Source organism: Nocardia salmonicida, from assembly GCF_036142455.1.
Lineage (GTDB): Bacteria > Actinomycetota > Actinomycetes > Mycobacteriales > Mycobacteriaceae > Nocardia > Nocardia salmonicida.
Genome location: NZ_CP108014.1, coordinates 3,614,008 through 4,075,380 on the forward strand (window position 1 = coordinate 3,614,008; position 461,373 = coordinate 4,075,380).

Consider the following 461,373-nt stretch of genomic DNA (forward strand, 5'->3'; position numbering starts at 1 on the left):
TGACCGGCGAGTCGGTGGCCACTCCGATCGCGGCCAGCAGGCAGGCGATGGTCAGGAACGCGACGAAGGTGGCGTTGAGCGAGGATTCCTCGCGGGTCTCCTTGAGCAGTTGCTCCCAGATCACCGCGTCGCTCGGATCACCGGGCGCCGCCCGGACCGCGCGGTCCGCGGCGTCGGAGAGCACCGCGTCGACCGGGCCGAGGGTGATCCCGCCGTGCTCGACGATACCGAGCGCCTTCACGTCGGCGAGCACCGTGTTGCCCGCCTCTCGCGCCACGTCCGCCTGGACGAGATCGCCCACGGGGTCGAGCGCGACCCCGCGCATCACCGTGAGGTGGGTGACACCGGCGTCGGCTTCGAGGATCCGCACCAATGCATCGGTCTGGTCGGGCGGGCTGATCACTCGAAGATGTAGCACCGGTGTCCTCCTGATCGGTATCGCCGTGGCGATACGGGAACTGACCAGAAGGTACCGGGCTACCTCCGATGACCGCTATTTCTCGGCCGCAACAACTTTCGCCGCGTCGGTGGCCTTGCCCTTGACCTCGGGCTTGGCGTCGATGCCCGCTTCCTTACGCTGCTGCGCGGTGATCTGCGCGGGCGCGTCGGTGAGCGGGTCGACACCGCCGCCGGTCTTCGGGAACGCGATCACCTCGCGGATCGAGTCCTCACCGGCCAGCAGCGCGGTGATGCGGTCCCAGCCGAAGGCGATGCCGCCGTGCGGCGGGGCGCCGTAGGCGAACGCGTCGAGCAGGAAGCCGAACTTGTCCTGGGCTTCGGCATTGTCGATGCCCATCACCGAGAACACGCGTTCCTGCACATCGCGACGGTGGATACGGATGGAACCGCCACCGATCTCGTTGCCGTTGCAGACGATGTCGTAGGCGTAGGCCAGCGCGGAGCCGGGGTCGGTGTCGAAGGTGTCGAGCGACTCGGGCTTGGGCGAGGTGAACGCGTGGTGCACCGCGGTCCAGGCCGAGTGGCCCAGCGCCACGTCACCACTGGCGGTGGCCTCGGCGGCGGGCTCGAACATCGGGGCGTCGACGATCCAGACGAAAGCCCAGGCGTTGGGGTCGATGAGGTCGCACTTGCGGGCGATCTCGCCGCGCGCGGCACCCAGCAGGGCACGGCTCGACTTCACCGCGCCGGCGGCGAAGAACACGCAGTCGCCCGGCTCGGCGCCGACCTGCTTGGCCAGGCCGTCCCGTTCCGCGTCGGTCAGGTTCTTGGCGACCGGGCCGCCCAGGGTGCCGTCTTCGTTGATCAGGATGTAAGCCAGGCCCTTGGCGCCACGCTGCTTAGCCCACTCCTGCCAGGCATCGAGCTGGCGTCGCGGCTGGCTCGCGCCACCGGGCATCACGACCGCGCCCACGTACTCCGACTGGAACACCCGGAAAGTCGTGTCCTTGAAGTAGTCGCTGAGCTCGGTGATCTCGACGCCGAAACGCAGGTCGGGCTTGTCGGAGCCGTAGCGCCGCATCGACTCCGCGTAGGTCATGTGCGGAATCGGGGTGACGATGTCGTGGCCGACCAGCTTCCACAGCGCGGTCAAAATATCCTCGGCCAGCAGGATCACGTCGTCCTGGCGCACGAAGCTCATCTCGATGTCGAGCTGGGTGAACTCGGGCTGACGATCGGCGCGGAAGTCCTCGTCGCGGTAGCAGCGCGCGATCTGGTAGTAGCGCTCGATGCCACCGACCATCAGCAGCTGCTTGAACAGCTGCGGGCTCTGCGGCAGCGCGTAGAAGCTGCCCGGCTGCAGGCGCGCGGGAACCAGGAAGTCGCGAGCGCCCTCCGGGGTGGAGCGGGTGAGCGTGGGGGTCTCGACCTCGACGAAGTCGTGGCTTGCCAGCACCTCGCGGGCGGCGGCGTTGACCTTGGAGCGCAGGCGGATGGCGTGGCCGGGGCCTTCGCGGCGCAGGTCGAGGTAGCGGTACTTGAGGCGGGCCTCGTCGCCGGGGGTCTCGTCGAGCTGGAACGGCAGCGGCGCGCTCTCGTTGAGCACGACCAGTTCCTTGGCGTCGACCTCGATCTGCCCGGTCGGCAGCTCCGGGTTCTCGTTGCCGTCGGGACGCCGTTCCACCACACCGGTGACCTGCACACAGTATTCCGCGCGCAGCTTGTGGGCCTGTTCGGCCGCCTCGCCCTCGCGGAAAACCACCTGCGAGACGCCCGAAGCGTCGCGCAGATCGATGAAGGTCACACCACCGTGGTCACGACGCCTCGCCACCCAGCCGGTGAGGGTGACGGTCTGACCGGCGTGCTCGCCTCGCAGCGAACCAGCCAAGTGGGTGCGCAGCACGGTATTCCTTTCGACAGACTTTCACGGACTTGTCGCACCGGCGCAGATGACCGGGTGCACTGCCATCGTAGTGAGACACGGTGCCCGAGTGAAAACCGATATATTCCCCACCGTGTCAAGCTTGTGACACCTGTCCGCCGTCGCCGCTCCCGCCGACGGTGAATCATGCTGTGAGGCAGCTGGACAACCGAGCGAAGGCGAGTACCGCGATGACCTTCAACGAAGGTATGCAGATCGATCCCGGCCGGGCTTCCTCGGGTGGCGGACCCGGCATGGGCGGCAAGCTCGCTCTCGGCGGCGGCGCTGGCGGTCTGATCCTGTTGGTCATCACGCTGCTCCTCGGTGGCGATCCCGGGACGGTACTCGGCAACTTCACCGGCGCGCAGAGCGGGCAGCAGGCTCAGCCGGGGACCGCGGGAACGCCGGCGCACTGCAAGACCGGCGCCGACGCGAACAAGTACGTCGACTGCCGGGTGGTGGCCACCGCGCAGAGCCTCGACGCGGTGTGGTCGGTGCAGCTGCCGCAACAGACCGGCAAGAACTATGTCGAGCCCGAGCTGGTGCTGTTCACCGGTGCCGTGAATACCGGGTGCGGCAATGCCACCAGCGACGTCGGACCCTTCTACTGCCCGGCCGACCAGACCGCCTACTTCGACACGGCCTTCTTCCAGGAGCTGACCGACCGGTTCGGCGCGAGCGCGGGACCGCTGGCGCAGGAGTACGTGGTCGCGCACGAGGTCGGCCACCATATCCAGAACCAGCTCGGCGATATCGGCAAGGCCCAGCGCGATCCGCAGGGCGCGACCTCCGGCGCGGTGCGCACCGAACTGCAGGCCGACTGCTACGCCGGCATCTGGGCCAACTTCGCCGACAAGCAGCCCTCGCCGGGAGGTGGGCAGCCCTTCCTGAAAACCCTGTCCGACAAAGATATTCGCGACGCGCTGTCGGCCGCGAATGCCGTAGGCGACGACCGCATCCAACGCTCGGCGGGTCGCGGCGTCAATCCCGAGTCGTGGACCCACGGGTCCTCGGATCAGCGGCAGAAGTGGTTCCTCGTCGGCTACCGGACCGGGTCGGTGCAGGCCTGTGACACCTATTCCGCGCGTGACCTGGACAACCCGCCCGGGCTACGCTGACTCCTCGAACGCGATACCCACGCACTGTCTTTCGATCGAGGGGAACCCATGCGCCTGACCATGACCGGACTGCTCGTCTGCGCTCTCGCCCTGCCGGGCGCGAGCGCACTCGCCCATGCCGATCCGGCGCCACTACCGTTGGTGAGCCTGACCACGATCCCCGACGGCTGGTCGCAGCGCACCGACCTGCGCCCGGTCCTGCAGATCTTCGCCGACGGCGAGGCCGTGCACCAGCCCGATGCCGTGAGCAAGGACCGCAAGCCCGAGACCGCCCCCAAGAAGGTGACCGGAAAGGTTGCCTCCGACGTGATTTCGGCCGCGCGCGAGGAGATCAACGCGCTCAAGGAGATCGATTTCGGCATTCCGGCCGGCGATAACAGGGGCACCCAGATCATCGATCTGATGCCCGACGATCCGGCCGACGAAGTCCACCTGGTCGTCTACTCCCCCGAGGCATCCGATGGCCTCGATCCGGCGCAGAAGGACGCCCGCAAACGCTTCACCGACCTCTACAAGAAGCTGGTCGACGCCTTCAAGAGCTGATCGTTCGACGCTGACCCGAAGGGGCTCGCCGGTTTCCACCGGCGAGCCCCTTCGGGTCAGAAGCGGTCCGCGGTCGCGTCCTCGTCGCGTTCGTCCTCGTGGACGGCACCGATGACGTCGGGTGTGGATTCGCCCAGCGGACCGGTGAGATCGTCGTTGCCGGTGCGGCTCTGGTAGGGCTGCACGGTGCGACCGTGTTCTTCCTCGTTGTTGCCACGGCCCGCGCCGCCGCCTGCTCCCGCGCCGCCGCCCATCATGCCGGAGGTACCGCCGGTGCTCGCGGCCGTGGTGGTGCCGGAGCCCATCGCGTTGACGGTGGGCATCACTCGACCGGCGGGGACCGCCGCACCCGGTACGGCCGCGGTGGTCTTCGGCGTACCCGCGCCTGGGGTGCCCGCGGAACTGCCGCCCGCACCACCCCGCGCGGTCCCGAGCGCGCCGAGCGAGGCGCCGGAACCGCCGCCGCTGCCACCGGAACCACCGGAGCCGAGGCTCGACGCTGTCGTCGAGCCGGGAGAGGTGGTGCCCGCGGTGGTGCTCGCCGCGGTGGTGGAGGAGTCGCCGCCGCCGGTGAAGGCTTCCTCTGCCTGGGTGAGCAGCGGTTCGCCGATGTTCTCCGACGCGGCGGAGAGGACTTCCTCGGGCGAGGGCAGGCCGCTCTGACTGGCGAGCTGCCCGACGACGCCGCTGAGTTCACCGGTGTAGCCCATCAACTGCCCACGGGTGACATTGACGACCGACACCGCCTCACCGAGATGCGTGGTGGCCAAGCCGATCAAGGTTGCCTGGGTCGGCGGCAGCATGATCGTCGGCGCGAGCGCGGTGGCCTGGGCCGCGAAGGTGGTGGCGATGGTGGTGAGCTGCGCGTTGCCGGTCTGCACGACAGCGGCCGCCTGCTGGGTGAGCGCGGAGATGTCGATGCCGCGCTGACTGGTGTCCTGCCCCTGGGTCTGCGCCTGCTGGCTGGCTGTGGTCGCCGCGTCGGCGGCCTGGCCTTCCCACACCTGCTGAACGGTCTTCACCCCGCCTTGGGCCAGGCTCATCGCCTGTTCGATCACCGCGGAGGAGTTGCTCAGGATCGTGGTCGGGTCCAGCCCGCTGAAAACACCGGTACCGAAGCTGCTGAGCAGGTCGAGGAACGGCTGGAACAGGGTGTCGACGCCGGGCAGCGCCGGCAGCGACAGTCCGCTCATCAGCGCGGCGACCGGATCTTCGGTCAGTGTCGTCGCGGCGGCGGACGTGCTCGCGCCGGAGGTGTTCGCGGCGCCGGCGCCCGATGTGCCGGTGAGTGCGGACTTGGCCTGGTCGAACGCGGTCAGCGCGGCGGCCGACGCGGGCGCCGCGACCTGAGCCACCGTGCCCTGCAGGCCGCTGAGCGCGGATGAGGCGTCCTCGGCGACGCCGGACAGGATGTCCTGGGGTTGTACGCCGGTGCCGAGCCCGCCGAGCCCGCCCAACCCGGCGGGCGACATGCTGCCGTTCTGGGCTTCGTCGGTGATCTTCTGCGCGAGTGTGAAGACCGCTTCCTCGTCGGCCGCCACATCCTCGGGCACCTGCATCAGCGACACATCCAGAATCGCCTGCGAGTCGAGCGGTACCGCACCCAGCACCGACGCGGTCGCGGCATCGGCAGCGGCCATGGCGGCGTCGGGAGCGATGACTCCGGTGTCCGAACTCAGCGGCTTCACGCTGGGCCCCCGAGCCCAGCAGCCTGACGCGCGAGTTCGGCGGCGTTGTCGATATCGGTCGTCTCGAAGGTCACCGACGACTTGAAGGCCGCGTCCGAGAGCGAGCTGAACTTGGCCGACAGATCGTTGATGTCCTTGGCCTGCAACGCTTGTGCCGCCGCGAACATCGCCAGGTAGTCGGCGCCGATGAGGCCGAACACCGGCGTCGCCGCCGAGACGCTGGCGACCAAGTCGATATTGCCCGCCGCGGCGACCTGTGCCGCCACCCCGCCATTGGTCGCCGCGAACGCGGCGACCTCTCCGGTTTGCACCGAGAGATCGGTCATGCGAATCCCCCCAACTCGTCGTGAAAAGTCTGCACTACAGAAGGCAACGGCGGACGCGAAACTCCCGACGCGACCGCCCAACTGCGATTGGCGCCAAATATAGCCGAATTCGCCGACAGTTTTCGAGTCGTGCCACCTTCGATCTGGGCGATCGACTATCAAAACTAGAACATGTTCTATATCCTCGAGCTCATGAAGGTCGCAGTGACCGGCGCAGCCGGCTACCTCGGTACCAACTTGATCCCTCTGCTCGTCGAGCGCGGCCACGAGGTCGTCGCGATCGACCGCGTGGCCCCGACCACCGCCGATCCGGCCGTGACCTGGGTCGAAGGCGATGTGCTCGACCCCGCGTCGATGCGGACCGTACTGGCGGGCGCCGAGGTGGTCTACCACCTCGTCGCGTTGATCACCCTCGCCGAACGCAACGATCTGGCGTGGCGGGTGAACACCGAAGGCGTGCGCGTCACCGCCGAGGCGGCGCTGGAATCGGGAGTGCGCCGGTTCGTCCACACCAGTTCCATCCACGCCTTCGATCAGTACCGCGCGGGCGGGCACATCGACGAGACCTCCGGCCGCTCCGACGATCCCAGCCTGCCGGTGTACGACCGGTCGAAGTGGTCCGGCGAACTGGCGTTGCGGCCGGTGATCGAACGCGGACTCGACGCGGTGATCGTGAATCCGACCGGCGTCTACGGTCCGGTCGACCACCTGGACCGGCTCTCGCGCATCAACTCCGCCGCCGGCCAGGCGATGCGTGGCCGAGTTCCGGTGATGATCGGCGGCGGCTTCGATCTGGTCGACGTGCGCGATGTCGCCCACGGCCTGATCCTGGCGGGCGAGAAGGGCCGCACCGGCGAGAACTACCTGCTCGGCGGCGAGATGACCACGATGGTCGACCTGTGCCGGATGGCCGCGGCCCGCACCGGCGCCAAGGGTCCACGCTTCGTCATCCCGGCGAAGGCGGTCGGCGCGATGATGCCGGTGCTCGAGCCGATCAGCAGGCGCCTCGGCTCCGACATCATGTCCAAAGCCGCTATGGGCGCGCTGATCTCGGCGCCGACCGTCGATCACGGCAAGGCCGAACGCGAACTCGGCTACCGCCCGCGTCCGACCCTGGAGACCGTCAACGACCTGGTCGACTTCCTGCGGGCGTCGCGTCAGGCTTGACACCTGTTCGAACAAATGTTCGACTCGTGGGGTGCGGTGGCAAGCTCAGACCCTGGACGCCGATGACGGCGCGCTGCCCGGCCTGACCAGGGCCGGGCTGGTTCGCTCCGTCCGCACCCCCGAGTTCGACGGCATCACCTTCCACGAGGTGCTGTGCAAGAGCGCGCTGAACAAGATGCCCGAGGGCTCCGCGCTGCCCTTCCGCTGGACGATCAACCCGATGCGCGGCTGCTCGCACGCCTGCCGCTATTGCTTCGCGCGCGGCAGCCACGAATATCTCGGCCTCGACGCGGGCGAGGATTTCGATTCCGAGATCGTGGTGAAGACCAATATCGCCGCGGTGCTACGCCGTGAGCTCATGCGCCGTTCCTGGCAGCGCGAGGCGGTGGCGCTCGGCACCAACACCGACCCCTATCAACGTGCCGAGGGCCGATACCGCTTGATGCCCGGCATCATCACCGCGCTCTCCGATTCGGGCACCCCGTTCTCCATCCTCACCAAGGGCCCGCTGCTGCGCCGCGACCTCCCGCTACTCACCGAGGCGGCCCGGCGCGTCGAGGTGAGCGTCGCGGTGTCGATCGCCATCCTCGATCCCGATCTGCACCACAGCCTCGAACCGGGAACCCCCGAACCGCGCGCCCGCCTCGACCTGGTCCGCGCACTGGCCGACGCGGGCTTCACCGTCCATGTCATGGCCGCGCCGATCATCCCGTGCCTCACCGACAGCCGAGCACATCTCGAGGCCCTGTTCGCCGCGATCGCCGACGCGGGCGCGTCCAGCGCCATGGCCTTCCCGATGCACCTGCGCGGCCCCACCCGGGACTGGTTCCTCACCTGGCTCGCCACCGAACACCCCGCACTCATCCGCCGCTACCGCCAGCTCTACGCCCGCGGCGGCAACGTCACCCCGCTCTACCGCGACTGGCTACGCGACCGGGTGAACCCCCTGCTGACGCACCACGGCCTCCGTCAGACCCAAGGCCGCACAACGCCAGCCACTCCCCCTGCCACGCCACAGAGCGCACAACTCGCTCTCTTCGGCTGACCGCCGCCAGACCTCCGGCACTCGGATCCGACAACGAGAGGTTCAGCCGAGTGCGGCGACCTCGGAATCGCTGAGGACTACCGGCGAAACACTGTCCTTGCTGCGCACCGACCGCACCGCGCGATACAGCGGGCGTTCCTCGAGACCCGCATCGCGCGCCTCGGCGCGCAGCTGCTGCACCAGCACTTCCGAGATCGCGATCGCGGCGACGAGTTCGCTGGCGGCGAGCGCGTCGGCGAGTTTGCGCAGGCCGAGTAGGTGCAGTTCACGTCCGCTGCCCACATCGGTATACATCGCCAGGGGCACCAGTTGGGTGTCGCCGCCCGCGGTGACCCGCAAGGCGATGCGACTGAGCCGTGCTGGGTACACCAGCAGGTGCACGCCGGTGGCGTCGGCGAGGTCGAGGGTGTGTTCGCCGAACAGGCGATGTGCGCGGATCACGGTGCCGCTCAACCACATTCGGCGACGCTGGAAAGCGAACACGTAGCCGATGGTCGGGACCGCGACGGCCAGTCCGATCAGGATCGCGTACGGCCAGCTCAGCCAGACCGCCGACAGCAGCGTCGCCCCGACGCCGACTCCGAGCGCGGCCAGCGCGAGCCTGCGCAACATCGGCGCGAACACCTCGGGCGCCACCAGGTCGATACCCACCGGTTCCGTCGCCGACGACTGCCCGGATTGCCCGTCCACGATGACCCTCTCCACCCGCCACCGGCCCGCCCGGTGTGGCGCGGTCAGATTACCGCGCCCCACCGACCTCAGCAGCCCGCTACCCGAGCTCCTCGCGCAGCACCGAGACGACTCCGTCGAGCGGGACGGACCGCTGCTCGCCGGTCGCCATCTCCTTGACGCCGATGGTGTTCTCGGCGAGATCGCGGTCACCGAGCACGAGGGTGTATTTCGCCCCCGAACGGTCGGCGCCCTTCATCGCGCCCTTCATCCCGCGTCCGCCATAGGCCAGGTCGACGCTGATGTCGGCGGCGCGCAGCTCACCGGCCAGCGCGACCAGCTTCGCCTTGGCGGCGTCACCGAGCGCGACGCCGTAGACCTGGCAGCGCGCGGGATCGGCCGCCGACTTGCCCTCGGCCGCGAGCGCCAGCACGGTCCGGTCGACGCCGATGCCGAACCCGATGCCCGACAGCGGCTGTCCGCCGAGTTCGGCCATCAGACCGTCGTAGCGCCCACCGCCGCCGATGCCCGACTGCGCGCCGAGCTGATCGTGCACGAATTCGAACGTGGTCTTGGTGTAGTAGTCCAGGCCACGCACCATGCGCGGGTTCACCACATACGGCACGCCGAGCGCGTCCAGGTGGCCGAGAACCTGCTCGAAATGGGCCTTCGCCGACTCCGAGAGGTGGTCGATCATCAACGGCGCGTTCGCGGTCAGCTCTCGCACTTCCGGACGCTTGTCGTCGAGCACGCGCAGCGGGTTGATCTCGGCGCGGCGCTGGGTCTCCTCGTCCAGTGGCAGCCCACGGAGGAACTCCTGCAGTAGTTCGCGGTATTGCGGACGGCACGTCTCGTCGCCGAGCGAGGTGATCTCGAGGCGGAACCCGTCCAGGCCGAGTGAGCGGAACCCGGCGTCGGCGATGGCGATGACCTCCGCGTCGAGGGCGGGATCGTCGATGCCGATCGCCTCGATGCCGACCTGCTGCAACTGCCGGTACCGACCGGCCTGCGGGCGCTCGTACCGGAAGAACGGACCGGCGTAGCAGAGTTTCACCGGCAGCTGACCGCTCTTGTCCAGACCGTGCTGGATCACCGCGCGCATCACGCCCGCGGTGCCTTCGGGACGAAGGGTGAAGCTCTCGCCGTTGCGGTCGGCGAAGGTCCACATCTCCTTGCTGACCACATCGGTCGACTCGCCGACACCCCGTGCGAACAGGGCGGTCTGTTCGAATACCGGCAGCTCGACATGCCCGTACCCCGCCAGTCGGGCGGCATGGATCAAGCCGTCGCGCACGGCGACGAACTCGGCCGAACCGGGCGGCAGGTAGTCGGGGACCCCCTTCGGGGCGGTGAAGCTGCTGGTCTTGGTCACGATGGTCCAGTTTTCCCCACGGGCGCCCTCCGCGTCCAACCGGTTACCCTCTAGACGAACCTGACTAACACGGGAGGAACGCGGTAGTGCCGAGTAACGAACAGCGACGGGCGGCGGCCAAGCGCAAGCTGGAGCGCCAGCTGGCACGACGGGCCGAGCAGGAGAAGAAGCGCAAGCGCTTGACGATCGCGGGCTCGGTACTGGGTGTGATAGTCGTCGCGGCCGCCGCGACCGGCGTGTATTTCCTCACCAGAGGCGACGACAGCGAGTCGGCGAACGCCGAGTCGTCCTCGGCGGTGCCGACGACCCAGTTCGTCAACACCCCCCTCGACATCCCCGGTCCGCCGCCGGCCGCGGCCAAGCCCGCGACCGTCGACTGCAGCTACCCGGTGGACCAAGAGCCCCCCGCGAAGCCCGTCACCGCGCCGGCCACGACATCGGTCGCCACCGACGGTCCCGAGGTCAAGGTCGCGATCGATTCCACGCAGGGCCCGATCGGGTTGTCGCTCAACAGCGCACAGGCACCCTGCACGGTGAACTCGCTGGTGAGCCTGGCCCAGCAGGGCTACTTCGACAAGACCAGCTGCCACCGCATCGTGGCGACGCCGGGCTTCGGCATCCTGCAGTGCGGTGACCCGACGGCGACCGGTAAGGGCGGCCCCGGCTACAGCTTCGACAACGAATACCCGACCGACCTGTTCGCCGCGGGTGACCCGGCGCTCCAGCAGCCGGTGAACTACAAGCGCGGCCTGGTCGCCATGGCAAACGCCGGTACCTCGCCGGAGGGCAAGGGCACCAACGGAAGCCAGTTCTTCCTGGTCTTCGGTGACACGCAGCTGCCGCCGAACTACACCATTTTCGGCACGATCGACGAAGCGGGCTTGGCCACCCTGGACAAGGTCGCGAGCGGCGGCGTCAAGGGCGGCGCCGAGGACGGTGGGCCTGCCATCCCGATCTCGTTCAACACTGTCAAGGTGGGCTGACACCGCCTTTCTCAGCGACACAACGGACCGGACGCGCTCGCGTGTCCGGTCCGTTTCCGCTTTTCGGGCCCCGACGTGCGAAGAAGATCATCAGAGGCTAGGCAACCCTACGATTCATTCGGCCCACGACCCGGTCACCCGCATTTTTTGGGCCACCGGTCGGCCCCGCCGGACATCGCATCGTGTCCTTCGCGCGGTAGGCTCAGATGTCCACTTCCACAGCAGCATCGGGGAGCAGTCATGGCGGAACTCGACGACATCGGCAGCGAAACGGCGTCCATGATGCGCATCATGCTGCAGATGGCCACCCTGGTCGCCCTCAAGTCGCGTGAACACGGTCAGAAAGACGCCGAGTCTCGCGCGAAGGCGATCGAGGCCAAGATGAAGGAAGCGCGGGAGTTGCAGATCCGCGAGGCGCGCGATCTCAAGGCCAAGGATCCGCGCAATATCGAACTCGTGCAGATGATGTCGGTGGGCTCGCGCACGGTGGAATCGCGCGGAGTCGAATCACGCGGCGTCAGCCTCAACAAGGAGTCGGGCTCCCCCTTCGCCGCGAGCGCCGCCGGGCACTCGAGCAGCGCGGGACAGGCAGTCGGCTACGACTCCACCGAGCGGCGCGCGGCGATCGCGGCGCATCTGCAGCGAGCCGGTGTCGCCCCCGAACTGAGCCAGGTCCGAATGCTGGTCGAGATGGGCCACGGAATTTCTCCCGAGGAAGCGATCCGGCTGCGCGACGCGGGCACACGGAACATGCCCGCGCGGGCACGTGGCCTCGAGCGCGGCATCGAACGAGGGATCGAACGCGGACGCTGATCTCGGCGGCGCCGGGGAGCGGCCCCGCCGAGATCGTGCTCGGCTCAGGCGCCGGGAACAGCGCCCTTGTCCCACAGCCCGTTATCGGGCTCGGTCCACTGATCCAGGTCCGGCTTCTCCACCGGCAACGACGTGAGCATCTCTTTGTGCCCGTTGCGCACGCTGCAGTATTTGAACGGCCCACGCGGGTCGAACAGCTTGATCATGTGGGGATCGGCGTGTTCGAGGAACCACACGCTGATACCGGGGCCGCCTTTCATCCGGTAGTGCTCCCACGCCTGCCACAGCGCGTCCAGCCGCACCGCGGCCTCGGGGTGGCGCCACCACTCCGGGCACCACACCGTATCGCTGATATCGGTGACCTGACGACGGTAGAGCTGGCTCAGGTATTCGCGGACGAACTCGCTCACCCCGGCATAGACCCGCTCCTGCCGGTCCGTATCCGAAAAATCGTTGCTCACAGCGGCTTGACCTCCTCGACTTCACCGATCTCTTCCGGCGGACTGGATTTCGCTAGCGATGGTGACCCGAACAAGTCGTCTATCCGGGTTTTGCGAGTCGGATCGTTCTGCTCGATCGACTTCTTGACCGCCTCGGAGTATTCCGATTCCCACCACGGCACCGTTCGCACCAGCACGGCAGGCTGACCGGAGGTGAACACGACGGCACGACCGCGCGGTAGCGTCGCCAGGCCCTGTGGGGTGAAGGTCACCGAGGAGCTCAGCGAGCGCGAGTAGCTCTTGCTGTTGCCCGACTGCGACATCGACGACGAGATCGAGTCGTACTCGCCGATCGCCTCGGATCGGTCGCGCAGGAAGGCCATGTCGTCGACCCCGCTGCCGAGCACTTTGATATTGGCCGCGGACCACAGCGCGCTCATTCCGGCCTCGCCCCAGCAACGCGCGCCCTGCGCCCACGACTGCAACACGGTCATCACCACGATGCCGCGCGACCCGAAGTGGCTGTACTGCTTGGGCAGATCCTTCCAGCGGACCACGTTGGCGGCCTCGTCGAGCACCGCGAGCAGCGGGATCGGCAACCGACCGCCCGACGACCGCGAGGCCTTGCGCATGGCCACATCGATGACGGCCTCGGTGAGCGCGCTGACCAGCGGTGCCGCCGATCCGCGCCCCTCGAGCGACAGGCAGTACAGCGTGCCGTTGCGTTCGATGAACTCCAGCTCGTCGAACTGGGGGCGAACACCGTCGGCCGGCGTGATCCACGGATGCACATTCGACAACTGCAAGCAGCGGATCATTTTCTTGGCGGTACCGAAAATGCCACTCCTGGTGCGCTGGTCGGCGTTGTACTGCATGGCCAGACCGGACGCGGTGAAGTGGTGTTCGGCGCTGCGAAGGTATTCGATCGCCTCGGTGTTCTGCGGGTTGGTCACCCATTCCCACACCTGGGTGATCGGTTTGCCCGCGATCGCGGCGGCGAGGAAGAACGCGGCGAGCAGGTCCTCTGCCTCGGGATCGAAGAAGTTGTCGCCGTCGTCGGCACTGCCGCCGGTCTCCGCGTCGGCGAAGTGACCGGCCAATCGCGCCGCCCGCATCTCGCAGCCTTCGGTGCGGAAGTTGACCCAGGCCAGCGGATCCCAGAACCAGGTCGGTCGTTCACCGGCGACGCCCTGCGGGTCGAAGACGAACGTGCGGCTGCCCTTGTCTTCGCGCACGTCACGAGTCGCGTCGACGACGTCGCGTTTGTTCGATGTCGCCAGCACCGGCCCGATCGCGGACAGGATCGCCGGAATCACCCGCGATGTCGACTTGCCCTGTCGAGGCCCCCAGATATCGAGATGGAGGTCTTCGTAGGAGCCGTAGAGCGGGGTGCCGTCGGCAACCGCGATTCCGATCGGTACCCCGGGCGCGTCGCCGGTCCCGAGCCGCACGCCGAGATCCTTCGCCTTCTCCCTGACTCCGGCCTCGGTGATCGACCCGATCGCGCTGCCGACGCCCATGTAGTCGGCTTTGTCGTCGATTGCCAACCGCCCCACGACCGCACGCTTCTGCAACCGCTTGCGGATCACCACATACGCGATGGCCGACGCGATCACCAACAGCACGATCACCGTCGACGCACGTGGCCAGTGCAGCTTGCCCCGCGCCAGATCGGCGACCACCGCGATCGGGTTGATCGGAATGGACTGCGGTACAACCGCCAGCGCGTTGCCCAGATGCAGGGCGACCGCGAGGGTGATCAGCACCGCGAACCCGAACACGATCATGATCAGCGTCGTGTCGGGTCCGACCGCGGCCGGATCCGTCACCTTCTTCTTCGCCACGGGTGCCTCCTTGTGTGGACGTGGTGGGTGGTCAGCGGAACGCGTCGAGACGCCAGCCTTGCGGCGTCTGCACCACGGTCGCGATGACCGTGCTCGGCGGTAGGGCTTCGGTACGTCCGTTGGGGTAGACGACCGTTTGTTCGATGCCGATCTTGTACTGCGCCACCGTGGGATCGGCGCTCGCGGGCGCCGGCTCCCCCGAGGCGAAGGTGAACGCCTCCACATGTGCCTTCGCCCTCGCCCAGTCCGCCCACTGCAGCGACGGTTTCGGGGTCTCGGTGGCACCGATCGAGCTGTCCAACATACGTATCATGCTGGGCCCCAGCCATTCTCGCGCGCGCTGTAGCGAGGATCCCGGTTGCTCGGTGACGGGGTTCCAGGTGTAGACCTCGCGCAGCGCGACGACCGCGACCCCGTCGGGAGTGGCCGGGTCGACCGCGGCTTCGAGCAACCGGGTGGTGGAGGTGGCCTCAGGGCGCGACGGCTCGGCGTCGCCACCGCAGGCAGGGACCGAGAGCAGGACAACCACGAGCATCACCGCCCCACTTGTGTGGATTCGTGTTCTCTCCCACCAGGTTATCGCTGGTCGCGCCCTCACAACACCCTCCTCGCCCGTGCGTCGCCGGGCACCGCCACCTCGGCGACGCCCCCGCCACCGCGGTTGCTCGTCGGTGGCACCGCCTGGATCAGCCTGCCGTTGCCCGCGTAGATCCCGACCTGGGTCGGTCCCTGCCGTCCGAACCCGCTGAACACCAGATCACCGACCGCCGCCTTCGCGATCGGCACCTCCCGGCCCGCCTCCCACTGCTGTTCCGCGGTGCGCGGCAACGTGACCTTGCCCGAGGACGCGGCGAACACCGCCGCGGCGGTCAGTCCCGGCCCGTCGAATCCGCCGCCGCTCGGCCCTTGCGCGCCGCCGCCACCCCACACGTACGGAGTGCCGAGCCAGTCGTGGGCGGCCTCGACGATCTGTTCGCCGTCGCTCCCCTGCCCCGGGGTGAATCGGCCTTGCGCGCCTGGCGCCCGATACTGCGGCTCCATCGTCAAGATGTTGGTGACGTAGGGCCTGGTCTCGGAATAGTGCGCCGCATACTGATTGGGCATCCCCCCGGAGGCCAGTACCGCGCCCTCACCGGCGTTGTAGCCGGCCAGGGTGAGCGCGGCCAGGTCGCCCGAGACGCGACCGGCGGCCATCCACCCGGCGATCTTGTGGGCGATCGAGCACATGTAGCGGGCTTGGCCGATGATCGCGTCGCCGTCGTCCCACACGCTGGCCGAACCGTTGCCGTCGGCATCGATGATGTAGGGCTGACCGTCCTCGGGATTGATGCTCGCGGCCGTGCCGGGCAGGAACTGGGCCAGGCCCTGGGCACCGGCGGGCGAGGTGAGACCGCGCCGGAATCCCGACTCCTGCTTGGCCTGCGCGGCCAGCAGCGACGACGAGATCTCCGGGCACACGGTTCCCGCGCGGCGATACCAGATCTCGAGCTCGGCGGGCACCTTCCCGTCGGCCAGCGCCCCACCGGCGCTGCCGAATCCGCGCACACAGTTCGGATCGCTCGAAAACGCGCGCGCGCCGCCGACATCCGGGGTGGGCGCGCCGTCGAGCCACGGCATCGGGTCGATCTGACGGCCACCGGTGAACCGGCCGCCGGGCACGATCTCGAAATGCAGGTGCGGGCCGCTGGATTCGCCGGCCGAACCGACCATCCCGATCGGCTGACCCGCGGTCACCGTCTGACCGGTGCGCACCTTGACGCCCGCGTCCCACATATGGCCGTAGACCGCGGAGTAGGCGCGGCCGTTGGTGTCGACGGAATCGACGACGATCCAGTTGCCGAAACCCGAAGCGGGACCGGCGGCGACGACCCTGCCGTCGGATACCGAGTAGATCGTGGTCCCGTCGGTGGCGGCCATATCGATGCCCTTGTGATCGCCCCCGCGCGAACCGAACACATCGGAGACGGTGAAAGTCCCGATCTCGAGCGGCAACGTGCGGCGCAGCGGACCGACACCCGCGGCCAACACCGGCGTGCCGGTGACCGCCGGATTCGATGTCGGTGCGGCAGCACTGGTCGCGCCCGCGCGATTGTCGCCGCCGAGTTGGGGCAGCGTCGGCACCGAGGATCCGACCAGCACATCGCCGGTCTCGCAGGTCTCATCCGAGGACGGCAGCACGATCACCAGCACCAGCGCCACCAACCCGACGACCGAACCGAGCGCCGTCATCATGATCGTGCGGACGTTCACCGGCCGCCTCCCCGCGTTCCGCGGCGGGCGCCGACTTCGGCAACGTCCGCCGCGGCGGAGTTCATGTGCGTCGCCGGGACTCGTTGAGCGTGTCGGCGAGCGTGCGGTTCATCTCCGCGGCGGCGGCCAGCTGTTGTTGCAACAGCGCCACTTTGCGGCGTAGCGCGGTGGCGTCCATCCGGTCCAGGCTCGGGTCCTGGGTCGCGCGGACCCAGTTGCGCACCGAATTGGCGTGCACGCCGATCTGTTCGGCGACCATCCGGCACGCCTCGGATTCGCTGCGCAGCTTGTCGGTCAGCGCGACCACCTGGGCGACGGCGGCATTGCGGACCTCCGGCGAGACCCGGCGATAGGACCGGTGCGGCATCATTGCTCACTCCCGTTCGAGTAGTCCGGCGTGCCACGTGGGTTGTCGCCGAACTCGCTGAAGCGCTGATTCGTGTCGTGGATTCCGCTTTCTCGTTCCGACACCGTGAACTCCATGTGGAAAGGGATACCGGGTCGACGATCCTCGCCGACCTTCAGCAAGAACTTTCCGGTGCCGGGCGGCGAGGGCCGCTGCTGGCCGGGCTTGAGCGCCTCACCGGTGAGGGCCTGCGGCGCCGACCAACTGGTCACCATCTCCTGCTCGGCCGAGGTGAACGGCACCGTGGAGTCGAGCCTGCTGATCTCCTCGGCGGGCAACGCGCCGAAGATCTTGGCGCGCGCGCGTTCCAGGAAGCCGATCGCCTTGGCGATCGCGGCGTCCGAGCCGAGCGCCTGCAGGTCCTTGATGGTGTGGCTGATCATGATCAGCGCGGTGGCCAGGCCGCGCTGCAGACGGGTCAGCTCATCGACGCGGTCGACCATGAAGTCGCCGAGACCGAGCACCTGCCACAGCTCGTCCATCACCACCTGGAAGTAGCGCTGCGGGCCGAGGTCGGCGTCGGCCAGCACGTGCGCGGCCTCGACGGAGGCGAAACCGTCTGCCCAGCAGGCCAACATGACGGCTGCCTTGAGCTTCTTGTCGCCGCTGGGGATGTGCGAGACGTCGATGCACACCGCGACGGCGCTGGTGTCGATGGGAACGCTGGTCTGGCCGTTGAAGATCGCGCCGAACGGGCCCTGGGTGAGCGCGCGCAGCGAACGGCGCAGCCCCTTGATCGCGTTCTGGTATTCGTCGCTGTTGTCGGCGCCCGCGTCGAGCATCATCTCGGCGCCGCCGCCGACGATCACCTCGAGCAGGTTCTCCATGATCGGCGGCTTGTCGGGGGTGAAGCCCCCTGGCTGGTAGAGGATGCGCAGCGCGGTGGCGATCAGCGTTTCCTCGAAGTCGGCCACGCGGGCGCCGCGGACCAGTTCCACCAGGCCCGCGATCAGTGTCACCTGCCTGGCCCGCAGATCCTGCAGCACCTGACGTTGCAGCGCGGGTTTGTCTTCCAGGCGCGGCACGACCGAGCCGAGTACGCCCGCCGCCAGCGGGTTCAGCTTGCCGTGCCCGTAGCCGAGGTCGATCACCTGACCGCCGACGAGTTCGACCATCTTGCGGTAGTCGGGTTTCACGTCGGCCAGGATGAGCGGGGTGATGCCCTGGGCGATGCCCCCGAGCACGATCCGGCGCACGAGCGAGGACTTGCCGAAACCGTTGAGGCCGAGCACGAACAGGCTGGGCGCGGTGATGAAGCTGCCGCGCATGAACCAGTTCATCGGATCGAAGCAGACCGGGGCGCCGGTGTGCAGATGCGAGCCGAGCGGGGTGCCGATCAGCGGCGCGCCGGCACCGACCGACCACGGCCACAGACCCGCGACCTGGGCGGTGGTGGCCCGATACTCCACCGGGCGGCCGACGACGTTCATCTTGCCGCCGCCCGCGCCGGAGTAGCCGCGGTCGGTCAATTCGGCGGTGGTGCGGTCGAATCCGTCCTTGACGACGGCCTCGCTGCGGGCGTGCGCGTTGTTGCGACGCAGGTCGTCGGTGTGGATCCGGAAGGTCGCCCACGCCGCCCGCAGACCCGACTGCTCCCGGGCGATCATCTCGTAGCGGGCGCGGGTGGCGTCGTCGAGCAGCCTCGGACCCGACTGCGAACGCCGGTCCGGCTTGGTCGATTTCGCGGACCGACCCGAACCCATCGCGCGGTCGGCGGCCTCGTCGGGCCGGATCGCGCGCACCGCCTTCGCGGGCCTGGGCTTCTTCTTCGTCAGCTTGGGTTCGGCCTGCTTGGGCCGTCGCCGTGGATCGCCCTGGGGGCGTTGGTGTTCCAGACGTGGGCCGTGGTCCTCGTCGCGCAGCCCACGTTCGGCCCGCGCCCGCGCGGCCCGATCGGCATCGGGATGCGGGCGACGAGTGCGGCGCTCCCCCGCGCCTTCGCGGCCGGGTGCGCGCGGTCCGTCACCGCGACCACGCGTCTCGTCACCACGGGGGCGAAGACGACCGTCCTCGTCCTCCCTCGGCCTGCGTGGTTCCTCGCCACGCGGTCGGGTCGGGCGGACTCGGTCGGCCCGCGGTTCCTCACGCGACCTGCGCTCACCCGGCGGACGTTCTTCGGGCACGCGTGATCCCCGCGTCGAGCTCTCGCGCTCGTCGCGTTCGGTGCGCTCGTCGAGGCCGAGCACGTCGTCGCTCACGCGCGGCGCGCTCCCCGCGGGCCGTGGCTCGCGTTCGCCGCGGATGCGCGGCGGCCGGTGGACCGGACGCAACGCGACATCGTCGCGATCGCGCACCGGGGGTTCGTAGTCGCGTCCCATAATCGCCTCACCCCGCCAATGCCTTCGGAATGGTTGCGTGTTCGGGCAGGATCACGCCGCAACCGAGAGATGCCGCGAACGCCGCGGACTGGTACCGGTAGCAGCGCCGGATCTTGAGCCGCGCCTGCGTGGAGAGGTCACGGGTGATGGCCTCGATGCGTGGCAGGTCACCGCGCAGCGGTTCGGTGATGGTGACCAGCGCGCCGAAACGGGTGACACCGTGTCCGCGTGCCTGTTCCTCGCGCGCCTGCTGGGTGGCGCCGACTCGCAGCGTCGCCGCCGCCGAGACCACACCGCGTTCGCTCTGCTGCGCGACGAGCGCGTTCTTGAAGTCGTCGTCGACGATCTCGGCGGCGTCGGCGGCCGAGTGCGGCCGGTAGACGATCGCGATGCGTTTGCGTGGCACTTCGGGATTGGGCGCGAGCAGCCGCTGCAGTACCCGCTCGTCCACCGCGCCCTCGGGCGCCGCGTCCATCTCCCAGGTCACCGAGCGACCACCGTCGTGGATCAGGTGATCCCACTTCTCGTCGTAGGACACCGGGCCCGCGTCGTCCCAGCCGAGGCCGTGCCCACCGGGATCGGCCGCGGCCACTTCGAGATCGGCCTGCGCGGCCGGGTCGTAGCTGCGGCGGATGAAGGAGATGACCTCCTCGGCCGACATCGGCTGCGCCCGCACACCCGCCTCGGCCAGCGCCGCGCAGATACCGGGCAGCCTGCGCCCGATCTCCACCGCTTCCTCGGCCGGATTCTTGCGCCGCTCGGCGGTGGTCGCCTTGAACGTGATCGCCACCCGCGGCAGCAATTGCACCCGCTCCTGCGGCAATTCGGTGGCCAGCTCGTACATCACCTGCTGGGCCAGCTCGGGAGCTTCGGGGCGGGTGATCGTGGAAACCTCGTTGAGCAAACGGTTTCCGGTCTCGGGCACCGTGTCGATCACCGGCACCACCGCGACGATGTCGCTGGTCTGGCCGACCGAGGCGAGGAAGGTGCCCCAGGCCGCGACCCAGCGATCGATCACCGGCTGGTCCACTGCCTCGTGCCCCTGCGGCCAGGCCCGCAACACCACCGTGTACTGCGCGAACGCGGGCAGGTGGATCATCCCGAAGTGATAGCCGCCGGCGTCGATGCCTTCATAGAGCTTCGACGGAGCGAGCAGCCCTGGCAATTTCGTGACACCACCGGGGATCCGGGAGAACCGGCCGCCGCGATACACGTGCTCGCCGTTGTTGCGCGAGCGCCTCCAGTTGAACATCATCAGTCCCGTCTCATAGCCCGAGCGGCCCCCCGTCCGCCACACCAGGGGCACCATGACCAGCGCACCGAGCCCGCCGACGACGAAGCCCCATTTGAATCCACCGACCATCGCGCAGATCAGTGCCGTGATCACCACGACGAAACCGATCACGGTCTCTTCCCAGCGCAGGCCGAAAAGGCCCGCGCTGCGCGGTTTCTGCCACAGCCCGTACGAGCGGCGCTCGTAGGTGTCGGTCGCCGATGTCGTCATCGCGGAATCGTGCTCCTGCCGAGGTCGGGTGAACGATTCGCCCAGCGGTCACCGGCGACGTCGCCCATCGATTGGTCCGCGCGCCCGGTGGTGTTGGCCGCGGTCCGCGCGGCCGCCACATTGCGGGCCGCGCCCGCGGGCACCGAGCCCGAACTGGTCGTCGCGGGTGCGGGAGCACCTCCGCGCGGTGGTGGCGTCGGCCGTTGCGCGCCGCCACCGCCGCCACCCGCGCCGCCGCCGGGCCCACCGGGCCGCGGACCCGCACCGCCACTACCGAAGTAACCCGCCGAACCGGGTGCCGCCGCGGGCCGGGATGCGACGGCCTTGGTGCCGATCGCACCCAGCGCCATCGCGCCGACTGCCGCACCACCGGCCACCATCAGACCCGAACCACCGGTGCCGACCGTGGCCACCGCGGGTGCGACCAGGCGCATCAGCGCGGGCAGCACGAACGCCACGCTGCACAGCAGCACCAGCGCCACCAGCATCCGCTGCGCGTCCTCGCCGCTGGGCAGTCCGCCGGACTCCGTGGTCTCGTCGACATGGCCCGCGGTGGTGAACGCGATCATGTACACGATCGCGGCCACCGGTTTGAACAGCATGAACGCGATGATCCAGCCGACCAGTTTCTGATACGACTGCTTGCCCGTTCCGGTCGCCGACGCGGCGGCCGCCAGCGGCAACACGCCCGCGGCGACCACGAGCAGACCCTGCCGAACGATGGCGAGCACGATCTGGGCGAGCGCGCCGAGCAATCCGACGATGGCGATGATCAGCACCAGACCCGGCGAAAAAGCCTGCAACTTACTGGTTTTCACCATCAACTCGGCCATGTTCTTGGCATTGCCGCCGGTGGCGTCCTCGATGATCCACTCGGAGAACTTGTCCGAGGCTCGCGTACCCGCGACGATCACCGCGCCCAGCATCCACGAACTGAACACCACTCTGGCAAACAGGCGGAACGATTCGGCGGCCTCGCTCACGGCCGCCCCGCGTCTGGCTTCGGCCAATCTGCCGCCGGTGATGATCACCGAGGCGATCAACAACAATATCTGGATCTGATAGGTGTAGTCGTTGATCTTGGTGAACAGTGCCCCCGAGTCGCTCACCGCCTCGTTGGGCACCTTCATCCAGAAGGTCAACGCCAGGATCAGCGCCTCGCCGAGGCCCTTCATCAGCGAGTCGACCACCTTGCCGAAGGTCGAATCCCACGCCTTGTCCTTGACCGCGGTGGCCGCGTCGCCGGGATGGGAGGCGGCATTGCCCGCCTTACACACCGCCGATGCCGCGTCGCCGAGCGAGACTCCGGGGATCGCGACGCTGTCGAGGGTGTCGTGCAGTTCGTTGCACGCCTCGTCGAAGCCGTAGGTCTGGCCGTAGGCCACCGTCGGCGTCGCGATCATCACGGTGAAGATCACCGCGAAAATGGTGACGATCCGCCTCAGCATAGTTGGCACCCCTCGATGGTCCGCGCGGAATCGATCCGGGCTGTGCTGTACCTCGATCACCATGTCGTCCACCCCGCCAGCGATTCCACGTACTCGGTCTGGGTATTTGCTGTCGTCGATGGTTTGAGCCGCCAGTCACCGGCGTCCCACACCACGATCATCCGCATCGCGGCGTACAACTGCTTGCCGTCGATCACCGGGCCGCGCGAGGCGAGCCGCACGATCGCCAGATCGTCGGCGAAGTCGTCGATCTTGAACGCGTCGGACGCCACGAAGTACTGGGTCACCTTCTTCGGCTGCTGCGCGGGCAGCTTGTCACCCGACAGCGCGGAGTCGTAGGCGGCCAATTGCGCTGTGCTGACCCGCAATTGCGTCACATACAGGTCGCGGTCGCCCGGGCGGGCGTTGAGCCGGTAGGTGATCTGCGCGGCGGCCAGCGCGGCGCCCTGTGGGGTGCGCGCGTAGCCGACGGCGAGTCCGTCTTCGATCCGCGACGGCCCGTCGGAAGTGGAGAACGGCACCGACGCGCCGTAGACACGCTGCCAGCCGTGCGGTTTCGTGGTGCCCCTCGGCGCGCCGATCAGCCAATCCGGGTCCGCGGCGGTACGTTGCGTACCCGGTTCCTGGGCCAGCGGCTGACCCGCCGGGTTGTTCGGGATGTCCACCCGCCTGCCGAGCAGGTCGACATCGGGTTCGGCGAAACCCGTTCCGCCCTCGGCCTGGGCGGGCGGCGGCGCGTTGTCCACGGCGCTGTCGCCGTCGCGACTGAAGTACACGACGGCGCCGACGACCATGATCAAGGCGAGCAGGGCACCGGAGGCGATCATGCCGAAGGACGCGCGGTCGCGCGTGCCCGGCTCCTTCTCGCTCACTGCGGTGCCTCCAATGTCACGATGTCTTGCGGTAATTCGTCGATCGGGTCGACCGGTCGGTCGACCGAGCGCGGATCGGGTAACTGCAGTCGCCAGTCTCCGCCGTACCAGCTGACCGTGGTGTGGTTCACCGCCCGTGACCGGTCGGAGTATTCGGTATAGACGTCGACTGTCGTTCGCTCGTCACGATATTCGGTAATTTTGTAACCCAACAATTTCGGCGCGTACTCCGCCGTAGCGGGTCCGGTGATCGACAGCTGTACTCGGTTGATCGCCCACTCGTCACGTGCCGGTCCGGGGACGAGTTCGGCGTTCACCACCTGGGCCCACTGACTGTCCGGCGCCACCGACAACCGGATGGTGTGGGTCAGCGCCGCCAGCCCGGCCCCGCGCGGGGAATGCTCGAAACCGGTCGCGGCTCCCTGGTCCACCGTTTTCGGGCCCTGGTCGGTGTGCGGCAGGGAGATGCCCTGGTAGTCCTGCCAGCCGATCCCGGTCGGTGCGGCTGTCAGGTCGGGGCCGGTATCACCACCGCCGCCACAGCCGACGGCTGCCGCGAGCAATGCGATACCGACCGCAACCGGTCGTGTCACTGTGGAATTCATGCCGGCAGGAAGGCCAGCGCGATCGCGGACGCGGTACTGGCCACCGAAGCACCGATCAGACTCATCAGGACGCCGTGTGAGGCGTCGTTCACGGCGAGGTCGCTGCGGAACGCGATCCACAATCGACCCGCCGACAGGATCATCCAGGCCAGGCACGACAGCAGGACGAACCAGAGCAGCCAGTTGAGCAACTGCATCATCGGCGCCAACACGTCGGCCGGGATCTGTTTGTAGGCGAGCACGGTGATCACTAACCGATGACCGCACTCATGATCGTGCCCGCGCTGGTCGCGACGACGCCGCCGATCATGGCGCCCGCCACCATCTTCGGCGACTCGAGACCACCACCGGTCCAGCGCTCCCACGCGAACTTGCCGCCCGCGTAGGTGATGCCGCAGATGCCCGACAACAGGACGAACCAGGTGAGGTAACGCACCAGCTGCAGAATCTTCTCCGAGCCGGGCGGAGCTTCCGGAGTCGGATTACCGACCTGGGCCAGCACGGTGCCGTACGTGTCCTGCACGGCGAGGAGGAGCATGCTCATCGGGTGCCTTTCTCCCACTGTAAAGGTGTTGTGCCACAAACACTTCGACGACGACACACGTTTGTACACCACCGACCGGTGAACCGCCCGGCGTTCATGATCGACCCCCGCCCGAGGTGGGCGGGCCGAGACTGGTGCGGATCGCGGCGACCACATCGGTACCGAGGTCACCGATTTCTACCGGCACGTCGTCGAGCGGGTCGGGGCGGCGTTTCTTGACCGCCACCTCGTCGCCCGGCGACCACACCGGAAGCGCGTCGGACTCCACCAGAGTCCATTCCTCGAACCATGGCACCTGCCAGACGTGCCCGGCCAGCGAGCCGACCACCTCCCGGTAGCGCCGGATCTCCGGCGCCATCCGGCCAGGGCGCGCGGCGACGGTGATCAGGCCGAGAACCAGTGCGGGGCCCGCGAGCCCGGCGTGGTGCTGGCGCAGCAGATCGTGCGCGCGGGTGAGTCCGGAGATGGTTTCCCTGGCGACCAGCACGACATAGGGGGACTCCCGGTCGAACACGCCGGGCCAGCGCCCGCGCGCGTCGGCGGCGGGCGCGAGCACGTGCGCCAGGGTGGTCGCGCCTGCGCCTCCGTGCACCCCGAGCAACCACACCAGCGGCGCCCGGCCGACCCCGGGCACCGGTCGCTCCCAGATCTTGGCGCGCAGCGATTCTGGCGGCGCGACTACACCGGCGGGGGCGTCCGGTTCACGACGACGACGAAGATTCATGGCTGCCGTCATGATGCCACCCCCGCGAGCAAGCTCGCATACGCCGAACGCGTCGCCTCGGCGAGCTCGGCGTGGCGGACGAGTTCCCCGCGCGCGAGATGCGGGTCGTAGGGGATCTCGACGACCTCGCGCACCCAGCCGGACAGATGCTCGCGCAAATGCTCCGCTACGCGCGAGTCGTCGTGCGAGTACTGGTGCGAGACGACGATGGTGGTGTCGGCCACTACACCGGCGCCGTCGTCACCGTAGTGGTCGTCGAGCCATTCCAGGGTCACACGCAGCCGGTTGGCGGCGTCGACGCGGGCCGGAATGGCAAGGACGAGTGCGATATCGGCATCGTCGAGCAGGGGGCGCAGTTGCCGTCCGGCAATCGGGTTGCCGCCGTCGTACACCGCCGTGTACCCCCCGGTGTCCAGCGCCCGCGCGACAGTGAGAAATGTCGCGCGCCGACGCAGCGGGGTCGCGTCGCGCCACAGCAGCCCGAAACCGGAGGTGGAACGGGAAAGGCACTCCTCGAGCGGTGCCGGTTCGTCGTCGCCGCGGCCGTATACCCAGGACTGCAGATTCACCGGGTGCAGGTGTTTGTCGGCGCCGCGCAGGGCGATATCGCTGCCCGCGGCGGTCGCGTCGACCGCCACCGTCGTGGCACCCGCGGTGACCAACTCCGCGGCCAGGCCGAGCACGGTCGTTGTCGTACCCGCACCGCCGCAGCCACCGACCACCAGGATCGGCCTGCGGGTACCGTCGCGGCGCTCACCGTTGCGACGCCGCAACCGCACCACCGGAGCCGGATCACGCGCCAGGTCATCGGACGGGTCCCCCTCGGGGGCCTCGTCGAGCCATCGGCTCCAGTCGTCTGTCATCGCCTCTCCTTACCCTGCCGCGATGCCCGTGATGAGCGTGCGATCGCCGACCAGCGCTGTTCGCACCGATTGCTTGGTGTAGGTGGCCGGTGCGCCCGCGGGCCGGAACTCGGTGACCTCCACCGTGTACCGGTCGGCCGCGACAGTGGTGATCCGCACGCAGTGGGTGGTCCCCACCGGGATGGTGTCGATACCGCGCTGGATCACGGCGGCCGGCGAGACGTCGGCGTCGGGGGTGGCCACCGCTCTGGCCTGCTCCCCCGATCGGGTCACGTAGTAGGCGTATTGGAAGGCGAGCACGGCGTCGGGGCCCGAGCCGGTGCCGCCCGCCTCCGCGCTGCGCACCACGATGTCGGTGCGTTCGGTCGGGCACGAGCCCGCGGTGTCGGCGGTCAGGTTGCCCGCGGTGAAATGCAGCGGCGGGGCGGCGTGCCGGGCCTCGTCGCCGTCGCCGCGTCCGAAGAGCAAGAGGAACACACCGGTCGCGGCGAGGACGAGCACCAGCACCGAAACCACGAGAACCACCCAGGCGCGCTGCCGTTTCCGGCTCGCGCGCAGCGCGCCGGAGGGTTCGAGCACGCGGGCGTCGTCGTATTCGTCGGCGGCGGCCTCGGGCCAGGGGAACTGGACGAGTTCGGCGTCGTAGTCGTCATCGGGGCCGGGTGCCGGCTCGGCGACCCAGTCCGACCAGCCGCCGGTGAAGTCGCTGCGACGTCCGGCCAGTTGCGCGGGGGGCGGTGGTATCGGGTCGGGTTCGACCGGGTGGGGCCGCTTTCCGTAGTCGGTCGGAGCGAAGTCGGCGGATTCAGTTGTCGCGTCATCGAACTCGGTGGCTCGATCGAACGGGTCGCCCTTCACGTCCGACAGGTGCTGAACGGGTCGGCGGTCGTCGTCGACATTCGGCTTCGGCTCGACGTTCCAGCCGTCCCGTTCGTCGACGGCGTTCGACCGAGGCTCGGCGTTCCCGCCGTCCGGATCGCCGATTTTCGATTTGGACTCGGTGTTCGAGTCGCGTGGGTCGCTGACAACTTTCGACTGATGTCCCGTGGCCCGGCTGTGCGAGTCACCGGTGGCGTTCGACTGATCGTCGAGGTCGAGGCTGAACGGTTCCGGCTGACGCTCCCCTACCGGCGCGGGTTCCGGCATCGGGGTGGAGTCGGGACTCGTCGAATTTCGGTCGATGCTGTCGTCGTCGCCCGCCACCGGTTCGGTGGTGCCCGGGCGCGCGGGGGCACCGGTATCGGACTCGGGCTCCAGCGCCGAGTACCAGCGCGACAATTCGTTGTACGACTTCAACATTCCCCCCTTTCCACGGCGCCGGGCACAGTTCGCATCGAAGACCTCTCGGTGATCAGTTCACAGAGAACGGACGGGTGGTGGGTGCGGTGGTTACGGGTGTCGCGGCAGGCGGAGTCGTCGCGCCGCCGGATGAGGCGCCATCGGCTCCTGTCCCGAACGGAAATTGTCCCCCACCGGAGGGTTTGGGTGTCGGAGACGCGCCGTTCGGGCTCTGGAATATTCCCATACCACGCGAGTCGGACCCGCCGACCGGTACCGCGCCCTTCCCGGAAGCGCCTGCCGCGTCGCGGGCCAGCGCGGCGAACCACTCGCCCACGTACTGGGTCGGTGTCGCGCCGTTCGCGCCGACGCCCATGCGCGAGTACGCGTCATGGCGTTGCAGCGTGTTCCAGTAGCGCACCCAGGTGGTGACGTCGAGGAGCTCGGCGTTGTCGGTGACGTTCTGCTGGACCGCGGTGAACGCCTCGTTGACCAGCCGCACCCCGGTGGTCGGCGGAACGAGTTGCGGGACCGCGCCTACCAGTTTCGTCCCGAGCAGCGTCAGCCCGGCCAGCGGATTCGACAGTGTGGCCGTGGCCAATTCGCTGATGCTCGCGGGGCTGATCACCGACTTCACCACGGTGGCGACGGCGTTGAGACCGATCATGCCCACCTTCAGCAGCGCCCGGTACGCGGCGTTCATATCGAGCTTGCTGTTCGGGTCCGAGGCGTCGGACAGTCGCTGCGAGATCGACTTCTTCGGCGAGATCGACACATCACCCAGGGTGGTGCCGGAGATGTCCTCCTGGACCACCGCGGTGGCGGTTTTGATGGAGGTGAACGCCAGCGCCTGCGCGATCGAGGTCAACGAGCCGATCGGGTCGCCGCCGGAGAGTTTCGTCTGGCTCATGAGGTTGGTGACGGCCCGCACGATCGGCGCGCCCTGGGGAGCGTCGCACGCGAGATCGCCTGTGGCGCAAAAGCTTGCGACGCGACCGGTGAGTTTGCCGAAGTCGTCGGTCTGCTCGCTCCGCGGAGCGAGTCCGCCGCCGGACGCGAGACCTTGACGCACCTCACCGATGGCGGTCAGCGCCTCGCCGGAGGTTCCGGGCGCGGCCAGCGGCGAGGACCGGTCGGGTGCGCCGGGGAACAGCGGCGCGTTCTCGCCGCGGGTCGGGTCGGCGAACAACGCGACCGCGGCGACCTTGTCCGCGGGCACCGCACCGCCGCCCGCGCCGACCTCCTGGGCGAACAGCGAGGCGACGTGGGCGCCTTGGGAGTACCCGACGACCGCGATCCGGGAGTCCGGGCAGCGGTGGATCACCTGGGTCGCCATCGAGCGGAGTCGCTCCAACCCACCCGCGACCGATTCCGTGTACGGCACCGCCCCGCCCTGGACCGCGCCGCCGAAACCCGCCTCGTAGGGCACATACGCACGATCGACGAGTCCCGCGTCGGGCGCGCCGGCCATCATCGGACGGAACACCGTCGACAGCATCCCGGTATCGGTGCTCGGCGCCGCGTCGGGCGACGACTCGCCCGTGCCCTGAATTCCCAAGGCGTACAGCGCCGGACACGCCGCGATAGATACCTGCGTAGACGGCGTGGTGGGTGTACGGTCTTCCGCACCGGCCACCCCCGCCGTAACCGACAGCGAAGCGACGGTGAACGCTATCAGCGTCCCCGTGAGTCGTGTCGTGCACCGAGCCATATCGATCCGCATCACAGTCCGTTTCGGCTGACCAGTGGAGCGTTGAAACGCACTAAACCGTAACAGATTCCGGGTAACCCAACCGCTGCCCTAATCGGCCCTTTCACTGCCCCCGGCAAACCCGCTGCGGCCGGCAACTTTTCGGCGATCACCTGGACAGACAGCGGCCCGGGCACCCTCGCGAGGCGAGAATGCCCGGGCCGTGGTCGAGGTCAGGCGGCGGAGGTCACCCGATACACGTCGTAGACACCTTCGACGTTGCGCACCACATTGAGCAGATGGCCCAGGTGCTTGGGGTCGCCCATCTCGAAGGTGAACTTGCTGATCGCGACGCGGTCACCGTGCGTGGCCACCGAGGCGGACAGGATGTTGACCTTCTCGTCGGCCAGCACCTTGGTCACATCCGAGAGCAATCGGGTGCGGTCGAGCGCCTCGATCTGGATGGCGACCAGGAACACCGACGAGGGCGAGGGCGCCCATTCGACGTCGATGATCCGCTCCGACTGCTCCTGCAGCGAATCGGCGTTGGTGCAGTCGGTGCGGTGCACACTCACCGAGCCACCACGGGTGACGAAGCCCATGATCTCGTCGCCCGGCACCGGCGTGCAGCACTTGGCCAGCTTGGCGACCGTCCCCGGCGCACCGGGGATGAGCACACCGGCATCACCGGTGACCCGCTGCCTGCTGGGCGTGGTCGACGGCGTCGACCGCTCGGCCAGCTCGTTCTCGACATCGCCGATGCCGCCGAGCTGGGCCATGAGCCGCTGCACCACATGGTGAGCCGACACCTGGTGCTCGCCGACAGCGGTGTAGAGCGTGGAGATGTCGCTGTAGTGCAGCTCGTGCGCGACCGCGGTCATCGCCTCGACGCTCATCAACCGCTGCAGCGGCAGCCCGACGCGGCGGACCTCCTTGGAGATCTGCTCCTTGCCGCTCTCGAGCGCTTCCTCGCGCCGCTCCTTGGCAAACCATTGGCGAATCTTGGCTTTCGCCCGCGGGGAGACCACGAACTTCTGCCAGTCACGGCTCGGTCCGGCGTTCTGCGCCTTGGAGGTGAACACCTCGACGACTTCGCCGTTCTCCAACTGCCGTTCCAGTGCCACGAGGCGCCCGTTCACCCGCGCGCCGATGCACTTGTGCCCGACCTCGGTGTGCACGGCGTAGGCGAAGTCGACCGGGGTCGACTTCTGCGGCAGCGTGATCACGTCGCCCTTGGGCGTGAACACGAAGATCTCCGGCGACTTCAGGTCGAAGCGCAGCGATTCCAGGAACTCCGCGGGGTCGGCCGCCTCACGCTGCCAGTCGAGCAGCTGACGCATCCACGCCATGTCGTCGACCTCGGCGGCGTCACCGGAATGCTTGCCCTTGGTCTCCTTGTACCGCCAGTGCGCGGCGATGCCGAACTCGGCGGTCCGGTGCATGTCCTGGGTGCGGATCTGCACTTCCAGCGGCTTGCCGTCGGGGCCGACCACGGTGGTGTGCAGCGACTGGTAGACCCCGTAGCGCGGCTGCGCGATGTAGTCCTTGAACCGGCCAGCCATGGGCTGCCACAGCGAGTGCACGACCCCGACCGCGGCGTAGCAGTCACGCACTTCCTCGCACAGGATGCGCATGCCGACCAGGTCATGGATGTCATCGAAGTCTTTGCCCTTGACGATCATCTTCTGATAGATCGACCAGTAGTGCTTGGGCCTGCCCTCGACGATCGCGTTGATCCGCGACGCGGCCAGGGTGTTGGTGATCTCGGCGCGCACTTTCGCCAGATAGGTGTCGCGCGAGGGCGCGCGGTCGGCGACCAGGCGCACGATCTCGTCGTACTTCTTGGGGTGCAGGATCGCGAAGGCGAGGTCCTCGAGCTCCCATTTGACGGTCGCCATACCGAGGCGATGCGCCAGCGGCGCGATCACCTCCAGGGTCTCCTTGGCCTTCTTGGCCTGCTTCTCCGGCGGCAGGAAGCGCATGGTGCGCATGTTGTGCAACCGGTCGGCGACCTTGATCACCAGCACGCGCGGGTCACGCGCCATGGCGATGATCATCTTGCGGATGGTCTCGGCTTCGGCCGCCGCGCCCAGGTTGACCTTGTCGAGTTTGGTGACGCCGTCGACGAGGTGGGCGACTTCCTGGCCGAACTCCTCCTTGAGCTGCTCGAGGGAGTAGCCGGTGTCCTCGACGGTGTCGTGCAGCAGGGCCGCGACCAGGGTGGTCGTGTCCATGCCGAGTTCGGCGAGGATGTTGGCGACCGCGAGCGGATGCGTGATGTAGGGGTCGCCGGACTTGCGGAACTGTTTGGCGTGGCGCTCGTCGGCGACGTCGAAGGCGCGCTGGAGCAGGCCGAGGTTGGCCTTGGGGTACAGCTCGCGGTGGACGGTGGCCAGCGGTTCCAGCACCGGCTTGACCGCCGCGATCCCACGTTGACCCGTCATCCGTCGAGCCAGCCGCGCACGGACGCGCCGGGAGGCCGAACTGGGCACCGAGGCTGTCGGGGACTGCTTGGCGGTTTCGGGGGTCTTCGCCGGGGCACCTTCGCTTGGCGTGGCGCCGGTGGATTCCTGCCCGACCTTCGCCTCGCCGAGTTGTCGAGTCATGCCACCACCTCTCACGCTGCATTCGGACCTGTCGGCCGAGTGCTGCAAACCGCCGGGTCCTCAACTTTAGTCCCCGCACCGACCTGGTGTTCGAGTCACCGGGGTCACAGGCCTGCGGCTAATCCGCCACTCCGCGGTTTCTGCCGGTCGTTCCCGGGCAGCGTAGTGAGTTTCCGGGCCTGCCGATAGGTGTTCGACAGGTTTTGGTCGTCCCCGATGAGTTACCCACGTCATAGCGTGATCAGCGGTTTGTTCTGACCCGAGTCGTGGGATCTGTCAGCGCTCGTCGGCGGGGGTCGGGCGGGCGCGGAGGCTGTGGCCGTCCAGGCGGCCCGGTGGGGCGGCGAGGAGGTCGAGGACGGTGGGGGTGAGATCGATCAGCGTGTGGGCGCTGGTCACGGTGCCGGGGGTGAAGTCGGGGCCGCGGGCGACGACGAAGTTGGCGGTTTCGGCGGGGGTCTGGCCCCCGTGGCCGCCGGTCGGGAGGTGTCCGTGGTCGGTGGTGACCAAGACGGTCCACTGCTCGCGGGGAAAGGCTTGCGCGCGCCGGTCGACCGCCGCGACGATCTGGCCGACCAGCGCGTCCACCCGGCGAATCGCGGCCAGGTAGGCGCGGGACGCACCGCCGTGCTGGTGGCCTGCCAGGTCGATCTGGTCGAGGTGGGTGAAGACCAGATCAGGGCCGCAACGCTCGATCGCCGACACCACGTCGGTCGCGGTCGCGGCATCGGTAGCCGATTCGTCGGGGTCGTCGGCGACCGGCACGGTGGTGAGGGCGACGTCGGCGCGCCGGTCACCGGTGGCGGCGATCGTCGCGATCTGGTGCCAGGTGCCGATGGACACGGTGTACCGGGCGGGGTCGGCCCGTTCGATCCGGGTGAACACACTCGGGTGTGCCAGGAACGGACTCGCGTCGAATTCGTTGTCGGTGATCCCGTGCTCGGTGTCCCACACCCCGGTCAGCGCGCTCGCCCACGACGGCCCGGAAATCGTAATGTGCCCCGCGATGTCACCCTGCGAGAGCAGCCCCTGCGCGGCGAGGTGGCGCAACCGCGGCGCCTGCGCCGAATCGGCCTTGTCGAGCATCAGGCCATCGATCCCGATGACGACGACCTTGTTCACCACCTCGCCGACCCCGCGTCGAGGAGCCCCGAACTCGGCGGCCGCGTCGACCGTCGCCCCCACATCGTCGAACGCCGCCACCGACCCCGCCGCCGACCCGACCAGCGGAATCGTCACCAACGCGGTCACCAGCGCGACAAGCACTTCCGCCGGAGCCGACATCTCGCGCATGCCATCACGATGAGGGATCCGTGCCGCCGCGGCGAGACCGACGCGACGGTGTTCATCGACGTTTCATCGCCTTCGCACCCCTTGGACGCTTCGCTGAACAACCGGCGAACCACAGCGTCGAGCCGCGAATTCCGTTGACATCAGCAGCGGTTCGTGGCCCTCCGCACCTACGCCCTCTACGACCTGGAAATCACCGCTGTGCGGTGAGCCGCTCAGTTCTCGTCGACGTCGAACGCCCACACCACGGCGGGTCTGCCGGTGGCTTTCACCCGGCGACGTTCCCCGGTGCGACCGAGTCCGGGAATCGCGGCGAGCGTGCGGTTGAGGTTGGCGGGGTCGGGACGAGCGCCGTGCAGGGAGGTACTGAGATCGACCGCACGGGTAGCGGGAAACTCGGTGCCCGCCAGTGCTCGGGTGAGCGTCGCGTCCTTCCAGAGGAGTCCGGCCAGCAAGCCGCGGCTGGTCTCGACGATGCGGTTGTGGTCGAACGCCAGCGGCGGGACCTCGTCGAAGCCCACCCACTCGGCCGGGCCCTCGTGTTCGGCGACCACCGCCCACATCGCGATGGCCAGCGTCGGGCCGCGCGGGTCTCGATGGGGTTCGTCGAACGTGACGAGCTGGCCGACCGCGCCGATCGCCTCGGTCGGCACCCCGAGTTTGGTGTGGACAGCGCGTCGGGCGGCGTCGACGAGACGTTCGCCGCGGCCGAGCAGCACGCCGGGTAGCGCGAGTCGGCCGGTGAACGGCTCGAACTCGCGGGGGGCGATGCCGAGACGAACGCCGCTGTCGGCGTCCCAGCACCGCAAGGTCACCACATCGATCGACACAACGGATTGCTCCACGTCACCCCATCCTGTCTCGAGCTGCCCTGCTCCGGGCACAGTGCGCCGATACCGCGCTTCACGGTGCGCATGCCCCGATTCTTCCCTGCCTGCCGACATCATCGGGCTGCCCCCTCCGGTCGGCGGGGACAGCCGCGACAGCACGGTCGCGCCGATCCGGACCGTGACCGGTCAGCACCACCGGCACCCGCAACCGCTCGGCCAGCCACGCTGCCGGGTCGTCGTCGACCGGCGCGAGAATCGGTGTCGCGTCCACGAGTTGGTCGGTGAGCCGCTGCTGGTGATCGAGATCACGCCACCGCCCGGGGACGAGTTCGGTCACTACGCCCGCAGGCGTGTCGTATGCCTGTGCGGCACAGACAGTTCCGGGCTGGTCGAGGTGGTTGACGACCAACCCGTCGATCCCGCCACACACCTCGACGGCGTAGCGCAACAGGATCGGATCGAGGTGCCCCTGCCGGAACGCGCCCTGGTAGTGCCCGGTGCCGTTGTGCGGTTCGGGAAATCCGAGGAGCGCCTCGGTCGGCAGCGGACCCGCGCCGTGCCGGGTCATATAGGTGCGGGTGACGCCGAGCACCGCGGCGCTTCCGCCGATTTCGCGGATCATGGCGCGCGCGTTGCGCGGCTCGACCGTCGACCACGTGGTGTGCGGGTGCAGGCCCCGCCACTCGTCGAGCAGCACACCCTGCGCACCCTCGAACACCAATCGCCCCTCGCACGCGGACCGGGCGAGTTCCGCCGCATCGGTGATGCGGACGGCTCGCGCGAAATCGCGGTACATCGCCACCAGGGCGTCGATCGATTCGTATCCGTGCGCGCTGGGCCCGACGAGGCTGTCGTAGTGCGCGGCGAGCCGATCCAGCTTGGCGCGCAGCACGGCAGGCACCCGGCAGTCGGCCACGGTCGGCGCGTCGTGTTCCAGTGCGTACCAGGCTGTTTCACCGATGCCACGACCGCAGGAACCGTGCCGCGAGGCACCCCTCGCGTCTTCGCGCGCACGGTTCGCGGCGATGTGGATCGGCGTGGTCAGCAGGGCGCGACCGTCGACGGCGAGCAGTCCGAGCGGGTCGCGGACACCGAGCGCGGCCAACTGCTCGGATTCGGCGGCGAGCGCGATCGGCTCGACCAGCATGTGCCGCGACAACACGGTCGGCACCCCGGAGAAGGTCCCCGACCCGAACTGCGCGAAGGTGTGGTGGCGACCGTCTGCCACGACATTGTGCGCGGCCTGCGCACCGCCGTTGAACCGCACGACGGCCGACACTCCCAGATCCGCCTCGGCCGAGCACAACCAGTCGACCGTCGCGCCCTTACCGGCATCGCCGAAGCCGAGATCCACGACGACGAGGTGACGTTCACCGAACATCGAACTCATCGCCCCGGCGGCAGCGCGCGCATCGTCGGAGTCGGCTTCGAGCCGAGCGCCCGGCCGACCGCGTCGGCCTCGTCACCCGACCCGACATCGCGCAGATCGGCCAGCCCGGTATCGAGATCGACCCGGTCCTCGCCCAATCCGATGGTCAGCGCGATCAATTCGCAGACCGCGCCGGGGTCGTCGAGTTTCAGGAAATTCTGCCCGAGCAACGCCCGCCAGTGTTCGGCGATCTCCGGATCCCGGTAGTACGACGACTGATTCGGCAGAATGTAGTACACGTGCCAGCGCTGCTCGAGCTCGCGATAGATCGACTCCACGGACACATCGCGGCGCACATGGTCGCCGACCACCGCGCGGATGTGCCGGGCGGCCAGGCGAGGCTTGTTCAACTCGTCGCCGATCAGGAACAGATACCCCTTCTTGCCGCGCTTGTCCCAGGCGTCCGTCGCGACATGCTCGGCCATGAAATAGGCGGCCAGCTCATAGCTTTCGGACTTCTGTCCGCCACCGCCGCCTTCGAGCAGGATCGCCCGCAGCTGTTCGTCCATCCGATTGTCGGATTCGAACTGCCCGACCTGCAACGGCACCCGATCGGTGTCGGCGTCACCGATCGCGCCGAACAGGACCTGCGGATCCTGCGCGTACCCCTTGTTCTTCAGCAGCCCGTGCAGTTTTCCGAGCTTGTCCTGCATGATGCGCGGCACCCGCCCCATCGACCCGGTCACATCGAACAGCACGGCCACCGGCAGCGAGTTCCCGTGCTCGGCCGAGTCCCGGCACTCGCGCTTGCCGACTCCGAACGGATCCAGCAACGGGTGCGCGCACCACGTGTCATACGGCTTCGCCCGCATCTCGGCCGTATAGCCGAAATCATCCACCCCCTGCCGCGCCCGAAACGTCTTCCCCGCCCGGTAGGCGGTGTCGTCCCAATTCCCGTACCCCATCCGAACCACTCCCTCTCGCCTTGATCGTTGTTTTAGTCTATTCCACTAAAACTATGATCGTCAAGGCGCCCCAGCAGATTCGCCCGGACTCCCCGCTAGGGGGAACCGCCGTCCGGCAGCGGCGTCAAGCGCGTGGCGACGAGGGCAACACCCGGACCGGGCTTACCGCCGGGCCCGGGATGCCACGTGACGTTGTCCGAGGCGAGGGGAGCGCCACATTCGCGACAGACGACGACACCCTCGGTCACCCGACCGCAGTCGCGGTGGACCACCGACAGCGGTGGCCCGTCGTCCCCGGCCAGCCAGCGATCGCCCCAGGCCAGCAACATGGTCAGGACCGGGTAGAGATCGCGACCACGGTCGGTGAGGACGTACTCGGTGCGGGTCGGGTTCTCCTGATACACCCGGGTTTCCACGATCTCGTGGTCGCGCAGAGTGCGAAGACGGTCGGTCAGCACGTTCGACGCGATACCGAGATCGCGACGCAGGTCCTCGAAGCGGGTGATGCCGAGGAACAGGTCGCGCAGAATCAGGGGAGTCCACCGCTCCCCCACGATGCCTACGGTGCGCGCGATCGAGCACGCGATATCGGCGAGGTCCGCTTTTGCCATAGCACCGAGGGTAGTCCATTGCTTTTTGCAAGTCATCTGGTTACGGTCAGGAGGCACCTGAACGATTCGCCACAAAGGAAGGTGTAATGCCCATGTCCGATGCCCTCGCCGATCCGGTGTCCATCGATTCGGTGGCCCGATTCCGGCACGCGACCACCACCAACGACATCACCGCCCTGCTCGACACCTTGACCGAGGATGCCGAACTCGTCTCACCGGTGTCGGGACGGCTCGTATTCCGTGGTCGAAACGATCTCGCCCCGTTGCTCACCCTCGTCTATCGAGCTGTCAGCGATCTGCGGTGGACCCATACTCTCGGCACCGGTGACACCCGAGTTCTCTTGGGCGAAGCCAGGTTCGGACCCTTTCGGATGACCGAGGCCATGGTGCTCGACCTCGATACCGACGGCCGCATCCGGCGGATGCGCCCACATCTGCGGCCCTGGCTCGCGCTCACCGCGGTAGCGGTGTGGTTGGGCCCGAATCTGCTCCGGTATCCAGGAGCGATTCGCCGGGCCGCGCGCCCTGCTCGGTAGGCACCCGACCGTCTTCGACCAGGCCGTCCGGGGTGAGCTCGAGCCTGCGGGTCACCCCGATGTCGTCGAGGAAGCGCTCGTCGTGGCTCACCACGATCAACGCGCCCTCGAAGCTCGCCAGCGCCTGGGTGAGGTGAGCGAGGCTGGGGAGGTCGAGGTTGTTGGTGGGTTCGTCGAGCATCAGCAGCTTCGGGGCGGGTTCGGCGAGCAACAGGGTCGCCAGGGCGGCGCGCAGCCGTTCTCCGCCCGAGAGCGCGGCCGCGGCGATGTCGGCGTCGGCGCCGCGGAACAGGAAGCGCGCGAGCTGACCGCGAATCCGTTCCGGTGTCGCGTGCGGCGCGGCGGCGGCCACGTTGTCGAACACCGTCCGCGTTTCGTCGAACACGTCGAGGCGCTGCGGCAGCAACCGCCACGCCACCTTCGGTTCCTCGGCGACGATCCGGCGCAGCAGAGTGGTTTTGCCCGCCCCGTTCCGGCCGGTCAACGCGATCCGCTCCGGTCCGCTCACGCGCAGATCGACCACCGGCCCGTTGGCCAACTCGACCCGCTGGAGGTCGAGCACGTCCTGGCCCGGATACAGCCGGGTGCCGGGGAGCTCGACCCGGATCTCCCGGTCCGCGCGCACCAATTCCTCGGCCTGGCCGAGGGTTTCGCGAGCGGAGTCGAGTTTGTCGATGTGGGAGTTGCGCAGCTTGCCCGCCGACACCTCCGCGGCGTTCTTGCGCAGTCCCGCGACAATTTTCGGGACCCGCTTGTTGTCCTGCATCTTCTGGGCGAAGCGCGCCCGCCGGTCCAGTTTCGTTCGCGCGTCGACGAGTTCGCGCGCCTGCTTGCGCACATCGGAGCGCGCGTCACGAACGGCCGCGCGCGCCGACTCCTGCTCGGCCTCGATGATCCGCTCGTAATCGCTGAAACCACCACCGAAGGAACGGATCTCACCCGCGCGCAGTTCGGCGATGCCGTCCATCCGGTCGAGCAGATCCCGATCGTGGCTGACCACGATCACGGTGCCCGCGAACTGCCGGATCACCTCGTAGAGGCGTCCCCGGGCGACCGCGTCGAGGTTGTTGGTCGGCTCGTCGAGCAACAGCACGTCGGGCTCGCGCAACAGCTCGGCGACCAAGCCGAGCAGTACGGTTTCGCCGCCGGAGAGGGTGTCGAGGGTCCGGTCCAGGTCCTCGACCGACTCGGCGACGTAGTCGAGCCCGAGCTTGCCGAGCAGCGCGAGGGCCTCGTCCTCGACCTGCCAGGCCGTGCCGACGGTGTCGAAGTCCGCGGGCTCACCGGTACCGCTTTCGATGCGGTGCAGTGCGTTGCGCACCTCGGCGATGCCGAGCACGGCGTCGACCCGCTGACCGGTTCGCATGCCCAGGTCCTGACGCAGGTACCCGAGGCTGCCCGGCACGGAGATCGACCCGCGCACCGGCTTCAGCTCGCCGGCCACCAGCCGCAACAGCGTGGATTTTCCGGCGCCGTTGCTGCCGACCAGACCGATCTGCCCAGGTCCGACGACAGCATCGAGCCCGTCGAAGACAGCGGTGCCGTCCGGCCAGTGAAAAGTGAGATCGGAGAAAGAAAGAGAGGTCATGCGGATCCCCTGGAGGTGCGACGGATACACGGTGCGCAGAATGCGGACCGTCCGAGAGCGCTACCTCAAGAAATCAACGCGTGACTCCGATCGCCGGGAACAAGACCCTTCATTGATAACACCCCGACGCCCCGGCGCGCCACCCCTTTTTCCGGACCTGTGAGCCCGCTCATGTCGCGGCTAGTCTGAATTCGAACAGCACAGCCCCCTAGTCGAGGAGTGCGATGTCGGAGACGATTGTGGTGCGAACGGCCGGTCAGAGCGACGTCGACGCGGCGGCGCGGACACTGGCCGAAGCCTTCCAGCACGACCCGGTGATGAGCTGGATCCTGCCGGACCCACACCGGCGCGCGCTCGGTCTGCCCCGATTCTTCGCCACTATGGCGCGCCATATCTTCGTCCCCAGCGGTGCGTCCGAGGTGGCCTTACGCCCGGACGGCACGGTGGGCGGCGCGGCCCTGTGGACCCCGCCGCATACGGCGCAGTCGTCGATGAGCGAACTTCGCACGCTGCCCGGCCTCTGGCGCGCCTTCGGCCGCCGCGTCCCGGCCGCCAAACAAGTCGGCGACCTGCTGAAGAAGAACCACCCCACCGAACCACACTGGTACCTGGGAATGATCGGCACCGCCCCCGATGCCAGAGGCGGCGGCTTCGGCCACGCCCTGCTGCGCACCCGGCTCGAGACCGTCGACGCCGAGGGCGCCCTCGCCTATCTCGAATCCAGCAACCCGGTCAACGTTCCGTACTACGAACGCTTCGGCTTCGCGGTGACAGGCGAACTCCATCTCCCGGACGGCCCGCCGCTCTGGCCGATGCTGCGAACACCGCGCTGAGATCGGGTCAGAGCCTGACGATCGAGGTCACCGGGTAGTCACCCTGGTGCTCGCGGCCCTGCAGGAACTCGAGCTCCATCACCACCGCGGCGGCTACCACCTCGGCGCCGACCTCCTTGAACAGGGCGGCCGCGGCGGCGAGGGTGCCGCCGGTGGCGAGGACGTCGTCGAGCAGCAGGATTCGCTTGCCCGCGAGGTCGACGCCGTCGGCGGGAATCTCCAGTGCGGCGGAACCGTATTCGAGTTCGTACTCGCGCGAGACGACCGGCGGCGGGAGCTTGCCGCCCTTGCGAATGGCGAGCACCCCGGTGCCGAGGGTCGCCGCGACGCCGGCGCCGAGCAGGAAGCCACGCGCGTCGACACCGGCCACGAGGTCGGCGTCGGGGGCGATGGCGGCGAAGCAGTCGATGACCGCGCGGAAACCGGCCGCGTCGGCGAAGACCGGGGTGAGATCGGCGAAACGCACACCCGGCGTGGGGAAGTCGTCGTGCCAGCGAGTCAGCCGAGTGACCGCCTCGGCCGCCTCGGCGGTCCGCTCACTGGCCTGATCCTCGGACTCGACCACCGCGTGCTTGCTCATCAACCCTCTTTCATCACGTCCACTCATCGCTGCAACACCCAGCGATCCATGTTCCACCCGGTACCGGCCTGTGTCGGCCCGGCGATCCCGTTCTGCATCCCGTTGCCGAAAGCGATGACGCGCGGCGTCGCGAACAACGGAATGCTCGGGAGCTGCGCCCACAATAGGTTCTCGGCCTCGGTCAGCAAATTCAGCGTTGCGGTCGAATTGGACTCGCCCGCAAGCTGATCGGTGATCGCATCGTAGCGACCGTTAGCAAAGCCACCGAAATCGAGGCCGCTACCTGCCCGCAACGCGGCGAACGCGACAACACCCTCGCTCGATCCCGCGGGCCCCGGCACCGCACCGGTGCCGCCGAGTACCGCGTCGACGGCGCCTTCGGGCAGTCTGACCGGAGTGAAGTCGGGCGCACCCGCGTCGATCACGGTGATTCCCGCCCCACGGCACGACTCGGCGATCATCGCCACGGTCCGCGCACGGCGGGCGTCGGGCCCCTGGTAACCGATCCGCACCGTCGGCTGCGCCGTGCCCGCGGAGGCCAGGGTCGCGGTGGCCGCGGGGATGTCGGCGCCACGATACCGATCGGCGCCCCCGATCACCGCCGGGTAGTACAGCGAATCCTGCTGTACCACATGGGCATTCAGAACACCCGCGCCGAGACCGTACTTCGGCGGCTCCGTCCCCGCCTTGCCGAGGGTGTCGAACAGCGCCTGCCGGGGCACGCACTGCGCGAACGCCCGGCGCACCTCCACCCGTGAGAACACCCCGCCGGTGGCGAGCACGAGCTGTTCGGCGCCGCGACTCGCGACCGTCTGCTCGTCGAAACCGTCGAGCTTCAGATCCGCGACCGACCCGGCCCCGAGATCGACGACCCCGAGCGCGTTCTCCTTCGCCTTGGCGGCGAAGTCGGTGCCCTTGGGCCACACCACGATCCGCTTCGTCTCGGGCGCGTCACCCCACCACTTCTCATTGGCGACCAGCACCAGACCGTCCTTCGCGCTGAAGGATTCGATCCGATACGGACCCGACGACGGGAACTTCGTCAGGTCGAGCGCCCCGGACTTGACGGTCCAGCCGCTGTTCCAGAAATCGGCGATCCGGCCGATCACCGGACCGTCGCCGGTCTGCAGGGCGTTCACCACATTCGGCACGCCGACCGCCTGCGCCACCACATGCGCCGGCATCACCTCGGTCGCGGTGAACAGCGTCCGCCACGGCAGGTAGTGCTTGCCCGGCCGGAAGACCACGGTGGCGTCCTTGGATCCCGGTTGGCAGTCGATCCGTTCGATCTCGTCGTAGCCCACGGTGCTCGCCGCGTCGAACAGCGAGACGGGACCGCGATCGCCCGGGCGGGTGAACTTGCCCGAGCGCGCCGACCACGCCAGCACCAGGTCGTCGCAGGAGGTCTTCACCCCGTCGGAGTACACCCCGTCCGGGTTGAGCCGGTACTGCACCGTCTGGGTCTCGCCCGGCACTTCCTTGGCCGTGCCGACGTCGGTGTCGGCCACCTGCTGACCGTCGGGTCCGGTGTAGAAGAACCCGGTCAGCACGCGGCCGAACACCGCGGCGGCGCCACTACTGGCACCGAGCGTGCTCGCGCCGTTGTAGCTGGCGATCGAGGCGTCCACGGCGTACCCGATGGAGGGCACCTGGTTCTTCGCCGAGCACCCGGCCACCACGGAGGTGGTCACGGCCGCCGTGGCGAGGGCGGTGATCAGTCGAATCGTGCTGCGTCGCATGATGAGACCCCCTGCTTGTCGGTCGTCAGTGCCTTCTCTTCTGACGCTTTCCGCTCGGACGCGAACCCGGCCGCGGCGCACCACTGTCGGTCGGTCGGGGGCCACGGGCCGCCGAGGCGCTCGCGCCCACCGGAACCCGGGCGCCCGCGCCGACGCCGGCGCGCTTGTCCAGGACCTTCTTGGTGTGCGCGGCCACCGGACCCCAGCGTTCCTTGATCGAGACCAACACCGGCACGGCGAGGAAGATCGAGGAATAGGCGCCGACGATCATGCCGACCAACTGCACCAGCGCGAGGTCCTTGAGGGTGCCGACACCGAGCAGCCACACCGCGATCACCAGCATGCCGATGATCGGCAGGATGCCGATGATCGTGGTGCTGATCGAGCGCATCAGGGTCTGGTTGGCGGCCAGGTTGGCTTGTTCGGCGTAGGTGCGTTTGTTCAGGTGCAGCACGCCTCGGGTGTTCTCCTCGACCTTGTCGAAGACCACCACGTTGTCGTAGAGCACGTAACCCAGAATCGTGAGCAAGCCGATCACCGCGGCCGGTGTCACCTCGAACCCGACCAGCGAATAGATACCCGCCGTCACGAACAGGTTGAAGAACAGCGACACGATCGCCGCGACGGACATGTCGCGTTCGAAGCGGATGGCGATGTACACCATCGTCAACAACACGAACACCGCCAGCGCGATCAACGCCTTCTGGGTGATCTGCCCGCCCCAGGTCTCACTGATCTCGGCGATGCTGATGGCGTTGCGGCTCACCTGCCCGGACGAGTCCTTGGGCTGGAATTCGTCGTAGAGCGCGGTCTGGAGCTGGTCGATCTGTTCCAGACCGAGGGTTTCCGAACGCACCTGGATGGTGGCCGCGTCCCCGGAACCGACCTTCTGCACCGACACCGGTCCGTGGCCCAGCGCCTGCGAGTAGACGTCTTCCACCTCCTGGGTGGTAATGCCCTCGGCCGCGGGGATCTGGATACGCGAGCCGCCCTCGAAGTCGATACCGAGGGTGAAACCGCGCACGCCGATGCTGAGCAGCGAGATCAGCAGCAGTACCGCCGACAGCGTGTAGAACATCTTGCGCCTGCTGACGATGGGGAAGCCGCCGGTGCCGGTGTAGAGACGCTCGAAGAAGCCGTGCTTCGGGCCCTGGGTGGGCTCGTAGGAGTCCAGGTTCACCGATTCCTCGGTGGGTTTGTCGTTGCTCATCGTGACATCTCCTTCGACCTGGCCTGGCCGCGTTCCCTGGCGATCTGCTGAACCGAGCCGAGTCCGTTCACCGACGGCTTGGCCCAGAACGGCGAGCGCGCGGCGAGCATCAGCAACGGTGCGGTGACCAGGTACAGCACGATCACGTCGAGGACCGTGGTGACGCCGAGGGTGAAGGCGAAGCCCTTCACCTGACCGGCGGCGAGCAGGTACAGCACGACCGAGGCGATCAAGCTGACCGTCTTACCGGACAGGTTGGTGCGCTGAGCTCGCTGCCAACCGCGCGGCACCGCCGAGCGGAAGCTGCGTCCTTCGCGCATCTCGTCCTTGATGCGCTCGAAGAACACCACGAACGAGTCGGCCGTCAAACCGATACCGATGATCAGACCGGCGATGCCCGCGAGGTCGAGGGTGAACCCGATCCATCGCCCGAGCAGCACGATGATGCCGTAGACCGCGACACCGGCCGCGATCAGCGAGAACCCGGCCAGCAGGCCGAGCATCCGGTACACGAGCAGGCAGTACAGCAGCACCGCGATCAGGCCGATCGCGCCGGCCAGCAGACCCGCCTTCAGCGAGGACAGGCCCAGCGTCGCCGAGACCGTCTCCGCTTCGGAGGTCTGGAACGACAGCGGCAGCGAACCGTACTTCAGCGTGTTGGCCAGCTCTTCCGCGCTGTCGGCGGTGAAGCTGCCCGAGATCGAGGTACGACCACCCAGCTGCGGGCCCTGCTGCACCTGCGGGGCGCTGACGACCTTCGAGTCGAGCACGAACGCGACTCGCTTGTTGACGTACTCACCGGTCAGCTTCGACCAGGCATCGGCACCGGAGGACTTGAACTCGAGGTTCACCTCGTGCCGGGCCTGCTGGGAGTTCAGGCCGGAGGTCGCGTCGGCGATCTCCTGGCCGTCGATGCGGCTCGGGCCGAGCAGGAACACCTCGGCACCGTCCTGCGAGCAGGTGACCAGCGGAAGGGCCGGATCGTCGTTACCGGTCAGCGGGTCGGGCTTGGTGCAGTCCATGGCGGCCACGGCAACCTGCTGAACCTGCTGATCGGTGCTCTGGCGCAGCGCCTTGGCGTCGGCGATCTCCTTGGCCTGCTGCTGCTGGGTGGTGAGCCCACCGGGCGGCGGAGTCGGCGTCGGCGGTGCCTGCGCGGGGAACACCCGCGACTGCGGAGCCGGGGTCGTCGCGCCCTCGGCGGGCGGGGCCGATTCACCGGGCACCGGCGCCGGAGTCTCCGTGGCCGCGGGGGGCGCGGTGCCACCCGGTGGCGCGGTGCCGGTCGCGGGCGGGGCCGCGCCGCCTGCCTGCGGCTCGGTCGCGAACAGCACCGGGCGGATGTAGAGCTTGGCGGTGGTGGCCAGCGCGCGTGCCTGCTGGCTGTCCTCGCCGGGCACCGTGATGACCAGGTTGTCACCGTCGATGACCACCTCGGAGCCGGAGACGCCGAGACCGTTGACACGGCTCTCGATGATCTCCTGCGCCTTCTTCAGGCTGTCCTGGCTCGGCCTGTTGCCGTCGGGGGTACGCGCGGTCAACGTGACGCGGGTACCGCCCTGCAGGTCGATGCCGAGCTTGGCCGACGGGGAATGGTCACCGGTGAAGAACACCAGCGCGTAGATCACGGCCAGCAGCGCGGCGTAGACGCCGAGCAACCGGAACGGATGCGCCGATCCTTGGGAAGGTGGCACAGCAGGTCATCTCCTAGGCGGAAGTCGAGGCTGAATCGGTAGGCACAACGGTGCCCGGCCCGGAACGCCGTACGCGCCCGGGCGGGAAAAGGGACTGGTCAGTCCTTGGTCAGCCGGGTCTCGGTCTGTTCCACGGCTTCCTCGGCGGGGGCGTCGGTGACCTCAGGGGTCTCCTCGACCGTCTGCTCGTCGACGCGCACCTCGCGGATCGCCTGGCGCAGCCACGTGGTGACCACGTCCTCGGCGATCTCCAGGTCGATGGTGTTCTCGTCGAGGTCGACGATGGTGCCGTACAGACCCGAGGTGGTGACGACAGCGTCACCGACCTTCAAGGCCTCCTGCATCGTCGAGACCTTCTCGGCCTCCCGCTTCTGTTTGCGGATACCGAAGAACATCGGCACGAGCAGGGCCAGGATCAGCAGCGGAAACAGGAAGTCCATCGTCGAAGTCAGTCCCTAGTCAGTGGTGGACGTGCAAGTACGCCTGACAGTCTGCCAGTTCCCCGTCGCGGCGACACACCGGACACCGACGCGCGCGTGAAACAGCTCACGCGATGCTGCCGTAGGTGTAGTCGTCGAGCGGGAAGGTGACTGCCTCGCGGTGCGCCGCGGCGGTGCTGGTCGGGCGCAGCAGCGCCGCTTCACCGTGCTGGTTGAAGTAGTAGCTGCGCGCGGTGGCGCAGTCGCCGCCGTAGAACACCGAGGAACCCAGCTTGTCGGTCATCCGGTCGAGGAATTCCGCATTGGCGTCCTCGGTGACCTCGAAGGTCTGCTCGCCGCGGCGGAACAGCTCGGTGAACAACCTGCCCATGTGCTTCATCTGGGCCTCGATGGTGGTGAAGTACGACAGCCCGCTGTAGGAGTAGGGGCTGTTGAGGCTCAAGAAGTTGGGGAACTTGGGCACGGTGATGCCCTCGTAGGCCTGAAAACGATTGTCGCGCCAGAACTTCCCGAGGTTCACACCGTCGCGCCCGACGATCTCGATGGCCGGGAAGTTCACGTCCCAGAGATTGAAGCCGGTGGCGAGCAGCAGCGTGTCGATCTCGGTCTTGTGGCCGTCGGCGGTGACGATGCCGTCGGGCTCCACATGGTCGATCGAGTTCGTCTCCAGCCGCACGTGCGGCTGGTTGAACGTCTTGAAATAGGTGTTGGAGAACGTCGGGCGCTTGCAGCCGAAGTCGTAGTGCGGGGTGAGTTTGTCCCTGGTCTCGGGGTCACGCACCTGCGCGAACAGGTGCGCCTTGGCCAACGCGGCGGCTGCCCGGTTCAACGGTTTGGCCTGCTTGTAGTGCAGCACGCCGACGACCATCAGCGCCTCGAGCATTCCGGTGTTGACCAGCCGCGCCGCCTTCTGCGTGAGCGGAACCTTGTCGAACAGTTCCCGCACCACCCCCGGAATCGGCGCGTCGACCTTGGGCACCACCCAGATCGGGGTCCGCTGGAACACGGTCAGCGCGTCGACCTTCTTCGCGACCTCGGGCACCAACTGCACCGCGGTGGCGCCGGTGCCGATGATGGCGGCCTTGCGGCCGGTCAGGTCGTAGTCGGCGTCCCAGTCGGTGGTGTGGATGATCTTGCCCGCGAAGGTCTCGATGCCGGGGAACGGCGGAGTGTAGGGCTGGGACAGGAACCCCGTCGCCGCGAGCAGATAGCGCGCGGTCAGCGTCTCACCGCCGGCGATCGTGACCACCCACTGCTGGTTCTCCGCGTCCCAGCGCGCACCGTCGACGACGGTCCCGAACCGCATCCGCCTGCGCAGATCGTATTTGTCGGCCACGTGCTCGGCGTATTTCTTCAGCTCGGCGCCGGGCGCGAACAGCCGGGTCCAGCGCGGGTTCGGCTCGAAGGAGTAGGAGTAGGTCACCGAGGCGATGTCGACCGCCAGGCCCGGATACCTGTTCACATGCCAGGTGCCACCCAGGTCGTCCTCGCGTTCCAGGATGACGAAATCGCGCAGCCCGAGCCGGTCGAGTTCGATACCTGCGCCGATGCCACCGAAACCCGCTCCGACCACCACCGCGTCGAACTGAGGAACCACGTCGAACCTCCACACCGAGATCACGAGAATGACATGTCATTCTGATTACGCCGACTGTAACATCGTCAATGTGACGAAGCCACCCTCGCGAATCGACCAACGCAAAGCCGAATTGCGCAGGGAGATCATCGATACCGCGTTCGACTGCTTCGCCGAGAAGGGCTATCACGCCACCGGCATCGCCGATATCGCCACGCGTCTGGGCATCGGGCACGGCACCTTCTACCGCTATTTCGCGAACAAGCGCGACATCATCGACCACGTCATCGACGAGGTGAGCGGGCGGATCTTCGGCGCGCTCGACAAGAACATGGAGCCCGAGAGCGCCGCGACCATCGACGAATACGCCGCGCTGATCGACCGGATCGGCGACTCGCTCACCCGCGTCCTGCTCGACGATCCACGCACGGCGCACCTGCTGCTGTTCCACGCCACCGGTATCGACGACGAACTCACCGCGCGGGTGTACGGCTTGGTCGACGCCACCGAGATCCTCATGACGCGCTACCTCGAGCACGGTGTGCGCGTCGGTTACCTACGCGCCGATATCGACACCGCCAATACCGCCAAGGCGGCACTGGGCATGATCGTCGCCGGGCTCGTATCGGGCATGCGTACCCCTGATCCGGCATCGATGTCGGTGTACAGTCACGCCGTGCGGCGGCTGTTCATCGATGGCGTGCGCGCCGCTGCCCGATAGCGAAAAGCCGTGGGATAGAAGGGCAATCCTGAGACAATGACCGCTGTGACGCCCGACGATGTGAGCCGCACCCACTTCGCCATGCCGACTCTGGGCCATCGCGGCTACCACGCAGACGAGGTCGACGCCTTTCTGGAACAGGTGTCGGCCACCCTCGACGGGCAGGGCGGGCTCACCGCCGACGACATCCGCCACGTGCACTTCGGCGCACCGCGTTTCGGCGGTCGCGGCTATCAGGCCGACCAGGTCGACGACTTCCTCGACCGCGTGCGGACCGAGCTCGAACACCGGCAGAAGGGTGGCCCGCCCGTTCCGGCGGCGCGTGCCGGCGACGATGTCGCCGAGATACTCACCCCCGACGACGTGCACCGCATGCGTTTCACCCAGTCCGCCGTCGGCAGGCGCGGCTACCACGAGGAAGAGGTCGACGCCTTCCTCGACCTGGTCGCGGCGACCCTGGCCCACAACGGCCCAGGCAGCCTCACCACCTCCGATGTGCGCGGCGTCCGCTTCAACGACACCCGCCTCGGCACCCGCGGCTACGCCCGCGAAGAAGTAGACGCCTTCATCGACCTGGTGATCACCGCACTGGAGCACCCCGAACGCCGTCAATAGTTATGGCGGCTGGCGCCGCTGGGTTTCGGCCTGGGAACCTTGATCTTCCCTCCCTCCGGGCACTCCTTCGTCGCACCCTCCGGTCAGTCCAGATCAAGGCGGCCGAAACCCCCAGCGGCGAACCCGCCCGTTCCTACCCTTGGATGCTGTGGAGTTCGGCTTCGCGCAGGTCGTCGGGGAAGACGTAGCGACGGAAGGCCCAGAAGCGGAACGCCATGGCCAGCAGGACGCCCAGGATCTGTCCCGAGATGAAGTTGGCGACCATCTGTACCGTCGGATCCACGTGCGGCACACGCAGATTCAGCGCATAGAGCGAGATAGCCTGCGGGATCATGGTGACCACGATGCCCAGCGCGCTGACGGCGAAGAACAGGGCCGCTTCATGGCTACGCTGCCTGCCGCCGCGGGCGCGGAAGGACCACTCGCGATTGAGGATGTAGGAGGCGATGGTCGCGATCAGCGCGCCGAGCAGGCGCGCGGTGAGCGGCTTGTCCCCGAGCACCGTCAGTTTCACCGCGTACACGACCCCGGTGTCGATGAACCAGGTGATCGCGCCGACCACGGCGAATTTCAGAAGTTCCCGATGCTTCATGAGCAGGGAACGCAACGGCTCGGGGAGTCGTTGCACCACTTCTAGGACTGCCACCGAATCGACAGTAGACGACGTTGCGGCGCGATGCCCGTCCGGAGGCGGGGTATTTCAGTCCAAGCCCTCGACACTCGGTTGCGGTTCACGCCCACGCACTTCGATGGCGCCGATGACCAGATCGGGCGGCGGCACCAGGCCCAGATGTTCCCAGGCCCCCGCGGTCGCGACCCGGCCTCGGGGCGTGCGGGCGACGAGCCCGGCGCGAACGAGGAACGGTTCACAGACCTCTTCCACGGTGGCCGCCTCCTCGCCGACCGCCACGGCCAGGGTCGACACCCCCACCGGTCCCCCACCGAAGCCACGCACGAGCGCGCCGAGGACAGCGCGGTCGAGCCGGTCGAGGCCGAGCGCGTCGACGTCGTAGACCTCGAGCGCCGCCATCGCGATGGGGTGGGTGATGAACCCGTCGGCTCTGACCTCGGCGTAGTCGCGGACCCGGCGCAGCAGCCGGTTGGCGATTCGTGGGGTACCGCGGGAGCGTCCGGCGACTTCGGCGGCGGCGTCCTGGTCGATCTGCACGCCGAGGATGCGGGCCGAGCGGGTGAGGATCTGCAGCAGTTCGGCGGGGTCGTAGAAGTCCATGTGGCCGGTGAAGCCGAAACGGTCGCGCAGCGGGCCGGTGAGCGCGCCCGAGCGGGTGGTGGCGCCGACCAGGGTGAACGGGGCGATGTCGAGGGGGATCGAGGTCGCGCCGGGGCCCTTGCCGACCACCACGTCGACGCGGAAGTCCTCCATCGCCAGGTACAGCATTTCCTCGGCCGGGCGGGCCATTCGGTGGATCTCGTCGATGAACAGGACATCACCCTCGACCAGGTTGGACAGCATGGCGGCGAGGTCGCCCGCGCGTTCCAGGGCCGGTCCCGAGGTGATGCGAAGGGCGGTGCCCAGTTCGCCCGCGATGATCATCGCCATGCTGGTCTTACCGAGGCCGGGTGGTCCCGACAGCAGGACGTGGTCGGGGGTGGCGCCGCGCTGGCGGGCGCCGCGCAGCACGAGTGCGAGCTGTTCGCGCACGCGGGGCTGGCCGATGAACTCGTCGAGCGAGGTCGGCCGCAGGCCGGTTTCGGCTTCGCCGTCGGTGCTGAGGTACCGCGCGGTGAGGTCGGATTCGTCGGTCTCGTCGATGTCGTCGTCGAACACGGTCTACCTGTTCTTGCCGAGCAGGCCGAGAGCCGCGCGCAATGCCACCGAGGTGGTGGCGGTAGGGGCGTCGGCGAGGACGGTGTCGACAGCCTGTTCGGCCTGTTTCGCGGGGAACCCGAGGCCGACGAGCGCTTCGGAAACCTGTTCGCGCACAGGGGTACTCGGCGTTTCCGCGCCGGGCGGACCGGTGGGAACAGCCACCTGGTTCACCTTGTCGCGCAGCTCGACGACCATCCGCTCGGCGCCACGTTTGCCGATGCCGGGGACCCGGGTGAGGGCGGAGACGTTGCTCTCGGCCAGTGCTTTTCGCAGCGCCTCGGGTTCGAGCACGGCGAGCACCGCCATCGCCAGGCGAGGGCCGACGCCGGAGACGGTCTGCAGCAGCCCGAACAGTTCGCGCGCCTCGGTGTCGGCGAACCCGAACAGGGTCATCGAGTCCTCGCGCACGATCATCGCCGTGTAGAGACGGGTCTGTTCGCCACGGGTGAGCCCGGCGAGGGTGGCCGGGGTGGCATTGAGGCGGTACCCGACACCCGCGGCCTCGATCACCACGTGATCGAGCGCGATCTCGAGTACCTCGCCGCGTACCGACGCGATCACCCGCGCACCACCTTCCGTTGTTCGGCGAGCCGTTGTTCGTAGCGGCGGCGGACCTGCTCCGCCTGCGCCTGCGCGGCCGCCATCCGGTCCATCAGCGGCGCCCGCCAACAATGACAGATCGCGAGCGCGAGCGCGTCGGCGGCATCCGCCGGTTTGGGCGCCACCTGCAACCCGAGAATCCGCGTCACCATGGCGGTCACCTGCGCTTTGTCCGCCGTACCGTTCCCGGTGACAGCGGCTTTCACCTCGCTGGGCGTATGGAAGGCCACCCGGATCCCGCGCCGCGCCGCGGCCAGCGCGATCACCCCACCGGCCTGCGCCGTCCCCATCGCAGTGCGCACATTGTGCTGAGCGAATACCCGCTCGATCGCGACGGCTTCGGGCCGATGGGTGTCCATCCACTCCTCGGCGACATCGGCGACAGCCATCAATCGCAAGGCCAGCTCGGCGTCCGGCGGTGTGCGCACCACCCCCACGTCGAGGGCGACCACCTTCCGGCCCGGGCCGCTGTCCACCATGCTGAGCCCGCACCGGGTAAGCCCCGGATCGACGCCCATCACCCGCACCGGCCACCCCTTCGAAGACACGAACAGTTGTTCGAAAGTCTAGAGCATTCCCGGGTTCGGACCCACCAACGACACGATCTCACGCCGGTCGCGGCGACAGCCCGAGCAGGGCGGGATCGCGGGCGTGCTCGGCCCAGACCCGCGCCGGATCCGCGACCAACCTGCGCGTGCGCAGGTCGAGCAGGCCGCTCACATACGACACCGTCGCGGCAACCTCACCGTCGTCCCTGGTGAGGGTGTGCTCCACCCGATAGGTCTTGCCCTGCCCCCACTCCCACCGACAGTCGACCTCGACGGTGTCGTTCGCGCGCAACTCCCGCAGATAGCGAACGTTCAACTCGAGATTGACCGGTCCTACCCCCGCCGCGAGGAAATCCGGCACCGAGACCCCCGCTTCGGTCACGCAGGCGAACCGCGCGTGGTCGGCGAACTGCTGATACGCCGCGCCGGTGACATGCAGTTGCGGGTCGAGGTCGGACACCCGAATCGGGATCCGAACCCGAAACGGCACACTGGTTTCCGCCATGACCGCGAGCATGCCACCGGGGTCCGACACATTCGCGGACCGTCGCCGACGGCAGCGCTACGGCGTGCTCTTCAGTCCGATCGTCGGGTCGATGAACTTGTTGGTGACGATCGCGTCGGCGGCGAGGCCGTCGGGAACCTCGACGCCACGCTTGCGCAGGATCGGGGTGACGGCGCTGATCACCCGGTCGACGCGGGCGGTATCGAAATCACCGAGGCTGTTGTCGAAGCCGTTGCCGACGATCTTCTGGGCGAGCTGGACTTTCACCGAGTCGGTGTTGCCGCCCGCCGTCATCGGCGGACCGTCGGGAATCGTCTGGGCGATGCGCAGCAGCGCCGCGTTGACCGGTTCCGGATCGCTGATGTAGTCGATCTGGGCCTGCTGCAGCATCGGCACCAGCTTGCTCAGGCAGGGGCTGAGTTTTTCCATCTCCCCGGCGCGCACCGACCAGGCGTGCGGGTAGATCTCGTAGCCGGACTCGTGGATCAGCAACGATTTCACCGGCTTCAGCCACCCCTTCACGTCGTGTTCCCACCGGTAGGGCTCGTTGGAGACGTACCCCTGCTGCATCACCCGGCCGCGTTCGGCGACGAACCGGCTTGGGGTGCCGTCGAAGGAGGCATCGGCCTGGTCGGGTTTCACGTCGCCGTGGGCGATCAGATAGTCCATGAACAGTTTGCCCTCGCTGTAGACCACGGGTGCGCCCGACGCGGGAACGTCCTTCCACGACGTGATCTGCGGGTAGGTCGCCGGATCGAACAGGACGATCTGCGGATTGACGTCGAGCGAGGCGAACACCCCGGTCACCGGGAACTTCGACTGTGCCCGCACGGCGTCGTCGGTCGGCACGAAACCGAGCGTGATGCTCTGGTCCTGATACATCTGGGCAGGCACCGGCTGGCCACCGAGGAACGGGCCGCCGAGGCGCACTTCGACATTCACGCCGGTGTCACCGAGTGCACCGGAGTAGGCGCCCTTCTTCACGTCGACCGTGCCGTTCGGTCCGACCAGCTGATAGGCCGCGGCCCGCTCCGGCGTGGCGAACCAGTCCGTCTGGATGACCACGGTCGACGGGCAGACACCCGCGAGGACACCCTGACCGGTGGGGCCGGGCACCGAGGTCGCGCTGTTGCAGGCGGTCAGCACTGTGGCGCCGGCGAATACGGCCGTGGCGAGGAGAGATTTGCGCACCGGAATCCTTCGGGGTCGAGCGAATGTGAGAGTGAGACAGGGGAAGTCAGCTACTTGCCGCGACGTAGTCCGTGCGCGCGGTCCACACGCCCGGCCAGGAAGTCGAAGAACCAGAACAGGATCAGGCCGACCAGTGAGGACATCAGCAGCGCGGTGAGTAGTTCCTCGGTCGCGAGTTGCTGACGGTAGACATCGATCATCCGGCCGATGCCGGGTTCGCCCTGACGGAAGAAGAAGTCGGCCACGATGGAGCCGATGATGGCCAGGCCGCCGGAGATCTTGAAGCCGGAGATCATCGCCGGAAGGGCGGCGGGCAGTTGCAGTTTCACCAATCGCTGCCACCGCGAGGCGCCGTGCAGCGTGAACAGGTCGTGCTCGGCGGGCGCCACCGATTTGAGGCCGAACAACGTATTGGTGATCACCGGGAACAGCGCCACCATCACGCAGACGATCACCCGGCTGGAGAACTCGTAGCCGAACCAGAAACCGAACAGCGGCACCACCGCGAGGATCGGAATCGTCTGTAGCACCACCGCGTACGGATACAGCGAGTATTCGGCCCAGCGCGCCTGGCTCATGACCACCGCGAAGCCGACGCCGAGCGCGATCGCGATCACCAGCCCGACGAGCGCGACCTGCACCGTCGACCACAGCGCGGTCAGGATCGTCGACCGGGCCAGCGGATCGAGCAACCCCTTGCCGATCACCTGTTCCGGCGCGGGCAGCAGGAACCGGGACTCCTCGGCCAGCAGTTGGTGGCTGACCAGCGACCAGAGTCCGAGGACGGCGACGAACACCAGGACCGGGGCGATGACACGGACCGGGGCGATCCGAAAAGGCCAGCGGTACTTGGGTTTCGCCGCCGATTCCGCGACGACTCCCCCGGCGACGGCGACGGTGGTCATGCGGCGGTCTCCTGTCCACGCAGCGCTGCCGACACCTCGGCGCAGAGGCGGGCAAATTCGGGGGTGTAGCGCAGCTCCGGGGTGCGCGGGAAGTCGAACGGAACCGGAATCTCGGCAGTTACCCGACCCGGCTGACCGGTGAGCACCACCACTCGCGTGGACAGGAACACCGCCTCCCCCACCGAGTGGGTGACGAACACTCCGGCGAACCCGTCACGGCGGAACAGGGTGCTCACCTCCTCGTTCAGCCGCTGCCGGGTGATCTCGTCCAGCGCGCCGAACGGCTCGTCGAACAGGAACAGTTCCGGCCGCGACGTGAGAGCGCGCGCGATGGAGGCGCGCATCCGCATGCCGCCGGACAGCTGGGCGGGTTTGTGCTTCTCGAACCCCGCCAGCCCGACCCGTTCGATGGCGTCCGCGGCGGCGGCGCGACGGGTGGTCTTGTCGATACCTTCCAGCTCGCCGGGGAGTTCCACGTTCTGCCGCACCGATCGCCATGGCAGCAGGGTGGATTCCTGGAAGACGTAGCCGAGGCGGCGAGTGCCGACACCGACAGTGCCCGCCGTGGGTTTCTCGAATCCGGCGGCCAGGCGGAGCAGGGTCGATTTGCCGCAGCCGGAAGGCCCGACCAGCGAGACGAATTCGCCACTGCGAACGGCGATGTCGATGTCGGCGACGGCGGTGGTGCCGTTGCCGAAGGTCAACGTCACGTGATCGAAGGACAGGGCGGGACCGGGCTCGTCGCGTTCAGCAGTCGTATACGAGTCCCGGCCCGATCGTGCGGGTGCGGTGGAAACCGTGGCGCTCATGCACTATTTCTAGTGGCATACCATTGCCGCCAGCGGTCGTCGCGATTACGTCCCTGTTTCGTATACGATCACTTCAGCTGTGCGAAACGCCCGCCCGCGACACGATCCGGCCATGCTTCACCACGAGCTGCCGGGTGGGCAGTTGCACCACCGCGGCGGCGGGCGTCTCGGCCTCCACCACGAACAGATCGGCAGGTGCGCCGACCGCAAGGCCGTAGTCGTCGAGGCCGAGAACCCTTGCGCCGCCATAGGTTCCCGCGACGAGCGCGAGTTCGATCTCCGCGTCGGCGACAAGGCGGTCTCGGTAGGCGACGGTATTGATGCGGCGCAGCATGTCGCCGTCGCCGTAGGGCGTCCACAGGTCGCGGATGCCGTCGTTGCCCAGCGCGAGGGTGGCGCCCGCCTCGTGCATCACGCGGACGGGAACGACCGCCGCCTCACCGACCGCACAGGTCACCATGGCGACACCTGCCTCGGCGAGCGCGTCGGCTATGCGGCGCTGTTCGTCGTCGGATTGCTGGCCCATCGCGTAGGCGTGGCTGATGGTGACCCGACCCGCAAGCCCCGTCGCCTTGGTGCGTTCGATGATCAGACCGAACTCCCAGGCGCCCATGGCTCCACCGTCGTGCAGGTGGATATCGACCTTGGCGCCGAACTTGTCGGCGAGATCGAAGATCACATCGAGCTGGCCGACCGGATCGTTGTCGTAGCCCGCCGGGTCCAGGCCGCCGACGACCTCGACACCGTCGGCCAGCGCCGCCGCCATCAATTCGGCGGTGCCGGGGCGCGTGATCAGCCCGCCCTGCGGGAAGGCGACCAGTTCCACCTCGACCCGCCCCGCGTGGCGTTCGGCGGCGGCCCGCACCTGCTCGACGCCCCGCAACCCGATGTCGGGATCGATGTCGACGTGGCTGCGCACGTGGGACGTACCGTATCCGACCATGGCGCCCAACAGGTTCGCGGCGTATTCGGCGTTCGGAATGCCGAGTTCGGCGCGGCGGCGTTCCCCGTTGGCGATGCGCCCGGCCAGCGTTCGTCCACCCGAGTTGGCCACCCATGGCGCGCTGTACAAGGTCTTGTCCAGGTGACAGTGGGTTTCCACCAGGCCGGGCAGCACCAACGCACCGTCCAGGTCGATGATCTCGGCGTCGGGCGCGGCGAGGCTCGTGCCGATCGCGGCGATCCGGCCGTCGGCGAGGTGGAGGTCAGCGAGCTCCGGTGTGGCGCCGGGTGTCCACGGTCGGCCACCGCGCAGGAGTAGGTCGGTCATCAGGGGTCCTTTCGGTCGCGGGGTGTGGCGGTCGGGTGGGCGCGGTCAGCCGGTGATCAACATGGCGGACCCGGCGCCGACGCCGAAGACGATCACCACGGTCCGGAAGACGGCGGGTCGCAGCCGGTCGGCGAACTTCGCGCCGAGGACACCGCCGAGCAGACAGGTCGGCGCGAGGATCGCGACGACGAGCCAGTCCACCGGTCCGAACAGTGCGACGGCCACCATGGCGGTGGTCGACACGGTCAGCGTGAGCAGGCTTTTCAGCCCGTTGAGCAGTTGCGCGGAGGCATCGAGGCCGAGGGCGAGCGCGGTCAGCAGCACGATGCCCATGCCGCCGTTGAAGTAGGCGCCGTAAACGCTGCCCGCGAAGACCCCGAGGTAGAGGGTGGTGCGCGAATCCGGGTGGCGGGCACCGAGAGTGCGCGAGAGCCATGGTTGCGCGGCGAACACCGCGGTCGCCCCGAGAACGAGGAAAGGCACCAGCGCGGCGAACACCTCGGCCGGCGCGGCGAGCAGCGCGAGCACCCCGAGCACGGCGCCGACGACGCTGATCACGACCAGCCGCGGCAGCAGTGCCCGGTAGTCCTCGGCGCGCTTGCGCAGCGCGGCCGCACCCCCCAGGTAGCCCGGCCAGACCGCGACCGAATTGGTGACAGTGGCGGTCACCGGGGGCAAGCCGAGTGCGAGTAGCGCGGGGAACGAGAGCAGGCTGCCGCCGCCCGCGATGGCGTTGCAGAAACCTGCGCCGAGTCCTGCGGCCAGCAGCAGCGCTAGATGCACGGGGTCCATGAAATCCTTCCGACAGAGCGTCGTGCGATCGTATACGATAATTGTCACCCGTTCGCGCCGAGCGCTGTCGGGGCAGAACCCCCGCCCGGATACCGTAGATTTGGAGCAATTCCTCCGAAAGCCATTCGACCGTTGGGGGCGACGTGAGCAACACCGTTGGGCGCATGACACCGCAGCAGGTGTGCCGCGCGATCCGCGACGACATCATTCGGGGCGAGTTCCGGTCCGGCCAGCGCCTCACCGAGGACACCTTGGCCGAGCGGTACGGCGTCTCCCGCGTCCCGGTCCGAGAGGCGCTGCGCACCCTCGAAGCCGAGGGATTCGCCTGGTCACGCCCCTATGCGGGAACCTTCGTCGCCGAGCTCACCGAGGCGGAGGCGGCCGATCTGCTCGAGATCAGGGCATTGCTGGAACCGATGTGCGCCGGTAGGGCCGCCGTACGCCGCACCCCCGAACAGCTGGGACGACTCAAGGAACTCACCTCCCTCGGCCAGGAAGCGGTGCGCGACGGCAGACTCGGCGAGCTCGCCCGGCTCAACAGCCGCTTCCACGAGGTACTGGCCGAGGCGTCGGGCAGCGCGCTGCTCAGCCAGCTGATCACCCAGCTGAGCTGGAAGATCGCCTGGGTGTACTCGGTCGAACTCCCCCGCCGCGCCGAGGATTCCTGGCACGAGCACGAGGAGATCTGCGCGGCGTTGGAGGCGCGGGATCCCGACCGAGCGAGCACGGTGGTCGCCGAACACATCGCCCACGCCACCTCGGCTTATCGCCTGCGACCACGAGCCGAAGCCGAGCCCGCCCCCGCGTCTGTACCTACGCCCTAGGACGTAACACGGGCGCAGCAATCGCCGTCATCGCCCGAAACCTCAGAGTCGTATACAAACGGGGTCCCGCTCTGCGACTGGAGGTTGTCATGGTCGATCTGCTGCTGCGTCGCGCGTGTATCGCCGATGACGCCAACCTGGTCGATATCGCCGTCACCGACGGCGTCATCACCGCGATCGGGCCCGCGCTACCGGACATCGGGACAACCGAGATCGATTGCGCGACAAGGGTTGTCATTCCCGGACTGATCGAATCCCATGTGCACTTGGACAAGGCGCTGCTCGATCGTCAGCGGAGCGCGCCCGACGGCACTCTCGGGGGCGCGATCGAGGTGACCGGCGAACTCAAACGGGGGTTCACCGCCGACGGGGTGCGCGACCGGGCGCGCCGGGTCCTCGATCAGGCGATCACCCACGGCACCACCGCACTGCGCGCGCACCCGGATGTCGATCCGATCGTCGGGCTGCTCGGTGTCGAGGTGCTGCTGGGTCTGCGCGACGAGTATCGCGATCTGATCGACCTCCAGATCGTGGCCTTTCCGCAGGAGGGAATCCTGCGCGCGCCCGGCACCCTCGACCTGTTGCGCGCGGCGCTTCACCTCGGTGCCGACGTGATCGGCGGGTGCTCCTACAACGAAACCGACGTCACCGACTGCCGCCGGCACGTGGACCTGGTCTTCGAGCTGGCCGCCGAATTCGGTGTCCCCGTCGACATCCACGCCGATTTCGCCGACGATGCCACCGACCCCCGGTTCGCGATGGCCGACTACATCGCCGATGCCACCCAGCGCGCCGGACTCGGCGGCCGGGTCGCCATCGGCCATGTCACCTCCCTGGCCGGCCGTCCCCCGCGCGAGCGACAGGCGACCATGGCCCGCCTCGCCCAGGCCGGCGTCGCCGTGGTTCCGCTGCCTGCCACCGACATGCACCTCGGCGGGCGCGGCGATCAGGCCGCGGTACGTCGAGGCGTCGCGCCGGTCCGCGAGCTGTGGGCAGCCGGTGTGACAACCGCTTACTCCTCCAACAACATTCGCAACGCCTTCACCCCGTACGGCAACGCCGACCTCCTCGACATCGGCCTGTTCCTGGCCCAGACCGGTCATCTGTCGGGCGATGCCGACCTGCGCCGGGTCCTCGACATGGCCACCACCGACGCGGCCAGGGTGCTCGGCATCGCCGACCGCCACGGCCTGCGCGTCGGCGCCCGAGCCGACCTCGTCGTCCTCGGCACACACCGCCTCGCCGACGCCCTACTCGACCGCCCCGACCGCTGCTATGTCATCAAGGCGGGCCGCATCATCGCGCGCACCACACGAGTCACCGAAATCCTCGCCCCTGCGGTCCCCGCACGCTGACGCGGCGCTTCCGCACGATGCCGCACACGGCTCACCGACTTCGCCCGGATCGCGCGACGACGGATCAGGCCGCGCTGTGGTTGCCGCGGTGGACGAGGGCGTCGATGCGCCGTTTATAGGCGTTGAATTCCGGTGTGGTGGAGTCGCGTTCGCCGGGCAGGTCGATCTCGACGATCTCGCGCACGTGGCCCGCGTTGCCGTGGGCCGCGCCACCGGCCATCACCACGACGCGGTCGGCCAGGTAGACCGCCTCGTCGATACTGTGGGTGACGAACACGACGGTCACGGCGGTCTCGTGGTGGATGCGTTTCAGCTCGACCTGCATGTCCGTGCGGGTGAGGGCATCGAGTGCGCCGAACGGTTCGTCCATCAGCAGGACGGCGGGACTGTTCGCCAGCACCCTGGCGATCGCCACGCGCTGCTGCATTCCGCCGGAGAGCTGGTGCGGGAACGACTTCCGTACTCGGGTCAGGCCGACGGTCTCGAGCCAGCGGTCGGTGATCTCGCGGATGTCGGGCCGGGTCATCCTGGCCTGCTTCGGTCCGTAGGCGATGTTCTCGGCGACCGTGAGCCACGGGAACAGCCCGTAGTCCTGGAATACGACACCGCGCTCGGGGCCCGGCCCGCTGACCGGTTCGTCGGCGACGGTGACCGTGCCGGTGGTGGCTGCCTCCAACCCGGCGAGAATCCGCAGCAGCGTGGACTTACCACAGCCGCTGGCGCCGACGACACAGATGAACTCGCCTGCGGCGATGTCGAGTTCGACATGGTCGACGGCGAATCCCGGCGCACGGGAATAGCGCTTACCGACGCTGTCGACGACGATGCGCGCGGGGCGCTGTGGGCGGCGGCGAGTGGAGTAGATCTTCATGAGGGTCCTGTCTGCGCGATCACGGAAGGAGCGGCCTACGGCCCGCGACAAGCTTGACCAGCAGCATCAGCAACCGGTCCGCGACGAATCCGGCCAGCCCGATCACGATCATCACCGCGATGATCAGGTCGGTGCGTGACTGTTCTCTGGCCTGGGTGATCAACGCTCCCAACCCGATTCGGATGCCTACCGTCTCACCGACGACCAGGATCACCCACGACAGGCCGAGCGCGATCCGCAGCCCCGAGACAATGCTCGGCACGGCGGCGGGCAGCACCACCTTGTACAGGGTGTGCGCGGGTGGGGTGCCCAGCATCGCGGCGGCCTCGAGCAGCCGCTTCGGCACCGCGCGCACCCCGGCGATCGTGTTCAGCAGGATCGAGAACACCGCGGCGAGGAACACCAGGAAGATCGTCGAGCGGTCGCCGAAGCCGATGATCAGCAGTGACAGCGGGGCCCACGCGGTCACCGGGATCGGCCGCACCAGGTTGATGGTCGGTTCGAGCATCCGGTAGACCAGCCGGGAGCGACCCATCACGATCCCGAGCGGGATCGCGACGGCGGCCGCGAACAAGAACCCCTGCAGCACCCGCAGCGTGCTGGCGTAGAGGTGCAACCACAGGGTGCCGCTGTAGGTGTCCCCGATGACGCCACCGAACGCGAGGTCGGCCGAGCGCCGCGCCACGTCGTACGGTGTGGGCAGGAACTGCATCTGGATGCCGAAGGGCAGCGTCCACGCGCCTTCGACACCGCGATCCCACAGCAGCCCGAGCAGCAGCGGGACCGGGAGCGCCCACAGCACCGTCAGCGCCCGATCAGGAATCCGCCACCGGCTGTCGGGCGGCGCGTCGGTGGTGCGCACGGCCGGTGGTGCGTCGAGCGCCGTCATCGCCCGATACCCGCGGGGGTCAGGAACCCGGTGTCGAACACCTTCGCCATGTCGGGCGCCTTGGACAGCTGGTCGAAGGCCCGCATCTGCTCGGCAAGGGCGACCACCCGGCCGCGATATTCGTCGTCGAGTTCCCACCGCAACCAGACGTTCTTCGTCGCGGTGTCGACGATCGCGCGGTCCAGACCGAAGGTGGTGACGAGCCCGTCGACCCAGGCGGTGTGATCGCCCTTCATGTACTCGATCGCCTGGACGAAGCTGCGCACCGCCTGCTGCACCCGGTCGCGATCCCGGTCGATCAGCGCGCCCCTGGTACCGAAGACGATGTTCACCGCGCCGATCGCGGTGTCGTACGGCGAAGCGATCGGGTGCGCGCCGACCTGCATGACGATCGACGGCGCGGTCTCGGCGCTCAGGAACGCGTCGATCCGGCCGGACTTGTAGGCGTTGGCCATATCCGAGTAGGAGAGGTTGACCAACTGCACGTCGGTGGCCGGGTCGAGGCCGTGCGCGGTCAAGGTGAGCCGCAGCAGGATCTCCTGCGAGGAGCCCTGCGGGAATCCGATCTTCTTGCCGCGCAAGCCGTTCACCGTGGTGATCTCCGGCTTGCCGACGAGCGCCGACCCACCGTCGGCGGCGGAGGCGACGATCTTCACATCCTGCCCCGCGGCGCTGCCCGCCAGCATCGACGGTGCGCCGAGCACCCCGAAATCGATGGTGCCCGAGGCGATCGCGTTCTTGATATCGGGTGAATTCTCGAACAGCACGATCTCGTACGTAGTGCCCGCGGGCGCGAAACGCTGCATGAAGTAGGGCGCGTAGAGATGCGGCTGCCCACGCAACGTGCCGATCCGCACCGACGCCGGGTCGCTGTCGCCGCCCGGTGTCGACACGCAGGCGGTCAGGCCGGTCGCGATGAGCAATGCCGCGAACAGGGCCGAGAGAACCCGGCCGAGTGGGCGATTCATCGCGGGAGCGGTGGCGGTCCACGGCGTGTCGGAGGCAGGCATTGCGGGTCCATTTCTCATAGGTTCGCCAGTCGGGCGGCGCAGCGTGTCGCGCGGCGGATGAGGGCACGGTCGGTGTTCGCGGCGCCGATCAGGCACAGCCCGGCGGGGAGACCGTCACGGTCGGGCAGCGGCAGGGTGACCGCCGGGAGGCCGGCGATCGACGCCAGGCAGGTCAGTCGCAGGGTCGCGCTACGCACTGCGTCGCGCGTGCGCTGATCGGCCGCGCGCAACGGCGGCGGTCCCGCCGTCGTCGGCAGCACCAGCACGCCGTGGCCGATGGTCCCGCGAATCCGCGCGGCGGCCTCGGCCACGACCTTGCCCGCGGCGGCGGCACCGTCGGCGGTCACGGTTGCGGCCCAGGTGAAACGGTCGCCGACCTCGGGTTCGAGCGCGCCGGGATGCGCTCTGAGCCAGTCACCGTGCCCGGCCCACGCCTCGTACGCCTGCACTGTCCGAAACGCCGCGAACCAGCGGTCGAGTTCGCCACGCAGGGCAATCGGTCGAGCGCCGAGTTCCACGGCCGCCCGCAGACACTGTTCGGCGATCTCGGGCTCCGCTGCCGCCGCAAGGACCGGGTCGATGACGAGTTCCATCCCCTCCATCGAAGATGCGGCGGCGCTCGGCGCACCGGATCTCGATGCCGAGTCCGAGACCGCGCCCTGGTGGGGCACGACGGAATTCGCGTACAGCGCATCGGCCACAGCGAGCAGGGCGCCGGCGTCACGGGCGAGCCAGCCGATGGTGTCGAACGAGGGCGCCAGCGGCAGTAGGCCAGTGGTGTCGAGGCTGTGACGGGTTGCCCTGATGCCCCAGAGCCCCTGATAGGAAGCGGGTACGCGGATGGAACCCGCCGTATCGGTACCCAGGCCGATGCTCGCCTCGCCGCGGGCGACCGCTACAGCGGGCCCGCTCGACGAACCACCCGGAACTCGTTTCGGTGCAGCAGGATTGACCGGCATGCCGGTGCGTCCGTTGCCGCCGGTGATGCTGTAGGCGAACTCGTCGGTCCGGGCGATGCCGGTGATGGTGGCGCCTGCCGCGAGCAGGGCGGCGACGACCGCGGCGTGGCGGGGTTCGGGGGCGCGCTCGGCGAGAAAGTCCTCGACACCCGCGCCGATGGGGTGTCCGGCGACCGCGAACAGGTCTTTCACGGCCACCGTGTGCCCGGCGAGTGGGCCTGCCGATGTCGCCCCCACCAGCGGCGAACCGACCACGCGCCACACCGTGGCGTCGACCCCACGTGACTCGCCGGTGCCGCACCGCGCCATCGCGGTCACCGCGCCCGCCCCAGGATGTAGCGGGCCAGATCGGTGCCGGTGGTATGCGCGAAGTCGGCGACGCGGATCTTGCCGTGTACCCCGCGGGTCAGATCGACGGCCTGCGAGATGGTGAAATCGGCGGCGGCGCTGAGGTAGAGGTAGGCACTGCGCGGATCGGTGTCGAACAGCGCGCCGAGCAGGTCGACAGCGTTGCCCACACACAGCGACAGCGCGGTGTCCAGATCGGGATCGAGCCCGGTCGGGATGACGAGGCCGTGCCCGGCGGCGAACGGCCCTGTGCCCGAACCGATGTCGGTGAGCTGTTCCGCCGGAACGAGGTCCAGGGTCACGGTCGCCCGCAACGGCGCCTCCAGCGCCGTGAGCGCCACCTCCCCGTCGCCCTGCGCGAAATGTGGGTCGCCTACGTAGAACAGCGCGTCGGGCACCTGCACCGGCAGGAACAGGGTGGCGCCGGGGGTGAGCAGTGTGACGTCGATATTGCCGCCGTGCGCGCCCGGTGGCACGGAGTGCGCACGGTTCTCGGTGTCGGTGGCCACGCCCATGATGCCGAGGAACGGGGCGAGCGGGAAGCGCGCCCGGTGCGGGCTGCCCGGGCCGATCGGCATACTGCCGAACCATTCGTCGTCCTGCCCGGTCACCGTGCAGAACTGACCGTAGGAACCGTCGTGTGGTGTTCCGGCCAGCATGCCGCGGCCGTGCCGGGTCGAGATGACGCCGTAGGGCGCGCGCATGGCGAGGTGCTCGATCCGGACGGCGAGCAGATCGCCGGGCCTGGCGCCGTCGACGGCGATCGGACCGGTCACGATGTGCGGCCCGGCTCCTGCCTCGCGAACGCGCCGGGCTACCACGTCGACGGTGTCGTCGAGGATCTGATCGCGGGCCACACCGTGCCCGCGAAAGTAGGCGACCGGGTCCGAGCCCTGATCGTCGAGGATGCCCTCGTGACTGATCGTGTCGATCACCACGCTTGTGCCCGGCGCGACGGTGGTGACCGGCGTATCGCCCCGACGCGGCAGCCTGCCCCACAGCACCTGATCGGGATCGGCGGGCACATAGGTGATCCCCGGCATGATGCCGATCCCCTGCTGCAACACCGGGAATGCGGTGGCGATCTGGTCCTCAGCCAACGAGGTCACAGTGGTTCCTCCGGTCTCCGCGACACTCGGCCGAACATTGGTCCGACCATCTGATGCGGTAACGGTATTCCACTACGAACAGCCCTGCTACCGGGCGAAACGTGCGTAACCGAGGCTTTACACCCCGGCAATATCGGCCTGCGGACCGTGCCTCGATTACACTTGGCCGGACCAATCAGCAGATTTCGAGAGGAGACAGGTGACCGTCGCGCCGATCCCCCCGCTACGCCGCCGCACCGGCAGCGTCAGCGCCGAAGTCGCCGCGCATCTGGAGCGGCTGATCATCGACGGCACCCTGCGCGCGGGCGATCGCCTGCCGCCCGAACGCGAACTCGCGGCGCAGTTGAACGTGTCACGGCCCTCGCTGCGCGAAGCCATGTTCGAGCTGGAATCCAAGAAACTGGTCGACCGCAGACAGGGCCGCGGCAGCACCGTCACCGAGCTCCCCCGCGGCGCCGCCGAACTGCACGGCAACCTCGCCGACCTCGACACCGAACTCGCCTACGCGACCGAACTCCGCGAGCTGGTCGAACCGCGCATCGCCCAGCTCGCCGCCCTCCGCGCGGTCGAATCGAATCTGCTGTCGCTGCACGAGATCATCGACCGCTCCGACGAAGCCCTCAGCCCGGCGGACTCGATGGCGCTCGACATCGAATTCCACACGCTCCTGGCACATTCCGCCCAGAATCCGTTGCTGGTCACCCTCTGCACGATGACCACGGAGTGGACCCGCCACACCCGAGTCCTCTCGCACCGCACTCCGCTCGGTCGCCGCGTCTCCGTCCACGGCCACACCCAGATCCTGCTCGCGGTCGACGACCGAGACGGCCCCGCCGCCGCTGCCGCCATGGAACAACACCTGCGCGAAGTTCGCGAGATCAGCACCCGCTAACGACACCACAGGACAGGCGCCTACCCCACAGCGGCGGCGAAGACCTCGAGCGCTCGATCGTCGAACAGCACGAACCGAACCAGGGTCACGTTGGTCTCGGCCGCGCGTACGGTCTCGACCGCGATCCGCGCGCCGTCATCCATCGGCCAGCCGAAGATGCCGGTGGAGATCGCCGGGAAAGCGACCGTCGACGCTCCCAATTCGTCGGCCACGCGCAGGGATTCGCGGTAACACGAGGCGAGCAGTTCGGAGCGGTCCTCGGTAGCCGACCACACGGGGCCCACCGTGTGGATCACCCAGCGGGCGGGGAGCAGCCCCGCGGTCGTCGCCACCGCCTGCCCGGTTCGCAGACCCTTGCCATAGTGCGAGGCGCGCAGATCACGGCATTCGGACAGGATCTGCGGGCCGCCTGTGCGATGGATCGCCCCGTCGACGCCACCGCCGCCGAGCAGCGAGGAGTTCGCGGCGTTGACCACCGCGTCCACCTGCTGTTCGGTGATGTCGCCCCGGACCGCATCGATTCGCGTCATGATCCCCATTCTGCCGGGGATCGGCCGTCGACCACGGGTACCGTCGAGGAAGTCAGGCATGGTCGGTCCGTCCGAGACGAGGAGAACCCCACATGGCCATACCCACCGGTGACATCGTGCCGACGCCCGACGGGCGGGATCTGGTGATCACCCGGTCGTTGGGGTTGCCGATCGAGGAGGTGTGGGCGCGGTTGACCGACCCGCATCTGACCGCGAGCTGGTACGGCACCTGGGAGGGCGACGCGGGCACCGGCAACACCATCCGGGTGCAGATGCGGTTCGAGGAGGGTGAGCCGTGGTCGTCGATGCGCATCGACGACTGCACCGCGCCGATCCACCTCGGCCTCTCCTCGACCGACCAGATCGGCGTGTGGCGACTCGAGGTGACCCTGCTCGACACCGGCGCGGCCACCGAACTGCGCCTGGTCCACCACCTGACCTCCGAATACCAGCTGGCCGAGATCCCGCAGATCGGTCCGGGCTGGGAGTACTACGCGGACATGTTCGTCGCCGCGAGCACGCACACCGAACGCCCCGATTTCGCCGACTACTACCCGTCGATGTCGAGCTACTACCAGCAGCGCGCGTCCTAGCCCGAACGTGAACCGCCCCGGCCGAATTCACGGCCGGGGCGGTTCGACGGACGGGAGCCCTACTCGTCGTCGAGTTCCGCGGCGACCTCGTCGGAGATGTCGACGTTGGTGTACACGTTCTGCACATCGTCGCTGTCTTCGAGCGCGTCGACCAGCTTGAACACCTTGCGAGCGCCCTCGGCGTCCACCGCGACCGAGACCGACGCCTGGAAACCGGACTCGGCGGAGTCGTAGTCGATGTTCGCGGCCTGCAGGGCCGAACGCACCGCGATCAGATCGCCGGGCTCGGTGATGATCTCGAAGAGATCGCCGTGGTCGTTGACGTCTTCGGCGCCCGCGTCGAGAACCGTCTCGAGGACGTCGTCCTCGGACAGGCCGTTCTTCTCGAGGGTCACCACACCCTTGCGGGCGAACAGGTACGACACCGAACCCGGATCGGCCATGTTGCCGCCGTTGCGGGTCATCGCCAGTCGGACCTCGCCCGCGGCGCGGTTGCGGTTGTCGGTGAGGCACTCGATCAGCACGGCCACACCGTTGGGCCCGTAGCCCTCGTACATGATCGTCTGCCAGTCGGCGCCGCCGGCCTCTTCACCACCGCCGCGCTTGCGGGCGCGCTCGATGTTGTCGTTGGGGACCGATGTCTTCTTCGCCTTCTGGATGGCGTCGAACAGCGTCGGATTGCCCGCAGGGTCACTACCACCAGTGCGGGCCGCCACCTCGATGTTCTTGATCAGCTTGGCGAAGAGTTTGCCGCGCTTGGCGTCGATCCCCGCCTTCTTGTGCTTGGTGGTGGCCCATTTGGAGTGGCCGCTCATGCCCTACTTCCTTCAAGTCGGTTGCGCGTCTGCCCGGGCGGACAAGCTCGATCCAGCCTACTCACCGTCCGCCACGCCCGCCGACGCGGGCTTTAGCGCGCCGCGCGAACCAGGTCGACGAACAGTTCGTGCACCCGAAGATCGCCGGTCACCTCGGGGTGGAACGAGGTCGCCACCACGTTGCCCTGCCTGGCAGCCACGATGCGGCCCTCGGCGGGTCCGTGCGGCACCCGCGCGAGCACCTCGACACCGTCACCCACCCGCTCCACCCACGGGGCGCGAATGAACACCGCGCGCACGGGCGTGTCGAGGCCGGCGAAGTCGAGATCGGTCTCGAAGGAATCTACCTGCCGACCGAACGCGTTGCGCCGCACCGTCATATCGATGCCGGACAGGTGCTGGGCATCGGCCCTGGTGTCGAGGACCTCCGAGGCGAGCAGGATCATGCCCGCGCAGGACCCGAACGCGGGTAGCCCGTCGCGCAGCCGGGCCCGCAACGGTTCGAGCAGGTCGAACGCCTGCAACAGCTTGGAGATCGCGGTCGACTCGCCGCCGGGCAGCACGAGCCCGTCGACGGCGGCCAGCTCCGACTCGCGCCGCACCAGCACCGGATCGGCCCCGCAGTGCTCCAGCGCGGCAACGTGTTCACGCACGTCGCCCTGCAGCGCGAGGACGCCGATGGTCGGCCGGGTGGGGGTCGAGGTTGCGTTCACAGCCGTTGAGCTTACGAGCGCGCCCGATGTGGGCCCGCTCACGCTCACTTCTGGCGCGGCGTGCGGATCAGACCTTCCTGGACGACAGCGGCGACCAGGTTGCCCTCGCGGTCCCAGATCTTGCCGCCGGTCAGCGCGCGACCGAAACCAGCGGAGGGTGAGGACTGGTCGTAGAGCAACCATTCGTCGGCACGGAACGGGCGCAGGAACCACATCGCGTGGTCGAGCGAGGCGTTCTGGGTCGGTTCGTCGGGGTGGATCACCTTCGACGAGCCGAGCAGCGTCATATCGCTCATGTAGGCCAGCGTGCAGACGTGGAACATCGGGTCGTCGGGCAGCGGGTGCCGGTACCGGAACCACACCTGCTGGGGGGAGACGGCGCCGTCGCGCGCGACGACCTGCTCCTGCGGGACCGTGCGGATGTCCCAGTGCTCCCATTCACGCATGGCCCACAGCCGCTCAGGGGTCATGGTCACGCTGGCGTCGGGCAGGTCGTCGGGACCGTCGACCGTGGGCATCACGTCCTGGTGTTGCGGCCCTTCGTCACCGTGATGGAACGAGGCCGACATCGTGAATATCGCCTGCCCGTCCTGCACGCCGGTGACCCGCCTCGTGCAGAACGACCGGCCGTCACGAATGCGTTCCACCAGGTAGACGGTGGGTTCCTCCGGATTGCCCGGTCGCAGGAAGTACCCGTGCAGGGAATGCACCTGGAAGCTGCGGTCGACGGTACGGACCGCCGAGACCAGCGCCTGCCCGGCCACCTGACCGCCGAAGGTGCGCGGTAGCTGAGACTCCGTGGAAGCACCGCGGAAGATGTCGCGCTCCAGTCGCTCGATCGCGAGCGCCTCGTCGATTGTCGCCATGCGCTCGAGATTATCGCCTTGCCGACCGGGCGGTATGTCCGGCTCTGCGCAGCGGCCCGGAATTTGCTGAGATGGTCCGGTGCCGACGTTCACTCCCACCTCACCCGCCGCCCTCGCCCGGCTCGTCGCCGACCGGCTCGTCGAGCTGCCGGGGCGACGGCTGCTCGCGGTGGACGGCGCCGACGCCGCGATGCCGGTCGAACTCGGCCGCCGGATCGCGCAGACGCTCGCGGATCGGGGCCGATCGGCGGCGGTGGTGTCGCTACACGACTACGTGCGCCCCGCGTCGCTGCGCATGGAATACGGGCGCGATGACGAATGGTCTTATCGCACAGCATGGTTCGACTACGAGGCGATACGGCGCGAGATCGTGGACGCGATGCGCACCGAGGGGCGCTGGCTGCCCGCGCTGTGGGACGAGCAGCGAGACAGGTCCGCTCGGGCGGCGATTCGCACGGCGCAGGCCGATCTGGTGCTGGTGCTCGCCGGGCCGATGCTGCTGGGTCGAGGTCTGGATTTCGATCTCGCGGTCCGCTTGGAGCTCAGTGAGCGAGCGGCGCTGCGACGCACGCCCGCCGAGCAGCACTGGACGTTGCCCGCTGTGCGCGATCACACAGCCGACAATCCCGAGGAAGCGACGTGGACCGTTCGCTGGGATCATCCCGATCGGGCGGCGCTGCGCGGCTGAGATCGCGGGCGCCGACGCGAAAGCCCCGTCCGCGACCAGCGAACGGGGCTTCGGCGAGAACGATCAGGCGCAGGCGACCGAGGTCTGACCCAGATTGGTCAGCATGCCGCAGGCCCACGACTTCTGGACCTTCCACTTGCCCTCTTCGGCCACGAACGGCACGTCGACGACATTGGTCTGACCGTTGACGGTGAAGTTGGCCTTGGCGTTGACGCTGTCACCGAAGGAGGTCACCTCGGTGACCTGCACCTGGACGTTGTTGTCCTGCACGGCCTGTGCCAGGCGGTTCGGCAGCTCGGGGTCGGCCTCGATGCCCTGGACGAAGTCCAGCTTCTGGTCGTTGGGGACCGCCGGATCCAGCGCGGTGCCCAGCTGTGCGTTGAGCTGCTCGACCGTCGGCACGGCGGGCAGGTTCGCGGCTGCCGAACCCTGAGCCTTGGCGCTGGTGGTGGTTTTGGCGGCGGGCTTGTCACCCTTGTCGTCACTGCACGCACTCAGTCCGAGGGCGGCGACCACAGCCAGTCCTGCGATCGCGACTCGTCCGGTCCTACGAAACTTCATCCACTCGTCCTTACGTCGGGTCGGAATCTCGCCCTCTGGGCGACGGCGTCGTACCGGCGCCACACAGCGCAGGCCTCGATGCCACGGCCCGGACGCTACCCAGTGATGTTGAGGAAACTCTGAGATACACACAACGTGGGTCTGTGAGAAGGATCCGATTGTGATGCACCACAGCGCTACCCGGCGCGCAGACCCGCCACCGCCTCCACCAGTCGGGCATGGGTCGGCGCGTCCGCTGCCGCGATCAGTCCGTGTGGTGCGGTGTGCAGCGGTTGCCCGGCGAGGCCGGTGACCACGCAGCCCGCCGCCTGGCACACCGCGATCGCGCTGGTGAAATGCACACTGTCACGGAGATCGCCGCCGGTGATGTAGGCGGCGCGCCGTCCCGCCGCGACCCAGACGAGGGCCAGGGAGGTCGACAACACCCGCGGATGGAATTCGCCCGCGAAGCCTTCGGCGTCGAATAGCCGCGCCGGGGTCGACCACGGGAACGGGTGGTCGAGGTCGACATCGACGAGGTGACTTCCCGAGTGCGGCCGTAACGGCTCGTCGCGACCCTCGGCGCGCCGAAACGCACCCTCCCCCGCTGTCCAGAACACTTCCTCGGCGAACGGGTCGGCGGTGGCCGCCGCCGTCACGGTGTCGCCGTCGCGCAGGGCGACATTGACCGCCACGAACGTGGTGTCGACAGCGAAATTCCTTGTGCCACAGAGTGGATCGACAAACCACGTGCGGTCGCTGCGGGCCGGACCGGTGACTCCCGATTCCTCGGCGACGAACCGGTCGTCCGGGCACGCGGTCGCGAGGACATCGAGGATGGCGTTCTCGGCCGCGATATCGGCCTGCGTGGCGAAGTCGTCGCCCTGTTTGGCGTAGCGCGTGAGCGGAGCGTGGAACGCCGACCGAATCACTGCCGAAGCGACCTCTGTTGCGTGGATGGCGATTTCACTATCTGAGTGGTGCACCGTCTCCAGGCTACGGACCGCACCACACCCCAGCAGGCGAACCAACGGCCCCGCGGGGCACAGTCGCGCAACGGTCCCCGACTGCCGCGGGGCCGCCTATCGAGCCAGGTACACGGCGAGACCGAGTCCGCAGATCCCGACCGTCACCCGCAAGACGCTCGGTGGGATCACTTTCACCACCGGTGGACCGCACCAGCCACCCGCCAGCGCACCCGCACCGAGAGCCAGCGCCGCACCCCAGTGCACCGGCCCGAAGGCCGCGAACCCGATCGCGGCGACCAGGTTCGCGATGCCGAGCAGGAAGCTCTTGAGAATCGAGGCGCTCCAGAGGGATTCGGAGGTGCACAGCAGCATCATCGACAGGTAGATCACCCCCGCGCCCGCGCCGAAATACCCGCCGTACACGGACGTGAGCAGGATGCCGACCGGCACGATCCAGGGCGCGCTGAGCTCACCGATGTGGCGGCGCACCAGTGGTTGCACCAGCAGCGCGATCGACGCCATGGCCACCAGGAACGGCACGACCACCTCGAACGCGCCGTCCGGGGCGACCAGCAGGGCGAGCGCACCGAGAAGCCCGCCCAGCGCCGACAACATCGCCCAGCGCACCAGCGTGGATCCGCGTCCGACGAGTTCGCGGCCGGAATTGGCGGTCGCCCCGACGCCGACGGCGACCATGGCGACAGTGTTGGTGACATTGGCCGCGACGGGCGGCAGACCGGCGGCCAGCAGCGCCGGATAGGAAACGATCGAGGCCATCCCGGTGACGAAACCGATCAAGCCGGTAAAGAATCCCGCGACGACCAGCAAGGAGAAGTCGAGCGCGGTCACGGACCGACTGTACGGTACGCCCAGTTGGCAGCAAATCCTGGGCCAACCGACGCCGACATCGCGCAGCGACGCGCCTGCGAGGGCACAGCGCACGGCGCAGACGCGGCCCACATCGCCCACCGGCGCCGGGATCACTCCGACGCGCCGAAGGCCGTGCCAGGATGGCGGGGTGCAGATGACGACTTTCGAGCCGGGCGAACCACCCGTTCGACGTAACCGGCTGGACTCCAACACCGTTGCCCGCCTCGACGACGTCACCACCTTCGCCCAGCTGCTCGACGCGTTAGAGCTCGTCCGCATGGATCATCCCGACGCGCGGATCCTGTGCACACTCGACGATCTCGGCCAGTGCGCGTACACGAGCATGCACGCCACCCTCGGACTCGTGGAAGGCGACGGCGCGGGCCACGACGACCCGGACGATCCCGCCGCCACCCACCACGCCGAGAACGCCACGATCTCCCGGATCGCCGCGCTGCTGGACAATCCGTCCGCGCGTGTCCCGTGGGAATCCCTGCGCGACACCCGCAACGCCTCCGAGGACGAACTCGCCGCGCTCGTCGCCGCCAACCGCTCGCCCGACCGCGTGGTCGACGACGTCGTCCTGATCCAGCGCGTCCCGGTGGACCGCGACGACCTCGCCATCGCCGGCATCCCGAACGGGTACTTCGCCGACGACTGGAGCACCTACGACAACCACACCGTCATCCGCCGCATGACCCTCCACGGCTACCGCCACATCGCCATCGGCGCGTCCCTGCTCGCCTTCGCCCGCCCCACCGCCCCCACCCCCGAACAGGCCGCGGCCCTGGTCACCGATCTGACCCACCTCTACGGCTCCCCCACCGCCATCGCCTGGCACGAGCTGGCCGTTCTGCTGCCCACCCAGCGCCAGCTCATCCTCGGCTACGCCGAGAACTTCGCCGACGCTCTCACCACCGATACCGAAGGCGCGGCGGGTCAGCCGTAGGCCGCGGCCCCGGTAGCGCTAGCGCGCCGGATCGGGTGTCGGCTGCCACGCGCGAGCGGTAGCCGCCGAGTTCACTGTCGCGCTCGACCACACGGCCCAGGCCAGCCACACCATGCCGAATCCGGCCGCGATGTGTCCGACGCGGACCAGCGTCGCCGGGAGCAGGAACGTCAGGCAGAGCACTGACAGGCCCGCGGTGTAGAGGATCGCCGCGCCGCGCGGGACCGCCGCGCTACGCAGCAGCGCTGTGCCGAACAGCAGCGTCCCGCTCAGTGCGAGGACCGCGGTGGCAAGGAAGGCGGATTCGGCCGGGCTGGTGAGCAATTCGTCGACCACCGGTTTGTCCAGATAGACCAGCACGAAATTCATAGCGAAGGCGATACCCGCGAAATAGCCGAAGCCGAGGAATTGCACGACGAAGGCGAGTGCTCCGAAGCGGCCGAGACGCTGGTGCAGCAGTGCGTACAACGCCACCAGCAGACCGATCCCGAAGGGGACGGCCGCCCCGTTGAGAACCTGGGTGATCGGTATCTTGCCCGCGGCGATCAGTTCGATCACGCCCGCCGCAGCGATCGCTCCGCCGCAGACGAAGCCGGAGACGCCGCCCAGTCGCAATAGTGCTCGTGTATCCATGTCGAATCCCTTCTCGATGTCGAGCTCGACGGTAGGAATCCGGTGGTCACGGCGGTAAGTGCCGGGCGACCCATGACCTCCGGCCACAATCGCCGCGCGACCGTGGCCGTGCGACGAATCTGGCCATACGCTCAGCGAATGCATGGACCGCGCGCACTGACCTGGGTCGCGTGCTTCCTCTATGTCTCCGTGCTGGTCGCCGGACTCGCCGTCGCCTCGACCGGGCCTGTCGACCCCGTCCGGTCGAGCGCGTTCGCCGGGGCCCTCGTCCTCGCGGGAGGGCTGGAACTCGCCGCAGGGCGGTTCACCCGGTCGAGGACCCTCGCGATCGCCGGGCTGGTCGTCCGCGCCGTCCTGTACACGGTGATCACCGTGCTCGACAGCAGCGGCAATGCGAAGGTCCTGTTCGTCTTGCTTCCGCTCACTGCCTATTTCACCGTCGGGCATCGTGTCGCCTACGCACTCGCCGGTGGCGGTCTACTCCTCGCCGCGATCATCGTCCTCGGGCGACCGGCGCTGCGGGCGGATCCCGAAGCGCTCTCGGATCTGCTGATGTTCACGATCGGCGTCGTTTTCGCCCTCGCGATCGCGGTGATCGCCGAACGCGAGGAAACCGGGCGGCGTCGCGCCGAAACACTGCTCACCGAACTGTCCGACGCGCACGCCCGGCTCCGGGAATACGCCGACCAGGCGGTCTCCCTCGCCACCGTCGCCGAACGCACCCGGGTGGCCCGCGATATCCATGACAGCGTCGGCCACCATCTCGTGGTAACCGCGATCCAACTGGAGAAATCGGCCGCCTACCGGCCGTTGGACACCGATATCGCCGACCGGGCACTCGCCGAAGGGCGTCATTCCACGCGCCTGGCTCTCGACGAGGTGCGGCGCGCGGTCGGCACCCTGCGCGCCGACGACACGCAGTTCACCCTCGCCACCGCGTTGCGAGCGCTCGCGACCCGGCTCGACGACACCGGCTTCGCAGTGTCCCTCGACCTCACCGGCACCGAGGACACCGTCGGCGAACCGGTCCGTCTCGCCCTGTACCTCGCCGCACAGGAAGCACTCACCAACGCGCGCCGCCACTCCGGCGCCACCGCCGTCGCGGTCCGCGTCGATCTCACCGCGAGCACCGGCGTCCTCGAGATCGCCGACAACGGAACAGGTTTCGCGCCCGGCGCGACGGAAGGGCAGGGGCTGTCCGGAATGCGTGAACGCCTGGACCTGGTCGGTGGCGAGGTGCGCATCACCTCCGGTCCCGACGGAACGCGTCTGCTCGCCACGATCCCCGTGGTGGGGCGATGACCGGACGCGATCCCGAGGTGTCGGGCACTGCCGCGAAGGTCCGCGTGCTGATCGCCGACGACGAGCGCCTGGTTCGTGAAGGGATCGCCGCGTTGCTGGCCCTGCAGCCCGGCATCGAAGTGCTCGGTGCGGCCGAAAGCGGTTCCGAGGCCGTCGAACTCGCGACCGCACTGGAGCCGGATGTGGTGCTGATGGATGTCCGTATGCCGGAAATGGACGGCGTGGAGGCGGCCACCAGGCTGCGCGGGCGGGTCACAGTATTGATGCTCACCACCTTCGACGACGACGGCTACATCGTCGCGGCCCTGCACGCGGGCGCGTCCGGCTACCTGCTCAAGGATCTGCCCGCCGCCGAACTCGCCCAGGCGATCCGCCTCGCACACGCGGGCGTCGACCAGTACTCGGCCGCCGTCACCGCGCGCCTGGCCGCCATGGTGCGCTCCCGCAGCCCACGCCCCACCATCGACCTCACCGGCCGCGAAACCGAGGTCCTCCGCCTACTCGCCGCCGGCGCCGCCAATCGCGAGATCGCCCGGTCCCTCTACCTCAGCGAGGGCACCGTGAAGAACCACGTCTCGAGCATCCTCCAACGCCTCGGCGTCCGCGACCGCACCCAGGCCGCGATCTACGCCCACGAACAGGGAATCCTCTGAGCCACCACGGCGATTGCCGACCCACTCAGGTCAGGGCGTTCACCATGCGGGCCGCGAGCACCCGGGTTCGGTCGAACGGAGCCGCGCTCACGGCGGGCGTGCCGATCACCGAGCGCAGAACCCCGAGGCCGATCAGCAGGGCTCCGATCAGCTCCGCGCGTAGTTGCGGGTCGGGACCGTCGAGTCGGTCGGCGAATTCGCGCAGGTAGCCGTCGCAGAGTTGGGCCCGGAGCTGATCGCGCACGTCGTCGTGGCCTGCCGATCGGAGCATGCCCAGCAGCGGGTGTTCGCCGCCGTACTGCGACCAGACCTGGTACACGACGTCATGGAGCAGGGCGTCGGCGATGCTGACGACCGGCCGGTGCGGATCCGCGGCCACTCCGGTCGGGATCTCCATGTGCATGGCCTCGGCGTAGAGCCGCTTCTTGGAACCGAAGTAGCGCGATACCAAGGCGGGGTCGACGCCGACCTCGGCGGCGATCTCACGCAGGCCGGTGCCGTCGAAACCCTGTGCGGCGAAACGGATGCGCGCGGCGTCGAGCAGCGCGGCGCGGGTGGCCGCGCGATCGCGGCGACGTGGTTCGAGCTTCGGTTCCATGAAGTCATGCTAAGTCATCAGATGTTGACTTGATGGTGTCCCCGTTTCTAGCCTCGACATATCGGCCGATGACACAGTCCAGAGTGATTCGAGGAGAACGGGATTCGATGCGCACATATGTCATCACCGGCGGCACCGACGGCATGGGCAAGGGGCTCGGCCTACATTTCCTGCGGCGCGGCGACCGGGTGATCGCCCTGGCCAGCGGAGCCACCAAAGGCGAGGCGTTCGTCCGGCAGGCCGACGTGATCGGCGCGGGCGAGCGTGCGGTGTTCTTGCGCGCCGACCTGAGCACCCTGGCCGGAATGCGGACAGCACTCGACGAGATCACCGCGCGAACCGAGGTGGTCGACGGCCTGATCTTCGGTGCGCAGCGGTTCCAGCCGCGACGCACCGACACCGAGGACGGCATCGAGTTCACCTTCGCGCTGCACTACCTGAGCCGATTCGTCCTCGGACACGGCTTGATCGCAGCACTGGAACGCACGAGCGCCCCGGTGATCATGAACATCTGCGGCCCCGGCGGCCTCCCCGGCCGAATCCACTGGGACGACCTGACCCTGAGCCGGGGCTACACCGGCACCCGCGCCGCCATGCAGGCCTCGCGCGCCAACGACCTGCTCGGCATCGCCTTTCCCCAGCGATATCCGGACGCACGCACCCGCTACGTGCTCTACAACCCGATGATGGTGCGCACCGCGATGGCCGACCCCCTGCCCGCACCCCAGCGAATCCTGACCAAGGCCGCCGGATTCGTCTTCGGCCGCTCGGTCGACAAGTCGGTGCCGCCGATCGCCCGGCTGCTCGACGAACCACCCGCGGATCCGGTGAGCGCCTTCCGGCTCCGTACCCGACTCCCCTTGACGCGCAAGGACTTCGACCCGGACAACGCGATCCTCCTCGACGCCCTCACCACCGAACTCGTGCGCCGCTGAGCCCTCGCCCGACAATGCCTCGGCGGGCGTCGCGATCATCACGACGCCCGCCGAGGCGAATTATTCAATGTCCGAACGGTATCGGGCCCGTGATCACCAGCCGCGCTCGGCCAGACGGTGCGGCTGCGGGATCTCTTCGACGTTGATGCCGACCATGGCCTCGCCCAGGCCACGCGAGACCTTGGCCAGCACGTCCGGGTCGTCGTAGAAGGTGGTGGCCTTGACGATGGCGGCGGCGCGCTGTTCGGGGTTGCCGGACTTGAAGATGCCCGAGCCGACGAACACGCCTTCGGCGCCGAGCTGCATCATCATGGCGGCGTCGGCCGGGGTGGCGATGCCGCCCGCGGTGAACATCACGACCGGGAGCTTGCCGGTCTGGGCAACCTCACGGACCAGCTCGTACGGGGCCTGCAGTTCCTTGGCGGCCACGAAGAGCTCGTCCTCGGACAGCGAGGTCAGGCGACGGATCTCGCCGCGGATGGTGCGCATGTGGGTGGTGGCGTTGGACACGTCACCGGTGCCCGCCTCGCCCTTCGAGCGGATCATGGCCGCGCCCTCGGTGATGCGGCGTAGCGCCTCACCCAGGTTGGTGGCGCCACAGACGAAGGGGACGGTGTAGTTCCACTTGTCGATGTGGTTGGCGTAGTCGGCGGGGGTGAGGACCTCGGACTCGTCGATGTAGTCCACGCCGAGGCTCTGCAGGATCTGCGCCTCGACGAAGTGACCGATGCGGGCCTTGGCCATGACCGGGATGGAGACGGCGGCGATGATGCCGTCGATCATGTCCGGGTCGCTCATCCGGGACACACCACCCTGGGCGCGGATGTCGGCCGGCACCCGCTCGAGCGCCATCACGGCCACGGCGCCGGCGTCTTCGGCGATCTTGGCCTGCTCGGCGTTGACCACATCCATGATCACGCCACCCTTGAGCATCTCGGCCATGCCGCGCTTCACGCGGGCGGTGCCGACGGTGTTGGTGGTCTCAGGCGTAGTCACGAATGTCTCCTGTGTCATGGGCGCCAATCAAGTCGCTCGGGTTCGGGTCACCGTCGATTCTAGATCTGCCCGAATTCGGCCTTCATAGCCAGTTGAGCACCACTGGCCTTGTCACGACCAGCGGCTATGCGAACTCCGCCCCCAGCTGGCCTGGTCCGAGGGCCCCGCCGGGGTCCGACGTGATTCACCGCACGTCGACTCCGACGTCGTCCGGCGCCGGATGACGCCCGCGGCGACCGACCAACACGATCGCCGCCGCGACGGTGGCCGATGCGGCGCCGCACCACAGCGCGGCGACCGGATCACCGACCCGATCGACGATCACCCCGGCGGTGACGGGACCGAGGACCGCACCGATATTGAGCGCGGTGGTGGCCAACGCACCGGCCGAGCGAGGTGCCACAGGGGTGGCGGACCGCACGATCGTCGCGATCAAGGTCGACCCGACACCGAATGCGACAGCACCGACGACGAACGTCATGATCGCCACCGCGGCGATCGACTGTGCCGTCAGCGCGGCCAGCACCCAGACGCCGACGAGCCCTACCGTCCCGACACCGATGATGCGCTCGCCGTGGCGGTCACTGTGGCGACCGGCCAGCGTGACGCCCGCGAACGAGCCGATCCCGAACACGGCCAGCACGACCGGAACCCACCCGCTGTCCTGTCCCGCGAGCTGCGCGGTGATCGTGCCGAGATAGGTGAAACCGGCGAAAGTGGCGGCATTGACCAGGATCCCGACGACGACAGCCGCACGCACCCGCCGCACGCCGAGCACGGCCCACTCGGACCGCACCGAGGGAATCGACACCGTCGACCGGTCTCGATCGTCGAGCGGGAGCGTGAGCACCATCGCGACGAGCACCCCCGCACCGACCACGGCCACCGCCCAGAACGCCGAGCGCCACCCCCACAGTTGACCGAGCACTGTTCCGGCGGGAACACCCGCGACGCAGGCCACCGTCACCCCCGACACGATGACCGAGGTGGCCCGCCCGATCTGCGCAGCACCGACCAACCGGGGCAGCGCGGCCAGCACGACCGCCAGAAACCCCGCGTTGGCCACCGCGGCGATCACCCGCGTCGCCACCAGCACTCCGAACTCGGCGGTGACGGCGCCGACGACGTGCGCAAGACAGAACAGCGCGAGAAATGTTGTCGCCGAACGCCGTAGCGGCCGGCGACCAGCTGTGGCCGCCATGGTCGGCGCGCCGAGCACCATACCGACGGCGTACAGCGAGGTCAGCAACCCCACGGTCCCGAGCGAGACCCCGAAGTCGGCGGCGGTCCGCGCCACCAGCCCCGACATCATGAATTCCGATGTGCCCTGCGCGAAAACAGCGACAGCCAGCACGAAAACCCCGATGGGCATGAATATCAACTCTCCGGATACCGGGACGCCACACCGCGAGCGCGGCGTCCGAGACGATGGCGAAACCAGGCGAAAAGTGGCCTGGCCGCGAGAAATCGACGATCGTCCGGCGTTGCGGAAGACACGTCGCACCGGTTATCCGGCCGACGACGCGCACCCACACAACGCCGCCCAGCCCGTAGGCCGGACGGCTACCTTCTCGACGCCTCCGGAGAATTCACGCCCTCACCGTAACAACGGCAGGCCGCCAGACGCACGGGGTTATCCGCGTGTGCGTCAGCGGATGGAGCGGACCACGTGCTCGGCATCGTCCTCGGCCGCGGTGACGGCCTCGACGAGCAACTCGTCGAGGTGGTACGGGTACACCGCTTCGCCCGCGGCATCGAGCGCGCGGATGTCGTCGGCGGTGCACCAGCGGTGATCGGTGATCGTGCGACGCTCGAGGGCGGTGAGGTCGGCCGGGCGCCAGTGGAAACCCGGCGAGCGCAGGGTGAAGAACAGTTCCTCGGAGCGGATCAGTTCGCCGTTGAACGGGAACACCGCCACGCGTCGCCACAGCGGGCCGCGCAGCGACGCGGGGTCGACGCGCTGACCGGTTTCCTCGTAGATCTCGCGGACCGCGGCGTCGCGCAGGTTCTCCCCCGGTTCGACCCCGCCGCCGACGGTGAACCAGAAGGCCACCTCGGGGATCATCGGGTCGTGGCCGCGCAGCAGCAGTACCCGGTTCTGCTCGTCGAGCAGCATCACCCGCGCGGAGGTGCGGGTGGTGTGCACGACGAGGCCGGTCGCGGCGGCGGGCGTCGCGCGCTCGGTGATCTCGAAGTAGTGCGGCAGCGGTGCGGTGCCGCCGAGGTGCAGGATGCGCACGGGCCTGCGGGTGCGCAGGGCCAGGGTGTCGCGCACGGCGTCGTTGTGGAAGCGGCGCGCGATGAGCACGCGGGCCTCGGCGTCGGCGAGTTCGGCGACCAGCTGGGGTCGCAGATGGTCGATCTCGACCAGGGACAGCGCGGCGGATAGCTGATTCTCGATCGTTTCCCGGTCACCGCGATCGGCCCGTTCGGCGCGATCGGCCAGTGAGGCGAGCTGCACGGCGCGTTCGGCCCGGCGTGGATCGGCGCTCACCGGACCGGCCTCCGACATGGCCACCGCGCGGGCGACCACGGCACGACGGGCAAGTGCGGCATCGAGTGCCTGCCAGGATTGATCGGAGCGAACGTGCAGGCGGTCCAGGCGGTTCGCGGTGGAGTAGGCCCACACGCCGAGGGCGAGCACGAGCAGGGCGATCAGCCCGAGAACGAGAACGGTGGTCGCGGAGAAGGTGATCATCCGGCGGCCCGCACCCGGGTGTCGCCGACGGTGACGGTCTCGTACACCCGCAGGATCTGTTCGGCCACGACCGGCCAGTCGTAGCCCGCGACCACCTGGGTGGCGGTGCTGACCAGGCGTTCGCGCGTCTCGTCGTCGGTGAGCAGGGTGTCGATGGCGGTGGCGAGCGCGGCGGAGTCACCGATCGGGGTGAGCAGGCCCGCGGTCCCGTCGCGCAGCACCCGACGGAAGGCGTCGAGTTCGCTGGCTACCACCGGGGTGCCCGCGGCCATCGCCTCGATCAGGATGATGCCGAAGCTCTCCCCGCCCAGATTCGGCGCGACGTACACATCGGCGCTGCGCAGCGCGGCGGCCTTCTCCGCGTCGGAGACCTGCCCGAGGAACCGCAGGTGCCCCGCGTGCTCGCCCGCCTCGCGGCGCAGCCGGTCCTCGTCGCCGCGCCCGACGATGAGGATCTCCACGTCGGGATGGTGTTCGATGAGCGCGGGCAGGGCGCCGAGCAGCACATCCATGCCCTTGCGCGGTTCGTCGTAGCGACCGAGGAACAGCACCGTGCGGCCCGCGCGCGGATATCCGTCGAGCGGCTCGCCTAGCGCGAACGCGGACACATCGACACCGTTGGGAATCTCCACCGCGTCGGATCCGAGCGCCTCGACCTGCCAGCGCCTGGCCAGCTCGGAGACGGCGATCCGCCCGCTGATCTTCTCGTGATACGGGCGGAGCACACCCTGAAAAGTGCTGAGCACCAACGACTTCGTGGTCGAGGTGTGGAACGTCGCCACGATCGGGCCCTCGGCGATCTTGAGCGCCAGCATCGACAGGCTCGGGGCGTTGGGTTCGTGGATGTGCAGCACGTCGAAGTCGTTGCTGTCGATCCAGCGGCGGATCCTGGTGTAGGCCATCGGGCCGAACGACAACCGCGCCACCGACCCGTTGTAGGGAATCGCGACCGCGCGACCCGCCGAGACGACGAAATCGGGCAATGGTGTGTCGTCTGAGGCCGGGGCGAGCACGCTCACTTTGTGCCCGCGTTCGATGAACACCCGGGCGAGCTCGACCACATGCGCCTGCACGCCGCCGGGAACGTCGAACGAATACGGGCAGATCATCCCGATCTTCACCGCTGGCCCCCTGTGTCCTGCGCGGTGATCCGCGACAGTCGTTCGGGCGACAGGTCGCCCTCCCAGAGCGGTTGCAGCATGTGCCAATCGGCCGGATGCTCGGCGATATTGGCGGCGAACCGGTCGGCGAGCGCCTGCGTCGCGGCCGCCACGCCACCGGAAACATCCAGTGCCGGTTCGGCTTTCAGGCCCCATCCTTCGGTGCCGTCCTCGTCGACGGTGAACCAGCCGTGCACCGGAACCAGCGCGGCGCCGGTCTCGATGGCCAGTTTCGCGGCGCCGCCGGGCATCCAGGTGCGCTCACCGAGGAAGTCGACCGGCACCCCCTTGCCGGTGAGGTCGCGCTCGCCCATCAGGCACACGATCCGGTTCTGGCGCAGTCGTTCGGCGAGGGCGGCGAACGGCGGCTGCTCGCCGCCGGTCAGCGGGAACACCTCGAATCCGAGGCTCTCGCGGTAGGCGACGAACCGCTCGAACAGCGATTCCGGCTTCAGTCGCTCGGCCACGGTGGTGAAGTTGTCGTAGTGCTGCACCAGCCAGACACCGGCCATGTCCCAGTTGCCCGAGTGCGGGAGCACCAGAATGAGGCCGCGACCCTGTTCCAGCGCGGCGTCGACATTCTCCAGGCCACCGACGTAGTAGTCGATCGCGGTGTGGTCCATCGACGGCAGCCGGAACGCCTCACGCCAGTAGCGGGCATAGGAGCGCATGCTCGCCCGCATCAGGTCGTCGGGCACCTGATCGGCGGGCACACCGAGGACACGGGCGAGGTTACGGCGCAACTGTTGCGGTCCGCCGCCCTTCACCGCACGATCGGCGCCGAGGTCGAAGACCTTGCGCACCAACCCTTCCGGTGCCGAACGCACGAGACCCCAGCCCGCGGCGTAGCCCCAGTCACTCATCCGATCTTTGAGGCTCACGACGCCGATCCCTCTGCCGCGTCCGGCTGCGGCGCCGGTGGAATGACCACCCTGGCGCCCGGCGAATTGCGCACCGCGAGCACCCGCTGGAACACCGTGACGATGCTCAGCACGGCCAGCACCCACATCGCCACGTAGACGGCCCAGGTCAGCCAGTCGATCCCCCAGTGCCCGCCGATGCCGGTGAGTCCGGCGCCGACCAGGACGAGGACCAGGCGGTCCGGGCGTTCGATGAGTCCACCGTCGGCGGACAGGCCACTGGCCTCGGCACGCGCCTTGGCATAGGAGATCACCTGCGAGGTGACCAGCACGATCAAGGTCAGCGCGAACAGGTGCTTGCTGTGCTCGTGATAGACCGCCCACCAGGCGAGTCCGGCGAAGATCGCGCCGTCGGCCACCCGGTCACAGGTGGCGTCGAGGACCGCGCCGTACTTCGTGCCGCCGCCGCGGGCGCGCGCCATCGCCCCGTCGAGCATGTCGAACATGACGAACAGCCAGATGACCATCGTTCCCCAGAACAGGTGTCCCGAGGGGAACAGGGTCACCGCGGCGGCGATGGTCGCCGTGGTACCGATCAGTGTCATCGCGTCCGGGGTGAGCCCCGTCCCGACGAGCGCTTTGCCCAGCGGCGCAGTCGCTTTCGCAAACGTCTGGCGGCCGAAGAAGCTGAGCACGGTCTCTATTCCTCCCATGCCTCCGCCAGCAGCTGCCGCGTCTCGCGCAACAACTGAGGCATCACCTTCACCCCGCCGACCACGGTGATGAAGTTCGCGTCCCCGCCCCAGCGCGGAACGATGTGCTGGTGCAGGTGGTCGGCGAGCGACCCACCGGCCACGCCGCCGAGGTTGAGACCCACGTTGAATCCGGCAGGCCGCGAGACCTGCTTCATCACGCGAATGGCCCGCTGCGTGAAGGCCATCAGTTCCGCGCTCTCGGCGGGCGTGAGGTCCTCCAGGTCGGCTACCCGGCGGTACGGCACCACCATCATGTGCCCTGGGTTGTACGGGTACAAGTTCAGCACGGCGTAGACATTCTCGCCGCGCGCGATGATCAGGCCGTCTTCGTCCGACATCTTCGGGATATCGGTGAACGGATGCCCGGTCGCGTCCTTGGGCTTGACCTCACCGGTGATGTAGGACATCCGGTACGGCGTCCACAACCGCTGGAGGCGGTCGGGCTGGCCCGCCCCGGCGTCGACGATCGAGCCGGCGTCGGGGGCGAGGTTCTCGCTCATGACCCGACCGCCGAGACGACCTCGAACCCCTCGGCGGTGGGTGAGGCGTTCTCGCGGTGGGCGATCCAGGTGGTGATGGTGGCGACCGCGTCGGCGACAGGCACCCCGTTGACCTGGGTGCCGTCGCGGAATCGGAAGCTCACCGCGCCCGCCTCCACGTCGCGTGCGCCCGCCAGCAGCATGAACGGCACCTTCTGCGCGGTCTGGTTGAAGATCTTCTTCTGCATCCGGTCGTCGCTGCGGTCCACCTGGGCCCGCACGCCCGCGTCACGCAACCGCTCGATCACCGAATCCAGGTGCGGGACAAAGTTTTCCGCCACCGGTATGCCGACCACCTGCACCGGCGAGAGCCAGGCGGGGAACGCACCGGCGTAGTGCTCGGTGAGCACGCCGAAGAAGCGTTCGATCGAGCCGAACAGGGCGCGGTGGATCATCACCGGGCGCTGCTTGGTGCCGTCGGAGGCGGTGTACTCGAGGTCGAAACGATCGGGCAGGTTGAAGTCGAGCTGCACGGTCGACATCTGCCAGGTGCGGCCCAGCGCGTCCTTGACCTGCACGGAGATCTTCGGGCCGTAGAACGCGGCGCCGCCGGGGTCGGGCACCAGATCCAGGCCGGAAGCCTCGGCGACCTTCTCGAGGGTCTCGGTGGCCTCGGCCCAGAGCTCGTCCGAACCCACGTACTTCTTGGGGTCCTTGGTCGACAGCTCGAGGTAGAAGTCGTCGAGGCCGTAGTCCTTCAACAGGCCGAGGACGAACTGCAGGGTGCTGGTGAGCTCGCCGTGCATCTGCTCTTTGGTGCAGTAGATGTGCGCGTCGTCCTGGGTCATGCCACGCACGCGGGTCAGGCCGTGGATCACGCCGGACTTCTCGTAGCGGTACACCGAGCCGAACTCGAACATCCGCAGCGGCAGCTCACGGTAGGAACGGCCGCGCGCGCCGAAGATCAGGTTGTGCATCGGGCAGTTCATCGGCTTGACGTAGTAGTCCTGGCCGGGCTTGCGGACGGAGCCGTCCTCGTTGAGCTCGGCGTCCAGGTGCATGGCCGGGAACATGCCGTCCTTGTACCAGTCGAGATGGCCCGAGATCTCGTACAGATGCCCCTTGGTGAGGTGGGGAGTGTTGACGAACTCGTAGCCCGCGTCGACGTGGCGCTGCCGCGAGTACTCCTCCATCTCCTTGCGGATGATGCCGCCCTTGGGGTGGAACACCGGCAGCCCCGAACCGAGCGCGTCGGGGAAGGAGAACAGGTCGAGCTCGAGGCCCAGCTTGCGGTGATCGCGGCGCTCGGCCTCGGCCAGCAGCTCCAGGTAGGCGTCCATCGCCTCGGTGGACTCCCACGCGGTGCCGTACACGCGCTGCAGGTCCTCGCGGTCCTGGTCGCCACGCCAGTAGGCGGCCGAGGAGCGGGTCAGCTTGAAGGCGGGGATGAACTTGGTGGTGGGGATGTGCGGGCCGCGACACAGGTCGCCCCACAGCTTCTCGCCGGTGCGCGGGTCGAGGTTGTCGTAGATGGTCAGCTCGTTGCCGCCGACCTCCATGATCTCGGGATCGTCGATACCGGACTTGTCGCTGATCAGCTCCAGCTTGAACGGCTCGTTCGCCAGTTCGACGCGAGCGTCGTCGATCTCCACGACGCGACGCGAAAAGCGTTGCGCGCCTTTGATGATCTTCTTCATCCGCGATTCCAGCTTGGCCAGATCCTCGGGGGTGAAGGGCTTGTCGACCTGGAAGTCGTAGTAGAAGCCGTCCTTGATCGGCGGGCCGATCCCGAGTTTCGCGTCGGGGAACTCCTGCTGCACCGCCTGGGCGAGCACGTGCGCGGCCGAGTGCCGGATCACGCTGCGCCCGTCCTCGCTGTTCGCGGGAACGGGCTCGACGTCGGCGTCCTCCTCCGGGATCCAGGACAGATCCTTGAGTGCGCCGTCGACATCACGCACGACGACGACCGTGTCCGGGCCCTTCGTGGGCAAGCCCGCTTCCCGCACCGCTGCGCCCGCGGTAGTCCCGGCCGGCACCCGAACGAGAGCGACGGGACTGATGGGTGCAGAGGTGGTCACGGGAATGTTCTCCTTGACGTCGGTGCCGGGTCATCCGGCAGGTCGCACAGCGTCGGTCACGCAGGGGATCCTGCGCCGCCCATGCTATCGGGACCGCCGACGGGGCGTGTCGATGGACCTAGGAGCGAGCGCGCGCGGCGGCGGCCAGCTGTTCGGCTCGATCGGCGGGCGCGCGCTTCGGGCAGCTCGTGCACATCTGTCGACCGGGCGCCTCGTAGACCAGGCAACACGAGGCGCGGCGGACGAAAGTACGGCCCGCCACCGTGACGAACCGTGGTGCGGGCAGGCGCGGGCCCACGTCCGCCGCCAGCCGGGTCGCGGCCTCCGGGGCACCGGCGTCGAGGGCTCGGTTGCCGATGGCATCGGCGACGACCGCCCACAGCGCGGGAATCCCGGCCCCGGAGACCGCCGCGACCTGGGAGATCACGGCGGTCAAGGTGTCACGCAAGGCGGTCGCGACCTCCTCGGCCGCTGCCGCGCCGGTCTCGCCACCCACGTCCGAGCGCACGGAGCGCCCGGCGGCGTCGACCGGCATCCGGTGGAACCGCGCGTGCTCGACGCCGCCGTCCGGACGGACCACACAGTCGAATTCGCCGAGCGCGGCGACCGGAGCGGGCGTGCCCGCCGCGTAGGCGAACGCGATCTGCTCGACCAGGGTCGAGGCGACCATGCACCACCACAGGGTGCCCGCGACCCGGGGCACATCGGTGCCCCAGGTATGGCTCATCGCGTCGATCCGGGCCGCGACCCAGGCGGGGTCGGTGAGGAGCTGGCCGGGAACCGTGCTCACGACATCAGGGGACTGTGCAACCATGGCCAATCGACTCCGATCCACCCTGCGACCATCGAAAATGTACCGAGCAGCCACAACGTCACCAGGACGAGGGCGAAGGTGCCCACCGCGCCGAGTACCTTGATGAACCAACCGCGCGAGGTGTACCAGTCCATGACGATCCGGTATTTTCCGCGCACCCAGTTCAAGGTGTGATGGGCCCAGACGAATTCGGTGGCCAGGATGCCGAATCCCGCGAACACCAGCGCCCAGCCGGGTCCGGGGTACGGGATCGTGACGATCCCGACGATCAGTACCAACCCACCGACCACGCCGACGACGATGCGGTAGCCGAGGTTGAGGGTAGGGCGCTGGGCGATGTGTTCCCGGAAGGCGCGCCAGCGGGCCTTGAACCCGTCCCACCGCCCCGACTCGGCGGCGGCCTCGTTGTCCGCGGAATCGGAGCCGTCGGTGACGCGCTCGGCGGCGGTCGGATCGCTGGTCATGAAGTCCAGACTACGAGTCCGATCGCCGCCGAGTAGCAGCGCGGCTGTTCAGCCACCGGTGACAGCGAGTGCGGCGTGATCGTCGATCGCGCCGACTCCGTCGACGGTGACCTCGAGCACCCGGGCGCCCGCGATGTCGAAGAACAGCCCCGACACCACCAACCCGCGCGCGGCCACCGCACGTCGCACCGCGGGATTGCGTCCCAGCGTCTCGAGCTGTACGGCGACATTGACCATGCTCAGCTGATCCACCTCGCTGTACCCGGCCGCCGCGGCGGCCACGGCGACGGGATGACCGGCGCGGAACCGCTGCAGTGTCGGTTCGGCGTGGCGCAACCAGGAGCCGAGCCCACCGCGGGTGTCGGCGGCGGAGTGCACCGCCTTCATCGCGCCGCACGAGGAATGCCCGCACACCACCACCGAGCGGACCGCGAGCGAGTCCAAGGCGAAAGTCAGCGCCGCTTCGACCGAATCGTCGCCGCTGACCGGGACCAGGTTGCCGACATTGCGCACCGTGAACAGGTCACCCGGGCCGCTGTTGGTGATCACATTGGGCACGATCCGCGAATCCGAGCAGGTGAGGAAGAACGAATCCGGGTCCTGGTGCATGCCGTCCAGGTGCGGGCGCACCACATGCGCGGAGCCGCGATGGAAGGCGGCGATACCGGCCGTCATCGCGTCGCCGCCGGACTTCTGGTGCCGCCACGGACGGAGCATGTCGTCGATCGCGGCGCGACCGAATCCACGCGTCGGCGGCGCGCCCGGGGTGTCGGCCATCCGGGCGTGCCCGATCTCGACGAAATCGATACGGCCACCGCTGCTTTCGTGCTGACGCTGCCAGTCCTCGATCGCCTCAAAGGCGGCGTGGTCGAGGAAGTCGACCGTCATCTCGACCGTCACGTCGACACCGGCGGGCACCTTCGCCAGTTCGCCCGACAGTTTCGGCAAGGCCAGGAAGGTGCACGATCCGTCGATGTGGACCTGCCAGCGCCCGTCGGGCAGCGGCCGCGCCGTCACCTGCACGCGCACGACCCGCCACAGCAGCAGCCCGAAGGCCAGTCCCAACCCGATGACCACGCCTTCGAGCAGATTCGTGAACACCACGCCGAGCACGGTCACCACATAGACCAGCAGGTCGCCGGTGCGCCGAGCCAACCGGATGTGGGCCAGTTTCACCAGTTGGATGCCGATGACGATCAGCAGGCCCGCCAGCGCGGCCTTGGGAATCTGTTCCACCAGACCGACCAGCGCCACCGAGAACAGCAGAATCCAGAGTCCGTGCATGACGGCCGAGGCCCGCGTCCGCGCTCCCGCCTGCACGTTGGTGGCGCTGCGCACGATCACGCCGGTGATCGGCAGGCCGCCGGCCAGGCCCGAGACGACATTCGCCGTGCCCTGGCCGATCAGTTCCCGATCGAATCCGGTGCGCGGACCGGTGTGCATCTTGTCGACCGCGACGGCCGAGAGCAGGCTCTCCACGCTGGCGATCAACGCGATGGTCAGCACCATCATGGCCACGGCCGACCAGTTGCCCGACGGCAGTTCCGGCAGACCGAGCGCGTCGAAGACCGACCCGCTCAGCGCGATGCGCTCGATATCGGGCAGGCCGAGGGAGAGCACGGTGCCGACGAGCACCGCGATCAGCGGGCCCGGTACCGCACGCAGCTTCGGCGGGACGTACTTCCAGCCGAGCATCACCGCGATCACCACGGCGCCGACGAGCGCGTCACCACCGTGCAGCGACAGCAGCTGCCCGGGCAGTTCGGTCAGGTTGCGCAGCGCGGTGCTGTGCGAGGAGCCGCCGAGCAGGACATGGACCTGCTGCAGGGCGATGGTGATGCCGATACCGGCCAACATGGCGTGGACCACCACGGGAGCCACGGCGAGGGCGGCTCGCGCGATCCGGCTGAGCCCGAACAGGATCTGCAGCACGCCCGCGGCGACCACGATGAAACAGGTGACGCGCCAACCGAATTGCGCGATGGACTCAGCGACGACCACGGTCAGACCCGCGGCGGGTCCGCTGACCTGCAGGACCGCCCCACCGAGCAGACCGGCCACCACACCACCGATCACGGCGGCGACGAGACCGGCGGCGATCGGCGCGCCGGAGGCCACCGCGATGCCGAGCGACAGGGGCAGCGCGACCAGGAAAACTACGATCGAAGCGGGTAGATCATGTCGTAGCAGCGTCTGCTGCCACGCGGGGCGGGATGACTCGTCCGCACGGGGCGGAGCAAGGTCGTTCTCGATAGACATGACTCTCCTTCGCCGGCTCCCGGCGCTGGGCCGAGGCCGATCATCACGAGGACGGTGAAGCAAAGGGGCAAGAGCTTTGACGACGCCGGTGCGACGGCGAACCGGGTCCGGGTGGATCCAACCTATTGGTAAAGAATTGGCAAAGCCAGTGTGCCGCACAAACAGTGGGCGTCGCCATAACGGCAGGCAGTCTGTGGTGTGACCCACAACTACCCCGCTTTACACGGGCTCGGCGGCGGCCCGACGGGCGTCGTCGAAGTCGGCGATCCCGTCGGCGGTGATCTCGATGACGCGCGCGGTCGCCAGGTCGAAGAACAGTCCCGACACCGCCACCCCGCGCTCCTGGATGCCGCTTCGCACCGCCGGATAATCGATCAGGGTCTGCACCTGCCTGGCCACGTTCACCATGCCGAGTTGGTCGATCGGGCCGAAGCCCGCCAGCCTGGCGGCCTCGGCGACAGGGTGGCCGCTGTGGAACGCCGTCAGCGTCGGCTGGGCATGGGCGAGCCAGTCGTCGAGGCCTGGCCCGGCCTGCACCTGCCGGTGCAGCGCTTCCATCGCCCCGCAGCCGCTGTGCCCGCACACCACCACCGAGCGCACATCGAGCTTGTCCAGCGCGTAGATCAGCGCCGCCTCCACCGAGACGTCGGAGCCGCCGACCGGCACCAGATTGCCGACATTGCGCACCGTGAACAGGTCGCCGGGGCCGCTGTTGGTGATGACGTTGGGCACGATGCGGGCGTCGGCGCATGTCAGGAAAAAGGTGTCGGCATCGGGCCGGTGTTGCAGTCCGGCCAGATGCGGCCGCATCAGATGCGCGTGCTCGCGATGGTAGGCCGCGATGCCAGCGGCGATCGGGTCGACGCCGCCGCTGCGCCGCCACGGCCGAATCGGGTCGACGACCGCCTTGCGCGCGTGCCCGTGGTCGGGCGGACCGTCGTGGGTGCGGGCCATCCTCGCAGCGCCGAGCTCTACGAAATCGACTCTGCCGCCGGTGGATTCACGGACATCGGCCCATTCCGAGAGCAACTCGCACGCGGCGTGGTCGAGAAAGTCCACGCTCAGTTCGACCGTCACGTCCACCCCCGCGGGCACCTTCGCCAGTTCGGTCGTGAGCCGGGGCGCGGCCAGGAAGGTGCAGGTGCCCGCAATCCGCACCAGCCAGGTTCCATCGGTGCGCGGCGCCGCGGTGATGGTGAACTTCACGACCCGCCACAGCAGCAGCGCGAACGAGGCTAGCAGTCCGATCACCATGCCCTGCAACAGGTTCAGCGCGACGACCGCGATCCCGGTGACCAGGTAGACGTAGATGTCGCCGGTGCGGCGGGCGCGTTTGATATGGGCCAGCTTCACCAACTGCACCCCGATCAGCACCAGCAATCCGGCCAGCGCCGCCGTCGGGATCTGGCGGACCAGGCCGACCAACGCGACCGAGAACACCAGGATCCAGCCGCCGTGCAGCACGGTGGCCGCCCTACTGCGAGCACCCGCGTTGGCGTTGGTGATGCTGCGCACGATGACCGCCGCGATCGGCAGACCGCCCAGCACGCCCGAGACCATGTTCGCCGCGCCCTGACCGAGCAGTTCCCGATCGAAGTCGGTGCGCTGGTCGGGGCGCAGTTTGTCGACCGCGACGGCCGAGAGCAACGTCTCCACACTGGCGATGAGGGCGATGGTGAGCATGGTGAGCACGAGCGGCAGCCACCCGCCGTGCGGCAGCGCGGGCAACCCGATGCCGTCGAGCAGCGAGCCGTCCAGGCGCACCCGTTCCACCGTCATCGGCAGCACCAGCGAGACCACCGTCGCCGCCACCACCGCGACCAGCGGGCCGGGCACCACCCGCACCCGGCGCGGCAGATACTGCCATCCGATCAGCACGGCGATCACCAGCAGTCCGACGAACAAGTCACCCTTCTGCGCCGACATCACCTGACGCGGGAGCGCGACGATGCTGGCCAGAGGCGAGCTGACCGTCGTTCCACCGAGCAGCACGTGCACCTGCTGCAGGGCGATGACCACCCCGATGCCGGCCAGCATCGCGTGCACGACCACCGGCGCGATCCCCAGCGCGGCGCGCGCAACGCGACTGAGCCCGAACAGGATCTGCAGTACACCCGCCCCGACGGTGATGAAACACATGGCAGCCCAACCGAATTGCTGGACCGCCCCCGCCACCACGACGGCCAGACTCGCAGTCGGCCCACTGACCTGAACCTTCGAGCCGCCGAGCAATCCCGCGACCACGCCGCCGACGGCGGCGGCGATGAGCCCGGCGACGACCGGCGCGCCGGAGGCCAGCGCGACCCCGAGCGACAGCGGTAGCGCGACGAGGAAAACCACGAGTGATGCTGGAAGATCTTGCTGGAGAACCGATTTCAGTGAAGCATGCGACAGCGTGCGCGCTGTCGCCGTAGTTGTGGTGCCCGGATCATTGTCGGTCATCATTCTCCTTCGCCGGGGCGGATGGGGCCCCGGTTCATCGGTCGAACATGCACTGGCAATTGATGCTGAGCTGCGAGCGAACGGCGGATCTGCAGCACTGCTCGGAAGAGCTCGGACTCCAGACACAGAGTCCTGACAATAGTAAAGAAGTTCCCAAGCATTAGAAAACGTTCTGGGAAGAATGGGACGAAATCGCCGTCGATCTGTGACCTCAGTCACAGAGCAGGTTGTCGGCCAACTGTCGTTGCGTCGCCTGGTCGAGACCGGCGTCGGTCGCCCACACGGTGGGGCCGCCGTACTCGGCGTCCAGGTGGGCCAGGAACTGGCGCATGGTGTTCGCTTCCGCAGCGAAAACCCAGGCGGGCAGGCGGTCTGCCGGGCCACCCTCCGGTCGAGCGGCGCGTCCCCCTCGGGCTCGTAGCGCCGCGATATTCGGGGTGGTGGCGGCATAGTCGGCGATGATGTCGTCCGCGCGCACCCCGGCGACGGCGAGCAGCAGGGCGATCACCACCCCGGTGCGATCCTTGCCCGCAGCGCAATGGACCAGCGCGGGCAACTGCCCCGGCCCGGCGAGCAGGCGCAGCACCGCGGCGATGTTCTCGCTGCTGTGCTCGAGGTATTCGCAGTACCGGTCGAACATGCTCCCGTCGGGCGAGACCTCGGTGAGGTCCAGGCGCACCCGGTCCGCGCCGTAGACGTGCAGGTTGCGGTAGTCCCCGACGGCGTCGACCACGGCACCTGTTCCGTCTGTGACGATCTCGCTCGGCGCACGCAGGTCGACGATCGTGCGAAGCCCGCATTCGGTGAGCAGGAACGCCACATCCGCGGCGTCCAGCGAGGTCAGCATGTCCGACCGCAGCACCCGCAAGCGGCGCACCTGCCGCCCGTCCATCGTTCGCAACCCACCCAGGTCCCGCGCGTTCACCGCACCGCGCAGCGGCAATTCCCGGCCCATCGAAGAACTCACACCGTTGGTCATCACAATCCCCGTTCTCATTTTCGCAGCACCTACTCGCACCGTTGGTCAACGGTATTCGGTGTCGGATACCGCAAATGTCGAAATTCGCTCTCCCCGAACGATCTTCCGGCTGTTTCCACAGGTCAGAGCACCGACGCCGTCGATTCGATCAGGAAATACGATGGACGGATCGGAATGTTCGATACGAGTCGGCGGCGCCGGATTCCCTCGATACCGTCGGGCTCGAAACTTCCGTGTCGAAAGGTATGTCGAATGCACCTGACAATCGTCGGAAATCGAGCAGGCATGCCCGCCGACGGCGGCGCCAGCTCGGGCTATCTGGTCGAGACCGGCCAGTCGAGAGTTCTGCTCGACTGCGGCCCCGGAATCGCGGTGATGCTCGGCAATTACGTGCACGCGAGCCTGCTCGACGCGGTGGTCATCAGCCACCTGCACCTGGATCACTGCTACGACGTGCTGCCCATCGGCAAGCAGGCGATGCGCAAGGCCGCCGACGCCCCGGACCGCCGGATCAAGCTGTTCGTGCCGAAAGGGGCTCGCGCGAAACTGGATCAGCTCGCCGCGCTGTTCCCGGTGAAGACCTTCCCTGATCTGAACCGGGCGTTCGACCTGGCCTACGAGGTCATCGAATACGAGCGCGGCGGAACCTACGCGCTCACCGACTGCAGCATCGAGCTGGTGCCCATGGTGCACACCGAACCCGCCTGCGGCGTCCGGATCGAAAGCCCCACCGGCAGTCTCGCGTTCACCGGCGACACCGGCTGGAACGACAACCTGGTCGCGCTCGCCGCCGACGTCGACATCTTTCTCGCCGAGTCCACCCTCGCCGAGCCCGATCGCACCCCGCACGGCCACCTTTCGGCCGGCGAGGTCGGGCGGGTCGCCGCCGCCGCGGGCGCGCGCTCAGTGGTGCTGACCCATTTCGGTTCGGCACAGGACCAGTGGCAGCAGGCGCGGCGCGACGAAGTGTCCGCCGAATTCGACGGACCCGTGCACCTGAGCCGACCCGGCATGCGGTTCTCGGTGCCCGCCGAACAGCCGCGCTGAGCGCTACACCGCCACCGTCAGGGTCGCGAGGCCGCGCAGGTTGATCCGACCGTTCCACGTCTGATCGACCACCGCGGCCTCGGGAAAGCGGGTCACGAAGCGCGGGAACACGATCCGGGCCTCCATCCGGACCAGCGCGGCGCCGAGGCAGTGGTGGATGCCGGCGCCGAGCGAGACGTTCTGGTGCGCGTCGGGCCGGTCCAGACGCAGCTGGTCGGCGTCGGCGCCCCAGAATTCGGGGTCCCGGTTGGCGGCGGCCAAGGCGCCGATCACCCAGGAGCCAGCGGGGATCTCGTGGTCACCCACGCGCAACGGCGCGAGGGTGATCCGGCGCATCAGGTGCACCGGGGTGTCGAAACGCATCAGCTCGTCGACGGCGCCTGCCGCCAGCTCGGGCTCGTCCCGCAGCCGCCGCGCCTGGTCCGGATGCCGCAGCAGCGACAGGATTCCGCTGCCGAGGTGGGTCACCGTGGTCTCGTGGCCCGCGATGTAGAGGAACATCACCTGCGAGATCAGCTCGTCCTCGCTGAGCATGTCGCCGTTGTCCTCGGCGCCGATCAGCGCCGTGAGCAGATCGTCACCGGGGTTCGCGCGTTTCCAGCGGATCAGTTCCCGGACCATCCCGAACAGTTCCTGGTTGGCTGCTCGGATCCGGTCCTGGGTCTCGGGGCTCGCGAACGGCTCGAACACCAGCACGACGATCTCGGTGAGCTCGCGCAGCCGGGTGTGCTCGCCCACCGGGATGCCGAGCATCTCCGAGATGATGGTGAAGGGCAGCGGAAAGGCCAGTTCGGCGATGACATCCGCGGTGCCCGCGGCGGCGATGCGGCCCAGCGCCTCCTCGACCAGTTCCTCGACGCGCGGCTGCAGCGAGTCGATGGAGCGGGGCGTGAAGGCCTTCGACACCAGTCGCCGCAGGCGGGTGTGGTCGGGCGGGTCCTGATCCAGCATCGACAGCCCGCCCATCACGCGGCTCTCCTTGCGGACCTCGGCGCTGCCGCTCTTCCACGCGGGCAGATGCCGCAGGTGCTGCTCGTCGACGGAATGCGGGGAGCGCTGGAGGGCGGCCACGTCGGCGTGCCGGGAGATGATCCAGAACCCCATCGGATGCTCCTGCGCGGGTCCCGCGGCGCGCAGCTGGGCGTAGTGCGGATAGGGGTCGTCGGCGAATCCCGGTGCGGTGGGGTCGAAGACGAAGGTCTCGGTGCTCATTGCAGGTATCGCTTCCTTGCCGCTGATCGCATGATTTTTCCGCTGCTCGTCTTCTGCACGGTGCCCGGCGCGGCCAGGACCACCTCCGCGACGGCGACTTCGTGTTCCTGCAGCACCGCCGCGCGGACAGCGCCCGCGATGTCGTCGGTGTCGGCGTCGGCGTCGCGCTCGAGCTCCTGGACGACGACGAGCTTCTCGCCGTCGCGCCCCGGCACCGCGAACGCCGCGCCGCTACCGGGTCGCAGCGCTGAGTGCGCGCGGTGCACGGTGTGCTCGATGTCGTGCGGGTAGTAGTTGCGGCCCCGGAGGATGATGATGTCCTTGAGGCGGCCCACCACATACAGTTCCTCGTCGACGACCACACCGAGGTCGCCCGTGCGCAGGTAGGTGCGCGCGGGATCGTCGGCGATGCGGGCGTGGAAGGTCTCGGCGGTCGCCTCGGGCAGGCCCCAATAGCCCTGGGCGACATGGTCGCCCGCCACCCAGATCTCCCCGGCCAGACCTTCCGGACAGGGGTTGCCCGTCTCCGGGTCGACGATGCGCAGGTCCTCGCCGGGCAGCGCCGGCCCCGAGCCGACGAGCGTGCGACCCCGATCCACCGCGGCCGCGACATACCGTCGATCGGCGAGTGCGTCGATATCGGCGTCGAGCAACCGGGGACCGCGGCCCTTCCCGCTCGCCGACACCAGCAGGGTGGCCTCCGCGAGGCCGTAACACGGGAACACCGCCTGGGCGCCGAACCCCAGTGGCGCGAACGTCTTCGCGAACCGGTCCAGGGTCTCGGCCCGGATCGGCTCGGCGCCGTTGAAGGCGACCTTCCAGCTGCTCAGATCCAGGTCGGGCAGTTCACCGGCGGCGGCGCGGGCGACACAGGCGTCGAAGGCGAAGTTCGGGCCGCCGCTGGTGTGCGCGCGATAGTGCGAGATGGCTTCGAGCCACCGCAACGGCCGCCGGATGAACGTGGTGGGCGACATCATGACGGTCGTCGCGCCGACGTACACCGGTTGCAGCACATTGCCGATCAGGCCCTGGTCGTGGAAGAAGGGCGCCCAGCCGACCACGGTCGATTCCCGGTCGTGGCCGAAACTGTGCCGGATCATCTCCTCGTTGGCCACCAGGTTTCGATGCGTCACCATCACGCCCTTGGGCGCGGAGGTTGACCCGGAGGTGTACTGCAGGAACGCCACGGCATCGGGATCGGCGGCGGTCGCGGTGAAAGACGTTTGCGTCGTGGGCAACTCGTCGACGGCCAGCCACTGCCGTGCGGTACAGAGCGGCTCCAGTGCCGGTCGCAGCGTCTCGAGCAGCCCCGCGATCGTCAGCACAGCCGTGGGCGCGCAGTCGCCGACGATGGAGCGGGTCGCGTCCTGAACCTTGCCGCGACGCGGCGGATTCACCGGCACGGCAACGATATTCGCGTAGAGGCAGCCGAAGTAGGCGGTGATGAATTCGACGCACTGCGGGAACACCAGCAGCGCGCGCTCGCCCGGTTCGCACCGCGCCCGCAGCAGTCGCGCCACCGCCATCGCTTGTTCGTGGAGTTCGCGATAGGTCGTGGTGGTGTGCTCGGCACCGTTGTCGTCGAGGAAGATGTAGGCGATGCGGTCCGGCTCGTCGACGGCGCGACGCGCGAGGATCTCGGGAAGTAGCTGCACGTCGGTCCTCAGGTCAGGGCGGCGGTCATGATCGCCGCGATTGCCGCGCGATGTCGATGGTGGAACAGGTGATCACCGGTGAACTCGTGGGTGGCGAACGGGCCGTCGGTCAACGACCCCCACGCCCACACCTCGTCCGGGTCGGCGATCGGGTCCTCGTCGCCGTAGAACGTCGTGATCGGGCAGGCGAGCCGGGGTCGGGGCCGGTGGGTGTATTCCTCCGACAACTCCAGGTCCGCGCGGGTCAGCGGCAGCGCGTACCGCAGGAAACTCGCGCTGCGGCCCGCCGCGCCCCAGGCGCCCATCGCGTCCAGCGCGGCGGCGAAGTCGTTGTCGGGCAGGCGATGCAGGACCGCGCGGCTCGCCGCCAGGTGTGGTGACCGGCGACCGGACACGAACAGGTGGACCGGCGGTCTGCCCGCGACGGTCAGCGCGCGAGCCAGTTCATAGGCGATCAGCGCGCCCATGCTGTGGCCGTAGAGGGCTACCGGTGCGTCGCCCGATCGCGTGATCTGTCCGGACAATTCGTCGACCGCCTCGCCGACCCGGTGCAGCGGCGGACGCTGCGCGACGTCCTCGCGGCCGGGGAGCTGCACCCGCACGACCCCGATCCCCGGTCCGAACAGGTCGGGCCAGCGATTGAACGACGACGCGCCGGCACCCGCGTGTGGGATACACACCAGCCGCACCCCAGCGGGCGCGGTGTCGCCGCGCAACCAGGACGTGACCAGTCCGGTGCCCGTCATCGTGCCCGCCGCACGTCGACGGGAAGGCTCTTCAGGCCACGCACGATGAAACTGTGGTCCTGCCATTCGAGGTCCGTCTGCCGTAGTTCCAGGTGCTCCGACCGGACGAACAGATACTCGAAGGCGACCTGCGCCTGCAGTTCGGCGAGCAGTCCGCCGAGGCACCCGTGCATACCGTGGCCGAATCCGAGATGCCCACCACCGGTACGGGTGAGGTCGAACTCGTCAGGCCGGGTGAAGACGTCGGGGTCGCGATTGGCCGCGCCGAGACACACCAGGATCTGTTCGCCCGCCGAGATCCTGGCGCCGTCGAGCTGGATGTCGCGGGTGGCGAGGCGCTTGGTCAACTGCAGCGGAGGGTCGTAGCGCAGGGCCTCGGTCACCGCCGCCTCGACCGACTCCGGTCCGCGTCGCAACAGCGCGGCCTGCGCGGGGTGGCGCAGCAGCGCCAGCGTCCCGTTGCCGATCAGCGATTTGGTGGTCTCGTTGCCCGCGACGAAACACATCATGGCGACGAAGACCACTTCCTCGTCGGTCAGCACATCGCCGCCTGCGGTCCGCGCGGCGAGCAATTGGCTGATCAGATCACTGCCGGGCCGGGCACGCCGCTCGGGCAGCACAGCATCGATGGCCGCGGCGAACTCCTCGACCACCACGCGGACCCGTTCGAAATCCCCGGCTTTCATCATGCCGGGCTCGAGCAGGAATCGGATGTCGTGGGTCCACGGCCCGACCCGCGCGCGCAACTCCTCGGGCAGATCCATCCACTCACACAGCACCGCCACCGGCAGCGGCGCGGCCAGGTCGGCGATGACATCCAGGCCGCCGTCACGCCAGGCCCGCTCCATGAGGTCGGCGGCGACCCGGGCCACCAGCGGGCGCAGCGACTCCACCGACCGGGCGGTGAACACCCGGTTCACCAGTCCGCGCAACCGCGCGTGATCGGGATTGTCGGTGAACACCAACGACTTACGCCCGAGACGTTCGATCTGCGCGACGCTGCAGTGCCCGAGCCGCTCGGCCTGTCTGCTCACCAGACTGGGAATCAGACCGGCGCTGAACGAGCGATCGTGCAGCACCCCGCGCACCTCGGCATGCCGGGTGAGCACCCACATGCCGAGCGTCCGGTGCACCGGTTCGGCGTCGCGCAACTGCTGGTAGAGCGGATACGGGTCCTGCCGGAATTCGGTGCTGAACGGGTTGAACCGCACCCGCGGCCTGCTCGGTGCGACGGGTTCGGGCGAATGCGTGGTCATGTCGACCGCACCCGGCGGTCGGCGAAGAATCCGGTGCGGTAGGGCACCAGCACGAGGCGCAGCAGGCCGATCTTGCCCATCCGGAAACCGAGCGCCGACAGTTTCAGGTAGCGCTCGTAGCGGGCCACCACGTCGCTGCCGACGATCTCGGTGGCTTCGGCGCGATGGGCCCGCAGCCTGCGCGCCCACTGCTCGCACGTCCAGGCATAGTCGAGGCGTCCGTTGCTGATCGAGCGCACCTCGAACAGGCCCTCGGCCGCGGCGGTGATCTCGGCCAGCGTCGGCAGGTCGGCGTCGGGGAAGATCTCCTGCTGCATGAAGACGCTGGCTTGTTCGCGAGACATGTTCGCGTAGGCGATGGTCTGCAGCGACAACGTGCCGTCGGGCTCGAGCCAGTCGCGGCACCGCGTGAAGAAGTCCCGGTACACCCCGATCTTCTGGTCCGGTGCGTCGTCGGGAGTCGCGAAGTGTTCGAAGGCGCCGATCGAGATGATGCCGTCGAATCGGGTGTCCGGCTCGTAGTGCAGCCAGTTCTCGGTCCGCACTTCGACGCCGGGGCAGTTGCGCGATCGGACGAACTCGGCTTGCTCGGGACTGAGCGTCAGCCCGACGGACCTGGCGACCCCGGCGTGGGCCAGCCGCTCGAGGACCGCGCCCCACCCGCAGCCGATATCGAGGACGGTGGCGGCGTGCTGCGCGTCGATCGCGTCCAGGTGGAAGCGCAGTTTGCGATCCTGGGCGAGTTCCAGTGTGTCGTCGGGGTTCTCGCGCAGGGCGCAGGAGTAGGACAACGACTCGTCGAGCCAGAGACGATAGAAGTCGTTACCCGCGTCGTAGTGGTGACGGATCGCTGCGGCGGCCGCGGTGGACCGCTCGGTATGGACCGACATCGCTACCCCACACTCCGCCGGCTCTGCTCGTGCAGGTAGGCGGCGACGGCGTCGAGGTTGGGGTTGTCGAACAGGTCCTCGGGCGCCAGATCGACACCGTAGCGGTCCTCGACCTCGATCAGCAGCGCGACGGCCAGGGCCGAGTCGATGCCGAGGCGATCGAAATCGGTAGCCGGATCGATGGTGGCGGCCGGTACCTCGAGCAGACTCGCGAGGTATTCCTGGCACCAGGTGACAATGGCTTCTTTACTTGTATCCACGGGGAGAATTCCTTAGATTCGCTTGGCTGCCATGCGTTCGGCGGACGGCATTTTCAGGTCCCAGGCGAGACCACAGAATGCCAGTGTTCGGATGAGCCAGAAACCGGGATCGAGGCGGTACCAGTCCAATCCGAAGGAAGGCGACTCGGGAAAGGCGTGGTGATTGTTGTGCCACGACTCCCCCAACGTTGCCAGGGCGAATACGCCACCGTTGTGGCTGTTCTCGCGGGATTCGTAGTTTCGAGTTCCGAACATGTGCAGGAACGAATTGATAGCCCAGACGATGTGCTCGAGGACGAAGATGCGCACCAGCCCACCCCAGAGCAGGCCGGCGACCGCGCCGGTCCAGCTCATCGAGACCAGGCCACCGATCACGGTCGGGATCAACAGCCCGAGCCCCACCCAGTAGTAGTAGAGGCGGGCGATGCGGACGAGCCCCCGGTCCTTGATCAAGTCGGGCGCGTAGTGCACGACGTTCGGGTACTCGTGGCGGCGCATCCACAGGAAATGGGAGTGAGCAAGGCCGCGCAGCGCACCGCGCAGGCCGCCACCCGCGAGGTTGGGTGAGTGCGGGTCGCCTTCGCGATCGCTGTATTCGTGGTGGCGCCGGTGCAGGGCGACCCAGGAGATGACCGGGCCCTGGCCCGCCATCGAGCCGAGGATCGCCAGGACCCATGTCACCCACGGCGTGGCTTTGAACGTGCGATGGGTGAACAGCCGGTGATAGCCGACCGTCACGCCGAGTCCGGTGAGCAGCCACATCACGAAGAGCAGGGCGAATTCCAGCACACCGAAGGGCCGGACCAGAAGGAAGGCGAAGGCGACGACCGTGCCGATGATCGGGAGAATATCGAACAGCAGGAAGTGTCGTCGTTGCAGTCGGTGGATATAGGGACTACTGATCGTTTTTCTGCGCGGATCGGGATTCATTGTGCAATTCACCTCAGCGGTATGGAACCGGGCTGAACATTATTTACCGTAGCCAGGCGTTCAGCGGTCGGCGACGGCGTGTGACAATTGCCGATCGTCGGATCGGAATTGTTTATGACGGACCAGCGACAGCGCGACACTGATCGCGCCGAAGCCGGTGGCGAACATCCAGATGTGGTCGGTACCGAGAACCGCGATCACGGCTCCGCCGATCGCCGAGCCGAAGGCGGCCCCGAGATACATCGCCGACCCGTTGAGCGACAACAACATCGGTGCCTGCTCCGGGGTCGCGTCGGCGATCATGCTGTGCTGCTGCGCGGGTAGGAAGGCCCAGCCGACCACACCCCACACCGTGACGAAGGCGAGGGTGGTCGCCAGGGTGTGCGCGGCGATCGGCTGCCAGGCCAGGTTCGCGGTGAAGATCGTCAACGCGCCGAGCAGTACCGGCCGCGCGCCGAATCGGTCGACCAGCACGCTCCCGCCCCACAGGCCGAACATCGCCCCGACGCCGTGCGCCATGATCAGCGCGCCGACGTGATCGGCTCCCACGGCGGAGACCTCGGTATAGATCGGGCCCACATAGGTGAACACCATCAATCCCGCGGTCATGCCCGAGATCGTCACCGCGAGTCCCAGCCACACCGGTGGGTGCCGCAGGGGTGCGAGTCGCTGCCGCAGCGACACCACGGGTGTGCCCTCGCCCGCCGGAACCGTGAGCGCGACACCGACTGTCGTGATCAGTGCCACCGCCGCGACGGCGACGAACGCCATCCGCCACGACGACAGCCCGGCGACCCACACCCCGAGCGGCACACCCGCCACGGTGGCGATCGAGATGCCGCCCAGGATCACCGCCAGTGCCCGACCGCGACGGTCCGCGGTAGCCATGGCGGCCGCCGCCGCGCCGGCGAGCGGCACGTAGATCCCCGCGACGCACCCGGCCGCGATGCGCGCCACTGCCATCACCCACGGTGACCAGGCCACCGCGGCGAGCAGATTCACGACGACGAACAGCGCGATCGCGATGAGCAGCAGTCGCCGTGGCGAGCGCACCCGCAGCATGGTGACCACGACGGGCGCGGCGAGGGCATAGGCCAGGGAGTAACCCGTGACGAACAGCCCCGCGCCGGCGACGGAGACCCGTAGATCGGCCGCCATCGGCGCCAGTACCCCGGCGACGAGGTAGTTGTCGGTCCCGGCACAGAACGCGCCGAGGGCGAGCACCAGCACCGGCAGCCACCGAATCGACGAGGGCGCGGCATCGGCGACGATCACCGGATGCCTGTGCGCCTCACCAGGGTTGGGCGTCGCCATCGCGCAACTCCACGGCGACACCGGTGAGTTCGTAGATCCGCATGGTCGGCTTCCAGACGCTCGCGTCGGCGATCACCCGGATCCGGCCCGGGCGGCGTTCGACGCTCTTGATGTGCACCTCGAGGGTCATCAGTTCGTCGCTCGCCAGGATCTGTCCGCGATAGCGCCACGACAACGCCACGCCGACCGGAACGACGAATTCCGGCGCGACCAGTTCGGCGGCGAGACCGGCGTCGACCGTCCACTCCTGCATCGCCTGGATGACCGCCTCGACGCCGAGGGATCCGGGCATCACCGGGTCGAGGTAGAAGTGGTAGCCGAAGAACCAATCGTCGGCGCGGACCGCACGGGTGGCACGCAGGTAACCGAGCCCGAATTCTCCCGCGCCGTCGACGGTTTCGATGCGGTCGAGCATCGCCAGGTGCCCGACCGCGCACGGCATGCCGGTACCCGAAGCTCGACGCGCGGCCACGTCGATCACGCGAACAGCGGGGCGTCGCTCCTGCCGGTCGAGCCATGTGGGCACGAATTCGCCGTTGTCGAGTCCGTTCTGGTTCGCCAGCGCCGGAGCGTTGAAGAACCCGAACAGCGACTCCCCCGCGTAGAACGGTTCACCGTCCACGGCGAGTTCGTACGAGAACGTCTGCAGCACGACGCCGACCAGGACCGTGGTGTCGATCAACCTGCTGGTCTGCTGAATCGTCTTGTCCCGCAAGTCCACCTCGCGCAGCACCGTCGCGGAGCCGTCGAGATTGCGCAGGCTGAAGTCCTCCTCGGGCGAGGTGAGGGTGGCGCCGAGGAAGTAGCCGAGCAGCAACGCCGACTGCAGCGAGGTCTCCATGTAGACGACGTTGGGCATGGAGGCGTCGGCCGACTCGACGTAGTACCAGGAGTCGGCGGGCGAGTCGTATTCGGTGTGCGCGCTGCCCGCGTCGAGCTGCCCACGTCGCCCATCGACGGCCATGACCCGATCGCAGAGCTGAAGTCCGTGGTTGGGCATGCGCGTGGCCCTGCGACCCGCGTACGCCGAGAACTCCGGGCCGAGCGCGATGCCGAGATCGCCGCGCGCGCTGTGGGTCATATGGAACTCACCGAGCAGAGCCCGCTGACCGAAGACGTTGCGGCGGCCGAGGAATCGGGGAATCTCACCACCGGCATCCGGACCGATCGCCAGACCCTGCTCCTCCCTGATCTCCAGGGCGAGGCCGTGCACTGTTGCCACCACTGCTCCCGCGCAACGGATTTCGGCATTGATCCGAAGCCATGGACGCGGCAGCAGGTCGATCTGGACCACGTCGGCGATCAGCTCGGCGGGTCCGGTCAACGGGGCGGACACCGTCACTTCGAGGGGCTCGCTCGCCTGGAATCGGGCACCGGCCAGGCACAGGTGCAGGCCCGCGCGCACCGCCAAGACCTGGGCGGCCTGCCAGGCGAGTTCGGTCGCCGCGGTGACCGGATCGGGGCCGTCGACGCGGCAGCTCGCCCGCACACGCCCTCTGGCCCAAGGACCTTCGCGTCCGGCGATCTCGAGCACCTCGGTGAGGTTGCCGTGGGCCCCGTCGGTCAGCCGGATGTCGGGGTTGACGCCTTCCTGGTCGTATGCCGGGCCGAAGACGGCAGCCACCTCGCCCCTGCCCAGTGCGGCGAGGGCGCTGCCGTCCAGTGCGGTGATCGGCGTGCGGGCGAGGAACTTGAAAGCATTCATGGTGGTCGCCGGCGGTGGCAGCTCGAAGACCACCGGGTGTCCCGGCGCGGCGGAGACCGACAATCCGGTGGTCGGCGCATAGTCGATCATGACCGCGAAGGTCTGTTCCGCCCAGGTGGTCGGCGCGGGTGCGGGTTCCCGGTCGGACCGGGCACCCCGCTCGTTGCTGCCGAGGGTGTCGAGCGCGCGCCGCTGCAACGCGGTCTGCACGTCCATCGCCGACAGGTGTGCGGTGACGAGCTCGGACCGAACCTCCTGCAGGAGCGCGGCAACGGCGTCGACGGGCCCGGTCACCGCCACCGGCGCGGTGGGTCGTTGAACGGCGGGCACCGGCACGGTGGGCGGCTGCACCGCGGGCACCGACGCGGTGTGCGTCGGGCCCGCCGGTGCGGTGGACGGTGGAGAGGCGGGGCTGGTAGCCGGCTCCAGTGCCAGCGTCCAGGCGAGGACATCGAAGGGCTCACCGTCGAAGTCGAGGGCGTCCAGTGGTGTGGTGGTCATCGGATCTCCGTTCCTGACGTCGACGATGCTCACGCGCGCTGCTCACGTAGGCGCACGGCCTCGGCGAATTTCTCGGTCATCTCCGGCGTGGCGATCACCGCGAGGTCGCTATAGCGCTGCAGGACAGTGCCGTTCGGATCGCACGCGGTGACTGTCACGGTGACCTCCGTGCCGCTCGCGTTGGCGCGCAGATCGTCGACGACGATCACGAACGGACTGTCGTCGGGCAGCGGGGCGAAGTACTCGATCCGCCCGACCGACAGCGGCAGGCAGGCCGAGTTCATGAACCACACCCCGAGCAGCGCACCGGACTGGATCGCGACATCGGCCAGCACCGGGCTGTGCAGTGCCCCGGCGTAATTGCCGGTACCGATCCGGGTGTCGGCGAGCTTGCCCTCGACGACGAGGCGACGCTCCGTCCGCTCCAGAATGCGGCGCACGCCCTGCAGCAGGGGCCCGTGGAACAGATCCGCGCCACGGTAGACGTCGAGGCCGTTCTCCACCCCTTCACCGATCGCGTAGCCCGGCCAGCCGGAAAGTACCGGGGCGGGCCATGTTTCGGCGGCGAGAGCGAACGTCGCGGTGAAGTGCGACGGCGCCAGCGTCTTGCCGGTTTCGTCGCTGCGGATCCAGACCGTGACGCTCAGGCGGTCGTCGACGACCGTTCCCGCCTGTACCTCGAGCCGGTAGGACCGCTCGTCCTTTCCGTCGTACACGATTCCCCGCAGCACCTCGAAACCGGTGCATTCCACCACCCGCAGGCCCGGATTGGCGCGCTCGAGCACGTTGATCGCCCAGCCGAGCCCGGCGGCCGCCGGGAACACCGGGAACTTGCCGACTCGATGGTCGCCGATCACCGGGTCGGCGGCCAGTGCCGCCAGATCACGATGTGTGGTGAAAGGCTTTGTCGGGGTGAGGGTTACGGCCGTGGCCAGCGGAGCCGCGGGACCGACCAGCACCGATACGTCGTCGGCGCGACCGGAGCCGAACTGCTCGGCGAACATCCGCGCACCGGCGTCCATCCCGAGCAGCGCGACACCGCGGGCGAGGAAGACCTCGCGCAGTTGCGGGGTCACCATGCCACCGTCCCAGGCGCCCCAGTTGACGGTGGTGACATGTCCGGCCAGACCCTGTCGTCGCCAGCTCACCGCCGCCCGGTTGAGGGCCTCGTTGGCGACCGCGTAGTCGGCCTGACCCGGATTGCCGTAGACCCCGGCTACCGACCCGAACAGGATGAGATGGCCGAGCGTGGCGTCGCGCAGGGCGCTGACCACGTTGTACAGCCCGTCGAGTTTGGTCGCGAGGACGAGGCGGATGTCGTCGGCCGTTTTGGCGGGGAGCAGCGAGTCTGCCAGTGCGCCCGCACCGTGCACGATGCCGGTGACCCGGCCCGCGTCCTCGGCGAGTGCTCGCTGGGTGGCTTCGATATCGGTGATGTCGACCGCGAGGTAGCGCACCCGTGCGCCGGTCTCGGCCACCGCTTCGACGGTCGCGCGGATCTCACGCTGGGCCAGCAGGTTTCGGGTGAGCCGGTCGACCTGTTTCGGTGTCGGCTGCTCACCCGCGGCGCGCACGGCGGCGATGGCGGCGGCCTTGAGGGCATCGTCGGCGACACCTGCCGCCCAATCCGGTTCGTCGTCGAGTTCGGTGCGTCCGAGCAGGATGAACTCGCACGCCCGGCGAGCGGCCAGTTCGCGAACGCACCGTGCCGTCACTCCCCGTGCGCCACCGGTGACGACGAGAACATCGTCGGTGGTGAGGGTGAGTTCTGCTGCCGCGGCGTCACTGTCGACCGCTTGCGGGCGCAGTGTCCGACGAGTCCGTTCGGCGTCGACCCCGACTTCGCGAGCGTCGGTCGCGGCGTCGTCGAGTTCGGCGAGGAGGGTTTCGACCAGCGCTTCGTCGGTCAGGTGCGGCGAGAGATCGAGTGCCCGGCAGAACAGACCGGGGGCCTCCTGCGCGAGGGTCTTGACCAGACCGCTGACCCCGCCGACAACGGCGGCGGCAGCCGCTCGATCACCTCGGTGGCCGAGCACGCCGTCGATGCGGGTGAGCGTGACGAACGCCGCCCGCGTACCGGCTTCGGCGGTGGCCACCAGGCGGTCGTGCACCAGTGTGGCGGTGTGGATCGTATCGGCGAGCCGATGACCACCCACCAGCCACTGGCTGTCGGCGGGCAGCACGGTCAAACACAGGTCCAGCCGCACAACGTCTTTCAGCGCGGACTCGATCGCTCCCTGCACGGTGGCACCGTCCCAGGCGGCTACTCCGGCGTTGTCGGCGGCCGCGACGGAGGCCGTGTGCACGGTCCATCCCTGCTGCTCGAGGCCACTCGCGAGAGTCGCCGCGGTGTCGTCACCATGGTCGACGATCAAGGCTGTCCGCTGCGCGGCGTAGGGCTCGACGACGCGGTCGATGTCGGGAAGTTCGACCGGCACGATCCGCAGCAGCACCGGATCGTCCTCGATCCCACCACGGTCGGATCCCGGCTGAAGTCCACGATCGCTGTCCGACACGGGGGCCGAACCACTCCCCGTCGCGGGGGCCGTGGGGGCCGCCGACGCGGACGTGGTCGCTGCGGGGGCAGCGGAGCCGGCCACGAATTCGACGATGTCGCTCAGCGTGCGCAACTCCGCGACCTGCTCGGGACCGACAGCGGGCACACCGTCGATGCGCTCACCGACCGCACCCATGATCTGGACCCGCTTGATCGAGTCCACACCCAGATCCGCTTCCAGATCCAGCGACAACGCCAGCATCTCCGGCGGATAACCGGTCTTCTCCGAAACCACCTGCACCAGGACCGACCACACCGCGTCGGCATCGACCACCGCGTCGGTCGCCGGTTCACCAGTCGGTGCGGGAACCGCCGAGGCGGCAACGAAATCGACGATGTCGCTCAGCGTGCGCAACTCCGCGACCTGCTCGGGACCGACAGCGGGCACACCGTCGATACGCTCACCGACCGCACCCATGATCTGCACCCGCTTGATCGAGTCCACGCCGAGGTCGGCTTCCAGGTCCAGCGACAGTGCCAGCATCTCCGGCGGGTAGCCGGTCTTCTCCGAGACGACCTGCGACAGCACCGACCACACCGCGTCGGCATCGAGCGCCGGACCGGTCGTCGAAGGCGCGGCACTCGGCCCCGAAACCACGGATGCGGCGACGAAGTCGACGATGTCGTTCAGGGTTCGCAGTTCTGCGACCTGCTCCGGGCCCACGGCGGGCACACCGTCGATGCGCTCACCGACCGCACCCATGATCTGGACCCGCTTGATCGAGTCCACACCCAGATCCGCTTCCAGATCCAGCGACAACGCCAGCATCTCCGGCGGATAACCGGTCTTCTCCGAAACCACCTGCGACAGCACCGACCACACCGCGTCGGCATCGAGCGCCGGACTCTCGGTCGCTACGACAGGAAGCGCGGATTCGACCGTCCGGCCAGCCGAAGCCGACTCGGCAACGGCATCAGGAACCGACGAATGAGCCGGATTCGGTTGCGGGGCAGCTGATTGCGGGAAACTGTCGGGCACCGTGGGTCGCGCCGCGGTCTGGTGGTCGAGCAGGGCTGCCGCGTGGGGGTGGCTGCCGTTTCCATTGCCGGTGGGCAGCTCGGCGTGGAAGCCGTTCGTCCCGTTCCGGCTCGGAACCTCGACGGTCGGCGCCGGGGACCCGTACTCGAGGCCGGACAACGACGCGAGGATTTCGTTGACCCGGACGTGGGTTCGGCCGATCGCCAGGCTCTGTTCCTTGATGGCGTGCACGGTCGAGTGGAGGCGGTCATCGGCACCGCCGGTCCGCTGCGCGTCGCGCAATACCGAGACCAGCCCTTCGGCGACCTCGAGTTGCCCCTCCGCGTACCGGCTGTGGATGTCGAGGTGCTGCTGGGCGGCCGCGTCGAGTCCCGTCGCGGACCGAGTTCCGACCGTCGACCCTGCCGCCGATCCCGCCCGGACCTGCGTGGGAGCCGGAACTTCGACAGTTACCAGTTCCCTGGTGGCGGTGTGCGTTTCCGCGGCCGCCTGCGCGGCAGCGTAGGACTCGGCCGCGACTCGCTCCTGCGCGGCGGCGTGCGCTTGCGCGACCACCTGCGCCTGTGCCGCGGCATCGGCTTCGGCGTCCAGCCGCGCCTGCGTGACAGCTTCCAACACGACGTGCTCCTCGATTCCCTTGCGGTAGAGCTCCTTACGGGATTCCGGTACGAAATCGCGGCCGTTGAGCCGGACCACCATGCCGGGCGCCTCCGGCACCGCGAACGGTGCGGCGTCGTGGCGGTGGATATCGACGATCGGCGCACCGAGCACCGCCAGCTGCAGCGCGGCCTTCTTTAGCGCCACGTCGCTGTCGCCGGTCGGGCCCTGGTCGGTCGAGAGGGCGATCACCTCGGCGCCGAGAGTCCGGCGCACCAGCGAGGTGAGCGTGGCCTTCGGCCCGAACTCGACGAACACAGTGCAGCCGTCGGCCTGCATGGCCTGCAGACCTGCCACGAACTCGACGGTCTCGAGCAGCTGCTCGGTGAGCACCCGCCGGTTGGTCGCGACCCGCGAACCGTATTCGGCATCCCGGGAATTGGCGTAGATCTTGGCTTTCGGGGCGCGAATGCCGACGTTCTTCACCGCGGCCTTGAACGGCTCGACCGCGTGGGCGACGTAGCGGGTGTGGAACGCGCCGGCCACCGGCAACTCACGCACGGTCAGCCCACGCGCCCGGCCGGCCGCGACGAACTCCGCGACGGCCGCGGTACCGCCGCCGACCACCACCTGGTCGGGTGCGTTGTGATTGCACACGCTCACATCGGGATGATCGGCGAGGATCGCGCTGACCTGTTCACGGTCGGCCTGCACCGCGGCCATCGTGCCCGCGTCGGTGTCGGTGTCGATCGCCATCGCCGCGCCGCGTGCCCTGGCGAGGGTGAAGTAGTCGGCGGTGTCGAGCGAATCCACCGCCCACAGGGCGGTCAGTTCACCGAAGCTGTGGCCCATGAATCCGGCGCAGGTCAGGCCGCGCTCGGAGAGGAACCGGTACTGCCCCACCGACAACGCCGCGATCGCGGGCTGGGCGAATTCGGTCCGCCGCAGCGTCGCCTCCTGGGCGTTGCGCAGCTCGGGGTCGAAGACCGGCGGCGGGAACACGACTGCGGCCGGCGGCCGGGCCGCGTCGGCGAAGACCGCGTTGGCCTCGTCGAAAGCGGTGGCGACGGTGGGGTTGTTCAGGACCGCCGCCAGACCCATGTCCACGTACTGGCTGCCCTGACCGGCGAACAGCGCGCCGATCTTCAGATCGGGCAAGGCCCGTCGACGGAAGACGATGCCGCGCGGATGATTCCACTCCTCGGCGTCACCGGCCAGTTCGGTCACCGCCAGTGCGCGCAGTGCCGAAGCTTCCTGCTCGTCACGCGCCACGAACCCCACGCGAGCGTGCTCGTCCGGAATCCCGGCGTCGCCGTTGGGATCGGCGCCCGAGCTCAGCAGGCTCGCCAGCTCCGCGGTGGACGCGGCGTGCCACAGCCACACTCGCGCGGTGCGGTGCATCGTGCGGGCGCTTGCGCGATCGCCGGTGGCTTCCTCGAGTACCGCGTGAAAGTTGGTGCCGCCGAAGCCCATCGCCGATGCGGCCGCGCGACGCTGCGGCCGGTGCGGATCGCGGATCCACGGCCGGGTCCTGGTGTTGATGTAGAGCGGCGACGAGTCGTCGAGTGCCTTGTTCGGCGCGGTGACATTGATCGTCGGCGGCAGCACCTTGTGATGCAGCGCCAGCGCCAGCTTGATCAGGCTGGCCGCACCGGCGGCGCCCTTGGTGTGGCCGATCTGGGATTTCACGCTGCCGATCGCGGCGTAGCCGGTCTCGTCGGTGGCCTCGCGCAGCACCGCGTTCAACGCGGCGAGCTCGGTCTGATCGCCCACGCGGGTGCCGGTGGCGTGCGCCTCGAACAGGCCGATCGTGGCGGGCGAGCAGTCCGCGTCCTCGTAGGCGCGGTGCAGCGCTGCCTGCTGCCCCTCGGCGCGCGGGGCGTAGATGCTCTTGAAGCGCCCGTCGCTCGAGGATCCGATGCCCTTGATCACGGCGTACACCCGGTCACCGTCGCGCTCGGCGTCGGCGAGGCGCTTGAGGGCGATCATGCCGATGCCCTCGCCCACCAGGGTGCCGTCGGCACTGTCGTCGAGCGGCTTGATCACGCCCGAGCGCGACAGCGCCCCGACCTTGCTGAAGCACAGGTAACCGAAGATCGAGTTCTCGGTGTCACAGCCACCGGTGATCATCATGTCGGCACGACCGGACACCAATTCGCTGATCGCGACGTGCACCGCCGACAGCGAACTCGCGCACGCCGCGTCGACGGTGCAGTTCATACCGCCGAGGTCGAGCCGGTTGGCGACCCGGCCCGCGATCACATTGCCCAGCAGACCGGGGAACGAGTTCTCCTCCCACGACGGGAAGGCGTCCGCGTACTTCTGCGCTATCTGCTCGGCGTCGGCCTGTGTCAGCCCGCAGCTGCGGATGACCTCCTTGAGCACCGGCGTCGACAAGCGGGCGGCCAGTGGGTGCGACAAGGTGGTCGGCCCGGCCACGCCCAGCACCACGCCGGTGCGCTCGGGCCGGTACCAGTCCGACCCGACGGCGCCCGCGTCGGCGAGCACGTCACGGGCGACGAGCAGGCTCAGCAACTGCACGACCGTGGTGACCTCGAGCTGATTGGGCGGCAGCCCGAACTCGGTGACGCTGAACGGCATCTCGGGCACGAAACCGCCACGGCGGCAATAGGTCTTGTCGGGCGCCGTCGGATCGGCGTCGTAGTAGTCGTCGAGGTTCCAGTGCGTGGCCGGCACGTCGGACATGCAGTCCGCGGCGTCGACGACGTTCTGCCAGAAGTCACGGAAGTTGGCGGCCATCGGGAACAGTCCGCTCAGTCCGACGATCGCGATCGGATTGTCGGCTAGTCGCCTCGTCATGGCCGGGTCTTCGGAGTGCCGAAGCTGGTCGTTCATGGTTGCTATCCCTTGTCTTCTGCTCAGAGTTGCGAAACTCGCACAGTCCGGACCTCGTCGATGAGGTCGGCCATCGCCGTGCCGATGAGCTGATGGCCCGCCGGACTCGGATGCATGCCGTCCGGGGACCACATGACCGGGTCCGCGGTGATGGGTGCGTTCACCAAATCGAGTCGCACGAGATCGAACTCGTGGACGAGGTCGTCGAGATAGTCGTTGGCTTGCGCGAATCGCGACCGCAACACCGTGCGGACGGATTCGGGCAGGCCGGGCAGGCGGTCCGGAATACTCGGCCAGTTCGTGGTGAACACCAGCCGACCGGGGCGCGCCAGCCCGGCATAGATCTGACGGAGGTTGCGGCGGAAGCGATCCGGGTCGTAGTCGGTGACCAGGTCGTTTCCGCCGACGATCACGCCGACCAGCGGAGCATCGGCAGCGAGGGCGACCGGCAACTGCCGGTCGATGACATCCTGCGTGGTGGCCCCGTAGGAACCGAGGTTCAGTGTCGCGCCGGAGATTCCGAGCAGGTGCTCGACGTGCGCGACAAATCCCGCGAAGGAGCCGTCGGCGTTGACCGAACCGCCGCGCCCCTCCGCGAAACTGTCGCCGAGCACCATCAGCTCATACGCTGGCACCGAGCAATTTCGCGATGCGAGCCGGTGCGAAGAATTCCTCGCCGGTCATGCCGCCGCCGACCATCGCGAAGAAGTCCTTGGCATATTCTTCGTTGTTTTCCAGCGCACGGAAAACAGCCAGCAATTGCGGGGTCAGCTCGAGCGTGGAAATCGTGCAGGTGAATTCGAAACCCGACTGCGATTTCTCGTCACGCTCGCGCTGGTAATCGGCGAGCGCCTCGGCCATCGGCCGCTGCTCGGTGAGACCCTCGTGCACCCGCTCGGCGAGCAGTGCCGCGTAGTCGAACGCGTCGGAGATCCCGAGTCCGGTGAACGGGTCCTTGTGGTAGCCCGCGTCGCCGACCAGTGCCCAGCCTTCGCCGTGCGACTGGCGGCGGTAATTGTCCGGATACCGCATCGGGTAGAAACGGTCCTCACGCTTGCCCTTGGTGACCAGTTCCTCGGCGAACTCGGGCAGGATCTCGCGCGCGACCTTCACGAAGTTGGCCTCGACATCGGCGCGGAAATCGGCGTAGGTGTCGATCTTGCGCATGACCGCGACGAGGGTCTGGTCGTTGTGGGTCGGCCAGATGCCGATCTGCTGCTTGTCGCCGATGCGGCTGTGGAACTCGGTCTGCGACAGGCCGCTGAAGTAGCTGTAGTAGATGAAGCACTCGGCCGCGACCTTCGTATAGGTCTCGGCGCCGACAGCGTTGGCGACGAACGAGTTGGTGCCGTCCGCGCCGATCACGATGCGGGCCCGCTCCTCGGCGATCTCACCACCGGCTACCGAACCGCGAATACCGACGACGACGCCGTCCTCGATGATCAGCTCGCTGACGGTGTAGCCGGTGCGAACCTCGGCGCCCGCATCCTTGGCGCCCTCGACCAGGATCGCGTCGAGTTCGGTGCGCCGCGGCGCGTAGGTGGCATCGATGCCCTGGATCGGATCGGCGAAGCCCGCGATGACGATGTCGAGGTAGGACACCGTCATGCGCTTGATCGCCGGCACACCGGTGGCGATCAGCTTGTCGAGCAGGCCCCACTGGGCCAGCCGGGCCAGCCCGCGCTGCTGGATGTAGTGCGTCGAGACGGTGTCGCTGGGGAAGGTGGCACGGTCCACCACCAGGACTCGATGTCCCTGCCTCGCCAGCAACATGCCGACCGGTGAACCCGCGCACCGCGCGCCGACAACAATCGCGTCATACATCAGGGTGACTCCTCAGTAAATGAAACGCTTATGGCCCCGGTTGCGATTTTACGGAGATGAACCGCATGATTCGCGCACCGATTTCCAATCGGATTACATGAATAGACGTTCTCGAACAATGGAGTCGATTATTAGCGATCCGGCAGCTCGGATGAATAGTTGAATTCAACTTCCGTTCATCACGAAAAACGTTTTGATATGGGCTAATTGGGGCATGTCAACTGGAAATGAACCGGCCCCCGGAATCGCCGCAGCGCAGGCTCGGCTGACGAATATGACCGGCGCCGCGACGCCGGACTACGAACAGATCCGCAAGACCGTCGACACTCTCGTGCCGTTCGTGAATCTGGTGGGAGTGCGCATGACCGAACTGGGACCCGGCTCGGCGGTGGCCGAAATCCCCGAGGCACCGACGATGAGCAATCACCTGGGTACCGTGCATGCGGGGGCGCTGTTCCTGGCCGCCGAAGTAGCTTGTGCCGGTGCGTTTTCCGGCATCATCGCGCCGCGCATCCTGCATGTGCGGACCTTCGTGCTCCGCGGCACCAAGGCCACCTTCTTCCGACCCGCACGCGGCCGGATCCGCGCCAGCGGCACGGTGAGCTCCCCGATCCTGGCCGACGTGGTCGGGCGCAGGACCGAGGAGCAGTTCGATATCACCGGAAAGGCTCTGCTGCACGACGACAGTGGCGCCTTGCTCGCGAAGGTGGATCTCGAGTACTTCTGCTGGTTGGGCGCGGCCTAGTCCGGATACAGCGAGGCGATGACGGCGTCGAAGTCGGCTTCGATCGCCGCGCGACGCAGCCGCAGCGACGCCGTCAGATGCCCCTTCTCCATCGAGAAGTCCTCGGCGAGAACGGCGAACCGGCGAATCGACTCCGCACGGGAGACGAGCCGGTTCGCCGCCTCGACTCCGGCGGAGAGCTCGGCGAGCAACCGGGCGTCGTCGGTCGGGACGCCGCCGGACAGATCGACGCCCTGCTCCGCGGCCCAACGAGCCAGCACGACGGGATCGACGGTGATCAGAGCGGTCACATACGGCCGGCCTTCACCGACGAGCATGCAGTTGCTCACCAAGGCGTGCAGGCGAACCCGGTCTTCGAGCGGCGCGGGCGCCACGTTCTTGCCACCGCTGGTGACGATGATCTCCTTGCGCCGACCGGTGATGAACAGGAATCCGTCCTCGTCGAGTCGGCCGAGATCGCCGGTGGCCAGCCAGTTCTCGGCCGGGTGCCCGCCGTCGGGCCAGTACCCGGGGAAGACCTGCGGGCCACGGACCAGGATCTCGCCGTCGTCGGCGATCGCGACCGTCGTGCCCGGCACCGGCCGACCGACCGCGCCGGCCCGATTGGCGTGCGGCGCGCTCATACTGACCGTCGACGAGGCTTCGGTCAGGCCGTACGCGCCGATGATCTCCACGCCGATCCCGGTGAAGAAGTCCGCCGTCGACGGTTCCAGCGAAGCGCCGCCCGCGACCATGTGCTCGAGCCGTCCGCCGAGCATGCCGCGCCACTGCTTGCCGATCTCCGCGTCGATCACCGCGCTCGCCGGGGGCTGCTCACCGCGTCGGCGCGCGTGGCCGACCGCGATCGCCGCTGCCTCGGCGGTGTCGTAACGATCACCGCCGAGCGCCTGGCGGGCCGCCTTGCGGATCTTCTCCAGGACGTACGGGACGCCGATCAGGAACGTCGGCCGAAAGATCGGCAGTTCGGCGGGCAGTTGCGCGGGGGTGGCGACCAGACCGGTACGAACCCCGGCCAGCACACAGCCGAACTGCACGACCCGCCCGTACACGTGCGCGAGCGGGAGGAACAGCAGGGTCGACGCGGGATCTGCTGGGGTGCGCCGGAATACGGTGTCGAGGAGTTCGACCACGTTGGCCGCGGCGGCGAAGATGTTGCGGTGCGTCAGCAGGCAGCCCTTGGGGACGCCCGTCGTGCCGCTGGTGTAGACGATCGTCGCGACATCATCGGCGCGCACCCCCCGCCGACGGTCGGTGACCGCCACGTCGGCGATCGCCGCGCCCTGTTCGATCAACGCGGGCAACGACGAGCCGAGCAGCCAGCCCCGCCCACGCAGCGCCTGCCCCGCGGCGGTGGCGATCAGCTCACGCTGGTCGTCCGTCTCCACGAAACACGCGCTGGGGCGGGCATCGGCCACGATGTGGTGGATCTGTTCGGCCGACGACGTCGGATAGACGGGCACGGCGACCGCGCCCACGCTCAGCACGGCGAAGTCCGCCGCCGACCACTCGAAACTGGTCCCGCCGAGGATCAGTACCCGGTCGCCTGCGCTGATGCCGTTGGCCACCAAGCCTTTCGCCAGTCCGAGGACGAGTCGGGCGAACTCGTCGTAGTTGACGTCGAGCCAGCCTTCGGCCGTCTTGCGGCTGAACACCACAGCCGACGGGTCGGCCTCGGCCTTGCGGAACACCACATTGGCCAAGTTGTCGTCGTCGGCCATCGTGACCAGTGGCTCGACCGTGTACTCCTGCACGACTCGGTGGCCCTGCACGGCGCTGCTCATCGTGACTCGATGCTGGTCAGCGGAGCCGGAACGTAGGTCGAGCAGCGACCCGGCAGCCGCACCCCCGCCGCGCGCAACTGACTCACCCGGGTGGCGAACGCCGCGCCGTGCATGATCTGCAGCCCGACCTCGGCGACGTGGCGGTGCGCCGGGGCGGCCAGGTAGGTTCCGGCGACCCAGTCGTTGAACGCGCCCATCGCGGGTCCGCACCAGATCTGATAGTCGAGGGTGCGATCGGGCGTCGCGGCCGTGCTCCAGCCCGACGACCGGCCCAGATACCATCGGAAGATCAGTGCCATCCGGCGTTTCGGGTTCCCCTCGGCGCGCTCGATCTGCTCGGGATCGCGCTCACGGAAGTAGCCGAGGCAGTCGTTCCACACCTCGTCGAACGAGCGGGCCAGGATCTTCTGTTCGATTTCGGCGCGTTCGGCGGTGGGGATCGCGTCGATGCCGTCGTAGCGACGATAGGTGTCGTACAGACGCCGGGCCCGGCTCGCGAACATCGTGCCGCGTTGCAGCACCTGCACGTCGACGCCGAGCTCGAACATGTCCGAGGAGGGCGCCATGGTGGTGTCGGCGACACCCGCCGCGGCCAGCAGCCGCTTCGCCGTCTCGGATTGCGCCGCTTCGACGGTGGCCTGGTTGACCGACCCGGTGACCACGTAGGAGGCACCCATCGCGAACGCCGCCGCGGCGGCGGCCGGAGTACCGATGCCACCGGCAGCGCCGACCCGAACACGCTGGGCGTAGCCGTATTCGCGCTGTATCCGTTCGCGCACCGCCAGCAGCGAGGGCAGCAGCACCACCAGCGGACGACGGTCGGTGTGGCCACCGGAATCCGCCTCGCCGGTGATGTCGTCGGCCATCGGGATCGACGCCGCCAACTCCGCCTGCTCGGCGGTGATCTCCCCCGCGTCGAGCAGTCCGCGCACCAGGTGCTGCGGCGCCGGGCGCAGGAACAGTTCGGCGACCTCGGCGCGAGATACCTTGGCGATCACCCGATTTCGGGCGACCACCTGGCCGTTCGGGTCGCGGTGCAGTCCGGCCAGCCGGTAACGCACCACCTGCGGGGTCAGGTCGAGGAACGCCGACGCCTCGACACAGCGCACCTCGTGCCGCAGACACGCGTCCACGATCGCCCGCTCCAGCGCGTTCTCGCTGGGGCTGTGGATCAGGTTGCAGGCGAAGGGTTTTCCCGGTGCTTCGCGGCCGATCGTGGCCAGGGCCTCGTCGATCCGGGCGGGCAGCACACCGGCGGCGCCGAACGAGGCGAGCAAGCCCGCTCGGGCCATCGCCACCACCATCGCGGCCGAGGCGATCCCGTTGGCCATCGCGCCGGCGTGGTAGGCGTAGCCCACACCGTGTGTCTGCCGGAACTCGTTGTTGCCCAGCGTTTCCGGTCGCAACGCCGGAGCGGCTGCCAGCACTTGCTTGCCGCGAGCGGTACCGGCGTCGGTGGTCACCGCGACGCCGGCATCGTCACGGACCACGAACACCGGCTTGTCCAATTCCGACAGCGCACGGTAGATGGAGTTGTCGTCCCTGGCGAGCGCCGAGGGTGCAAGGGAAGTCGTCACTGTGCCAATCCTTCTGAGAGCCCGAGGGCAGAGGTCGCTAGCGAGAGGTGCCGTAGACGGTCGGCGCCGCGAACGACGCCGTCGTCGCCGAGGAGCGGTCGGGAGTGATCGGGAGTGGTGGGGACCTCGCTACCGGGGCGGTCGGCCTTCGGTGACCCAGTCCGCGACCGCGGGCGCGACCAGACCGCTGTCCTTCACCCAGGACGCGTGGCCGATGTGCGTGAAGCCCGAAGTCCGGTCGATGTGCCAGCGGTGCTGCCGCGCCGCGCCCATCCGCTTGCTCAGGAACCGCACCGTGGACTCGGGGCCGAGCGGGTCGCCGTCGAGCGAGATCAGCAGCACCGGCAGCGTGAGTTCGCGGAGCAACCGATCGTAGTCGCGGGTGCTGCCACTGGGCCGGTAGTGACCGGTCCGCAGGTGACGTGCCCAGTCGAGCATGACGCCCGCGGTCATCGGCCCGATGCCGCGACCGCCGGTCCACCGGCCGCGCAGCCGGGTGATCGCACCGACCGAGAGTCCGCTCGCGAGCACCTCGAGGCGCCTGCGCAGTTCGAACGACCACCAGTACACCGAACCGGTGCCGATCGTCGTGATGCTCGCGACCCGCTCCGGTTCGGCCGCCGCGAACAGCAGCGCGAGCTGTCCGCCGAGGCTGTGGCCGAACAGGTGCAGCGGAGCCTGCGGAAAACGCTCCCGCAGCGCGTCCGCCACGGCGGGCAGATCGACCTCGATCAGCTCGCGATAGCCGAACCCGGGGCCCTCCCCCAATGCGGGCTTGCTCTCGCCCTGCGCCCGGAGATCGAGGACCGCGGCCGTGAGTCCGGCCGCGTGCAAGGCCGTGACCAGCGGCAGGTAGTACTTGGCCTTGATGGCCATGGCGGGCAGGACCAGCACGACGGGTGCGGCCGGATCCGCTTGCGGCAGTAGGCGAACCGACAGGGCGGCGCCGTCGGAAGTCGCGACGGTGGTCGCTTCCAGCCCGGCGATCTCGGTGCGTTGCTCGCTCATCACGCCTCCGCGGCCAGGGTGCAGACGTAGTCGAGCGCGACCTTGCCGACCAGCACGCCCGCCGTGTCGTACATCAGCGCCCGCGCGTCCACGTCCAGTCGCCGGCCGCCCTTGGCCGCCAGCACCGTCGCGACGTCGCTCGGGTCGATGACCCCGATCGCCCGGATCCGGCCGATGGCGGGCTTACGGAACGACAGCCGCGCGTCGCGCAGCACCAACGTGTCGATGGCGGACAACCGTGACGCCAGCGCGCCCACGAAAGCGCACGCGCCGGCGATATCGGCGGCCAGGAATTGCGCACCCGCGTGCACGGTACGCAGATGGTTGAGGATGTAGGGCTCGTCGGGAATCTCCACGATCGCGCGGTGCGGACCGATTTCGGTGATCTCGGTACCCGCGTGGGTACCGAAAGGAACCAACTTGCTCACAATTCGCTGCAGGTGCAAGAAGTCGGGGTTATCCGGATCGATCGCCTCGAATACCGAACCGAGGGTAGCTGAGGTTTTCAGTTCAGGTGCCATGATTTAATTGCACCATCCGCGGCCGCCGATTCGGATTTCCATTGCCGATCTCAATCGACCGAATGGTAATCAACTCGCCAACGGTTCTCCGTACACCTTGCCACTGATCGTGGATTGCAGGAAATTCTTCGTCGAATCGAGGCTGTCCAGGAATACCTGCACCACTTCGTTGGGACTGTCGACGCGCCAGGCGACCTGTAATTCCACCACCGGTTCCGGATCGACGAGTGGCACCACCTTCAATCCCATCGGGCGTGGCTCGTCCATGCTGACGAACGACGCGAAACCCACGTACCGGCGGGCCGCCACGGTGATCCCGGTGGCCACCGAGTCGTTCATGTACTCGGCGACCTTCGGGAAGGCGCCTGCCCGCTCGCCCGCGGTCATGATGGCGTCGTACATCGCCGGGCTCACCTCGCGGTTGAACAGTACGCACGGCGTCTCGGCCAGTTCGCGGATCGAGATCGACGACCGGTCCGCCCATCGGTGCCCCTGCCCGACCAGCGCGCCGATGCGCATCTGCAGCAGACACCGCGACAACACCGACCCGCCGTTGGACGCGCCACCGTAGAGCAACCCGACATCGAGTTCGCCGCGCGTGAGAGCGGTGAGCTGCGGTCCGGAGCGGCCGGAGGTGAGTTTGGTGGTGATGTTGGGATAGTTGGCGTGCAATTGGGCCAGTGACCTGGGCATGATGAGCTGCCCGGCCCGGCCGTTGAACCCGATGTTGATCTTGCCCATGCGTCCGGCCGCGATGTCGCGGACGGTGTTGGTCGCCGAGTGCACCTCTCCGAGAATCCGCCGGGCGTCGGCACGGAACGCTTCACCCGCGGGGGTCAACTGCACCACCCGCGAGGTCCGCGACACCAGTTCGACGCCGAGATGGCGTTCCAGGCGCTTGAGCTGCTGACTCAGTGACGGCTGCGTGAGGTGGAGCCTGGCGGCCGCCCGCCCGAAGTGCAGTTCGTCGGCGATGGCTAAAAATGCCTCGATATGCCGTGTCTCCATAGTGCGCGCCTCGCGTAATCAGTGACGTGACTTGTCCGAGATATGCACCTTGTATAGCGGCAACGCACGTCATCGGGGAACGCGCCCGTGAAGCGCAGGTGAGCAGCGACCGAATTCCTGCCGACTCCACGGCGTGTCTTCCCCGCCTCGCGGTGACCCGCATCGCGAACGGCACCGCGAACACGGTCGATTCGGCAATCGAATCGCTGACCCCGAAAAGCCCGATGATCCCCGTCTTGACACGGCCATCTATTTCGTACCGCAATTGATCAATAATGCGTTCCGCGTTGTCGCCCGCGACATCGGGGTGGAACACTTTTACCCGGTGCAGGCGAAATAATTTCGACGCCGATTTCGAAGGAGCCCAGAAAATGACGACCACGGTTGCCAACCAGCACGACGCTGAGTCGACACTGGCCGAACTGTTCGCTCCCGATACCCGACCCGATCCCTATCCCGTCCACAGCGCGCTGCGCACGAAGTCCCCGTTGGTCACCAAAGGCGGCGACCTCGTGATCATCGCCAACTACGCCGATTGCCAGCAGGTGCTGCGCGACCCGTCGGTGCGCAACGACCCCAAACTGTCCCGACTCGGCAAGGATCACCCGGAGCGTCCGGAGTCCCTGCTGTTCCTCGATCCGCCGGCGCATACCCGCATTCGCCGACTCGTCTCGAAAGCCTTCACTCCCAGGGTTATTCGGGCCTCGCAGCCACAGATCCACTCCATCGTGGACGAACTCGTCGAACAGATCGCGAGTAAGACCGAATTCGACGTGATCTCGGAATTCGCGCTGCCCCTGCCGGTGCGGATCATGTGCGCCCTGCTCGGCATCCCCGTCGAGGAGTTCGGCGACTTCGAGCCCGCAGCCCGACGACTCGGTCGCGTCCTCGACTTCAATCTGGTCGTCCACAACGACGATCTCGATGACGCCGAAGGCGCGCGCAACGAGCTGATGAACTACCTGGTCAACCTGATCTCCCGGCGGCGCGGCAACCTCGGCGACGACCTGCTCTCGCGGCTCATCGAGGTCGAAGAGGAAGGCGAAGTTCTCAGCGAGGGCGAACTGCTCGCCACCTGTGTGCTGCTGATGGTCGCGGGTCACGAGACCACCGCCAACCTCATCGCGAACGGTGTGCTCGCGCTCCTGCAGCACCCGGCGCAGCGTGAGATCCTCGGCGCCGATCCCGGACTGGGGATCAGTGCCGCCGACGAGGTGCTGCGCTACGACGCGCCGATCCAGTTCGTGATGCGCGTCGCCACCCGCGACATGGAGGTGAGCGGCACGACGATCAGCCCCGGCACCGCGATGCTGGTGCTGCTGGCCTCGGCCAATCGCGATCCCGCGCACTACCCCGACGCCGACCGTTTCGACGTCGCCCGCGGCGCGGCCGACCACCTCGCCTTCTCCGCCGGAGCGCACTTCTGCCTCGCCGCGGCGCTGGGCCGGGCCGAGGGCGCCGCGGCCCTGTCCGCCTTCGCCTCGCGCGTGATCGACCCGGTGCTCGTTCCGGGTTCGCTGCAGTACCGACCCAATGTGAACTTGCGTGGCATCCAGGCCATGACCGTCACGCATGGCGGAGTCCGACTCCGTTGACCTCCGATTCGACCACCCCCTCCACAGAAAGCCTGTTATGAACTCGCACCACCACGGCCGTAAGGCCGGATGGGGGATCGTGCTCGTCGCGGTCACCACGCTGCTCGCAGCCTGCGGCCAGAACAGCTCGGCTCCGGCCTCGGCCGACGACCCGGTGACCATCACCTTCCTGTCCTACACCTACGGACAGGCGAACCCGCTGGGCAAGGGCATCGAGAAGTTGATCAACGACTTCCAGACGGCCAACCCGAAGATCACGGTGAAACCGCAGTCGGTTCCGACGGCCGACGCGCTCACCAAACTCCAGAGCGAAGTGGTGGCAGGCAACCCGCCCGACGTCGCGCAGATCGGTTGGAGCAAGGTCGCGCAAGCCTCGCAGACCTTGCCGCTGCGCTCGCTCGAAGAGGTCGCCGGGACCGACGAGTGGAACAAGCACATGGCGGGCTTCGTGCCGTCGGTGCTGAAGGCGACCCCGGTGGCCGGCGCCAAGAAGCCGGTCGCGATGCCGTTCATGATGGCCACCCCGGTGGTCTTCTACAACGCCGACCTGTTCACCGCCGCCGGGCTCGACCCGGCCCAGCCGCCCAAGACGATGGCCCAGCTCAAGCAGGCCGCGCAGGCGATCAAGGACAAGACCGAGGCGCAGGGCGTATACGTCTCCGCGGCCGACCCGGGCAAGTCCGACTACCTGACCCAGTCGTTGGTCAACAGTGCCGGTGGCGCACTGGTGTCGGGCAGCGGTGAAGTCACCGTCGACTCGGCCCCGGTGATCACCGCGCTGTCGACGATCCAGGATCTGACCAAGTCCGGCGTCCAGCCCGCCGTCGACTTCGCCTCCGCGCAAAGCGCTTTCAACTCGGGCAAGCTCGGCATGCTGGTCACCACCGGCGGCGGTCTGCTGACCCTCGACGCGGCTGCCAAGGGCAAGTTCGCCCTGCAAGTGGCGCCGCTGCCCGCCTTCGACAACCTTCCTGCCCGCCCCACCTTCTCCGGCTCCGGCCTGACGATCGTGGCCAAGGACGCTGCCAAGGCGAAGGCGGCGTGGAAGTTCGTGCAGTTCATGACCAATGACGAGAGCTTCAAGCTCATCGCCTCGCAGATGGGGTACCTGCCGCTGCGGACCGCGGCGGAGTCCTCGGCCGACCCGCGCCTCGGCTCGGCCGTCAAGCAGATGGCCGACCTGGCGCCCTACACCGCCTTCCCCGGCAAGCAGTCCAACCAGGGCGTCGTCATCCTCCAGGACGAGGCTGTCGAACCGATCGTCCTGCGCGGCGCCGACCCGGCGGCAACCCTGCGCGCCGCTGCCGCGAAGATCCGCGGACTCAGCTGAGTTCACGCACCATCCGCTGACCACCAACCCCTCGAAGAGAGACACCGTTGTCACACCAGGTATTCGCACACACGCCTCCGAACGGTTCGCCGAACGGCGGCGCGATCCCGAACAAGATCGGCCTGACGGTCAATCCGTGGTCGGGAAAGCAGCTCCTGCGCTCCGATTTCGAGGAGATGCGCGAATTCCTCGATGAGGCCGCGACCGCCGGATTCGGCTATGCCGAACTCGGCGGCTGCGGCCTCGGGGTGGTGATCGGCGGACAGGTGCAGCGCTCCAGGCTGGCGGCGCTGCGCGACGCGCTGGCCGATTGCCGACTCCGGCTGACCCTGCACAGTTCGTGGTATTCGTCCGGGCGTACCGGCAACCTGCTCGACACCGGCACCGCGTCCACGCAGCAGCTCGGGCTGCTGGCGGACCTGGAGGTCGCCGCCGCGATCGGCGCCGAGGTGCTGGTCTACCACGCCGGAGTGCTGCCGAACCTCTACAGCGACGGTGCGGCGCTGACCGCGGGCATGAAAACCGAACGCAGGATGCTGCGCGAGCTCGCCGACGAGTCCGGCGCGCGCGGGGTCATGATCGCGGTCGAGAATCGGGCACCCGGACCCGCGGTGCTCACCCGCCGTTCCTACGGGATGCGCCTGGATATGGTCGCCGAACAGGTACAGCAGATAGACCACCCCGCGGTGACGATGTGCCTCGATGTCGGCCACGCGTACCTGTCGGCCGGCTACCTGAATTACGACTACCTGGCCGCGATTCGCGAGGTCGCCCCGGTCGTCGGCCACGTTCACCTGCACGACAACTTCGGCCGGATGGCCCGTCAGCCCGACGCCAGCCCGTACGAACTCGAGCTCCTCGGGGAAGGCGATCTGCACCTGCCGCCCGGTTGGGGCTCGATCCCGCTGGCCGAGGTCATGGCGACGACCTTCCCCCGCGACCCGGCGATCATCATCGAAATGCGCCACGCGCGCCATTACGCCGAGGCACTGGAGACCACCCTGCGCTTGGTCGACGTGCGGGCCCGATCATGACGCTCACCGAGGTCCCCGAGGCGAAGCCGAAGGTGCGCGACGCGAAGCCGAAGGTGCGCGCGGTCGAGCGTCCCGCCGCGACCGGACTTGCCTGGCTGTACTTCTCCCCGACCATGCTCGCGATCGCCGTGTGGGTCTACGGGCCGCTCGTGTTCACCGCGGTGCTCAGCTTCCTCGACTGGAACCTGGTCTCCCCCGACATCGAGTTCAACGGCTTCGAGAACTACGAAACCCTCATCACCGAACCGGAATTCGGCAACGCGGCCTGGAACACGCTGAAGTACGCGCTGTTCGTGCTGCCGTTCGCGACGGTGGTCCCGTGCGCGCTGGCCATCGCACTGTGGAAGCGCCCCGGCCGGGCCAGCGAGTTCTACCGGATGCTGCTGTTCCTGCCGGTCGTGCTCGCGCCGGTGGCCAACGCGCTGTCGTGGCAGTTCATTCTGGATCCGCTGTACGGGACCCTGAATCAGGTACTCGGGTTCGCCGGTGTGGAACCGATCAACTGGCTCGGCGACCCGGCCACCGCGCTGCCGACCGTCGTCGTGGTGACGGCGCCGAAAGTGGTGGCGCTCAACACCTTGCTGTTCGGTGCGGCACTGGCGAACCTCGATCGCCGCACCATCGACGCCGCGCGCCTGGACGACGCCACCGAGGGTGAGATCACCAGGTCGATCATCCTGCCCCAGCTGCGACGCCCGATCGTGCTGCTCGGACTGCTGTCGATGGTGGTGGTGTGGCCGTGGCTGTTCACCAATATCGGTGTGCTCACCCGAGGTGGACCGAGCAATGCCACCGACAACGTCTACTACCGGCTCTACACCTACGGTTTCACCTTTTTCGACGCGGGCACCGCATCGGCGGCGGCCATCGTGATCGCGCTCGCGTTCGGGCTGCTCCTGACCTTCCACACCCTGCTCTCGAGGAGATTCCGTGCGACGCGGTGACGCGATCGGCAGACACCTGCTACTGATCACAGCCATTGTGCTGATGCTGTTCCCGGTGGCGTTGGCCTTGGCCACCTCGTTCAAGCCGGTGTCGACGATCTTCGATCTGAATCCGCTCCCGTTTCCGGCGAGCATGGAGAACTACGAACTGGCCGTGGGCAAGTTCCCGATCGGCAGGCTGCTGTGGAACACCTTCGTGATGGCCGCGGGCGTCACTGTCGCGACGATGCTCGTCGCCGTGCCCGCCGCGTACGCGCTGGTGCGGTTCGACACGGCGAGAGGGCGAGGCTTCGTCCTTGCCGCCGTGGGTATTTCGCTGTTGATCCCGCCGCAGGCGCTGATCATCCCGCAGTTCCTGATGACCGCGAAGCTCGGTTGGCAGGGTCATACGATCGGGGTGATCATTCCGCAGCTCGGTGTCAGCGCGCTGGCGGTGCTGCTGCTGCGCGACCACATTCGTTCGGTGCCGCAATCGCTGATCGGCGCGGCGGTGCTCGAAGGCGCCACCTCGTGGGAGATCCTGCGCCACGTGGTGCTCGGCGTGCTTCGCCCGGCGCTCGGCGCGGTGGCGATCCTGCTGTTCATCAGTACGTGGAACGAATTCCTGTGGCCGCTGCTGGTGATGCCCGACCCGGAGGACACCACCATCCAGCCGGGTCTGGCGCTGTTCGTCGGCCCCGAGAGCGCGCAGTACGGGCCGATGCTCGCCGCGGCGATGCTGGCATCACTGCCGGTCGTCGTGATCTATGTCCTGGCGTCGCGACGGATCGCGGACGCCTTCCTTCATTCAGGGGTTCGGTAAACGACATGACCAGTCTCAGTGTGAGCGAGCCCCCGGTGCTGACCACCGAGCTCGATCTCTCGGCCGGTGTGGTGCTCGACGGCATCACCAAGCAATACGGCGAGGACCGCCCGGCTCTCGACCTGGACCTACTGCACGTACCGGGACAATCGTTGACCGTGTTGGTCGGCCCGTCCGGCTGCGGTAAATCGACCGCGCTCGGCGTGGTGTCGGGCCTGATCACCCCCACCGCCGGACGGGTGCTCATCGACGGCGCCGACGTCACCGAGGTGTCGCCGGGACGGCGCGGCGTCTCGATGGTGTTCCAGGACTTCGCGTTGTACCCGCACATGACGGTGGAGCGCAATATCTCCTTCGGCCTGCGGCTGGAGGGCAAGCACAACCGCAAGTCGGGGCTGGACCGTACCGAGATCGAGCGGCGGGTGGCCGGTGCGTGCGACAGCCTCGGGCTGAGCGAGCTGCGCCACCGCAGGCCCGCGCAGTTGTCGGGTGGTCAGCGTCAGCGAGTCGGGCTGGCCAGAGCGATCGTTCGGCAGCCGAAGGTGCTGCTGCTCGACGAGCCGCTGTCCGCGCTCGACGCGCAGTTGCGTCAGCAGGCGCGAGTCGAGCTGGTGCGGCTGCATCGCGAGCTCGGCAATACCGTCGTGCTGGTCACCCATGACCAGCTCGAGGCGCTGTCGATGGCCACCCATCTGGTGGTGATGAACGATTCGCGGGTGTTGCAGGTCGGTAGTCCGGCGCAGGTGTACCGGCGGCCGGTCGACCTGTTCGTCGCGACGTTCCTCGGTAGCCCGCCGATGAACCTGGCGACGGTGACCATGAACCAGGCAGGCGACGAGATGACCGGGCCCGGGCTGGAAGCGCTTCTCCCGCAACCTGTCCCCGGCGTGCCTGCCGAACTGACGCTGGGCTGGCGGCCCGGCGACGGCACGCTCCGACGCCACGACAGCCCGGGACTGCTCGTGCACGGTGTGGTGGAGCTGGTCGAGTTCACCGGCGACTCCAAGATCGCGCAGTGCACCGGCGAATCGGGTCGCTGGGCCGTGACGCTGCCCGCGAACGATCCGGCACCGGCCATCGGCGCGCGAATCCAGGTATTCGTCCCGGCGGATCGGCTGCACCTGTTCGACCCCGAAACCGGATCCCGAGTAACGGCTTTCGATGCACCTGCTGATCACCAACGATGACGGATACCGCGCGCCGGGTCTCCTGGCGTTGGCGGAAGCCGTGCGCGCGCTCGGCATCGACGCGACGGTGGTAGCACCGAGCGGGCCGATGTCGGGCGCGAGCCAGTCGCGACGCAGTGGCGTCGCGACGGAGTGGGAGTGGGCGGCCCCGACCGCCGGAATTCCCACGATCCACGTGGGATCGACACCGGCGGCCTGCGTGGTCTTCGCGCTCACTTCCGGGGTCATCGCGCCGGTGGATCTGTGCCTGAGCGGGGTGAACGCGGGCGAGAACATCGGCGCCACCCTGAATGTCAGCGGCACCTACGGTGCGGTGCAGGAAGCGGGAGCGCGCGGTGCGCCCGGCATCGCGCTCTCGCGCGAGTTCGGTGGGCCGTGGGCCGAGCCGCACGCCTGGGACTGGAGCTGGGTACCCGAGGCGACCGCCCGGATACTCACCACGCTGCTGGCAGCGCGGGCGGACTGGTTCACCGCGAACGTCAATCTCTCCGGCACCGACCGGGGCGCCGATCCGGCCTACACCCGGGTCAGCCGCGCGCTGTACTACACCGACGTCTTCGACGTCGCCAGCGGCGCCATCCTCAGCACGATCGGTTACCGTGCCGAGGATCTGGCGCCCGATGACGACATCCACGCCTTCGCCGAGCAGCGGCGAACCAGCATCACCCTCGTCCGGCGGGCTTGAACGGTTCGGACCGCAACGCGGTCTTGACGATCTTCCCGCCGGGGTTGCGCGGCAACGGCGCCGTGCGCACCGAGAAGTACTGGGGCACTTTGAAATCCGCGAGAAGTGCGCGCAGGTAGTCGAGCACGGCGGATTCATCGAACTCGGTGCCCGCCACCGGCACCACCACCGCGCCGACCTTCTCGCCCATCATGTCGTCGGGTACCCCGACGACCGCGGATTCGCCGATGCCAGGGGCCCCGGCGAGCGCGTTCTCCACCTCGACGCAGTACACGTTCTCGCCGCCGCGATTGATCATGTCCTTGGCCCGGTCGGCGATCGACACCAGTCCTCGCTCGTCGATGCGGGCGAGGTCACCGGTGCGCAGCCAGCCGTCTACGAAGGTCGCTGCGGTGGCGGCCGGGTTGTTCCAGTAGCCGGCCACGACATTGGCGCCGCGGATGAGCAGTTCCCCGACGCCGCTGACCGGGTCGGGTGCGTCGATGGCCAGGTCGACGATCGGCGCGGCGAACCCCACCGATTCCGCGTGCTCGGTGGCCCACTCATGGGGCAGGTAGGTCGAGATGGACGAGGTCTCGGTGAGACCGAAACCGTTGGCCAGGCGCGCGTTCGGGAAGTGCTCGGCGATCTCGGCGACCAGCGCGGGCGCGACCGGCGCACCGCCGTAGGCGACCCGGTTCACCCCGCTCAGGTCGAAATCGGCGAAGTTCGGTTGCCGGAACGCGAGGTAGTAGATGGCGGGAGTGTTGGTGAGCGAGGTGATCCGCTCGTCGACGATCGCCCGCAGGAAGTCCTGAATCTTGAACTGCGGCAGGATGATCGTGCTGCCGCCGATGGCGAGCTGCGGAATCAGCTGACTGTTGCACGCGGTGACATGGAACAGCGGCACCGAGACCAGGTTGCGCAGGGTCGGGCCTTCGTCGGCGCCGATGTCGGCGAGTCGACGCACGTTCTCCACCGTGGACAGCAGGTTGCGGTGGGTGGTGATCGCGCCTTTCGGCCGTCCGGTCGTGCCGCTGGTGTAGAAGATCGCGGCCGGATCCTTCGGTGCCGCACCCTCGTAGACATAGGGATCGCCCTGCGGCAGCGTCTCTTTCGGGCCGAAAGTGAACGAGGCGGCGGAATCGGTCAGGACGTACTCGATCTCGGGGGCGGCGAACCGAGTGTTGACCGGCACGGCCACCGCGCCCGCGAGCACGATGCCGAGGAAGCCGACCACCCAATCGGTTCCGGCGTCCAACAGACTGGCGACGCGGTCCCCCGGTTGAATTCCCTGGTCTCGCAGCCCGCCGGCCACCCGGGCGGCCCGATCCCACAGTTGCCGGTACGAGAGTCGCTCGCCGCCGATCTCGACGACGGCTTCCTGGTCGGGCCAGGTCCGCACCGTGTGGCGCAGCATATCCACCAGCGAAGCCGGCAGGTCCGCGTAGTGCGCGACACCGTGTTCGTCGCGAGAGATTCCGGCGGTGTCGAACGGTTGCACGGTCATCGTGCGCCCTGCGGATTCAGCAGCGGGGCGAGGTTGTCCTCGGTGAAGAACTCCCGACCGCTGAGCCCGCCCGCCATCATCCGGAACCACTGCTGCGTATGTTTCGGACTACTCGGCAGCGCCCGCATCACCTCGACATGCTTGTCCGGCAACACCAGTCGCGAGGACTCACAGGTGAACCGGTACATCGGCTTACTCGACCGATCGCGCTGCGCCTGATACTCGGCGAGTGCTTCGTCGAGTGGCCGCGCCGCCGACAGTCCTTCGTGTGCGCGCTCGGCGAGCAGATCGGCGTAGGTGAACGCGTCGCTGATCCCCAGACCGGTGAAGGGGTCCTTGTGATATCCGGCGTCACCGACCAATGCCCAACCGGGGCCGTGCGATTGCCGATAGAAGTTCTCCGGGTAGCGGGCGATGTAGAACCGTTCGTCGCGTTCGCCGGTTTCGAGTAGTTCGGCGAGGTCGGGCGCGGTTTCCTTGAACGCCAACGAGAAATTGCCCTCGACATCGGTACGAAACGGTGCGAACCGGTCGACGTATTGCACACACCACATCAGCGTCTTGCCGTCGTTGGTCGGCCAGCCGCCGACCGCCTGCTTGTCGCCGATGCGCAACTGACTCTGCATAGTCAGACCGGACCAGTACGAGTAGCTGGTGAAGGTCTCCCCCGGGATCACGTCGTACTTCTCGGCGCCGGTGAGCTGGGCCACGGTGGAGGCGTAACCGTCGGCGCCGATGACGAGGCGGGCGTGTTCGACGACCGGTTCGCCGTCGCGGTCACGCCCGACGATGCCGGTGAACTGCTCACCCTCGCGCACCAGATCGAGCACGGTGACGCCCTCGCGCAGATCGACACCGGCCGACCGAGCGGCGTCCTGCAACAGCGTGTCGAGCACGATGCGCCGCGGCGCGTAGGTCTCGGCGATGCCGTCGATGGGGTCGGAGAAGCCGGAGAACTGCGCGTCGGCGTAGGACATCGTGATCGAGTGAATGGGCGTACAGCCCGTGGCCTTCAGTTGTTCCAGCAGGCCCCAATCCCGCAGCCGCGCGAGACCACTCTGCCGCAGCATGTGGGTCGAGACGGCGTCCTTGGGAAACAGGGCCTGGTCGACGCAGAGCACCCGGTAGCCGCGGCGCGCGAGCAGCATCGCGACCGTGGCACCAGCGCAGCGCGCGCCGACAACAATGACATCGTGCACAGTCTTCGACCTTTCAGGCATCGAGCACGAGACGGTCCGTGCGCGCTCGGGAGACGCAGATCATCATGGTTTTGCCCGACTCTTGTTCAGCCGGTGTGAGAACCGAATCACGGTGCTCGACTTCACCTTCGAGCACGGTGGTTTCGCAGGTCGCGCACGTTCCTTCGCGGCACGACCACAGCACGTCGGCACCGGCGCGCTCGAGCGCGTCGAGGACCGACGAGTCGGCCGGAACGTCGATGGTCCGGCCGGAGCGATTGAGAACGACCGTCGTCGGCCGGTCCGGTCCGGTCGACGCGATCTCTTTCGGATGGAAACGCTCGACTCGCAAAGCATCTGACACACAGTGCTGCTCGACCGCGGTGAGCAGCGGCTCGGGGCCACAGCAGTACACGAGCGTGTCCGAGTCCACCGGCGCGAGAATCTCGGCCAGTGGCATCAGCCCGACTTCGTCCTGCGCGTAGCGACGAACCCGCGCACCGTAGCCCGACAGCTCCTCGGCGAAGGCCATCCGCGCGTCGGTGCGGCCGCCGTAGTGCAGTTGCCATGCGGCGGCGCGCTGTTCGAGTTCGCGGATCATCGGCAGCAGCGGGGTGATCCCGATGCCGCCGGCGATCAACAGGTAGCTCGCTGCCGGGGCGAGCGGGAAATTGTTGCGTGGCTCCCGGATCTCCAGCAGCGTGCCCGGCCGTACTTTCTCGTGCATCCACGCCGACCCGCCCCGACCCTGCTCCTCGAGCAGCACCGCGATGCGATAACTGTCCCGATTCGCGGGATCGCCACACAGCGAGTACTGACGAACGACGCCGTCGGGCAGGACGACATCCACGTGCGCACCCGGTGACCACGGCGGCAGTGGCGCGCCGCCGGGGTCGGTGAGCACAAAGGACAGCACGCCCTCTGATTCGTAGGTGATGGACCGAATTCGCACAATCGCGCTGATCACACGACGAGTCTGGCAGGGCTTCGGCGGCCCGAGGGGATTGATACTTTCAACGAATTGCCGGATTGAAAACGGGGCGATCAGCGATCGGTCGGCAGCGGGGAGAAACGGTCAGGAATCGAGAAGTTCCGAGGTCGGCGACGTGGCAGCATTGCTTTTCTACGGATCGACGAAAGGGTTTTCGATGAACATCATCGGAGTTCGGCGAGCTCATCGATGGCTCGCCATCGGCTTTGTCGCGGCAGTACTCATCACGGTGATCGGGTTGTCGCTGAGCGGACCGGAATGGGTTGTCTACCTGCCGCTGATTCCGCTGGCCGGACTGTTCCTGACCGGTTCGGTGATATATGTGCTGGTCTACCGCGGCTCACGAACGGGTCCGGCGGTCGGCGGGCGCGTTCGTCAGGTACATCGCTGGTCGGCCGTCGTGTTCGTAGTCGCCGTTGTCGCCACTGTCATCGCATTGGCGCAGCAAGAGCCGGTGGTGTGGGTGTCGTATCTACCGTTGATTCCACTCGCCGGGCTCTTGTTGTCGGGGTCGGTCATGCTGGTGTCGCCACTACTGCGGGCGCGGCGGGCTGCTTCCGGCGGATAGCCGACCGCGGCTTCAGCCGATCTCGACCACCCGTACCCACGCGGGTGGTCGGTCCGGAACATAATCGGGATTGTTCTCCTGCCATGCATGGTCCCTGCGGAACAGGCCGACCACGGTTCGGCAGGCCGGCTGTTGTGACGGCCAGGGCGTTTGACCGTCCGTCAGGGCCACGAGCACATCGGGGCGGGTGCGCAGGGCCTTGGTGAAACCGGTGCGCAGGTCGGTGCCGCCACCGCCGATGAGCGACATCCCCTCGGCCTGGCACAGCGGGTGAGCGATGCGTGCCGCGGCGTCGCAGGAGAACACGGTGACCAGGTCGCGGCGGCCGCCGACGGCGCGGATGATGGCGGCGACTTCGAGCAGCGCGCTGCCCAATTCGTCGTCGCTGACCGATCCCGAGGTGTCGATGACCACGCTGACCTTGGGTGGAGTGCGACGCAGGCTCGGCAGCACGATGCCGGGGAGTACGGTCGAGCGGCGGGCGGGGCGCCGGTAGGTGTAGTCCTCGCCGACACCGGGGGCCGACGCGGCCGCGCGCAGGGCCGTGCCGAGCAGGTCCCGCCATGGCTGGGAAGGATGCAACGCCTCCTTCGCCCAGCGTCGCCACCCCTGGGGCGCGTCTCCTGGACGGCCGACGATGCCTTGCGCCACGAGGAATCGGACGCCGTCGCGCTGCTGTTCGCTGAGCCCGTCCGCGCCGTCGGGCCCCAGCTCCCACTCGCGGTCCGATCCGTCCGCGCCGCTACCGCAGTCGAGCCACGCCATGCTTTCCGTCAGATGCCCGAGGCTGAACTGACCCAGGTAGTCCTCCATGAGTTGCCCCGGATCCAGCCCCAAGGTGCTCGGCAGTACCGCGCCTTCGGGCCAGACCAACCCGTCGCCGAACGCGTCGTCGTTGATCTCGGCATCCGCGGCGATATTCATTCGCAGCCGCTCGCCGGGGCCGGTCAACTCGTGGGTGTGGGCGTAGCGATCACTGCGCGCGTGATGGTCGCGCAGCAGGTGCGAAACCTCGTGCACCAGTATCGACGCCAGTTCTTCCACCGGCGTGTAGTCGACGAACCGTGGCGACACGTAGCACCGCCAATGTTTGTCCACACCCATCGTCGACACCCCTCGTGACTCGACGATGTTCAGGGCGTACAGGGCAGTCGCCAGATAGGGACGGGCCGAAACCGCTTGCAGCCGTGCGGCATAGAGCTTGTCGAAATCCAGCCCGGTCGTGTCCGCTGTCATCGGCCCGCCTGGACGGCGACGCGGGCCGCGGCGCGATCGGCACTCCGCGACACCGACACCACCCCGGCGAGTTGTTCGATCGCCGCGGGCACCTCCCAATTGTCGCGGCGCAGCGTGGCCAGAGTTGTCGCGGGAACGACCACCAGGTCGGGTGCTCCGGTCTCCACGGCCTTCACCAGCAGCGACCACGCCGCATCCCACCGCGCCCGCTCCGGTCGCTTGCGCACCGCGGCCACCACACCGTCGAGAACGGCCTGGCGCAGGTCGCCCCTGGTCGGCAGTTCAGCGGCGACAGGATCGGCCAGCAATACTTCCGGATCGGGCAGATCCATCCGATCGATGCTGGTCAGCAGTTCGAAACCCGGGCCGTCGCCGACCGTGCCGCGGATCAACTGCGACAGCACATCACGACTCGCATCGGCCGCGGTGGCGAAGGCGATCAGCCGCACGGTCATCTCCCAACTCCGCGGCGACGCCCAGGCACCACCCCGCCGGGTTTCGGTGGTGGGCATCTGATGCACGAGCTTGGGCCGCGCCGCGAGCAAGGTGCAGACCGCACGGCGCGCGAATGTTACTGCCTCCGAGAGACTTTCGGGCGCGAGCTGAGGCAGGGTCGCGCGGGGCCATGTTCCGCCGAGACCACGGACGACGACGTCGTGCTCGTGGGTCCACTGCAGGTGCACGAAGCGGTTCGCCAGCGGCGGACTCAGCTCCCAGCCGTCGGCGGCCGACGAGCGCGGGTTGGCGGCTGCGACGATGCGCACACCCGGCGGCAGTTCCAGTGCGCCGACCCGCCTTTCGAGAACAACGCGCAGCAGCGCCGCCTGCACGGAGGGCGGTGCGGTGGACAGTTCGTCGAGGAACAGCAGGCCGCGCCCGGCCCGCACGAGTCGAACCGCCCAGTCCGGCGGCGCCATCGGCACACCCTGGGTCGCGGGGTCGTCGCCGATGATCGGCAGGCCCGAGAAGTCCGACGGCTCGTGCACACTCGCGATCACCGTGGTCAGCGGCAGGTCGAGCGACTCGGCGAGCTGGGTCAACGCAGCGGTCTTGCCGATGCCCGGCTCACCCCACAGCAGTACCGGCAGGTCGGCAGCCACGGCCAAGGTGAGAGCTTCCAGTTGGGTATTGCGGCGCGGCTCTGTGTGTACTTCGCCCAGCATGGCGAGGAGTTCGCTCGCGACGTCGAGCTGGGAGTCGGCGGCGTGAATCGGGAGCGGCGGGCGGAGGGTGTGAACAGTCATGTGTAAATCACCTTTGGGTTCAGAAGAATTCGATGGATGAGCGCGGACGACAACTCAGCGCAAGGTCAGGCGTCTCGGACGTGCGCGACGACCCTTACGGTCGTACCGGTCGGGAGGGGTGTGGCCGCGACCGGGCGCGGGTAGACCGGCCCGGAACAGGCCATAGGTAATCCGTTGTCGTACAGCAGCTTCGAGTGCGTCGCGAAGTGGTCCGTCGCGCAGCACCGCGTCGGCGCCGAGCTTGCCTTCGACGATGGTGAGGGCGCCGTCGATATCGCCGTGGTCGAGGCGGTCGCAGACGCCGACGAGCCAATCCGGTTGGCGCAGTGACCGGTCGATGGCCTGTAGGCAGGGCATCGGGGTTCCGGTCAGGGCCGCCAGGAGTTCCTCGCGCCGGATTTCGGTGGGGTCGTGATCCAGCGCGGCCAGCACCCCGTTCACCAACCCGATGCGGTGACGTTCGCCCCGGCACTCCACGATTCGATGAGCGGTGTCGATCTCGGAGTTTCCGCTCGGCATGCTGTCGTGGCCCAGCACCGAAGCGACCAATGGATGCAGTTGGTCGGCGGCGATCGCGCCCGCGCGCAGTAACTCCAGGTCGGGGAGCACCCAGGTAGCGGCGTCGGGCAGGACCGGAAGGGCCGAGATTCCGCCGCGCGGGTGGGCCTTCGAAATCCGCACCGCGGGAGCGCTTTCCCCGTCGGCGCGAACGTCCAACACCACCCGCTTCCGTGCACCGCACCGCACCAGCAACAGCCCGGACCGCCGCCCCTCGGCGCGCAGCAGAATTCCCGCCTCATCCGCCCACCGGTCGACGGCACAACCCGGCAGCACCGATCCCGACAGCGTGAGACCAGGATCGGCATCGGGCGTCATGGCCGCGCATCGTCCTGCCCCGGCACGGGTTCGCAACTCCCCCACCCTGCGCGAATCCCACAGGTGACGGTGCAGGTCGAGCCGGTAGCGACTGTTGGGTCGGGGGTGTGGGTGCATGCGCGCACCGGTTCCGGGGCTCGTCCCGTCCCACAGTGCGAGGATTATCCGCTGACCGGCAGCCGCCCATGCCGGTGGCGTCCGCACCACCAGATACACAGAACCCTCACGGGGACACTGTGTTCCGCCCTCGACGTTCGTGATGTCCTCAGCGCCGTAGCGAGCCAGCACCATCGTCAACCCGGGTCGCAGCAGACCGTCCGGCGCGATTCTGGGTAGATGCCAGCGCAACAGGTCCGGTGCCAGGTACCGCAGATCGGCCCGTACTCGGGCAGCGAGTCCTCGCCCGTGGGTCCGCGCCAACCTTCGCAGATCCACATCGCGATCGACGTGCGCCGCGGCGCAGGCCCCTGACCAGTCGCCGACGAGCCGGCGTGCGGTGGCGACTTCGATCATGCCGGGCGGCACAGCGAGTTCGCGCACACGCACCCACAGGGCTAGGCGCGCATCGTCATAGGACGCACGGGAGTACTGCGGATTTTCGGTGAATTCCCCGCGTTCACGCGGGAGAGAAGCCGGTGCGATGACCGGCGTGGGGCTCAACGGCCCGGGCGCAGAACGCCCTTTCGACTCGATGTCATGTCGCCAGTATGCACAACAACGCGCGACCCGACAAGCGGTGAGGTTCGGGTCGCGGGGTCTGCCACCGAGTCGACGAGGCGGGCGGGCCCTGGCCAGCGACCAGATGCCCACCCTGCCGGAGCGTCGCTACCGTGCGTCGGTCAGCTCGCGCGTGTCGGACTGCGCAGCCAGCTGCGGGTAGGTCGGGTATTCGATGCCCGAGATGTACTGCACGGTCCGCACGACCTGGCACGAGTAGCCGAATTCGTTGTCGTACCAGACGTAGAGGATCGCGGTGTCGCCCTCGACGATGGTGGCGTTGGCGTCGATGATCGAGGCCGCGCGCGAGCCGATGAAGTCGCTCGAGACCGCGTCGGTGGCGGCGGTGTAGTCGAGGTTGCGGCTCAACGGGCCCGCCAGGGACACCTGACGCAGGTAGGCGAGGACGTCTTCCTTGGTCGTGTCCTGCTTCAGCTGCAGGTTCAAGATCGCGACCGAGACATCGGGGGTGGGAACGCGGATCGAGTTGCCGGTGATCTTGGCCTTGAAGTCCGGCATCGCCTTGGCCACCGCGGATGCGGCGCCGGTCTCGGTGAGCACCAGGTTGAACGGCGCGGAACGGCCGCGACGGTCGGCCTTGTGGTAGTTGTCGAGCAGGTTCTGGTCGTTGGTGAACGAGTGCACCGTCTCGACGTGTCCGCGAACGATGCCGAATTCGTCGTCCATGGCCTTGAGCGGCGGCACGATCGCGTTGGTCGTGCAGGAGGCACAGGAGAAGATCTGCTGCGACAGGTCCAGGTCGCGGTGGTTCACGCCGTGCACGATGTTGGGCACGTCACCCTTGCCCGGCGCGGTGAGCACCACCTTCGCGATGCCGGGGCGCAGGTGCTGCTCCAGACCGTCGCGGTCACGCCACCGACCGGTGTTGTCGATCAGGATCGCGTTGTCGATGCCGTAGGCGGTGTAGTCGATCGTCGTCGGGTCATCGCTGTAGATGAACTTGATGACGTTGCCGTTCGCGGTGATCGTGTCGTTGTCCGCGTCGACCTTGATGGTGCCGTTGAAGTGCCCGTGCACCGAATCCCGGCGCAGCAGCGACGCCCGCTTGGCGAGGTCGTCGTCACCACCTCGGCGGACCACCACCGCGCGCAGGCTCAGCCCGTTGCCCGACCCTGCCTTCTCGATGAGCAGCCGGGTGACCAGCCGCCCGATCCGCCCGAACCCGTAGAGCACCACATCGCGCGGTCCCTGCGAGACGGCCTTGTTGCTGTCGCTCACCTCGGCCAGCACCGAGGTGGTGTACTCCGCGACCGAGAGCCCACGCCCATCGGCGTGATAGGCCATCACGAGCTGGCCCAGGTCGATCTTGCACGGTCCCAGATCCAACCGGCTGATCACCTGAAGGAACGGCAGCGTCTCGTCCACCGACAGCTCTTCGCCGCCGATCTGGCGCGCGAAGCGATGCGTCCGCAGAATGCTGATCACCGACTTGTTCACCAGCGACCGACTGTGCAGCAGAATCGTCACACCCTTGCTGCGGTACAGCGTCCCGATGATCGGAATCATCGCCTCAGCAGCAGCTTCCTGAGCGTTCCAGCGATCAAGTTGTTCGGTAGTCAACACACGTCCTCTGGTTCATCGATATTTCCGCTGCATCGATGCTAGTGAGGGCGAAATTTTCACCGTAGACCACTCCCCACCGGTGAGATCGGCGTCGCACCCAGCCGGCACGAGCGCCGACGTCACGACGGTTCGCTCAGCGCCCGATATCCCACGTCGGCCGGGACAGATCCGGATGCCCCGATCGTGGAGTGCGACGGCCTGCACCCCGCCGGTGACATCGCCGCACGATCAGCAGGTCGGCGGCGCGGCACCAGCCGTGGGTGGCCTCGAATCAGAACTTGCCTGTGTGGTGTTCGGTCCGGTGGCCCAGCTCGGCGGTGAACTCGGTGATGAACTCGTCGGTCAGGGGCGGCCAGCCCCAGAAGTCGACGGCGAGGGTGCCGAGGGCGAAATCGTCAGCCCATCGCCAAGTGGTGATCGCGCTCGCTGTGGTGCAGGAGGCGCAGGTTGCCGAGCCTTCACCGGATTCGATCCAGGCGTCGATCGCGTCCGAAAATGGTTGCCACACTGCGGGATCGGCTTCCCATTCCTGCGGGTAGTCGATGATCACGGTGGTCGCCTCGCAGTGGGGACAGATCGCGACGGCCGGTTCTATGTCACCCTGGCCCGCGTAGTGGGCGCTTCTGCCGACGATCACCGCGACCGGCGCGGGGATCCAGTCCTCGCCCCAGTTCTGGGTGATCTCAGCCCAATCCGGGCCCGCCACATACCCTTCGTCGACCTGGAGGCTGTACATCGCCTCACGCGAGGTCTCCCGAAGCAGCCATCGCCGCGACACCATCCAGTCGACCATCCGCTCCGCCAACGCGCCCGCGTCCGCGTCCGCCACCTCGAGGTCGACGATCCGTTCGAAGAAATCACCCACCTCCGCATCCTGCCACCGGCGACCGACCTTGTCCCGGGTCTGTCGGCACCCGACGATCGAGGCGGGCACCGCGGTCAGGTCGCGGCAGTCCAGCGGATCTGGGCTGGTTTCACCCTCGCGCACAACGGGTTTCCGGTCGTATCGGTGAGACCGAGTCGAGCCTCGAGCACTCCCGATTCCGTCGCGGCAGCCAGAACCTCGGCAGGCACGTCGGCGAGCATCAGTTTGGCCCGCCGGAACATGGTGACGGTTCCGGCGTCGTCGACGGTGCCCCAGCTGAGGTAGAGGAAGCGCTCCCCTGGTCTGCCTTGGATATAGGGTCCGCGGACGTCGGCGCCGTCGACGGTGCATTCCACAGTCCACGTGACGGAATCCGCGTCGCCACGCTGCAGGTCGAGCAACTCGTGCGGACGATTCTTCCGCTGCACACCCACGTGGATGTTCGAGTACGCCGTCTCGATCCCCGGCGGCCGGCAGGACAACCCTGGCAGTTGCGTCCCCACGATTCGGATGAGCATCCGACCATCCTTGTGCATCTGACCGACAGAAGGACACCGCCCGGTCAGCTCACGTCGGCTGTTTTCCGCGAAGCGCGCGACGCCGCCACAGCCTTCGTCGGCGCTCCCGGCCACCACACCTTGTCGCCGAGCAGCGCGAACAGCGCGGGAACGACCAACGTCCGCACCACGAACGTATCGAGCAGGATGCCGATTCCGACCACGATGCCCAGCTGGGTCAGGGTGATCAACGGCAGCACGCCGAGAACACAGAACACCGCGGCAAGGACTACGCCGGCGCTCGTGATGACGGCCCCCGTGGAGGCGACGGCGCGCACCATCCCCTGGGTGGTGCCGTGGGTACCTGCCTCCTCGCGCGCCCTGGTCACCAGGAAGATCGTGTAGTCCACACCCAGCGCGACCAGGAACAGGAAGCCGAACAGCGGCACGTTGGTGTCCAGCGCGGGAAAGCCGAAGACCGTGCCGCTGATCCAGCTGCCCGCCCCGAGCGCGGCGACCGCGCTGAGTACCGTGACGCCGACGAGCAGCACGGCGGCGGGCACCGCGCGCAGGAGCGCCAGCAACACCAGCAGCACGACGGCGAGAATCAGCGGAATGACCAGCGCCTGGTCTCGGCGGGCCGCGTCGCGGATGTCGAGCGCCTCGGCGTCGGAACCGCCGACGAGGGCCTCGGCTCCGGGAACCGCGCCGACCGCTGTCCTGATCGCCGAGATGGTGGTGAACGCTTCCGCCGAACCCGGTGCGGCGTTCAGAACGACCGACCACCGCGTCGAACCGCCCGCGGACGTGCCGGTGGCGGTGGCGCGCGAAACGCCCTGCACGCCGTCCAGTGCCGCCTGCGTCTGCGCGGAGGTCGCGCTGCGCGCGATCACCACAGCCGGATCCGACGAGCCCGACGGGAAGTGTTCGGCCATCGTCACCAGTCCGTCGACCGACTCGGCCTCGACCCGGAACTGCTCGGTCCGCGAGAGGCCGATATCGGTGGTCGCGAGCCCGGTCGCGAAGACGATCAGCACCGCCGAGGCCGCGCCGGCGACGACTGCCGGGCGTCGCACGACCTGCGTCGCGACACTCGCCCAGATGCCCTGCTCGGCCGTATCGCGACCGTCCGCCAGCGGCACGAACGGCCAGAACACCCGCCGCCCGCACAGTGCCAGCAGGGGCGGCAACGCGGCGAGCACGAAGATCAGCGCGACCACGAGACCGGCCGCGGCGAACGCGCCGAGGCTGCGGGTGTTGGGCAGCAGCGCCAACAGCAGGGTGAGCAGAGCGAGGACAACGGTGACATTGCTGGCGACGATGGCGGGCGCGGCACGACGCACCGCGGCGCGCAACGCCGCGCGATGGTCGGTGTGCCGATGCAGTTCGTCGCGGTATCGCGACACCAACAGCAGCGCGTAATTGGTTCCCGCGCCGAAGACCAGAACGCTGGTGATGCCGGAAGTCGAGCCGTCGAAAGAGAGTCCGGTCACGTCGGCCAACAGCGTGCCGACGCTGGTGGCGACGCGGTCGGCGAAGGCGACCACCGTCAACGGCACCAGCCACAACACCGGCGAGCGATAGGTGACGATGAGCAAGACCATCACCACGATCGCGGTGACGATCAGCAACAGCGAGTTCGCACCGGAGAAGGAGTCGGCGATGTCGGCGCCGAACGCCGGGCCGCCGGTGATCTGCACGCGCAGGGTATCGGGTAGATCGGTGGTGACCTGGGTGCGCAGTTCGTCGATCCGGTCGGTGAGCGCGAACCCGTTGAGCTGCGCGGACACCGGAATCTGGGCGAGCACGGCGCGCCCGTCGGGAGCCGGGATCACCCGGGCGCCGTCGGTCGGCGAGACGCCGACCCGGGTGAGCGCCGCGTTCACCGCCGCGAGGTCACCGGGCGTCAGCGTGCCGTCGTCGGTGCGCGTCGCCACCATGATCGCCGCGGCCGTTCCCGCGTCAGGGAATTTCGCGGCGGCCTCGGCGGCCAAGGCCGATTCCGCCGACTTGGGCAAGGACACCGGCGCCTGGCCCGCGCTGTCGTTGCTGCCCGCCAGCCCCATCACGGCCATGGCGGCCGCGACGACAACCAGTAACACAGCCCACGATCGTCTGCCGGTGACCAGCCCGGCGAAGCGGTCCCATCCGTTTCCTCTGCTCGCTCGCATCACAAGAAAACTATTTCAGAAACTTAAGCAATCGGCAAAGCCCATGGTTGCGGAGGCTAAGCTCTCTGTCGAGCAGAGACAGGAGATCGCGCGTGGATGACGACACCGCCGACACAGAACCAGCCGTCGGCCGGCCGGAGTTGGAGACCGAGATAGCCAGGGATCTGCGTGCCCTGACCGCGATCTCCGAACAGATCGGTCATGTCTTCGCGCGATCGCACGACCTGCGCCCGAACGATTTCCGCGCCCTGATGCATGTCGCGACAGCCGACGCCGAGGGCTCGCCGGTGAGTGCGGGCCAGTTGAGCAGGTTGATGGGCGTCTCCGCACCGGCCGTCACCTACCTGGTCGAGCGCATGATCGAATCCGGGCACCTCGAACGCATGTCCGACCCGACGGACCGTCGGCGAGTAAACCTGAGCTATACCGACCACGGCATGTCGGTCGCGTCCGGATTCTTCGGACCGCTCAGCGCCCGCACCCGCGCCGCGCTGGCCGCGCTGCCCGATGCCGACCTGACGGCAGCCCACCGCGTACTCGTCGGCGTCACCTCCGCGCTCCGCGAGTTCTACGCCGAGCTACCGGCTTCGGGAAATCCTGCCGAATAAGCGCCACGGCCCGAGCTGACGCCGCCGATTCGGCCGACCGCTAACTCCCGCCCGTAACGCGCAGACCGGGTACACACGTCAGCATCTGCGGCAATTGTCCGGCAATCGATTCGATCGATAGGCGACCTCGGTCGAACCGGGGCGTCGCCCTCCTTCGGGTGGCGGACCGTGACACCTCGTGAGCACCGATCTTTACCGACCAACACCCGGTCGCCCGATCGCATTCATCTTTCGCGATTGCGCCGCTTCTTGTTAAAAGGAATCCGCTCCGGTAAACTCTGGGCAACCCACGAATGTGGATACTGCGCCCCTGCAGACCATTTCGTGGGCATGCGATTCTCGATGATGCACCACGACACCGAGCTGACACTCGCGCGCGAAAAAAGAGGGAGCATCACCCTCGTCGTCACTACAACCACCACCGGTGGTCCACTGACAATGGATTCGAACATGTAGAAGTTTCCGACAGGACCTGCATCCATTCAAACGGCGGATCGCTTGGTGTCGAGTGGGCGGTCCTCAGCATCACCGAGGAGTCGACATGACCAGCAACACATCTGCGGTGCACAACGCCACGCCCGAGGCAGAGCCCTTCCAGCGGCAGGCCATCGCCGAGGGGATATCCATCTCGGCCGCGTTCATGCTCGTCATTTTGGCGGCGGTCTCCATTCTGCAGGGGATCTCCGCGATCGCGGACGACCAGCTGTATGTCGCCGGCATCGAATACGTCTACGAATTCGACACCACGACGTGGGGCTGGATTCATGTCGTGCTCGGCGCCCTCGCGCTGATCTGCGGCATCGGCCTTGCGATCGGATCGACGTGGGGTCGATACGGCGCGCTGGGAATCGCCGCGTTGGTCATTGTCGCGAACTTCATGTCGCTGCCCTACTACCCGGCCTGGTCCATCGTGATCATCGCGCTGAGTGTCGTGATCATCTGGGCTGTCTCCACCTGGCGACCCGAACGCTGAGTCCTCGTCGGATGTCTCCCCGATAGCTTGTCCACGGGTGAGCGAGGCGCCGACCAGGAGGAACGATGGCGTCCCTGTCGATCGACCAACGCGATCGGTTGCACCACAACGATGTCGGCGCGTACACCGTCGGCGTCGAGGAAGAGTTCGTGCTGATCGACCCGGCCACCGGATGCCCGTCCCTGACCAACACCACCGTGGCGGCAGCCGAGACCGGGGTCGATGTGCAGCTGGAACTCTCGCAATGCCAGATCGAGACCTGCACCCCCGTCTGCGCGAGTATCGAGGAGGTACACCGCGAGGTTCGACGGGCCAGGGTCGCGATCATCGCCGCCGCGGCTCGGTCCGGTTCGCTTCCGCTGGCGGTGGGGGTGCCGATCTGGGGCCCGCCTACCGGTTCCATCACCGACACGCCGAGATACCGGCGCATGGCCGAACACTTCGGGGCGCCGGCCGAGCAGGTGACCTGCGGTTGCCATGTCCATGTCTGCGTCCCCGAGCGCGACCTCGCGGTGCAGGTCAGCAATCACCTGCGTCAATGGCTGCCCACCCTGCTGGCGTTGACAGCGAATTCGCCGATCGCCGAGGGCATCGATACCGGGCACGCCAGTTGGCGCCACATGGTGTGGGCGCAGTGGCCGAGCGCGGGACCACCACCGTATTTCCGGTCAGCGGCGCACTACGACGACGTCGTCGCCCGACTCGCGCGAGACGGACAGATCCTCGATCCCGCGATGGTCTATTGGGATATTCGATTGTCCGCCCACCTGCCCACCATCGAAATCCGGATCAGCGACGTGCCCGCCACCGTCGTGGAAACCGCCCTGTTGGCGAGTTTCGTGCGGGCCCTTGTCATCACCTCGGTCGCCGCCATCGACCGTGGGCACCTCGCCGTTCCGATCGCCGGCGCGCGCCTGCGCTCAGCGTGCAGCTACGCCGCCCGCGACGGGCTCTCCGGCACGCGATTCCCCACAGCCCTCACCCAACTGCTCTGCCACGTCCGTTGCGCCCTGGAGCAATCCGGTGACTACGAATTCACCCGCGACGCGTTGGCGGCAGTACTCACCAGCGGCAACGGCGCCGTCCGGCAACGCGGTGCCCTGGTGGCCGGCGGCCCGGCCGACGTCGTGGATGTGCTCTCGCGCCTGACCGTCGAAGGGTGCGAAGCCGACGATTCCCAGCGGGCGATATGACCAGACCGGTGAGTCCTGAGCGAGCAGGTGGTGGATGATGCGCGACGACAATGAATCTGTGCAGATCGATCAGGTGATCGAACGCCTGATCGCCCGTTTCCCCGCGGAATCACCGACGGAGATCGAGCTGCTGGTGCGCCGTATCCATGAGCGGTTCGCCGATGCCCGTGTCCGCGATTTCGTTCCGCTGCTGGTCGAGAAGGCCGCTCGGCAAGCTGTCGGCGTCTACCCGATCGAGGTCACCGGCGAGGACCCGCACAGTGTCCCGTCCATGGCTACGATCTAGTTGATTCGCTCACCCTGCTGAAGGGCCCCATCGAGAGAAGGACGGCGAGCTATGGCCGCCACGCACACGGTGCACGCGGGCCCGGTGGCGACCGCCTCCGCCCGCACACGAGTGCGCTGAGGCACCCGACCATGTCGTGGAAGGACCGCGTCACAGCCTTACCCGGGATCGCGACAGCCCGCGGCTATCACCGTGCGTGGTTGCGAGCCGATATCACCGCGGGCCTCGTCCTGACCGCGTTGTTGATCCCCGCCGGTATGGGCTATGCCGAAGCAGCGGGACTTCCCGCGTACGCCGGGCTCTACGCGACCATCGTGCCGCTGCTGGCCTACGCCGTGGTCGGGCCGTCCAGAATCCTGGTGCTCGGCCCGGATTCCTCACTCGCCCCGCTGATCGCGGCCGCGGTGCTACCACTGGCCGCCGTCGACGATCCCGACCGTGCGCTGGCCCTGGCCGGAGTCCTCGCCGTTCTCGTCGGGCTCATTCTGCTCGTCGGTGGATTCCTTCGGCTCGGGTTCGTCACCGAACTGCTGTCCAAGCCCATCCGACTCGGCTACCTGAACGCGATCGCGCTCATCGTCGTCGTCGGACAGCTTCCCAAACTGCTCGGCTTCTCCGTCGATGCCACCGGCGTGCTCGCCGAGATCGCCGAGATCGGGCAGGCCGTGGTCCACAGCGATATCGATCCCGTCGCGGCCGCTATCGGCCTCGGCACGCTCGCTGTCATCGTGGCCTTCCGCTGGTGGCTGCCTGCGATACCGGGGGTGTTGGTCGCGGTGGCGGGCGCTATCGCGATCTCGGCCGCCGCCGGACTCACCGACGACATCGGCATGGTCGGTGCCCTGCCCGAAGGCCTGCCGCTACCTTCCATCGGCGGCATCGGCTGGGACGACATCGGGCATCTGATCGGACCCGCGGCGGGGATCGCGCTGATCGCGTTCGCCGACAGCGGCGTGCTGTCGCGGACCTTCGCTTCCCGGCACGGGGAAGATGTCAACGGCAGCACCGAGATGAAGGCGATCGGGGTCGCCAATGTGGCGGGCGGTCTGTTCGGTGGATTTCCCGTCTCCGCGAGCGGGTCGCGAACTCCGGTCGCCGAACAGAGCGGCGCCCGCACGCAATTGGCGGGCGTCGTCGGCGCGATCGCCGTTCTGCTCTTCGTGCTGCTCGCCCCCGGACTCACCGCGTACCTGCCCGACGCCGCCCTCGGAGCGGTCGTGATCGTCGCGGCCACCGCGTTGATCGATATCCGCGGCATGGTCCGAATGTGGCACATGAGTTCGGTGGAATTCGCCCTCGCGACAGCCGCGTTCGTCGGGGTCGCGTTGGTCGGCGTGCTGCAGGGCATCATCGTCGCGATCGGGCTCTCCTTCGTCGCGGTGGTCGCGCGGGCCTGGCAGCCCTACCGCACCGAACTCGTCCGGACGTCGGACCGCCCCGGCTATCACGACGTCGAGCGCCACCCCGACGGGCAGCGCATCGCGGGCCTGGTGCTGGTGCGGTTCGACGCACCCCTGTTCTTCGCCAACGGACAGATCTTCGACGAATACGTTCGCTCGGTCGTCGCCGATGCACCGTCCCCGACCGAATGGGTCATCATCGCCGCCGAACCCATCACCGATCTCGACACGACGGCCGTAGACGAACTCGTCGATCTCGATAATTACCTCGCGGGCAAAGCAATTCAATTGATCTTCGCCGAGATGAAGGGACCGATCAAAGACAAGCTGATCCGGTTCGGCGTCGGTGATCGATTCGACCGGACGCACTTCTATCCCACCATCGAAGCCGCGGTCGACGCTTTCCACCGTCGAACCGACCGTGCCACGGACAGTTGATCCGCCCGCCACCGCGATTGATCGATCCGCGAACTCAGCCCGGCGAAACGGGCTGGAAATCCACCAATTCGTCCGCCCCGGCCCGCACTATTCCGGCACAGGATTCGGGCACCTCGTTCCACGCGCCGGTAAGATCGCGCAGTGGTTCCGACACTACGAAGCGGGTCTGGTCGCCTAAGCGGCGCAAGACGTCCACCTCTGGATGCAGTGCCCGCAGGTCGGCGATCTTTGTCGAGAAGAACAGCGATCTGGACTGTCGTTCACTCGAGTAACGAAAGACCCACAGTGATTTACCATCGGTCGTCGCGACGGTCATCTGGACCGGATTCTCCACCCGGCGCATGCGACCGACGTCTTCGACGAAGCCGACCGCGCGAGCGACGGCACCGAGGGGATCGTCGGTGAGGCCGAAGGTCAACGCCAGATAGAACAGAGTCTCCGAATCCGTCGATCCTTCGAGGTCGCAGAACAAATCTGGATCGATCGCGGTGATCAGGTCGCGGCGGACCTCGCGGAACCCGCGCAGGGCTCCGTTGTGCATCCACAGCCATCGCCCGTGCCGGAACGGATGGCAATTACTCCGCTGCACCGGTGTCCCGGTCGACGCGCGGATATGAGCGAGGAACATCGACGCCCGGATCTGACCGGCGATCTCACGCAAATTCCGATCGTTCCACGCCGGTTCGATGCTCTTGAACACCGTGGGCTCGTCGCCCTCCCCATACCAGCCGATCCCGAAACCGTCACCGTTGGTCGTTGTTACCCCGAGTCGGGAATGCAAACTCTGGTCTATCAATGAGTGCCGCGGTTTGAACAACAGTTCTTCAGCGAGAATCGGCTCCCCTGAGTAAGCCATCCATCTGCACATACATCTATTCAAACAGACCGGACCGCCGATGTTAAGAAGACTGGATATCAGGCACGCTTTTACGACGTGACCTGCCCGAGCATCATACGCTTCAAATAGGTGTGCGCGACCAGCGTGCAGTAGTGCTGCCCCTTGAACGCCTCCGGGATACCGGGGGTGTCATAGGGGACGTACAACGCCTTGGACGGGATATGCAGGACTCCGCCGGCATCGATGGTCGTGGTGGGAAATTCGGCGACCCACTCCTGACCGGTCGCCGCGACGGTGTCCGGGTCGATGACGATATCGCGAGGCTTGTGCACCAACGCTTTTCGCTCGTCGTTGGTGAGATCCTTGGCGACCTCGCGCACCGTCCGCTCGTTGACCTCCGCGCAGGTGCCTTCCTCGCCCGTGACGCGGGCACCGTATTCGGCGGCGATGTGATCGGCCGATTTCCCCTTGCACCGCACCTGTTTCGGCTGGGTCTTCCCGGCGTCCTCATAGGTTGTGTACCGCGTGGTGGTGAGCGGGCGAAGCTGCGGCTTGGACGTGGCGAAACCGGCCGCGTCCGGATAATCCACATTGTCGAGGGTTCCACCCTCGTGTTCGAACTTGCGCGGGTGCAGATCCGCGGTCTGCGTCTGCGCGCGAATGCACAGGTTGCCGTAGTCGGTCGGGTCCGCCCCCGCGGGCGCGGCCGAGAGCGGGCTCAGCGCCACGGCGGCCAGGGCGAGAGCGAGTGCGGAAGCACGCCGAGTTGATACGAACACGCGATTCTCCATTCCTGGAACAAGCTTTCGTATAGGAAACACCGTTCCGATGAGAGAAACAAGAGCGCTCGCGAGGTCGCGCCACAGGATCAGTGCTCGCGCAGCAGCCTGCCCGCACCCTGCGCACGGTCGTCGAGGCCGTGCTCGCGCAGCGCATGCCACAGCGTGGCGGCATTGATGGCGACAACGGGCTTGCCGAGTTCACGCTCCAACTGGTCGGCGAGCGCGACGAAGGACAGGTTGGTGCCCACCTGGACGATCGCTTGCACATCCGGTCCGTCGATGTCGGCGACGACCTCGCGTAACCGGTCGGCCTCGACGCGGGCGATGTCCGTCGCGGTCGCACAGCGCAGTCCGGTGATCGCGGCGACGTCGAATCCCGCCTCGGTGAAGAACCGGCCGACCTCTCTGTCCGCGATCGGCTGATACGGCGAGAACACCGCGATCCGACGGCAACCGAGTTCATCGAGGGCGGCCCGGCAGGCGCTCGCACCGGTCGTCACGGGTAATCCGGAGCGCTCACGCAGGCGCTGTTCGAAGGCCGCGTTGCCCGCTACCCCACCCCAGAAGGTCTCGGCGGACATGCCCATCACCAGGCGATCGGGTTCGGCGGTCAGCACATCGCGCACCGCGGTATCGATGGAGGTGCGAATCTGACCGAGGAGGGCCTGGAAGTCCTCGTCGTTGCCCATCACCGGGTTCGGGATGTACATCGATCCCGAACGGTAGGTGATGCCGGGCAGCGCGGCCCGCCAATAGTCGTGTTCGACAACAGTGTTCGTGCTCGGCACGATCACACCGAAGACGGCTCGGGTGCCGACAGCGTTGGTCATCTGCTCATTCCTCGGGAGGTCGGGTGGCGCGTCGGGTCGGTAGCCCGCGCCAGTAGGTCGTCGACGGCGCGGTGCGCCCGGCTCCGATCGGCCGCCCGGTCGAGCAGCAGCGCGTCGACGAGCAACGGCGAGACAATCGCCATGGCGGCCTCCTCGACGTCGCACTCGGCGTCGACAGTGAGCGCGCGGACCGCACGATGGATCGGTGCGAGCAAGTCCATGACGTAACGCTGACGCAGCGGCACGCAGTCCGGATCGGTCGACGAGGCGGTGACGAGCGCGCGCAGGAAGGCGGCAACGGGTTTGTCGCGCAGGCGATCACACAGCAGATCGACTTCGGCGTGCAGATCGGCGGCCGGGTCGCCGGACGGTTGCGGACCCGGATGCGGGGCGACGGCGATCAGGGCCGCGAGGAAGTCACGCGGCATCGGCCAGTGCCGGTAGATCGTAGTCCTGGCCACGCCCGTCACCGCGTGCAGGCGTTGCGGCGTCAACGCGGCGCCGCCCTCGGTGAGCAAGAGATCCAAGGCCGCGGAGAGCACGAGCTGTGCGGTCTCGGCGGCGGGACCGGCTGGGCGTCCTGGCTTGCTCACAGGAATAAACGATACATCTTGTCTTGGTTATTAATAACCAGTACATTCTGTAGTGGAATTACCTTTCGCTTCAGGAGGACCCCATGCGTCCACATGTCGAAATCATCGACGAACGCGATCTGATCCAGCACCCCGCCGAGTTCCAGCACGCCACCGGCAGTGCCGAACAACGCAATCTCAGCTACGACGAGGAAGACGGCTCCGCCTCGCTCAAGGTCCGCTTCACCAGCGACTGGTCGCGGCCCGCCGGCGTACACCACGCCGCGACCGAGTGGTACGTGCTGTCCGGCCAGGTCACCATCGGCGATACCGAACTCGGTCCCGACGGCTTCTGGATGGCGCCGATCGGGGTGTGGACACCGGCCGTCACCGTGGCCGCGGGCACCGAGATCCTGCTCTTCCGCGAAGGCGGCGACTGGCACTTCGATATCGCCGACGCGGACCGCGATTTCGTCCGCGAAGACCAGAAACTGGTTGTCCTCGACACCGCGGCGATGCCGTGGATCGATGTCAAGGACGGCAGCCCGATGCGCTTCGACCTGGGCGGCACCCCCGTCCCCGGCCTCTACATCAAGCTGCTGCAGCGCGATGTGACGACCGGCTTCTACACCCGCCTCATCAAGGCCAAGCCCGGATGGCGCGAGGAACCCCTCGCTCATCACCCGTGCAGCGAGGAGGCCTACTGCCTCGACGGCGGTTTCGACTACAACTTCGGAAAAATGTGGCCCGGAACCTATTTCTGGCGACCGGCCCTGATTCGCCACGGCGACTTCACCGCCGACGCCGAACACGGGTGCACCTGGATCGTGCGCTCCGATGCCGATCTCGTCGACTGGTACACCGACAACGCCAAGATCGAGATATCCGGCGACGCGACGAACTGGGGGCCGGACTTCGCGCACAGCCTCGCACCGCGACTGGTCGAGCCGGTCCGCTCCCGTTCCATCGGACAGTGGACCGACCCCACCTACCAGTGACACGACACCGCCGTCGCCCCCGCGGCGCGGTCGGCGGCGGCGGTGATCAGCTGCCGTCCGGCCCGCGCCGCAGGTAGCGGCCGTGCGCAGGCCCCACCAGTTGCCCCTTCCGCACGATGTGGTTTCCGCGCAGGAACACATCGGTGACGCTCGCGGTCATCTCGAAGCCTTCGAAAGGTGTGTATTCCTGCGCGGATTCGGAGTCCGCCGCCCGCACCGTCCATCGTGTGACCGGGTCGACGAGCACGACATCCGCGTCGTATCCCACGTCCAGGTGCCCCTTGCGGCTCAGCCCGTAACGACGGGCGGGGTTGGCCGCGGTGAGTTCGGCGATGCGTTGCAGTGACAGGCCACGCTTACGCCCCTCACCGACCAAGCCGGGAAGCAGATACTCGGCGCCACCGAAGCCGGATTTGGCGAGAAACACATCCTCGCGATCGGCGCCGAACTTCTGTTCGGCCCGGCAGCACGCGTGATCGCTGACCACCCAGTCGATCTCGCCCGCCAGCAGATGCCGCCACAGCGCCTCCACATCGGCGCGCTCACGCAAAGGCGGATTCACTTTGCCGCCGATACTGTGGGCGGTGTCGACATCGGCGAGCAGGTGGCCGATGGTGACCTCGCGACGGAAGTTCACATTTGGGAACGCCTCGGCCATCGTCAGCGCGGCCGCCACGGCCTTCTCCGACGACAGATGCAGAAGATTGATGTTCGCCAGGCCCGTCTCGTGCGCGAGATAGGAAGCCATCGTGATCGCGAGGCCTTCGGAATGCGCTGGGCGCGAGGCACTGTAGGCGCGCAGCCCGGTCTGCGTGCTGTCCTGTTCGACCAGCGCGGTGTAGGCGGCCATGATCTCGGCGGTCTCGCAGTGCAGCGACAGCGAGATGTGGTCGCCGTACTTCTCGCGGGCGCGCTGGATTCCCCGCATCACGAATTCGAAGTGGGCCAGGTCGTAGCGTTCGGTCGGCGGGATCATCAGGAACTCGGCCTGGTCCGATGATCGGCCGTGCAGGCCGTGGCCGCCGTAGAACATGAAGATCTTGAACGAGGCGATACCGAATTCTTCGACGAGATAGGGGATTTCGTCGATGTGCTCGGCGGTCATCGGCGCCAGGTGCAGGCCGTAGTCCACCTGGGATCGCCCGGCCATCCGGTCGAGGACCTCGGGGACGAAATCGCGATAGGAACCACCGCGGTTGAGGTAGTAGCGCCCGGTACGCATGTAGGTCAACGAGGTGGTGACGCCGCCCTGGGCGCAGGCCCGGCTCTCGCTCTCGGTGTCGGCGGCGAGATCGCGGTAGATCCCCCAGTGCTGGTGGGCGTCGACGACGCCGGGGAAAGCGAGCAGGCCGTCGGCATCGATCACCCTCGTCCGGTCATCGACGGGCAGGTTCGGGCCGATCGCATCGATCGAGCCCCCGGAAATCGCGATATCGAGGGGTTCGGGACTCTCCGAAAATGGGCCGTGCGGACGTACTACGCGGGCATTGCGGATCAGCAGTTCGGTCGCGGGCACAGCAACCCTCCAAGTTTCTCTGTGCGAAACAGTATTTCCACTTTGGCGATCATCGCAGTAGCATGCGCTGGTAGTCAATGTCGCGAGCTCCCTCATCGTTTCGGTACGGGAAACGCTCGCGTCGTGAAGGAGTGAGCAATGGTGCAGTCGCTAGCCGGAATCCGGGTGCTCGATGTGGCGACGCTGTTCGCCGGCCCACTGGCGGCCACCCTGCTCGCCGATTTCGGCGCCGACGTCATCAAGATCGAGCATCCCGACGGCGATCCGGTGCGCAGCCACGGCGCCCAGCGCGACGGGGTCGGGCTGTGGTGGAAGATGCTCGGCCGCGGGAAGAAGTCGGTGACGTTGTATCTCGGTTCGCCGCAGGGCCAGGAGATCTTCCGGCGCATGGTCGCCGACGCGGATGTGGTGATCGAGAACTTCCGGCCAGGCACTCTCGAGCGATGGGGACTCGGCTACCCCGAACTGCGTGCCATCAACCCACGCCTGGTGCTGGCACGGGTCACCGCATTCGGCCAGTTCGGACCCTACGCGCGACGGCCCGGCTTCGGCACGCTCGCCGAGGCGATGAGCGGTTTCGCGGCCGTGACCGGTGAACCGGATGGCCCGCCCACCTTGCCACCCTTCGGGCTCGCTGACGGAATCGCTGCCTTGACAACAGCTTTCGCGATCATGACCGCACTTCGTGCCCGCGAGCACGACGGTCACGGCCAGCAGGTCGACCTCGCCATCATCGAACCGATCCTGACCCTGCTCGGCCCACAGATCATCGCCTACGACCAACTCGGCGAGCTACAACCCCGGATGGGCAATCGGTCATCGAACAACGCGCCGCGCAACACCTATCGCACCGGCGACGGAGACTGGGTCGCGGTCTCCACCAGCGCGCAATCGGTCGCCGAACGGGTGGTGCGGTTGGTCGGACGACCCGATTTCATCGACCGCCCCTGGTTCGCCTCCGGCAGCGAAAGGGCCGGGCACGCCGACGAACTGGACGCGGCGGTCGGCGGCTGGATCGCACAGCACAGCACCCAGGAGGTGATACACGCCTTCGACGATGCCGAGGCCGCGGTGGCGCCGATCTATACCGCCGCCGACGTGCTGGCCGACCCGCAGTTCCGGGCACTCGGATCGATCATCTCGCTGCCCGACGACGAGCTGGGCCAGGTGCGCATGCAGAACATCCTGTTCCGACTGTCGGAGACGCCGGGCGAAATACGTTGGACCGGACCGCCTTTGGGCGCGCACACCGACGAGGTACTCGGTCGCTACGGCGTCGACGCGAGCGACATCGCCGAGCTTCGCGCTGCCGGGGTGATCCGATGACAACGACACCACGATCACAGGAGCCCGCCCTGCCCGACGAAGCCGCCATCGATCCGCTGATCGTGGCCGTGCGAGGCGATATCCGGTTGATCGAGTTGGGGCAGCCCTTCTTCACCGGCATGCCGTGCTCGCCGAACCATCCCGGCTTCCGCATGACGTTGGCCCGCAGACACGGTGACATGGTGCGTGCCGACGGCGGCTCGGCCGCCAACGAGATCATCGTGACCGGCGGACATGTCGGCACCCACATCGACGCGCTCAGCCACGTCAGCCACAACGGCGCACTACACGGCGGGGTCGACGCGCAGGAGGCGCAGCGTGGCGGCACGTTCAGCGCGCACGGCGCCGAACATCTGCCCGGCATGCTGCGCCGCGGCGTTCTGCTCGACATCGCTCGGGTGCACGAGACCGGCACCCTCCCCGGTGGCTACGAGATCACGGTGGACGATCTGGAAGCGGCGGCCCGGCAGGCGCGAGTCCAGGTGACGGCGGGCGACGTCGCGCTGATCCGCACAGGATGGTCGCGGCTGTTCGACGAACCCGGCGCCTACCTGGGCCAGGAAACCGGCGTCCCGGGAATCGGCGTCGACGCGGCTCACTGGCTCGCCGATCACGAGGTGTCGGCGACCGGTTCCGACACCACTGCCTACGAGTGCATAGCGCCAGGGGCAGGCCACAGCATCTTGCCGGTGCACCGGGTGCTGCTCGTCGAATCCGGCATCTACATCATGGAGCACCTCGCGCTGGAGGATCTCGCCGATGCCGGGATCAGCGAATTCGCTTTCCTGCTCGCCCCTTTGCGCATTGTGGGCGGCACCGGCTCCCCTATTCGCCCGCTCGCGGCGGTCAGCCGATGAACGACGCCACCATCGTGGCGCGGGTGGCCGCCTTCGCCGCATCGGCGCGCGAGCGTGGCGTCGGGGACGAGCTGCGCGCCGACGCCGCGCAGCGAGTGCTCGATGTGCTGGGCAACAGCATCGCCGCGCTCGGGACGTCACCGGCACACGCCGTGCGCACGGTGATCACGGAGTGGGGCGGCGCACCTCGGGCCACGGCACTCGGCCTGCCGGGTCGCTGGCCCGATGCGAGTGCCGCGCTACTCGGCGGGACACTCGCCCATGCCATGGATTTCGACGACACTCATCTGCCCTCGGTCTTGCATCCCTCGGCGACGGTAGTGCCTGCCGCCCTCGCGGTCGCCGAATCCCGCCATGCCGATGGTGCCGCGCTGCTGGATGCCATCGCCGTCGGGGTCGAAATCGCCGTCCGCGTCGGCATGGCGGGCTACGACGAAGCGCTGGGCAATTCGGTCTTCTTCGAACGTGGCCTGCACGCGACCGCCATCTGCGGCGCCCTCGGTGGCGCCGCGGCCGCCGCGATGCTCTCCGGCGCCGATGCCGACGGCATCGCCCACGCGATCGGCATCGCGGCGAGTATGGGCTCGGGGCTGCTGGAAGCCAACCGCACCGGCGGCACGGTGAAGCGGGTGCACTGTGGGTGGGCCGCACACTCCGCGGTCACCGCCGCCGCCCTCGCGCGCGCCGGGCTGACCGGGCCGCCGACGGTCTTCGAGGGACGATTCGGCCTGCTGCAAGCGTTCTGCGGCGAGCAGAGCAACCCGGCCGCGATCCTCGACTGTCTCGGTACCCGCTGGGAGCTGCCCGGCGTGTTCTTCAAGCCCTACCCCTGCAACCATTTCACCCACGCGGGCATCGACGCGGCCCTGCGGCTGCGCGCCGACGGCATCACCGCCGACGATATCGAGCGCCTCGAACTCGGTGTGCCGACCGCGGTATCGCGCACCATCGGCGAACCCTACGCCGACAAGATCCGCCCGAAATCGGGCTACCACGCCGCCTTCTCCGGCCCGTACACCGTGGCGGCAGCACTCCTCGGCGGTGGCGGCCTCGGCGTGTTCCACCAAGACTTCACCGATGCGGCGGCCGCGGACCCCGCCCGGCTCGCCCTCGCGGCTCGGGTCACCTGTATCGCGGATCCGCGCTGCGACGCGATCTTCCCTCAGCAGTTCCCCGCTGTCCTCACGGCCTGGTTGTACGACGGTCGCGTCCGTACCGAGCGCGTCGACGTGAACCGGGGTGGCCCCGGTAATCCGCTGTCCGCAGACGAACTCGCCACCAAGTTCCGGCTCAACACCGAACGCGCCTTCTCGGGCGATCAGGCCGACGAAATCAGCAAGGCGGTCGCCGATCTGGCGAGTCAGCCCGATCTGAACGCTCTGATGGCACTGCTGCGCGAGGCGCGGTAGCGACGCCCCCGGCGCGCGGGGAGCGCTGCGTGCAGCAGCAACGGTTACGCGTCGACCGGCGCGGATCGGGCCGGTTCCGGGAACAGACCGGCCCGGCCGAGGAGAGCGGGCACCGGCTGCCCGAGCAATTCGCCCAGCCACGAACCGGTTTCGATGACCCGCTCGAGCTGGACGCCGGTCTCGATGCCCATCCGGTCCAGTGCGTACAGCAGGTCCTCGGTGGCGATATTGCCTGTCGCGGCGGGCGCGAAGGGGCAGCCGCCGATGCCACCGGTGCTGGTATCCAGGATGCGGACGCCGGCATTCAGTGCCGCAATCGCATTGGCGTAGCCGGTGTTTCGGGTGTTGTGGAAATGGAACCGCAGGTCCGCATCCGGGGCTATCTTCGCCGCGCCGGTGGCCAGCGCGCTGACTTGATCCGGGATGCCGACGCCGATCGTGTCGGCGAGCGCGATCTCCTCGGGTTGCGCCTCGGCGACTCGGCGTACGAGTTCCAGCACCGCCGATTCGGCGACGTTTCCCTCGAAGGGACAGCCGAACGCCGCGGCGATCGTCACCGTGCGGCGTACCCCCGCCTCTCTCGCCCTCGCCGCCAACCTCACCCAGTGCTCGATCCCCTGCTCGGTCGAGCATCCCTGGTTGCGCTGACTGAACGAATCCGTAGCGACCACCACCACATTGATCTCGTCCACGCCTGCCGCCAGTGCGCGATCCAAGCCACGATCGTTGAATACCAGCCCGGCGTAGGACAGGCCGTCGATCCGCGGCACTCCCGCCATCACGGCCTCCGCATCCGCCATCTGCGGCACCCGCTTCGGGTGGACGAAGCTGACCGCCTCGATCCGGCGCAGTCCGGCGTCGACGCTGCGTCGGATCAGCTGAATCTTGTCTTCGACCGCGATGACGACCGGCTCGTTCTGCAGGCCGTCCCTCGGCGCGACCTCGACCAACGTGACGTTCACAGATCCTCCAGATTGCTGTCGACCCAACGCTCCCGTCGCGGGGCAGCCGGGCCATCTTGCCCGTCTGTTCCGCTACGGGATACATTGTATCCAAGCTGGCGGTTCGCGATATGTCCACCGCGACATCGACGCAGGCATCACGGAATGGAGACGACCACATGGCAGTCGAGGCGACAACACCGACGGGTCCGCTGGCCGACCTGCGGGTAGTGGAGATGGGTCAGCTGCTCGCCGGACCGTTCGCCGGCCAGCTGCTCGGCGATCTCGGCGCCGAGGTGATCAAGCTGGAATCCCCCGGCACCGGCGATCCGATGCGGCAGTGGGGCCGGGAGCAGTCGGCGGGCAAGTCGCTGTGGTGGCCGGTGGTGGCCAGGAACAAGAAGTCGGTGACCTGCAACCTTCGCGATCCCGGCGGGCAGCAGCTGGCACGGCAGCTGATCGAGCGCGCCGATATCGTGATCGAGAACTTCCGGCCCGGCACCATGGAACGCTGGGGCCTCGGATTCGACCGGCTCCGCGAGCACAATCCCGGGCTGATCATGGTGCGTGTCACCGGATACGGCCAGTCCGGGCCGTACTCGCCGCGCGCCGGATACGGCTCCATCGGGGAGGCCATGGGCGGAATTCGCTATGTGACCGGCGATCCCGACCATGCCCCGGCCCGAGCGGGCATCTCGCTCGGCGACTCGCTCGCCGCGGTCTTCGCCACTATCGGCACCCTCGCGGCGGTGCACCACCGCGCGAATACCGGGCGCGGCCAGATGGTGGATTCGGCCATCTACGAGGCGGTGCTCGCGATGATGGAGTCACTTCTCCCCGAATTCGCGGTCACCGGGTATCAGCGCGAGCGCACCGGATCGGTGCTGCCGAATGTCGCACCCAGCAATATCTACCCCACCCTCGGTGGCGAGATGATCCTGGTCGCCGCGAACCAGGACACCGTCTTCGCCCGCCTCGTCAAGGCCATGGGCCGCCCCGAACTCGCGACCGACGAACGGTATTCGACACACAACGCCCGCGGTGCCCGGATGACCGAGTTGGACGACCTGATCGCCGCGTGGACCGCGACCTTCGAGACCGAGGAGCTGCTCGCGCAGTTGCACGCGGCGGGCGTACCAGCGGGCCGGATCTTCACCGCGCGAGATATGTTCACCGACCCGCACTTCGCCGCGCGCGAGGCCATCGTGCGACTCGCGCATCCGGAATTCGGCGAACTGCCGATGCAGAACGTCTTCCCGAAACTGAGCGAGACCCCGGGATCGGTGCGCCATCCCGGCCCGGAGCTCGGCGAACACAACCAGGATGTCTACGGCGGCCTGCTCGGTCTCGACGAGAAAGCCATCGGCCGACTCGCCGCCGACGGCGTCATCTGAGAAGGAGGCCGCCATGACCGATCGTGCGGGCGAATACCGTCGCTCCGGCTACAGCGCGCGCCTCGGCGCGGGCAACTCCCCCGCCGTGCTGGTGGTCGACATCTGCGCCGCCTACGTCACCGACGGCTCACCGCTGCGCGCACCGGTGGAGCACGCGGTGCGCGCCGCCGCCGCCGTGGTCGCGCAGGCACGAGAATCCGGGCTGCCGGTGATCTTCACCCGGGTCCGCTTCGAGCCGAATGGCCCCGACGGCGGGCTGTTCCGTCGCAAGGTGCCCGTGCTTCGGGTCTTCGAGCAGGGCAATCCGCTCGGCGACTTTCTCGACGACCCGGCACCGGCCCCCGGTGACGTGATCATCACCAAGCAGTACCCGAGCGCTTTCCACGCAACTCCGCTGGCGGCGACGCTGGCCGCCCAGCGCGTCGACACCCTCGTCATCGTCGGTCTCACCACCAGCGGTTGCGTGCGCGCCTCCGCGACCGATGCGATGCAGCACGGTTTCCGACCACTGGTCGTCGCCGACGCCTGCGGCGATCGTGACGCCGCCCTGCACGAGGCCAACCTCACCGACCTCGACATCAAGTACGCCGATGTCCTCGGCCTCGAGGAAGCCCTCGCGGTACTGCGCTGAACCGCAGCCCTCGGATCGGCCACCCGGCTGACGATTCCGCCGCCGAACTCGGCGACGGAATCGTCAGCGCCGCACGGTGTTTCAGCGCAATTCGACGGTCACCGCGGGGTCGGATCCCGCGGCGGCGCGATCGATGCTCGCGCGCGCCTCGGCATCACCGAGCTGGGCACGGAACCACAGCGCGGTCCACCGCGCGGCGGCGTACACCGACTGATCACGAGGCATGGTCGCCTCGTGCAGGTCGGGTACGGCGCCGGGCGGGTTGTTCTGATCGACGAGGCCGAAATGGTTCGCCCCGACAAGTCTCACGAAGGCAGCGGCCGGTGCACCGGTCAATCGGGTGAAGGTGTCGTAGGCCTCGACGGGTTCGGAGACACCGTCGAGTGTGCCGTTGATCAGCATCGTCGGAATGTCGTTCACCCGCACCGGATCCACGCTTGCGCCGATCGTGGTGTTGGTGCCGTGACCGACGATCGCGCGCAGTTCGCGCGGGTGCCGATACGACACACCGAAGCAGAACGGCAGCTGGCATCGGTTCGCGGCGGCGTAGAGGGCAGTCGCGCCACCGAAGGAATGCCCTGCGGCCACCAGGGTTTCCGGGTCGATGACGGTTCGCACCGGCGAGGACGGGTCCCCCGGTTGAGCGTGCGCCCACGCCGCGATATCGGTGAGCGAGTATTCACTGGCCAGGGTGCGGTCGACGAACGGCAGCGGGTAGTGCTCGGGAATCACCACCACGAAGCCGTATCCGGCGAGTTCGGTGACGAACCGACCGTAGTACTCGCGCTTGACGTCAGCGCCGGGCAGCACCGCCGCCACCGGTAGTGCGCGATCGGCGCCCAGCGGATACCAGACCGTGGTCGCGTCACCGGCGACGCGGGTCTCGAAGTGGGCGACGCCGAGCTCGGCGGAGGCGGGTGCTGGTGTTGTCACAGTCACCGAGAGCAGACAGAAGGCGGTCAGGAAGAAGGCACGCATGGAGCCCCCCGTTTCGGTTGCAGAAACAGCGTTTCGGTATGAAACTATGGCGGAACGGTACTTGGAAACACTGTTTCCCGAAAGTCGAGGACGAGGATTCCCATGGGCCAACATCCGCACGGTTGGTGGATCGTGCTGCACCTGACGCTGTTCGTGTTCTGGCTCGGCGGCGATCTCGGCGTGTTCTATTCCAGCCGGTCAGTGATCGATCCGGCGCTCAGCCCGCCCGCCCGCGCCACGGCGCTGACGATCATGAGCGGCTTGGATCTGGCGCCGAAGGTCTGCCTGGTCCTGTTCCTACCCAGCGGAATCACGCTGATGGCACTGGAGCCACACGGTGCGAGCCTGTTCGGCATCGCCCTGTTTCCCTGGTGGTCGGTCGCGCTGGTGTGGATCTTCGCCGCGGGCTGGTTGGCGCTGGCGGTACAGGCACATCGCACGCACGGGAAAGTCGCCTCGATCCGTCGCGCCGACCTCACCATCCGGATCGCGGTGATCGCGGCCATGGCCGGAGCAGGCGGCTACGCCCTGCTGGCGAGCGAGCCGTTCGGCGTCACGACCAACCCACGCTGGCTCGGCGCGAAGATTCTGCTGTACACCCTGGCGATCGCCGCAGGGCTCGGCATCCGAATGACCTTGCGCCCCTTCGGTGCGGCCTTCGGCACCCTGATGACCGAGGGTTCGAGCGAGGCCGTCGAGCGCACCTTACGGCGCAGCGTCGACGGTTGCCTCCCCTATGTGTGGCTGATCTGGGGCAGCGTGCTCGCGGCGGCGACACTCGGCGTCGTCAAGCCCGGTGCGCAGCTGTGAGACGTGGCTACACCGTGTAGCCCAATTGGGCCGAGATCGCCCCGGCCGCCTTCAGCAGCATCGGAACACAGTCGGCCATGCGCGGCTGGAAGCGCGAGAGCGGACCGCACACACTGATCGCGGCCACGACCCCACCGTCGTGGTCGAGGATCGGCGCGGCGATGGAAGCCGCCCCGATCTGGCGCTCTCCCATCGAGATCGCATGACCACGCTTCTTCGTGGCGTTCAGTTCCGTGCGCAACTTGCGGGCCGTGGTGATCGTCGCGTCGGTGAACGCGGTCAACTCGTGCCTGCTCAGATATTCGTCGATCTCCTCCTTGCGCAGGAACGCCAGGATCACCTTGGAGGAACTGCCCGCGTAGAGCGGGTACGGCACACCGAGCACGACCTCCATCCGCAATTCCTGATCCGGCACCACCTGATCCACGTACAACCTGGTGTCGCCGCGGCGAATCGACAGGGTGGCGGTCTCACCGGTCACCGACGCCAGCCTGCGCAGCTCCGGCGCGGCCATCACCCGAAGATCGGTGCGCGCCAGATACGCCCGGCCGAGCGCGATGGCGGCATGCCCGAGTGCGTAACGCCGCGTGGCCGGTTCGAGGGTGATGAGGTCACGATTGCGCAGCGCGGTGAGAATCCGGTGCACCGCGGCCTTGGTGATACCGAGTTCGGTGGCGATCTCGGTGACGCCGAGGTCGGGCCGGCCGCTACGGCCGAACAGCAGCAGCACATCCATGGCGCGCTCGACCGCGGCGATCGACCGGCTCTGGTTGTCGGATTCGATTTCGGACACAACGACAGTCTAAGTGGTCGATTTCCCGATGGGAAACACCATCCCCATCGTGCTCACGCTTGCGCCGAGTCGGTATCGAGCGTTACCGTGAGTGGAACAATGTTTCCACTATCGAAACGGGTGTCCAGGTGGAGCCGAACATTCTCCGCGCGGTCCTGGCCCAATGGGCCAGTGGCGTCGTGGTCGTCACCACCGCCAGGGCCGACGGCGGCCGACACGGCATGACGGCCAGTTCGTTCACCAGCGTGTCCCTCGACCCGCCGCTCATCTCGATCTGCCTCGCTTCCACGAGCACGACCTGCCGAATGATCCGCGAGAGCGGCATTTTCGCGGTCAACGTCCTCGGGCACGATCACGAGGCCATCGGCAGACGCTTCGCGTCCATCGCCGGGTCCGCACCAGCGGGTCGCTTCGCCACCGGGCATTGGGACACCGCGCGCACCGGCGCGGCGGTATTGACCGACGCCGTCGCGTGGCTCGATTGCGCTCTCACCGACTGCCACACCGCGGGCGACCACACCATCGTCGTCGGGTCCGTGCAGGATGCCGCGACGCCCCGGCCCGCCGCGCCACTCATCTACCACGACCGTAACTACCACGAGGGGATCATCCGATGATCGGTGCACGACTCGTCGAGGACATGACCGACGCCGAACGCGCACGCGCACAACGGGTCGACGACGTGCTGCCCGCCCTGCGCGCGGCCGCCGAGGAAGCCGATCGGCTCGGCACTTTCCCACCCGGCCACGTCGAACTGTTGCGCGCGGCCGGGCTGCTCGGGCTGGTGGTACCGGAGAAGTACGGCGGACTCGGCGGCACCCTGCGCGATCTGGCCGCCGCCACCTTCGCGATGGGCACCGCTTGCCCTTCCACCGCGCTGGCGTTCTTCTTCCACAACACGAGCGCCTCCCGCGGCCTGCTCCCGCTGGAGGCCATCGACGCCGGACTGTTCGCCGACGACGAGATCCCCGTCGTGCGGGCCTTCGCCGAGAAGGTCCTCACCCGCATGGCCGAAGGCACATGGCTCGCGAACTTCGCCTCCGAGGCGATCAAGACCGCCGCCGCCAACATCACGATCGCCACCACCGCCCGCAAGGTCGAGGGCGGCTGGATTCTGCAGGGCGAGAAGTCATTCGGCTGTGCGACCGGAGTGGCCGACTACTACCTGACCTCGGCCAAGCTCGAGGGATACGACACCGCCGAGGGGCTGGCGACCTTCTTCGTGCCCCGCGACGCGCCGGGGGTGAGCGTGCGGGCGCCCTGGGACGGGCTCGGCATGCGGGCCACCGCCAACAACGGCATTCGACTCGACGAGGTCTTCGTCCCCGAGGACGAAGCCTTGGCGGTGCCCGGCGCGTTCGCGAAGATGCTCACTATGAGCAGAGGCAGTTTCGTCGGCAACCAGCTCGCCATCGCGGCGGCCTACACCGGCTGCGCGCAGAATGTCTACGACGAGATGCTCGCGGCGACGACCACGAAGACCTTCGCCGATACCGGCGAACCGATCGCCTCCTCCCCCGTGCACCAGGTCCTCATCGGTGAGATGACACGGCACTTGCAGACCGCCTACCTCTGGTTGCGCTATCAGCTGACCGTGGAAACCGCGGAGCCACCGTTCAAACCGAAGTCGGAGGTGTTCACCCAGTGGCGTCTCGGCAAGGGCGCGGTGACCGAAGCCTGCTTCCAGGTCGCGCTCGGCGCGTTCAAGGCGGGCGGCACCTCGGCGGCGGGGATGAGCGGGGTGGCCGGGCGCGCATTGCGCGATCTGGCCATGGGATTGGTGATGACCTTCCCGGCCGAGCGCGGCATGCTCGAGGTCGCCCGCATCGTGACCGACGCCAAGGCGAACGAATTGTTCGCCACCGCACCGACGAAGGTGGACCGATGACAGCCGAACTCCCCGATATCGCCGACCTGATCGATGGGGAATGGGGCACCCCGGCCGTGGATCTCGGAGTGGCGCTGGAAGATCCGGCCACCGGGAGATCCATCTGCAGGGCGGTCGCGACGGCGACCGAGCGCGTCGAACGGGCCATCGCGGTCGCCGACACGGCGGCGGGACGGATCACCCCCGACATGCTCGACGCGATCGCCACCGGCTTGGACAAGCAGCTGCCCTCGATCGCGGAACTGGATACGCGCGCGACCGGCGTCCCGATCGCCCAGACCTCGCTGCTCGGTGCGATCGTTTCCGGATCGTTTCGGCTCGCGGCCGAGCAGCTGCGCACCGGAGCACTGCGCCAGGACCGCGACGGGGTCGAGGTACATCGGCTGCCACTCGGCCCTGCCCTGTGCCTGGTGCCGTGGAACGCCCCCGCGCCCATGGCCGCCCATAAAGTCGCCAACGCGCTCGCCGCCGGTTGCCCGGTGATCCTCAAGGTCAGCGAACTAGCTCCCTACAGCTCGATGGCACTGGCGGAGGCGATCGCCGAACATGTGCCCGCCGGCATGTTCCAGCTGGTGCAGGGTGGTGCGGAGGTGGGCGCACAACTCGTCGGCGCGCCCGAGATCAAGGCGGTCTCGTTCACCGGCGGTCTCGGCGGCGGACGTTCGGTCGCCACCGCGTCCGCCGGGATGTTTCGCCCGTGCCAGCTCGAGCTCGGCGGCAACAATCCGCTCGTGGTGCTGCCCGACGCCGATCTACCTACCGCCGCGCGGATGGCCGCCGAACTGCTGACCACCCTGAACGGCCAATGGTGCCGGGCGCTGGGCAGATTGATCCTGCCCGCCGACCGGGCCGAGGAATTGGTCGACGCGATCGGTCGACACCTCGCCGGACTCCGGGTCGGTGACCCCCTTGATCCGTTGACCGAGTTCGGGCCGCTCCTGCATTCGAAACATGTTCAGACCGTGCGTCGATCGTTCGTCGACCGCGAAGTCCGCACCTTCGGCGCGGTGCCGGAAGCCGGAAACTTCCTCGCCCCCGCACTACTCGACGGTGATCTGCCGGATGAGGTCTTCGGACCGGTAGCCGGTGTCCTCACCTATCACCGGGTCGAAGAGGCGGTAGCGCTGGCCAATGCCGTGCCCTATGGCCTGGAGGGCTACGTCTGCGGTGCGGACGAACAACACGCGCTCGGGATCGCTCGACAGATCCGCGCCGGTGAGGTGAAGGTGAACGGCTCGTCCATCATGAGCCTGCACCTGATGACGCCGCGTCCCGCGTGGGGGCTGTCCGGACTCGGCGAGGAGGGCACGGCGGAGACGCTGCGGTTCTTCACCGGCGCTCGCGTCGTCGGCGTCGAAGGTCGCTTCGCCCTGCACACCTCATGAGCAAGCCCACCGTTGTCGTCGTCGGCGCCGGGCCGGTCGGGCTCACCGCGGCGCTCACGCTCGCCCGCCGGGGTTTCCCGGTCACCGTGCTCGAACAGGGCGACGAGCTGGCCACCGAGTCGCGCGCCTCCACCTTTCATCCACCGACCCTCGAGATGCTGCGAGACCTCGGTGTCCTCGATGCGTTGTTAGGCAAGGGCATCCGCGCGTCGACCTTCCAGTACCGGGAGCGCGGCGGCGGCGAGATCGCCACCCTGGATCTCGACGTGCTGGCCGAGGACACCCCCTTTCCGTTCCGCGTGCAGTGCGAACAGAGCACACTCACGCCGATCCTGCTCGATGCCCTCGGCGCCGTAGCCGATGTCCGGTTCGGCCACCCGGTGAACGGGTTGCTCAGCACCGCCGATTCGGTGGTGCTGCGTACCGCGAAGGGGCCGGTCCGCGCGGATTGGGTGATCGGCGCAGACGGTGCGCATTCCGCTGTCCGGCGCGGCCTCGGCGTCGAATTCGGTGGCAGCACCTACCCGGAACGGTTCCTGGTCGCCTCGGTCGATGAGGACCTGGCCGCCGCACTACCGGGTATCGCGCCGATCAACTATGTCTTCGACCCGGACGAGTGGCTGGTGCTGCTGCGCACCCCGCGACACTGGCGAGTGCTGTTGCCGACTCCGGTCGACACCGATGACGAGGACGAATTGCGGCGGCTGCCGGAGCGACTGGCGGCGGTCGTCGACCTCGGCAGACCGTGGCGGCTGGCCCATGCCTCGCTCTACCGGGTGCATCAGCGGGTCACCGACCGATTCCGATACGGCAAGGTCCTGCTGATGGGCGACGCGGCCCATGTCAACAACCCACTCGGCGGGATGGGCATGAACAGCGGAATCCACGATGCGGTCCAGCTGGCGTCCGCGCTGTCCGATGTCCTCGAGGGCGGGCCGGATACCCAGCTCGACGAGGTGGCGGCGCACCGTCGAAACGTTGCCGTCGACCATGTTCAGCGCATCAGTCACAACAACTGGAACCGGATGCGCGAACGCGACGCCGACTACCGCGAGCACCTGCGCGAACTGGCCGCCGATCCGGTCGCCGCGCGCGCCTATCTTCGGCGGGCCTGCCTGCTCGACTCGCTGGAGATCCGGCCGTGAGAATCGATCGCGAGAATCCGGCCCACCCGCGCGAGATCGTCGGCACCGTGACCTCGACCGCACCGGACGCCGTCGAGGCCGTGGTACGCGCGGCACATTCCACGTTTCGCGAATGGTCGCGATGTCCGCCCGAGACCCGCTTCGCCGCGCTCGGGACCGCCGCGGACGCACTCGACGACCGCGGAACCGACCTGGCAATCCTGCTGGCGCGCGAGACCGGTAAACCCGTGACCGATTGCCGGGGCGAAATCGGCTTCGCCGCACACTATCTGCGCTGGGTGCGCGACCACGCGGCCGAGGTCGTGCGCACGCGCACAACCGACGACGCGCACGGACGAATCACCACGTTCGCGAGACCTTTCGGAGTGGTCGCCGCCATCACCCCCTGGAACGCCCCGATCATTCTCTCGATGCTCAAGCTGGGTCCCGCACTCGCCGCGGGCAATGCGGTCGTGCTCAAACCCTCGCCGCTGGCACCGCTCACCGTCACCGCCGCGGCCGAACTACTGCCCGCCACGACAGTGATCCACGGTGGCCCGGATACCGTGCACGCGCTGATCGCGCACCCGCTGGTGCGCAAGGTCGCCTTCACCGGCGGCGAGGACGCCGGGCGCGCGATCGCCGCCGCCGCCGGACGCGCGATCAAGCCGGTGACGCTGGAGCTCGGCGGCAACGACCCGGCAGTGTTCCTGGACGACTTCGCCCTGTCCCCAGCGGATTTCGAACGCCTGGTCCTCGCCTCCTTCGCCACGGCGGGCCAGGTGTGCATGGCCGCCAAACGGCTGTACGTTCCGCAGACTCGGCTGGCCGAATTCGTCGAGTCCTATATCGCTGCCGCACAGCGCATCCTGACCGTCGGTGATCCGTTGGACGACGATGTCACCATGGGCCCGGTAGCCACCACGGCGGCCGCCGAGCGCGTACGCGGACTCGTCGCCGACGCCAGGAATCGGGGCGCCGACATCGTCACGCTCGCCACCGCACCGACCTCGGAGGGCTATTTCCTCGACCCGATTCTCGCGCTCGGGGTCCCCGACGATGCCGACCTCGTCCGCTTGGAGCAGTTCGGCCCGGCCGTCCCGCTGCTCACCTATCGTGACGAAGCCGAAGTCTTGGCCAGGGCAAACGATTCCGACCTCGGCCTGGCCGCCTCGGTATGGTCGGCCGACGAAGACCGCGCCTGCGCGTTCGCCGCTCGCATCGAGGCAGGCTTCACCTTCATCAACACCCACAACCGCACCGGCATGTCCCTGCGGGCCCCGTTCGGCGGTATCAAGAACAGCGGCTTCGGCCGCGAGTACGCCGAAGAGGGCCTGCGCGAGTACGTCCAGAAGACCGTCACGCACGCTCCGGGCGCCTTCCGCGCCGACGGCGCCGGACTGCCCGCGGGGGCCTATCCCACCACGGCGCGCCCGTAGCGAAACATCCCTGAGGGACCGCCGTCGGAGCGCGGGTTACCTCCGATAGTCCACGACGGCTCGACCGGCCAGCCGGGGCACGAGCCATCGGGCGACCTCCCGGTGCGCCGGATGCTGTTGGTAGGCAGCCAATTCCGCTTCGGAGGTGTGCGTGGTGGTCAGGCACAGGTCATAGGAGACCGGCGTATCGAGCTCGTCGAGGACGACGGTGAGCGAACGGATGTGTGGGACAGTGCCGTCGAGGGCCGACAGCAGAGCGCTTGCCTGGCGCGCATCGGCTCGATGCTGGAACTTCATCAGCACGATATGGGTCAGTACCTGGTCGCTGGTCGGCATCGGGATCCTCCGTTCGCGGATCGGCCGGACGGCACGGCGGCGACAAGCCTCCGTGCCGTCCGGGGATTCAGTTGTTTCGGCCGCGCCTGCGTACTACAACGGCTACGGCGACCGCGGCGATCACCACCACGCCTGCGGCGATGCCGATCATCATGGTGGTATTGCTGTCGGCGTCATCGGACTCGGCCTCGGCCGTATCGGTCGCGGTCACCGGCGTTTGGGCGGCGGGGCCGAAGGTCAACGGCACCGAGGCGAGGATCTCGGTCGCGTTAGTCAGGCTGGTGACGCTGATCGTGCAGGCGCCGGGCGCTGAAGCGCAGTCGGTGGTGCCGACGGTGGCTACCAGGGTGATCGCCTCTTTGCCGGGGTTGGGTTGCCACCGCCCCTGCCCGTCGGCGGCGCCGAGCATCGAGCCGGCGAGATGACAGTCCGCGGGACCGGTGATCTGCGGTTTGCACTGCCCGACCGCCACCGCGGGCATATTCGCGGGGAGTCCGTCCAGCGTCACGGTGACGGTCTGCCCGGCCGCCAGTCCGGCGGACTGACTCACCTGCAAGGTAGGTGCGGCGGTCGCCGGGGTCGCACTCCAGATCGCGGCGACCGCGACGGCCCCGAGAATCCCGAGCGGGGTACCGATGCGTTTCATATCTTCCTCCTGATGGATTTCACAATCGCCGCCGATCGGCGAGGGCACTACCGGCGACGATCACCAGCAAGCCCGCGGTCACCGCCCACAGCACGGTGGACGGGCCTTCGGTATCGGAGTCGGACCGCAGCGCGGCAGCCGGGGCGGGAGCCGGGGCGGGAGCCGGGGCGGGAGCCGATGGCGTCGGCGGGCCGGAACCCGCGAAAGTTACCGATACCGCAGCCGAATTGGCTGCGATGACCGCGGGTGGTTCGGTGCCCGGCAGCGGTGCGGCCGCGATCACGCACTGCTGCTGGGTGCAGTCGATGGCGTGGAACGTGGGGTGCGCGGTCAACGTCAACGGGCCGAAGGTGCCGTCCCCGCCGATATTGACGAAGGTCGCGCCGCCGTCGAGATCACAGTCCTTCAGCCCGTTGGTGAACCCCTGTTTACACATGCCCACCGCGACGGCCGCCAGACCGGCTCGAAAGCCGCTGCCGCTGACAGTGATTCGCTGTCCGTCGGCCAGGTCGGCGCTCGCGCTGACCTGTATCGCGGCGGGCTCCTGCGCGAATGCCGCTGCCGGAAAGCCGATCAGACATCCGCCGAGCACTGCGGCCGCGGCCATTCGGGTCATCGTGGCGAAACCATTCACGGCGCGCCTCCTTCGTTGTGTGAGCTGAGCACGCCCTGCGGAGGTGATGCGGCGTCGTCGCGCCTGCCGCAGAGCCGGGCCGCGACGAGTACGCAGGCCGCCAGCACGGTCAGCGCCGATCCGGTACCGATGACCCGACCGAGCAGATCGACGAGTCCCAGCCCGGCGAAACCCGCGATCGCCGTGACAACGGCGGTAGCGGCGGCCCGATCGGCGTGGGGCACGCGCAGGCACACCTCCTCGTCGAGGGCCGCCATCGCACGGGCGGCCGCCGTCAGGGTCACAGCCAGCCCGACCGTCAGCGACGCTGGCCCCGATGCGGTCGCCACGAGTACCGGCCCGCCTGCCGCCAGGATCAACAGCACGGGCACGGCGGCCGGTCGACGCCCCGGCAGCGCGAGCACGAATACCGCGGGTGCGGCAGCGAACGTCAGCCAGGTGAGCTGCTCGGCGCCGAATTCGTTCCAGCGGAACAACAGCAGATGCAGCGCGGGCAGCACGGTGCCCCCGACCACGAGTCCTACGGCGACATATCCCGACAGCGCGGGACGTGGTACCGCGCCGATTGTGGCCGTGCGGCGCGACATCGGCGCTTCGGCGAGGCGTGCTCGCAGGAGTCCAGTGCTCGCACCGAGAACGGCGGTCAGCGTCCCTGCGGCGATCACACCGGTGCCGGGATTCTCGTAGTACCGGCCGGCCAGCCACGCGGCGAGGGCCAGTCCCGCTGTCGCCGTTGCGTGCATAACGACAAAACTCTGGCGTCCGAGATCGGCTGCGAGAGTGCGGCCGGCGACCAGCAGCGGCCCGGTGAGGGTACCGGCCACCAGCACCGCGACGGCGAACACCGCGACGGTATCCGCGGCGCCCGCCACCAGAACGGCGGCGCCCGCGAGAACACCACACACACTGGCCATTTCGACCGATGAGCGCACACGCCACAGACACAGCAACGCGGCGAACAGACCCAGCACCGCACCGGTGAGCACGATGTAGCCGACCACTGCGCCGGGCACTCCGACCACACCGCCCAGGGGTTTGGCGAGCAGCACCAGCTGCCCTCCGGCGACCGGTCCGGCAGCGACTGCGCAGAGGGCGGCCGACACGGATGCGCGATGTCTCGTCATCCTCAACCTCCACTCATGTTCCGCTGAGCGAAACACAGTTTCACGATTGCCACATTGAACCCGCGGTGCCGACCACTGTCAAGACAGACCAGAAGAAGCGGGATTTCAACGAATTACGGGCGCGTGAAATGTCGAACCACCCCTGGACAGATCCTTCACAGGGGTACAGAATCAGGGCACTGTTGGAAACAGCGTTTCGTTGTACGAAACGCTGAACGAGTGAGAGGGTCCGAGTTCATGACCCGAGTCGCGGCCGCACAACTCGCCGCGGGAACCGACGTCGCGGTCAACCTCGACGCCTGCCTCCGCATGATCGACGCCGCGGCCGCCGCGGGCGCCGAACTGGTGGTTCTTCCCGAATTCTGTAACCACCTATCTTGGTACGAGGACCGTGCGCACGCGCGCCGAATGGCCTGCACACCCGGCGACACATTCTGTGGTTCGATCGCGCAGCGGGCGCGCCGACATCGGCTGTTCGTGAAGATCGGCGTCACCCTGGCCCGGGCCGACGGCCGCACCACCGGCACCAGCCTGCTGTTCGGCCCCGACGGCGAACTGCTCGGCGAATCCGACAAGCAGATCCTGATGGGCGCCGAGAACGACTATCTCGATCCGGGCCTGACCGAATCGCCGGTGCTCGAGACTCCCCTGGGCCGGATCGGTATGTACGCCTGCATGGAGGGCGTCATCAACGAGGTCACCCGGTCGCTGGCACTGCGCGGGGCTCAACTGTTGCTCAACAGCCTCAACTCCTTCGCCGTCGACGAAGCGAGCCTGCACATTCCGGTACGAGCCGCCGAGAACAAGGTCTGGGTGGTGGCCGCCAACAAGGTCGGCCCACTGCTGCCCGCCGACCAGCTGCCCTCGATCGCGGACCGCCTCGGGGTGCCCCAGGATCGGCTGCACGGCGCGGGCGAGAGTCAGATCGTCGGCCCCGACGGCGTTCCGGTCGCGGTAGCGCCTGCCACCGGTGAGGCGATCGTCGTCGCCGATATCGACGTGTCACTGGCCGATGACAAACGGCGACCGGACGGCACCGACATCCTCGCCGCGCGCAGGCCCGAGCTCTACGCCCCACTCACCACCGCACCGCGCGGGCGACGCGCGACGGCCGGGGCCGATTCGCTGAGCACCGCGCTCGCGGTCGCCGACCCGGGGCTGCTGGCCCGACTCGCCGCCGACGGAGTCGAGTTGATCGTGCTCCCCGAGCTCGCGGCGATATCGATACCGGAAGTCGTCGACGCACTGGACGGCACAGCGGCACACGTGGTGCTGAGTGCGCGCGTCGGCGGTGCGCACCACGGTGTGCTGGTCACCGCCGACGGAGTGCTCGGCCGTCAAGCTCAATTGCATCCGATCAAACGCCTTCCGTGGCTGACGGAGCCGGGCACCGAATTGACCGTCTTCGACGTGCCATGGGGCCGACTGGCCATCGTGGTCGGCGACGACGCGCTCTTCCCCGAGACCTTCCGGCTGGCCGCGCTCCAGGACGCCGACGTCGTGGCAGTGCCCTGCTCGCCGACCGAACCGTGGGAATTGGCACTCGGTCTGTCCGAACGCGCGGCGGAGAACCGGCTCAATGTGGTGGCCGCCGGGAGCGACGAACACGGCGGACTGCTCGGCGCGGTGTACGCGCTCAGCCCCGACTTCACGCTGTGGACCGCGTGGAGCGGCCCGTTCACCGGTGTGATCAGCCACCCGATCGTGACCGGCGCACCGCCCGACGCAGCCGAGGTCCGGGCGACCGTGCGGCCGGCGCAAGCCGTGAACCGCACCGTATCCAAAGGCACCGACCTGGTAGACGGTCGCCCTCGGTGGCCACTGGACGCCATGACCAGGCACGCGCAGTGACGACAGAACCGGAGCAACGATGAGTGAAACCGTGCAACACGTCGAGCAGATGGTCGACACCACCGCCAGAATCGACGTCACCGAGACGTTCCAGGAATGGCGAGAGCTGTTGAGCGGGCTGAAATCCCGGATCGCCGAGCGCTTCGAGCTGACCAGGGATCCCTCGACCGAGGCCCTGGAGAACTACGGCGACGCGGCGACCGGACCATCGGGGAGCCTGGCCGCCTATACCGGCCCGGAGATCGACTGGCTGGTGCACTCCTGGATCGGCGACCCCCGCACCGGTTTCGTCAATCTGCATCTCACCGCGTGGCTCGGACCACAGATCCAGGTCCCACATCTGGGCGTCGCGCTGCTGCTGTGGCCGCAGGGTTGGTTCTATGTCGATGCGGTACCACGCGGCGACCTGGTCGGCGACGGCGATTATTTCGACAGCTACTACGCCGACAACGACGCGCCGTGGTTGGCCTTCAAGGAAGAACATCCCGATTTCACCTGGTTCACCAGCCGCACCGGCTTCATCCGGTCCAGCCTGTCCCCCACCGCGTATTGCTACTCCTTCCCACCGAATCAGGCCAATCGCGAAACGGTCGCCGAGATTCTCACGGCGCGGGTCGAGCAGTGGCTCGGGTGGGTGGACGCGGCGAGTCCGGTGCCCGTCGGTGAGCGGGCCCGGTTGGCGGAGCGAGACCTGGCAATCCGTCGCAATATCGCCGAACGCGATCCCGCGAATGCCATGGGCGAGCGGATGTTCGGCGCGGATCTGACCCAGCGTCTGGTGCGTGGCCTGTGGGGCGGCGACCGAGTTCTGCCGAGGCCCGTCGGATGAGTGCGCACCCGATCCGCCCACACCACGTCGACGAGGTGCCCGCGTGAGACTTGTTCGTTCACTCTGGTGGTCGGCTCGCACCGCGGGAACCGCGCCGTTCGATACCGCCCATCTGAAGGTCTACTACCCCGCGATCGCCACCGGCGACGATGCCGAACGACTGACGGGCGTCTTCGCACCCGAACCTGCGGCGGTGCCGTATCCGGTGGTCGTGTTCGTGTCCGGTGTCAATGTCGGCCAGGACTCCTACCGCCGCTTCGCCACCGCGATCGCCGACAGCGGTTTCGTCGTCGTGACTTTCGACCGGGTGGCCGAATTGTTCGGCGGTCAGCGCGGTCTGACGTGCGGCGTCGACCTGGCCGCCGCCCGCCCTGATACCTACGGCACCCGCCCGACCTGCCCGACCATCGGCGCGGTCATCGACGCTCTCGCCGAGTTGAACGCGCAGGGCCCGCTACGTGGGGCACTCGACCTGAACCGGATCGCGCTGGGCGGACACTCGGCGGGCGGCACCGTGGTCTTGCAGTCGGCACGCTTCTTCGATTCCGTCGCGGCGGTGTTCGCGTGGGGCGCGCACACCATGGTGGCGACCATGCTCGGCTGGCCCGCGGGCACCGTGCTGCCCGCGCAGGTCGAGTGCCCGGTCCTGCTCGGCGTCGGCACCAATGACGGTGTCATCGCAGGCAGTGCCGACCGCTACGGCGAGGACGGCCAGACCCGCCCCGATCCGGTGGCCCGCACCTTTTACGAGGCGCTGCCACCCGGCGAGCACCTGCTGGCTGTCATCGAAGGGGCCAATCATTTCGGCATCGCCGACGCCGATCCGACCGCCGCCCGCGCCTTCCTCGACGGCGGCGACGACGCGGATGCGCTGACCCCGTTCGCGCGCCTGACCTCCGCGTTCTTGCGCGCCCACCTGTGCGACTCGGGCACAGCACGAACCGAACTCGCCGAGTTCGTCGCCGCGGATGTTCTGCGGCCCCACCTACCGGAGCGAGAACAATGCTGAAGAACTTCTGGTACGCACTGGAATTCGCCGACAAGGTCGGCCGCACGCCGAAGAAGGTGACCTGTCTCGGCCAGGACTTCGTGCTGTACCGCACCACAGCCGGGTCGGTGGTGTGCCTGTCGGATCTGTGCGTGCACCGCGGTGGCGCCCTGTCGATGGGGACCGTCACCGACGACTGCATCGCCTGTCCGTACCACGGCTGGCAGTACAACGCCGACGGCGCCTGCGTGCGGATCCCGGCCAATGCAGAGGATCGGATCATCCCGAAGAAGGCCCGCGTCGACGCCTACCCCACCCAGGAGCGCTACGGCATGGTGTGGGCCTTTCTCGGCGATCTGCCCGAGGATCAACGTCCGCCGATTCCGGAGATCCCGGTGCACGATGATCCGAGTTTCCGGGTCGTGCAGTTCGAGATGGAGGTCGAGGCGAACTACGAGCGGACCTTCGAGAACGTCGTCGACGCCTCGCACACGCCCTTCGTGCACGGCACCAGGTTCGGCAATCCGGACAAGCCCGAGATTCCGAGTTTTTCCATTCGCCAGGATGATTGGTCCGCGGAGGCCGATATCCAGCTCAGCCCGCCGCCGCCCGGCGGGCTGTGGGGGCTGCTGTTCCGCAACAAGCCCCGGCCCGAGTTCGTGACGGTCACCAACGGCTGGTACCTGCCCAACGTGGTGAAACTGCACATCAGGCTGCCCATCGGCGATCTGCTGCTCTACGACTTCAATATTCCGCTGTCGCAGGACCGCACCCTGATCAAGATCCTCGGCTACCGGAACTTCTTCACCGGTAAATGGGCCGACGCCGACACCCGCAGAAGAATCAAAGCGATCCTGCTGCAGGACAAACCGATTGTCGAGGGGCAGCGCCCGGAGTTGCTGCCGTTCGACCTCGCCGACGAATTGCATGTCCGCAGCGACGCGTTGCAAATCGCCTACCGGCGCAGGCGCACTCAACTGATCAAGGACGGCTGGTGGCTGGGCGAGGACGACACCATCACCGGCGACGGACCGCGTCGAACCGCCACCGTGATCGCCTCACCGGCCCGCCGCGACAACCCCGAACTCGCCCAAGCCTGGGTGCACAAAGCCCGCAACGGAGGAACACCGCGATGAGCCTGCCCGCCGCACTCAGCGAACGCACCTTGCAGACACTGAGCACCGCACTCGAACTCACTATCTCCGAGGATATTCCGCTGGTCAGCGCGATGTCGCCGGAACCGGTCGGCAGACTGCGGGTATTGCACGGCGACCGGATCGACAAGCTCGTCGCCGTCGATCTGGTGGTCCCCGCGATCCACCTCGACAGCCATATGCTTTTCGTCTTCACCCCTGCCGACTCCGCGGTCCCGCATTTCACGCTGGACTCGGTGCACGGCGGCGAGTACTACGCCATGCACCTCGATCTCGTTCCGCGTGCCGATCTGGCGGTGAACCTCACCTATCTCGATGCCGCGTTCCTGCCGCTGACCCCGCTACTGGAGGCGGCCTGGCAGCTCGACGGTGTGTCGGCGGCGGCGGTCGGTCCGCGGCAGCGGGCGATGATGTCGCCGTGGATGGTCGTCTGTCGAGCCACCGAAACCGCCTTCCGCGCGCTCGACACCACCGTCGACGACTATCTGCGACATTGGCTCTCCTTGGTGGACAAGGGAGTTCCGGCAGTGGACGCCGATACGGCCGTCCGCGACCGCGTGAATCGGGCGAATCTGTTCAGCCCGGAAGTGGATCCGGTCTGGGCGCAGGTGGCCCGACTGCTCGGTGACGATCAGACCGCGTGCGTGCGTGCGGAGCTACTCGCATGACCGCCGCCGAAGCGCCGAGCCAGTGGCAGCAGCGCATCGCGGGTGAATGGGTCGGCAGGCCGTCGCTGTTCGCCGCCGACGGTGTCTGGCGCGGTTTCGAAGACATCCGCCGCTCATCGGTCTTCGCCGACGGAACGACGACCTACTTCATGGACGGCGGTCTCACCGGCGGCGGCGAACTCGCAGGCCGGTTCGCACTCGGTGCGCCGTTCGCCTTCGGCGTCGTCGACTCCGACAGCGATCGCCTCTACACCGGCCCCGACTTCTACGGTGCCGGTCGACCGTATGGCAGCTTCGTCGACGCGCACTACTACGGCCCCGGTTGGCAGGTGGGTTTGAACACCTGGAACCTGACACTCGGTGACACCCAGGTGTACTCCTCGGTGCTGTACCAGGGACCAGCCATGGTCGGGGTGTTCAACGGGGTCTACACCCGCGATCCGGCGCTCGCCGACCAACTGATCGAGCACGAAACACGCTGCGGAGCTACCCCTTTCGTGCTGCCGACCAAAGACGCTTGCCGCTATGTCGGTGACTGTGAGCTGTGGGGCGCCGACCAGCGACGCCACGGCACCGTAGGCATCACCATCGAGGTGACGCCGTCGAGCCTGTTGACCGCCGAGCACCACGTCACCTGGAGCGGCGCGATCGACCGCGAATACCAGGCGACGGTGCGCCGTGACGGTGTCCGCTCGTTCCACGAGGGGCCCGGCGCCTGGGGCAACGCGACGTCGTACGGCCGGGCCAACTACCCGGTGCTGCACTTCCCCGACGGCGCCAAACTCAACGGACGGGAGTTCATGATGGACGCGGAACCCGGCATGGGCGCGGGCGCCGAGCTCGCCGTGGTCTACGAATTGTTCGAGCACAACAGCCTCAGCGCTGTCCTGCACGGGGTACTGGTGCGCGCATGAGCGGGCCGACGACCAGCACCATCGTGGTGACCGGCGGCACCCGCGGCATCGGACTCGGCATCGCCCGCGCGCTGCTGCGACGCGGCCATCGAGTCGCGGTGTGCGGCACCGATACCGAGCGGATCGACGCACTGCGCGCGGAACTTCCCGACACCGAACTGCTGGTGGTGTCTGCCGATGTCACCGACCGCGAGCAGCTGCAGGCGCTCTGGGACGCGACGGTGGCCCGCTTCGGGGGCGTCGACGTCTGGATCAACAATGCCGGCATCTCGCACACCCGCACACCCGTGTGGGAGCTGCCGGCCGCCGATGCCGCGAAGGTCGTCTCGACCAACCTGCTCGGCGCGATCAACGGCTCCGCCGTCGCGATCGCGGGGATGGCGGCGGCGGACGGCGGACACGTCTGGAATATGGAGGGCCTCGGCAGCGACGGTCGCACGGTGCCCGGACTGTCGGTCTACGGCGCCAGCAAACGGGCAGTGACCTACCTGACCAAGGCCTTGGCGAAGGAGGTCCCCGCCGGGGTGTCCGTCGGCCTGCTCAGCCCGGGCATGGTGGTCACCGACCTGCTGACCCACGGCTATGCCGATCCCGAGGAACTGGCCAAGGCGCGCAAGATATTCAACATCCTCGCCGACCGCGTGGAGACGGTCACACCCTGGCTGGCCGAGCGCGCCCTCACCCACCGACGCAACGGCGCCCACGTCCGCTGGCTCACCACACCGAAGGTGATCGGCCGCTTCGCCACCGCCGGCTTCCGACGACGCGATCTGTTCGCCGAATGAGCACGGCTGCCATCGACTACCCGATCTCGCTGGCGATCGAGGATTTCGCGCCGGTGCTGTTCACCACCGCGGGCGTACTGCTGCTGCGCCGAGTGCTCGGCGGCGGGCCGGCACCGGTAGCGGCCGCGGTGTTCATCGGCGCGGGCGGCCTCGCCAAGGCCGGTGCGAAGCTGATCGCCGCGGCCGACGGGCCTGCCCTGCCGTGGCTGAGCGAGATGCTGTTTCCGTTGCTGACGCTGGGATTCGCCCTGCTGTGCACGGCCGCGGCCCGCACCAAAACGGGAACTTCGCCGCGCTGGCTCCGGTACTTGACCGTCGGGCTCATCGCGGCCTGTGGTCTCGGTGTCCTGCTGGCCCGCGATTCGATCCCGATGCTGGTCAGCACCACGGTGTTCGCGACCATCGCGGGAATCTACTTGATCGGCATCGCCCGCGATCGTGGCGACGCCGTGGCCGCGGGCCTGTTCGGCGTGCAGCTGCTGAGCTTCTACGTCCTCGGTCCGCTCGCCTCCCGCCCGGACCAGACGGTGACGTTGCAGTGGATCGAGCAGTTGTGCAACACCGCGGCCCAAGCCGCGTTCCTGGCCGCCGCCTGGCGGCTGGCGGCCTCCGAGAAAGCCGTAGCAACCGGGAGATGAGTAATGCCTGACGTACTGGGCTGGCGACGCAAGTTCGGCGTCCTCGCCCCCTCGACGAATACCGTGGTCGAACCAGATTTCGGGCGCATGAGCGTGCCAGGGGTCACCGCACATTTCGGCCGCATCCACATCCGCGACCAGAACATGAGCGACGACGCGGGCATGTCCAACCTGCTCGAACAGATCCGCGCCGAAATGGACGAGACCTGTGCGCGGATCATGACCTGCGAACCGGACTACATGGTGATGGGGATGTCGGCCGAAACCTTCTGGGGCGGCGTCGAAGGCAACCGCAAATTCATCCAGCAGATCCACGACGCGACCGGACTGGAGGTCGCCACCGGCGCCGAGGCATGCCGCCGGGCGCTGACGCTCAACGGCGCGAAGCGAATCGGCGTCGTCACGCCCTATCAGCCGATCGGCGACGACAATGTGGTCCGGTTCTTCGGCGAACTCGGCTTCGACGTCGCCGCGATCACCGGGCTGCGCTGCCCCACCGCGGTATCGATCGCCCATGTCACCGAGGACACGCTGCGGGATGCCCTGCGCGAAGTGGACGGCGACGATATCGACGCGCTCGTCCAGTGCGGCACGAACCTGTCCATGGTGAGACTGGCCGACGAGGCCGAACGCTGGCTGGGTAAACCGGTGATCGCCATCAATGCCGCGACCTGGTGGATGGCACTGCGCGACAACGGCGTCAACGACCGGATCGAGGGTGCGGGTTCGCTGCTGCGGGACCACTGAATTCTCGCCGCAGCCACAGACCGGTGCTCACCAATCCGGCGGCGAGTACCAGCTCGCCCGCATTGCCGAGCACCGGCACCACCGGCGTCGCGCCCGCGACCAGGGTCATCGTCGCGGCCGCGACCGCCAGCACCGAGTAGCGACGCCGACGCCATAGGACGAGCCCGGCCGCGAGCACGACCAGCACTGCGATGATCGCGGGCAACGCGCCGAGGGCCGAGCCGTCGGTGTACCCGTAGCGCAGTGTCCCGGCCCACCACTTCGGCTCCAGCACGAGCCCGAGAACGCCGTGCCAGATCCCGATCGCGATCAGCGCCGCGGTCAGCACCATCGCGCCGACCCGGACAGCAGTCCGCCGCGCCGCGGGCACGCCCGCGTGGTCGACCACGGCACGGGCCCACAGCACCAGCAGCGGTGTGAGCACCGCGTGCAAGGCGAAGCGCGGCCAGCTCAACGTTTCGAGCAGTCGCCCGACCCCCACTGTGTTCCCCATGGCGATGACGGAGTTGTCGTAGGCCAGCGCCACGCACAACACCGTCGGGAGCACCAGCATCCGGCCGCCACCGGCACGAATCCCGGACAGACCGAGCCACGCGAGGGCGAGGTGGCCGAGGGCGAGCAGGCCGAACAGGGCCGAAACGATCACGCGAGAACTCCCCGATTATTCGGCATGCCGTGTCAATCCTCCAGTAGGCGTCGCGCTTGCCGGATCACGGCCGCGTCGACCATTTTGCCGCCCTCATCGAGCAGGACGCCACCGGCGGCGGATTCGAATCGGCCCACGAGTACGCGGGCCCGCTCCAGGTCGGCCGCGGCGGGGGTGAACACCTCGTTGACCACGGGTAGTTGCGCGGGATGGATGCAGGCGCGCCCGCGAAACCCCATCCGCGCCAACGCTTTCGTTCGCTCACGCAACCGGTCCAGATCGCGGAAATCGGTGTCGACGGGCCCCAGCGGCGGCGCGATCCCCGCCGCTGCGCTGGCGAGGACCACGTGAGTGCGGATGGCAAGCAGTTCGCGTTCGTCGGAACTGGTTTCGATCCCCAGATCGGCGCGCAGATCCGCCTCCCCGAGTTGCAGCCGCCATACCCGAGGGGCGGTGGCGATCGTCTTTGCGTCGAGCACAGCGGCAGCGCTCTCCAACAGCGGACACACCCGAATCGCGCCTGCGCGCGGTTCGTACTCCCGCAACACCCCGTCCGCCGCCCGAACCTGGTCCGCTGATTCAGTTTTCGCCAGGCATACCGCGGACACCGCAGGCAGTGCCACCGCCCGCAAGTCGTCGCGACACAGCGAACCGGAGTTCACCCGCACCCAGATCCGTTGTCCGGCATCGACGACCGTACGCAGCCACGCGGAGACCTCGGCTCGCGCCGTCTCCTTCTGTCGCAGCGGGACGGCATCTTCCAGATCGAGCAGCACGATGTCGGCGGGACCGGCCAGTGCCTTGTCGAACAGTTCGGGTCGATTGCCGGGGACATACAGCGCCGATCTCACCCGCTCACCGCGCCTCTCGATTTCCGTAACAGCGTTTCACCTATCGAAACGTATCGCGCTCACACCGGCGTCGTCCAGCCCCGATTCACCACCACACGCCACCACTTGACATCCACACCCATGTGGGTGCTAATAGACTATCGCAGTTAAGAAACGCCATTTCGCAGAGCGAAACAGACGTTCGGCGCCGTTGTTGGAGTCACCATGAGTTCTCGAGGTTCGGCCCTGGTCGCCGCAAGCGCCGCCATCATCGCCGCCTGCACCCTTGCCATCTCCGCACCGACCGCCGGAGCGGACGCATCGCGGCTCCCCGGCACGATCGATGTCCCCTGCGCCGCGACCACTCTGCAGCAGAACGCGGACTGGTACCTGCCGACCGGAACCCCCAGGGGCATGGTCTGGATCCAGCACGGCTTCGCCCGCACCAACAGCAACGTCGCACAGCTGGCCACTGCCTTCGCCGACAGCGGCTATCTGGTCTTCGCGCCCGCACTGCCGTTCATGGATCTCGCCGGATGCACGCTGCAGAATCTCGGCGACAACACCGGATTCCTCGACAACGTCGCGACCCTGTTCGGTACCGCCACCGACCCCAACGGCGCACTCGCGCGCAGCCTCACGGCCGCGGCCGCACGCGCGGGCACGGTCGCCCCACAACTGCCCAGCAACTTTGTATTCGTCGGACACTCCGCCGGTGCCGAGGCGGTCGCGTTCGTCGCACATCGCCTCCATGTCGCGCACCCGGAGGTGTTCGTGCACCTGCGTGGTCTGGTGTTGCTGGATCCGGTGAAATCCTTTCTCGGCGACAACAGCGACCGCGCACTCGCCGACCTCGACCCCACTACCCTCCCCATCCTGACGATCGCCGCGGCACCGTCGCTGTGCAACAACCTCGGCAGCGGCACGACGGCAGTCCAGCACCAGCTTCATCGACCGTTCCTCGGCATCAGCGTGAGCGACGGCATGCACACCGATGCCGAGGGCACCAGTTCGGATTCACTGGGAACGCTGCTGTGCGGCACCCCGAGCGTCGCGAACACGACGATGCTCCGCACACTCGCACTCGGCTGGACCGCCGACTTCCTCACAGGCACCGAGACCCCCGCCTATTACCCCGCCACCACCGAAGCGGCAGTCGCCCCCACCGTCGCAGCAGCGCCGATGGCGACGATCCTGCGAGGAAAGTGACCGGGAACCGCCACTCATCTGGGATCCCGGCGACAGAGCCACGGCAGATGCCGTCCCGTCCTATCGCACCGATACCACCCTGATCGCCTCGACGCTGCAGTCCCTATGAGGTCGCCGCAGTCCACGGGAGCACCTCCCGCTCGGCGAGGTCCGCTCGGCGCTGAGGGCTCATCCCCGCTCGCGCGGGGAGCACACGCCCACGACTGAAGAGCCAGCCAAGCCCTTCTTGCCGACCTCGAACAAACCTCAGTCCTGAGCACAGGTCCCCGACCGCCACAATCTATGGGCACTCCGCCAAACCCATAGCGGACCCTAATGGCTCCAGCTCGTACCCGACCCGCCACCCGGATCACGAGTGCAGCAGTCGTGGCGCCGCCAGTGCCGACCTCGGGCCCCTTGTAGCGCAAATCATTGCACTGCTTAACCTGTCGTTGCTCGCGTATACGCGTGGCTCGTGGAATGCCTTGGGAGCTGGAGAATGTTGGCGGTACCCTCGATCGACGGCAGCCCAATAGCTTTGCGGTCCAAGCTCGGGCCGAGCGCGCTGACCACAGCGTCGACCCCGGGGACCGCGGTATCGATCGCGGCGGCGTCCGACATGTGCCCCGTCACGACCCGCACCCGATCATCCCAACGGCCGGGAATCTTGGCCGGATCGAGGCGTAGACGGTGACGGTGTGCCCGGCCGCGAGCAGACGGTCGTGCGACCGCGCTGCCGGGAAGTCACACAGCGGACAAAGGCCGCCCACTCGACGGCGAGCCGCCTCACAACAGGTGTCTCCGTGTCGGACACGACAGGTTTACAGGCGGACATCGGAACGCCATCAGCGCGTCACCACAACATCGAAAATCAAGGCGCACAATAGTTTCCGCACTCGACACCGAATGGACGTCCACACCCCATCACTCGGCGTCGCGTATCCGATCCGAGGCCGTCGCCCAGTGCGTGCATCGGCCACGGGATGCCGCGCGCCTTCCTCGCCGAGCGCACTCAACCCACAGCTCGGAGGTCCCTGTGTTCGAATCATGTTGTTCCCCTCATGAATCCGCCCATCTGCTCCGGGCGCGGTACGGGCTACCCGTAGAACTGTTCGCCGATCGGCTGTACCTGACCACCGGACACAACGTGGAAGCGATCGTCGTACCCAGCGGTCTGAGCGAACAGATCCGCGCCCGCCTCGCCCATCTCCCACAGGCCACACCCGCCATCGTCGACCCCCGCAACCGCTACTGCACCTTCCTGACTGCACCGACGATTCCGTATCACACTGTGCCCCAATCAATTCAGCGCAAATTGGGGTTTCAGGGCGTCACTGTTCCGCAGCCTGGAACCCGTGTCATGCTGCCCCGATCCGACGATCAGTTCGGCTGGCATTGGGCCTGCGAACCCACACCAGGACGACTGCGCCTGCCCCACCGCTCGCTCGTACTGGCCGCCATCCACCTGTCGATATACGAAGGCGCGGACGTTGTCCCGGCCTGAGCACGCGCCAGACGCATAGCGACTGCCTGATCGGCACGAACTGCTGGCGACGATCGGCCGCCGCCGCAGCGAGCAACCCGACGATCACCCGATGCTCCGCTCAGCACGCACGCTGGCAGAACTCCACCACGATCGCCGCGGACAACCCGCCAGAGCCGCCGATACCGATTGCCGTAGAAGCGAACTGACCGGTCAGACTACGCGCACCGATTGCCACCAATGGCGCTCAGGGTGTCGTCGACCGCATGGCCGCCCGCCACAAGGGTCATGAACCCGCCACCGAGATCGTGACGGGTGCCACCAGATGCCATCGTGATAGTGCTGGCGTTCCGCACCATCGACAGCGCGGGGTAACCATGGGGTCTTCCCGGAGTGCTCTGCGGCTTCGCAGCGCACCTCATTCGAACGCCATCGCGGTGGCACCGAATATAGGTGACCTGCCGCGAATCGTCGTCCGATGACATCGGGTGGTCACATCGAGCGACAGATTGCGAACGTCGACGACATGTTGCTGCCAGGACGGCCCGCCGACTGTCCTTCTCGCGTAAATGCTGAGACCAGGTTCAGTTGAAGTGTCGAAGGAGGAGTCAAGCGTGGATTTCAGTCCTGATGAGGTTCAGCGAGAAGTTATCGAGCTGGCCGCGGATGTACTACGGAAGCAATGCGATCCCGGCCAGGACGATCTGGATCCGTCACTCGGATACGACTCACGGGCTTGGGCCGCCCTGGCCAAGGTCGGACTGCTGGCGATCGCGCTACCGGAAGAACTCGGCGGTGACGGCCTCGGGGTTGGCGAGATTTCAGCCGTGCTGTACGAAATCGCCTCTCGTGGCGCGCGAGTCCCCGCCCTCGCCGCACTCGCGCTGGGCATACTGCCGATCACCGGTCATGGCACCGTCGAACAGCAGGCAGAACTGCTGCCGTCCCTCGCTGCAGGCGACAGCCTGGTGACCGGTGCTCCCAGCGAACTCGGAGAACCGCTCACGCTCACACCACGAACGACGGCCGTCCGCACCGAACACTCCTGGAAACTACACGGCCACAAAGTCGCGGTACCTTTCGCAGCACAGTCAGGCCGGGTGTTGGTGCCCGCCAACACGTCCGAAGGGTTGGCGGTGTTCCTGGTCGACCCAGCCGCCGACGGGGTGGAGTTGGTCCTCACCCATACCGCAACCGGGCTGCCGGAGTACACAATGCGCCTTTCCGGCGTACGAGTCGATGATTCGGCGGTGCTGGGCAATGATTTCAGCGGCGCGGCCGTGGCAGCTCTCCGCACCTACGCGCTGGCCGGGGCGGTCACGATCGGCGACGGAGCACTGGCCGGAGCACTCCGTTTGACCACCGAACACGTCAGTCATCGACAGCAATTCGGTAAGCCGTTGGCGACCTTTCAAGCGGTTTCACAGCAGATCGCGGACGTCTATATCGCTTCCCGGACCACACATTTGGCCGCTCTGTCGGGGAATTGGCAGTTGTCCGCCGGCTTGGATTCGGAACAGCATCTCGCCCTCGCGGGTTACTGGCTAACAGCAGAAGCGCTGACGGCCGTACGAATCTGCCACCACCTGCACGGTGGTATCGGCGCCGACATCACCTATCCACTCCACCTGCACTACTCCACACTCAAAGATGCGGTGCGATTTCTCGGCGGATTCGAGCATTCCCTCCACCACCTCGGTATCGATCCGCCCCCGAGTCGGATCCTCGCGGAGTCCTCAACGAGCGAAGAAATGTTCGTCGCGCTCAACGCTTCTCAGCAAGCGTTGCAGGAAGAGTTGCGAACCTACTTTGCCCAACTGATGACCGCTGACGAACGGGCAACGACCACCATCGATCGGCACGGCACCGTCTACCGTGAGATCGTCCGCCGGATGGGTCACGACGGCTGGCTCGGCGTCGGCTGGCCGAAGGAATTCGGCGGGCATGGTTTCGGACCGATCGAACAGCACATCTTCGTCAACGAGGCCGCACGCGCCGACGTGCAATTGCCCTCGGTCACGTTGCAGACAGTCGGACCGACCCTGCAAACCTTCGGGACAGACGAGCAGAAGTCGTTCTTCCTACCCAAGATCCTGTGCGGGGAACTCCATTTCGCCATCGGCTACTCCGAACCAGACAACGGCACCGATCTCGCATCCCTGCGCACCATCGCGGTCCGCGACGGCGACTACTTCATCGTGAATGGCCAGAAGACCTTCACCACTGGCGGGCACTCCGCCGACTACATCTGGCTCGCTGTGCGCACCGATCCAGATGCACCCAAGCACAAGGGCATTTCGATCCTCATCGTCGACACCCGCGATCCGGGATTCAGTTGGACGCCGATCATCACCTGCGACGGTGCACACCATGTCGATGCCACCTACTACTCAGATGTCCGCGTTCCGGCGAATATGCTGGTCGGAGTGGAGAATCAAGGTTGGCGACTGATCACCGCCCAACTCAACCACGAACGCGTGATGCTCGGCCCCTCCGGTCGGATCGGCGGACTGTACGACCACGTGTACACCTGGGCCGCCGCACACGACCTGCTCGATGCCACGGACGTGCGATCCGCATTGATCGAGACTCGTGCGACCGAGGGCATCAACGAACTGCTCAACTGGCAGGTCGCGGCCGCCGAGTCCAGCGCCCCGGTCGACGTCGCCGACGCTTCGGCCACAAAGGTATTCGGATCGGAGCGAATTCAGCGGCTGTACGAACGACTGGAAGAGGTCGTGGGCCGCCACGGCGACCTCGCCGAGCCCGTCACCGCGGAACTGGCAGCCTGGCTCAATATTCAGGCGAAGCGCAATCTGGTTTTGACCTTCGGCGGTGGTGTGAACGAGATCCAGCGCGAATTGATCGCTGTGAACGGACTCGGCCTGCCGCGGGTGCCGCGATGAGCGGGGTCACCCCACACTCCGGAGAGCGTCGTTGCTGCTACTTGTTTCCCGGACAAGGTGCGTATCTGGAGGAGGTCTTCCTGGAGCTGGCGAACAGTTGGCCACAGGTGCGGCAGACCTTCGAAGAGATAGATCTGGCCCTGGCGGTGTTCAGGGCTCCGCAGGGAGTCCCCTTGCTGTTCAATGGATCTCCGCCGCGGTTGAACCACCGTTCGCAGTCGGCGAAGGTGCCGAAATCGTGTATGCCCGATCGCAGTCGCTGCGGATGGCGGCCGACACGGGTGAGATGTTCGCCGCACGCTGCGAAGCGCACCGGGCGAGAGCTCTGGTCGACCTCATGGAGTGCGACGGCCTCGCGGTCGCGAATGGTTCACACCAGACTGTCCTGTCAGGTCCGCTGGAAACACTGTCCCGAGTGGAGACGATTGTCCGCGAGGCCAGTCTATCCGGTATCCGAATCCCCTCTCCATGCCCGTTCCACAGACCCCTGCTCGCATCCGTCGCCGAAGACTTCCGTCAGCGACTGGAGACCAACACCAACCTTTCTCAACGCCCGCTGCGGCGCGCGGTGTACTCACCGATTCTCGGACGGCTCTATAACGACGATGACGAGGTGGCCGAGCTTCTAGCCGGCGACCTCGTACTCCCGGCGTGATTCGGCGCCGCATTGCGACACCTGCACGGCACCGGAGTGGAGGTGTTCGTCGAATATGTTTCCCGGAGCGCACTTTCGGGTATCGTCGGCAAGGTATTGCCAGGAGCGACCACACTACCCACAGCGATCCGTGGTCGCCCTCCGGTTGAATCCATTCAATCCGTCATAAATCGGATCTCAACAACGGCTTCACACCAAGGGAACTCATACTTCGCCGCTAGCCCGCACGGCTAGAAGTGGATCGGGCGACAGTCCGCGGTGGGGCGATATCAGGCCCAGTTCGGTTGCACGGGCTCCAATTTGGAATCTCGTTGTGACACCGAGCCTGGTCATGATGTCGGCGACGTATCGCCGATAGGTACGCAGGGATACGCCTAATCTGCGGGCCGCGGCTTCATCCTTGAGGCCGAGGTCGAGTGCTCGCAGCACCGTCAAGGTCGTTTCGTCGAATTCCCTGCGGCAGAGGCTCAAATAAGTCGAGAACGCAGGCGCCGAGTCCCAGGTGCTCGTGGCGAGTTGGTGAATGACTCGAAGCAGGCCAGGGTCGGCGATCATGAACCCGTACGGTCGCTGTCCACCCGCGCCGCCCCAGATTGCCCCGGCCCGTCTATCGACGATGACCATATTGTGAAAGTCAGCGTTGGTCACCTTGATCTGCGCTTGTAGCGCGACCTGCGGCCCGAGCAACTTGTCGTCACGTCGTGTTTCGGCGAAGTGGGGCGAGTACAGCAGCCTGAACTGTTTGCCCTTCGCCAGGTGGTCCGAGATCAGCTGGGTACCAGTCAGATACCGCGGTTGCATGCGTAGCGGGCTGGACACCGCGAGCACCGCTTCCTTGCGCACCCGCTGCAGCATCTGCGAAAGATTGTGCTCCCAATCGCCATCTGGGCGAAACCGAACGATATCGCCTGTTCGACCGCGATCTCCGCCGCGATGCTCGGCTATCGCACGGTCGAGCAGTCTGCGCGACTCGGCTAGGAGCCCGCCTACATCGTTGACGCTCTCCGCTGCCTGTTCACGCGCCGCCCATACCGGCTCGAGTATGTCGTGTTCGATCATCGCCCACCCCTGGGATCAGTCTTGCCCGAGTACAGATTGCCGGATCCTTCGGTCCCATGCTAGTGCGGAGCCGGATTCTGTGAATCGAGTGGCTTACGGCCACGCCGCCGTTCCGGGCGCACCAACTGGCGATCGGGATTCACAGTCAACGCGTCGAAGGTTAGAAGCATCGTGGCGTAATTATATACGCGCACAAGATAATTCAATTGCCACCCGAGATGCGGCAGGATCCGCGCCGCTCACTTCCAGTTGCCGTTGGCATGTCGATGCCAAATCCGTGACACCTTCCTGCGCACGCGAACCCTTCACCTCGAGTGAAACGCGTTCTAGTTTCACTGTAGTGGCATCTCCGCTGCGCTCGATGGTGGCGGACCGCGGGGCACGTCGACGGAGGAGATCGAGAGACCTATGCACATCAGTTTCACCAATGATCAGGAACGCTTGCGCAAGCAGCTGCGTGCGTATTTCGCCGAGCTCATGACTCCCGAGGTGCGAGAAGCCCTGGCCGGGCCTGGCGGCGAGTACGGCGACGCGAGCGTGTTCAAGGAGGTCGTCCGGAGGCTGGGCCACGACGGGTGGCTGGTCCTGGGCTGGCCGGAGGAGTTCGGCGGCCAGAACCGGCCGATGATCGATCAGCTGATCTTCACTGACGAGGCTGCCTTCGCAGGCGCTCCGGTACCGTTCCTGACGGTGAACACGGTCGGCCCGACGATCATGCGTTTCGGTACCGATGAGCAGAAGGCGTTCTTCCTGCCGAAAATCGCCAAGGGCGAGTTGCACTTCTCCATCGGCTATTCCGAGCCTGAAGCCGGGACCGATCTGGCATCGCTGCGGACGCGGGCGGTGGGCGACGGTGACGATTACGTCATCAATGGTGAGAAGGCCTGGACCAGCCTGATCGAATACGCCGACTACATCTGGCTGGCCGCACGTACCGACCCGGAGGCGAGCAGGCATCGCGGGGTGTCCATCCTGATCGTGCCGACCGCGGCGGAGGGGTTCTCGTGGAGCAAGATCCACACCATGGCGGGGCCCGGCACGAGCGCGACCTTCTACGACAACGTGCGGGTTCCCGCGGCCAACGTCTTCGGCGAATTGAACGGCGGCTGGCCGTTGATCACCAATCAGCTCAATCAAGAACGGGTGGCGCTGACTTCGGCCGCGCCACTTGAGGAGTCATTGCGACAGGTCTGGGAATGGGCGGAGCACACCACGCGCGCGGACGGTACGCGGGTGATCGACGCCGAGTGGGTGCAGATCCATCTCGCGCGGGTACACGCCCACGTCGAGTACCTCAAGCTGCGTAACTGGCGTATCGCCTGGGCGGCCGATTCCGGCGATCTCAAGCCCGCTGATGCCTCGGCCACCAAGGTGTTCGGCACCGAATTGGCGACCGAGGCATACCGATTACTCATGGAGGTGCTTGGCTCCGCAGCGGTCGTACGGAGAAACTCCCCGCAGGCGTTACTCCAGGGCCGAATCGAACGTTTCCATCGTTCGTCGCTGATTCTGACCTTCGGCGGCGGTACGAACGAGGTCCAACGCGACATCATCGCCAAGACCGCACTGGATCTGCCCGTAACCCGCTGATCTATCCGAGGAACTCGATACCCATGGACTTCACCTTCTCCGAAGCGCAGCAAGATCTTTCGGGTCTGGCCCGCGACCTGTTCACCGATTGGACCGATAAGAACGCCCCCGACGACACCGGCTTCGACTCGGCGCTGTGGCAGGCGACGGCCCAGACCGGCCTGCTCGATGCGGCACTGCCCGAACCCGTCGGAGGCGGTTTCGGTCTGCTCGAACAGTGCAGCCTGCTCATCGAGATCGGCCGAACGGTTGCCCCGGTCCCCTATCTGACCAGCATCGCGGTCGCGGCCAGCACCATCGCTCGCTTCGGCGACGAGGCCCAGGTGCGACGCTGGGTCGAACCGGTCGCCAGCGGCGCCGCCACCCTCGCACCGGCACTGGCAACCGAGGACGACGCGTTCACGGCCGAGCGGACCGCGAATGGCTGGCAGGTCAACGGATCCCAAAGCGCGGTTCCCGCCGGCGCTTTCGCGGACGCGTTCCTGGTCGAGGCGATCACCGCGGACGGCTCGATACTGCTGATCATCGACCGCGCGACCGAGGGCGTCCACGTCAATACCCAACATGTCGTCGATGGCACGGACGCCGCGCTGCTCGAACTGGACGGCATCGAGATCGACAACGCGGGCGTGCTGGGCACCCCGGGCGACCGCAGTGCGGCCTGGGCGCACCGCCGCGCCACCGTGGCCGCTTGCGCATACCAGCTCGGCGTGGTCGAACGCTCGCTCGCGCTGACGAGCGAATATGCCAGGGCACGAAAGCAATTCGACAAGCCCATCGGATCGTTCCAGGCCGTGCGTCAGCGCCTGGCCGACGCGTATGTCGACGTCGAAGCGGTTCGCCTGACGCTGTGGCAGGCCGCGTGGCGTGAATCCGAGGATCTCCCCGCGGACGCGGAAATCGCCACCGCCAAGTTCTGGGCCTCGGAAGCCGGTCATCGCGTCGCCCACACCACGATCCATATCCACGCCAGTATCGGGATCTTTCTGGAGTACCCGGTACATCGGTACTTCGTGGCCGCCAAGCGCACCGAGTTCGCCCGCGGCGGAGCCACCTCGCAGCTGCGCAAACTCGCCGGTGCGCTGTCCAGCGCGACGAAACCCTGAACAGTATGGGAATCGTCAGCGCCTACGCCGCCGGTTCGCGGGGCGCGGATCATATCAACGCCGATGTGACGCTGACCCTCTCCTGCCTGCCGATTGGGTACGAGCTCGGGCTGCGCGCCGATGACGCGCTCGCCGCCGACGGCGTCTCCATCGGCACCGCGACCATCTACGACCGCACCGGCCCGCTCGGCACCTGCGTGGTGACCTCGCCGTTCAACGCGGACAAGCTGATCGACTACACCGTGCCGCGGCGGTGATCGGCCCCGATCGTTCTCCGCGCTCCAGTTAACACCGGGCGCGCGCCGGGATATCTTCGGGCAGAACCCGCCGTGCGCCGAACCCGGGAATCCGCCGGACGGGGTCGAATCACTGGAGGCAGTCGTGCCCACTCCACTCGTCCGCAAAACCGCTGTGACGGCCGCACTGGCCCTCGCCCTGCTCTCCCTCACCGCCTGCAACGACAAGGTCGGCACCGCGACACCGGCCAGCACGCCGGCCACCTCCGCGGGCACGCCGGCCGGCGCCCCCGCCGCGGGCCGCGCGGAACAGTCCACCGTGCGCACCGTCGGCAAGACCGGCTGGTACGACGATTTCGCCATCACCGTGGACAAGGCCACCGTGGTGCCGAACGAGTACGGCGGCGCCGAGGTGACCATCGACATCACCTACGCCAATACCGGCCTCGCCGACCGGATGCTGGGGCTGACCCCGACGCTGCTGGTCAACGGCGAGCTCGAGGGCGGCGCGACCTTCGACAGCCCGACCGTCGCCGCGGGCGGCAAGGGCAGGGGCAAGGCCGAGGTCCCGGTGCGCTCGCTCGACGACGCCGAGCACCTGATCGACACCATGACGATCGTCTACGGCACGGCCACCGACAACCAGACCATCATCTCGCTGAAGAAGGACGCGAAGGTCCAAAGCGTGCAGCCGCGCAGCTTCCCGACCTCCGCGAAGCTCACCCAGGGCGAGACGACGGTGACCGTCACCGGCGCGACCCTGCACCCGAGCTACAGCACCGGCGAGCGCGGAAAATCCGATGTGGCGCTGCACATCACGCTCACCGGCGGCTCCGGCATCCCGGCCGGCGGCGCCAACATCTACTACCAGTACTTCAGCGTGCGCACCCCGGACGGCCGCACCGTGCCCGCCGACTTCAAGGGCCCGATCAACGAGTTGCTCGGCGCGCGCCAGACCATCGACAAGCCGGACAACTCCGTGGTCTTCGTGGTCGACTCCCCCGGCACCGGCGCCTACACGCTGGTCTACAACGCGCTCGGCGCCGAGGGCGAAGCCTCCGCGCCGACCGCGGCCTTCACCCTGAACTGAACCGGGGAAAGGCGAACGGCGGTACCGCACCTCGTCGTGCGGTACCGCCGTTCTCGTTCCTGACCACCGTCACTCGGCGGCGGAACCGGTGCCGATCAGGTTGCCGAGACCGGTGAGCAGGTTCGACGAACCGGCGCTCCACCCGTCCAGCCAGGTGTTGGTGTAGCCATCGGCGGTCAGCTTCGGCAGCGGCTGCACGCTGGACGAAGAAATCACCACCTCCTCCGTAGGCCCGCCTTGGCATGAGCGGGGCCGAACCCCTCTGGCCTGGCGAGGGTGGTCAGAACCCATGTCCACGACAGTGCGGACATGACTGTCATCGAAGTTGATCCGGATGGGTGACCCGATCCCTGTGATGGGGCGCTGGCATCACCACAGCGAAACGATCGTCCGCGACTCGGGCATCCCCTACACGATTCTGCGACCTGGCGGCTTGATGACCAACGCCCTCGAGTGGGCACCGATGATCCGCGCCGGCGGCGCCGTCGACGACCCCACCGGTCCCGGCCGCTACACATCGGTCGACCTGGCCGACATTGCCGCAGTGGCTGCGCGCTCACCGAGGACGGCCACGAGGGAAAGGAGTACTACCTCACCGGCGAGAGCAGATGTTCACCATCGCGGAACAGGTAGCGGTCATCGGGGCCACGCTCGGCTGCGACATCGAGATCCACGAGGCCGCGACACCCGAACAGGCCGTCGCATCTCGGTACCCCAACGGTGCCCCTCCGGCTCTCGCCGACGCCATCCTCGAAGGATTCACGCTGATGCGCCAGGACACCACCGGGTTCCGCACCGCAACCGTCGAACAGCTTCTGCACCGCCGCCCGCGCACCTTCGCGGACCGGTGCACACGCAATATCGAGGCGTTCCGCCCCCCCGGGTGTCACACGGAACCCCTGATATCGGTTCACCCGTCCGGCGGCAGAGTCGTATCCTCGCCGTCGGCATGCGCGGATATCGGCGGGACTGCTGCCGGCGGGGAACCAAGGCTGAGACATGGGCAGCAAGCCGCGCCGGGTTCGACGGATCCGGCACGGAGCAGCGCATGCGACATGTCGCCCACGAACCCGCAATAGGTGTCGTCGCCGAATGTTTCGCTGTAGCCGCAGAGCGGCCAGAGCTGGACACCACACACCCAGACAGATGGAGTTCATCATCAGCATGAGCACACTCTTGGCGCCCATCATTCCGCCGTAGAGAACGCCGGACCCGGAGTCATCAACCTGACCAGCGCGGCGCAGGTATCTCCCGAATTCGCATTCGTACCTCATATCCCACGGGATTCCGGCACAGCATCGAGAAGCGCTGTTTCCCCGAACAACCCGCGGCGTTTCGAGTCGATGAATTCAGCGGTCCGGCGATCGGGAGACCACAGTGCGAGCAACCAGTTCCAGCGTCACCGCGACCGCGCACGTCTGCGACAGCATCAACCCGATCAGCACCAGGATCTGCACCGCGCCGGCCTGTGCGGCCGAGCCACTGGTGAGGAGCACGCCGATGAAAGCACCTGGCAGAGTGACCAATCCGACCGTGCGGGCCTGGTCGACGCCTGGGATCAACGCGTCGGTAGCGGCGCCGGTCAGCACCATCATGCGGGCCTGGTGGCCGGTGAAGCCCAGGCTCAGCGCGGCTTCGACCTCGCCCCAGCGTTGGTTGACCGCGTCGAGTCCGCGCCGGGCCGCCAACGAGGTCGCGGTCATGGTGCCGCCGAGCAGGATTCCGCCGATCGACACCAGCGTCAGCCCGTGGATCGGAACGACACCGCTGGCCAACGTCACCGGCATCACCGCGACGATTCCGGCGGCGATGGCCAATCCGAGCCAGATCCCGGATCGCCCGGCCTCGGCTCGGCGCACCGAGGTGAACACCGCGGCCCCGAACATGACCAGCAGGACGAGCGCCGCCGACCAGAGATGACGCACGGCTGCGGCGAGGATCAGGGCGATCGCGCCGAGTTGCAGGACCGCCCGGATCGAGGCTCTGGGCACCACCGATGGCGATCCCAGTCCCGCGAGCCGATAGACCGCCGCCGACGCGATCACCATTACCACACACAGCACGATCAGGGCGATGCTCAGCGTCACCGCCATCGTCGGCTCCTGGTCGCGACGGCTGAACTGCGATACATGGAGCCACATTCTATGTATCTGTCACCTGCTGATGCTGCCGACGCGAGATTTGTCGCAGGCCGTCCACTCGGGCCGGGGCGAACCCAGGACGAGCGTCCGCTCAGCTGTCGAACAGGGCTGACCCCCAATAGGATTGGGAATCCACACCGGGCGGCACCGCGAAAACACCGGACCCGACATGCTTGATGTACTCGTTGAGCGCGTCGTTGCGTGCGAGATTGTTCTGCATCGGCACGAACTGGGTGATCGGGTTGCGGCAGTAGGCGATGAAGAACAATCCGGCGTCGAGGTGGCCGAAGCCGTCCGAACCGTCGGTGAAGTTGTATCCCCGTCGCATGATCTGGATACCGCCGAGCTCCTCGGCCGAGGCCAAGCGGACGTGGGCATCGGTGTCGACCAGCGGCCCCGACGGCCCAGCGGACTGCAAATCCAGCTCATCGAACTCGTCGCGGCCACCCATCGGTGCGCCGGTACCTTTGGTGCGACCGATCACCCGTTCCTGTTCATGCAATGTGGTGCGATCCCACGGCTCGATCAACATGCGAATCCGGCGCGTGACCAGATACGACCCGCCGGCCATCCACGCCTGATCGTCGCCGCGGTCGACCCAGACGAACTTATCGACCAGGTCGCGATCCTCGGCCTTGATATTGCGAGTTCCGTCCTTGAAACCCAACAGGTTTCGCGGTGTCACCTGACTGGTCGACGTCGATGAGGTCCGGCCGAACCCGAGTTGGGACCAGCGGACAGAAACCACGCCGAACCCGGCGCGGGCGAGGTTGCGAATGGCGTGCACAGCGACCTGCGGGTCGTCCGCGCAGGCTTGGACGGCGATGTCACCGCCGCTGCGGGCGAGTTCCAGCGCGTCGCCGGTGAACTTGGGCAGATCGACCAGCGCGGCGGGTTTGCGTGCTGCCAGCCCGAACCGGTCGGTGCCGTCGGCATGGGTGAACAGCGACGGACCGAATCCGATCGTCAACGTCAGCCGCGACGCGTGCAGATCGAGTGCTTCACCGGTATCGGTGGGCGGCGCGTACAGCTGCCCGCCGACAGCACCGTCGGGTGTCGCCTCGTGGCCCGCGGTCATCCGCTCGGCCATCGACGTCCATGTCTGCAGCAGTTCGATCAGCTCGGCCCGCGAGGTGGTCTGCACGTCGAATGTCGCGAAGTGCAGCCGATCCTGCGCGGGAGTGACGATGCCCGCCTGGTGCTCCCCGTGAAACGGCACCGTGGGCGAGATCGTCCCCGCGCCTGCCGGACTCGACAGGCGACCGGCCAGCACTCCGGCACCCGCCGCGGCCACGCCGATACCGGCCGAGCCGATCAGGCCGCGGCGCGAGATCGCGCCGCGGCCTGACCGCTTGTCAGGATCCGGCGACGACACCCTGCACCTGACTCACGACCGCGGACAACGCGTCGATACGGCGGGCGAGCTCGACTCGCTGCTCCTCGGTCACCGTGTCGTAGCTGACCTGGCCGTCACCGCGCCGGTACTTGGCCAGTTCGGCGTCGAGTTCGGTGAAACGACGGTCGATCTGCTTGCCCAGCTCGGCGTTGCGCTCGTCGAGGATCGGTCGCAGGCTCGCGAGGGCAGCCTGGGAGCCGTCGACGTTGGCCTGGAAGTCCCACAGGTCGGTGTGTGAGAAGAGGTCTTCTTCGCCGGTGATCTTGGTGCGCGCGATCTCGTCGAGCAGCGTTTGCGCGCCGCCGGCTACCTGCAGCGGGTCGACAGTGAAGTCGGCGGCGTTGATTCCCGCGACCAGTTCGTCCAGGTCGGCGAGCAGCTGATCGGCGATCTGGTTGGTGTCGGGCTGCAGGCCCTGTGCCCACAGGTCCTTCTCCAGACGGTGGAACCCCGTCCACTTGTCACCGCCGGCGAGATCCGCTTCGCGCAGGTCCAGGCGAGGATCGAGGTCGTCAGGGAAGCTCTCGGCGACCGGTTCGATCCGCTCGTAGTAGGTGCGGGTGCGCGGGTACTGCGCCTTCGCCTCGTCGATCTTGCCGGCCTTGATCGATGCCACGAAGCCCTTCGCGGTGTCCTGCAACGCCGCGGCTTGGCTGGTCAGGTAGCGCTTGTACCCGGCGGCGGCATCGGCGAGTTTGCCTGTCTGGTCGCGGGTCTGCGCCGCACCGGTCACTGTGAAGTTCTGGCGAATGCCGTCGCCGATCATGCCCGGCTTGCATGCGGCCTGGTAGGTACCGGGATCGGACACCGGCACGATCAGCTTCCTGGTCAGCCCCGGCCCGATGTTCTCGACCTCGCCGATCACCCGGTCACCGACGCCATAGACGTAGAACTCGGTCACCTTGGTGCCGTTGTTGGTCACCTGGAAGGTCACGGTGCCGGTTTCGGTGGAGTCACGCGAGAGCGCGCACGTCGAGTCGTCGGCGGTGACCTCGATATCACCGGCATTACTGTCGGACTTGCTGGTGCACGAAGCGAGCAATACCGAGGCCGTCGCGACGACAGCGATCGAGACAAGTGGGTAACGCACGGGGACTTGGCCTTTCGTCATTGCGGGGTAACCGCGGAATCAGTCGGCTCGGGACGACGCCCGCCCGAAGATGTGCGCGGCGCGATCGGCCGCAAGAACAACGTCAGCACCACGACCACATAGGTAGACCAGGCCAGCGCCTGCAGAACGGTCGGTTCGGGACGGAAGTTGAAAATGCCCTGGGCCAGGGTGCCGTACCAACTCGACATGGAGAACCACGACGAGATGTCGAACGCACGCGATGCCAGCCCGGGCAACCAATCCGCGGTCTGCAAGGCCCGGATTCCGTAGGCGAGGATCCCCGCGGCGACCACGATCAGCAGAACCCCGGTGTATTTGAAGAACAGCGCGAAGTTGATCCGCACCGCACCGAAATACATCGCGACCGTCAACACCACCGCGATCGCGAGCCCGAGCAGCAGGCCGATCAGCGGCCACGGACTGCCCGCGGTGTTCTCCGCGTATCCGACCATCAACAGCGCCGTCTCCACCCCTTCACGCCCCACCGCGAAGAACGCCAGCGCGAGCACCGCAGACGGGCCGATGGTCAGCGCCTTCGACATACCCTCCCGAAGTTCACCGGAAATGGACCGCGACGCCGTCCGCATCCACAGCACCATCCAGGTCACGATCACCACCGCGACCAGCGACGCGAGACCCGAGATCAGCTCGGCGGCAACACCCGTCACGGTCGAAGTGCCGAAGCGGACCCCGACGAATATTGCCGCGACCATCACGATCGCGGCGCCCACACCCCCGGCGACCCATTTCAACGACTCACGTCGCTGCGACTTCACCAGAAAGGCCACCAAGATCATGATCACGATCCCGGTCTCGAGGCCCTCCCGCACACCGATCAATCCACTACCGACCAATTGCGCCGCAACCGACGGCGCACTGGATGCAACTACTCGCTCGATCACATCCGCTCCCGGTCGATCCTATGTCCACCCCCACCAATTTGATAAGGCAAGCCTAGTCTTACACACCGCAGGTCGGGGTGGTCACCGGATCCCGAGTCCGATATTGAGTGCATGGATCCCCACGGTGGTGGCGATCTTCAATACCTCGAGGATCTCGCGAGTCGTAACTCCGAAGTCGAGCATCACCTACCACGTGATCGAGGCGATCATCGCGTTGACCGAGGGCGCACGGGTGTCCTCGATCGCGCTGATCGGGTTCGGCCTGGATTCGGTGATCGAGGTTTCGTCGGCAGCAGCGGTGGCCTGGCAGTTCGCTGGCACCATCGAATGCTCGGCCACGACACGTCTCGATCGCATCATCGTCAGCTTTCGAATCGCCACCCGATGTCGGCCAAGTCCGCTTACGCGGGAGCACTTGGGGGTCGGATCGGACTCATCCCCGCTCGCGCGGGGAGCACACTAATTTACCTGCACGTTTGCACGCCAACCACCCTATTTACATTCACTTTCGATCAAGCTGCCACCACCAGACACCAACAGTCCCACCACCTTCCTATGTACCCACGCGTGAAGAGCCAGCCGTCATGCCCGCCCGCGAAGCGGGTAGTACCGGCATAGGTCCTCACCGTCACGGCCTATGGACATACCGCAGAACCCATCGCGGATGCGCGATCGAAAACCATGATCCGACCGAACGCCCCTCACTCGCAATGAGTTCGGGATGTTCGCGCAGCGGTTCATACGCGCTCCGAATCTCAGCGTCGCGCTCCGACCCGATGTCTGCGGAGGTGAATCGTTGCAGTGTTCATGTGCGGACTCCGAACCCGAGCCGCTACGTATCCATCAAGTTCGCCCAAGTTCGCCGCCGAACACGCTGACGTCAGTACCGACACCATCCGAAGGATGATCGCTGATCGACGCAGCGATGTGGCCGATCAACTGACCTCACCCCAACATCGACGCACCGCCCGACAGCGGCAGTCGATCACGATTGTGACGGGTTCCACGCATCGACGGGGCATTCGAACCGCTTCAGTACCCACATCAGGCAGCGTCCGAGCGCCCCGCCGCTGATCGCTATTGCACGTATATTGCACGAAAAGTGCAGGCCATCGCCAATATGGCTTTGACCTGCACTTTTATGGTGGTCCCAGCTGGTTTCGAACCAGCGACCTTCCGCGTGTGAGGCGGACGCTCTCCCGCTGAGCTATGGGACCGAACACTGTGTCGGGCGGGTTTTGAGCCGCTCGAACGAGATGGAACATTAGCACGGAGGGCTGGGATGACACCAAATCGCCTTGTGAAGCGGGGTTTCGGTGAGGCAGAGCCGTGGGAGTCGGTGCTTCGCGCTCGCGCGCGTGCATGCGCGAGCGGGCGGGCGATCTATTGTCCGTGCCGGCATCCTTCGCTCGGTATCATCAATAGATGCGAATATCTATGTTTCACGATGTGACTGGTGCAGGGCCGATGGGGTGGAGATCGGCTCGGGTGGGCGTGGATGACATGCGTGTAATTCACATTTAGGCCGGTTTACCAGGCGATTTGTAGTCTTCGGCGAACGTCGGCTAATGTTCTCATCGCACCGCAGAGAGCAGCAAAGCCGCCAGGCCGAGCCGCTCCCCTAAGTGTGAAGTAAATGCGGATGTGGCGCAGTGGTAGCGCATCACCTTGCCAAGGTGAGGGTCGCGAGTTCGAATCTCGTCATCCGCTCGAGAGGTAGGTAAGGCACTAGCCCCATCCTCCTTTGTACGGTGGAGTGGCCGAGTGGTGAGGCAACGGCCTGCAAAGCCGTGCACACGGGTTCGATTCCCGTCTCCACCTCGCGCGATTAGCTCAGCGGGAGAGCGCTTCCCTGACACGGAAGAGGTCACTGGTTCAATCCCAGTATCGCGCACCACCGTACCGAGTCAGGCCCCCTTTCGAGGGGGCCTGACTTGTTTGCGTTGTGGCTAGATCGGCGGATGCTGGTCGGCGTGCATGATCGCCGTGAAGGTCATCCGGTCGCCGCGATACAGGGATCGACGTTGTTCGATGGGGATGTTGTTCTGGTCATAGGAGACGCGGTTCAGCAGGAACATCGGGGTCCGGGTGTCGACAGTCAGCAAGGCCGACTCGCGGGCGTCGGGGAGCGCGGTCTCGATCGTGTCGACGGTGCGCTCGAAGCTGATTCCGCGGCTGCGGATTTCGGCGTACAGCGAGTCCCGGTAGTCGAAGCTCTCGGACAGGCCGGGGTATCGGCCGGCGGGAAGCCTGGTCGTCTCGAGGCCCACTCGCACGCCATCGGTGGTCAGCACGCGCTCGAGCTGGATGATCGGCGCGCCGATCTCGACATCCAGGATGGCGGCCAACGATTCGTCGGCGATCAGGTCGGTCCAACCGACCAGGATGCGCCCGGCACTCATCCCCTGCGACTTGACGGCCTCGGTGTACGAACCCATCGCGAGCGGCTGCAGGATCTTGGGCCGCGCGACAATCGTGGTGCGACCACGGCGTTCGACCCGGCCTGCCAGTAATAGCTCTCGTAGCGCCTGACGCACGGTTTCGCGCGCGACGTCGTACTTTTCGGCGATCTCGCGCTCGGCGGGAAAAGGGTCACCCACCTGCATGTTGTCGAGCATCCGGTCCAGCTTCGCCCGGACGACTTGATGTTTGAGCACTCGAGGTTCAGCGGGTGCGGTCATTGCTCGAGCGTATCAAATCGTGGTCTAGACCAAGACGTCGATTTCTGTTTACCTGCTGCTTCCCCGACATCCACGTCTTGGTATAGACCAAGGATCACCGTCACTGCCATGAAGATTCGCATGCGCCGTCCCGCCTTGATCGCCGCGACGGTTACCGCCACGCTCTCACTCTCCCTTTCCGGGTGTTCGGGCTCCGATTCCGACGCGGTGAACGCGCAAGGATTCCCGGAGACCCTGACCCTCGCGGCGATCCCCGCAGAGAACTCCACCGATCTCAAGGCCAGCTATGAGCCGCTGATCAAGGTGCTGGAGAAGGAGACCGGCTCGAAGGTCGAATTCGTTCAGGCCTCCGACTACGCGGGTGTGGTGGAAGGCATGATCGCGGGCAATGTCGACCTCGCGTTCTTCGGACCGTTCGCCTATGTCGTGGCCGGCGTCAACGGCGCCGACATCACCCCGGTTGGCGCGGTCATCAAGAAGGAGGGCGCCGCGCCCGGCTATCAGTCCTACGGGCTGGCGCGCTCGGACGCGAGCTCGATCACGGGGCTGAAGGATTTCGCGGGCAAGAAGGTGTGCTTCGTCGACCCCAGCTCGACCTCTGGCTTCCTGTATCCGACGGCAGGGCTGATCGAGGCCGGGGTCATCAAATCCGGTACGGAGGCTGACATCTCGGCCGGGATGTCGCCGATCTACGCGGGCGGACACGACTCCTCGGCGTTGGCCGTCGCCCACGGTGACTGCGACGCCGGGTTCGCCTTCGACACCATGGTCGACAAGACCATGATCGACAAGGGCGACCTGAAGGCAGGCGAACTCAAGACGGTGTGGAAGTCGGAGATGATCGCCGGCTCGGTCTTCGCCGCCAACAACGCCTTGGGCACTGCGGCTGTCGACAAGCTGAAGGCGCTGTTCATCGAGAAGGTGAACGTGGCGAGCCTGCAGGCCGCGGGGTATTGCTCCGGCGACGCGTGCCGCATCACCGACGAGCGGGCCTGGGGTTTTGTCCCCGTCACCGATGCCGATTTCGCCGGCGTCCGCAAGGTCTGCACGGTCACCGGCTCCGAGAAGTGCAAGGGCTGAGACTCGTGACCACTGCCGAACCCGGGCGGGTCGTCGCAGGCGACGATCTCGTCATCAGCGCGGGCCATGTGACCAAGCGATTCGGGAGCACCCTGGCTCTCGACGACGTCTCGCTCGACGTGCACCGCAGCGAATTGCTCGTCCTGCTCGGCCTGTCCGGGTCCGGCAAATCCACCCTGCTGCGCTGCCTCAACGGCCTGCAGCCGGTGAGTTCGGGCACCGTGGAGGTCGGGGGCACGCGCGTGGACCAGGCGTCCGGATCAGAGCTTCGAGCGTTGCGCCGCAATGTCGGCTTCGTGTTCCAGGACTTCAATCTCGTCGGCCGACTGAGCTGTCTGGAGAACGTACTCATCGGCGGTCTGGCCCAATTGCGGCTGCCGCGCTACGGCGCACTGACGTATCCGGCGACGATGCGCGCTCGCGCACGCACCCATCTGGACCGAGTCGGGCTGGCCGACCTCGCCGAGCGGCGCGCCGACACGCTCTCGGGCGGGCAGCAACAGCGCGTCGCCATCGCTCGCACGCTGATGCAGCAACCCGCGCTGGTGCTCGCCGACGAACCGGTCGCCTCGCTGGACCCCGAAAACGCCGCCGTCGTGATGGATCTGCTGTTCCGGGTGTGCATCGAGGAGAAACTGACGGTGGTGTGCACGCTGCACCAGGTCGACCTCGCGCTCGGCTGGGCGCACCGCATCGTCGGCCTGCGCAGCGGACAGAAGGTGCTCGACCGGCCCGCGGTCGGGATGACCCGCGACGACGCGATGAGCATCTATCAGCGCGTAGACCCGGCGGTCATGTCCCGACCGGAACCGTCATGACCACCACGCTCGACAAGCCGCCGACCCGCCCACGGCTCGGTCTACTGCACCTGGTCGCCCTTGCCTTTCTCGCCGCGACACTCGTCTGCGCCTGGTTCATCGACTTCGCGCCCGCCGCCCTGCTCGACGGCGCCGACAACGTGGTGGCGCTGCTGGACAGGATGCTCCCGCCACGGCTGGATAATCCCGGGCGGATCGCCGACCTGGCGGTGCAGACCCTGCTGATGGCCGTCCTCGGCACGGTGCTCGCCGCGATCGCGTCGGTGCCGCTGGCCTTTCTGGCCGCGCGCAACACCAGCCCGCACCCGGCCGTCTACGCGGTGGCCCGCGCGGTCATCACGTTCTGCCGGGCCATGCCCGACCTGCTGTTCGCCGTGTTGTTCGTGCGCGCCCTCGGTATCGGCGTGCTGCCCGGCATTCTCGCACTCGCGCTGCACTCGATCGGCATGCTGGGCAAGCTGTTCGCCGACGCGATCGAGGGGTCCGATCTCGGGCCACGCGAAGCCGTGCGGAGCACCGGTGTCGGGTATTTCCGGGAGATGCTCAATGCCGTTGTTCCGCAGGTGGTTCCGTCGTGGATCGGCACCTTCGTCTATCGGATCGACATCAATCTGCGGATGTCGGTGGTGCTGGGGTTCGTCGGTGCCGGTGGGATCGGATTCGCCCTGCAGGATGCGCTGCGTGGGCTGATCTATCCGCGCGCGCTCGGCATCGTCGGGGTCATTCTGGTCGTCATCACCGCGATGGAACTGCTGTCGATCGCGATCCGGCGCATGCTGCTCGACCCGGCGCACATCGGTCCGCGCCGCGAGCGGGCGGTCCGCTTCGGCTTCAGCGGGCTACTGATCGGCACCACCGTGGCCGCGTTCGTGGTCCTCGATCTGAACCCGGTGTCGCTGTTCACCTGGATCGGTCCCTCGATGGAGATCTTCGGACGGATGATTCCGCCCGATTTCGGCGCGCTGGGGGCCGACCTGTTCGACGCCGCCGCCCAGACGGTGGCGATCGGCGTCGTCGCCACCGCGATCGGCGTGGTGTTCTCGCTGCCCGTCGGTGTTCTCGCCGCGCGCACTGTGACCCCGAATGCCGCGGTGTACTGGGTCGCGCGCGCCTGGATCCTGCTGGTACGCGCGGTGCCCGAACTCATCCTGGCCGTGGTGTTCGTCGCCGCGCTCGGGTTGGGGCCGGTGGCCGGAACCTGTGCGCTGGCCATCGGCTCGATCGGATTCCTCGCCAAGCTGGTCGCCGACGCGATCGAGGAAATCGAGCCGGGGCCCATGGAGGCGGTGCGTTCGATCGGGGGTGGCTGGTGGAAGGTTCTGTTCGCCGCGGTACTGCCGCAGTCGATGCCCGCGATCGTCGGGTCCGGCCTGTACCTGCTCGATGTCAATGTGCGCACCTCGACGATCCTCGGCATCGTCGGGGCAGGCGGTATCGGATTCCTGCTGTTCGAATCCATCCGCACGCTGAACTTCGACGTCGCGGGCGCCATCGTGATCGTCATCTTCGTGATCGTCTACGCCATCGAAAGGTTGTCCGGATGGATCCGGTCTCGTCTCGTCTGACCACAGCCGCGATCTGGGTCGGCGGCGCGGACATCGACCTGCGCTTGGTCGAGATCCCCGAGCTCACCGACGGTGAGATGCTCGTGCGAGTCCAGCTGGCGACCGTGTGCGGCAGTGACCTGCACACTGTCACCGGCCGCCGGGCGGGCGCGTGCCCGTCGATCCTCGGCCATGAAGCCGTGGGTGAGGTGGTCGCGGTCGGCGCGGGCGCGCCCGTGGCAGTCGGGCAGCGCGTGATCTGGTCGGTCACCGTCGCGTGCGGGGACTGCGCGCGCTGCCGGGCGGGGCGCACCGCCAAATGCAGCTCGGTCCGCAAGGTCGGCCATGAGCCCTTCCACGGCGACTGGGCGCTGTCGGGCGGGTTCGCCGGGCACATCGTGCTGCCACGCGGCACGACGACAGCCGTTGTTCCACGGGATCTTCCGGATGCGGTAGCCGCGCCCGCCGCGTGCGCCACCGCGACCGTCATGGCCACCCTCGAGGCTGCGGGTGAGCTGGGAGACCGCCGTGTCCTCGTCGCCGGGGCGGGCATGCTCGGGCTCACCGCCGTGGCCGCGTGCGCGGAGGCCGGTGCCGAGGTCCAGGCGGTCGACATCGATCCGCAACGGCTGGCCATGACCCCTCGGTTCGGCGCCATGGCGGCAGACACCGACCCTGTGCAGATCGCCATCGACTACACCGGGTCACCGAAGGCCATCGACATGGCACTGGCTCGCCTCGACATCGGCGGCGTACTCGTGCTGGCGGGCTCGGTCGCGCCGACGCCGCCGCTGGCGGTGGACCCGGAAATTCTGGTCCGACGCTGGCTCACCATCACCGGCGTGCACAACTACGAGCCGCGACACCTCCATCGAGCCGTCGCCTTCCTACACCGCACCGTGCACAGGTTCCCGTGGCACGAGCTCGTCGCCGAGCCTGTCCCCCTCTCCCAGCTCGGCGGCGCGCTGGACCGGCCGCCTACCGGCATCCTGCGTACCGCCGTAGCCCCTCAGATGTAACCCAGATCACTCTCGGCACGGTTTCAGAGTGAGCTCCCCTAGTATCGGCACACGGAATCGCCGGGCGGGTCCGGTGCGGGACCGGCGGCACGAAGGGGCAATCGAGTGAGGCAGATCCTGTTGTCGGCGGGGATCGCTCTGGTCGTCACCATCACGCTCACGCCCGGGTTGATCCGGGTCTTCGCGCGGCGGGGGTTCGGACAGGAGATCCGCGTCGACGGGCCTGCCAGTCATCAGGCCAAACGCGGAACGCCCACGATGGGCGGGTTGGCCATCGGGGCCGGGGTCTGGGCCGGGTATCTGGGATCGCACCTGATCGGGTTGCTGTGGGACGCGCCGGGACCGAGTGCGTCGGGGGTGCTGGTGCTGCTGCTGGCGTCGGCGCTGGGCGTGGTGGGTTTCCTCGATGACTCGATCAAGCTGCGAAAACACCGAAATCTCGGGCTGACCGCGGCAGGCAAGTACGTCGGGCAGGTCGGAGCCGCGGTGGTGTTCGCCGTACTGGTGCTGCGCTTTCCCGGCGCCACGGGACTGACGCCCGCCGGTCGCAACCTGTCCTATGTCCGCGATATCAGCACCATCACCTTCGCGTCGCTGTTCTTCGTCGCGTTCATCGTGTTGCTGGTGGTCGCGTGGTCGAACGCGGTGAACATCACCGACGGGCTAGACGGGCTGGCCGCGGGTTCGATGAGCCTTACGCTCGGCGCGTACGTGGTGATCACCCTGTGGCAGTACGACAACTCGTGCGAGATCAGCCCCGGACGCGGCTGCTACAACGTGCGCGATCCGCTCGACCTGGCGATGGTCAGTGCCGCGGGTGCGGCCGCGTGCATCGGATTCCTCTGGTGGAACGCGGCGCCGGCCAAGATCTTCATGGGCGACACCGGTTCACTCGGCCTTGGCGGCCTGCTCGCGGGGCTGTCGATCACCAGCCGCACCGAGTTGCTCGCCGTCGTGATCGGGGCGCTGTTCGTCGCCGAGGTCATGTCGGTGGTGCTGCAGATCGTGGTGTTCCGCACGACCCACACCCGACTGTTCCGGATGGCGCCGTTCCATCACCACTTCGAACTCAACAATTGGCCCGAGACCGCGGTGATCATCCGGTTCTGGGTGCTGGCCGGGATCGCGTCGGCGACCGGACTTTGTCTGTTCTACAGCGAGTACCTGACCTCGCTCTAGTTGTCGGGGCCTGCGGCTACGCTGACTCGACCGAGCGAGGGAGGTCGCCGCTGTGAGTGCCGAGATCGTCGTGCCACCGGGTCACGATATCGCCGCCGACGTCTCGTTCGAGCTGGAGGAGCTCGATGAGCTGGTCGGCGAACTCCTCGCCGAGCACGCCGAACGCGCGGCCCGCGACGCGCGCATCGTCGCGTTGCGCCTCGGGATCGGGGGACAGCGCCCGGAAACCCTCACCCGGATCGGCGCACGCTACGACTTGGCCCGCGACCGGGTCCGTCAGCTCTACGCCAAAGCCATCGGGCGGATCGTGCGCGAAGCCGCCCGCTCGCGACACCGGTCGGCGAAGGTGTTCGCACACCGCTATCCGGTCGAGGCGGGTGATCTGCGCCTGGTGCGCATGCTGCTGGCCGAGACCTACGCGACCGATACCGACCTGGTGGCCATGGAATGGTCCTATCTCAAGCTCCGGCTGGCCGGACACGAACAGGGCGACGCCAAGCGGGTCGCCGGATATGTGATGCAGCGAATCCTGGGCTGGCAGAAGAAGACTGCCAGCATCCTGGCCAAGCTGCAGGTGCCAGCGGAAGGCGCCGACGATCTACGGGCACTGCTGGCCGACGTCGAGTGGTCGACCGGGTCGGCCGCGCCGCTGCCGACCGAGTCGGCGCGGGTGGCCGACGGTGACGACGCCGATCGGGGACGGTTCTACTTGGCGAAGGCAGGCCGCGACGTCGCCTACGACTCCGCGATGGCGGCCCGACTGCTCCGAACCCTCGACGCCGACCCGTCGGTGGCGGCGTTCCAGGAAGAACCGACCGCGCTGACCTACCACTTCGGCGGCGAGGACCAGGTCCACTATCCGGCGGTCGCCGCACAGCTCACCGACGGCCGCACCGTTCTGGTCGACGTGGTCCCGTTGGGCCGCATAGCCTTCCACCGTAATCGGATCCAGAGCGAACTCGGCCGCGCCTACGCGCACGAGCACGGCTGGGGCTGGCTCGCCTGGACCGGCAGCGCGCTCGGCACACCCCAGCTCCAGGCCCGCACGATCGACCCCTCGGTCGAGCAACGCCTGGCCACCGACCTCGAACAGGGCCCCTACGATCGCCAGGCGCTGGCTACGGCCAGCGCGGAAACCGGCCTCGATCTCCTCGACCTGGCCGGTCTCGTGCTCCGCAACGACTGGCAGTGGGACCGGTTGCCGATGCGGCTCAGCGCGTCACCATCGCGCCGACCATCACGGTGAGGACCAACAGCATCGCGCAGCAGGTGAGCCACTGCCACTGATTCAGCATGCGATCCATCCGACCGATGCTCGCGCGCAGGCTCGCCGCGGCGCGCTGCTGGGCGACGAGTTCGCTACGCAGTCCGGCCATCGTGATGGCTTCGGCGTCGGCGTTCACCCCGGCTCGATCGATCCGGTTGTGCAGACGGCCGACCAGCCGCTGCTTGTCGCGCACGGCTTGGCGCGAGACCGCCAGCTCCACCCGCTGGTCACGCAACTCCGTGCGCTGGTGCTCGATCATCGCGGCCTGTGCCGCGGTGTGCCGTTCCCAGGTGCCCACGTCGGCCCACCCTCCTGTCTTGAGATCTGCGTGCCCCCAGTGGATTTCGCCGGACACCCAGCCTTCGAGGACATCCCGCAATTCCGTGCTGCCGCGAGCCGGCGCGGCGAAACCGGTCTCGCCCGCGGCGAGCATGCCCTGGGCGACGCGGTAGTCGGCGGCCGCGGGCGCGAAGTCGGCGATGCCGACCGCGGGGACCAGCGGCACCCAGAAACCCTGCGGGCATACCCACAGCACATCGTCGATTCCGGCCGCCTGCAAGCGTTTCCGGTGGGCGCGGGCCGCGGTGATGTCGAGTGGGCCGCTGCGCACCTCGACCACGCAGCGCCGGTCACCTCGGCGCCAGTAGAGGTCGACGGGGATATCGTCGATCCGCGCGTCGACCTCGGCCTCGTCGGCGCCCGCCGCCGTGAGCCTGCCACAGATCCAGTGTTCGAGACGCTGCGTATTCCATTGCATCGCGGCACATTCGGGGCAACCACAGCCATACCCGGTCCGCTCGGTGACGGCGCGGCGGCTACCCTCGGAAATCCCCAGTTCGTCGAGCAGCGCCTGTCGTCCACACGCCACCTGGGTCTCGCTCAGCCGCTTCGTCCTCACACCATCACTCCCTCACCAAGGGACCCGTCGTAGGCTCACGCGCACGTCCTGGACAACAGGTTCCCGCAGCCGCCGGAAAGGCGCCAGCCCCCTTGACCCGCGTTCGGGTGCGTCACCGCCCGGTGATAGATATCACAAACGCGACTCTGCTTGTATATCAAGCCATTTCATTGTGCCAACGTCGCACAAAGACGCCTAGATCTTGATCATTTCGATACAAAGACCTGCCTGTTGCCTGTCCGTTTCATCCTGATTGCGAATCAGTTCGGCGCGTCGCGTAGGCAGTGACGACAACGCGTGCTGTGGCCCCGATGGATATGATCGCTGCGGCCGAGGCGGGCACGCTCGGGCGACCACGGGAAGTAGGGTGTGCATGAACCACGCTGAGCACGACGAATCCATCGGGTCGATGCTGGCGAGCATCGCCACGGCGCTGCGCGAGGTCAGCGACAAGCTCGATATCGTAGCCGCGCGGGTCCAGCTCGATGTACCCACCTTCCCGGTCGACGAGGATCTGCCCGACCACATCCGGATCAGGCGCCTGGAGTCCTGGGCATTCCGTGCGTCACAGGACATTTCACGCCTGAGTTCTCGCCTCGATGCCCTCGACAACGACGGTGAGCCCGATGCGGGCCGTCCGGCCCGGGGCACCCGCAGCCGCCGCGAGGTCCGCGAAGCCGCGGAGGCCGCCGAACGCGCCGCCGATGGACCAGATGACCAGCAGCGGCCTTCCGATCCCCTACCGCCGCATCGGAACCGCGATGACGACGGCTCACGGCCCCCGCTCGAGCGCCGCAACTCCCCCGCCCGGCCGACCACCGACCACCTCGGCGATCCCACCGCCTTGGCCGCGACGCCGGTCCCGCGTACCGAGGCGGCGCCCTTCGGTCAATCGACCTCGTTCGACAGTGATCCGGTCGTCGCGGCGGACGGCAACGGCGCGGGTGGCGAACCGCCGAGTCGGCGGCCTGCGCCCACACGGCTCAGCGGGGCAGTCCCGACCGGCAGCTCGTCCGGCGAGAGGGTCGCGGCCGCCTCGGTCGGCAACAGGACATCGACCAACAGGACCAACGGCGCCGCCCACGGTGTGGCCGATGACATCGCGTCGCCACGCAACGGCACCCCGGTGCCCGCGGTAATCGGAACGGTCTTGACGGCACCGGCAATCGAGCGCACACCCGGACCGAGCGCGCCTGCCTCGACGAGGGCCACCGCAACGGCGCTCGCCGAGGATCGCACGCCCACGTCAGAACCCGATGACGCGAACAACGACACCGAGTCGGGAAGTGACACCGCGGCGATCGCGACCCTGCCGGGGAGCGCGGATGTGAGCACCGTCGTGCGCGAGGGTGACGTGACGATCGGTGGCGCCACCGGGTTCGGCCTCGGTTCCGGTGCGATGAAGCATGTTTCGGGCCCACCGGTCGAAGCACAGTCGGCGCGGACCGAGGCTGGAGACCCGCTGACGGGGGAAATCAGCGCCGATGCCGGTATCGAGCGGGCCCGCCCGGTCAAGAAGCCGACCGAGGGTGAAGCCACCGGAGGCGACCGACTAGGCGTTCCGTCGCCGGACAGACTGTCCAGCAACGGGAATGGTGTCACGTCAGTGCACGGGTCCGGGGGCAACACCGCCAATGGCATCCACTGGTCCTTCACCGAGGAACCCGCGCCCACGCCGGCGGTCCCGGACCGAAACGACCACGCCCGCAACGGCTTCACCACCGGCTCCACACGCCGGGCCGAATCCCTGTTCGACGATTTCACCCCGCACGACCGCCTGACCACCGGCGAGACCCCCGAGCCGCAGATCGTTTCGGGCCCGCCCCCACGTCTCACTCCACCGACTGAACTCACCACCCAGCCGAACCACGTCGCGGTGGATCCGCCGCGCGTCGGTAGCTCCTCACACGTCAACGGCGCACCGGATATCAGCGACAGCCCGGCCTCCCCGAGTCGACCGGCGAACACCGGCGGGCTGCCCGGCCACAACGGCCGGCCGGACCACGCACCGCTCACGAGTCACGCGGCGCCCACGAATCACGATCACCCCGCCGACGACCCGGCCGTCGCCGATCCACCGACCCTCGGCCTGCCGACCGGCCGCGGCCTGTCGACGAGCCCGTCCGATCCCCTCGAACGCCCTGTGGCCGAACCGATTCCGCCGACCGCCACCGACTCGGCCGGGATCACCGTCACCGGCACCTACCGCGCCTTCGACATCGAACGCGCCCACGTCGACAAGCTGCAGGCCATGCTCGACGAGCTGAAACGCTCGGCCGGTCTCCCGCCGGGCCGCCGCGACGTCTTCGGACCGCCGACCCCGGACCTCGGCTGAGCCGACGTCGAGCCACACCAGATCGACGAGAGGTCCGCGACAGCGGGAACTTCCGGCTCGGCCCCGCGCGAACGGCTGACGAGCGCGCCGCGTGCGTCAGGCGGGCTTCGCCAGCGGGACGAGACCCGGGTCCACGTCCGGCTTCGGGGCTTCGTGCGCGACGGCGCCGATGAGGTCGCGCAGGGCGCGATGGCCCGCGTCGGCGGTATTGCGCGGATGCCAGGCCATGGCGACGACGGGGGCCGGTAGCGGCAGCGGGATCTCGAACATCGCCAAACCGAGCGCGGTGCGTGCGGCGCGGGACAGTAGTTCGGGTGCGGGGCAGACCAATTCGGTCGAGGCGAGGGTGAGCAGCGCGGTGGGCAGGTCGGCGACGGTAGCGACCACTCGGCGGGTGCGCCCGTGCAGGGCGAGTCGGTCGTCGATCGGGCCGTGCGTGCGACCGGTGGGGGAAACCTCCAGATGGCGCGCCGAGGCGTAGGCGGCGACGGTGGGACGGTCGGTGGCGAACGGGTGGTCGGGAGCGGCGACGCCGATCCATCGATCGGTGAACAGACGCTTGACCACCGTTTCCGGATCGGTCTGCCCGATCATGCCGACTTCGACGTCGACCCGACCGTCGCGCAGCGCCACCGCGCCGTCGGCGGCGTCGGCCGCGAGCAGCCGCACCGTCACCCCTGGCAGCTGGGCGTGGACCGCTGCCAGCAGTGGACCGGACAGGTGGGCGCCCACCGAATCACCGACGCGGACAACGAAGTCGCGGTGCCTGCCTGGTCCGTGTCCGTCGCGGGCGGTGAGCAACATCCGTCCCTGATCGACCAGGCTCGCCACATCGTGGCGCAGTTCCAGCGCTCGCGGCGTCGGCACCATCTGTCTGCCGGAGCGAACGAGCAGCGGATCGCCGAGCACCTCGCGCAGTCGGGTGAGGGTGCGACTCATCGCCGAGGTCGAGGTGTGCAGTCGCCGGGCCGCCTCGGTCACGCTGTTGGTGTCGAGCAGCGCGTCGAGAGCGAGCAGTAGGTTCAGATCCAGCGCGTCCACGCGAGGATTATCACCAACGCACCGATCGCCGTCGGCGTTGCCGACGGCGATCCGGCGTGTCGGCTACCGCTCGGCTACGGGCGCCGGCGTCGGCGCCGCGGGAGCGGCCACCGCGCGAGTGCGCAGCACCCCGCGGTAGGACGACGGTCGCACGGGTCGCACCCACTGCGCCAGCCTCGACATCAACGGCAGCGGCGTGCCGAGATCGTCGAGCATCTCGTCGATATTGGCCAGCGAGAACGGGACCACCGAGGCACCGTGCGCGTGGTTTCCGTCGCTGCGCTCGCGCGACCACTCCAGGCGCGCGTCGATGTCGTTGTTCATCAGCTCGGCCATCGGCGGCACGAACCTGCCCGTGAGCAGGCCGGCGATCCAGTGCGCGCCCACCTCGGCGCTGAGCGCGCTCACGTGGGAGCTGTTGTAGCCGGCGAAACTCAGGTTGGGGATCTCCACCGGCAGAATGTGGCGGTAGAGCCGGAAATCGCTCGTCTCGTCGGTGAGGGCGCGCCGCACGAACGGGGTGAGGAACGGCACCTCCTGCCGGTACCCGGTGGCGCAGACGACGATCTCGGCCAATTTCAGGCTGCCGTCGGCCAGGCGCACCGCGGGACCGTGCCGCCCACCGATCAGTTCGGTGATCTCGGTGTCGCGGTGCACGCCGATCCGGCCCGCCTCGACCTGCTCGGTGAAGCCTTCGGTGGCCAAGCTCGCGCTGCTGGTGCCGATCTCGGAGATCGGGCCCGTCGGCACCAGATCGAGCTCACGCAGCCGCAGCTTGCGCGTCACCCGCTCTTGCAGCAGGTCCATGTTCGCCTGGCGCAGTGCGAGCCGGTCGAGTAGTCGTTCGGCGCGGTGCGGGAAGCGGGAGGGGAAGTGCGCCTCACCGGCGCGGGTCAGCAGCAGGCGCTCGTAGTCGGCGCCGAAGCCGAGTTTGCGCGGCATCTTCCAGGTGAGTCTGCGCGCCACCACGGTGGTTTCGTCGGCGATATGGCTGACGGCCTCGGCCACGTCACAGGCGGACTTGCCGTAGCCGAGCACGACCACCGAGCGGTCGCGCGCCTGCTCGACATCGTGGAACTCCGAGACGTGGCACAGTCGCCCGCCCGCGGCACGGAAAGCCGCGGCGCCCGGCAGGTCGGGCAGCACCGGGTCGCTGTAGACGCCGTTGGCGACGATCAGGTGATCGCAGGTGGTGCGGTGCCCGCCCATCTGGTCGCGGATCTCGAGCAACCAGCCGCTGTCGACCGGGTCGGCCGCCACCACCTCGGTGCCCAGGCGCAGGTGCGGGCCGAGGCCGAACTCCTGCACGTATCCGGCCAGGTAGGCCTGCATCTGCTGACCGTCGGGCCAGCGGGGGAAATCTTCGGGCATCGGGTGATCGCTGAACGCGTACGTGGACTTGCTGTTCTGCGCGCGAAGTCCTGGATACCGGCGGGTGGCACTCCACACACCGCCGACGTCGGGGGCCCGGTCGAAGACTTCGACCGGGAAACCCGCCTGACTCAATACCTTCGCGCAGGCCAAACCCGCCACTCCCGCACCGACGATCCCGATGCGGCTACCGCTCGTCATGCGCAGGACAGTACTCGGCAAAGTAGGCCCGGTGCCACCGCACTGTATCGGCCCACAGTCCCATCGCAGCTGAGGCGAGCCATGCTGTACTGGAAGGATGACCAACAGTTCCGTCGTCGTCGACCGGGCCGGGCTCTGGGACGCCGAGGCGCTCAGTGATGTCGCCGCCGCGACCTTTCCGCTGGCCTGCCCGCCCGAGGCCACCGCGGCTGACATCGAGATCTTCCTCGAGCAGATGCTCTCCGGCGAGCGCTTCGGCGAATACCTGACCGACCCGGACAGGACAGTGCTCAAGGCCGTGGAGGGTGACGAGATCGTCGGCTACGCCATGCTCGTCGCGGGCAGGCCGAGTGACCCCGAGGTCGCCGCGCGGGTGCACGCCGGGTCGGTGGTCGAGCTGAGCAAGATGTACGTGCTGCCAGGACACCACGGCAGCGGCGTCGCCGGGGCGATGATGGAGGCCGCGGTCGACACCGCGCGGCTGGCCGGCGCGGACGCGGTCTGGCTCGGGGTCAACCAGGCCAACGAACGCGCGCAGAAGTTCTACGCCAAGCACGGCTTTCGGCAGGTGGGCACCAAGACCTTCATGGTCGGCAGCCAGCTGCATTCCGATTTCGTCTTCGAACGCGCGCTGTGACGGCCGACTGAGCGGCGTGGTCGCGACGAGCCGAACAGCTCGGCCCGTCGCGGACGCGCTTACGCGGCAGCGGCCTCGAAACGCGACAGCGCGAGCAGACGCGAGATCGCGCGCAGGTACTTCTTGCGGTAGCCGCCGTCGAGCATCTCCTTGGAGAAGATCTCGTCGAGTTTGACGCCCGAGACCGTCACCGGGATGCTCGCGTCGTAGAGCCGGTCGGCCAGCACGACCACGCGCAGCGCGACGGCCTGATCGGTCACGGTGTGCACGTCGGAGATGAACACCGAGGCCACGCCCTGGATCAGCGCACCGAACTTGGACGGGTGCAGGGTGCTCAGATGCTTGAGCAGCACGTCGAATTCGTCGAGCGTGGACCCCGGGGTGGTCGCGGCACGCTCGACGAGCAACTCGTTCGAGGTGGGTTCCGGGGCGGGCGGCAGGTCGCGGTGGCGGTAGTCGGGCCCGTCGACACGGACCGGATCGAAGATCGAGCCGAGCTTCTTGATCTCGCGCAGGAAGTCCGAGGCCGCGAAACGGCCCTCGCCCAGCTGGCCGGGCAGCGTGTTCGACGTCGCCACGATGGAGACGCCACGGGCCGACAACTCGGTGAGCAGTCGCGAGACCAGCATCGTGTCGCCCGGATCGTCGAGTTCGAACTCGTCGATGCACAGCACGCTGTTGGCGGAGAGCCGTTCGACGGCGTTGTTGAAGCCCAGCGCGCCGACCAGGTTGGTGACCTCGCCGAAGGTGCCGAACGACTTCGGCGCCGGGGAGCTGTGGAAGATCGAGGCGAGCAGGTGGGTCTTGCCCACACCGAAGCCGCCGTCGAGATACAGCCCTGCGCCCGACACGGCCTTCTTCTTGCCGAAGAGACTCTTCTTCGAGGCGGCTTTGTGAATTTTCGCCACCTGACCTGCGAATTCCTCCGCCTTGGCTACCGCGGCCGCTTGGCTCGGTTCCTGGGGGTCGGGGATGTAGGAGGCGAAGCTGACCTCGTCGAACATGGGCGGGGGCACCATCTGCGCGACGAGTTGGTCGGCCGGGACCTCCGGATGGCGATCGACAAGGCGTTCTTGCATGGACAAATGGTACGGACGTGGTTGCATCGATCCCTATGCAGCGTATCCACAATGTGACCCAGCTCGCAGACCTCGACCCAGACGCACTGGCCAGGTGCTATGCCTATCCGCGGCATCTGGACGGTCCCTGGGTGCGGGCGAACTTCGTGAGCAGCATCGACGGCGCGTTCACGGTCGACGGTGTTTCCGAAGGGCTGGGCACCGAAGCGGACAAGACAGTGTTCACGGTCCTGCGCGAGCTGGCCGATGTGGTCGTCATCGGCGCGGGCACACTGCGCGCGGAGAACTACGGCGGCGCGCACACGGACCCGCAACGCCGCATGGCGCACCATCGGCACGGCATCGGCGGTCACCCCGAGGGCACCCCGCCACCGATCGCGGTGGTCACCGCCTCCGCCAAGCTCGATCCCAGCTCGAAATTCTTCACCGACGCCGAGGTGCCACCGCTGATCATCACCACGAGGCATGCGGACCCGGCGCAGGTCAGCGCCCTCGAGGATGCGGGCGCGCAGGTGGTGGTCGCCGGTGAGGCCGCGATCATGCCCGCCGCGCTGATCCGGGTGTTCGCCGAACGTGGTCTGCACCGGGTGCTGTGTGAAGGCGGACCACATCTGTTCGGGCAGCTGGCCGAGGCAGGTCTGGTCGACGAACTGTGCCTGACCACCGCCCCGATGCTGGTCGGGGGCGCAGGCGGGCGAATCTCGCTGTCGGCGAGCTCATTCGACCTGCCGATGGCCCGCAAGCAGTTGGTGCTCGCCGAGGACGGCACCGTCCTGGCCCGCTGGGCCCGTCGATGAAACCTGGCGCCGAACCTGGCAGTGTGTAGCGCATGCGTTGGACTCGGGCCGCGGCAACGGCCGCGACACTGTCGATCATGCTCGCGGGCTGTGGGGCCGGACCGTCTGATCGGCCTGTCGTCGCCGTCGAGCGCCCGGGGGCCGGTGGTGCCCAGACCGAAGCGCCCGCACCGCAGGACCTGGCCAAGGCGGAAGTGCCCAAGACCGATCTGGCCTGGCGTGACTGCACCGCGGCCACCCTGAGCTCGCTCGACTTCGGCGCCGCCCCCGCGGGGCTGATCCTCGACTGCGCCGAGTTCTCGACGCCGATCGACACCGCGGGCACCGTACTCGGCACCTTCCGCGCGGGCGCCCTGCGGGCCCGGCTGCCGCAGACCCCCGCCGACGCCGCCCCGCTGGTACTCACCTCCGGTTCGGACCGTTCGTCGGCGTCGACGCTGGCCGGTCTGGCGATCGGGCCCAACAGCGCGTTGCTGGCCGCGCAACCGATCGTCGCGGTGGACCGGCGTGGCATCGGCGCCTCCCAGCCCATCGACTGCATTCCGGCGCAGCTGCGCGCGGTGATGACCGACCTCGGCCAGACCGGGGTGGGCAACGCCGATCAGGTCGGCGCCGTCGCGGGCTTCAGCCAGGACGCCACCATCGCCTGCCGGGATTTCCTGCAGCCCTACGAGGGCACGTTCGACGCACCGCACGCCGCCGACGACATCGAACAGCTGCGCAAGCAGTGGCAGGTCGACAAGATCAATCTGCTCGGCGCGGGCAACGGCGCCAAGGTGGCCTTGAGCTACGGCCGCCGCTACGGCGACCACCTGGCCCGACTCGTGCTCGACGCCCCCGAGCCGGTCGGCGCCGACGCCACCACCATGGCCGAGGCGCGCGTCACCGGCGCCGAAGCGGCGCTCACCGCGTTCGCGCAGCGCTGCAAGGCCGCCAACTGCGCACTCGGTGCCGATCCGCGTGCGGCGGTCGTGGCGCTGATGAACAAGGCGACCAGCGGCGGGCTCGGCGAGATCTCGGCCGCGGACCTGTCGACCGCGCTCACCGGTTTCCTGTCCAGTCCCCGTGGCGACCAGGCGAATCGGGTCACCGCCCTGGCCGACGTCCTGGCCGCCGCCGACCGTGGCGATCGCGGACCGCTGTCGGCCATGATCGTGCGCGAGGCCGCCGCGATCACCTCCGACGGCGAGTTCGTCAACCGCTGCACCGACAGCCAGCAGCCTCCGACCGCGGACAAGGCCCGTGAACTCTCCCAGACATGGGCGAGCAAATATCCGGTATTCGGGCGCAACGCCGCCATCGGGCTGATGGTCTGCTCGGCCTGGCCGGTCTCCACCGCGGCGCCGCTGCCGACGAAACTCGACTTGCCGGTGCTGGTGTTCGCCGGTGCCGCCGATCCGATCGTCGGCGGGGCCGCCGCCTCGGTGACCGGCGCGCTCGGCTCGGCGGGCGCCCGGCACGCCACGATGACCTGGCAGGGCTGGGGGCATCCGGTCGTCACCCACTCCGGGTGCGCGCAGAAGGCCGTCACCGACTACCTCGCGGAGGCGAAACTGCCTGCCGACGGCGGCGCCTGCCCGGCCTGATCCGGTCGGGGCAACCGCCGGGTTCCGGCGCGTCATCCGGGTCCGGCGACACCATCGCAACCCGATCCGGTGTACCGTGCCCCAGTGTTGTTCCGACAGCTCGAGCCCCGTACCGCTCGCACCTCCGCCGAGGTGATCAAGTTCGCGCTCTGGCCCTTCGCGGTCATGATGGTGCTGAACCGCGTCTTCATCAAGGCGATCAACGGCTTCGTCACCGATGACTACCGGCCTGTGTACAACGCCTCGTTCGAGTTCCTGAACGGCAGGCCGCTGTACACCGCCGACTTCTCGTCGGTCGATCCGCACTATCTCTACTATCCGAGCGGAACGCTGCTGATCGCGCCGGTGGCGATCATCGACTACGAGCTGTCGCGCTGGCTGTTCATCGGGCTCAACGCCGTCGCGATCCTGCTCGCCTGGTACCTGCTGCTCCGCCTGTTCAAGTTCGGCCTCGGCTCCATCGCCGCGCCCGCGTTGCTGCTGGCGATGTTCGCCTCCGAGACGGTGACCAATACGTTGGTCTTCACCAACGTCAACGGCTGCCTGCTGCTGGCCGAGCTGGTGTTCATCACGCTGCTCCTGGCGCGTCGGGATCTCTGGGCCGGTGTGGCGCTCGGTTTGAGCATCTCGGTGAAGCCGACATTGGCGCCGTTGCTGCTGGTGGCGGCCGTTCGCGGCCAGTGGAAGGTGTTCATCACCGCGCTCGGTGTGCCGTTGACGCTCACCGCGATCGCCTGGCCGCTGTCGGCGGACCCCGAGAAGTTCTTCACCCGAGTTGTGCCGTATCTGGCGGAGACGCGCGACTACTTCAACAGTTCGGTCGGCGGCAACGGGCTCTACTACGGATTGCCGCATTGGCTCATTCTGCTGATCCAGGTCGTGATGGCCGCTGTGGTCGCAGTGTCTTTGTGGCTGCTGTGGCGTTACTACCGTCACGACGAACTGTTCTTCGTCACCACGTTCTCCGGCGTGTTGCTCACCGCGTCGTTCCTGCTGCCCTCGCTGGGCCAGATGTACTACTCGATGATGCTTTTCCCGTTCCTGATGACCGTGGTGCTGCGCAATTCCGTGCTGCGCAACTGGCCCGCGTGGCTGGCGATCTTCGGGTTCATGACCTACGACAAGTGGCTCTCCGATCGCTGGCAGGGCGTCGGCCGCAACCTCGAATACCTGCGGGTGACCTTCGGCTGGGGGCTGCTGCTCATCGTCGTGTTCTGTGTGCTCGGCGACCGGTATCTGGCCGCACGTCGCGAGGGCAGGCTGCAGTTCGGGATCGACCCGACCTGGATCGCGAACGCGCCCGATTCACGCGACGGCACCGACGAACCGGCGCCCGTCGCACCGGTCGCACAGGAACCGCCGCACCGCGATGATCCGGTGGCGCCGGTCGAGGACCTCGAGCCCGCGCTCAAGTAGTTATCGGCCGGTGACGCACCGCTCACGGCGCGCACCGGCCGAAACCATTAGCGTGGAGCCATGAGTTCTGATACTTCGTTGCCCACGCCGCGCATCCAGCTGACGCCGCAGCAATGGCGGGCGAAACTGGACCCCGAGGAATACGCCGTTCTGCGCGAGGCCGCCACCGAGCGCCCGTTCATCGGCGAATACACCGACACCAAGACCGAGGGCGTCTACACCTGTCGCGCCTGCGACGCCGAATTGTTCCGCAGCACAGAGAAGTTCGAATCCCACTGCGGGTGGCCGTCGTTCTTCGATCCCGCCGATTCCGACGCGGTGATCCTCAAGCCCGACGACACCCTGGGTATGCGCCGGGTCGAGGTGGTGTGCGCGAACTGCCACAGCCACCTCGGGCACGTGTTCGAGGGCGAGGGCTACCCCACCCCCACCGACCAGCGCTACTGCATCAACTCGATCTCGCTGCGCTTGCGCCCCGCGGAGTAGTCGACCAGCTGAAACGCTGAGAATCAGCTGCGGGTGGTCGCGGTGCGCTCGGGGTAGACACCGTGGCCGACCTGCAAATAGGACAGCCGATCGGCCAGTCGGGTGCTGAGCCGCCGGACAGCGTCGTAGACGTGGGCGTCCTTGCCGATCACGACACGACCCTTACCCTTCGCGGTCGTATCCACGATGCGGCGCGCCACCTGCTCGGGCTGGGCGGAGAATCCCTTGGCGAGCCACTCGGGCGCACCCATCTGCTGGGCTACCTTGCGCACCAGGTCGGTCCAGACCGAACCCGGAAGCACCGTGGTCACCGTGACATTCGAGCGGCCACGCAAATCCTGCGCCAACCCGTAGCTGAACAGGGCGAGCGCGGCCTTCGACGCGCCGTACACCGCTGATCCGGGCACCGGAACGATCGCCGACAGGCTCGAGGTGTTCATGATGACGCCACGGGGGCGTTGCAGCAGGTGCGGTAGGAAGGCCCGCGACATCCACACCGCGCCGAAGAAGTTCACCTGCATCAGCGTCTCGATCCGGGCGTCGCTGAGGTCTGCCACGGTCTGGAGTTCCTGGGCGATTCCCGCGATGTTGAACAGGCCGTCGACTCGCCCGTGGGCGGCGATCACCCGGTCAGGGAACGCGGCCACGGCGGCGCGGTCGCAAATATCGAGCGGGTAGACGGTGAAGCGCTCGCGGTCCGCGACCAGCGCGGCGGTGGCGGCCAACGCCCGCTCGTCACGATCAGCGCCGACCACGATCGCGCCACGGGCGACCAGCTCCGATGCGACGCATCGTCCGATGCCGTTCCCGGCTCCGGTGACGACGAAGACGCCGCCCTCGATCTGCATGCACGATCTCCCAGTTGTTCGCTGTATGGCGGGCACGGTGTGCCTTCTCCGTCGGGTGTGTTCAGCCGAGCGTCAGCTGGATCGGCTCGCGCGACAGGGTAGGGCGGTACACGCAGCGCGTGCCCGAGTAGATGGTGGGCATGCATTCGTTGCAGTGCACGCATGCCGAGCGCGTCGATTCATCGGATTGAATGCGGCGCAACAGATTCGGCTCACGCAGCAGGGCCCGGCCCATGGCGACGAATTCGAAGCCCTCGGTCCTGGCCAGGCGCATGGTGTCGAGATTTGTGATGCCGCCCAACAGGATCAGCGGCATCGACAGTGCGCGCCGGAAGTGGCGGGCCCGCTCGAGCAGGTACGCCTCCTGGTACGGGTACTCCTTCAGGAAGGACTTCCCGACCAGGCGGAACCCCAGGCGGGCCGGGTTGGGCAGGGTTTTCGCGAAGGAGCGGCGCGGGGGTGTGCCGTGGAACAACATCATCGGGTTCAGGAGCGAACTGCCCGCGGTCAATTCGAGGGCATCGAGCGCGCCGTCGGCCTCGAGCCAGGCGGCCACCTGGAGCGATTGGGGGACGGTGAGGCCCCCGGCCTGGCCGTCCTCCATATTGATCTTGGCCGTGACCGCGATCCGATCACCTACGGCATCCTTGACCGCACAGGCGATTTCACGCGCCATTCGAGCACGATTGAGCAGGGATCCGCCGTAGGCGTCCTTGCGCCGGTTCAGCAGCGGGCTCAGGAACGCGCTGGCCAGATAGTTGTGGCCGAGATGAATCTCCACCGCGTCGAATCCGGCCTGCTCGGCCAGGCGCGCGGCATCGGCGTGCGCGGCCACGGTTTCGGCGATCTCGGCGATGGTGGGAGTCTTGGTGAATCTCATGCCGAGCGGGTTGAACATCCGGCTCGGCGCGAGCGCGGGCACTCGATTGGAGGCCGCGTTGGCCACCGGTCCGGCATGACCGATCTGCGCGCTGGCCGCGGCGCCCTCCGCGTGCACGGCATCGGTCAGCTTCCGCAGTCCCGCAACGGCTTCCGGGCGCATCCAGATCTGATGCCGATCGGTGCGACCGCCGGGCGCGACCGCGCAGTACGCGACGGTGGTCATGCCGACACCGCCGGCGGCGACCTCCCGATGGAAGTCGATCAGTTCCTCGGTGACAAGGGCGTCCGGCGTGCGGCCTTCGAAGGTCGCGGCCTTGATCACCCTGTTGCGCAAGGTGATCGGACCCAGCTGGGCCGGTGCGAAGATGTCGTTCATAGCTGTTCTCCCGTCGGCGCGGTCAAACCGGCCACCACGAAATCTCGCAGCGTCTCCAGGTCCGGCTGCGCCATGCCGTGTTCCTCGATTTCGGGGCTGCCGAAACGCATGATGATCAGATCGAAGGCGAGCATCCACCGACGACGGCTCTCCCGGTCACTCACCTCCGGAAGGAGCGTGACCCACGTGCCCATCCGGAACCACGGGCCCCGCCACGTCGTGAGATGGCGTCCGAGCACGAACCTGGACAGCAGTCGAAGGTGCAAGCGGCCCATAGGGTCGCCGGCGAGCTGGACGAAGGGGGCCAGGATCGTGTCGACGACGGCGGGTAGCGAGTCACGTCCGGCGCTCGCGCGGGCAAGACCATCGGCCCACAGTGGTCCCAGCCGGTCTTCGATCAGCGCACCGACCAGGGCTTCCTTCGATCCGAAGTGGTAGTGCACCGCGGCGGCGTTCGCACCGGCGGCAACACAGATGCCGCGCACCGAGACCTCGTCGTACGGCTCGGTCAGCAGCAATGTTTCGGCGGCGATCAGCAGTCGCTGCCGCGTCCCCGTCTTGACCTCATCGACCATACCCAGAAGTGAAACACGTTTCAATCGGTATTTCAATCACTGATTGAAACCATGGCTGGATGGTCAAACGAGACCGCGTACATCCCACACCCATACGCCGTCCACCTGCTCGGACGGGATGCCGAGCAGGTCATCCACGGTGCGACGCAGGGCGTCAGTGCTCTGAGACGGCGGCAGCACCACCACATCGGCGCGCCAGTAACGCAGATCCGAGAGGGCCTGCTCGCGCAGAGCTCGGTCGATGACCGGAGCAGTATCGAACATCCGGACCAGCATGAGCAGAACCGCGGTGGGCCGCGGGTCGGCGCCGTAACCGGCCCCACGGTCCGCGCCGCTCGGGCCGACGAAGTAGCCGCCGACCAGCGGGAAGGCGAAGTCGGCGTCGACCTGCCATCGCAGCGCGATGGCGTCCGCCGAGGTGGGCGGCGGCACGATCACCACCGAGCCGTCCGAGACGTATTGCCGCACAGTGCCGTCGGCGAAGAACGCGGGCGTCGCGGGGCGTTCCTCGACGGGCAGCATGCTCGGCGCGATGGGCAGCAACGCGAAGGTCAGGGCGCCGAACCAGGCCGCGGGCCGCCGCTTCGAGGCGGAGGCACGCCACGATTCGATCGCCCGCTGGGTGCCGATGGCCAGGATTATCGCGATGACCGGAATGGCCGCCATCGCGAACCGTGATTCGATGATCCCGTTCAGTGGCGGGATCCACCCGAAGGCCAGCCATGGCATCGGCACCATGGCGAAGTCGCCGTCGCCGAAGCGCACGACGCCGTCGAAGGACAGCACAATGCCGAGCGACAGCGTCGTGAACACCACGATGACGATCCCAGCGGCCCGCACAATGCGCTCGCGCCGCAGGACGAACACGGCCACGGCGACGAGCAGGAGGAGTGGCCACCCGAAGTAGGCGTTGTCCTCGGTCGGATTGATGCTTACATCGGGGCCGAACGAGAACATGCTGCCCGCCGACTCCGGCGAGAACTGAAACAGCGACAGAATGTCGTTGCCGACCCGGCCGATCCCGATGAATCGGTACGACTGCGGTCCGGCGAACTGCCACCACAGCCCGAAACCGGTGAGCGTCAGTGTGATCAGCGCCGCGAGCAGTACCGACGGGGCCGTCGCGCGCAACGCGAGCACGATGGCGGGCCGGGTGCGCAGGTAGGCCAGGGCGAAGACCGCGAAGCCGAGCGCGAAGATCAGCAGCGGCTCCTCACCCAGCGTGAGCTGCAGAGCGACAAGCAGTCCGAGCACGACGGCGGAGCGCGGTTGCCACACGGGTCGTGCCCCGACGGCGTTCTCCGCGTGGCGCGCCATTTTGATGACCTGCACAGCGATGATCGGAAGCAACACCAGGACAACGAAATTCGCGTGCCCATTGGTGTGCGCGATCATCGCGGGCGCGAAGCCGCAGAACACACCGCCAACGGCCGCGGCGAATTTCGAGGTCACCAGCTCGCGCGAAAATACCCAGTACCAGGCGAACGCCGTGCCGGACAGGCCGAACGTGAGCGCCGACACGAACGTGACGGTCGGCCCGAAAAGCAGGGTGACAGGCGTGAACGGTACCCCCCAGCCGTACATGAGGGTATTGGCCATCATGTTCACGCCGTCGGGATAATTCTGCAGCTGCGTGCTGAGCGGACTCCCCAGGTGGGTGATATTTCGTGCCGTGACGGCATTGAACCACTCGAAAAGCGTCTGGTCCTGATCGCTCTTGCTCAGGTAGCCACTGCGGGGGTTCGACCACAGCCCGGCGAGTACGAAAACCGCGAGTGACAGGTAGCAACCGGCGACGACCAGGTCGGTGCGCGCCGAGCGCAGCCACTGCGCCGGAGTGCGGCGCGACTCAGCCGTTTCCGGTGCGTTTCGATCGATAGCCGCTACAGCGGATCGGTCCTCTTCGGTCCGGTCCGTTCCCCACCCTGGTACCACGCGCGAATCTCTCTCACCCTCATAGCCACAATCGGCCCGCTCACGATACGTGAGCGTGAGACCGCTGCTACATCAGGCCGATGAGAAAGGCCCGCTTGATAATCGGGCCTTCGGTGTCCGCCTTGCTACGGCAGTGCGGTGATCAGCTGCTCGACCTCGACGCGCGGTCCGGTGAAGAACGGCACCTCTTCGCGCACGTGCAGGCGCGCCTCGGTGGCCCGCAGGTCGCGCATCAGATCGACGATCCGGTGCAGCTCGGGGGCCTCGAACGCGAGAAGCCACTCGTAGTCGCCCAGCGCCATGGAAGTAACCGTGTTGGCCCGCACATCCGGGTACCCACGTGCGGCCTTGCCGTGGTCGGCGAGCATCTTGCGCCGCTCCTCGTCGGGGAGCAGGTACCACTCGTAGGACCGCACGAACGGGTACACGCAGATGTAGTTCCCCGCGTCCTCCCCTGCCAGGAACGCCGGAATGTGGCTCTTGTTGAACTCCGCGGGCCGGTGCACTGCCACGTTGCTCCAGACCGGCGCACTCGCCCTGCCCAGCTCGGTGGTCCGCCGGAAGTCGGAGTACGCGGCCTGCAGATCCTCGACCCGCTCGGCATGGGTCCACAGCATGAAATCGGCGTCGGCCCGCAGCCCCGCCACGTCGTAGATCCCGCGCAGCACCACACCCTTGTCGGCGAGTCCGTCGAAGAACGCCTGCGCCTCCTTGATCGCCCCCGCTCGGTCCTCACCGAGCACGCCCGGCTGAATCTGGAACACCGAGAACATCAGGTATCGAATGGAGGAGTTGAGAGCCTGGTAGTCGAGTCGCGCCATGGATCTATGGTGCCACTGCGGCGTTTTCGCCCGCCGCTGGGGCTCAGTCCGCCACCGGCCTACTCGCCCGCCACGGCGAGGACTCGTCACTGCCGAACACCGAGGTCACCGTCGTCACTTCACCGTCGTGAAGTTCGACAGGCCCGAGATCGGGATCGAGGATCAGGCTCCGCGCGCTGCGCTGCTCACCGGCAATGGTCACAGCGGGCGATCATGCAGCATCGCTATCACCGATGTCCGATGACACGCCGCTGGTCAGCCGGGCCATCGACCTGACGACGGGTTTCAGGCCTTCGCGCCGAGTACCGCTAGATCGTCGATCCCACGGAAATGAATGCCGGTCATGCCGAGCGACCGTGCTGCGGCCACGTTCTCCGGCCGGTCGTCGATGAACACACAGCGGTTCGGCGCGACACCGGCTGCTTCGGCGGCGATCTCGTAGATGCGCAGGTCGGGTTTCGCGACGCCGACGGCCGCGCTGCTGATCACGGTGTCGGCGAAACCCGTGAGGAGCATCCGGGCCAGATGGGCGTCGAGGTCGTCCATCGCGTTGGTGACCAGGACCAGCGGCACGCGCGTGCGGACCTGCGCCAGCAGATCCCTGACCTTCTCGTCGACCCAGAAGCTCGACGGCGGCGAAGGCATCGACCGCCCGGACCGCGTCGAGGTGACCGCCGAGCGCCGCGGTGATCGAGGCCAGCCACTGTTCGGCGGTGACCAGCCCGAGAATGACCGGGCGTATCTGTTCAGGAGCGAAGGCGGTGGCCAGCACGGGGAGACCGTAGCGCTCCCTCGATCTCGCGCTGACGGTCGTGGTCGAATTGACGGAGCACGCCGTCCAGATCACACAGCACCGCGTCGAATCTCTGCATCGTTCCAGTGTGCCTGTGCCGCTGAGTGACTCACAACGATCACGCGGCACCACGGTCGCCGGTGGTCGATGACGCGCCGGGGGCCTGGTCGGGAAAGGCGGACCGGAATAGATTGGGGCAACGCACATCCAGTAGTCGCTCGCCGCGTAGGAGGATCGTATGCGTGTCATCAGCGTTATCGCCGACATTCCGGTTGCCGATATCGGAATCGCCCGGAGTTTCTATGCGGACTATCTCGGGCTCGGGGATGAGGAGTTCAATTTGGGATGGGTGGCGCGGTACTCGTCACCAGAGACCGGGGCGAACATCCAACTCGTCACCCAGGACGCGACCGCCCCGGAGAATCCTGTTGTTTCGGTCAAGGTCGACGATGTCGAGGCGGCGCTGGCCGCGGCGCAGCAGCGGGGATACGAGATCGTCTACCCGCTGACCACCGAGCCGTGGGGCATCACCCGATTCTTCGTCCGCGCACCTGATGGAAATGTCTTCAATATCGCCCAGCATCGGGATTAGCGCTGTGTGCTCTCGATATACGCGGTAGCCACGCGTTCCGCGGCGGCGGTGCCCGAGGCGACGCAGGCGGGGACACCCACGCCATGGAGGTAGGCGCCCGCGACCGCGATGCCGTCGAGGGGAGCGATGGCGGATTCGAGTGTCGCGATCCGTTCGGTGTGGCCGGGGGCGTATTGCGGAAGGCCGCCGGGCCAGCGTTGGACGACCGCTTCGAGCGGGGTGATCGGAATGCCGGTGACGGTGGACAGGTCGGCGACCGCCGCTGCGACGAGGTCGTCGTCGGTCCACGACAGCGACTTGTCGTCGCCGAGACGGCCGAAGGAGGCGCGGACCAGGGCGACGTCGCGCTCGGCCAGATGGGGCCATTTGCGGCTGGACAGGGTGAAGGCCTTGGCGCGCAAGGGTTCTCCGGTGGCAACGAGGATGCCGGAGTTGTCCGGCAGTGGCGTGTCGCGCGGGAGGGCCATGGCGACGAGCGCCGAGGAGGACAGCTCGATACCGGCGGCGGCCTGGGCTGCTTCGGGCGCTACGTAGTGCAGGAGTCGGGCAGCGACCGGAGCCGGCGTCGCGATGACCACCGCGTCGACGGCTCCGAGCGGGTCCACCACCCAGCCGCGCGGTGCGCGGGCTACGCGCGTCGCGGCCGTGGTCGTGACGAAACGGGCTCCCGAAGCTTCGGCCAGCGCGGCGAGCAGGGCTCCGTAGCCATCGCGCAGACCACCGAACACCGGGGCCGAACTGGGGGCGGGCATCGCCGCGCGGACGGCCTCGGTGAGACTCGAAGCACCGTCGTCGAGCGCCTCGGCAAGGGTGGGCAGCGCGGCGCGGACGCCGATGGAAGCACTGATCCCCGCATAGACCCCACCCAGCAGGGGATCGACGCTCCGCTCGACGACCTGCCTGCCGAAACGGTCACCCACCAGGGTCTGCACGTCGACGTCCGATCCTGGCTCCCAGTGCAGCGGACGCCGTGCCTCGGCGGCGACCCGATCCAGCGTCGCATCGTCGACCAGCCCGCGCAGTGACTCGGCATCAGACGGAATCCCCATCAGGGTGCGCCCCGGCAGCGGATGCACCGACCCCTGCGCCCAGATCAGCGGCCGTTTTCCGGCAGGTCGCACCAGCTGGTCGGCCAGGCCGAGTTCGTTCATCAACTCGATCACCTCGGGCCTACGTCCCACGAACGCCTCAGCGCCGAGATCGACTGGCTCCCCGGCCAATTCGCGGGTGTGCAGCACCCCGCCGACCCGCCCGCTCTGCTCGAGCACGACGATATCGGCGCTGCCTCCCAACCGCTGCCGCAACCGATAGGCCGCGACGAGCCCGCTGATTCCGCCACCGACGACCGCGATCCTCATGCCACGACCGTAGCCGCGACGTGCCCGCCGACGACGCGCACCCTGACGGACGTCGGCCGGGCACCGACCTCTACAGCGAGTGCACCAGCTCGACCAGCGCCGTCAACACGCCGGGATCGGTATCGGGCAGTACGCCGTGGCCGAGATTGAAGATGTGCCCGGTCGCGCCGAGCGTGATCGCCTCGTCGGCTTCGCGCACGATCCGCCGCGTCTCGGCCTCGACCGCGTCGAATCCGGCGAACAGGATCGCGGGATCCAGGTTGCCCTGTAAGCCTTTTCCGGCGCCGACCCGACGCACCGCGTCGGTGAGCGGCACTCGCCAGTCCACGCCGACCACGTCGGCGCCTGCCTCACCCATGGCGCCGAGCAGCTCGCCCGTGCCGACACCGAAATGGATACGCGGCACTCCGGCGGAGGCGACCTCCGCGAACACCCGCTCCGAATGCGGCAGCACGAACTCACGGTAATCGGCCAGCGACAGCGCGCCCGCCCAGGAATCGAACAGCTGCACCGCGTCGACACCGGCCGACAACTGGGCCTGCAGGAAGGCGATGGTGATGTCGGTGAGGGCGCCGAGGAGGGCATGCCAGGTCTTCGGATCGGCGTGCATCATCGCCTTGGTGCGCTCGTGCTGCTTGCTCGGCCCACCTTCCACCAGGTAGGAGGCGAGGGTGAACGGTGCGCCCGCGAAACCGATGAGCGGGGTGTCGCCGAGCGCCGCGGTGAGCAGTCGCACGCCTTCGGTGACCGCGCCGACCTCTTCGGGGCGCAGTCGCGGCAGCGCACGCACGTCGGCCTCGGTGCGCACCGGCGAGGCGATGACCGGACCGACGCCGGGCACGATGTCGAGGTCGATGCCCGCGGCCTTGAGCGGAACGACGATGTCGGAGAACAGGATTGCCGCGTCGACGCCGTGGCGGCGGATCGGCTGCATGGTGATCTCGCACACCAGCTCCGGGTCGAAGCACGACTCGAGCATGCCGACGCCCTTGCGTAGTTCGCGGTACTCCGGCAGCGATCGACCGGCTTGACGCATGAACCACACCGGGCGCCTGCTGGGCGTCGCGCCGGTGGCGGCGGCCAGGAAAGGGGCATCGGTCAACCGGCGGCGGGTGTAAGTGCTCATCGCCGTTCATCCTAAGCATCGAACCCCGACCAACCGCACGCCCAGTCGAGGTGTGGGACCAACCACACGTTCGGTCCGCCGGATACCCGACACCCACCGGACCCGTTCGCGTCGCACATCGCGCATCACATCGCCGCCGAGAATGCACCCTCCGCAACACGGCCCGCACGCAACGCGCAAGGCGGCGCGCCTCCGACGGCACCGGGCACCCACCGTCTACCGTTCCTCCTCGTGACACCGCTCGACATCCGCGACGGCGCCGCACCGACCGGGGGAACGCCCCGTGAGCCTGCTTCTTTTCGGGCGGCGGTCGATGCGATGGGCACCGCAACAGTGCACCCACAAATCGAGCTGGCGCCTATCCGGCCTCCGCAACGGTTGGCGCCGTTCTCCTATGCGCTCGGAGCGGAGGTCATCCACCCCGAGGGCCCGGTGGTGCCCATCGACTCCGAGGGCGACGCGTTCGGCAGGCTGATCCTGCTACACGACCCCGACGGCGACGAGGCCTGGAACGGCGTGTTCCGGCTCGTCGCCTACATCCAGGCCGATATCGACGCCGCGCTCGCCGCCGACCCGCTCTTACCCGAGGTCGCGTGGAGCTGGCTGGTCGACTCCCTGGAATCGCGCGGCGAACCGTTCACCGCTCTCGGCGGCACGGTCACCGCGACCAGCTCGGTCCGCTACGGCGATATCGCGGGCCCACCACGTGCCCACCAGCTCGAACTGCGCGCGTCGTGGACGGCGACGACCACCGAGATGCGCCGACACGTCGAAGCGTTCTGCGAAGTGCTGGCCTTTGCCGCCGGGCTGCCGCCCGCCGGGATCACCCATTTACGACCGGAGTCCTATACCCGCACCGATCGCCCTTGATCGCCACGTAGAGTTCACGTTTATGTCGGTCGCCGAGGAACCCACCGCAGCAGAGCCCCTGCTCGTCCCTGCCGAGGGCGTTCCACCTGTGCTGGCGACCGCCGACGAGGTCGCCGCGGCCGCCAAAGCCCTCGCCGCGGGCACCGGTCCCCTGGCCGTCGACGCCGAACGCGCGTCCGGTTTCCGCTATTCGGCACGGGCGTACCTGATCCAGCTCCGCCGCGAAGGCGCTGGCTCGTTCCTCATCGACCCGATTCCCGTCACCGACGCGCTGACCCCCCTGGCCGAGGCGATCAACGACCTCGAATGGGTCCTGCACTCCGCCGACCAGGACCTGCCCGGCCTCGCCGAACTGGGTTTGCGTCCCGCCCGCCTGTTCGACACCGAACTCGGCGGCCGCATCGCCGGCTACGAACGCGTCGGCCTGGCCGCGATGGTCGAAAACCTCCTCGGCCGCTCCCTGCGCAAGGGTCACGGCGCCGCCGACTGGTCGAGCCGCCCGCTGCCCGACGAATGGCTCAACTACGCCGCCCTCGACGTGGAACTGCTCCTCGAACTGCGCGACACCGTCGCCGCCGACCTCACCGCCCAGGGCAAACTAGACTGGGCCGCAGAGGAATTCGAGCACGTCCGCACCATGGACCCGCCCTCTCCCAAGGCCGACCGCTGGCGCCGAACCTCCGGCATCCACACCCTGCGCCGCACCCGCCAACTGGCAATCGTGCGCGAACTGTGGACCACCCGCGACGAACTCGCCCGCGCCCGCGACGTCGCCCCCGCCCGCATCCTGCCCGACTCGGCCATCGTCGCCGCCGCCACCGTCGAACCCCGCTCGATCGCGCAACTGCGCACCCTCCCCGTCTTCGGCGGCCCCCGCCAGCGCCGCTACTCGCGCGACTGGCTGGCCGCCGTCGAACGAGGCCGCACCCTCCCCGACAAACAACTCCCCCCACTGACCCTCCCCTTCGACGGCCCACCGCCGGTCAACCGCTGGGAACGCCGCGACCCCGTCGCCGCCGCCCGCCTCACCACCGCCCGCGGCGCCATGGGCGAACTCTCCACCGAACACTCCATCCCGGTCGAGAACCTGCTCTCCCCTGACCTGGTCCGCCGTCTGTGCTGGGATGGACTCCCGGACTACAAAAACGTCGGCACACCCGAAGAGTTGTCCGCGAGGATCGAGGCCTTTCTCCTTGCAGGTGGAGCGCGTCTATGGCAGCGCACCCTCGCCGTCCCCGCGCTGACCAAGGCCCTAACGCCTACGTCCGAATAGGCCGACCACGACGCGCCGTCAGGCGCTCAGAGATCGGTACTCGCCGCCCGTCATGGTGTACGGGTTGCCGAGCGCTTCCGAGAGGTCAAGCAGCACAAAATAGATCGACCCGATGCGTGCTCGACGCTAGCGTTGATTCTCGCCATCACGCCGCCGTCGAAAGGTCATGCCGTGCTCGAAGCCGAAGCGATCGCCGCCAATCGGGCGAATTGGGACGACCGGGCCGACGTGCACGCGCGGTCGCGGATGTACGACGTCGACGCCTTCCTGGCCGATCCGGACGATATTTCCTCGGTGGTGCGCAACGATCTCGCGGTGCTGGCGCCGCATCTCCCGGAATCCGGGATCCAGGGGCGGTCGCTGCTGCATCTGCAGTGTCACATCGGTACCGACACCGTGTCCTGGGCTCGGCTGGGCGCGGTGGAGGTACACGGGCTGGATCTGTCGCCGAACTCGCTGCGGCACGCGGCGCGGATCGGCGAGGCCGACGGTCGCGACATCACCTGGGTGGAGGGGGACGCGCGGTTCGCCTCGGCAGTGCTCGATCGGCGCTTCGATACCATCGTGACCAGTGCGGGCACCATCGTCTGGCTGCCGGAGCTCATCGCGTGGGGGCGGTCGATCCATGACCTGCTCGAACCGGGTGGGGTGTTCGTGATCCGCGACGATCATCCGATTCTGGGTGCGATGCAGTTCGAACCGTGGGAGATCGACGACGATTACCTCGGTGGCGGCGGCGCTCGGAGCTACTCGGACTCGGGTACCTACACCGAGGAGTCGGACGGACAGATCGCCCACACCACCCATCACGAGTGGCGCCACGATCTGGGCGAGATCGTCGGAGCGCTGCTGGGTGCCGGGCTCGTCATCGAAGCGTTGACGGAGCTGCCCTATATGGATTGGCCCGCGTTTTCCGATCTCGTACCCTGCGAGCAAGGGTGGACGCTGCCCGACGGCGCACCACGCATCCCGTTGAACTTCGCGGTAGTCGCTCGGCGGCCTCACCACTGAGCGACCTCGGGCGTCCGAGAACGTCAGGAATCCTCGCAGGGCGTGCAGGATCGTGCGGGTCCTGTCGTCGCGGGCCGTCACGCCCTGCCCCGCCGCGGGGCTGCCCTGAGCGGTACAACACCCGACACGCGGCGGGTGCTGTACCGCCCCGATCAGCGTGATTGCAGCCAGCCGCCGATCCGCTGAGCGATGGCGTCGGGGGTGAGGCCGAGCTCTTCGAGTATCTCGTTGCGGGAGGCGTGGTCCAGGAACTGTTGTGGCACACCGAGATCGCGGGTGGGGACATCGAGGCCCGCGTCGCGCAGGCGCGCGGAGACGGTGGAACCGATCCCGCCGTGCAGGCCGCCGTCTTCGACGGTGACGACGAGGCGGTAGTTCTCGGCGAGCTTGACCAGGGTGTCGGAGACCGGGATGACCCAGCGCGGGTCGACGACGGTGACCGAGATCCCTTGCGGTTCCAGCAGTTCGGCGACCTTCATGGCGGTGTCGGCGAAGGGGCCGACGGCGACGATCAGGACGTCACCGTGCTGGGACTGCGCGGACCCCGCGCTGGGGACGGCCAGTCGCAGCACGTCCAGACCGTCGAGACGTTCTACGGCCGTGATGTCTTCGGCGACACTGCCTTTCGGGAAACGCAACACGGTCGGACCGTCGGAGACGGCGAGCGCTTCGGCCAGTTCCTCACGCAGGGTGGCGCCGTCGCGGGGGGCCGCGACGCGGATGCCGGGGACGATGCCGAGCAGCGAGAGGTCCCACATGCCGTTGTGGCTGGCACCGTCGGGGCCGGTGACGCCCGCGCGGTCCAGCACGACCGTGACGGGCTGCTTGAGCAGCGCCACGTCCATCAAGAGCTGGTCGAACGCACGGTTGAGGAAGGTGGCGTAGATGGCGACCACCGGGTGCATGCCGCCCAACGCCAGACCGGCGGCTGAGGCCATGCCGTGCTGTTCGGCGATGCCGACGTCGAACATGCGCTCGGGGAAGCGTTCACCGAACGCGGCCAGACCGGTCGGGCCCGGCATGGCGGCGGTGATGGCGACGATGTCGTCGCGACGCGCGCCGTGTTCGATGAGCTCCTCGGAGAACACCGCGGTCCAGCCCTTGGCCTTCTTGCCGGCGAGGGGGCGGCCGGTGAGCGGGTCGATCGGGTCGCAAGCGTGCATCTGGTCGGCGACGTGGTTCTCGGCGTGCTCGTAACCGTTGCCCTTGCGGGTGACCACGTGCACCACGACCGGACCACCGAAGTCCTTGGCGCGTCGCATGGCTGCCTCGAGCGCGACGAGATCGTGACCGTCGACCGGGCCCACGTACTTCATGCCCAGATCGGAGAACAGTTCCTGCGGGCTCACCGCGTCTTTGATCCCGGCCTTGAGCGCGTGGACCATCGAATACGCCGAATCCCCCACGGCGGGAATGCTTTTCAGAATGCGTTTCCCGGCGACCAGTGCGTGCTCGTAGGCGGGCTGGGTGCGCAGGGCGGTCAAGCGGTCGGCGAGGCCACCGATCGTGGGGGCATAGGAACGACCGTTGTCGTTGACGACCACCACCACCGGACGATCGGGGGCGCCCGCGATGTTGTTGAGCGCCTCCCAGCACATGCCGCCGGTGAGCGCGCCGTCACCGACGACCGCCACCACGGTGCGGTCCTGGTCGGTGAGCGCGAACGCCTTGGCCAGACCGTCGGCGTAGGACAACGCGGCCGACGCGTGCGAGGACTCGACCCAGTCGTGTTCGCTCTCGGCGCGGCTCGGGTAGCCCGACAGGCCGTCGCGGCTGCGCAGCGAGTCGAAGCGGTCCTTGCGGCCGGTGAGGATCTTGTGCACGTAGGCCTGATGGCCGGTGTCGAAGATCAACGGGTCGGCCGGCGAATCGAAAATCCGGTGCAGGGCGATGGTCAGTTCGACCACCCCTAGATTGGGGCCGAGATGGCCTCCGGTGGCGGCGACCTTCTGCACCAGGAACTCGCGGATCTCGTCCGCCAGATCCCGCAGTTGCGGCACGCTCAGCCGGCGCAGATCTTCGGGTGAATCCACCCGCGACAGCACTCCCACCTGAACTCGCTCCCTCCGGACTACATTGTGATCAGCCCAGTGTATTTGCCCGCGTGACGGGCACAGGCTCGCGGGCCCTACCCAGCACGGGCACAGCGAGGTCTACGGTCGCGACGACGATACCGCCCCATGGCCGCTGAACAGGACGCGCAAGCGGAAATCGGGTTCTACAAAGGCTTACCTCACTGCGTTCTCGGCTGTGAGGACAATCTCCCGCGCGTCCCCGCCCGCACTCGGTGACGGCGCGACCTACAGTGACGCTGTGACCCGAAGCCACGGCGCGACGCGCACGATCGACCCGGGTGTGGTGGCAGGCATGCTCGACGAGGTGTACGCGGCCTGCCGCGAGGACACCTCCGGCGCGCCCGCCGACTACATCCCCGAGCTTGCCGCGGTCGCACCGGATTCGTTCGGCTTGTGCCTGGCCACCGCCGACGGGCTGGTATACGAAGTCGGCGACACCGATATCGGGTTCACCATCCAGTCGATCTCCAAGCCGTTCACCTATGCGTTGGCGCTGGCCGATCGCGGGCTCGACGGGGTGGCCGCGCACATCGATGTGGAGCCGTCCGGTGAGCCGTTCAACGAGATCAGCCTCGAACCGGAGACCCAGCGGCCGAGCAATCCGATGATCAACTCCGGGGCCATCACCGCGGCCTCGCTGATCAACGGCCGCGACGCCGCCGACAAGTTCGAGCGGGTTCGTCGCTGCTACTCCCGCTTCGCCGGGCGCGAGTTGACGATGGACCAGGCGGTCTACGAATCCGAGGCCCGCACCGGGTTCCGCAATCGGGCGATCGGGTACATGCTGCGCTCGGTCGGCATCATCGACGACGACCCCGACGATGCGGTCGACCGCTACTTCCGGCAGTGCTCGATCGAGATCACCTGTGCCGATCTGGCCATGATGGCGGCGACGCTGGCCGACAACGGGGTCAATCCGAAGACACACGAACGGGCGCTGTCGACCTCGCTCACCGAACGGGTGCTCAGCGTGATGACCACCTGCGGCATGTACAACGCCGCCGGTGACTGGGTGACCACGGTCGGGCTGCCGGCCAAGAGCGGGGTCGGCGGCGGGATCATCGCGGTGCTGCCCGGTCAGCTCGGGATCTCGGTGTATTCGCCGAGGCTGGACGGGCACGGCAACAGTGTGCGCGGGGCCGCGGCGTGCCGGGAGCTGTCGCGGCGGCTCGAATTGCACTTCTGTCACGTGACCCGGTCCGCGCGCACCGCGATCAGAGCCGACTACTCGGTGGCGCAGCTGCCGTCGCGATTGCGCCGCACGCCCGAGGACGCCGAGGTGCTGGCCGCCCACGGTGACCGGGCGCGGGTCTACGAGCTGCACGGCGACCTGTTGTTCGCCGGCGCCGAGCGGGCGGTTCGGGCGATCGAGGCCAACGCCGACGAGCTCGACGCGCTGGTGATCGACCTGCGGCGGGTCGGTGAGGTGAGTCAGGTGGCCCGCGGCATGGTCGAGCAGTTGCAGACCGAGCTGGTACGCCGCGGCAGCCGAGTGGCGCTGGTCGATCCCGATGCCAAGCTCGGGCACGAGGCGTCGAGTCTGGATCCCGACGATCCACGCGGGCGGGTGTTCATCGACCGGGATACCGCCACCGAATGGTGCGAGGACATCGTGCTCGACCGGCGTCGACCGGCCGGGACGAGCGCCCGCACGTCGATCGACCTCGCTGAGCATCCGTTGCTGGTGGGGCTGGACGCCGCCGACCGGGACCGGCTGTGCGCGGAGTTCGTCGTCCGCACGTTCGCCCGAGGTGAGGTGATCGCCGAACGCGGTGAACCACGGTCCGGGCTGTATCTGATTCTCGACGGGCGGGTGCGGGGGACGTTCCCCGGTACCGACGGGCGGGTGCACCGGTTGGTGACGTTTTCGGCGGGGATGTCGTTCGGCGAGATCCCGATGTTGATCGGTGAGAGATTCGTCAACGACATCGTCGCCGAGACCGGGGTCCGCGTGGCGGTGATGAGTCCCGCCGTGTTCGACGAGCTCGCCGAGCAGCACCCGCAACTGAAACTCGCTCTGCTGCAACGACTCGCGGCCGGGGCATACGCGCAAATGGACGCAGCTGTACGCACAGTATCGGCGAACTCCGAAAACTACTGACCATTTCCGAACGCAGCTGTACGCACAGTATCGGCGAACTCCGAAAACTACTGACCATTTCCGAACGCAGCTGTACGCACAGTGTCGGCGAACTCCGAGAACTACTGACCCGGGCAGTGGAACTCGGTCCGGACGCGAGACGTTGAGCAGCACAGCAGCCTTCGACCGACAGGAGTACCGCGGTGAGCAAGAAATCCTGGCAGGCGAGCACGACCACCTTCGGGCGCGGCGTGGTGCGCGCGGTCCCCGACCTCATCCGGTTGACGTTGTCGGTGGAATCGCGCGCCGACACCGTCGCCGGGGCCTACGGGCGCGCCGGTGACCAGGTGAGCGCGGTCGTCGCGGCACTGCGGGCTGCCGGAGTGAGTGACGCCGACATGGCGACCAGCGGCTTGAGCGTGCGCACCGAGACCGTCTACACCGACAACGGCCGCACCGAGATCGCCGGATATCTGGCATCCACCGGCCTCAGCGTGTCGCTGCGCGAAGGAACCGGCACCGAGCCCGCCGACACAGTCGCCGCCGCGGTGAACGCGGGCGGCGACGACGTGCGCCTCGGCGGTCTGACCCGAGGCGTCGCCGACCCCGCGCCGCTGCTCGAACAAGCCCGCGACGCGGCATTCGACGACGCGAAGGCCAAGGCCGAGCAGTACGCGGCCCGCGCCGGGGTAAGCCTCGGCGCTGTCCTCCAGATCACCGAGGACACCGCTCCCCCCTCCAGCCGGGCCTACGACATCAGCGCGGAGATGGACTCGTCCCCCATGCTGATGGCACGCGCCGGCTCCCCCGTCCCCGTTGTCCCCGGCGAAACCGAAGTCGGCGCGAGCGTCCGAGTGACCTGGGCCCTCGACTGACTCCGCTGTTGCCCGAAACCAGCCGGGCACCAGCACTCGTCAGCGATCGAGCAACGCCACACACTCCACGTGATGGGTAGCCGGGAACGCATCGAACGCCCGCAACTCCGCGAGGTGATACCCGGCGTCGAGGTACAACCCGAGGTCACGAGCGAAAGCCGCGGGGTCACAACCGATATGAACGATCCGACGCGGATCCGCGTCGGTGACGGCAGCGACGACATCCTTACCGGCACCGGCCCGCGGCGGATCGAGCACCACGACATCCGGCCGACCGGAAGCACTCCGAGCCCACCGCTCGACCCGATCGCTGTGCAATTCCAGCCACGGCAGATCGCCCAACGCCGCCACCCCGTCGACCACCGCCGAACGAGCCGATTCGACACCGGCCACCGCGCCGGTCTGCCCCGTCTGCTCGGCAAGCCGGGCAGCGAAGACACCGACACCGCTGTAGAGATCCCAACCGGACCCACCGGGGGCAAGCCCCGACCATTCAGCGATCAGATCCGAATAACACTGCGCCGCACCACGATGCGCCTGCCAGAACCCCGTCGCCGACAGTTCCCACCGGCGCCCCGCCACATACTCCACAACACGACCCGAACCTTCGACCACGCACTCCTCGCGAGGCGCGTTCATGGCCGACTTACGCGACGCCGCCCGGTCCCGGATCACACCACGCTCATCACCCGCGGGCGGCACCGACTCGCGACGGCGCCCCGGCCGCTGACCACGACCGCGACTGCCGCCACGCGGAGTCTCGGGACGACCGGCCGGGCCCGAGGCCGGAGTCTCGGCCAGTTCCACGATATGACGCACACCGTCACCGTCGATCGCGACGACCAGATCGGCACCCGGGGTCCACAACCGATCCGCGACACCGTCGAGCGCACCGGCGACAGGCTGCGGGCAGCGCAGATCCGCGATCACCTCGGTGCTGCGGTAGCGATGCACACCAGCGTGCCCCGCACCGTCGACGACCAACCGCACCCGCGTGCGCCAACCGCCGGTGTCGGCACCGGAATCACCGGCGATCGGTTCGACCGTCACCGCATGCTCGATCTTGGCCAACCGCCGCAGCTGCTCTTCCACCACCGTGGCTTTGAGCGCACGCTGCGCCGTGGGCGTGGCGAAGGAGAAATCACAGCACCCCGCACCACCGGGTCCCGAGACGGGACAGGTGGCGGGCACCCGGTCCGCGGACGCCTCGATGATCTCGACGGCATCGGCGCGGCAGAACGAACCGCCGCGATCCTCGGTCACCCGAGCGCGCACCAGCTCACCGGGCAGCCCGTGTCGCACGAACACGACCCGGCCCTCGTGGCGAGCGACGATGAATCCGCCGTGCCCCGGCGCCCCGAGACGTACCTCGAATTCTTGTCCGCTCCAATCACTCACGGCCACACCCACTCTCACCCTCGACCGGCGCGCCGCTCATTCGCGACGTCCTGGTCGTTCGAAACCTCGACGCACCGAACCCGGTGCGTTCACTTCGCCTGCCTGCTTGGCCCTGGTAGAGGAACTGAGCTGCCACGGCACGCTCGTCACCATCACACCCGGCTCGAACAGCAATCTGCCCTTCAACCGCAGCGCGGACTGGTTGTGCAGCACCTGCTCCCACCAGTGTCCGACCACATATTCGGGGATGAACACGGTGACCACGTCGCGCGGTGCGTTCTTGCGCACCCGCTTGACGTATTCGAGTACCGGCTTGGTGATCTCGCGGTAGGGCGATTCGATCACCTTCAGCGGCACGTTGATCTCGCTGTTCTCCCATTCGCGTACCAGCTTGCGGGTGTCGGCGTCGTCGACGTTGACCGTCACCGCCTCCAGCGTGTCCGGGCGGGTGGCGCGCGCGAAGGCCAGCGCACGGCGCGTGGGCAGGTGCAGCTTGGAGACCAGGACCAGCGAGTGGGTGCGGCTGGGCAGCACGCCGTCCCAGTCGGATTCGTCGAGTTCGCGCGAGACGGAGTCGTAGTGCTTCCGGATCAGCTTCATCACGACGAAGATCGCCACCATCGTGAGGATCGCGATCCAGGCACCGGCGAAGAACTTGGTGACCAGCACGATCATCAGCACGGCGCCCGTCGCGGTCAAACCGATCGCGTTGATCACCCGGGAACGCATCATCTGCCTGCGCTGCGCCGGGTCGGTCTCGGTGCGCAGCAGGCGCGTCCAGTGCCGCAGCATGCCGGTCTGGCTCAGCACGAACGAGACGAACACACCCACGATGTAGAGCTGGATCAGCTTGGTCACCTCGGCGCCGAAGACCACCACGAACGCGATCGCCGCACCCGAGAGGAAGAGGATGCCGTTGGAGAACGCGAGCCGGTCGCCGCGGGTATGCAGCTGACGGGGCAGGTAGCGGTCCTGGGCCAGAATCGAACCGAGTACGGGGAAACCGTTGAACGCGGTGTTGGCGGCCAGCACCAGGATCAGCGCGGTGACGATGGTGATGAAGAAGAAACCGATCGGGAAGCCGTGGAACACCGCTTCGGCGATCTGCGCGATCAGGGTCTTCTGGTGATAATCGGCGGGCGCGCCGATCAGGTGCGCGGGGTCGTGCGCGTACACGACGCGGATCTTCTGGGCCAGAATGATGATGCCCATCAGCAGCACGATCGCGATGGAACCCAGCAACAGCAGGGTGGTCGCGGCATTGCGCGACTTGGGTTTACGGAACGCGGGGACACCGTTGCTGATGGCCTCGACACCGGTGAGCGCCGCACAGCCGGAGGAGAAGGCGCGCGCGATCAGGAAGGCGAAGGCCAGGCCGTAGAGGTGCTCGTCTTCGGCGTTGAGCCCGAAACCGGCGGACTCGGCCTGGATGTCGTCGCCGAGCACGTAGGTACGGAACAGGCCCCAGGCCAGCATCACGACCATGCCGACGATGAACGCGTAGGTCGGAATCGCGAACGCCGTACCGGATTCGCGCACGCCTCGCAGGTTGATCGCGGTGAGGATCGCGATCGCCACCACCGCGAACAACACCTTGTGTGTGGCCACGAACGGAATGGCGGAACCGATGTTCGACGCCGCCGAGGAGATCGACACCGCGACGGTGAGCACGTAGTCGACCAGCAGCGCGCTGCCGACCGTCAGACCGGCGTTGGGTCCGATGTTCTTGGTCGCGACCTCGTAGTCACCACCGCCCGACGGGTAGGCATGCACGTTCTGCCGGTAGCTGGCGACGACCACCGCCATCACCAGGGCTACGGCAAGACCGACCCACGGCGCGTACACGTAAGCCGAGATGCCCGCCGCCGACAGCACCAGGAAGATTTCCTCCGGGGCATAGGCGACCGACGACATCGCATCGGAGGCGAAGACCGGAAGAGCGATACGCTTGGGCAATAACGTGTGGCCGAGCGAATCGCTACGGAACGGCCTGCCCAGCAGCACACGCTTGGCTGCCGTCGTCAACTTGGACACCGGGCTGAGCATAGAGGAGTTCACCAGCACCTTCGCGCGCACGTTCATCGGCGTCACGGCGATGTCTGGATTGTTTGCCCCGCGTCGGCGCGGGGAAAATGGGCGATGGGAGCATCCGGCGGGTACGGTCCTTGCCGGACGCCACGGGTAGGCAAGGAACGAGGGTGCACGGTGTACGTAGTGATCATGGGGTGCGGGCGTGTCGGCTCGTCACTGGCGCGTGCGCTGACCCGGGTGGGTCACGAGGTCACGGTCATCGACCGCGATCCCACCGCCTTCCGCCGCCTCGGTGAGGGCTTCACCGGGCAGGAGGTGATCGGCGTCGGCTTCGACCGTGAGGTGCTGACCCGCGCGGGGATCGAGCGCGCCGACGCCTTCGCCGCGGTGAGTTCCGGTGACAATTCCAACATCATCTCGGCGCGAGTGGCCAGAGAGATGTTCGGCGTCGAACGTGTCGTCGCTCGCATCTACGACGCCAAGCGCGCCGAGGTGTACGAACGACTCGGGATCCCGACCATCGCGACCGTGCCGTGGACCACCGATCGGTTCCTGCGCACCCTCATCGGCGACAACTCGACCACCACCTGGCGCGACCCCACCGGCGCGGTGGCGGTGACCCAGCTGACCCTGCACGAGGACTGGTCCGGTCGCACCGTGCGCGATCTGGAACGCGACCTGCAGGTGCGGGTGGCGTTCATCCTGCGCTTCGGCCAGGGCCTGCTGCCCGAATCCAAGACGATCGTCCAGGCCGACGACGTCGTCTACGTCGCGGCCACGTCCGGCACAGTCGGCGAGGCGATAGCCCTGGCCGCCAAGGCCCCACTGAGCGAGGACTGAACACATGAAGGTCGCCATCGCCGGAGCGGGCGCGGTCGGGCGCTCGATCGCCAGGGAACTCCTACGCGGCGGACACCGCGTGATGCTGCTCGAACGCCAGCTCGACCACATCGACCCGCCCGCCATCCCCGACGCCGTCTGGGTGCACGCCGACGCCTGTGAGCTGTCGCTGCTGGAGAACGCCGATCTCGAGACCTATGAGGTGGTGATCGCGGCCACCGGCGACGACAAGGCGAACCTCGTGCACGCGCTGCTCGCCAAGACCGAGTTCGGGGTGCGCCGGGTGGTGGCGCGGGTCAACGATCCGCGCAACGAATGGCTGTTCAACGAGTCGTGGGGCGTCGACGTGGCGGTGTCGACGCCGCGGCTGCTCGCCTCACTCGTCGAGGAGGCCGTGTCGGTGGGTGATCTGGTGCGGCTGATGACGTTGCGGCAGGGACAGGCCAACCTGGTGGAGATCACCCTGCCCTCCGACACCCAACTGGCAGGCAAGCCGGTGCGAACATTGACGATGCCGCGCGATACCGCGCTGGTGACGATCCTGCGCGGTGGCCGGGTGATCGTGCCGCAGCCCGACGATCCGTTCGAGGGCGACGACGAACTGCTGTTCGTCACCTCGGTGGAGGCCGAAGAGGATCTGCGGCTGACCCTGGCGACCCACGGCGTGAAGCCCTGAGTCCTTACGCCACTTTCAGTTCCGCGCGCAGCTTGTTGAGCGCGCGGTGCTGCATCACCCGGACGACCCCGGGGCTGGTGCCGATGGCCTCGGCGGTCTGAGCCGCGCTCCAGCCGAGCACGATGCGCATGTGCAGCACCTCGCGGTGATTCGGCGCGAGCACCTTCATCAGTTCATGGGTGGCGGCGCGGCGCTCGAACGCCAGGACCCAGTCCTCCGGACCCGCGGAGGCACTCGCGGTGTCGGGGAGCTCGGCCGTCGGGTAGGCGGTGTGCTTGCCGCGACGGAAGGCGTCGGAGACTTTGTTGGCGGCGATGCCGTAGACGAAGGCCAGAAACGACTTGCCCTGATCGCGGTAGCGCGGGATGGCCGTGACGGTGGCGATGAGGACTTCCTGGGTGACATCGTCGGCGGTGACGGTGAGATGGCCGGTGGAGCCCATGCGTGCCGAGCAGTACCGGCGGACCAGTGGGTGCACCAGGCGCAGGATCTCCGCGACGGCCTCGCGGTCACCGCGGGCGGCCGGGCCGATCAGCGCGTCGAGTTCGGCGCCGATGCGCTTGCTCTCCGACAGGACCGGCGCCGGGGTCTTGGTGGCGTCGCGGCGGGCGGTGGTGGCCGGTCGCTCATTTCGGTGCTCGGTTGCCATCATGGTCGCCGGTCCTCTCACGATCATCGCGTATTTTTCGGTACGCATTGATCGTGCGACGAACGGCCGGTCGCAACCAGATACCCCAGGGTGGGTACTTCCCCACCTCCGGCGCCCCGCTACCCACCCTAAGCGCGCACGGATTCCGTTCCGGCCCCGGACTTGTCGGCTTTCTCGGCGGGCAGGTGCCCGGCGCGGCGCACCGCCCAGACGGTGACGACCAGGGCCACCGCGGTGAGCGGCCAGCCCATGCCGATCCGCGCCACGGCCAGCCAGGTGGTGTGGTCGGTGTCGTAGAGCTGTGACTGCACCAGGTAGCGGGCGCCGAATACGACCACCCAGACAACGGTGGCCAGGTCGTAGAGCTTGCGAATGCGCTTGTCGGTACGCCAGTGGGAACCGTGGCCGTTGAGCGCGCCCCAGATCACCCCGACCAGCGGTCGGCGCAGCAGGATCGACACCGCGAACACGCCCGCGTACACGAGGCTGGTGTAGATCCCGAACAGGAAGAAGCCCTTGGCCTCGCCCACCCGCTGGGCGATGAGCGCGCACAGACCGACGCCGAGGAAACCGGAGACGGCAGGCTGGATGGGACTGCGCTGGACCAGCCGCCAGATGAGGATGGCGGCGGCGACGCCGAGTGCGGCCCAGATGGCCACGGTGAGGCCCGCGAAGGTGTTCACCGGGACGAAGACCAGAACGGGAAGGGTGGAATAGATCAGGCCGCTGAAACCGCCGAGCTGCTCGAGCAAGGTTTGCTCGGCCTTGTCGACCTCGGTGTCGATTTCCGGGTCCACCGTTTCATCGGTGACCACGGGCAACGCCACGGTGGCTTCGGGGTCCGCGGCAGTGCGGTACTCGTCGCTGGAGGGCATACGTCAGCTGTTCCCGCGCAATTCGTAGTAGGGGTTGAAGATCACTTTGCGGCCGTCGCGGTCGCCGACGCGGCCACGGACCAGAATGCGCCTGCCCGGTTCGATCCCGGGAATGCGCCTGCGCCCGATCCACACCAGGGTGATGGCATCGGTGCCGTCGAAGAACTCGGCCTGCACGGTGGCACCCGCGGCCTTCGGACACGCCTCGACACTGCGGAGTCGGCCCAGGATCGTCGCCTCTTCACCACGACAGCAGTCCTTGGCCCGCCGGGCACCGGAGGCTTCGACCGTCTCGGCCAATTCCTCGGCGTCGAGCTGGTCGATATCTGCGGTGAGACGACGACCGAGTCGACGAAAATATCCCGAGTCCGGACCCGATCCCGACTTGTGTCCGCCCGTGGATGACGACATGTCACGCTTCTCCCGCTAGTTGGCCGTACACCGCCACTGTAGATGGGCAAACGCCCGGCCGCTACGCTCGGTCGGTGTTGCGCACCCCACCCCAGGTCACCGTGGTCGCCCTGCCGGGGACCGGCTCCGACGCCGATTTCGCGGCCCGCGCGTTCGGGCCTGCCGCCCATGCGCGCGGACTCGCCTTCCACGCCGTCGAACCGGACCCGCAGGCCGTGATCGGGAGCTGTACCGCGGCTTTGGACGCTGCCGCGGCGCGCGGTCCGGTCCTGGCCGCGGGCATCTCCCTCGGCGCCGCGATCGCGCTCGACTGGGCAGCCGAGCACCCGAACGCGGTAGTCGGTGTCATCACAGCATTACCCGCCTGGACGGGTGCCGAAACCGCCACGTGCCCCGCCGCTTTGAGCGCTTCGGTTACCGCCGAGCAACTGCGAGCCGACGGCCTCGAGGCGGTGATCGAGCGGATGCGGGCGTCGAGTCCGCCATGGTTGGCCGACGCGTTGACCCAGTCGTGGCGCGGGCAGTGGCCCCATCTGCCCGCCGCGCTGGACGAGGCCGCGGGGTACGCGTGGCCGTCACTGGAGCAGTTGGCCGCCATTGATGTGCCGGTCGCGGTGGTCGGCGCGACCGACGACCCGGTCCACCCGATCGCGGTCGCGGAAGAATGGGCGGCAGCCTTGCCGTCGTCCCGACTGCACAGAGTGACGCTCACCGAACTGGGCGCCGACCCGGCAATACTCGGACATGCCGGATTCGCGGAGTTGAGCACGTTGCCCCCAGCGATGCACGGGCAACGAAAAACCTTGCAGGACAACTGATTTCACGGGTACATGGGTAACTCGCCGGGCACCCACGACACAAGACCCGCCACGGACCGCCGGCCCGGCAGCTGACTGAACCGCCTCCCCACGACCGGCAAAAGTCGCGGGGAGGCGGACGAGAACCTAGTTCAGGCCCAGTTGTTGCATGGCCGAACCATCGGCGCCACGGCGGGGCTCGTCGGGCAGTTTCGGCGGGAGGGCCGACGGGGGCGGGGCGGCGGCCGCGGCAGCCTGGGCCTCCAGTGCGTCCTGCTGGGCCTGGATCTGCTGCTGGTGGGCGGCGGCCAGCTGTTCGGCCAGCTCCTGGGGCAGGACCACCGGGAGCGGGTCGCGCACGGGGAGCGGTTCGGTGCCGCGGCGCACCACCGCGTCGGCCAGGACCGCGCGGGCGGCGGTGATCAGTGGACTGCGGTCGTCGACGGCGCCCTTGGGACCGGCGGCGACGAGGCGGATCATCCAGCGCGGGCCGTCGACGCCGATGAAGCGCAGGTCGGCGCCCTCGGTGATCGCCTTGACCTCGCGGCCCCACGGACCCTTCTCGACGGCCACGCTCGCGCCGTCACCGCGCAACGACTCGGCCAGATCCGCGGCGACCGTGCGCCACTGGCCCGCCGACTTCGGCGCGGCATAGGCGGCGACCGTGAGCCTGCCGTGCTCGGTGGCCAGGTGCACCGCCTGCGGGGTGCCGTCGGGGCTCATCTCCACCTGCAACTGCCCGCCCTGGGGCACCGGAATGAGCACCGAGCCGAGGTCGAGGCGCCGCGAGATCGCTTCGTCGGAGACCTCGCTGATGTCGTAGGGCCCTGCGGCGGCATCGGGGGCGTGGTCGAAATTGCCGTAGATGCGCTCGTCGGTCGGCGCGTCGTCGAAGTCCAGGCGCGCGAAGTCGGGGCGCTGGAACTCGTCGGTGTCGTACTCGTCGGAGTCAGCGTCCAGGTCGTAGTCGGCCTCGTCGTACTCGACTTCGTCGTATTCGACGTAGTCGGCCTCGTCGTCGCGCGCGCGCTTCTTCTTTCCGAACAGACCCATCACGCCTCCTTGTCGGCCAGGCTGGCATGCCCGCCGCTCGACCCGTATCCGCCGGTGCCACGGGCGGTGTCGTCGAGATCGTCGACCTCGGCGAAATCGACCAACTCGACCCGCTGCACCAGCAACTGCGCGATGCGGTCACCGCGACGCAGCTCGATGGCGGTGCGCGGGTCGTGATTGATCAGGCACACCTTGATCTCACCGCGGTAGCCCGCGTCGACCGTGCCGGGCGTGTTGACCACCGACAGACCGGCCTTCGCGGCCAAGCCCGAACGAGGGTGGATCAAGCCGACGGTGCCCACCGGCAACGCGATCGCGATCCCGGTGCCGACCAGCACCCGCTCGCCCGGTTCGATGATCACATCCTCGGTGGTACAGAGGTCGACGCCCGCGTCACCCGGATGGGCACGCGTCGGCACAGGGATGCCGGGATCGAGCCGCCGCAGCGGAATCGGTGCAAGTGCGTTCACATCGGTCGAGACTACGCGGTCGAGGCCGGACCTTCTCGTCGCAGCCCTGGTGCGGTGACCTAGTGTTGAGGGGTGCCCGACCAGCCCCATTCCCCGACGACCGCGACCACAGACACCGACCGCCGCGCGCCGAGCGCGCAGGGTCCGTCGCCCTACTCCGAGCGCCTGTGGGTGCCGCTGTGGTGGTGGCCGGTCGGCTTCGCGATCGCGGGCCTGCTCGCGGCCGAGATCCATATGGGCGCGCCGGGACTGCGGGCCTGGCTGCCGTATGTGCTGCTGGCGCCGGTCCCGGTCTGGATTCTTTTGTGGATGAGCAGGCATCGTCTTGATGTCACCGTGGCCGACGATGGTACGGCGGAATTGCGCGTCGACCGGGCCCACCTACCGGTGAGCTTCGTCGCGCGTGGCGCGGCCGTCGCGTCGACGGCCAAGAGCGCGGCGCTGGGCCGACAACTCGACCCCGCCGCCTATGTGCAGCACCGGGCCTGGATCGGCCCGATGGCATTGCTGGTTCTGAACGACCCGGACGACCCGACGCCGTACTGGTTGGTCAGTACGCGTAGGCCGGACCGGGTCTTGACCGCGCTCGGACTCCCGAGCGCGGGCTGACCCTTCCTCGCTGATCCCCTCTGGATCAGTAGTACGCAGTCCGTGCGGATCAACTGTCCACACGGTGATGCGCACTGCCTGCTGCTAGAGCGCGCAGTCCATGCAGATGAGCTGTCCACCCTTCTCCGTGGCCAGTCGGCTGCGGTGATGCACGAGAAAACAGCTCGAGCAGGTGAACTCGTCCGCCTGCTTCGGGACCACCCGAACGCTGAGTACCTCGTCGGACAAGTCCGCGCCGGGAAGCTCGAACGATTCCGCTGTATCGGATTCGTCGATGTCCACGACGGCGGACTGCGCCTCGTTGCGGCGGGCCTTCAGCTCCTCGAGCGAATCCTCCGACACCTCGTCGGATTCGGTGCGCCGCGGTGCGTCATAGTCGGTTGCCATGTCGTCTTCCCCTCAGTCCTTACTCCGTATATCCCGGATCAGTCGATTGCCGTAACCCCGCAGGGGTCCGGCGTTCGTACCGCCCCGCCGGTGGTACACCTCACACGTGCACCGGTCGTCTATCAGGTTCGACCAGCTAGCGATCTACTCCGACAGCGTTCGGTAAACGCAGGACATGCCCTTGTTGTTCCCGCGACCGACCACCGTTTCACCGGTAAATATTCGATCTGGGCGGCCAGACAATAGCGGACCAATGGGCGAAAGTCGCAATCAAACCCCCGCCGAGCCGAAACCGACGACGAATCGTCACCTGCTGGGAAACTCGCCGAGACCTCCCCGACTCGCGCACCGCCGCGGGACTCGTAGAGTGAGCGCGTGGTTTCACTGATCACCGAAGGCAGCGCGACTGATCGCGACGGCAAACCCTTTCCGCGGCGGCGGCCCGAGCTCTGGCTCGCGCTCGTCCTCGTGCTGGCTCTGGTGAGCCTGTTCGTCTGGATTACGGCGTTCCGTACCCGTGACGACAGCAACGAACCGATGGCGTGCAACGCGCCGAGCACGCCGACCGCCACCAACGCCCCGCAGCCCGCGGCATTGGGCTCACGCGTGGGCCCGACACGGCTCGAGGCGGTCGATCCGGCGGCGCTGTCGGAGTCGAAGGTGCGGGTGTTCAACGCCAACGGCAAGAGCGGACAGGCCGGTCACATCGCCTCCGCTCTCGGCGACCTCGGGTTCGCCGGCGCGCCGGGGACACAGGTCGGTAACGATCCGGTCTATGTCAGCGGGGACCTCACCTGCACCGGGCAGATCCGGTTCGGCGTGAACGGCCGACCGGCTGCCGCCTCGGTGCAGCTCGTCGCTCCGTGCGCCGAGCTGATCGAGGACCCGCGCACCGACGACACCGTCGATCTGGTCCTCGGCCAGGCGTTCGGCGAATCGCTGCGCCCCGGCGCCGACGCCGAGGCCGTGCTCCGTTCGCTGAAGAACCTCGCCCCCGGGGCGAGCTCGTCCTCGATCGATCCCGACCTCCTCGACGCCGCGCGCGACGTCAAGTGCTGAGCTGAATTCTCGGCGGCCCCGCCGTCGATGTCAGTCAGGCAGGGCGGTCGGGGCGCCGACGCGGTCGAGCAGGTCGTCGAAGTCCTTCGCGATACCGGGGGCGGCCACGACCGTCAGTTCGCCCGCGGCACCGCCGACGGTGACCGGGGGGACGTGGACGACCGCGCCCGCTTCGGCGGCGATGAGGGCGCCCGCGGCCCAGTCCCAGGCATTGAGGCCGTGCTCGTAGTAGGCCTCCAGCCGACCCGCTGCGACATGACACAGGTCCATGGCGGCGGCGCCGAGGCGGCGGATGTCGCGAATCTGCGGCAGGATCTCGGTGAGCAGCTGCGCCTGACGGGCACGGCGCGCGCTGCCGTAGGCGAATCCGGTGGCTACAAGGGCCACCGAGAGCGAATCCTCGCTACTGCAGCGCAGTGGCACCCGGGTGCCGTCCGGGCGCACAGCGTGCGATCCAGCGCCCAGTGCGGCGCTGTAGGTGGTCGCAGCGGCCACGTCGACCACGGCGCCTGCCACGGGCTTGCCATCGACCACCGCACCCACCGACACGGCGTAGCCGGGCAGCCCGTAGAGGAAGTTCACGGTGCCGTCGATCGGGTCGACGACCCAGGTGACAGTGCCCGGCGCGGTGGCGCCGACATCGCCGCCGCCCTCCTCCCCCAGAATCGCGTCGTCGGGCCTGCGCTCGGCGAGCAGCCCACGGATCAGCTGTTCGGATTCGGTGTCGACGATGGTGACCGGATCGGTGACGTGACCCTTGGTTGCCACCGCTCCCGCCACGGGTCCGCCGTCGGCGAACACCTCGGGCCTGCGGGCACGCACATGTGCGGCGGCCGCTTCGGCGAGCTCGACGGCAAGGCGGCGCAACTGCTCGTACTCGGTGGATGTGATGGGGGCGGTTGGGGTCTCGGGCTCGGTGTATTCGGGCACCGCTCCATCGCATCACATGTCGTGGCGTCTCGCGCGAGGCGTGACTACCGCTACTCTGCTTGCTGGTGTCTGTCAGGCACATCGACCGCGTCAGCAAGGGGTTGAACCATGTCCACTCGGGGGCACGCATTCGGGATCGATATCGGCGGTAGCGGGGTGAAGGGCGCCGAGGTCGATCTGGCCACCGGTCTGCTCGCCCATGACCGCATCAAGATCGCGACACCGCAGCCGTCAACGCCCGCGGCCGTCGCCGCGGCGGTCGCCGAACTGGTGGCCCAGGCAGGGTGGGAGGGTCCGGTCGGCATCACCATGCCGTGCGTGGTGCTCGACGGCCACGCCAGAACCGCGGCCAACATCGACCAGGCATGGATCGGCACCGACGCGCACGCGCTGTTCGCCGAGGCACTGGGTGGGCGAACCGTCACCGTCCTCAACGACGCCGACGCCGCCGGCCTGGCCGAGGACTCCTACGGCACCGCGCGCGACCTCGACGGCCTGACCCTGCTGCTCACCTTCGGCACCGGTATCGGCTCCGCGCTGCTCTACAACGGCGTGCTCGTCCCCAACTCCGAACTCGGCCATCTCAAGATCGAGGGCGTCGACGCCGAGGATCTGGCCGCGGCCTCGGTCAAGGACAACGAGAACCTCACCTACCCCGAGTGGGCGCAGCGGGTGAGTCGCGTGTTGCGCCACATCGAGGATCTGTTCTGGCCGAAGGTGATCGTGGCGGGCGGCGGCATCAGCCGTGATCACGAGCAGTGGATCCCCTTGCTCACCAACCGAACTCCCGTGATTCCGGCCGTATTGAAGAACACCGCGGGTATCGTCGGCGCGGCGATGGCCATCGATGCAGGCATCGCGCCGTAGCCCGGCGCGGCCTGCGACGCAACGCCTGGATGGCATCGTGCCATGAGTACCCTGGTTGGATCGTTACAATGGAACACGTCCGGCGGTGAGCCGGTGAAACCTTCCGGCCGCGGCCGGTCGCGAGAAGGTCGGTGAACGAGCGCCGACTTCACCCGGCCGACGCATCGCCGGTGCAACCCGACCGACCGCTCCGCCGGAAAACCACTCTGGCGTGACGCCGCACGAGACCGTCACGAAAGGGCGTACGTGGTAGCCACGAATACCCGTCAGACCGCCGACTCGGCCTCCGACGCCGATGCCGACGACGCCGTAACCCCGGCCAAGAAAGCGCCGGCCAAGAAGGCCGCCGCCAAAAAGGCGCCGGCGAAGAAGGCCGTAGCCAAGAAGGCGCCGGCGAAGAAGGCTGCCGCCAAGAAGGCTCCGGCCAAGAAAACCGCCGCGAAGAAGGCGACCTCGGGCGAGGGCGGTGAAGAGCAGCTCGACGACGAGTCGGTCGAGGTCGACGATCTCGGTGATCTCGAAGTCGCCGAGGACGAACTCGTCGGCGAGGAGGTCGTCGTCGAAGACGTCGCCGAGGACACCGCCGAAGTCGCCGAGACCGCGGAGCCGTCCGAGAAGGACAAGGCTTCCGGCGATTTCGTCTGGGACGAGGAGGAGTCCGAAGCGCTGCGTCAAGCACGCAAGGACGCCGAACTCACCGCCTCCGCCGACTCGGTCCGCGCCTACCTCAAGCAGATCGGCAAGGTCGCGCTGCTCAACGCGGAAGAGGAGGTCGAACTCGCCAAGCGGATCGAGGCCGGCCTGTTCGCCGCGGAGAAGATGCGCGAGTTCGCCGAGGCGGGCGAGAAGCTCTCGGTGACGACGCGCCGCGACTTCAACTGGATCGTGCGCGACGGCAACCGAGCGAAGAACCATCTGCTCGAGGCCAACCTGCGACTGGTCGTCTCGCTGGCCAAGCGCTACACCGGCCGCGGCATGGCCTTCCTGGATCTCATCCAGGAAGGCAACCTGGGTCTGATCCGCGCGGTCGAGAAGTTCGACTACACCAAGGGTTACAAGTTCTCGACCTACGCGACGTGGTGGATCCGTCAGGCCATCACCCGCGCCATGGCCGATCAGGCCCGCACCATCCGTATTCCGGTGCACATGGTCGAAGTGATCAACAAGCTCGGCCGTATCCAGCGCGAGCTGCTCCAGGATCTGGGCCGTGAGCCCACGCCGGAGGAGCTCGCCAAGGAAATGGACATCACGCCGGAGAAGGTGCTGGAGATCCAGCAGTACGCGCGTGAACCGATCTCGCTCGACCAGACCATCGGCGACGAGGGCGACAGCCAGCTCGGTGACTTCATCGAGGACTCCGAGGCGGTCGTCGCGGTCGACGCGGTGAGCTTCACCCTGCTGCAGGATCAGCTGCAGTCGGTGCTGGAGACGCTGTCCGAGCGTGAGGCGGGCGTGGTGCGGTTGCGCTTCGGCCTCACCGACGGTCAGCCGCGCACCCTCGACGAGATCGGTCAGGTCTACGGCGTCACGCGTGAGCGCATCCGCCAGATCGAATCGAAGACGATGAGCAAGCTGCGCCACCCGAGCCGCTCGCAGGTTCTGCGCGACTACCTCGACTAGCAGTTCTACGAAGAAAGGCCCGCACCACCGATTCGGTGGTGCGGGCCTTTCTTCGTTTCGGCAGCTACATCCCCAGCGGTCTGTTTTATCCAGAAGACCGACCGGTTAATCGTTTCGTGATCAACCCCACACTGATGGATTGCACTGCGGAGGACACGAATTGGCGATCTTCACCGTATGGTCACACTCAGCTTTTCGTTCTACCGCCTCAAGTCTGCGGTATCGGCATTGAGGGTTTTTCGCGCGTGCTCGACATTTATCACTTCAGCTACGGCTGGATCACCCCTGTTCTCGCCTACTTCATGTCCGTCACGGGCTGTTTGCTCGGGCTGCAGTGCGCGGCTCGCGGTCGCAATGCCCCCGAGGGGCGGGCCGGCTGGCTCATCGGCGCCGCGATCGCGATCGGCGGAACCGGCATCTGGGTCATGCATTTCATCGCCATGCTCGGCTTCACCATCCGCGGCGCCGACATTCGCTACGACGTCCCGCTGACACTGTTCAGCGCGCTCACCGCGATGGTGGTGGTCGGGATCGGGCTGTTCATGGTCAACAAGCCGCAGCCGACCCTGCGCTCGTTGCTCGCCGGTGGCACCATCACCGGCCTCGGCGTCGGGACCATGCACTACACCGGCATGTTCGCGATGAAATCCAGCGCGACCGTGCGATACGACCCGGCGATCGTGGCGCTGTCGATGCTGATCGCGGTGGTGGCATCGGTCGTGGCGCTGTGGTTCACGTTGCGCGTCAAGGGTTTTCTCGCCACCGTGGGTGCGGCGCTGATCATGGGTGTGGCCGTGTGCGGCATGCACTACACCGGGATGGCGTCGATGCACGCGCACACCGATCATCAGGCCGCACCCGGCAACGGCGCCCAGGCGATGCAACTGCTGGCTCCACTGATCGGGGTGAGCAGCATTGTCACCATGCTCGTGTTGATCAGTGTGAGCCTCACCGAGATCGAGAACGAGGAAGCGCTGCCGCGCATGTGGCTCACCTCGCGGCACCGCCCGGGACCGCGACCGGCCAAGCCGGCCAGACCCGCGGCACCGGTCGCGCAGTTCGCGCCGCCTGTCCAGCATGAGTACCTCACCGAGGAACTCAGTTATGACGGCGCCGGCGCATGGCCACGCCGCGTCATCGACTGATCAATTCGTCGCGACACCCGTACGGCGCCGGACGAATTCGACCACCGGCTCGACGACCCGCGCCGCGATCGGCCCGAGAATCGCCATCAGCAGGACATAGGCAGAGGCCAACGCGGCCAGTTTCGCGTCGGCCTTGCCGTAAGCGACCGCCAATCCGGCGATGACGATGGAGAATTCGCCGCGCGCCACCAGCGCCGCGCCTGCCCGTGCACGGCCCATCTGCCGGATTCCCTGTTTGCCCGCGGCCCACCAGCCGACCGCGACCTTGGTGCCGGTGGTCACCACCGCCAACGCGACCGCCCAGGCGAACACCGGCGGAATCGCGGCCGGGTCGATCGACAGGCCGAACGCCACGAAGAAGATGGCGGCGAAAAGATCACGCAGCGGCTCCAACAGTTTCACCGCTTCGTGCGCGGTGGAGCCCGAGATGGCGATGCCGAGCAGGAACGCGCCGACCGCGGCCGAGACATTGAGCGCCGAGGCCACACCGGCCACGAGCAGTGCCGCGCCGAGCAGTTGCAGCAGGAACACTTCACGATCGGCGCTGTCGACCACCGCCGAGACCACCCGCCCGAAACGCAGCGCGACCACGAGCACCACCGTGATGGTCGCCAGCGCGATCGCGAGGGAAATCAGTCCGCTCAGCAGGCTCAACCCCGCCAGCATCATGGTCAGGATCGGCAGGTACACCGCCATCGCGAGGTCTTCGAGCACCAGGATCGACAGCACCACCGGGGTCTCGCGGTTACCGAGGCGGCCCAGATCGTCGAGCACTTTGGCCACGATCCCCGACGACGAGATGTAGGTGACCCCGCCGAGCACGACGGCGCCGAGCACGCCCCAGCCCAGGATCAGCGCCACCGCCACGCCGGGGAGCGCGTTGGCCACCAGGTCGAGCACTCCGGCCCCCCAGGAGCGCCGCAGGCCGGTCATCAGCTCGGGAGCCGTGTACTCGAGCCCGAGCAGCAACAGCAGCAGCACGACGCCGATCTCGCTCGCCATGTGCCCGAACTCGGTGGCGGCGCCGAGGTCGATGAACCCGCCGCGACCGAACGCCAGCCCGCCGAGCAGGTACAGCGGGATCGGTGACATCCCGAACCGGCCCGCCACTCTCCCGCAGACCCCCAGCGCGAACAAGATCACGCCGAGCTCGAGCAGTGCCAAGGCCTGCGAGGTCACGGGCGCTCAGCCGTGCACGAGAATCTTCGCGGCCGCTTCCAGGCCGTCCGGGGTTCCGACGACCACGAGCAGATCACCCTCGGTGAAGGTGAAATCCGGGCCGGGTGACGGGTGGAGCTGACCGGCGCGCATGACCGCGACGATCGAGGTCTTGGTGCGGGTGCGCATGCCGGTCTCGCCGAGGGTTCTTCCCGCATAGGGTGACTCGTCGGCGATAGCGAGTTGCCGGGTGGTGATGCCCGGCAGATCGCGGTGGTCGTCGTTGAGTCTGGCGACCAGTTGTGGCGCGCCGAGCAGGTTCGCCAGCACCGACGCCTCGTCGGTGGACAGCGGCACCTGGGCGGCGATGGCGTCCGGGTCGTCGGGTTTGGACACGATCAGGTCGATGTCGCCGTCGCGGTGGGCGACCACCCCGACGCGGCGCCCCGACCTGACTTCGAAATCCTTACGCACTCCGATGCCCGGTAGCGCTGTGACGTCGACGTTCACATAGTCAACAGTAGACGCGCCCGGCCTCGATTGTGGTCTACGCCACTCCCTCCCGGCGCGGTGTGGTGAACACGCCGTCGGAGCCGGGCAGATACGGCTGCGCGGCGAGCACCGCGGCGACCGGCAGCGGGGCATAGAGATGCGGGAACAGCATCGACGACGGGTCGCTCGGGACGCCCGGCTCCCACTTCACCTCACCGGTGAACGCCGTGGGGTCCAGCCACAGCACGAGCATGTCGGCGCGCCCGGCGAAGAGTCGGTTGGCGGGCAGGTGGACCTGTTCCGGGGTGGACAGGTGCACGAAGCCGGCGTCGGCCAGCGACGGCGGCCTGCGCTCGCCCGCGTTACGAGCTTGTGCCCATTCTTGGGAAGAACACAGGTGAACAAGGGTGTGAGTGTCGGATATCACGGGTAATCTCCGGGTAGACAACAGGTTCGGACGGTCAAGACCCTGTCACAACACGACGATGTTCGTCCCGGTTCGGTGGTTGCGCCCCGCGTAACGAGCAACACCGCAGCGAGCGACATATCGGTGCGTAACAGGATCGAGGGGGAGGTGGCATCAGCGCTTCGCGGGTGATCGGTGGGTGCTCGAAACCGACGATCGGTGGATGTTCGCTTTCAGCGAAACCGCAGGTCTGTTATCGAAAACACAAAGATTCACTTCCGGGAACAAAGCCTGAACCCCGAACGTCTGACAGAGTAGTCGTACCACTGCTGGGAAGTAGCGGATGCGAGCCGCGTGGAGTGACCACGAGGCCCACACCTAGGCGAACGGCCACGCAGAGCCGGGAGCCGGGACGGAGGAGTCATGCCAGGAACCCTGACCAGCACCCCACTGACCGCACTCGATCGTTGCGATCGTTGCGGGGCGGCTGCCCGAGTGCGTGCCGTGCTTCCCGCGGGTGGCGAGTTGCTCTTCTGCCAGCACCACGCGAACGAACACATGGACCGCTTGCGCGAACTCGAAGCCGTGATCAACACGGACGAAGCTCCCGCGATCTGACCACTCCTCGCGTCCGAAACAACCACATCTGACAACAGAAAACTCCCGACAGCGGGCGACCCGAACAGGGCGCCCGCTGTTGCTGTATCAAGCGTCGGCGAGCAGACCGTCGACGAGGGTGGCCACCCCGTAGTCGAACGCGCCGTCCGGGTCGGCGGGGGCCTGATAGTGCTCGCCGACAGCGGTGCCGACCCGCCCGGCGAGCGGGAATTCGTCGGCGGGCATCACCCGAGCCAGCAAGGGGCCGTTGACCTCCCACCACTGCGCGTCGCTCAGTTGCGCGGCGGCTCCCGCGGCCGCGACGGCGAGGCGGGCATTGCCGGTGGCGAAGTCGGTGAGGACCGCGATCGCGCGGTCCATGGCCAGATCACCAAGGCCGATGCCGTCGATCGCCGCCAGTTGACGTTCGTAGCGACGCATCCTCCCCGGGCCGAGTACCTGGCGCCACGGGGACACTTCCAGGAGCCAGGGGTGCTCGATCAGATCGGCCCTGATCTGGGTGGCGATGGCGATCATGCGGTCTCTGACCGGCAGGTCGGCCGAGATCGGGATGTCGGCGGCGGCGACGGCGTCGACCATGAGCACGATCAGGGCGTCCTTGCTGGGGACGTAGGTGTAGAGGCTCATGGCGCGTAGGCCGAGTTCGGCGGCGACCGCCCGGATCGTCAGCTTGTCGAGACCGTCGCGGTCGGCCAGGGCGATGCCCGCCGAGACCACGTCGTCGACGGTGAGGCCCGGTTTCGGGCCGCGCGCGCCCGGCTTGGACGGCAGGGCGTGGCGCCACAGCAGTTCGAGGATCTGGGTGGCCTGTGCGATGGATTTCGCATCCTCGGCGGGCACCAGCCCTCCTCTCGGGAACTCGTTCGGGCGTTCGGGAACAAACTCAGTACAGTGTACGTTGTTCGGTTGTTCGTGCTGCCCGATCAGAGGAGATCGTTCTGCCCGCCACTCAGGCCACCTACCTCCCCGACCGTCATCTGTTCGCGTTGTGGACGTGGACCGGGCACGATGCCGGTGCCGCGCCGACGGGAATCGGTGATTTGGAAAAGCTCACCCTCGCGCTACCCGTCGGGGAGCGCGGCGCGATCGAACCCGTCGAGGTGGCGACCGCCGTGGTGACGCCCACCGAACTGGCCGACGTCACCATCGACGACCTCGCTCCGTCCGCGTTGGTCTGGCGCGCATTGCTGACCGGCGAACGGCCCACCGAATTGCCCACCGCCGCACATGCGGTACCCGATGCGGTCGGCACCGCGATCGTCTCCGCCGAGCGCGCCGCGCGGGTGCTGTACGAGACACAGGCGCTCGACGAGGAGCTCGCCGGGGTCCTCGATGCCACGCTGCGGCCCTATCAGGTGCGCGGGGTCGGGTGGTTGCGCGAGACCGTATCGGCGTACGGCGGGGCCGTACTGGCCGACGAGATGGGCCTCGGCAAAACGGTGCAGACGATCGGGTTCCTCCAGGGGCGCGCCGACGGGCCGCAGCTGGTGGTGTGCCCGACCTCGCTGGTGGGCAACTGGGTGCACGAGATCGAGCGGTTCGCGCCGGGGTTGAAGCCGGTGTCGTGGCGTGGCGGTGCGGTGCCCGCCGGAGCGGGGACGGTTGTCGTGACCGGATATCCGACCTTGCGGCTACACGGGGCGGCGCTGACCGGCGAGCAGTGGGCGACCGTGGTGTTCGACGAGGCGCAGGCGCTGAAGAATCCCCGTACACAGGTGTCGCGGGCAGCGCGAGGGTTGACCGCCGACGCGAAGGTCGCGCTGACCGGCACGCCGGTGGAGAACCACCTGGACGAACTGTTCGCCCTGCTCAATCTCACCGTGCCGCGACTGTTCGCGCATCGAACGCAGTTCCGGCGCAGGTTCGTCAAGCCGATCGAGGAGGGTTCGGCCACGGCGGCGGCTCGGCTGCGCGATGCGGTCGAGCCGGTTGTCCTGGGACGCAAGAAGCTTCAGGTGGCGGCGTCGCTACCGGCGAAGATCCACAGCGATCTGCTGTGCGATCTCACCGCCGAGCAGGAACGGGTGTACGACGCGGTCCTCGCCGAAGCCCTGGACGAGGGCTTCGGCTCCGGCCTGCAACGGCAGGGACGAGTACTGGCAGCGCTGACCCACCTCAAGCAGGTGTGCAACCACCCCGGACTGGTCTCCGGCGACCTGGACGAACTCGCGGGCCGCTCCGGAAAACTCGACCTGTGCACCGACATCGTCGCCACCAACCTCGACACCGATGACCCCACCCTGATCTTCACCCAGTACCGCAAGACCGGCGAACTGCTGGTGCGTCACCTGGCCGAACAGTTCGGGGTCGAGGCGCCGTTCTTCCACGGCGGGCTCGACGCCACCCAGCGCGGTGAGCTGGTCACCCGCTTCCAGGCACCGGACGGACCGCCGGTGCTGATCCTGAGCCTGCGCGCCGCCGGCACCGGCCTCACGCTCACCCGCGCGGCCGATGTGATCCATTTCGATCGCTGGTGGAATCCGGCGGTGGAGGCGCAGGCGTCGGACCGGGCACACCGGATCGGGCAGACCCGCACCGTCACCGTCACCACCCTCACCAGCGCGACGACGGTGGAGGAACACATCGCGGCGATGCATACCCGCAAGTCCGCGCTGACGGATCTGTCCGATACCGCGGGCATCGCCGAGCTGGCCCGCCTCGACGACGACGCCCTCGTCGACATCCTGCGCCGGAAGCGAGAGAACTGATGGCCGACAACGAATTCGGTTACACCCTCTGGGGACGGGACTGGGTGCGGCTGGCCGAACCGCTGCGCCAGACCCGCCCGGAGCCACTGCTGCCCCGCGCCCGTAGCATCGCTCGCAACGACGGGGTGGGCATCGAGATCGAGGGGCGCACCGTGCGCGCGCATCTGCATCGCGGCGGTCAGGCCTCGATCGCGCACGTCGAGGTGGCACCGCTGACCCGAGCGGCGGTGACCGCGATCGGTCACACGATCACCGACCCGACCATCCTCACCGACGAGATGCACCGGGCTCTGCTCGACGCGGGTCACTCCCCCGCGCCGAGCCTGGTGAGCACCGACTGTTCCTGCTCGGCGCGGACCGCGCGCTGCGTGCACGTGTTCGCGATGCTGTACACGATCGCGCGCAAGGTCGACGAGAATCCGCGCCTCGCACTGGAATTGCAGGGCTACTTCGACGCCACCACCGACTCCGATCTCCCCGCCCAGGAGCCGCGCTGGACCAGCATCAACAGTCTCGACCCGACCCGGTTCTTCGTACCCGCCTCCTGAGCGGGCGGCTCAGGCGTTGGTGCCGCCGTCCACGGTGAGGATCGCGCCGGTGATCGACCGGCCGGACGGACCGGCGAGGAAGGTGACCAGATCGGCGACGTCGGCGGCGGCGCCGAACCGGCCGAGTGCATTGAACTCTCGTTGGGTCGGGGCGTGATCGCTGTTCGCCGGGTTCATATCGGTATCGGTGGGACCCGGCTGCACGAGGTTGACGGTTATGCCGCGCGGACCCAGTTCACGCGCAAGAGCTTTGGTGAAGCCGTTGAGCGCCGACTTGCTCAGGTTGTACAGCGACAACCCGCCGAAGAGCGCCCGTTCGGACAGGTTGGAGCCGATGGAGATGATCCGGCCGCCGTCGCCGAGGTGCGGTAGGGCGGCCTGGCCCGCGACGAAGGCGGCGCGGGCGTGGATGTTCAGCGCGCGGTCGATCTCGTCGAGGGTGAACTCTTCGTAGGGCTTGGCCGGGAAGATGCCCGCGTTGTTCACGAGCACGTCGAGGCCGCCCAGTTCGCGCGCGGTCTGCTCGACGGCGGCGACGACCTGCGCGGCGTCGGCGCTGTCGGCCCTGATCGACAGCGCCCGCCTGCCCAGCGCCTCGATATCGGCGGCCACCGCCTTCGCGGCGACCTCGTCGCGCTGGTAGGTGAACGCCACATCGGCGCCTGCGGCGGCCAGGGCGCGGGCGATGGCCGCGCCGATCCCACGGCTCGCGCCGGTCACCAGGGCCACTGTGTTGCTGCTCGTCATCAGGCTCGCTCCAATTTTGTAGTGGTCGATACATAAATAGACAAGCGCACGCGCACCCCAGCCGTCAAGGGTTTCTTATCGATCGACACAGAAATCAGGGGCGGGCGGCGAGGCCCTCGCCGCGGGCGGTATATTTACCGATCGGCACAGAAAGGTTTCGCATGGCAGAACGCGGGCGCCCCCGAGGCTTCGACCGTGAGGTCGCGCTGCGCCGTGCCATGGAGGTGTTCTGGGAACGCGGCTACGACGGCGCCTCGATGAGCGACCTCACCACCGCCATGGGCATCAACTCCCCCAGCCTCTACGCCGCCTTCGGCGACAAGGAAGCCCTGTTCCGCGCCGCCGTCGAGCTCTACGGCCGCAGCGAGGGTTCCCACACGGCCAGGGCGCTGCGCGAGCAACCCACCGCCTACGCCGCGATCGAGACGATGCTGCGCGACAACATCCCCCTCTACACCGACCCCGGCCTTCCGCACGGCTGCATGGTGGTCCTCGCCGGCGCGACCTACACCACCCGCAATGCCGCGGTCCGCGAATTCCTGGTCGAAGCCCGCCGCCGCACCACGGCCGACATCCGCGCCAGGCTCGACCGTGGCGTCACCGACGGCGACCTCGCCCCCGACACCGACACCGCTTCGCTCGCCATGCTTTTCAGCACCGTGCTCTACGGCCTGTCGATTCAGGCCAGAGACGGCGTCGGGCCCGACGAACTGAGCATCGCCGTGGACAGCGCCATGCAGACACTGGCGGCCGTGACACGCTAGGCGAGGCCGCATGATCGGCCGGACGGAGAACTACGAGTGTGACCGCAGATGGGATCTCTCAGAGTCGACGCAGCGCCGCGATACGCTCGCCCAATTGATCGACACTGGCCAATGCCGTTGGCGGACCACCGCATTCGCGGCGGAGTTCGCCATGGATCACGCCGTGGGGTTTGCCGGTGCGGTGGTGGTGCATGGCCACCAGGCTGTTGAGTTCGCGGCGCAGTTCGCCCAGTTTGTCGGAGGTGGCGACGCGTTCGGCGACGGCCGCGGGTTGCGGCGCGGATTCCGCGGCGCTCCGGTCGGCGAGCTGGCGGGTCTGCCGGTCGCGTAGCAGTGCGCGCATCTGGTCGGCGTCGAGCAGACCGGGGATGCCGAGGTAGTCGGCCTCTTCGTCGCTGCCCGCGATGGTGGCGGTTCCGAAGGAGGATCCGTCGTAGATCACCTGGTCGAGTTCGGCGTCCGCGGCGAGCGCGACGAAGGACTTCTCGTCCTCACCGGGCTCGTCCTCGGCCTTGTTCGCGTCCATCAGCAGCTCGTCGTCGAGGCCGTCCTTCTCGCGATGCGGCTTGCCGATGACGTGATCGCGCTGCAGCTCGAGCTGCGCGGCCAGATCCAGCAGCACCGGCACCGACGGCAGGAACACGCTCGCCGTCTCCCCCGGCTTGCGGGCACGCACGAAACGCCCGATGGCCTGCGCGAAGTACAGCGGCGTCGACGCACTGGTGGCATACACGCCGACGGCCAACCGGGGCACGTCGACGCCTTCGGACACCATGCGCACCGCCACCATCCACGGCTGGGTGCCCTTGCCGAACTCGCCGATGCGCTGCGAGGACTGCGGGTCGTCGGAGAGCACCACCGTCGGCCGCTCACCGCAGATGTGTTCGAGCAGTTCGGCGTAGTCGCGGGCCCGTTCCTGATCGGTGGCGATCACCAGACCGCCCGCGTCGGGCATGCCGGAGGCGCGCAACTGACGCAGGCGCATGTCGGCCGCGCGCAGCACCGACGAGATCCAGTCGCCCGCCGGGTCGAGCGCGGTGCGCCAGGCCCGCGCGGTGTGCTCGGCGCTGAGCGGTTCGCCGAGCCGGGCGGTGTGCTCCTCGCCCGCGCTGTCGCGCCAGTGCGCGTCGCCGGAGTAGGCCAGGAATACCACCGGACGCACGACGCCGTCGGCGAGCGCGTCGGCGTAGCCGTAGGAATGGTCGGCGCGCGAGCGCGGGAAGCCGCCCTCGTCGGGTTCGTAGGTGACGAACGGGATCTTCGAATCGTCACTGCGGAACGGGGTTCCGGTCAGCGCGAGACGGCGCGTCGCGTCGCCGAACGCCTCTTCGGTGGCCTCACCCCAGGTCTTGGCGTCGCCCGCGTGGTGGATCTCGTCGAGAATCACCAGGGTGCGCCGGTTCTCGGTGCGTACCCGGTGCCGCGTGGGGTGCGCGGCGACCTGGGCATAGGTCACCACCACGCCGTGATAGTCGCCCGAGGTCGCGCCGGTGGAGTTGGAGAACCGCGAATCCAACTGGATTCCGGTCCGCGCGGCCGCGGCCGACCACTGGTGCTTGAGGTGTTCGGTCGGGGCGACGACGGTGATCTGGTCCACCGTGCGATCGGCTAGCAACTCCGCGGCAACCCGCAGCGCGAAGGTGGTCTTACCGGCGCCGGGTGTCGCGACCGCGAGGAAGTCACGCGGCTTGGTGGCCAGGTATTTCGTCAAAGCGCGCCGCTGCCAGGCACGCAGCGAGCCGGACGGGGCACCTCCCGCGGCAGTATCGCCCGGTGTCCCCACTTGCTTCGCCGTAGCGGCACCACCCGACCCAGTCACGCAGACGACCCTAGCCGCCCGATGCGGCGTGTCGCCAAACCGACGCGGGGTGGGCGACAGGCATCACAACCGCGCCCGTGGTCACCGGCCATTTACCTGTTACCCGCCGACACGATGCCTCGCCCGCACCACACAGACCTCCATCGTGCGGGATGCTTGACACTGAGATGAGCAACGACCAGGTTTCGGCTGCCGACGCGGGGCACCCGCCGCAGGCGCTCCCGCCCCGCGACGCGTCCGCGCGCCCCCCGGCCGGCGCGCAGGCAGCCCCGCAACGTCACAGCGATCGCGCGCGCTGGGTGCGCTGGCTGGCCACGGCGTGGCGGCTGGTGGTCCGGGTCGCGGTCAAGTCCTGGGACAACTCGATTTTCGCCAAGTCCGCGGCCGCGGCGTTCTGGCAGACGCTGTCGCTGGCACCGCTGCTGCTCGGCCTACTCGGCAGCCTCGGCTATGTGGGCGGGTTGTTCGGGCCCGACACCGTGTTGATCGTGGAGAGCAAGATCATCGCGTTCAGCCGCGATTTCTTCAGTCCGTCGGTGGTCTCGGATCTGATCGAACCCACCGTCGACGACGTGCTCGGCAAGGGACGCGGCGCGTTGGTATCGGTGGGTTTCGTGCTGTCGCTGTGGGCCGGATCCTCGGCGATGGCCACCTTCGTCGACGCCATCGTGGAGGCGCACGGGCAGCAGGACGCGCGTCATCCGGTCTGGCAGCGGATCTTCGCGCTGCTGCTGTACGTGCAGTTCCTGGTGGCCGCGGTGCTGATCTTGCCGGTGATCGCGCTGGGTCCCACCCGGATCGGGCGGGTGCTGCCCGAGGCGTGGCGTGAACCAGGGTTGCGTCTGATCGACACGTTCTACTACCCGATCGTCGGCGTGCTGCTGATAGTCGGGCTGACCACGCTCTACAAGTTGGCCCTGCACAAATCGCTGCCGTGGCATCGGCTCTTCGGCGGTGCGCTGGTGGCCGGCGTCTTCTTCCTGGCGGCCAGCGATCTGTTGCGCCGGTACCTGTCGTGGATCACCGCCACCGGGGTGAGTTACGGCGCGCTGGCCACCCCGATCGCGTTTCTGCTGTTCACGTACTTCCTCGGCTTCGCGGTGATCCTTGGCGCGGAGTTCAACGCCGCCGTTCAGGAGTTCTGGCCTGCCCGGGCCACCAGGATGGAGCAGGTCAAGGAGTGGATCACCAGCCAGGTACGCGGCGATGACGAAGAGGACGACGAGCACGACGAAGGCGCCGACGCCTCACCCGAGGCACCGGCGTCACCGACCGAGCGCTCCGCTCAGTCGCCGTCCTTGCGCAAGCCCTCGTAGACCTTCTTGCAGTCCGGGCACACGGGCGAGCCGGGCTTGGCCGAACGCGTCACCGGGAAAACCTCGCCGCACAGCGCGACGACCATCGTGCCCATCACGGCACTTTCGGCGATCCGGTCCTTCTTCACATAGTGGAAGAATTTGGGGGTGTCGTCGCTGGTCGTCTCGTCGGTCGTGGTTTCCGGGCGTACCAGAGTGTCTGTACTCACGCCTTCCATGATGCCGCATCCGGCGCCCGCACCGCTGACCAGCCGCGTGTGCGCTCGACGACGCCTAGTGGAAGACTCGGGGTATGCAGTCCTACGGCGATGACCCAGGCGCCGACGAATCGAAGCCGGACCCGGAAGTGACCACGCCCACCGAGCCCAAGTCCTCGCGTGGGTTCTTCCGTCCCGCCCCCGCCGAACATGCCGTGCTGATCACCGAGGCCGCGCCCTCGCTCGACGAGCAGCATCGCGCCAGGGTGCGCCGCTACACCTTCATCATGGCGTTCCGGATCCCGTGCCTGATCCTCGCCGCGATCGCCTACAGCGCGTTCGAGAATCCGCTGCTGTCGATCCTGATCATCGCCGCGTCGGTGCCGCTGCCGTGGATCGCGGTGCTGATCGCCAACGATCGGCCGCCGCGCACCAAGGACGAACCCAGCCGCTGGGACGGCCGCAACAACCAGATCGCCCTCGAATCCCGGCACCACAAGACGCTGGAATAGGCGCCGCGGGATTTTCGGCTACCCGGCCGTCTTCGGCCGGCGGACCAGCATCGACATGACGGCCGCGATGCCACAGAGAGCGCCCGCGAGATACCACGCGAGGTCGTAGGAGCCCTGCAGGTCGCGGATGAGACCGGCACCGGTGGCGGCGATCGCGGCACCGACCTGGTGGGCGGCGAAGACCCAGCCGAATGCGATCGGGCCGTCGGCGCCGAAGAGTTCACGGCACAGCAACACCGTCGGCGGAACCGTGGCGATCCAGTCCAAGCCGTAGAACACGATGAACACCCACATACTCGGCTGGGTGTGCGGGCCGAGCAGTGACGGCAGGATCAGCAGCGACAGACCGCGCAGCGAGTAATAGCCGAGCAACAGGTAGCGCGGGTCGATACGGTCGGAGAGCCAGCCCGAGGCGATGGTGCCTGCCACATCGAAGATGCCGACCAGTGCCAGCAGTCCGGCCGCGGTGGTCGGTGGCATGCCGTGGTCGTGGGCGGCGGTGACGAAATGGGTGCCGACCAGGCCGTTCGTGGAGGCGCCACAGATCGCGAATCCGCCCGCCAGCAGCCAGAATCCGGGCCTGCGCGCGACCGAGGCCAACACCTTCAGCGCCCGATTCGCGCCGCCGGCGATCGGTACCCGCGCTCCCGCGTCCGAACCGGCGGGCGCCCCATAGGCACGCACACCCACATCGCTGGGATAGTCGCGCACGAACAACCACACCAGTGGCACCACCGACAGTGCCACCGCCGCCACGAGCAGTGACGGCAGTCGCCAGCCGTGCTCGGTGGCGAGCATCGACACCAGGGGCAGGAACACCAGCTGACCGGTGGCGCCCGCGGCGGTGAGCACCCCGGTGACCAGGCCACGACTCCGGACGAACCAGCGTCCGGTGATCGTCGCGACGAACGGCATGGACATCGACCCGACGCCGACGCCCACCAGCAGTCCCCACGTCGCCACCAGCTGCCACGCCTGGGTCATGAACACCGTCAGCCCGCTGCCCGCGGCGATCAGCACCAGTGCCGAACACACCACCTTGCGGATGCCGAATCGGTCCATCAGCGCGGCGGCGAACGGCGAGATCAGGCCGTAGAGCAGCATATTCAGCGAGATCGCGGTGGAGATCGTGGCGTGTGACCAGCCGAATTCGGTGTGCAGCGGTTCGATGAGGACGCTGGGCACCGAGCGGAAAGCGGCCGCGCCGAGCAGAGCGACGAATCCGACGCCCGCCACGATCCACGCGGGATGGAGTCGGTGACGATCGTCGGTGACCGATGCCGGTGCGAGGGTGAGATTATCGGCCGGGCTGTCGCCGGTGGGCGGCACAGGCGCACGTAAATCGGTCACTCGGTCAGCGTGCCGGATCAGCGCCGAGCGAGCGAGTGGCCGGTGTGACATGTTTCATCAATATCCTGCCACCGCAGTGTTGGGCAGACGCGCCGCGCGCGAAGCGCCGTGACAGCGGCGCATCTCGAGGCTGTCGACAGCGGAGCCAGGGCCGCCTACCGTTCGGACAGGACCTTCTGCGCGGCCTGACAGGGCAACCGATTTCGGCCGACGGCTTTGCGCGTGTCCTCATATCGAAAGGGAGACAGCATGATTCGCTGGACCTGGGCGTTTCTCGATCGGCCCGTCGATACCTTCGCCGACTGTGCGCGATTCTGGGCGAAGGTCACCGATTCCACTGTGTCGGCGCCGCGTGGCGAGCACGACGAATTCGTCACGCTGCTGCCTGCCACCGGACCCGCGTGGATCAAGGTGCAAGCGGTCCACGGCGACGGTGGGGTCCATCTCGACCTCGACGTCGACAACATCCCCGCGGCGGTAGCGATCGCGACCGGACTCGGCGCCCGCGTCGTTGCCGAGCTGCCCGACTACACCGTGCTGCAATCGCCTGCCGGACAGACGTTCTGCCTCACTCCGGCCGCCGACTCGTCGGATCTCGGGCCCGCACCGGTGACCGTGTCGACCGCACCCGACGGCACAGTGACGCGCCTGGACCAGATCTGTCTCGACCTGTCTCCCCACGACATCGACGGCGATACCGCCTTCTGGCGGGCACTCACCGACTGGACGCACAAGCCCGGCCGCCGCCCGGAGTTCTCCCGCCTCCGCGGCCCCGACCAGCCACTGCACTTTCTGCTCCAACGCCTCGACGACCCCGGACCCGCGGGCGCACACGTCGACCTGGCCTCGTCGAATATCGCCGCCACCGCCGCCTGGCACGAATCCCTCGGCGCCACCCGAATCACCGACGGCGAACACTGGATAGTCCTGCGAGACCCCGGAAACGCCTTGTACTGCGTGACATCCAGAGACCCCTACACCGGCTGAGGCACCCTCACCGGGCGGGCGACCCGGGCTCTGAGCACCGGGCGACACGCAGCGGCAGCTGGTCGTTCTCAGCCTTCGCGCTCCTGGCAGAGTGGGCGAGTGCCTACGAACCCGACGATGACCGACTCCCTGCTCACCGCGCTGTGCCCGGACCTGCGCACCGCGCTGATCCGGGTCGGCTACGACGCCGACACACTGGTGGAGGCGCTGGGACCCGATGTGCATGCGGCGCTGAGCCGTTCGGAGCCGGTGCCGGTGCGCCGGGCCGCGCGGGCGGCGGGCGACCTGGGCACGCTGGTGCGGTTGTTGCTGCTGGGAGACGTATTGCCCGAGCGCGAGGTCGCCGCCGCGCTGGCGCCGGTGCGCATCGACGCGGCGGTGGCGGCGGGTCTGCTCACGCGCGAGGGTGACGAGGTCATGGCCGCGCTGGATCTGCGGCCGCTCGATGCCGGCGCGGGTACGCGATGGATCCTGTCCGATCTCGACGATTCGATGCGCAGGCGCACCCTCACCGAGGATCACGTTCTCGGCGTCGGACACGCGTCGCTGTCGTTGCTGCGAGCTACACCGACCGAACCGGTCGGCACCGTGTTGGATCTGGGTACCGGCTGCGGTGTGCAGGCCGTGCACGCGGCCGGTTACGCGGGTCGGGTCACCGCCACCGACGTCAACGCGCGGGCCTTGTGGCTGGCACAGGCCACAACGGCGCTCAACGAACTCGACATCGAACTGCTCGAAGGGTCCTGGTTCGAGCCGGTGGCCGGGCGGCGCTTCGATCAGGTGGTGGCCAATCCGCCGTTCGTGGTCGGTCCGGCCCGCATCGAGCACACCTATCGCGACTCCGGGCTCGCCCTGGACGGCGCCAGCGAACTGGTGATCGGGCAGGCGCCCGAGCTGCTGGCGCCCGGCGGCACGGCGGCCATGCTCGCGGCCTGGGTGCACGTGGACGGCGAGGACTGGCGGCAACGGGTGTCGAGCTGGTTGCCCTCGCACGGCGTCGACGCGTGGGTCGTGCAGCGCGACGTCGCCGACCCTGCCCTCTACGTCGGCACCTGGCTGCGCGACGCGGGCCTGGACCCCCGTGACCCGGCCGCCCAGGAACAGGCGACGCGGTGGCTCGACGCCTTCGACGCCGCCGACGTCGAAGGCGTCGGGTTCGGCTTCGTCTATCTCCGCGCGATCGACGGCCCCACCGAACTCCTCGCCGAGGACCTCACCCACGGCTTCGACGACCCGCTCGGCACCGAGGTGGCCGGGTACTTCGCGCGGTCGGCGTGGCTGCGCGCCGTGGCCGGCGACGACAGACTCGCGTGGACCTCCCGTTTCGCGCCGAGCCCGGCGACCGCGTTGGAACGGGTGTTCCTGCCCGGTGAGTTCGGCTGGGCCGAGCAGGTGACCCGGCTCCATCGCGGCGACGGACCGCGCTGGCAGCACGAGGTCGACGAGTCGACAGTCGCCCTGGTGGCGGGAATGCGGCCCGATGGGCTGCCGTTGTACGAATTGCTCGAACTACTCGCCCTCGCCGACGGAGCCGAGCAGGTCACGCCGGAATTCGCGGCCCAGGCACTCGGCGTGGTCGCCGGACTCGTCCGCCACGGATTGGTGCGGCCCGTCTGAATCGGCCCGCGGTGGCAGCGAGTTCCGGCTACGGCGCTCTTCTCAGGAACTTCTCAGCCGTTGGGGTGGGAACCAGCAGCTCAGAGCGGTTTATCGACCGCGGGAACGGGAACTTTCTCTACGTCGGGTCCGTTGAACGGAATGAGACACCACCGACAGGAGGCAAGTCATGACAAGCCCCGCCACCACTCGTTTGCGCCCCAGCGAGGCCGATATCGACGCCCAGAGCCCGGCAGCCGATCTGGTACGCGTGTACCTCAACGGAATCGGACGCACGGCACTGCTCACGGCGGCCGACGAGGTCGAATTGGCCAAGCGCATCGAGGCGGGCCTGTATGCCCAGAACCTGCTATCGACCGGTAAGCGGTTGACGGCGGCTCGCAAGCGTGATCTGGCGATCCTGGTCCGCGAGGGCTCCGCCGCCCGCTCGCACCTGCTCGAGGCCAACCTGCGTCTGGTCGTATCCCTGGCCAAGCGCTACACCGGCCGCGGCATGCCGCTGCTGGACCTGATCCAGGAAGGCAACCTCGGACTGATCCGCGCGATGGAGAAGTTCGACTACGCCAAGGGCTTCAAGTTCTCCACCTACGCCACCTGGTGGATCCGCCAGGCCATCACCCGCGGCATGGCCGATCAGAGCCGCACCATCCGGCTGCCCGTGCACCTGGTCGAACAGGTGAACAAGCTCGCCAGGATCAAGCGGGAACTGCACCAGCAGCTGGGCCGCGAGGCCACCGACGCCGAACTCGCCAACGAGTCGGGCATCCCGGTGGAGAAGATCGCCGACCTGCTCGATCACAGCCGCGACCCGGTGAGCCTGGACATGCCCGTCGGCAACGACGAGGAGGCCCCGCTCGGCGACTTCATCGAGGATTCCGAGGCCACCTCCGCCGAGAGCGCCGTCATCGCCGGCCTGCTGCACCACGACGTGCGCAGCGTCCTGGCCACCCTCGACGAGCGCGAGCAGCAGGTCATCCGCCTGCGCTTCGGTCTCGACGACGGCCAGCCGCGCACCCTGGACCAGATCGGCAAGCTGTTCGGCCTGTCCCGTGAGCGGGTGCGCCAGATCGAGCGCGAGGTCATGTCCAAGCTGCGCAAGGGCGACCGCGCCGACCGTTTGCGCGCCTACGCCAGCTGATCCGAGAACTCGACGGCCCCACGGGGTCGTCTGCCGAAACGCCGACCGGCGACCGCGAACTCTCCCCTCCGGGTCGCGAGCCGGTCGGCGTTGTTCGTTCACTCGACCCTGCATCGAATCCCACCTCAGGTAGCGGCAGATCAGGGCCGTCGCACCGTCAGGCCAATCGGCGGGGGCCGGTGTCGAAGCGGCTGGGTTCGGGGCCGATGCGGGCTCGGGCGTAGATGATCTCCGCCGAGGCCGAGGCGGCGAGCACGGGATCGCACGAGAGTTCGCGCATCTGGGGGATGTCGTCGAACAGGGCCGAAATACGTTGGGCCAGTTCGGCGAGAGCCGCCTTGTCGACCCCTGTTCGGCCCGGGCCCTCCGACAGCAGTGGCGCTGCTCGTGGCGCGTCGATGAGCGCGGTCGCCTCGTCCTGGGTCAGCGGTAGTGCGCGGTAGGCGCGGTCGCCGAGCAGGTCGATGATCATGCCGGACAGGCCGAACTGGATGACCGACCCGAACGAGGGGTCGTCGGTGACGCTCAGCACGCAGCCGACCCCCTTGGTCGCCATCTTCTGCACATGTAGGAGCGGATCTCCGCAGATCTCCACCAGGTCGGTGTAGGCCTGACGGACCGTGTCCGGCCCCCACAGGTCCAAGCGCACGCCGATCAGGTCGGGCCGACGCCGCCACAGCTCCCCGGTGGCCTTGGCCGCCACCGGATAGCCCAGTTCCTCGGCCGCGGCGACGGCCTGTTCGGCATCGCGCACCGCCCGGAACTCGACCACGTCGATCCCGTAGCAGTCGAGCAGCAGCACCGCCTCCTCATCGGTGAGCCAGCGGCCGCCCGATTCCGCCAACCAGCCCTCCACGAGTGCCGCCGCGGCCGCGGTATCGATCCCGGGCGGGCGCATGACCGGTGAGATCGGCCGGTCACGCCAGCGCGCGTACCGGTCGACCCTGGCCAGCGCACGCGCGGCCCGTTCCGGGTCCGGGTAAGACGGAATCGATCCGCGCGCCGGGGCACCCGCGGTGGTCCGCACCGCCAACTGTCGCGGGATGCCCGATTCCGCGACGAATGTGGTGAGCACCGGCTTTCCCGGCGCTACCGCGGCAGCCGCCCGCAACGCATCCCCGAAGCCCTCCATCGGCACCGGAACCGGTGGCGCGACCACGACGATCACCGCGTCGACCTCGTCGCTGCGCAGCGCGGCGAGGACCGCTTCCCTGAAGTCGGCGGGCGTGGCCTCCGGACCGAGGTCCACCGGCCCGTCGACCCCCACACCGACTGCCCCCCGCTCGATGGGCTCGGCGGTGTCCGTCTCCCGCGCAGGAGGCTCGACGCTGTCCGCAAATCGACCGGCCCGTCGAGCGCTGCGCGCGCCCCACCCGGTCCGGCCGATACGATCCGACCCCTGCTCCACACGGCCGGAATCCCGTCCGGTCCGCCGCCCACGATCTCCTCCCCGCCCGTCCCTGCCACGATCGGCCTCCCGACCGATTCGTCCGATGCGGTCCGTATCGGGCACTTCCGCCGAATCGCGGTCGATTCGCAGCGAACTGTTCGGACCTCGCTCAGCCGGCGCCACCCCCGCCGAATCCCGCTCGATCGGCAGAGGGCCCTGCAGTCCGCGCTCGGTCGGTCGGGCACCGGGACCTCGGTCGACAGCGGTGACGGGCCGATACACCCGCAACCCTTCGCTGCGGGCGGCGTCGATCGCCAGCCAGTTCAGTGCGGCGCTGTTTCCGACCACGGCGACCCGAGGGCCTTTCGGTAGCGGCTGACAGGCCAGCAGGGCGGCGCAGTCGAACAGTTCGGAGATGGAGTCGACCTGGATGATTCCGGCTTGGCCGAACAGGTCACGGACCACCGTGCGGTCCATGTCGGCGCCGGCGGCGAGGCGACCGCTGCTCACCGCCACGATCGGTTTGCCGCGGGCCACCCGGCGGGCCAGACGAGAGAACTTGCGCGGATTGCCGAAGCTCTCGAGGTACAGCAGGATCACCTCGGTGTCGGCGGCGGTGTCCCAGTACTGGAGCAGATCGTTGCCCGAGACATCGGCTCGGTTGCCGGCCGAGACGAACGTCGACAAGCCGAGATTGCGGGCCGCGGCCTCACCGAGGATCGCCGCACCGAGTGGGCCGGACTGGCAGAAGAACCCGATCCGTCCCCGCTCGGGCAGGACCGGGGCCAGCGTGGCGTTCAGACCGACCGCGGGGTCGGTGTTGGCGATGCCGAGTGCGCTCGGCCCGACCACCCGCATACCGTGCCCGCGTGCTGCGGCGACCAGGTCGTGTTCGGCGGCCAGCCCGGCCGCCCCGGTCTCACCGAAGCCCGCGGTCAGCACGACCAGGCCCTTGACTCCCTTGGCCATGCAGTCGTCCAGGACCGCCCCGATCGCGGCGGGCGGCACCGCCACCACCGCCAGGTCCACCTCGTCGGGGATCTCGCGCACCGTGGCGTAGGCCCGCACGCCGCGCACCGAACGCCGGTGCAGGTTCACCGGGAACACCGGCCCGCTGAAGCCGCCCGCGAGCAGATTCGCGAGCACGGCACCGCCGACGCGGGTCTGTTCCGGTGACGCGCCGATCACCGCGACCGAACCGGGTGCGAGCAGGTTTCCGACGCTACGCGCCTCCGAGGCGGCCTCCCGCGAATCCCGCACGGTGCGCAGCGCTTCGGTGGGGTCGATGGCGAATTCGAGGTGTACTTCGGAACCGTCGCGACTGCGCTGCAGTTGGTAGCCCGCCTCGCGGAAGACTGTGATCATGGCCTCGTTCTCGGCCAGCACCTCGGCGACGAACGCGACCACTTCGTTCTCGGCGGCGGCACCGGCCAGATGCTCGAGCAGCACCGAACCGAGCCCACGTCCCTGGTGCTCGTCGGCGACCACGAAGGCCACCTCGGCCGCGCGTGGGCCCTGCCGGGCGAGCAGCTCGTAGCGGGCCACGGCGATGATGGCCGTGCCGAGTACCGCGACGAGGCCGACCCGATCGCGATAGTCGACGTGGGTGGTGCGGTACATGTCCTTCGGCGAGATCTGCGGGTACGGACCGAAATAGCGCAGATACCGGGTGCGGTCGGACAGACCGGTGTGAAAGGCGGCGAGCGCGTCGGCGTCGGCGGGCACGATCGGACGCACCTGGACCACGCCGCCGTCGGCGGCGAGCACATCGCCGTACCAGTGCTGGGGTGGCGCAGGCGGATTCGCGGGCGTGTCGGAAGTGTCGGGCAGCAGTGGCTCAGTCACGTGGGTCCTCCGGGTCGAGACCGAGCAGGCCGAAACTCGCCCGTCGGGTGGCCGTGATGGCGGTGTCGACCGCTCGCTGCGCGCGGATCTGGCCCGCATCGCCGATCTCGGGCGTGCCACCCGGTCCGTCCCATGGGCGGTAGGCGGTGTCGCCTCCGTCGCCCATGGACGTCGGCGGCTGCACCCGCGGCGCGGACGCTCGCACCTGTTCGATCCAGTCGGCGGGCACCGGCGTGTCGGGGGCCAGCGGGCGGTCGAGTGCCGCCGCGAGCAGGTGGGTCCAGGCTCGCGGCACCACGCGCACCACGCCGTATCCGCCGCCGCCGATCGCCAGCCACCGCCCCTCGGCGTATTCGTCGGCCAGATCCCGCATCGCCAGGAACGCCGCGCGCTGACCGTCGACGGTGAGCTCCAGATCGGCCAGCGGATCTTCGCGGTGGGTGTCGACACCACACTGGCTGACGACGATCTGGGGCCGGAACGCGGCCACCGCCCCGGGTACCACCGCGTGAAATCCCCTCAACCACTGCGCATCTCGTGTTCCGGGCAACAGCGGCAGGTTGATCGAGGTGCCTTCGGCGGTCCCGACCCCGGTCTCCTCCGGCCAACCGGTGTTGGGCCACAACGTCGCCGGATGCTGGTGCAGCGAGACCGTGAGCACGCGCGGATCGGCGTAGAACGCCCGCTGCACCCCGTCGCCGTGATGGACATCGACATCGAGGTAGGCGATGCGATCGAAGCCGTTCTCGAGCAGCCACGAGATAGCGATCGCCGCATCGTTGTAGACGCAGAACCCCGCCGCCGAATCCGGCATGGCGTGGTGCATTCCGCCGCCGATACTCACCGCGCGCCGCGTACGGCCCGCTGCGATCTCCCGCGCGGCGGCGAGGGTGCCGCCGACGATCACCGAGGCCGCCTCGTGCATGTGCGGGAACACCGGATTGTCGGCGGTTCCGAGGCCGTAGACGGCGTCCTCTGGCGTCGGCGGCCCTTGCCCCGCCCGGCGCACCGCCTCGATGTAGGCGCTGCTGTGGACCCGCATCAGATCCGACTCGGTGGCCGCGTCGGGTGCCAGCGGCTCGACACCATCGAGAAGACCTAAGCTTTGGGCGAGCGACATGGTGTATCGCAGGCGTGCCGGCTTCATCGGATGCTCCGGACTCCAGGTGTAACCGAGGAATCGCTCGGTCCATATGACAGTCCCTGCGTGTTCGCTGCTCGGCAACGTGACCATGCTCGCCACGCTAGCCGGAAGCAGCGGACCCCGTGCGGCGTTGACATGCAGTAGAAATAGGGCCGCTGGTCCGACGGGCGGACCGGCGTTCGCGCGTGGGTAGAATTCGTGCTGACGAAGGGGTATCAGGTGAAGGATCTGGTCGACACCACGGAGATGTATCTCCGTACCATCTACGACCTCGAGGAAGAGGGCGTGGTGCCCCTGCGGGCGCGTATCGCCGAACGCCTCGAGCAGAGTGGTCCGACGGTGAGCCAGACGGTCGCGCGGATGGAGCGCGACGGCCTGTTGCTCGTGGCCGGCGATCGCCATCTCGAGCTCACCGACAAAGGTAGGTCCATGGCGGTGTCGGTGATGCGCAAGCACCGGCTCGCCGAGCGGTTGCTGGTCGACATCATCGGATTGGATTGGGAGAACGTGCACGCCGAGGCGTGTCGCTGGGAGCACGTGATGAGCGAGGAGGTGGAGCGGCGCCTGATCGAGGTGCTCAACCACCCGACCACCTCGCCCTACGGCAACCCGATTCCCGGCCTCGACGAACTCGGTCTCGCCGACGCTCCCGCCGCCGAGGAGAAGCTGATCCGGCTCTCCGATCTGCCCAACGGCGCCCTGCACGCGGTGGTCGTGCGCAGGCTGGCCGAGCACATCCAGACCGACCCGGAGGTCATCGGGCGGTTGCGTGAGGCGGGCGTGGTGCCCGACGCTCGCGTTACCGTGGAGACCAAGCCGGGTGCGGTACTGATCACAGTGCCGGGCCACAACGGTTTCGAACTGTCCGAAGAGATGGCGCATGCCGTCCAGGTGAGGCTGGTCTGATTCGTGAAACTTCTTGTCACCGGCGGCGCCGGCTATGTGGGCGGCGGCTGTGCCGCTGTGCTGCTCGAAGAGGGCCACGAGGTAGTCGTCGTCGACGACCTCTCGACCGGTAACGCCGACGGTGTTCCGGCCGGTGCCCGATTCGTCGACGGCGATATCGCCGTCGCCGCCCCCGAACTGCTGCGTGCCGAATCCTTCGACGGCGTCCTGCATTTCGCGGCGCAGTCGCTGGTCGGCGAGTCGGTGGAACAGCCGGAGAAATACTGGCACGGCAATGTCGTAAAGACGCTGACGCTGCTGGAGGCGATCCGCGAGTCCGGCACACCGCGCCTGGTGTTCTCCTCCACGGCCGCGGTGTACGGCGAGCCCGAGCAGGTCCCGATCACCGAGGACTCGCCCACTCGCCCCACCAATCCCTACGGTGCGAGCAAACTGGCCATCGATCACGCCATCACCTCCTACGCGGCGGCGCACGATCTGGCCGCGACCAGCCTGCGCTACTTCAACGTGGCAGGCGCCTATGCCGGGCTCGGTGAGAACCGGGTCGTGGAAACACATCTGATCCCCCTCGTGTTGCAGGTGGCACTGGGTCACCGCAAGGCCATTTCGGTGTACGGCACCGACTGGCCGACGCCGGACGGTACGTGTGTGCGCGACTACATCCACATCCGCGATCTGGCGCAGGCGCACCTGCTCGCGCTGTCGTCGTCGCAGCCGGGCACGCACCGGATCTGCAACCTGGGTTCGGGCACGGGTTTCTCGGTGCGCGAAGTGATCTCGGCGTGCGAGCGGGTCACCGGCCTGCCGATCGAGACGATCGACGCGCCGCGGCGCGCGGGCGATCCGGCCGTCCTGATCGCCTCCAGCGACCGCGCGGTCGCCGAACTGGGCTGGCGACCCGAGCACAACGACCTCGACGAGATCGTCTCCGACGCTTGGGATTTCCTGCGTTCCCTCGGCCAGAACGCCCACAGCGCTCGCTGAAACACCTGCCTCACGGGGCGATCGGGCCGATGTCGACCCCGAGATCGGCGGCGATCTGATGACCACAATGCGCGAGTCTGCGCAGTCGTTCGGGCCGCAACCCGGTCTGCAGCGAAGTCTCCAGCAATGCCGCCATCGTGTGCTCGGCATCGGCCTCCACGGCGGCGGCGATAGCGACACCGGCGAAGGGTCCGTCGCCGCGCAGATAGGCGCTGAAACCGAGCAGGGCCGCTGCTTCGGCGCGGTCGGCACCGGGCGTCGCCCGCGCCAGCTGCGCCCACAGCAGCTCGGCGGCTTCGGCGTGGTCGCCCAGCGCCAGCCCGTACATGGCGTCGCGGATCGGCCGGTCACGCAGGGTCACGGCCAGGCGCGCGAGTTCGCGCTCGGCCCGCGGTGCGCCGGACGCGGTGTCGGCGATCTGCCACAGCACCCATTCCAATGCCCGCCGCTGGTAGGCGACCATGTTCCCGGCGCGCGTCGCCGCCGCCAGCCCACCTCGATAGCGCGCGTGGGCAGCCCCGAGCTGGGCGCGCACTCGCGCGCTCAGCAGGTCGTCGGGAATCATCAGCGCGGTCATCTCACGGCGGGAACCGCGAATCTGCTTGCCTTCCAGCACATGTGACACCGCGACGATCGAGGACGACGGATCGGCGACCAGGCCGGTCCCGACCGTGCCGAAGACACTGGAGTAGCGCTCGCCTGCCGCGATCGCCCGCACCGACCAGGCGCCGCGAACCTCGATTCCGTCCTCGGCCAGCGCATCGATCAAGTCGGCGGCGCGCAGGACTTCCTCCCCCTCGAACTCGGCGCGGTCCTCGACGAAGACGGCGAGTACGCCGGTCGCCTCCTCGCGCAGGCAGATCGATGCCAGGCAGGCGGTGAACTGGTCGAGCAGCCGCATGTCGGTGGCCACGTCGAGATCGAAGCGCACCACCGCCTCGATCGCCTCCGCCGCCCCGCCCGCCACCGCGTGCAGCACCGCGACGACGAGGGATCGTTCGGGCACGAACCCGAGCATCGCGGGCAGGGCGGCGATCAGTTCACCGGGTTCGTCGACCCGCAGTGGTGGGCGCGGCAATCCGCCGGGATAGCGGGGGGTGGATTCGGCACAGCCGAGTGCGCGGGGAAACGGTCCGGTGCGCGTGGCCCGGCGGGTGGGGTTCGTCGATGGCGTCATGGCTCCACCGTGCCCGCCTCCTATCGCGCACCGGCTGTATCGACCTGGGCTTTTATCCGCCCTGTGAGTAGCGCCGGAACTGTGGAGTAACCCCGGTCCCGGCACCGCGACGTCGACGGATCTGTCACCGCCCCGTGGTAGGCGCTTCAGCTGCCGCGCACGGAGGCGACGGTTGTCGCGAACATCTCGTCCACAGCGGCCGTATCCGGTTGTCCCGCACCGAAAGTCATCGATGTCACCGTGATGCGCACATCACCGATCTGCCCGATCGAGGTCTGCATCGTCTGGGTCAGCCCCGCACCACCGATTTCGGGAACCACGGTGCGCCGCAACGCTATCGCATCGTCGGTACCGGCAGGCACGGCTCGGTCGAGCACCGTCGTGACGGTGGAACCCGCACCGGCCCGCCGCACCTGGATCTGTCCGCACTCACGGAGCCGATCACGCAGCCGCGCCACCGGTTCGGCGCTCCGCGACAATTCGACGGTGAGCGTGGCCCGGCTCGCGTCATCGGATCCGACCGCCACCGCCGCGGGTTCCCCACCGGGCTCGGGCTCGGTCGGCATGCATTGTGCCGGGCTGACCGACGCACCCGCGCCGACTCCATCGAGATCACCCGCCGCGGCCGCCGCCGCCTGTGCGGGCAGCACCACCGCCGGGTACCGAGCCGGAAACCGCGATGGTGACGGCAGCAGCTCGGCCAACGAACCCTCGACCTGTCGCACCGCAACGGCGCTCTCGGCGACCGGGGTCCCGCTGACGCTCTGCGCGCACCCGGTGAGCGCGAACGCCACTGCCGCCAACCCCAGCCACCAGCGACGCAGGCCAGGATCACCCGCGCGGATCGGTGTCGCCTGCGCCACGTTCACACCGTCCACTGTGCCCCACCGCGTCGATCGGCCCGGTCCCGCCACGCCGTGTGGAGACGCACAGCACGCCCCCACGACCACCGCCGGTTGCCCCATGGCCACGGCGGTGCGGGAATGCGCGGCGCGTCCATGCTGTTGCCTACCAGGACGAGCCGTCCCCGGCCGTGTGCGACAGCACTGCTCGCGTGGGGGACAATGGAGATCCGCTTCCCCACCCCGCGAGCGATGGTGGACCGCGCAGGAAGGAGAAACGCGATGGATGACCAGTCGCATATGTACGAACTGGAGTTCCCGGCGCCGCAGTTGTCCTCGGACGACGGCGCGGGCCCCGTGCTGGTGCACGGCCTGGAAGGTTTCACCGACGCCGGCCACGCCGTGCGTCTGGCGACGACCCATCTGCGCGAGAGCCTCGAATCGGAACTGGTCGCGTCCTTCGACGTCGACGAGCTGCTCGATTACCGTTCGCGCCGCCCACTGATGACGTTCAAGACCGATCATTTCTCCGAGTACGCCGAGCCGGAACTGAACCTGTGGGCGCTGCGCGACACCGCGGGCACCCCGTTCCTGCTGCTCTCGGGGCTGGAACCGGATCTGCGCTGGGAGAAGTTCACCACCGCGGTGCGGCTGCTGGCCGAACAGCTCGGCGTGCGCCGCACGATCGGCCTCTCGGCGATTCCGATGGCGATCCCGCACACGCGTCCGCTCGGTGTCACCGCGCATTCCTCGGACCGTTCGCTGATCGGCGAGCACCAGCGCTGGCCGGGCGAGTTGCAGGTGCCGGGCAGCGCGTCGTCACTGCTCGAGTACCGGATGGCTCAGCACGGCCACGAATCGCTCGGGTTCTCGGTGCACGTGCCGCACTACCTGGCTCAGACCGATTACCCCGAAGCCGCGCAAACGCTGCTGGAGAACTTCGCCGACAACGCGGGCCTCGACCTGCCGCTCTCGGCGCTGGGTGAGGCCGCCGCGCGGGTGCGCGAGCAGGTCGCCGAGCACATCGCGGGCAACGAGGAGGTGGAGACGGTTGTCACAGCGCTGGAACGCCAATACGACAGCTTCGTCACCGCCCAGGAACGCCAGTCCAGCCTGCTGGCCGCCGACGGTGAACTGCCCAGCGGTGAGGAGCTCGGGGCGGAGTTCGAGCGCTTCCTGGCCGAGCAGGGTGGTTACGACGACACCTCCGACGACGGTAAGGCCTGACCCACCGGACCCACTAGGCGTACCTGCGCCTTCGCTCCGGCCGTGCGCGGCCGACAAGGGCTTCGCCCGCTGCGCAGACTAGGGTTGTCGGAGTGGATCTGACCGACCTACTCGAAATTCCCGGGACCGACGCCGACGCACTCTACGAGTCGTTCTCGGCGTGGGCCGCCGAGCAGGGCACACCCCTGTATCCAGCGCAGGACGAGGCGCTGATGGAGTTGGCTTCGGGGTCCAATGTCATCCTGGCGACGCCGACCGGCTCCGGAAAGTCCCTGGTGGCGGTCGGCGCGCACCTGTTCGCCATGGCCAACGGGCAGCGCAGCTACTACACCGCGCCGATCAAGGCACTGGTCAGCGAGAAATTCTTCGCGCTGTGCGAGGTGTTCGGCGCGGAGAACGTCGGCATGGTGACCGGCGACGCGGCGGTCAACGCCGATGCCCCGATCATCTGCGCCACCGCGGAGATCCTGGCGAACCTCGCGTTACGCGAGGGCGCGGCGGCCGAGGTCGGCCAGATCGTGATGGACGAGTTCCACTTCTACGCCGACCCCGACCGCGGCTGGGCGTGGCAGGTGCCGATCATCGAACTGCCCCGCGCCCAATTCCTGCTGATGTCGGCGACGTTGGGCGAGGTGGACTTCTTCGCCACCGATCTCGAAGCGCGCACCGGCCGCTCGACCACGGTGGTCGCGGGCACCGAACGTCCTGTCCCCCTGACGTTCTCGTACGTGCGCACCCCCATCACCGAAACCCTCGAAGAGCTGGTGACCACCCACCAGGCGCCGGTCTACGTCGTGCACTTCACCCAGGCGGCCGCCCTCGAACGCGCGCAGGCCCTGACGAGCGTGAACTTCGCCTCCCGCGCCGAGAAGGACGCGATCGCCGCCGCCATCGGCGAGTTCCGGTTCGCATCGGGCTTCGGCAAGACCCTGTCGCGGCTGATCCGCCACGGCATCGGCGTGCACCACGCGGGCATGCTGCCCAAATATCGCCGCTTGGTGGAAAAGCTCGCCCAGGACGGCCTGCTGAAAGTGGTGTGCGGCACCGACACCCTCGGCGTCGGCATCAACGTCCCGATCCGCACGGTACTGCTCACCGGCCTCACCAAATACGACGGTGTGCGCACCCGCAGGCTCAAAGCCCGTGAGTTCCACCAGATCGCCGGGCGTGCGGGTCGCGCGGGCTACGACACCATGGGCACCGTGGTGGTGCAGGCCCCCGAGCACGAGGTGGAGAACACCCGCCTGATCGCCAAGGCGGGCGATGATCCGAAGAAGCAGCGAAAAGTGGTGCGCCGCAAACCGCCCGAGGGTTTCGTCTCGTGGAGCGAGGAGACCTTCGACCGTCTCATCGCCGCCCCGCCCGAGCCGATGGTGTCGCGCTTCGCGGTGACCAACTCGATGCTGCTCAATGTGATCGCCCGTCCGGGCAACTGCTTCTCCGCGATGCGCCACCTGCTCGAAGACAACCACGAGCCGCGTCCCGCACAGCGCAAGCACATCCTGCGAGCCCTGCGGCTCTACCGTTCGCTGCGCGATGCCGGTGTGGTGCAACAACTTTCCGAACCCGATGCGAAGGGCCGGATGGCGCGGCTCACCGTCGACCTGCAGCGCGATTTCGCGCTCGACCAACCACTGTCGCCGTTCGCGCTGGCTGCGTTCGACCTCCTCGATCGCGAAAGTCCCACCTACACACTCGATGTCGTCTCCCTGATCGAGGCCACCCTCGAGGACCCGCGCCAGCTGCTGATGGCCCAGCAGCACAAGGCCCGTGGTGTCGCCGTCAACGAGATGAAGGCCGACGGCATCGAATACGAGGAGCGGATGGAGCTCCTGGAGGAAGTCACCTGGCCCAAGCCCCTGGCCGAGCTGATCGATCCGATGTTCGAGACCTACCGGGCCGGGCACCCCTGGGTCTCGGAGTTCGCGCCGTCCCCGAAGTCGGTGGTGCGCGACATGATCGAGCGCGCGATGACCTTCGCCGAACTGATCTCGCACTACGAACTGACCCGCTCCGAGGGCGTGGTGCTGCGCTACCTCGCCGACGCCTACCGCGCCCTGCGCCGCACCGTGCCCGACGCCGCGCGCACCGAGGATCTCGACGATCTCACCGAATGGCTCGGCGAACTGATCCGTCAGGTCGATTCGAGCCTGCTCGACGAGTGGGAACAGCTCACCAACCCGGGCGCGGAGAACGACGCCCAGCAGGTCGCGTTCGGCGCCGAGACGGTGCGCCCGATCACCGCCAACGAACGCGCCTTCCGGATCATGGTCCGCAACGCGATGTTCCGCCGCGTGGAGCTGGCCTCGCGACGCCGCTGGTACGAACTCGACCAGCTCGGCACCGGACCCGACTGGGCCGAGGACTTCGCCCCCTATTTCGACGAGTACGCCACGATCGGCACCGGTCCCGACGCACGCGGCCCCCAGCTGTTCCAGGTGGAGCAGCGGCCCGGTTTCTGGCACGTTCGCCAGGTGCTCGACGACCCGGCAGGCGATCACGGCTGGGCGCTGACGGCGATCGTGGATCTCGAGGAGTCCGACGCCGCGGGCGAGGTCGTGTTCGACGAGGTCACAGTCGCGGCAGGCTGAGTAATACCGACTACCTATGACGAATATGACGAATGTTTGACGGATTCGTTGTTGGGTAGGCGCCGCTGATAGTCTCTCCCGGCCGCCGAGGAGAAAGTTCACTGTGCCCGAATCCCCGTACCTTGTCATCGACCCCGAGCGGGTACGTGCCAACTACCGAACCCTCGATGCCGCCGTCTGCGCAGGTACCCGGATCCGGTACGCGGTCAAAGCGGCCCCGGTGGCCGAACTGATCACGCTGCTCGACGACGAGGGCGCCGAATTCGATGTCGCCAGCATCGGCGAGATCGACCAGTGCCTCGATCTCGGCGTCGCGCCCGAGCGGCTCTGCTACGGCAACCCGATCAAGAAGAGCGCCCACATCGCGCGCGCCTTCGCACTCGGGGTGCGCCGCTACGCCTTCGACACCGAAGACGACCTCGACCGCATCGCCGAGCACGCGCCGGGTTCGGAGGTCGAGTGCCGATTCCTGTCCTCGGCGCCGGAATCACGGACCCCGTTCGGCACCAAGTTCGGGTGCGCGCCCGCCGAAGCCCTGCGGCTGCTGGTGCGCGCCCGCGATCTGGGCCTGACGGTCGGCGGTCCCTATTTCCACGTCGGCTCCCAGCAGCTCGACCCCGCCGCCTGGCGGATCGGTGTCGAGCAGGCCGGTGAGATCGTCAAAGCCTTGGCGGACAAGGACATTCATGTCTCGGCGGTCAATGTGGGCGGCGGTCTGCCGATCTCCTACGCCGACGAGGCCCCCGAACTCGACGCGATCGCGGCCGCCATCACCGGTGCCGCCGCCGAGTTCCTGCCCGCGGCCACCGGCCTGATCGTGGAACCCGGCCGTGCGCTGGTGGGTAACGCGGGCACCGTGCACGCCGAGGTCGTCGGCGTGCGTTTCGCGCCGGACGGCCGGCGCTGGGTGTATCTCGACATCGGCCGATACAACGGTATGGCCGAGACCGAGAACGAGTACATCGCTTACCGCTTCGTCACCGATCGCGACGGCGATCCGGTCGACGAGGCGGTGGTCGCGGGTCCGACCTGCGACGGCGACGATGTACTGTATCAACGCACGAAGGTCCTTCTGCCGACCACGTTGCGAGCCGGTGACCGGATTCGAATCCTGCACACCGGCGCCTATACCGCGAGTTATTCGTCGGTGTCCTTCAATGGTTTTCCGCCCTTGACCGTTCATGTCTCGGGCGCTGAGCGAGAGTGAGTTTGCCCATGACGGCGGAATTCACCGGTTGGCACGTGCTGGCCGAGTTCGGTGGCGTCGACACAGCCCTGTGTGACGATCTCGAACGACTCGAATCGGCGTTGCGTGAGTCTTTGATCGCGGCGGGCGTCACCATCTGCGAAGTCGTACATAAAAAGTTCGATCCGCAGGGGGTGACCGTCCTCGCGCTGTTGTCGGAGTCTCACGCCTCGATTCACACTTATCCGGAGTCCGGCGACATCTTCGTCGACGTCTTCACCTGCGGCAGCATCGGTGCGGGCGCGACGAAAGCCGTCGAACTGCTCCGAGACAAGTTGTCCCCCACCACAGTTCGGATGCAGACGGTCCAGCGTGGCCACGGCGCCGAGAAGATCTACGAACCGGTGGGCGACGGCCTGACCCGGATCTGGGATCTGCACGAGGTGATCGTGGATACGAACACCCCGTTCCAGCACATGGTGATCGCGCGCACCGATCAGGGGATCTCCCTGTTCTCCGACGACGATCGTCAGTCCACCGAGTTCTCTCAGGTCACCTACCACGAGGCCATGATGGTCCCGGCGTTCGTGCTGGCGGAGAAGCTCGATCGGGTGCTGATCATCGGTTCCGGCGAGGGTGTGGCCTCGCAGATGTCGGTGGCGGCCGGGGCGACCCTGGTCGACCACGTCGATATCGATCAGCGCGAAGTGGAGCTGTGCGCCGAGCACCTGCCCTACGGCTACACCACCGCCGAGCTCACCGCCGCGGTGAAGCACGAGGGCCCTGTCCACGTGCACTACGCCGACGGCTGGGATTTCCTGGCGAACGCGCAGGCGGCGGGTACCCGCTACGACGTGATCGTCATCGATCTGCCCGACGAGCGCGTCGAGGACGCCCAGCACAACCGCCTCTACGAGTCGGAGTTCCTGTCCCGATGTAAGGCATTGCTCGCCCCCGGCGGCGTGCTGTCGGCCCAGGCCGGTTGCGCGACGATGTGGCGCAACGAGACGCTGAAGCGGTCGTGGGGCCGTTTCCACGAGCAGTTCGCCACCGTGGTCCCCTACGGCAGCGACGAGCACGAGTGGACCTTCCTGTTCGGCCTGAACGAGAAGATCGACGACCCGGTCCGCGGCATGCGCGACCGCCTCGCCCTGCTCCCCTACCGCGCCGAGACCATCGACGCGCGGGCACTGGAGCGCGGCGCGATCGAGCCGTACGCGTTGCGCGACCAGTAGGAATCCACACCGACAGCGGGCCGGGACGCGTGCTGCGTCCCGGCCCGCTGTCGTGGGTCCGGCGAAACCGGCACCGGCGCGCGCCGCCACTTGGCACCATGCGAGGACCGAGTTTCGACAGAATCGAGTCCGCCCATGAAGCCGACACCGTTGTCCGCGAACGGTCTGATGCCGGTCCGCTACCCGTCCGATCACCGACCCCGCCTCGACGCGCTGTCCGCGGCGGGACTCACCGAATTCCGCCGGTTGTTCGCCGCGGCACCCGATGTGACGGTGGCCGACTTCGCGCGGCTCGACGGTGACGTGACGATGCGCTCGTTCCCCGGATCGGGCGAGCGATTGCTGGGGCCGGCGATGGCTCGACCGTCGTACTTCTGGGTGGCCAAGTCGTTTCGTCACGTGGACGAGGTGGCCGTCGGCCACAATGTCTTTCGCCTTCTCGGCGGCATGCGGGCGTTGAATTTCGTCGCCACGGTGGGCGATTCCGTGATCGACGGGCGCGCGGCGGTGCTTTTCGACTATGACGATCCCCGCGTCGGCTCCCGGCGACCGGCGCGGCGGATCTACGACGAACTACGCGAGATCGAACCGGATCGGTGGCTCGGCCCGAGCTACTTCTCGACGCGCAGCAAGCGAATCTCCATGGGCTGGTTCGCACTCGACGCCTCGGTGCCCCTCGACGGACCCGCCTGAGTCGGTGAGCCGGGCGCGATCCCGGCTCACCGATCAACTCAGCCCTTGGCCGCGCGCTTCGCCCGGTATTCGGCGACGTTCAGCCCACCCACACCCCAATCCGTCAGCGGCACTTCGTCGATCACCACGAAGGTCTGGTCGGGATCCTTCCCGAGCACGTCGAAGAGCAGATCGGTGACGCCCTTGATGAGCTGCGCCTTCTGCTCGGTGGTCACCCCTTCATCGGTGACCTTGATGTTCACGTACGGCATGATCGTGTCCTTTCGATGGTGTTTTTCAGGCTGCTCGGCCGGAAATGAAGCCGCCGTCGACGGGCAGGATGTGGCCGGTGACGAACTCGGCGTCGGCGAGGTACAGCACGGCCGCGGTGGTTTCGGTGACGTCGCCGAGACGGTCCAGGAGGGCGTACCCACCGAACACAGTCTCGTTGGCACTCGCGAGCAGCGGCGTGCGCACGAAGCCGGGGGCGACGGCGTTGACGCGAATACGGTCGGCAGCCAGTTCGGCAGCCAAACTCGTGGTCAACGCGTGGATCGCGCCCTTGCTGGCCAATGGCGCGGAGGCAGGGACATCGGCGATCGCGTGCGTGACGAGCACCGTGCCGATATTGACGATGTTGCCGCCCGCACCCTGCTCACGGAGCCGTCGGACCACCGCCTGCGTGGTGAAGTAGGTGCCTTTCAGGTTGCCGTCGAGGTAGCCGGTCAGCTCGTCGGCGGTGACCTCGGTGAACGGCTTCGCCGCGAAGGTGCCCGCGTTGTTGACCAGCACGTCCACCCCACCGAATCGCTCGACCGCGGCCGCGACCAGCGCCGAACCCGTTGCGGGCGAGCCGATATCGCCGACGACGACCGCCGTGCGCTCGGGCGCGCCCAACTCCTCGGCCACCGCCGCGAGCTTCGCGGCATCACGCCCGTTGAGTACGACATTGTCACCGCGCCGGACGAAGGCACGGGCGACGTCGCGCCCGATTCCGCTGGAGGATCCGGTCACGATGGCCGTCTTGATGGTGGACATGGTGTCTTCCCTTTCATTCGATACGACCGGTCGTCTTGGAATAGACAAGCGGCAACCAGCCGGTCCGCCCGACCCCGATCAGGGCCGGAAGTAGTCGTCCAGCAGACGTTTCAGGCACTTGTGCAGCGGCTCGACCGTGCGCTGCAGCTTCATCCGGATCACGGCGCCCTCCCACGATTCGAGGAGTAGGTCGGCGAGGTCGACCGCGTCGATATCGCCGCGCACCGAGCCGTCGGCCTGTGCGGCACGCAACGCGGCCGCGACACTGTCACGCCAGGCCACCCAGGCACTCGACAGTTCTTCCCGCAGCACGTCACTGCCCTCGAGCTCGGCCGCGAGGTTCGCGAGCAGGCACCCGCCGGTGAAGTCGGTGCGCACGAACTCGGCGGTCTGCCGCGCGAAGAAGACGCGCACGCCGCCGAGGGGATCAGCGGTAGAGCCGAAGGCGTCGGCGAGATTGCGCTGGATGCACAGTGAATGATGCTCGATCACCGCTCGGGCGAACGTCTCTTTGCTGTCGAAGTAGTTGTAGAACGAGCCTTTCGGCACCCCGACCTTGTCGAGCACCTGCTTGATGCCGGTGCCGTGATAGCCGTTGGACAGCAGGTCGGCCGCGCCCTCCTCGATGAGAAGCGCTCTCGTGTCGTCGCTGCGCCGTGGTCGTGCCATGGATGGAACTATACGACCGGTCGTCTAGGAATGGCAAGTGTACGTCCACCCCACACGAGCTCAGTCGTCGTCGACACCGCGTGCGGCCAGCGCCTCACCCATCGCGTCGGCGGTCCGCAATGCCCGCACCAGCACCGGTGTGACCAGCGCGGTCGCCGACCACGACACTCCCCGCGCGCGCCGCGCCTCGCCGACGTCGTGGACGATCTGCGCCAGCAACGGAACGCACCGAATCGCCAGCGCGAGAAGCAGACTCACCCGCTCCGGGTTCACGCCGAAGCGACGCAGCGGACCTAGCGCGCGAGTCAGCGCGTCGAGCATCGCGGTGACCCGCGTGGTCACCGTGACCAGTGCCGCGAGAGCCACCGACACGAGCAATACCCCACACACCACCACGGCTCGCTGCGGCGAGGTGGTGAGTAACTGGAACACCCCGATGATCGCGGTCATCCACAGCACCGGGCGCACCTGAGCGAAGGCCACCCGCCAGGAGACGCGGGCGAGCGCGAACAGGCCGACCACCACCGCCACGGCGACCAGCACGCCGAGCGGGCCACGGACGAACACCGTCATCGCCAGGATCGAGACCAGCAACAGCGCCAGCTTCACTCCGGCGGGCAGCCGGTGCAGCAGCGAGTCGCCAGGGCAATACAGGCCGATCATTCGATCAGTTGCCGATACGCGTCGATCGCTGCCACCGGGGGACCGTCGAAAACCACGCAACCGTTGTCCAGCACCACGACTCGATCGAATCCGTCGAGCAATCCGAGCTGGTGGGTTACCACGATCACCTGCTGGTCGAGGGAGTTCAGCGCCTGCGATACCCGCCGCGCGTTGCGCAGATCGAGCAGCGTGGTCGGTTCGTCGGCCACGATCACCTCGGGCTCGCGGATCAGCGCGGAACCGATGGCCAGCAGCTGTTTCTGCCCGCCGGAGAGCAGGTGCGCCGGGTGGTCGGTGTGCGCGGCTAGGCCGAAGCGGTCGAGCATGCGCTGCACGCGGGCCGCGATCTCGGCCCTGCTCAGACCGCTGCGGCGCAGCGAGAACGCGAGGTCTTCGGCGACCGTCGGCATCACGATCTGGGTATCGGGATCGGTGAACACGAAGCCGACCTTGCGTCGCACCTGCGCGCCCTTGCGGGCGACGTCGAGCCCGTCGACGGTCACCGTGCCGGTGGCCGGCTTCAGCAGTCCGTTGAGCATGCGGGCCAGCGTCGATTTGCCCGAACCGTTGGCGCCGATGAATCCGACCCGACGTTCGGTGATCCGCAGATCGATATCGCGCAGCACGGTCCGATCACCGAAACGGTGACCCACCGCGTCGACGACGATCTCGCTCACGACGCCCGGCGATCAGGCACGGATCAGCCCGGGATAGGCGCGGTGCACACCCTTCGCGACGACCGTGGCGATCACGACCTTGGCCAGATCGCCGGGCACGAAGGCGAAGTTGGTCGACACCGCCGCCCACGGGCTGAGATCGGTGCGCACCAGCAGGCCGACGGTGCCGAACAGGTAGATGATCACGATGCCGCCGAGGGCGTTGATCAGCAGGCCGAGCACGATCGGATACTTCGGCAGGATCATCGCGGTGAGCAGTCCGATCACCAGCGTCGCCGGAATCCAGCCGATCAGATAGCCGGCCGTCGGCGAAGCCAGCGCGGTGAGGCCGGTGCGGCCGCCGGAGAGCAGGGGCAGCCCGATCATGGTCAGCGCGATGAACACCGCCACCGCGGCCGTGCCCTTGCGGGCGCCGAGGATCGCACCGGTGAGGATCACTCCGAGCGTCTGCAGTGTGATCGGCACCCCGCTGAACCCGACGGTGATCGCACCGGGCAGGCCGAGGGCGGCGATCAGGGCCGCGAACACCGCGATCTGCGCCATGTCCCGTGCGGTGAATCCGGTTGCCCGCTTCGGGGATTTCTCGACTTCGGGCACGGCAGACATCCTTCGCTACATCATTGAACGACGTTCAAAATAGCAGGCGACCAGGTCGGTGTCGCACGCGCAGGCACCGAACCGGACCGCCAGGTGGGCCACCTGGTCGAGCGGAAACGCGCTCAGCTGTCCAATCGCGCGTTGAGAATCCGGGCGATCTCGGCGATCGCACCCGGTTGGGTCATATCGAGGTGGGCCACATCGATGTCGAAATTCGACAACTGCCCACGGACCACCCGCGTCCATCCCTCGTGACCCGTGGCGTCGGATCGCCTGTCGCGCGTCGCGGTGAAATAGAGCGCGTCGCTGTCCAAGACCGCGGGATGCCACGCGCCGGCCGCCCGGACCGCCAGGTTGTAGGCATCGGTCAGACGCTGGATCCGTGCGGCGTCGATACCGAGGCTGCTCCCCAGGTGCCGTTCGATCAGGTCGGCGGCCTCCTCGGCACTCGCGTCGGGGCTGACGAAATCGACGCCCATGACCGGGCCGAGATTGCTGATCAGCTCGCCGGCCGTGACGGCGCGCAGCGTCGACTCGTCGACACCGCCCACCTCGGCGTCCAACAGTGCCAGCAGCGCGACCTCTTCCCCGGCGGCGCGCATCTCGACAGCGATGGCGTGGGCGATCGCACCACCCAGTGACCAGCCGAGGAGGTGATAGGGGCCGTGTGGCGCAATCGCGCGAATCTCGTCGAAGTAGCGTGCGGCCATTTCTTCGATCGTTGTCGGACCGGGGGTCTCGCCGCTGAGCTGTGGCGCCTGGATGCCGTAGATCGGTCGATCGTCGGAGAGGTAGCGGTCGAGTGTGCGGTAACACCACGACAGGCCCAAGGCCGGGTGGATACAGAACAGTGGGGCTCGCTCACCGGCGGTCCGGATCGGCAGCAGCGTGTCGAAGCCGGCATCGGTCCCGTCGGCGGCGGGATCGGCGTCGATTCTGGATTCGATCCGCTTGGCCAGGTCGGCGGGGCAGGGATCGGACAGCATCCAGCTGATCGGAACCTCGTAGTCGAGTTCCTTGCGCAACTCGCTCACCACCTGGACCGATTTCAGCGAGTTGCCACCCAATGCGTAGAAGTCGTCGTCCGCGCCCACCCGATCCACGCCGAGTACCGTTCCGAAGGCCCGTGCGACCTCGCCTTCCAGCCACGACGAGGGCTCCCTGAACTCCGCTACCGCGAGCACCGGCTCCGGTAGCCGCAACGGGTCCAGCTTGCCCGATGTGTGCAGGGGCACCGTGTCGAGCACCATCAGCGTGGCGGGCACCATGTAGTCGGGCAGTTTGGTCGCCGCGTGCGCCGAGACCGCCACGGTGTCGACCGTGGCGCCGGCGGCGGGCACGACGTAGGCGACGAGGTGCTCCATCACACCGATGGGGCGCACCACCGCGATCGCCCGCGCGATGCTGGGGTGCTCGGCGAGTACTGCCTCGATCTCACCGAGTTCGATACGCAGGCCGCGCAGCTTCACCTGGAAATCGGTGCGGCCCAGGTACTCCAATTCGCCGGTCCGGCGCCAGCGCACCAGGTCGCCGGTGCGGTACAGGCGCAGGCCGTCACCGTACGGGTCGGGCACGAACCGTTCCGCGGTGAGGCCAGGACGTGACTGGTAGCCGCGGGCGAGCTGGGTGCCCGCCAAGTACAGCTCCCCGGCGACACCGGCCGGTACCGGATGTAACCGGTCGTCGAGTACGTATACCCGCGTGTTCCATACCGGTGAGCCGATCGGCATGTTCCCGCTCTCGGTTTCGGTCACCCGATGCGCGGTCGAGCACACGGTGGCTTCGGTCGGCCCGTACAGATTGTGCAGCTCGACTCCGGGCACGATTCGCCGTGCCGCGGCCACCGTCTCGGGGCCGAATGCCTCACCGCCCACCAGCAGCGTCCGCAACGACTCGAGTGACTCCGCGGGCGCCGTGTCCGCGAGTACCGCCAGCATCGACGGCACGAGGGCGGCGAACGTGACCCGCTGGGCGGCAATGGTTTCGGCGAGATAAGCCGGGTCGGTATGCCCGTAGGCTCGCGCGATCACCAGCCGCGCGCCCACCACCGGTGCCGCGAACAGCTCCCACACCGACATGTCGAACGTGGCCGGGGACTTCTGCAGCACGACGTCATTCGGCGTCAGCCCGTAGGTCTCATCGACCCACCGCATCTGGTTGACCACCGAACAGTGCGATACCGCCACGCCTTTCGGTCGACCGGTCGACCCGGAGGTGAAGATCACGTAGGCGACATTGTGGGATCGCAGCGGTGCGAGCCGATCGGCGTCGGTGACCGGCCCGTCATCGAATCCGGACAGCTCCAGCCCCTCGAGGGACGACAGCTCCAGCACCGGTGCGGCGATGGACAGCATGTAGGCGATGCGATCCGCCGGCAGGTCCGGATCGACCGGCACGTACCCGCCGCCTGCGGCGTGCACCGCGTAGATGGCGACGACCTGGTCCAGTGAACGTCGCATCCGCAGCGCCACCAACGACTCCGGACCCACTCCGCTGGAGATCAACCACCGCGCCAACCGATGGACGCGGGACGCGAATTCCGCATAGGTCAACGTCTGTTCGCCGGCTGTCACCGCGGGCCGGTCCGCGTGCGCCCGCACGGCGTGAGCGAAGACGGAGGCGAGCGTCTCGCCCGGATCCAGATTGTGATCGGTCGAATTCCACTGCGTCAGAATGGTTTCGCGTTCGTCGGCGCCGAGCAGATCCACCTCGCGCACCGGCTGTGCCGAATCGGTCACCAGCGCGTCGAGCACGCGCAGCAGGCGATCGACGATCGCTGTCGCTGTCGCTGCGTCGAAGAGGTCGCTCGCGTAGATCACCGCGCCACTGAGGCCGACCGGGTCACCGGCGGAGTCATAGGAATCCGACATCGTGATCAGCAGATCGAACAACGCGATGTCGGCGTCGGCCGTCATGGCGGACGCCGAGAGCCCCGGAAGTTCGAACTGGGCCCCGGCGACGTTCTGGAATGCCAGCATCACCTGGAACAGCGGATGGTGGGCGTGCGACCGCACCGGGTTCAACTCCTGCACCAGCCGCTCGAACGGAACATCGGCGTGCCCGAACGCGGCCAGATCGGTCCCCCGCTGGTGTTCGAGTAGCTGGGTGAACGTCATCCCCGGCGTCAACCGGGTCCGCAGCACCAGGGTGTTGACGAACATCCCGACCAGATCGTCGAGTTCGGGCTCGCCGCGGCCCGCGAACGGAGTGCCGATCGCGATGTCGTCCGTATCGGCCAGCCGGGCCAGCGTGGCCGCCAGCGCAGCGTGGAAGACCATGAACAGCGTCGTGTTGTGTGCTCGCGCCACCTGCTGGAGTCCCGCATGCAGATCGGCGCCGACGGTCAACGGTACGCTCGCGCCCGCATGGGTCTGTACGGGCGGACGCGGTCGGTCGGTCGGCAGTCCCAGCACCACCGGGAGCTCCGCCAATTCGAGTGTCCAGTAGTCGATCTGGGCACGGAGCAGCGACTCCGGATCGTCTTCGGCACCCAGTACCGTCCGCTGCCAGATCGCGTAGTCGGCGTACTGCACCGGCAGCGGCAGCCGACTCGGCGTCTCCCCGAGCAGGTGAGCCGTGTACGCGGTCATCATGTCCCGCGCCAGCGGGCCGAGCGACGACCCGTCGCAGGCAATGTGGTGTACCACCACGGCCAGGACCCACTCGTCCGGCCCGAGCTCGAACAACCGCACCCGCAACGGGGCCTCGACCGTCACATCGAACACCGTCGAGACGAACGCCGACAACGACTCCTCCAGTTCCGGTTCCGCGACCGAGGTCACGGTGATCGGCGCACACGCCTGCGCGGTGGGAAGGACAACCTGCGACGGCGCGCCCTCGGCATACGGGTATACGGTCCGCAGTACTTCGTGCCGGTTCACCACATCCTCGATCGCCGCGCGTAGCGCGTCGAGATCCAGCCGTCCGGACAGCCGTAGCACGATCGGAATGCTGTAGGCGGCCGAGCCGGGCTCCAGCCGGTTCAGGAACCACATCCGCTGCTGTGCCGACGACAGGGGAATCCGCTCCGGCCGCGGTTGCGCGGTCAGCGCTACCCGACCGGTGTCGGCCTGCGATTCGGCGCGCGCGGCCAACCTCTCGACCGTCGGCGCTTCGAAGATCACCGACACCGGGATGGTCACGTCGAGCGCGGCACCGATCCGCGCGGCTACCCGAGTGGCCACCAGGCTGTTGCCGCCGAGGTCGAAGAAGTCGTCGTCGGCGCCGACGGGACCGTCGATACCGAGGACGTCGGCGAAGACGCCCGCCACGATCTCCTCCGCCGGTGACACCAGGGCCCGGAATCGCTTGGCCTGGACAACGGGTGCGGGCAGGGCCGTGCGGTCGAGCTTGCCGTTCGGCAACAGGGGAATGGCGTCGAGGATCATCACCGCGGCGGGCACCAGGTACGACGGCAGCACCTCGGCCAACGCCGCGCGCAGCTGTTCACCCGAGAGACTCGCCCCGGTTTCGGGCACCGCGTAGGACACCAACTGCGCCGGACCGGTGCCCGCACGCCACGGCACCGTGACCGCGTACGCCACCTCCGCCCGTGCGCTCAGCACCGCGTCGATCTCGCCCAGCTCCACCCGGTAACCACGGATCTTCACCTGGAAATCGTTGCGCCCCAGGAACTCCAGCTCACCGTCGGCATTCCAGCGCACCACGTCACCGGTCCGGTACATGCGGCGTCCCGATTCCCCGAACGGATGCGCGACGAACCGTGCCGCATCGGTAGCCGGCTTGTTCAGGTACCCGCGCGCCAACGCCGGACCCGCCAGATACAACTCTCCGGCCGCCCCCACCGGCACCGGCTGCAGGCGGGCGTCCAGGACCAGCGCTTGCATCCCCGGCAGCGGAGCACCGATCGTCGGCCGATCATCGGGTCGCAGCGCGCGCGTCGCCGTGGCGATCATCGTGGCCTCGGTCGGCCCGTACAGCACCAGGAACTCCCGGACGCCCGTGACATCGGTACCCGCCCATCGGCTCACCAGATCCGTCGGGACCTCCTCACCACCGGACATCACCAGCCGCAAGTCGTCGAGCCCGGCCGGATCGACCGACGCGAGCGCGGCCGGGGTCATGAAGGCATGGGTGACCCGCTGCACGCGCAAGAACTCGGCCAGCTCACCACCGCCGTAGATCCCCGTCGGCGCCACGATCAACGCACCGGCCCGGCTGACCGCCATGAGGATCTCCATCAGTGCGGCGTCGAACGACGGCGACGCGAAATGCAACACCCTGGACGTGTGCTGGAGCCCGCGGTCGGCACGCCGCCCCGAGACGAAGTCGGCGACGCCGGAATGGGTGACGGCCACGCCTTTCGGCACTCCGGTGGATCCGGAGGTGAAGACCACGTAGGCGACATCCGAGACCCGCAGTGGCCGCGTTCGCTCGTCGTCGCCGATCGGGCCGCTCGCCGCCGCGTCGATCCGCGCGGCGACGGCCGGGTCGTCGAGCACGATCCAGTCCACCGAATCGGGCAGTTGGGCCCGCACCGACGACACCGTAATCCCTAGCGTCGCACGAGAATCCGACACCATCTGCTCGATCCGGCTTTCGGGATAGCGTGGGTCCACCGGCACGTACGCCGCACCCGACCGCACCACCGCCCACCACGCGACGACGGACTCCGTCGACCGCGCCGCCGCCACCAGCACCGGATTCTCCGGTCCGGCGCCACGGCGGATCAGCACCCTCGCCAGTCGGTTCGATCGTTCGTCCAGCTGCTTGTACGACAGCGTGGCATCCCCCGCGACGACGGCGATACCGTCGCCGTTGTCCCGGACGGCCGAGGTCAACACCTCCGGCAGCAATGCGGGCGGCTCCAGCGCCGACACGGTGCGCGCCCCGATCCGGGAGGTGAGCGCCGAGCGCTCGTCGGCTTCCAGCCAGTCGATATCCCCGACTACGACGGTCGGATCGTCGGCGACGGCTTCCAGTACCCGCACCAGCCGCCGGACGATCGCCGCCGCGGTCGCCTCGTCGAACAGATCCCGCGCATAGGTCAGCATTCCCGACATACCCTGCGCCGCACCGGCATTGCCGGAGGAATCGGCCAGCACCAGTTGCAGGTCGAACTGGATCGCCCCGGTATCCACATTCGCCCGCGTCACCCGGACGTCGGGCAGCACCACATCGACCGTCGACACGTTCTGAAATGCCAGGGCCACCTGGAACAACGGATGTCGGGCCGCCGATCGCTCCGGGTTCAACTCCTCCACGACCCGCTCGAACGGCACGTCCGCGTGCTCGAACGCCAGCAGGTCCGTCTCCCGCGTGTGCATCAGCAACTCGGCGAACGGCTCGCCCGTATCCACCCGGGTCCGCAATGCCAGCGTGTTCACGAACATCCCCACCAGATCGTCCAGACCGGGCTCGCCCCGCCCCGCGACCGGGGTGCCGATCACGACGTCGTCGCTGCCGCTGAGCCGCCCCAATACCGTTGCCAGTGCGGCGTGCATCACCATGAACAGCGACGACCCCCGCGACCGGGCCAGCGCGACCAGCCGCTCGTGCAGCCTCGCACCGATCTCCACCGGTACCCGGTCTCCCGACAGCGACGCGACGGCCGGGCGTGGGCGGTCCGTCGGTAGTTCCAGCCGGTCCGGTGCACCCGCGAGGGTCGAGCGCCAGAACTCCACCTGCTGCGACATCAACGACGCCGGATCGTCCGCGGCTCCCAGCATCTGCCGTTGCCACCACGCGTAGTCCGCGTACTGCACGGCGAGCGGTTCCCACTCCGGCGCCTGCCCGGCCAGTCGCGCGACGTAGGCCACCATCACGTCACGGGCCAGTGGCCCCATCGACTGACCGTCGCCTGCGATGTGATGGACCACGAGCACCAGCAGGAATTCGCCGGTGTCACTGTCGTGCTCGGCGCCCAGCTCGAACAATCCCACTCGCATCGGCACTCGGGCAGTCACATCGAATCCACCCCGCACGAACTCGCCCACCACCTCCGGGACCGAATCCGCGTGCACGCGCACCGGCCGCACCGGCACCGCGGGCTCGTCGAGAACGACCTGGCGCGGCTCACCGGCGGCTTCCGGATAGATCGTCCGCAATACTTCGTGGCGCGCGACCACATCGGCGAGCGCGGCACCCAGCGCTTCGGTGTCCAGCCGTCCGGACAGCCGCAGCATCACCGGAATGTTGTGCACCGCGGAGTCCGGCTCGAACCGGTTCAGGAACCACATCCGCTGCTGCGCCAGCGACAACGGCACGGAGTCGGGGTGCACTCCCGGCAGCAGGGGCAACCGGCCCCCACCGCTGACCGCCGCGGCCAGCCCGGCCAGTCCGCCGACGGTCGGCGCCTCGAAAACCGACCGCACCGGCACTCGCGCGTCCAGGGCAGCGCCGATGCGCGCCACCACCATCGAGGCGCTCAGCGAATCGCCGCCCAGTGCGAAGAAGTCGTCGTCGACGCCCACCTGGTCCACGTCGAGCACCTGCTCGAAGGTCCGCGCGACCAACTCTTCCAATCCTGGCGACGGCGCCCGGAATTCTCGCGTGACGGCAACCGGCTCGGGCAACCGCTCGCGATCCAGCTTCCCGTTGACGGTCAGCGGCACCTCGTCCAGCACCATCACCGCGGACGGCACCGTGTACCGGGGTAACACCTCAGCCAGTGCCGCACGCAACTCCTCGCCCGAGACCTCCGCCCCCGGCGCGGGCACGACATAGGACACCAGCACCACCGGGCGTCCGCCGTCGCGGCGCGGCACCGTGACCGCGTACACCACATCGGCACGCGCGTCGAGCACCGCGTCGATCTCGCCCAACTCGACCCTGGTGCCGTGCACCTTCACCTGAAAATCGTTGCGCCCCAAGAACTCCAGATCGCCATCGACGCCGCGGCGCACCACGTCACCGGTGCGGTACATGCGCTGCCCCGACTCCGCGAACGGGCATGCGACGAATCGCGCCGCGGTCAACCCCCTCCTGGCGGCGTACCCGTCGGCCAGACCGACGCCGAACAGGTACAGCTCGCCCTCGACACCGTGCGGCACGGGCCGCAGCCAGGTATCGAGGACGACGACCGCCACGGGGCCGACCGGCTTGCCGATCGTGATCGCGGCACCGGGCGTCAGCGCGTCGCTGGCGGTAGCCCAGATAGTGCTTTCGCTCGGCCCATAGAGATTGACCATGGTGCGATGCGGCGCCCACCGATCGACCAGTTCCGGCCCGACCGGCTCACCGGCTGTTGCCAGCACGCGCAGCCCGTCGAGAGCGTCGCACGAGATGGTCGCCAGCGCCGAGGGAGTGATCACCGCATGCGAGATATGTTCGCGCCCGATGAGATCCGCCAGCTCGGGGCCGGCGTAGACATCGGCAGGCGAGACGACCAGTCGACCGCCCGAGCCGTGCGCCATCAACAACTCGAACACCGACGCGTCGAAGCTGGGCGAGGCCACCTGCAGGACCACCGACATCGGGTCGACGCCGAGTATCCGCCGCTGCGCCGCGACGATATCGGCCAGGCCGCGATGGCTGACGAGTACGCCCTTGGGCATACCGGTCGACCCGGAGGTATAGCTCACGTACGCGGTCTGCTCCCGTCGAATCGGCCCGCCGCGTTCGGCGTCGGTGATCGGCCCAGCGGGAACCGAGTCCTCGGCGCCGAGTATCTGTTCCTGGTCGAGGATCAGATACTCGACGCTGTCAGGAAGATGTTCCCTGGCAAACGTGTCGGTCAGCCCGAGCGCGGTCCTCGAGTCCGACAGCAGATATTCGATCCGCTCCGATGGCAGAGTCGGATCTATCGGCAGGAACGCGGCGCCGGTCTTCGCCACGGCCCACAGGGCGAGGGTCGCCGCCAGGGATCGCGGAAGCACAGCGGCGACGACCTGTCCCCGCCGGACACCGTGCCGCAGCAGGAACCGGGCCAGCTGTGCGGATCGCTCGTCGAGTTGCCGGTAGGTCATGGCGGTGTCGCCGCATCGCACGGCGATCGCGTCGGGTTCGGCGGCAGCGCGAGCGGCCAGTATCCGGTCCAGCGTGTCCGGGATCGCCTGCTCCACAACCGAATCCGGCCACGACGGCCCCGGTTCCTCGCCGAGCGGCAGCTCGCCCAGCCGGACGTCGGGGTTGATCGCGATCCGGCCGAGCAACTCGACGAAGCGGTCGAGGATCCGGCGCGCGGCCGCGGTGTCGAATGCGCGGTCGTGGAATCGCAGGGTGATCCGCAGTCCCTGTGCTTCACCGTGCTCGGACTGTTTCGGTTCCACGACCAGGCTCAGCGGGTACGGCGTCGCGTCGACGCCGCTGAGTTCGTCCACCCGCAGGCCCGCCGAATCGATGAGCCGCTGCAGTGCCGTCCGGTCGACAGGGAACGACTGGAAAGTGATGGCGGTATCGAAGAGTTCGGGCAGGCCGACGCTGCGGTGGATCTCGGGTAGCCCGATGTGGTGATGATCCAGCATGCCGGCGTGCCGCGCCTGAATACTGGTCAGCAGCGCGCGCACCGTCATGGTGGGTTCGAGCGGGACTCGCACGGGAATCGTGGTCAGGAACATGCCCAGCGTCTGATCGACCAGCGGCAACTCCGGGGGCCGTCCCGACACCGCGGAGCCGAAGATCACATCGGTCTCCCCGGTCAGCACGCGCAGATTCAGGGCCCAGGCCGCGGCGACCGCTGTATTGAGGGTGACGGCCGCCTCCGCCGCCACTCGACGGAGGTCTCCGAAAAGATCTGCCGCCAGCTCGGCCCCGACCTCAGCGGTGGATACCGAACCCGCCGCACCCACGTCGCGGGACACCCGGGTGGGTGCGTCGACATCCGAAAAGGCTTGCTTCCATGCCGCTTTGGATGCGGAACTGTCCTGCCGCCCCAACCAGGACAGATAGTCGCGGTAGGAGGGAGCAGGTCCGGCGGAGTCGATATGGTCGGGAGACCCGTAGTAGTCGAGTAGTTCCCGCATCAGCAGCGGCATCGACCAGCCGTCCAGGATCACATGGTGATTGGTGACGAGCAGCCGGAAGGACCCCGCGTCGAGGCGGATCAGCGTCAAGCGCAGGAGCGGAGCAGCCGACAGGTCGAAGCCCGCCGCCGCGTCCGCCGCGGCAATCGATTCCGGGTCGGCCGGGGATGCCGCATCGCCGAGATCGATCTCTCGGAAACCGATCTCGGCATGGTCGAGCACGATCTGGCACGGTCCGGCCGCGGTCTCCACGAAGGCGGCCCGCAGGATGTCGTGCCGGTCGACCACGGCCTGAGCGGCACGGCGCAGGCGCTCACCGTCGACCGCGCCGGAGAATCCGATCATCGTCTGGACGGTGTAGTTGTCCCCGGCATCCGGGTCGAACGTCGAGTGGAAGTGCACACCGGATTGCATGGGCGACAACGGCCATACGTCGGACAGGCCGTGGTAATGCTGCTCGAGCCGAGCGAGGTCGGGTTGTGTGAGCGCGACGAGCGGAGAGTCCGGGGCGCGATCCGTCACCGGCACCGGCTCACCGCCGGCCATCGCGGCAAGGGCGGCAACGGTCTTGCCTTCGAACACCTCTCGCGGCGTGAACGTGAGCCCGGCGGATCTCGCCAGCGCCACCAGCCGCATCGAGACGATACTGTCCCCGCCGAGCGCGAAGAAGTTGCTGTCGGCGGACACGGTGTCGAGATGGAGCACCTCGGCGAAGAGTTTCGCCACGACCTGCTCGGTGTGCGTCGACGGCGCTCTGCCGCCTGCGGCGTCGGACTCGAAGGCCCGCTGCCGCAATGCTTTCCGATCGAGTTTCCCGGTAGGCGTGCGCGGCATCTCCTCGAGCTGCACAATCGCCGCGGGATTCATATAGCGCGGTAGCGTGCCCGAGAGATCGTCGCCGAGTGCCGCCACATCTACCGCGGCGCCCGAGGCGGAGACGAAATAGGACACCAGAATCGGTTCGTCGGCAGGCCCCTTCACCACGACGGTGGCCACGCTCGCCACCTCCGGGTGCTGAGCCAGGTGGGCATCGATTTCCCCCGGCTCGATCCGCAGGCCGTGAATCTTGACCTGCTGATCGCCACGGCCCAGATATTCCAGTGCCAATCCGGCGCGTCCGCGGACCCAACGCACGGAATCACCGGTGCGATAGATCCGCTCGCCGCGGGTGGAGCGCGGATCCGCGACGAAGCGTGACGCGGTGACGCCCCGTCGATCGACGTACCCGCGGGCGAGTCCGGGCCCCCCGATATAGAGCTCGCCCACGACACCGACCGGCACCGGCCGCAGCCACGTATCGAGAACTATCGCGGACGCGCCTGGGATCGGGCCGCCGATCGTCACCGGCTCGCCGGGAACGACGTCCGACCCCGTCGCCCAGATGGTGCACTCGGTAGGTCCGTAATGATTCATCAGGCGTCGCCCATGGCCCCACCGGTTCACGGTGTCCGGCTCGGTCGCTTCGCCGACGAGCGCGAGCGATGTCAACGACGGCGTCCGGGACGGATCCATGGTCTTCAGCACCGACGGGGTGATGATCGCGTGCGAAACCCGCTGTGCACGAATCAAATCCTCGAGGTCGGTCCCGGCGTACACCTCCGGCGGCGCCACCACGAGAGCGGCGCCACTGCCGTGCGCCAACAGCAACTCCGACAAGCAGGCGTCGAATCCGGGCGACGCGACCTGCAACACCACCGAATCCGTACCGACGCCGAACGCGTCGACTTGCGCCGCGACGAGATCGGCCAGTCCTCGATGGCTGAGGTGGACCGCCTTCGGTTTGCCCGTCGATCCGGACGTATAGATCACGTATGCCGCGTTGTCGGCCGACAGCCGGTCGGCCCCGGCCGGGGAACCGGACGGACGTCGACCCTCCTGCGCGTCCGAAGCCGAAGCGTCCAGAGTCAACCAGTCGACACTATTCGGAAGCTGTGGCGCGACAGCGCTGGTCGTCACGCCCAGACGGGTCCGGGAGTCCGACAACAACTCCTCGATCCGCGCGGCGGGATTGCCCGGATCCAACGGCAGGAAGGCGGCACCTGTTTTCGCCACCGCCCAGATCGCCACCACCAGTTCGGCCGACCGGGGAACGGCCAACGCGACGATCGACTCCGCGCGAGCACCATGGTCGACCAGCAGGCGAGCGAACCCGTCGGCGCGACGCTCCAGCTCCTGATAGGTCCACGTGGCATCACCGCTGCGGACAGCAACGGCATCCGGATACTTCCGTGCGGTTCCCCATAGGATGTCTCGCAGCACGAGCTCCGCGGCGGGCTCCTCGCTGCCGACCGAAAGCAGTTCCGCCCGTTCGGAATCCCAGCAGGACGAGATCGCGGCGACCTTGCGGGTGGGATACCCGACGATCTGCGTGAGCAGGAGCTCGAAGCGTTCGAGCAGCGTGCGGACCTCGTCCGCATCGAATCGGTCGGCGGCGAATTTCAGTGCCACCGTGTAGGTGCCGGACTGGTCGGCCGCGTTCGGTCCTCGGTCGCCACTCGACCGAGGCGGGGACACTTGTAAACTCAGCGGATACGGCGTGGCATCGTGGGCGTCGATGTCGACGAACCGCAAGCCGGCGTCGGAGAGATTGCGCGCCAACAGTTCCCGGTCGAGCGGATAGGACTCGAGCACCGTCGCGGTGTCGAACATATCGGTGATGCCGGTGGCCCGTTGCAGCTCCGCCAAGCCGACGTACTGGTGATCCAGCATGGCGGCCTGCTCGGATTGCACGCGGACGAGCAGCTCGCCGACGGTTTCGCCGGGTTCGAGGCGGACTCGGACGGGCAGCGTGTTGACCAGAAGCCCGACCATGCGCTCGACATCCGGAATCTGCGGCGGGCGGTGCGCGATCGTATTGCCGAACACCACGTCCGACCGTCCGGTCAGCGCGGCCACCAGCAATGCCCACGCCACCTGCAAGGCCGTGTTGGCGGTGACGCCGTGTGAGCGGCCCAGATCGAGAAGCGCGGCGGTGGTCGCGGCGTCCAGTTCCAGGTCGACCTCACCGACCTGCGCGGTGACGGACCGATCCGGCCTGTCCGTGACCCGTGTCGGACTGTCGATTCCGGCGAGCGTCTCCTGCCACGCGGCGATCGCGGCGTCGCGATCCTGAGCCTGCAGCCACTGCAGATACTCCCGGTACGAACGAGGGGACGCGAGCTCGACGGTATCGCCGTCCGAGATGTACAACGAGAGCAACTCGTGGATCAGCAGCGGCATCGACCAGCCGTCCAGCACGAGATGGTGGTTGGTGACCAGCAACTGGAAGGTATCCACGCCGGTGCGCACGAGGTGGAACCGCACCAGCGGTGGGTGGGCCGGATCGAACGGAGCCGCGGCCGCCGTCGCGAGTCGCCGAAGTGCCCGCGCCTGCCGGTCGGCATCGATGATGTCGGCGATACTCGACTCGCCCCAATCGACCTCGGTGTTGCGCAGAACGATCTGGCGTGGCCCATCGGCACTCTCGACGAAGGCGGTCCGCAGGCTGTCGTTCCGGTCGATGAGCACCTGCGCGGCCCGCCGCATCCGGGGCCCGTCCACCTGCCCGGCGAACGTCAGCGCCACCTGCACGATGTAGCCGTCGTCGCCGTCGCGGTCGTAGACCGTGTGGAACAGCAGCCCGGACTGCAAGGCGGTGAGCGGCCACACATCGATCATCGACGGGTATTCGCCCAGCCAGCGGTCGACATCGTCCTGCGCTACCGCGGTGAGTGGGAAGTCGGAGGGGGTGAACCCGTATCCGGTGTCGGATCGGACGTGCTCGGCAAGCGCCCCCAGGGCGCGAGCCCACAGCCCGGCGAGCTCGTCGACGTCCTCGCGGTCCAGTACCTGCGAGGCGAACTCCCAGGTCACGTCGAGTTCGAGCCCGTCGCGACCTTCCTCGGCGATCGCATTGATATCGAGCAGGGCCGGCAGCGCCATCTCCGGATCGCTCGTCGCGGTCAGTGCGGTGAACTCGGTGGTGGGCGCCCAGGGCACCGAACGTTCGCCGACACCCACCCGCCCGAGGTAGTTGAAACTGATCTGCGGTTCGGGCAGGTCCGCGAGCTCGGCCCTGCCCTGGGAATCGAGATGACGCAGCATCTGGTAGCCGATGCCGTTGCCCGGCACCGCGCGCAACTGCTCCTTCACCTGTTTTATCGCCGTTCCAGCGCCCGTGCCGCCGGCCAGCGCGTCATCGAGGTCGACATCGTCGCACTCGATCCGAACCGGGAAGCGTGTGGTGAACCAGCCCACGGTGCCGCTGAGATCGGCGCCGGGTACGGCTTGCTCCTCGCGGCCGTGTCCCTCCAGCGAGATCAACTCTCCGGCGGCCGCCGCCGTACCGCGCCTGCGCCGCCACTCTCCGAGTGCCAGTACCAGGGCCGCGAGCAGCGGATCGTTGGCGCTGCAGTGGAAACGGTCCGGAATCGTGGTGAGGACCGCCTCGGTGACCGCTGCCGGAATGCGCTGATGTACCCGGCCCGCCGTCGACCCGACGTCACGATCCGGAACCAGACGGCGCGATCCGAGTAGCTGATCACCTCGCGCGAGTACGTCTTTCCACCCGTCGAGCTCCGCCGACCGTCTGCTCGGCGCCCGTTCGACCAGGCCGTGCGCCCATCGCCGGAACGAGGTGGTGATCGGGCCGAAATCCGGTTCGCCGCCGTCGGATACCTGCGACCAGGCCTGCGCGAGGTCGGCGAGGATGATGCGCCACGACACCACGTCGACGGCGAGATGGTGAACCACCAGCCACATCAGGTCGGGTCCCGAGCCGTTGCGATCCTGCATCCAGACGGCTCGAACGAGCACGCCCTCGGCCGGGTCCAATCGATCCGCGGCCTGCTGCAGGTGCCGGTCGACCTCGGCGGCATCTCGCCGATCGAGCCGAACATCGATGAGCGCGGCGTCCGGGTCGACCGCTTCGCGCTCGAGTACCTCGACGTACCGATCACCCGAATCGCCGCGCAACACCGCGCGCAGCAGGTCGTGGCGGTCCAGCAGGGCTCCCAGTGCGCGCACGAGGCCCGCCCGATCGACCCCGTCGGGCAGCTGCACGAGCGCGGCCTGCGCGAATCGGTCGTAATGACCCCGATCGAGCATCGCGTACATGATCGGCGACAACGGCATCGGTCCGACGCCGCCTCCGGGCAACTCGTCCAACTCGGGGGTATCGCGTGCTTGCGTGGCCGTGGCAGCGGCCGCCAAGGCCGCGACGGTCTTGTGCACGAACACATCCTGGGTGGAGAAACTCAGGCCCTCGCCCTTGGCCCGCGCCACCAGCCGGATCGACAGAATGCTGTCGCCGCCCAGGGCGAAGAAGCTGTCGTCCGCCCCGACGAGCGGCACACCGAGCACCTCGGTGAACAGCTTCGCGACCGCCTTCTCCCTGGCGGTGGCCGGCGTACGGCCGACAGGCGCGGTCCCGAATTCCGGCTTCGGCAGAGCGCCGCGATCGAGCTTGCCGAAGGCGTTCACCGGGAGGCTGTCCAACGGCAGGATCACCGCCGGGACCATATGCGGCGCCAGCGAATCCCGGGCGAAGCGCTCGAGTTCGAGAGGTTCGATCCGACGGCCGCTGACCGGGACGACATACGACGCCAGCACCGTCGTGCCCGCGTTGTTGTGCACCGGCACCGTCACGGAAAGATCCACGTCCTCGTGTGTGGTGAGCACGGCGTCGATTTCACCCGGTTCGATCCGGTAGCCACGGATCTTGACCTGGAAGTCGCTGCGCCCCGCCAATTCCAGCGTCATTTCGGCGTTGTCGCCGGTCCAGCGCGCGATGTCGCCGGTGCGGTACATCCGCTCGCCGGGGCCACCGTACGGATCCGCGACGAACCGGGCGGCGGTGGCGGCGAACAGATGACTGTATCCGCGGGCCAGTCCCGGCCCGGCGAGATACAGTTCGCCCGCGGTGCCCTTCGGCACCGGTTGCAGCGTTCGGTCCAGCACCATCGCCGAGACACCACGAATGGGGCCACCGACCAGGTGGGCGTGGTCGGGTGTCAGCATGGCGCCGACGGCGGTCACGGTGGCCTCGGTGGGACCGTATTCGTTGTACATCGACACCGACGGCGCCCACCGCTCGATGACGTGCGGTGGACAGACGTCGCCGCCGACCACGACCACTCGCAAGTCGGTGGCCTCGTGCGGGTCCACGGTTGCCAGCATCGTGGGCGTCAGCGTCAGGTGGGTCACGTGCTCGTCTGCCAGCAGTCGCGTGAGCGGCTCGCCGCCGGTGACCTCGGGCGGCACGATCACCAGCGTGGATCCGCTCGCGAAGCAGGTCAGAAACTGTTCCATGGCGGCGTCGAAGCTGGGCGAGAGGGCATAGGACACCCGAGAGGTCGTGTCGATTCCGTACGTGGCGGCGCGATCGGCGACCAGATTCGCGAGGCCGGTGTGCGTGACCTGGACGCCTTTCGGCGCTCCGGTGGATCCCGAGGTATAGGTGACATAAGCGATATTGGACGGCCGTAGTGGGCGGGTCATGTCGCCGTCGGACATCGGTGCGCTCGTGGCGCTGCCTTCCCCCAGGGTCGCGGGGTCATCGAGAACCACAGAACGCATCGCCGACGGGAGCCGCCCGCGCAAAGCGTCGACCGTGATCGCCACGGCCGCACCGCTGTCGGCGACCATATGTTCCACCCGCTTGCGCGGGTACTCGGGGTCCACCATGACGAACGCGGCCCCACATTTCGCGACCGCCCACGTCGCCACGACGGATTCGACCGAGCGTCGCAGCATGATCGCGACCGCCGTGTCCGGCCCACACCCCAGAGCTCTCAGATGGCGGGCCAGCTGCGAGGATCTGGTATCCAGCTCGCCGTACGTCATTGTCTGCCCGGCCGAGATGATCGCGCACGCAGCAGGATCGCGGCGCGCGCTCTCGGTCAGAATCTCCGGAAGCAGCCGGGGTTCGACCCCGCTCGGCCCCCGCACCCGAGGCAGCGCGGACCGCTCCTGTGCGTCGAGCAGCGACAATCTGCTGACCGGACATCCCGCTCCCCCGGCGAGGAATTCGTGCAGGAACATACGGAAGCGCCGGTGGTGACCAGCGAGCTCGTCCTGGCTGTAGACACTCGGATTTCCCTGGAAGTCGATATGTGTACTGTCTTTGCCCGCACCCGGGTAGATATTGACGAAGAGGTCGGCGGTAGGGCCTGAGGTGAGGACGTTCAGGCGGCCTGTCGTGTTGCCGAGCACAACCTCGTTCTCGATCATCATGAGGTTCACGGCCGGCCCGAAGGATACCGCCTCGTCGCGCGCGATCCCCATATCGTGGAATATGTCTTCCTGGCGGTAGCGCTGGCGCCGCAGTGCGCTCGTCAACTCGCTTTGCACAGCGGCGATCAGTTCGCCGACGCTGCGGCCCGCGACCCGCACCCGCAGCGGGACCACGTTCGCCACCATCCCCCCGGAACGGCGCAGCACGGCAGAGTGCCGACCCGACACCGGCAGGCTCAGCATCACTTCATCGCTTCCGGTCATCCGCGCGAGGTACGCGGCGAACGCCGCGACGATGGTCGGAGCCACGCTCTGACCATGTTCGAGCGCGACGCTTTCCATCAGACTCGCGGTGGCGTCGGGCAACTCTGTGCTGACCAGCGCCGGATGAATGGTGGGCTTGCCGACGCGACCGGCCAGACTGACGGCGGGCGGCGCGCCTTCCAGATGCTCCAGCCAATATCTGCGGTCGTTGTCGAAACGCGTCGAACCCCGGTACGCCAGATCCTGCTCGACGATGACCCCCAGGTCCTGCGCCGCGCACGATGGCGGTTCCTCGCCCTTCACCCAAGCGTTGTACAACTCGGTCATCCGGTGCAACATCGTTACCGCGGCGAATCCGTCGAGCGCGATATGGTGCGCTCGCTGGTACCACAGGAAATGGTCGTCGCCGACCTGGAACACAATGGCTGTCACGAGGTGGTCGTTCAACACGTCCAGCGGAGCGGAATAGTCCTGCACCATCATGCTGTGCGCAGTCGCGACCGGATCGGCGTGGTGGCGCAGGTCCAGGATCGACGCCAGAGCTCCATGCTCCGCGTCGACGAACTGACACGGCTCTCCGTCGACCTCTATCAGTCGCATATGCCCGGATTCGAACTCGCGGCTGGCGGTTCGGCAGGCCTCGGCAAGCAGTTCGGTGTCCAACTCGCCCACGATCTCGACATATTGGGCCACGGAAATCGGTGACGACTCCGCGAGATGCTGGGCAAACCAGATCCCCCGCTGCGCCGCTGTCAGGGGAAAGATATCGAATGAGGGCCCTCCGTTAGTATCGGAGCCAGTGCCGGAACCGTTACCCGAATCCACGTTTCGGGAAGAACGGAATGAGCTGATTTCCGGCCTATCAGACCGGTCCGGACTGCCATCTACGCGACTCTTTCGGCCCATTCCGACCTCCGTTGATACCGCTATCTTCAAGAGGTCGATTATATAGCCGGGAAGTTGCCCCATTCCCTGGAAGAAAGCTTGCAACATGGTCACGAAAACAGCATCGGACAATAAGGGAGGCGCAGCCGGGCCGATCGCCCCTCGACCTCGCCGACGCATACTCAACGTTCTCGCCGGTGGATCGTCCCCGCCATTCGTTCATCGCCGGATCACCACCTGGAGGGGCCCAGGTACCGAATTCGGCACGATTCGGACTCTATTCGCAAATATGTCACATCCCCTTGCCTCGCCACAGAGATGGCTATAAGGTGTCGTGGGCGTTCGAGATTCGGCTACACATTCCTCGAACTAAAGAATGCCGATAGTTAGCTGAAGCAAATATTCCGCTGGTCAGCAGCAGTAGATATATCGTTGTATTGCCGAGTTATTATGGGCCATTAATTTACTCCGCGAAATTCTCGCGCGTGCCGGCACATGGGGGACGTACACCCTGCGAAAACTCATCTGCAACGACGTTGATCAGCCGACTCGCTGCATGCCACTGTTATCACCGTATAGAGATCCGATAAATATTTCTTCGAAGCTCCAGCAAGCATTACAGCGTTCCTCGAATTCGAATGCGTCACACAGTTCCCGCCTGTGAACACTCACCCCGCCGCGGATCGTGCGCGCGACCATGCGCACCGAAAGGCGCGCCCTCAGCGGCACAACGACTTTCGACCCCGGCGCTCTCATCGAGCGTGGCGGCCACACCATCGCGGGTGGGGTCACCGAGCACATGCGCATCGGCTCCGGTGGCGAGCGTGGCCACCGCCGATCCCTCAGCGGCGCGGTGTCGCGGTGCACCGCGATCCCGAATTCGAGCCTGCCCGACAGCTCCGAACAGAGGAGATCAGAAAGGGCGCTTGGCTCGAATGATCGCGGCGAGGTATTCGTAATCCGAGGCCCGCGCGGAGGACCCCCGATAGGCGAGCCCGATCGTGCGGCCAGGAGCGGGAGTCGCGAACCGCGCGATGTCCAGGCTCGCGCGCGCGGTCTCGGCGGCCACGGCCATCTCCGGGATGAGCGTCACGCCGAGCCCGCCGGCCACGCACTGCACGACCGTGGTCAGCGAGGCGGCGCGGGTATCGCCGACCGTCCCGGGTTGCACGTCGGCCGAGCGACACAGGTCAAGGGTCTGATCACGCAGGCAATGGCCCTCATCGAGCAGCAACAGCGGTAGGTCGGCGAGGGCGGGCGCGGCCAGGTCGGTACGGCCGGCGAGCTCGTGGCCGCGCGGCGTGACCAGCACGAATTCCTCACTGTAGAGCGGAATCTCGACCAAGCCGTTCGCTTCGCTCGGCAACGCGAGCACCGCCACGTCGAGCACACCGGTGCGCAGGCCCTCCAGTAGCCGCGCGGTCTGGTCCTCGACCACCTGGGGCAGCACCCCGGGCAGTTTGCGGCGTAACTCGGGCAACAGTTCGGGCAGCACGTAGGGGGCGACGGTCGGAATGATGCCCACGCGCAGCGTGCCGCCGAGGGTGTCGCCGGTCGCCGAGGCCACGAATCGGTCGGCGGCTTCCAGGGTCGCCATGGCCTGCGGCAGCAGCCGCATCCCCGCGGCGGTGACCAGCACGCGGCGGGTGCTGCGCTCGATCAATTGGAGCCCGAGTCCGTTTTCCAGTGATGCCAGTGCCTGCGATAACGTGGGTTGACTCACAGTCAAACGCGCTGCGGCGGTGCCGAAATGCCGGTATTCGGCGACGGCCACGAACGCACGCAGCTGCGACAGGGTTGGCTGATAAGTCTGATCACTCACACCTATCAGTGTACGACCAGCAATCGGCTTTACCTTTCAGTAGGCTGACCATCAACCACACCACCACTGAGGAGACGAAGCATGGCTCTGCTGACCATCGGCGACCAGTTCCCGGCATACAACCTCAAGGCCGTCATCGGAGGCGATCTCTCCAAGGTCGACGCACAGCAGCCCGACGATTACTTCACCCAGATCACCAGCGACGACCACGCGGGCAAGTGGCGCATCGTGTTCTTCTGGCCCAAGGACTTCACCTTCGTGTGCCCGACCGAGATCGCCGCGTTCGGCAAGCTGAACGAGGAGTTCGCCGATCGTGACGCGCAGGTCCTCGGCGCCTCGGTCGACAACGAGTTCGTGCACTTCCAGTGGCGCGCCCAGCACGAGGATCTCAAGACCCTGCCCTTCCCGATCCTGTCCGACCTCAAGCGTGACCTGGCCACCGCCGCCGGTGTTCTCAACGCCGACGGTGTCGCCGACCGCGCCACTTTCATCGTCGACCCGAACAACGAGGTGCAGTTCGTCTCGGTGACCGCCGGTTCGGTCGGTCGCAATGTCGACGAGGTGCTGCGCGTGCTCGACGCCCTGCAGTCCGACGAGCTGTGCGCCTGCAACTGGAAGAAGGGCGACCCGACCATCAACGCGGGCGAGTTGCTCACCGCCAGCGTCTGAACCACTTCCCCACCGAACCACCCTGAAGGAGCCCCACTGTCATGAGCATCGAGAACCTGAAGAACTCTCTTCCCGAGTACGCCAAGGACCTCAAGCTCAATCTGTCCTCGCTGGCCCGCACCACGGTGCTCAACGAGCAGCAGCTGTGGGGCACCCTGCTGGCTTCGGCCGCCGCCACACGCTCGGCCACCACCCTGCGTGAGGTGGCCGAGGAGGCCGCCGATGTGCTCTCGGCCGAGGCCTACGAGGCCGCGCTCGGCGCCGCGTCGATCATGGGCATGAACAACGTGTTCTACCGGGGTAAGGCATTCCTGGACGGTCGTTACGACGACCTGCGCGCGGGTCTGCGGATGAACATCATCGGCAACCCCGGCGTCGACAAGGCTGATTTCGAGCTGTGGTCGTTCGCGGTCTCCTCGATCAACGGCTGCGCGCACTGCCTCGAAGCGCACGAGAAGACGCTGCGCGAGGCGGGTCTGTCGCGCGAGGTGATCTTCGAGTCGCTGCGTGCGGCGGCGATCGTCGCCGGCGTCGGTCAGGCCGTGGCGTCCACCGAGGCGCTGGCCTCGGCCGCCGTCTGAGTCGGTTTCGCGCCTGTTCCCGCAGGTGTCGAGCGGCCCCGATCCGGTTTCCGGGTCGGGGCCGCTGCTGTGTGGAGCGGACACGGCGGGGCGCTCGCGGGTCGATCGGCGCCGCTGAGCGGGCCGGTAGGCTCGCGATCATGAACGCACATGATGTGCCCGATGCCCCGGATATCCAGGTCGAGGTCGTCCGAGTGTTCACCGATCCGGCCGGAAATCTCGGCAACGCGCTCGGCATCGCCCGCGCCGGCGATGTCGTCGCCCTCGACAAGCAGGAGCTGGCGGCGAGGCTGGGGTTCAGCGAGACCACGGTGGTCTCCGATCCGGTCGACGGCGTCGCCGACGTCCGCATCTACACACCCGCCGTCGAGTTGCCCTTCGCCGGGCATCCCACCGTCGGCACCGCGTGGTGGCTCGATGTCCAGCGCACGCCGGTGCACACCTTGCGGGTGCCCGCGGGCCCGGTGGCCGTCACCCGGACAGACGGCCTGACCTGGATCACCGCGCGTGCCGAGTGGGCGCCGAAATTCGTTTTCCGGCAATTGGATTCGGCCGAGGAGCTGGCGGCCTTGTCGCCCGGCGACTTCACCGCAGGCCAGCACTTCTTCTGGGCGTGGACCGACGAGTCGCGTGGCGCGCTGCGGGCCAGGATGTTCGCCCCGGCGATGGGTATCGCCGAGGACGAGGCGACCGGAGCGGCGGCGGTCGCGCTCACCGGGCAGTTGCGTCGCGGGCTGATCATCACGCAGGGGCAGGGCTCACAGCTCTACACCGAATGGGACTCCGACGGCTGGGTGCGCCTGGGTGGGCGCGTCGCCGAAGATCACGTGGTGGTGCTCTGAACCGGCCGCAGCGAAGGCGCGGGTACGCGCCTAGCCCTCCGGTTGACCGCTGAAGCGACGCAGCCAGGGCGGTCTGGCCGTCCAGTGACCGCGCCGTTGCGGTGCGGTGCCCAGGTCGGCGAGGATGCGGGTTTCGAGATTGCGGGGCGGGGTGTGCTGGTCGTCGGCGGCCAGCAGCGCGAGCACTTCGTGCACGCCACGGACGCGGGTGGCGAACTGCGACAGACTGTTCGCGGTGGTGGCGGTGAGCTTGTTCTCGATGTGGTGGTGCTCGAGTTCGGCGACCGCGTCGAGCGCGTAGGCGTCGGCCAGTGACAGGACCGAGCCCGGCGGACACCACGACTGTCTGGCCGTCCACCGGTCGATCCGCTGCTCGGCGAGCCGTTCGATGCTCTCCGCCAGCAGTCTCGTGACCATCGGCACGCGCAGGCCGAGGTCGCGGCCGATGGCACGGTAGGTGCGGCCGCCGTAGTAGGCGAGAACGAAGATTTCGCAGCGGCTGTCGAGTGGGTCGTCGAAGCCGAGTCTGGCCGCGGCCGCGAGCCACGGCATGTCGTCGTCGCCGCGACGGTCCAGTCGCAGCCGCTGGACCGCGAGGCGATGGATCTGGGCCAGTAGCCAGGACTGGTCGGGGGTGAACGCCGGACTGTCGTGGGCAGTGGCCGCGTCGGGGCCCGGACGTTCTGTGTCGATGCCGAACTGCCGGGCATCGGGCCAATACGCGCCGAGGTGACCGAAATCCCAGTGGGCCAGGTCGAGATGGTCCCCCTCGGTGTTGCCGGGGCCGGACCGCCCAGGGCCGGGAGAGGCAACACCGGTGTGGTCCGCGTCGGGATTGCGGGGCCCGCCTCCGTCATCGGCGCCGCCGTGACGAGCCTCCGGATAGTCGGCGCCGAGGTGATCCGGTCCCTCGAAACGAGCGCCGGAGTCGACGTGGTCGACGCCTCCATCGGGCAGACGGGAACTGTCATGGGTGTAGACGACGCCGTGACCGAAGGCGACGTCCATCGAACCCGAGAGGTCAGGGTCCAGATCGGATCGCTGTTCGGTCGCGGCGAATGCCGAACGGCCCCATGGCGTGCCGAGGTCCGGACCCGGCCGCGACGGCGGGCCGACCATCGTGTCGTCGGCGGATTCGGCGGACCGGGAAACAGGTTCCCGGTCGATGTCGTCCTCGTCGAGGATCCACTGCGCCGCTCGCGCACGCCGATATCCCTCACGGACGACATCTTCGGCCGCACCGCGACGGTGCAGCACCCGAAGCGCCAATCCGAACGCGGCGGGGCCGGTGGCGCGGTAGAGCGCGCGCATCTCCTCGCGATCGTCGGCGCCGCGGACGATCGCGGGGACGCGGGTACCGTCACCGCGGACCCCCGACGGCGGTTGGGGACCGCGCTGCCCGCTCATCGTCGAATTCCTGCCCACACTAAGGCAATTCGCAGCGCGAGCGGTTGTGGATCGGTATTCACCGGCCGATCGCGGCGATCAGCATGAACGCGGTCCCGATATCCATCACCACATGGGGCACCAGGGCCGAGGTCAACGGGTGGGAACCGGCGGGATGGACGAAGCGGTGCCAGCGTGACCGGTGACCGACGGTACCGAGGGCGAGCAGCGCGTCGAGGCCGAACAGCACCGCCAGCACCACGGCGGGCCAGCTGGCCCCATCGGTGCCGCCGTGCACCGCCCCGTGCCCGGCCATCGCGTAGAGCATCGCCGCCGCGGCGACCGTGTGATACCCGAGTGCCAGCACGCCGTCGGGTGGCGATCCGGTGCGCCACCCCATGACGCGTTCGGCGAGCAGGATCGCGAACGCGACGGTGAGGGCGGTGAGCAGCCCGCGCATCGCGTGCGGATCGCTGGCGGCGGGGAACACCAGCATGGTCAGCATCACCAAGCACATGAGCAGGTGCGCACTGTCGGATGCGGTATCCACTCGGTGCGCGGGCGGTGTTCGCTTGGTCAACCGGGTCGCCACGATCAGCGACGCCAGCACGAACGCGGCGACCACCGGCCACCGCACGAACGCATACTGCTCCACGAAATCGGCCACACCCCACCACTTTCGAGTCGACACCCGCTCCACCATGCTCGCACCCCGGTCACAGTCCCGGGGTTGTTTCCACGGTCAGGACGCACGGCCCGCGACGCCACCACGTTCGCCGAGCACACACTGGGTAGCTGACCCGGATGGCCGACCGGGTTCATCGACCCGCAAACTGGACTGATGACCGATAACCCGACTACCGCGGTCGCCCGACTCCGGGTGGTGGCCGACGATCTCTCCGGCGCCGCAGTCCGTGCCCTGCTGGCCGCTCACCACCGGGAAATGGCCGACACCACCCCCGCGTGCAGCATGCACGCCCTCGACCTCACCGCCCTGCGCGATCCCGCGGTCACCGTGTGGAGCGCGTGGTCCGGCGACGATCTCGTCGGGTGCGGCGCCCTGAAGGAACTCGATGCCGGGCACGCCGAGATCAAGTCCATGCGCACCGCCGACGGACACACCGGCCGAGGTGTGGCCGCCGCCGTGCTCGCCCACCTGGTCGCGGTAGCCCGAGAACGCGGGTACCGCAGGCTGAGCCTGGAAACCGGCGCCGAGGACTTCTTCGCCCCGGCCCGCCGCCTCTACCTGCGCCACGGGTTCACCGAATGCGGCCCGTTCGGCAGCTACTCCCCCGACCCGCTGAGCCGATTCTTCACCGTGGCGCTCGAACCTTCCTGATTCCGCGCGAGGTGATGTAGACAGCCCTGGCGAGACCGTCGAACTGCGATCGATCATGGGCTGAACCGACCGATGGACGCGAGCGCGGTCGAGAACGTATGGCGGCAAGAGGCGCCGCACGTTCTGGCCGCCCTGCTGCGCCGACACAGCGACCTGAGCGAGTGCGAAGACGCCGCCCAGGAAGCGGCCGCCGCGGCAGCGACCCAGTGGCCCCGGGACGGACTACCGGCCAACCCGCGCGGCTGGCTCGTCACGCGGTCGCTTCGCGGCGACTGATCGACCGCGTCCGAGCCGACCAGGCACGGTGCGGACGCGAGCAGGCCGTCGCACGCGCCCGACCGGCCGATACCTTCCTCGCACCACCAGCCGACGCTTCTGCCGACGACGCCGACGACACCCTGCGACTGCTGCTGCTGTGCTGCTACCCGAGCCTGAGCCGCCCCTCCCAGGTCGCTCTCACCCTGCACGCCGTGGCCGGGCTGAGTACCGCACAGATCGCCGCCGCCTACCTCGTCCTGGAACGGACGATGACCCAGCGGCTGACCAGGGCCAGGGCGACGCTGCGTGCGGCCGGTGCGGTATTCGAGCTGCCCGCGCAGGCCGACCTGCCCGCCCGCATCGCCGCCGTGCTCGATGTGTGCCACCTGCTGTTCGCCGAAGGACACACCCGCTCGGCCGGTGGCACGCTGGTCGACCGGACCATGGCCGACGAGGCCATCCGCCTGACCCGCCAACTCCAAGCGGCGATCGCGGCGGTCCACGCCGAATCTCCCACGTGGGCGAGCACCGACTGGCGCCAGATCAGCATCCTCTACGCCATGCTCGACCGCATCGCGCCCGGCCCGATCGTCACGCTCAATCGCGCGGTCGCCGTCGGCACGGCCTTCGACCCGAGAGACGGTCTGGCCCTTATGGATCCGCTACTCGACGACCCGCTGATGGTCCGCCGTCACCGCACCCACGCGGTGCGCGCCCACCTGCTCGAATTGATCGGCGACCGTCCCGCGGCCCGCGAAAGCTACCGCCGCGCGGCACAACTCACCGCCGGCATTCCCGAGCAGCGCTATCTCAACACCCGCCTCCGCCATCTCACCGACGACGACTGAGTTCCCCGGGGTATCACTGAACCGGCGGACGAATCAGCCGAGGGCGAGGGCGAATCCGGCAGCGAGTTCGGCGACCTGCGCGTCGGTCATGACGAACGAGGGCGAGATCTGCATCGCGCCCGCTCCGGCGGCGCGGCCCGAGATGCCGTGTTCGCGCAGTGTTCTCACCAGGGCCGGGCCTTCGGAGGGGTCGGCGAGTTGGACCGCGGCCACGGCACCGAGACCGCTGCGGACTTCGGCGACGCGGGGGTGATCGGCCAAGGGCGCCAACGCGGTGTGCAGGGTCGATTCGAGGCGGGCGGCCTCGTCGAGCAGACCTTCGCGTTCGACGATCGCGAGGTTGGCCAGGGCCGCGGCGGCCGCACCGGCGTGGCCGCCGTAGGTGTAGCCGTGGCGGAACCAGGTGCCACCGGCGTAGAAGGGCTCGGCCACGTGGGGGGCGATGAAGACCGCGCCCATCGGGAGGTAGCCGGAGGTGAGGCCCTTGGCGGTGGTCATCAGATCGGGCTGCAGATCGAAGCGGGTGGAGGCGAACCAGGAGCCACCGATGCGGCCGAACCCGGTGACGACCTCGTCGGCGACGAACAGGATGTCGTGGTCGCGGCAGATCTGGCGGACCTCGGCCAGGTAGCCCTCGGGCGGTAGGTACACCCCGCCTGCACCGATGATCGGTTCGCAGAAGAACGCGGCGATCTGCTCGGCGCCGACCTCTTCGATCAGGGCGAGCAGCGACTTCGCGTCGTCCCATTCGACCGTGCGGGTGTCGGCGACCAGCACGCCGTAGCCCTCCTTGTTCGGCGTCAGACCGCCGAGCGCGGTGCTCGCGTAGTGCATGCCGTGGTAGGCCAACCGGCGACCGACCAGGATCTTCTTGTCGGCGCGGCCCTGTTCGTGCCAGTAGCGGCGGGCCAGCTTGGCCGCGGTCTCCACCGAATCGGAGCCGCCGGAGGTGAAGAAGATCTTGCTGCCGGGAACGGGCGCGATCGACGCGAGCTTCTCGGCGAGTTCCTGGGTCGGAGCTTCGGTGAGGTCGCCGAAGTTGGAGTAGTGCGCGATGGTGCGCAACTGATCGGCGACGGCGTCGGCGATCTCCCCGCGACCGTGCCCCACGTTGGCGAACCACAGCCCGGCGGTGGCATCGAGGTAGCGCTTGCCCGCGGTGTCGAAGACGTAGGCGCCCTCGCCGCGAGCGACAACGAACGCACCGTCACGATTGACGGCACCCATATCGGCGAATCCATGCCAGAGCGCATTCATGGCTCCACATTTACCCCACCCGGCGCGAACCCGCGCACCGGGCCCGCCGTGGGTCAGACTTCGGACTTGCGTTCACGCCACCGAGCGGGCAGGTCTCCCAGCGACGCCATGGCAACCGCGAGCACGACGAACACCACCAGCAATACCGCGAGCCCGATCGTCAGCGACACATATCCCTGGGTGCGCGGGTCGATGAACGGGTAGGGGTACCAGTCGACGATCGGGCCGCGGATCAGGCTGTAGACGCCGTAGGCCACCGGGAAGATCAGCCACAGGCCGATCAGTTCGGGGCTCGGGCGAAGGCGCGCGGCCATCGCGACGAACAACCAGTCCAGCAGCAGGACCAGCGGCACGATGCGGTGCAGGACATCGTTGATCCACTTGTCGGTGAGCATCACGTCGACGTCGGCCAGCAGGACCGCGTAGACGACCATCGTGATGAGCATGTACAGGGTGACCGCTCCGCGAAACGTCTGCCAGCGCGGGCTCTGCGGGGCGAGAGTGCCCCCGACGACTAGCACGATCACGGTCAAGATGTTGGACTCGATGGTGAAGTAGCTCAGGTAGTTCGTGAGTGAGAAGCTCGCCGAGTCCATGTTCCGCAGCGGAATCCACACCAGGGCGAGGATCCCGAGCAGCCCGAAGGCGATCCGGTAGGCCCTGATCCACCACGCCGTCCGCACCGATGCACTCATGCCACGCCCTCTCCGAATGCTGTGGCGGTCCTGCTGCGCCCATCGACCGCTCGTGCCGGGATCCTCGCATGACGCAGCCTCGCTGACCGGGAGCTCGAGCTCGCACGCCCGTCGCGTCGCGCGTGATCACGGGACGCGCGGACCGCGACGGGCAGACGTCGCGGTGTGTCGTTGGTCTCCGCGAGGGCGCGAGCGGGCAACGCGGGGGAAAACCGGTGGCGGGCTTCGCTAGGCTGGTAGGCGCAATGACCAGGACAGCTAGCACCGGAACCCGCGCGCTGCGCACCCGCCTGGCGGAGGTCTCGCTGCGCGATGAACATCGGCTCCGGCGCAAGCTCGACCGTGCGCGCCCCGACGACCTACCCGCCATCGAGGCCGAGGTCGCCACGGCCGAAACCCGCGTGGCCAATCGCCGCGCGGCGCTTCCGCAGATCACCTACCCCGAACAACTCCCCGTTTCCGCGCGCCGCGACGACATCGCCGCGGCGATCGCCGCCCATCAGGTCGTGATCGTGGCCGGTGAGACCGGTTCCGGCAAGACCACCCAGATCCCGAAGATCTGCCTCGAACTCGGTCGCGGAATTCGCGGCACCATCGGGCACACCCAGCCGCGCAGGCTCGCCGCGCGCACCGTGGCCGAACGCATCGCCGAGGAACTGCGCACCGAACTGGGTGACGTGGTCGGCTACACGGTCCGGTTCACCGATCAGGCGTCGGAGCGCACGCTGGTCAAACTCATGACCGACGGCATCCTGCTCGCCGAGATCCAGCGCGACCGGATGCTGCGCCGCTACGACACGATCATCATCGACGAGGCCCATGAACGCAGCCTCAATATCGACTTCCTGCTCGGATACCTGAAGCAGTTACTGCCGCAGCGACCCGATCTCAAGGTGATCATCACCTCGGCGACGATCGATCCCGAACTGTTCGCCCGTCATTTCGCCGACGCGCAGGGCACTCCCGCGCCGATCGTCGAAGTGTCGGGTCGGTCGTATCCGGTCGAGTTGCGGTACCGGCCGCTGTCGCTGGAACTCCCCGGCACCGACGAGGACGAGGACACCCGCGTCGTCGACCGCGACCCCACCGACGCCATCGCCGACGGGGTCGTCGAACTGTTCGCCGAGGGCGATGGTGACGTGCTGGTGTTCCTGTCGGGCGAACGCGAGATCCGTGACACCGCCGACGCCCTGCGCGATCTGAAACTGCCCCGCACCGAGATCGTGCCGCTGTATGCGCGGCTCTCGGCCGCCGAACAGCACAAAGTCTTCGCCCCGCATACCGGGCGCCGGGTGGTGCTGGCCACCAATGTCGCCGAGACCTCGCTGACGGTGCCGGGCATCCGCTACGTCATCGACCCCGGTACAGCCCGCATTTCGCGCTATTCGATGCGCACCAAGGTACAGCGGCTGCCGATCGAAGAGGTCTCGCAGGCCTCCGCGCGGCAGCGATCGGGTCGCTGCGGCCGCGTGGCGGACGGTATCTGTATCCGGCTGTATTCCGAGGACGACTTCGAGGCGCGGCCCGCGTTCACCGAGCCGGAGATCCTGCGCACCAACCTCGCGGCGGTCATCCTGCAGATGACGGCGCTGGGGCTCGGCGACATCGAGAGTTTCCCGTTCGTGGAGGCCCCCGATCGGCGCGCCATCCGCGACGGCATCGCACTGCTCGAAGAACTGGGCGCGTTGGCGCACGGGAGCACGAAATCTGTTGACGGCGAAGCTGATTCGGGCGGACATCTCACCCTCACGCCGATCGGGCGGGAGATGGCCCAGCTGCCGGTGGACCCGCGGATGGCGCGCATGCTCGTCGAAGCGCAGCGCAACGGGTGCCTCGACGAGGTACTGATCATTGTCGCGGCGCTGTCGATTCAGGATGTGCGCGAACGTCCCGCCGAGCATCAGCAGGCGGCCGACACCCAGCACGCGCGCTTCGTTGTCGAGGGCTCCGATTTCCTGGCCTACCTACGGTTGTGGGACTACCTCACCGAGCAGCGGAAATCGCTGTCGTCCAACCAGTTCCGCCGGATGTGTCGCGACGAGTTCCTGCACTACCTGCGCATCAGGGAGTGGCAGGACCTGCACGGCCAGCTGCGCACGATCGCCCGCGGGATGGGCTGGAACGACGCGGGTGCCGGCCGAGAACAGACGAACGCCGGTTCGAACGCTACCGCCGACCGCGCGGGCACCAAGGCCGACGGCTCGCGTCAAGCGGGCGGGCGGTCACGACGCCGCGGCGGCGGAGCCCCACGTGGGCAGCACGCCGCGCCCGTGAAAGCCGTTGCCGGGTCAGCGGATTCATCCGATGACGACGCGATGCCATGGCCGAGTACGCAGATCCACCAATCGCTGCTGGCGGGCATGCTCTCGCATATCGGTGTGCGCGAGGCGGAGTCGCGGGAGTTCCTCGGGGCGCGCAACGCGAAGTTCATGATCTTCCCCGGGTCGTCGCTGGCCAAGAAGGCGCCGCGCTGGGTGATGGCGGCCGAACTGGTGGAGACCTCGCGACTGTGGGGGCGGATCGCGGCGAAGGTGGAGCCGGAGTGGGCCGAACGGCTCGCCGGCGATCTGGTGAAACGTACCTACTCCGAACCGCATTGGTCGTCCAAGCGTGGCTCGGCGCGGGCCTACGAGCGGGCGACGCTGTACGGCGTGCCGTTGGTGACCGGGCGGCCGGTGGACTTCGGGCGCATCGACCCGGAGCTTTCGCGCGAACTGTTCCTGCGCCATGCCCTGGTACAGGGCGAATGGCAGACGCGGCACGGGTTCTTCGCCCGCAATCGGGCCCTGATCGACGATGTCGCCGACCTCGAACATCGGGCCCGGCGACGCGACATCCTCGTCGACGACGAAGTGCTGTTCGAGTTCTACGACAAGCGCGTCCCCGCCGACATCGTGTCGGTGCGCCATTTCGACAGCTGGTGGCGCAAGACCGAGCGCGATGATCCCGCGCTGCTGGACTTCTCGACCGACACCGTGGTCAATGCCGGTATCGCCACGCTCGACCCGACCGACTTCCCCGACGCCTGGCGCCAGGGCGAGCTCAGCTTCCCGCTGACCTACCAGTTCGAGCCGGGGCGCGACGACGACGGCGTCACCGCGCGGATCCCGGTGGAACAGCTCGCGCACGTGCGGGCGGTCGGCTTCGACTGGCTGGTCCCCGGCATGCGCGAAGAGCTGGCCGCCGCGTTCATCAAAACCCTCCCGAAGACGTTGCGGCGCGCGGTCGTTCCGGCGCCCGACTTCGCGTCGGCGGCCTTGCGCGCGCTGACCCCGCGCGCCGAACCGCTGCGCACCGGGCTCTCCCGGGAATTGTCGCGGCTGGGTTCGGTCACCATCACCACCGACGATCTCTCCCCCACCGCGCTGCCGGATCATCTGCGGATGACCTTCGCCGCGGTCGATCAGAGCGGCAAGGTGCTGGCCAAGAGCAAGAGTCTTCCACAGCTCAAAGCGCAACTGGCCGATCAGGTTTCGGCGTCGGTGGCCCGTGCGACCGCCGGTGCCGAGCGTGCGCCCGCCACGGTGTGGACATCGGAGTCGCTCGGTTCGGTCGCGCCGACCGTGAGCCGCGAGGTCGCGGGCCAGACCGTGACCGGGTATCCGGCCCTCGTCCCCGAGGGCGAGGGCGTCGCGGTGCGCGTCCTGAGCTCGCCCGGCGAGCAGGCGGCCGCGATGCGAGCGGGTGTGCGCACCCTGCTGCTCGCCGCGATCCCGACCTCGACGCGCGCGGTCACCGCCGGATTGCCCGCCCGCGATCGGCTGGCGCTGAGTCAGAACCCCGACGGGTCGCTGGACACACTGGTCGAGGACTGCCGGATCGCCGCCGCCGACGAACTCATCGCCAAGGCGGGCGGCCCGGTTCGTACGCCCGCGGAGTTCGACAAGCTCGTGGCGGCCGTCCGCCCGCAACTGTCCACGGCGGTCGTCGCCCTGATCCGCACCGTCGTGCCGGTCCTGGCGGCCGCCCAGCAGGCGCGAGCTGCGCTGGCCGACACCCTCGAAACCGATATCGCCGATGATGTGCGCCAGCAACTCGACGACCTGCTCTTCCCCGGTTTCGTCGCCGAATGGGGGCGGGTGCGGCTGCGTGAACTCCCGCGCTACCTGCTGGCCGCGGCCCAGCGCCTGGAATCGCTGCCGGGCTCGGCGGTGCGCGACCGTCAGGGGATGGTCGAGGTGGATCGGATGCTCGTCGCCTACGACAAGCTCGTCAGCGCGCTGGCGCCCGGACGCAAGAATGCCCGTGAGGTCACCGAGATCTGGTGGATGATCGAGGAACTGCGGGTCAGTCTCTTCGCTCAGAAGTTGGGCACGCCGTACCCGGTATCGGCCAAGCGCATCGAGAAGGCGATCGGCACGATCCGTCGCTGAAATCGGTGCGGGCGTTGCGGTTTCGCCACGGCGCCACCGAGGTCGCGGCGCGGATCAGTCGGTCGCGGCGACGGCGGCAGCCTCGCGGGCCGCGCGCATCTCGGTGATCTCGCGTTCGAAATCGGCTGCGCTGGTGAAGGATCGGTACACCGAGGCGAAGCGCAGATACGCCACTTCGTCGAGGTCGCGCAGCGGGCCGAGGATGGCCAGACCGACCTCGTGGCTCGGCACCTCGGGAGAACCCTTGGCGCGCACCGCGTCTTCGACCTGCTGGGCGAGCAGGTTCAGGGCGTCGTCATCGACCTCGCGACCCTGGCACGCGCGGCGCACACCGACGATCACCTTCTCGCGGCTGAACGGCTCGGTGACGCCACTGCGCTTGACCACCGACAGGATCGCAGTCTCGACCGTGGTGAATCGGCGCCCACAGCTCGGGCAGGATCGACGGCGACGGATCGCAGTACCTTCCTCGGCTTCCCGCGAGTCGACGACGCGCGAGTCGGGGTGTCGGCAATACGGGCAATGCATCCGAGGGTTCCTTCGTCGATGCGCATTTCTATTCCATGGCTCTTGACAGGATACCGGTCAGGATGGCACAACCTGCCACTGCGTGGTCAGGTCCGCGATGATGTCGGGTAACCGAGCCAGCATCCGGCCCCGGTCGAGCTTGACCGCGAACGGTTCGCGATACACCGTCGCCGCGGCTGCCGCGTCGGTCGCGAGGGCGAGATGGCGTGGCAGCAGGTCGGCGGCGATGTAGTCCCAGCGGGTCTCGCGGTCGGCCCAGTTGAACGCGGGCAGCGGCGTCCGCAGACCCAGCGGCTGCCCCGCGGCGATCGGCGACCACACCGTGACCGGGGCGTACACGCCGGGAGCACGGGTGCCGGGAACGGCGGGCTTGCCCGCGACGGTGGTGACATAGGTGAGTACCCGCCCCATGCCGTCGCGGCCACGCGCGGTCGCATCCCACTGGTCGGCGACGATCTGGTTCTGTTCCCGGTCGGCCATGGCGACCAGCGCGTCGGCGCGACCCGCTTCGGTGCCGCCGTCGATCCCGGTCCAGGCCACCCGCATGCCGTCGTCGAGCAGACCGGCCGCGAACATCTCGTCGATACCCGCCATCCCGTCGGCCAGGTAGGCCTCGTGCATCGGGACCAGGTCGATGAAGATGTGCTTCTGCATGATCGTCAGCCGGGTCTGATACCAGGCGAGGTCGGCGAAGGTCAGCCGCGGACCGAGGACGGCCAGGGCGGTGATGTCGGCCGGTACCCCGGTGAGCAGTTCCGGCGGAGTGGCACGGAGCAGGCCCGCCACCGTGTTACCGAGGTCGTGGATCCCGCCGACGGAGACGACGCCGGCGACGTCGCCGACGTCGAAGAAGCCCGCGGCGAACGACGCGCCCGCGATGCCGGCCATGCCCGCCCAGTAGAGATCGGAGCGGGCGGCGGCGAGGCGGAAGTAGTTCACATACACCTGGCTGAAGGTGGCGGAATTGGCCGCGACACCCCGCTCGGGCGCCCAGGCTTCGAGGTCGATCGCGGCGTTGTCGGTGGCTACGACGAGCCAATACTGGTGCAGCAACGTCGCATACCGTGCCGGGTCGATGCCGTCGGCCCGTGCCCGGGTCAGTGCTTCCCGCAGCGGTGGCTGCGACAGCGGGAGCTCGGGGTGCAGGCCGCCACCGTATTCGCCGTCACCGTTGAGAGCAGGCAGATCGAGGTAGGCGGCGTAGGCGGGAACCGCGTGCGCGGCGGGTGCCAGCAGCGCGCCGAGCACCACAGTGAGCAGTAGAGCGACCGAGCAGCGGCGCACCGAGACCTCGCATCCGGGTTCGATCGAGGCCCCGGCCTCGATGCAGGATGCCCGTCACCGTAGCAACGTGTTCTAGTTTCAGGATGCGATTCGTCGATACCGATGATCTCGCGGGCTGCCGAAACCTCCCCGAAAACGTTTCCGCGCAGCTGTTTCCACTCATCGGCCCGGCTCGAACCGCGCGCCGGACTCGAAGCCCGCCTGCTCCGAGGTTCCGGGAATCGTCGAGTCGACGTGGTCGACGAAACTGCCGGCCCGCACGTGCGCCAGCCCGAGGAAACCCACGACGATCAGCGCGGTCACCAACGCCGTGACAGCCAGTGCGGCGAAGCCCACCTTGGCCTGCTCGACCCGATGCAGCGGATGCATACCTCGGGCACGGCCGGTCCGCACGCGACCGCGGGAGTAGAGCGACAGTTCGCTGCGCGGCGCGCGGAGCTGTGGGCCGCGCTCGACCGACGGGTGAACAACCGCACGGCGTTGCGGCGCACTGCGAGGCACGGTGGCGAAGGCGAGATCGAGTTCGGCGTCGGTGAGTGCGATGCGCCGAGCGGGACGGACGATATCGGCCGGTTCGGCGGCAGGCAGGTTGTTCGCGGGCATGCTCAACACGCCGGATCGGACGATACTGCGCGCGAGGTTCGTGGGCGCCGCGGCGGCTCGACGAGTCGAGACAGAGTCGGCGAGCACCGCGGTCGACGACGCTTCGACCGCGTGCGGTTCGGCGCTGACCGGCTGCGGCATCGCCGGCCGGACCAAGGCGAAAGGTCGTGGGGTGCGGGCGGTCCGGCGTCGGCGGAGCATCGGCTCCGGGGCGGCGGTGGGGCCTGAGGAACGCAGGGCGCTGGTTGCTGTGCTCATCGGAAGAACCTCCGGGGTGGTGTGCTCCGCTGCTGCGAGAAAGTACTGGTGAGGCGGCAATGCCTCCCGCTGTTCGAACACCTGTGCGACGAACTGATGTTCGATTTCTACCAGATCCCCGCGTCCCTGTCAGCACGAAACGCCCGACATGCTCGAACAGATGTTTGATTGTTCGGCGTGGCCCGACTAGCCTCGAGATGGCCAATTCGACAACTCAGAAGGGCGGGACACGGTGACCCACACAGACGACACGGGTGACGAAAGCGGCACCGGCACCGTCACATCGGGATCCGGAACGGATCTCACCGTGCGTCAACGCACGGTCCTCGATGTCATCCGTTCCTCGGTGACCGAACGGGGCTATCCGCCCAGCATCCGCGAGATCGGTGACGCGGTCGGCCTCACCTCCACCTCTTCGGTGGCCCATCAGCTGCGCGCCCTCGAACGCAAGGGCTACCTACGCCGCGACCCGAATCGGCCGCGCGCGGTGAATGTTCGTGGACTCGACGAGGCGGTCCGCTCGGTCACCACGCTGCCCCAGCAGACCGACGAGGTCGATCCGAGTCGCCCGACTCCGACGTTCGTCCCCGTCCTCGGCCGGATCGCCGCCGGTGGCCCGATCCTGGCCGAGCAGGCAGTGGAAGACGTTTTTCCCTTGCCGCGCGAACTCGTCGGCGAGGGTTCGCTGTTCCTGCTCAAGGTGGTCGGCCAGTCGATGATCGACGCGGCGATCTGCGACGGCGACTTCGTCGTGGTGCGTCAGCAGAATGTCGCCGAGGGTGGCGACATCGTCGCCGCGATGATCGACGGCGAGGCCACCGTGAAGACCTTCAAGCGCAGCGGCAAGGACGTGTGGCTGATGCCGCACAACCCGCACTTCGAACCGATCCCCGGCAACGACGCGCAAATTCTGGGCAAGGTCGTCACCGTCATCCGCAAGGTCTAGCGGCGCGCGGTCGCGGTCATCTCCCAGATCAGCAGCTCAGCGGCGGTCACCGCGGTCACGCGGTGGCCGCCTGTCGCTGTCAGGCGTACGGCGTCGCCCTGGTGCAGCGCGCCGTAGCCCTCGTAGTCGACGGCGCCACGGGCGAGGAAGACGTGCCCATAGGGCGCGTCGGGGACCGTGATCGCCTGACCGGGGTCGAGACGCGCGACATGGAAGGCGGCATGACGGTTGCCGATGCCGATCGCCGCCTCGCCGCGATGGCGCGGCATCCCGGACGCCACCGGCACCAGCGTGTTGCGGGCGAGCTCGCCCTCGATGTCGAGTTCCTGGTAGCTCGGCGCGACGCCGGTCTCCTCCGGCGGAATCCACATCTGCACTACGTGCAGGCGCTGCTTCTCGCGGTAGCCCGCCCCATTGCGCTCCGAATGCAGGGTGCCCGCACCCGCGCTCATCCGCTGCGCGAGTCCGGGACGGATCATGCCCGAATGCCCGGCGGAATCCTGGTGCACCACGGTGCCTTCCAGTACCCAGGTGAGGATCTCGGTGTCGCGGTGCTGATGGGTATCGAACCCCTCGCCCGGGTCGACGATGTCCTCGTTGTGCACGAGAAGCAGACCGTGGGCGTAGTCCTCGAGCACGAAATTTCCGGTGACCGGGAACGACTGCCGCGAGTCGAGCCATTCGCTGCGCCAGCGCCTGCGGTCGGCGCCGGGCACGACCTCGACCTGCTCCGTCACGATCATCGTCACCCTTTCGATATCCGGACCCTGGTCCGTATAACTGGGTAACGAGATCGGCGCCGCGGGCATTCCACGCCGTCCGCGTGCGTCTGCCTCGCGGCGCCGATCCGGTGAATCAGGCGGTTCCGGTCACCAGGGCAACGCGTTGCGCAGGCGACCGACCAGGGTCCGGCCGGTATCGCGTTCGCGCTCGTTGAACAGGAACTGCAACTCTTCTTCGAGTCCCTTGCGCACCACATCGCGCAGATCGGCGGCCGCACCGTCGAGGTCGTCGGCTTCCAACCACGGCGCCGGGTCGATGGGGGCGCCCGCGGAGAAGTAGAACCGCTCCGGGCGGGGCAGCGGCGTCGGGCCGACACCCTTGACCAGGGGCGGATTCAGTGCGGGATTGATGCCGAGTAGTCGGCAGGTCCAGCGCAGCGGAGCCATCACCGCATGCTGACCGTCGAAGACGATGTCGTAGGCGTCGTCGACGCCGATCATCGCCAGCGGCACGATCGGCACCCCCGCCTGAATCGCCATCCGCGCGAATCCGGTGCGGCCCTCCCACTTGAGCTCGTACTTCTCGCCCTTGCGGCGGATCGCCTCGCGGCCGCCACCGGGGAACACCACCACCGCTTCCCCGCGCTCGAGCAGCGCCAGGCAGTTCGACCGGGTCCCTCGGACGGTGCCGAAATGGTGCAGGAAATCCCGCACCCCGGGCACCATCAACACGTGTTCGGCCAGGCCACGCACCAGCCTGCCGCGCTCCCGCAGGATCGCCGGCAGGATCAGCGGCGCGTCGATCAAGCCGAGCAGGTTGTGGTTGGCCACGATCAGCACCGGCCCTTCGGCCGGAATGTTGTCCAGACCGTAGAACTTGGGGCTGGTCCACGCCCGCAGCGGCGCGAGCACCGCTTCGAAGGCCCGGATATCCCATTCACTCGGTGTCGGGGCGAGCGGCGCCCCGTCCGAGAGGACAGGGTCGCCCACCGCAACCCTGTCCTGCGTCACATTTCCCATACTTCGATGGTCGTTCGACATAACACCCTCCTGCTGTCGATATTCGACCATAGCGTCCGAAAATGCCTGTGTCGCATCGGCATTTGTCCGCAACCAGCAGGCAAATCAGCGAAAAAGATCAGCTGAGAGCCGGCTCGGCAGGACCCGCATGGGCGTACTCGGACAGGGCCGCGGCCAAGGCGTGCGGCACACGCGCGCGTACCCGAGTACCGCCCTCTTCGTGGTCGGCGGTGACGATTCTACCGTCGGCGTGGATGCGGGCGAGCAGGTCCCCTCGGCTGTAGGGCAGCAGCACACTGATGTCGACATCGAGTCCGCCGAGCACCTCGGAGAGCCGCTCCCGCAACTCCTCCACACCCGCGCCGGTCTGCGCCGAGACGAAGGCCGCCTGCGGCAACATGCCGCGCAACCGGGTGAGCTCGTTCGGGTCGGCGGCGTCGATCTTGTTGACCACCAGCAGTTCCGGCGGTGCCGGTGTGCCCTGTTCCCTGATCACATCGGTGATCACCTCACGCACCGCCCTGATCTGCTCGAGCGGCAGCGGGTCGGCGCCGTCGACGACGTGCAGCAGCAGATCGGCGCCGGTGACCTCTTCCAGCGTCGAGCGGAAAGCCTCGACCAGCTGGGTCGGCAGGTGGCGAACGAAGCCGACGGTGTCGGTGAACACCATCTCGCGACCGTCGTCGAGCGCCGCCCGGCGAGTGGTCGGGTCCAGGGTGGCGAACAGCGCGTCCTGCACGAGCAGTCCCGCGCCGGTGAGCGAGTTCATCAGGCTGGACTTGCCCGCGTTGGTGTAGCCGACGATCGCGATCGAAGGAACGCCGCTCTCGCTGCGGCGCGCGCGCATGGTGTCGCGTGCGGTCTTCATCTCCCGGATCTCGCGGCGGAGTTTGGCCATCCGCTCCCGGATCCGACGACGATCGGTTTCGATCTTGGTCTCACCGGGACCACGGGTGCCGACGCCACCGCCGGCGCCGCCCGCCCGGCCACCGGCCTGACGCGACATCGACTCACCCCAGCCGCGCAGGCGGGGCAGCATGTACTCCATCTGCGCCAGCGCGACCTGGGCCTTGCCCTCGCGAGAGGTGGCGTGCTGGGCGAAGATGTCGAGGATCAGCGCGGTGCGATCGATGACCTTCACCTTGACGACCTTCTCCAGCGCGGTGAGCTGGGCAGGCGTGAGTTCACCGTCGCAGATCACCGTGTCGGCGCCGGTGTCGAGGACGACGGTGCGCAACTCCTCGGCCTTGCCGGAGCCGATGTAGGTGGCAGGGTCGGGCTTGTCGCGACGCTGGATCAGGGCCTCGAGGACCTCCGAGCCCGCTGTCTCGGCGAGCGCGGCCAACTCGACCATGCTCGCGTCGGCCTGGGCGACGCTGCCGGTGGTCCAGACACCGACCAGCACGACGCGCTCGAGGCGCAGCTGGCGGTATTCGACCTCGGTGATATCGGTGAGTTCGGTGGACAGCCCCGCGACGCGGCGCAACGAGCTGCGCTCGTCGAGCTGCATCTCGCCGACCGTCGGATCGCTCGCCCAACCGGGCTGTTTCATGCGGGCCGCGTGGCGGGCCAACGCATCATCGACGTCTCCGCGGTCGGCGGCGACGTCGGGATCGGCCGCGGTGGTGTGCTCGGCCGATGTGGATTCTGTGGGTTCTACTGGTTTCGTCATACGTTCTCCATGCTGCCACGTCCGGGTGACAGCGTGCACGCGGTTATCGGTGCTACTGCGCGTCCCACCAGGACTGCGACAGCGTTCCCGAGGCCAGCAGGACCGAGGGACCGCGCAGCCAGGCGCGTGCTCCGGCGATGCCGACGCGTACCTGTCCGCCGGGAACCCGCACCGTGACCTCGCCGGATTCGGTGCCGATCGACACCCCGGCGGCGGTCAACGCGGCGGCGGCCGCGGCCACTGTCCCGGTCCCACAGGAACGGGTTTCGCCGACTCCGCGTTCGTAGACGCGCATGTCCACGGCGTTGTCGGCGTCGAGCGCGGTGAGGATTTCGACGTTCACACCGTGCGGGAACAGGTCGGGGTCGAAGCCCGGCGACACGCTCAGGTCGAGTTTTGCCAGCGCGTCGACGGTCATACTGTCGTCGACGCAGGCCAGGTGCGGATTGCCGACATCGATGCCGATTCCGGCCAGCGCCCAGCCGGCCAGCGTGGCGGTGGAGGGGCCGAGCTCACGGACAACGCCCATGTCCACGGTGACCTCACCGTCGGTCGGGCCTGCCTCGTGCACGACGACCGGACGGGCGCCCGCACGACTGCCGACGACGTACGCGGTGCGCTGCTCCAGCCCGGTGGCGTTGAGATAGTGCGCGAAGACCCGCACCCCGTTGCCGCACATCTCGGCGATCGAACCGTCGCCGTTGCGGTAGTCCATGAACCAGTCGTCGGCGCCGACGCCCTCCGGCAGGGCTTCCAGGACACCGGCGGCGAGCAGCGCACCGGCCTCGGCCACGCGCAGCACACCGTCGGCGCCGAGGCCGCGCTGCCGGTCGCACAGTGCGGCGACGCGGTCGGCGGTCAGGTCGAGGCGCACCTCGAGGTCGGGCAGCACCACGAAGTCGTTCTGGGTGCCGTGGCCCTTGCTGAATTCGATGTCGGACACGTGCCTCATTCTCCTCTGTGCCGCGACGGGGTCTGTTACCGGGCGAACGTGCGTCGCTGCCGGGCGATCTCGTAGAGGCTGATCGCCCCCGCCGACGGCGCGCCGAGCGAGCTGGCGGTACCGCCCATCGGAATGGTGACCAAGTCGTCGCAGGCCTCGGCCCACGCCGAGCTCATACCGGTGGTCTCGTTGCCGACGACCAGGATCGTCGCCCCGGTGAAGTCGTAGTCGTAGATTGTGCTCGGCGCGCCCTCATCGGTGCCGACGACGCGGGTGGGGATGCCGCGAGCCTGTTGACGGTCACGGAATTCGAGCACCTGGCCGGGGCCCGCCGCGCGCAGCACCGGCATCGCGAACAGCGAACCGGTCGAGGCGCGCACGGCTTGCGGGTCGAACTGGTCGGCGCCGTGGCCGGTGACGATCACCCCGGACGCGCCGAAGGCGTCCGCCGAGCGGATCAGCGTGCCGAGGTTGCCGGGCGAGTTCGGGCGATCGAACACGACCACAACCGGGGCGTCCTCCCCCGGTTCACCGGGTGCGTAGTCGGCCAGGTCCGGATGCCGCGACACCGCGACCGCGACGATCTCGGGCGCGCTCGCCGCCTTCTCCCCCAGCTCGGCCATGAGTTCGGGGACCAGGCCCACCTGCGGCACATCGGCGGTGTCGAGGATCTCGCGCGCCCAACTCGACAGCTCGGGGCCGCCGAGCCGGTAGAGCAATGTTTCCAGCGGCCAGTCGTGGTCGAGTGCCTGGGTGATCGGGCGCACGCCTTGCACGAGGAACCGGCCGTCACGATGACGTTTGGTCCGGTTGTTGAGATATGCCTGCCACACCTGCACCGAGGCGTTGCGGGTACTCACTCGTCGCGTCACTGCGCTGTCCGTCCTATCGGGTCGGTGTTCGAATGTCGTCAGAGCAGGGCCAGCGCGGACGCGGCGAGCTCGGGATCCGCGCCGTCCACCCAGGAGACCCTGGGGTCGCGCCGGAACCACGACCGCTGCCTGCGCACGTATCGACGGGTGCCGATCAGCGTGCGCTCGCGGGCGTGGTCGAGATCGTATTCGCCGTCGAGGTAGGCCAGCACCTGGGCGTAGCCGATGGCACGGCGGGCGGTCTGACCCTCGCGCAGGCCCGCGTCGACCAGTCCCCGAACCTCGTCGACCAGACCTGAATCGAACATCAGGGCGGTGCGGGTCTCGATGCGGGCGTCGAGGGCGGCGGTCTCCCGGTCGACGCCGAGAATCGCGGTGTTCCAGCGCGGGGTGCCGATGGTCGGGGCCGAGGCGGCGAACGGGCGACCGGTCAGTTCCACGACCTCGAGCGCGCGCACCATGCGTCGGCCGTCGGTGGGCAGGATGGTGGCCGCGGCGACCGGGTCGGCCTGCAGCAGCGCCGCGTGCAGTGCCTGTACCCCGCTCTCGTCCAGGAGCGCTTCCCAGCGGGCGCGGACCTCGGGATCGGTGGCCGGGAAATCCCACTCGTCGAGCAGGGCTTGCACGTACATCATCGACCCGCCCACGATGACCGGGGTCCTTCCGCGCGCCATGATGTCCTCGACGACGGCGCGGGCCGCGCTCTGGTAGGCGGCGACGGTCGCGGTCTCGGTGACGTCGAGAACGTCGAGCAGATGGTGCGCGATCCCGCGTCGCTGGTCGGGGGGCAGTTTCGCGGTGCCGACGTCCATCCCGCGATAGAGCTGCATGGCGTCGATGTTGACGATCTCGCCGCCGAGTTCGGTGGCGAGATCCAGGGCGAGGTCGGATTTGCCGGTAGCGGTGGGGCCGACGACCGCGATCGGTCTGCTCGTCACTCGTCGGTACCTTTCTGCCCACTCGGTTGCCACACGCTCACGTCGTAGCCGACGCCATAGGGCGCGCCCTGATAAAGCGTACGCACCCGCGGATCGGTCGAATCGACGGCGAAAAGACCCCCGAGCACCTGGTAGGCGGCGCGTCCGTCGACGAGCAGCGCCGCGCACAGTTCCGGCTCGAGCGCGGCCAACCCGGCGCGCGAACCCGTGCGCAAGGCGGTGTCGAGGTCGTGCTGCACCGCGTGGGCTCGCTCGTCGAGATAGCCGGGTGACTCGACCGTCAACGTCGCGGCGCCGTCGGCGACCACGAGCACCGCGTACGGGTCCGGCTCGCTGTCGAGTTCGGCGCGAATCGCGGCGCCCGCCTCGGCACACCGCGCGGGCGAGGCGTCGGCGGCGAAGAGCCGGGCTCGCACCGAAATCCGCGGCGCGGCCTGCTCCCGCAACCATCCGGCGACCAGTACCGGAAGGGGAAGCTGGGAGTCTGCTGGACCGGGCTCCTCGCCCGCCGGACCGAGTCCGACGGCGACATCGGCGCCGAACCCACGAAACGTTCCCCGGATCGACGAACCGTAGATCCGGTCATGGCTGTCGACCCCGATCACGACCCACCGGTCGGCGGCCGCGGCGAGGGCGGCCGCGGCGTCAAGGGCGGCCGCGCGCAGCACCACGATCGGATCGTCGGGATCGCTGCCGGACACCGGGACTCGCCCACACAGTTCGGGCACCAGCATCGGCGGCGACGGGACCAGGGCCGCTATCGAGAACACGCGGTAACCGTAGCCGCAGCGCGCGCGGGGGCCCGCATCCGGCGCGGTGCGGACGCGCGACGGTCTGCGAGTGTCCGGCGTAGGGATGCCCGCCGAGATTGCTAGTGTTTTCAGGTGCGACTACCCACGTCGTCCGGGACGAAATCCCAGGAAATCCGCTATCCGATCCTCCGGATCGATGGTTTCCGCGGCTCGAACCGGGTTCAATGGGATGTGCTAGGGCGTAACCAGGCAGCCGTGACGCGCGGCAGGGACGGAGAGCAATGACCGACAGCAACGGAACCGCGAAGCCCACCCCAGGTCCGGCCCCGCGACCGTCCGGTACCCCCAAGCCCGGCGGGACTGCTCCGCGTCCGCCGAAACCGCATGCCGTGAAACCGGCGCCGGGCCCCGATCAACCGCACCCGCACGCCGTGATCGTGCCGAGCGCCACCGACCCGAGCAAGTGGGGTCGCGTCGACGAAGACGGCACCGCCTGGGTGCAGACCGCCGAGGGCGAACGGATCGTCGGCTCCTGGCAGGCGGGCGATGTCACCGAGGGCCTTGCCCACTTCGGCCGCCGCTTCGACGATCTCGCCACCGAGGTCGCGCTGCTCGAGGCCAGGCTGGCCGCGGGCGCGGACGCTCGCAAGACCAAGGCCGCCGCGCTGGCGCTGGCCGAGACGCTGCCGACCGCGGCCGTCATCGGCGACATCGACGGCCTCGCGGGCCGGCTACAGGTCATCACCGAACACTCCGAGGAAGCCGCCGCGCACGCCAAGGAGGAGAAGGACCGCGCCCGCCACGAGCACACCGAGCGCAAGGAAGCCCTCGCCGCCGAGGCCGAGCAGATCGCCGCCGAGTCCACCCAGTGGAAGGCCGCGGGCGACCGGCTGCGCGAGATCCTCGACGAGTGGAAGTCGATCCGCGGTGTCGACCGCAAGGTCGACGACGCACTGTGGAAGCGCTACTCCAAGGCTCGCGAGGCGTTCAACCGCCGACGCGGCGCTCACTTCGCCGATCTCGATCGCGAACGCGCCACCGCCAAGACGCGCAAGGAAGAGCTGTGCGTGCGCGCCGAGGAACTGGCCGACTCCACCGACTGGACCGGCACCGCCGCGGTGTTCCGCGACCTGCTCTCCGAATGGAAGGCCGCGGGCCGGGCGCCGCGCGAAGCCGACGAGTCGCTGTGGCGGCGGTTCAAGAGCGCCCAGGATGTGTTCTTCGCCGCCCGCAACGCGGCGGTCTCCGAGCGCGACGCCGAATTCGACCACAACGCCACCGCCAAGCTGGAACTGCTGGCCGCCTACGAGCACATCGACCCGGCCAACGGCGTGGACGCCGCCCGCAATTCGCTGCGCGAGCTGCAGGACAAGTGGGACGCCATCGGCAAGGTTCCCCGCGAGCGCATGCAGGAGCTGGAAGCCAAGCTGCGCGCCATCGAGAAGCGGGTCCGCGACGCCGCCGATCAGCAGTGGCGCCGCTCCGACCCCGAGGCTGTCGCGCGTGCCGCGCAGTTCCGGGAGCGGGTCGCGCAGTTCGAGGAGCAGGCCGCCAAGGCCACCGCGGCGGGCAAGAAGCGCGACGCGGAGAAGGCACTCGAGCAGGCCAAGCAGTGGCGCGAATGGGCCGAAGCCGCAGAAGGCGCCGTCAGCAATCTGTGAGTGAGGCAGAAAGAAACCCCCGACCGATTCGGTCGGGGGTTTTCTTGTCTCGCAGGACTATTCGCCGGTGAGGCGCTTGCGGTCGCGATCCTCGGCTTCGCGAGCCGCGTTGCGACGCTGCTCTTCCGCGGCGAGTTGCACGGCCGTGCGACTCCAGACCACGCGGATCCAGTGGAAGGTGAGCACCATGATCGCGATGGTGCCGAGGATCAGGCCGATACCGGGGCCCGCGCCCTCGTAGTTGCCGAGGCCGGGGGTCTGGCGGTGCCAGATCGAGAGCACACCGAACACGCTGCCCACCGCCGAGCCCGCGCAGGCTATCCAGGCCAGCACCCAGCGACGGGTGGTCAACGCCAGCAGCGAGAAGCCCACACCGAAGACGATGACCAGCCAGACGAAGATTCGTGACGGCAGGCCGATGTGCTCGACGCCCGCGGCGTCGGTGTTCAGCAGCACGTCGAAACCGCGCGCGGTGCCCGCTGTCGGCAACAGCAGAGAGATCAGCAGCGCGAAGACCGCACCCGCCACCACCAGCGCCCGCGCGCCGGGGTCGATCTCACCGGCGACGCGGCGCTCGACAGCGTCGAGCTCACCACGGAATTGTTCGAAGTCCTCGTCGTTGCGCGCCGGGTTCACCGCGTGTCCGCTCCTGTCCAGAGGCTGATCGTTGGTGGGTCCCACTGTGCCATCACCGGACGCACCGTTCGCATCCGACCCACTACGGCCAGTAGTAGATTCCTCGTCGCTCACGACGAGCAGCCCGTCGAACAGCCGCTCTCGACCGTCTCCACCACCGGTGCGCCGATACGGGGCAACCCGAGCCCGACGCCGATCGGGGCGGTCTTCGGGGTGATGCCGCGTTCGTGCGCGTCACCGGCGGTGGTCCGCCGATGCGACTTCACCGCGCTGTCGGCGATGAGGTGGTGCGGGGCGGCCTCGGTGATGTCGACGGTGACGATGTCGCCCGGCCGGATACCCGTCACGTCACCGGGACGGAAGTGCACCAGCCTGCCGTCGCGCGCGCGTCCGCTCATCCGCGCGGTCACCGCGTTCTTCTTGCCCGCGCCGTCGGCGACGAGCAGTTCCACCTCGGTGCCGATCAGCGCCTGGTTGTTCTCCCAGGAGACCTGGTCCTGCAACGCGATCAGCCGTTCGAACCGCTCCTGCACCACCTGCTTGGGCAGCTGATCGGGCAGTTCGGCGGCCGGGGTGCCGGGACGCTTGGAGTACTGGAAGGTGTAAGCGCTGGTGAAGCGGGCGCGACGGACCACGTCGAGGGTCTCGAGGAAGTCCTCCTCGGTCTCGCCGGGGAAGCCGACGATGATGTCGGTGGTGATCGACGCGTGCGGCATCGCGGCGCGCACCTTGTCGATGATGCCGAGAAAGCGTTCCTTGCGGTAGGACCGGCGCATCGCCTTGAGCACCCGGTCAGAGCCCGATTGCAGCGGCATGTGCAGCTGCGGGCAGACGTTGGGAGTGGCCGCCATCGCCTCGATGACGTCGTCGGTGAACTCCGCGGGGTGCGGGGAGGTGAACCGCACGCGTTCCAGGCCCTCGATCTGTCCGGTCGCGCGCAGCAGTTGTGCGAACGCGCCCCGGTCGCGCGGCTGATCGGGATCGACGAAGTTCACGCCGTAGGAGTTCACGTTCTGACCGAGCAGCGTCACCTCGAGCACGCCCTGGTCGACCAGCGCCTGGACCTCGGCGAGCACGTCGCCGGGACGGCGGTCCACTTCCTTACCGCGCAGGGCAGGCACGATGCAGAACGTGCAGGTGTTGTTGCAGCCCACCGAGATCGACACCCAGCCCGCGTAGGCCGACTCGCGCTTGGCGGGCAGCGTCGACGGGAACGCCTCGAGCGATTCGAGGATCTCCACCTGGGCCTGCTCGTTGTGGCGGGCGCGCTCTAGCAGCACCGGCAGTGAGCCGATGTTGTGGGTGCCGAACACCACGTCGACCCACGGCGCCTTGCGCACCACGGTCTCGCGGTCCTTCTGCGCCAGGCAGCCGCCCACGGCGATCTGCATGCCGGGGCGCCCCTGCTTGACGGGAACCAGCTGACCGAGCGTGCCGTAGAGCTTGTTGTCGGCGTTCTCGCGTACCGCGCAGGTGTTGAACACCATCAGATCGGGCGTCTCCCCGCTGGCGGCTTTCGTGTAGCCCGCGTCCTCGAGCAGCCCGGACAAGCGTTCGGAATCGTGCACGTTCATCTGGCAGCCGAATGTACGAACCTCATAGCTGCGTGTAGACGCGCCCTCAGTCGCGTTCTGAACCGTCGAATCCACCTGCCCAGGGTACGGGCAGACCGTACTGTGACGCACATCACGTCGGCAATCGCGGGATAATACGCAAAGGTAACGGGCAGCCAGCGGGTTACCAGCAGGTGTCGTCTCGGCGTGCCGTCACGGCATGTCTTCGAAAGCCGGGCAATTCTCCAGAATGGACATAAGGTTTCTGACCATGACCGACGACGCCGCACCCGCGACCGGGAACGCCGACGCCGCAGCCACCACCGCTGCTCCGCCGATGATCTCGATGCGCAACGTGGACAAACACTTCGGTGAGCTCCACGTCCTGCGCGATATCCACCTCGACGTGCCCCGTGGGCAGGTCGTGATCGTCCTGGGCCCGTCGGGTTCGGGGAAATCGACCCTGTGCCGCACCATCAATCGCCTCGAACCGATCGACTCCGGCGACATCGCCATCGACGGCGTCGCACTGCCCGACGAGGGCAAAGCCCTCGCCGCGCTGCGTGCCGAGGTGGGCATGGTGTTCCAGTCGTTCAACCTGTTCGCGCACAAGACCATCGTCGAGAACGTCATGCTGGCGCCGACGAAGGTCCGCGGAAAGAAGAAAGACGAAGCACGCAAGCACGCGATGGCCCTGCTCGAGCGGGTCGGCATCGCCAACCAGGCCGACAAGTACCCGGCCCAGCTCTCCGGCGGTCAGCAGCAACGCGTCGCGATCGCCCGCTCGCTCGCGATGGACCCCAAGGTCATGCTCTTCGACGAACCGACCTCGGCACTGGACCCGGAGATGGTCAACGAGGTACTCGACGTGATGGTCTCGCTCGCCAAGGAAGGCATGACCATGCTCGTGGTCACCCACGAGATGGGTTTCGCGCGCCGGGCGGGCGACCGCGTGTTGTTCATGGCCGACGGTGAGATCGTCGAAGACACCGCACCCGAAACGTTCTTCACCGCACCGAAATCCGAACGCGCCAGGGACTTCCTCGGCAAAATTCTCAGTCACTGACTCGCAGCACCATTGTCACAAGGAGAAGGAAACCCATGAGGATCAATCGTGCGACGCGCGTCGGAATCGGCGCAGCGGCACTGGTATTGGCAGCCACCGTCACCGCGGCCTGTGGTGGCGGTGACGACAAGTCGGCCCTGGACAACGCCAAGGACGGCAAGCTGACCATCGGTATCAAGTTCGACCAGCCGGGTCTGGGCCTGCGTAATACCGATGGCACCTACAGCGGCTTCGACGTCGACGTGGCCAAGTCCGTCGCCGACAAGCTCGGTGTGAAGCCGGAGAACGTCACCTTCAAGGAAGCGCCGTCGGCCCAGCGCGAGACGCTGATCGAGAACGGCCAGGTCGACTTCGTCGTGGCCACCTACTCGATCAACGACAAGCGTAAGGAGAAGGTCGATTTCGCTGGCCCGTACTACATCGCGGGCCAGGACCTGCTGGTGCCCGCCGCCAACACCGACATCACCGGCCCCGATTCCCTCGCGGGCAAGAAGGTCTGCTCGGTGAAGGGTTCCACCCCGGCCCAGAACATCGAGAAGAACTACCCGCAGGCGCAGTTGCAGACCTATGACACCTACTCGCTGTGCATCGAGGCGATGCGTAGCGGTGCGATCGACGCGGTCACCACCGACAACGTGATCCTCGCCGGTTACGCCGCGCAGTCGCCGGGCACGTTCAAGCTGGTGAACAAGCCCTTCACCACCGAGAAGTACGGCATCGGCCTGAAGAAGGGCGACACCGAGCTGCGCGGCAAGGTCAACGACGCCATCCAGGCGATGATCGATGACGGTACGTGGAAGGCCGCGCAGGAGAAGAACTTCGCGGGTACGGGTATCGCGGTGCCCGCACCGCCGACCGTCGACCGCTACTGATCAACCACTGATCATCGGTGACCCGGGATCTCCCGGGTCACCGATGCGGTGTTGTCCTGCAGGCCTTCACACCGATCGGAGGACGCGCGTCCGTGTTCGACCTGATCTCGAGGTATGACAACCAAATCCTCGATGCGTTCTGGGTAACAATCAAACTCACCTTCTTCTCCGCGATCGGTGCGCTCGTCATCGGTACCGTCGTCGCCGGCATGCGCGTGTCCCCGATTCCGGTCGCGCGCGGGATCGGCGCGGCGTATGTAGCGATCTTCCGCAACACCCCGCTCACCCTGATCCTGGTATTCACCTCGCTCGGCCTGTACAGCACCCTCGGGTGGACACTCGGCAGTGACGAGATCAAGATCATCAACTATCGCTGGGCGATCATCGGGCTGAGCGTCTACACCGCGGCCTTCGTCTGCGAATCGCTGCGCTCGGGCATCAACACCGTCGCGCTCGGCCAGTCCGAAGCGGGCCGCTCGCTGGGCTTCGGATTCGCCCAGAACCTCCGTTTGATCGTGCTGCCCCAAGCCTTCCGGGCCGTCATCGCGCCCCTGGGCAGTGTGCTGATCGCGCTGACCAAGAACTCGACGGTGGCCTCGGTCATCGGCGTCGCCGAAGCCGCGTACCTGATGGGCGAAATGATCGAGAACGAAGCCGCCATTCTCACTATCGGCATGATCTTCGCCCTCGGCTTCGTCGTCCTCACCCTGCCGACCGGGCTGTTCTTCGGCTGGCTGGCCAAGCGATACGAGGTGGCACGATGAGCGGCGCTTCGGTTCTGTTCGACGCTCCCGGGCCCCGCGCGCGGCTGCGTCACAACCTGTACTCGATCCTGGTCGTCGTCGTGCTGGTCGGCGCGGGCTGGTGGCTCTACGACGCCTTCGCCGACAAGGGCCAGTTCACCGCGGCCAAGTGGAAACCGTTCCTCGAGTCCGAGATCTGGGAGACCTACCTCCTTCCCGGCCTGCAGGGCACCCTCACGGCCGCGGCGATCTCGATCGTCGGCTCGGTGTTCTTCGGCATGATCTTCGGGATCCTGCGCCTGTCCGACCATGCGTGGGTGCGCTGGGTGGCGGGCACGATCGTCGAGCTCGCCCGAGCCATCCCCGTGCTGATCCTGATGATCTTCTTGTTCGCGGTGTTCGGCGACTACAACCTGTTCCCGTCCGATCAGCTCGCGCTGGCCGCCGTGGTCATCGCGCTGACCATCTACAACTCCGCGGTCATCGCCGAGATCGTGCGCGCCGGCATCAAGTCCCTGCCCAAGGGACAAACCGAAGCCGCCGTGGCGCTGGGTCTGCGCAAGAACCAGCTCATGCGGCTGATCCTGCTACCGCAGGCCATCACCGTGATGCTGCCCGCGCTGGTGTCACAGATGGTCGTCGTCCTCAAGGACACCGCGCTGGGCTACCAGATCACCTACGTCGAGTTGGTGCGGTCCGGTCAGCAAGAAGGCGCGTCGATGCAGAACACGATCCCCGCGCTGATCGTCGTCGCGCTGATCATGATCTCGCTCAACATGGCGCTGAGCTTCCTGGCCACCACGCTGGAGAAGCGGTTGCGGTCGCGGAAGAAGAGCGGGGGTACGGTGCTGGCCGCCGACTCGATCCTCGCCGACGCCGCGCCCGGCGTGGATATCACCAAGAAGTAGTCGCACACACGACAAGTGGGGCCCGATCCGTCCGGATCGGGCCCCACTTGTTGTTTCCTGGTACATCCGACGCCTCTGTCGGATCCGGAACGGTCGAGTGGGACTATGCGCTGTAGCGGTAGAACCCCTCCCCTGTGGCGGCGCCGAGCTTGCCCTTGTCGATGTAGTTCTCCTTCAGCCAAGCCGCGAGCTTCTTGTGGTCGTCGTCGCCGTTGATCAGGATGTTGTACGGGGTGGTCAGGCCGACGATGTCGAGGATCTGGAACGGGCCCATGGGGGCGCCGGTGGCGATACGCCAGGTCTCGTCGACTGCGGCGGGTTCGGCGTATCCGCCCGCGGCGAGCTCGATTCCGGAGTTCAGGAACGGCACCAGCAGCGAGTTGAGGACGTAACCCGCCTTCTCCTTGTGCAATTCGATCGGCACCATGCCGATCGCCTTCGCGAACTCGGCCACCGCGGCGAACACCGCTGGATCGGTCTGCTCGGTGCCCATCACCTCGGCGGTGTTGAACTTCCAGACATGGTTGGCGAAGTGCAACGCCAGGAAACGATCGGGGCGCCCGGTGTAGGCGACGATGTCGCTGGGCAGCAGCGTCGAGGAGTTCGTCGCGAACACGGTGCGTTCGGGCGCGAGCGCGCCGAGCTTGCCGTAGAGCTCGCGCTTGATCTCGAGTACCTCGGGCACCGCCTCGATGATCAGGTCCGCCTCGGCCGCCGCGGCGGCCAAGTCGGTGGTGAGGGTGATGGCTGCGGCGGTCGCTGTGGTGTTGCTCGCATCGGCGCCTGCCACGTCCTGCTGATACACCGCGGCGAGACCGTCGAATCGGGTGCGTGCGGCGGTGAGCGCCGCGTCGTCGATGTCGTAGGCGGTGACGTCGAACCCGTGGAAGGCGGTCTGGAAGGCGATCTGGGATCCGAGCACCCCTGTCCCGAGGACGGTCACCGTGCGGAATTCGATGGTCATACGTCAGCCTCCCAGTCTGGACGCGAGCACCCCACCGCTGCGCGTCTCGGTATCCGGTTGTCTCTATCGCCGTCCATCATGGCCCGCGAAGCTGAGCCAGCGGTGTGAGCGACGCACACGTTCCGGACATCTCGGACGGACTCCGGTAACAGTTCGGCCAACCTACGCGGTGGATCAGCCCGCGGTGACGAGACCCTCGGCGACCATCCAGTCACGGGCGACGTCGGCGGGCTCGCGGCCCTCGATGTCGACCTGACGGTTGAGTTCGGTGATCACCTCGTTGGTGAGTCGCGCGGAGATCGGGGCCATGACCGTGACGACCTGGGGGTGCGCGTCGGCGAAGTCGCGGTGCATGACCAGCGAGGCGTTGTACTTCGGGAAGAAGGCCTTGTCGTCTTCGAGCAGCACCAGTTCCAGGGCGGGAATGCGGCCGTCGGTGGCGGCGACCGAGCCGAATCGGCACTGTTTCGCGTCGGCGGTGGCCTGGTAGACCAGCGCGTCCTGGACGATCTGGCGTTGGGCCTTGCCGAGATCGATCCCGTAGGCGCCTGCCAGACCGGGATAGCCGTCCGGGCGGACGTTGAACTCGGTGCCGACGCAGGTGGTCGCGGCACCGGGATCTTTCGCGACGAGATTCGCGTAGTCCGACAGCGTGCGAACCCCGGTCTCCTCGGCGTAGCCCTTGCTGGTGACGAGAGCGTAGGTGTTGTTCATCGGCGCCATCGCCGCCCAGACCATGTCGTGTTCGGCGAGATCGGCGTCGCGGACCGCCTCGAACTGGGCCGCCTCGGTCGGGATCGGCTTCTCCTTGCCGAGATAGTTGATCCAGCCGGTGCCGGTGTAGTCGTAGGCGATGTCGATCTGGCCGTTCAGTTGCGCGTCGCGCAGGCTGTTGGAGCCTTGGATATTGGTCAGGTCGCGCACGTTCGCACCTGCGGCCGTCAGCGCGAATTCGATCATGTAACCCAGGATGTTGGCCTCGGTGAAGTCCTTGGAGCCCACCGTGACGGCGACACCGTCGAGTTCGGGTACCGGCGCGATGCCGGCCGGGCCCACAGACAGGGGCACCGAGCCACCCGACTGCAGTCCGCAACTCGCGAGCACCAGCACGCCGAGGACCGGGGCGAGCACGCGCAACCATCCGGCGATCCTCACCGCAACCCCCTCGGCCCGAGGAACTGTTCGGCCAACGCACCGAGCCAGTCGACGAACAGCGCCAGTGCGACAGCGAGTACGGCGCCGAGCGTCAATGTCACGGTGTCGCGCAGTTTGTAGCCGGTGTCGATGAGGATGCCGAGCCCGCCCGCGCTCACCATGAATGACAGGGTGGCAGTACCGACGGCCAGCACCAGCGAGGTTCTCAGGCCCGCGAGGATGTAGGGCACCGCGAGCGGGAATTCGATGCGGCGCAACACCAGTGCGGCCGACATGCCCTGTCCCCTGCCCGCGTCGATCAGTGCGGGATCGACCTGCTGGTAGCCCAGGATCGTATTGCGCAGGACCGGCAGCAGCGAACAGAACGCGATCGGCGCGACACCCACCCAGAACCCGGTGGTACGGGTGACCAGGTAGCACAGCACGATCAGCCCGATGGCCGGCGCGGAGGCTCCGATATTGGCGATGCCGACGAAAAACGGGGCGAGACGGCGGAATCGGTGCCTGGTGAGCACTGTCCCCAGCGGCACGGCCACCGCTACCACGATGAGCACCACCGCCGCCGTGATCAGCACGTGCTGCCAGGTCACCTGGGCGACATTGCTCACGCTGATACTGGCCTGCTGGGTGACGGTGAGATCGCGCCGGAACGCCCAGACGAGCACCCCGACGGTGAGGATCAGCACGATCACCGGCTGAGCGAGCAGGCGGAGGTATTCGGCGCGCCGGTGGGTGGCGGGAGCAGCGGTCGCGGCGGGAACGTCGACGATCGAACGTGAGGGAACCGACACAGTATTCGTCACTGTGGGGCCCTCCGCGCCTGGTGATGGCCCGGTATCGATTCAGGATCTCGAGCGGCTTCGCCCCGCGACACCGCGGGTTCGAGCGTAGTCGCGCCGCGAGGCGGCTCGGTCGTCATGCCGGTGCCGATTCGGTCGCGGCGAGGTGGTCGATGAGGGTGTCGACGGTGACTGTTCCGGCGTAGGCGCCGGTGTTGTCGACGACGACGGCGGAGGCGGTGCGTTCGGTGAGCAGCCCGGCGAGCGCGTCTTGAAGGGTCGCGTCCGCGGGCAGGGTGGCGCCGACCGGGGTACCGACGTCGCGCAGCGAATCCGCGTGGGCGAGTTCGGCTGTCGTCACCCTCCGAAGTGGGCGCCGCTGCTGGTCGAGAACAAGGCCCCAGGTGCGGCCCGCGTCGCGCAGTGCGGTGGTGAGTGCCGCGACGCTGGTGTCCTCGGCGGCGGTGACGCCCTGGTCGAGGTCCATCTCGGCGAGCACGGTGAGACCGAGTCGGTCGATGGTGGCGGTGGCGCCGACGAAACCGGCGACCGTCTCGTCGGCGGGGGCCGCCAGGATCGCGGCAGGGGTGTCGTACTGCAGGATGCGGGAGCGATCGCCGAGAACAGCGATACGGTCGCCGAGCTTCACCGCCTCGCCGAAGTCGTGGGTGACGAAGACGATGGTCTTGCCGAGCTCGCTTTGCAGACGGAGCAATTCGTCCTGCAACAGCGCGCGGGTGATCGGGTCGACCGCACCGAAGGGTTCGTCCATCAGCAGGACCGGCGGGTCGGCGGCCAGAGCCCTCGCGACGCCGACGCGCTGCTGCTGTCCGCCGGAGAGCTGGCGGGGGTAGCGGTTGCGGTAGGTGTCGGGGTCGAGGCCGACAAGGGTGAGCATCTCGTCGGTACGTTCGGCGACGCGGCGGCGGTCCCAGCCGAGCAGGCCCGGCACCGTGGCGATGTTCTTCGCGACGGTCATGTGCGGGAACAGTCCGGCCTGCTGGATGGAATAGCCGATGCCGCGGCGCAATTCGTCGGCGTCGATCGCGCCCGCGTCGAGACCACCGATGGTGACGGTGCCCGAGGTGGGTTCGATCAGGCGGTTGATCATCCGCATGGTGGTGGTCTTGCCGCAACCCGACGGGCCGACCAACACCACGATCTCCCCGGCCGGGATGGTCATGGAGACCTCGTCGACCGCTGGTTCGGGCTGTTCGGGATAGCGTTTGGTGACCCGGTCGAGCACGATCTCGACCCCGGAGACCCCGGAATCCGCGGCCGCCTCGGTGGTTTCGATGTCAGTCACGAATTCCCCTCGGAATAGTGAGCCGTCCGAGCAGAACCAGGACGCCGTCGAGTGCGAGTGCGAGCACGACGATGAGGACGGTGCCGGTGAGTGCCTGCGGCACCGCGTTCGGGCTGCCCAGTCGGGAGAGTCCCGAGAAGATCACATTGCCGAGGCCAGGACCTTTCGCATAGGCCGCCAGGGCCAGGATGCCCATGATCATCTGAGTACTGACCCGCATGCCGGTGAGAATGGACGGCCAGGCAAGGGGCAGTTCGATCTTGGTCAGCAGGCGCAACCGGTTCATCCCGACACCTCGCGCGGCATCGGTCACCGCCGGATCCACCGACGACAACCCGAGCACCGTATTACGCAGGATCGGCAACAGCGCGTAGAGCACCAGGGCCACGATCGTCGGCCCCACACCGAGCCCGAGGAACGGAATCAGCAACCCGAGCAACGCGAACGAGGGCACCGTGAGAATCGCCCCCGCCATCGCGGTCGCGGCAGCGGACCCGAGCGGACTTCGATACACGAGTATCCCGAGCGCCACCGCGATCGCGGTCGCCAGCACCAGCGACTGCACCACGGCCGACACATGGAGGTAAGAATCGACCAGCAACTGCTCCCGCCGGTTCACCACGAACGACCACAACGCGTCCAGGGTCCACCTCCCCGTCGTTCGGCGGCCGCCTACGGCCCTGCTCCCCGGATTTCCCACCCGCATCAGGGTGAAACATCGACGTTCCCGCACGCCACCGCATCACGATGCGACGAATCAGCCTGCGCGAAAACATCTTTCACCAGCGCGATCATCCTACGCGTCACCAACGACCCCTGCGGGAATTTCGAACTCCCGCCTGCTCGAGCCGCTGCCGCCGTGCCGACTCCTCGGCATCAATCGGCGTGTGCGACCCGAGTGCTCAGCTGTCTGCCGCCGCCAGTTCGGCTTTCACCACCGCGAACGCCGTTGCCGCGCTGTAGCCGCGGCGGGCGAGCATGTCGACCAGGCGTCGGGTGGCCTTGGTGCGGTCGAGATCGGCGGGCATGGCGCGGAGTTTGCGACGGACCAGGTCGATAGCGGCTTGTTCGTCGCCGGGCGTCGGTCGGCGTGAGATGTAGCCGGCAGCCGAGTCCGGCTCCGTTGTGTCGCTGGAGGTTTCGCCGGCGATCTCCGCTCGGTCCGTGTCCCCGGCATCGTGCTCCGAAGTCGTCGCGCGGGACGCCCTGACCTCGGCGGACGTGCGATCGAAGCCTGCTTCGTCCAGTTCGGCGGTGACGACGGCGAAGGCGGTGGACTGGCCGTAGCCGCGGCGAGCGAGCATGCCGACGAGGCGGCGCACCGCCTTGTCGCGGTCCAGATCCGCGGGCAGGGTGCGGAGCTTGCGTCGGACCAGATCGGCGGCGCGGGCGTGTTCGGCGTCATCGGTGACCATCGACAGCGCCTGTTCGGCATCGCCGGGGGCGACGCCCTTCTCGCGCAGCTCACGCTGGAGGGCCTTTCTCCCCCGGCCGGAGTAGGTGTGGCGTTCGTGCACCCACTGTTCGGCGAAGGAGGCGTCATTGATCAGACCCACTTCGGCGAACCGTTCCAGGGCGGCCGCTGTCACCTCGGGACGGAACCCCTTCTCGCCGAGGCGTTTCTCCAGCTCGGCGCGGCTGCGAGCACGCACCGAGAGCAATCGCAGGCACACGTCCTTGGCCTGTTCCAGAGTTGCGTCGGGACGGTCGCCCGGGGCGAGCCGGCGTGTGCCGGCCCGCCTGTCGGGCTCTCCCGGCTGGGATCCGGCCGCCACCGGATCCGCCTGCCGTCCGTCGTCACCACCGACGACGGTCGACAGGGAGACTTCGTCGCGCCGCGCGGACCTACGTTCGCGTCGGGCGCCGCGGGGCCGTCGCCGACCCTCACTCCCCCACTCTTCATGATCATCACCAACCCGCGCAGCGAAATGCGGTGGTTTGTCACCATCGATGAATCCGGTCGGGTGCGCGCGCTGCGGATCGCCCGCACCCGACCGAATCCTCTTCGCATCCGAATCGGCTCGCTTGTCGCGAGCCGACCGGACGAGTTCATCGGCCGCACCCCCGCCGCGGCCCGCCACGGGCATCACCGGCTCCGGCTCGACCTCGATTCCGAGGCGAGCCAGCTGCCTGCGCATCTGTTCGACCGGGTCGGCCGAATCGTGGTGGCCGCCGGGGCTCGGCGTGGTCATCGGCTCAGAAGTCGGCGGGCGTGTCGGCCTCGGCGGTCAGGACGGCGCCGATGCCCAGCTTCTCCTTGATCTTCTTCTCGATCTCGTTGCACACGTCCTTGTTCTCCAGCAGGAACTTGCGGGCGTTCTCCTTGCCCTGGCCCAGCTGGTCGCCCTCGTAGGTGTACCAGGAGCCGGACTTGCGGACGAAGCCGTGCTCGACGCCCATGTCGATGAGCGAGCCCTCCTTGGAGATGCCGTGGCCGTAGAGGATGTCGAACTCGGCCTGCTTGAACGGCGGCGCGACCTTGTTCTTGACGACCTTCACGCGGGTGCGGTTACCGACGGCGTCGGTGCCGTCCTTGAGGGTCTCGATGCGGCGCACGTCCAGGCGCACGGAGGCGTAGAACTTCAGCGCCTTACCACCGGTGGTGGTCTCGGGCGAGCCGAACATGACACCGATCTTCTCGCGCAGCTGGTTGATGAAGATGGCGGTGGTGCCGGAGTTGCTGAGCGCACCGGTCATCTTGCGCAGCGCCTGGCTCATGAGGCGGGCCTGCAGGCCGACGTGGCTGTCGCCCATCTCGCCTTCGATTTCCGCGCGCGGCACCAGGGCGGCGACGGAGTCGATGACGAGGATGTCGATGGCGCCGGAGCGCACCAGCATGTCGGCGATCTCCAGGGCCTGCTCACCGGTATCGGGCTGGGAGACCAGCAGTGCGTCGGTGTCGACGCCCAGCTTGCGGGCGTAATCGGGGTCGAGAGCGTGCTCGGCGTCGATGAAGGCGGCGACACCGCCCGCGGCCTGGGCGTTGGCGACGGCGTGCAGCGCAACGGTGGTCTTACCCGAGGATTCCGGGCCGTAGATCTCCACGACGCGTCCGCGCGGCAACCCGCCGATACCGAGCGCGACATCGAGCGCGATGGAGCCGGTGGGGATGACAGCGATCGGCTGACGCGTCTCCTCACCGAGACGCATGACCGCGCCCTTGCCGAAGCTCTTCTCCACCTGCGCCAGTGCCAGTTCCAGCGCTTTGTCGCGATCGTAGGCCTGCGGTGCCATGATGTGTGCCCCTTCTCGAGGTGAGTGTCTCTCTGGTTGGCGCCCACAGTAGAGGCCGGCACCGACAAGTTCTGGCGCCCAGGTTAGTCGAACACCCATTCGAGTCAAGCGACGCGCCCACCAACACGCGAAGCAGCCGCTCCGACCAGCAATCCGGGAGCGAAACCAGCCGTCAGCGCTGTGGCAGCACCGAGTCGTCGCCCTCGGCGCGTGGCCCGAAGATCCGCCGCTGCGACTGGTCGATGCGCACGTCGTCGATGCTGGCCTCGCGCCGAGCCATCCGCCCGTCCGCCGCGAACTCCCACTGCTCGTTGCCGTAGCTGCGCCACCACTGGCCCGACTCGTCGTGCCATTCGTACTGGAAGCGCACGGCGATGCGGTTGTCGTGGAAAGCCCACAGATCCTTGCGCAGCGCGTAGCCGTTCTCGGCCGACCATTTGCGAGTCAGGAACTCCACGATCGCGGCATGGCCGGTGAAGAATTCGTCGCGGTTGCGCCATACCGAATCCTCGGTGTACGCGGCGGCGACTCGTTCGGGGTCTCGGGTATTCCAGGCGTTTTCGGCGGCGAGCACCTTCGCGCGGGCGGAATCGAGGTCGAAGGGCGGCAGGGGTGGTCGCATGGGGAGAGTCCTTTTCGGTGTGATCAAGGGTTGTTCGGGGAGAGTTCGGGTGGTCCCCAGCGCACAGCGAGCGCACCGGGGCGTTCGATTACCTCGTCGACGGTGAAATCGACGGCGCACTGCGCACCGGCGGTGAATGCCGCCGCATCCCAGACTAATTCGGCCCGGCCGGTGAGCTGGAGCAGCGCACCGGTCGACCAGTCGGCGACGAGCAGCCCGCACCGCGGTTGCACCGCGAGGTTGCCCAATGTCATGAACATCGAGTTGCCGCGGTAGTCCGGCCAGCGCAGCCGAGTCGGTGAAATAACCTGCAGGAAACCGGGATTGCCGCCGCGGTGCGAGGCGTCGGCATGCCCGGCACCGTCGGCGGTGGCGACGAAGAAGGTATCGGCGGCACCGATCATCTCGACCGCTGCGGTGGTCAGCGCCGTACCGCGCCGCACCGGGCCGACCGTTCCGACTACGGAGGACTCCCGAATCTGTCTGCGCGAGATGTACTTCGGGCAGTTCGCGTAGACCTGTTCGGTGGTGATCCGTATCCCACCCGCGCGCACCGCCGACCTGCCGTTGACGCGCATCCGCCGCCGACGCTGCGGTTGCAGCGCGATCAACCCGACCTCGACCTCACTCGACAGCGCCACCGCCAGCGGATCAGCGCCCTCGGGCAGCGTGTCGATGTCGATGGTCGCGTCGCCGACCGCGTGCACGAACCCGGCGGGACCGGTGAGTGGACTCGCCCACAGCCGCCCCGCCGGATCCGCGGCGCCCAGCACCACCATCGACTGTTCGGCCAGGAAGGACGCGGCAACCGCCGGGATCCCGGTACGGATCGAGCGGCCGACCCTGGCAGCCGCCTCGGCCTGTCCCATACGGTGCTGCACGGCCAGCTCTCCGGGGTGAAACATCCGCGTCAGAAGAATCCGCAGGTCGGGGCAGGACCGGCCGGTGCGGGTGCGGCGTCGGCGCCCAGCGGGGCGAAGACCTCGAGCCGAATGCCATCGGGATCAGCGAAGAAGATGCCGCCGGAGGACGCCCCCTCACCGTGGGCGACCACACCGTCGTGGAAGAACTCGGCATCGAGCGCACGCAGCGCCGACTCGACGACGCGCACCGTATCGACATCGTCGACCTGGAACGACAGGTGATGCAGCCCCGGTGTGCTGGTGGAGAATTCGCCGCTGCTCTGCTGCCACAGCGTGAGCACCAGCGCGCCGTCCCGGCCGAGGAAAGCCCAGCGCCGCTCGCCGTCGGCGCCGCTGCCGAGCTCTTCGAAGCCGAGTCCGCGGCGGTAGAAGTCGACGGAACGGTCGAGGTCGGCGACGTTGAGTCCGATATGGCCGGTGGTGAGTACAGGCGCGGCAACGGTGGTCATGGTTTCCTCCCGGAATGTTTAACCGTCTATGGATTGTTGAACAGTTAGAACATAGGACGAGCTCACCTACTCCGTCAACCCTTGAAATACTTTTAGACAGTTAGGAGGGTCGTGTTGATAACCTCGGGCATGCGCGATCCCCGTCCGCACACCGGCGAACCCCCTGCTCTCGACCTGCTCAACACTCGGTGGGCGGGCGCCGAGCCGGGCGATCTGCTCGCCGATCTCGACGGGCTGCGCACGTGGCTGGAGATCATCGGGCTCGCCGATCGCGTACCCGTCGACGACCACGCCCTCACCGCGCTGCACACCGCGCGCGGCGCCGTGCACGACGCCGTGACCCGCGCCGATCACACCGCGCTGAACCGGGTTCTCGACCACGGGCGGATCCGCCGCGAACTCACCGACGAGGGCCCCCGCGACATCCCCGAGGTCGACGACCCGGTGTGGTTACCCGGCTGGCTCGCCGCCGACAATCTGCTGCACCTGATCACCGAGGCACCGCAGCGGATCCGTCAGTGCGCGCATCCCGATTGCGTGCTGTTCTTCTACGACACGTCCAAGAACGGCACCCGACGCTGGCATTCCATGGCGACCTGCGGAAATCGCACCAAGGCCGCGCGCCACTACGCCAAGAGCAGTTGAGCAGCGGTTCTCAGAACAGTTCGTCGAGCAGCCGGTAGTAGTCGAGCTTCACACGATCGGGTTGGGTCAGCCCGTACGCGGTGTAGAACGCCGTGACCGCCTCGACGCCGAAGTCCTCGGCCAGGTCGCGCTCAGCCAGGGCCAGGTCGCGATAGCGATCGCCGCGGCCGAGTGCCCCGACATCGATCAGCAGGCCGCCGGTGAGCACATTGCCCGGCGTGAAGTCGCCGTGTGCCACGACGAGATCATCGGTGGCCGGGCGCTGTTCCCGCAGTCGCGCGAGGATGAACGCGGGCGAGAGATGACGGTGATCGTCGTCGAAATCCGCTGCGTCGACAAGGCCTTCGACCACATTGCGGTGGGCCCGCGCCAGGGCGACGTCGAGACCACCGTCGAAGGGGCACTGCGCCACCGGAAGGTCGTGCAACGCACGCAGGGCCTGACCCATCTGCGTGCCGATCGCGGCGGCTTCGACCGAATCAGCTGCTCCGGCAAGCGATCCGACCTCGGCATCGGCGAGCACGAGGACGTCCTCGGCGAACGCGGACACCTCCGGCACCGCGATCCCGTTGTCGCGCAACCAGGTCAGCCGCTCGTACTCGGCTATCGCCCGCGGACCACGCTTGATCCAGTACCCGCCCGACCGGACCAGATTGCCGCCACGACTCTCGTGCTCCGGCGACCACGCGGGCACCGGCCCGAGCAGGGTCTCGATGACCGGCGGGAGCGGCAGGGCCAACTCGTCGAGGTGGTCGAGGGCCGCGCGGGTGGATTCGATGAGTTCGGAATCGCCGTCGACCACCCGCAGCCGCATGGCCTCCTTGAGCAGCTCACGCGCCTCCCGCGGCCGGTGCTGTTCGGCCAGCGATTTGCCCAGGTGGTGGGCGGCGAAGGAGACGAGATCGGGATCGAGTGCGCGACTGGCGTGCAGCGCACGGCGGTACAGGATCTCGGCGTGCGACGGTTCACCCTGGTACCGGTAGACATCGGCCAGATTGATCCAGACGGTGACCCGGCGCTGCTCGGTATCGGCCAGTTCGAGGGCCTGATCGAGCCGGTCGAGGGCCTCGTCGTAGCGACCGAGCAGCATCAACGCGATGCCGAGCCTGCGCAGGCCGGGGAAATCATGGGGGTCGGCGAGGGCCACCCGGGCCGCGAGGTTCTCGGCGTCGACCGGGATCATCCGCAACCGCTCGTCGAACCGATACGGTCGCGTGTCCGAGTTCTGCGTTGTCACGGCCATTGCCTGATCACCACCGGTTCGGGGGGACGTCGAAGTCGGCGCACAACGCTCGCCACACGTCGCGCGGGTCGACACCGTTGTCGATCGCTACCGCCCCCGTGTGCCCCAGTTGGGGTATCACGTGATCGGTCAGCATGGCGTCGGCGCGCGCCACGCCGAACTCGGTGTGCATCAGCTCCTGGAATTCGGTCAATCGCACGTTGCCCAAGATACTCGCGCTGGGCAAGCGCCGACAGGCCCCCGCTCAGCCCAGCGATGTTTGCGACGACCGGTGACTGTCGGCGACCGACTACCGCTTCGCAGCGTCGTGACAGACCTGAACCGGGTCCTCGACCTCAGCCAGACCGGCGGCGGCGTGCCGAGCCGCTGCGGCGTAGGCCGGGTCGTCGAGCACCTGCCGCACCGCGGCGCCGACCGCCTCGGGCGTGAGCGGTCGCACGAGCACCGAACTGCCCTGTCGTACCGCACGATTGGCGAGCTCCCATTGGTCACCGCCGCCGGGGACGGTCACCACCGGCACCCCTGCGGCCAGGGATTTGGCGAGCAGGCCGTGTCCGCCGCCGCCGACGACGACCGCGGCGTGGGTGAGCAATTCGTCTTGGCGGCCGAGACCCGCGGTAGCCCAGTCGGGGAGTTCGTCGGGTGGGGTGTCGAGGGTCGAGATGGCCGCGCGCACGCCGAGTCCGGCCAGACCGGCCAGGACGATGTCGGCCATGTCGGCGACGCCGGTGTGCGCGGTCGAGGGCGCCACCATCACCAGCGGGGCGTCACCCGGGGGCAGTGGAAGTACGGCGTCGGTGGGTTCCCACAGCAGCGGTCCGACGACGTGGGTGTCGGCGGGCCAGTCGGGGCGGTCCATCTCCAGAGCGGGCAGGGTGGCGACCAGACGAGCGGCGGGACCGGGATCCTCGGCGGGCAGGCCGATGGTTTCGCGAGCCGCGGAGCGCTGACGGTGGCCGGTGCGGACCGCACGCGCGGTCATCGTGCGCAGGACACCGTCGCGCACGCGACCACGCACGCCCTCCCCCGGTGCCAGGCCACTGCCGATCGGCGGCAAGGCTTTCGACGGTAGGTAGAGCGGATGTGGTGACAATTCGACCCACGGCAGTCCCAGTCGCTCGGCCGCCATCCCGCCGCCCGCGGTGAGGACGTCGGAGACGACCAGGTCCGGCAGCATCGCGCTGAGTTCTGGCAGGTTCTCGGTGGCGATATGAGCGGCACGATCGTGGATCCGGGCACCCGCGTCGGTGTCGTCGTCCGTCGGGCGCGGCGCGAGGCCCTTGAGCTTGCGCACGCTGATCCCCGCGGAGCGGGCCTGATCGAGCCATCTCGGCCCGGTGAACAACACGGGCTCGTCCCCCGCGGCCAGTAATCGCAGACACAACGCGATCGCGGGAAACGCATGCCCTGGATCGGGCCCGGCCACCACAGCTATTCGCATCCGCCCACCCTGCCATATCCCCAGGCCGCGCCCACCTCGGACAACCGAACTCCGGTTTCTGCGCTACCTTGACCGCCGCACCACAGCGTCGAAACCGGCAGGAGCGATCACGTGCTACCCGACAGTCCCGACTCCACCGCGCCTGACCGGTCGCACCGGCACTACCCCAGCGAATCCGGCAGCGGGGATCGTGTGCGGTCCGGTTCCTTCCCGGTCGAGCCCAGCGGGATCGAGGAAGCCGGGGGCTCCCCCGTCGCCCCGATCGACACCGTCGACGACCTGTTCGAACTCCTCGAGCAGTGCGCCGACGCCTGGGATACCGCGGACCGCACCGGCGATCCCGTCGACATCCTCGATCACGATCGGCAGTGCGCGCAACTGTTGCGCCGCGATCACCCCGCAGACGAAGAGCTCCAGGTCGCGGGCCTGCTCCACGACATCGGCCACGTCCTGGTCCCCGGCGACGACGCCGGCCACGGCAGGCACGGAGCCGAAGCGGTCCGCGGCCTGCTCGGTGCACGCGTGGCACGACTGGTGGAACTCCACGTGGTCGCGAAACGCTTTCTGGCGGCGACGGATTCGACCCACGCCCGCGCATTGTCGGCGTCGAGTCGGCGCACACTCATCGCGCAGGGCGGCCCGATGACGCCCGCCGAGGTCGAAGCCTTCCGCACCGACCCCGATTTCACCGCCGCGCTGGCACTGCGCAGGGCTGACGACGCGGGCAAAGTAGTCGGGTTACGCGTTGCGCCCCTGCGGGATTGGCGCCCGGTCGTCGATCGCGTCGCCGCCCGCTGATCAGCCGCCGAAGGTGAACAGTTCGAAGCCGACGGCGTGTTCGGCGGGGAATCCTTGCTTGGGACCCGTTGCGAAGGTGACGATGTCGCGCACCTGCTCCGCGACCGGCACCGGGCTCAGCACCTGCAGATACCGCCGATGCGCCGACAACGACGCGCGCGCCTGCTCCAGATGAGCGCCCACATCCACCGCGTGCGTGACGACCGGGCCGACCACGGCCGCCCAGCGCGCCGACCACGGTGGCAGGTCGGCGAGTTCGGGGAAGATCCATTCGTTGCCCGCGTCGGAGATCGCGTCCATCGCCGATCGGCCGACAGCCCGGTGATCGGCACTGTTGACCACGCCCGGCGCCCAGGTGTCGCCGAAGTTGAACAGCACCACCATCTCCGGGCGATGTCTGCGCAGCGCGGCGGCCAGTTCCCGGCGCAGGGTGAGACCTTCCTCGATGCGGCCGTCGGGATGGTCGAGGAATTCGACCGTGTGCACGCCGACTTCGCGCGCTCCGGAGATCTCCTCGATCTCCCGCAACGGTGCGGCCTGCGCGGGCGGCATCCCGGCGATCCCCGCTTCGCCCCGCGTGACGAGCAGATAGCGAATGTCCTTGCCCTGCCCGGTCCATCGCGCGACCGCCGCGGCGGCCCCGTATTCGATGTCGTCGGGATGCGCGACGATCACCAGTCCGCGCTGCCAGTCCTCGGGTACCTGTTCCACCCCGCCATGCTATCCACAGACGACTAGCTGATCGGGGTGTTGTCGCTTCCCGAGACCGCCTTGTACAGCAGGTACACACCGGTACCGATCGCTCCGATCACCAGGATGGGCATCAGCGCCTCGATCAGCGCACCCAGAATCCAGAACGCGATCACCGCGACCGCGACGATGCCGATGACTTTCAGAACCATGATGTGACTCCTCGCCAGCTCCGAGACCGCACTCGCGCGATCCGATATCTTCGATGCTGCCACTCGGTGGCCGATAGATCACCAGGTCAGCACCGATATCCGGGTGTAGATCAGGGTTCACCCCGAGACCGGCGCCGCAGCGGTTCCCCGGCTACCGTGTTCGGCATGGACTACTTGGCGTTGCTCTGTGCGAAACTCGCCGCCTTCGGTGAGCTCATCACTGTCGAGACCGATGTCGCCGCGCCGGTGCCGTCCTGCGGCGACTGGACGGTCTACGACCTCGTCGATCACGTCGGGCGCGGCAATCTGTGGGTGGTCACCGCGGTGGCCGAGCTGCGCGGCGATTTCGAGGGCGAGCCTGCACCGAAGGATCCCGCGGCCCTGCGGGAGTGGTACGAGTCGACCGCCGACGCCCTGGTCGCCTCACTGTCCGCGGACGAGGACCAGGAGGCCTGGACCTTCACCCGGTCCATGCCGCGCACCGTCGGTTTCTGGCGTCGGCGCCGCGCCCACGAGACGCTCATGCACCTGTGGGACGGTCAGGATGCCCTCGCCAAGGCCGACCCGTTCGACCCCGATCTCGCGGTCGACGGAATCGACGAGGTCTTCGAGCTGTTCGCGCCACGGATGATCCACCGCGGCCTCGCGGTCGAACCGGAGGTGGCGCTGCGGATCCGGGCCACCGACACCGCCGAGAGCTGGACCTACGGCCCCGGCGAGCCGGTCGCCGAACTCGCGGGCACCGCATCGGACCTGCTCCTGGCCCTGTGGGCCCGCAAGTCCGCCGACCACCCCGAGCTCACCTGGGACGGCGACCGCACGGCGGGCGAGCGAGTGCTGGCCGGGCCACTCGTTCCGTAAGCAAACGACTGACGGCGACCCGGACAAGCGTCCATAATCGGGGATCACTGCGCGTAGGAGGACTTTCATGGAACCCATCGTCACGATCACGAGCGGCGCGATACGCGGCCACGCCGAGGCAGGCGTCACCCGCTTTCTCGGCGTGCCGTTCGCGGCGGCGCCGGTCGGGCCGAAACGATTCCAGCTGCCCGAGGCCGCACCGGCCTGGGAAGGCGTGCGAGAGGCGACCGAGATGGGCGCCACCTGTGCGCAGACGCCGTACCCCGCACCGATCCACGCCCTGCTCGGCAGCGACTACATCCCCGGCGACGAGTACCTCAACGCGAATGTCTGGACGCCCGACCCCGCCGCCTCGGGTCTTCCGGTGCTGGTGTGGATTCACGGCGGCGCGTTCGTCCGTGGATCCAACGCGCGCGTGATCTACGACGGAACCGCGTTCGCCCGCGACGGTGTGGTGATGGTGGGGATCAACTATCGCCTCGGGGTGTCGGGATTCGCCGAGATCGAGGGCGCGCCGTCGAATCGTGGACTGCACGACCAGATCTTCGCCTTGCGCTGGGTGCGCGAGAACATCGCCGCGTTCGGTGGCGATCCCGACAATGTGACGATCTTCGGTGAGTCGGCGGGCGCGATGAGCGTGGCGGCGTTGATCGCCGCACCGCAGACGACCGGACTGTTCCGCCGCGCGATCATGCAGAGCGGCAACGGTGCGGTGGCCGCCGACGCCGAGGACGCGCGCAAGGTGTCCGCCGCGCTGGCCGCCGAACTGGGAATCTCGCCGACCGCACAGGACTTCGGCGCACTCGGCCCCGATGAGCTGCGTACCGCCCAGAACGCCGTCGGGCTGGCCCTGATGACCGATCCCGATCCGCAGCGTTGGGGCCGATCGGTGATCCAACTGGGCGGCGGCATCATGAGCCTGTTCCCGGTGATCGACAACGACATCGTGGAAGGCCCACCGACCGAGGTTCTTCTCGCACACCCGGATCGCGCGGTCCCCCTCATCGCGGGCACCACCGCCGACGAGTTCCGCTTCTTCACCGTTCCCGCAGGGCTCGCCGCCGCCATCACCGCCGACACCCTGCCCTTCGTCCTCACCCGCTACGGCATCGATCCCGCGGTCGCCCAGACGTATTCGACCGAGCGCCCCGATGCCACCCCCGCCGAGATCTTCAACGCCATCCTCACCGACATGAGCTTCCGCGCGGGCACCTACGACTTCGCCGAAGCCGGCGCGGCTACCGTCCCCACCCACGTCTACGAATTCGCCTGGCCCACAAGCCTGCCCGGCCTCGGCGCCTGCCACGTGCTGGAGATCCCGTTCGTCTTCGACACCATCGACGGCGCCCACTCCCTCACCGGCCCCACCCCGCCACAGTCCCTGGCCGACGAAATGCACGCCGCGTGGGTCGCTTTCGCCACCGACGGCACCGCCGACTGGGCCCCGTTCACCGCCGACGAGAAGAACGTCCGCATCTTCGATATCCCCGAATCCGCTACTGTCACCGACCCCCGCGCCGCGGAGCTCGCAGCCTTGCGTCAGGCCGTCGCCCCAGCCTGACCTATCGATCGGCACGCCGGGTCATCGACCGGCGTGCCGATCGATAGGGGTGTCCGTGGGGTCCTAGCGGGAGGAATCCTGTCCGCCGGTGAACAAGTCGGTGCCCTGGTCCGCCATTTCGGTGAGAGCCTGGGCCCAACCGTCGAGGCGGTCGGCGGCTTCGCGAAGGTCGGCGACGATGCCGTTGAACTGGTAGGCGAGAACCGAGTCTTCGGGGACCGCGAGAATGCGGGCCGCGGCGGCGACCAGTTGTTCGTATTCGACCACGCCGGTTTCCAGGCGTGCGAGCACGCCGACGACGGTGGATTTCAGTGCCGCGACGGTGTCGGGGTTCGCGCGGCCGACGGTGTCGGCGGCCTGTTCCATCGCGACCACGTCGGCGGCGAGCGCGTGCAGAGCGCCTGCGCCGGAGCGGGCTGTCTCGAGCAGGTCGCGCAGTTCGTCTTCGGGGAGTCGGCGGGTGCGCGCGATCTGGGCGCCGAGGTCGTAGAGCGCCCGTTCGGCGCGGATCAGGCGCTGGATGGGAGCGCGCGCGGCCGAGCGCAGGCCGGGCGACTTGCGGGCGACGAACGCCGCCTGCGGCAGGGGTTTGCCGCGCAGTTCCAGATACCGGCGCGCGGTGAGCGCGGTTCCGGTGACGAAGGCGACGGCGCCACCGCCGATCACCACGACCGCCCAGGCGGGCGCCGAGATCACGGCCAGCCCGACCGCGCCGACCGTGGTGATGCCGGAAACGGTGCCCAGCTGGAAACTACGCCGGCGCACTCGGCGCCGACGGCGCAACTCACGTTCACGCGGGTCGGCCCAGCGCCGCACCGCGACCAGGGCCTGCTCACCGACCCCACGCAGGGTCGCGGGCACCGAGCCTGACATGGCGGCCTGCGCGATCGCCGTCGGCTCCACGATCTCGGCACGTTGGCGCCGTAGTTTCCCGCTCATCGGTGTCCTTCCCCCGGGTGCCGGTCGTCGCGGAAACCGTTGATGGCGCGGCCACCGGGCGTCACCGCCGGGTTTCCGCGCCCTCGCCGGACTCCACGTACTGCTTACTGCTGGGCCGCTTGGCCCTTGTTGATGTTCGGCGCCGGTGCGGCCTGGGGCTGCGCCGGGTCGATCGCCGCGTTGTTGTTGCCGGTGGGCAACGCGTCACCACGCATGGAGGCGCGGATCTGCTCGAGCTTGCTGTGCCCGGCCATCTGGACGCTGGCCTGCTGCACCTCCATCATGCGACCCTGCACCGTGTTCTGCGCCAGCTCGGCCGAACCGAGCGCGTTGGCGTAGCGACGCTCGATCTTGTCGCGCACGGCGTCCAGGCTGGGCGTGGAGCCCGGCGCGGACAGGGTGGAGTCCATCTGCTGCAGCGAGGCCGAGACCTGCTCCTGCATCTTGGCCTGCTCGAGCTGGCTGAGCAGCTTGGTGCGCTCGGCGACCTTCTGCTGCAACATCATCGCGTTCTGCTCGACCGCCTTCTTGGCCTGTGCGGCGGCCTGCAGGGACTGATCGTGCAACACCTTGAGGTCTTCCACCGACTGCTCGGCGGTGACCAGCTGGGCGGCGAACGCCTCGGCGGCGTTGGTGTACTGGATCGCCTTCTCGGTGTCGCCCGCCGCCTGCGCCTGATCGGCCAGGGTGACGGCCTGACGGGCGTTGGCGTTGAGCTTCTCGACCTCGTCGAGCTGGCGGTTCAGCTTCATCTCCAGCTGACGCTGGTTACCGATCACCGATGCCGCCTGCTGCGACAGCGCCTGATGCTGACGCTGCGCCTCCTCGATAGCCTGCTGAATCTGGACCTTCGGATCCGCATGCTCTTCGATCTTGGAGTCGAAGAGGGCCATCATGTACTTCCAGGCCTTCACGAACGGATTAGCCATCGATTGATCCCGCCTCCATCTGTGCGTCGCTCGTGCGACTGGTGGTACGCGACCGTCACGCACCAGATACGTGCTTATCCTTCACCATGCGGCACCCGAACCGGAATGACCGGACCGATCGACGCCTGATGAGAATCTATCCGTTCTCATCAGCGGTGTGCAGCGTCTCGCGCGCCGGGCGCAGGGTTCGCCGCGTCACATTCCCTTCACCAGTACCAGCATCTCGGCCCTGGGGGCCGGGATGACGATGCGGGTGTCTTCGGCGATGCCGATGCGCGCGCCCTGCTCGGCCGCCGCGCTCGCGGAGGCAGATGCCTCGCCCGCGGCGGGTTCGGGCAGGGTGGCGGGCTCGGCCCCGGTCGGCTCGCGCTCGGCGGCGGGGCCGGTCAGCGCGGGTTCGCGCGGCGCGGAGCCGTCGGCGCCCGCCATCAGGGTGCTCACGTCCCACAGCACGCGCGAGAGCGGCACGTCGAGTGCCTCGCAGATGCTGGCGAGCAGTTCACTGGAGGCTTCCTTGCGGCCGCGCTCCACTTCCGACAGATAGCCGAGGCTCACGCGCGCCGAGGTCGACACCTCGCGCAGCGTTCGATGCTGGGCGAGACGCGCACGCCGCAGACTGTCCCCGATTGCCTCCCGCAGCAGCGTCATCTCGTTCTCCTCCACCTCGTGTCACCGCCGTAGCGGTGCTCACCTCTTTCTGGCACAACGTCGAGCATGGACCGGTGGTTCCCGAACCGACCTACTTCACACTGACACAGCGAAGCAACTCACGCACCGCACTGTGCACCGCACCGAGTCTGATCGTCCACCGGTCACCGTGCAGTTTCAACCGGACCACTTCGCTGTGACGTGGACCGGCCAACCCGAGGTATACCGTGCCGACGGGATGCCCGTCCTGGGAATCGGGTCCGGCGACCCCGGTCAATCCGACACCCCAGTCCGCGCCGCACTGCTCCCGCGCCCCCACGGCCAGTTGTTCGGCGGTCGAGGCGGCTACCGGACCGTCTGTCCGAAGGAGGTCGTCATCGACGCAGGCCAGGCGACCCTTGAGGTCGGTGGCGTAGACGATCAGCCCGCCCCGCAGCACCGCGCTCGCACCGGGAACTCCCGCCACCGTGGCAGCCAGCAGACCCGCGGTGAGCGATTCGGCCGTGGCGACGGTCTGCCCCGCCGCGTTCAGGGCCCTGACCAGTTCGGCGACCGGCGCGCCGTCGACGAGCGGATCACTCACGAGCGCGACCGTCCACCCGCCAGCCACACTCTGGTCGCCTGCCCCACGTAATCCAGGCCGGTGATCACCGTCAGCGCCACGGCCAGATACATCAGCCACATGCCCGCGGTGGCGAACACACCCGACAGGGGCAGCACCAGCAGCGCGATCGCAACCGACTGCACCAGCGTCTTCAGCTTGCCGCCCCGCCCCGCCGGGATCACCCCGCGCCGCACGACCACCAGTCGCAGCAGCGTGATGCCGATTTCGCGGCCGACGACGACCACGGTGATCCACCACGGTAGATCGCCCAGTACCGAGAGCCCGATCAGCGCCGATCCGATCAGCGCCTTGTCCGCGATGGGGTCGGCGAGCTTGCCGAAATCGGTGACCAGCCCGTATTTGCGCGCTAGTTGCCCGTCGAAGCGGTCGGTGATCGCGGCCAGGCCGAAAACCGCCGCGGCGATGACTCGCCAGCGGGTGTCGTGCCCGCCCTCGGCGAACAGCGCCAGCACGAACAGCGGCACCAGCACGATGCGCGCGATGGTCAACACGTTGGCGATATTGAGCAGCGGAACCTGAGTCTCCGGCACCGAGTGCATCGGTGTCGCCGCACTCGACCCACGATCGATCTCTTCGGGTCGCACGCTCATGCCCCGCCCTCTCGGCACTCACCGGCACTGCGCCGAAATCCAACGGTTTCGCGAGCTGTTTGCTCGCACGATCGGCGCCACGCGATCCGGTCGTCGAGCCCGGCGCGATGCGAGGAGCGGAACGACAGGATGTGCGGCACATGTTCAGACTATCGGTAACCGGTCCGACTACTCTGCACCCATGACCTCACGGGGACCCTCGAGCAGTCCGACCAGCGAAGCGCATGCTGTCGCGCCCACTGTGGCGCCTGTTTCCGGCGTGGTCGTGCGACGAGCGCGAACCTCCGATGTCCCCGAGATCAAGCGCCTGGTCGACGAGTACGCAGGCCGCATCCTGCTGGAGAAGAACCTGGTCACGCTGTACGAATCGGTGCAGGAATTCTGGGTCGCCGAGCTCGACGGACAGGTCGTGGGCTGTGGCGCGTTGCACGTGCTGTGGGCCGATCTGGGCGAAGTTCGCACTGTCGCAGTGGATCCCGTCGTCAAGGGCCGCGGCGTCGGCGGCGCGGTGGTCGAGCATCTGGTCACCGTCGCCCGCGAACTGCAGTTGCAGCGTGTGTTCGTGCTCACTTTCGAGGTGGACTTCTTCGGCAGGCACGGGTTCGTCGAGATCGACGGCACGCCCGTCACCGCCGAGGTGTACGCGGAGATGTGCCGCTCCTACGACACCGGTGTCGCCGAATTCCTCGACCTCAGCTTCGTCAAGCCCAACACCCTCGGCAACACCCGCATGCTGCTCACCCTCTAGAGAATCCATCGCGAGAAAGTGATCGACTGTGCCGATCTTCGCTGTCCACTACACCTACTCCGGGTCCACCGCGGCCGACCGCGCGACCAACCGACCCGAGCACCGGGGCTGGTTGAACGCTCTGGTCGACGCGGGCACGGTGCTCAGTAGCGGCCCCTACCCCGACGGTACGGGCGCACTGCTGCTGTTCCGCGCCGAGGACGAGCCCTCGCTGACCGATCTGCTGAGCAACGACCCGTTCGCGAAGCTCGGCCTGATCGATGCCGTCCGCGTGGTCGAGTGGCTGCCGGTGATGGGCGCCTTCGCCGAATAGTCGATGCGCACACAACACTGCCCGGAACCCCAGCGGTTCCGGGCAGTGTCGTTGTGAGTCGTGTCAGGCGTTGGTGTGACGAGTGCGCAGCAAGCTCGCCACCGTCGCGATGACCAGGATTCCGATGATCACGCTCAGCGAGACCGCCGTGGAGATCTCCGGGACGCTCACGTGCTCGCCGCCGTTGATGAACGACAGCGTGTTCTCGTGCAGCGCGTGCAGCACCAGCTTCACGCCGATGAACGCCAGGATCGCGGCCAGGCCGTAGGACAGGTACACCAGGCGGTCGAGCAGCCCACCGATGAGGAAGTACAGCTGACGCAGACCCATCAACGCGAAGGCGTTGGCGGTGAACACCAGGTACGGCTCTTCGGTGAGACCGTAGATCGCCGGAATCGAGTCCAGCGCGAACAGCAGGTCGGCGAAACCGATCGCCAGCAGCGCGAGCAACAGCGGGGTCACTACACGTTTGCCGTCGATCCGGGTGATGAGCTTGTCGCCGTCGTACTCGTCGGTGGTGGGCAGGACCCGTTTGGCCAGCGAGACGATGTAGCTGTCGCGTTTCTGCTCGTGTTCGGCCTCGTGCCCGCTCTCGCGTAGCAGATTGATCGCGGTGTAGATCAGGAACGCGCCGAACAGGTAGAACACCCAGCTGTAGGCGCTGATGGCGGCCGCGCCGACCGCGATGAACACACCGCGCATCGCCAGCGCCAGCACGATGCCGATCAGCAGCACCTTCTGCTGGTAGATCCGGGGCACGGCGAAGGTGCTCATGATGATGAGGAAGATGAACAGGTTGTCGACCGAGAGCGCTTTCTCGGTGACGAAGCCCGCGTAGTACTCCCCCGAGAATGTGCCGCCCCACTTCCAGGCGACGAAGAGGCCGAACAGCAGCGCCAACGTGATGTAGACGGCTGACCAGATGCCCGATTCCTTGAAGGTGGGCTCGTGCGGGGTGCGCACGTGGGCGTAGAAGTCGAAGACGAACAGGCCGAGGATCACCAGCCCGGTGATCACCCACTCGAGCGTGGTCACCTGCATGTGGTGGTCCGATCGATGAAGTTCATGCCGTCCATCATGCCCGAATTGTCCGTTTCAGTTGGCTTGCAGAACGATTGCCCGCCATGATTTCACACACATCGGCGGCCGCGCACATGCCGCGCACACGAAAAAAGCCCTATCGCCCCGTCCGCGCTCGCTGCTACCGTCACCGCATCACCCCGACAACACAGACCCGAGAGGAGCGAGCCGTGACCGAATCCACCGCGCAGATCAAGCGCCGAACCGCGATGCACCGGCTCTGCCCCGGTGTCCTGATGTCGGGTACCCGCCTCGCGCGCGCCCGCTTCACCGCCTGACAAGGCGATCGCCGCCCGATCCACCTCCGGGCATTTCGATGACCACGAGCCGTGCCAGGTCCCTCCTCGTTCGTCGCCGCCTGCTTCCGGCACGGTCAGAGCAAACCGGGAACGGCGTCACTCGTCGTCGGACGCGCCCGGATCGCCGCCACGAATCGACCACAGCAAACCGTCCAGCTCATCGGGCTTGATCAACACGTCGCGCGCCTTGGAGCCCTCGCTGGGACCGACCACACCGCGGGTCTCCATCAGGTCCATCAACCGACCCGCCTTGGCGAAGCCGACCCGCAGCTTGCGTTGCAGCATCGAGGTGGACCCGAACTGCGAGGTGACCACCAGTTCCACGGCCTGCAGCAACACGTCCATGTCGTCGCCGATATCGGGGTCGACGTCCTTGACCTCGCCGGCCTTGGCCGCGGTGACGCCCTCCTGGTACTCGGGTTCGGCCTGGGTCTTGCTGAACTCGACAACGGCCTGGATCTCCTCGTCGGAGATGAACGCGCCCTGCAGACGGGTCGGCTTGCCCTGCCCCATCGGCAGGAACAGCCCGTCGCCCATGCCGATCAGTTTCTCGGCACCCGGCTGGTCCAGGATGACGCGCGAGTCGGTGAGCGAGGAGGTGGCGAACGCCAGCCGCGAGGGCACATTGGTCTTGATCAGACCGGTCACCACGTCCACCGAGGGACGCTGGGTGGCCAGCACCAGGTGGATACCGGCGGCGCGCGCCTTCTGGGTGATCCGCACGATCGCGTCCTCGACATCGCGCGGGGCGGTCATCATCAGGTCGGCGAGCTCGTCGACGATGGCCAGGATGTACGGGTAGGGCCGGTAGACGCGTTCACTGCCCAACGGGGCCGTGATCTTGCCCGATCGCACGTTCTTGTTGAAGTCGTCGATGTGGCGGACCTTGTTGGCCTGCATGTCCTGGTAGCGCTGTTCCATCTCCTCGACCAGCCAGGCCAGCGCGGCGGCGGCCTTCTTCGGCTGGGTGATGATGGGCGTGATCAGGTGCGGAATGCCCTCGTAGGGCGTGAGTTCCACCATCTTCGGGTCGATCAGGATCATCCTGACCTCTTCGGGGGTGGCTCGGTGCAGCAGCGAGACCAGCATCGAGTTCACGAAGCTCGACTTACCCGAGCCGGTGGAACCGGCCACCAACAGGTGCGGCATCTTGGCCAGGTTCGCCGAGACGAACTCGCCCTCGATGTTCTTGCCGAGGCCGATCACCAGCGGATGGTGGTCGTTGCGGGTGTGCGGCGACTTCAGCACGTCGGCCAGGCGCACCAATTCGCGGTCGGCGTTGGGCACCTCGATGCCGACGGCCGATTTGCCGGGGATGGGCGCGAGCAGGCGCACGTTCTCGGTGGCGACGGCGTAGGCCAGGTTGCGGGCCAGTGCGGTGATCTTCTCGACCTTGACGCCAGGACCGAGTTCCACCTCGTAGCGGGTGACCGTCGGGCCGCGCACGAAGCCGGTGACCGCGGCGTCGATCTTGAACTGCACCAGCACCTCGGTGATCGCCTCGATCATCGATTCGTTGGCCGCCGAGCGCTTCTTGGGCGGATCGCCGTCGAGCAGCAGGGTCAGCGGGGGCAGCGTGTAGTCGCCGTCGACGACGCGATCGGTGACGAACTCCGGTGCCGGTGGCGGCGGCGGGGTCTGGTCGACCGGCTTGGCCACCGGACGCTTGCGCGCCGGTTTCGGCGCGGGCGCGGGCGGTTCCTCGATCGGCTTGGCATCGCGCAGCGGCGGTTCGCCCAGCGACTCGGTGACCGCGTCGGAGCCGCCGAACTCGTCGGGCGGGTAGTTGTCGTCGGGGTCGGCGCCACGGCGACGGGTTCGGTTGCGGTGCACCGGGAATCCGTCGGCGTCGTAGTTGGCCGGATCGTAGGGGTCGCTGTCGTCGGCGTATTCGCCGAGACCGAAGTATTCGCGCAGCTTGGTCGGCACCTCGCGCACCGTGGTTCCGGTGAGCAACAACACGCCGAACATCATGGCCAGCAACAGGATCGGCAGCGCGAGCCAGGGCGTGAGGCCCTGGCCGAGCGGTCCACCGATCGCGTATCCCACCGCGCCCGCCGCCGTGGAGCGGCCGTCCGCGTCGGTCGGGGACCCGGCCGCCAGATGCCACACACCCAGCGCGGGCAGCACCACGAGCAGTCCACCGAGGACCAGCCGCGGCCGGATCTCCGGATGCGGTTCGGTGCGCATCAGCACCACTGCGAGCGCGACCAGCAGAATCGGCGCGAGCACGGCCGCCGAACCGGCGATCGCCCGCACGACGTCTTCGAGGAAACGGCCGACCGGTCCGCCCGCCGAGAGCCACATCGCGGCGGCGATGATCGCGCTCAACGCGATGAGCGCCAGGCCGATGCCGTCGCGACGGTGCCCGTGGTCGAGTTCGCCTGCCCGGCTCAGCGTGCGCGTGGTGGCGCCGACCCCGCGCGCCAGCATGGTCCAGCCACTGCCGATGCCGCGGCTGATCACAGCCAGCGGAGCGGTGTCGGAGGCACGTTTGACCGGCCTGCGCACGGGTGTGGTGCGCCGACGTGGAGCCGCCGTCGCTCGCGGGGTCGCCGAACGAGACCGCGCCGCCGGCGTCTGCCCCCTGGTCGATCCCGCCCGCGCACGAGAGGTCGTGGTGCTGCGGGACTTACCTGCCATGACCTCAGGCTAGCCGCTCGAGCACCTCCGAGACCATCCGCAACACTGGTCCCACCCCGCTCGCCGGGGTGATCCAGGGTGGATGCGCAGGTCGCAGCGCCCCGGTCAGCGCGGGGAAATCTCGCCGGGAACCGCGTTTCGCGGGCCCGAACTTACGGAATCCTTGTCGATCGCCATTGATTCGGGCGAGCGCGGGCTCGCTGGTCTAGCGCGGATGCCATAACCCTCGATACGTTGACGGCGCTCTATCGGGTCGTCGACCCGTGCAGATGAAGGGGACGCTACAAGTGAAGAGAATGCTCACCAGCGCGGCCGTGCTCGGTGCCACCGCGGCAGCAGTGTTCGCGGGACACATCGCGCCGGCCCAGGCGCAGTCGGGCAATTACGGCGCCATCGCGGTGTCGGTCAGACCGGGGGTCTACGGGTACGCCACTGATTACAGCAGCTACGCCGATGCCGAGGCGGGCGCCATGGCGGCCTGCCTGCGGGGCGGGGGTGGCGGCGGGTGCGATGTGAAGGTGTCCTACCGCAACGGCTGCGGCGCCATCGCGATCTCGCGCGGTTGGTGGAGCTACGGCTCCGCGTCGACGATCGGCGGCGCCAAACGCGAAGCGCTGAACAACAATCCGGGCAACGCCTCTATCAAGCACTGGAACTGCACCAGCGGCTACCAGCTCTAGCCCGACCCGTTCCGACCATGATCATGGGAGTTGTAGTGAATATCCGTCCAGTGAAAACCGCCGCTGTCCTCGTCGCGATCGTCGCGGCGGTCGGCCTCGGCGCGTGCAGTTCCGACGCGGGCTCGACCGGTACGAGCACGGGAACCACGACGAGCAAGGGCGGCGCCTTCGAAACGGGCGGCGCCAAATCCGGCAAGGAAGAGGGCGGCGAGCCCGCGGCCACCACGGTGCCCAACCTGCCCAAACCGACCGCCGCCGAGCTGAACAGCCGGTTGACCAAGGCTCTCGCGGGCCAGCTGACCGGCGAGGAGAAGAAGACCTACATCGAGGACGCCGACCAGGATCCGATGCTGGTCGACAAGTTCGTGGAGGCGGCGAAGCAGAACAACGTCAAGGTCGCCATCACCACCGTCGGCGACCCCGTCGATGGGAAGCTCAAGGCGAACGCCGATGTCACCATCGACGGGACCCCGGTGAAGGATGCCTTCGTCGACTTCGTCGCCGAGGACGATTCCTGGAAGGTCTCGCACGTGTTCGCGTGCAACATCGTGAAGTCGGCCCAGCTCGACTCCGCGGCCTGCCAGGCCTGAGAACCGGAATCCGTCCGAATATCAAGAAAACCGCTGGGCGACATAGTCGCCCAGCGGTTTTCCGTTGATCTGTTGATCTCTCGATCAGACGGCGACGACCGTCGGGACGATCATCGGACGACGACGGTAGACGTCGGCGACCCAGCGGCCCACCACCCGGCGCACGCCCTGGGCGATGCGATGGGTGTCGGTGATGCCTTCACCTGCCAGACGCAGCAGCTCCGCCTCGACCAGTTCGTTCGCGCCGTCGAGCGCGGTCCGGTCATCGGAGAAGCCGCGCCCGTTGAGCTCGGGCGTGCTGACCGCCTTGCCGGTGGTCGAGTCGATGACGATGGTGATCGAGATGAAACCACCCTCGCCGAGGACCAGGCGGTCCGACAGGGTGGACTCGCCGACGTCACCGACCGAGAGGCCGTCGACGTAGACGTGCCCGACCGGCACACGACCGACGATGGAGGCGATGCCGTCGACCAGGTCGACCACCACGCCGTCCTCGGCCAGCATCACCCGCTCCTCGGGCACACCGGTCGCCACGGCCAGTGCGGCGTTGGCGCGCAGGTGGCGCCATTCGCCGTGCACGGGCATGGCGTTGGTGGGGCGCACCGCGTTGTACAGGTACAGCAGCTCACCGGCGGAGGCGTGCCCGGAGACGTGCACCTTCGCGTTCTGCTGGGTGATCACGGTCGCGCCGAGCCGGGCCAGGCCGTTGACCACGGCGAACACCGAGTTCTCGTTACCGGGGATCAGCGAGGACGCCAGTACCACCAGGTCGTCGGCACGGATGTTGATCTGGCGGTGCTCGCCGCGCGCCATCCGCGACAGCGCCGACAGCGGCTCGCCCTGCGAACCGGTGGAGATCAGCACCAGGCGGTTGCCGGGCAGGTTCGCGGCCTGGTCGAGGGTGACCACGACATTGTCGGGCACCGTCAGATAGCCCAGGTCCTGCGCGATCTCCATGTTGCGCACCATCGAACGGCCGACGAAGCAGACCTTGCGGTTGTACTTCTGCGCGACGTCGACGACCTGCTGGATGCGGTGCACGTGGCTGGCGAACGAGGCCACGATGACGCGATTGGTGGCCTTGCCGATGACATTGTCGAGCACGCCGCCGATCTCGCGCTCGGGAGTCACGAAGCCGGGGACCTCGGCGTTGGTGGAGTCGACCAGGAACAGGTCGACGCCCTCGTCGCCCAGGCGCGAGAAGCCGGCCAGGTCGGTGAGGCGGCCGTCGAGCGGCAGCTGGTCGAGCTTGATGTCACCGGTGTGCAGCACCACGCCCGCGCCGGTGCGGATCGCGACCGCCAGCGCGTCGGGGATCGAGTGGTTGACCGCGAAGTACTCGATCTCGAACGGGCCGTGCACGGTGGTCTCGCCCTCGGCGACCTCGCGCAGCTTGGGCTGCAAGCGGTGCTCGCGAGCCTTCGCCGCCACCAGGGCGAGGGTGAACCTGGCGCCGATCACCGGGATGTCCTGGCGCAGACGCAGCAGGAACGGCACGGCGCCGATGTGGTCCTCGTGGCCGTGGGTGAGCACGATGGCCTCGACGTCGGCCATCCGGTCCTCGATGGGCCCGAAGTCCGGCAGGATCAGGTCAACGCCGGGCTGCTGGTCCTCGGGGAACAGCACACCGCAGTCGACGATCAGCAGCTTGCCGCCGTATTCGAACACGGTCATGTTGCGGCCGATTTCGCCGATACCGCCCAGTGCGAACAGGCGGAGACCGTTCTTCGCCAGCTTCGGCGGCGGGCCCAGCTTATCGTGGGCGGCCTTCTCGCGCGGCTCGGCGACCGGTGCCGCACCGCGACCGCGACCGCCGCCCTGCCTGCCACGACCGCCGCCGCGGGACTCGGCGGCGGGCTTGCTCTTGGCTTCGGCCTGCTTGCCCTTGGCTTCGGTGGCCGGCTTCGTCCTGGCACGGCGCGGCGCGGTCTTCTTCGCGGTGACGCCTTCCTCGGCGACGCCGCGCAGGTCGGTGCCCGCTTCGGCGGAACCCGCCAGGTTCGCCTCGGCGGCGACCTCGGCGATCGGTTCGGCGATAGCCGGAGCTTTCACCGCGGCCTGCACACTCTCCACAGGTATCGGTTCGGGCGCACCGGCGGCACGCGATGCCGAACGGCGACGGGGCTTACGGGCTACGGGTTCGGTCATGCCGACACCCCCGCTGCCTGCAGATCGAGCATCAGTTCCTCCAGTTGTGCCTGCGTCGGCATCAGCTGGGGCAAACGGGGCTCACCTACATCGATGCCGAGCAATCGGAGTCCTCCCTTACACATCGCCACACCTCCCAGGCGGGTCATGGCCGCGTACAGCGGCAGTAGTGTCGCGTTGATCTCTCGCGCCCTGGCCACGTCACCGGTGGTGTAGGCCTGGTGGATCTCGCGCAGTCGTTCCGGCACGAGATGGCCGATGACGCTGATGAATCCGATCGCACCGACCGAGAGCCAGGGCAGATTCAGGCCGTCGTCACCGGAGTAGAAATCCAGATCGGTGGTCGCGATGAGATCGGCTCCGGAGACGAGATCGCCCTTGGCATCCTTCACCGCGACGATGTTGGGATGCTCGGCAAGGCGCCGGATCGTGTCGATGGCGATAGGCACCACCGACCTCGGTGGAATGTCGTAGAGGGTGATCGGCAGCGCGGTGGAGTCGGCGACCGCGGTGAAATGCGCGATCAGGCCCTCCTGTGTGGGCCGCGAGTAATACGGCGTCACGACGAGCAGACCGTGCGCGCCCGCGTTCTCGGCGGCACGCGCCAGTTCGATCGAATGCGCGGTGTCGTAGGTACCCGCCCCGGCGACCACGGTGGCCCGGTCGCCGACGCCGTCGACGACGGCCCGCAGCAGGTCCGCCTTCTCGGTTTCGGTGGTGGTCGGCGACTCGCCGGTGGTACCCGAGATGATCAGCAGGTCGACCCCACGGTCGACCAGGTGTGCCGCCAGTGCGACACCGGCATCGACGTCGAGCTTGCCCGCAGCGCTGAAGGGGGTCACCATCGCGACACCTACCGTGCCGGACGCGCGCAGCTCCGTTGGCGTCGATTCACCGTTCGTCATGGTCAGAAAGGCTACCCGGTCGCCGGATGTGTCTCGACACCCTAGCGGCCGAAGCGGCGGCCGGTGGGCGCTTTCCACCTTGCATGATGTCATAGATGACGTCACACTGATGTCATGGATCTGAATGCTCATACCGCGCGGTTGCGCGAGGAACTGATCGCCGCCGCCGCGCTCGGCGACGAGAAAACGCAGGCCACCGCCGCCGCCCTCGCCGCCGCGGTGGAGAGTTCGAGTCGGCTGGTACTGCTCTCGGCGCTGTCGGAACTGGCCGCCGAGATCAGCACCGAGCTCGGTGACCGCACCGTGCACGTCCGGCTGGAGGGCACCGAGGCGAAGGCCGACGTGCGCAAGAACACCCCGCCCGGGGCGGAGGAACCCCAGACTTTCGAGGAGATGACCGGCGACATCAGCCGGGTGACCCTGCGATTGGTCGAACAGCTCAAGTCGCGCGCGGAGGAGGCGGCCCAGCAGAACGGCCAGTCGCTGAACTCCTGGCTCTCCGGCGCCGTCAGCGGCGCGTTGAAGGATCAGATGCGCGGCTACGGCGGCAAGGGCTGGTAGACGCGGTCGCGATCAGAGCAGCGGGGCGAGATCGCCGCGTTCGCCGATAACGACTTCGTCGAGTTCGAGCCAGTCGGCCATTTCCCGCAGCGCCCCGCGCAATGCCTGGGCCGTCTCGGCGGTGGCGTAGCCGGGCTCGGCGAACGCAGCGGGGGCGAGCAGTCGGCCGGTGGCGCGTTCGGCGCGCAGATCCACCCGGCCGACGAGCTTGCCGTCGACGAGTAGCGGGAAGACGTAATAGCCGTGCACCCGTTTGGGTTCGGGGGTGTAGATCTCGATCCGGTAGTGGAAGTCGAAGACCCGCTGGGTGCGCGGACGGAAGAAGATGAGCGGATCGAACGGGCACAGCAGCGCGGTGCCGGTGATCCGGCGTGGGGTGGCGGCCTCCGGGTGCAGGTAGGCGGGCGCGTCCCAGCCGTCGACGTCGACAGGCAGCAGTTCGCCCGCGTCGACCAGGTCGGCGATCGCCGGGGCGCTCTGTCGACGGGCCAGGCGGTAGTAGTCGCGCAGGTCGGCCTCGGTGCCGATACCGAGGGCGCGGCTGGAGCGACGGATCAGCTCGCGCACGGCGTCTTCCTCGCCGATCTCGCGGCCGAGCACGTCGGCCGGGACGACGCGTTCGGTGAGGTCGTAGTGCCGGGTGAAGCCCACTCGACGCGCGGTGGACAGCTCACCCGCGGCGAAGAGCTGCTCGCAGATCATCTTGGTGTCGCTCAGGTTCCACCACGTTCCTTTCGGGCGCGGCTTGTCCAGTTCCAGATGACGTTCGATCTCCCCCGCGCTCGCCGCGCCCACCTCGGTCACGACATCGAGAATGTCCTTGCCCAGTGTCGGATTGCGTTCGACGACCTTGCGCATCCCCGACCAGCGCCCGTGCCGGTACTGCGCCATCCGCCAGCGCATCAACGGCCAGTCGGCGACCGGGATCAGCGCGGCCTCGTGCGCCCAGTACTCCACCAGCCCCCGCCGAGCCTTCGCGCTGTCGCTCCAGGCGGCGCCGTCGAGCAGGCTGCGATCGTAGGCGCCGATCCGGCTGAACACCGGCGCGTAATGCGCGCGCACCACCGCCGATACCGAATCTATTTGCAGCAGACGGGTTCTGGCGACCACATCGAGGATCGCCCGCCGCTTCGGGTTGGTCGGCTTTCGCTTGCCGAAGCCCTGCGCGGCCAGCGCCGTTCGACGGGCCTGCGCCGCATTCATCCGCTGCATTCCCTCAGCCTGACACAGGGGTCCGACAGGTTTTCGGCGCTCAGGTGGAGACCTGAACCTCGCCCGCGGTGTCGATCTCGGTCCGTCGATCCCCGCCCGGCGCGGCAGCCAGCACGGTCGCCACCCAGCGTCGACCGACCGGGAGGACTCGCACGGTCACCGAGCCCGCTCCCGCCATGTCGAGTTCGTCGACCGCGGCCTCGATCACGTTGTGGCGCACCCACTCCGGTACGCCGAGGAAGCCGCCGTCGTCGAGCAGGGTGACCTCGACCCCGCGCGATCGGGCCGCGCGCGCCGCGGCGCTGAGCCGGTCGGTGACCAGTTGCGGCGCCCGAAGACCGTCGCGCAGTTCGGCTTCGAGCAGCCTGCACTGTTCGCGTTCGGTCTCGGTCAGCTCGATCCCCGCCGCGATGCGGGCGAGCAGCGGCCCGGCCACCCGGTCGAGCGCCCCCAGTTGACGATCACGCTCGGCGTTGGCCGCGGCCAACGCCGCCTCGGTCGCCGCCCGGCGATTGGCCTCGCTGCGCAGTTCCCGCAGCGAACGCTGGGTGGGCCGCACGATCGACATGAACACCGTCACCGCCCCGACCGTGGCCACCGGCGTCAGCGCGCGCACCACGGTTTCGGGATGCCAACTGGTGAACACGCCCATCGTCACCAGCACGGTCGCGGCGGCCGCCACCCCCACCCAGGCCGACAGAATCCGCCCGCGCAGCACCAGCATCGCCAGCAGATACGACGTCGGATAGGCGGTCCACATCTGGTGGGCGAACCCCGAGCCGCTCTCGAGCCACGGCACGGTCAGCGCCATCGCCGCGGGCCCCGCGGACGCCACGAAGATCGTGACGGGCCACGGCAGCGGATCCACCGGGAACACCAGCACCACCAGCGCCGCCACGGTCATCAGCGCCAACGCGGCGAACGCGGCCGCGGGCGGCGCGATATCGAAATTCACCCGCAGATACATCACGATGGTGGCTTCGAAGATCACCACGAACAGCCATGCCGTGCCGTCGCTGAGGCCGAACAAGTCGCGCATCGCGAACGGCAGATCACGCTCGACCATCAACTACCCCACACCAGAGTCACCACGGTTCCCGCGCCGGGCGCCGATTCCACGAACGCCGCGCCGCCGGCGAGCGCGCGCATCCGGCCCAGAATGCTGCCCGCGATCCCCATCCGGTCGGCCGACACCCGCGCCGGGTCGAACCCGGCGCCGTCATCGGAGAACACCACCCGGATGCCCCCGGTCGCGATGGTCACCGACACCCCACGTCGCACCGTCCGACCCGCGACGTCGGCATGGCGCACGCTGTTGCGCACCGCCTCCGAGAGCGCGGCCCCGAGCACCTGGGCGGCCTCGATCGGCAGGCACAGATCCGCCGCGCGGCGCGAGGACACCTGCACCGGAATCTCGGACTCCGCCTCACGCACCGCCTCACGCAGGAATTCGATCGTCGCGGCGGCGTCGAGGTGGTCGATCTCGGGCGCGGTCCGCGACAGTTCGAGCTGCTCGAGGGTGCGCGCGGCCTGATTTCGCAGCACCGACGAGGACTCCTGCGCCCGCGAGGCTTCCAGCAGCGTCGAGAGCACCGCGTCGTGGATGAGCGCCGCGAAGCGCGCGCCCTCGCGTTCCCTGGCCGACGTCGCCGCGACCGCCGCCGCTCGGCTGCGCTGACGGACCGCTTCCTTGTCGACACGTTCGGCGGCGGCGCGCGCGTATACCACGCACCACAGGAACAGCGCCGCCACGCCGAGTCCCCTGGTGATGTCGCCGAACAGCGCCCACATCGAACTACCGGGCACGACAAGGGCATTGGACACACTGGTCGCCACTACGAGCAGGGCGCCGAATCCGGCCGCACCGCGCCGGGGCCACGCCAGCCCGGCGGCCATCACGCCCACTGCCAACCCGCGGTAGGGCCATGACGCGAACGAGCCGTTGTGCACGACCGAATACACCAGCGGCGTCGCCAAGGTCGCCGCGAGATAACACACCGCGGCCACGGCGGCGGTGCGCCGGATCGCCTCGGCGGGGCCGCGCGTGGACACCAGGGCCAGCACCCCGAACATCACATACGCGGCCACCAGATGCAGTTCCGGCCAGATCGACTGGTTGATCGGCTGAACCAGCACCGCGGGCAGTTCCAGCACCATCACGATCGTGGCGCCGGTTCCGATCACCAACCCGAGTCTGCGCAGGATCTGTTCGGTCGCCGCCCGCGAGAATTCGACATCGCCGACCGGTGCGGGCGCCGTCGCGACCGCGAGGTCACTCACGTGCGCTGCTGCCTTTCCGGCACGGGCAACCACCCGTCTTCGACGGCCCGTTTGTACAGATCGGTCTTGGTCGGGGCGGGCCGGCCCGCGTCGGCGTATTTCTGCCGGATGCGGCCGAGGTAGTCGTTGACGGTCTGTTCCGACAGACCGGTCAGCCGAGCCACCCGCGAGGCCTTCTCCCCCGAGGCGTACAGCATCAGCACTTCCTCCTGACGCGGGCTGAGCCCGACGTCGGAGAGCTGGGGATCGCCGTCGATGGCCGCGGCCCAGTCGGTGGTCACCACCTGCTCGCCCGAGGCGGCCCGGCGCACCGCCTCGACCACCGTCGCCACACTCTCCGACTTGCGCAGCACGCCGAGCACACCGGCCTTGGCGGCGGAGCGGACCAGAAACGCGTTGTCGGCGCCGGTGAACACCAGCACCTCGATGCCGCGTTCCCGCAGCGCGGTGACATTGTCCTCGGGCGTCGACCCGTCGGGCAGGCGCAGGTCGAGGACGACGAGATCGAGCTCGGCGGTCTCGGCGAGCAGCCCGGCGACGGATTCGGCCACCGCCACCAGTTCCAGGTCGGGTTCGGGGCCGAGCATGGCCGCCAATCCGATCGCCACGGACTCGTGGTCCTCCACCAGCCCGACCCGTCGCACCGTGCGTGTCTGCTCCAACTCGCTCACCGACCACTCCCCATCTGAAGAACACCCACCGCGGCCAACCCGCAACACGTCGGTCTCGAGTTCTACCGCATCCCGTGCCCGCCTGTCAGCCCACCAATATTCGGGGCGGGCCCGCTCCGGCGGATCGATTACTGCATCAGACCGGCGGCGATGGTCGCGCCGAGTTCCCAGCATTTCTCCAGATCGGCCTTGCTCGGCGGCCCGGAGACGACCACCGCGTCGGCGGCGCGCTGCCAGCCCAGGCCCGTCGTGATCCGCTCCACGCTGCTCTCGGCCCCCTCGGTGCCCTCGTTGCCGTGCAGGTAGACCCCGTAGGGCCGCCCGCGGGTGGAGTCCAGGCAGGGGTAGTAGATCGTGTCGAAGGCGTGTTTGAGCGCACCGCTCATGTACCCGAGGTTGGCCGGGGTGCCGAGCAGGTAGCCGTCGGCTTCGAGCACGTCGACGGCGGTCACCGCCAGCGCGGCCCGGCGCATCACCTCGACCCCCTCGATCTCCGGGTCGCTCGCTCCGGCGAGGACCGCTTCGAACATCGCCTGGGTGTGCGGGGAGGGGGTGTGGTGGATGATCAGCAACCGGGCCATGGGCTCGCTACTCTCCTGGGTCGCGTTCCAGTTTTTCCAGCGCCACCGCGCGACGCATGGTGTCGCGGGCGCGGCCGCGGTCGCCTGCGTAGTCGTAGGCGCGGGCCAGCCGGTAGGAGGAGCGCCAGTTGTCCGGGTCGGCTTCCCATTCGGTCTTGATCCGCGCGAACAGCGCGTCGGCCGCGTCGCGTTCGATCCGGCCGGAGGGTCGGCGCGGCAACTCCGAGGTGTCGACCTCGAGGCCCTCCTCGTGGATACGCCGAGCCAGCCGTTGATGCGCGAAAGCCGCGCTCAACGTCGCCCACAGGATCCAGCTACCGACAACGGGCAGCAGCAGCATGCCGATGCCGATCGCGATACCCGCGAACCCGCCGTCGGCGATGTAGGCGATGGCGAGACCACCGAGCCGGACGAAGTAGAACAGCAGCGCGACGACCAGAAATGCCACGACCGCAACGGTTTTCAGGACCTGCCGATCAGGTCGCCGGTCGGCGGAGTCGCTCACAGATCCAGGAACGGGTCGAGCCCGACGGTCAGACCCGGTCGCCCGGCGATCTCGCGCACCCCGAGCAGCACGCCCGGCGCGAACGAGGACCGGTCGATGGAGTCGTGGCGGATGGTCAGGGTCTCGCCCTGGGTACCGAACAGCACCTCCTGATGGGCGACGAGCCCGGCCAGTCGCACCGAATGGACCCGCACACCGTCCACGTCGGCGCCGCGAGCACCCTCGAGTTCGGTGGTGGTGGCGTCGGGGCTGATCCCGACCCCGGCCTCGGCGCGGGCCGCGGCGATCACCGCGGCGGTGCGGTAGGCGGTGCCGGAGGGGGCATCGGCCTTGTTCGGGTGGTGTAGCTCGATGACCTCGACCGAGTCGAAGAAACGTGCCGCCTGCTCGGCGAAGCGCATCGACAACACCGCGCCGATGGCGAAGTTCGGCGCGATCAGCACGCCCACCTCGGGCCGCTGTGCCAGCTGCCCGCGCACCTCGGCGAGTCGGGCCTCGTCGAAGCCGGTGGTACCGACGACCGAGTGGATGCCGTTCGCGATCAGGAACCTCAGGTTGCCCATCACCACATCGGGGTGGGTGAAATCGACGACCACCTGCGTGCCGCTTTCGGTGAACGCCTCGAGCGCGTCGCCCTTGTCGACCTGCGCCACCAGCTCCAGATCGGGCGCCGCCTCCACCGCCGCGCAGATCGCCTGCCCGACCTTGCCGCGTGCTCCGAGCACTCCGACCCGAATGGTCACCGCATCTCCTCGTCCTCGACTCAGCTTGCTCGGGCAAGCCTATCGAGCAGCCGACGGGGCCGCGGCGCCGACCTCACGCCATCGAGCCGGGCGAGGCGTCAGTCGAAGACGATGACCTGCCGCAGCGCCGCGCCCGCCGCGAGATCGTCCATCGCCTTGTTCACCTGGTCGAGGCCGATGCGGGCCGAGACGAGCCGCTCCAGCGGCAGCTTGCCCGCGCGCCACATCCGCACATATTCGGGAATGTCGCGGGCGGGAACCGCGGAGCCGAGGTAGCTGCCGATGATGGTGCGGCCCTGCGCGACCAACGCCAGCGGCGAGATCGTGGCGGTGGCCGTGGGAGCGGGCAGGCCGACCGTCACGGTGACGCCACCGGGCGCCGTTGCGGCGACGGCGGTTTCGAACGCGCGAACATTGCCCGCCGCTTCGACCACGACCTCGGCCAGCACCCCTTGCTCGGCGACTTCGCCCGGCGTGCACACCACCGTCGCACCGAATTCGCGTGCCAGCGCCAGCTTTTCGGGAACGGTATCGACGGCGATCACCTCACCGAGACCGAGCGAGACCGCGACGAGCACGGCCGCCATCCCCACGCCACCGAGCCCGACCACCATGATCCGATCTCCCGCACCGGGTTTCGCCGCATTGAGCAGCGCGCCGCCGCCGGTGAGCACCGCGCAGCCCAGCACCGCGGCCACTTCGGGCGGCACGTCGTCGTCGACAGGCACCACCGAACGCCGATCCACCACCGCGTGCGTGGCGAAGCCGGAGACGCCGAGGTGGTGCTGGACCTGCTCGCCGTCGCGGGTGAGCCGTCGCCCGCCACCGAGCAGTTCGCCCGCGTTGTTGGCCACACTGCCCGGCCCACACGGCGTGCGCCCGTTGCTCGCGCAGCCCGCGCAGTCACCACAGCGCGGCAGGAACGTCATCACGACCCGCTGCCCGAGCGTCACATCGACGACACCGGCGCCCACCGATTCGACGATGCCCGCGGCTTCGTGGCCGAGCAGCATCGGCACCGGGCGCACCCGATTGCCGTCCACCACCGACAGATCCGAGTGGCACAGTCCGGCCGCTTCGATCCGCACCAGCAATTCGCCCGGTCCCGGTTCGGCCAATTCCAGGTCGCACACGGTGATCGGCTGTGAATCGGCGAACGGCGCCGGGTCGGCGATCCGTTCCAGAACGGCTCCACGAATCTTCATGCTCGCGACGCTACCGCGAGAGCTCTTTACAGGTTCCGGGATCTGTCGCTAACCTCGATCTCGGTGATGGTGCTCCTGTCGGCCGCCTCGTACCGTGCCCAGGGTCGGCGCCATCACGAACAAGGAGAAATCCCCTGTCAGTGCAGTTCAATCACACCATTGTCGGATGTCGCGATAATCGGGAAACCGCCGAGTTCTGGGCGGACATCCTCGGGTTGGACATAGGAAAACAGTGGGGGCCGTTCATTCCGATCGCCCTCGATCACGGAGCGGCCTTCGATTTCGCGAAGGTTCCGCCTTTCATTTCCGAAATCCAGCCACAGCACTACGCGTTCCTGGTCTCGGAGGCCGAGTTCGATGCGGCCTACGCCAAGATCCAGCGCTACAAACTGGACCATTGGGCCGACCCCCAGCAACACGGGGTCAACGAGATCAATCACAACGACGGGGGTCGTGGCGTCTACTTCCTCGACCCCAACGGCCACTTCCTGGAACTGATCACCGTTCCGTACGGCGGTTGGCCCGAGTGACCACGCAGGCCGGTCCCGATTCCCTCGGGACCGGCCTGTGCTCTACGCCGATTTCGCGCCGGCCCGGATCCCGCGCAGACCCAACAGCGCGGCACCGACACAGGCCACCGAAACGATCACGATGAACCACGGGAACACCGTCGCGATCCCCCAGGTCGTCGCCGCCCAGCCCGCCGCCAACGTCGGCAACGCCATCGCGGAGTAGGCCAGCAGGTAGAAGGCCGACATCGTCTCGCCACGGCGATGCGGCGGAACGACTTCGGACAGATGGCGCAGCGATCCACCGAACCCGAGCCCGAAGGTGGCGCCGAGCACCAGTCCCGCGAGCACCACCACCGCGGGCTGTTTGGTGGCCAGCGCCGGGATGGTGGCCAGCAGCGCCGCCGCCATGCCGAGGTCGCCGATCACCGCGGCGCGGCGGGCCGGAACACGGGTGGCGAACAGCTGGACCACGGCGGCGACCAGCGCGGTGCCCGCGACGACGACGCCACCGAAGACCAGGTTGTGCATGCCGGTCTCGGCCGCGGCCAGCGACGGATACAGCGACAGCAGCACGCCGAGCACCGACCAGGCGGCCATCACGCCGATCGCGGAGAACCAGAAGTCGGCCTTGATCTCGTGCGGCACCGAGGGTTTCGCGATGGTGATGCGCGCCTTCACGCGGGTGGTGTGCGGTTCACGCAGGGCGAGGATGCCCGCTCCCGCGGCCAGACACACCACCGCGATCACCACATACGGGGTGCGCAGCGGCGACGGCGCGTACTGCGCGAGGACCGCGGTGCCCAGGACCGCGACCGCGATGCCGACATTGAACGCGACGCCACTGAGTTGCCCGGAACGCGCTCCACGCTCGGGCCGCAGATCCAGCAGTGCCGCGGCGCCCGCGACGACGGTGGCCCCGACGGCCGCCCCGTGTAATGCTCTGGCCAGCAACAGCATCGGCACCGAATCGGCGAGCAGGAACGCGACCAGCCCGAGAATCATGGTGGCGAAGGCGCCGATCATCACCGGCTTGCGGCCGACCACGTCGGAGATCCGGCCGGAGACCAGCACCGCGCCGAGCGCCGCGAAGGCGTACACGGCGAAGACCAGCGTGGTGGTCAGCGGCGACAGATGCCACTCGGTCTCATAGATCCCGTAGAGCGGAGCGGGCGCCCCGGAAACCCCGAGCGCCACCGCGCTCGCGGCCAGGACGAGCCCGTACGCCCAGCGCTGCCCGGCCTCGACCGGCACCATCGTTGTCGCTGCCACAGCAGTCCCCATCAGCAGAGTTTGATCATCATCGAACGAGCCTCACGCTACGCCGAGTATGATGAGTATCAAACCCGCGAGTGAGGTAAATCATGACACAGGCTAAAGATCTTTCCCCGGCGCCGACCATACCCGTCGCCGCGCTCCCCACCGTCCTCGGCGCCCTGCACGACCCCGTCCGCCTGGAAATGGTCCGTCGTCTGAGCAATGCCGCCGCCCCGATTCGCTGCGCGGCCCTCTACGACGCGATCAACAAATCCACCGCGACCCACCACTTCAAGATCCTGCGCGAGGCGGGCCTGATCGAGCGCCTGACCATCGACGGCCAGACCTACCAGAACCTGCGCACCGAGGCCGTCGAGCACGCCGTCCCCGGCCTGCTCGGCTCGATCGTCGACGCCGCGAACCGCGCCGGCACGCACTCGGCGTGAGCTAGCGCGGCTCCCCGCTACTCGGTAGCGGCCTGATCGGCGTCTGCAGCAATCGGCTCGGGATCGTGGGGAGCGGGCGACGCGTAGTCGTCGGCGTCGGCGGCACCACCACCGATTCCCGCCCGCGCACCTCTCCGCCGACGATCTCGCCGCCACCCCACCGCACCGCCAGGCCGGCCCCGGCCAGCAGCACCAGGACGCACAGCGCGAGCACCCCGATCCCCCAGGTGTGGCGGAACGCGCGCCGGTCGAGCCAGACCGTGATCCCGGCCTCGATCAGCAGGGTGACCAGCACGACGCCGAGCACCGCGACCAGCGCACCGAACACCGCGGGCTGCCGCGCCCACCCCCGCACGAACGCCGCGACGACAACCAACGGGACCACGAACATGCCGAGTACGACGATCTGGGTCAGTGTGAAGTCCAGACCGTCGTCGGGATCGGGATCATCGAGACCACGCCGCATCCACGCCGTGAACAGCAGCAGATGCCCGAAGGCGGCACCGAAGGCGCCGAGCACCAGCAGTACGCACCCCAGCCGTACCAGTCCGGCGAATTCCGACCGCGTCGCGATCGCACCCAGATCCACGAGCAAGCCCGATACCGCCACCGCGGCGAGCGCCAGCAGCACCCGTGGTCGTCGCGCCACCCTGGCCCGCAGATAACCCGGTGGTAGTTGCTTGCGCACCTTGCGAAACACCCCGTACCAGGCGAGTGGCAGGGCCGCGAACATCATCGGGGAGACCACTCGCAACACGATCGGCGGCGCCCACATCGCCACGGCCGCACAGCAACCCGCGAAAGCCCAGACCCACGCCGCCAGTCGGAGCAGTGCCCGCCAGTGCACTTCGGCGAGGAGCCGCCGCGCCGCGGTATCGGTCGGCGCGTCGGCCAGGAGGCCGCGCAGGGTCGCGATGGCGGCCTCGCGACCACCGTCGAAACCACCGATTTCGAATTCGGCTCGCGCCTGCATCCGCAGCAGGTCGACGTGCAGCGGGTCGATTGCCAGCCCGGCCGTGATGTGGCGCCGAACCCCGTCGAGGTCGACGAGCCGCTGGTAGGTCTCGGCCGCCGAACAGTGGACGAAGGCGTCGTCGGGCGCCAGCGCGACCGCGTCGACCACCGCCGCGCGCGCCCGGTCCGGGTCCTTGCGTGGGCCGTTGCTGTACAACCACGCCAGCAACAGCAGAGTTCCCGCATCGTGTGGCCGCAGGCGGGCGGCCGTGTGGCCGTGCTCCAGCGCGAGGTCCCACTCCTCGCGCATCGGGTAGGCCATCGCCACCAGCTGGTGCGCGCGGGCGAAATCGGGATCGGCGTGCAGCGCCTGTCCGGCGAAGCGCACGGTGTCGTCGAACTCGTCGAGGTCGTAGGCGATGTCCGCCAGCCCGACCAGCACGCGCGGGTCGTCGGGCGCGTCCGCCAGCGCCGTCCCGAGAATCCGCCGCGCCTCCTCGATCCGCCCGATCTCCTGGGCCACGCGCGCCCGCTCGAGCGCCACCTGCACCGGCATGACCGATCCCCTCCCCCCTGTCGTTCGGCTCCCCGAGCCGAATCGCTCAGCGCTCGACGAGCTTTCGCACCGAGGCGGGCAGGTCGCGGGTGCGCTGGTACGGCCCCGATACCGCCGCACCGTAGGGGCGGGCGAGCAGGGTGGCGGCGATGTCGCTGACTTCCTCGGTGGTCACGGCGTCGATGCGGGCCAGGGTGGCCGAGACGCTGCGGTGATTGCCGTAGCTGAGTTCGCTGCGGCCGATGCGGTTCATCCGCGATGCCGAGTCCTCGAGACCGAGTACCAGTCCGCCGCGCAAAGAGCCCTTGGCCCTGGCGCATTCGGCGTCGGTGACACCGTTGGCCGCGATGTCGTCGAGCACATCGCGCGCCAATGTCGTCACCTGGCCGAGGTTTTCGGGCTGGCAGCCCAGCGAGACCGAGAACGAGCCGGTGTCGGCGAAGGTGTCCACGCTCGAGTACACCGAGTACGCCAGGCCGCGTTCTTCCCGGATGCGTTGGAACAGACGCGAACTCAGGCCCCCGCCGACGATCGTGTTGAGGATCGACAGCGGCCAGCGCTGCTGGCCTTCGTGCCTGCCGAAAGCCCGCACGCCGAAGGCGAGGTGGGTCTGTTCACTGTCGCGATTGATCCTGATCAGTCCAGGGGCACTCTGGGCGCGGAACTTCCCCTCGCGACGCGGCGCGGGTTCGGCGGCGGTGTCGAGATGGGGTCCGAACGCGCGGTGCACCAGTTCCACGACGCGATCGTGAGAGACGTTGCCCGCCACCGCGACCACCATGCGCTCGGGTCGGTAGCGACGCTGGTGGAAGCCGCGCAGCTGTGCGGCCTGCATGTTCTCGATGGATTCGACGCTGCCGATCACCGGGCGGCCGATGGGGTGGTCGCCGAACATGGCGGTGAGGAAGGAATCGGCCACCAGGTCTTCGGGGTCGTCGTCGCGCATCGCGATCTCTTCCAGGACCACCTGGCGCTCCACGTCGACGTCGATCGCGCGGCACAACCCGTTGAGCACCACGTCGGAGACCAGGTCGACCGCCAGCGGCAGGTCCTCGTCGATGACGTGGGCGTAGTAGCAGGTCTGTTCCTTGGCGGTGAACGCATTGAGTTCGCCGCCGACCGCGTCCATGGACTGCGCGATGTCGAGGGCGGTGCGCGTCGGTGTCGCCTTGAACAGCAGGTGTTCGAGGAAGTGCGCGGCGCCTGCCACGGTGGGGCCTTCGTCGCGCGAACCGACGCCTACCCACACCCCGATGGAGGCCGAACGCACACCCGGCACGTGCTCGGTGACCACGCGCAGGCCACCGGGCAGCACGGTGCGGCGCACCCCACCATCGGTGGACACGGCGTCAGCGGATTCGGTACTCGACTCGGTCAACTTCGGCTCTGTCACCCGATCCTCGATAGCGGTGTCCTCATCTGGTTCGGTATCCGACTCGATGTGCTTCGACCTCGTCACCCGATCTCACCGGACGGCTGTTCTGGCATGGGTCCTCAACCTCTCGAACGGGAGCTGGCGACGTGCGCGTATTGCCTCATCGTGCAGGCAGCAGGCACGACGGCCGGCTCCTGGATTCTATGCGCCCATCGCCCCCGCCCGTGCATCGGCCCTCGTCGTGGGGGCCCCGCTCGTACCGGATCCGCTCCCGTCGAGGACGTCGGCGATCCGGGCGAGCGCGGCCTCGCCCGCCATCGCCCAGTGCGTGACGTCGATGCCGTGCCGGTGGACGGCGCCCTCGACGGCGTCTGTCCAACTGGCCGCGCCGCGCGACCCGCTGGGGTCGTCGACAGTGGCGGCGAAGTAGACGAGGTCGCCGTCGAAGCGGCGCGGACGGTAGTCGTCGACCATCCGCATCGAGGCGGTGGCCGCGTCGATGATGCGGGCGATGCGGGCGCGGTCGAGGGCGGCCAGTGGTCCGCCGATGTTCGCGGCCGCGTCGGCGAGACCGTCGGTATCGAAGGCGAGATCCTCACCGGCGAGGCCGCCGAGCAGGTCACCGACGGTGGGCATCGGGGTCTGTTCGGGTCCGTCGCCGAGCCAGCTGTCCATCATCGCCAGCTGTGCCACCTGCGCACCGTCGGCTTGCAAGCCTGTGGCGACGGCGTGGGCCAGCAGCCCACCCAGCGACCAGCCGAGCAGGTGGTAGGGCCCTTGGGGCTGTACTTCGCGAATGGCCGCGATGTAGCGCTCGGCCCAGTCGTCGATGCTGGCGGGCAGCGGTTCGTCGGCGGTGAGGGCAGGCGACTGCAACCCGTAGATCGGGCGCTGCGGGTCGAGGTGGCGGGTGAGCCCGGCGAACGACCAGGACACACCGCCCACCGGGTGGATGCAGAACAGTGGCGCGCCGGTGCCGCCCGCACGCAGCGGCAGCAGAACCGCGAACGCGTCGTCGGTCGAATCGACTTCGGCGCGTAGCCGTTCCACGACGACAGCGGGTGTGGGATCGGTGAAGAACCACGCCACCGGCACCGCGCCGCCCAGCGCTTCACTCAGTCGTGAGGACAGCTGGACCGCGGTGAGGGAGTTGCCGCCGAGGTCGAAGAAGTTGTCGTCCATGCCGATTCGGTCCAGGTCGAGTACCCGGGCGAACGCGCCCGCCACGAGTTGCTCGGTCTCGGTGATCGGCGCCCGGTAGGTGGCTTGGCGCAGTTCCGGTCGGGGCAGCGCGGCGCGGTCGAGCTTGCCGGACGTGTTGACCGGCAACGCGTCCAGCTCGAGCACCACCGCCGGCACCAGGTAGCCGGGCAATTCCGCGGCCAGCGCCGCACGCAGTGCCACCGCGTCGAAGCCCGAACCATCGTGTGTCGCGCCAACTCCGGCACCGTCGAACTCCTGGCGACGCGCCATGACGACGTAGGCGACCAGCCGGTCTGCGCCGACCCCGGCCACCACAGCGGCCGCGGCCTGCGCGACCCTCGGCAGGCGCTGCATCGCGGCCTCCACCTCGCCGAGTTCGATGCGCTGACCGTTGAGCTTGACCTGGAGATCGTCACGACCCACGTATTCCAGTGCGGGAGTGTCGATTCCACGCAGCCGCACGAGGTCGCCGGTGCGGTACATCCGAGCGCCGGGCGCACCGAACGGATCCGGCACGAACCGCTCCGCGGTGAGCTCGGCAGCCCCGACATACCCGTGCGCGAGCTGCGCGCCGCCGACATAGAGTTCCCCGGTCACCCCGGGCGACACCGGCCGCAGCCGCGCATCGAGCACGTAGAGCCCGGTATTCCACACCGGCGCACCGATCGGCACCGTCACGACGTCGCCGTCTGTCACCACATGCGAACTCACCTGCACCGCGGTCTCGGTGGGCCCGTACAGGTTCACCACCTCCGCGCCGGTCAGCGCCCGCACCTGGTGCGCCAGCGCCGCGGGCAGTGCCTCGCCGCCCGCGAACACCCACCGCAGCGGACCGCCGGCTCGGTCGGTGTCGACCAGGTCGGGGCGGACCTGCAGGTGCGCGGTATAGGCCGCGAGCAGCGTCGGTGCGAACTGCACGGTGTCGATGCGGTGTTCGGTGACGAGTTCGGCCAGGTAGGCCGGATCACCGTGTCCGCCGGGCCGGGCGATGACCGTGCGCGCGCCCACCCGCTGCGGCAGCAGCAGTTCCCAGATCGAGGCATCGAAAGTCGTCGGCGTCTTGTGCAGCACGGTGTCACCGGCCGCGAACCCGAAACGCCGCGCCAACCAGTCGAGTTGATTGACGATCGCGCGATGCGGAACACCGACGCCCTTGGGCAGACCGGTGGACCCGGAGGTGAAGATCACGTACGCCGTGTGCTCCGGGAGCAAGGGCGACACGCGCTCGGCGTCGGCGATCGGCCCGACCGGGAATCCCGCGAGATCGACGGTGTCGAGCGCGACCACATCGTGCCCGCGCACCGGGAGGTCCACAGCATCGCGGCTGGTGGTGAGCACACACACCGGTTGCGCGATCCGCAGGATGCGGGTGATCCGCTCGGCCGGATGATCAGGATCGATCGGCACATAGGTTCCACCCGCCGCCAGTACCGCGTACACACCGACAAGCAGGTCGGCCGAGCGCCGAACTCCTACCGCCACCGCGTGATCCGGTCCCACTCCGTGTTCGATCAGATGACGGGCGAGCCGGTTCACCCGCGCCGCGAACTCGGCGTAGGTGAGAACGGTGTCGCCGTCGACGAGCGCGACAGCCTCCGGCGTCGCGGCGACCTGGCGGTCGAAGGCCGTCGGCAGAATGCCCGCCGCGTCGGCATGCGCGGTGTCGCACCAGCTCTCGAGCATCCGGCGGTCGTCGGCGGTGAGCAGGTCGACATCGCCGACGATGACCTCCGGATTCGCCGTCACCGCGTCGAGCATCCGCACGTAGCCCTCGACGATGCGAGCCGCGGTCGCGGCGTCGAACAGGTCGGTGGCGTAGGTCAGACTCACCGCGCAGCCACCGTCGGCGGTATCGGCGAGTACCAGGTCCAGGTCGAACTTGGCGACGGCGACGTCGGCTTGCAGTCCGGTCACGGTGAGGTCGGGCAGGACCACCTCGACCGGGCTCGCGGCCAGGTTCTGGAAGGCGAGCATCACCTGGAACAACGGGCTGTGCGCGGTCGAGCGGGCCGGGTCGAGCACGTCGACGAGCCGCTCGAACGGCACCTCGGCGTTCTCGAAGGCGTCCAGGTCCACCCGCCTGGCCTCGCGCAGCAGCGCGGTGAACGAGGCGCCGGGATCGACACCGGTTCGCAGCACCAGCGTGTTCACGAACATGCCGACGAGATCGTCGAGTGCCTGCTCACCGCGGCCCGCCACCGGGGTGCCGATCGCGATGTCGCCGGTGCCGCTCAGTCGTGCGAGCAACGCGGCCAGCGCGGCGTGAGCGACCATGAACTCGCTCCCGTCGACGCGACGAGCCACCTGACCCACCCGCTGCCATACCGTCGGCGGCACCACAGTGTCGACGCTCGCGCCGCGATGCGAGGCGACCGCCGGACGCGGCCGGTCGGCGGGGATGTCGAGCAGTTCGGGCAGCCCGGCCAGTTCGCCGCGCCAGAATCGCAGCTGTCGTGCGGCGACCGACTCGGCGTCGTCCTCGCTGCCCAGCACCGCCCGCTGCCACAGCGTGTAGTCGGCGTACTGGACTTCCAGTGGCGCCCAACCGGGTTCGGCGCCCGCGCGGCGGGCGAGGTAGGCGGCGGTGGTGTCGCGCAGCAGCGGCCCGGCGGAGAAACCATCGGCGCTGATGTGATGGATCACCACGACCAGCACCACTTCGTCAGCGGCACAGCGCAGTACGCGCACCCGCACGGGCGGGGCGGCGGTGACATCGAATCCGCGCCCGATCTCGGCCGCGACGATCGCCGGTACCGCGATCGGATCGACCGTCTCCACCACCGGCGTCGGCACGAACTCCCACACCGCCTGATGCCCGATCCCATCGATCGCCGGGTAGGCCGTGCGCAGCACCTCGTGCCGGTCGAGCACATCGGTGACCGCGGCGGCCAGCGCGACGGCATCGACATCGCCGGTGAGCCGCACCGCGATCGGGATGTTGTAGGCGGCGGTGTCGGGATCGAGGCGATTGAGCAGCCACATGCGCTGCTGGGCGGCCGACAGCGGAATCCGCGCGGGCCGCTCACCCGCTGTCAGCGCGATCCCCACGCCACTGCCTGCCCGCACGGCGAGCATGGCCGCCAGGTCGATGACCGTGGTGGCTTCGAACAGGGTCCGCACCGGCACCCGGGTCGACAAGGCCGCGCCGAGTCGGGCGGCGACCCTGGTCGCGATGAGCGAGTTGCCGCCGAGTTCGAAGAAGTCGTCGTCGAGACCGACCTGCTCGCGCCCGAGCACCTCACCGAACACCTCGGCCACCGCGCGCTGGGCCGTCGTGACCGGGGCACGGAACGGCCTCGCCACGAATTCCGGTGTGGGCAGGGCTTTCCGATCGAGCTTGCCGGACGTGTTGAGCGGGAACGCGTCGAGCACGACGATCACCGACGGCACCATGTACGACGGCAACACCGCGCTAACGGCCGACCGCAGCGCGGCCGGATCCAACTCGACGCCCGGCGTCGGCACCACATAGCCGACGAGCCGATCGCCGGTCGCGCTCGCCGAGACCACCGCCGCCGCCTGACCGACCCCGTCCGATCCCCGCAACGCGGTCTCGATCTCCCCGAGCTCGATGCGCTGACCGCGGAACTTCACCTGGAAGTCGATGCGCGCCAGGTAGACGAGCACGCCGTCGCGAGTCCAGCGCACCAGGTCGCCGGTGCGATACATGCGGGCGCCCGCCGTGCCACCGGAGCGTGACCCCGCGCCGGCGAAGGGGTCGGCGACGAAGCGATCCGCCGACAGGTCGGGCCGACCGAGGTAACCGCGAGCCAATTGCGCACCGGCCAGGTACAGCTCACCGGCGACACCCGGAGCCACCGGCCGCAACCGCTCGTCGAGCACATAGACCCTGGTGTTCCACGCGGGCACACCGATCGGCACGGTCTGTCCGGTCGCGCCGTCGGCGGGCCAAGCGGTGACCGAGACCGCCGCTTCGGTGGGCCCGTACAGGTTGTGCACGGTGGCAGACGATTTCGCACGCAGCGCGCCGACCGCCTCCGGGGTGAGCGCCTCACCGATCGCGAAGACCAGCCGCAGACTCGCCAGCTGGTCGGCGGCGGCGTGGGCGGCGAACATCGCCAGCATCGACGGCACGAAGTCGACGACGGTGATCCGCTGCGCGGCGACGAGTTCGGCGAGATAGATCGGGTCGCGGTGCCCCTCGGGGGTGGCGAGCACCAGGGTCGCGCCCGCGGCGAGTGGGGCGAAGAACCCCCAGACCGACAGGTCGAACCCGGCCGCCGACTTCTGCAGGTACACGTCGTCACCGTCGAGCTGGTATTGCTCGATCAGCCACGCGATCTGGTTGTGGATCGCGGCATGGCTCATCGCCACGCCCTTCGGCCTTCCGGTCGAGCCGGAGGTGAACAGTACGTAGGCCGCGTTCGAATCCCGCAGCGGCGCACGGCGTTCGCCGTCCGTCACCGGGCGGCCGGGGTACCTGCCGGTGTCGATCTCGTCCACCGTGACAATTCGCTGGTCCGAGGAATCGCCGAACTCGTCCCCGCTGGTGGTCAGCACGAGCCGGGGGCGCGCGGTGTCGAGGATCTGGGCGATGCGGTCGGCCGGATGGTCGGGATCGACGGGCACATAGGCGCCGCCTGTGGTGAGCACCGCGTAGATGGCGACGACGAGGTCGATCGAGCGCCGCATCGCCAGGGCGACGAGGACCTCGGGGCCGACGCCTTCGGCGATCAGGTGACGGGCCAACCGGTTCACCCGGTCGTCGAACGCCGCGTAGGTCAGTTCCGTGCCGTCGAAGACCAGCGCCGGAGCAGCGGGATGCGCCGACACCTGGGCCCGGAAGGGCGTGAGCAGCGTTGCGGTGCGGTCGATTTCGTGCGCGGTGGCATTCCAGTCGTCCAGAATGCGGTGCCGCTCGGCGGGCTCGAGCACATCCAGGGAATCCAGCGGCGTGCGCGGGGTGGCGGCGACGGCGGCGAGCAGCCGCTCCAGGCGGGCACCGATCGTGATGGCCGTCTCGGCGTCGAAGACGTCGTGCGCGTAGGTGAGCACGCCCGTGACGCCGGCGGCGGTCCCGTCGGCCGCGTACTCGTCGCTGACGATGAGATGCAGATCGAACTGCGACAGCTCGTTCTCGGTGTCGAGCCCCGACACGGTGATCCCCGGCAGCGCCAGTTCGGCACGCTCGAAGTTCTGGAACGAGAAGCCGACCTGGAACAGCGGATGCCGAGCGGTGGAGCGGGTCGGATCGAGCACCTCGACGAGGCGCTCGAACGGCACCTCGGCATTCGCGTACACCGCTACATCGGTGGCGCGCTGGCGAATCAGCAACTCCTCGAAGGACTCTCCCGCGCGCAGGCGGGTACGGAAGACCAGCGTGTTGACGAACATGCCGATCAGGTCTTCGAGCGCGGCCTCACCACGCCCGGCGACCGGCGTACCGACCGTGATGTCGGCACTGCCCGAGAGCCGTCCGAGCAGCGCGGCGAACGCGGTGTGCACGACCATGAACAGCGTGGCTCCGGCATCCCTGGCCAGTGCGCCGAGTCGAGCGTGGGTGTCGGCGTCCAGGGTCACCGGCACGGTGCCGCCGGCGAGGCTCCGCACGGCCGGGCGCGGCCGATCCAGCGGCAGCGCCAGCTCGTCGGGGAGGTCGGCGAGTTCGCCGCGCCAGAAGTCGAGCTGGCGGGCGGCCACCGAGCCGGGATCGGCTTCGTCGCCGAGCACGGCCCGTTGCCACAGCGCGTAGTCGGCGTACTGCACCGGCAGTGGCGTCCACCGCGGTGCCACACCGTCGCGGCGTGCGAGGTAGGCCGTCATGAGGTCACGCACCAGCGGCGGCACCGACGAGCCGTCGGCACTGATGTGGTGCACCACCATGGCCAGCACTGCCTCGTCGGCGCTGATCCGGTACAGCACCACCTGCCACGGCACACCCGCGGTGACATCGAAGGTGGTGGCGGCCAGCGCCGTCACCGCCCCCACGATCTCGGCCGCGTCGATATCGCGAATCCGCAGTGCGACACCGGCTTCGCCGACAGGCAGGATCCGCTGTTCCGGCCCGTCGGCGGTCTCGGGGTAGTAGGTCCGCAGTACTTCGTGCCGACCGACGAGGTCATCCACCGCGGTGGCGAGCGCGTCCAGGTCGAGCACGCCACCGAGTCGTACCGCGATCGGCACGTTGTACCCGGCCGAATCCGGATCGAACCGATTGAGGAACCACATGCGTTGCTGGGCGGGCGAGAGCGGAATCGAAGCAGGCCGCTCCCCCGCCGCCAGTGCCAGTCGGGCCGCGCCGCCGTCGGCATCGAGCGCGGCGGCCAACGCGGCCACTCTCGGCGCCTCGAAGATCCGCGCCACCGGCACCTGCCGGTTCAACGCCGCTCCGAGCCGTGCCGCGACCCGGGTCGCGATCAGCGAGTTGCCGCCGAGATCGAAGAAGTCGTCGTCGGCGCCCACCAGTTCGACACCGAGCACCTCGGCGACGACTCCGGCCACCAGCTGCTCCGACGGCGTCGACGGCGCACGGAATGCACGAGCGACCGACTCCGGCGCGGGCAGCGCCCGCCGATCGAGCTTGCCGGAGGCATTGATCGGTAACGCACCGAGGACGACGAACGCACTCGGCACCATGTAGGCCGGAAGTGCCTTCTGCAGAGACGCTTTCACCACATCCAGGTCGATCGCCGCGATACCGGCCGCGAGATCATCGCCGACAGCGGCACCGATCGCGTCGACGCCGTCCCCGATCTGTTGCGCGGGGACGAGGTAGGCGGTGAGGTACTCGCCCGTGCCGTCGTCGCGGACGGTGACCACGGCGCGGTCGACGGTCTCGAGCCCGGCGAGGACAGCCTCGATCTCGCCGAGTTCGATGCGCAGACCGCGGAGCTTCACCTGGAAGTCGGTGCGGCCCAGGTAATTCAGTTCACCCGAGCGGGTACGGACCACGAGGTCGCCCGTGCGGTACATGCGCTCACCGGGGGCGCCGAGGGGGTTGGCGACGAAGCGGTCGGCGGACAGGTCGGGGCGGCCGAGATAGCCGCGCGCCAGTTGGACGCCGGCCAGGTACAGCTCGCCGGGCATGCCGACGGGAACGGGTCGCAGGCGCGGGTCGAGCACGTGCAGGGCGGTGTTGGCGACCGGGGCGCCGATCGGCACCGTCACGGTGTCGGCGTCGGTGACCTCGTGGAAGCTGACGTCGACGGCGGCCTCGGTGGGCCCGTACAGGTTGTGGACGGCGACACCGGGGATCAGCGCGCGCAGGCGCTGGGCATCCACGGCAGGCAGCGCCTCGCCGGAAGCGAACACCTGCCGCAGCGAAACACAGTCGGCGGCGAGCGGTTCGGCGAGGAAGGCCGCCAGCATCGACGGCACGAAGTGTGCCACGTCGACTCCGGTACGGGTGATGAGCTCGGCCAGATACACCGGATCACGGTGCCCGTCCGGGCGGGCGATCACCAAGCTGGCGCCGATCTGCAAGGGCCAGAACAGCTCCCACACCGAGACGTCGAAGGTGATCGGCGTCTTCTGCAACACGGTGCCCGCGGCATCGAGCCGGTAGGCGTCCTGCATCCAGACCAGGCGGTTGACGATCGCGGTGTGGGTCACCGCGACGCCCTTGGGCTTACCGGTCGAGCCGGAGGTGAACAGCACGTAGGCCAGGTCAGCGCCACGCAGGGGCCGGAGCCGATCGGCATCGGTCACCGGGCCGGTAGCGAACCCGGACAGGTCGAGCGCGGCGGGCTCGACCACGCGCGTGCCGGTGTCGGGGAAGTCGGCAGCTGCCAGCACACAGACCGGTGCCGCGGTCGCAAGAACATCGGCGATCCGGTCGGCCGGATGATCGGGGTCCAGCGGCAGATACGCGGCGCCCGCGGCCTGCACGGCATAGATCGCCACCAGCAGATCGATGCCGCGCCGCAGCCCGACACCGACAACGGCACCGGGTCCTACCTGCTCGGTGATCAACCACCGCGCCAAGCGGGCGACGCGAACAGCGAACTCGCCGTAGGTGATCGGCGTCCCTTCGAATTCGAGCGCGACCGCGTCGGGAGTACGCACGGCTTGCGCGGCGAACAGCGAGACGAGTGTCGCGTCGGCGTCCAGCGGAGCGACGGTGTCGTTCCACGCCGCGAGTTGAGCGGTCTGTGCCGCATCCATGAGATCGATCTCGCCGACCGCCGTGCTGTCATCGGCGACGACCGCGCTCAGCACCCGCACGAAACGCGCGCCGAACTCGGCGACCGTGTCGTGATCGAACAGGTCGGTGGCATAGCGCAGCCATCCGCGCATCCCGGGTTCGCCTGCGGCGCCGACGATCTCGTTGATCGCCAGCGACAGATCGAACTGGGTGGTCGCCGCGGGCAGCGCGAACTCGTCGATCCGCAGCCCGGGCAGTTCGATGACGGTGTCCTCGCGATACTCGAACGCCAGCATCACCTGCACGATCGGCGAATACGACGTGGAGCGCACCGGATTCAGCTCGTCGACGAGCCGCTCGAACGGTAGGTCCGCGTTCGCGAAGGCCCGCAGATCGGCCGCCCGCACCTCGGCGAGCAACTCGGCGAACCCGGCACCGGCGTCGACCGTCGTCCGCAGCACGAGGGTGTTGACGAACATGCCGACGAGGTCGTCGAGCGCGGCATCGGCCCGCCCGGCGACCGGCGTGCCGACGAGAACATCCGCGCCGGCGCCCTGACGCGACAGCAGCACCGTGAACGCCGCGTGCACCACCATGAAGGTGGACACCCCGTGGCGACGCGCCGTTGCCTCGATCCCGGCGACCACCTCGGCGGGCACATCGAACCCGACCGCGCCACCCGCACCGCCGCGCACGGCGGGCCGTGGCCGATCGGTCGCCAATTCGAGAGCCGGTGCGACCCCGGCCAATTCGTCGCGCCAATGCGCCAGCTGCCGCGCCAGCCGCGACTGCGGCTCGGCGGCATCGCCGAGCACGGCGTGCTGCCAGAGGGTGAAGTCCGGATACTGCACCGGCAACGGCTCCCATCCGGGAGCTGTCCCCGCGACGCGCGCGGCATAGGCGGTGATCAGGTCGCGGGCCAGCGGCGTGGTCGACACACCATCGGCCGCAATGTGATGCACAGCGAGCACCAGCACGTGCTCGACCGCGTGATCGACCGCAGCGGGGCGTGTCACCACGTCACCCGATCGGCTGCTCGCAGGTTCGATGTGCGCAGCGCGACGCAGCAGCGCGGCGCGCAACGGGGGCTGGGTGGTCAGGTCGTAACCCTCGCCGATGATGGTGCGCACCGTCTCGGCCAGATCGGCCTCGGTGATCTCTCGCACGACAGTGGCGGGCAGCACCGCGTCGACGGGCAGAACCACCTGGGTCGGACCGTCGGCGTCTTCCGGGAAAATGGTGCGCAGTGATTCGTGCCGGTCGAGGACATCGGCGAGTGCCGCCCACAGGGCATCGGTGTCGAGGTCGCCGGTCAGGCGCAGCGCGATCGGCAGGGTGTAGACGGCCGAGTCGGGATCGATCCGGTTCAGCAACCACAGGCGAGTCTGCGCCAGCGACAGCGGGATCCGATCCGGGCGCGGTCGTACGACGGTCAGCGGGGGCGACTGCTCGCGGCCGGTGCCCGCACGCTCGGCGAGTCCGGCGACGGTCGGTGCGTCGAACACATCGCGCACGTCCAGCGCGCTGCCGAGGGCCGCATTGGCTCGGGCCACCAGTCGCATCGCGAGCAGCGAGTTGCCGCCGACGGCGAAGAAGTCGTCGTTGGCACCCACGCGCGCCACCCCGAGCAACTCGCCGATCACACCGGCGAGCGCGGTCTGCGCACCCGGTCGCGGCGCCACGTATTCGGTGGTGGTGGACAGGTCGGCGGCGGGCAGGGCGGCGCGATCGAGCTTGCCCGCGGAGTTGAGCGGCACGGTATCGAGCACCACCAGGTGCGAGGGCACCATGTAGGCGGGCACCCGGCCGGCGACGTGCGCGCGCACCGCCACGATGTCGACATCGCCCGCGACGTACCCGACCAGGCACTGGCGGCCCGCGTCGTCGGTGGCCGGCAGCACGGTCGCGTGGGTGACGCCGGGCGCGTCGCCGAGTGCGGCCTCGATCTCGCCCAGCTCGATCCGCAGTCCGCGGAGCTTCACCTGGAAGTCGTTGCGGCCCAGGTAGACCAGCGCGCCGTCGCGATCGCGGCGCACGAGGTCGCCGGTGCGATACATGCGGGCACCGTCGACCCCGAACGGATCGGCGACGAAGCGGTCGGCGGTCAGGTCGGGCCTGCCGAGGTAGCCGCGAGCCAGCTGATCGCCCGCGAGGTAGAGCTCGCCCGCGACGCCGCCGGGCACCAGGTGCAACCGTTCGTCGAGCACGTAGGCGCGCACATTCCAGGTCGGCCTGCCGATGGGCATCTCGGTCTGCTCGACCGGCGCGGTGATCTGCTGGAACGTGCTGGTGATCGCCACTTCGGTGGGGCCGTAGGTGTTGTGCAGCTCGCCGGGGATCGCGGCGAGCACGGTCGCCGCGAGCGGGGCGGGCAGTTCCTCGCCACCCACGTGCAGCATCCGCAGTCCGCTCAGCGCATCGCCGAGCGCTTCGGCCAGCATCGCGGCCAGCACCGACGGCACGATCTCCATGATGGTGACGGCCTGTTCACGGATCACGCGCGCCTGATACGCCAAGTCGAGGTGTCCGCCGGGCCGCAACAGCACCAGCGGGGCGCCGAGCAGGGCGGGGGCCAGCAGCTCCCAGAGCGAGACGTCGAAGGTGAGTGGCGCGCGCTGCAGGAAGCGGTCCGCCGCTGTCATGCCGTATTCGCCACGCAGCCAGCAGATTTCGTTGACTACGGCGCGATGCGAGATCAGCACGCCCTTCGGCGTACCGGTGGAGCCGGAGGTGAACAGCACGTAGGCCGGATGCTCGGGGTGCAGCGGCGCAAGGCGTTCGGCATCGGTGAGCGGTGTTCCCGCGTCGGCGCCCGGCACCGATTCCTCGAGCTGTGCGACGGTCAGCACCGGGAACCCGGAACGCGACGCGGCAGCGAAATGCACCGAGGCCGTGGCGGATCGGATCCCGCTGTCCACATGGTCGAGGTCACCGGCGGACGCGACGACGACGAGTCGCGGGGTCGCTGTCGCCAGCACGTGCCCGATGCGATCGGCGGGCAGGGTCGCATCGATCGGCACGTATACGCCACCGGCGGCGAGCACACCGTGCAGCACCACCAGCAGTTCGATGCCGCGCGGAACAGCCACGGCCACGGGTGTTTCCGGGCCGACTCCGCAATCGATCAGTCTGCGGGCGAAGCGGTTGGCCCTGGCGGCGAGCGCACCGTAGGTGATCTCGGCGCCTTCGAAGACCGCCGCGACGGCCTGCGGATCACGCGCGGCCGCCGCGTCGAGCAGGTGCGCGGCCAGCGGGGCGCGCACGCCCAGCTCGGCCAGTGCGCCGTCGAGGGCGACCACGTCGCCGTGCGGACCCGTCGGCAGCGTGATCTCGTCGGTGTCCGCGAGCAGGGCGAGGTCACCGACAGCGGTGGCGGGTGCCGTGACCGCGCCTCGCAGTAGGCGCTCGAGCATGCCCACCATCGTCACGATGGTGTCGGCGTCGAAAAGGTCGGTGGCGTAGCGCAGTTCGAGGTCGAGGCCGTCGGGCGCGCCGTCCGGGGCGAAGCGGTCGACGAAGGTGAAGTCCAGGTCCACTTCGATCGGCGCGTCCGGCAGGGTCAGCCCCGACAGCGTGAGGCCGGGCAGTTCGAACGCGGTCCTGCGCTGGTTCTGCAAGGCGAGCGAGATCTGATACAGCGGTGAGTAGCCCTGTGAGCGAGCCGGATTCAGCGCGTCGACCAGGCTCTCGAACGGCACATCGGCATTGTCGAAGGCATCGAGGTCGCCCGCGCGTACCTCGTCGAGCAGATCGCCGAAGCGGGTATCGGCGTCGACCCGCGCACGCAGCACGAGCGTGTTGACGAACATGCCGACGATGTCGTCGAGCTCGCGATGACCGCGACCGGCCACGGGTGTGCCGACGACGATGTCGCCACCGGCAGAGAGCCGTGCCAGCAGGACCGACAGTCCCGCGTGCAGCACCATGAACGGGCTGGCGCGGTGTGCGCGAGCCAGTTCCTCGATGCCGCGATGCAGGTCCGCGTCGAGGGTCGTGGTGAAGGTGGCGCCCCGGTTGGAGGCGATCAGCGGCCTGCGCCGGTCGGCGGGCAGCGTCAGGACATCGGGCAGGCCCGCGAGCCGGTGTGTCCAGTAGTCGAGCTGGCGGGCCAGCGGTGCGTCCGGATCGTCGGCGCTGCCGAGGCCCTCGGTCTGCCACAGCGCGTAGTCGGCGTAGTGCACGGCCAGCGCGGGCAGCTGCGGTTGCGCACCCGCCGCGCGGGCGGCGTAGGCGGTCACCAGATCGCGGGTGAGTGGGCCCATCGACCAACCGTCGGCCGCGATGTGGTGCACGACGAGCACCAACACGTGCTCCGTCGCCGCCACCCGAAGCAGGGCGGCGCGCACCGGCACCTCGGTGGTGATCTCGAAACCACCGGCGAGGACGTCGGCCACCGCCGCGGGGACGTCTTCGGCCTCGACCTCGGCGACAGCGAGGTCGGGCACGAACGCCGGTCCGACGAGCTGCGTTGCCTGCCCGTCGAATTCGGGATAGGTGGTGCGCAACGTCTCGTGCCGGGCGATCAGGTCGCCCAGCGCGCCACGCAGCGCAGTGGTGTCGAGTTCGCCGCTGAGACGGATCGCGACCGGAATGTGGTACGCGGCGGAGTCCGGATCGAAGCGGTGCAGGAACCACATCCGCTGCTGGGCGGGCGAGAGCGGAATCCGCTGCGGCCGTTGGCCCGCCACGGGTCCCCGCCTGCTTCCCGTCCCGCGCAGCGCGTCCAGCCGCACGGCGAGTCCGTCGACGGTGCTCGCCTCGAACAGCTCCCGCACGGGCACCCGGGCGTCGAGCGCGGCACCGAGCCGCGCCGCCACCTGGGTCGCCAGCAGAGAGTTACCCCCGAGGGCGAAGAAGTCGTCGCCCGCACCGACGCGATCGAGATCGAGCACCCCGGCGAACGTCGCGGCGACGATCCGCTCGGTCGCGGTAGCCGGCTCGCGGTAATCGAGCTGCCCCGATTCCGGCGCGGGCAGTGCCCGACGATCGAGCTTGCCGGACGCGGTGACGGGCAACTCGTCGAGGAAGACGTAGGCACCCGGGACCATATAGGAGGGCAGGGTCGCGGCGATCGCGGCGTCGAGTTCGGCGGTGGTGGGCAGTGCCGAAGAGTCGACGCCCACGACGTAGGCGACGAGCTGATCGGGCCTGCCTTCGTGCGAGCGGACCAGGACGGCGACCCGACCGACGCCCGGAACCGAGGCGATCGCCGCTTCGATCTCGGCGGGCTCGATGCGCAGGCCGCGCAGTTTCACCTGGAAGTCGGTGCGGCCCAGGTAGTGCAGCGCCGGGCCGTCGGGACCGGTGCGCCAGGTGACCAGGTCGCCGGTGCGGTACAGGCGTTCGCCGGTGCCGTGGGGGTCGGCGACGAAGCGTTCCGCGGTGAGGTCGGGGCGGCCGTGGTAACCGTCGGCGAGCTGCGAGCCCGCCACATACAGCTCGCCCGGGACACCGGCCGGGACGGGGTGCAGGCGCGAATCCAGCACGTACACGCGGGTATCGGCGACCGGTGCGCCGATCGGCACCACGGCACTCTGCTCGTCACCGGCCTCGTGTGTGGTGACCTGGATGGCGGTCTCGGTGGGTCCGTACAGGTTGACCACGGTCGCGCCGGTGCTCGTGCGCACCCGTCGCGCCAGGTCGGTCGGCAGCGCCTCACCACCCGCGAAGACCAGTCGCAGCGAATCCGCCTGCGCGCAAGCCGGTTCCGCCGCCACGGCGGCGAGCACGGACGGCACATACTGGACGACGCTCACCCCATGGCGCACGGTGGCCGCGGCCAGGTACCCCGGATCACGATGCCCGTCGGCGGTGGCGAGCACCAGCCGCGCCCCGACGTGCAAGGGCCACAGCAGTTCCCACACCGACGCGTCGAAGGTGAAGGGCGTCTTCTGCAGCACCACATCGTCCGCGCCGAGCGGGTAGGCACGCTGCAACCACCGCAACTGGTTCACGACGGCCTTGTGCGGTACTGCCACACCCTTCGGCCTGCCGGTGGAACCCGAGGTGAACAGCACGTAGGCGAGGTGCTCGGGACGCAGCGGTACCACTCGCTGGTCATCGGTGATCGGATCGCCGGACAGTCCCGACAGGTCGAGCGCATCGACCTCCAGCACCGACTCCCCCACAGCCACACCGCTTCCGTCAACGGTCAGCACACAGACCGGTGCCGTCTGCGCCAGCACATACGCGGTCCGCTCGGCCGGATGATCCGGATCCACCGGCACGTACCCGGCACCGGCCGCGAGGACAGCGTGCACGGCGACCAACTGCTCCGCGCCACGGCGCATCGCGACCGCGACCAGCGAGCCGGGGCCCGCCCCGACCCCGATCAGATGACGGGCCAGTCGTGCGACTCGTTCACCGAACTCCGCGTACGAAAGCTCTACTGCGGTAAGGGAATCACCAACGGAGTGCAGCGACACCTCTGGCGACGCACCCCCTGCGCGGTGCGCGGCGATGGCATCGACTGCCGCGTGTTCGAGCCGGGAGATCGCGCTCGAGGACACCTCGCTTCCGAGGGGCGCGCCGTCCGCGGCCACCCGAGCAGCGAGCACGTGCGTCGCTGTCGGTACGTCATCGGCCGCGGTGGGTTCCGTGTCGACGACCACGGCGATCGCGTGGGGCGTTGCGGCAGCTTGCTCAGCGAGAAGCGAGGCGAGCGTCGCGTCGTGGTCGGTCTCGGTGGCGGTGTCGTTCAATGTGGTCAGGAGTTGGGCCTGCTCGACCGCGTCGAGGAAGTCTAGGTCGCCGACAGGGCGGGCCGGGTCGGCGAGGACCGCGGTGAGAACACGGAGCAGACGGGTGGCGAAACCGGCGACGGTGGTGGCGTCGAACAGGTCGGTGGCGTACAGGAACGCGCCGGAAATGCCTGTGGGAGTGCCGTTCTCGTCGCGGTGCTCGGTGAGGGTGAGCTCGAGGTCGAACTTGGCGACGCCGGTGGGCAGGTCGAAGCCTGCGACAGTGAGGCCGGGGAGAGCGAGTGCGCTCGGGGTCTCCTCGTTGAGCGACAGCATCACCTGGAACAGCGGGTTGCGGGCGGTGGAGCGGACCGGATCGAGGATCTCGACGAGGCGTTCGAACGGCACGTCGGCATGGCCGAAGGCGGCGAGGTCGGTTTCGCGGACCTGGGCGATCAGCTCGGTGAACGAGGTCGCGGGCGCCACGTCGGCGCGCAGGACGAGGGTGTTGACGAACATGCCGACCAGATCGTCGAGCGCGCGTTCACCACGCCCCGACACCGGCGTGCCGATCGCGATATCGGTCGTCGCCGACAACCGCGCCAGCAGCACCGCGAACACCGCGTGCGCCGCCATGAAGACCGTGATGCCCTGCGCCCGAGCGAATTCGGCCAGTGCGCGATGGGTTTCGCCATCGATCTCGACGCTGTGCATCGCACCACGCCGGGAGGCGATCGCGGGCCGGGTCCGGTCGGTGGGCAGGTCCAGCTGCTCCGGCACGCCGGCCAGCGCGTCACGCCAGAACGAGAGTTGCTTCGCCACAAGAGATTCCGGGTCGGCCGCGTCGCCGAGCACCGCGTGCTGCCACACGGCGTAGTCGGCGTATTGCACGTCCAACGGCGCCCAGCTCGGGTGCTCACCGATGGCTCGCGCACCGTAGGCCGTGAGCACGTCCCGGATCAGCGGTCCGAACGAGAAACCGTCGGCCGCGATGTGATGCAACACGATGACCAGCGCATACTCCGCACCAGCGGAGCCCGCCACACGGTCGACGTCGGGTTCCGACGAATCCGCCTGCGCTGCCGCAGTGTTCGCTGCCACACGGAGCAGGCTCGCGCGAATCGGGGCGTCGACGGTGAGGTCGAAGCCGATGGACGCGAAGGTGCGTACGGCGTCGGACACCTCGGCCGCGCCCACGATTCGGGGGTGAACCTCGGGAACGAGCCCGACCGCCGGAAGGATCTCGGCGACGGCGTTGCCGTCGAGTTCCGGATAGCGGGTGCGCAGGACCTCGTGCCGATCCAGCACGTCGACGATCGCCGCCTGGAGTGCGGCGATGTCGAGCGCACCGGTGAGCCGGACAGCCATCGGGATGTTGTCGGTGGCCGAGCCGGGGTCGAAGCGATTGAGGAACCACATGCGCTGCTGGGCAGGCGAGAGCGGCACGGGATCGGGGCGCGGTCCTGCCACCAGCACGGGGCCGGTGCCGGTGCCACGCAGACGGTCGGCCGCCGCGGCCAACGCCAGCACCGTCGTGGTGTCGAAGAGCTGGCGGATCGGGATACGGATGTCGAGGTCGGTACCGATGCGGGCCATCAGTCGGGTGGCGAGTAGCGAATTGCCGCCCAGATCGAAGAAGTCGTCATCGCGGCCGACCCGGTCCAGCCCGAGCACCTCGGCGAACGCGGCGGCCACCACCTGCTCGGCCACGGTTTCCGGCGCCCGGTAGGCGGCGGTTTCGAAGACCGGCGCGGGCAGCGCGGCCCGGTCGAGCTTGCCGACCGGGGTCAGCGGCACGGCGTCGAGGGCGACGATCGCGGCGGGCACCATGTGCGCGGGCAGGTGTGCGGCGGTATGCGCGAGGAGGGTCGCGGTATCGATCGTGGCGCCGGCGACGGGCACCACGTGGGACACGAGCAGGGTCGCGCCCGCGTCGGTCCGGTGGCCGATGGTGGCGGCGAAGTCCACCGAGGGATGGCGGGCGAGAACCGCGTCGATCTCGCCGAGCTCGATCCGGAAACCGCGCACCTTCACCTGGAAGTCGTTGCGGCCCAGGTACTCCAGATCGAACGAGTCCTCGCGCCGCACCCAGCGCACGGTGTCACCGGTGCGGTACATCCGCTCACCGGGAGCGCCGAAGGGATTGGTGACGAACCGTCCGGCGGTCAGCGCGGGCCTGCGGTGGTACCCGCGCGCCAGCTGCGCACCGGCGATGTACAGCTCGCCGACCACCCCGGCCGGCACCGGTCGCAGCCGGTCGTCGAGCACCAGTTCGGTCGTGCCCTCCACCGGCGCGCCGAGGGTGACCGGCGTTGTCGCACCGAGGGGTTCGCTGATATTGGTGACGATGGTCGTCTCGGTCGGACCGTAACCGTTGCGGAAGATCAGACCCGGGATCGCGGCAGTCCAGCGTGCCACCAGTTCCACGGGGCACGCCTCACCACCGACCACCACCACGCGCAGCTCGTCGAGCCCGTCCGGGTTCACCGTCGCCAACGCCGAAGGCGTGATGACCACATGGGTCACCCGCTCGACCCGCAACAGTTCTCCCAGCTCGGCCCCACCGAACACCCCGGCGGGCGCGACAACCATCGTCGACCCCTCGGTCACCGTCAGCAGCAGCTCGGCCACGGAGATATCGAACGACGGCGACGCCACATGCAACACGCGCGCATCGGCGGAGGCCAAGTAGCGCCCGGCCTGCACGGGCAGATACGCCGCGACCGCGCCGTGCGGAATCACCACGCCCTTGGGCAGACCGGTGGTGCCGGAGGTGTAGATGACGTAGGCGGGATCCAGCGGATCCACCGCGCGACCGGGTGCGGCGCCACCGGTCGTCGCCGCGGCGGAACCGAGACCATCGAGCGCGAGCCAGTTCACGGTGGTGGGCAAGTCCGCCGACACGGCCTCGATCGTGATGCCCGCCGCCGCACCGGAATCGGAGAGCATGTGCGCGATGCGATCGGCAGGATAGTTCGGGTCCACCGGGAGGAAGCCCGCACCGGACTTCACGACGGACCAGATCGCGGTGACCGAGTCGGCGGAACGCGGAATGCTCACGGCGACAACATCGCCCGCACCGATACCGAGATCGGTGAGCCGGGCGGCCAGGCGGGTGGATGCGGCGTCGAGCTCGCCGTAGGTCAGGGTGCGGGCGCCGTCGCGGATGGCGATCGCGGTGGGGTCGGCGGCGGCGCGGGCGAGCACCTGTGGCAGCAGCGGGGCGGGGGTGGACGGGCCGCCGGAGCGAGCGGTGAGCTCGGCGAGTTCGGTGTCGATCAGCAGGGGCAGATCGGCGACGGGGGTCTGCGGGGCGGCGGCGATCGCGGTGAGCAGTCCGGTGAAGCGCGACATCATGCGCGTGACGGTCGGCTCATCGAACAGATCTGTGGCGTAGGAGAATTCGCCGGACAGACCCATGGTCGGGGAATCACGCAGGGTCAGCGAGAGATCGAACTTCTCGATGTCGTAAGGCATTTCGACGGCGGCAGCGCGCAGACCGGGCAGTTCGAAGGTCGTCGGCGGCAGGTTCTGCAGCGACAGCGCCACCTGGAACAGCGGATGGCGACCGGCCGAACGCGACGGCGCGAGCACCTCCACGAGCCGCTCGAACGGCAGAGTGGTGTGGTCGAAGGCGGCGAGGTCCCCGGTGCGAACACGGCCGAGCAGCTCGGCGAACGGTTCGGCGCCACGCACCTGAGTGCGCAGCACGGCCGTGTTGACGAACATGCCGATGACGTCGTCGAGTTCGGCGGCGCCGCGTCCGGCGACCGGCGTGCCGATCGCCACATCCGCAGTGCCCGACAGGCGTGCGATCAGCACCGACAACGCCGCGTGCAGCACCATGAACAGGGTCGCGCCCTGTTCTGCGGCAACAGCATTCAGCGCCGCGACCACCTCGGCATCGAGCTCGAAGAAGACCCGGCGCCCGTGCATCGATGCCACGGCGGGGCGCGGCCGATCGGTCGGCAGGCTCGACTCGTCCGGCAGCCCGGCCAGCGAGTCCCGCCAGAACGCGATCTCACGCCCGGCTCGGGAGTCGGCAGCGGTTTCCTCGCCGAGGAGCGCACGTTGCCACAGGGTGTAGTCGGCGTACTGCACCGGCAACGGAGCCCACTGCGGCGCCGTGCCTTCGGTACGCGCGTAGTAGGCAGCCATCGTGTCGCGCACCAACGGACCGGCCGACCAGCCGTCGGAGGCGATGTGGTGTACCACCAGCACCAACACGTGATCGCCGTCGACCTCGAACAGCCGCACGCGCACGGGGGGCGCGGCGACGACATCGAATCCACGCAGGATCACCTCGGCCAAGACGCCGGGCAGTTCCCCAGCGCTGATGCCGACGGGGTCGAGCAGTTCGGCGGCGAGCGATGCGAGCGCCTCGGCGACAGGGAGGACGACCTGCGTCCCCACCCCGTCGACCTCGGGATACACCGTGCGCAGCACCTCGTGCCGCACGATCAGATCACCGACCGCCGCCCGCAGCGCGTCCTGATCCAGCACACCCGACAACCGCACCGCGATCGGGATGTTGTACGCACCGGTCTCCGGATCGAACCGGTTCAGGAACCACATCCGCTGCTGCGCGGGCGAGAGCGGCACCACCGCCGGACGCGGCCCCGCGACGAGCGCGGGCCGGTCGTCGGCCACGCCGTCCTCGACCAATGTCGCCAGCACCGCGACGGTCGGGCTGTCGAAGAAGTCGCGAACATTCACCCGCACACCGAAATTCGCCTGCAACCGGCCGATCGCACGGGTGGCGATCAGCGAGTTGCCGCCGAGGCGGAAGAAGTCGTCGTCCAACCCGACGGTCTCCACATCGAGCAACTCGGCGAACAACGCGGCGACAGCACGTTCAGCCGTGGTACGGGGCTCCCGGAACTCAGCGGCGGAAACCCGGAAATCGGGCTCCGGCAGCGCTTTCCGATCCAGCTTGCCGCTGGCATTGGTCGGCATCGCGTCCAGCTGCACCAGTAGCGAGGGCACCATGTACTCGGGCATCGACGACTTGGCGTGCGCGAGCAACTCGGCCTCGTCGAGTGCCGCCCCGTCGACGCTCACCACATAGCCGACCAGCGCCTCACCGGCGGCATGCCGATGCAGTAGCACCGCGGCATTGCCGACCCGAGGATGCGTGGCCAGCACGGCCTCGATCTCCCCCAGCTCGATCCGCAAGCCACGCAGTTTCACCTGGAAGTCGGTGCGCCCCAGGTATTCCAGCTCACCGCGCGACTCCCGCACCAGGTCACCGGTGCGATACATGCGCTCACCGGCCACGTCGTACGGGTTCGCCACGAAACGATCCGCGGTCAGTCCGGGCCGCGCGACATAGCCGCGAGCCAGCTGGATACCGGAGAGGTACAGCTCGCCGACGACGCCGACCGGCACCCGATCGAGATTCTCGTCGAGCACCAGCAGCCCGGTGTGATCGGCCGGACCCCCGATCGGCACCGACACCTCGTCCGCCGCGGTCACCTCGTGCGCGGTGACATCGACTGCCGCCTCGGTGGGCCCGTACAGGTTGTGCAGCGCGGTCGACGAGAGCGTGCGCAGCCGCGCGGCGGTGGCGGCGGGCAGCGCCTCGCCCGAGGCGAACACCATCCGCAACGACGACAGATCCACGTCGGGGCCCAATTCACCGACGAACGCGGCCAGCATCGACGGCACGAAGTGCGTCACCGTGGCCCGGTGCTGAGCGATCAACGCCGCCAGATACGCGGGATCACCGTGGCGACCCGGCTCGACGATAACGAGCCGAGCACCCACCTGCAGAGGCCAGAACAGCTCCCACAGCGACACATCGAAGGTGTAGGGCGTCTTCTGCAACACCACATCGGTATCGGTCATGCCGTAGCGGCGCTGCCGCCACACCAGGTTCGCCACGATCGCGCCGTGGGTCACGGCCACACCCTTCGGGCGGCCGGTGGAACCCGAAGTGAAGATGACGTAGGCCGTATTGCCGGCTCGCACCCCGGACACGACCTCACCGGGCACCGCGTCCCAGTCGATGTCATCGGTGCGCAGCGACGGTGCGCCGTTCAGATCCGGCTCATCGCCGACTCTCGTCACGACCACCACCGGCCGCGCCACCTCGAGCACATAGTGCAACCGGTCCACCGGATGATCGGGGTCGAGCGGCACATACGCGCCGCCCGCGTGCACGATCGCGTGCACGGCGACGATCAACTCCACGCTGCGTCGCAGCGCCACCCCGACCAGCGTCTCCGGCCCGACACCCAACTCGACCAGCCGCGCCGCCAGCACCCGCACCCTGGCATCGAATTCCGCATAGGTCAGCACCTCGTCACCGAACTGCACCGCGACCCGATCAGGCGTGCGAGCGACCTGCGCGGTGAACCGATCGACAAGCGTCGCGGCGGCCGACGGTTCCATCCCCAGCGCTGCCATCGCATCGCCCGCGAGCGCATCGAACAGTGCGCCGAAGGCCCCGTCGGCGGCATCGACCACGCCGGGGAACAATTCGGCGAGCACCACCTGCACGAGCGTGTCCGCGTCCAGGGCCCCACCGGTGAGCTCGGCCATCAGTGTGAGCTGGGCATCGAGATCGGCATAGGACACCGCGGCGCCATCGAACTCGACCGCGATCCGCGCCGGATCCATCGCCGCGACCGTCGCCACCAGCGCTGCCAGCTGTTCTGTTTCCGCGCGCGCCGGAGTGGGGTTGGTCATCGCACACTGCCTTCCATTACCGACCGCGGGCAACGCCACACGGCCGCACAAACTCTCGGAACTCCCCGGCTCACACGGGGTGAGGTGGATCGGCGCGGGGGCGGCCAACCTCGGGCACCCTGCCCGAAATCCACCCACTCACACCGGATTCAGTGCGATCGGCTATGACACGATCGCGGCAATCCGGCTCGCCACCACGCAACCAGCAATGACTCGGTTATCTCCCGACCTCCATCGTCGACCCCGACACCTGAACCACGCGTCCGAACACGAGCAGAAGCGTATTCGTTTCAGTAATAAACCGGACCGGATTCAGTCAAAATCACGCCTGGGAGACTCACTTTTCGACGCCGAGAACGGTCCAGCGATCCGACCGCGTACGCCGAGCCGACAGCGGTCGGACGCGCTGCTCGATGAGTGGCGTCACGGCTGTCGACACAGGTTCTTACTGTGTCCAGACACACTAGGCGAGACAACGTTGCATCACCGTTGCATCGTCGTGATCCAGATCACGGGCACGATTCGGCGCCCGAAAACGACAAAACCCCCGCCGTACAACGGCGGGGGTTTCGGTCAGACGGTGCGACGCTTACTCGGCGTCGACGGTCTCCTCGACAGCGGCCGGCTCAGCGGCCGCGGCAGCCTCGTCCTCGACCGGGACGAGCGAGATCTTGCCGCGGTTGTCGATATCGGCGATCTCCACGCGCAGCTTGTCGCCGACGTTGACCACGTCTTCGACCTTGGCCACGCGCTTGCCGTTGCCCAGCTTGGAGATGTGCACCAGACCGTCGCGGCCCGGCAGGAGCGACACGAACGCACCGAAGGCGGTGGTCTTGACGACCGTGCCCAGGAAGCGCTCGCCGACCTTGGGCAGCTGCGGGTTGGCGATGGCGTTGATCATGTCGATCGCGGCCTGGGCCGACGGCCCATCGGTCGCACCGACGAACACGGTGCCGTCATCTTCGATGGAGATGTTGGCGCCGGTTTCCTCGGTGATCTGGTTGATCATCTTGCCCTTGGGCCCGATGACCTCGCCGATCTTGTCGACCGGGATCTTGATGGCGGTCACGCGCGGGGCGTAGGGGCTCATCTCGTCGGGGTCGGTGATGGCCTCGGCCATCACGTCCAGGATGGTGGTGCGGGCGTCGTGCGCCTGGTTCAGCGCACCGGCCAGCACCTGCGAGGGGATGCCGTCGAGCTTGGTGTCGAGCTGCAGGGCGGTGACGAAGTCACGGGTACCGGCAACCTTGAAGTCCATGTCGCCGAAGGCATCCTCGGCGCCGAGGATGTCGGTGAGCGCGACGTAGCGGACCTCGTCCTCACCCTTGTCGTTGGTGATGGTGTCGGAGACCAGGCCCATGGCGATACCCGCGACCGGCGCCTTCAGCGGCACACCGGCGTTGAGCAGCGACAGGGTCGAGGCACAGACCGAGCCCATCGAGGTGGAGCCGTTGGAGCTCAGCGCCTCCGAGACCTGACGGATGGCGTAGGGGAACTCCTCCTGCGAGGGCAGCACCGGCATCAGCGCACGCTCGGCGAGCGCGCCGTGGCCGATCTCGCGACGCTTCGGCGAACCGACGCGACCGGTCTCGCCGGTGGAGAACGGCGGGAAGTTGTAGTGGTGCATGTAGCGCTTGGAGGTCTCCGGGCCGAGCGAGTCGACCTGCTGCGCCATCTTCACCATGTCCAGCGTGGTGACACCCATGATCTGGGTCTCGCCGCGCTCGAACAGCGCCGAACCGTGGGCGCGCGGGATCACGTCGACCTCGGCGGAGAGCTGACGGATGTCCGCCAGGCCACGGCCGTCGATGCGGAAACCGTCGGTGAGGATGCGCTGACGCACCAGCTTCTTGGTGACCGAGCGGAACGCGGCACCCAGTTCCTTCTCGCGACCGGTGAAGTCCTCACCCAGACGCGAGAGCACCTCGGCCTTGATCTCGTCGATGCGGGCTTCGCGGGCCTGCTTGTCGGCGATGCTCAGCGCCTGGTTCAGCTCGACCTTCGAGGTGCCCTCGACAGCCTCGAACACGTCGGGGCCGTACGGCGGGAAGAGCGGGAACTCCTGGGTCGGCTTGGCAGCCAGCGCGGCCAGGTCGGCCTGGGCGCGGACCAGGCGCGCGATGAACGGCTTGGCGGCTTCCAGACCCTGGGCGACCACGGCCTCGGTCGGCGCCTGCGCACCGTCTTCGATCAGCGCGATGACCTTGTCGGTGGCCTCGGCCTCGACCATCATGATGGCGACGTCGCCGGTGTCGGTGACGCGGCCGGCGACGACCATGTCGAACACGGCGCCTTCGAGCTCCTCGACGGTCGGGAACGCGACCCACTGCTCACCGATGAGGGCGACGCGGACGCCACCGATCGGGCCGGAGAACGGGATGCCCGAGAGCTGAGTCGACGCCGAAGCGGCGTTGATGGCCACCACGTCGTACAGGTCCTTGGGGTCAAGGCTCAGCACGGTGACGACGACCTGGATCTCGTTGCGCAGACCGTCGATGAAGGTCGGGCGCAGCGGCCGGTCGATCAGGCGGCAGGTCAGGATCGCGTCGGTGGAGGGGCGGCCCTCGCGACGGAAGAACGAGCCGGGGATGCGACCCGCGGCGTACATGCGCTCTTCGACGTCGACCGTCAGCGGGAAGAAGTCGAACTGGTCCTTGGGGTACTTGCCGGCGGTGGTCGCCGACAGCAGCATGGTCTCGTCGTCCAGGTAGGCGGCGACGGAGCCGGCGGCCTGCTTGGCCAGACGGCCGGTCTCGAAGCGGATGGTGCGGGTGCCGAAGCTACCGTTGTCGATCAGCGCGACCGACTCGAAAACACCGGGCTCGACCTCGACCGCAGTCGAAGTACGTTCAGTTGTCTGCGTCATATTTTCTTCTCTCGACCTCTCGTCTCGCTGGTCGCGCTGCCGTTTCCATGCGTACTTTTCCCATGGTGGGCGCGAACCCAGCTGTCGTCAGCCGTACCGGACACGGACACGTGGAAACCCTCCTGGCTGCCACGCGCAGCACCCGGCCGTATCCCCTTGGAAGCGGCGACGCGGAGGCGGTCATCGATCGAAGCCCGACGGCGGCGAGAAAAAACGCCTGCCGAAAGGCCACTACCGAAGACCGACGCCACGCGGACGGATGCACACGGCTGTCACATGTTGTAATGCAGCCGGGAACCCGATGGTCCCCGAATACACGAATAGCCAACGAGAAGAAGTGTACTTCTTCCCGTTGGCCAGGTGTCGACCGCCTCGACGAGGAGGCGTGTCCGATTCAGATCAGCGACGCAGACCCAAGCGCTCGATGAGCGAGCGGTAGCGGTTGATGTCGTTGGCCTGCAGGTACTTCGACAGGCGACGACGACGACCGATCAGGGCCAGCAGGCCGTGACGGGTGTGGTGATCGTGCTTGTGCTGCTTCAGGTGCTCGGTCAGGTCCGAGATCCGCTTCGACAGCAGCGCGATCTGCGCCTCCGGCGAGCCGGTGTCGGTGGGGTGCAGGCCGTACTCGGCGAGAATTGCCGACTTCTGCTCAGTGGTCAGCGCCATGTGGCTCGACTCCTATTTTTCAGTTCCGCGCTCGAAGGTCCGGTTACCCGGGATGGGCGCCACCGCGGACCGCAGCAAACCCGAGGAGCCACTTTACTCGACCCTTGACGAGAAGTTGAAACCGGGATCAAGCGTCGGCGGCGGTGAGGACTTTGCGCGCTTCCTCGACATCGCGGCCCATGGCCTCGACCAGATCGTCGATGGAGTCGAATTTGCGCATCCCGCGCAGTTGTTCGACGAAATCGACACCGACGTGCTGGCCGTAGAGGTCGGCCTCGCCGTCGAGGACGAACGCTTCGACAGTCCGCGCGCGGCCCGAGAACGTGGGGTTGGTGCCCACCGAGATCGCGGCCATCGCACGCTCGCCCGGTGCGGCGCCACCGATGGTCGGGCCCGACCCGAGCACGGTGAACCAGCCCGCGTACACCCCGTCGGCGGGGATCGCGGCATGCATCGGCGGGGCGACGTTGGCGGTCGGGAACCCGAGCCCGCGGCCACGACCGTCGCCGTGCACGACGACGCCCTCGACGCGATGCGGGCGTCCGAGCGCCTCGGCCGCCGCGCCCATATCGCCCGCGTCGACGCAGGCACGAATGTAGGTGGAGGAGAAAGTGACGGCGTGTTCGCCGAGCAGGGTCACCCCGTCGACCTCGAAACCGAACCGCTCACCGAGTTCGCGCATCGTGTCGACGGTGCCCGCGGCCTTCTTGCCGAAGGTGAAGTTGTCGCCGACCACGACCTCGGTGACGTGCAACCGTTCGACCAGCAGATCGTGCACGTACTCGGACGGAGTGAGTTTCATGAAGTCCTGGGTGAACGGCATCACGCAGAACACATCGATCCCGAGCTCGGAAGCCAACTCCGCGCGGCGGGTCAGCGTGGTCAGCTGTGCGGGATGCGAACCGGGTCGCACAACCTCCATCGGGTGCGGATCGAAGGTCATCAGAACCGAGGGAACGCCACGCTTGCCCGCCGCGGCGACCGCGCGGCTGATCAGCTGCGCGTGCCCCCGATGTACCCCGTCGAACACGCCGATCGTGAGAACGCAACGCCCCCAGTCCGCGGGCACGTCGTCGAGACTTCGCCATCTCTGCACAGAGCGAAGCCTACGCAAAGCGGTGCGCGAACTGAATTCCGGTGTGACCGGATCACCGATACACGGCGTGCCGGTTCGCCGATGTGTTATTCGGGGCAGGGATGCCTAACATTGGTGATGTGCCAGCTAAACGAGATGTCGCGACCCGGAGCGCGCTGACGCAGCCCGCCGAGCAGGCCGAACTCGCCGCCACGATCGCGCCCGACCTCTCGGCGGTGGCACAGGACTATCTGAAGGTCATCTGGACCGCCCAGGAGTGGTCGCAGGAGAAGGTGTCGACCAAGCTGCTGGCCGAGCGGATCGGCGTGTCTGCCTCGACCGTGTCGGAGGCGGTGCGCAAGCTCACCGATCAGGGCCTGGTCGAGCACGCCCGCTACGGCGCGATCACCCTGACCGAGCACGGCCGTCGCGCCGCGGTCGCGATGGTGCGCCGACACCGTCTGATCGAGACCTTCCTGGTGAACGAACTCGGCTACGGCTGGGACGAGGTGCACGACGAGGCCGAAGTACTCGAACACGCCGTCTCGGACCTGCTCATGTCCCGCATCGACGCGAAACTCGGCCACCCCGACCGCGACCCCCACGGCGACCCCATCCCCTCCACCGACGGCGCCGTACCCACTCCCCCCGCCCGTCAACTCAGCGACTTCGCCGCGGGTGAATCCGGCCGGGTCGCCCGTATCTCCGACTCCGACCCCGCCATGCTGCGCTATTTCGACTCCGTCGGCATCGCCCTCGACACCACCATCGAAGTAGCGGAACGCCGCGATTTCGCCGGCACCATCGCCGTGCACATCGCCTCGTCCGAGAATCCCACCGAGCTGGGAACCCTTGCCGCCGAAGCGATCTGGCTCACCGCCTGATCTGTAGAGCGGTCCGGTCGCGCCGGATCAGCAGTTGAAATAGGTGCGCAGGCGAGCCGGTACGCCGTCGGCCGTGGCGGTGGTCCAGCAGGTGTCGTGGGGGAACCTGACGTAAGTGGTCCAGGTTCCCGACGCGCGGGTGATGAGGCGCTGGTTGTCGCCGGGGGTATCCCAGCGGATGACACCCCACTGTCCGTCGCAGTCGGGAATGGTGGCGGCGGGTCCCGGATCGACGCCGAGTTCGGATTCGATGATGGATTCGGCGCAGGCGGGGGCGGGTTCGGGCGGGGTGTCCTGGAAGCGCAGGTCGCCGGTGGCCGTGCCGCCCGGGGTGACCAGGAACAGCGTGTGCATGCCTTCAGGGACCGGGTTCGTTCCCGACGGGGCGGTCATCCCGAAGTAATAGCAACCGATCTCGGTGGTGAACGCCGCCCGGCCTTGTTCGTCGGTGACACCGTCGCGGCGCACTGCTTCCACCGTCTCACCGAGGGGGATGTCGTTGTTCGACGGATCACACGGCTGCTGCAGCGAAAGGTGCACCGGCACACCGCGAACGGGCACTCCGGACAGGGTCACGGTGCGCAGGACGACGGTGCCGGTCGCGGCCGCTGGCGGCGTGGCGGTCATCGCCGGAGCGGTGGGCGCGCCCACCGACTTCGATGGGCCGCCCTCTCTGGCCGCAGGCGCGGGCCCGCCGGGGATCACGGCGGGAGCGGCGCTGGGAGTGGCGATCGGTATCGACGCGGTGACCGTGATCGTCGAGCGCACCGAGGTCGATCCGGGCCCCTGCGGATCACCGCTCCCACACGCCGTGAGCAACACCGTCACACCGGCGAGAACACCGATCCAGGTCTTCCCGATCGCAGTCATGGTCTGCCCCTCCGCCGCGAAAGCTATTCATCCTCGCTATCGCCGGTATCGGACAGGACGTTAGCGAGGAGTCCAGTGCCGCTGACAGCCGAGGCCACCGGAATGGCCCGGCTCTGTCAGCGCGACAGGAAATCCAGGAGCACGCGGAATTCGGTGAGCGAGAGGTATCCGTCGCCGTCCTGGTCGGCGGCCGCGAGCAGGTCGGCGGCCGGTTCGTCGATGTGGCCCGCGCCGACGTGGCGAATCAGCGATTCCAGCTCGGTGACCGAGATCCGGCCGTCACCGTTGATGTCGAAGACCCGGAAGGCCGCGTCGGCGTCGGTGACCTCGATGCGCCCCGCGACGACGGCGGCATCGAATTCGGCACGGGAGACGAGGAAATCGCCGTTGGTGTCCGCGGCGGCGACCATCCGCTCGATGGCCTCCCGGTCGACGTCGATTCCCGCGGAACGGATTCCGTCGGCGATATCGTCCACCGACACCAGCCCGTCACCGTCGCGATCCCACAGCGTGAACGTGTCGACCGACTCTGCACTCATCTCACGAATCCCTCTTCCGCGGCCACCACCGGCCGGTCACGCCACTCTACGGATTCCTGGGAGTGGGTGCGGCGCACAACGAGTGGGCGACTCTCAGCTCGCCTGGCCGTCTAGCACGCGCAGTGTGACCGAATCGGCCGCCGGTTGCCGGTATTCGGTGAACAGGGCCGCGACGAGTTCACCGCGACTGGTGACGCCTGTCTTGTCGAAGACGGACTTCACGTGGTCGCGCACCGTGTGGGCCGATACCAGCAGGTGCCGGGCGATGGCGGCGGTGGACAGTCCCGCCGCGACGAGTTCGGTGACTTCGAGTTCGCGGCGGGTCAGTTCATAGGCCGCGGCCACGAGTGCGGCCACCTCCGACGGCGTCGCGTGTTCGATCACCAGCGCTGTCGTAGTCGGTTCGCCGTGCGCATCGCGCAGACACGAGGCGTGGCAGACGAGCCACCGGCCGGCCAGCGTGCGAATACGGATGCGGGCGCTGTCGCCGGTGAGACGCGCACGCCCCGCCGTGCTGAGAATCCAGACGGGCAACGGCAATTCGAGGCCGGAGTCGGTGGTCGTGGACGGGCCGGGCGGCATCTGCGCGAGCAACCCACGGGCTTCGTCGTTCACCGAGAGCAGGGCGCCGTCGGCGCCGAACAGCAGCAGGCCGGGCGCGTGGACGCCGTCCCAGCCCGTGGTCGCCGGTCGTGCGAAGCTGCGCAAGCGCCGTGCCATCGGGGCCGATAACGCTTGCAGCACCGCGATATCGGCGGCGGCGAAGGCCTGCCTGCCACGGTCCCTGAACAAGCTCACCTGTCCCCAACCCTGGCCGTCGACGCGCAGTACAGCCCGCAATTCGTCGCCGAATCCGCGGGGTCGCAGAAAACTTCGATACAGCGGGCTCAGCGTCGGCCGGTCGCCGGTGACCGCACGCAAACCGGCCACCGGCACCTGTGCCACCGCCAGATCGCGGAACAGGTTGACGTGCTCAGCGAAAATCTCTGACTCCCAGTAGGTTCCGCAGCCGCCCTCGTGCAGGTTCTCCACCCGCACCGGCGCGGTGGTCAGCCCGTTGACCGGATCGGTGGCCACCCACACCGCGGCATCGAACCCCACGGATCGGCGCAAGCGGGTGGATGTCCGCTCGAACAACTCGTGCGCATCCGGTGCCGCGGCGATCCCACTGAGCAGAGCGGACAGGGAAGGCGAAGCCGAGGCGGTCATGTGCCCATTGTCGTCGCGTTCAGTGCTCGCCGACCATCCCGCAAACGCGGGATTTCGCAGCGGCTCCGGCGCGACCACGCTGATCACGGAGCGGGCACGACGCCGTGCCCGCCATCGAATGAGAGTGCGCGGCAACGCCCTCCGACGACAGGAGTCGATATGCGAATCGGGATCATCGGTGCGGGAGTGGCCGCGGTCGGGTTGCTCGACGCGCTCGCGCGGGCGGAAGGGACACCGGGCACGATCACCGTGTTCGAAGGGTCCGCGGCGCTGTGGCGTGGACGGGCCTATCAGCGCGATGTGCCCGCGGTGCGCGTGAACGCCCCACCTGCGTTGATGTCCGCGCGGGCGAGCGATCGTGGGCACTTCCAGGATTGGCTCGCACAGCGACCGGATGTGGTGCGCTTCCTCGACCCCGGGTTGGGGCAGCCGATCGTGCCGCGCGCGATGTACGGCGAGTACCTGGAACACTCGGCACGGGCGTCGATCGACCGGTTACGTCGCGACGGATGGCAGGTCAGCGTGGTGAACGACCGGGTCACCGACATCGCGCGGGAACAGCCGGTGGTACTGCGCACCGAGGGCGGCGTGTTGTATCCGGTGGACCGCGTGGTGCTCTGCGTCGGCAGCGGCCGTCCCCGCGACCAGTACGGACTGACCGGCTCACCCGGCTACCTCGACGAGCCGTATCCGCTGGCGCGCACGCTCACCGAGGTGGATCCCGAGGCGCACGTCGCGGTGATCGGCAGCGGCCTGACCGCCGTCGACATCACGGCGGCGTTGACCGAGCACGGCCATCGAGGTCCGATCACGCTGCTCTCGCGCAGCGGGATCCTGCCGTTCGTCCAGCAACGTCCACGACCATTGGCGCCGCGACACCTCACCCCGGCCGCCGCACTGGACCTGGCCGCGGGCGGCCCGGTCGAGTTCACCGCGGTGGTCGCGCTGCTGCGTGCCGAATTGGCTGACCTGGGTGAGGATTTCGACGAGTTCGCCGCCGAGATCCGCGCGACCGGTGCCGAGGACCCGGTGCTTCGCCTGCGCCGTCAGCTCGCCGATGTCGACTCCGCCCTGCTGGGTCGGCGCCTGCTCACGATGGCGATTCGCACGATGGGCCCGATCCTGTGGCCCGCCATGACCGACGCCGAACGGAGGATGCTGCGTACCGATCACTACCGCACGATCAGCAGCCTCAGCTCACCGATGGTCCCGCACAACGCGGAAATCCTGCTGCGCCTGCTGGACTCGGGTCAGGTCCGATTGCGCACCGGACTCACCGCGATCGCGGCGGACGACATCGGGTTCACGATGACGGACGAATCCGTGTGGACGGCCGACATCGTGATCAACGCCGTGAACCCACCCGCTTATGTCACCCCGCAGGATACCGAGGCACTGATGGCACGCCTACTCGGCAGCGGCACCGCTGAATTCGCACCCACGGGTGGTCTCCGCGCGGAACCACGTACCCGTGCGCTGCATGCCGGCACCTGGCATGTCCTCGGCAACCTGGCGGCGGATTCGATGTTCATCGCCACCAACCCGCCCGGCCTCGCCGCCGAAGCGGCACTGCTGGCCGAGCACCTGACGAAGGAATCCGGCCTACCCGTGGGCATCTGACTCGGCGGGCGGGTTCGACAGCCCGGACACCGATCTCGCCGGTGGCCGGACAGTGAGCATCGCCCGTCGAAGCATCGCCCGACAACCGCTCGTCAGTCGCCGATTCCTCTGGGGCGCACCACCATCACCGATCCCGCGCGTTTTCCGCTCTCCTCCAGGAGCGCGATGGCCCTGCCCCGTGGGTCGATGGCGGCGTAGACGCCCTTGATACCGACAGGTTCGAGCCAGCGGCCGGTGCGCAGGTCGGTGGCCTGCGATTCGTCGATGTCGCGGAGCGGGAAGGCGGTACGGACGGCGGCGTCGATGTCGAGGCTGAGCAGGGGCTGCTCGGCGTCGGCGGCGGTCGCGAGTTCTTCGAGGGTGCGGGCATGTTCGAGGGTGAAAGGGCCGACTCTGGTGCGGCGCAAGGCGGTCAGGTGACCGCCCACACCGAGGGCCGCGCCGAGGTCGCGGGCCAGGGCGCGGATGTAGGTGCCGGAGGTGCATTCGACCGCGACGTCGAGATCCACGAATTCACCGTCGGCCACGTCGCGCCGGCCCAGGATGTCGAAGCGCGACACCGTGACCGGGCGCGCGGCCAGTTGCACCTCTTCGCCCGCGCGCACGCGCGCGTAGGCCCGTTCACCGTCGACCTTGATGGCGCTCACCGTGGCGGGGACCTGCTCGATGTCACCGGTCAGCACCGCGACACCGGCCGCGATCTCGTCGTCGGTGACGTGCAGCGCGGGAGTGGTCGCGGTGATCTCACCCTCGGCGTCGTCGGTGTTCGTAGCCTGGCCGAGCCGGATCGTCGCGGTGTAGGCCTTGGTGGTGAGGAGCAGTTGGCCCAGCAGTTTCGTGGCCCGCTCCACCCCGAGCACCAGCACGCCGGTGGCCATCGGGTCGAGGGTGCCCGCGTGGCCGACCTTCTTGGTCTGCAACAGTTTTCGACTGCGCGCCACGACATCGTGGCTGGTGAGCCCGCTGTCCTTGTCGACGATCACGAGACCGCCGAGCTCGCCCACCCGCGACACCCGTGCTGCCATCAGCCGTGCGCGATCGCGGTCAGGATCAGCCCGTCGGCGATCAACCAGTTGCCGTCGAACTCGGTCAGCGCGGCGCCGCCGTCGTTCGTCAACCCGGGCACGAGCAGCTTCGTGTGGAAGGTACCCGAGCCCGCATCGTCTGTGCGGGAGTCGATCTCGAAGGTGATGTGCGCGTCCTCGAAACCGAGCCAGCGCAGCGTCAGCGGGAACCACGCCTTGTAGGTGGCCTCTTTGGCACAGAACAGCAGCCGATCCAGGTGCAGGCCCTCGCCCGGCGTGTCCGACAGCCACTCGCGTTCGGCAGGCAGACTGACCGAATCGAGCACGCCGTCGGGCAGGGTGTCGTGCGGTTCGGCATCGATGCCGACCGAACGGAAACGCAGTGAATGCGCCGTCGCCGCGGCCCGGTAACCGTCGCAATGGGTGAGGCTGCCGACGATGCCGCGCGGGAACAGCGGCATTCCGCGTTCGCCCTTGCCGATCGCGACAGGCTGCTCACCGAGCTGCTCGAGGGCCAGACGCGCGCAGTGCCGGGCGCCGATGAAATCCCGGCGACGCTTCTCCACGGATTTGGCGATGAGGTGCTCTTCGGCGGGATGCGCCTTCAAGTCCTCCGGAAACACCAGCAGCTCCGCCGAAGCCACACTCCTCGGCAAAATCCTCTCCAGCACTGCTGTTCCGCCTCTCCGCGTATTCAAGCCAGATCTAGGCGCTGGTCGGGCAGCGTTGGCGTCTGGCGGTACCGGGGGTGGGCGGGTTTGCTCGTGCCCGGTGAGTTACCGATGTCCTTACGAAATCAGGCGGCTCGTCTTCTTGCAAATTCGCTGATCAGATGCCTCGCCGGCGCTCGGCCTTTTCGCGCATCTCGGCGGCTGCGGCTTCCATCTCCGGGGTGACCTTGAAGTGGCCGCCCCAGGAGTTCAGGTCACCGTCGGCGTAGACCGGTTCGGGCAGGATCTGGCGCAGCAGCGGTTCCGGCATGCCTCGGCGTTTCCATTCGCGGGGGTAGCCGAGGGAGACCTCTTCGAAGCGGACGCCGTCGTAGTAGGTGGTTCGGGGGATGTGGAGGTGGCCGTAGACCGAGCAGACCACGTTGTAGCTGGTGTGCCAGTCGGCGGTCAGGTCGGTGCCGCACCACAGCGAGAACTCCGGGTAGAACAGGATGTCGGTGGGCTGGCGGACCAGGGGGAAGTGGTTGATCATCACCAGCGGGGTTTCCGCGGGCAGCGCGTCGAGGCGGCGCTGGGTGTACTGGACACGAGCGTGGCACCAGGCATCGCGGGTGAGGTACGGGTCGGGGGTCAGCAGGAACTCGTCGGTGGCGACGACATTGCGTTCGCGCGCCAGCGCCAATCCCTCCGCCTTGGTGTTCGTGCCCGCCGGTCGCCACGAGTAGTCGTAGAGCAGGAACATCGGCGCCAGGGTGACCCGGCCGCCGTACTTCTCGGCGCCCGAGCCCGTCCACGCCGGGAACGGGTCCTCCGGGGTGACCACATCGAGGTCACGACACATCGCGACGAGATAGTCGTAGCGAGCGGCGCCGTGCATCTGCACCGGATCCTTCGGCGTGGTCCACAGCTCGTGGTTGCCCGGCACCCAGATCACCTTGGCGAAGCGGCCGCGCAACAACTCCAGCGCCCACCGCACCTCCTCGGCCTTCTCCCCCACATCACCGGCGACGATCAGCCAGTCCTCGGGCGAATCGGGAACGATCTGCTCCACCACAGGCTTGTTGCCCTGATGCCCCACATGCACATCGCTGACCGCCATCAACTTCGGAATCACCTGTCCACAGTGGCACACTCCGGGCCGACAGCACCGGCGGGTTCACCCCTGCGCGTCGGAGGCCTCGGCGACGAGCAGCTCGAGCAGCCCGGGAAACCGCGCGTCGAGATCGGCCCGTCGCAGGACGACGGTGCTGCGATTGCCGTAATTCACCTGCCGGACCAGCCCCGCCTCGCGCAGCACCCGGAAGTGGTGGGTGCGGGTCGCCTTGGTCACCGGCAATTCGAACGACGAGCAGCTGCGGTCCCCATCGGCGGGATCCAGCGCGAGCAGGGTGATCACGCGACGCCGCAGCGGATCGGCCAGCGCGCCGAGTACCGCTCCCAGTTCGAGCTTCTCCTCCACCCATCCACCTCCACATAGGTACGACTTGCGTCATACCTAACCGCCGCCTACCGTCCTCAGGTACGTAGAACATCGTACCTAAGGAGCATCATGCCGGGCACCTACGCCCTGGTGGGATTCGCCCACCCGAAACCCGAACGCCGCGACGACCTGCGCGAACTATTGCTCTCGTTCGTCGAACCGACCCGCGCCGAAGAGGGCTGCCTCGAATACCACTTCCACGTCGACAGCGACGACCCGTCGGTCTTCGTCTTCTACGAGGTCTGGCGCAGCAAAGCCGACCTCGACCGGCACCTGGCCCTGCCCCACATGCAGGAGTTCTGGAACTCCCGCCTGGAGTACCTGACCCGCGATCTGGACATCCGCTGGATCGACATGCTCAGCCCCTACCCGCGCTGAGTCACGCCGCCCCGCTCGGTATGTCGGCGCCCACCCTGGCCCAGCGGCCCGACTTCGCCCGGGCGAGGACCGCGACCAACCGCAGCAGCATGAAGGCGACCAGGCCCGACCAGATTCCCGCGACGCCCCAGTCGAAGATCAGCGACAGCCAGATCAAGGGAAGGAAGCCGGTCAGGGCGGCGACGAGGGTCGCGGTGCGCAGGAACGCGGCGTCGCCCGCGCCGAGCAGGACGCCGTCGAGGGCGAACACCGCACCGGCGACCGGAATCATGGCGACGAAGAACCACCAGATGACGTGGGCGCGGTCGAGGACCTGGGGGTCGTCGGTGAACAGCAGGGGGATCACGGTCACGCCCGCGGCGAAAACGGCGGCCAGGAGCAGGGCGAAGATCTCGGACCAGACCGTGACCCTGCGGGCGATGCCCTTGGCGCCGTGCGCGTTTCCCGCGCCGAGGGCCGCGCCGACCAGGGTCTGAGCGGCGATGGCCAGTGAATCCAGGGTAAGGGCGAGGAAATTCCAGAGTTGCAGGACCAGCTGGTGAGCGGCGACGGACGCGGCGCCGAAACGGGCGGCCACCGCGGCGGCGGAGACGAAGCAGACCTGGAACGACAGGCTGCGCACGATGAGGTCGCGGCCGAGAACGAGTTGGGCGCGCATCACCGCGAGTTGTGGCCGCAGCGAAACCCGTTCGCGCAGCAGGGCATAGGCGAACAGGATGCCGGAGACCGATTGACCGACGAGGTTCGCCACCGCGGAACCGGCCAGTTCCATCCGCGGCGCACCGAGCAGTCCGTACACCAGGACCGGACATAGCACAGCCGAGAGCGCCAGTCCCACCACCACATACGTCAGCGGCCGTCGCACGTCCTGCACGCCACGCATCCACCCGTTGCCCGCCATCGACAGCAGGATCAGCGGCACGCCGAACAACGCGATCCGCACCCAGATCAGCGCCTCGTCGGCGATCTCCCCACCTCCGGACAGCACCGAACACAACGGCTCCGCGAAGAGCTGGATCACCACCACGATCACCAGACCTACCGCCGCACCCACCCAACTGGCCTGCACGCCTTCCTCGACCGCTCCCGTCCGGTCCCCCGCACCGTGTCTGCGGGCCGCGCGCGCGGTCGTTCCATAGGACAGGAACGTCAACTGGGTGCTCACCGACCCGAGGATCACCGCGCCGACGGCCAGCCCGGCCAGCGCCAGCGCCCCCAACCTGCCGACCACCGCGATGTCGAAGAGCAGATACAGCGGCTCGGCGACCAACACTCCCAGCGTGGGCACGGCGATGCCGAGAATGCGCCGTGGCCCCGCCCGGTCGACCTCGCCGCCGGACACGGCTTCCTCCATCGACTCAGCGGACTCCACACCGACCTCCCACAGCACTACGAACCCTTGGCGCGAATGCCGCCGACCCGCCGATGGTGACACATGGCACCGACAACACCGATCAGCACGACATCGCAGCTACGAAGTGTGGACGGCGAGCAGGATGGACAGCGATACTGGTCGTTCGCCCAGCTCGGGCGGATGACGTCACACCGCGGACGCCCGGTTCGCCCGAACAACTCAGGATCGACGATGGTGTTTGTGCAGCGATGGCGGGTGATCACGGCATTCGCTCTGGTCGGCGCGGCGACACAGCTGGTGTGGCTCACCTACGCGCCGGTGACGACCGTGACCGCCGAGTACTTCGGGGTGTCCGAGTCCGCGGTCGGGTGGCTGGCCAATATGTTCCCGCTGCTCTACGTCGTCCTGGCCGTTCCCGCCGGAATCGCGCTGGATCGCTGGTTCCGGCCCAGCTTGATCGCCGGAGCGGCACTCACCGCGATCGGTGCGGCGCTGCGCCTGCTCGACGGCGGTTTCGCGATCGTGCTCATCGGTCAGACCGTCGTCGCGATCGCCCAACCGCTGGTGCTCAACGCCATCACCGGAATCGCCGGACACTATCTGGAGGAGAAGGACCGGCCGACCGGCATCGCGGTCGGCACCGCGAGCACCTTCGCCGGTATGGCGGCGGCGTTCGTCCTGGGCGCGGCGCTGCCCGCCGAAAGCCAGCTCATCACCCTCACCGCCATCGGCACGATCTTCGCCGCCCTGGCCGCGATCGCGCTGACCGTCGAGTTGCTGCGCGCGGGCACCGGACCCGCGGCGAGCACCTCGACCTCGCTCAGCACCCTGCGAGCGACCATCAGCGACCGATATGTGCGCCGGCTCTGCGTCGCCGTGTTCTTCCCGTTCGGCACGTTCGTCGCGCTGGCGACCTATGGCCAGGCACTGCTGGAGCCGTCCGGCGTGAGCGCCGACGCGGCCAGCGTCGTCCTGCTGGTGAATGTCCTCGCCGGTGTCGTCGGCTGCGCGGTGATACCGGTCGCGGTCCTGCACCGCGGCATCGAACTACCCGCCGTGCTGGTCGGCCTCACCGCCAGCGCCGCCGCCTGCCTGCTCGTGGCCGTGGCCCCCGGCCTGGCGACAGGTTTCCTGGCGTTCGTCCTCATCGGCCTGACACTGTTGCCCGCCCTCCCGATCGTCCTGTCCATGGCCGAACGCCACACCGGCGCCGCGGAAGGCACCGCCGCAGGCCTCATCTGGATGACCGGCAACCTCGGCGGCCTCGTCATAGCAGCCCTGACCGGCCTCCTCGTAGACCAGCCCGCCCTGGCCTTCACCCTCTGCGCCACCGCAACGATCCTCGGCGTCCCGCTGACGCTGCGCCTACGACGCGACGAGACGGTCGCCGCGACCTAGGGTCAGCCCAGCGCGGCGATCAATGCGCGCACAACGTCTTCGGCGTTGCCGTAGGTGGTGTAGCCCGCGGCGAAGCGGTGGCCGCCGCCGCCGAAAACGCCGGCGACCGCGGCGACGTCGACGCCGTCGGTGCGACCGGGGGCGGAGTCGCGGGAGCGCAGCGAGACGGTCCAGCGGTCGTTGTGGCCGCGGGCCTCCTTGAAGACGGCGGCGATGCCCGCTTCGGCGGTGGTGCGGATGACGTCGATGACGCTTTCGACCTCTTCGGGGCCGACGTCGTGGGTGTCGGCGGCGCGGACCAGCGCGTAGACCAGGCCGACACCGGCGGCGGACGGCACGACCACCGCCGTCGACAGCACCTTCGACAGCATCGGGAGCCAGGCGTAGGGGTGGGTGTCGAGCAGGACACGGGTGATCTCGGTGCCGTCGATGCCGGTGGCGAGCAACCGCTCGGCCATGGCGTGGCTGCCGGAACGAGCCCAGCGGAAGGAGCCGGTGTCGGTGACCAGGCCCGCGAACAGGCAGTGCGCGATATCGGCGTCGATCTCCACACCCCAGGCGTCGAGAAGCCGGGTCACCAGTTCGGTGGTCGAGGCCGCGGATTCGTCGATCAGGTCGACGGTGCCGAAGCCGTCGTTGGCGCGATGGTGATCGATCACCAATGTCATTGTCGCGCCGGGTAATCGGTCGGCCAGCGCACCGAGACGACTGCGCGCGCCACAGTCGACGACGATCAACAGGTCGACCTCGCGCGGCACCTGCGCCGGTGGCACGACCAATTGCACCCCGGGCAGGGTGCGCAGCGAGGCGGGCAGCTCAGCGGGCTCGGCGAAGGACACGCACACCGGTATATCGCGCCGGTGCAGCGCCATGGCCAGCGCGAGCCCGCTCCCGACGGTGTCGGCATCGGGCTGCACATGGCACAGGATGGTCACCGAACGCGCCGCCGCCAATGCGGCGACGGCCGCGCCCAGTTCGGTCCCGTCGCGGACGCTGGTCATCCGGCGTCCACGCAGGCCACCGGTCCACGGCCGGACAAGGCGGCGCCTGCCGAACAGGACGCGACGCCCTGCGTGGTCACTCGAGCTACCGCCCCCGGGCGATGACCGGACATGCCTGCCTACTCGTCTTCGTCGTCGCGATCGACCTTGTACGGGTCGGCGTCACCCGCGTGCTTGGCGTTGGCGGCGACCTTGGCCACCTCGTCGTCGATGGCGCGAGCCCTGGCGAGCAACTCTTCCATCTCGCGGGCCACCTCGGGCACCTTGTCCAGCGTGAAGGACAGGATCGGGGTGAACTTCACTCCGGTACCGGCGCCCACCTTGGACCGCAACACGCCCTTGGCCGCGTCGAGCCCGGCGGCGGCTTCGGCATAGTCGGGTTCGGCGTCGATGGTCTCACCCATCACCGTGTAATAGATATTCGCCTCGCGCAGATCGCCGGTCACCTTGGCATCGGTGACGGTGACGAACCGCAGCCGCGGATCTTTGATCTCGTATTCGATCGCGGTGGCCACAATCGCGGAAATCCGCTTGGCGAGCCGGCGTGCCCTGGCTTGATCAACCATGGCTGAGCTCCTCTCTTCGGCGGCGCGGGTGGGGCCCTACGCAGGCTTGCGCCTGGCGGACCCGTGACACCCGTGCCGCAGCCTAGTCTTCGGGTCCGAAGATCCGGCGGCGTACTGCCAGCAACTCTATCTCCGGACGCGCGGCAACGTGCCGCTCACACTTGTCGAGCACCTCGTTCAGGTGTCCCGTTTCCGCACTGACCATGGCCACACCGAGCAGGGCCCGGCGGTGCAGGTCTTGATCTCCGGCTTCGGCGGCATTCACGCCGAAGCGCTTCTGTAGCTCGGCGAGGATCGGCCGGATCACCGACCGCTTCTCCTTGAGCGAATGCACGTCACCGAGCAGTAGATCGAATTCGAGCGCACCGATGAACAGCGGTGCTCACCTCCTGGTAGATGGGGATCCCGCAAGACCCCACGCCGCACCCGAAGAATCGGATGCGGCGTGGGTCGAACGGTATTGCGTTGATCAGTCGCGCGGCTTTTCACGAAGCTCGTAAGCCTCGATGATGTCGCCGTCCTTGATGTCGCTGTAGGTGACGGTCATACCGCACTCGAAACCTTCGCGAACCTCAGGAGCGTCGTCCTTCTCCCGCTTGAGCGAGGAGATGGTCATCGTCTCCGCGACCACTCGACCGTCACGGATCAGGCGCGCCTTGGCGTTGCGCTTGACCGAGCCGGAGGTGACCATGCAACCGGCGATGTTGCCGATCTTCGACGAACGGAAGATCGCGCGGATCTCGGCGCGGCCCAGCTCGACCTCTTCGTAGATCGGCTTGAGCATGCCCTTGAGGGCCTTCTCGATCTCGTCGATCGCCTGGTAGATGACCGAGTAGTACCGGATGTCGACGCCTTCGCGGTTGGCCAGCTCAGTGGCCTTGCCCTCCGCGCGGACGTTGAAGCCGATGATGATCGCGTTGGAGGCCGACGCCAGGTTGACGTTGGTCTCGGTGACGCCACCGACACCGCGGTCGATGACGCGCAGACGCACCTCGTCGTCGATCTCGATACCGAGAAGGGCCTCTTCGAGGGCCTCGACGGTACCGGAGTTGTCGCCCTTGAGGATCAGGTTGAGCTCCGAAGTCTCCTTCAGAGCGGCATCCAGATCTTCCAGGCTGATCCGCTTGCGGCTGCGAGCGGCCAGCGCATTGCGCTTACGCGCATTGCGGCGATCGGCGATCTGACGGGCGATGCGGTCTTCCTCGACCACGATCAGGTTGTCACCAGCGCCGGGGACGGAGGTGAAACCGATGACCTGGACCGGACGTGACGGGGTCGCCGCGTGGACGTCCGCGCCGTGCTCGTCGACCATGCGACGGACGCGACCGTAGGCGTCGCCCGCCACGATCGAGTCACCGACGCGCAGGGTGCCGCGCTGGATGAGCACAGTGGCAACGGGGCCACGGCCGCGGTCGAGGTGCGCCTCGATGGCGACACCCTGGGCGTCCATGTCCGGGTTGGCCCGCAGGTCGAGCGAGGCATCCGCGGTCAGCAGCACTGCTTCGAGCAGCTGATCGATGTTGGTGCCCTGCTTGGCCGAGATGTTGACGAACATGGTGTCGCCGCCGTACTCCTCGGTGACCAGGCCGTACTCGGTGAGCTGCTGCTTGATCTTGTCCGGGTTCGCACCCTCTTTGTCGATCTTGTTGATCGCGACGACGATCGGCACATCCGCGGCCTGGGCGTGGTTGATCGCTTCCACCGTCTGCGGCATGACGCCGTCGTCGGCCGCGACCACGAGGATCGCGATATCGGTGGCCTTCGCACCACGAGCACGCATGGCGGTGAACGCCTCGTGACCCGGGGTGTCGATGAAGGTGATCAAGCGCTCTTCGTCGTTGAGGTTGGTGAGCACCTGGTAGGCACCGATGTGCTGGGTGATGCCACCGGCCTCGCCCTCAGCGACGTTGGCCTTACGGATCGTGTCGAGCAGTCGGGTCTTACCGTGGTCGACGTGACCCATGACGGTCACGACCGGCGGACGGTGCTCGAGGTCGTCCTCGCCGCCGGCGTCTTCGCCGTAGGTGAGGTCGAACGACTGCAGCAGTTCGCGATCTTCGTCCTCGGGGCTGACCACGTGGACGACGTAGTTCATCTCGCCGCCGAGCAGCTCGAGGGTCTCGTCGTTCACCGACTGGGTCGCGGTGACCATCTCGCCGAGGTTGAACAGTGCCTGCACGAGAGCAGCGGGGTTCGCGTCGATCTTCTCGGCGAAGTCCGACAGCGACGCGCCACGGGCGAGGCGGATGACCTCACCGTTGCCGCGGGGCAGCCGCACGCCACCGACGGCGGGAGCCTGCATGTTCTCGTACTCGGCGCGCTTCGCCCGCTTCGACTTACGGCCACGGCGAACCGCGCCACCGGGACGACCGAAGGCGCCCGCGGCGCCACCACGGCCACCGGGACCACCGGGACGACCGCCGCCGCCACCGGGACGACCACGGAAACCACCGGCCGCGGGAGCACCCGCACCCGGAGCACCGGGGGCACCGCCACCGCCACCGCGGTAACCGCCACCGCCGCCACCACCACCGGGACGGCCTGCGCCGCCACCGCCGGGAGCGCCACCGGGACGACCGCCGCCACCGGGACGACCCGCACCACCGGGAGCAGGACGTGCCGAACGTGCGGGCATGGCACCGGGGTTCGGACGCGGAGGCATCGAACCCGGGTTGGGACGGGGACCACCGGGACGCGGGGCACCGCCCTGCGCGGCGGCCGGACGCTGACCCTGGCCGCCACCCTGACCGGGGCGGGGACCGCCCTGACCGGGAGCCGGACGCGGGCCACCCTGACCGGGAGCCGGACGGGGACCGCCCTGACCCGGAGTCGGACGCGGGCCACCCTGCGGGGCGGGACGCGGTGCCGGACGCTCACGATCGGGCGCCGAGCTGAACGGGTTGTTGCCGACGCGCGGAGCCTTGGGCCCCGGCTTCGGGCCCGGACCTGCCGGACGCGGACCCGGTGCGGCCGCACCGGGTGTGGTCTGACCCGGACGGGTCTGACCCGCGGCGGGAGCCTGCTCCGGACGCGGCGCGGCGGGAGCCGGACGCGGGCCGGGCGCGGGGGCGCCTGCGGGCTTGGTGGCCGGAGCCTGCTGCGCGGCGGCCGGAGCGGGGCTCGCGGGTGCCGGAGTAGCGGGCTTGGCCTCGACCGGAGCGGCCGGTTCCGGCTTCGGCGCGGCCGGCGCGGCAGCAGCAGCTGCCGGGGCGGGAGCGGCCGGGGCCGGACGCGGACCGGGGCGAGGGCCACCGGGGGTGGGCTTGGCAGCCGGACGGGCTGCTGCTGCCGACGACGGGCCCGGACGGGCCGCCGACTTGGCATCGGCCGCCGGAGCGGACTTCGATGCGACAGATTCACGCAGACGACGTGCGACGGGTGCTTCCACCGTCGAGGACGCCGACTTCACGAACTCGCCTTGCTCCTTGAGCTTTGCGAGTAGTTCCTTGCTTGTGACACCGAGCTCTTTAGCCAACTCGTGCACGCGGGCCTTGCCTGCCACTGCTCTCCTCACTGAGAGGTCGAGCAGTGACGCCGCCTAGGTAAGGCGGGCCCGCACGACCTCGGGTTATCTCCGACGGACGTTCATCGTTGGTGCTTCACGGTGTGCTCATGAGTGCTCGTGCCTGTTCTCGAGGTACTGCTCCAGGGCTGAGATATCCAGATTTCCGGACACTCGTAGGGCTCTGCCGAATGCTCGGCGCCGCTCTGCGGAACGCAAACAAACTGAAACGGGGTGCAACCAGGCACCCCGTCCGGGAAGTCTGCGCCGCGGATCGGGAACAATCGCGACATCGGTGTTCCGATGCTGCGCCACGATCCGCAACAGGTCGGCAGACGGCTCGCGCTGACGGCATCCGATACAGGTGCGAACGGATTGCGCGGGCCGGTCCTGTACCCACTCTACCGGTGACCCGGTCATAACGACGAACCCCTCCCCTCCGGAAGTTACGAACATGTCATCCGCAGGCAGGGATTCGACGCGCCTGGAATCAACTACGGTGCGCTTCCGGCCGGACGGAGTCGTCCGGTTCCGGAGCCGCGTCGCTGCGGATATCGATGCGCCAACCCGTCAGACGGGCGGCCAGGCGGGCGTTCTGGCCCTCCTTGCCGATCGCCAGCGAGAGCTGGAAGTCGGGCACGATCACCCGTGCCGCCCTGGCGTCGGGATCGACGACCGTGACCGATACCACCTTCGACGGAGACAGCGCATTGCCGACGAAGGTCGCCGGATCCTCTGCGTAGTCGATGATATCGATCTTCTCGCCCGCCAGTTCGCTCATCACGTTGCGCACGCGCTGGCCCATCGGACCGATGCACGCGCCCTTGGCGTTCACGCCGGGCACAGTGGACTGCACGGCGATCTTGGAACGGTGTCCCGACTCGCGGGCCACCGCGACGATCTCGACGGAACCGTCGGCGATCTCGGGCACCTCGAGCGAGAACAGCCGCCGCACCAGATTCGGGTGGGTGCGCGAGAGCTGGATCTGCGGGCCACGCGGGCCACGCGAGACGCCGTAGACGTAGCACTTGATGCGATCGCCGTGCTCGTAGGTCTCCCCCGGCACCTGTTCGGCGGGCGGGATGAGCCCCTCGGCGCCGTTGGCCTCGCTGCCGATGCGAACCACCACGATGCCGCGGGCGTTGGCCCTGGCGTCGCGCTGGACCACACCGCCGACGATCTCGCCCTCGTGGGTGGCGAAATCGCCGAAGGACTTCTCGTTCTCGGCGTCACGCAGCCGCTGCAGCACCACCTGGCGGGCGGTGGTCGCGGCGATGCGGCCGAACCCCTCCGGGGTGTCGTCCCATTCGGAGACGAGGTTGCCGTCGGCGTCGAGTTCACGCGCCATCACCCGCACCACACCGGTCTTCTGGTTGATGTCGATGCGCGCGTTGGCCTCGTGGCCGTCGGTGTGCCGGTAAGCGGTGAGCAGCGCCGACTCGATCGCCGAGATCACGGTCTCGATCGAGATGCCTTTGTCGGCGACAATCGCCCGCAAGGCTTCGATTTCAATATTCATTCCGCAACCCCTTCGGTGGGAGTGTCAAGGTGTTGTCCTGGCGCGGCTAGGTCGGCGGGCTCTTCGCCCGGTACCGGGCGGCCCGGCGCGATGCCGCCGGCGAGTTCGAGTTCGGCGGCGCCAGGTGCGTTGAATTCGACCTGGACGACAGCCTCGGCGATATCGGCGACGGGGACGTGAACGCGATGTGGCTTGGTCTTGCCGCCGATGACGAGTGCGATGGTGGCGCCGCCGGTCGCGGCGTCGTCGGCGAGTTGGCCGACGCGCGCGTCGAAACGGGCCTTGCCCTCGATCCGCTCGACACCGTCGGCCAGCTTCACGCGGACCTTGCGGCCCTGCGCGCGCCGCCAGTGCCGTTCGGTGGTGAGCGGGCGCTCCACGCCGGGCGTGCTCACTTCGAGCAGGTAGGCCGAATCGCCGAAATCGCCTGCGGCATCGAGAAGTTCGGACATCTCGCGGCTGATCGCGGCGATGGCGTCCAGGTTCGCGGGGCCGTCGCTGTCGACGGTGACCTTCACCCGAACCGGAGCCAACTCGCCGTTGCCCGCAGCCACGATCGCGACGCCCTCGAGGTCGAAACCCCGGCGTGCGACGAGCTCAGCGACTAGCTGGCTCACCCTTTCCTCGGTGGGCATCGGCATATGGGCGGCTCCTGGTTCAGTTGTGACGCGATCGGAAATATCTACGCCGAAGGTCTAGCGTAACGCGCTCAGAGAGTGTAAAGGACCAGGCGCTGGGCACCACGCACCGGTCCGACTCGGGCGTGCCCGAGGCGTGCCATCTGGCACGATGGTGTTCGTGCCCCACCGCCATACCGTCCCGCCGAGAGCCGGGCGACCTTCCGGCATGCGCTCCGACCGGCACGACCCCCCGCAGTCGCGGGTCGAGCCTGCCACCACGCGCCTGGCCGGGTCGACCCCGGCTCCTACCGGCGTGAACTCGTCGCACCCACCCGTCGCAGTGCCGCATCCCACACCGGTGCAGCAGCTTTCACCCTCCACGCCCGCGCGAGCCGACACACGCTCCGCCTGGCGCCGCCGCACGCTGTTCCGTCTGGTCGGAGCGAGCGCGATCGGCATTCCCGCGGTGGCCGTGCTAGCCGCCTGTGCCGAGGACGATACCGTGCACGCGCCGGATCCTCTTGCCGCGCAAGAGATCATGGCCAGAGCCGATGCCGCCGCCGCGACGGCCGCGATCGCGTTGGCGCCGCAGTCGAACGCCGCGCTGAGCACGATCGCCACCGAGCGCACCGCGCACGCCGAGGCGCTGCGCACCGAAATCGACCGCGTACTCGGCGTTTACGGCGACGGCACCACCCCGGTGCATCGCACGGGCGTGCTGACCGTGCCCGGCCCCGACGGCTCCCCCGTGTCCGCTTCGGAGGTCGAGACCGCGGCCGCGCAGCCGACCACCGTCGCACAGTTGCGTGATCAGCTGGTTCGCTCCCAACAGGCCGCCGCCACCCTGGCCCGCACCGAATCCGGTTATCGCGCCGGACTTCTCGCGTCGATCAGTGCGGCCTGCGCCACCCAGGCAGGAGTCCTGCTGACATGACCGAACAGCGAAAGACCCTCCAGAACGCGCTCGACGCCGAGTACGCCGCCGTGTACTCCTACGGCCTGATCGCCGCGTACGCCAACGCCGACCGGTCCCGCATGGTCGCCGAGTTCGGCGCCGCGCATCGAGCCCGCCGCGACGCCACGATCGAGCTACTCGAAGCCGACGGCACGGCACCGGACGCCCCCGGCGCCGCCTATACCCCGCCCGCCCCGGTCGACAATCCGATCCCGGCGGCGCATCTGGCGGTGAGCGTCGAATCCGATTGCGCCGCAGCGTGGTACGCGGTCGTCGAAAACGCGACCGACGAAACGGTGCGCGCCACCGCGACGGAGGCGCTCACCGAAGCCGCCGTTCGCCGCGCTCGCTGGCAGGTGATTCTGGGATCGGTGCCGATCACCGTCACCTTCCCCGGGCGAGCGTAGGCAAGATCGGTTCCGGGTAGATCGGCGACCCACCCGGAACCGAGGGCCCGACTACGGGCGCATCGCGTACGCGCCGTCGTAGGCCTCCACCTGCTGCCACACCCGACCGAACCGCTCGGCGTCGGCAACCGGGCTGCGCAGGGCCCCGATCGCCCAGGCTCGTTGAGCCTCGGTGACCGACGGCTTGCCGAGCAGCGCCGCTGCCTGGGTGTTGAAGTCGCGGATCTGGAAGTCGAAGATCTGATCGAGCACATCGCGGTCGAGCCCGGTGAGCTCGGCCTGCTCGAGAATCAGCTGCCCGTAGACCACCGTGGAGAACAGGTGGCCGATGGTCAGCATGAAGTCCAGGTCCTTCTGCTGGTCCGCGTCGGGCGCCGCGGTGAGCAGCAGGCTGCGCAGCGCCTGGGCCTGCTCGTAGAACCGGCCGACATTCGGGACCTCGGATGCCTGCTCGTAGGCGGGGGTCCAGTCGGCGAACTGCACCTTGCCCGCGCCGCGCGCCGGACCCTGCTGCCAGAAGAACGGCTGGTCGCCGGGGGCGAGGTCGGTGCCGATCGCCGGGTATTCCTTCGGGTTGAGCAGGTAGTTCGGCATGAACTTCAGGATCTGCCCCACGTTCACGTGCACGGTGCCCTCGAGGCGCGGCAGGTGGTTGATGTAGCGCGAGGCCTGTGCGAAGTAGGTGGCCTTCTCGAATCCCTTGGCCGCCAGCACATCCAGCAGCAGGGTCATCGCGACCTCGGCCTCGGAGGTGACCTTGGACTTGGTCATCGGGTTGAACAGCAGGTAGCGGCGGTCCTCGAGCGAGGCGCTGCGGAAGTAGTCCACGGCGCGGTCGCTGAACAGCTTCATCGCGATCAGCCGCGCGTAGGCGTCGACGAAATTGCCGCGCACGTGGGCGAAGTCGGTGACGGGGTTGCCGTAGAGGATGCGGTTGTTGGCGTGGGTGATGGCCTCGAAGAACGAGTGCTCGACCATGCCGATGCCGCCGTGGCAGAGGTTGAACTTGCCGACGTTGACGGTGTTGAGCGCGGCCGAGAAGGCCTCCGGCCCTTCGTGGAGCAGGTCGGCGGCGGTCACCGGGTAGTTCTCCAGCCGGAAGTGGCTGACATACATCTGACCGTGGATGACGCTCTCGATCAGGTGGTAGTCGTCGTGGCGGCTGTCGGCGGCGAACCAGATGTAGCCCGCCGGACCCTCGACGTCGGCGCGGCGCGAGAACACCGACACCATCGAGGCGACGTTGCCGTTGCCGATGTAGTACTTCTCGCCGCTCGCCCGGAACAGGATGCCCGCCTCGGCATCGGCACTGCCCGGCTCGCTCGGGGTGAGGATCAGGTCGGTGTTGTAGATGTCGGCGCCGTGGTCGCGCTCGGACAGCGCGAACGCCATCACCTGGCCGTCGTCGAGGTCGGCGGCGGCCTTGCGCTTGGCGATCTCGTTATCGCTCTGCCAGATCGGGCCGAGGCCGAGGATGGTGACCTGCTCGGCGTACCAGTACGCCAGTCCGTAGAACCCGAAGATCTCCGCCAGCGCCGCGTTGCGTGCCGCGTCCCAGCGCTTGTTCGGGTCGCCGTCGGCGTAGGCGGCCGGGGTCAGGAAGGTCGCGAAGAGCTTCTCCTTGCCGACGAACTCGAGGAACTCCGAGGTCCACACCGCGTCGCGATCCTCGACCAGCAGCTGCGCCTTGCCCTTGGACTCGAACCACTCGATGGTGGCCTTCAACAGCCGACGTGTCTCGGCGTCGAAGTGCTGCGGGTCGTAGGTGGCCGGGTTGAAAAGCAGGCTGGGCGAACTCGTCATGCCCGTTAACTTAGCAGCGCCACCCACTCGCCACGCCGCCCCCGCAACTCCCTCACCTGCACTTTCGCCTACGTAGCCGTAAGTTCGAATGCCATAGACAGCAATCGCGCTGCCCCACATCCAGTGGGACAGCGCGATTCGTGCGATGACACTCAGCCGCGAACCTTGGCGGTTACCGCGCTCACGGCGTCTTCGGCCGGGATCTCCTCGGCTTCGCCGGTGAAGCGGTTGCGCAGCTCCACCTTGCCCTCGGCCCAGCCGCGGCCGATGACCAGGATCCAGGGCATACCGAGCAGTTCGGCGTCCTTGAACTTCACGCCGGGCGAGGCGGTGCGGTCGTCGAAGAGGACCTCGAGGCCCTCGGCGTCCAGGCCCGCCACGACGTGTTCGGCGCCGTCGCGGGCGGCGGCGTCCTTGTTGGCGATCACCACGTGCACGTCGAACGGGGCGACCTCGGCGGGCCAGCGCAGGCCCTTCTCGTCGTGCTGCTGTTCGGCGATCACCGCGACCATGCGGGAGATGCCGATGCCGTAGGAGCCCATCGTGAGGCGCACCGGCTTGCCGTTCTCGCCGAGCACGTCGACATCGAAGGCGTCGGTGTACTTACGGCCGAGCTGGAAGATGTGGCCGATCTCGATGCCGCGCGCGGACACCAGCGGGCCCGCGCCGTCGGGCGAGGGATCGCCGTCGCGGACCTCGGCGGCCTCGATGGTGCCGTCGGGGGTGAAGTCGCGGCCCGCGACCAGGCCGACAACGTGCTTGCCCTTGACGTCGGCGCCGGTGATCCACGCGGTGCCCTCGGCGACGCGGGGATCGACGAGGTAACGAACACCGTTGGCGGCCAAGCTCTTCGGGCCGATGTAGCCCTTCACGAGGAACGGGTTGGCGGCGAAGTCGGCCTCGGTGAGCAGCTCCACCTCGGCGGGCTCGACGGCGGCGCCGAGACGCTTGTCGTCGACCTCGCGGTCACCGGGGACGCCGATGCCGAGGATCTCGGTCTTGCCGTCGGGGTGGCGCAGCTTCACCATCACGTTCTTCAACGTGTCGGCGGCGGTCACCGTGCGGTCGAGGACCTTCGCCTCGTTGGCCCAGTCGACGAGCGTCGCGATGGTGGGGGTGTTCGGAGTGTCGTACTCGACCGCGGCGGCCTGACCCTCGATGGGCAGCGGCGCGGGCGCGGGCGTGACCACGGCTTCCACGTTCGCCGCGTAGCCGGACTCGACACAGCGCACGTAGGTGTCCTCGCCGACAGGACTGGCGGCGAGGAACTCCTCGGACGCGCTGCCGCCCATGGCGCCGGAGGTGGCGGCCACGATCACGTACTCGACGCGGAGCCGTTCGAAGATCGCCTGGTAGGCCTTGCGATGGGTGGCGTAGCTGTTGGTCAGCCCGTCGTCGTCGATGTCGAAGGAGTAGGAATCCTTCATCACGAACTCGCGGCCGCGCAGGATGCCCGCACGGGGACGTTCCTCGTCGCGGTACTTGGTCTGGATCTGGTACAGGGTGACCGGCAGATCCTTGTAGGAGTTGTACTCACCCTTCACGGTGAGCGCGAACAGTTCCTCATGGGTGGGCCCGAGCAGGTAGTCGCCGCCCTTGCGGTCCTTGAGCCGGAACAGGCCGGGGCCGTACTCGGTCCACCGATTGGTGGTCTCGTAGGGCTCGCGCGGCAGCAGCGTCGGCAGCGAGATCTCCTGGGCGCCGGTGGCGTCCATCTCCTGGCGCACGACGTCCTCGATCTTGCGCAGCGTGCGCAGACCGAGCGGCAGCCACGAGTACATGCCGGGGGCGACCCGACGGACGTAGCCGGCGCGAACGAGCAGTTTGTGGCTGGGCACCTCGGCGTCGGCGGGATCGTCTCGCAGGGTGCGCAGGAACAGGCGGGAGAGGCGGGTGATCACGGATGCACAGGGTAGTCCCTGGTCCGGGCGGGGCGACAGCCGATTACCACCTGAGCGCTCCCGACACCCCGAAAACCGGTCCGAACATATAAGCGCCTGTCAGGTTACCCAATAGAATTCTGTTTCAATCATCAGATAACAACCTGATAACGTAACTGCATCTGACAATTGTTTGGTGACTACATTTTCCCCATAAGTCAATTACGTACTTACAACAGAAAATTGGTGGCGGTAACGCTGCCCTTGGGAGGTCACAATGGCTGAGACGAAATCCATGTCGAAGCGCTGTACAGCGGTGTTCACCGGTGCCGCGTTGGTGGCCGCGGCCCTCGCCGGATGCACCAAGACCGAGACCACCGAGAGCGGTCAGCTCCTGCAGTCACTGAAGGACAAGGGCACGATCACCGTGGGTTTCGCCGGTGAAGCGCCCTATTCGTTCGAGGACGGCGGCCAGCTCACCGGCGCCACCGTGGCACTGCACAAAGAGATCTTCGCCAACCTCGGCATCAAGACCGTCGACGGTGTGCAGACCGAGTTCGGCGCACTGATTCCCGGCCTGCAGGCCAATCGTTTCGATGCGGTCAGTGCCGGTATGTCGATCTTGCCGAAACGCTGTGAACAGGCATCTTTCAGCGAACCGGAATTCATGTACACCACGGCGCTGATGGTGAAACCCGGTAATCCGATGAATTTGACCGATATGCAGTCGATCAAGGCCAGTGGCGCGAAGATGACCGCGATGACCGGCGCCATCGAATCCGATTACGCCAGCTCGCTCGGCATCGACGCCACCCAGGTCGCCACCCCGCAGGACGGGATGGACGCGGTCACCTCCGGGCGCGCCGACGTGTTCGCGCTCACCGCGATCTCGCTGAACTGGCTCAAGAGCCACACACCGAACGCCGCCGTCGACGTGACGCCGTCGTTCGTGGCCGTCATCGACGGCAAGCCGCAGGTGGGCGCCGGTGGCACCGTGTTCCGCACCACCGATCCCGACCTGCTCGCCGCCTACAACGCCGAGCTGGCCAAGATCACCGGCGACAAGGACAAGTACCTGTCGATCGTCGGCAAGTTCGGGTTCACCGAGCGCGAGCTCCCTGATCCGAAGTACACGACGGCCAAGCTGTGCAAGGGCGAAATCTGATCCACCCATGAGCAATGTCGATGCGGTACGCGATGCCCTTCCCGCGCTGTGGCAGGGCATCGTCGTCACGCTGGAGCTGACCATCGGCGGCGCGCTCCTCGCGTTCGTCCTCGCCCTCGCCCTCGGTACCACCGCCCGCGTACGCAATCTCGCGGCGCGCGGCAGTGCCCGCGTGATGATCGAATTCTTCCGCGGCACGTCACTTCTGGTGCAGATCTTCTGGCTGTTCTATGTGCTGCCGCTGCTCGGCTACAAGCTCGACCCGCTCTTCTGCGGCATCCTGGCGCTCGGCCTGAACTACGGCGCCTACGGTGCCGAGGTGGTGCGTGGGGCGCTCAACGCGGTGCCGCGCGCGCAGTTCGAAGCGGCGGTCGCGCTGAATTTCAGTCCGTGGCAGCGGATGCGCAGAGTGCTGTTCCCGCAGGCATGGGCGCTGATGCTGCCCTCGTTGACCAATCTGCTGGTCCACCTGCTCAAAGGCACCGCCGTGGCGTCCTACATCACGCTGCACGACCTGACCTACGAGATCGGCGACCTGCGCAAGACCACCAGCGACACCCTGTTCTCCTTCGGTGTCGGCCTGCTCATCTACTTCGTCCTCGGCTACGTACTCACCCTGGGCATGAACCTGCTCGAGACCCGCGCCAAGACCAAGCTGGGCCGCGGGGCCACGCTCAAGGAAGTGCTGAGCCTGGCGCCCGATGACACGAAGGTGGCGCCATGAGAGCGGAATGGAGTTGGGAGCGCGCCCGCGAGGCCCTGCCGGTGCTGTGGGACGGCTTCCAGATCACCCTGCTGGCAACGGTGCTCGGCTTCGCGCTGGCCGCGGTGCTCGGGCTGGCGATCGCGATGATCCGGCGCACGATGCCGCGCCCGATCGCCGCGCCGGTGCACGCGGTGAGCGAGTTCGTCCGCCTCACCCCGCTGGTCGTGCAATTGCTGTTCGCCTACACGCTGTTCACGCAGTTCTCGGCGTTGCAGATCGGCATCGTCGTGCTCGGCATCCACTATTCGAGTTACCTGGCCGAGGTGTATCGGGCCGGGATCGAGGCGGTGCCGAAGGGGCAGTGGGAGGCGGCGCGCGCGCTGTCGTTACCGCCGGTGCGCACCTGGGGCGCGGTGGTGCTGCCGCAGGCGATCCGGGCGAGCCTGCCCGCGCTCGGCACCAACGCCGTGTCGATGTTCAAGGACACACCGTTCTTGTTCGCCATCTCGGTCGTCGAATTGGTGACCGCCGCACAGCAATTCGGAGCGCGCAACTTCGCGTATCTGGAGTCGATCACGATGGCCGGGGTGTTCTTCCTCCTCGCCAGCTACCCGACGTCTGTGCTGATCAGAAGACTGGAGAAGCGCCTTGCCTACTACTGACGAGATGATTCGATTCGATCAGGTGGTCAAACGCTTCGGCGAGCTCACCGTGCTCGACCAGCTCGATTTCAGTGTCCGCCGCGGGGAGAAGGTCACCCTGATCGGGCCGTCGGGGTCGGGCAAGACCACCATCCTGCGGCTGCTGATGACGCTGGAAACGATCAGCGACGGCGTGATCTGGGTCGACGGTGAACCACTCACCCATACCGAACGCGGCGGAAAGCTGGTGCCCGCCAAGGAGAAACACCTGCGCGCGGTGCGTACCAAGATCGGCATGGTGTTCCAGCAGTTCAACCTGTTCCCGAACATGACGGTACTGGAGAACATCACCGAGGCGCCGATCCACGTGCTCGGCAAGTCGAAAGACGAGGCGCGCGAACGCGCTCGGCACCTGCTCGAGGTCGTCGGTCTGTCGGACAAGGCCGACGCGCATCCCTCGCAGCTGTCGGGCGGGCAGCAGCAGCGGGTCGCGATCGCGCGTTGTTGCGCGATGGATCCGAAGGTGATGCTGCTCGACGAGGTGACCTCGGCCCTGGACCCGGAACTGGTCGGCGATGTCCTCGACGTGCTGCGCACGATCGCCGAAACCACCGATATCACCATGCTGATCGTCACCCACGAGATGCGCTTCGCCCGCGAGGTATCGGACCGGGTACTGATGTTCGACTCCGGTCGCATCGTCGAACAGGGTCCGCCCGAGCAGATCTTCGAGGCACCGACCAATGAGCGCACGCGCAAGTTCCTCGAAGCCGTGCGCTGAACTCGCGGACGGGGCGGGGCGCGGTGGCGGTTTCGACGGCGATTAACGTTGACGATCGTGCTGGTGCTGCTGCCTCCCTCCGAAACCAAGTCCGACGGCGGATCGGGCGCGCCGCTGGACCTCGACGTCCTGGCGATGCCGCAGCTCAGCGCGGTTCGCGACAAACTGATCACCGAGGTGGTGCAGCTGGCGGCCGACCCCGCCGCCTCCGCCGGGGTACTCGGCCTCGGTAAAGGCGCGGATGCGGAGATAGCCCGCAACGCGAGCCTGCGCACGTCGGCGACCCGCCCCGCCCTGGAGCGCTACACCGGGGTCCTCTACGACGCACTGGACGCGACGTCGTTCACCAAGGTGCAGCGCGCCAAGGCCTACGCCCGCCTTGGCATCGGCTCGGCCCTGTTCGGCGCGGTCCGCGCAGCCGACCCCATCCCCGCCTACCGCCTCTCGGGCGGCACCAAACTTCCAGGGCTGCCGACACTTTCGGCGGTGTGGCGCGATGTTCTGCCCGACGCCCTCTACACCGAGGCCGCGGGCGAACTCGTCATCGACCTACGCTCGGGCACCTACCAGCAGCTGGGCCGGGTCCCCGACGCCATCACCGCCAATGTCCTCACCGAGCACCCCGACGGCTCGCGCACCGTCGTCAGCCACTTCAACAAACATCACAAAGGCTTGCTCGCCCGCGCCCTCGTTCTCACCCGCGCCGATCCCACCGACATCCGCGCCGTCGCCCGGGTGGCCACCACAGCCGGACTGCGCGCCGAAATCGCCTCCCCCACCGAACTTCTCATCATTACCCAGTAGTGGGGGCCATGAGCTGGATGAGATTGCCGCAGGTGTCGTCGAAGACCGCGGTGCTGAACGCGCCCATGGCCGCCGGCGCCTGGGTGAAGAAGACGCCGCGGTCGAGCAGGCGGCGGTATTCGGCGTCGAGATCGTCGACGGTGAAGACGATCACGGGGATACCCTCGGCGCTCAGCGCCGTTTTGTAGGCCTTGGCCGCCGGGTGCTGATCGGGCTCGAGCAGCAGCTGGATGCCGTCGACGTCGGCGGGCGAGACGAGGGTGAGCCAGTCGAATTCGCCGAGGGACACCTTGTCTTTGACCTGGAAGCCGAGCACGTCGGTGTAGAAGACCTCGGCCTTGGCTTGGTCGTCGACGAAGACGCTCGTCACTCCGATGCGAATCATGTGTCCTCCTGAGGGATGGGCCATCGCACCGAAACCGCTCGCAGCGGCGTGAAATCGGCGTGATGGAACTTGTAGCGGCCTTGCCGACGGGTGTGGACGAGACCGACGTCCTCGAGCACGCCGAGGTGCTGGGTGATCGCCTGGCGCGACGAGCTGATGTCGTGCTTGCTCACGAGCCGGGCGCACAGTTCGAACAGGGTCTGCCCGTCACGATCGGCCAGTTCATCGAGAAGTGCACGTCGTGTCGAATCCGCCAACGCGGTGAAGATGTCGGTCACTCCGCACGCTCCGTTCGCTCCCTTCGAACCATAGGCAAGTGCGCACTTGCATGTCAAGGGCAAGTGTCCAGTTGCCTATTCGGCACCGCATCCCGCCCGCCATCCTCGCGCCGCCTCGACCAGCCGGGCGCGAACCAGGTCGACATGCGGTCGCGAGGGCGCGCCGACCCGGCGCGCCAGGAATCCGGTGTTGATCGGCGGATCGGCGGGATCGAGCAGCGTGACCAGGGTTCCGTCGGCCCGTTCCCGGCCGCACAGGTAGTGCGGAAGCACGCTGATCCCCGCCCCCGCGATGACCGCGGCGAGTACCGCGCGCAGGTCACCAACGATCAGCGCCGGTTCGACTTCCAGCCGGGTCTCGAACACGTGGCGCCAGTATCGGCGCAAGATCGGCAGATCGGCGGCGTAGCTGACGAGCGGGATACCCTCCAGCGCGATCGGACCTTCGGCGCGCAGGCGGGCGGTGTCGATGCGGTCGGCCATCTCGGGGGCCGCGACGAGGAGGAATTCCTCGTCGACGAGCGGTTCGGCCAGCACGGTACGCCCACGCGGTCGGGTAGTGGCGAAGACCAGGTCCAGTGCGCCCGAATGCAATCGGGCCAGCAGGTCGTCGGTGATCCCGGTGCTGACAGTGAGCCGCACGCCGTCGGCGACCAGCGGTGCGAGCGCGGGCACCACCTTGGCGGCGAGCATCTCCGCCGGTCCGCCGAGGAGCACCGGCGGTTCGGGCGGCGCCGCACGATCGGTCACCGCCCCGCTCACGACCGCCTCCAGCGCCTCCAGTGGGCTACTCACCCGCGCCGCGAGCTCGTGACCGGCGGCGGTCGGCGTCACCCCACGGGGCAGTCGTTCGAACAGCGGCCTGCCGAGGTGTCGCTCGAGCGCCTGGATCTGGGTGGTCACGGTCGGCTGGGACAGTCCCACCTGGGCCGCGCCCGCGGTGAGCGAACCGGTGCGGAAGACGGCCAGAAAGGTCCGCAGCTGCACCAGATCCATCGACCCATCGGCTGTCCTATGTCTCATATAGACAATCCTATTGGTCAGGGGATGCCATCGACCTTAGCGTTGATCCCATGGCACACATCCTGTTCGTTCTCACCGGCACCGATCATTGGACACTGGCCGACGGCACCGAACATCCCACCGGCTACTGGGCCGAGGAATTCACCGCGCCCTACGCGGCCTTCACCGGCGCGGGCCACACCGTCACCGTGGCAACCCCGAACGGCGTGATCGCGACCGTCGACCAGGCCAGCATGGCCCCCGAGGTCAACGGCGGCGCCGAAGGTGCGGCGGCGGTCGCCGAAACCCTCTCCGGCGCGACCGCGTTGCGGAGTCCGATCGCCCTCGACAAGGTCGATCTCGCCGACTACGACGCCGTCTTCTACCCTGGCGGTCACGGCCCGATGCAAGACCTCGCCGTCGACCCTGTCTCCGGCACTCTGCTCACCGACGCGCTCGCCTCCGGCAAGCCGCTCGGCATCGTCTGCCACGCCCCCGCCGCGCTCCTGGCCACCGCCGAGTCGGGCAGTTCCCCCTTTGCCGGCTACCGCCTCACCGCGTTCAGCAATGCCGAGGAAACCCAGGCGGGCTTCGCCGACAAGGCGAAGTGGTTGCTCCAGAATCGCTTGGTCGCGCTCGGTGCCGACTACCGCGAAGGCGACCCGTGGGCGCCGCACATCGAGGTGGACCGCAACCTCTACACCGGACAGAACCCCGCCTCCGCGGGCCCGCTGGCCGCCGAGATACTCACCGCCCTCTAGCCGGGCAACAGGCCGCCGGTCACGTCAGCCGATGTCGGCGGTGAGCTCGGCGAGTTCGGCCGTGAGGTTGGCCCGGGCGATCGCCTCGTAGCGGTCGTGGGCGAGGTCGGTGCGGAACAGGCGGGGCTGATCGGCCAGATTACGAAGGACCGAGGCGCGGCCCGCGCGGAACAGGTCGTCGGGGACGTGGGCGTATTCCGCGCGGATCGCGGCGGTGTAGGCGGCGTATTCCTCGGGTGTGCCACCGAGCACGACGAGGTCGGCATCGCAGAGGACCGCGCCGTTCGCATCACCGGGCTGCGGCTTGTGTCCGCGGGTCAGCACCACGAGCCGCACCACCTCCTCGACCAGTTCCGGTGCGGCGCCCAGTGATTCGAGAATGTCGCGGCCCAGGTCGGCGCTGCGCTCCTCGTTGTCGGCCCGCGCGACGGCGTAGATCGCGTCGTGGAAGAACGCCGCGTATCGTACGGCTTCGATATCGGCTGCGGCACCGGCGAATTCGTCGATCGCCGCGAGCATCACCGCCAGGTGGGTGCCGGTGTGGTAACGGCGATGCGGTTCGCTGTAGCGTCCCACCACCCCGGCGCCGATTTGCTCGGCCTCGACCCCGGCCAAGGCGATCCACCGGTCAAGCAGGTTCTGCGACAGCGCACTCATACAACAAGTTTCGTCGTCGGCACCGACACCCACAACCCCCCGATCCTGCCTGTCACCGCCGCTGCGCGCCATCGCCCCGAACAGGCGTTGGTCGTCCGGCCGCGGACAGCCGAACGACGCCCAACAGTCAGACCTCGGCGGCGGCGAGGGCCGCACGCACCTCCTCGGCGCCGGCGGGCTTGGGGGCGGGCGGCCAGTTGTCGTCGGCGGCATAGGGGCGCACGTAGACCGGGGTATCTCGTTGGGAGCGGCGGCTTTCGGCGAGGGACCCACCGTCGACTACGTCATAGCCGATGGCGTCGATGAGGTCGGTGGCGAGCTTCTTGGCGTCGGGGTCGTCGCCGAAGATGGGAAGGGCGGACCGGTCCGCGGCACCGGCGGGGCGGGCGAGTTCGGCGAGGTTGGCGTAGGCGATGTTGTTGAACGCCTTGACCACCTTCGATTCGGGGAGGTGGCGTTGCAACAGTTCACTGGTCGTGGTCTGGTCGGCGTCGAGTTCGGGAATGGCGCTGTCGCGGTCGGGATAGTAGTTGTTCGTGTCGAACACGACCTTGCCCGCGAGCGGTGCGACCGGTACGTCCCGATACGCCTTCAACGGCACGGTGACCACCACATAGTCGCCTGCTCCGGCCGCCTCGGCCGGGGTAGCCGCCCGAGCCCGCGGACCCAGCTCGGCGACCAGATCCGCCAGGGTCTCGGGGCCGCGCGAGTTGCTGAGCACCACGTCATAGCCCGCGTCCACCGCCAACCGCGCCACGGTGGAGCCGATGTGTCCGCTGCCGATCAATCCGAGTGTCGTCATGCGCGGAACAACCTCCACCAGGGCATGGTTGTTCCCCACACTGCCGTCATTGTCCCCGCTTCAGCCGCCGGATAGCGTAAAGCGATGGTGTCTTCGGCTCATCTCGTTTCCTTCGCGGGCTTGGCGTTTCTGCTGGTGATCGTGCCCGGCCCCAGCGTCTTGTTCACTATCGGCCGCGCGCTCACCGCGGGCCGGCGATCGGCGCTGATGACGGTGCTCGGCAATGCGATCGGGGTGTACGGGCAGGTTGTCGCTGTCGCGTTCGGGTTGGGCGCGGTGGTGGCGGCGTCGGCGGCGGTGTTCACGGCGATCAAACTCGTCGGTGCCGCCTATCTGGTCTATCTCGGCATACAGGCGATTCGACATCGCGACGCGCTGCGGACGGCCTTCCACGCCGAGCAGACCGTGGACGCGCACCGTCCAGCGCCGGCATTGCGGGACGGGCTGATCGTCGGGATCACCAACCCGAAGAACATCGTCTTCCTGGCGGCGCTGCTGCCGCAGTTCGTGGATACCACGCACGCGGTGCCACAACAGATGCTGATCCTCGGGCTCTGCATCCCGGTGTTCGGCCTGATCTTCGACTCGCTCTGGGCGCTCGTGGCGGGGTCGGCCCGGTCCTGGTTCGCGCGGTCGCCGCGTCGTCTCGCCGCCGTCGGCGGCACCAGCGGCCTGGTCATGATCGGGCTCGGCACGTCACTGGCTCTCACCGGCCGCAAAGACTGAACCACGACCGTCGGGATCGCCGCCCGCGGTCACGTCGCGCACGAGCAGCGCGGCGTGCAGGGAGGTGCGCGATTCACCGTCGTCGAGGTCGACGGCGAGAATGCGTTCGATGCGGGCGAGGCGGTCGTAGAGAGTGGGTCGGCTGATCGCGAGCGCCTTGGCGAGTTCGGTCTTGTTGCCTGCCAGGTCGAGGAAGCGGCGCAGGGTGCCGGTGAGGTCGGCGGCGTGGCGGATGTCGTAGCGCAGGAGCGCGCCGAGTTCGGCCTCGGCGAAGCTCTGCACGCCGGGTTCGTCGCGGATCAGCGAGAGCAGACCGCGTAGGCGAATATCCGCGCTGCGGAAGAACATTCGGCTCGGGGTCGTCGTCATCGACCGGGCCACCTCGGCCACGCCCGTCGCATGCGCGAGGCCGCCCGCGGCGTCGAGCAGAGAATCGGAGTCGGCGCCGACGCCGATGACCGCGCGACGCACGCCCTCGACCCGGCGGGTCTCGGCCAGGACCGCGGTGCACACCGGCGCCAAGTGGTCATCGACATCGCCGCCACGAGTCACCGCCAGGATCACGGCGACCTGTTCGCCGTCGGTCCCACCGCGCGTTCGCCGGTGCGCCGCCGCGCTGAGCGCCGAGGCGTCGACCAAGCCGAGGGCATGCGTCACGGCTTCGACGATCGACTCACTCCGTCGTTGGGCCGCGACTGGATCCGTCGTCGACTCGGTGTCGATTTCGATCACCAGCGGCACATAGCGGGCGCGCCGGCGCAGACCGAGCGCCGCGGCGCGCGCCTGTGCGTCGCGCTCGTCGGAGACCCGCCCGTCCACCAGGTCGGCGATCAGGCCGGTTTGGGCCTGCCGGTGCAGCCCGAAGCGGTCCTTGTCGATCATCCGGTGCAGGGTGATGGTTTGCGCGGCGCGTTCGAGCACCATGGCGACCCGCGCGGTATGGGTTCGGTCGGTGCGCAGGATCAGCCTGCCCCAGCGCTGCGTGTGCGGTCCGACGCCGACCACGCCGGATCCGTCGGGCAGCATCCGCGAAACGGCCTCCCACTCCTCCAGCAGCGCAGCCGAAGTGGCGTGCCGGGCGGTGGCCGCCAGCACTCGATGTGAGAGGTCTTCCAGCACCACCGACGCGTCGAGCATGCTCGCGGCGGTCTGCACGATCTCGGCCAGCGCGGCACGGCGCACACTCAGGTCGGTGAACGTCTCGTGCACGGTGCGCGCGAACTCCAGCTCGGCGTACTGGTCGGCGACGATCGCCCGGTGGACCGCTTCGGTGATCTCCACGAAGCGGGTCACCCGATGCAGCACGATCACCGGCAGCTCGAGTTCGGCGGCCGTGGCGGCGACGACGGGACCGAGTTCGCTCACGTAGCTGCCGAGTTCCACGACCAGGCCCGCGACCCCGGCGGCGGACAGCGATCGCAGGTAGGCGATCCGTGCCTGCTCAGGAGCGGCGAGTGCCTGCCCGGTGGTCAGGATCAACTCCGAGCCGACCAGAACATCGGCGACGTCGGCCTGGTCGCTGACATGCACCCAGCGCACCGGTCGGTCCAGGTTCGCGGCACAGATGACCTCGGGTTGCCCGGCCTGCATCACCGGGGTCGCGAGCACATCGGCCACCGTCAACAGCACTGACAGATCGTAATACGAATGCCGCAAATGTGTACACATCGTCGGCCCTTTCCGGGCTCCGGATGGACCAGGGTGGAGGCACGACACCACTCGGCGAATCGAGGCATTCATGCAGTCCATCGGCCATTGGATCGACGGCAAATCGGTGAGCGGTACCAGCGAGACGACAGCACCGGTGACCAATCCCGCCACCGGCGTCGTCACCGGGGAGCTGGCGCTGGCGAACGTGGCCGATACCCGCGCCGCGATCGACGCCGCGACGGTGGCCTTCGCGTCCTGGCGTGACGCCTCGCTCACCCGCCGCACCCAGGTGCTGTTCCGCTTCCGCGAGCTGCTCGCCGAACGCAGAACGGAACTGGCCGCGATCATCACGGCCGAACACGGCAAGGTGGCCGCCGATGCGCTCGGCGAGGTGACCCGTGGTCTCGAGGTCGTCGAATTCGCCTGTGGCATTCCGCATCTGCTCAAGGGCGGGTTCACCGAGAACGCCTCGACCGAGGTCGACATCTACTCGATCCGTCAGCCGCTCGGCCCGGTCGCGATCATCGCACCGTTCAATTTCCCCGCCATGGTGCCGATGTGGTTCTTCCCCCTCGCCATCGGCGCGGGCAACACGGTGGTGCTCAAGCCGAGTGAGAAGGATCCGTCGGCGGCGCTGTGGCTGGCGCGGCTGTGGCAGGAAGCGGGGCTGCCCGACGGTGTGTTCAACGTCGTGCAGGGCGACAAGGTCGCCGTCGACGAACTGCTGGACAACCCGGCGATCAAGGCGGTGTCGTTCGTCGGCTCCACCCCGATCGCCAAGTACGTCTATCAGCGCGGCACCGTGGCGGGCAAGCGGGTACAGGCGCTCGGCGGTGCGAAGAACCACATGGTGGTGCTGCCCGACGCCGATCTGGACCTGGCCGCCGACGCCGCCGTGAACGCCGGTTTCGGGTCGGCGGGTGAGCGGTGCATGGCGATCAGCGTGGTCGTCGCGGTCGGCGGGGTGGCCGACGACCTGGTCGCCAAGATCAGCGAGCGGGCCGCGAGCATCGTCACCGGCGACGGCGCAAGCGGGGCGGAGATGGGCCCGCTGATCACCCGCGCGCACCGCGACCGAGTGGCCGAGTACATCGACGCGGGCGAAAACGCCGGTGCCCGTGTGGTTCTCGACGGTCGCGATCTCACCGTCGACGGCGCGCCGGACGGATTCTGGCTCGGCCCGACGATTCTCGACGAGGTGACGCCCACCATGAGCGTCTATACCGACGAGATCTTCGGCCCCGTGCTGTCGGTCGTGCGGGTCGACACCTACGAGGAGGCGGTGGCGCTGATCAACGCGAACCGCTACGGCAACGGCACCGCCATCTTCACCAACGACGGCGGCGCCGGACGCCGGTTCCAGCACGAGGTGGAGGTGGGTATGGTCGGCGTCAACGTCCCGATCCCGGTGCCGATGGCCTATTTCAGTTTCGGCGGCTGGAAGAACTCGCTGTTCGGCGACTCGCACGCGCACGGCACCGACGGCGTGCACTTCTTCACCCGCACCAAGGCGGTCACCGCCCGCTGGCTCGATCCGAGCCACGGTGGGCTGGAACTCGGCTTCCCGCAGAACAAGTAACCCGAGGGAGACTCGACATGACGCTTTCCGAAGAGGCCGCTCGCGCCTACGAACTCGACCGCCGCCACGTCTTCCATTCCTGGTCCGCGCAAGCAGCTCTCACGCCAACGGTGCTCACCGCCGCCGAAGGCTGCTACGTGTGGGACGGCGAGGGCAATCGCCTGCTCGACTTCTCCTCGATGATGGTGAACACCAATATCGGCCACCAGCATCCGAAGGTCGTCGCCGCGATCCAGGAGCAGGCGGCCAAACTCTGCACTGTCGCACCGTCATTCGCCAATGATGCCCGTTCGGAGGCGGCCCGCCTGATCAGCGAACGCACGCCCGGCGATCTCGACACGATCTTCTTCACCAACGGTGGCGCCGACGCGGTCGAACACGCCGTCCGGATGGCGCGCCTGCACACCGGCCGCTACAAGGTGCTCTCGCGCTACCGCTCCTACCACGGCGGCACGGAGACAGCGGTGAACCTCACCGGCGACCCGCGCCGCTGGCCCAATGACCACGGCAACACCGGAACCGTGCACTTCTTCGGCCCGTTCCTGTACCGCTCGGAATTCCACGCCACCGACGAGGCGCAGGAGACCGAGCGGGCGCTGGCCCATCTCGAGCGCACCATCGAGATGGAGGGCCCGGCCACCATCGCCGCGATCGCCCTGGAGTCGGTGCCGGGCACCGCGGGCATCATGGTGCCGACCACGGAGTACATGCGCGGGGTCCGCGAACTGTGCGACAAGCACGGCATCGTGTTCATCGCCGACGAGGTGATGGCGGGCTTCGGGCGGACCGGAAAGTGGTTCGCCATCGACAATTTCGAGGTCGTGCCCGATCTGATCACCTTCGCCAAGGGGGTCAACTCCGGTTATGTCCCGCTCGGCGGCGTGGCGATCAGCGCGGCCATCGCGGCGACCTTCGCCGACCGGCCCTATCCCGGCGGGCTCACCTACTCGGGTCATCCCCTCGCGGCAGCCGCGGCCGTCGCGACGATCAACGCGATGGCCGACGAGCGCATCGTCGAGAACGCCGCCGACATCGGCGCGAAGGTCATCGGTCCGGGCCTTCGCGAACTGGCGCAACGGCATCCGAGCATCGGGGAAGTCCGCGGGCTCGGCGTTTTCTGGGCACTCGAGCTGGTCCGCGACCGGGTCACCCGCGAACCCCTCGCCCCCTACGGCGGCACCAGCCCCGCGATGAACGAACTGGTCGCGGCCTGCCGCGCCGGCGGGGTGCTGCCGTTCGTCAATTTCAATCGCCTGCACGTGGTCCCGCCGTGCGTGATCACCGAGGCCGAGGCCAAGGAAGGGCTGGCCATCCTCGATCAGGCGCTCACCGTCGCCGACGCGCACACCGTCTGACCCGCCACGCGGCGGGCGGAATGCGCCCGCCGCGTTCGGCGTTCTCTCGAAGCGTGACTGATACCGCCGTACTTTCCGATGAGCTGAAAACGTATCTCGACGAGGAGAAGGTCTACGCGACCGTCGCCACGGTCGGGCCCAACGGGCATCCGCACCTGACCGTGGTCTGGATCAAACGCGAGGGTGACGAGCTGCTGTTCTCCACCACCGTCTCCCGACAGCAGGCCAAGAACCTGGTGCGCGACCCGAGGATCACCGTGATGGTGAACCCGCCCGAGCGGCCGTTCCTCTACGCCGAGGTCCGCGGAACCGCCACCACCACACCGGATCCCGAACGGGCGCTGCCCGACGAGATGTCGCTCAAATACACCGGCAAGCCGTATCGCGAGTTCAACCCGGCATCGGTGGACGATGCCGAACGCGTCGTCATCCGCGTCAGCCCGACCAAGGTCACCGGACGCTTGTGAGCAGCGGGCCCGGCGGAGTCAGCTCCGCTGGGCCTCTTCCTGCGCCTGCTGTGCCTGCACCAATTGTTGCGGGGTGAACCGCAAGGTCAAGGCGACCAGGGCGGCCAGCACCGCCAGGATCGCGCAGACGAAGAGGACCAGCGTGTATCCGCTGTTCAGAGCGTCGATCTGGGTCGGCGACATGTCCGCGGCACGGCCGTCGGTGCCGCCGAGCGAGAGGGTGCGCGACGCCGCGATCGGGCTCAACAGGCCGATCGCGATCGGTGTCGCCAGGTTCATGAACATCTGGCCGACCGCCGCCAGCGGACCGATATTCGACTGCGACACTCCGACGAGCACACACAGCGGGGCCAGCACCATGGCGACGCCGACGCCGAAGCCGATCACCACGAGCAGCACCAGCAACGTCGGCAGGTAGTGCACGTGCCGATCCAGCGTCGAGCCGAAGAGCAGACCGACGGCCAGCACGAGTGAGGCCGAGGCCAGCAGCCAGCGCGGCGAGACGACCAGCGCCGCCTTCGACGCCACGGCGCCGCCGAGCCCGATGCCGATGGTGAACGGGATCGAGGCGACACCGGCCTGCAGCGGGCTGTACCCGAGCACATTCTGGAGCAACTGGGCGACGAAGAAGGTCATCGCGCCGAGAATCGCACCGGCGAGAAAGATCAGTGCGAAGGTGGCGACCCGGTCGCGGCTGTCGAACAGCGACCAGGGCAGCAGTGGATCGGCTTCCCGGCGTTCGGTCACCACGAAGATCACCAGCAGCGCGAACCCGCCGATCAGCGAGGCGAGGATGACCGGGCTCGTCCAACCCATCGCCGGACCCTCTGTCGCGCCGAACACGATCGTCGCGCAGGCCAGCGTCCCCAGGATCGCGCCCTTGATATCCAGCGGCGTGCGATGGTGCTCGGTGTCGGACAGCTTGTACACCGCACCCGCCACGATGAGCGCGCCGATCGGCACATTGATCAGGAAGATCCACCGCCACGAGAACTCCGTGAGCGCACCACCGACGACGAGACCGCCGACCGACCCGATACCGGCCATCGAACCGACGATCGCGATGGCTTGATTGCGGGCAGGACCCGGCGCGAAAGTGGTTGCGACCAGTGCGAAGGCCGTCGGCGCCGCGATCGCCGCGCCGGCGCCCTGGAAGGCGCGCGAGATCAGCAGCATGGCCTCGCCAGTGGCCAGACCGCAGGCCAGCGAGGCCGCGGTGAACACCCCGACCCCGATGATCAGCATCCGTTTACGCCCGAACGCGTCGCCGAGCCTGCCACCGAGCAGCATCAGTCCGGCGAAGGTCAGGCCGTAGGCGGTCACCGTCCAGGCACTGCCCGAACTGGACAGCCCCATCTCCTCCTGCAGCCGCGGCAGCGCGAAGATCACGACAGTGCCGTCGAGCACGACCATGAACTGCAGGCCGCTCAGTACGAGGATGGCGAGACCGAAGGCCCGCCCCGTCACCGGATACTGCATCGTCGCAGCGGGTTTATCGAGCACAACGAGGCAGTGTAATTGGCGCGACGGCAGCCCGAGGGCGCGCGGCCCGCGAAGCTAGTCCAGGCCGAAGCCCGCCGTGGGGCCGATGACGATGATCGCGGGCGGCCGGATGCCCTCTTCCTTCACCCGGTCGGCGACCGTGGCGAGGTCGGCGCGCACCACCCGCTGGGTGCGCAGAGTGCCCTCCTGGATGACCGCGGCCGGGGTATCGGACGGGCGCCCGCCGTCCAGCAGCGCGGCGGCGAACTTGTCGATCCGCTCGACCGCCATCATCAGCACGATGGTGCCGCGCAGCTTGGCCAGCGCCGACCAGTCGACCAGCGAATCGGGGTGCTCGGGGGCGACGTGTCCGCTCACGACGACGAACTCGTGGGTCACCCCGCGATGGGTCACCGGGATGCCGGCCGCGCCGGGCACCGAGATCGGACTGGTCACGCCGGGCACCACCGTCACCGGGATACCGGCCGCGGTGCACGCCTCGAGTTCCTCGTACCCACGGCCGAACACATACGGGTCGCCGCCCTTGAGCCGCACCACGAACTTGCCCGCCTTGAAACCCTCGACCAAGGCGAGGTTGATCGCTTCCTGCGCCATCGACCGGCCGTACGGGATCTTCGCGGCGTCGATCACCTCGACGTGCGGGCCCAGTTCGGCGAGCAGTTCCGGCGGGGCGAGCCGGTCGGCGACGACCAGATCGGCGCGGGCGAGGAGCCTGCGACCACGCACGGTGATCAGGTCGGGGTCGCCGGGGCCGCCGCCGACGAGCGCGACGCCGGGGGTCACCGGTTCCGAATCGTCGGTCACCACACCGGATTGCAGTGCTTCGAGCAGGCCGTTGCGCACCGCGGCCGAGCGCCGGTGTTCACCACCGGCGAGCACGCCGAGCGACAGTCCGTCGTAGCGGGCGGTCGCGGGGGTGACCGCGGTGCCGTCACGGGCGATGTCGGCGCGGACGCAGAAGATGCGTTTGGCGGTGGCTTCGGCGACCACGGCGGCATTGGTCTCGGGTTCGTCGGTGCAGGCCATCGCGTACCAGGCGCCGTCGAGATCGCCGTCGGCGTAGGCGCGCAGTTCCACGGCGATTTGCCCCGCCGTAGCCATCCCCTCGACAGCCGGGGTGACCACTCGGCTGATCACGTGCACATCCGCACCCGAGGCCACGAGCAGCCCCAGTCTGCGCTGGGCAACGGTTCCGCCGCCGACGACGACTACTCTGCGGCCACGCAGATCGAGCCCGACCAGGTAGTTCGGGTCGCCTGCGGGCGGGGTCGATGCGGTGTCAGCGGTGTTCGGCACAGTGTCGGAGCCTAGTTCCTGGCTCGGTGCGGCCCGAACGCACCCGCCGACAGGCGCACCGCCGATCCACGATCTTCGCCTCGCGGCCGGTCTCGACGAAAGATCTCCCGCGTTCGCCGCTCTCGATCGGCGTTCCGCGTTGCCCACCCGGCGAGCAGGCAGGACAGTGGAGACCATGACCCAACCGGAGGTACTCCTCGACATCGCCTACGACGAAGCCCTCCAGGGTCTGGCCGAGGGCGGCATCCCGATCGGCGCGGCCCTGTTCGACGCCGACGGCACCCTGCTCGGCCGCGGCCACAACCGCCGCGTACAGAACGACGATCCGAGCGTCCACGCCGAAACCGACGCGTTCCGCGCCGCGGGCCGTCGCCGCGACTACCGCCCGACGATCATGGTCACCACCTTGTCCCCGTGCTGGTACTGCAGCGGCTTGGTGCGCCAGTTCGGCATCGGCACCGTGGTCATCGGCGAGGCGCGGACCTTCCACGGCGGCCACGACTGGCTCGCCGAACACGGAGTCCGGGTGCTCGTGCTCGACGATCCGCGCTGTGTGTCGCTGATGAGCGAGTTCGTCGCCGACCGCCCCGATCTGTGGTTCGAGGACATCGGCGCGGTCTAGCCGGTCGATCTCAGCCGAAATTCGGCTGGTTCTGCACCCAGCGGAAGTTCGGGCCGCGCAACGGGAATCGCTTGAGGTCGACGCGATCGAGAGTGACCGTCGCGGGTCGGCCGTCGAGTTCACCGCGCAGGGTCAGTGTGTCGGCCGAGGGATGGTCGACGGTGAATGTCGCGTACGGCGCGGGGGTCCGGTCCGGGCCGGCGGGTGCGGCGGCGAGCGTCATCGTGTGCGCCGCCAGGTCGGTCGTGGCCAGCACCGGCACGATCGTGTCGTCCATCCGCTGGTAGCCCGCCGTGCCGATGTCGATGACGAGGCGTTGCCAGCGCACCGGATCGGTGGTGAGCGGCGGGACCGGGGCGCCCTCGATGCTGAACTCGCTGACTTCCCAGATGCCGTAGAGCTCGGGTTTCGGTGCGCCGCCGCCGTATTCACGCCAGCTCTCCACGCCGGCGTAGATCATCCCCACGGTGATCCACAGCCCGACCGCGACCTGTACCACGGTGGCCCACCGATTCGCACGCTCGGACCTGAACAGCGGTGGTTGCACGACCGGCTCCGAGTCTCGTTCCAGTACGAGGAAATTCATCATTCGCCGGGCCTGCGGGGCCAGCAGTACCAGCCCCATCAGCAGCAGATGCCCGGACAGCATCTTCACCGGGACGTCGTAGGTGAGGTTGAGCAGGAACACCTGCGCCATGCTGATCACGCTCAGCATGGCGCCCAGCGTCGCCGTGCGCGGCCAGAACAGCAGCAGCCCGGCGAGCACTTCGGCCGTACCCAACGCGATCTCGTAGGCGGGCGAGGATCCCACTTGCGTCCACAACATCGCCATCGGCGTCAGATCACCGACGCGAGTGAGCAAGGCGATCAGCGAGGGTTCCGGCATCTGCGTCGGGATCAGCTTCGCGAAGCCGTAGAACAGCATCTGCCCGCCCACGAACAACCGCAACGCGGTGAGGAACCAGCTCAGCAGCCGTGGATACGCGCGCCTGCGCCGATCGAGCACCGACCACACGAGGGTGATCAGCACCGCGGCTATCAGCACAAGGCCGCATTGGATCCAGATCGCCGCCTGGTCACCGCTGCCGGTCATGGCCAGCTCGGCCTCGACCCCGAACACGTGCTCACCGATCCAGGCGCTCACCGGCTCGAGCGCGAGCATCTGCCAGAGCATGCCCTCCTCGGGCAACGACAGCGCGAAGACGCCCAGGAAAACGAAGGTGACCTGAGCCATCCACAGACAGAACAAACCGAGATAGGCGACACTGAACCGGAACGCGAGCCGGGTGACCGGATGCCAGCTCGGAGTAGAGGGTGGCGCGCTCGCGACTTCCTCGTGCGTACGCTCCGTGGTCACTACAGACACCCGTACCTCCCCGTCGAGATCCTTTGTTACCGAAGCTAATCGGCATCCCCCACCGAGCGCGTCCGGGAAAACCCTGATCTTTACCCTGTCAACCCTGAATCTCACTCACCGACGCCGGACTTACATTTCGGATAGTCTTCGGGTACCCAGAAGTGACACACGTTACAGTTTTGCCGACAGGGGAGCCAGCACAGATGTCCGAAGATCAGGATCCCGCCGCTCAGATGTCGCTCACGGTCAACGAGCGTGATCTGGACGAGCTCGCCGGACAGCTGACGCGATGGCTGACCGACAAGGTCGGCGGCGACGTGGCGGTCAGCAATTTGAGCAAGCCGTCCAGCGGCGGCATGTCCAGCACCACCATCTTGTTCGACGCCGAGTGGTCGGCGGGCGGCGGCACCGAACAGGGCTCCTTCGTCATCCGGATGGCGCCGGAGGACAGCTCGTTCCCGGTGTTCGAGTCGTACGACCTGGCCATGCAGTACCAGGTGATGGCCGGTGTCGCCGCAGCCTCCGAGGTCGCCGTCCCACCACTGCGCTGGCTCGAACTCGATGACTCCGTGTTCGGCTCGCCCTTCCTCGTGATGGAGCGGGTCGAGGGCAGGGCGCCGTCGGACAATCCGCCCTACGTGTTCTTCGGCTGGCTGTTCGACGCCACCGCCGCCGAGCGCGAGCTGATAGCGGACGCGACCGTCGAGGTGATCGCGCAGGTACACGCCATCGACGAGGTAACCCAGCGCTTCCCGTTGCTCGATGGCGAGGGAACCGCGCTGCGCAGGCATTTCGAGGCCCAGCGCGCCTGGTACAAGTGGGCACTGACCGACCACGACGTCGAGGTGCCGCTGATCGAGCGAACGTTCGACTGGCTCGAGGCCAACTGGCCGACCGATCCCGGTCCCGAGGTGCTGAACTGGGGCGACGCCCGCCCCGGCAACATCCTGTTCGACGGCTTCACCCCGACGGCGGTGCTCGACTGGGAGATGGCGACCTTGGCGCCACGTGAACTCGATCTGGGCTGGACCATCTTCATCCACAGGTTCTTCCAGGACATCGCGACCCGCTTCGACCAACCCGGACTCGCGGACTTCCTTCGCCGCGACGCGGTGGTGGCGAAATACGAGAAACTGACCGGACATTCGGTCCGTGATCTGGACTTCTACATCGTCTACGCCGCGCTGCGGCACGCGATCGTGATGGCCAGGATCAAGTGCCGGATGATCCATTTCGGCGAGGACACCGTGCCCGCCGAACTCGACGACTACGTGATGCATCGCCTCAGCCTCGAGGCGCTGCTCGACGGCACCTACGAATGGGACTGACTATGCGCGCGATCATGCCCGTCCCCCTGGACGAATACCCGGTCCATCAGACCCCGCTGTCGCTGGCCAGGGTGGCCACCAGCGACCGGAACTTCTACGACCGCTACTACTTCAACGCCTTCGACCCCTCGGGCGACGCGATGCTGATCACCGGATTCGGTGTGTACCCGAACCTCGGTGTGGTCGACGCTTTCGCGACAGTGCGCCACGGTGACGCCCAGCGCAGCGTGCGTTTCTCCGACGCGCTCACCTCGCGCGATCTGAACACCGCCGTCGGTGGCTACCGAATCGAGGTGATCGAGCCGTTGCAGAAGCTGCGCGTGGTGTGTGAGCACGACGATCTCGCTTTCGATCTGACCTGGACCGGCGCGCAGCCCGCCGTGCAAGAGCAGCCGCACCTGATCCTGTCCGGCACCAAGCCGATGATCGAGGCCTCCCGCTTCGCCCAATCGGGTTCGTGGGCAGGCACTCTCGCCGTCGACGGCATCGACTACACCGTCGATCCCGCGGTGTGGACCGGCAGCCGCGACCGATCCTGGGGCATCCGGCCCTCCGGTGAGCCGGAACCCGCCGGTCGACCCACCGGCATGGACGGTTTCTGGTGGCTGTACGCGCCGCTGCGGTTCCAGGACTTCTCGATCGTGGTGATCGTCCAGGAGGAACCGGACGGCACCCGCACGCTCAACAACGCGGTCCGGATCTGGAACGACGGCCGCAAGGAACAGCTGGGCTGGCCCCGCATGCACTGGACCTACGAGCCCGGCACCCGGCACCCGAAGTCGGTGCGGCTGGACATGACCACGCCCGACGGCAAACCGCTCGAGGTCGAGGTCGAATCGCGCCCCGGCATCGCCCTGCACGTGGGCTGTGGCTACGGCGCCGACCCCGACTGGACCCACGGCCGATGGATGGGCGAGAACTGGTCGCTGTCGAGCGCCTACGACCTCACCGACCCCGCGATCAAGGCCCGCACCCCCTACGGCGTGATCGACCACATCGGCTATGCCCGCTGCGGTGACGCCGAAGGCTGGGGCCTGTTCGAACACGCCTCCATGGGCCGCCACGACCCGACAGGTTTCGCCGATTGGTCCTCCGTCGCCCCTTGACGGAACCCTTCGCGCGAGAAGAAAAGGCGCCGCCGCGACAACGAGGTCGCGGCGGCTCCGATTTCTTATGCGGCCGTGGCGAAGTCGGCCAGTAGCGACGGCACCGCGGCATCGAATCCGGCGACGTCGAGCATGCCCGCGTCCGCCGGATCGGCGATGCTGAAGTTCGTCGCGGTCATGCCGACGACCACGAGCTTGGCCCGCGGGTTCACCTCGCGGCGGTACCGGGCCAGCGCCTGGTGCGGGTGCACCGAACCCGCCCATGTCTCGTTGTCGGTGTAGATCGAGAACACGTCGACCTCGATGCCCTTGTCCAACGCGTGCAGGATGGGCAGCGAGCAATCGGTGCCGCCGAACGGCAATCCCGACACCGCCCCCACCGCGTCGTCGAGACGCTGCCGCGGCGAGATCGACAGCTGGGACAGGTCGCGCGCACCCTGCCACCCCTTGCCGCCCGAGGTGAACCCCACGATCTGGTGCTGCGGCTCGGTGCGTGCGGTGACCAGGGCGAGCGCGGCCGAGGCCTCACGCGCCGAGATCGGCAGTCCCCCTATCCCACTCATCATCGAACCCGAGACGTCCAGTGCCAGCAGGTGCCGCAGGCCGGTCGGCCGCACGGACTCGAAGGCCGCGTAGAACGCGGTATCGAGAGCGTCGACGACCGGAGCCGACGGCGTCCAGGTGCCCGCACCGCGCGCCGAACGTCCGGAAGCGTAGGTGCGCAACGCGATCAGTACCGACACCGGGTGCACCCGAGCCTTGCGCAGCCGCGCCGGGTCGGCGAGCTGCGCGCAGATCGCGGCGGTACGCGGTCCGAGCGGATCGAGCAGGCCGAGGCGCGTCAGGCGTGGCAACTGACGGAGCAGTGCGGTCTGCGGAATACCGTTGTCCAGCAACGCTTCCCACACCGGCGCGGTGTTCAGCGCGGCATCGGGCAGCATCTCCCAGCTGAGCCGGTACTCGCGCACCAGCTCCGGCACCTGCGCAACCGGTGCGTTCTGTGCTCGCTGGAAACCGTCGAGAAGGGCCACACCGTCGAGTTCCGGTGCGCGGCCGCAGATCCAGTCGAACAACCTGCGTCGCTCGTCGTCGGTGGTCGCCGGGTGCGACAGGCGCAGCAGGTCGCGGTGCGACCAGCCCTCACGCTGCCGGTACTTCACCACCTGGAAGGCCAGTGCGTCGACCGGCTTGTCCAGGTACCAGTTCGCGACGGCCCGCTGTAGACCACGACCCCAGCCGCGGAACTGCTCGGCGTAGCCGGCGAACAGGAACAGGTGCGCGCCGGTCCGCGCCACGAGCGGCAGTGCGGCGAGAGCGGCGCGGCGACCGTCGACATCACCGAGTGACGCGGCGGCGGCCAGCGCGAACAGGGCCGGGTTCGGGCGCGGGGCGCGCCCCGAAGTGGAGATCTCGACGATCTCGCGAACGAGGTCGGCGGTGTGCTGGGCGGCGTACTCGGCGATGAATTCGACATTGTCGGCCGTCAACGCCTTCGCGTTGACGTAAAAAGTTCCCGATTCCGTTCCGAGCGTGAGAAAGCGGCGCGCCCGCGCCTGCGGGGTGATCTCGAAGACGTAGCCGCCCGCATTGTCGACCACCTGCCGGGTATCGGCGGGCAGGGTCTGCGGCGTGCTGCGACGAGAAATGCGCGACAAGATATTCATTGTTCCCCCTCCGATACGTATACCGGCGTCGATGATTCGGTCCCGGACCCATCGGGACATGTGGTGACGTGATGAGCGGACGGACGTGTGGTTACGGCCGAACAACGGAAATCGCTTTCCGCCACGGGGTTCGAACCCGCTGGACCCTGAGGTCGTGCCAGATAACCGACCGAATCCGGTCCGTCCTGCTCATTACATGGGCAGTTGCTCGGCGGACGTGTGTGTCCCGACCGGTATAGGCGCTCTACCAGGCTGAACTACCGCCACCTTGTGATGGCGGGCAGGATTCGAACCTGCGACATCCCCAATCCGAATGGTAACCGATCAGATCCGGTCCGCCTCGCAACTGCTGAATCAGACGTTACTGCCCATGATCGAACTTTCCCACTGAATTAATTCGGCACTCACGGCCGCGACGGTGCCGACGCTGCGGCGATCACTATTCCGTCGACAATTGTTCTGCCGCACACGAGTTCGCCGTGGCCCGCGAGCAGAGCCGCGGCTTCCGCGACGCTGGGGGTGCCGACGGCCGCCGACGCGTGATCCGAACGGTGCGGCACATCGACCTCGGCCAGTTGCTCGGCGGTGAACGCCACCACGACCACGCGCAGCGTCGCCGCTGCGGCCAGGACACCGGGTTCGGTCGCACGCCGGTCGAGGGTCGCCAAGCAACTGATGGCGGTGTCGCCGACCACCGCCCGCACCGCGCGAACGATCCGCCCCCCATCGGTACCCGGCCGGACGCCGATCCCGACAACCACCACCGAACCCGACGGTGCAACACCGGTCGTCGCCGGTTGTCCCTCGCCGTCGGAGGTCGTCATCGCCGTATGCCGTTGCGCGCCATCAGCGGTCGAATCGTCGTGCGGCGCTGACGAATCGAGCGATAGCGTCAGGATTTCCCGCCGGATGGGTGTGCAGGTAAGAGGCGTGCACCTGACGGACCACGGCACCTTCGGCCACCGAACCCGTTGTCCGCCAACCCCAGGCGGCGTTCTCCGCGCCGGTGCGCGCCAGCCGGGTGCGGTGGAATTCGTGGCCACGTACCCGGGCCCCTGCTCGCCACAGCGCGGAGTCGTGCAGGGCGACGGCGTCGCGGTAGCCGAGTGTCAGGCGAGGGCCGAATTCGGCGTCGGCGTCGATGACGCCCGCCATCTGATGGCCGTCGAGAGAGCGGGTGAGGTAGAGCAGTCCGGCGCACTCGGCGTGGATCGGCAGGCCCCTCGCCGCCCCTTCGGCCACTGCGGTGCGGAGGCGCTCGTTGGCGGAGAGCTGCCCGGCATGCTCCTCGGGGAAGCCGCCGGGAAGGACCAATCCCGCTGTGCCGACGGGGAGTTCGTCGGAGAGTGGATCGAAAACCACCACCCGGGCACCGGCCGCTACCAGGAGTTCCCGGTGCTCGGCATAGCCGAAGGTGAAAGCCGGACCGCCCGCCATCGCGATCAACGGATCCCGGTTCGAGATGTCGAGCTCGGCTGCGGCATACTCCGAACTTGTTCCGCCCGAGGGACTTTCAGTCGCAGCGGTCAGTTCGACCCGCGGATCCCACGCGGCACCCGCTACCGAGCCGCCCGCCAGCGCGACGATCGCGCGCAGGTCCACGTGTGCCGCGACGAGTTCGGTCATCGCGTCGACCGCGGCGGTGGCGGCGGCGCCGTGTTCGACGGCCGGGATGAGGCCGAGATGGCGTGAGGGGACCTCCAGTTCGGCCATCCGGGGTAGGGCGCCGAGGACCGGGAGGCCGACGCGGTCGCAGGCCGCGCGCAGGACTTGTTCGTGGCGTTCGCTGCCGACCCGGTTGAGGATCACGCCGCCGAGGCGGACCGAGGAGTCGAAGGTGGCGAACCCGTGGAGCAGGGCGGCCAGGCTCTGGGAATGGCCGCGCGCGTCGACCACCAGGACGACCGGCGCCCCGAGCAGCCCGGCTACTTGCGCGGTGGACCCCTCGGCGACCGCATCCGCGCGGTTCTCGTCGATCCGGCCGTCGAACAGGCCCATCACGCCCTCGACGATCGCGATATCGCAGCCCTGCGCGCCGTGCCGATACAGCGGCACCACCCGATCCTCACCGACGAGAACGGGATCCAGATTGCGCCCCGGTCGCCCGGCCGCGAGCCCGTGATAGCCGGGGTCGATGTAATCGGGCCCGACCTTGAACGGCGCCACTCGGTGCCCGACCCGTCGCAGCGCACCGATCAGCCCGGTGGCCAGCGTGGTCTTGCCGCTCCCCGATGCCGGGGCGGCGATCACCACGGCGGGGGCGCTCACCATTCGATACCGCGCTGGCCCTTGCGGCCCGCGTCCATCGGGTGCTTGACCTTTGTCATCTCGGTGACGAGGTCGGCGACCTCGATCAGCGCCGCGGGTGCGTCGCGGCCGGTGACGACCACGTGCTGGTTGCCGGGGCGGTTGGCGAGGGTGTCGACGACTTCGTCGATGTCGACCCAGCCCCATTTGAGGGGGTAGGTGAACTCGTCGAGGACGTAGAAGCGGTGTTGTTCGGCGGCCAGGCGGCGGGAGATCTCCTGCCAGCCGGACAGGGCGGCGGCCGCGTGGTCTTCTTCGGTGCCGTGCTTGCGGGTCCAGGACCAGCCTTCGCCCATCTTGTGCCACTCCACCGCGCCACCGGCGCCGGTCTCCTCGTGCAGGGTGCCGAGGGTTCGGAACGCGGCCTCCTCGCCGACCTTCCACTTCGCGCTCTTCACGAACTGGAAGACCGCTACGTCGAAACCCTGGTTCCAGGCCCGCAACGCCATCCCGAACGCCGCGGTGGACTTGCCCTTGCCCGGTCCGGTGTGCACCGCCAACACCGCTTGGTTGCGCCGCTGACGGGTCGTCAGGCCGTCCTCGGGCACACTCTCGGGAACACCTTTGGGCACTGGTCACTCCTCGTCATCTGTCGCACTGACGCGCGTGTTCGCGGCACACGGTGGCCCGCGAGGCCAGCTCGTCACCATTTCTATCAGGGCACGCCCGGGGCCTCCGGGGGCGTGGCGGCTTTACGCCGCGCGGGCGGGCGAGCCGGTGGCGCGGACCACGTCGGCGACGGTCTCACCGGTGAGTTCGTTCAAGCGCAGGTAGCGGGCGCGCAGGTCGCGCGCCAGTTCGGCGGCAAGGCCGAGGCGGATCATGCCGCGTTCACAGTCGATGACCATGGCGGTGTGGCCTTCGGCGGCCAGCACCCTGGCAGCGGTGCGGGCGCGCGGGAGGGGGTCGGTGCCGCCGGTGGCGCGGCCGTCGGTGAGCAGCACCAGCATGGGGCGTCGGCGCGGATCACGGACGTGTTCGCGGGCGATCACCTCGCGGGCCTTCAGCAGCCCTGCGGCGAGTGGCGTTTTGCCGCCGGTGCGCATCCCGGCCAAGCGGCGGACCGCGATGTCGACCGAGGAGGTGGGCGGCAGGACGAGTTCGGCTTCGCTGCCGCGGACGCTGATCACGGCCACCTTGTCGCGGCGCTGGTAGGCGTCACGCAGCAGGGTGACGATGGCGCCGGTCACGGCGGTGAGGCGGTCGCGCGCGGCCATCGAGCCGGACGCGTCGACGACGAAAACGACCAGATTGCCTTCTCGGCCTTCGCGATACGCGCCGCGCAGGTCTTCGGCTTCCAGGGCGAGCGGGCCTTGGAGCCTGCCGCGTTCGACCTGTTTCGGCGCGGCCGCGAAGACCGTGCCGAGCAGGTGCAGGCCGGTCGAGGGGTCGACGTCGGGACGAACAGTCCGGCCGGTTCGGGTCCTGGCGCGTGAACGTCGACCGGGGGCACCTTCGCCGATACCGGGGACCTCCCAGCGCGGCGCGGGCTTCGCCGCCGAAGTCGGTGTGCCCGACAGCTTTTCGGGCCCGGGTCGCGAGCCGTTGCCTGGATCGTCCTGGCTGGAGCTGTCCGACCGGTCGCCGCCGGAACCACCACCGCTCGGTCCGCCGTCAGGCCCCTGATCGTGGGGACCACCACCGCCGGGACCCCCGTCGTCCGGGCCACCGTCATCGGGACCATCGTCGGGACCGCCTTCGCGACCGGTGCCCCGCGACCGCTCGTCGTCCTGAGGGTCGACACCCTCCGGGCGAGCCGAGTCACCACCGTCAGCCTGGAGTTCGTCCTCGCCGCCGTCGCCCGATCCGCGCGGACCGTCGAATTCCTCTTCCCCCGATGCCTTTTCGACTTCAGCCGCCGCCGCCTCCATCGCGTCGTCGAGCTGCTGCTCGCTGATCCCCGGCTCGTCGAACGGATCCCGCCGACGACGATGCGGCAACGCGAGTTCCGCGGCGATCCGCACATCGTCCTCGGTGACCCGATCTCGGCCGCGCCACGCCGCGTGCGCGGTCGCGGTCCTGGCGACCACCAGGTCGGCGCGCATCCCGTCGACATCGAACGACGCGCACAGCGCCGCGATCCGCCGCAGCTCGGAATTGTCCAGCGTGACCTCGGGCAACCGATCCCGCGCGGTCAGAATGCGTTCGGCCACAACCTGATCGGCGTCGACATAGCGGGCGGCGAACCCGGCGGGGTCGGCCTCGTAATCCAGGCGACGGCGCACCACCGCCATCCGCACGTCGACCTCGCGCGAGGCCGCCACGTCGACAGTGAGCCCGAACCGGTCGAGCAGCTGTGGCCGCAACTCCCCCTCTTCGGGGTTCATCGTCCCGACGAGAACGAATCGCGCCTCGTGCGAGTGCGAGACACCGTCACGCTCGACGTGCACCCGGCCCATCGCCGCCGCGTCGAGCAGCACGTCCACCAGATGGTCGTGCAGCAGGTTCACTTCGTCCACGTAGAGCACGCCGTGGTGGGCCGCGGCCAGCAACCCGGGCCGGAACGCCTGTTCCCCGTCCCGCAGCACTCGCTCGAGATCCAGCGAGCCGACCACCCGGTCCTCGGTGGCGCCCACCGGCAACTCCACCAGCCGCGCGGGCCGCGCTCCGGTCTCGTCGACCACAGGCGGCAGCAACTGCGCCAGCGCGCGCACCACGGTCGACTTCGCGGTGCCCTTCTCGCCGCGCACGAGCACCCCACCGATTCCGGGGTGCACGGCCGACAAGATCAACGCCAGCTGCAGCCGCTCCTGCCCCACCACAGCGGAGAACGGGAACCCCGCCTCACCCGCCACGCGCGCGGCGGTATGCGGACCAGCGGCAACATCAGCAAAACCAGGCACGCCCCAACTCTATGCGCGCGGCGATCCCGGCAGCCCCCCGGGCATCGACGGGCCGGGGAGCCGAAGCCCGACGCCACCGTCGACCTGCTCGAAACCGGCGAAATCCGAGGACGCCACGGGTGAACCGCGTCAGCCGCGCCGCATCGGCACGTGCAGAATCCCGTCCTCGTCGTATTCCGGCCCGTCGACGGCGAAACCGAACTTCGCGTACATGCCGACCAGGTGCGCCTGAGCATCCAATCGCACAGTGGCCGAACCGGTTTCAGCCAGCGCGGCCTGCATCAGACGGGTGGTGTACCCGTGTTTGCGCGCAGACGGCGCGACGCACACCCGGCCGATGCGATAGCTCCGCACCCCGTCGACGAACTCCTCGAGCAGGCGCAGGGTGCCGAGCACGGAGCCGTCATCGAGCCACAGATGCCGGGTGGTCGGCAGCAGGTCGCGACCGTCCAGCTCCGGATAGGCGCATTCCTGCTCGACGACGAAAACGTCCACGCGAAGTCGCAACAGCCGGTAGAGGGTGGCGGCGTCGAGATCCGCCGCCCACGACCGTCTCAGCTCGACGTTCACACCTGCGCGAAGCTCACGACGTGCTCCTGCGTAGGCGCGTTGGTGCGGTCCAGCTTCAGCGACTTGCTGGTCCAGTCCCACACTTCCTGGAACAGGGCCTGGTTCTCCGACAGCTTCTGTCCGAGCGAGGGGATCATCTGCTGCAGCTGCGGCGTCCAGCCCGTGTACTGCTCCGGGAAGCAACGCTGCATCACGTCGAGCATGGCGGTGACGCAGGTCGACGCACCCGGCGACGCGCCGAGCAGACCGGCGATGGAGCCGTCCTCGGCCGAGATGACGGCGGTGCCGAACTCGAGCACACCACCGACGCCCTTCCGGCGGATGACCTGCACACGCTGACCGGCGGTGATCAGCTCCCAGTCGCGGCCCTGCGCGCGCGGCAGGAACTCGCCGAGCACGCCGATCTTGCCGTTCTGCGACTTGAGCAGCTCCTCGACCAGGTACTTGGTCAGGCCCAGCTCGGTGAGACCGACGCCCACTAGCGAGCCGATGTTGTTGGGCTTGATCGACTTGAACAGGTCGGCGTTGGAGCCGTCCTTGAGGAACTTGGGGGTCCAGCCGGCGTAGGGGCCGAACAGCAGGCCCTTCTGGCCGTTGATGACGCGGGTGTCGAGGTGCGGCACCGACATGGGCGGGGCGCCGACGGCGGCCTTGCCGTAGACCTTGGCCTCGTGCTCGGCGATCAGCTCGGGGTTGGTGGAGCGCAGGAACTGGCCGCTGATCGGGAAGCCACCGAAGCCCTTGGCTTCCTTGATGCCTGCCTTCTGCAGCAGCGGCAGCGCGGCACCACCGGCGCCGACGAAGACGAACTTCGCGTTGATGGTGCGCGACTGGTAGGTGCGCAGGTTGCGGACGGTGACGTTCCAGGAACCGTCGGACTGCTTGTCGAGGTTGCGGACCTCGGTGCCGAAGGCGATCTCGCCGCCGGAGTAGCCGATGTAGGCGAGCAGCTGCTTGGTGAGCGCGCCGAAGTCGATATCGGTGCCGCCGTCGGACCAGTTCAGCGCGATCGGGTCGCTGAAATCGCGACCCTTGGCCATCAGCGGCAGGCGCGCGGCGAACTCGTCGGGGGCGTCGATGAACTCCATGCCGCGGAACAGCGGGTGCGGCGACAGCGCCTCGTGGCGCTTGCGCAGGTACTCGACGTTGTCGGCGCCGTGCACGAAGCTGACGTGCGGGATGGGGTTGATGAAGCCCGCGGGGTCGTCCAGCACGCCGGTGTCGACGGCGGAGGCCCAGAACTGGCGCGAGACCTGGAAGCGCTCGTTGATGTCGACGGCCTTGCTCACGTCGACCGAGCCGTCGGCGTTCTGCGGGCTGTAGTTGAGCTCGCACAGCGCCGAGTGGCCGGTACCCGCGTTGTTCCACGGGTCGCTGCTCTCCGCGGCGGCGGCGTCGAGCCGCTCGAACACCGAGATCGTCCAATCCGGCTGCAGCTGCCGCAGCAGCGCGCCCAGCGTGGCACTCATGATGCCTGCGCCGATGAGAACTACATCGGTCTTTTCACTCTTCGCAGCGTTCGGCACGGGTAGATCGACTTCCTTGTCCTTCTCAGCTACCCACCGGCGGGTGAGTTCGCTTGGCGCGGGCGCTTTGGCGGTGTTGATGCGACTCGCGGTGAATCGCCGGGAGGTAGGTTACCCGTCGTTCACCTTCTGCCAATTGTGCACCTCACCTGAGCACAGTTCTGCAACGGACCTCACGAATGTGATGAAAACCAAGCCTGCACGTCACCATGACCGCGCGATAGATTGAGCAGTGTGACGAACGAAACCCTCGCCGATCGCACCGACGAGCAGTGGCAACCCGATGTTCTCGGCACCGCCTATCAACAGCGGACCCTTCCGCTCGGGATCGACCCCGACGGTGAGGGCGAAGTGGTGGCCACGCTCGTGCGCTACCAGCCCGATGCCGCGGCGCCGGCGGTCGAGCCGACCGTGCTCTACGTGCACGGGTTCACCGACTACTTCTTCCAAGAGCACTTGGCCGAGCACTTCGCGGCCCGCGGACACCGCTTCTATGCTCTGGACCTGCGCAAATGTGGTCGGTCGCGGCGAGAGGGACAGAGCGCGCACTACATCAGCGACCTGGCGTTCTACGACGACGAGCTCAACGAGGCGCTGCGGATCGCGCGCGAGGAGACCGGCAACGATGTGCTGATCGTCGCGCATTCGACCGGCGGATTGATCGTGCCGCTGTGGCTGGATCGGCTCGAGGCGGCCGGTGGCAGCGCGGCGGCGGGTGTTGTCGGCGTCGTGCTCAACAGTCCCTGGTTCGACCTGCAGGGGCCGTCCTTCTACCGCACGATCGGCACTCCGGTGATCAACACGGTCGGCCGGTTCCGTGCCTTCGCCCAGCTGCCCGCGGGCATCAACACCGCTTACGGTGACAGCCTGCACACCAGCCGCTCGGGCGAGTGGGATTACAACCTGGACTGGAAGCCACTCAGTGGTGAACCGGTGCGGCTGGGTTGGCTGCGGGCCGTCCGCCGAGGACACGCGCGGCTGCATCAAGGCTTGACCATCGGCGTACCCGCGCTCATCCTGCGCTCGCGGATCACCAAGTTCGCCCGCGAGCACTCCCCCGCCGTCGACGTGGCCGATGCCGTGCTCGATGTGAAGCAGATCCAGCGCTGGGCGGGCTGCCTGGGCGAACGCACCTCGATCGTCCCGATCGACGGCGCTCGCCACGACGTGTTCCTGTCCTCGGAAGCTGTGCGCGCCAACGCATTCCAGGAAACCGACAACTGGCTCGACTGGTTGGCGGCCTACCGCAAGTCCTGATCCGGACCGACACCGGGCTCTGACGCACCACGTCAGAGCCCGGTGATCTCGGTCGGCGCCTACCAGAGGCTGGTGCGCAGGACGATTTCGGTGGCGAATTCGTGGCCGGCTTCGGTGGCGATGTTGTGGACTTCCAGTGGGACGACCCGGAATTCGCCGTAGACATAGCGGCCGGAGGCGTCGGCGGTGGCCCGGGGCAGGCTCTTGGTGACCAGCATGGTGACGGGCAGCTCCAGCGGCGGACAGGACGCGTCGGGGACGCGGCCGTCGGCGTCGGGAACAGCCGGGTGTCCGTGATCGGCGACTACCAGGCTCATGAACCGCCCGAACCGGCCTGCGCACACCCGCCAGGCCAACTCCGCGCCCGACCCACGCCCCGCGACGTTCACGTAGGGCAGGTCGAGTTCGTCGAGAATCGTGAGCACGCCCGCCGGGTCGAGCCCCTCGGTCGACTCGACGACGATGGTCTGCAAATCGGACTCGTGCAGCCGCGTGCACACCGTGTCGAACACGTCGGCAGGGTCGTCCGCATCGGGAAGCAGCAGCACATTGTGCCGCGAGGAGGGTCCGTCGACCCGCACCGTCCTGGCCTTGTCACCGACCGTGATCTGCCGAGATTTCATGCCGGGTTACGGTACACGGCCGGGCTGAACTACGCCGACGGTTCCGACGCTCCCTGCCGATCGCCACACCCCCG

Annotated in this window: 400 protein-coding genes, 5 tRNA genes and 3 pseudogenes (1 of these 408 only partly in view); 153 read left to right on the plus strand and 255 right to left on the minus strand. The window is 68.2% G+C overall.

Features of this window, described 5'->3' with window-relative positions:
• Together OHS03_RS17155 and aspS are read right to left on the minus strand one after the other, a co-directional pair.
• Positions 1-418, minus strand: the start of a protein-coding gene (locus tag OHS03_RS17155) for a DUF389 domain-containing protein (RefSeq protein WP_063006304.1). It extends 551 nt beyond the left edge of the window; only the first 418 of its 969 coding nucleotides appear in the window; the start codon lies at positions 416-418; the stop codon falls past the left edge of the window.
• 75 nt (positions 419-493) lie between these two features.
• Positions 494-2,302 (minus strand): aspartate--tRNA ligase, encoded by a 1,809-nt coding sequence (gene aspS / locus OHS03_RS17160; RefSeq protein WP_301901506.1) that lies wholly within the window; start codon positions 2,300-2,302, stop codon positions 494-496.
• 209 nt (positions 2,303-2,511) lie between these two features.
• On the opposite strand from aspS, the gene ypfJ reads away from it, so the two are divergent.
• Positions 2,512-3,438: a KPN_02809 family neutral zinc metallopeptidase gene (ypfJ, locus tag OHS03_RS17165; RefSeq protein ID WP_062983484.1), complete on the plus strand. Its 927-nt coding sequence runs from the start codon at positions 2,512-2,514 to the stop codon at positions 3,436-3,438.
• Positions 3,439-3,486: 48 nt separating this feature from the next.
• A complete protein-coding gene (locus OHS03_RS17170) occupies positions 3,487-3,981 on the plus strand; it encodes a hypothetical protein (protein WP_328663945.1) in 495 nt (164 codons plus the stop codon).
• Between the two features lie 56 nt (positions 3,982-4,037).
• On the opposite strand, the gene OHS03_RS17175 is transcribed toward OHS03_RS17170, so the two are convergent.
• Together OHS03_RS17175 and OHS03_RS17180 are read right to left on the minus strand one after the other, a co-directional pair.
• The gene (locus tag OHS03_RS17175; RefSeq protein ID WP_328663947.1) at positions 4,038-5,669 is read right to left on the minus strand and encodes a hypothetical protein; all 1,632 of its coding nucleotides are present in this window, start codon (positions 5,667-5,669) and stop codon (positions 4,038-4,040) included.
• The gene (locus tag OHS03_RS17180; protein WP_056810684.1) at positions 5,666-5,995 is read right to left on the minus strand and encodes a type VII secretion target; all 330 of its coding nucleotides are present in this window, start codon (positions 5,993-5,995) and stop codon (positions 5,666-5,668) included. Before OHS03_RS17180 ends, OHS03_RS17175 begins: the two co-directional genes overlap by 4 nt.
• 192 nt (positions 5,996-6,187) lie before the next feature.
• Here OHS03_RS17180 and OHS03_RS17185 point away from each other — a divergent pair, with 192 nt between their 5' ends.
• Positions 6,188-7,162: an NAD-dependent epimerase/dehydratase family protein gene (locus tag OHS03_RS17185; protein ID WP_056815427.1), complete on the plus strand. Its 975-nt coding sequence runs from the start codon at positions 6,188-6,190 to the stop codon at positions 7,160-7,162.
• A 31-nt stretch (positions 7,163-7,193) separates the two neighbouring features.
• Positions 7,194-8,207: an Rv2578c family radical SAM protein gene (locus tag OHS03_RS17190; RefSeq protein WP_328663949.1), complete on the plus strand. Its 1,014-nt coding sequence runs from the start codon at positions 7,194-7,196 to the stop codon at positions 8,205-8,207.
• A 42-nt stretch (positions 8,208-8,249) separates the two neighbouring features.
• Here OHS03_RS17190 and OHS03_RS17195 read toward each other — a convergent pair whose 3' ends face one another.
• Both OHS03_RS17195 and hisS read right to left on the minus strand, forming a co-directional pair.
• Positions 8,250-8,897, minus strand: coding sequence for a hypothetical protein (locus tag OHS03_RS17195; protein ID WP_062983481.1), 648 nt, complete (start codon positions 8,895-8,897; stop codon positions 8,250-8,252).
• A 79-nt stretch (positions 8,898-8,976) separates the two neighbouring features.
• Positions 8,977-10,248 carry a histidine--tRNA ligase gene (hisS, locus tag OHS03_RS17200; RefSeq protein ID WP_056815429.1) on the minus strand — a complete coding sequence of 424 codons (1,272 nt, stop codon included), beginning with the start codon at positions 10,246-10,248 and terminating at the stop codon, positions 8,977-8,979.
• 86 nt (positions 10,249-10,334) lie between these two features.
• Between hisS and OHS03_RS17205 the strand changes: the two genes are divergently transcribed.
• Together OHS03_RS17205 and OHS03_RS17210 are read left to right on the plus strand one after the other, a co-directional pair.
• Entirely contained in the window at positions 10,335-11,231 is an 897-nt protein-coding gene (locus OHS03_RS17205) for a peptidylprolyl isomerase (protein WP_328663951.1), read from the plus strand.
• A gap of 240 nt (positions 11,232-11,471) precedes the next feature.
• Entirely contained in the window at positions 11,472-12,044 is a 573-nt protein-coding gene (locus OHS03_RS17210) for a hypothetical protein (RefSeq protein ID WP_056810695.1), read from the plus strand.
• 44 nt (positions 12,045-12,088) lie between these two features.
• Here the strand turns inward: OHS03_RS17210 and OHS03_RS17215 are convergent, their stop codons facing one another.
• From OHS03_RS17215 to OHS03_RS17320, 22 genes are all read right to left on the minus strand, one after another.
• Positions 12,089-12,505 (minus strand): DUF4913 domain-containing protein, encoded by a 417-nt coding sequence (locus OHS03_RS17215; protein WP_056810698.1) that lies wholly within the window; start codon positions 12,503-12,505, stop codon positions 12,089-12,091.
• Entirely contained in the window at positions 12,502-14,328 is a 1,827-nt protein-coding gene (locus OHS03_RS17220) for a type IV secretory system conjugative DNA transfer family protein (protein ID WP_062982967.1), read from the minus strand. The genes OHS03_RS17215 and OHS03_RS17220 overlap by 4 nt, the downstream gene beginning before the upstream one ends.
• 31 nt (positions 14,329-14,359) lie before the next feature.
• The gene (locus OHS03_RS17225) at positions 14,360-14,863 is read right to left on the minus strand and encodes a hypothetical protein (protein ID WP_328663953.1); all 504 of its coding nucleotides are present in this window, start codon (positions 14,861-14,863) and stop codon (positions 14,360-14,362) included.
• A gap of 59 nt (positions 14,864-14,922) precedes the next feature.
• Positions 14,923-16,578, minus strand: a complete 1,656-nt coding sequence (locus OHS03_RS17230; protein WP_328663954.1) for a peptidoglycan DD-metalloendopeptidase family protein — start codon at positions 16,576-16,578, stop codon at positions 14,923-14,925.
• A gap of 61 nt (positions 16,579-16,639) precedes the next feature.
• Complete coding sequence (locus OHS03_RS17235; protein WP_056810706.1) at positions 16,640-16,948, minus strand: transposase; 309 nt, start codon at positions 16,946-16,948, stop codon at positions 16,640-16,642.
• On the minus strand, positions 16,945-19,302 hold the full coding sequence (locus tag OHS03_RS17240; RefSeq protein WP_328663956.1) for a hypothetical protein: 2,358 nt from the start codon (positions 19,300-19,302) through the stop codon (positions 16,945-16,947). Before OHS03_RS17240 ends, OHS03_RS17235 begins: the two co-directional genes overlap by 4 nt.
• Before the next feature lie 7 nt (positions 19,303-19,309).
• On the minus strand, positions 19,310-20,806 hold the full coding sequence (locus tag OHS03_RS17245) for an SCO6880 family protein (protein WP_328663958.1): 1,497 nt from the start codon (positions 20,804-20,806) through the stop codon (positions 19,310-19,312).
• Positions 20,803-22,254 carry a hypothetical protein gene (locus OHS03_RS17250; RefSeq protein WP_328663959.1) on the minus strand — a complete coding sequence of 484 codons (1,452 nt, stop codon included), beginning with the start codon at positions 22,252-22,254 and terminating at the stop codon, positions 20,803-20,805. Before OHS03_RS17250 ends, OHS03_RS17245 begins: the two co-directional genes overlap by 4 nt.
• 56 nt (positions 22,255-22,310) lie before the next feature.
• Positions 22,311-23,126 carry a DUF8175 domain-containg protein gene (locus OHS03_RS17255; RefSeq protein WP_328663961.1) on the minus strand — a complete coding sequence of 272 codons (816 nt, stop codon included), beginning with the start codon at positions 23,124-23,126 and terminating at the stop codon, positions 22,311-22,313.
• On the minus strand, positions 23,123-23,719 hold the full coding sequence (locus OHS03_RS17260; RefSeq protein ID WP_082843851.1) for a DUF8175 domain-containg protein: 597 nt from the start codon (positions 23,717-23,719) through the stop codon (positions 23,123-23,125). Before OHS03_RS17260 ends, OHS03_RS17255 begins: the two co-directional genes overlap by 4 nt.
• 8 nt (positions 23,720-23,727) lie before the next feature.
• Entirely contained in the window at positions 23,728-23,973 is a 246-nt protein-coding gene (locus OHS03_RS17265) for a hypothetical protein (RefSeq protein ID WP_371852067.1), read from the minus strand.
• An 8-nt stretch (positions 23,974-23,981) separates the two neighbouring features.
• Entirely contained in the window at positions 23,982-24,275 is a 294-nt protein-coding gene (locus OHS03_RS17270) for a hypothetical protein (RefSeq protein ID WP_056815437.1), read from the minus strand.
• A 94-nt stretch (positions 24,276-24,369) separates the two neighbouring features.
• Positions 24,370-25,011 (minus strand): hypothetical protein, encoded by a 642-nt coding sequence (locus OHS03_RS17275; protein ID WP_328663963.1) that lies wholly within the window; start codon positions 25,009-25,011, stop codon positions 24,370-24,372.
• A complete protein-coding gene (locus tag OHS03_RS17280) occupies positions 25,008-25,862 on the minus strand; it encodes a MinD/ParA family ATP-binding protein (RefSeq protein ID WP_056810726.1) in 855 nt (284 codons plus the stop codon). Before OHS03_RS17280 ends, OHS03_RS17275 begins: the two co-directional genes overlap by 4 nt.
• 9 nt (positions 25,863-25,871) lie before the next feature.
• Positions 25,872-27,158 carry a DUF8176 domain-containing protein gene (locus tag OHS03_RS17285; RefSeq protein ID WP_328663965.1) on the minus strand — a complete coding sequence of 429 codons (1,287 nt, stop codon included), beginning with the start codon at positions 27,156-27,158 and terminating at the stop codon, positions 25,872-25,874.
• A 55-nt stretch (positions 27,159-27,213) separates the two neighbouring features.
• Complete coding sequence (locus OHS03_RS17290) at positions 27,214-28,863, minus strand: cutinase family protein (RefSeq protein WP_328663967.1); 1,650 nt, start codon at positions 28,861-28,863, stop codon at positions 27,214-27,216.
• Positions 28,864-29,063: 200 nt separating this feature from the next.
• Complete coding sequence (locus OHS03_RS17295) at positions 29,064-31,436, minus strand: RelA/SpoT family protein (protein WP_056810731.1); 2,373 nt, start codon at positions 31,434-31,436, stop codon at positions 29,064-29,066.
• Positions 31,437-31,712: 276 nt separating this feature from the next.
• Positions 31,713-32,729 carry an alkaline phosphatase family protein gene (locus OHS03_RS17300; RefSeq protein ID WP_328663969.1) on the minus strand — a complete coding sequence of 339 codons (1,017 nt, stop codon included), beginning with the start codon at positions 32,727-32,729 and terminating at the stop codon, positions 31,713-31,715.
• A gap of 212 nt (positions 32,730-32,941) precedes the next feature.
• The gene (locus tag OHS03_RS17305; RefSeq protein ID WP_301901546.1) at positions 32,942-33,571 is read right to left on the minus strand and encodes an NUDIX hydrolase; all 630 of its coding nucleotides are present in this window, start codon (positions 33,569-33,571) and stop codon (positions 32,942-32,944) included.
• 58 nt (positions 33,572-33,629) lie between these two features.
• Positions 33,630-34,946 carry an adenylosuccinate synthetase gene (locus tag OHS03_RS17310; protein ID WP_328663971.1) on the minus strand — a complete coding sequence of 439 codons (1,317 nt, stop codon included), beginning with the start codon at positions 34,944-34,946 and terminating at the stop codon, positions 33,630-33,632.
• Positions 34,943-35,890, minus strand: coding sequence for a hypothetical protein (locus tag OHS03_RS17315; protein WP_062987309.1), 948 nt, complete (start codon positions 35,888-35,890; stop codon positions 34,943-34,945). Before OHS03_RS17315 ends, OHS03_RS17310 begins: the two co-directional genes overlap by 4 nt.
• Positions 35,891-35,985: 95 nt before the next feature.
• On the minus strand, positions 35,986-36,501 hold the full coding sequence (locus tag OHS03_RS17320; protein WP_328663973.1) for a winged helix-turn-helix transcriptional regulator: 516 nt from the start codon (positions 36,499-36,501) through the stop codon (positions 35,986-35,988).
• A gap of 86 nt (positions 36,502-36,587) precedes the next feature.
• Here OHS03_RS17320 and OHS03_RS17325 point away from each other — a divergent pair, with 86 nt between their 5' ends.
• Positions 36,588-37,037, plus strand: coding sequence for a nuclear transport factor 2 family protein (locus tag OHS03_RS17325; RefSeq protein WP_328663975.1), 450 nt, complete (start codon positions 36,588-36,590; stop codon positions 37,035-37,037).
• On the opposite strand, the gene OHS03_RS17330 is transcribed toward OHS03_RS17325, so the two are convergent.
• On the minus strand, positions 36,955-38,625 hold the full coding sequence (locus OHS03_RS17330; RefSeq protein WP_328663978.1) for an ABC-F family ATP-binding cassette domain-containing protein: 1,671 nt from the start codon (positions 38,623-38,625) through the stop codon (positions 36,955-36,957). The genes OHS03_RS17325 and OHS03_RS17330 overlap by 83 nt on opposite strands.
• A 224-nt stretch (positions 38,626-38,849) precedes the next feature.
• Between OHS03_RS17330 and OHS03_RS17335 the strand changes: the two genes are divergently transcribed.
• The gene (locus OHS03_RS17335) at positions 38,850-39,458 is read left to right on the plus strand and encodes a GNAT family N-acetyltransferase (RefSeq protein WP_328663979.1); all 609 of its coding nucleotides are present in this window, start codon (positions 38,850-38,852) and stop codon (positions 39,456-39,458) included.
• 7 nt (positions 39,459-39,465) lie between these two features.
• Here OHS03_RS17335 and OHS03_RS17340 read toward each other — a convergent pair whose 3' ends face one another.
• The 6 genes from OHS03_RS17340 to OHS03_RS17365 all read right to left on the minus strand — a co-directional run bounded on the left by OHS03_RS17340 (position 39,466) and on the right by OHS03_RS17365 (position 46,718).
• Positions 39,466-40,038 (minus strand): adenine phosphoribosyltransferase, encoded by a 573-nt coding sequence (locus tag OHS03_RS17340; protein ID WP_328663981.1) that lies wholly within the window; start codon positions 40,036-40,038, stop codon positions 39,466-39,468.
• A 23-nt stretch (positions 40,039-40,061) separates the two neighbouring features.
• Positions 40,062-41,777, minus strand: coding sequence for an ABC transporter substrate-binding protein (locus tag OHS03_RS17345; RefSeq protein ID WP_328663984.1), 1,716 nt, complete (start codon positions 41,775-41,777; stop codon positions 40,062-40,064).
• Positions 41,778-41,802: 25 nt separating this feature from the next.
• Positions 41,803-42,987: a protein translocase subunit SecF gene (secF, locus tag OHS03_RS17350; protein ID WP_328663986.1), complete on the minus strand. Its 1,185-nt coding sequence runs from the start codon at positions 42,985-42,987 to the stop codon at positions 41,803-41,805.
• Positions 42,984-44,681 (minus strand): protein translocase subunit SecD, encoded by a 1,698-nt coding sequence (secD, locus tag OHS03_RS17355; protein WP_328663988.1) that lies wholly within the window; start codon positions 44,679-44,681, stop codon positions 42,984-42,986. The genes secF and secD overlap by 4 nt, the downstream gene beginning before the upstream one ends.
• A 98-nt stretch (positions 44,682-44,779) precedes the next feature.
• The gene (yajC, locus tag OHS03_RS17360) at positions 44,780-45,121 is read right to left on the minus strand and encodes a preprotein translocase subunit YajC (protein ID WP_056810762.1); all 342 of its coding nucleotides are present in this window, start codon (positions 45,119-45,121) and stop codon (positions 44,780-44,782) included.
• Positions 45,122-45,227: 106 nt separating this feature from the next.
• Positions 45,228-46,718 carry a flavin-containing monooxygenase gene (locus OHS03_RS17365; RefSeq protein WP_328663990.1) on the minus strand — a complete coding sequence of 497 codons (1,491 nt, stop codon included), beginning with the start codon at positions 46,716-46,718 and terminating at the stop codon, positions 45,228-45,230.
• A gap of 70 nt (positions 46,719-46,788) precedes the next feature.
• Between OHS03_RS17365 and OHS03_RS17370 the strand changes: the two genes are divergently transcribed.
• Both OHS03_RS17370 and OHS03_RS17375 read left to right on the plus strand, forming a co-directional pair.
• Positions 46,789-47,418, plus strand: a complete 630-nt coding sequence (locus OHS03_RS17370) for a TetR/AcrR family transcriptional regulator (protein WP_328663992.1) — start codon at positions 46,789-46,791, stop codon at positions 47,416-47,418.
• A gap of 36 nt (positions 47,419-47,454) precedes the next feature.
• Positions 47,455-48,033, plus strand: coding sequence for a DivIVA domain-containing protein (locus OHS03_RS17375; RefSeq protein WP_328663993.1), 579 nt, complete (start codon positions 47,455-47,457; stop codon positions 48,031-48,033).
• A gap of 133 nt (positions 48,034-48,166) precedes the next feature.
• Here the strand turns inward: OHS03_RS17375 and OHS03_RS17380 are convergent, their stop codons facing one another.
• From OHS03_RS17380 to OHS03_RS17425, 10 genes are all read right to left on the minus strand, one after another.
• On the minus strand, positions 48,167-48,679 hold the full coding sequence (locus tag OHS03_RS17380; protein ID WP_235569310.1) for a GtrA family protein: 513 nt from the start codon (positions 48,677-48,679) through the stop codon (positions 48,167-48,169).
• 54 nt (positions 48,680-48,733) lie between these two features.
• Entirely contained in the window at positions 48,734-49,822 is a 1,089-nt protein-coding gene (gene ruvB, locus OHS03_RS17385; RefSeq protein WP_062987287.1) for a Holliday junction branch migration DNA helicase RuvB, read from the minus strand.
• 3 nt (positions 49,823-49,825) lie between these two features.
• Positions 49,826-50,425, minus strand: a complete 600-nt coding sequence (gene ruvA / locus OHS03_RS17390) for a Holliday junction branch migration protein RuvA (RefSeq protein ID WP_328663994.1) — start codon at positions 50,423-50,425, stop codon at positions 49,826-49,828.
• On the minus strand, positions 50,422-50,991 hold the full coding sequence (ruvC, locus tag OHS03_RS17395; RefSeq protein ID WP_328664271.1) for a crossover junction endodeoxyribonuclease RuvC: 570 nt from the start codon (positions 50,989-50,991) through the stop codon (positions 50,422-50,424). Before ruvC ends, ruvA begins: the two co-directional genes overlap by 4 nt.
• A gap of 79 nt (positions 50,992-51,070) precedes the next feature.
• On the minus strand, positions 51,071-51,517 hold the full coding sequence (locus OHS03_RS17400) for an acyl-CoA thioesterase (protein WP_328663995.1): 447 nt from the start codon (positions 51,515-51,517) through the stop codon (positions 51,071-51,073).
• Positions 51,518-51,574: 57 nt separating this feature from the next.
• Positions 51,575-52,708 (minus strand): ABC transporter substrate-binding protein, encoded by a 1,134-nt coding sequence (locus OHS03_RS17405; protein ID WP_328663997.1) that lies wholly within the window; start codon positions 52,706-52,708, stop codon positions 51,575-51,577.
• A gap of 50 nt (positions 52,709-52,758) precedes the next feature.
• Complete coding sequence (locus tag OHS03_RS17410; RefSeq protein ID WP_328663998.1) at positions 52,759-53,613, minus strand: ABC transporter permease; 855 nt, start codon at positions 53,611-53,613, stop codon at positions 52,759-52,761.
• A complete protein-coding gene (locus OHS03_RS17415; protein ID WP_328664000.1) occupies positions 53,610-54,422 on the minus strand; it encodes an ABC transporter ATP-binding protein in 813 nt (270 codons plus the stop codon). The genes OHS03_RS17410 and OHS03_RS17415 overlap by 4 nt, the downstream gene beginning before the upstream one ends.
• A 73-nt stretch (positions 54,423-54,495) precedes the next feature.
• Positions 54,496-55,692, minus strand: a complete 1,197-nt coding sequence (locus OHS03_RS17420; protein WP_328664002.1) for an amidohydrolase — start codon at positions 55,690-55,692, stop codon at positions 54,496-54,498.
• A 45-nt stretch (positions 55,693-55,737) separates the two neighbouring features.
• Positions 55,738-56,484, minus strand: a complete 747-nt coding sequence (locus OHS03_RS17425) for a sulfite exporter TauE/SafE family protein (protein WP_328664004.1) — start codon at positions 56,482-56,484, stop codon at positions 55,738-55,740.
• A 164-nt stretch (positions 56,485-56,648) separates the two neighbouring features.
• Between OHS03_RS17425 and OHS03_RS17430 the strand changes: the two genes are divergently transcribed.
• The gene (locus tag OHS03_RS17430; RefSeq protein WP_063055370.1) at positions 56,649-57,308 is read left to right on the plus strand and encodes a GntR family transcriptional regulator; all 660 of its coding nucleotides are present in this window, start codon (positions 56,649-56,651) and stop codon (positions 57,306-57,308) included.
• 89 nt (positions 57,309-57,397) lie between these two features.
• Positions 57,398-58,663: an amidohydrolase family protein gene (locus OHS03_RS17435; protein ID WP_328664006.1), complete on the plus strand. Its 1,266-nt coding sequence runs from the start codon at positions 57,398-57,400 to the stop codon at positions 58,661-58,663.
• 64 nt (positions 58,664-58,727) lie between these two features.
• On the opposite strand, the gene OHS03_RS17440 is transcribed toward OHS03_RS17435, so the two are convergent.
• Genes OHS03_RS17440 through OHS03_RS17460 form a run of 5 tightly spaced genes read right to left on the minus strand, consistent with a single transcriptional unit; the run spans position 58,728 to position 63,849 of the window.
• Complete coding sequence (locus OHS03_RS17440; protein WP_328664007.1) at positions 58,728-59,534, minus strand: ABC transporter ATP-binding protein; 807 nt, start codon at positions 59,532-59,534, stop codon at positions 58,728-58,730.
• 19 nt (positions 59,535-59,553) lie between these two features.
• A complete protein-coding gene (locus tag OHS03_RS17445) occupies positions 59,554-60,423 on the minus strand; it encodes an ABC transporter permease (RefSeq protein WP_328664009.1) in 870 nt (289 codons plus the stop codon).
• A complete protein-coding gene (locus OHS03_RS17450; RefSeq protein ID WP_328664011.1) occupies positions 60,420-61,433 on the minus strand; it encodes an ABC transporter substrate-binding protein in 1,014 nt (337 codons plus the stop codon). Before OHS03_RS17450 ends, OHS03_RS17445 begins: the two co-directional genes overlap by 4 nt.
• A gap of 14 nt (positions 61,434-61,447) precedes the next feature.
• The gene (locus OHS03_RS17455; RefSeq protein ID WP_328664272.1) at positions 61,448-62,701 is read right to left on the minus strand and encodes an amidase family protein; all 1,254 of its coding nucleotides are present in this window, start codon (positions 62,699-62,701) and stop codon (positions 61,448-61,450) included.
• A gap of 5 nt (positions 62,702-62,706) precedes the next feature.
• Positions 62,707-63,849 (minus strand): acetamidase/formamidase family protein, encoded by a 1,143-nt coding sequence (locus OHS03_RS17460; RefSeq protein WP_328664013.1) that lies wholly within the window; start codon positions 63,847-63,849, stop codon positions 62,707-62,709.
• A gap of 199 nt (positions 63,850-64,048) precedes the next feature.
• Between OHS03_RS17460 and OHS03_RS17465 the strand changes: the two genes are divergently transcribed.
• Entirely contained in the window at positions 64,049-64,741 is a 693-nt protein-coding gene (locus tag OHS03_RS17465; protein WP_328664015.1) for a FadR/GntR family transcriptional regulator, read from the plus strand.
• Positions 64,742-64,761: 20 nt separating this feature from the next.
• On the opposite strand, the gene OHS03_RS17470 is transcribed toward OHS03_RS17465, so the two are convergent.
• A complete protein-coding gene (locus tag OHS03_RS17470; protein ID WP_328664017.1) occupies positions 64,762-65,271 on the minus strand; it encodes an O-acetyl-ADP-ribose deacetylase in 510 nt (169 codons plus the stop codon).
• A 92-nt stretch (positions 65,272-65,363) separates the two neighbouring features.
• Between OHS03_RS17470 and OHS03_RS17475 the strand changes: the two genes are divergently transcribed.
• Positions 65,364-65,864 carry an SRPBCC domain-containing protein gene (locus OHS03_RS17475; protein ID WP_062987272.1) on the plus strand — a complete coding sequence of 167 codons (501 nt, stop codon included), beginning with the start codon at positions 65,364-65,366 and terminating at the stop codon, positions 65,862-65,864.
• A gap of 59 nt (positions 65,865-65,923) precedes the next feature.
• Here the strand turns inward: OHS03_RS17475 and OHS03_RS17480 are convergent, their stop codons facing one another.
• The 3 genes from OHS03_RS17480 to OHS03_RS17490 all read right to left on the minus strand — a co-directional run bounded on the left by OHS03_RS17480 (position 65,924) and on the right by OHS03_RS17490 (position 68,258).
• A complete protein-coding gene (locus tag OHS03_RS17480) occupies positions 65,924-66,679 on the minus strand; it encodes a YebC/PmpR family DNA-binding transcriptional regulator (RefSeq protein ID WP_062987270.1) in 756 nt (251 codons plus the stop codon).
• 92 nt (positions 66,680-66,771) lie between these two features.
• Positions 66,772-67,392 (minus strand): pyridoxal 5'-phosphate synthase glutaminase subunit PdxT, encoded by a 621-nt coding sequence (gene pdxT / locus OHS03_RS17485; RefSeq protein WP_056810812.1) that lies wholly within the window; start codon positions 67,390-67,392, stop codon positions 66,772-66,774.
• A gap of 44 nt (positions 67,393-67,436) precedes the next feature.
• Positions 67,437-68,258 (minus strand): acyl-CoA thioesterase, encoded by an 822-nt coding sequence (locus OHS03_RS17490; RefSeq protein ID WP_328664019.1) that lies wholly within the window; start codon positions 68,256-68,258, stop codon positions 67,437-67,439.
• Between the two features lie 79 nt (positions 68,259-68,337).
• Here OHS03_RS17490 and OHS03_RS17495 point away from each other — a divergent pair, with 79 nt between their 5' ends.
• Positions 68,338-68,946 carry a nucleoside/nucleotide kinase family protein gene (locus tag OHS03_RS17495; protein WP_328664022.1) on the plus strand — a complete coding sequence of 203 codons (609 nt, stop codon included), beginning with the start codon at positions 68,338-68,340 and terminating at the stop codon, positions 68,944-68,946.
• 63 nt (positions 68,947-69,009) lie between these two features.
• Here the strand turns inward: OHS03_RS17495 and OHS03_RS17500 are convergent, their stop codons facing one another.
• The 3 genes from OHS03_RS17500 to OHS03_RS17510 all read right to left on the minus strand — a co-directional run bounded on the left by OHS03_RS17500 (position 69,010) and on the right by OHS03_RS17510 (position 71,303).
• Entirely contained in the window at positions 69,010-69,507 is a 498-nt protein-coding gene (locus OHS03_RS17500) for a WKL family lipoprotein (RefSeq protein WP_194824496.1), read from the minus strand.
• A 176-nt stretch (positions 69,508-69,683) separates the two neighbouring features.
• Entirely contained in the window at positions 69,684-70,472 is a 789-nt protein-coding gene (locus OHS03_RS17505; protein ID WP_328655517.1) for an inositol monophosphatase family protein, read from the minus strand.
• Positions 70,473-70,568: 96 nt separating this feature from the next.
• The gene (locus OHS03_RS17510; protein WP_328655518.1) at positions 70,569-71,303 is read right to left on the minus strand and encodes a sulfite exporter TauE/SafE family protein; all 735 of its coding nucleotides are present in this window, start codon (positions 71,301-71,303) and stop codon (positions 70,569-70,571) included.
• A 175-nt stretch (positions 71,304-71,478) separates the two neighbouring features.
• Between OHS03_RS17510 and OHS03_RS17515 the strand changes: the two genes are divergently transcribed.
• Positions 71,479-72,273, plus strand: a complete 795-nt coding sequence (locus tag OHS03_RS17515; RefSeq protein ID WP_328655519.1) for a hypothetical protein — start codon at positions 71,479-71,481, stop codon at positions 72,271-72,273.
• An 18-nt stretch (positions 72,274-72,291) separates the two neighbouring features.
• Here the strand turns inward: OHS03_RS17515 and OHS03_RS17520 are convergent, their stop codons facing one another.
• Complete coding sequence (locus OHS03_RS17520; RefSeq protein WP_328655520.1) at positions 72,292-72,906, minus strand: hypothetical protein; 615 nt, start codon at positions 72,904-72,906, stop codon at positions 72,292-72,294.
• Positions 72,907-73,044: 138 nt separating this feature from the next.
• On the opposite strand from OHS03_RS17520, the gene OHS03_RS17525 reads away from it, so the two are divergent.
• A complete protein-coding gene (locus OHS03_RS17525; protein ID WP_328655521.1) occupies positions 73,045-74,208 on the plus strand; it encodes a sensor histidine kinase in 1,164 nt (387 codons plus the stop codon).
• Positions 74,205-74,861 (plus strand): response regulator, encoded by a 657-nt coding sequence (locus OHS03_RS17530; RefSeq protein WP_328655522.1) that lies wholly within the window; start codon positions 74,205-74,207, stop codon positions 74,859-74,861. The genes OHS03_RS17525 and OHS03_RS17530 overlap by 4 nt, the downstream gene beginning before the upstream one ends.
• 25 nt (positions 74,862-74,886) lie before the next feature.
• On the opposite strand, the gene OHS03_RS17535 is transcribed toward OHS03_RS17530, so the two are convergent.
• Positions 74,887-75,459: a TetR/AcrR family transcriptional regulator gene (locus OHS03_RS17535; protein ID WP_328655523.1), complete on the minus strand. Its 573-nt coding sequence runs from the start codon at positions 75,457-75,459 to the stop codon at positions 74,887-74,889.
• A gap of 107 nt (positions 75,460-75,566) precedes the next feature.
• On the opposite strand from OHS03_RS17535, the gene OHS03_RS17540 reads away from it, so the two are divergent.
• The gene (locus OHS03_RS17540) at positions 75,567-76,394 is read left to right on the plus strand and encodes an SDR family NAD(P)-dependent oxidoreductase (RefSeq protein WP_328655524.1); all 828 of its coding nucleotides are present in this window, start codon (positions 75,567-75,569) and stop codon (positions 76,392-76,394) included.
• Between the two features lie 93 nt (positions 76,395-76,487).
• Here OHS03_RS17540 and pdxS read toward each other — a convergent pair whose 3' ends face one another.
• From pdxS to OHS03_RS17605, 13 genes are all read right to left on the minus strand, one after another.
• Positions 76,488-77,408, minus strand: coding sequence for a pyridoxal 5'-phosphate synthase lyase subunit PdxS (gene pdxS, locus OHS03_RS17545; RefSeq protein WP_056810852.1), 921 nt, complete (start codon positions 77,406-77,408; stop codon positions 76,488-76,490).
• A gap of 166 nt (positions 77,409-77,574) precedes the next feature.
• Entirely contained in the window at positions 77,575-78,762 is a 1,188-nt protein-coding gene (locus tag OHS03_RS17550) for a Cmx/CmrA family chloramphenicol efflux MFS transporter (RefSeq protein ID WP_328655525.1), read from the minus strand.
• A 276-nt stretch (positions 78,763-79,038) separates the two neighbouring features.
• Complete coding sequence (locus tag OHS03_RS17555; protein WP_328664274.1) at positions 79,039-80,085, minus strand: NUDIX hydrolase; 1,047 nt, start codon at positions 80,083-80,085, stop codon at positions 79,039-79,041.
• Positions 80,085-81,209, minus strand: a complete 1,125-nt coding sequence (locus tag OHS03_RS17560) for a glycosyltransferase family 4 protein (RefSeq protein WP_056810861.1) — start codon at positions 81,207-81,209, stop codon at positions 80,085-80,087. Before OHS03_RS17560 ends, OHS03_RS17555 begins: the two co-directional genes overlap by 1 nt.
• Positions 81,206-82,129, minus strand: coding sequence for a phosphatidylinositol mannoside acyltransferase (locus tag OHS03_RS17565; RefSeq protein WP_082843838.1), 924 nt, complete (start codon positions 82,127-82,129; stop codon positions 81,206-81,208). Before OHS03_RS17565 ends, OHS03_RS17560 begins: the two co-directional genes overlap by 4 nt.
• Entirely contained in the window at positions 82,126-82,803 is a 678-nt protein-coding gene (gene pgsA, locus OHS03_RS17570) for a phosphatidylinositol phosphate synthase (protein ID WP_056810866.1), read from the minus strand. Before pgsA (OHS03_RS17570) ends, OHS03_RS17565 begins: the two co-directional genes overlap by 4 nt.
• A 5-nt stretch (positions 82,804-82,808) precedes the next feature.
• Entirely contained in the window at positions 82,809-83,363 is a 555-nt protein-coding gene (locus OHS03_RS17575; protein WP_266290729.1) for an ATP adenylyltransferase, read from the minus strand.
• On the minus strand, positions 83,360-85,420 hold the full coding sequence (thrS, locus tag OHS03_RS17580; RefSeq protein ID WP_328655526.1) for a threonine--tRNA ligase: 2,061 nt from the start codon (positions 85,418-85,420) through the stop codon (positions 83,360-83,362). The genes OHS03_RS17575 and thrS overlap by 4 nt, the downstream gene beginning before the upstream one ends.
• A 118-nt stretch (positions 85,421-85,538) precedes the next feature.
• Positions 85,539-86,210, minus strand: a complete 672-nt coding sequence (locus OHS03_RS17585) for a (2Fe-2S)-binding protein (protein WP_328655527.1) — start codon at positions 86,208-86,210, stop codon at positions 85,539-85,541.
• Complete coding sequence (locus OHS03_RS17590; protein ID WP_328655528.1) at positions 86,207-86,698, minus strand: TIGR02611 family protein; 492 nt, start codon at positions 86,696-86,698, stop codon at positions 86,207-86,209. Before OHS03_RS17590 ends, OHS03_RS17585 begins: the two co-directional genes overlap by 4 nt.
• A gap of 48 nt (positions 86,699-86,746) precedes the next feature.
• On the minus strand, positions 86,747-88,957 hold the full coding sequence (locus OHS03_RS17595) for a SulP family inorganic anion transporter (protein WP_328655529.1): 2,211 nt from the start codon (positions 88,955-88,957) through the stop codon (positions 86,747-86,749).
• A 219-nt stretch (positions 88,958-89,176) separates the two neighbouring features.
• Complete coding sequence (locus OHS03_RS17600) at positions 89,177-91,402, minus strand: SulP family inorganic anion transporter (RefSeq protein ID WP_407942393.1); 2,226 nt, start codon at positions 91,400-91,402, stop codon at positions 89,177-89,179.
• Between the two features lie 208 nt (positions 91,403-91,610).
• Entirely contained in the window at positions 91,611-92,396 is a 786-nt protein-coding gene (locus OHS03_RS17605; RefSeq protein WP_328655531.1) for a tyrosine-protein phosphatase, read from the minus strand.
• Between the two features lie 234 nt (positions 92,397-92,630).
• On the opposite strand from OHS03_RS17605, the gene OHS03_RS17610 reads away from it, so the two are divergent.
• Complete coding sequence (locus OHS03_RS17610) at positions 92,631-93,425, plus strand: MBL fold metallo-hydrolase (RefSeq protein ID WP_328655532.1); 795 nt, start codon at positions 92,631-92,633, stop codon at positions 93,423-93,425.
• A 3-nt stretch (positions 93,426-93,428) separates the two neighbouring features.
• Here the strand turns inward: OHS03_RS17610 and OHS03_RS17615 are convergent, their stop codons facing one another.
• The 12 genes from OHS03_RS17615 to OHS03_RS17670 are packed head-to-tail and all read right to left on the minus strand — an operon-like array spanning position 93,429 to position 112,707.
• Positions 93,429-94,637, minus strand: a complete 1,209-nt coding sequence (locus tag OHS03_RS17615) for a cytochrome P450 (protein ID WP_328655533.1) — start codon at positions 94,635-94,637, stop codon at positions 93,429-93,431.
• Positions 94,634-96,292: a fatty acyl-AMP ligase gene (locus OHS03_RS17620; protein WP_328655534.1), complete on the minus strand. Its 1,659-nt coding sequence runs from the start codon at positions 96,290-96,292 to the stop codon at positions 94,634-94,636. The genes OHS03_RS17615 and OHS03_RS17620 overlap by 4 nt, the downstream gene beginning before the upstream one ends.
• Positions 96,293-96,300: 8 nt before the next feature.
• Positions 96,301-97,038, minus strand: a complete 738-nt coding sequence (locus OHS03_RS17625; protein WP_328655535.1) for a thioesterase II family protein — start codon at positions 97,036-97,038, stop codon at positions 96,301-96,303.
• A complete protein-coding gene (locus OHS03_RS17630; protein WP_328655536.1) occupies positions 97,035-98,294 on the minus strand; it encodes a cytochrome P450 in 1,260 nt (419 codons plus the stop codon). Before OHS03_RS17630 ends, OHS03_RS17625 begins: the two co-directional genes overlap by 4 nt.
• The gene (locus OHS03_RS17635; protein ID WP_328655537.1) at positions 98,291-99,184 is read right to left on the minus strand and encodes a class I SAM-dependent methyltransferase; all 894 of its coding nucleotides are present in this window, start codon (positions 99,182-99,184) and stop codon (positions 98,291-98,293) included. The genes OHS03_RS17630 and OHS03_RS17635 overlap by 4 nt, the downstream gene beginning before the upstream one ends.
• A gap of 2 nt (positions 99,185-99,186) precedes the next feature.
• Positions 99,187-99,444, minus strand: a complete 258-nt coding sequence (locus OHS03_RS17640; RefSeq protein WP_056810906.1) for an acyl carrier protein — start codon at positions 99,442-99,444, stop codon at positions 99,187-99,189.
• A 12-nt stretch (positions 99,445-99,456) separates the two neighbouring features.
• On the minus strand, positions 99,457-100,374 hold the full coding sequence (locus tag OHS03_RS17645) for an acyl-CoA desaturase (RefSeq protein WP_328655538.1): 918 nt from the start codon (positions 100,372-100,374) through the stop codon (positions 99,457-99,459).
• Between the two features lie 60 nt (positions 100,375-100,434).
• On the minus strand, positions 100,435-101,688 hold the full coding sequence (locus tag OHS03_RS17650) for an MFS transporter (protein WP_328655539.1): 1,254 nt from the start codon (positions 101,686-101,688) through the stop codon (positions 100,435-100,437).
• Positions 101,666-103,894 carry a beta-ketoacyl synthase gene (locus OHS03_RS17655; protein WP_328655540.1) on the minus strand — a complete coding sequence of 743 codons (2,229 nt, stop codon included), beginning with the start codon at positions 103,892-103,894 and terminating at the stop codon, positions 101,666-101,668. The genes OHS03_RS17650 and OHS03_RS17655 overlap by 23 nt, the downstream gene beginning before the upstream one ends.
• A 29-nt stretch (positions 103,895-103,923) precedes the next feature.
• Entirely contained in the window at positions 103,924-110,883 is a 6,960-nt protein-coding gene (locus OHS03_RS17660; protein WP_328655541.1) for an SDR family NAD(P)-dependent oxidoreductase, read from the minus strand.
• Between the two features lie 23 nt (positions 110,884-110,906).
• The gene (locus tag OHS03_RS17665; RefSeq protein WP_328655542.1) at positions 110,907-111,518 is read right to left on the minus strand and encodes a GDSL-type esterase/lipase family protein; all 612 of its coding nucleotides are present in this window, start codon (positions 111,516-111,518) and stop codon (positions 110,907-110,909) included.
• Entirely contained in the window at positions 111,505-112,707 is a 1,203-nt protein-coding gene (locus OHS03_RS17670) for an NAD(P)/FAD-dependent oxidoreductase (protein ID WP_328655543.1), read from the minus strand. The genes OHS03_RS17665 and OHS03_RS17670 overlap by 14 nt, the downstream gene beginning before the upstream one ends.
• A 214-nt stretch (positions 112,708-112,921) precedes the next feature.
• Here OHS03_RS17670 and OHS03_RS17675 point away from each other — a divergent pair, with 214 nt between their 5' ends.
• Positions 112,922-113,452 (plus strand): PaaI family thioesterase, encoded by a 531-nt coding sequence (locus OHS03_RS17675; protein WP_328655545.1) that lies wholly within the window; start codon positions 112,922-112,924, stop codon positions 113,450-113,452.
• Here the strand turns inward: OHS03_RS17675 and OHS03_RS17680 are convergent.
• The 5 genes from OHS03_RS17680 to OHS03_RS17700 all read right to left on the minus strand — a co-directional run bounded on the left by OHS03_RS17680 (position 113,449) and on the right by OHS03_RS17700 (position 119,347).
• A complete protein-coding gene (locus OHS03_RS17680; RefSeq protein ID WP_328655546.1) occupies positions 113,449-115,233 on the minus strand; it encodes an AMP-dependent synthetase/ligase in 1,785 nt (594 codons plus the stop codon). The genes OHS03_RS17675 and OHS03_RS17680 overlap by 4 nt on opposite strands.
• Positions 115,230-116,810: a PfaD family polyunsaturated fatty acid/polyketide biosynthesis protein gene (locus OHS03_RS17685; protein WP_328655547.1), complete on the minus strand. Its 1,581-nt coding sequence runs from the start codon at positions 116,808-116,810 to the stop codon at positions 115,230-115,232. The genes OHS03_RS17680 and OHS03_RS17685 overlap by 4 nt, the downstream gene beginning before the upstream one ends.
• A gap of 129 nt (positions 116,811-116,939) precedes the next feature.
• A complete protein-coding gene (locus OHS03_RS17690) occupies positions 116,940-117,818 on the minus strand; it encodes an alpha/beta hydrolase family protein (RefSeq protein WP_063004394.1) in 879 nt (292 codons plus the stop codon).
• Positions 117,818-118,339, minus strand: coding sequence for a DUF4442 domain-containing protein (locus OHS03_RS17695; RefSeq protein ID WP_084465483.1), 522 nt, complete (start codon positions 118,337-118,339; stop codon positions 117,818-117,820). Before OHS03_RS17695 ends, OHS03_RS17690 begins: the two co-directional genes overlap by 1 nt.
• 69 nt (positions 118,340-118,408) lie before the next feature.
• On the minus strand, positions 118,409-119,347 hold the full coding sequence (locus tag OHS03_RS17700) for a LysR family transcriptional regulator (protein ID WP_056810931.1): 939 nt from the start codon (positions 119,345-119,347) through the stop codon (positions 118,409-118,411).
• A gap of 371 nt (positions 119,348-119,718) precedes the next feature.
• On the opposite strand from OHS03_RS17700, the gene OHS03_RS17705 reads away from it, so the two are divergent.
• From OHS03_RS17705 to surE, 7 genes are read left to right on the plus strand one after another with little or no spacing between them, the layout of a single operon-like run.
• Positions 119,719-120,942 (plus strand): cytochrome P450, encoded by a 1,224-nt coding sequence (locus OHS03_RS17705; RefSeq protein ID WP_328655549.1) that lies wholly within the window; start codon positions 119,719-119,721, stop codon positions 120,940-120,942.
• Between the two features lie 37 nt (positions 120,943-120,979).
• Positions 120,980-122,272: an extracellular solute-binding protein gene (locus tag OHS03_RS17710; protein ID WP_328655550.1), complete on the plus strand. Its 1,293-nt coding sequence runs from the start codon at positions 120,980-120,982 to the stop codon at positions 122,270-122,272.
• A gap of 47 nt (positions 122,273-122,319) precedes the next feature.
• Positions 122,320-123,306, plus strand: coding sequence for a sugar phosphate isomerase/epimerase family protein (locus tag OHS03_RS17715; protein WP_328655553.1), 987 nt, complete (start codon positions 122,320-122,322; stop codon positions 123,304-123,306).
• Positions 123,303-124,250, plus strand: coding sequence for a carbohydrate ABC transporter permease (locus OHS03_RS17720; RefSeq protein WP_328655555.1), 948 nt, complete (start codon positions 123,303-123,305; stop codon positions 124,248-124,250). Before OHS03_RS17715 ends, OHS03_RS17720 begins: the two co-directional genes overlap by 4 nt.
• Complete coding sequence (locus tag OHS03_RS17725; RefSeq protein WP_062987194.1) at positions 124,237-125,052, plus strand: carbohydrate ABC transporter permease; 816 nt, start codon at positions 124,237-124,239, stop codon at positions 125,050-125,052. Before OHS03_RS17720 ends, OHS03_RS17725 begins: the two co-directional genes overlap by 14 nt.
• Positions 125,053-125,057: 5 nt before the next feature.
• Positions 125,058-126,239 (plus strand): ABC transporter ATP-binding protein, encoded by a 1,182-nt coding sequence (locus tag OHS03_RS17730; RefSeq protein ID WP_328655557.1) that lies wholly within the window; start codon positions 125,058-125,060, stop codon positions 126,237-126,239.
• Positions 126,214-126,924, plus strand: coding sequence for a 5'/3'-nucleotidase SurE (gene surE, locus OHS03_RS17735; protein ID WP_328655559.1), 711 nt, complete (start codon positions 126,214-126,216; stop codon positions 126,922-126,924). Before OHS03_RS17730 ends, surE begins: the two co-directional genes overlap by 26 nt.
• Here surE and OHS03_RS17740 read toward each other — a convergent pair.
• From OHS03_RS17740 to OHS03_RS17750, 3 genes are read right to left on the minus strand one after another with little or no spacing between them, the layout of a single operon-like run.
• The gene (locus OHS03_RS17740; protein ID WP_328655562.1) at positions 126,902-128,413 is read right to left on the minus strand and encodes a class I adenylate-forming enzyme family protein; all 1,512 of its coding nucleotides are present in this window, start codon (positions 128,411-128,413) and stop codon (positions 126,902-126,904) included. The two genes, surE and OHS03_RS17740, sit on opposite strands and share 23 nt — an antisense overlap.
• Positions 128,410-129,612 carry an NAD(P)/FAD-dependent oxidoreductase gene (locus tag OHS03_RS17745; RefSeq protein WP_328655564.1) on the minus strand — a complete coding sequence of 401 codons (1,203 nt, stop codon included), beginning with the start codon at positions 129,610-129,612 and terminating at the stop codon, positions 128,410-128,412. Before OHS03_RS17745 ends, OHS03_RS17740 begins: the two co-directional genes overlap by 4 nt.
• 13 nt (positions 129,613-129,625) lie before the next feature.
• Complete coding sequence (locus OHS03_RS17750) at positions 129,626-130,558, minus strand: PDR/VanB family oxidoreductase (protein ID WP_328655566.1); 933 nt, start codon at positions 130,556-130,558, stop codon at positions 129,626-129,628.
• A gap of 181 nt (positions 130,559-130,739) precedes the next feature.
• On the opposite strand from OHS03_RS17750, the gene OHS03_RS17755 reads away from it, so the two are divergent.
• A complete protein-coding gene (locus OHS03_RS17755) occupies positions 130,740-131,150 on the plus strand; it encodes a hypothetical protein (RefSeq protein ID WP_218019103.1) in 411 nt (136 codons plus the stop codon).
• A gap of 12 nt (positions 131,151-131,162) precedes the next feature.
• Here OHS03_RS17755 and OHS03_RS17760 read toward each other — a convergent pair whose 3' ends face one another.
• The 7 genes from OHS03_RS17760 to OHS03_RS17790 all read right to left on the minus strand — a co-directional run bounded on the left by OHS03_RS17760 (position 131,163) and on the right by OHS03_RS17790 (position 140,340).
• Entirely contained in the window at positions 131,163-132,386 is a 1,224-nt protein-coding gene (locus OHS03_RS17760; protein WP_328655567.1) for a vWA domain-containing protein, read from the minus strand.
• On the minus strand, positions 132,383-133,630 hold the full coding sequence (locus tag OHS03_RS17765) for an AAA family ATPase (RefSeq protein WP_328655570.1): 1,248 nt from the start codon (positions 133,628-133,630) through the stop codon (positions 132,383-132,385). The genes OHS03_RS17760 and OHS03_RS17765 overlap by 4 nt, the downstream gene beginning before the upstream one ends.
• A 54-nt stretch (positions 133,631-133,684) precedes the next feature.
• Positions 133,685-135,166, minus strand: a complete 1,482-nt coding sequence (locus tag OHS03_RS17770; RefSeq protein ID WP_328655573.1) for a hypothetical protein — start codon at positions 135,164-135,166, stop codon at positions 133,685-133,687.
• A 165-nt stretch (positions 135,167-135,331) separates the two neighbouring features.
• Positions 135,332-136,750, minus strand: a complete 1,419-nt coding sequence (locus tag OHS03_RS17775) for a glyceraldehyde-3-phosphate dehydrogenase (protein WP_407942515.1) — start codon at positions 136,748-136,750, stop codon at positions 135,332-135,334.
• Between the two features lie 328 nt (positions 136,751-137,078).
• Positions 137,079-137,672, minus strand: coding sequence for a hypothetical protein (locus OHS03_RS17780; RefSeq protein ID WP_328655576.1), 594 nt, complete (start codon positions 137,670-137,672; stop codon positions 137,079-137,081).
• Between the two features lie 74 nt (positions 137,673-137,746).
• Positions 137,747-138,190: a DUF5990 family protein gene (locus OHS03_RS17785; protein ID WP_328655578.1), complete on the minus strand. Its 444-nt coding sequence runs from the start codon at positions 138,188-138,190 to the stop codon at positions 137,747-137,749.
• 44 nt (positions 138,191-138,234) lie between these two features.
• A complete protein-coding gene (locus tag OHS03_RS17790) occupies positions 138,235-140,340 on the minus strand; it encodes an MMPL family transporter (RefSeq protein ID WP_328655580.1) in 2,106 nt (701 codons plus the stop codon).
• Positions 140,341-140,432: 92 nt separating this feature from the next.
• On the opposite strand from OHS03_RS17790, the gene OHS03_RS17795 reads away from it, so the two are divergent.
• The 5 genes from OHS03_RS17795 (at position 140,433) to OHS03_RS17815 (ending at position 145,238) form a co-directional block, all read left to right on the plus strand.
• Positions 140,433-140,948, plus strand: a complete 516-nt coding sequence (locus OHS03_RS17795) for a MarR family winged helix-turn-helix transcriptional regulator (RefSeq protein WP_328655582.1) — start codon at positions 140,433-140,435, stop codon at positions 140,946-140,948.
• 541 nt (positions 140,949-141,489) lie between these two features.
• A complete protein-coding gene (locus OHS03_RS17800; RefSeq protein WP_328655583.1) occupies positions 141,490-141,921 on the plus strand; it encodes a DUF7144 family membrane protein in 432 nt (143 codons plus the stop codon).
• Between the two features lie 65 nt (positions 141,922-141,986).
• Positions 141,987-143,114, plus strand: a complete 1,128-nt coding sequence (locus OHS03_RS17805) for a glutamate--cysteine ligase (protein ID WP_328655586.1) — start codon at positions 141,987-141,989, stop codon at positions 143,112-143,114.
• Between the two features lie 58 nt (positions 143,115-143,172).
• Positions 143,173-143,400, plus strand: coding sequence for a three-helix bundle dimerization domain-containing protein (locus OHS03_RS17810; RefSeq protein ID WP_328655587.1), 228 nt, complete (start codon positions 143,173-143,175; stop codon positions 143,398-143,400).
• 131 nt (positions 143,401-143,531) lie between these two features.
• Entirely contained in the window at positions 143,532-145,238 is a 1,707-nt protein-coding gene (locus OHS03_RS17815; RefSeq protein ID WP_328655589.1) for a SulP family inorganic anion transporter, read from the plus strand.
• Positions 145,239-145,272: 34 nt separating this feature from the next.
• Here OHS03_RS17815 and OHS03_RS17820 read toward each other — a convergent pair whose 3' ends face one another.
• The 4 genes from OHS03_RS17820 to OHS03_RS17835 form a co-directional block, all read right to left on the minus strand.
• Positions 145,273-146,094, minus strand: coding sequence for a class II glutamine amidotransferase (locus OHS03_RS17820; protein WP_328655591.1), 822 nt, complete (start codon positions 146,092-146,094; stop codon positions 145,273-145,275).
• 71 nt (positions 146,095-146,165) lie between these two features.
• Entirely contained in the window at positions 146,166-146,855 is a 690-nt protein-coding gene (locus OHS03_RS17825) for a hypothetical protein (protein ID WP_328655593.1), read from the minus strand.
• Between the two features lie 89 nt (positions 146,856-146,944).
• Entirely contained in the window at positions 146,945-147,688 is a 744-nt protein-coding gene (locus OHS03_RS17830) for a maleate cis-trans isomerase family protein (protein WP_328655595.1), read from the minus strand.
• Positions 147,685-148,281: a TetR/AcrR family transcriptional regulator gene (locus OHS03_RS17835; protein WP_328655597.1), complete on the minus strand. Its 597-nt coding sequence runs from the start codon at positions 148,279-148,281 to the stop codon at positions 147,685-147,687. Before OHS03_RS17835 ends, OHS03_RS17830 begins: the two co-directional genes overlap by 4 nt.
• Positions 148,282-148,364: 83 nt before the next feature.
• Between OHS03_RS17835 and OHS03_RS17840 the strand changes: the two genes are divergently transcribed.
• The gene (locus OHS03_RS17840; RefSeq protein ID WP_328655600.1) at positions 148,365-149,258 is read left to right on the plus strand and encodes a DUF4437 domain-containing protein; all 894 of its coding nucleotides are present in this window, start codon (positions 148,365-148,367) and stop codon (positions 149,256-149,258) included.
• Between the two features lie 46 nt (positions 149,259-149,304).
• Here OHS03_RS17840 and OHS03_RS17845 read toward each other — a convergent pair whose 3' ends face one another.
• Positions 149,305-150,774 carry a dihydroorotase gene (locus tag OHS03_RS17845; protein ID WP_328655601.1) on the minus strand — a complete coding sequence of 490 codons (1,470 nt, stop codon included), beginning with the start codon at positions 150,772-150,774 and terminating at the stop codon, positions 149,305-149,307.
• Positions 150,775-150,912: 138 nt separating this feature from the next.
• On the opposite strand from OHS03_RS17845, the gene OHS03_RS17850 reads away from it, so the two are divergent.
• From OHS03_RS17850 to OHS03_RS17860, 3 genes are read left to right on the plus strand one after another with little or no spacing between them, the layout of a single operon-like run.
• Complete coding sequence (locus tag OHS03_RS17850; RefSeq protein WP_328655603.1) at positions 150,913-152,100, plus strand: CaiB/BaiF CoA transferase family protein; 1,188 nt, start codon at positions 150,913-150,915, stop codon at positions 152,098-152,100.
• On the plus strand, positions 152,097-152,957 hold the full coding sequence (locus tag OHS03_RS17855) for a cyclase family protein (RefSeq protein ID WP_328655605.1): 861 nt from the start codon (positions 152,097-152,099) through the stop codon (positions 152,955-152,957). Before OHS03_RS17850 ends, OHS03_RS17855 begins: the two co-directional genes overlap by 4 nt.
• Positions 152,954-154,366 (plus strand): MmgE/PrpD family protein, encoded by a 1,413-nt coding sequence (locus tag OHS03_RS17860; protein WP_328655607.1) that lies wholly within the window; start codon positions 152,954-152,956, stop codon positions 154,364-154,366. Before OHS03_RS17855 ends, OHS03_RS17860 begins: the two co-directional genes overlap by 4 nt.
• Before the next feature lie 44 nt (positions 154,367-154,410).
• Here the strand turns inward: OHS03_RS17860 and OHS03_RS17865 are convergent, their stop codons facing one another.
• Complete coding sequence (locus OHS03_RS17865; protein ID WP_328655610.1) at positions 154,411-155,328, minus strand: hydroxymethylglutaryl-CoA lyase; 918 nt, start codon at positions 155,326-155,328, stop codon at positions 154,411-154,413.
• 158 nt (positions 155,329-155,486) lie between these two features.
• Between OHS03_RS17865 and OHS03_RS17870 the strand changes: the two genes are divergently transcribed.
• Complete coding sequence (locus tag OHS03_RS17870) at positions 155,487-156,701, plus strand: CaiB/BaiF CoA transferase family protein (protein WP_062987152.1); 1,215 nt, start codon at positions 155,487-155,489, stop codon at positions 156,699-156,701.
• Positions 156,702-156,714: 13 nt separating this feature from the next.
• Complete coding sequence (locus tag OHS03_RS17875; protein WP_328655612.1) at positions 156,715-157,332, plus strand: isochorismatase family protein; 618 nt, start codon at positions 156,715-156,717, stop codon at positions 157,330-157,332.
• An 81-nt stretch (positions 157,333-157,413) separates the two neighbouring features.
• On the opposite strand, the gene OHS03_RS17880 is transcribed toward OHS03_RS17875, so the two are convergent.
• A complete protein-coding gene (locus tag OHS03_RS17880; protein ID WP_328655614.1) occupies positions 157,414-158,310 on the minus strand; it encodes a poly(ethylene terephthalate) hydrolase family protein in 897 nt (298 codons plus the stop codon).
• Between the two features lie 102 nt (positions 158,311-158,412).
• On the opposite strand from OHS03_RS17880, the gene OHS03_RS17885 reads away from it, so the two are divergent.
• Entirely contained in the window at positions 158,413-159,120 is a 708-nt protein-coding gene (locus tag OHS03_RS17885; protein WP_328655616.1) for a hypothetical protein, read from the plus strand.
• A gap of 7 nt (positions 159,121-159,127) precedes the next feature.
• Here OHS03_RS17885 and OHS03_RS17890 read toward each other — a convergent pair whose 3' ends face one another.
• The gene (locus OHS03_RS17890; protein WP_328655618.1) at positions 159,128-159,913 is read right to left on the minus strand and encodes an IclR family transcriptional regulator; all 786 of its coding nucleotides are present in this window, start codon (positions 159,911-159,913) and stop codon (positions 159,128-159,130) included.
• A 128-nt stretch (positions 159,914-160,041) separates the two neighbouring features.
• Between OHS03_RS17890 and OHS03_RS17895 the strand changes: the two genes are divergently transcribed.
• The 5 genes from OHS03_RS17895 to OHS03_RS17915 are packed head-to-tail and all read left to right on the plus strand — an operon-like array spanning position 160,042 to position 165,749.
• Positions 160,042-160,530, plus strand: coding sequence for a flavin reductase family protein (locus OHS03_RS17895; protein WP_328655619.1), 489 nt, complete (start codon positions 160,042-160,044; stop codon positions 160,528-160,530).
• The gene (locus OHS03_RS17900) at positions 160,527-161,801 is read left to right on the plus strand and encodes an acyl-CoA dehydrogenase family protein (RefSeq protein WP_328655622.1); all 1,275 of its coding nucleotides are present in this window, start codon (positions 160,527-160,529) and stop codon (positions 161,799-161,801) included. The genes OHS03_RS17895 and OHS03_RS17900 overlap by 4 nt, the downstream gene beginning before the upstream one ends.
• On the plus strand, positions 161,798-163,186 hold the full coding sequence (locus OHS03_RS17905) for an aldehyde dehydrogenase family protein (protein ID WP_328655624.1): 1,389 nt from the start codon (positions 161,798-161,800) through the stop codon (positions 163,184-163,186). The genes OHS03_RS17900 and OHS03_RS17905 overlap by 4 nt, the downstream gene beginning before the upstream one ends.
• Entirely contained in the window at positions 163,183-164,331 is a 1,149-nt protein-coding gene (locus OHS03_RS17910) for an FAD-dependent oxidoreductase (RefSeq protein ID WP_328655625.1), read from the plus strand. The genes OHS03_RS17905 and OHS03_RS17910 overlap by 4 nt, the downstream gene beginning before the upstream one ends.
• Entirely contained in the window at positions 164,328-165,749 is a 1,422-nt protein-coding gene (locus OHS03_RS17915) for an aldehyde dehydrogenase family protein (protein WP_328655627.1), read from the plus strand. Before OHS03_RS17910 ends, OHS03_RS17915 begins: the two co-directional genes overlap by 4 nt.
• A 36-nt stretch (positions 165,750-165,785) precedes the next feature.
• Here OHS03_RS17915 and OHS03_RS17920 read toward each other — a convergent pair whose 3' ends face one another.
• The 4 genes from OHS03_RS17920 to OHS03_RS17935 all read right to left on the minus strand — a co-directional run bounded on the left by OHS03_RS17920 (position 165,786) and on the right by OHS03_RS17935 (position 168,489).
• Positions 165,786-166,085, minus strand: a complete 300-nt coding sequence (locus OHS03_RS17920; protein WP_328655629.1) for a Dabb family protein — start codon at positions 166,083-166,085, stop codon at positions 165,786-165,788.
• A gap of 67 nt (positions 166,086-166,152) precedes the next feature.
• The gene (locus tag OHS03_RS17925) at positions 166,153-166,731 is read right to left on the minus strand and encodes a neocarzinostatin apoprotein domain-containing protein (protein ID WP_328655631.1); all 579 of its coding nucleotides are present in this window, start codon (positions 166,729-166,731) and stop codon (positions 166,153-166,155) included.
• Between the two features lie 19 nt (positions 166,732-166,750).
• Entirely contained in the window at positions 166,751-167,365 is a 615-nt protein-coding gene (locus OHS03_RS17930) for a neocarzinostatin apoprotein domain-containing protein (protein WP_328655634.1), read from the minus strand.
• Entirely contained in the window at positions 167,362-168,489 is a 1,128-nt protein-coding gene (locus OHS03_RS17935; protein WP_328655635.1) for a hypothetical protein, read from the minus strand. The genes OHS03_RS17930 and OHS03_RS17935 overlap by 4 nt, the downstream gene beginning before the upstream one ends.
• Positions 168,490-168,726: 237 nt before the next feature.
• Between OHS03_RS17935 and OHS03_RS17940 the strand changes: the two genes are divergently transcribed.
• From OHS03_RS17940 to OHS03_RS17980, 9 genes are read left to right on the plus strand one after another with little or no spacing between them, the layout of a single operon-like run.
• Complete coding sequence (locus OHS03_RS17940) at positions 168,727-170,340, plus strand: nitrilase-related carbon-nitrogen hydrolase (RefSeq protein WP_328655637.1); 1,614 nt, start codon at positions 168,727-168,729, stop codon at positions 170,338-170,340.
• Between the two features lie 19 nt (positions 170,341-170,359).
• Complete coding sequence (locus OHS03_RS17945) at positions 170,360-171,169, plus strand: oxidoreductase (RefSeq protein WP_328655639.1); 810 nt, start codon at positions 170,360-170,362, stop codon at positions 171,167-171,169.
• 43 nt (positions 171,170-171,212) lie between these two features.
• Positions 171,213-172,178, plus strand: a complete 966-nt coding sequence (locus tag OHS03_RS17950; protein ID WP_328655641.1) for an alpha/beta hydrolase family protein — start codon at positions 171,213-171,215, stop codon at positions 172,176-172,178.
• The gene (locus OHS03_RS17955; protein WP_056811060.1) at positions 172,172-173,293 is read left to right on the plus strand and encodes an aromatic ring-hydroxylating dioxygenase subunit alpha; all 1,122 of its coding nucleotides are present in this window, start codon (positions 172,172-172,174) and stop codon (positions 173,291-173,293) included. Before OHS03_RS17950 ends, OHS03_RS17955 begins: the two co-directional genes overlap by 7 nt.
• Entirely contained in the window at positions 173,290-173,979 is a 690-nt protein-coding gene (locus OHS03_RS17960; protein WP_328655643.1) for a hypothetical protein, read from the plus strand. Before OHS03_RS17955 ends, OHS03_RS17960 begins: the two co-directional genes overlap by 4 nt.
• The gene (locus OHS03_RS17965) at positions 173,976-174,893 is read left to right on the plus strand and encodes a hypothetical protein (protein WP_328655645.1); all 918 of its coding nucleotides are present in this window, start codon (positions 173,976-173,978) and stop codon (positions 174,891-174,893) included. The genes OHS03_RS17960 and OHS03_RS17965 overlap by 4 nt, the downstream gene beginning before the upstream one ends.
• The gene (locus OHS03_RS17970) at positions 174,890-175,678 is read left to right on the plus strand and encodes an SDR family oxidoreductase (RefSeq protein WP_328655648.1); all 789 of its coding nucleotides are present in this window, start codon (positions 174,890-174,892) and stop codon (positions 175,676-175,678) included. The genes OHS03_RS17965 and OHS03_RS17970 overlap by 4 nt, the downstream gene beginning before the upstream one ends.
• On the plus strand, positions 175,675-176,316 hold the full coding sequence (locus tag OHS03_RS17975) for a hypothetical protein (RefSeq protein ID WP_328655649.1): 642 nt from the start codon (positions 175,675-175,677) through the stop codon (positions 176,314-176,316). The genes OHS03_RS17970 and OHS03_RS17975 overlap by 4 nt, the downstream gene beginning before the upstream one ends.
• A gap of 3 nt (positions 176,317-176,319) precedes the next feature.
• Positions 176,320-177,063, plus strand: coding sequence for a maleate cis-trans isomerase family protein (locus tag OHS03_RS17980; RefSeq protein WP_328655651.1), 744 nt, complete (start codon positions 176,320-176,322; stop codon positions 177,061-177,063).
• On the opposite strand, the gene OHS03_RS17985 is transcribed toward OHS03_RS17980, so the two are convergent.
• Both OHS03_RS17985 and OHS03_RS17990 read right to left on the minus strand, forming a co-directional pair.
• Positions 177,017-177,709 (minus strand): hypothetical protein, encoded by a 693-nt coding sequence (locus tag OHS03_RS17985; RefSeq protein WP_328655653.1) that lies wholly within the window; start codon positions 177,707-177,709, stop codon positions 177,017-177,019. The genes OHS03_RS17980 and OHS03_RS17985 overlap by 47 nt on opposite strands.
• A gap of 32 nt (positions 177,710-177,741) precedes the next feature.
• Entirely contained in the window at positions 177,742-178,560 is an 819-nt protein-coding gene (locus tag OHS03_RS17990; RefSeq protein WP_328655655.1) for an HpcH/HpaI aldolase/citrate lyase family protein, read from the minus strand.
• Positions 178,561-178,764: 204 nt separating this feature from the next.
• On the opposite strand from OHS03_RS17990, the gene OHS03_RS17995 reads away from it, so the two are divergent.
• The 5 genes and pseudogenes from OHS03_RS17995 to OHS03_RS18015 all read left to right on the plus strand — a co-directional run bounded on the left by OHS03_RS17995 (position 178,765) and on the right by OHS03_RS18015 (position 184,771).
• Positions 178,765-179,748: an alpha/beta fold hydrolase gene (locus OHS03_RS17995; RefSeq protein ID WP_328655657.1), complete on the plus strand. Its 984-nt coding sequence runs from the start codon at positions 178,765-178,767 to the stop codon at positions 179,746-179,748.
• 1,015 nt (positions 179,749-180,763) lie between these two features.
• The gene (locus OHS03_RS18000) at positions 180,764-181,231 is read left to right on the plus strand and encodes a hypothetical protein (RefSeq protein ID WP_328655658.1); all 468 of its coding nucleotides are present in this window, start codon (positions 180,764-180,766) and stop codon (positions 181,229-181,231) included.
• Positions 181,232-181,779: 548 nt separating this feature from the next.
• A pseudogene (locus OHS03_RS18005) lies at positions 181,780-182,841 on the plus strand (acyl-CoA dehydrogenase family protein); the annotation flags it as partial.
• A 120-nt stretch (positions 182,842-182,961) separates the two neighbouring features.
• Positions 182,962-184,116, plus strand: coding sequence for an acyl-CoA dehydrogenase family protein (locus OHS03_RS18010; RefSeq protein WP_328664276.1), 1,155 nt, complete (start codon positions 182,962-182,964; stop codon positions 184,114-184,116).
• 238 nt (positions 184,117-184,354) lie between these two features.
• Positions 184,355-184,771, plus strand: a complete 417-nt coding sequence (locus tag OHS03_RS18015) for a hypothetical protein (protein ID WP_328655660.1) — start codon at positions 184,355-184,357, stop codon at positions 184,769-184,771.
• Between the two features lie 204 nt (positions 184,772-184,975).
• Here the strand turns inward: OHS03_RS18015 and OHS03_RS18020 are convergent, their stop codons facing one another.
• Positions 184,976-185,830 (minus strand): helix-turn-helix transcriptional regulator, encoded by an 855-nt coding sequence (locus OHS03_RS18020; protein ID WP_328655662.1) that lies wholly within the window; start codon positions 185,828-185,830, stop codon positions 184,976-184,978.
• Between the two features lie 408 nt (positions 185,831-186,238).
• Between OHS03_RS18020 and OHS03_RS18025 the strand changes: the two genes are divergently transcribed.
• The 4 genes from OHS03_RS18025 to OHS03_RS18040 all read left to right on the plus strand — a co-directional run bounded on the left by OHS03_RS18025 (position 186,239) and on the right by OHS03_RS18040 (position 189,852).
• On the plus strand, positions 186,239-187,420 hold the full coding sequence (locus OHS03_RS18025; RefSeq protein ID WP_328655664.1) for an acyl-CoA dehydrogenase family protein: 1,182 nt from the start codon (positions 186,239-186,241) through the stop codon (positions 187,418-187,420).
• A 23-nt stretch (positions 187,421-187,443) separates the two neighbouring features.
• The gene (locus OHS03_RS18030; RefSeq protein WP_328655666.1) at positions 187,444-188,526 is read left to right on the plus strand and encodes an acyl-CoA dehydrogenase family protein; all 1,083 of its coding nucleotides are present in this window, start codon (positions 187,444-187,446) and stop codon (positions 188,524-188,526) included.
• Between the two features lie 5 nt (positions 188,527-188,531).
• Complete coding sequence (locus OHS03_RS18035; protein WP_328655668.1) at positions 188,532-188,783, plus strand: hypothetical protein; 252 nt, start codon at positions 188,532-188,534, stop codon at positions 188,781-188,783.
• Positions 188,784-188,907: 124 nt separating this feature from the next.
• On the plus strand, positions 188,908-189,852 hold the full coding sequence (locus OHS03_RS18040; protein ID WP_328655669.1) for a hypothetical protein: 945 nt from the start codon (positions 188,908-188,910) through the stop codon (positions 189,850-189,852).
• Positions 189,853-189,921: 69 nt separating this feature from the next.
• Here OHS03_RS18040 and OHS03_RS18045 read toward each other — a convergent pair whose 3' ends face one another.
• The 5 genes from OHS03_RS18045 to efeU all read right to left on the minus strand — a co-directional run bounded on the left by OHS03_RS18045 (position 189,922) and on the right by efeU (position 195,399).
• Positions 189,922-190,068: a hypothetical protein gene (locus tag OHS03_RS18045; RefSeq protein WP_328655671.1), complete on the minus strand. Its 147-nt coding sequence runs from the start codon at positions 190,066-190,068 to the stop codon at positions 189,922-189,924.
• 1,133 nt (positions 190,069-191,201) lie between these two features.
• The gene (locus tag OHS03_RS18050) at positions 191,202-191,945 is read right to left on the minus strand and encodes an ABC transporter permease (protein ID WP_328655673.1); all 744 of its coding nucleotides are present in this window, start codon (positions 191,943-191,945) and stop codon (positions 191,202-191,204) included.
• A gap of 139 nt (positions 191,946-192,084) precedes the next feature.
• Positions 192,085-193,368 (minus strand): iron uptake transporter deferrochelatase/peroxidase subunit, encoded by a 1,284-nt coding sequence (gene efeB, locus OHS03_RS18055; protein ID WP_328655675.1) that lies wholly within the window; start codon positions 193,366-193,368, stop codon positions 192,085-192,087.
• Entirely contained in the window at positions 193,349-194,500 is a 1,152-nt protein-coding gene (gene efeO / locus OHS03_RS18060; protein ID WP_407942394.1) for an iron uptake system protein EfeO, read from the minus strand. The genes efeB and efeO overlap by 20 nt, the downstream gene beginning before the upstream one ends.
• The gene (gene efeU, locus OHS03_RS18065) at positions 194,497-195,399 is read right to left on the minus strand and encodes an iron uptake transporter permease EfeU (RefSeq protein WP_328664277.1); all 903 of its coding nucleotides are present in this window, start codon (positions 195,397-195,399) and stop codon (positions 194,497-194,499) included. The genes efeO and efeU overlap by 4 nt, the downstream gene beginning before the upstream one ends.
• Positions 195,400-195,526: 127 nt before the next feature.
• Between efeU and OHS03_RS18070 the strand changes: the two are divergent.
• Positions 195,527-195,721: pseudogene (locus OHS03_RS18070) on the plus strand (hypothetical protein); the annotation flags it as partial.
• A gap of 823 nt (positions 195,722-196,544) precedes the next feature.
• Here OHS03_RS18070 and OHS03_RS18075 read toward each other — a convergent pair.
• Positions 196,545-196,619, minus strand: a tRNA-Val gene (locus OHS03_RS18075).
• A gap of 421 nt (positions 196,620-197,040) precedes the next feature.
• On the opposite strand from OHS03_RS18075, the gene OHS03_RS18080 reads away from it, so the two are divergent.
• From OHS03_RS18080 to OHS03_RS18090, 3 genes are all read left to right on the plus strand, one after another.
• Positions 197,041-197,112 (plus strand) — tRNA-Gly (locus tag OHS03_RS18080).
• A gap of 40 nt (positions 197,113-197,152) precedes the next feature.
• Positions 197,153-197,223, plus strand: a tRNA-Cys gene (locus OHS03_RS18085).
• Position 197,224: 1 nt separating this feature from the next.
• Positions 197,225-197,299: transfer RNA gene (locus OHS03_RS18090), tRNA-Val, on the plus strand.
• Positions 197,300-197,351: 52 nt separating this feature from the next.
• Here the strand turns inward: OHS03_RS18090 and OHS03_RS18095 are convergent.
• The gene (locus OHS03_RS18095; RefSeq protein ID WP_328655679.1) at positions 197,352-198,083 is read right to left on the minus strand and encodes a GntR family transcriptional regulator; all 732 of its coding nucleotides are present in this window, start codon (positions 198,081-198,083) and stop codon (positions 197,352-197,354) included.
• 108 nt (positions 198,084-198,191) lie between these two features.
• Between OHS03_RS18095 and OHS03_RS18100 the strand changes: the two genes are divergently transcribed.
• The 6 genes from OHS03_RS18100 (at position 198,192) to OHS03_RS18125 (ending at position 204,969) form a co-directional block, all read left to right on the plus strand.
• Positions 198,192-199,163, plus strand: a complete 972-nt coding sequence (locus OHS03_RS18100) for a phosphate/phosphite/phosphonate ABC transporter substrate-binding protein (RefSeq protein ID WP_328655680.1) — start codon at positions 198,192-198,194, stop codon at positions 199,161-199,163.
• Positions 199,164-199,168: 5 nt separating this feature from the next.
• Positions 199,169-199,981: a phosphonate ABC transporter ATP-binding protein gene (gene phnC, locus OHS03_RS18105; protein ID WP_328655682.1), complete on the plus strand. Its 813-nt coding sequence runs from the start codon at positions 199,169-199,171 to the stop codon at positions 199,979-199,981.
• Positions 199,978-201,546: a phosphonate ABC transporter, permease protein PhnE gene (phnE, locus tag OHS03_RS18110; protein WP_328655684.1), complete on the plus strand. Its 1,569-nt coding sequence runs from the start codon at positions 199,978-199,980 to the stop codon at positions 201,544-201,546. Before phnC ends, phnE begins: the two co-directional genes overlap by 4 nt.
• Complete coding sequence (locus OHS03_RS18115) at positions 201,522-202,544, plus strand: zinc-binding dehydrogenase (RefSeq protein ID WP_328655686.1); 1,023 nt, start codon at positions 201,522-201,524, stop codon at positions 202,542-202,544. Before phnE ends, OHS03_RS18115 begins: the two co-directional genes overlap by 25 nt.
• A gap of 105 nt (positions 202,545-202,649) precedes the next feature.
• Complete coding sequence (gene mraY, locus OHS03_RS18120; protein ID WP_328655688.1) at positions 202,650-203,723, plus strand: phospho-N-acetylmuramoyl-pentapeptide-transferase; 1,074 nt, start codon at positions 202,650-202,652, stop codon at positions 203,721-203,723.
• A 52-nt stretch (positions 203,724-203,775) separates the two neighbouring features.
• Entirely contained in the window at positions 203,776-204,969 is a 1,194-nt protein-coding gene (locus tag OHS03_RS18125) for a hypothetical protein (RefSeq protein ID WP_328655690.1), read from the plus strand.
• Here the strand turns inward: OHS03_RS18125 and OHS03_RS18130 are convergent.
• Entirely contained in the window at positions 204,935-205,888 is a 954-nt protein-coding gene (locus OHS03_RS18130; RefSeq protein ID WP_328655692.1) for a hypothetical protein, read from the minus strand. The genes OHS03_RS18125 and OHS03_RS18130 overlap by 35 nt on opposite strands.
• 373 nt (positions 205,889-206,261) lie before the next feature.
• On the opposite strand from OHS03_RS18130, the gene OHS03_RS18135 reads away from it, so the two are divergent.
• Positions 206,262-208,223 carry a hypothetical protein gene (locus OHS03_RS18135; protein WP_328655694.1) on the plus strand — a complete coding sequence of 654 codons (1,962 nt, stop codon included), beginning with the start codon at positions 206,262-206,264 and terminating at the stop codon, positions 208,221-208,223.
• A gap of 96 nt (positions 208,224-208,319) precedes the next feature.
• On the opposite strand, the gene OHS03_RS18140 is transcribed toward OHS03_RS18135, so the two are convergent.
• Both OHS03_RS18140 and OHS03_RS18145 read right to left on the minus strand, forming a co-directional pair.
• The gene (locus OHS03_RS18140; RefSeq protein WP_062987876.1) at positions 208,320-209,264 is read right to left on the minus strand and encodes a LysR family transcriptional regulator; all 945 of its coding nucleotides are present in this window, start codon (positions 209,262-209,264) and stop codon (positions 208,320-208,322) included.
• Between the two features lie 63 nt (positions 209,265-209,327).
• Complete coding sequence (locus OHS03_RS18145; protein ID WP_328655696.1) at positions 209,328-210,836, minus strand: flavin-containing monooxygenase; 1,509 nt, start codon at positions 210,834-210,836, stop codon at positions 209,328-209,330.
• A 97-nt stretch (positions 210,837-210,933) separates the two neighbouring features.
• On the opposite strand from OHS03_RS18145, the gene OHS03_RS18150 reads away from it, so the two are divergent.
• Complete coding sequence (locus OHS03_RS18150) at positions 210,934-211,473, plus strand: GNAT family N-acetyltransferase (RefSeq protein ID WP_328655699.1); 540 nt, start codon at positions 210,934-210,936, stop codon at positions 211,471-211,473.
• Between the two features lie 59 nt (positions 211,474-211,532).
• Here the strand turns inward: OHS03_RS18150 and zapE are convergent, their stop codons facing one another.
• Positions 211,533-212,552 (minus strand): cell division protein ZapE, encoded by a 1,020-nt coding sequence (gene zapE / locus OHS03_RS18155; RefSeq protein WP_328655701.1) that lies wholly within the window; start codon positions 212,550-212,552, stop codon positions 211,533-211,535.
• Positions 212,553-212,587: 35 nt separating this feature from the next.
• On the opposite strand from zapE, the gene OHS03_RS18160 reads away from it, so the two are divergent.
• From OHS03_RS18160 to msrB, 4 genes are all read left to right on the plus strand, one after another.
• Positions 212,588-213,349: a pyrimidine reductase family protein gene (locus OHS03_RS18160; RefSeq protein ID WP_328655703.1), complete on the plus strand. Its 762-nt coding sequence runs from the start codon at positions 212,588-212,590 to the stop codon at positions 213,347-213,349.
• Positions 213,350-213,381: 32 nt separating this feature from the next.
• Positions 213,382-214,935: an alpha/beta hydrolase gene (locus tag OHS03_RS18165; protein WP_056811161.1), complete on the plus strand. Its 1,554-nt coding sequence runs from the start codon at positions 213,382-213,384 to the stop codon at positions 214,933-214,935.
• 84 nt (positions 214,936-215,019) lie between these two features.
• Complete coding sequence (locus OHS03_RS18170) at positions 215,020-216,351, plus strand: glycosyltransferase family 87 protein (protein WP_328655706.1); 1,332 nt, start codon at positions 215,020-215,022, stop codon at positions 216,349-216,351.
• A gap of 60 nt (positions 216,352-216,411) precedes the next feature.
• On the plus strand, positions 216,412-216,837 hold the full coding sequence (msrB, locus tag OHS03_RS18175) for a peptide-methionine (R)-S-oxide reductase MsrB (RefSeq protein ID WP_063004453.1): 426 nt from the start codon (positions 216,412-216,414) through the stop codon (positions 216,835-216,837).
• A gap of 23 nt (positions 216,838-216,860) precedes the next feature.
• Here the strand turns inward: msrB and OHS03_RS18180 are convergent, their stop codons facing one another.
• The 7 genes from OHS03_RS18180 to OHS03_RS18210 form a co-directional block, all read right to left on the minus strand.
• Positions 216,861-217,685: an SDR family NAD(P)-dependent oxidoreductase gene (locus tag OHS03_RS18180; RefSeq protein ID WP_328655708.1), complete on the minus strand. Its 825-nt coding sequence runs from the start codon at positions 217,683-217,685 to the stop codon at positions 216,861-216,863.
• A gap of 61 nt (positions 217,686-217,746) precedes the next feature.
• Positions 217,747-218,943, minus strand: coding sequence for an NADH:flavin oxidoreductase (locus OHS03_RS18185; protein ID WP_328655710.1), 1,197 nt, complete (start codon positions 218,941-218,943; stop codon positions 217,747-217,749).
• The gene (locus OHS03_RS18190; RefSeq protein WP_056811177.1) at positions 218,940-219,518 is read right to left on the minus strand and encodes a TetR/AcrR family transcriptional regulator; all 579 of its coding nucleotides are present in this window, start codon (positions 219,516-219,518) and stop codon (positions 218,940-218,942) included. Before OHS03_RS18190 ends, OHS03_RS18185 begins: the two co-directional genes overlap by 4 nt.
• Positions 219,519-219,581: 63 nt before the next feature.
• On the minus strand, positions 219,582-221,453 hold the full coding sequence (locus OHS03_RS18195) for a glycosyl transferase (protein WP_328655712.1): 1,872 nt from the start codon (positions 221,451-221,453) through the stop codon (positions 219,582-219,584).
• Positions 221,454-221,578: 125 nt separating this feature from the next.
• A complete protein-coding gene (hemQ, locus tag OHS03_RS18200) occupies positions 221,579-222,274 on the minus strand; it encodes a hydrogen peroxide-dependent heme synthase (protein ID WP_328655714.1) in 696 nt (231 codons plus the stop codon).
• Between the two features lie 43 nt (positions 222,275-222,317).
• Positions 222,318-222,476, minus strand: a complete 159-nt coding sequence (locus OHS03_RS18205; RefSeq protein ID WP_156677388.1) for a hypothetical protein — start codon at positions 222,474-222,476, stop codon at positions 222,318-222,320.
• Positions 222,477-222,559: 83 nt separating this feature from the next.
• Entirely contained in the window at positions 222,560-222,919 is a 360-nt protein-coding gene (locus OHS03_RS18210; RefSeq protein ID WP_328655716.1) for an HAD-IA family hydrolase, read from the minus strand.
• A 386-nt stretch (positions 222,920-223,305) separates the two neighbouring features.
• On the opposite strand from OHS03_RS18210, the gene OHS03_RS18215 reads away from it, so the two are divergent.
• Positions 223,306-223,659, plus strand: coding sequence for a VOC family protein (locus tag OHS03_RS18215; RefSeq protein ID WP_328655719.1), 354 nt, complete (start codon positions 223,306-223,308; stop codon positions 223,657-223,659).
• Here the strand turns inward: OHS03_RS18215 and OHS03_RS18220 are convergent.
• Both OHS03_RS18220 and hemE read right to left on the minus strand, forming a co-directional pair.
• Entirely contained in the window at positions 223,656-225,017 is a 1,362-nt protein-coding gene (locus OHS03_RS18220) for a protoporphyrinogen oxidase (protein ID WP_328655721.1), read from the minus strand. The two genes, OHS03_RS18215 and OHS03_RS18220, sit on opposite strands and share 4 nt — an antisense overlap.
• A 70-nt stretch (positions 225,018-225,087) precedes the next feature.
• Entirely contained in the window at positions 225,088-226,143 is a 1,056-nt protein-coding gene (gene hemE / locus OHS03_RS18225) for a uroporphyrinogen decarboxylase (RefSeq protein WP_062987893.1), read from the minus strand.
• A 318-nt stretch (positions 226,144-226,461) separates the two neighbouring features.
• On the opposite strand from hemE, the gene OHS03_RS18230 reads away from it, so the two are divergent.
• From OHS03_RS18230 to OHS03_RS18240, 3 genes are all read left to right on the plus strand, one after another.
• Positions 226,462-227,013, plus strand: coding sequence for a DUF3000 domain-containing protein (locus OHS03_RS18230; RefSeq protein ID WP_056811191.1), 552 nt, complete (start codon positions 226,462-226,464; stop codon positions 227,011-227,013).
• 22 nt (positions 227,014-227,035) lie between these two features.
• Complete coding sequence (locus tag OHS03_RS18235) at positions 227,036-228,286, plus strand: HRDC domain-containing protein (RefSeq protein WP_328655723.1); 1,251 nt, start codon at positions 227,036-227,038, stop codon at positions 228,284-228,286.
• Positions 228,287-228,457: 171 nt separating this feature from the next.
• Positions 228,458-229,297: a class I SAM-dependent methyltransferase gene (locus tag OHS03_RS18240; RefSeq protein WP_328655725.1), complete on the plus strand. Its 840-nt coding sequence runs from the start codon at positions 228,458-228,460 to the stop codon at positions 229,295-229,297.
• Between the two features lie 152 nt (positions 229,298-229,449).
• Here the strand turns inward: OHS03_RS18240 and dxs are convergent, their stop codons facing one another.
• Positions 229,450-231,348, minus strand: coding sequence for a 1-deoxy-D-xylulose-5-phosphate synthase (dxs, locus tag OHS03_RS18245; protein WP_056811212.1), 1,899 nt, complete (start codon positions 231,346-231,348; stop codon positions 229,450-229,452).
• 316 nt (positions 231,349-231,664) lie between these two features.
• Between dxs and glsA the strand changes: the two genes are divergently transcribed.
• Both glsA and OHS03_RS18255 read left to right on the plus strand, forming a co-directional pair.
• The gene (glsA, locus tag OHS03_RS18250) at positions 231,665-233,473 is read left to right on the plus strand and encodes a glutaminase A (protein WP_328664279.1); all 1,809 of its coding nucleotides are present in this window, start codon (positions 231,665-231,667) and stop codon (positions 233,471-233,473) included.
• Positions 233,474-233,655: 182 nt separating this feature from the next.
• Positions 233,656-234,327: an SIMPL domain-containing protein gene (locus tag OHS03_RS18255; protein ID WP_063004459.1), complete on the plus strand. Its 672-nt coding sequence runs from the start codon at positions 233,656-233,658 to the stop codon at positions 234,325-234,327.
• Positions 234,328-234,366: 39 nt separating this feature from the next.
• Here the strand turns inward: OHS03_RS18255 and OHS03_RS18260 are convergent, their stop codons facing one another.
• Positions 234,367-235,725 carry a class I SAM-dependent RNA methyltransferase gene (locus OHS03_RS18260; protein WP_328655726.1) on the minus strand — a complete coding sequence of 453 codons (1,359 nt, stop codon included), beginning with the start codon at positions 235,723-235,725 and terminating at the stop codon, positions 234,367-234,369.
• A 36-nt stretch (positions 235,726-235,761) separates the two neighbouring features.
• Complete coding sequence (locus tag OHS03_RS18265) at positions 235,762-237,759, minus strand: APC family permease (RefSeq protein ID WP_328655728.1); 1,998 nt, start codon at positions 237,757-237,759, stop codon at positions 235,762-235,764.
• Between the two features lie 171 nt (positions 237,760-237,930).
• Here OHS03_RS18265 and OHS03_RS18270 point away from each other — a divergent pair, with 171 nt between their 5' ends.
• The gene (locus OHS03_RS18270) at positions 237,931-238,596 is read left to right on the plus strand and encodes a potassium channel family protein (RefSeq protein ID WP_056811222.1); all 666 of its coding nucleotides are present in this window, start codon (positions 237,931-237,933) and stop codon (positions 238,594-238,596) included.
• Between the two features lie 4 nt (positions 238,597-238,600).
• Positions 238,601-239,272 carry a potassium channel family protein gene (locus OHS03_RS18275; RefSeq protein ID WP_328655730.1) on the plus strand — a complete coding sequence of 224 codons (672 nt, stop codon included), beginning with the start codon at positions 238,601-238,603 and terminating at the stop codon, positions 239,270-239,272.
• A 4-nt stretch (positions 239,273-239,276) separates the two neighbouring features.
• Here OHS03_RS18275 and OHS03_RS18280 read toward each other — a convergent pair whose 3' ends face one another.
• From OHS03_RS18280 to OHS03_RS18290, 3 genes are all read right to left on the minus strand, one after another.
• The gene (locus OHS03_RS18280; RefSeq protein WP_255284662.1) at positions 239,277-239,921 is read right to left on the minus strand and encodes a sigma-70 family RNA polymerase sigma factor; all 645 of its coding nucleotides are present in this window, start codon (positions 239,919-239,921) and stop codon (positions 239,277-239,279) included.
• A 128-nt stretch (positions 239,922-240,049) separates the two neighbouring features.
• Positions 240,050-240,796, minus strand: a complete 747-nt coding sequence (locus OHS03_RS18285; protein WP_328655731.1) for a DUF3159 domain-containing protein — start codon at positions 240,794-240,796, stop codon at positions 240,050-240,052.
• A 3-nt stretch (positions 240,797-240,799) separates the two neighbouring features.
• Positions 240,800-241,207 carry an OB-fold nucleic acid binding domain-containing protein gene (locus OHS03_RS18290; RefSeq protein ID WP_056811231.1) on the minus strand — a complete coding sequence of 136 codons (408 nt, stop codon included), beginning with the start codon at positions 241,205-241,207 and terminating at the stop codon, positions 240,800-240,802.
• A gap of 74 nt (positions 241,208-241,281) precedes the next feature.
• On the opposite strand from OHS03_RS18290, the gene OHS03_RS18295 reads away from it, so the two are divergent.
• Positions 241,282-242,025: an alpha/beta fold hydrolase gene (locus tag OHS03_RS18295; protein ID WP_328655733.1), complete on the plus strand. Its 744-nt coding sequence runs from the start codon at positions 241,282-241,284 to the stop codon at positions 242,023-242,025.
• Between the two features lie 126 nt (positions 242,026-242,151).
• Here OHS03_RS18295 and OHS03_RS18300 read toward each other — a convergent pair whose 3' ends face one another.
• Together OHS03_RS18300 and dut are read right to left on the minus strand one after the other, a co-directional pair.
• Positions 242,152-243,051 carry a DUF3710 domain-containing protein gene (locus OHS03_RS18300; RefSeq protein WP_062988021.1) on the minus strand — a complete coding sequence of 300 codons (900 nt, stop codon included), beginning with the start codon at positions 243,049-243,051 and terminating at the stop codon, positions 242,152-242,154.
• 5 nt (positions 243,052-243,056) lie between these two features.
• Positions 243,057-243,527, minus strand: a complete 471-nt coding sequence (gene dut / locus OHS03_RS18305; protein ID WP_056811235.1) for a dUTP diphosphatase — start codon at positions 243,525-243,527, stop codon at positions 243,057-243,059.
• A gap of 72 nt (positions 243,528-243,599) precedes the next feature.
• On the opposite strand from dut, the gene OHS03_RS18310 reads away from it, so the two are divergent.
• The gene (locus OHS03_RS18310) at positions 243,600-244,136 is read left to right on the plus strand and encodes a DUF3093 domain-containing protein (RefSeq protein WP_405147557.1); all 537 of its coding nucleotides are present in this window, start codon (positions 243,600-243,602) and stop codon (positions 244,134-244,136) included.
• A gap of 84 nt (positions 244,137-244,220) precedes the next feature.
• Here OHS03_RS18310 and OHS03_RS18315 read toward each other — a convergent pair whose 3' ends face one another.
• Positions 244,221-244,523: a DUF4193 domain-containing protein gene (locus OHS03_RS18315; protein WP_056811237.1), complete on the minus strand. Its 303-nt coding sequence runs from the start codon at positions 244,521-244,523 to the stop codon at positions 244,221-244,223.
• Between the two features lie 375 nt (positions 244,524-244,898).
• Between OHS03_RS18315 and cei the strand changes: the two genes are divergently transcribed.
• Positions 244,899-245,582 (plus strand): envelope integrity protein Cei, encoded by a 684-nt coding sequence (cei, locus tag OHS03_RS18320; protein ID WP_062987905.1) that lies wholly within the window; start codon positions 244,899-244,901, stop codon positions 245,580-245,582.
• Positions 245,583-245,612: 30 nt separating this feature from the next.
• Here the strand turns inward: cei and OHS03_RS18325 are convergent, their stop codons facing one another.
• Positions 245,613-246,512: an inositol monophosphatase family protein gene (locus OHS03_RS18325; RefSeq protein WP_328655735.1), complete on the minus strand. Its 900-nt coding sequence runs from the start codon at positions 246,510-246,512 to the stop codon at positions 245,613-245,615.
• Positions 246,513-246,620: 108 nt separating this feature from the next.
• Here OHS03_RS18325 and ppgK point away from each other — a divergent pair, with 108 nt between their 5' ends.
• The 3 genes from ppgK to OHS03_RS18340 all read left to right on the plus strand — a co-directional run bounded on the left by ppgK (position 246,621) and on the right by OHS03_RS18340 (position 250,144).
• Positions 246,621-247,379, plus strand: coding sequence for a polyphosphate--glucose phosphotransferase (gene ppgK, locus OHS03_RS18330; RefSeq protein WP_056811245.1), 759 nt, complete (start codon positions 246,621-246,623; stop codon positions 247,377-247,379).
• Positions 247,380-247,625: 246 nt separating this feature from the next.
• Positions 247,626-248,999, plus strand: a complete 1,374-nt coding sequence (locus tag OHS03_RS18335) for an RNA polymerase sigma factor (protein ID WP_056811247.1) — start codon at positions 247,626-247,628, stop codon at positions 248,997-248,999.
• A 245-nt stretch (positions 249,000-249,244) separates the two neighbouring features.
• On the plus strand, positions 249,245-250,144 hold the full coding sequence (locus tag OHS03_RS18340; RefSeq protein WP_082843849.1) for an MHYT domain-containing protein: 900 nt from the start codon (positions 249,245-249,247) through the stop codon (positions 250,142-250,144).
• Here the strand turns inward: OHS03_RS18340 and OHS03_RS18345 are convergent, their stop codons facing one another.
• Genes OHS03_RS18345 through OHS03_RS18355 form a run of 3 tightly spaced genes read right to left on the minus strand, consistent with a single transcriptional unit; the run spans position 250,145 to position 252,221 of the window.
• Positions 250,145-251,323, minus strand: a complete 1,179-nt coding sequence (locus OHS03_RS18345) for a cation:proton antiporter (protein ID WP_328655738.1) — start codon at positions 251,321-251,323, stop codon at positions 250,145-250,147.
• 6 nt (positions 251,324-251,329) lie between these two features.
• Positions 251,330-251,812 carry a cation:proton antiporter regulatory subunit gene (locus OHS03_RS18350; RefSeq protein ID WP_056811253.1) on the minus strand — a complete coding sequence of 161 codons (483 nt, stop codon included), beginning with the start codon at positions 251,810-251,812 and terminating at the stop codon, positions 251,330-251,332.
• A 37-nt stretch (positions 251,813-251,849) separates the two neighbouring features.
• The gene (locus OHS03_RS18355) at positions 251,850-252,221 is read right to left on the minus strand and encodes a DUF952 domain-containing protein (RefSeq protein ID WP_131816621.1); all 372 of its coding nucleotides are present in this window, start codon (positions 252,219-252,221) and stop codon (positions 251,850-251,852) included.
• Between the two features lie 402 nt (positions 252,222-252,623).
• Between OHS03_RS18355 and OHS03_RS18360 the strand changes: the two genes are divergently transcribed.
• Positions 252,624-252,818: a DUF7455 domain-containing protein gene (locus OHS03_RS18360; protein ID WP_056811260.1), complete on the plus strand. Its 195-nt coding sequence runs from the start codon at positions 252,624-252,626 to the stop codon at positions 252,816-252,818.
• Between the two features lie 87 nt (positions 252,819-252,905).
• Here the strand turns inward: OHS03_RS18360 and OHS03_RS18365 are convergent, their stop codons facing one another.
• Positions 252,906-253,658: a TetR/AcrR family transcriptional regulator gene (locus OHS03_RS18365; RefSeq protein ID WP_328655740.1), complete on the minus strand. Its 753-nt coding sequence runs from the start codon at positions 253,656-253,658 to the stop codon at positions 252,906-252,908.
• Positions 253,659-253,795: 137 nt separating this feature from the next.
• On the opposite strand from OHS03_RS18365, the gene OHS03_RS18370 reads away from it, so the two are divergent.
• Together OHS03_RS18370 and OHS03_RS18375 are read left to right on the plus strand one after the other, a co-directional pair.
• Complete coding sequence (locus OHS03_RS18370; RefSeq protein WP_328664283.1) at positions 253,796-255,526, plus strand: DEAD/DEAH box helicase; 1,731 nt, start codon at positions 253,796-253,798, stop codon at positions 255,524-255,526.
• Positions 255,526-256,074 carry a hypothetical protein gene (locus tag OHS03_RS18375; RefSeq protein ID WP_328655742.1) on the plus strand — a complete coding sequence of 183 codons (549 nt, stop codon included), beginning with the start codon at positions 255,526-255,528 and terminating at the stop codon, positions 256,072-256,074. The genes OHS03_RS18370 and OHS03_RS18375 overlap by 1 nt, the downstream gene beginning before the upstream one ends.
• Before the next feature lie 9 nt (positions 256,075-256,083).
• On the opposite strand, the gene OHS03_RS18380 is transcribed toward OHS03_RS18375, so the two are convergent.
• On the minus strand, positions 256,084-256,821 hold the full coding sequence (locus tag OHS03_RS18380) for an SDR family NAD(P)-dependent oxidoreductase (RefSeq protein ID WP_328655744.1): 738 nt from the start codon (positions 256,819-256,821) through the stop codon (positions 256,084-256,086).
• A 161-nt stretch (positions 256,822-256,982) separates the two neighbouring features.
• On the opposite strand from OHS03_RS18380, the gene OHS03_RS18385 reads away from it, so the two are divergent.
• Positions 256,983-257,585, plus strand: a complete 603-nt coding sequence (locus OHS03_RS18385) for a TetR/AcrR family transcriptional regulator (RefSeq protein WP_328655746.1) — start codon at positions 256,983-256,985, stop codon at positions 257,583-257,585.
• A gap of 58 nt (positions 257,586-257,643) precedes the next feature.
• On the opposite strand, the gene OHS03_RS18390 is transcribed toward OHS03_RS18385, so the two are convergent.
• On the minus strand, positions 257,644-259,368 hold the full coding sequence (locus OHS03_RS18390) for a DEAD/DEAH box helicase (protein ID WP_056811272.1): 1,725 nt from the start codon (positions 259,366-259,368) through the stop codon (positions 257,644-257,646).
• Positions 259,369-259,556: 188 nt separating this feature from the next.
• Here OHS03_RS18390 and OHS03_RS18395 point away from each other — a divergent pair, with 188 nt between their 5' ends.
• Positions 259,557-260,720 carry a YihY/virulence factor BrkB family protein gene (locus OHS03_RS18395; protein ID WP_328655748.1) on the plus strand — a complete coding sequence of 388 codons (1,164 nt, stop codon included), beginning with the start codon at positions 259,557-259,559 and terminating at the stop codon, positions 260,718-260,720.
• Here OHS03_RS18395 and OHS03_RS18400 read toward each other — a convergent pair.
• Positions 260,690-260,929: a DUF3039 domain-containing protein gene (locus OHS03_RS18400; RefSeq protein ID WP_056815556.1), complete on the minus strand. Its 240-nt coding sequence runs from the start codon at positions 260,927-260,929 to the stop codon at positions 260,690-260,692. The two genes, OHS03_RS18395 and OHS03_RS18400, sit on opposite strands and share 31 nt — an antisense overlap.
• Before the next feature lie 83 nt (positions 260,930-261,012).
• Here OHS03_RS18400 and OHS03_RS18405 point away from each other — a divergent pair, with 83 nt between their 5' ends.
• Positions 261,013-261,429 (plus strand): DUF3099 domain-containing protein, encoded by a 417-nt coding sequence (locus OHS03_RS18405; protein WP_328655751.1) that lies wholly within the window; start codon positions 261,013-261,015, stop codon positions 261,427-261,429.
• Between the two features lie 18 nt (positions 261,430-261,447).
• Here the strand turns inward: OHS03_RS18405 and OHS03_RS18410 are convergent, their stop codons facing one another.
• Positions 261,448-262,779: an MFS transporter gene (locus OHS03_RS18410; RefSeq protein WP_328655753.1), complete on the minus strand. Its 1,332-nt coding sequence runs from the start codon at positions 262,777-262,779 to the stop codon at positions 261,448-261,450.
• A gap of 249 nt (positions 262,780-263,028) precedes the next feature.
• Here OHS03_RS18410 and OHS03_RS18415 point away from each other — a divergent pair, with 249 nt between their 5' ends.
• From OHS03_RS18415 to OHS03_RS18425, 3 genes are all read left to right on the plus strand, one after another.
• Entirely contained in the window at positions 263,029-263,766 is a 738-nt protein-coding gene (locus OHS03_RS18415) for a VOC family protein (RefSeq protein ID WP_328655754.1), read from the plus strand.
• A gap of 117 nt (positions 263,767-263,883) precedes the next feature.
• The gene (locus OHS03_RS18420; protein ID WP_328655756.1) at positions 263,884-265,383 is read left to right on the plus strand and encodes a DUF7782 domain-containing protein; all 1,500 of its coding nucleotides are present in this window, start codon (positions 263,884-263,886) and stop codon (positions 265,381-265,383) included.
• 169 nt (positions 265,384-265,552) lie between these two features.
• A complete protein-coding gene (locus OHS03_RS18425; RefSeq protein WP_056811283.1) occupies positions 265,553-266,521 on the plus strand; it encodes a sigma-70 family RNA polymerase sigma factor in 969 nt (322 codons plus the stop codon).
• A 157-nt stretch (positions 266,522-266,678) separates the two neighbouring features.
• Here the strand turns inward: OHS03_RS18425 and OHS03_RS18430 are convergent, their stop codons facing one another.
• A complete protein-coding gene (locus OHS03_RS18430) occupies positions 266,679-269,756 on the minus strand; it encodes a bifunctional acetate--CoA ligase family protein/GNAT family N-acetyltransferase (RefSeq protein WP_328655758.1) in 3,078 nt (1,025 codons plus the stop codon).
• Positions 269,749-270,990, minus strand: coding sequence for an acetoin utilization protein AcuC (locus tag OHS03_RS18435; protein ID WP_328655759.1), 1,242 nt, complete (start codon positions 270,988-270,990; stop codon positions 269,749-269,751). Before OHS03_RS18435 ends, OHS03_RS18430 begins: the two co-directional genes overlap by 8 nt.
• Positions 270,991-271,119: 129 nt before the next feature.
• Between OHS03_RS18435 and OHS03_RS18440 the strand changes: the two genes are divergently transcribed.
• On the plus strand, positions 271,120-271,806 hold the full coding sequence (locus OHS03_RS18440; RefSeq protein WP_056815561.1) for an iron-dependent transcriptional repressor DtxR: 687 nt from the start codon (positions 271,120-271,122) through the stop codon (positions 271,804-271,806).
• A gap of 3 nt (positions 271,807-271,809) precedes the next feature.
• The gene (gene galE / locus OHS03_RS18445) at positions 271,810-272,790 is read left to right on the plus strand and encodes a UDP-glucose 4-epimerase GalE (protein WP_056811289.1); all 981 of its coding nucleotides are present in this window, start codon (positions 271,810-271,812) and stop codon (positions 272,788-272,790) included.
• A gap of 10 nt (positions 272,791-272,800) precedes the next feature.
• Here galE and OHS03_RS18450 read toward each other — a convergent pair whose 3' ends face one another.
• Together OHS03_RS18450 and OHS03_RS18455 are read right to left on the minus strand one after the other, a co-directional pair.
• A complete protein-coding gene (locus tag OHS03_RS18450; protein ID WP_328655760.1) occupies positions 272,801-273,967 on the minus strand; it encodes a DUF4192 domain-containing protein in 1,167 nt (388 codons plus the stop codon).
• Positions 273,968-274,113: 146 nt separating this feature from the next.
• On the minus strand, positions 274,114-274,836 hold the full coding sequence (locus OHS03_RS18455) for a sensor domain-containing protein (protein ID WP_328655762.1): 723 nt from the start codon (positions 274,834-274,836) through the stop codon (positions 274,114-274,116).
• Positions 274,837-275,091: 255 nt separating this feature from the next.
• Between OHS03_RS18455 and OHS03_RS18460 the strand changes: the two genes are divergently transcribed.
• The 5 genes from OHS03_RS18460 (at position 275,092) to OHS03_RS18480 (ending at position 281,741) form a co-directional block, all read left to right on the plus strand.
• The gene (locus OHS03_RS18460) at positions 275,092-276,036 is read left to right on the plus strand and encodes a proteasome assembly chaperone family protein (protein WP_328655765.1); all 945 of its coding nucleotides are present in this window, start codon (positions 275,092-275,094) and stop codon (positions 276,034-276,036) included.
• Between the two features lie 92 nt (positions 276,037-276,128).
• Entirely contained in the window at positions 276,129-278,627 is a 2,499-nt protein-coding gene (locus tag OHS03_RS18465; protein ID WP_328655767.1) for a DEAD/DEAH box helicase, read from the plus strand.
• A gap of 103 nt (positions 278,628-278,730) precedes the next feature.
• Positions 278,731-279,834 carry a type III PLP-dependent enzyme gene (locus OHS03_RS18470; protein ID WP_328655769.1) on the plus strand — a complete coding sequence of 368 codons (1,104 nt, stop codon included), beginning with the start codon at positions 278,731-278,733 and terminating at the stop codon, positions 279,832-279,834.
• Between the two features lie 8 nt (positions 279,835-279,842).
• Positions 279,843-281,048 (plus strand): adenosylmethionine decarboxylase, encoded by a 1,206-nt coding sequence (gene speD / locus OHS03_RS18475; protein ID WP_328655771.1) that lies wholly within the window; start codon positions 279,843-279,845, stop codon positions 281,046-281,048.
• 135 nt (positions 281,049-281,183) lie between these two features.
• Positions 281,184-281,741, plus strand: coding sequence for a hypothetical protein (locus OHS03_RS18480; protein WP_328655773.1), 558 nt, complete (start codon positions 281,184-281,186; stop codon positions 281,739-281,741).
• 38 nt (positions 281,742-281,779) lie between these two features.
• Here OHS03_RS18480 and OHS03_RS18485 read toward each other — a convergent pair whose 3' ends face one another.
• From OHS03_RS18485 to OHS03_RS18520, 8 genes are all read right to left on the minus strand, one after another.
• Positions 281,780-281,992, minus strand: a complete 213-nt coding sequence (locus OHS03_RS18485) for a tautomerase family protein (RefSeq protein WP_328655775.1) — start codon at positions 281,990-281,992, stop codon at positions 281,780-281,782.
• Positions 281,993-282,017: 25 nt separating this feature from the next.
• Positions 282,018-282,758, minus strand: a complete 741-nt coding sequence (locus OHS03_RS18490; protein WP_328655778.1) for an SDR family NAD(P)-dependent oxidoreductase — start codon at positions 282,756-282,758, stop codon at positions 282,018-282,020.
• A 78-nt stretch (positions 282,759-282,836) separates the two neighbouring features.
• Positions 282,837-283,427 carry a TetR/AcrR family transcriptional regulator gene (locus OHS03_RS18495; RefSeq protein WP_056811317.1) on the minus strand — a complete coding sequence of 197 codons (591 nt, stop codon included), beginning with the start codon at positions 283,425-283,427 and terminating at the stop codon, positions 282,837-282,839.
• Between the two features lie 60 nt (positions 283,428-283,487).
• A complete protein-coding gene (locus tag OHS03_RS18500) occupies positions 283,488-284,090 on the minus strand; it encodes an energy-coupling factor transporter transmembrane component T family protein (protein ID WP_328655779.1) in 603 nt (200 codons plus the stop codon).
• A complete protein-coding gene (locus OHS03_RS18505) occupies positions 284,087-284,767 on the minus strand; it encodes an energy-coupling factor ABC transporter ATP-binding protein (protein WP_328655781.1) in 681 nt (226 codons plus the stop codon). The genes OHS03_RS18500 and OHS03_RS18505 overlap by 4 nt, the downstream gene beginning before the upstream one ends.
• A 12-nt stretch (positions 284,768-284,779) precedes the next feature.
• Complete coding sequence (locus tag OHS03_RS18510) at positions 284,780-285,373, minus strand: biotin transporter BioY (RefSeq protein WP_405147583.1); 594 nt, start codon at positions 285,371-285,373, stop codon at positions 284,780-284,782.
• Positions 285,374-285,486: 113 nt separating this feature from the next.
• Positions 285,487-303,756: a non-ribosomal peptide synthetase gene (locus OHS03_RS18515; protein WP_328664286.1), complete on the minus strand. Its 18,270-nt coding sequence runs from the start codon at positions 303,754-303,756 to the stop codon at positions 285,487-285,489.
• An 805-nt stretch (positions 303,757-304,561) separates the two neighbouring features.
• Complete coding sequence (locus OHS03_RS18520) at positions 304,562-305,470, minus strand: hydrogen peroxide-inducible genes activator (RefSeq protein ID WP_056811327.1); 909 nt, start codon at positions 305,468-305,470, stop codon at positions 304,562-304,564.
• A gap of 81 nt (positions 305,471-305,551) precedes the next feature.
• Between OHS03_RS18520 and OHS03_RS18525 the strand changes: the two genes are divergently transcribed.
• The 3 genes from OHS03_RS18525 (at position 305,552) to OHS03_RS18535 (ending at position 307,562) form a co-directional block, all read left to right on the plus strand.
• The gene (locus OHS03_RS18525) at positions 305,552-306,139 is read left to right on the plus strand and encodes a peroxiredoxin (protein WP_328655784.1); all 588 of its coding nucleotides are present in this window, start codon (positions 305,552-305,554) and stop codon (positions 306,137-306,139) included.
• A 41-nt stretch (positions 306,140-306,180) separates the two neighbouring features.
• Entirely contained in the window at positions 306,181-306,720 is a 540-nt protein-coding gene (gene ahpD, locus OHS03_RS18530; protein ID WP_328655786.1) for an alkylhydroperoxidase, AhpD family, read from the plus strand.
• 140 nt (positions 306,721-306,860) lie between these two features.
• The gene (locus OHS03_RS18535) at positions 306,861-307,562 is read left to right on the plus strand and encodes a PhzF family phenazine biosynthesis protein (protein ID WP_063055468.1); all 702 of its coding nucleotides are present in this window, start codon (positions 306,861-306,863) and stop codon (positions 307,560-307,562) included.
• Positions 307,563-307,592: 30 nt separating this feature from the next.
• Here the strand turns inward: OHS03_RS18535 and OHS03_RS18540 are convergent, their stop codons facing one another.
• On the minus strand, positions 307,593-308,969 hold the full coding sequence (locus OHS03_RS18540; protein WP_328655788.1) for an RskA family anti-sigma factor: 1,377 nt from the start codon (positions 308,967-308,969) through the stop codon (positions 307,593-307,595).
• Positions 308,970-309,027: 58 nt separating this feature from the next.
• Complete coding sequence (locus OHS03_RS18545; RefSeq protein WP_328655790.1) at positions 309,028-309,639, minus strand: DUF5134 domain-containing protein; 612 nt, start codon at positions 309,637-309,639, stop codon at positions 309,028-309,030.
• A gap of 150 nt (positions 309,640-309,789) precedes the next feature.
• Here OHS03_RS18545 and OHS03_RS18550 point away from each other — a divergent pair, with 150 nt between their 5' ends.
• Together OHS03_RS18550 and OHS03_RS18555 are read left to right on the plus strand one after the other, a co-directional pair.
• Positions 309,790-310,287: a GNAT family N-acetyltransferase gene (locus OHS03_RS18550; protein ID WP_328655791.1), complete on the plus strand. Its 498-nt coding sequence runs from the start codon at positions 309,790-309,792 to the stop codon at positions 310,285-310,287.
• A 206-nt stretch (positions 310,288-310,493) separates the two neighbouring features.
• Entirely contained in the window at positions 310,494-311,393 is a 900-nt protein-coding gene (locus OHS03_RS18555; protein WP_328655793.1) for an RNA polymerase sigma factor, read from the plus strand.
• A 33-nt stretch (positions 311,394-311,426) separates the two neighbouring features.
• Here OHS03_RS18555 and OHS03_RS18560 read toward each other — a convergent pair whose 3' ends face one another.
• Both OHS03_RS18560 and OHS03_RS18565 read right to left on the minus strand, forming a co-directional pair.
• Positions 311,427-312,650 carry an aminotransferase family protein gene (locus tag OHS03_RS18560; RefSeq protein ID WP_328655795.1) on the minus strand — a complete coding sequence of 408 codons (1,224 nt, stop codon included), beginning with the start codon at positions 312,648-312,650 and terminating at the stop codon, positions 311,427-311,429.
• 53 nt (positions 312,651-312,703) lie between these two features.
• Positions 312,704-313,345 (minus strand): Pr6Pr family membrane protein, encoded by a 642-nt coding sequence (locus OHS03_RS18565; protein WP_328655797.1) that lies wholly within the window; start codon positions 313,343-313,345, stop codon positions 312,704-312,706.
• Positions 313,346-313,590: 245 nt separating this feature from the next.
• On the opposite strand from OHS03_RS18565, the gene hrpA reads away from it, so the two are divergent.
• Positions 313,591-317,718, plus strand: a complete 4,128-nt coding sequence (gene hrpA, locus OHS03_RS18570; RefSeq protein ID WP_328655799.1) for an ATP-dependent RNA helicase HrpA — start codon at positions 313,591-313,593, stop codon at positions 317,716-317,718.
• A gap of 54 nt (positions 317,719-317,772) precedes the next feature.
• Here the strand turns inward: hrpA and nrdR are convergent, their stop codons facing one another.
• From nrdR to OHS03_RS18585, 3 genes are all read right to left on the minus strand, one after another.
• The gene (gene nrdR / locus OHS03_RS18575) at positions 317,773-318,246 is read right to left on the minus strand and encodes a transcriptional regulator NrdR (RefSeq protein WP_056811361.1); all 474 of its coding nucleotides are present in this window, start codon (positions 318,244-318,246) and stop codon (positions 317,773-317,775) included.
• A 57-nt stretch (positions 318,247-318,303) separates the two neighbouring features.
• A complete protein-coding gene (locus tag OHS03_RS18580) occupies positions 318,304-319,530 on the minus strand; it encodes a hypothetical protein (protein WP_328655801.1) in 1,227 nt (408 codons plus the stop codon).
• Positions 319,531-319,689: 159 nt separating this feature from the next.
• The gene (locus OHS03_RS18585; RefSeq protein WP_328655803.1) at positions 319,690-320,391 is read right to left on the minus strand and encodes a hypothetical protein; all 702 of its coding nucleotides are present in this window, start codon (positions 320,389-320,391) and stop codon (positions 319,690-319,692) included.
• Between the two features lie 307 nt (positions 320,392-320,698).
• Here OHS03_RS18585 and lexA point away from each other — a divergent pair, with 307 nt between their 5' ends.
• Positions 320,699-321,337, plus strand: coding sequence for a transcriptional repressor LexA (gene lexA, locus OHS03_RS18590; RefSeq protein ID WP_235569435.1), 639 nt, complete (start codon positions 320,699-320,701; stop codon positions 321,335-321,337).
• On the opposite strand, the gene OHS03_RS18595 is transcribed toward lexA, so the two are convergent.
• The 7 genes from OHS03_RS18595 to OHS03_RS18625 all read right to left on the minus strand — a co-directional run bounded on the left by OHS03_RS18595 (position 321,334) and on the right by OHS03_RS18625 (position 328,274).
• Positions 321,334-322,080 carry a pirin family protein gene (locus OHS03_RS18595; protein WP_328655805.1) on the minus strand — a complete coding sequence of 249 codons (747 nt, stop codon included), beginning with the start codon at positions 322,078-322,080 and terminating at the stop codon, positions 321,334-321,336. The genes lexA and OHS03_RS18595 overlap by 4 nt on opposite strands.
• 126 nt (positions 322,081-322,206) lie before the next feature.
• The gene (locus OHS03_RS18600) at positions 322,207-323,079 is read right to left on the minus strand and encodes a lysophospholipid acyltransferase family protein (protein WP_328655807.1); all 873 of its coding nucleotides are present in this window, start codon (positions 323,077-323,079) and stop codon (positions 322,207-322,209) included.
• A 118-nt stretch (positions 323,080-323,197) separates the two neighbouring features.
• The gene (gene hflX, locus OHS03_RS18605) at positions 323,198-324,631 is read right to left on the minus strand and encodes a GTPase HflX (RefSeq protein ID WP_328664288.1); all 1,434 of its coding nucleotides are present in this window, start codon (positions 324,629-324,631) and stop codon (positions 323,198-323,200) included.
• A 172-nt stretch (positions 324,632-324,803) separates the two neighbouring features.
• Positions 324,804-325,685 (minus strand): diaminopimelate epimerase, encoded by an 882-nt coding sequence (dapF, locus tag OHS03_RS18610; protein ID WP_328664290.1) that lies wholly within the window; start codon positions 325,683-325,685, stop codon positions 324,804-324,806.
• 44 nt (positions 325,686-325,729) lie between these two features.
• Positions 325,730-326,566, minus strand: a complete 837-nt coding sequence (locus tag OHS03_RS18615) for a TrmH family RNA methyltransferase (RefSeq protein WP_328655809.1) — start codon at positions 326,564-326,566, stop codon at positions 325,730-325,732.
• 38 nt (positions 326,567-326,604) lie between these two features.
• Positions 326,605-327,504, minus strand: a complete 900-nt coding sequence (gene miaA, locus OHS03_RS18620) for a tRNA (adenosine(37)-N6)-dimethylallyltransferase MiaA (protein WP_328655811.1) — start codon at positions 327,502-327,504, stop codon at positions 326,605-326,607.
• A complete protein-coding gene (locus tag OHS03_RS18625; RefSeq protein WP_328655813.1) occupies positions 327,501-328,274 on the minus strand; it encodes a class III extradiol ring-cleavage dioxygenase family protein in 774 nt (257 codons plus the stop codon). The genes miaA and OHS03_RS18625 overlap by 4 nt, the downstream gene beginning before the upstream one ends.
• Positions 328,275-328,537: 263 nt before the next feature.
• Between OHS03_RS18625 and OHS03_RS18630 the strand changes: the two genes are divergently transcribed.
• Positions 328,538-329,917 carry a DUF349 domain-containing protein gene (locus OHS03_RS18630; RefSeq protein WP_056811380.1) on the plus strand — a complete coding sequence of 460 codons (1,380 nt, stop codon included), beginning with the start codon at positions 328,538-328,540 and terminating at the stop codon, positions 329,915-329,917.
• A 57-nt stretch (positions 329,918-329,974) separates the two neighbouring features.
• On the opposite strand, the gene OHS03_RS18635 is transcribed toward OHS03_RS18630, so the two are convergent.
• Together OHS03_RS18635 and miaB are read right to left on the minus strand one after the other, a co-directional pair.
• On the minus strand, positions 329,975-330,553 hold the full coding sequence (locus OHS03_RS18635; RefSeq protein ID WP_056811382.1) for an Rv2732c family membrane protein: 579 nt from the start codon (positions 330,551-330,553) through the stop codon (positions 329,975-329,977).
• Between the two features lie 110 nt (positions 330,554-330,663).
• Positions 330,664-332,202, minus strand: a complete 1,539-nt coding sequence (gene miaB / locus OHS03_RS18640; protein ID WP_328655814.1) for a tRNA (N6-isopentenyl adenosine(37)-C2)-methylthiotransferase MiaB — start codon at positions 332,200-332,202, stop codon at positions 330,664-330,666.
• Positions 332,203-332,443: 241 nt separating this feature from the next.
• Between miaB and OHS03_RS18645 the strand changes: the two genes are divergently transcribed.
• The 4 genes from OHS03_RS18645 (at position 332,444) to OHS03_RS18660 (ending at position 335,695) form a co-directional block, all read left to right on the plus strand.
• Complete coding sequence (locus OHS03_RS18645; RefSeq protein ID WP_328664292.1) at positions 332,444-333,172, plus strand: amino acid ABC transporter ATP-binding protein; 729 nt, start codon at positions 332,444-332,446, stop codon at positions 333,170-333,172.
• Positions 333,173-333,207: 35 nt separating this feature from the next.
• A complete protein-coding gene (locus OHS03_RS18650; protein WP_328655816.1) occupies positions 333,208-334,044 on the plus strand; it encodes a glutamate ABC transporter substrate-binding protein in 837 nt (278 codons plus the stop codon).
• Between the two features lie 92 nt (positions 334,045-334,136).
• Positions 334,137-334,808 carry an amino acid ABC transporter permease gene (locus tag OHS03_RS18655; protein WP_328655818.1) on the plus strand — a complete coding sequence of 224 codons (672 nt, stop codon included), beginning with the start codon at positions 334,137-334,139 and terminating at the stop codon, positions 334,806-334,808.
• On the plus strand, positions 334,805-335,695 hold the full coding sequence (locus tag OHS03_RS18660; RefSeq protein WP_328655820.1) for an amino acid ABC transporter permease: 891 nt from the start codon (positions 334,805-334,807) through the stop codon (positions 335,693-335,695). The genes OHS03_RS18655 and OHS03_RS18660 overlap by 4 nt, the downstream gene beginning before the upstream one ends.
• Before the next feature lie 103 nt (positions 335,696-335,798).
• On the opposite strand, the gene OHS03_RS18665 is transcribed toward OHS03_RS18660, so the two are convergent.
• The 11 genes and pseudogenes from OHS03_RS18665 to OHS03_RS18710 all read right to left on the minus strand — a co-directional run bounded on the left by OHS03_RS18665 (position 335,799) and on the right by OHS03_RS18710 (position 345,127).
• On the minus strand, positions 335,799-336,659 hold the full coding sequence (locus OHS03_RS18665; protein ID WP_063004502.1) for a 3-hydroxyacyl-CoA dehydrogenase: 861 nt from the start codon (positions 336,657-336,659) through the stop codon (positions 335,799-335,801).
• 174 nt (positions 336,660-336,833) lie between these two features.
• The gene (locus tag OHS03_RS18670) at positions 336,834-337,814 is read right to left on the minus strand and encodes a glycine betaine ABC transporter substrate-binding protein (RefSeq protein WP_407942395.1); all 981 of its coding nucleotides are present in this window, start codon (positions 337,812-337,814) and stop codon (positions 336,834-336,836) included.
• Complete coding sequence (locus OHS03_RS18675) at positions 337,811-338,584, minus strand: ABC transporter permease (RefSeq protein WP_056815590.1); 774 nt, start codon at positions 338,582-338,584, stop codon at positions 337,811-337,813. The genes OHS03_RS18670 and OHS03_RS18675 overlap by 4 nt, the downstream gene beginning before the upstream one ends.
• A gap of 145 nt (positions 338,585-338,729) precedes the next feature.
• Entirely contained in the window at positions 338,730-339,899 is a 1,170-nt protein-coding gene (locus OHS03_RS18680; protein ID WP_328655822.1) for an ABC transporter ATP-binding protein, read from the minus strand.
• The gene (locus OHS03_RS18685; RefSeq protein WP_056815593.1) at positions 339,892-340,542 is read right to left on the minus strand and encodes an ABC transporter permease; all 651 of its coding nucleotides are present in this window, start codon (positions 340,540-340,542) and stop codon (positions 339,892-339,894) included. The genes OHS03_RS18680 and OHS03_RS18685 overlap by 8 nt, the downstream gene beginning before the upstream one ends.
• A gap of 259 nt (positions 340,543-340,801) precedes the next feature.
• Entirely contained in the window at positions 340,802-341,146 is a 345-nt protein-coding gene (locus OHS03_RS34715; protein WP_407942516.1) for a hypothetical protein, read from the minus strand.
• Positions 341,144-341,590 (minus strand): annotated as a pseudogene (locus OHS03_RS18690) (regulatory protein RecX); the annotation flags it as partial. The gene OHS03_RS34715 and the pseudogene OHS03_RS18690, both read right to left, overlap by 3 nt.
• Before the next feature lie 505 nt (positions 341,591-342,095).
• A complete protein-coding gene (gene recA / locus OHS03_RS18695) occupies positions 342,096-343,133 on the minus strand; it encodes a recombinase RecA (protein ID WP_328655824.1) in 1,038 nt (345 codons plus the stop codon).
• A 172-nt stretch (positions 343,134-343,305) separates the two neighbouring features.
• On the minus strand, positions 343,306-343,755 hold the full coding sequence (locus OHS03_RS18700) for a nuclear transport factor 2 family protein (protein WP_056811400.1): 450 nt from the start codon (positions 343,753-343,755) through the stop codon (positions 343,306-343,308).
• Between the two features lie 23 nt (positions 343,756-343,778).
• Positions 343,779-344,660: a pyridoxamine 5'-phosphate oxidase family protein gene (locus OHS03_RS18705; RefSeq protein ID WP_328655826.1), complete on the minus strand. Its 882-nt coding sequence runs from the start codon at positions 344,658-344,660 to the stop codon at positions 343,779-343,781.
• A 5-nt stretch (positions 344,661-344,665) separates the two neighbouring features.
• Complete coding sequence (locus tag OHS03_RS18710) at positions 344,666-345,127, minus strand: VOC family protein (RefSeq protein WP_328655827.1); 462 nt, start codon at positions 345,125-345,127, stop codon at positions 344,666-344,668.
• A 129-nt stretch (positions 345,128-345,256) separates the two neighbouring features.
• Between OHS03_RS18710 and OHS03_RS18715 the strand changes: the two genes are divergently transcribed.
• Positions 345,257-345,772 (plus strand): CGNR zinc finger domain-containing protein, encoded by a 516-nt coding sequence (locus OHS03_RS18715; RefSeq protein WP_328664296.1) that lies wholly within the window; start codon positions 345,257-345,259, stop codon positions 345,770-345,772.
• Positions 345,773-345,782: 10 nt separating this feature from the next.
• Here OHS03_RS18715 and OHS03_RS18720 read toward each other — a convergent pair whose 3' ends face one another.
• From OHS03_RS18720 to OHS03_RS18730, 3 genes are all read right to left on the minus strand, one after another.
• Positions 345,783-347,015, minus strand: a complete 1,233-nt coding sequence (locus OHS03_RS18720; RefSeq protein ID WP_328655829.1) for a phosphotransferase — start codon at positions 347,013-347,015, stop codon at positions 345,783-345,785.
• A 7-nt stretch (positions 347,016-347,022) separates the two neighbouring features.
• Positions 347,023-347,214 (minus strand): DUF3046 domain-containing protein, encoded by a 192-nt coding sequence (locus OHS03_RS18725; protein WP_056815597.1) that lies wholly within the window; start codon positions 347,212-347,214, stop codon positions 347,023-347,025.
• Positions 347,215-347,304: 90 nt separating this feature from the next.
• Positions 347,305-348,456 (minus strand): glycosyltransferase, encoded by a 1,152-nt coding sequence (locus tag OHS03_RS18730; protein ID WP_328655831.1) that lies wholly within the window; start codon positions 348,454-348,456, stop codon positions 347,305-347,307.
• Positions 348,457-348,567: 111 nt separating this feature from the next.
• Here OHS03_RS18730 and OHS03_RS18735 point away from each other — a divergent pair, with 111 nt between their 5' ends.
• On the plus strand, positions 348,568-349,254 hold the full coding sequence (locus OHS03_RS18735; RefSeq protein ID WP_328655833.1) for an HD domain-containing protein: 687 nt from the start codon (positions 348,568-348,570) through the stop codon (positions 349,252-349,254).
• Here the strand turns inward: OHS03_RS18735 and OHS03_RS18740 are convergent, their stop codons facing one another.
• Both OHS03_RS18740 and OHS03_RS18745 read right to left on the minus strand, forming a co-directional pair.
• Positions 349,255-349,965 carry a PIG-L deacetylase family protein gene (locus OHS03_RS18740; RefSeq protein WP_328655835.1) on the minus strand — a complete coding sequence of 237 codons (711 nt, stop codon included), beginning with the start codon at positions 349,963-349,965 and terminating at the stop codon, positions 349,255-349,257. It lies immediately after the preceding gene.
• Between the two features lie 23 nt (positions 349,966-349,988).
• Entirely contained in the window at positions 349,989-350,156 is a 168-nt protein-coding gene (locus tag OHS03_RS18745; protein WP_328655837.1) for a hypothetical protein, read from the minus strand.
• Positions 350,157-350,321: 165 nt separating this feature from the next.
• Between OHS03_RS18745 and OHS03_RS18750 the strand changes: the two genes are divergently transcribed.
• A complete protein-coding gene (locus tag OHS03_RS18750) occupies positions 350,322-351,017 on the plus strand; it encodes a maleylpyruvate isomerase family mycothiol-dependent enzyme (protein ID WP_328655840.1) in 696 nt (231 codons plus the stop codon).
• A gap of 67 nt (positions 351,018-351,084) precedes the next feature.
• Positions 351,085-352,578 (plus strand): carboxylesterase/lipase family protein, encoded by a 1,494-nt coding sequence (locus tag OHS03_RS18755; protein ID WP_328655841.1) that lies wholly within the window; start codon positions 351,085-351,087, stop codon positions 352,576-352,578.
• Between the two features lie 63 nt (positions 352,579-352,641).
• Here the strand turns inward: OHS03_RS18755 and pspM are convergent, their stop codons facing one another.
• The 5 genes from pspM to pgsA (OHS03_RS18780) form a co-directional block, all read right to left on the minus strand.
• Entirely contained in the window at positions 352,642-353,517 is an 876-nt protein-coding gene (pspM, locus tag OHS03_RS18760) for a phage shock envelope stress response protein PspM (RefSeq protein WP_328655843.1), read from the minus strand.
• 104 nt (positions 353,518-353,621) lie between these two features.
• Entirely contained in the window at positions 353,622-354,446 is an 825-nt protein-coding gene (gene pspA, locus OHS03_RS18765; protein ID WP_056811431.1) for a phage shock protein PspA, read from the minus strand.
• Positions 354,447-354,641: 195 nt separating this feature from the next.
• Entirely contained in the window at positions 354,642-355,094 is a 453-nt protein-coding gene (locus tag OHS03_RS18770) for a helix-turn-helix domain-containing protein (RefSeq protein WP_328655845.1), read from the minus strand.
• Between the two features lie 91 nt (positions 355,095-355,185).
• Complete coding sequence (locus OHS03_RS18775; RefSeq protein ID WP_328655847.1) at positions 355,186-355,677, minus strand: CinA family protein; 492 nt, start codon at positions 355,675-355,677, stop codon at positions 355,186-355,188.
• Positions 355,674-356,258 carry a CDP-diacylglycerol--glycerol-3-phosphate 3-phosphatidyltransferase gene (gene pgsA, locus OHS03_RS18780; RefSeq protein ID WP_235569437.1) on the minus strand — a complete coding sequence of 195 codons (585 nt, stop codon included), beginning with the start codon at positions 356,256-356,258 and terminating at the stop codon, positions 355,674-355,676. Before pgsA (OHS03_RS18780) ends, OHS03_RS18775 begins: the two co-directional genes overlap by 4 nt.
• A gap of 232 nt (positions 356,259-356,490) precedes the next feature.
• Here pgsA (OHS03_RS18780) and OHS03_RS18785 point away from each other — a divergent pair, with 232 nt between their 5' ends.
• Both OHS03_RS18785 and OHS03_RS18790 read left to right on the plus strand, forming a co-directional pair.
• A complete protein-coding gene (locus OHS03_RS18785; protein ID WP_131816631.1) occupies positions 356,491-357,057 on the plus strand; it encodes an amino-acid N-acetyltransferase in 567 nt (188 codons plus the stop codon).
• Between the two features lie 28 nt (positions 357,058-357,085).
• A complete protein-coding gene (locus OHS03_RS18790) occupies positions 357,086-357,370 on the plus strand; it encodes a YciI family protein (RefSeq protein WP_328655850.1) in 285 nt (94 codons plus the stop codon).
• A 63-nt stretch (positions 357,371-357,433) separates the two neighbouring features.
• Here OHS03_RS18790 and OHS03_RS18795 read toward each other — a convergent pair whose 3' ends face one another.
• Positions 357,434-358,411, minus strand: a complete 978-nt coding sequence (locus tag OHS03_RS18795; protein WP_056811441.1) for a TerC family protein — start codon at positions 358,409-358,411, stop codon at positions 357,434-357,436.
• Between the two features lie 434 nt (positions 358,412-358,845).
• Positions 358,846-361,392: an FtsK/SpoIIIE family DNA translocase gene (locus OHS03_RS18800; RefSeq protein ID WP_328655853.1), complete on the minus strand. Its 2,547-nt coding sequence runs from the start codon at positions 361,390-361,392 to the stop codon at positions 358,846-358,848.
• Between the two features lie 296 nt (positions 361,393-361,688).
• Here OHS03_RS18800 and OHS03_RS18805 point away from each other — a divergent pair, with 296 nt between their 5' ends.
• Positions 361,689-362,072 carry a DUF4189 domain-containing protein gene (locus OHS03_RS18805; protein WP_328664297.1) on the plus strand — a complete coding sequence of 128 codons (384 nt, stop codon included), beginning with the start codon at positions 361,689-361,691 and terminating at the stop codon, positions 362,070-362,072.
• Positions 362,073-362,107: 35 nt separating this feature from the next.
• Positions 362,108-362,662, plus strand: a complete 555-nt coding sequence (locus tag OHS03_RS18810; protein ID WP_328655855.1) for a WKL family lipoprotein — start codon at positions 362,108-362,110, stop codon at positions 362,660-362,662.
• An 84-nt stretch (positions 362,663-362,746) separates the two neighbouring features.
• Here OHS03_RS18810 and OHS03_RS18815 read toward each other — a convergent pair whose 3' ends face one another.
• Together OHS03_RS18815 and dapA are read right to left on the minus strand one after the other, a co-directional pair.
• Positions 362,747-364,810, minus strand: coding sequence for an RNase J family beta-CASP ribonuclease (locus OHS03_RS18815; RefSeq protein WP_328655857.1), 2,064 nt, complete (start codon positions 364,808-364,810; stop codon positions 362,747-362,749).
• Positions 364,807-365,715, minus strand: a complete 909-nt coding sequence (gene dapA, locus OHS03_RS18820) for a 4-hydroxy-tetrahydrodipicolinate synthase (protein ID WP_056811455.1) — start codon at positions 365,713-365,715, stop codon at positions 364,807-364,809. The genes OHS03_RS18815 and dapA overlap by 4 nt, the downstream gene beginning before the upstream one ends.
• Positions 365,716-365,829: 114 nt before the next feature.
• Here dapA and OHS03_RS18825 point away from each other — a divergent pair, with 114 nt between their 5' ends.
• Complete coding sequence (locus OHS03_RS18825; protein ID WP_056811459.1) at positions 365,830-366,276, plus strand: hypothetical protein; 447 nt, start codon at positions 365,830-365,832, stop codon at positions 366,274-366,276.
• Positions 366,277-366,288: 12 nt separating this feature from the next.
• On the opposite strand, the gene OHS03_RS18830 is transcribed toward OHS03_RS18825, so the two are convergent.
• The 8 genes from OHS03_RS18830 to OHS03_RS18865 form a co-directional block, all read right to left on the minus strand.
• Positions 366,289-367,488 (minus strand): winged helix-turn-helix domain-containing protein, encoded by a 1,200-nt coding sequence (locus OHS03_RS18830; protein WP_328655859.1) that lies wholly within the window; start codon positions 367,486-367,488, stop codon positions 366,289-366,291.
• 40 nt (positions 367,489-367,528) lie between these two features.
• Positions 367,529-368,554 (minus strand): DUF8320 family protein, encoded by a 1,026-nt coding sequence (locus tag OHS03_RS18835; protein ID WP_328655861.1) that lies wholly within the window; start codon positions 368,552-368,554, stop codon positions 367,529-367,531.
• Positions 368,554-369,768: a sensor histidine kinase gene (locus tag OHS03_RS18840; RefSeq protein WP_328655863.1), complete on the minus strand. Its 1,215-nt coding sequence runs from the start codon at positions 369,766-369,768 to the stop codon at positions 368,554-368,556. Before OHS03_RS18840 ends, OHS03_RS18835 begins: the two co-directional genes overlap by 1 nt.
• On the minus strand, positions 369,765-370,439 hold the full coding sequence (locus tag OHS03_RS18845) for a response regulator transcription factor (protein WP_301901940.1): 675 nt from the start codon (positions 370,437-370,439) through the stop codon (positions 369,765-369,767). Before OHS03_RS18845 ends, OHS03_RS18840 begins: the two co-directional genes overlap by 4 nt.
• 128 nt (positions 370,440-370,567) lie before the next feature.
• Positions 370,568-371,020, minus strand: coding sequence for a flavodoxin family protein (locus tag OHS03_RS18850; RefSeq protein WP_328655865.1), 453 nt, complete (start codon positions 371,018-371,020; stop codon positions 370,568-370,570).
• A gap of 7 nt (positions 371,021-371,027) precedes the next feature.
• Positions 371,028-371,468 carry a hypothetical protein gene (locus tag OHS03_RS18855; RefSeq protein ID WP_405147632.1) on the minus strand — a complete coding sequence of 147 codons (441 nt, stop codon included), beginning with the start codon at positions 371,466-371,468 and terminating at the stop codon, positions 371,028-371,030.
• A 53-nt stretch (positions 371,469-371,521) separates the two neighbouring features.
• Positions 371,522-372,268: a 4-hydroxy-tetrahydrodipicolinate reductase gene (dapB, locus tag OHS03_RS18860; RefSeq protein WP_328655869.1), complete on the minus strand. Its 747-nt coding sequence runs from the start codon at positions 372,266-372,268 to the stop codon at positions 371,522-371,524.
• A gap of 98 nt (positions 372,269-372,366) precedes the next feature.
• Positions 372,367-373,473 (minus strand): alcohol dehydrogenase catalytic domain-containing protein, encoded by a 1,107-nt coding sequence (locus OHS03_RS18865; RefSeq protein WP_328655871.1) that lies wholly within the window; start codon positions 373,471-373,473, stop codon positions 372,367-372,369.
• A gap of 134 nt (positions 373,474-373,607) precedes the next feature.
• On the opposite strand from OHS03_RS18865, the gene OHS03_RS18870 reads away from it, so the two are divergent.
• Positions 373,608-374,003: a VOC family protein gene (locus OHS03_RS18870; protein ID WP_328664299.1), complete on the plus strand. Its 396-nt coding sequence runs from the start codon at positions 373,608-373,610 to the stop codon at positions 374,001-374,003.
• A 42-nt stretch (positions 374,004-374,045) separates the two neighbouring features.
• On the opposite strand, the gene OHS03_RS18875 is transcribed toward OHS03_RS18870, so the two are convergent.
• Positions 374,046-375,266 carry an MFS transporter gene (locus tag OHS03_RS18875; RefSeq protein ID WP_328655873.1) on the minus strand — a complete coding sequence of 407 codons (1,221 nt, stop codon included), beginning with the start codon at positions 375,264-375,266 and terminating at the stop codon, positions 374,046-374,048.
• 80 nt (positions 375,267-375,346) lie between these two features.
• Between OHS03_RS18875 and OHS03_RS18880 the strand changes: the two genes are divergently transcribed.
• Entirely contained in the window at positions 375,347-375,685 is a 339-nt protein-coding gene (locus OHS03_RS18880) for an ArsR/SmtB family transcription factor (RefSeq protein ID WP_328655875.1), read from the plus strand.
• Position 375,686: 1 nt separating this feature from the next.
• Here the strand turns inward: OHS03_RS18880 and OHS03_RS18885 are convergent, their stop codons facing one another.
• The 6 genes from OHS03_RS18885 to OHS03_RS18910 form a co-directional block, all read right to left on the minus strand.
• Positions 375,687-377,195 (minus strand): tetratricopeptide repeat protein, encoded by a 1,509-nt coding sequence (locus tag OHS03_RS18885; protein WP_328655878.1) that lies wholly within the window; start codon positions 377,193-377,195, stop codon positions 375,687-375,689.
• A 46-nt stretch (positions 377,196-377,241) separates the two neighbouring features.
• On the minus strand, positions 377,242-378,573 hold the full coding sequence (locus OHS03_RS18890) for a M16 family metallopeptidase (protein ID WP_328664301.1): 1,332 nt from the start codon (positions 378,571-378,573) through the stop codon (positions 377,242-377,244).
• A gap of 198 nt (positions 378,574-378,771) precedes the next feature.
• A complete protein-coding gene (locus OHS03_RS18895) occupies positions 378,772-401,247 on the minus strand; it encodes a non-ribosomal peptide synthase/polyketide synthase (RefSeq protein ID WP_328655880.1) in 22,476 nt (7,491 codons plus the stop codon).
• Positions 401,248-401,836: 589 nt separating this feature from the next.
• Positions 401,837-404,113: a polyribonucleotide nucleotidyltransferase gene (locus OHS03_RS18900; protein WP_056811491.1), complete on the minus strand. Its 2,277-nt coding sequence runs from the start codon at positions 404,111-404,113 to the stop codon at positions 401,837-401,839.
• Between the two features lie 399 nt (positions 404,114-404,512).
• A complete protein-coding gene (rpsO, locus tag OHS03_RS18905; protein WP_056811493.1) occupies positions 404,513-404,782 on the minus strand; it encodes a 30S ribosomal protein S15 in 270 nt (89 codons plus the stop codon).
• A gap of 127 nt (positions 404,783-404,909) precedes the next feature.
• The gene (locus OHS03_RS18910; protein ID WP_328655882.1) at positions 404,910-405,878 is read right to left on the minus strand and encodes a bifunctional riboflavin kinase/FAD synthetase; all 969 of its coding nucleotides are present in this window, start codon (positions 405,876-405,878) and stop codon (positions 404,910-404,912) included.
• Positions 405,879-405,979: 101 nt separating this feature from the next.
• On the opposite strand from OHS03_RS18910, the gene OHS03_RS18915 reads away from it, so the two are divergent.
• Positions 405,980-406,741 carry a metal-dependent transcriptional regulator gene (locus tag OHS03_RS18915; RefSeq protein ID WP_328655884.1) on the plus strand — a complete coding sequence of 254 codons (762 nt, stop codon included), beginning with the start codon at positions 405,980-405,982 and terminating at the stop codon, positions 406,739-406,741.
• A 27-nt stretch (positions 406,742-406,768) separates the two neighbouring features.
• On the opposite strand, the gene OHS03_RS18920 is transcribed toward OHS03_RS18915, so the two are convergent.
• The 3 genes from OHS03_RS18920 to OHS03_RS18930 form a co-directional block, all read right to left on the minus strand.
• On the minus strand, positions 406,769-407,611 hold the full coding sequence (locus tag OHS03_RS18920; RefSeq protein ID WP_328655886.1) for a hypothetical protein: 843 nt from the start codon (positions 407,609-407,611) through the stop codon (positions 406,769-406,771).
• Between the two features lie 116 nt (positions 407,612-407,727).
• The gene (locus tag OHS03_RS18925; RefSeq protein ID WP_328655888.1) at positions 407,728-408,150 is read right to left on the minus strand and encodes an EF-hand domain-containing protein; all 423 of its coding nucleotides are present in this window, start codon (positions 408,148-408,150) and stop codon (positions 407,728-407,730) included.
• A 93-nt stretch (positions 408,151-408,243) separates the two neighbouring features.
• The gene (locus tag OHS03_RS18930) at positions 408,244-409,359 is read right to left on the minus strand and encodes a LuxR C-terminal-related transcriptional regulator (protein ID WP_328655890.1); all 1,116 of its coding nucleotides are present in this window, start codon (positions 409,357-409,359) and stop codon (positions 408,244-408,246) included.
• Positions 409,360-409,518: 159 nt separating this feature from the next.
• Here OHS03_RS18930 and OHS03_RS18935 point away from each other — a divergent pair, with 159 nt between their 5' ends.
• On the plus strand, positions 409,519-410,979 hold the full coding sequence (locus tag OHS03_RS18935) for an FAD/NAD(P)-binding protein (RefSeq protein WP_328655892.1): 1,461 nt from the start codon (positions 409,519-409,521) through the stop codon (positions 410,977-410,979).
• 92 nt (positions 410,980-411,071) lie between these two features.
• On the opposite strand, the gene truB is transcribed toward OHS03_RS18935, so the two are convergent.
• The 4 genes from truB to OHS03_RS18955 form a co-directional block, all read right to left on the minus strand.
• The gene (gene truB, locus OHS03_RS18940; RefSeq protein WP_328655893.1) at positions 411,072-412,004 is read right to left on the minus strand and encodes a tRNA pseudouridine(55) synthase TruB; all 933 of its coding nucleotides are present in this window, start codon (positions 412,002-412,004) and stop codon (positions 411,072-411,074) included.
• The gene (gene npt / locus OHS03_RS18945) at positions 412,004-412,675 is read right to left on the minus strand and encodes a 4'-phosphopantetheinyl transferase Npt (protein WP_056811511.1); all 672 of its coding nucleotides are present in this window, start codon (positions 412,673-412,675) and stop codon (positions 412,004-412,006) included. The genes truB and npt overlap by 1 nt, the downstream gene beginning before the upstream one ends.
• A gap of 157 nt (positions 412,676-412,832) precedes the next feature.
• On the minus strand, positions 412,833-413,789 hold the full coding sequence (locus OHS03_RS18950) for a metallophosphoesterase family protein (RefSeq protein WP_328655896.1): 957 nt from the start codon (positions 413,787-413,789) through the stop codon (positions 412,833-412,835).
• Between the two features lie 42 nt (positions 413,790-413,831).
• Positions 413,832-414,134, minus strand: a complete 303-nt coding sequence (locus OHS03_RS18955) for an ArsR/SmtB family transcription factor (protein ID WP_194824269.1) — start codon at positions 414,132-414,134, stop codon at positions 413,832-413,834.
• A 90-nt stretch (positions 414,135-414,224) separates the two neighbouring features.
• On the opposite strand from OHS03_RS18955, the gene OHS03_RS18960 reads away from it, so the two are divergent.
• Positions 414,225-414,533, plus strand: a complete 309-nt coding sequence (locus OHS03_RS18960; protein WP_328655898.1) for a putative quinol monooxygenase — start codon at positions 414,225-414,227, stop codon at positions 414,531-414,533.
• Position 414,534: 1 nt separating this feature from the next.
• Here OHS03_RS18960 and OHS03_RS18965 read toward each other — a convergent pair whose 3' ends face one another.
• A complete protein-coding gene (locus OHS03_RS18965; protein ID WP_328664303.1) occupies positions 414,535-415,887 on the minus strand; it encodes an MATE family efflux transporter in 1,353 nt (450 codons plus the stop codon).
• A 231-nt stretch (positions 415,888-416,118) separates the two neighbouring features.
• On the opposite strand from OHS03_RS18965, the gene OHS03_RS18970 reads away from it, so the two are divergent.
• On the plus strand, positions 416,119-417,285 hold the full coding sequence (locus tag OHS03_RS18970) for an MFS transporter (protein ID WP_328655900.1): 1,167 nt from the start codon (positions 416,119-416,121) through the stop codon (positions 417,283-417,285).
• Positions 417,286-417,287: 2 nt separating this feature from the next.
• Here OHS03_RS18970 and OHS03_RS18975 read toward each other — a convergent pair whose 3' ends face one another.
• The 7 genes from OHS03_RS18975 to rimP form a co-directional block, all read right to left on the minus strand.
• Positions 417,288-418,286 carry a DHH family phosphoesterase gene (locus OHS03_RS18975; RefSeq protein ID WP_328655902.1) on the minus strand — a complete coding sequence of 333 codons (999 nt, stop codon included), beginning with the start codon at positions 418,284-418,286 and terminating at the stop codon, positions 417,288-417,290.
• Between the two features lie 119 nt (positions 418,287-418,405).
• On the minus strand, positions 418,406-418,852 hold the full coding sequence (gene rbfA / locus OHS03_RS18980) for a 30S ribosome-binding factor RbfA (protein WP_056811530.1): 447 nt from the start codon (positions 418,850-418,852) through the stop codon (positions 418,406-418,408).
• An 82-nt stretch (positions 418,853-418,934) separates the two neighbouring features.
• Positions 418,935-419,228, minus strand: a complete 294-nt coding sequence (locus OHS03_RS18985) for a DUF503 domain-containing protein (RefSeq protein WP_056811534.1) — start codon at positions 419,226-419,228, stop codon at positions 418,935-418,937.
• Positions 419,229-419,321: 93 nt separating this feature from the next.
• Positions 419,322-422,354: a translation initiation factor IF-2 gene (gene infB / locus OHS03_RS18990; RefSeq protein WP_328655904.1), complete on the minus strand. Its 3,033-nt coding sequence runs from the start codon at positions 422,352-422,354 to the stop codon at positions 419,322-419,324.
• A gap of 108 nt (positions 422,355-422,462) precedes the next feature.
• A complete protein-coding gene (locus tag OHS03_RS18995; protein WP_082843990.1) occupies positions 422,463-422,774 on the minus strand; it encodes a YlxR family protein in 312 nt (103 codons plus the stop codon).
• A 70-nt stretch (positions 422,775-422,844) separates the two neighbouring features.
• Entirely contained in the window at positions 422,845-423,873 is a 1,029-nt protein-coding gene (gene nusA, locus OHS03_RS19000) for a transcription termination factor NusA (protein WP_056811539.1), read from the minus strand.
• A complete protein-coding gene (gene rimP, locus OHS03_RS19005; RefSeq protein WP_328655906.1) occupies positions 423,870-424,514 on the minus strand; it encodes a ribosome maturation factor RimP in 645 nt (214 codons plus the stop codon). Before rimP ends, nusA begins: the two co-directional genes overlap by 4 nt.
• Before the next feature lie 157 nt (positions 424,515-424,671).
• Between rimP and OHS03_RS19010 the strand changes: the two genes are divergently transcribed.
• Both OHS03_RS19010 and OHS03_RS19015 read left to right on the plus strand, forming a co-directional pair.
• Positions 424,672-425,427, plus strand: a complete 756-nt coding sequence (locus OHS03_RS19010) for a hypothetical protein (RefSeq protein ID WP_328655908.1) — start codon at positions 424,672-424,674, stop codon at positions 425,425-425,427.
• A complete protein-coding gene (locus tag OHS03_RS19015; RefSeq protein ID WP_328655910.1) occupies positions 425,424-425,855 on the plus strand; it encodes a ferritin-like domain-containing protein in 432 nt (143 codons plus the stop codon). The genes OHS03_RS19010 and OHS03_RS19015 overlap by 4 nt, the downstream gene beginning before the upstream one ends.
• Before the next feature lie 51 nt (positions 425,856-425,906).
• Here OHS03_RS19015 and OHS03_RS19020 read toward each other — a convergent pair whose 3' ends face one another.
• Positions 425,907-427,658: an acyl-CoA dehydrogenase family protein gene (locus OHS03_RS19020; RefSeq protein WP_328655912.1), complete on the minus strand. Its 1,752-nt coding sequence runs from the start codon at positions 427,656-427,658 to the stop codon at positions 425,907-425,909.
• A 152-nt stretch (positions 427,659-427,810) separates the two neighbouring features.
• Positions 427,811-429,559 (minus strand): proline--tRNA ligase, encoded by a 1,749-nt coding sequence (locus tag OHS03_RS19025; protein WP_328655914.1) that lies wholly within the window; start codon positions 429,557-429,559, stop codon positions 427,811-427,813.
• Between the two features lie 274 nt (positions 429,560-429,833).
• On the opposite strand from OHS03_RS19025, the gene ehuB reads away from it, so the two are divergent.
• Genes ehuB through yaaA form a run of 5 tightly spaced genes read left to right on the plus strand, consistent with a single transcriptional unit; the run spans position 429,834 to position 433,635 of the window.
• Positions 429,834-430,703, plus strand: a complete 870-nt coding sequence (ehuB, locus tag OHS03_RS19030) for an ectoine/hydroxyectoine ABC transporter substrate-binding protein EhuB (protein ID WP_056811552.1) — start codon at positions 429,834-429,836, stop codon at positions 430,701-430,703.
• Between the two features lie 7 nt (positions 430,704-430,710).
• The gene (ehuC, locus tag OHS03_RS19035; protein ID WP_056811553.1) at positions 430,711-431,427 is read left to right on the plus strand and encodes an ectoine/hydroxyectoine ABC transporter permease subunit EhuC; all 717 of its coding nucleotides are present in this window, start codon (positions 430,711-430,713) and stop codon (positions 431,425-431,427) included.
• Positions 431,424-432,071 carry an ectoine/hydroxyectoine ABC transporter permease subunit EhuD gene (gene ehuD, locus OHS03_RS19040; protein WP_056811556.1) on the plus strand — a complete coding sequence of 216 codons (648 nt, stop codon included), beginning with the start codon at positions 431,424-431,426 and terminating at the stop codon, positions 432,069-432,071. The genes ehuC and ehuD overlap by 4 nt, the downstream gene beginning before the upstream one ends.
• A 4-nt stretch (positions 432,072-432,075) precedes the next feature.
• The gene (ehuA, locus tag OHS03_RS19045) at positions 432,076-432,831 is read left to right on the plus strand and encodes an ectoine/hydroxyectoine ABC transporter ATP-binding protein EhuA (protein ID WP_056811559.1); all 756 of its coding nucleotides are present in this window, start codon (positions 432,076-432,078) and stop codon (positions 432,829-432,831) included.
• A gap of 57 nt (positions 432,832-432,888) precedes the next feature.
• Positions 432,889-433,635, plus strand: a complete 747-nt coding sequence (gene yaaA, locus OHS03_RS19050; RefSeq protein WP_328664305.1) for a peroxide stress protein YaaA — start codon at positions 432,889-432,891, stop codon at positions 433,633-433,635.
• Here yaaA and OHS03_RS19055 read toward each other — a convergent pair.
• The 3 genes from OHS03_RS19055 to OHS03_RS19065 all read right to left on the minus strand — a co-directional run bounded on the left by OHS03_RS19055 (position 433,625) and on the right by OHS03_RS19065 (position 435,321).
• Positions 433,625-434,017: a VOC family protein gene (locus tag OHS03_RS19055; RefSeq protein WP_328664307.1), complete on the minus strand. Its 393-nt coding sequence runs from the start codon at positions 434,015-434,017 to the stop codon at positions 433,625-433,627. The two genes, yaaA and OHS03_RS19055, sit on opposite strands and share 11 nt — an antisense overlap.
• Positions 434,017-434,298: an ArsR/SmtB family transcription factor gene (locus tag OHS03_RS19060; RefSeq protein WP_056811563.1), complete on the minus strand. Its 282-nt coding sequence runs from the start codon at positions 434,296-434,298 to the stop codon at positions 434,017-434,019. The genes OHS03_RS19055 and OHS03_RS19060 overlap by 1 nt, the downstream gene beginning before the upstream one ends.
• Positions 434,299-434,373: 75 nt before the next feature.
• Positions 434,374-435,321, minus strand: coding sequence for a LysR family transcriptional regulator (locus tag OHS03_RS19065; RefSeq protein ID WP_328655916.1), 948 nt, complete (start codon positions 435,319-435,321; stop codon positions 434,374-434,376).
• 50 nt (positions 435,322-435,371) lie between these two features.
• Here OHS03_RS19065 and OHS03_RS19070 point away from each other — a divergent pair, with 50 nt between their 5' ends.
• On the plus strand, positions 435,372-436,061 hold the full coding sequence (locus tag OHS03_RS19070) for a type 1 glutamine amidotransferase domain-containing protein (protein WP_328655918.1): 690 nt from the start codon (positions 435,372-435,374) through the stop codon (positions 436,059-436,061).
• Between the two features lie 24 nt (positions 436,062-436,085).
• On the opposite strand, the gene OHS03_RS19075 is transcribed toward OHS03_RS19070, so the two are convergent.
• On the minus strand, positions 436,086-436,718 hold the full coding sequence (locus OHS03_RS19075) for an HD domain-containing protein (RefSeq protein WP_056811572.1): 633 nt from the start codon (positions 436,716-436,718) through the stop codon (positions 436,086-436,088).
• Between the two features lie 127 nt (positions 436,719-436,845).
• Positions 436,846-437,520: an NADPH-dependent F420 reductase gene (locus OHS03_RS19080; protein WP_328655921.1), complete on the minus strand. Its 675-nt coding sequence runs from the start codon at positions 437,518-437,520 to the stop codon at positions 436,846-436,848.
• Positions 437,521-437,604: 84 nt separating this feature from the next.
• On the opposite strand from OHS03_RS19080, the gene OHS03_RS19085 reads away from it, so the two are divergent.
• A complete protein-coding gene (locus OHS03_RS19085) occupies positions 437,605-438,246 on the plus strand; it encodes a LysE family translocator (RefSeq protein WP_328655923.1) in 642 nt (213 codons plus the stop codon).
• Here OHS03_RS19085 and OHS03_RS19090 read toward each other — a convergent pair.
• A complete protein-coding gene (locus OHS03_RS19090; protein ID WP_328655925.1) occupies positions 438,217-439,875 on the minus strand; it encodes a PucR family transcriptional regulator in 1,659 nt (552 codons plus the stop codon). The two genes, OHS03_RS19085 and OHS03_RS19090, sit on opposite strands and share 30 nt — an antisense overlap.
• 109 nt (positions 439,876-439,984) lie before the next feature.
• On the opposite strand from OHS03_RS19090, the gene OHS03_RS19095 reads away from it, so the two are divergent.
• Genes OHS03_RS19095 through OHS03_RS19105 form a run of 3 tightly spaced genes read left to right on the plus strand, consistent with a single transcriptional unit; the run spans position 439,985 to position 443,297 of the window.
• Complete coding sequence (locus tag OHS03_RS19095) at positions 439,985-441,475, plus strand: CoA-acylating methylmalonate-semialdehyde dehydrogenase (protein WP_328655927.1); 1,491 nt, start codon at positions 439,985-439,987, stop codon at positions 441,473-441,475.
• 17 nt (positions 441,476-441,492) lie between these two features.
• Positions 441,493-442,830, plus strand: coding sequence for an aspartate aminotransferase family protein (locus OHS03_RS19100; protein ID WP_328655929.1), 1,338 nt, complete (start codon positions 441,493-441,495; stop codon positions 442,828-442,830).
• 53 nt (positions 442,831-442,883) lie between these two features.
• Positions 442,884-443,297 carry a PPOX class F420-dependent oxidoreductase gene (locus tag OHS03_RS19105; protein ID WP_235569331.1) on the plus strand — a complete coding sequence of 138 codons (414 nt, stop codon included), beginning with the start codon at positions 442,884-442,886 and terminating at the stop codon, positions 443,295-443,297.
• An 18-nt stretch (positions 443,298-443,315) separates the two neighbouring features.
• Here OHS03_RS19105 and OHS03_RS19110 read toward each other — a convergent pair whose 3' ends face one another.
• Both OHS03_RS19110 and cobA read right to left on the minus strand, forming a co-directional pair.
• On the minus strand, positions 443,316-444,776 hold the full coding sequence (locus tag OHS03_RS19110; RefSeq protein ID WP_328664308.1) for an MFS transporter: 1,461 nt from the start codon (positions 444,774-444,776) through the stop codon (positions 443,316-443,318).
• A gap of 78 nt (positions 444,777-444,854) precedes the next feature.
• Entirely contained in the window at positions 444,855-446,096 is a 1,242-nt protein-coding gene (gene cobA, locus OHS03_RS19115) for a uroporphyrinogen-III C-methyltransferase (protein ID WP_063004326.1), read from the minus strand.
• 175 nt (positions 446,097-446,271) lie between these two features.
• On the opposite strand from cobA, the gene OHS03_RS19120 reads away from it, so the two are divergent.
• Positions 446,272-446,718: a nucleoside deaminase gene (locus OHS03_RS19120; RefSeq protein ID WP_328655932.1), complete on the plus strand. Its 447-nt coding sequence runs from the start codon at positions 446,272-446,274 to the stop codon at positions 446,716-446,718.
• Between the two features lie 10 nt (positions 446,719-446,728).
• Here the strand turns inward: OHS03_RS19120 and OHS03_RS19125 are convergent, their stop codons facing one another.
• Positions 446,729-448,075 (minus strand): DoxX family protein, encoded by a 1,347-nt coding sequence (locus tag OHS03_RS19125; RefSeq protein ID WP_328655934.1) that lies wholly within the window; start codon positions 448,073-448,075, stop codon positions 446,729-446,731.
• Positions 448,076-448,278: 203 nt separating this feature from the next.
• On the opposite strand from OHS03_RS19125, the gene OHS03_RS19130 reads away from it, so the two are divergent.
• Together OHS03_RS19130 and OHS03_RS19135 are read left to right on the plus strand one after the other, a co-directional pair.
• Positions 448,279-449,403, plus strand: a complete 1,125-nt coding sequence (locus OHS03_RS19130; RefSeq protein ID WP_328655936.1) for a phosphotransferase family protein — start codon at positions 448,279-448,281, stop codon at positions 449,401-449,403.
• A 14-nt stretch (positions 449,404-449,417) separates the two neighbouring features.
• On the plus strand, positions 449,418-450,509 hold the full coding sequence (locus OHS03_RS19135; protein ID WP_328655938.1) for an Rv3169 family protein: 1,092 nt from the start codon (positions 449,418-449,420) through the stop codon (positions 450,507-450,509).
• Positions 450,510-450,574: 65 nt separating this feature from the next.
• Here OHS03_RS19135 and OHS03_RS19140 read toward each other — a convergent pair whose 3' ends face one another.
• From OHS03_RS19140 to mqo, 8 genes are all read right to left on the minus strand, one after another.
• Positions 450,575-452,173: a TROVE domain-containing protein gene (locus OHS03_RS19140; protein ID WP_328655940.1), complete on the minus strand. Its 1,599-nt coding sequence runs from the start codon at positions 452,171-452,173 to the stop codon at positions 450,575-450,577.
• Between the two features lie 274 nt (positions 452,174-452,447).
• Positions 452,448-452,513, minus strand: a tRNA-Pro gene (locus OHS03_RS19145).
• A 64-nt stretch (positions 452,514-452,577) separates the two neighbouring features.
• Entirely contained in the window at positions 452,578-452,997 is a 420-nt protein-coding gene (locus OHS03_RS19150; protein WP_328655941.1) for a cobalamin biosynthesis protein, read from the minus strand.
• Positions 452,998-453,019: 22 nt separating this feature from the next.
• On the minus strand, positions 453,020-454,444 hold the full coding sequence (locus tag OHS03_RS19155) for a cobyrinic acid a,c-diamide synthase CobB (protein ID WP_328655943.1): 1,425 nt from the start codon (positions 454,442-454,444) through the stop codon (positions 453,020-453,022).
• Complete coding sequence (gene cobO / locus OHS03_RS19160; RefSeq protein ID WP_056811609.1) at positions 454,438-455,052, minus strand: cob(I)yrinic acid a,c-diamide adenosyltransferase; 615 nt, start codon at positions 455,050-455,052, stop codon at positions 454,438-454,440. Before cobO ends, OHS03_RS19155 begins: the two co-directional genes overlap by 7 nt.
• A gap of 120 nt (positions 455,053-455,172) precedes the next feature.
• Complete coding sequence (locus OHS03_RS19165; RefSeq protein WP_328664310.1) at positions 455,173-457,275, minus strand: magnesium chelatase subunit D family protein; 2,103 nt, start codon at positions 457,273-457,275, stop codon at positions 455,173-455,175.
• A 177-nt stretch (positions 457,276-457,452) separates the two neighbouring features.
• On the minus strand, positions 457,453-457,893 hold the full coding sequence (locus OHS03_RS19170; protein WP_063004320.1) for a GNAT family N-acetyltransferase: 441 nt from the start codon (positions 457,891-457,893) through the stop codon (positions 457,453-457,455).
• Positions 457,890-459,419 (minus strand): malate dehydrogenase (quinone), encoded by a 1,530-nt coding sequence (gene mqo, locus OHS03_RS19175; RefSeq protein WP_328655945.1) that lies wholly within the window; start codon positions 459,417-459,419, stop codon positions 457,890-457,892. Before mqo ends, OHS03_RS19170 begins: the two co-directional genes overlap by 4 nt.
• A 234-nt stretch (positions 459,420-459,653) precedes the next feature.
• Here mqo and OHS03_RS19180 point away from each other — a divergent pair, with 234 nt between their 5' ends.
• Positions 459,654-460,676: an alpha/beta hydrolase gene (locus OHS03_RS19180; protein ID WP_328655946.1), complete on the plus strand. Its 1,023-nt coding sequence runs from the start codon at positions 459,654-459,656 to the stop codon at positions 460,674-460,676.
• A gap of 59 nt (positions 460,677-460,735) precedes the next feature.
• Here the strand turns inward: OHS03_RS19180 and OHS03_RS19185 are convergent, their stop codons facing one another.
• Positions 460,736-461,299, minus strand: a complete 564-nt coding sequence (locus OHS03_RS19185; RefSeq protein WP_328655948.1) for an alpha/beta hydrolase — start codon at positions 461,297-461,299, stop codon at positions 460,736-460,738.
• Between the last annotated feature and the right edge of the window lie 74 nt (positions 461,300-461,373).

Excerpts from the sequence above, each read along its gene's own strand:
- OHS03_RS18660 (WP_328655820.1), top strand. The coding sequence starts at position 334,805 with ATGAGCGGCGCTTCGGTTCTGTTCGACGCTCCCGGGCCCCGCGCGCGG.
- OHS03_RS18450 (WP_328655760.1), bottom strand. The coding sequence starts at position 273,967 with ATGACGCCATCGACGAACCCCACCCGCCGGGCCACGCGCACCGGACCG.
- secF (WP_328663986.1), bottom strand. The coding sequence starts at position 42,987 with ATGAGCAACGACAAACCCACCGAGGAATCGGTGAACCTGGACTCCTAC.
- OHS03_RS18645 (WP_328664292.1), top strand. The coding sequence starts at position 332,444 with ATGATCTCGATGCGCAACGTGGACAAACACTTCGGTGAGCTCCACGTC.
- OHS03_RS19150 (WP_328655941.1), bottom strand. The coding sequence starts at position 452,997 with ATGACGACCTCCGACGGCGAGGGACAACCGGCGACGACCGGTGTTGCA.
- rbfA (WP_056811530.1), bottom strand. The coding sequence starts at position 418,852 with ATGGTTGATCAAGCCAGGGCACGCCGGCTCGCCAAGCGGATTTCCGCG.
- OHS03_RS17310 (WP_328663971.1), bottom strand. The coding sequence starts at position 34,946 with ATGAGTTCGATGTTCGGTGAACGTCACCTCGTCGTCGTGGATCTCGGC.
- OHS03_RS17600 (WP_407942393.1), bottom strand. The coding sequence starts at position 91,402 with ATGATGACCGACAATGATCCGGGCACCACAACTACGGCGACAGCGCGC.
- OHS03_RS18360 (WP_056811260.1), top strand. The coding sequence starts at position 252,624 with ATGCCAGGAACCCTGACCAGCACCCCACTGACCGCACTCGATCGTTGC.
- hrpA (WP_328655799.1), top strand. The coding sequence starts at position 313,591 with ATGACCAGGACAGCTAGCACCGGAACCCGCGCGCTGCGCACCCGCCTG.
- OHS03_RS18825 (WP_056811459.1), top strand. The coding sequence starts at position 365,830 with ATGGATCTGAATGCTCATACCGCGCGGTTGCGCGAGGAACTGATCGCC.
- efeO (WP_407942394.1), bottom strand. The coding sequence starts at position 194,500 with ATGACGAAAGGCCAAGTCCCCGTGCGTTACCCACTTGTCTCGATCGCT.
- OHS03_RS17180 (WP_056810684.1), bottom strand. The coding sequence starts at position 5,995 with ATGACCGATCTCTCGGTGCAAACCGGAGAGGTCGCCGCGTTCGCGGCG.
- OHS03_RS18380 (WP_328655744.1), bottom strand. The coding sequence starts at position 256,821 with ATGACGAGCAGCAACACAGTGGCCCTGGTGACCGGCGCGAGCCGTGGG.
- ppgK (WP_056811245.1), top strand. The coding sequence starts at position 246,621 with ATGTCCACTCGGGGGCACGCATTCGGGATCGATATCGGCGGTAGCGGG.
- OHS03_RS18900 (WP_056811491.1), bottom strand. The coding sequence starts at position 404,113 with ATGACGCAGACAACTGAACGTACTTCGACTGCGGTCGAGGTCGAGCCC.
- OHS03_RS17645 (WP_328655538.1), bottom strand. The coding sequence starts at position 100,374 with ATGAATCCCGATCCGCGCAGAAAAACGATCAGTAGTCCCTATATCCAC.
- OHS03_RS17325 (WP_328663975.1), top strand. The coding sequence starts at position 36,588 with ATGCCCATGTCCGATGCCCTCGCCGATCCGGTGTCCATCGATTCGGTG.
- OHS03_RS17905 (WP_328655624.1), top strand. The coding sequence starts at position 161,798 with ATGACAGCCGAACTCCCCGATATCGCCGACCTGATCGATGGGGAATGG.
- OHS03_RS17900 (WP_328655622.1), top strand. The coding sequence starts at position 160,527 with ATGATCGGTGCACGACTCGTCGAGGACATGACCGACGCCGAACGCGCA.
- OHS03_RS17800 (WP_328655583.1), top strand. The coding sequence starts at position 141,490 with ATGACCAGCAACACATCTGCGGTGCACAACGCCACGCCCGAGGCAGAG.
- OHS03_RS17945 (WP_328655639.1), top strand. The coding sequence starts at position 170,360 with ATGAGTGAAACCGTGCAACACGTCGAGCAGATGGTCGACACCACCGCC.
- OHS03_RS18025 (WP_328655664.1), top strand. The coding sequence starts at position 186,239 with ATGCACATCAGTTTCACCAATGATCAGGAACGCTTGCGCAAGCAGCTG.
- OHS03_RS18875 (WP_328655873.1), bottom strand. The coding sequence starts at position 375,266 with ATGGGGACTGCTGTGGCAGCGACAACGATGGTGCCGGTCGAGGCCGGG.
- OHS03_RS18485 (WP_328655775.1), bottom strand. The coding sequence starts at position 281,992 with ATGCCGTACGTGAACATCAAGGTCACCGATGAAGGGGTGACCACCGAG.
- OHS03_RS17660 (WP_328655541.1), bottom strand. The coding sequence starts at position 110,883 with ATGAACGACCAGCTTCGGCACTCCGAAGACCCGGCCATGACGAGGCGA.
- OHS03_RS18135 (WP_328655694.1), top strand. The coding sequence starts at position 206,262 with ATGAACCACGCTGAGCACGACGAATCCATCGGGTCGATGCTGGCGAGC.
- OHS03_RS17740 (WP_328655562.1), bottom strand. The coding sequence starts at position 128,413 with ATGACCGTGCAACCGTTCGACACCGCCGGAATCTCTCGCGACGAACAC.
- OHS03_RS17590 (WP_328655528.1), bottom strand. The coding sequence starts at position 86,698 with ATGACCAGCGATCCGACCGCCGCCGAGCGCGTCACCGACGGCTCCGAT.
- OHS03_RS18285 (WP_328655731.1), bottom strand. The coding sequence starts at position 240,796 with ATGCCCTCCAGCGACGAGTACCGCACTGCCGCGGACCCCGAAGCCACC.
- hemE (WP_062987893.1), bottom strand. The coding sequence starts at position 226,143 with ATGAGCACTTACACCCGCCGCCGGTTGACCGATGCCCCTTTCCTGGCC.
- OHS03_RS18145 (WP_328655696.1), bottom strand. The coding sequence starts at position 210,836 with ATGACGAGCGGTAGCCGCATCGGGATCGTCGGTGCGGGAGTGGCGGGT.
- zapE (WP_328655701.1), bottom strand. The coding sequence starts at position 212,552 with ATGCAAGAACGCCTTGTCGATCGCCATCCGGAGGTCCCGGCCGACCAA.
- OHS03_RS18565 (WP_328655797.1), bottom strand. The coding sequence starts at position 313,345 with ATGAGTGCATCGGTGCGGACGGCGTGGTGGATCAGGGCCTACCGGATC.
- OHS03_RS17940 (WP_328655637.1), top strand. The coding sequence starts at position 168,727 with ATGACCCGAGTCGCGGCCGCACAACTCGCCGCGGGAACCGACGTCGCG.
- OHS03_RS17850 (WP_328655603.1), top strand. The coding sequence starts at position 150,913 with ATGGTGCAGTCGCTAGCCGGAATCCGGGTGCTCGATGTGGCGACGCTG.
- OHS03_RS17680 (WP_328655546.1), bottom strand. The coding sequence starts at position 115,233 with ATGAGCAGCGCCGTGCAGGGCCACCGAGTCGTGCAGGAGTACACGGTC.
- OHS03_RS18935 (WP_328655892.1), top strand. The coding sequence starts at position 409,519 with ATGCGAATCGGGATCATCGGTGCGGGAGTGGCCGCGGTCGGGTTGCTC.
- OHS03_RS17295 (WP_056810731.1), bottom strand. The coding sequence starts at position 31,436 with ATGACTCGACAACTCGGCGAGGCGAAGGTCGGGCAGGAATCCACCGGC.
- OHS03_RS19155 (WP_328655943.1), bottom strand. The coding sequence starts at position 454,444 with ATGGTGAGCGCCCCCGCCGTGGTGATCGCCGCCCCGGCATCGGGGAGC.
- speD (WP_328655771.1), top strand. The coding sequence starts at position 279,843 with ATGACGGCGGAATTCACCGGTTGGCACGTGCTGGCCGAGTTCGGTGGC.
- OHS03_RS18795 (WP_056811441.1), bottom strand. The coding sequence starts at position 358,411 with ATGCAGGTGACCACGCTCGAGTGGGTGATCACCGGGCTGGTGATCCTC.
- OHS03_RS17815 (WP_328655589.1), top strand. The coding sequence starts at position 143,532 with ATGTCGTGGAAGGACCGCGTCACAGCCTTACCCGGGATCGCGACAGCC.
- OHS03_RS18180 (WP_328655708.1), bottom strand. The coding sequence starts at position 217,685 with ATGCAGATCGAGGGCGGCGTCTTCGTCGTCACCGGAGCCGGGAACGGC.
- OHS03_RS18220 (WP_328655721.1), bottom strand. The coding sequence starts at position 225,017 with ATGAGGATCGCGGTCGTCGGTGGCGGAATCAGCGGGCTCGTCGCGGCC.
- OHS03_RS18495 (WP_056811317.1), bottom strand. The coding sequence starts at position 283,427 with ATGGCACGACCACGGCGCAGCGACGACACGAGAGCGCTTCTCATCGAG.
- surE (WP_328655559.1), top strand. The coding sequence starts at position 126,214 with ATGCACCTGCTGATCACCAACGATGACGGATACCGCGCGCCGGGTCTC.
- OHS03_RS18595 (WP_328655805.1), bottom strand. The coding sequence starts at position 322,080 with ATGATCGTGACGGAGCAGGTCGAGGTCGTGCCCGGCGCCGACCGCAGG.
- OHS03_RS18885 (WP_328655878.1), bottom strand. The coding sequence starts at position 377,195 with ATGCCGGTGCAGGTGGCGCTCGAGCGGGCGCGCGTGGCCCAGGAGATC.
- OHS03_RS18375 (WP_328655742.1), top strand. The coding sequence starts at position 255,526 with ATGGCCGACAACGAATTCGGTTACACCCTCTGGGGACGGGACTGGGTG.
- hemQ (WP_328655714.1), bottom strand. The coding sequence starts at position 222,274 with ATGGCGCGACTCGACTACCAGGCTCTCAACTCCTCCATTCGATACCTG.
- OHS03_RS17520 (WP_328655520.1), bottom strand. The coding sequence starts at position 72,906 with ATGGATACACGAGCACTATTGCGACTGGGCGGCGTCTCCGGCTTCGTC.
- OHS03_RS18050 (WP_328655673.1), bottom strand. The coding sequence starts at position 191,945 with ATGGCGGTGACGCTGAGCATCGCCCTGATCGTGCTGTGTGTGGTAATG.
- OHS03_RS19085 (WP_328655923.1), top strand. The coding sequence starts at position 437,605 with ATGGTGTCTTCGGCTCATCTCGTTTCCTTCGCGGGCTTGGCGTTTCTG.
- OHS03_RS18960 (WP_328655898.1), top strand. The coding sequence starts at position 414,225 with ATGCCGGGCACCTACGCCCTGGTGGGATTCGCCCACCCGAAACCCGAA.
- OHS03_RS17785 (WP_328655578.1), bottom strand. The coding sequence starts at position 138,190 with ATGCTCATCCGAATCGTGGGGACGCAACTGCCAGGGTTGTCCTGCCGG.
- OHS03_RS18405 (WP_328655751.1), top strand. The coding sequence starts at position 261,013 with ATGCAGTCCTACGGCGATGACCCAGGCGCCGACGAATCGAAGCCGGAC.
- OHS03_RS17970 (WP_328655648.1), top strand. The coding sequence starts at position 174,890 with ATGAGCGGGCCGACGACCAGCACCATCGTGGTGACCGGCGGCACCCGC.
- OHS03_RS17235 (WP_056810706.1), bottom strand. The coding sequence starts at position 16,948 with ATGATGCCGCACCGGTCCTATCGCCGGGTCTCGCCGGAGGTCCGCAAT.
- OHS03_RS18460 (WP_328655765.1), top strand. The coding sequence starts at position 275,092 with ATGGATGACCAGTCGCATATGTACGAACTGGAGTTCCCGGCGCCGCAG.
- OHS03_RS17425 (WP_328664004.1), bottom strand. The coding sequence starts at position 56,484 with ATGGACCCCGTGCATCTAGCGCTGCTGCTGGCCGCAGGACTCGGCGCA.
- glsA (WP_328664279.1), top strand. The coding sequence starts at position 231,665 with ATGCTCGACGAGGTGTACGCGGCCTGCCGCGAGGACACCTCCGGCGCG.
- OHS03_RS18720 (WP_328655829.1), bottom strand. The coding sequence starts at position 347,015 with ATGGCCGTGACAACGCAGAACTCGGACACGCGACCGTATCGGTTCGAC.
- OHS03_RS17700 (WP_056810931.1), bottom strand. The coding sequence starts at position 119,347 with ATGGAGACACGGCATATCGAGGCATTTTTAGCCATCGCCGACGAACTG.
- pgsA (WP_235569437.1), bottom strand. The coding sequence starts at position 356,258 with ATGCACTCGGTGCCGGAGACTCAGGTTCCGCTGCTCAATATCGCCAAC.
- recA (WP_328655824.1), bottom strand. The coding sequence starts at position 343,133 with ATGGCACCGCAGGCCTACGATCGCGACAAAGCGCTGGAACTGGCACTG.
- OHS03_RS18650 (WP_328655816.1), top strand. The coding sequence starts at position 333,208 with ATGAGGATCAATCGTGCGACGCGCGTCGGAATCGGCGCAGCGGCACTG.
- OHS03_RS18230 (WP_056811191.1), top strand. The coding sequence starts at position 226,462 with ATGGGCACCGCAACAGTGCACCCACAAATCGAGCTGGCGCCTATCCGG.
- OHS03_RS18805 (WP_328664297.1), top strand. The coding sequence starts at position 361,689 with ATGCTCACCAGCGCGGCCGTGCTCGGTGCCACCGCGGCAGCAGTGTTC.
- OHS03_RS17610 (WP_328655532.1), top strand. The coding sequence starts at position 92,631 with ATGCACCTGACAATCGTCGGAAATCGAGCAGGCATGCCCGCCGACGGC.
- OHS03_RS18705 (WP_328655826.1), bottom strand. The coding sequence starts at position 344,660 with ATGTTTCACCCCGGAGAGCTGGCCGTGCAGCACCGTATGGGACAGGCC.
- OHS03_RS17710 (WP_328655550.1), top strand. The coding sequence starts at position 120,980 with ATGAACTCGCACCACCACGGCCGTAAGGCCGGATGGGGGATCGTGCTC.
- pspM (WP_328655843.1), bottom strand. The coding sequence starts at position 353,517 with ATGAGCGGGAAACTACGGCGCCAACGTGCCGAGATCGTGGAGCCGACG.
- OHS03_RS18435 (WP_328655759.1), bottom strand. The coding sequence starts at position 270,990 with ATGGTCACGTTGCCGAGCAGCGAACACGCAGGGACTGTCATATGGACC.
- OHS03_RS18280 (WP_255284662.1), bottom strand. The coding sequence starts at position 239,921 with ATGGCAACCGAGCACCGAAATGAGCGACCGGCCACCACCGCCCGCCGC.
- OHS03_RS17300 (WP_328663969.1), bottom strand. The coding sequence starts at position 32,729 with ATGCGCGAGATGTCGGCTCCGGCGGAAGTGCTTGTCGCGCTGGTGACC.
- OHS03_RS18535 (WP_063055468.1), top strand. The coding sequence starts at position 306,861 with ATGAACGCACATGATGTGCCCGATGCCCCGGATATCCAGGTCGAGGTC.
- OHS03_RS19100 (WP_328655929.1), top strand. The coding sequence starts at position 441,493 with ATGACGCTTTCCGAAGAGGCCGCTCGCGCCTACGAACTCGACCGCCGC.
- OHS03_RS17335 (WP_328663979.1), top strand. The coding sequence starts at position 38,850 with ATGTCGGAGACGATTGTGGTGCGAACGGCCGGTCAGAGCGACGTCGAC.
- OHS03_RS17290 (WP_328663967.1), bottom strand. The coding sequence starts at position 28,863 with ATGCGGATCGATATGGCTCGGTGCACGACACGACTCACGGGGACGCTG.
- OHS03_RS17655 (WP_328655540.1), bottom strand. The coding sequence starts at position 103,894 with ATGACCACCACACCACTGGACGCCCTCGACTTCGACGGTGAGCCCTTC.
- phnE (WP_328655684.1), top strand. The coding sequence starts at position 199,978 with ATGACCACCACGCTCGACAAGCCGCCGACCCGCCCACGGCTCGGTCTA.
- OHS03_RS18925 (WP_328655888.1), bottom strand. The coding sequence starts at position 408,150 with ATGAGTGCAGAGTCGGTCGACACGTTCACGCTGTGGGATCGCGACGGT.
- OHS03_RS17170 (WP_328663945.1), top strand. The coding sequence starts at position 3,487 with ATGCGCCTGACCATGACCGGACTGCTCGTCTGCGCTCTCGCCCTGCCG.
- OHS03_RS18815 (WP_328655857.1), bottom strand. The coding sequence starts at position 364,810 with ATGACCGAACCCGTAGCCCGTAAGCCCCGTCGCCGTTCGGCATCGCGT.
- OHS03_RS17210 (WP_056810695.1), top strand. The coding sequence starts at position 11,472 with ATGGCGGAACTCGACGACATCGGCAGCGAAACGGCGTCCATGATGCGC.
- OHS03_RS17250 (WP_328663959.1), bottom strand. The coding sequence starts at position 22,254 with ATGCTGAGGCGGATCGTCACCATTTTCGCGGTGATCTTCACCGTGATG.
- OHS03_RS18210 (WP_328655716.1), bottom strand. The coding sequence starts at position 222,919 with ATGCCTTCGCCGCCGTCGAGCTTCTGGGTCGACGAGAAGGTCAGGGAT.
- OHS03_RS18115 (WP_328655686.1), top strand. The coding sequence starts at position 201,522 with ATGGATCCGGTCTCGTCTCGTCTGACCACAGCCGCGATCTGGGTCGGC.
- OHS03_RS17860 (WP_328655607.1), top strand. The coding sequence starts at position 152,954 with ATGAACGACGCCACCATCGTGGCGCGGGTGGCCGCCTTCGCCGCATCG.
- OHS03_RS17995 (WP_328655657.1), top strand. The coding sequence starts at position 178,765 with ATGAGTTCTCGAGGTTCGGCCCTGGTCGCCGCAAGCGCCGCCATCATC.
- OHS03_RS17690 (WP_063004394.1), bottom strand. The coding sequence starts at position 117,818 with ATGAGCGAGCAACGCACCGAGATCGCCGGGCTGGAAGCGACCACCGTC.
- OHS03_RS19015 (WP_328655910.1), top strand. The coding sequence starts at position 425,424 with ATGACCGAACAGCGAAAGACCCTCCAGAACGCGCTCGACGCCGAGTAC.
- OHS03_RS18160 (WP_328655703.1), top strand. The coding sequence starts at position 212,588 with ATGCAGCGTATCCACAATGTGACCCAGCTCGCAGACCTCGACCCAGAC.
- OHS03_RS18995 (WP_082843990.1), bottom strand. The coding sequence starts at position 422,774 with ATGACCGGGTCACCGGTAGAGTGGGTACAGGACCGGCCCGCGCAATCC.
- OHS03_RS17455 (WP_328664272.1), bottom strand. The coding sequence starts at position 62,701 with ATGGCGCGGTGCGGCACCGGCGAGTCACGTGGGGTCGACGCCACGGTG.
- OHS03_RS17695 (WP_084465483.1), bottom strand. The coding sequence starts at position 118,339 with ATGGCACCTGAACTGAAAACCTCAGCTACCCTCGGTTCGGTATTCGAG.
- OHS03_RS18420 (WP_328655756.1), top strand. The coding sequence starts at position 263,884 with ATGACCGACTCCCTGCTCACCGCGCTGTGCCCGGACCTGCGCACCGCG.
- OHS03_RS17330 (WP_328663978.1), bottom strand. The coding sequence starts at position 38,625 with ATGACCTCTCTTTCTTTCTCCGATCTCACTTTTCACTGGCCGGACGGC.
- OHS03_RS17870 (WP_062987152.1), top strand. The coding sequence starts at position 155,487 with ATGGCAGTCGAGGCGACAACACCGACGGGTCCGCTGGCCGACCTGCGG.
- OHS03_RS19075 (WP_056811572.1), bottom strand. The coding sequence starts at position 436,718 with ATGAGTGCGCTGTCGCAGAACCTGCTTGACCGGTGGATCGCCTTGGCC.
- OHS03_RS18710 (WP_328655827.1), bottom strand. The coding sequence starts at position 345,127 with ATGACCACCGTTGCCGCGCCTGTACTCACCACCGGCCATATCGGACTC.
- OHS03_RS17885 (WP_328655616.1), top strand. The coding sequence starts at position 158,413 with ATGGGCCAACATCCGCACGGTTGGTGGATCGTGCTGCACCTGACGCTG.
- OHS03_RS19065 (WP_328655916.1), bottom strand. The coding sequence starts at position 435,321 with ATGAGACATAGGACAGCCGATGGGTCGATGGATCTGGTGCAGCTGCGG.
- OHS03_RS17975 (WP_328655649.1), top strand. The coding sequence starts at position 175,675 with ATGAGCACGGCTGCCATCGACTACCCGATCTCGCTGGCGATCGAGGAT.
- OHS03_RS17340 (WP_328663981.1), bottom strand. The coding sequence starts at position 40,038 with ATGAGCAAGCACGCGGTGGTCGAGTCCGAGGATCAGGCCAGTGAGCGG.
- OHS03_RS17730 (WP_328655557.1), top strand. The coding sequence starts at position 125,058 with ATGACCAGTCTCAGTGTGAGCGAGCCCCCGGTGCTGACCACCGAGCTC.
- OHS03_RS18785 (WP_131816631.1), top strand. The coding sequence starts at position 356,491 with ATGACCTCACGGGGACCCTCGAGCAGTCCGACCAGCGAAGCGCATGCT.
- ehuA (WP_056811559.1), top strand. The coding sequence starts at position 432,076 with ATGATTCGATTCGATCAGGTGGTCAAACGCTTCGGCGAGCTCACCGTG.
- OHS03_RS17630 (WP_328655536.1), bottom strand. The coding sequence starts at position 98,294 with ATGACCACGCATTCGCCCGAACCCGTCGCACCGAGCAGGCCGCGGGTG.
- OHS03_RS18665 (WP_063004502.1), bottom strand. The coding sequence starts at position 336,659 with ATGACCATCGAATTCCGCACGGTGACCGTCCTCGGGACAGGGGTGCTC.
- OHS03_RS17500 (WP_194824496.1), bottom strand. The coding sequence starts at position 69,507 with ATGAAGTTTCGTAGGACCGGACGAGTCGCGATCGCAGGACTGGCTGTG.
- OHS03_RS18095 (WP_328655679.1), bottom strand. The coding sequence starts at position 198,083 with ATGACCGCACCCGCTGAACCTCGAGTGCTCAAACATCAAGTCGTCCGG.
- OHS03_RS19135 (WP_328655938.1), top strand. The coding sequence starts at position 449,418 with ATGCCCGTCCCCCTGGACGAATACCCGGTCCATCAGACCCCGCTGTCG.
- yajC (WP_056810762.1), bottom strand. The coding sequence starts at position 45,121 with ATGGACTTCCTGTTTCCGCTGCTGATCCTGGCCCTGCTCGTGCCGATG.
- OHS03_RS18970 (WP_328655900.1), top strand. The coding sequence starts at position 416,119 with ATGGTGTTTGTGCAGCGATGGCGGGTGATCACGGCATTCGCTCTGGTC.
- OHS03_RS18480 (WP_328655773.1), top strand. The coding sequence starts at position 281,184 with ATGAAGCCGACACCGTTGTCCGCGAACGGTCTGATGCCGGTCCGCTAC.
- OHS03_RS17675 (WP_328655545.1), top strand. The coding sequence starts at position 112,922 with ATGTCAACTGGAAATGAACCGGCCCCCGGAATCGCCGCAGCGCAGGCT.
- OHS03_RS17440 (WP_328664007.1), bottom strand. The coding sequence starts at position 59,534 with ATGAAGATCTACTCCACTCGCCGCCGCCCACAGCGCCCCGCGCGCATC.
- OHS03_RS18850 (WP_328655865.1), bottom strand. The coding sequence starts at position 371,020 with ATGGCCCGGTTGCTGATCATCCACCACACCCCCTCCCCGCACACCCAG.
- OHS03_RS17635 (WP_328655537.1), bottom strand. The coding sequence starts at position 99,184 with ATGTCGGTCCATACCGAGCGGTCCACCGCGGCCGCCGCAGCGATCCGT.
- truB (WP_328655893.1), bottom strand. The coding sequence starts at position 412,004 with ATGGCAGCACGGGTGTCGCGGGTGGGCGAGCTCGGCGGTCTCGTGATC.
- OHS03_RS17720 (WP_328655555.1), top strand. The coding sequence starts at position 123,303 with ATGACGCTCACCGAGGTCCCCGAGGCGAAGCCGAAGGTGCGCGACGCG.
- OHS03_RS17625 (WP_328655535.1), bottom strand. The coding sequence starts at position 97,038 with ATGACGGGCACCGGACTGGTCACGTCCTGGTTGCGCGGCGACACCGCG.
- ehuB (WP_056811552.1), top strand. The coding sequence starts at position 429,834 with ATGTCGAAGCGCTGTACAGCGGTGTTCACCGGTGCCGCGTTGGTGGCC.
- OHS03_RS17830 (WP_328655595.1), bottom strand. The coding sequence starts at position 147,688 with ATGACCAACGCTGTCGGCACCCGAGCCGTCTTCGGTGTGATCGTGCCG.
- OHS03_RS17535 (WP_328655523.1), bottom strand. The coding sequence starts at position 75,459 with ATGGAACCGAAGCTCGAACCACGTCGCCGCGATCGCGCGGCCACCCGC.
- OHS03_RS17960 (WP_328655643.1), top strand. The coding sequence starts at position 173,290 with ATGAGCCTGCCCGCCGCACTCAGCGAACGCACCTTGCAGACACTGAGC.
- OHS03_RS17445 (WP_328664009.1), bottom strand. The coding sequence starts at position 60,423 with ATGACGGCGCTCGACGCACCACCGGCCGTGCGCACCACCGACGCGCCG.
- OHS03_RS18930 (WP_328655890.1), bottom strand. The coding sequence starts at position 409,359 with ATGACCGCCTCGGCTTCGCCTTCCCTGTCCGCTCTGCTCAGTGGGATC.
- OHS03_RS19120 (WP_328655932.1), top strand. The coding sequence starts at position 446,272 with ATGACCCAACCGGAGGTACTCCTCGACATCGCCTACGACGAAGCCCTC.
- OHS03_RS18830 (WP_328655859.1), bottom strand. The coding sequence starts at position 367,488 with ATGCAGCGGATGAATGCGGCGCAGGCCCGTCGAACGGCGCTGGCCGCG.
- OHS03_RS18275 (WP_328655730.1), top strand. The coding sequence starts at position 238,601 with ATGAAGGTCGCCATCGCCGGAGCGGGCGCGGTCGGGCGCTCGATCGCC.
- ypfJ (WP_062983484.1), top strand. The coding sequence starts at position 2,512 with ATGACCTTCAACGAAGGTATGCAGATCGATCCCGGCCGGGCTTCCTCG.
- OHS03_RS17400 (WP_328663995.1), bottom strand. The coding sequence starts at position 51,517 with ATGGCGGAAACCAGTGTGCCGTTTCGGGTTCGGATCCCGATTCGGGTG.
- OHS03_RS18715 (WP_328664296.1), top strand. The coding sequence starts at position 345,257 with ATGCGCGATCCCCGTCCGCACACCGGCGAACCCCCTGCTCTCGACCTG.
- OHS03_RS18425 (WP_056811283.1), top strand. The coding sequence starts at position 265,553 with ATGACAAGCCCCGCCACCACTCGTTTGCGCCCCAGCGAGGCCGATATC.
- OHS03_RS17490 (WP_328664019.1), bottom strand. The coding sequence starts at position 68,258 with ATGGCGACAATCGACGAGGCGCTCGCGATCGAGCGACTGGAGCGCGAC.
- OHS03_RS17470 (WP_328664017.1), bottom strand. The coding sequence starts at position 65,271 with ATGACGCGAATCGATGCGGTCCGGGGCGACATCACCGAACAGCAGGTG.
- OHS03_RS17420 (WP_328664002.1), bottom strand. The coding sequence starts at position 55,692 with ATGACCGACCTACTCCTGCGCGGTGGCCGACCGTGGACACCCGGCGCC.
- OHS03_RS19130 (WP_328655936.1), top strand. The coding sequence starts at position 448,279 with ATGTCCGAAGATCAGGATCCCGCCGCTCAGATGTCGCTCACGGTCAAC.
- ehuC (WP_056811553.1), top strand. The coding sequence starts at position 430,711 with ATGAGCAATGTCGATGCGGTACGCGATGCCCTTCCCGCGCTGTGGCAG.
- OHS03_RS17435 (WP_328664006.1), top strand. The coding sequence starts at position 57,398 with ATGGTCGATCTGCTGCTGCGTCGCGCGTGTATCGCCGATGACGCCAAC.
- OHS03_RS17760 (WP_328655567.1), bottom strand. The coding sequence starts at position 132,386 with ATGACAGCGGACACGACCGGGCTGGATTTCGACAAGCTCTATGCCGCA.
- OHS03_RS18385 (WP_328655746.1), top strand. The coding sequence starts at position 256,983 with ATGGCAGAACGCGGGCGCCCCCGAGGCTTCGACCGTGAGGTCGCGCTG.
- OHS03_RS19070 (WP_328655918.1), top strand. The coding sequence starts at position 435,372 with ATGGCACACATCCTGTTCGTTCTCACCGGCACCGATCATTGGACACTG.
- OHS03_RS17820 (WP_328655591.1), bottom strand. The coding sequence starts at position 146,094 with ATGGCTTACTCAGGGGAGCCGATTCTCGCTGAAGAACTGTTGTTCAAA.
- OHS03_RS18865 (WP_328655871.1), bottom strand. The coding sequence starts at position 373,473 with ATGAAGATTCGTGGAGCCGTTCTGGAACGGATCGCCGACCCGGCGCCG.
- OHS03_RS18880 (WP_328655875.1), top strand. The coding sequence starts at position 375,347 with ATGACACAGGCTAAAGATCTTTCCCCGGCGCCGACCATACCCGTCGCC.
- OHS03_RS17240 (WP_328663956.1), bottom strand. The coding sequence starts at position 19,302 with ATGGGACGCGACTACGAACCCCCGGTGCGCGATCGCGACGATGTCGCG.
- OHS03_RS18515 (WP_328664286.1), bottom strand. The coding sequence starts at position 303,756 with ATGTTGCAAGCTTTCTTCCAGGGAATGGGGCAACTTCCCGGCTATATA.
- OHS03_RS17605 (WP_328655531.1), bottom strand. The coding sequence starts at position 92,396 with ATGAGAACGGGGATTGTGATGACCAACGGTGTGAGTTCTTCGATGGGC.
- OHS03_RS19110 (WP_328664308.1), bottom strand. The coding sequence starts at position 444,776 with ATGCAGTATCCGGTGACGGGGCGGGCCTTCGGTCTCGCCATCCTCGTA.
- OHS03_RS17315 (WP_062987309.1), bottom strand. The coding sequence starts at position 35,890 with ATGGGGTACGGGAATTGGGACGACACCGCCTACCGGGCGGGGAAGACG.
- OHS03_RS18800 (WP_328655853.1), bottom strand. The coding sequence starts at position 361,392 with ATGGCAGGTAAGTCCCGCAGCACCACGACCTCTCGTGCGCGGGCGGGA.
- pspA (WP_056811431.1), bottom strand. The coding sequence starts at position 354,446 with ATGGCTAATCCGTTCGTGAAGGCCTGGAAGTACATGATGGCCCTCTTC.
- OHS03_RS18010 (WP_328664276.1), top strand. The coding sequence starts at position 182,962 with ATGTTCGTCGCGCTCAACGCTTCTCAGCAAGCGTTGCAGGAAGAGTTG.
- OHS03_RS18030 (WP_328655666.1), top strand. The coding sequence starts at position 187,444 with ATGGACTTCACCTTCTCCGAAGCGCAGCAAGATCTTTCGGGTCTGGCC.
- OHS03_RS18290 (WP_056811231.1), bottom strand. The coding sequence starts at position 241,207 with ATGTCGTCATCCACGGGCGGACACAAGTCGGGATCGGGTCCGGACTCG.
- OHS03_RS18415 (WP_328655754.1), top strand. The coding sequence starts at position 263,029 with ATGATTCGCTGGACCTGGGCGTTTCTCGATCGGCCCGTCGATACCTTC.
- OHS03_RS17185 (WP_056815427.1), top strand. The coding sequence starts at position 6,188 with ATGAAGGTCGCAGTGACCGGCGCAGCCGGCTACCTCGGTACCAACTTG.
- OHS03_RS18730 (WP_328655831.1), bottom strand. The coding sequence starts at position 348,456 with ATGCGAATAGCTGTGGTGGCCGGGCCCGATCCAGGGCATGCGTTTCCC.
- OHS03_RS18165 (WP_056811161.1), top strand. The coding sequence starts at position 213,382 with ATGCGTTGGACTCGGGCCGCGGCAACGGCCGCGACACTGTCGATCATG.
- OHS03_RS18750 (WP_328655840.1), top strand. The coding sequence starts at position 350,322 with ATGGACTACTTGGCGTTGCTCTGTGCGAAACTCGCCGCCTTCGGTGAG.
- OHS03_RS17955 (WP_056811060.1), top strand. The coding sequence starts at position 172,172 with ATGCTGAAGAACTTCTGGTACGCACTGGAATTCGCCGACAAGGTCGGC.
- msrB (WP_063004453.1), top strand. The coding sequence starts at position 216,412 with ATGAGTTCTGATACTTCGTTGCCCACGCCGCGCATCCAGCTGACGCCG.
- OHS03_RS18540 (WP_328655788.1), bottom strand. The coding sequence starts at position 308,969 with ATGAGCGGGCAGCGCGGTCCCCAACCGCCGTCGGGGGTCCGCGGTGAC.
- OHS03_RS18020 (WP_328655662.1), bottom strand. The coding sequence starts at position 185,830 with ATGATCGAACACGACATACTCGAGCCGGTATGGGCGGCGCGTGAACAG.
- ehuD (WP_056811556.1), top strand. The coding sequence starts at position 431,424 with ATGAGAGCGGAATGGAGTTGGGAGCGCGCCCGCGAGGCCCTGCCGGTG.
- OHS03_RS18150 (WP_328655699.1), top strand. The coding sequence starts at position 210,934 with ATGACCAACAGTTCCGTCGTCGTCGACCGGGCCGGGCTCTGGGACGCC.
- OHS03_RS17550 (WP_328655525.1), bottom strand. The coding sequence starts at position 78,762 with ATGCCCATCGGGGTTTTCGTGCTGGCTGTCGCTGTTTTCGCGCAGGGC.
- OHS03_RS18755 (WP_328655841.1), top strand. The coding sequence starts at position 351,085 with ATGGAACCCATCGTCACGATCACGAGCGGCGCGATACGCGGCCACGCC.
- OHS03_RS17790 (WP_328655580.1), bottom strand. The coding sequence starts at position 140,340 with ATGCGAGCGAGCAGAGGAAACGGATGGGACCGCTTCGCCGGGCTGGTC.
- OHS03_RS17650 (WP_328655539.1), bottom strand. The coding sequence starts at position 101,688 with ATGGCGACGCCCAACCCTGGTGAGGCGCACAGGCATCCGGTGATCGTC.
- OHS03_RS17765 (WP_328655570.1), bottom strand. The coding sequence starts at position 133,630 with ATGACTGTTCACACCCTCCGCCCGCCGCTCCCGATTCACGCCGCCGAC.
- OHS03_RS18920 (WP_328655886.1), bottom strand. The coding sequence starts at position 407,611 with ATGACTGCGATCGGGAAGACCTGGATCGGTGTTCTCGCCGGTGTGACG.
- dapA (WP_056811455.1), bottom strand. The coding sequence starts at position 365,715 with ATGACGAACGGTGAATCGACGCCAACGGAGCTGCGCGCGTCCGGCACG.
- hflX (WP_328664288.1), bottom strand. The coding sequence starts at position 324,631 with ATGAAACAGCCCGGTTGGGCGAGCGATCCGACGGTCGGCGAGATGCAG.
- OHS03_RS17840 (WP_328655600.1), top strand. The coding sequence starts at position 148,365 with ATGCGTCCACATGTCGAAATCATCGACGAACGCGATCTGATCCAGCAC.
- OHS03_RS17925 (WP_328655631.1), bottom strand. The coding sequence starts at position 166,731 with ATGAAACGCATCGGTACCCCGCTCGGGATTCTCGGGGCCGTCGCGGTC.
- OHS03_RS18915 (WP_328655884.1), top strand. The coding sequence starts at position 405,980 with ATGCCTAACATTGGTGATGTGCCAGCTAAACGAGATGTCGCGACCCGG.
- OHS03_RS17415 (WP_328664000.1), bottom strand. The coding sequence starts at position 54,422 with ATGAGCGCCACGGTTTCCACCGCACCCGCACGATCGGGCCGGGACTCG.
- OHS03_RS17270 (WP_056815437.1), bottom strand. The coding sequence starts at position 24,275 with ATGAGCATGCTCCTCCTCGCCGTGCAGGACACGTACGGCACCGTGCTG.
- OHS03_RS17980 (WP_328655651.1), top strand. The coding sequence starts at position 176,320 with ATGCCTGACGTACTGGGCTGGCGACGCAAGTTCGGCGTCCTCGCCCCC.
- OHS03_RS17280 (WP_056810726.1), bottom strand. The coding sequence starts at position 25,862 with ATGACAGACGACTGGAGCCGATGGCTCGACGAGGCCCCCGAGGGGGAC.
- OHS03_RS17670 (WP_328655543.1), bottom strand. The coding sequence starts at position 112,707 with ATGTATGACGCGATTGTTGTCGGCGCGCGGTGCGCGGGTTCACCGGTC.
- OHS03_RS17320 (WP_328663973.1), bottom strand. The coding sequence starts at position 36,501 with ATGGCAAAAGCGGACCTCGCCGATATCGCGTGCTCGATCGCGCGCACC.
- OHS03_RS18510 (WP_405147583.1), bottom strand. The coding sequence starts at position 285,373 with ATGTCTGCCGTGCCCGAAGTCGAGAAATCCCCGAAGCGGGCAACCGGA.
- OHS03_RS18560 (WP_328655795.1), bottom strand. The coding sequence starts at position 312,650 with ATGAATGCGCTCTGGCATGGATTCGCCGATATGGGTGCCGTCAATCGT.
- OHS03_RS18600 (WP_328655807.1), bottom strand. The coding sequence starts at position 323,079 with ATGGGAAATGTGACGCAGGACAGGGTTGCGGTGGGCGACCCTGTCCTC.
- ahpD (WP_328655786.1), top strand. The coding sequence starts at position 306,181 with ATGAGCATCGAGAACCTGAAGAACTCTCTTCCCGAGTACGCCAAGGAC.
- OHS03_RS17910 (WP_328655625.1), top strand. The coding sequence starts at position 163,183 with ATGAGCAAGCCCACCGTTGTCGTCGTCGGCGCCGGGCCGGTCGGGCTC.
- OHS03_RS18770 (WP_328655845.1), bottom strand. The coding sequence starts at position 355,094 with ATGACGCTGCTGCGGGAGGCAATCGGGGACAGTCTGCGGCGTGCGCGT.
- OHS03_RS18965 (WP_328664303.1), bottom strand. The coding sequence starts at position 415,887 with ATGGAGGAAGCCGTGTCCGGCGGCGAGGTCGACCGGGCGGGGCCACGG.
- OHS03_RS17245 (WP_328663958.1), bottom strand. The coding sequence starts at position 20,806 with ATGACGACATCGGCGACCGACACCTACGAGCGCCGCTCGTACGGGCTG.
- OHS03_RS17410 (WP_328663998.1), bottom strand. The coding sequence starts at position 53,613 with ATGACCACCGTCGCCGTCGCCGGGGGAGTCGTCGCGGAATCGGCGGCG.
- OHS03_RS18630 (WP_056811380.1), top strand. The coding sequence starts at position 328,538 with ATGACCGACAGCAACGGAACCGCGAAGCCCACCCCAGGTCCGGCCCCG.
- rimP (WP_328655906.1), bottom strand. The coding sequence starts at position 424,514 with ATGCCGATGCCCACCGAGGAAAGGGTGAGCCAGCTAGTCGCTGAGCTC.
- OHS03_RS17965 (WP_328655645.1), top strand. The coding sequence starts at position 173,976 with ATGACCGCCGCCGAAGCGCCGAGCCAGTGGCAGCAGCGCATCGCGGGT.
- OHS03_RS17525 (WP_328655521.1), top strand. The coding sequence starts at position 73,045 with ATGCATGGACCGCGCGCACTGACCTGGGTCGCGTGCTTCCTCTATGTC.
- OHS03_RS17575 (WP_266290729.1), bottom strand. The coding sequence starts at position 83,363 with ATGAGCGAGAACCTCGCCCCCGACGCCGGCTCGATCGTCGACGCCGGG.
- OHS03_RS17875 (WP_328655612.1), top strand. The coding sequence starts at position 156,715 with ATGACCGATCGTGCGGGCGAATACCGTCGCTCCGGCTACAGCGCGCGC.
- OHS03_RS18035 (WP_328655668.1), top strand. The coding sequence starts at position 188,532 with ATGGGAATCGTCAGCGCCTACGCCGCCGGTTCGCGGGGCGCGGATCAT.
- OHS03_RS18315 (WP_056811237.1), bottom strand. The coding sequence starts at position 244,523 with ATGGCAACCGACTATGACGCACCGCGGCGCACCGAATCCGACGAGGTG.
- OHS03_RS18895 (WP_328655880.1), bottom strand. The coding sequence starts at position 401,247 with ATGACCAACCCCACTCCGGCGCGCGCGGAAACAGAACAGCTGGCAGCG.
- OHS03_RS18835 (WP_328655861.1), bottom strand. The coding sequence starts at position 368,554 with ATGGTCGAGCGTGATCTGCCGTTCGCGATGCGCGACTTGTTCGGCCTC.
- OHS03_RS17275 (WP_328663963.1), bottom strand. The coding sequence starts at position 25,011 with ATGACGGCAGCCATGAATCTTCGTCGTCGTCGTGAACCGGACGCCCCC.
- OHS03_RS18500 (WP_328655779.1), bottom strand. The coding sequence starts at position 284,090 with ATGATCGGCCTGTATTGCCCTGGCGACTCGCTGCTGCACCGGCTGCCC.
- OHS03_RS17225 (WP_328663953.1), bottom strand. The coding sequence starts at position 14,863 with ATGCTCGTGGTTGTCCTGCTCTCGGTCCCTGCCTGCGGTGGCGACGCC.
- nusA (WP_056811539.1), bottom strand. The coding sequence starts at position 423,873 with ATGAATATTGAAATCGAAGCCTTGCGGGCGATTGTCGCCGACAAAGGC.
- OHS03_RS17880 (WP_328655614.1), bottom strand. The coding sequence starts at position 158,310 with ATGCGTGCCTTCTTCCTGACCGCCTTCTGTCTGCTCTCGGTGACTGTG.
- nrdR (WP_056811361.1), bottom strand. The coding sequence starts at position 318,246 with ATGCATTGCCCGTATTGCCGACACCCCGACTCGCGCGTCGTCGACTCG.
- OHS03_RS17755 (WP_218019103.1), top strand. The coding sequence starts at position 130,740 with ATGAACATCATCGGAGTTCGGCGAGCTCATCGATGGCTCGCCATCGGC.
- OHS03_RS17430 (WP_063055370.1), top strand. The coding sequence starts at position 56,649 with ATGACACCGCAGCAGGTGTGCCGCGCGATCCGCGACGACATCATTCGG.
- OHS03_RS17615 (WP_328655533.1), bottom strand. The coding sequence starts at position 94,637 with ATGAGCACCGAGACCTTCGTCTTCGACCCCACCGCACCGGGATTCGCC.
- OHS03_RS19140 (WP_328655940.1), bottom strand. The coding sequence starts at position 452,173 with ATGAATATCTTGTCGCGCATTTCTCGTCGCAGCACGCCGCAGACCCTG.
- OHS03_RS19080 (WP_328655921.1), bottom strand. The coding sequence starts at position 437,520 with ATGACGACACTCGGATTGATCGGCAGCGGACACATCGGCTCCACCGTG.
- OHS03_RS17935 (WP_328655635.1), bottom strand. The coding sequence starts at position 168,489 with ATGACGAGACATCGCGCATCCGTGTCGGCCGCCCTCTGCGCAGTCGCT.
- OHS03_RS17705 (WP_328655549.1), top strand. The coding sequence starts at position 119,719 with ATGACGACCACGGTTGCCAACCAGCACGACGCTGAGTCGACACTGGCC.
- OHS03_RS17375 (WP_328663993.1), top strand. The coding sequence starts at position 47,455 with ATGACCGCTGTGACGCCCGACGATGTGAGCCGCACCCACTTCGCCATG.
- OHS03_RS18975 (WP_328655902.1), bottom strand. The coding sequence starts at position 418,286 with ATGACCAGCGTCCGCGACGGGACCGAACTGGGCGCGGCCGTCGCCGCA.
- OHS03_RS17855 (WP_328655605.1), top strand. The coding sequence starts at position 152,097 with ATGACAACGACACCACGATCACAGGAGCCCGCCCTGCCCGACGAAGCC.
- OHS03_RS18550 (WP_328655791.1), top strand. The coding sequence starts at position 309,790 with ATGACCGATAACCCGACTACCGCGGTCGCCCGACTCCGGGTGGTGGCC.
- OHS03_RS18235 (WP_328655723.1), top strand. The coding sequence starts at position 227,036 with ATGTCGGTCGCCGAGGAACCCACCGCAGCAGAGCCCCTGCTCGTCCCT.
- OHS03_RS18585 (WP_328655803.1), bottom strand. The coding sequence starts at position 320,391 with ATGAGCACAGCAACCAGCGCCCTGCGTTCCTCAGGCCCCACCGCCGCC.
- OHS03_RS17805 (WP_328655586.1), top strand. The coding sequence starts at position 141,987 with ATGGCGTCCCTGTCGATCGACCAACGCGATCGGTTGCACCACAACGAT.
- OHS03_RS18190 (WP_056811177.1), bottom strand. The coding sequence starts at position 219,518 with ATGGTCGATGAGGTCAAGACGGGGACGCGGCAGCGACTGCTGATCGCC.
- OHS03_RS19095 (WP_328655927.1), top strand. The coding sequence starts at position 439,985 with ATGCAGTCCATCGGCCATTGGATCGACGGCAAATCGGTGAGCGGTACC.
- OHS03_RS18215 (WP_328655719.1), top strand. The coding sequence starts at position 223,306 with ATGCGTGTCATCAGCGTTATCGCCGACATTCCGGTTGCCGATATCGGA.
- OHS03_RS17530 (WP_328655522.1), top strand. The coding sequence starts at position 74,205 with ATGACCGGACGCGATCCCGAGGTGTCGGGCACTGCCGCGAAGGTCCGC.
- rpsO (WP_056811493.1), bottom strand. The coding sequence starts at position 404,782 with ATGGCGCTGACCACTGAGCAGAAGTCGGCAATTCTCGCCGAGTACGGC.
- OHS03_RS17540 (WP_328655524.1), top strand. The coding sequence starts at position 75,567 with ATGCGCACATATGTCATCACCGGCGGCACCGACGGCATGGGCAAGGGG.
- OHS03_RS18745 (WP_328655837.1), bottom strand. The coding sequence starts at position 350,156 with ATGGTTCTGAAAGTCATCGGCATCGTCGCGGTCGCGGTGATCGCGTTC.
- OHS03_RS18490 (WP_328655778.1), bottom strand. The coding sequence starts at position 282,758 with ATGTCCACCATCAAGACGGCCATCGTGACCGGATCCTCCAGCGGAATC.
- OHS03_RS19020 (WP_328655912.1), bottom strand. The coding sequence starts at position 427,658 with ATGACGAGTTCGCCCAGCCTGCTTTTCAACCCGGCCACCTACGACCCG.
- OHS03_RS17920 (WP_328655629.1), bottom strand. The coding sequence starts at position 166,085 with ATGCCGACCAGCGACCAGGTACTGACCCATATCGTGCTGATGAAGTTC.
- pdxS (WP_056810852.1), bottom strand. The coding sequence starts at position 77,408 with ATGACACAGGAGACATTCGTGACTACGCCTGAGACCACCAACACCGTC.
- OHS03_RS19185 (WP_328655948.1), bottom strand. The coding sequence starts at position 461,299 with ATGAAATCTCGGCAGATCACGGTCGGTGACAAGGCCAGGACGGTGCGG.
- OHS03_RS18185 (WP_328655710.1), bottom strand. The coding sequence starts at position 218,943 with ATGAACGACATCTTCGCACCGGCCCAGCTGGGTCCGATCACCTTGCGC.
- OHS03_RS17515 (WP_328655519.1), top strand. The coding sequence starts at position 71,479 with ATGACGACTTTCGAGCCGGGCGAACCACCCGTTCGACGTAACCGGCTG.
- OHS03_RS17475 (WP_062987272.1), top strand. The coding sequence starts at position 65,364 with ATGGCCATACCCACCGGTGACATCGTGCCGACGCCCGACGGGCGGGAT.
- OHS03_RS18700 (WP_056811400.1), bottom strand. The coding sequence starts at position 343,755 with ATGCGACCACCCCTGCCGCCCTTCGACCTCGATTCCGCCCGCGCGAAG.
- OHS03_RS17595 (WP_328655529.1), bottom strand. The coding sequence starts at position 88,957 with ATGTCTATCGAGAACGACCTTGCTCCGCCCCGTGCGGACGAGTCATCC.
- OHS03_RS17480 (WP_062987270.1), bottom strand. The coding sequence starts at position 66,679 with ATGAGCGGCCACTCCAAATGGGCCACCACCAAGCACAAGAAGGCGGGG.
- OHS03_RS18395 (WP_328655748.1), top strand. The coding sequence starts at position 259,557 with ATGCTTGACACTGAGATGAGCAACGACCAGGTTTCGGCTGCCGACGCG.
- OHS03_RS17775 (WP_407942515.1), bottom strand. The coding sequence starts at position 136,750 with ATGATTCCGATCATCGGGACGCTGTACCGCAGCAAGGGTGTGACGATT.
- OHS03_RS18525 (WP_328655784.1), top strand. The coding sequence starts at position 305,552 with ATGGCTCTGCTGACCATCGGCGACCAGTTCCCGGCATACAACCTCAAG.
- OHS03_RS18100 (WP_328655680.1), top strand. The coding sequence starts at position 198,192 with ATGAAGATTCGCATGCGCCGTCCCGCCTTGATCGCCGCGACGGTTACC.
- OHS03_RS17345 (WP_328663984.1), bottom strand. The coding sequence starts at position 41,777 with ATGCGACGCAGCACGATTCGACTGATCACCGCCCTCGCCACGGCGGCC.
- OHS03_RS17450 (WP_328664011.1), bottom strand. The coding sequence starts at position 61,433 with ATGCCTGCCTCCGACACGCCGTGGACCGCCACCGCTCCCGCGATGAAT.